This is a genomic window from Microbacterium keratanolyticum (genome assembly GCF_016907255.1).
Lineage (GTDB): Bacteria > Actinomycetota > Actinomycetes > Actinomycetales > Microbacteriaceae > Microbacterium > Microbacterium keratanolyticum.
On sequence record NZ_JAFBBQ010000001.1, the window covers coordinates 906,057 to 1,363,392 of the forward strand.

At 67.7% G+C, this 457,336-nt stretch carries 425 protein-coding genes, 6 tRNA genes and 1 pseudogene (2 of these 432 only partly in view); 186 read left to right on the forward strand and 246 right to left on the reverse strand.

What is annotated here, in order from left to right:
* Both JOD62_RS04335 and JOD62_RS04340 read left to right on the forward strand, forming a co-directional pair.
* On the forward strand, positions 1-759 hold the 3' portion of the coding sequence (locus JOD62_RS04335; protein WP_204938101.1) for a DNA-3-methyladenine glycosylase family protein. Its footprint begins 189 nt before the window's first position; 759 of the gene's 948 nt are visible here — the last part of the coding sequence; the start codon falls outside the window, past its left edge; it ends in the stop codon at positions 757-759.
* 39 nt (positions 760-798) lie between these two features.
* Entirely contained in the window at positions 799-1,005 is a 207-nt protein-coding gene (locus JOD62_RS04340; protein WP_204938102.1) for a hypothetical protein, read from the forward strand.
* Positions 1,006-1,011: 6 nt separating this feature from the next.
* Here JOD62_RS04340 and JOD62_RS04345 read toward each other — a convergent pair whose 3' ends face one another.
* From JOD62_RS04345 to JOD62_RS04360, 4 genes are all read right to left on the reverse strand, one after another.
* Positions 1,012-1,767 carry an iron ABC transporter ATP-binding protein gene (locus JOD62_RS04345; protein ID WP_204938103.1) on the reverse strand — a complete coding sequence of 252 codons (756 nt, stop codon included), beginning with the start codon at positions 1,765-1,767 and terminating at the stop codon, positions 1,012-1,014.
* Positions 1,764-2,810, reverse strand: coding sequence for an iron chelate uptake ABC transporter family permease subunit (locus tag JOD62_RS04350; RefSeq protein ID WP_307818833.1), 1,047 nt, complete (start codon positions 2,808-2,810; stop codon positions 1,764-1,766). The genes JOD62_RS04345 and JOD62_RS04350 overlap by 4 nt, the downstream gene beginning before the upstream one ends.
* 1 nt (position 2,811) lies before the next feature.
* A complete protein-coding gene (locus JOD62_RS04355) occupies positions 2,812-3,807 on the reverse strand; it encodes an ABC transporter permease (protein WP_204938105.1) in 996 nt (331 codons plus the stop codon).
* Positions 3,808-3,875: 68 nt separating this feature from the next.
* Positions 3,876-4,880 carry a siderophore ABC transporter substrate-binding protein gene (locus JOD62_RS04360; RefSeq protein WP_204938106.1) on the reverse strand — a complete coding sequence of 335 codons (1,005 nt, stop codon included), beginning with the start codon at positions 4,878-4,880 and terminating at the stop codon, positions 3,876-3,878.
* A 98-nt stretch (positions 4,881-4,978) separates the two neighbouring features.
* Here JOD62_RS04360 and JOD62_RS04365 point away from each other — a divergent pair, with 98 nt between their 5' ends.
* Genes JOD62_RS04365 through JOD62_RS04375 form a run of 3 tightly spaced genes read left to right on the forward strand, consistent with a single transcriptional unit; the run spans position 4,979 to position 7,499 of the window.
* Positions 4,979-5,746: a siderophore-interacting protein gene (locus JOD62_RS04365; RefSeq protein ID WP_204938107.1), complete on the forward strand. Its 768-nt coding sequence runs from the start codon at positions 4,979-4,981 to the stop codon at positions 5,744-5,746.
* 3 nt (positions 5,747-5,749) lie between these two features.
* The gene (locus tag JOD62_RS04370) at positions 5,750-6,583 is read left to right on the forward strand and encodes an alpha/beta fold hydrolase (protein ID WP_204938108.1); all 834 of its coding nucleotides are present in this window, start codon (positions 5,750-5,752) and stop codon (positions 6,581-6,583) included.
* A 13-nt stretch (positions 6,584-6,596) separates the two neighbouring features.
* On the forward strand, positions 6,597-7,499 hold the full coding sequence (locus tag JOD62_RS04375; protein ID WP_204938109.1) for a metallophosphoesterase family protein: 903 nt from the start codon (positions 6,597-6,599) through the stop codon (positions 7,497-7,499).
* On the opposite strand, the gene JOD62_RS04380 is transcribed toward JOD62_RS04375, so the two are convergent.
* Positions 7,466-8,281: a GntR family transcriptional regulator gene (locus JOD62_RS04380; RefSeq protein WP_204938110.1), complete on the reverse strand. Its 816-nt coding sequence runs from the start codon at positions 8,279-8,281 to the stop codon at positions 7,466-7,468. The two genes, JOD62_RS04375 and JOD62_RS04380, sit on opposite strands and share 34 nt — an antisense overlap.
* A gap of 101 nt (positions 8,282-8,382) precedes the next feature.
* Between JOD62_RS04380 and JOD62_RS04385 the strand changes: the two genes are divergently transcribed.
* The 6 genes from JOD62_RS04385 to JOD62_RS04410 are packed head-to-tail and all read left to right on the forward strand — an operon-like array spanning position 8,383 to position 14,096.
* The gene (locus tag JOD62_RS04385; RefSeq protein WP_204938111.1) at positions 8,383-9,879 is read left to right on the forward strand and encodes an ABC transporter substrate-binding protein; all 1,497 of its coding nucleotides are present in this window, start codon (positions 8,383-8,385) and stop codon (positions 9,877-9,879) included.
* 1 nt (position 9,880) lies between these two features.
* Complete coding sequence (locus JOD62_RS04390) at positions 9,881-10,897, forward strand: ABC transporter permease (protein WP_204938112.1); 1,017 nt, start codon at positions 9,881-9,883, stop codon at positions 10,895-10,897.
* The gene (locus JOD62_RS04395) at positions 10,894-11,775 is read left to right on the forward strand and encodes an ABC transporter permease (RefSeq protein WP_204938113.1); all 882 of its coding nucleotides are present in this window, start codon (positions 10,894-10,896) and stop codon (positions 11,773-11,775) included. Before JOD62_RS04390 ends, JOD62_RS04395 begins: the two co-directional genes overlap by 4 nt.
* Positions 11,772-12,578, forward strand: a complete 807-nt coding sequence (locus JOD62_RS04400; protein WP_204938114.1) for an ABC transporter ATP-binding protein — start codon at positions 11,772-11,774, stop codon at positions 12,576-12,578. Before JOD62_RS04395 ends, JOD62_RS04400 begins: the two co-directional genes overlap by 4 nt.
* Positions 12,575-13,372 carry an ABC transporter ATP-binding protein gene (locus JOD62_RS04405; RefSeq protein ID WP_271171443.1) on the forward strand — a complete coding sequence of 266 codons (798 nt, stop codon included), beginning with the start codon at positions 12,575-12,577 and terminating at the stop codon, positions 13,370-13,372. Before JOD62_RS04400 ends, JOD62_RS04405 begins: the two co-directional genes overlap by 4 nt.
* Positions 13,362-14,096, forward strand: coding sequence for a tyrosine-protein phosphatase (locus JOD62_RS04410; protein WP_204938115.1), 735 nt, complete (start codon positions 13,362-13,364; stop codon positions 14,094-14,096). The genes JOD62_RS04405 and JOD62_RS04410 overlap by 11 nt, the downstream gene beginning before the upstream one ends.
* A 3-nt stretch (positions 14,097-14,099) precedes the next feature.
* Here JOD62_RS04410 and JOD62_RS04415 read toward each other — a convergent pair whose 3' ends face one another.
* Entirely contained in the window at positions 14,100-15,560 is a 1,461-nt protein-coding gene (locus JOD62_RS04415; protein ID WP_204938116.1) for an MFS transporter, read from the reverse strand.
* Between the two features lie 52 nt (positions 15,561-15,612).
* Positions 15,613-16,947 carry a M20/M25/M40 family metallo-hydrolase gene (locus JOD62_RS04420; RefSeq protein WP_204938117.1) on the reverse strand — a complete coding sequence of 445 codons (1,335 nt, stop codon included), beginning with the start codon at positions 16,945-16,947 and terminating at the stop codon, positions 15,613-15,615.
* A gap of 146 nt (positions 16,948-17,093) precedes the next feature.
* On the opposite strand from JOD62_RS04420, the gene JOD62_RS04425 reads away from it, so the two are divergent.
* Positions 17,094-17,516, forward strand: coding sequence for a VOC family protein (locus JOD62_RS04425; RefSeq protein WP_204938118.1), 423 nt, complete (start codon positions 17,094-17,096; stop codon positions 17,514-17,516).
* A 69-nt stretch (positions 17,517-17,585) separates the two neighbouring features.
* Here the strand turns inward: JOD62_RS04425 and thrC are convergent, their stop codons facing one another.
* Complete coding sequence (thrC, locus tag JOD62_RS04430) at positions 17,586-18,989, reverse strand: threonine synthase (RefSeq protein ID WP_204938119.1); 1,404 nt, start codon at positions 18,987-18,989, stop codon at positions 17,586-17,588.
* Between the two features lie 165 nt (positions 18,990-19,154).
* On the opposite strand from thrC, the gene JOD62_RS04435 reads away from it, so the two are divergent.
* Both JOD62_RS04435 and JOD62_RS04440 read left to right on the forward strand, forming a co-directional pair.
* The gene (locus JOD62_RS04435; RefSeq protein WP_204938120.1) at positions 19,155-19,613 is read left to right on the forward strand and encodes a carboxymuconolactone decarboxylase family protein; all 459 of its coding nucleotides are present in this window, start codon (positions 19,155-19,157) and stop codon (positions 19,611-19,613) included.
* An 88-nt stretch (positions 19,614-19,701) separates the two neighbouring features.
* On the forward strand, positions 19,702-20,589 hold the full coding sequence (locus tag JOD62_RS04440; protein ID WP_204938121.1) for a sigma-70 family RNA polymerase sigma factor: 888 nt from the start codon (positions 19,702-19,704) through the stop codon (positions 20,587-20,589).
* A gap of 6 nt (positions 20,590-20,595) precedes the next feature.
* On the opposite strand, the gene JOD62_RS04445 is transcribed toward JOD62_RS04440, so the two are convergent.
* A complete protein-coding gene (locus JOD62_RS04445) occupies positions 20,596-21,822 on the reverse strand; it encodes an MFS transporter (protein ID WP_204938122.1) in 1,227 nt (408 codons plus the stop codon).
* A 156-nt stretch (positions 21,823-21,978) separates the two neighbouring features.
* Here JOD62_RS04445 and JOD62_RS04450 point away from each other — a divergent pair, with 156 nt between their 5' ends.
* On the forward strand, positions 21,979-22,500 hold the full coding sequence (locus JOD62_RS04450) for a helix-turn-helix domain-containing protein (RefSeq protein WP_204938123.1): 522 nt from the start codon (positions 21,979-21,981) through the stop codon (positions 22,498-22,500).
* A 33-nt stretch (positions 22,501-22,533) separates the two neighbouring features.
* Here the strand turns inward: JOD62_RS04450 and JOD62_RS04455 are convergent, their stop codons facing one another.
* The 6 genes from JOD62_RS04455 to JOD62_RS04480 all read right to left on the reverse strand — a co-directional run bounded on the left by JOD62_RS04455 (position 22,534) and on the right by JOD62_RS04480 (position 28,321).
* Entirely contained in the window at positions 22,534-24,642 is a 2,109-nt protein-coding gene (locus JOD62_RS04455) for an MMPL family transporter (protein WP_204938124.1), read from the reverse strand.
* 110 nt (positions 24,643-24,752) lie between these two features.
* The gene (locus JOD62_RS04460; protein ID WP_204938125.1) at positions 24,753-25,226 is read right to left on the reverse strand and encodes a DUF1990 family protein; all 474 of its coding nucleotides are present in this window, start codon (positions 25,224-25,226) and stop codon (positions 24,753-24,755) included.
* Positions 25,223-25,684 (reverse strand): SRPBCC family protein, encoded by a 462-nt coding sequence (locus tag JOD62_RS04465; protein ID WP_204938126.1) that lies wholly within the window; start codon positions 25,682-25,684, stop codon positions 25,223-25,225. Before JOD62_RS04465 ends, JOD62_RS04460 begins: the two co-directional genes overlap by 4 nt.
* A 19-nt stretch (positions 25,685-25,703) precedes the next feature.
* On the reverse strand, positions 25,704-26,249 hold the full coding sequence (locus JOD62_RS04470; protein WP_271171444.1) for a GNAT family N-acetyltransferase: 546 nt from the start codon (positions 26,247-26,249) through the stop codon (positions 25,704-25,706).
* Between the two features lie 225 nt (positions 26,250-26,474).
* Positions 26,475-27,077 carry a response regulator transcription factor gene (locus tag JOD62_RS04475; RefSeq protein WP_204938128.1) on the reverse strand — a complete coding sequence of 201 codons (603 nt, stop codon included), beginning with the start codon at positions 27,075-27,077 and terminating at the stop codon, positions 26,475-26,477.
* Positions 27,074-28,321 (reverse strand): sensor histidine kinase, encoded by a 1,248-nt coding sequence (locus tag JOD62_RS04480; RefSeq protein ID WP_204938129.1) that lies wholly within the window; start codon positions 28,319-28,321, stop codon positions 27,074-27,076. The genes JOD62_RS04475 and JOD62_RS04480 overlap by 4 nt, the downstream gene beginning before the upstream one ends.
* Before the next feature lie 168 nt (positions 28,322-28,489).
* Between JOD62_RS04480 and JOD62_RS04485 the strand changes: the two genes are divergently transcribed.
* Complete coding sequence (locus tag JOD62_RS04485) at positions 28,490-29,044, forward strand: small multidrug efflux protein (protein WP_204938130.1); 555 nt, start codon at positions 28,490-28,492, stop codon at positions 29,042-29,044.
* A 141-nt stretch (positions 29,045-29,185) separates the two neighbouring features.
* Here JOD62_RS04485 and JOD62_RS04490 read toward each other — a convergent pair whose 3' ends face one another.
* A complete protein-coding gene (locus tag JOD62_RS04490; RefSeq protein ID WP_204938131.1) occupies positions 29,186-29,938 on the reverse strand; it encodes a metallophosphoesterase family protein in 753 nt (250 codons plus the stop codon).
* Positions 29,939-30,040: 102 nt separating this feature from the next.
* Here JOD62_RS04490 and JOD62_RS04495 point away from each other — a divergent pair, with 102 nt between their 5' ends.
* The 3 genes from JOD62_RS04495 (at position 30,041) to JOD62_RS04505 (ending at position 32,593) form a co-directional block, all read left to right on the forward strand.
* Positions 30,041-30,652, forward strand: a complete 612-nt coding sequence (locus JOD62_RS04495) for a LysE family translocator (protein WP_204938132.1) — start codon at positions 30,041-30,043, stop codon at positions 30,650-30,652.
* Positions 30,653-30,767: 115 nt separating this feature from the next.
* Positions 30,768-31,274 (forward strand): RNA polymerase sigma factor, encoded by a 507-nt coding sequence (locus tag JOD62_RS04500; protein WP_204938133.1) that lies wholly within the window; start codon positions 30,768-30,770, stop codon positions 31,272-31,274.
* A 41-nt stretch (positions 31,275-31,315) separates the two neighbouring features.
* A complete protein-coding gene (locus JOD62_RS04505; protein WP_204938134.1) occupies positions 31,316-32,593 on the forward strand; it encodes a hypothetical protein in 1,278 nt (425 codons plus the stop codon).
* Here JOD62_RS04505 and JOD62_RS04510 read toward each other — a convergent pair.
* Positions 32,590-33,429 carry a cytochrome c biogenesis CcdA family protein gene (locus JOD62_RS04510; protein ID WP_204938135.1) on the reverse strand — a complete coding sequence of 280 codons (840 nt, stop codon included), beginning with the start codon at positions 33,427-33,429 and terminating at the stop codon, positions 32,590-32,592. The two genes, JOD62_RS04505 and JOD62_RS04510, sit on opposite strands and share 4 nt — an antisense overlap.
* A 4-nt stretch (positions 33,430-33,433) precedes the next feature.
* Complete coding sequence (locus tag JOD62_RS04515; RefSeq protein ID WP_204938136.1) at positions 33,434-34,186, reverse strand: DsbA family protein; 753 nt, start codon at positions 34,184-34,186, stop codon at positions 33,434-33,436.
* Between the two features lie 85 nt (positions 34,187-34,271).
* Here JOD62_RS04515 and JOD62_RS04520 point away from each other — a divergent pair, with 85 nt between their 5' ends.
* Together JOD62_RS04520 and JOD62_RS04525 are read left to right on the forward strand one after the other, a co-directional pair.
* The gene (locus tag JOD62_RS04520) at positions 34,272-34,952 is read left to right on the forward strand and encodes a GntR family transcriptional regulator (protein ID WP_271171445.1); all 681 of its coding nucleotides are present in this window, start codon (positions 34,272-34,274) and stop codon (positions 34,950-34,952) included.
* A gap of 14 nt (positions 34,953-34,966) precedes the next feature.
* Positions 34,967-35,461 carry a GNAT family N-acetyltransferase gene (locus JOD62_RS04525; protein WP_204938138.1) on the forward strand — a complete coding sequence of 165 codons (495 nt, stop codon included), beginning with the start codon at positions 34,967-34,969 and terminating at the stop codon, positions 35,459-35,461.
* Here the strand turns inward: JOD62_RS04525 and JOD62_RS04530 are convergent.
* The 5 genes from JOD62_RS04530 to JOD62_RS04550 form a co-directional block, all read right to left on the reverse strand.
* On the reverse strand, positions 35,454-36,362 hold the full coding sequence (locus JOD62_RS04530; protein ID WP_204938139.1) for a phosphotransferase family protein: 909 nt from the start codon (positions 36,360-36,362) through the stop codon (positions 35,454-35,456). The genes JOD62_RS04525 and JOD62_RS04530 overlap by 8 nt on opposite strands.
* 22 nt (positions 36,363-36,384) lie before the next feature.
* The gene (locus JOD62_RS04535) at positions 36,385-37,608 is read right to left on the reverse strand and encodes an alpha/beta fold hydrolase (protein WP_239526552.1); all 1,224 of its coding nucleotides are present in this window, start codon (positions 37,606-37,608) and stop codon (positions 36,385-36,387) included.
* Positions 37,609-37,692: 84 nt separating this feature from the next.
* Entirely contained in the window at positions 37,693-37,899 is a 207-nt protein-coding gene (locus JOD62_RS14810) for a CDGSH iron-sulfur domain-containing protein (RefSeq protein WP_271171446.1), read from the reverse strand.
* Positions 37,896-38,936 (reverse strand): iron-containing redox enzyme family protein, encoded by a 1,041-nt coding sequence (locus JOD62_RS04545; protein WP_204938141.1) that lies wholly within the window; start codon positions 38,934-38,936, stop codon positions 37,896-37,898. Before JOD62_RS04545 ends, JOD62_RS14810 begins: the two co-directional genes overlap by 4 nt.
* An 86-nt stretch (positions 38,937-39,022) precedes the next feature.
* Positions 39,023-39,484, reverse strand: a complete 462-nt coding sequence (locus JOD62_RS04550; protein ID WP_204938142.1) for an NUDIX domain-containing protein — start codon at positions 39,482-39,484, stop codon at positions 39,023-39,025.
* 119 nt (positions 39,485-39,603) lie between these two features.
* On the opposite strand from JOD62_RS04550, the gene JOD62_RS04555 reads away from it, so the two are divergent.
* Together JOD62_RS04555 and JOD62_RS04560 are read left to right on the forward strand one after the other, a co-directional pair.
* On the forward strand, positions 39,604-40,113 hold the full coding sequence (locus JOD62_RS04555; RefSeq protein WP_204938143.1) for a hypothetical protein: 510 nt from the start codon (positions 39,604-39,606) through the stop codon (positions 40,111-40,113).
* Between the two features lie 26 nt (positions 40,114-40,139).
* Positions 40,140-40,730: an acyl-CoA desaturase gene (locus JOD62_RS04560; protein WP_204938144.1), complete on the forward strand. Its 591-nt coding sequence runs from the start codon at positions 40,140-40,142 to the stop codon at positions 40,728-40,730.
* Positions 40,731-40,907: 177 nt separating this feature from the next.
* On the opposite strand, the gene JOD62_RS04565 is transcribed toward JOD62_RS04560, so the two are convergent.
* The 3 genes and pseudogenes from JOD62_RS04565 to JOD62_RS04575 all read right to left on the reverse strand — a co-directional run.
* Positions 40,908-41,906: a diacylglycerol/lipid kinase family protein gene (locus JOD62_RS04565; protein ID WP_204938145.1), complete on the reverse strand. Its 999-nt coding sequence runs from the start codon at positions 41,904-41,906 to the stop codon at positions 40,908-40,910.
* Positions 41,907-42,155: 249 nt separating this feature from the next.
* On the reverse strand, positions 42,156-43,640 hold the full coding sequence (locus JOD62_RS04570) for a hypothetical protein (protein ID WP_204938146.1): 1,485 nt from the start codon (positions 43,638-43,640) through the stop codon (positions 42,156-42,158).
* Positions 43,637-44,206, reverse strand: a pseudogene (locus tag JOD62_RS04575) (ABC transporter ATP-binding protein); the annotation flags it as partial. The pseudogene JOD62_RS04575 and the gene JOD62_RS04570, both read right to left, overlap by 4 nt.
* Before the next feature lie 124 nt (positions 44,207-44,330).
* On the opposite strand from JOD62_RS04575, the gene JOD62_RS04580 reads away from it, so the two are divergent.
* Positions 44,331-44,561 carry a hypothetical protein gene (locus JOD62_RS04580; RefSeq protein ID WP_204938148.1) on the forward strand — a complete coding sequence of 77 codons (231 nt, stop codon included), beginning with the start codon at positions 44,331-44,333 and terminating at the stop codon, positions 44,559-44,561.
* Here the strand turns inward: JOD62_RS04580 and JOD62_RS04585 are convergent.
* On the reverse strand, positions 44,558-45,187 hold the full coding sequence (locus JOD62_RS04585) for a histidine phosphatase family protein (protein ID WP_204938149.1): 630 nt from the start codon (positions 45,185-45,187) through the stop codon (positions 44,558-44,560). The genes JOD62_RS04580 and JOD62_RS04585 overlap by 4 nt on opposite strands.
* A 4-nt stretch (positions 45,188-45,191) precedes the next feature.
* The gene (locus JOD62_RS04590) at positions 45,192-46,073 is read right to left on the reverse strand and encodes an aminoglycoside phosphotransferase family protein (RefSeq protein WP_204938150.1); all 882 of its coding nucleotides are present in this window, start codon (positions 46,071-46,073) and stop codon (positions 45,192-45,194) included.
* Positions 46,074-46,328: 255 nt separating this feature from the next.
* On the opposite strand from JOD62_RS04590, the gene JOD62_RS15140 reads away from it, so the two are divergent.
* From JOD62_RS15140 to hrpB, 3 genes are all read left to right on the forward strand, one after another.
* On the forward strand, positions 46,329-46,682 hold the full coding sequence (locus JOD62_RS15140; protein ID WP_407666012.1) for a nuclear transport factor 2 family protein: 354 nt from the start codon (positions 46,329-46,331) through the stop codon (positions 46,680-46,682).
* 423 nt (positions 46,683-47,105) lie between these two features.
* The gene (locus tag JOD62_RS04600; protein WP_204938152.1) at positions 47,106-47,534 is read left to right on the forward strand and encodes a MarR family winged helix-turn-helix transcriptional regulator; all 429 of its coding nucleotides are present in this window, start codon (positions 47,106-47,108) and stop codon (positions 47,532-47,534) included.
* 71 nt (positions 47,535-47,605) lie between these two features.
* On the forward strand, positions 47,606-50,161 hold the full coding sequence (gene hrpB, locus JOD62_RS04605) for an ATP-dependent helicase HrpB (RefSeq protein WP_204938153.1): 2,556 nt from the start codon (positions 47,606-47,608) through the stop codon (positions 50,159-50,161).
* A gap of 3 nt (positions 50,162-50,164) precedes the next feature.
* Here the strand turns inward: hrpB and JOD62_RS04610 are convergent, their stop codons facing one another.
* The 5 genes from JOD62_RS04610 to JOD62_RS04630 form a co-directional block, all read right to left on the reverse strand.
* Positions 50,165-50,899, reverse strand: coding sequence for an ABC transporter permease (locus JOD62_RS04610; protein ID WP_204938154.1), 735 nt, complete (start codon positions 50,897-50,899; stop codon positions 50,165-50,167).
* The gene (locus JOD62_RS04615; RefSeq protein ID WP_204938155.1) at positions 50,896-51,678 is read right to left on the reverse strand and encodes an ABC transporter ATP-binding protein; all 783 of its coding nucleotides are present in this window, start codon (positions 51,676-51,678) and stop codon (positions 50,896-50,898) included. The genes JOD62_RS04610 and JOD62_RS04615 overlap by 4 nt, the downstream gene beginning before the upstream one ends.
* Before the next feature lie 117 nt (positions 51,679-51,795).
* The gene (locus JOD62_RS04620; RefSeq protein ID WP_204938156.1) at positions 51,796-53,289 is read right to left on the reverse strand and encodes an L-serine ammonia-lyase, iron-sulfur-dependent, subunit alpha; all 1,494 of its coding nucleotides are present in this window, start codon (positions 53,287-53,289) and stop codon (positions 51,796-51,798) included.
* 266 nt (positions 53,290-53,555) lie between these two features.
* Positions 53,556-53,631 (reverse strand) — tRNA-Arg (locus tag JOD62_RS04625).
* Between the two features lie 121 nt (positions 53,632-53,752).
* Entirely contained in the window at positions 53,753-54,370 is a 618-nt protein-coding gene (locus JOD62_RS04630; protein ID WP_204938157.1) for an asparagine synthase, read from the reverse strand.
* A 134-nt stretch (positions 54,371-54,504) separates the two neighbouring features.
* Here JOD62_RS04630 and JOD62_RS04635 point away from each other — a divergent pair, with 134 nt between their 5' ends.
* A complete protein-coding gene (locus JOD62_RS04635; RefSeq protein ID WP_204938158.1) occupies positions 54,505-55,353 on the forward strand; it encodes an SDR family NAD(P)-dependent oxidoreductase in 849 nt (282 codons plus the stop codon).
* A gap of 6 nt (positions 55,354-55,359) precedes the next feature.
* Here JOD62_RS04635 and JOD62_RS04640 read toward each other — a convergent pair whose 3' ends face one another.
* From JOD62_RS04640 to JOD62_RS04665, 6 genes are all read right to left on the reverse strand, one after another.
* Positions 55,360-56,229, reverse strand: coding sequence for a hypothetical protein (locus JOD62_RS04640; protein ID WP_271171447.1), 870 nt, complete (start codon positions 56,227-56,229; stop codon positions 55,360-55,362).
* On the reverse strand, positions 56,226-56,471 hold the full coding sequence (locus JOD62_RS04645; RefSeq protein ID WP_204938159.1) for a hypothetical protein: 246 nt from the start codon (positions 56,469-56,471) through the stop codon (positions 56,226-56,228). The genes JOD62_RS04640 and JOD62_RS04645 overlap by 4 nt, the downstream gene beginning before the upstream one ends.
* A 105-nt stretch (positions 56,472-56,576) precedes the next feature.
* A complete protein-coding gene (locus JOD62_RS04650; protein ID WP_204938160.1) occupies positions 56,577-57,233 on the reverse strand; it encodes a GntR family transcriptional regulator in 657 nt (218 codons plus the stop codon).
* A 116-nt stretch (positions 57,234-57,349) separates the two neighbouring features.
* The gene (gene pntB / locus JOD62_RS04655) at positions 57,350-58,759 is read right to left on the reverse strand and encodes a Re/Si-specific NAD(P)(+) transhydrogenase subunit beta (protein ID WP_204938161.1); all 1,410 of its coding nucleotides are present in this window, start codon (positions 58,757-58,759) and stop codon (positions 57,350-57,352) included.
* A 17-nt stretch (positions 58,760-58,776) separates the two neighbouring features.
* Positions 58,777-60,324 carry a Re/Si-specific NAD(P)(+) transhydrogenase subunit alpha gene (locus JOD62_RS04660; protein WP_204938162.1) on the reverse strand — a complete coding sequence of 516 codons (1,548 nt, stop codon included), beginning with the start codon at positions 60,322-60,324 and terminating at the stop codon, positions 58,777-58,779.
* Between the two features lie 233 nt (positions 60,325-60,557).
* Positions 60,558-60,725, reverse strand: coding sequence for a hypothetical protein (locus JOD62_RS04665; protein ID WP_204938163.1), 168 nt, complete (start codon positions 60,723-60,725; stop codon positions 60,558-60,560).
* 152 nt (positions 60,726-60,877) lie between these two features.
* On the opposite strand from JOD62_RS04665, the gene JOD62_RS04670 reads away from it, so the two are divergent.
* Together JOD62_RS04670 and JOD62_RS04675 are read left to right on the forward strand one after the other, a co-directional pair.
* On the forward strand, positions 60,878-61,960 hold the full coding sequence (locus JOD62_RS04670; RefSeq protein ID WP_204938164.1) for a carboxylate-amine ligase: 1,083 nt from the start codon (positions 60,878-60,880) through the stop codon (positions 61,958-61,960).
* Positions 61,961-62,018: 58 nt separating this feature from the next.
* Positions 62,019-63,692, forward strand: coding sequence for a serine hydrolase (locus JOD62_RS04675; RefSeq protein ID WP_271171448.1), 1,674 nt, complete (start codon positions 62,019-62,021; stop codon positions 63,690-63,692).
* 9 nt (positions 63,693-63,701) lie between these two features.
* Here the strand turns inward: JOD62_RS04675 and JOD62_RS04680 are convergent, their stop codons facing one another.
* Positions 63,702-64,586 (reverse strand): SDR family oxidoreductase, encoded by an 885-nt coding sequence (locus JOD62_RS04680; protein WP_204938166.1) that lies wholly within the window; start codon positions 64,584-64,586, stop codon positions 63,702-63,704.
* Between the two features lie 72 nt (positions 64,587-64,658).
* Positions 64,659-65,009 carry a DUF7882 family protein gene (locus JOD62_RS04685; protein ID WP_204938167.1) on the reverse strand — a complete coding sequence of 117 codons (351 nt, stop codon included), beginning with the start codon at positions 65,007-65,009 and terminating at the stop codon, positions 64,659-64,661.
* A gap of 64 nt (positions 65,010-65,073) precedes the next feature.
* On the opposite strand from JOD62_RS04685, the gene JOD62_RS04690 reads away from it, so the two are divergent.
* Complete coding sequence (locus JOD62_RS04690) at positions 65,074-65,388, forward strand: DUF7882 family protein (protein ID WP_204938168.1); 315 nt, start codon at positions 65,074-65,076, stop codon at positions 65,386-65,388.
* Between the two features lie 7 nt (positions 65,389-65,395).
* Here JOD62_RS04690 and JOD62_RS04695 read toward each other — a convergent pair whose 3' ends face one another.
* From JOD62_RS04695 to JOD62_RS04720, 6 genes are all read right to left on the reverse strand, one after another.
* Positions 65,396-66,346, reverse strand: a complete 951-nt coding sequence (locus JOD62_RS04695; protein ID WP_204938169.1) for a CorA family divalent cation transporter — start codon at positions 66,344-66,346, stop codon at positions 65,396-65,398.
* Positions 66,343-67,410: a DNA topoisomerase IB gene (locus JOD62_RS04700; RefSeq protein ID WP_204938170.1), complete on the reverse strand. Its 1,068-nt coding sequence runs from the start codon at positions 67,408-67,410 to the stop codon at positions 66,343-66,345. The genes JOD62_RS04695 and JOD62_RS04700 overlap by 4 nt, the downstream gene beginning before the upstream one ends.
* Positions 67,411-67,425: 15 nt before the next feature.
* Complete coding sequence (locus JOD62_RS04705) at positions 67,426-67,695, reverse strand: DUF7218 family protein (protein ID WP_204938171.1); 270 nt, start codon at positions 67,693-67,695, stop codon at positions 67,426-67,428.
* A 78-nt stretch (positions 67,696-67,773) separates the two neighbouring features.
* On the reverse strand, positions 67,774-68,526 hold the full coding sequence (gene surE / locus JOD62_RS04710; RefSeq protein ID WP_204938172.1) for a 5'/3'-nucleotidase SurE: 753 nt from the start codon (positions 68,524-68,526) through the stop codon (positions 67,774-67,776).
* Positions 68,523-69,563: a 1-phosphofructokinase family hexose kinase gene (locus JOD62_RS04715; protein ID WP_204938173.1), complete on the reverse strand. Its 1,041-nt coding sequence runs from the start codon at positions 69,561-69,563 to the stop codon at positions 68,523-68,525. The genes surE and JOD62_RS04715 overlap by 4 nt, the downstream gene beginning before the upstream one ends.
* An 11-nt stretch (positions 69,564-69,574) precedes the next feature.
* The gene (locus JOD62_RS04720; protein ID WP_204938174.1) at positions 69,575-69,772 is read right to left on the reverse strand and encodes a hypothetical protein; all 198 of its coding nucleotides are present in this window, start codon (positions 69,770-69,772) and stop codon (positions 69,575-69,577) included.
* Positions 69,773-69,987: 215 nt separating this feature from the next.
* Here JOD62_RS04720 and JOD62_RS04725 point away from each other — a divergent pair, with 215 nt between their 5' ends.
* Together JOD62_RS04725 and JOD62_RS04730 are read left to right on the forward strand one after the other, a co-directional pair.
* Positions 69,988-70,503, forward strand: a complete 516-nt coding sequence (locus JOD62_RS04725) for an FHA domain-containing protein (protein WP_204938175.1) — start codon at positions 69,988-69,990, stop codon at positions 70,501-70,503.
* 39 nt (positions 70,504-70,542) lie between these two features.
* Complete coding sequence (locus tag JOD62_RS04730) at positions 70,543-70,722, forward strand: hypothetical protein (protein WP_204938176.1); 180 nt, start codon at positions 70,543-70,545, stop codon at positions 70,720-70,722.
* Here JOD62_RS04730 and JOD62_RS04735 read toward each other — a convergent pair.
* Entirely contained in the window at positions 70,719-71,366 is a 648-nt protein-coding gene (locus tag JOD62_RS04735) for a GntR family transcriptional regulator (RefSeq protein ID WP_204938177.1), read from the reverse strand. The genes JOD62_RS04730 and JOD62_RS04735 overlap by 4 nt on opposite strands.
* A gap of 71 nt (positions 71,367-71,437) precedes the next feature.
* On the opposite strand from JOD62_RS04735, the gene JOD62_RS04740 reads away from it, so the two are divergent.
* Positions 71,438-74,278, forward strand: coding sequence for an FAD-binding and (Fe-S)-binding domain-containing protein (locus JOD62_RS04740; protein WP_204938178.1), 2,841 nt, complete (start codon positions 71,438-71,440; stop codon positions 74,276-74,278).
* 89 nt (positions 74,279-74,367) lie between these two features.
* Complete coding sequence (locus JOD62_RS04745) at positions 74,368-77,277, forward strand: exo-alpha-sialidase (protein WP_204938179.1); 2,910 nt, start codon at positions 74,368-74,370, stop codon at positions 77,275-77,277.
* A gap of 66 nt (positions 77,278-77,343) precedes the next feature.
* Here the strand turns inward: JOD62_RS04745 and trxA are convergent, their stop codons facing one another.
* From trxA to serS, 7 genes are all read right to left on the reverse strand, one after another.
* Positions 77,344-77,721 (reverse strand): thioredoxin, encoded by a 378-nt coding sequence (gene trxA / locus JOD62_RS04750; RefSeq protein WP_204938180.1) that lies wholly within the window; start codon positions 77,719-77,721, stop codon positions 77,344-77,346.
* Positions 77,722-78,012: 291 nt separating this feature from the next.
* Positions 78,013-78,101 (reverse strand) — tRNA-Ser (locus JOD62_RS04755).
* Between the two features lie 82 nt (positions 78,102-78,183).
* Complete coding sequence (locus tag JOD62_RS04760; RefSeq protein ID WP_204938181.1) at positions 78,184-79,416, reverse strand: LCP family protein; 1,233 nt, start codon at positions 79,414-79,416, stop codon at positions 78,184-78,186.
* A 94-nt stretch (positions 79,417-79,510) separates the two neighbouring features.
* Positions 79,511-80,752 (reverse strand): LCP family protein, encoded by a 1,242-nt coding sequence (locus tag JOD62_RS04765; RefSeq protein WP_204938182.1) that lies wholly within the window; start codon positions 80,750-80,752, stop codon positions 79,511-79,513.
* 18 nt (positions 80,753-80,770) lie between these two features.
* A tRNA-Ser gene (locus JOD62_RS04770) sits at positions 80,771-80,855 on the reverse strand.
* Between the two features lie 127 nt (positions 80,856-80,982).
* Positions 80,983-81,846: an HAD family hydrolase gene (locus tag JOD62_RS04775; protein ID WP_204938183.1), complete on the reverse strand. Its 864-nt coding sequence runs from the start codon at positions 81,844-81,846 to the stop codon at positions 80,983-80,985.
* Complete coding sequence (gene serS, locus JOD62_RS04780) at positions 81,843-83,165, reverse strand: serine--tRNA ligase (RefSeq protein ID WP_204938184.1); 1,323 nt, start codon at positions 83,163-83,165, stop codon at positions 81,843-81,845. Before serS ends, JOD62_RS04775 begins: the two co-directional genes overlap by 4 nt.
* 86 nt (positions 83,166-83,251) lie before the next feature.
* Between serS and JOD62_RS04785 the strand changes: the two genes are divergently transcribed.
* Entirely contained in the window at positions 83,252-84,250 is a 999-nt protein-coding gene (locus tag JOD62_RS04785) for a diacylglycerol/lipid kinase family protein (RefSeq protein WP_204938185.1), read from the forward strand.
* Between the two features lie 50 nt (positions 84,251-84,300).
* Here JOD62_RS04785 and JOD62_RS04790 read toward each other — a convergent pair whose 3' ends face one another.
* The 3 genes from JOD62_RS04790 to JOD62_RS04800 all read right to left on the reverse strand — a co-directional run bounded on the left by JOD62_RS04790 (position 84,301) and on the right by JOD62_RS04800 (position 86,792).
* A complete protein-coding gene (locus tag JOD62_RS04790) occupies positions 84,301-85,017 on the reverse strand; it encodes a hypothetical protein (protein WP_204938186.1) in 717 nt (238 codons plus the stop codon).
* Between the two features lie 53 nt (positions 85,018-85,070).
* Positions 85,071-86,534, reverse strand: a complete 1,464-nt coding sequence (gene cls, locus JOD62_RS04795) for a cardiolipin synthase (protein ID WP_204938187.1) — start codon at positions 86,532-86,534, stop codon at positions 85,071-85,073.
* Positions 86,535-86,618: 84 nt separating this feature from the next.
* Complete coding sequence (locus JOD62_RS04800; RefSeq protein WP_204938188.1) at positions 86,619-86,792, reverse strand: hypothetical protein; 174 nt, start codon at positions 86,790-86,792, stop codon at positions 86,619-86,621.
* Between the two features lie 146 nt (positions 86,793-86,938).
* Between JOD62_RS04800 and JOD62_RS04805 the strand changes: the two genes are divergently transcribed.
* Positions 86,939-88,105, forward strand: a complete 1,167-nt coding sequence (locus JOD62_RS04805; protein WP_204938189.1) for a DUF4192 family protein — start codon at positions 86,939-86,941, stop codon at positions 88,103-88,105.
* Positions 88,106-88,118: 13 nt separating this feature from the next.
* Here JOD62_RS04805 and lysS read toward each other — a convergent pair whose 3' ends face one another.
* Positions 88,119-89,642 carry a lysine--tRNA ligase gene (gene lysS / locus JOD62_RS04810; RefSeq protein ID WP_204938190.1) on the reverse strand — a complete coding sequence of 508 codons (1,524 nt, stop codon included), beginning with the start codon at positions 89,640-89,642 and terminating at the stop codon, positions 88,119-88,121.
* Positions 89,643-89,742: 100 nt separating this feature from the next.
* On the opposite strand from lysS, the gene JOD62_RS04815 reads away from it, so the two are divergent.
* Positions 89,743-91,563, forward strand: a complete 1,821-nt coding sequence (locus JOD62_RS04815) for a DUF2207 family protein (protein ID WP_204938191.1) — start codon at positions 89,743-89,745, stop codon at positions 91,561-91,563.
* A 98-nt stretch (positions 91,564-91,661) separates the two neighbouring features.
* On the opposite strand, the gene JOD62_RS04820 is transcribed toward JOD62_RS04815, so the two are convergent.
* The 10 genes from JOD62_RS04820 to hpt all read right to left on the reverse strand — a co-directional run bounded on the left by JOD62_RS04820 (position 91,662) and on the right by hpt (position 100,434).
* Positions 91,662-92,402, reverse strand: coding sequence for a DUF2520 domain-containing protein (locus JOD62_RS04820; protein WP_239526555.1), 741 nt, complete (start codon positions 92,400-92,402; stop codon positions 91,662-91,664).
* On the reverse strand, positions 92,363-94,183 hold the full coding sequence (locus tag JOD62_RS04825) for a PH domain-containing protein (RefSeq protein WP_271171449.1): 1,821 nt from the start codon (positions 94,181-94,183) through the stop codon (positions 92,363-92,365). Before JOD62_RS04825 ends, JOD62_RS04820 begins: the two co-directional genes overlap by 40 nt.
* The gene (locus JOD62_RS04830; RefSeq protein ID WP_239526972.1) at positions 94,180-94,743 is read right to left on the reverse strand and encodes a PH domain-containing protein; all 564 of its coding nucleotides are present in this window, start codon (positions 94,741-94,743) and stop codon (positions 94,180-94,182) included. The genes JOD62_RS04825 and JOD62_RS04830 overlap by 4 nt, the downstream gene beginning before the upstream one ends.
* A gap of 85 nt (positions 94,744-94,828) precedes the next feature.
* Positions 94,829-95,344 carry a DUF3180 domain-containing protein gene (locus tag JOD62_RS04835; protein WP_204938193.1) on the reverse strand — a complete coding sequence of 172 codons (516 nt, stop codon included), beginning with the start codon at positions 95,342-95,344 and terminating at the stop codon, positions 94,829-94,831.
* On the reverse strand, positions 95,341-95,874 hold the full coding sequence (gene folK, locus JOD62_RS04840; protein WP_204938194.1) for a 2-amino-4-hydroxy-6-hydroxymethyldihydropteridine diphosphokinase: 534 nt from the start codon (positions 95,872-95,874) through the stop codon (positions 95,341-95,343). Before folK ends, JOD62_RS04835 begins: the two co-directional genes overlap by 4 nt.
* Positions 95,871-96,239, reverse strand: a complete 369-nt coding sequence (gene folB / locus JOD62_RS04845) for a dihydroneopterin aldolase (protein ID WP_204938195.1) — start codon at positions 96,237-96,239, stop codon at positions 95,871-95,873. The genes folK and folB overlap by 4 nt, the downstream gene beginning before the upstream one ends.
* A 121-nt stretch (positions 96,240-96,360) precedes the next feature.
* Complete coding sequence (gene folP / locus JOD62_RS04850) at positions 96,361-97,152, reverse strand: dihydropteroate synthase (RefSeq protein ID WP_204938196.1); 792 nt, start codon at positions 97,150-97,152, stop codon at positions 96,361-96,363.
* Positions 97,149-97,757 carry a GTP cyclohydrolase I gene (gene folE / locus JOD62_RS04855; protein ID WP_204938197.1) on the reverse strand — a complete coding sequence of 203 codons (609 nt, stop codon included), beginning with the start codon at positions 97,755-97,757 and terminating at the stop codon, positions 97,149-97,151. Before folE ends, folP begins: the two co-directional genes overlap by 4 nt.
* Position 97,758: 1 nt before the next feature.
* Positions 97,759-99,771: an ATP-dependent zinc metalloprotease FtsH gene (gene ftsH / locus JOD62_RS04860; RefSeq protein WP_204938198.1), complete on the reverse strand. Its 2,013-nt coding sequence runs from the start codon at positions 99,769-99,771 to the stop codon at positions 97,759-97,761.
* A 111-nt stretch (positions 99,772-99,882) separates the two neighbouring features.
* Positions 99,883-100,434: a hypoxanthine phosphoribosyltransferase gene (hpt, locus tag JOD62_RS04865; protein ID WP_204938199.1), complete on the reverse strand. Its 552-nt coding sequence runs from the start codon at positions 100,432-100,434 to the stop codon at positions 99,883-99,885.
* 140 nt (positions 100,435-100,574) lie between these two features.
* Here hpt and JOD62_RS04870 point away from each other — a divergent pair, with 140 nt between their 5' ends.
* Complete coding sequence (locus JOD62_RS04870) at positions 100,575-101,174, forward strand: DUF937 domain-containing protein (RefSeq protein ID WP_204938200.1); 600 nt, start codon at positions 100,575-100,577, stop codon at positions 101,172-101,174.
* Positions 101,175-101,432: 258 nt separating this feature from the next.
* Here the strand turns inward: JOD62_RS04870 and tilS are convergent, their stop codons facing one another.
* Positions 101,433-102,425, reverse strand: a complete 993-nt coding sequence (gene tilS, locus JOD62_RS04875; protein ID WP_271171450.1) for a tRNA lysidine(34) synthetase TilS — start codon at positions 102,423-102,425, stop codon at positions 101,433-101,435.
* Between the two features lie 102 nt (positions 102,426-102,527).
* Between tilS and JOD62_RS04880 the strand changes: the two genes are divergently transcribed.
* Both JOD62_RS04880 and JOD62_RS04885 read left to right on the forward strand, forming a co-directional pair.
* Positions 102,528-103,175 (forward strand): TMEM175 family protein, encoded by a 648-nt coding sequence (locus tag JOD62_RS04880; RefSeq protein WP_204938201.1) that lies wholly within the window; start codon positions 102,528-102,530, stop codon positions 103,173-103,175.
* 44 nt (positions 103,176-103,219) lie between these two features.
* Complete coding sequence (locus tag JOD62_RS04885; RefSeq protein WP_204938202.1) at positions 103,220-103,711, forward strand: inorganic diphosphatase; 492 nt, start codon at positions 103,220-103,222, stop codon at positions 103,709-103,711.
* 87 nt (positions 103,712-103,798) lie between these two features.
* Here JOD62_RS04885 and JOD62_RS04890 read toward each other — a convergent pair whose 3' ends face one another.
* Positions 103,799-105,178, reverse strand: a complete 1,380-nt coding sequence (locus tag JOD62_RS04890) for a M23 family metallopeptidase (protein WP_204938203.1) — start codon at positions 105,176-105,178, stop codon at positions 103,799-103,801.
* A 231-nt stretch (positions 105,179-105,409) separates the two neighbouring features.
* Here JOD62_RS04890 and JOD62_RS04895 point away from each other — a divergent pair.
* The 10 genes from JOD62_RS04895 (at position 105,410) to JOD62_RS04940 (ending at position 115,340) form a co-directional block, all read left to right on the forward strand.
* Positions 105,410-105,482 (forward strand) — tRNA-Glu (locus JOD62_RS04895).
* Positions 105,483-105,507: 25 nt separating this feature from the next.
* Positions 105,508-105,581, forward strand: a tRNA-Asp gene (locus JOD62_RS04900).
* 70 nt (positions 105,582-105,651) lie between these two features.
* A tRNA-Phe gene (locus JOD62_RS04905) sits at positions 105,652-105,724 on the forward strand.
* A gap of 371 nt (positions 105,725-106,095) precedes the next feature.
* Positions 106,096-106,545: a hypothetical protein gene (locus JOD62_RS04910; RefSeq protein WP_204938204.1), complete on the forward strand. Its 450-nt coding sequence runs from the start codon at positions 106,096-106,098 to the stop codon at positions 106,543-106,545.
* Between the two features lie 251 nt (positions 106,546-106,796).
* Positions 106,797-107,888 carry an ABC-three component system protein gene (locus JOD62_RS04915; protein WP_204938205.1) on the forward strand — a complete coding sequence of 364 codons (1,092 nt, stop codon included), beginning with the start codon at positions 106,797-106,799 and terminating at the stop codon, positions 107,886-107,888.
* Positions 107,885-108,406, forward strand: a complete 522-nt coding sequence (locus JOD62_RS04920) for a three component ABC system middle component (RefSeq protein ID WP_204938206.1) — start codon at positions 107,885-107,887, stop codon at positions 108,404-108,406. The genes JOD62_RS04915 and JOD62_RS04920 overlap by 4 nt, the downstream gene beginning before the upstream one ends.
* A gap of 4 nt (positions 108,407-108,410) precedes the next feature.
* Complete coding sequence (locus tag JOD62_RS15065; RefSeq protein ID WP_204938207.1) at positions 108,411-110,375, forward strand: DUF3732 domain-containing protein; 1,965 nt, start codon at positions 108,411-108,413, stop codon at positions 110,373-110,375.
* A 703-nt stretch (positions 110,376-111,078) separates the two neighbouring features.
* On the forward strand, positions 111,079-112,269 hold the full coding sequence (locus tag JOD62_RS04930; RefSeq protein ID WP_204938208.1) for a hypothetical protein: 1,191 nt from the start codon (positions 111,079-111,081) through the stop codon (positions 112,267-112,269).
* Between the two features lie 558 nt (positions 112,270-112,827).
* Positions 112,828-114,312 (forward strand): deoxyguanosinetriphosphate triphosphohydrolase family protein, encoded by a 1,485-nt coding sequence (locus JOD62_RS04935; RefSeq protein WP_204938209.1) that lies wholly within the window; start codon positions 112,828-112,830, stop codon positions 114,310-114,312.
* 107 nt (positions 114,313-114,419) lie between these two features.
* The gene (locus tag JOD62_RS04940) at positions 114,420-115,340 is read left to right on the forward strand and encodes an NADP-dependent oxidoreductase (RefSeq protein ID WP_204938210.1); all 921 of its coding nucleotides are present in this window, start codon (positions 114,420-114,422) and stop codon (positions 115,338-115,340) included.
* Positions 115,341-115,369: 29 nt separating this feature from the next.
* Here the strand turns inward: JOD62_RS04940 and JOD62_RS04945 are convergent, their stop codons facing one another.
* The 7 genes from JOD62_RS04945 to JOD62_RS04975 all read right to left on the reverse strand — a co-directional run bounded on the left by JOD62_RS04945 (position 115,370) and on the right by JOD62_RS04975 (position 122,301).
* Positions 115,370-115,900 carry a histidine phosphatase family protein gene (locus JOD62_RS04945; protein ID WP_204938211.1) on the reverse strand — a complete coding sequence of 177 codons (531 nt, stop codon included), beginning with the start codon at positions 115,898-115,900 and terminating at the stop codon, positions 115,370-115,372.
* Positions 115,897-117,036 carry an ABC transporter ATP-binding protein gene (locus JOD62_RS04950; RefSeq protein ID WP_204938212.1) on the reverse strand — a complete coding sequence of 380 codons (1,140 nt, stop codon included), beginning with the start codon at positions 117,034-117,036 and terminating at the stop codon, positions 115,897-115,899. The genes JOD62_RS04945 and JOD62_RS04950 overlap by 4 nt, the downstream gene beginning before the upstream one ends.
* A gap of 51 nt (positions 117,037-117,087) precedes the next feature.
* Positions 117,088-118,761 (reverse strand): ABC transporter permease, encoded by a 1,674-nt coding sequence (locus tag JOD62_RS04955; RefSeq protein ID WP_271171452.1) that lies wholly within the window; start codon positions 118,759-118,761, stop codon positions 117,088-117,090.
* Positions 118,761-119,804, reverse strand: a complete 1,044-nt coding sequence (locus JOD62_RS04960; RefSeq protein ID WP_204938213.1) for an ABC transporter substrate-binding protein — start codon at positions 119,802-119,804, stop codon at positions 118,761-118,763. The genes JOD62_RS04955 and JOD62_RS04960 overlap by 1 nt, the downstream gene beginning before the upstream one ends.
* Positions 119,805-119,847: 43 nt before the next feature.
* The gene (locus tag JOD62_RS04965; protein ID WP_204938214.1) at positions 119,848-120,636 is read right to left on the reverse strand and encodes a metallophosphoesterase family protein; all 789 of its coding nucleotides are present in this window, start codon (positions 120,634-120,636) and stop codon (positions 119,848-119,850) included.
* On the reverse strand, positions 120,633-121,340 hold the full coding sequence (locus JOD62_RS04970; RefSeq protein ID WP_204938215.1) for a tyrosine-protein phosphatase: 708 nt from the start codon (positions 121,338-121,340) through the stop codon (positions 120,633-120,635). Before JOD62_RS04970 ends, JOD62_RS04965 begins: the two co-directional genes overlap by 4 nt.
* Before the next feature lie 130 nt (positions 121,341-121,470).
* Complete coding sequence (locus JOD62_RS04975; protein ID WP_204938216.1) at positions 121,471-122,301, reverse strand: MurR/RpiR family transcriptional regulator; 831 nt, start codon at positions 122,299-122,301, stop codon at positions 121,471-121,473.
* A 102-nt stretch (positions 122,302-122,403) separates the two neighbouring features.
* Here JOD62_RS04975 and JOD62_RS04980 point away from each other — a divergent pair, with 102 nt between their 5' ends.
* The gene (locus tag JOD62_RS04980) at positions 122,404-123,228 is read left to right on the forward strand and encodes a M15 family metallopeptidase (RefSeq protein ID WP_204938217.1); all 825 of its coding nucleotides are present in this window, start codon (positions 122,404-122,406) and stop codon (positions 123,226-123,228) included.
* Between the two features lie 10 nt (positions 123,229-123,238).
* Here JOD62_RS04980 and JOD62_RS04985 read toward each other — a convergent pair whose 3' ends face one another.
* The 12 genes from JOD62_RS04985 to JOD62_RS05040 form a co-directional block, all read right to left on the reverse strand.
* Positions 123,239-124,333 carry a GntR family transcriptional regulator gene (locus JOD62_RS04985; protein WP_204938218.1) on the reverse strand — a complete coding sequence of 365 codons (1,095 nt, stop codon included), beginning with the start codon at positions 124,331-124,333 and terminating at the stop codon, positions 123,239-123,241.
* On the reverse strand, positions 124,326-126,641 hold the full coding sequence (locus JOD62_RS04990) for an FAD-dependent oxidoreductase (protein ID WP_204938219.1): 2,316 nt from the start codon (positions 126,639-126,641) through the stop codon (positions 124,326-124,328). Before JOD62_RS04990 ends, JOD62_RS04985 begins: the two co-directional genes overlap by 8 nt.
* 11 nt (positions 126,642-126,652) lie before the next feature.
* Positions 126,653-127,639, reverse strand: a complete 987-nt coding sequence (locus JOD62_RS04995; protein ID WP_204938220.1) for a hydroxyacid dehydrogenase — start codon at positions 127,637-127,639, stop codon at positions 126,653-126,655.
* Positions 127,640-127,646: 7 nt separating this feature from the next.
* Positions 127,647-128,543 (reverse strand): carbohydrate ABC transporter permease, encoded by an 897-nt coding sequence (locus JOD62_RS14825; RefSeq protein WP_204938221.1) that lies wholly within the window; start codon positions 128,541-128,543, stop codon positions 127,647-127,649.
* Entirely contained in the window at positions 128,540-129,436 is an 897-nt protein-coding gene (locus tag JOD62_RS05005; RefSeq protein WP_204938222.1) for a carbohydrate ABC transporter permease, read from the reverse strand. Before JOD62_RS05005 ends, JOD62_RS14825 begins: the two co-directional genes overlap by 4 nt.
* A 50-nt stretch (positions 129,437-129,486) precedes the next feature.
* Entirely contained in the window at positions 129,487-130,794 is a 1,308-nt protein-coding gene (locus JOD62_RS05010; protein ID WP_204938223.1) for an ABC transporter substrate-binding protein, read from the reverse strand.
* A 111-nt stretch (positions 130,795-130,905) separates the two neighbouring features.
* On the reverse strand, positions 130,906-133,356 hold the full coding sequence (locus JOD62_RS05015) for a polysaccharide lyase 8 family protein (RefSeq protein ID WP_204938224.1): 2,451 nt from the start codon (positions 133,354-133,356) through the stop codon (positions 130,906-130,908).
* Between the two features lie 177 nt (positions 133,357-133,533).
* Positions 133,534-134,772 (reverse strand): M28 family peptidase, encoded by a 1,239-nt coding sequence (locus JOD62_RS05020; protein WP_204938225.1) that lies wholly within the window; start codon positions 134,770-134,772, stop codon positions 133,534-133,536.
* 11 nt (positions 134,773-134,783) lie between these two features.
* On the reverse strand, positions 134,784-135,542 hold the full coding sequence (locus JOD62_RS05025; RefSeq protein WP_204938226.1) for an amino acid ABC transporter ATP-binding protein: 759 nt from the start codon (positions 135,540-135,542) through the stop codon (positions 134,784-134,786).
* Positions 135,539-136,498, reverse strand: a complete 960-nt coding sequence (locus JOD62_RS05030) for an amino acid ABC transporter permease (protein WP_204938227.1) — start codon at positions 136,496-136,498, stop codon at positions 135,539-135,541. Before JOD62_RS05030 ends, JOD62_RS05025 begins: the two co-directional genes overlap by 4 nt.
* Positions 136,495-137,439 (reverse strand): ABC transporter substrate-binding protein, encoded by a 945-nt coding sequence (locus tag JOD62_RS05035; protein WP_204938228.1) that lies wholly within the window; start codon positions 137,437-137,439, stop codon positions 136,495-136,497. The genes JOD62_RS05030 and JOD62_RS05035 overlap by 4 nt, the downstream gene beginning before the upstream one ends.
* A 73-nt stretch (positions 137,440-137,512) precedes the next feature.
* Positions 137,513-138,199, reverse strand: coding sequence for a FadR/GntR family transcriptional regulator (locus JOD62_RS05040; RefSeq protein ID WP_204938229.1), 687 nt, complete (start codon positions 138,197-138,199; stop codon positions 137,513-137,515).
* Positions 138,200-138,280: 81 nt separating this feature from the next.
* On the opposite strand from JOD62_RS05040, the gene JOD62_RS05045 reads away from it, so the two are divergent.
* The 8 genes from JOD62_RS05045 (at position 138,281) to JOD62_RS05080 (ending at position 146,704) form a co-directional block, all read left to right on the forward strand.
* Positions 138,281-139,042: a sulfite exporter TauE/SafE family protein gene (locus tag JOD62_RS05045; protein WP_204938230.1), complete on the forward strand. Its 762-nt coding sequence runs from the start codon at positions 138,281-138,283 to the stop codon at positions 139,040-139,042.
* 138 nt (positions 139,043-139,180) lie between these two features.
* Positions 139,181-140,629: an aldehyde dehydrogenase family protein gene (locus JOD62_RS05050; RefSeq protein ID WP_204938231.1), complete on the forward strand. Its 1,449-nt coding sequence runs from the start codon at positions 139,181-139,183 to the stop codon at positions 140,627-140,629.
* 368 nt (positions 140,630-140,997) lie between these two features.
* Positions 140,998-141,999: an amidohydrolase family protein gene (locus JOD62_RS05055; RefSeq protein ID WP_204938232.1), complete on the forward strand. Its 1,002-nt coding sequence runs from the start codon at positions 140,998-141,000 to the stop codon at positions 141,997-141,999.
* A gap of 30 nt (positions 142,000-142,029) precedes the next feature.
* Positions 142,030-143,046, forward strand: a complete 1,017-nt coding sequence (locus JOD62_RS05060) for a DODA-type extradiol aromatic ring-opening family dioxygenase (protein WP_204938233.1) — start codon at positions 142,030-142,032, stop codon at positions 143,044-143,046.
* Position 143,047: 1 nt separating this feature from the next.
* Complete coding sequence (locus tag JOD62_RS05065; protein ID WP_204938234.1) at positions 143,048-143,716, forward strand: RraA family protein; 669 nt, start codon at positions 143,048-143,050, stop codon at positions 143,714-143,716.
* An 8-nt stretch (positions 143,717-143,724) separates the two neighbouring features.
* On the forward strand, positions 143,725-144,378 hold the full coding sequence (locus JOD62_RS05070) for an RraA family protein (RefSeq protein WP_204938235.1): 654 nt from the start codon (positions 143,725-143,727) through the stop codon (positions 144,376-144,378).
* Positions 144,375-145,043, forward strand: a complete 669-nt coding sequence (locus JOD62_RS05075) for an RraA family protein (RefSeq protein WP_204938236.1) — start codon at positions 144,375-144,377, stop codon at positions 145,041-145,043. The genes JOD62_RS05070 and JOD62_RS05075 overlap by 4 nt, the downstream gene beginning before the upstream one ends.
* Complete coding sequence (locus JOD62_RS05080; protein ID WP_204938237.1) at positions 145,040-146,704, forward strand: FAD-dependent oxidoreductase; 1,665 nt, start codon at positions 145,040-145,042, stop codon at positions 146,702-146,704. Before JOD62_RS05075 ends, JOD62_RS05080 begins: the two co-directional genes overlap by 4 nt.
* Positions 146,705-146,863: 159 nt before the next feature.
* On the opposite strand, the gene JOD62_RS05085 is transcribed toward JOD62_RS05080, so the two are convergent.
* Both JOD62_RS05085 and JOD62_RS05090 read right to left on the reverse strand, forming a co-directional pair.
* Positions 146,864-148,252, reverse strand: coding sequence for an aldehyde dehydrogenase family protein (locus JOD62_RS05085; protein ID WP_204938238.1), 1,389 nt, complete (start codon positions 148,250-148,252; stop codon positions 146,864-146,866).
* Positions 148,253-148,361: 109 nt separating this feature from the next.
* Complete coding sequence (locus JOD62_RS05090; protein WP_204938239.1) at positions 148,362-149,543, reverse strand: PucR family transcriptional regulator; 1,182 nt, start codon at positions 149,541-149,543, stop codon at positions 148,362-148,364.
* Between the two features lie 142 nt (positions 149,544-149,685).
* On the opposite strand from JOD62_RS05090, the gene JOD62_RS05095 reads away from it, so the two are divergent.
* The 19 genes from JOD62_RS05095 to JOD62_RS05185 all read left to right on the forward strand — a co-directional run bounded on the left by JOD62_RS05095 (position 149,686) and on the right by JOD62_RS05185 (position 175,348).
* Positions 149,686-151,296, forward strand: a complete 1,611-nt coding sequence (locus JOD62_RS05095; RefSeq protein WP_204938240.1) for a thiamine pyrophosphate-binding protein — start codon at positions 149,686-149,688, stop codon at positions 151,294-151,296.
* 130 nt (positions 151,297-151,426) lie between these two features.
* Positions 151,427-152,104 carry a FadR/GntR family transcriptional regulator gene (locus JOD62_RS05100; RefSeq protein ID WP_204938241.1) on the forward strand — a complete coding sequence of 226 codons (678 nt, stop codon included), beginning with the start codon at positions 151,427-151,429 and terminating at the stop codon, positions 152,102-152,104.
* Positions 152,105-152,227: 123 nt separating this feature from the next.
* Positions 152,228-153,277: a pyridoxal phosphate-dependent aminotransferase gene (locus JOD62_RS05105; protein ID WP_204938242.1), complete on the forward strand. Its 1,050-nt coding sequence runs from the start codon at positions 152,228-152,230 to the stop codon at positions 153,275-153,277.
* Between the two features lie 281 nt (positions 153,278-153,558).
* On the forward strand, positions 153,559-155,322 hold the full coding sequence (locus JOD62_RS05110; RefSeq protein WP_204938243.1) for an ABC transporter permease: 1,764 nt from the start codon (positions 153,559-153,561) through the stop codon (positions 155,320-155,322).
* Between the two features lie 22 nt (positions 155,323-155,344).
* Complete coding sequence (locus JOD62_RS05115; protein ID WP_204938244.1) at positions 155,345-156,475, forward strand: ABC transporter substrate-binding protein; 1,131 nt, start codon at positions 155,345-155,347, stop codon at positions 156,473-156,475.
* Between the two features lie 36 nt (positions 156,476-156,511).
* Positions 156,512-157,669, forward strand: coding sequence for an ABC transporter ATP-binding protein (locus tag JOD62_RS05120; protein WP_204938245.1), 1,158 nt, complete (start codon positions 156,512-156,514; stop codon positions 157,667-157,669).
* A gap of 29 nt (positions 157,670-157,698) precedes the next feature.
* Entirely contained in the window at positions 157,699-158,964 is a 1,266-nt protein-coding gene (locus tag JOD62_RS05125) for an amidohydrolase family protein (RefSeq protein WP_204938246.1), read from the forward strand.
* Between the two features lies 1 nt (position 158,965).
* A complete protein-coding gene (locus tag JOD62_RS05130) occupies positions 158,966-159,277 on the forward strand; it encodes a hypothetical protein (protein WP_204938247.1) in 312 nt (103 codons plus the stop codon).
* Complete coding sequence (locus tag JOD62_RS05135) at positions 159,274-159,657, forward strand: Rieske (2Fe-2S) protein (RefSeq protein ID WP_204938248.1); 384 nt, start codon at positions 159,274-159,276, stop codon at positions 159,655-159,657. The genes JOD62_RS05130 and JOD62_RS05135 overlap by 4 nt, the downstream gene beginning before the upstream one ends.
* Before the next feature lie 157 nt (positions 159,658-159,814).
* Positions 159,815-160,291, forward strand: coding sequence for a DUF2975 domain-containing protein (locus tag JOD62_RS05140; protein WP_204938249.1), 477 nt, complete (start codon positions 159,815-159,817; stop codon positions 160,289-160,291).
* Positions 160,292-160,531 (forward strand): helix-turn-helix domain-containing protein, encoded by a 240-nt coding sequence (locus JOD62_RS05145; protein ID WP_204938250.1) that lies wholly within the window; start codon positions 160,292-160,294, stop codon positions 160,529-160,531. It abuts the gene before it with no gap.
* The gene (locus JOD62_RS05150) at positions 160,528-164,349 is read left to right on the forward strand and encodes an SCO7613 C-terminal domain-containing membrane protein (RefSeq protein WP_204938251.1); all 3,822 of its coding nucleotides are present in this window, start codon (positions 160,528-160,530) and stop codon (positions 164,347-164,349) included. Before JOD62_RS05145 ends, JOD62_RS05150 begins: the two co-directional genes overlap by 4 nt.
* Before the next feature lie 36 nt (positions 164,350-164,385).
* Positions 164,386-165,555 carry a polysaccharide deacetylase family protein gene (locus JOD62_RS05155; protein ID WP_204938252.1) on the forward strand — a complete coding sequence of 390 codons (1,170 nt, stop codon included), beginning with the start codon at positions 164,386-164,388 and terminating at the stop codon, positions 165,553-165,555.
* Positions 165,556-165,862: 307 nt separating this feature from the next.
* Entirely contained in the window at positions 165,863-167,398 is a 1,536-nt protein-coding gene (locus JOD62_RS05160; protein ID WP_204938253.1) for a sugar transferase, read from the forward strand.
* Complete coding sequence (locus tag JOD62_RS05165; protein ID WP_204938254.1) at positions 167,398-168,078, forward strand: hypothetical protein; 681 nt, start codon at positions 167,398-167,400, stop codon at positions 168,076-168,078. The genes JOD62_RS05160 and JOD62_RS05165 overlap by 1 nt, the downstream gene beginning before the upstream one ends.
* A 28-nt stretch (positions 168,079-168,106) precedes the next feature.
* Complete coding sequence (locus JOD62_RS05170) at positions 168,107-171,793, forward strand: fibrinogen-like YCDxxxxGGGW domain-containing protein (RefSeq protein WP_204938255.1); 3,687 nt, start codon at positions 168,107-168,109, stop codon at positions 171,791-171,793.
* Positions 171,790-172,494, forward strand: a complete 705-nt coding sequence (locus tag JOD62_RS05175) for a CDP-alcohol phosphatidyltransferase family protein (protein WP_204938256.1) — start codon at positions 171,790-171,792, stop codon at positions 172,492-172,494. Before JOD62_RS05170 ends, JOD62_RS05175 begins: the two co-directional genes overlap by 4 nt.
* 9 nt (positions 172,495-172,503) lie before the next feature.
* Positions 172,504-173,847, forward strand: a complete 1,344-nt coding sequence (locus JOD62_RS05180; RefSeq protein ID WP_204938257.1) for a hypothetical protein — start codon at positions 172,504-172,506, stop codon at positions 173,845-173,847.
* Positions 173,837-175,348, forward strand: coding sequence for a lipopolysaccharide biosynthesis protein (locus JOD62_RS05185; RefSeq protein ID WP_204938258.1), 1,512 nt, complete (start codon positions 173,837-173,839; stop codon positions 175,346-175,348). The genes JOD62_RS05180 and JOD62_RS05185 overlap by 11 nt, the downstream gene beginning before the upstream one ends.
* Positions 175,349-175,350: 2 nt before the next feature.
* Here the strand turns inward: JOD62_RS05185 and JOD62_RS05190 are convergent, their stop codons facing one another.
* From JOD62_RS05190 to JOD62_RS05200, 3 genes are read right to left on the reverse strand one after another with little or no spacing between them, the layout of a single operon-like run.
* Positions 175,351-175,917: a glycosyltransferase gene (locus tag JOD62_RS05190; protein WP_204938259.1), complete on the reverse strand. Its 567-nt coding sequence runs from the start codon at positions 175,915-175,917 to the stop codon at positions 175,351-175,353.
* Positions 175,917-176,366, reverse strand: coding sequence for a glycosyltransferase family 28 protein (locus tag JOD62_RS05195; RefSeq protein WP_204938260.1), 450 nt, complete (start codon positions 176,364-176,366; stop codon positions 175,917-175,919). Before JOD62_RS05195 ends, JOD62_RS05190 begins: the two co-directional genes overlap by 1 nt.
* 1 nt (position 176,367) lies before the next feature.
* Positions 176,368-177,276: a glycosyltransferase family 2 protein gene (locus JOD62_RS05200; protein WP_204938261.1), complete on the reverse strand. Its 909-nt coding sequence runs from the start codon at positions 177,274-177,276 to the stop codon at positions 176,368-176,370.
* A gap of 184 nt (positions 177,277-177,460) precedes the next feature.
* Between JOD62_RS05200 and JOD62_RS05205 the strand changes: the two genes are divergently transcribed.
* The 3 genes from JOD62_RS05205 (at position 177,461) to JOD62_RS05215 (ending at position 181,273) form a co-directional block, all read left to right on the forward strand.
* The gene (locus tag JOD62_RS05205; protein ID WP_204938262.1) at positions 177,461-178,594 is read left to right on the forward strand and encodes a Gfo/Idh/MocA family protein; all 1,134 of its coding nucleotides are present in this window, start codon (positions 177,461-177,463) and stop codon (positions 178,592-178,594) included.
* Positions 178,591-179,508, forward strand: a complete 918-nt coding sequence (locus tag JOD62_RS05210; RefSeq protein ID WP_239526557.1) for a hypothetical protein — start codon at positions 178,591-178,593, stop codon at positions 179,506-179,508. The genes JOD62_RS05205 and JOD62_RS05210 overlap by 4 nt, the downstream gene beginning before the upstream one ends.
* 127 nt (positions 179,509-179,635) lie before the next feature.
* On the forward strand, positions 179,636-181,273 hold the full coding sequence (locus JOD62_RS05215; RefSeq protein WP_204938263.1) for a glycoside hydrolase family 16 protein: 1,638 nt from the start codon (positions 179,636-179,638) through the stop codon (positions 181,271-181,273).
* 22 nt (positions 181,274-181,295) lie between these two features.
* Here JOD62_RS05215 and JOD62_RS05220 read toward each other — a convergent pair whose 3' ends face one another.
* The 3 genes from JOD62_RS05220 to JOD62_RS05230 all read right to left on the reverse strand — a co-directional run bounded on the left by JOD62_RS05220 (position 181,296) and on the right by JOD62_RS05230 (position 184,905).
* Entirely contained in the window at positions 181,296-182,225 is a 930-nt protein-coding gene (locus tag JOD62_RS05220; RefSeq protein ID WP_204938264.1) for a YveK family protein, read from the reverse strand.
* Between the two features lie 106 nt (positions 182,226-182,331).
* Positions 182,332-183,657 (reverse strand): phenylacetate--CoA ligase family protein, encoded by a 1,326-nt coding sequence (locus tag JOD62_RS05225; RefSeq protein ID WP_204938265.1) that lies wholly within the window; start codon positions 183,655-183,657, stop codon positions 182,332-182,334.
* 75 nt (positions 183,658-183,732) lie between these two features.
* Positions 183,733-184,905: a glycosyltransferase gene (locus tag JOD62_RS05230; protein ID WP_271171454.1), complete on the reverse strand. Its 1,173-nt coding sequence runs from the start codon at positions 184,903-184,905 to the stop codon at positions 183,733-183,735.
* Positions 184,906-185,100: 195 nt separating this feature from the next.
* Here JOD62_RS05230 and JOD62_RS05235 point away from each other — a divergent pair, with 195 nt between their 5' ends.
* The 4 genes from JOD62_RS05235 to JOD62_RS05250 all read left to right on the forward strand — a co-directional run bounded on the left by JOD62_RS05235 (position 185,101) and on the right by JOD62_RS05250 (position 189,281).
* A complete protein-coding gene (locus JOD62_RS05235; RefSeq protein ID WP_204938266.1) occupies positions 185,101-185,556 on the forward strand; it encodes an adenylyltransferase/cytidyltransferase family protein in 456 nt (151 codons plus the stop codon).
* Positions 185,557-185,621: 65 nt separating this feature from the next.
* Positions 185,622-185,885, forward strand: a complete 264-nt coding sequence (locus tag JOD62_RS05240) for a glutaredoxin family protein (protein ID WP_204938267.1) — start codon at positions 185,622-185,624, stop codon at positions 185,883-185,885.
* A gap of 151 nt (positions 185,886-186,036) precedes the next feature.
* Positions 186,037-187,467, forward strand: coding sequence for an MFS transporter (locus JOD62_RS05245; protein WP_204938268.1), 1,431 nt, complete (start codon positions 186,037-186,039; stop codon positions 187,465-187,467).
* A 92-nt stretch (positions 187,468-187,559) separates the two neighbouring features.
* On the forward strand, positions 187,560-189,281 hold the full coding sequence (locus JOD62_RS05250) for an aldehyde dehydrogenase family protein (protein WP_204938269.1): 1,722 nt from the start codon (positions 187,560-187,562) through the stop codon (positions 189,279-189,281).
* Positions 189,282-189,342: 61 nt separating this feature from the next.
* On the opposite strand, the gene pip is transcribed toward JOD62_RS05250, so the two are convergent.
* Both pip and ypfJ read right to left on the reverse strand, forming a co-directional pair.
* Positions 189,343-190,308, reverse strand: coding sequence for a prolyl aminopeptidase (gene pip / locus JOD62_RS05255; protein WP_204938270.1), 966 nt, complete (start codon positions 190,306-190,308; stop codon positions 189,343-189,345).
* 151 nt (positions 190,309-190,459) lie between these two features.
* Entirely contained in the window at positions 190,460-191,326 is an 867-nt protein-coding gene (gene ypfJ, locus JOD62_RS05260; protein ID WP_204938271.1) for a KPN_02809 family neutral zinc metallopeptidase, read from the reverse strand.
* 56 nt (positions 191,327-191,382) lie between these two features.
* On the opposite strand from ypfJ, the gene JOD62_RS05265 reads away from it, so the two are divergent.
* Together JOD62_RS05265 and JOD62_RS05270 are read left to right on the forward strand one after the other, a co-directional pair.
* Positions 191,383-192,372: a malate dehydrogenase gene (locus tag JOD62_RS05265; RefSeq protein WP_204938272.1), complete on the forward strand. Its 990-nt coding sequence runs from the start codon at positions 191,383-191,385 to the stop codon at positions 192,370-192,372.
* A gap of 63 nt (positions 192,373-192,435) precedes the next feature.
* Entirely contained in the window at positions 192,436-192,906 is a 471-nt protein-coding gene (locus tag JOD62_RS05270) for a recombinase family protein (protein WP_239526559.1), read from the forward strand.
* Positions 192,907-193,064: 158 nt separating this feature from the next.
* Here the strand turns inward: JOD62_RS05270 and JOD62_RS05275 are convergent, their stop codons facing one another.
* The 24 genes from JOD62_RS05275 to JOD62_RS05390 all read right to left on the reverse strand — a co-directional run bounded on the left by JOD62_RS05275 (position 193,065) and on the right by JOD62_RS05390 (position 226,782).
* Complete coding sequence (locus JOD62_RS05275) at positions 193,065-193,352, reverse strand: WXG100 family type VII secretion target (RefSeq protein WP_204938273.1); 288 nt, start codon at positions 193,350-193,352, stop codon at positions 193,065-193,067.
* Between the two features lie 115 nt (positions 193,353-193,467).
* The gene (locus JOD62_RS05280; protein ID WP_204938274.1) at positions 193,468-194,136 is read right to left on the reverse strand and encodes a hypothetical protein; all 669 of its coding nucleotides are present in this window, start codon (positions 194,134-194,136) and stop codon (positions 193,468-193,470) included.
* Entirely contained in the window at positions 194,133-194,951 is an 819-nt protein-coding gene (locus JOD62_RS05285) for a hypothetical protein (RefSeq protein ID WP_204938275.1), read from the reverse strand. Before JOD62_RS05285 ends, JOD62_RS05280 begins: the two co-directional genes overlap by 4 nt.
* On the reverse strand, positions 194,948-195,586 hold the full coding sequence (locus JOD62_RS05290; RefSeq protein ID WP_204938276.1) for a hypothetical protein: 639 nt from the start codon (positions 195,584-195,586) through the stop codon (positions 194,948-194,950). Before JOD62_RS05290 ends, JOD62_RS05285 begins: the two co-directional genes overlap by 4 nt.
* Positions 195,583-196,833 carry a hypothetical protein gene (locus tag JOD62_RS05295; protein WP_204938277.1) on the reverse strand — a complete coding sequence of 417 codons (1,251 nt, stop codon included), beginning with the start codon at positions 196,831-196,833 and terminating at the stop codon, positions 195,583-195,585. Before JOD62_RS05295 ends, JOD62_RS05290 begins: the two co-directional genes overlap by 4 nt.
* A gap of 17 nt (positions 196,834-196,850) precedes the next feature.
* Complete coding sequence (locus JOD62_RS05300; RefSeq protein WP_204938278.1) at positions 196,851-197,201, reverse strand: hypothetical protein; 351 nt, start codon at positions 197,199-197,201, stop codon at positions 196,851-196,853.
* Between the two features lie 131 nt (positions 197,202-197,332).
* Complete coding sequence (locus JOD62_RS05305; RefSeq protein ID WP_204938279.1) at positions 197,333-197,620, reverse strand: WXG100 family type VII secretion target; 288 nt, start codon at positions 197,618-197,620, stop codon at positions 197,333-197,335.
* A 118-nt stretch (positions 197,621-197,738) separates the two neighbouring features.
* Complete coding sequence (locus tag JOD62_RS05310) at positions 197,739-202,250, reverse strand: FtsK/SpoIIIE domain-containing protein (RefSeq protein ID WP_204938280.1); 4,512 nt, start codon at positions 202,248-202,250, stop codon at positions 197,739-197,741.
* Between the two features lie 40 nt (positions 202,251-202,290).
* The gene (locus JOD62_RS05315) at positions 202,291-203,712 is read right to left on the reverse strand and encodes an RDD family protein (protein ID WP_204938281.1); all 1,422 of its coding nucleotides are present in this window, start codon (positions 203,710-203,712) and stop codon (positions 202,291-202,293) included.
* A gap of 67 nt (positions 203,713-203,779) precedes the next feature.
* Positions 203,780-204,505: a hypothetical protein gene (locus JOD62_RS05320; RefSeq protein WP_204940064.1), complete on the reverse strand. Its 726-nt coding sequence runs from the start codon at positions 204,503-204,505 to the stop codon at positions 203,780-203,782.
* A gap of 47 nt (positions 204,506-204,552) precedes the next feature.
* On the reverse strand, positions 204,553-206,211 hold the full coding sequence (locus tag JOD62_RS05325; protein WP_204938282.1) for a serine/threonine-protein kinase: 1,659 nt from the start codon (positions 206,209-206,211) through the stop codon (positions 204,553-204,555).
* Positions 206,208-207,677 carry an FHA domain-containing protein gene (locus JOD62_RS05330; RefSeq protein ID WP_204938283.1) on the reverse strand — a complete coding sequence of 490 codons (1,470 nt, stop codon included), beginning with the start codon at positions 207,675-207,677 and terminating at the stop codon, positions 206,208-206,210. Before JOD62_RS05330 ends, JOD62_RS05325 begins: the two co-directional genes overlap by 4 nt.
* Positions 207,677-208,492, reverse strand: a complete 816-nt coding sequence (locus tag JOD62_RS05335; RefSeq protein ID WP_204938284.1) for a PP2C family protein-serine/threonine phosphatase — start codon at positions 208,490-208,492, stop codon at positions 207,677-207,679. Before JOD62_RS05335 ends, JOD62_RS05330 begins: the two co-directional genes overlap by 1 nt.
* Positions 208,489-209,736: an RDD family protein gene (locus JOD62_RS14980; protein ID WP_204938285.1), complete on the reverse strand. Its 1,248-nt coding sequence runs from the start codon at positions 209,734-209,736 to the stop codon at positions 208,489-208,491. Before JOD62_RS14980 ends, JOD62_RS05335 begins: the two co-directional genes overlap by 4 nt.
* Complete coding sequence (locus JOD62_RS05345; protein WP_204938286.1) at positions 209,733-212,111, reverse strand: transglutaminaseTgpA domain-containing protein; 2,379 nt, start codon at positions 212,109-212,111, stop codon at positions 209,733-209,735. Before JOD62_RS05345 ends, JOD62_RS14980 begins: the two co-directional genes overlap by 4 nt.
* Positions 212,108-213,367 carry a DUF58 domain-containing protein gene (locus JOD62_RS05350; RefSeq protein ID WP_204938287.1) on the reverse strand — a complete coding sequence of 420 codons (1,260 nt, stop codon included), beginning with the start codon at positions 213,365-213,367 and terminating at the stop codon, positions 212,108-212,110. Before JOD62_RS05350 ends, JOD62_RS05345 begins: the two co-directional genes overlap by 4 nt.
* Positions 213,367-214,338, reverse strand: a complete 972-nt coding sequence (locus JOD62_RS05355) for an AAA family ATPase (RefSeq protein ID WP_204938288.1) — start codon at positions 214,336-214,338, stop codon at positions 213,367-213,369. The genes JOD62_RS05350 and JOD62_RS05355 overlap by 1 nt, the downstream gene beginning before the upstream one ends.
* Before the next feature lie 53 nt (positions 214,339-214,391).
* Positions 214,392-220,433: an Ig-like domain-containing protein gene (locus tag JOD62_RS05360; RefSeq protein ID WP_239526563.1), complete on the reverse strand. Its 6,042-nt coding sequence runs from the start codon at positions 220,431-220,433 to the stop codon at positions 214,392-214,394.
* Between the two features lie 192 nt (positions 220,434-220,625).
* A complete protein-coding gene (locus JOD62_RS05365) occupies positions 220,626-221,669 on the reverse strand; it encodes an NAD(P)-dependent alcohol dehydrogenase (RefSeq protein WP_204938290.1) in 1,044 nt (347 codons plus the stop codon).
* Positions 221,666-222,274: a DNA-3-methyladenine glycosylase I gene (locus JOD62_RS05370; RefSeq protein ID WP_204938291.1), complete on the reverse strand. Its 609-nt coding sequence runs from the start codon at positions 222,272-222,274 to the stop codon at positions 221,666-221,668. Before JOD62_RS05370 ends, JOD62_RS05365 begins: the two co-directional genes overlap by 4 nt.
* Positions 222,275-222,322: 48 nt before the next feature.
* Positions 222,323-224,365, reverse strand: coding sequence for an acyl-CoA dehydrogenase family protein (locus tag JOD62_RS05375; RefSeq protein ID WP_204938292.1), 2,043 nt, complete (start codon positions 224,363-224,365; stop codon positions 222,323-222,325).
* A 132-nt stretch (positions 224,366-224,497) separates the two neighbouring features.
* Positions 224,498-225,607 carry an HTTM domain-containing protein gene (locus JOD62_RS05380; RefSeq protein WP_204938293.1) on the reverse strand — a complete coding sequence of 370 codons (1,110 nt, stop codon included), beginning with the start codon at positions 225,605-225,607 and terminating at the stop codon, positions 224,498-224,500.
* The gene (locus tag JOD62_RS05385) at positions 225,604-226,377 is read right to left on the reverse strand and encodes a DUF5819 family protein (protein ID WP_204938294.1); all 774 of its coding nucleotides are present in this window, start codon (positions 226,375-226,377) and stop codon (positions 225,604-225,606) included. The genes JOD62_RS05380 and JOD62_RS05385 overlap by 4 nt, the downstream gene beginning before the upstream one ends.
* Positions 226,378-226,428: 51 nt before the next feature.
* Complete coding sequence (locus JOD62_RS05390; RefSeq protein ID WP_204938295.1) at positions 226,429-226,782, reverse strand: ArsR/SmtB family transcription factor; 354 nt, start codon at positions 226,780-226,782, stop codon at positions 226,429-226,431.
* 86 nt (positions 226,783-226,868) lie between these two features.
* Here JOD62_RS05390 and JOD62_RS05395 point away from each other — a divergent pair, with 86 nt between their 5' ends.
* Positions 226,869-228,191 carry an FAD-dependent oxidoreductase gene (locus JOD62_RS05395; RefSeq protein ID WP_204938296.1) on the forward strand — a complete coding sequence of 441 codons (1,323 nt, stop codon included), beginning with the start codon at positions 226,869-226,871 and terminating at the stop codon, positions 228,189-228,191.
* A gap of 47 nt (positions 228,192-228,238) precedes the next feature.
* Here JOD62_RS05395 and JOD62_RS05400 read toward each other — a convergent pair whose 3' ends face one another.
* From JOD62_RS05400 to recQ, 4 genes are all read right to left on the reverse strand, one after another.
* Entirely contained in the window at positions 228,239-228,643 is a 405-nt protein-coding gene (locus tag JOD62_RS05400; RefSeq protein ID WP_204938297.1) for an arsenate reductase ArsC, read from the reverse strand.
* Between the two features lie 16 nt (positions 228,644-228,659).
* Positions 228,660-229,643, reverse strand: coding sequence for a metalloregulator ArsR/SmtB family transcription factor (locus JOD62_RS05405; RefSeq protein WP_204938298.1), 984 nt, complete (start codon positions 229,641-229,643; stop codon positions 228,660-228,662).
* Complete coding sequence (arsB, locus tag JOD62_RS05410) at positions 229,640-230,779, reverse strand: ACR3 family arsenite efflux transporter (RefSeq protein ID WP_204938299.1); 1,140 nt, start codon at positions 230,777-230,779, stop codon at positions 229,640-229,642. The genes JOD62_RS05405 and arsB overlap by 4 nt, the downstream gene beginning before the upstream one ends.
* 76 nt (positions 230,780-230,855) lie before the next feature.
* Positions 230,856-232,865, reverse strand: a complete 2,010-nt coding sequence (recQ, locus tag JOD62_RS05415; protein WP_204938300.1) for a DNA helicase RecQ — start codon at positions 232,863-232,865, stop codon at positions 230,856-230,858.
* Between the two features lie 88 nt (positions 232,866-232,953).
* On the opposite strand from recQ, the gene JOD62_RS05420 reads away from it, so the two are divergent.
* Together JOD62_RS05420 and JOD62_RS05425 are read left to right on the forward strand one after the other, a co-directional pair.
* Positions 232,954-233,265 (forward strand): GNAT family N-acetyltransferase, encoded by a 312-nt coding sequence (locus tag JOD62_RS05420; RefSeq protein WP_204938301.1) that lies wholly within the window; start codon positions 232,954-232,956, stop codon positions 233,263-233,265.
* Between the two features lie 2 nt (positions 233,266-233,267).
* Positions 233,268-234,200, forward strand: a complete 933-nt coding sequence (locus tag JOD62_RS05425) for a pirin family protein (RefSeq protein WP_204938302.1) — start codon at positions 233,268-233,270, stop codon at positions 234,198-234,200.
* Between the two features lie 10 nt (positions 234,201-234,210).
* On the opposite strand, the gene JOD62_RS05430 is transcribed toward JOD62_RS05425, so the two are convergent.
* Genes JOD62_RS05430 through JOD62_RS05455 form a run of 6 tightly spaced genes read right to left on the reverse strand, consistent with a single transcriptional unit; the run spans position 234,211 to position 240,507 of the window.
* Positions 234,211-235,668 (reverse strand): sodium/solute symporter, encoded by a 1,458-nt coding sequence (locus tag JOD62_RS05430; protein ID WP_204938303.1) that lies wholly within the window; start codon positions 235,666-235,668, stop codon positions 234,211-234,213.
* Positions 235,665-236,039: a DUF4212 domain-containing protein gene (locus tag JOD62_RS05435; protein ID WP_204938304.1), complete on the reverse strand. Its 375-nt coding sequence runs from the start codon at positions 236,037-236,039 to the stop codon at positions 235,665-235,667. Before JOD62_RS05435 ends, JOD62_RS05430 begins: the two co-directional genes overlap by 4 nt.
* Entirely contained in the window at positions 236,039-236,755 is a 717-nt protein-coding gene (locus JOD62_RS05440) for a LytR/AlgR family response regulator transcription factor (RefSeq protein WP_204938305.1), read from the reverse strand. Before JOD62_RS05440 ends, JOD62_RS05435 begins: the two co-directional genes overlap by 1 nt.
* A gap of 9 nt (positions 236,756-236,764) precedes the next feature.
* Entirely contained in the window at positions 236,765-237,946 is a 1,182-nt protein-coding gene (locus JOD62_RS05445; protein ID WP_204938306.1) for a sensor histidine kinase, read from the reverse strand.
* Positions 237,947-237,977: 31 nt separating this feature from the next.
* Entirely contained in the window at positions 237,978-238,223 is a 246-nt protein-coding gene (locus tag JOD62_RS05450; protein WP_204938307.1) for a YbdD/YjiX family protein, read from the reverse strand.
* A gap of 1 nt (position 238,224) precedes the next feature.
* Positions 238,225-240,507, reverse strand: a complete 2,283-nt coding sequence (locus JOD62_RS05455) for a carbon starvation CstA family protein (RefSeq protein ID WP_204938308.1) — start codon at positions 240,505-240,507, stop codon at positions 238,225-238,227.
* A 205-nt stretch (positions 240,508-240,712) separates the two neighbouring features.
* Here JOD62_RS05455 and JOD62_RS05460 point away from each other — a divergent pair, with 205 nt between their 5' ends.
* The 4 genes from JOD62_RS05460 to JOD62_RS05475 all read left to right on the forward strand — a co-directional run bounded on the left by JOD62_RS05460 (position 240,713) and on the right by JOD62_RS05475 (position 244,851).
* Positions 240,713-241,255 carry an ECF transporter S component gene (locus tag JOD62_RS05460; protein WP_204938309.1) on the forward strand — a complete coding sequence of 181 codons (543 nt, stop codon included), beginning with the start codon at positions 240,713-240,715 and terminating at the stop codon, positions 241,253-241,255.
* Positions 241,256-241,297: 42 nt separating this feature from the next.
* Positions 241,298-242,998 (forward strand): ABC transporter ATP-binding protein, encoded by a 1,701-nt coding sequence (locus tag JOD62_RS05465; protein ID WP_271171455.1) that lies wholly within the window; start codon positions 241,298-241,300, stop codon positions 242,996-242,998.
* Positions 242,995-243,813 carry an energy-coupling factor transporter transmembrane component T gene (locus JOD62_RS05470; protein ID WP_204938310.1) on the forward strand — a complete coding sequence of 273 codons (819 nt, stop codon included), beginning with the start codon at positions 242,995-242,997 and terminating at the stop codon, positions 243,811-243,813. The genes JOD62_RS05465 and JOD62_RS05470 overlap by 4 nt, the downstream gene beginning before the upstream one ends.
* A gap of 108 nt (positions 243,814-243,921) precedes the next feature.
* Entirely contained in the window at positions 243,922-244,851 is a 930-nt protein-coding gene (locus JOD62_RS05475; protein ID WP_204938311.1) for a CPBP family intramembrane glutamic endopeptidase, read from the forward strand.
* 65 nt (positions 244,852-244,916) lie between these two features.
* Here JOD62_RS05475 and JOD62_RS05480 read toward each other — a convergent pair whose 3' ends face one another.
* Both JOD62_RS05480 and JOD62_RS05485 read right to left on the reverse strand, forming a co-directional pair.
* Positions 244,917-246,080 carry an acyl-CoA dehydrogenase family protein gene (locus tag JOD62_RS05480; protein WP_204938312.1) on the reverse strand — a complete coding sequence of 388 codons (1,164 nt, stop codon included), beginning with the start codon at positions 246,078-246,080 and terminating at the stop codon, positions 244,917-244,919.
* Positions 246,081-246,241: 161 nt separating this feature from the next.
* Positions 246,242-247,192 carry a M15 family metallopeptidase gene (locus tag JOD62_RS05485; RefSeq protein ID WP_271171456.1) on the reverse strand — a complete coding sequence of 317 codons (951 nt, stop codon included), beginning with the start codon at positions 247,190-247,192 and terminating at the stop codon, positions 246,242-246,244.
* Between the two features lie 110 nt (positions 247,193-247,302).
* Between JOD62_RS05485 and JOD62_RS05490 the strand changes: the two genes are divergently transcribed.
* A complete protein-coding gene (locus JOD62_RS05490; protein WP_204938314.1) occupies positions 247,303-248,421 on the forward strand; it encodes an Rv2578c family radical SAM protein in 1,119 nt (372 codons plus the stop codon).
* Between the two features lie 102 nt (positions 248,422-248,523).
* On the opposite strand, the gene JOD62_RS05495 is transcribed toward JOD62_RS05490, so the two are convergent.
* Positions 248,524-250,797 (reverse strand): DEAD/DEAH box helicase, encoded by a 2,274-nt coding sequence (locus JOD62_RS05495; protein WP_204938315.1) that lies wholly within the window; start codon positions 250,795-250,797, stop codon positions 248,524-248,526.
* 228 nt (positions 250,798-251,025) lie between these two features.
* Here JOD62_RS05495 and JOD62_RS05500 point away from each other — a divergent pair, with 228 nt between their 5' ends.
* On the forward strand, positions 251,026-251,937 hold the full coding sequence (locus JOD62_RS05500) for an aldose 1-epimerase family protein (protein WP_204938316.1): 912 nt from the start codon (positions 251,026-251,028) through the stop codon (positions 251,935-251,937).
* 83 nt (positions 251,938-252,020) lie between these two features.
* Here JOD62_RS05500 and JOD62_RS05505 read toward each other — a convergent pair whose 3' ends face one another.
* The 5 genes from JOD62_RS05505 to JOD62_RS05525 all read right to left on the reverse strand — a co-directional run bounded on the left by JOD62_RS05505 (position 252,021) and on the right by JOD62_RS05525 (position 257,440).
* The gene (locus JOD62_RS05505) at positions 252,021-255,212 is read right to left on the reverse strand and encodes an efflux RND transporter permease subunit (RefSeq protein WP_204938317.1); all 3,192 of its coding nucleotides are present in this window, start codon (positions 255,210-255,212) and stop codon (positions 252,021-252,023) included.
* Between the two features lie 14 nt (positions 255,213-255,226).
* Positions 255,227-255,817 (reverse strand): TetR/AcrR family transcriptional regulator, encoded by a 591-nt coding sequence (locus JOD62_RS05510; protein ID WP_204938318.1) that lies wholly within the window; start codon positions 255,815-255,817, stop codon positions 255,227-255,229.
* Positions 255,818-255,899: 82 nt separating this feature from the next.
* Entirely contained in the window at positions 255,900-256,259 is a 360-nt protein-coding gene (locus JOD62_RS05515; RefSeq protein WP_204938319.1) for a fluoride efflux transporter FluC, read from the reverse strand.
* The gene (locus JOD62_RS05520; protein ID WP_204938320.1) at positions 256,256-256,648 is read right to left on the reverse strand and encodes a fluoride efflux transporter FluC; all 393 of its coding nucleotides are present in this window, start codon (positions 256,646-256,648) and stop codon (positions 256,256-256,258) included. The genes JOD62_RS05515 and JOD62_RS05520 overlap by 4 nt, the downstream gene beginning before the upstream one ends.
* Positions 256,649-256,669: 21 nt before the next feature.
* Entirely contained in the window at positions 256,670-257,440 is a 771-nt protein-coding gene (locus tag JOD62_RS05525; RefSeq protein ID WP_204938321.1) for a MerR family transcriptional regulator, read from the reverse strand.
* Between the two features lie 139 nt (positions 257,441-257,579).
* Between JOD62_RS05525 and JOD62_RS05530 the strand changes: the two genes are divergently transcribed.
* Positions 257,580-258,419, forward strand: coding sequence for a DUF4097 family beta strand repeat-containing protein (locus JOD62_RS05530; RefSeq protein ID WP_204938322.1), 840 nt, complete (start codon positions 257,580-257,582; stop codon positions 258,417-258,419).
* The gene (locus JOD62_RS05535; RefSeq protein ID WP_204938323.1) at positions 258,416-259,036 is read left to right on the forward strand and encodes a PadR family transcriptional regulator; all 621 of its coding nucleotides are present in this window, start codon (positions 258,416-258,418) and stop codon (positions 259,034-259,036) included. The genes JOD62_RS05530 and JOD62_RS05535 overlap by 4 nt, the downstream gene beginning before the upstream one ends.
* A 66-nt stretch (positions 259,037-259,102) precedes the next feature.
* Here the strand turns inward: JOD62_RS05535 and JOD62_RS05540 are convergent, their stop codons facing one another.
* Positions 259,103-259,648 carry a universal stress protein gene (locus JOD62_RS05540; RefSeq protein ID WP_204938324.1) on the reverse strand — a complete coding sequence of 182 codons (546 nt, stop codon included), beginning with the start codon at positions 259,646-259,648 and terminating at the stop codon, positions 259,103-259,105.
* Between the two features lie 142 nt (positions 259,649-259,790).
* Here JOD62_RS05540 and JOD62_RS05545 point away from each other — a divergent pair, with 142 nt between their 5' ends.
* Positions 259,791-259,976, forward strand: a complete 186-nt coding sequence (locus tag JOD62_RS05545) for a DUF3073 domain-containing protein (protein WP_204938325.1) — start codon at positions 259,791-259,793, stop codon at positions 259,974-259,976.
* Between the two features lie 238 nt (positions 259,977-260,214).
* On the opposite strand, the gene JOD62_RS05550 is transcribed toward JOD62_RS05545, so the two are convergent.
* The 9 genes from JOD62_RS05550 to JOD62_RS05590 form a co-directional block, all read right to left on the reverse strand.
* Positions 260,215-260,589, reverse strand: a complete 375-nt coding sequence (locus JOD62_RS05550) for a TIGR02611 family protein (protein ID WP_239526564.1) — start codon at positions 260,587-260,589, stop codon at positions 260,215-260,217.
* Positions 260,590-260,666: 77 nt separating this feature from the next.
* On the reverse strand, positions 260,667-261,956 hold the full coding sequence (locus JOD62_RS05555) for an MFS transporter (RefSeq protein ID WP_204938326.1): 1,290 nt from the start codon (positions 261,954-261,956) through the stop codon (positions 260,667-260,669).
* Positions 261,953-263,428, reverse strand: a complete 1,476-nt coding sequence (gene purF / locus JOD62_RS05560) for an amidophosphoribosyltransferase (protein WP_204938327.1) — start codon at positions 263,426-263,428, stop codon at positions 261,953-261,955. The genes JOD62_RS05555 and purF overlap by 4 nt, the downstream gene beginning before the upstream one ends.
* Positions 263,429-263,434: 6 nt before the next feature.
* Positions 263,435-264,547: a phosphoribosylformylglycinamidine cyclo-ligase gene (gene purM, locus JOD62_RS05565; RefSeq protein ID WP_204938328.1), complete on the reverse strand. Its 1,113-nt coding sequence runs from the start codon at positions 264,545-264,547 to the stop codon at positions 263,435-263,437.
* A 105-nt stretch (positions 264,548-264,652) separates the two neighbouring features.
* Positions 264,653-267,166 (reverse strand): HtaA domain-containing protein, encoded by a 2,514-nt coding sequence (locus JOD62_RS05570; RefSeq protein WP_204938329.1) that lies wholly within the window; start codon positions 267,164-267,166, stop codon positions 264,653-264,655.
* Positions 267,167-267,341: 175 nt separating this feature from the next.
* Complete coding sequence (locus tag JOD62_RS05575) at positions 267,342-268,106, reverse strand: heme ABC transporter ATP-binding protein (protein ID WP_271171458.1); 765 nt, start codon at positions 268,104-268,106, stop codon at positions 267,342-267,344.
* A complete protein-coding gene (locus tag JOD62_RS05580) occupies positions 268,103-269,203 on the reverse strand; it encodes a FecCD family ABC transporter permease (protein WP_407666005.1) in 1,101 nt (366 codons plus the stop codon). The genes JOD62_RS05575 and JOD62_RS05580 overlap by 4 nt, the downstream gene beginning before the upstream one ends.
* Complete coding sequence (locus JOD62_RS05585; protein WP_204938330.1) at positions 269,200-270,309, reverse strand: heme/hemin ABC transporter substrate-binding protein; 1,110 nt, start codon at positions 270,307-270,309, stop codon at positions 269,200-269,202. The genes JOD62_RS05580 and JOD62_RS05585 overlap by 4 nt, the downstream gene beginning before the upstream one ends.
* Positions 270,306-271,181 carry an HtaA domain-containing protein gene (locus JOD62_RS05590; RefSeq protein WP_204938331.1) on the reverse strand — a complete coding sequence of 292 codons (876 nt, stop codon included), beginning with the start codon at positions 271,179-271,181 and terminating at the stop codon, positions 270,306-270,308. Before JOD62_RS05590 ends, JOD62_RS05585 begins: the two co-directional genes overlap by 4 nt.
* Before the next feature lie 177 nt (positions 271,182-271,358).
* On the opposite strand from JOD62_RS05590, the gene JOD62_RS05595 reads away from it, so the two are divergent.
* Positions 271,359-271,958 (forward strand): zinc-binding alcohol dehydrogenase, encoded by a 600-nt coding sequence (locus JOD62_RS05595; RefSeq protein WP_204938332.1) that lies wholly within the window; start codon positions 271,359-271,361, stop codon positions 271,956-271,958.
* A 41-nt stretch (positions 271,959-271,999) separates the two neighbouring features.
* On the opposite strand, the gene JOD62_RS05600 is transcribed toward JOD62_RS05595, so the two are convergent.
* The 5 genes from JOD62_RS05600 to JOD62_RS05620 all read right to left on the reverse strand — a co-directional run bounded on the left by JOD62_RS05600 (position 272,000) and on the right by JOD62_RS05620 (position 276,068).
* Positions 272,000-272,332: a potassium transporter Trk gene (locus JOD62_RS05600; RefSeq protein ID WP_204938333.1), complete on the reverse strand. Its 333-nt coding sequence runs from the start codon at positions 272,330-272,332 to the stop codon at positions 272,000-272,002.
* A gap of 47 nt (positions 272,333-272,379) precedes the next feature.
* On the reverse strand, positions 272,380-272,748 hold the full coding sequence (locus tag JOD62_RS05605) for a sterol carrier family protein (RefSeq protein ID WP_204938334.1): 369 nt from the start codon (positions 272,746-272,748) through the stop codon (positions 272,380-272,382).
* Positions 272,749-272,873: 125 nt separating this feature from the next.
* Entirely contained in the window at positions 272,874-273,779 is a 906-nt protein-coding gene (locus JOD62_RS05610) for a glycine betaine ABC transporter substrate-binding protein (protein ID WP_204938335.1), read from the reverse strand.
* 109 nt (positions 273,780-273,888) lie between these two features.
* A complete protein-coding gene (locus JOD62_RS05615; protein ID WP_204938336.1) occupies positions 273,889-274,797 on the reverse strand; it encodes an ABC transporter permease in 909 nt (302 codons plus the stop codon).
* The gene (locus JOD62_RS05620; RefSeq protein ID WP_204938337.1) at positions 274,794-276,068 is read right to left on the reverse strand and encodes a quaternary amine ABC transporter ATP-binding protein; all 1,275 of its coding nucleotides are present in this window, start codon (positions 276,066-276,068) and stop codon (positions 274,794-274,796) included. The genes JOD62_RS05615 and JOD62_RS05620 overlap by 4 nt, the downstream gene beginning before the upstream one ends.
* 287 nt (positions 276,069-276,355) lie before the next feature.
* Between JOD62_RS05620 and JOD62_RS05625 the strand changes: the two genes are divergently transcribed.
* Genes JOD62_RS05625 through purD form a run of 3 tightly spaced genes read left to right on the forward strand, consistent with a single transcriptional unit; the run spans position 276,356 to position 279,456 of the window.
* Positions 276,356-277,459 (forward strand): LOG family protein, encoded by a 1,104-nt coding sequence (locus JOD62_RS05625; protein ID WP_239526565.1) that lies wholly within the window; start codon positions 276,356-276,358, stop codon positions 277,457-277,459.
* Between the two features lie 10 nt (positions 277,460-277,469).
* The gene (locus tag JOD62_RS05630) at positions 277,470-278,138 is read left to right on the forward strand and encodes an NUDIX hydrolase (protein WP_204938338.1); all 669 of its coding nucleotides are present in this window, start codon (positions 277,470-277,472) and stop codon (positions 278,136-278,138) included.
* 40 nt (positions 278,139-278,178) lie between these two features.
* Complete coding sequence (gene purD, locus JOD62_RS05635; RefSeq protein ID WP_204938339.1) at positions 278,179-279,456, forward strand: phosphoribosylamine--glycine ligase; 1,278 nt, start codon at positions 278,179-278,181, stop codon at positions 279,454-279,456.
* 14 nt (positions 279,457-279,470) lie between these two features.
* Here purD and JOD62_RS05640 read toward each other — a convergent pair whose 3' ends face one another.
* The 3 genes from JOD62_RS05640 to JOD62_RS05650 all read right to left on the reverse strand — a co-directional run bounded on the left by JOD62_RS05640 (position 279,471) and on the right by JOD62_RS05650 (position 284,489).
* On the reverse strand, positions 279,471-281,363 hold the full coding sequence (locus JOD62_RS05640; protein ID WP_204938340.1) for a heavy metal translocating P-type ATPase: 1,893 nt from the start codon (positions 281,361-281,363) through the stop codon (positions 279,471-279,473).
* 22 nt (positions 281,364-281,385) lie between these two features.
* On the reverse strand, positions 281,386-282,924 hold the full coding sequence (locus tag JOD62_RS05645) for an APC family permease (RefSeq protein WP_204938341.1): 1,539 nt from the start codon (positions 282,922-282,924) through the stop codon (positions 281,386-281,388).
* 65 nt (positions 282,925-282,989) lie between these two features.
* Positions 282,990-284,489, reverse strand: coding sequence for a DHA2 family efflux MFS transporter permease subunit (locus JOD62_RS05650; RefSeq protein ID WP_271171459.1), 1,500 nt, complete (start codon positions 284,487-284,489; stop codon positions 282,990-282,992).
* Between the two features lie 135 nt (positions 284,490-284,624).
* On the opposite strand from JOD62_RS05650, the gene JOD62_RS05655 reads away from it, so the two are divergent.
* The gene (locus tag JOD62_RS05655) at positions 284,625-285,488 is read left to right on the forward strand and encodes a phosphoribosylaminoimidazolesuccinocarboxamide synthase (protein ID WP_204938342.1); all 864 of its coding nucleotides are present in this window, start codon (positions 284,625-284,627) and stop codon (positions 285,486-285,488) included.
* Here the strand turns inward: JOD62_RS05655 and JOD62_RS05660 are convergent.
* Positions 285,478-287,154 (reverse strand): FAD-dependent oxidoreductase, encoded by a 1,677-nt coding sequence (locus JOD62_RS05660; protein WP_204940072.1) that lies wholly within the window; start codon positions 287,152-287,154, stop codon positions 285,478-285,480. The genes JOD62_RS05655 and JOD62_RS05660 overlap by 11 nt on opposite strands.
* Before the next feature lie 235 nt (positions 287,155-287,389).
* Here JOD62_RS05660 and JOD62_RS05665 point away from each other — a divergent pair, with 235 nt between their 5' ends.
* On the forward strand, positions 287,390-288,736 hold the full coding sequence (locus JOD62_RS05665; RefSeq protein ID WP_204938343.1) for a uracil-xanthine permease family protein: 1,347 nt from the start codon (positions 287,390-287,392) through the stop codon (positions 288,734-288,736).
* Positions 288,737-288,914: 178 nt separating this feature from the next.
* Complete coding sequence (locus tag JOD62_RS05670; RefSeq protein ID WP_204938344.1) at positions 288,915-289,739, forward strand: VOC family protein; 825 nt, start codon at positions 288,915-288,917, stop codon at positions 289,737-289,739.
* An 8-nt stretch (positions 289,740-289,747) separates the two neighbouring features.
* Here the strand turns inward: JOD62_RS05670 and JOD62_RS05675 are convergent, their stop codons facing one another.
* Together JOD62_RS05675 and JOD62_RS05680 are read right to left on the reverse strand one after the other, a co-directional pair.
* Positions 289,748-291,316, reverse strand: coding sequence for a 5-oxoprolinase subunit B/C family protein (locus JOD62_RS05675; RefSeq protein WP_204938345.1), 1,569 nt, complete (start codon positions 291,314-291,316; stop codon positions 289,748-289,750).
* Between the two features lie 5 nt (positions 291,317-291,321).
* Positions 291,322-292,083 carry a LamB/YcsF family protein gene (locus tag JOD62_RS05680; protein ID WP_204938346.1) on the reverse strand — a complete coding sequence of 254 codons (762 nt, stop codon included), beginning with the start codon at positions 292,081-292,083 and terminating at the stop codon, positions 291,322-291,324.
* A gap of 89 nt (positions 292,084-292,172) precedes the next feature.
* Between JOD62_RS05680 and JOD62_RS05685 the strand changes: the two genes are divergently transcribed.
* The gene (locus JOD62_RS05685) at positions 292,173-292,706 is read left to right on the forward strand and encodes a hypothetical protein (protein WP_204938347.1); all 534 of its coding nucleotides are present in this window, start codon (positions 292,173-292,175) and stop codon (positions 292,704-292,706) included.
* Here JOD62_RS05685 and JOD62_RS05690 read toward each other — a convergent pair whose 3' ends face one another.
* The 6 genes from JOD62_RS05690 to JOD62_RS05715 are packed head-to-tail and all read right to left on the reverse strand — an operon-like array spanning position 292,707 to position 298,789.
* Positions 292,707-293,468 carry an ATP-binding cassette domain-containing protein gene (locus JOD62_RS05690; RefSeq protein WP_204938348.1) on the reverse strand — a complete coding sequence of 254 codons (762 nt, stop codon included), beginning with the start codon at positions 293,466-293,468 and terminating at the stop codon, positions 292,707-292,709.
* Positions 293,465-294,709 (reverse strand): alanine racemase, encoded by a 1,245-nt coding sequence (locus JOD62_RS05695; RefSeq protein WP_204938349.1) that lies wholly within the window; start codon positions 294,707-294,709, stop codon positions 293,465-293,467. The genes JOD62_RS05690 and JOD62_RS05695 overlap by 4 nt, the downstream gene beginning before the upstream one ends.
* A gap of 3 nt (positions 294,710-294,712) precedes the next feature.
* Complete coding sequence (locus tag JOD62_RS05700) at positions 294,713-295,684, reverse strand: ABC transporter permease (RefSeq protein WP_204938350.1); 972 nt, start codon at positions 295,682-295,684, stop codon at positions 294,713-294,715.
* Positions 295,681-296,589 (reverse strand): ROK family protein, encoded by a 909-nt coding sequence (locus tag JOD62_RS05705; RefSeq protein ID WP_204938351.1) that lies wholly within the window; start codon positions 296,587-296,589, stop codon positions 295,681-295,683. Before JOD62_RS05705 ends, JOD62_RS05700 begins: the two co-directional genes overlap by 4 nt.
* Positions 296,586-297,596 (reverse strand): phosphotriesterase family protein, encoded by a 1,011-nt coding sequence (locus JOD62_RS05710; protein WP_204938352.1) that lies wholly within the window; start codon positions 297,594-297,596, stop codon positions 296,586-296,588. Before JOD62_RS05710 ends, JOD62_RS05705 begins: the two co-directional genes overlap by 4 nt.
* Positions 297,597-297,655: 59 nt before the next feature.
* Positions 297,656-298,789 (reverse strand): substrate-binding domain-containing protein, encoded by a 1,134-nt coding sequence (locus tag JOD62_RS05715; RefSeq protein WP_204938353.1) that lies wholly within the window; start codon positions 298,787-298,789, stop codon positions 297,656-297,658.
* 235 nt (positions 298,790-299,024) lie between these two features.
* On the opposite strand from JOD62_RS05715, the gene JOD62_RS05720 reads away from it, so the two are divergent.
* Entirely contained in the window at positions 299,025-300,164 is a 1,140-nt protein-coding gene (locus JOD62_RS05720; protein WP_204938354.1) for an ROK family transcriptional regulator, read from the forward strand.
* 4 nt (positions 300,165-300,168) lie between these two features.
* Here the strand turns inward: JOD62_RS05720 and JOD62_RS05725 are convergent, their stop codons facing one another.
* The 5 genes from JOD62_RS05725 to JOD62_RS05745 all read right to left on the reverse strand — a co-directional run bounded on the left by JOD62_RS05725 (position 300,169) and on the right by JOD62_RS05745 (position 305,965).
* Positions 300,169-301,164 (reverse strand): LacI family DNA-binding transcriptional regulator, encoded by a 996-nt coding sequence (locus JOD62_RS05725; protein WP_204940073.1) that lies wholly within the window; start codon positions 301,162-301,164, stop codon positions 300,169-300,171.
* Between the two features lie 27 nt (positions 301,165-301,191).
* Positions 301,192-302,622, reverse strand: a complete 1,431-nt coding sequence (locus JOD62_RS05730; RefSeq protein ID WP_204938355.1) for a glycoside hydrolase family 1 protein — start codon at positions 302,620-302,622, stop codon at positions 301,192-301,194.
* 5 nt (positions 302,623-302,627) lie between these two features.
* Positions 302,628-303,515: a carbohydrate ABC transporter permease gene (locus JOD62_RS05735; protein WP_204938356.1), complete on the reverse strand. Its 888-nt coding sequence runs from the start codon at positions 303,513-303,515 to the stop codon at positions 302,628-302,630.
* Entirely contained in the window at positions 303,512-304,543 is a 1,032-nt protein-coding gene (locus tag JOD62_RS05740; RefSeq protein WP_204938357.1) for a carbohydrate ABC transporter permease, read from the reverse strand. The genes JOD62_RS05735 and JOD62_RS05740 overlap by 4 nt, the downstream gene beginning before the upstream one ends.
* Positions 304,544-304,654: 111 nt before the next feature.
* Complete coding sequence (locus JOD62_RS05745) at positions 304,655-305,965, reverse strand: ABC transporter substrate-binding protein (protein WP_204938358.1); 1,311 nt, start codon at positions 305,963-305,965, stop codon at positions 304,655-304,657.
* A 180-nt stretch (positions 305,966-306,145) separates the two neighbouring features.
* Here JOD62_RS05745 and JOD62_RS05750 point away from each other — a divergent pair, with 180 nt between their 5' ends.
* Positions 306,146-306,676 carry an adenine phosphoribosyltransferase gene (locus JOD62_RS05750; RefSeq protein ID WP_204938359.1) on the forward strand — a complete coding sequence of 177 codons (531 nt, stop codon included), beginning with the start codon at positions 306,146-306,148 and terminating at the stop codon, positions 306,674-306,676.
* 6 nt (positions 306,677-306,682) lie between these two features.
* Here JOD62_RS05750 and JOD62_RS05755 read toward each other — a convergent pair whose 3' ends face one another.
* Positions 306,683-308,677: a BCCT family transporter gene (locus JOD62_RS05755; RefSeq protein ID WP_204938360.1), complete on the reverse strand. Its 1,995-nt coding sequence runs from the start codon at positions 308,675-308,677 to the stop codon at positions 306,683-306,685.
* Positions 308,678-308,844: 167 nt separating this feature from the next.
* Between JOD62_RS05755 and purS the strand changes: the two genes are divergently transcribed.
* Together purS and purQ are read left to right on the forward strand one after the other, a co-directional pair.
* Positions 308,845-309,093 (forward strand): phosphoribosylformylglycinamidine synthase subunit PurS, encoded by a 249-nt coding sequence (gene purS, locus JOD62_RS05760; protein ID WP_204938361.1) that lies wholly within the window; start codon positions 308,845-308,847, stop codon positions 309,091-309,093.
* A complete protein-coding gene (gene purQ / locus JOD62_RS05765) occupies positions 309,090-309,797 on the forward strand; it encodes a phosphoribosylformylglycinamidine synthase subunit PurQ (RefSeq protein ID WP_204938362.1) in 708 nt (235 codons plus the stop codon). The genes purS and purQ overlap by 4 nt, the downstream gene beginning before the upstream one ends.
* 67 nt (positions 309,798-309,864) lie before the next feature.
* On the opposite strand, the gene JOD62_RS05770 is transcribed toward purQ, so the two are convergent.
* Entirely contained in the window at positions 309,865-310,293 is a 429-nt protein-coding gene (locus JOD62_RS05770) for a DUF1761 domain-containing protein (RefSeq protein WP_204938363.1), read from the reverse strand.
* Between the two features lie 146 nt (positions 310,294-310,439).
* On the opposite strand from JOD62_RS05770, the gene JOD62_RS05775 reads away from it, so the two are divergent.
* Together JOD62_RS05775 and JOD62_RS05780 are read left to right on the forward strand one after the other, a co-directional pair.
* Positions 310,440-312,101, forward strand: a complete 1,662-nt coding sequence (locus JOD62_RS05775; RefSeq protein WP_204938364.1) for a glycoside hydrolase family 13 protein — start codon at positions 310,440-310,442, stop codon at positions 312,099-312,101.
* A 107-nt stretch (positions 312,102-312,208) separates the two neighbouring features.
* A complete protein-coding gene (locus JOD62_RS05780) occupies positions 312,209-313,225 on the forward strand; it encodes a LacI family DNA-binding transcriptional regulator (RefSeq protein WP_204938365.1) in 1,017 nt (338 codons plus the stop codon).
* 12 nt (positions 313,226-313,237) lie between these two features.
* On the opposite strand, the gene JOD62_RS05785 is transcribed toward JOD62_RS05780, so the two are convergent.
* Positions 313,238-313,762, reverse strand: coding sequence for a flavin reductase family protein (locus tag JOD62_RS05785; protein WP_204938366.1), 525 nt, complete (start codon positions 313,760-313,762; stop codon positions 313,238-313,240).
* 117 nt (positions 313,763-313,879) lie between these two features.
* Between JOD62_RS05785 and JOD62_RS05790 the strand changes: the two genes are divergently transcribed.
* Positions 313,880-315,094, forward strand: a complete 1,215-nt coding sequence (locus JOD62_RS05790; RefSeq protein ID WP_204938367.1) for an amidohydrolase — start codon at positions 313,880-313,882, stop codon at positions 315,092-315,094.
* A gap of 8 nt (positions 315,095-315,102) precedes the next feature.
* Here JOD62_RS05790 and JOD62_RS05795 read toward each other — a convergent pair whose 3' ends face one another.
* Entirely contained in the window at positions 315,103-315,840 is a 738-nt protein-coding gene (locus tag JOD62_RS05795) for a GTP pyrophosphokinase (protein WP_204938368.1), read from the reverse strand.
* 320 nt (positions 315,841-316,160) lie between these two features.
* On the opposite strand from JOD62_RS05795, the gene erm reads away from it, so the two are divergent.
* The 8 genes from erm (at position 316,161) to JOD62_RS05835 (ending at position 325,016) form a co-directional block, all read left to right on the forward strand.
* On the forward strand, positions 316,161-316,922 hold the full coding sequence (gene erm, locus JOD62_RS05800; protein ID WP_204938369.1) for a 23S ribosomal RNA methyltransferase Erm: 762 nt from the start codon (positions 316,161-316,163) through the stop codon (positions 316,920-316,922).
* Positions 316,923-317,131: 209 nt separating this feature from the next.
* Positions 317,132-317,272 (forward strand): hypothetical protein, encoded by a 141-nt coding sequence (locus JOD62_RS05805; RefSeq protein WP_204938370.1) that lies wholly within the window; start codon positions 317,132-317,134, stop codon positions 317,270-317,272.
* Positions 317,269-317,358 (forward strand): potassium-transporting ATPase subunit F, encoded by a 90-nt coding sequence (locus JOD62_RS05810; RefSeq protein WP_204938371.1) that lies wholly within the window; start codon positions 317,269-317,271, stop codon positions 317,356-317,358. The genes JOD62_RS05805 and JOD62_RS05810 overlap by 4 nt, the downstream gene beginning before the upstream one ends.
* The gene (gene kdpA, locus JOD62_RS05815; protein WP_204938372.1) at positions 317,358-319,037 is read left to right on the forward strand and encodes a potassium-transporting ATPase subunit KdpA; all 1,680 of its coding nucleotides are present in this window, start codon (positions 317,358-317,360) and stop codon (positions 319,035-319,037) included. The genes JOD62_RS05810 and kdpA overlap by 1 nt, the downstream gene beginning before the upstream one ends.
* 1 nt (position 319,038) lies before the next feature.
* The gene (kdpB, locus tag JOD62_RS05820) at positions 319,039-321,174 is read left to right on the forward strand and encodes a potassium-transporting ATPase subunit KdpB (protein WP_204938373.1); all 2,136 of its coding nucleotides are present in this window, start codon (positions 319,039-319,041) and stop codon (positions 321,172-321,174) included.
* Between the two features lie 10 nt (positions 321,175-321,184).
* The gene (gene kdpC / locus JOD62_RS05825; protein WP_204938374.1) at positions 321,185-321,796 is read left to right on the forward strand and encodes a potassium-transporting ATPase subunit KdpC; all 612 of its coding nucleotides are present in this window, start codon (positions 321,185-321,187) and stop codon (positions 321,794-321,796) included.
* A 14-nt stretch (positions 321,797-321,810) separates the two neighbouring features.
* On the forward strand, positions 321,811-324,348 hold the full coding sequence (locus JOD62_RS05830; protein WP_204940075.1) for an ATP-binding protein: 2,538 nt from the start codon (positions 321,811-321,813) through the stop codon (positions 324,346-324,348).
* Positions 324,345-325,016, forward strand: a complete 672-nt coding sequence (locus JOD62_RS05835) for a response regulator (RefSeq protein ID WP_204938375.1) — start codon at positions 324,345-324,347, stop codon at positions 325,014-325,016. Before JOD62_RS05830 ends, JOD62_RS05835 begins: the two co-directional genes overlap by 4 nt.
* Before the next feature lie 27 nt (positions 325,017-325,043).
* Here JOD62_RS05835 and JOD62_RS05840 read toward each other — a convergent pair whose 3' ends face one another.
* The 7 genes from JOD62_RS05840 to JOD62_RS05870 all read right to left on the reverse strand — a co-directional run bounded on the left by JOD62_RS05840 (position 325,044) and on the right by JOD62_RS05870 (position 331,550).
* Positions 325,044-326,150 (reverse strand): fatty acid desaturase family protein, encoded by a 1,107-nt coding sequence (locus tag JOD62_RS05840; protein WP_204938376.1) that lies wholly within the window; start codon positions 326,148-326,150, stop codon positions 325,044-325,046.
* Positions 326,151-326,288: 138 nt separating this feature from the next.
* Entirely contained in the window at positions 326,289-327,230 is a 942-nt protein-coding gene (locus JOD62_RS05845; RefSeq protein WP_204938377.1) for a siderophore-interacting protein, read from the reverse strand.
* Positions 327,220-328,020 (reverse strand): ABC transporter ATP-binding protein, encoded by an 801-nt coding sequence (locus JOD62_RS05850; protein WP_204938378.1) that lies wholly within the window; start codon positions 328,018-328,020, stop codon positions 327,220-327,222. The genes JOD62_RS05845 and JOD62_RS05850 overlap by 11 nt, the downstream gene beginning before the upstream one ends.
* Entirely contained in the window at positions 328,017-329,087 is a 1,071-nt protein-coding gene (locus JOD62_RS05855; RefSeq protein WP_204938379.1) for a FecCD family ABC transporter permease, read from the reverse strand. The genes JOD62_RS05850 and JOD62_RS05855 overlap by 4 nt, the downstream gene beginning before the upstream one ends.
* Complete coding sequence (locus JOD62_RS05860) at positions 329,084-330,127, reverse strand: FecCD family ABC transporter permease (RefSeq protein WP_204938380.1); 1,044 nt, start codon at positions 330,125-330,127, stop codon at positions 329,084-329,086. Before JOD62_RS05860 ends, JOD62_RS05855 begins: the two co-directional genes overlap by 4 nt.
* Positions 330,124-331,155, reverse strand: a complete 1,032-nt coding sequence (locus tag JOD62_RS05865) for an iron-siderophore ABC transporter substrate-binding protein (RefSeq protein WP_204938381.1) — start codon at positions 331,153-331,155, stop codon at positions 330,124-330,126. Before JOD62_RS05865 ends, JOD62_RS05860 begins: the two co-directional genes overlap by 4 nt.
* Positions 331,156-331,346: 191 nt before the next feature.
* Positions 331,347-331,550 (reverse strand): cold-shock protein, encoded by a 204-nt coding sequence (locus JOD62_RS05870; protein WP_204938382.1) that lies wholly within the window; start codon positions 331,548-331,550, stop codon positions 331,347-331,349.
* Positions 331,551-331,739: 189 nt separating this feature from the next.
* On the opposite strand from JOD62_RS05870, the gene JOD62_RS05875 reads away from it, so the two are divergent.
* From JOD62_RS05875 to JOD62_RS05890, 4 genes are all read left to right on the forward strand, one after another.
* Positions 331,740-331,976 carry a hypothetical protein gene (locus tag JOD62_RS05875; RefSeq protein WP_204938383.1) on the forward strand — a complete coding sequence of 79 codons (237 nt, stop codon included), beginning with the start codon at positions 331,740-331,742 and terminating at the stop codon, positions 331,974-331,976.
* Between the two features lie 331 nt (positions 331,977-332,307).
* Positions 332,308-333,621, forward strand: a complete 1,314-nt coding sequence (locus tag JOD62_RS05880; RefSeq protein WP_204938384.1) for an ABC transporter substrate-binding protein — start codon at positions 332,308-332,310, stop codon at positions 333,619-333,621.
* Positions 333,622-333,705: 84 nt separating this feature from the next.
* Entirely contained in the window at positions 333,706-334,674 is a 969-nt protein-coding gene (locus tag JOD62_RS05885; protein ID WP_204938385.1) for a carbohydrate ABC transporter permease, read from the forward strand.
* Positions 334,671-335,603 carry a carbohydrate ABC transporter permease gene (locus JOD62_RS05890; RefSeq protein WP_204938386.1) on the forward strand — a complete coding sequence of 311 codons (933 nt, stop codon included), beginning with the start codon at positions 334,671-334,673 and terminating at the stop codon, positions 335,601-335,603. The genes JOD62_RS05885 and JOD62_RS05890 overlap by 4 nt, the downstream gene beginning before the upstream one ends.
* 63 nt (positions 335,604-335,666) lie before the next feature.
* Here the strand turns inward: JOD62_RS05890 and JOD62_RS05895 are convergent, their stop codons facing one another.
* Together JOD62_RS05895 and JOD62_RS05900 are read right to left on the reverse strand one after the other, a co-directional pair.
* On the reverse strand, positions 335,667-336,650 hold the full coding sequence (locus JOD62_RS05895) for a hypothetical protein (RefSeq protein WP_204938387.1): 984 nt from the start codon (positions 336,648-336,650) through the stop codon (positions 335,667-335,669).
* Between the two features lie 223 nt (positions 336,651-336,873).
* Positions 336,874-338,688, reverse strand: a complete 1,815-nt coding sequence (locus tag JOD62_RS05900) for a glycoside hydrolase family 35 protein (protein WP_204938388.1) — start codon at positions 338,686-338,688, stop codon at positions 336,874-336,876.
* Between the two features lie 94 nt (positions 338,689-338,782).
* Here JOD62_RS05900 and JOD62_RS05905 point away from each other — a divergent pair, with 94 nt between their 5' ends.
* Positions 338,783-339,817: a LacI family DNA-binding transcriptional regulator gene (locus tag JOD62_RS05905; RefSeq protein WP_204938389.1), complete on the forward strand. Its 1,035-nt coding sequence runs from the start codon at positions 338,783-338,785 to the stop codon at positions 339,815-339,817.
* Between the two features lie 11 nt (positions 339,818-339,828).
* On the opposite strand, the gene JOD62_RS05910 is transcribed toward JOD62_RS05905, so the two are convergent.
* From JOD62_RS05910 to JOD62_RS05920, 3 genes are read right to left on the reverse strand one after another with little or no spacing between them, the layout of a single operon-like run.
* Positions 339,829-340,206, reverse strand: a complete 378-nt coding sequence (locus JOD62_RS05910; protein WP_204938390.1) for a cupredoxin domain-containing protein — start codon at positions 340,204-340,206, stop codon at positions 339,829-339,831.
* Between the two features lie 47 nt (positions 340,207-340,253).
* Positions 340,254-340,994, reverse strand: a complete 741-nt coding sequence (locus tag JOD62_RS14985; protein WP_271171460.1) for a helix-turn-helix transcriptional regulator — start codon at positions 340,992-340,994, stop codon at positions 340,254-340,256.
* Between the two features lie 33 nt (positions 340,995-341,027).
* Positions 341,028-343,157: an ATP-binding protein gene (locus JOD62_RS05920; protein WP_204938391.1), complete on the reverse strand. Its 2,130-nt coding sequence runs from the start codon at positions 343,155-343,157 to the stop codon at positions 341,028-341,030.
* Positions 343,158-343,207: 50 nt separating this feature from the next.
* Here JOD62_RS05920 and JOD62_RS05925 point away from each other — a divergent pair, with 50 nt between their 5' ends.
* Positions 343,208-343,444, forward strand: a complete 237-nt coding sequence (locus tag JOD62_RS05925; protein WP_204938392.1) for a hypothetical protein — start codon at positions 343,208-343,210, stop codon at positions 343,442-343,444.
* A 98-nt stretch (positions 343,445-343,542) separates the two neighbouring features.
* Positions 343,543-343,950: an HNH endonuclease gene (locus JOD62_RS05930; protein ID WP_204938393.1), complete on the forward strand. Its 408-nt coding sequence runs from the start codon at positions 343,543-343,545 to the stop codon at positions 343,948-343,950.
* Here the strand turns inward: JOD62_RS05930 and JOD62_RS05935 are convergent, their stop codons facing one another.
* The gene (locus JOD62_RS05935) at positions 343,951-345,006 is read right to left on the reverse strand and encodes a DUF998 domain-containing protein (RefSeq protein ID WP_204938394.1); all 1,056 of its coding nucleotides are present in this window, start codon (positions 345,004-345,006) and stop codon (positions 343,951-343,953) included.
* A gap of 64 nt (positions 345,007-345,070) precedes the next feature.
* On the opposite strand from JOD62_RS05935, the gene JOD62_RS05940 reads away from it, so the two are divergent.
* Genes JOD62_RS05940 through JOD62_RS05950 form a run of 3 tightly spaced genes read left to right on the forward strand, consistent with a single transcriptional unit; the run spans position 345,071 to position 347,170 of the window.
* Positions 345,071-346,108: an FUSC family protein gene (locus JOD62_RS05940; RefSeq protein ID WP_204938395.1), complete on the forward strand. Its 1,038-nt coding sequence runs from the start codon at positions 345,071-345,073 to the stop codon at positions 346,106-346,108.
* Positions 346,109-346,148: 40 nt separating this feature from the next.
* Positions 346,149-346,499, forward strand: a complete 351-nt coding sequence (locus JOD62_RS05945; RefSeq protein WP_204938396.1) for a zinc ribbon domain-containing protein YjdM — start codon at positions 346,149-346,151, stop codon at positions 346,497-346,499.
* A 2-nt stretch (positions 346,500-346,501) separates the two neighbouring features.
* Positions 346,502-347,170, forward strand: coding sequence for a DNA alkylation repair protein (locus tag JOD62_RS05950; protein ID WP_204938397.1), 669 nt, complete (start codon positions 346,502-346,504; stop codon positions 347,168-347,170).
* 3 nt (positions 347,171-347,173) lie between these two features.
* On the opposite strand, the gene JOD62_RS15070 is transcribed toward JOD62_RS05950, so the two are convergent.
* On the reverse strand, positions 347,174-348,181 hold the full coding sequence (locus tag JOD62_RS15070) for a GGDEF domain-containing protein (protein ID WP_204938398.1): 1,008 nt from the start codon (positions 348,179-348,181) through the stop codon (positions 347,174-347,176).
* Positions 348,182-348,312: 131 nt separating this feature from the next.
* Between JOD62_RS15070 and JOD62_RS05960 the strand changes: the two genes are divergently transcribed.
* Complete coding sequence (locus JOD62_RS05960) at positions 348,313-349,029, forward strand: EAL domain-containing protein (RefSeq protein WP_204938399.1); 717 nt, start codon at positions 348,313-348,315, stop codon at positions 349,027-349,029.
* Here the strand turns inward: JOD62_RS05960 and JOD62_RS05965 are convergent.
* The 6 genes from JOD62_RS05965 to JOD62_RS05990 form a co-directional block, all read right to left on the reverse strand.
* Positions 348,991-349,212, reverse strand: coding sequence for a hypothetical protein (locus tag JOD62_RS05965; protein ID WP_239526567.1), 222 nt, complete (start codon positions 349,210-349,212; stop codon positions 348,991-348,993). The genes JOD62_RS05960 and JOD62_RS05965 overlap by 39 nt on opposite strands.
* Positions 349,209-350,651 carry a glycosyltransferase family 2 protein gene (locus JOD62_RS05970; RefSeq protein WP_271171461.1) on the reverse strand — a complete coding sequence of 481 codons (1,443 nt, stop codon included), beginning with the start codon at positions 350,649-350,651 and terminating at the stop codon, positions 349,209-349,211. Before JOD62_RS05970 ends, JOD62_RS05965 begins: the two co-directional genes overlap by 4 nt.
* 88 nt (positions 350,652-350,739) lie before the next feature.
* The gene (locus JOD62_RS05975; RefSeq protein ID WP_204938400.1) at positions 350,740-352,284 is read right to left on the reverse strand and encodes a hydantoinase/oxoprolinase N-terminal domain-containing protein; all 1,545 of its coding nucleotides are present in this window, start codon (positions 352,282-352,284) and stop codon (positions 350,740-350,742) included.
* A complete protein-coding gene (locus tag JOD62_RS05980; protein ID WP_204938401.1) occupies positions 352,284-353,396 on the reverse strand; it encodes a DUF917 domain-containing protein in 1,113 nt (370 codons plus the stop codon). Before JOD62_RS05980 ends, JOD62_RS05975 begins: the two co-directional genes overlap by 1 nt.
* The gene (locus JOD62_RS05985) at positions 353,393-354,718 is read right to left on the reverse strand and encodes a cytosine permease (RefSeq protein WP_204938402.1); all 1,326 of its coding nucleotides are present in this window, start codon (positions 354,716-354,718) and stop codon (positions 353,393-353,395) included. The genes JOD62_RS05980 and JOD62_RS05985 overlap by 4 nt, the downstream gene beginning before the upstream one ends.
* 86 nt (positions 354,719-354,804) lie before the next feature.
* Positions 354,805-355,383 (reverse strand): TetR/AcrR family transcriptional regulator, encoded by a 579-nt coding sequence (locus JOD62_RS05990; protein WP_204938403.1) that lies wholly within the window; start codon positions 355,381-355,383, stop codon positions 354,805-354,807.
* Positions 355,384-355,503: 120 nt separating this feature from the next.
* Here JOD62_RS05990 and JOD62_RS05995 point away from each other — a divergent pair, with 120 nt between their 5' ends.
* Positions 355,504-358,020: a DEAD/DEAH box helicase gene (locus JOD62_RS05995; RefSeq protein WP_204938404.1), complete on the forward strand. Its 2,517-nt coding sequence runs from the start codon at positions 355,504-355,506 to the stop codon at positions 358,018-358,020.
* A 9-nt stretch (positions 358,021-358,029) separates the two neighbouring features.
* On the opposite strand, the gene JOD62_RS15145 is transcribed toward JOD62_RS05995, so the two are convergent.
* Positions 358,030-358,134: a helix-turn-helix transcriptional regulator gene (locus tag JOD62_RS15145; RefSeq protein ID WP_204940080.1), complete on the reverse strand. Its 105-nt coding sequence runs from the start codon at positions 358,132-358,134 to the stop codon at positions 358,030-358,032.
* A 1-nt stretch (position 358,135) separates the two neighbouring features.
* Positions 358,136-359,653 (reverse strand): SDR family oxidoreductase, encoded by a 1,518-nt coding sequence (locus JOD62_RS06005; protein ID WP_204938405.1) that lies wholly within the window; start codon positions 359,651-359,653, stop codon positions 358,136-358,138.
* Between the two features lie 175 nt (positions 359,654-359,828).
* On the opposite strand from JOD62_RS06005, the gene JOD62_RS15075 reads away from it, so the two are divergent.
* The 15 genes from JOD62_RS15075 (at position 359,829) to JOD62_RS06080 (ending at position 377,218) form a co-directional block, all read left to right on the forward strand.
* A complete protein-coding gene (locus tag JOD62_RS15075) occupies positions 359,829-361,436 on the forward strand; it encodes a PucR family transcriptional regulator (protein ID WP_204938406.1) in 1,608 nt (535 codons plus the stop codon).
* 146 nt (positions 361,437-361,582) lie between these two features.
* Positions 361,583-363,172: an ABC transporter substrate-binding protein gene (locus JOD62_RS06015; RefSeq protein WP_204938407.1), complete on the forward strand. Its 1,590-nt coding sequence runs from the start codon at positions 361,583-361,585 to the stop codon at positions 363,170-363,172.
* A 24-nt stretch (positions 363,173-363,196) separates the two neighbouring features.
* On the forward strand, positions 363,197-364,195 hold the full coding sequence (locus JOD62_RS06020; protein ID WP_204938408.1) for an ABC transporter permease: 999 nt from the start codon (positions 363,197-363,199) through the stop codon (positions 364,193-364,195).
* Positions 364,196-364,198: 3 nt separating this feature from the next.
* Positions 364,199-366,004, forward strand: coding sequence for a dipeptide/oligopeptide/nickel ABC transporter permease/ATP-binding protein (locus JOD62_RS06025; RefSeq protein WP_204938409.1), 1,806 nt, complete (start codon positions 364,199-364,201; stop codon positions 366,002-366,004).
* Positions 366,001-366,795 carry an ABC transporter ATP-binding protein gene (locus tag JOD62_RS06030; protein ID WP_204938410.1) on the forward strand — a complete coding sequence of 265 codons (795 nt, stop codon included), beginning with the start codon at positions 366,001-366,003 and terminating at the stop codon, positions 366,793-366,795. Before JOD62_RS06025 ends, JOD62_RS06030 begins: the two co-directional genes overlap by 4 nt.
* 11 nt (positions 366,796-366,806) lie before the next feature.
* Positions 366,807-370,148 carry a serine hydrolase gene (locus JOD62_RS06035; protein ID WP_204938411.1) on the forward strand — a complete coding sequence of 1,114 codons (3,342 nt, stop codon included), beginning with the start codon at positions 366,807-366,809 and terminating at the stop codon, positions 370,146-370,148.
* Positions 370,141-371,292, forward strand: coding sequence for a M20 family metallopeptidase (locus JOD62_RS06040; RefSeq protein ID WP_204938412.1), 1,152 nt, complete (start codon positions 370,141-370,143; stop codon positions 371,290-371,292). Before JOD62_RS06035 ends, JOD62_RS06040 begins: the two co-directional genes overlap by 8 nt.
* Positions 371,285-372,061, forward strand: a complete 777-nt coding sequence (locus JOD62_RS06045) for a GNAT family N-acetyltransferase (protein ID WP_204938413.1) — start codon at positions 371,285-371,287, stop codon at positions 372,059-372,061. Before JOD62_RS06040 ends, JOD62_RS06045 begins: the two co-directional genes overlap by 8 nt.
* The gene (menC, locus tag JOD62_RS06050) at positions 372,061-373,212 is read left to right on the forward strand and encodes an o-succinylbenzoate synthase (RefSeq protein WP_204938414.1); all 1,152 of its coding nucleotides are present in this window, start codon (positions 372,061-372,063) and stop codon (positions 373,210-373,212) included. Before JOD62_RS06045 ends, menC begins: the two co-directional genes overlap by 1 nt.
* A gap of 151 nt (positions 373,213-373,363) precedes the next feature.
* The gene (locus tag JOD62_RS06055) at positions 373,364-374,425 is read left to right on the forward strand and encodes a M4 family metallopeptidase (RefSeq protein WP_239526572.1); all 1,062 of its coding nucleotides are present in this window, start codon (positions 373,364-373,366) and stop codon (positions 374,423-374,425) included.
* Positions 374,418-374,735: a protealysin inhibitor emfourin gene (locus tag JOD62_RS06060; protein ID WP_204938415.1), complete on the forward strand. Its 318-nt coding sequence runs from the start codon at positions 374,418-374,420 to the stop codon at positions 374,733-374,735. The genes JOD62_RS06055 and JOD62_RS06060 overlap by 8 nt, the downstream gene beginning before the upstream one ends.
* Before the next feature lie 66 nt (positions 374,736-374,801).
* Complete coding sequence (locus tag JOD62_RS15080; RefSeq protein WP_204938416.1) at positions 374,802-375,521, forward strand: ribonuclease H family protein; 720 nt, start codon at positions 374,802-374,804, stop codon at positions 375,519-375,521.
* A gap of 73 nt (positions 375,522-375,594) precedes the next feature.
* Positions 375,595-376,506: a VOC family protein gene (locus JOD62_RS06070; protein ID WP_204938417.1), complete on the forward strand. Its 912-nt coding sequence runs from the start codon at positions 375,595-375,597 to the stop codon at positions 376,504-376,506.
* Between the two features lie 42 nt (positions 376,507-376,548).
* Positions 376,549-376,758: a hypothetical protein gene (locus JOD62_RS06075; RefSeq protein WP_204938418.1), complete on the forward strand. Its 210-nt coding sequence runs from the start codon at positions 376,549-376,551 to the stop codon at positions 376,756-376,758.
* Positions 376,751-377,218 carry a hypothetical protein gene (locus tag JOD62_RS06080; RefSeq protein ID WP_204938419.1) on the forward strand — a complete coding sequence of 156 codons (468 nt, stop codon included), beginning with the start codon at positions 376,751-376,753 and terminating at the stop codon, positions 377,216-377,218. Before JOD62_RS06075 ends, JOD62_RS06080 begins: the two co-directional genes overlap by 8 nt.
* A gap of 6 nt (positions 377,219-377,224) precedes the next feature.
* Here JOD62_RS06080 and JOD62_RS06085 read toward each other — a convergent pair whose 3' ends face one another.
* From JOD62_RS06085 to JOD62_RS06110, 6 genes are all read right to left on the reverse strand, one after another.
* On the reverse strand, positions 377,225-377,923 hold the full coding sequence (locus JOD62_RS06085) for a GntR family transcriptional regulator (RefSeq protein ID WP_204938420.1): 699 nt from the start codon (positions 377,921-377,923) through the stop codon (positions 377,225-377,227).
* 175 nt (positions 377,924-378,098) lie between these two features.
* Positions 378,099-379,082: an SRPBCC family protein gene (locus tag JOD62_RS06090; RefSeq protein WP_204938421.1), complete on the reverse strand. Its 984-nt coding sequence runs from the start codon at positions 379,080-379,082 to the stop codon at positions 378,099-378,101.
* Between the two features lies 1 nt (position 379,083).
* Positions 379,084-379,464 carry an ArsR/SmtB family transcription factor gene (locus JOD62_RS06095; protein WP_204938422.1) on the reverse strand — a complete coding sequence of 127 codons (381 nt, stop codon included), beginning with the start codon at positions 379,462-379,464 and terminating at the stop codon, positions 379,084-379,086.
* Positions 379,465-379,778: 314 nt separating this feature from the next.
* Positions 379,779-380,411, reverse strand: coding sequence for a hypothetical protein (locus tag JOD62_RS06100; RefSeq protein WP_204938423.1), 633 nt, complete (start codon positions 380,409-380,411; stop codon positions 379,779-379,781).
* 28 nt (positions 380,412-380,439) lie between these two features.
* Entirely contained in the window at positions 380,440-386,115 is a 5,676-nt protein-coding gene (locus JOD62_RS06105) for a metallophosphoesterase (RefSeq protein WP_204938424.1), read from the reverse strand.
* 168 nt (positions 386,116-386,283) lie between these two features.
* Positions 386,284-387,225: a LysR family transcriptional regulator gene (locus JOD62_RS06110; protein WP_204938425.1), complete on the reverse strand. Its 942-nt coding sequence runs from the start codon at positions 387,223-387,225 to the stop codon at positions 386,284-386,286.
* 118 nt (positions 387,226-387,343) lie between these two features.
* Between JOD62_RS06110 and JOD62_RS06115 the strand changes: the two genes are divergently transcribed.
* From JOD62_RS06115 to JOD62_RS06125, 3 genes are read left to right on the forward strand one after another with little or no spacing between them, the layout of a single operon-like run.
* On the forward strand, positions 387,344-388,330 hold the full coding sequence (locus JOD62_RS06115) for a DUF1852 domain-containing protein (protein WP_204940082.1): 987 nt from the start codon (positions 387,344-387,346) through the stop codon (positions 388,328-388,330).
* Positions 388,331-388,350: 20 nt separating this feature from the next.
* Positions 388,351-389,385 carry a methionine synthase gene (locus JOD62_RS06120; protein WP_204940086.1) on the forward strand — a complete coding sequence of 345 codons (1,035 nt, stop codon included), beginning with the start codon at positions 388,351-388,353 and terminating at the stop codon, positions 389,383-389,385.
* A gap of 2 nt (positions 389,386-389,387) precedes the next feature.
* Positions 389,388-389,960 carry a flavin reductase family protein gene (locus JOD62_RS06125; RefSeq protein WP_204938426.1) on the forward strand — a complete coding sequence of 191 codons (573 nt, stop codon included), beginning with the start codon at positions 389,388-389,390 and terminating at the stop codon, positions 389,958-389,960.
* Between the two features lie 18 nt (positions 389,961-389,978).
* Here the strand turns inward: JOD62_RS06125 and JOD62_RS06130 are convergent, their stop codons facing one another.
* Positions 389,979-390,464 (reverse strand): pyridoxamine 5'-phosphate oxidase family protein, encoded by a 486-nt coding sequence (locus JOD62_RS06130; protein ID WP_204938427.1) that lies wholly within the window; start codon positions 390,462-390,464, stop codon positions 389,979-389,981.
* A 144-nt stretch (positions 390,465-390,608) separates the two neighbouring features.
* Between JOD62_RS06130 and JOD62_RS06135 the strand changes: the two genes are divergently transcribed.
* Positions 390,609-391,274 carry a hypothetical protein gene (locus tag JOD62_RS06135; RefSeq protein ID WP_204938428.1) on the forward strand — a complete coding sequence of 222 codons (666 nt, stop codon included), beginning with the start codon at positions 390,609-390,611 and terminating at the stop codon, positions 391,272-391,274.
* Between the two features lie 24 nt (positions 391,275-391,298).
* Here JOD62_RS06135 and JOD62_RS06140 read toward each other — a convergent pair whose 3' ends face one another.
* From JOD62_RS06140 to JOD62_RS06150, 3 genes are read right to left on the reverse strand one after another with little or no spacing between them, the layout of a single operon-like run.
* A complete protein-coding gene (locus JOD62_RS06140) occupies positions 391,299-391,919 on the reverse strand; it encodes an NADPH-dependent F420 reductase (protein ID WP_204938429.1) in 621 nt (206 codons plus the stop codon).
* Complete coding sequence (locus JOD62_RS06145; RefSeq protein WP_204938430.1) at positions 391,916-393,136, reverse strand: FAD-dependent monooxygenase; 1,221 nt, start codon at positions 393,134-393,136, stop codon at positions 391,916-391,918. The genes JOD62_RS06140 and JOD62_RS06145 overlap by 4 nt, the downstream gene beginning before the upstream one ends.
* A 57-nt stretch (positions 393,137-393,193) precedes the next feature.
* Positions 393,194-394,567, reverse strand: a complete 1,374-nt coding sequence (locus JOD62_RS06150) for an MFS transporter (RefSeq protein WP_204938431.1) — start codon at positions 394,565-394,567, stop codon at positions 393,194-393,196.
* 149 nt (positions 394,568-394,716) lie between these two features.
* Here JOD62_RS06150 and JOD62_RS06155 point away from each other — a divergent pair, with 149 nt between their 5' ends.
* Positions 394,717-395,649: a LysR family transcriptional regulator gene (locus JOD62_RS06155; protein ID WP_204938432.1), complete on the forward strand. Its 933-nt coding sequence runs from the start codon at positions 394,717-394,719 to the stop codon at positions 395,647-395,649.
* A gap of 6 nt (positions 395,650-395,655) precedes the next feature.
* Here the strand turns inward: JOD62_RS06155 and JOD62_RS06160 are convergent, their stop codons facing one another.
* On the reverse strand, positions 395,656-397,266 hold the full coding sequence (locus tag JOD62_RS06160) for an ABC1 kinase family protein (protein WP_239527057.1): 1,611 nt from the start codon (positions 397,264-397,266) through the stop codon (positions 395,656-395,658).
* Positions 397,267-397,383: 117 nt separating this feature from the next.
* Entirely contained in the window at positions 397,384-397,968 is a 585-nt protein-coding gene (locus JOD62_RS06165; protein ID WP_204938434.1) for a PadR family transcriptional regulator, read from the reverse strand.
* Positions 397,969-398,137: 169 nt separating this feature from the next.
* Between JOD62_RS06165 and JOD62_RS06170 the strand changes: the two genes are divergently transcribed.
* The 4 genes from JOD62_RS06170 to JOD62_RS06185 are packed head-to-tail and all read left to right on the forward strand — an operon-like array spanning position 398,138 to position 400,374.
* Positions 398,138-398,473: a PadR family transcriptional regulator gene (locus JOD62_RS06170; RefSeq protein ID WP_204938435.1), complete on the forward strand. Its 336-nt coding sequence runs from the start codon at positions 398,138-398,140 to the stop codon at positions 398,471-398,473.
* Between the two features lies 1 nt (position 398,474).
* A complete protein-coding gene (locus tag JOD62_RS06175; protein ID WP_204938436.1) occupies positions 398,475-398,840 on the forward strand; it encodes a DUF1048 domain-containing protein in 366 nt (121 codons plus the stop codon).
* Positions 398,837-399,610: an ABC transporter ATP-binding protein gene (locus JOD62_RS06180; RefSeq protein ID WP_204938437.1), complete on the forward strand. Its 774-nt coding sequence runs from the start codon at positions 398,837-398,839 to the stop codon at positions 399,608-399,610. The genes JOD62_RS06175 and JOD62_RS06180 overlap by 4 nt, the downstream gene beginning before the upstream one ends.
* Complete coding sequence (locus tag JOD62_RS06185) at positions 399,607-400,374, forward strand: ABC transporter permease (protein WP_204938438.1); 768 nt, start codon at positions 399,607-399,609, stop codon at positions 400,372-400,374. Before JOD62_RS06180 ends, JOD62_RS06185 begins: the two co-directional genes overlap by 4 nt.
* 34 nt (positions 400,375-400,408) lie before the next feature.
* Here JOD62_RS06185 and JOD62_RS06190 read toward each other — a convergent pair whose 3' ends face one another.
* Complete coding sequence (locus JOD62_RS06190) at positions 400,409-401,101, reverse strand: DUF899 domain-containing protein (protein ID WP_204938439.1); 693 nt, start codon at positions 401,099-401,101, stop codon at positions 400,409-400,411.
* 39 nt (positions 401,102-401,140) lie between these two features.
* Positions 401,141-402,403 carry a class I SAM-dependent methyltransferase gene (locus JOD62_RS06195; RefSeq protein WP_204938440.1) on the reverse strand — a complete coding sequence of 421 codons (1,263 nt, stop codon included), beginning with the start codon at positions 402,401-402,403 and terminating at the stop codon, positions 401,141-401,143.
* Between the two features lie 93 nt (positions 402,404-402,496).
* Between JOD62_RS06195 and JOD62_RS06200 the strand changes: the two genes are divergently transcribed.
* Both JOD62_RS06200 and JOD62_RS06205 read left to right on the forward strand, forming a co-directional pair.
* Complete coding sequence (locus tag JOD62_RS06200) at positions 402,497-403,441, forward strand: ABC transporter ATP-binding protein (protein WP_204938441.1); 945 nt, start codon at positions 402,497-402,499, stop codon at positions 403,439-403,441.
* Positions 403,434-404,231 (forward strand): ABC transporter permease subunit, encoded by a 798-nt coding sequence (locus tag JOD62_RS06205; protein WP_204938442.1) that lies wholly within the window; start codon positions 403,434-403,436, stop codon positions 404,229-404,231. The genes JOD62_RS06200 and JOD62_RS06205 overlap by 8 nt, the downstream gene beginning before the upstream one ends.
* A 57-nt stretch (positions 404,232-404,288) precedes the next feature.
* On the opposite strand, the gene JOD62_RS06210 is transcribed toward JOD62_RS06205, so the two are convergent.
* Both JOD62_RS06210 and JOD62_RS06215 read right to left on the reverse strand, forming a co-directional pair.
* Complete coding sequence (locus JOD62_RS06210; protein WP_204938443.1) at positions 404,289-405,548, reverse strand: TRAP transporter large permease; 1,260 nt, start codon at positions 405,546-405,548, stop codon at positions 404,289-404,291.
* Positions 405,549-405,550: 2 nt separating this feature from the next.
* On the reverse strand, positions 405,551-406,252 hold the full coding sequence (locus tag JOD62_RS06215; RefSeq protein ID WP_204938444.1) for a TRAP transporter small permease: 702 nt from the start codon (positions 406,250-406,252) through the stop codon (positions 405,551-405,553).
* A gap of 195 nt (positions 406,253-406,447) precedes the next feature.
* On the opposite strand from JOD62_RS06215, the gene JOD62_RS06220 reads away from it, so the two are divergent.
* The 9 genes from JOD62_RS06220 (at position 406,448) to JOD62_RS06260 (ending at position 414,156) form a co-directional block, all read left to right on the forward strand.
* Entirely contained in the window at positions 406,448-407,401 is a 954-nt protein-coding gene (locus JOD62_RS06220; protein ID WP_204938445.1) for a 3-hydroxyacyl-CoA dehydrogenase family protein, read from the forward strand.
* On the forward strand, positions 407,398-408,150 hold the full coding sequence (locus JOD62_RS06225; protein WP_204938446.1) for a FadR/GntR family transcriptional regulator: 753 nt from the start codon (positions 407,398-407,400) through the stop codon (positions 408,148-408,150). Before JOD62_RS06220 ends, JOD62_RS06225 begins: the two co-directional genes overlap by 4 nt.
* A 126-nt stretch (positions 408,151-408,276) precedes the next feature.
* The gene (locus JOD62_RS06230) at positions 408,277-409,302 is read left to right on the forward strand and encodes a TRAP transporter substrate-binding protein (protein ID WP_204938447.1); all 1,026 of its coding nucleotides are present in this window, start codon (positions 408,277-408,279) and stop codon (positions 409,300-409,302) included.
* A gap of 79 nt (positions 409,303-409,381) precedes the next feature.
* A complete protein-coding gene (otnK, locus tag JOD62_RS06235) occupies positions 409,382-410,647 on the forward strand; it encodes a 3-oxo-tetronate kinase (protein ID WP_204938448.1) in 1,266 nt (421 codons plus the stop codon).
* Positions 410,644-411,276 carry a class II aldolase/adducin family protein gene (locus tag JOD62_RS06240; RefSeq protein ID WP_204938449.1) on the forward strand — a complete coding sequence of 211 codons (633 nt, stop codon included), beginning with the start codon at positions 410,644-410,646 and terminating at the stop codon, positions 411,274-411,276. Before otnK ends, JOD62_RS06240 begins: the two co-directional genes overlap by 4 nt.
* Positions 411,273-412,079, forward strand: a complete 807-nt coding sequence (locus tag JOD62_RS06245) for a TIM barrel protein (protein WP_204938450.1) — start codon at positions 411,273-411,275, stop codon at positions 412,077-412,079. The genes JOD62_RS06240 and JOD62_RS06245 overlap by 4 nt, the downstream gene beginning before the upstream one ends.
* A 117-nt stretch (positions 412,080-412,196) precedes the next feature.
* On the forward strand, positions 412,197-412,577 hold the full coding sequence (locus JOD62_RS06250; protein WP_204938451.1) for a GntR family transcriptional regulator: 381 nt from the start codon (positions 412,197-412,199) through the stop codon (positions 412,575-412,577).
* On the forward strand, positions 412,574-413,470 hold the full coding sequence (locus tag JOD62_RS06255; protein ID WP_204938452.1) for an ABC transporter ATP-binding protein: 897 nt from the start codon (positions 412,574-412,576) through the stop codon (positions 413,468-413,470). The genes JOD62_RS06250 and JOD62_RS06255 overlap by 4 nt, the downstream gene beginning before the upstream one ends.
* Positions 413,470-414,156, forward strand: a complete 687-nt coding sequence (locus tag JOD62_RS06260) for a hypothetical protein (protein ID WP_204938453.1) — start codon at positions 413,470-413,472, stop codon at positions 414,154-414,156. The genes JOD62_RS06255 and JOD62_RS06260 overlap by 1 nt, the downstream gene beginning before the upstream one ends.
* Before the next feature lie 63 nt (positions 414,157-414,219).
* On the opposite strand, the gene JOD62_RS06265 is transcribed toward JOD62_RS06260, so the two are convergent.
* From JOD62_RS06265 to JOD62_RS06285, 5 genes are read right to left on the reverse strand one after another with little or no spacing between them, the layout of a single operon-like run.
* A complete protein-coding gene (locus JOD62_RS06265) occupies positions 414,220-414,996 on the reverse strand; it encodes a DeoR/GlpR family DNA-binding transcription regulator (RefSeq protein WP_204938454.1) in 777 nt (258 codons plus the stop codon).
* Positions 414,993-415,838, reverse strand: coding sequence for a class II fructose-bisphosphate aldolase (locus tag JOD62_RS06270; RefSeq protein WP_204938455.1), 846 nt, complete (start codon positions 415,836-415,838; stop codon positions 414,993-414,995). The genes JOD62_RS06265 and JOD62_RS06270 overlap by 4 nt, the downstream gene beginning before the upstream one ends.
* Positions 415,835-416,800: a 1-phosphofructokinase family hexose kinase gene (locus tag JOD62_RS06275; protein ID WP_204938456.1), complete on the reverse strand. Its 966-nt coding sequence runs from the start codon at positions 416,798-416,800 to the stop codon at positions 415,835-415,837. Before JOD62_RS06275 ends, JOD62_RS06270 begins: the two co-directional genes overlap by 4 nt.
* Positions 416,797-417,798 carry an ROK family protein gene (locus tag JOD62_RS06280; RefSeq protein WP_204938457.1) on the reverse strand — a complete coding sequence of 334 codons (1,002 nt, stop codon included), beginning with the start codon at positions 417,796-417,798 and terminating at the stop codon, positions 416,797-416,799. Before JOD62_RS06280 ends, JOD62_RS06275 begins: the two co-directional genes overlap by 4 nt.
* 28 nt (positions 417,799-417,826) lie before the next feature.
* Positions 417,827-418,723 (reverse strand): SIS domain-containing protein, encoded by an 897-nt coding sequence (locus JOD62_RS06285; RefSeq protein WP_204938458.1) that lies wholly within the window; start codon positions 418,721-418,723, stop codon positions 417,827-417,829.
* A gap of 284 nt (positions 418,724-419,007) precedes the next feature.
* Between JOD62_RS06285 and JOD62_RS06290 the strand changes: the two genes are divergently transcribed.
* The 3 genes from JOD62_RS06290 to JOD62_RS15085 are packed head-to-tail and all read left to right on the forward strand — an operon-like array spanning position 419,008 to position 422,197.
* Complete coding sequence (locus JOD62_RS06290; protein WP_204938459.1) at positions 419,008-420,258, forward strand: extracellular solute-binding protein; 1,251 nt, start codon at positions 419,008-419,010, stop codon at positions 420,256-420,258.
* A gap of 32 nt (positions 420,259-420,290) precedes the next feature.
* Positions 420,291-421,268: a carbohydrate ABC transporter permease gene (locus JOD62_RS06295; RefSeq protein WP_204938460.1), complete on the forward strand. Its 978-nt coding sequence runs from the start codon at positions 420,291-420,293 to the stop codon at positions 421,266-421,268.
* A gap of 2 nt (positions 421,269-421,270) precedes the next feature.
* Positions 421,271-422,197 (forward strand): carbohydrate ABC transporter permease, encoded by a 927-nt coding sequence (locus JOD62_RS15085; RefSeq protein ID WP_204938461.1) that lies wholly within the window; start codon positions 421,271-421,273, stop codon positions 422,195-422,197.
* A 90-nt stretch (positions 422,198-422,287) separates the two neighbouring features.
* Here the strand turns inward: JOD62_RS15085 and JOD62_RS06305 are convergent, their stop codons facing one another.
* Positions 422,288-423,412 carry an ROK family protein gene (locus JOD62_RS06305; protein WP_271171462.1) on the reverse strand — a complete coding sequence of 375 codons (1,125 nt, stop codon included), beginning with the start codon at positions 423,410-423,412 and terminating at the stop codon, positions 422,288-422,290.
* 177 nt (positions 423,413-423,589) lie between these two features.
* Here JOD62_RS06305 and JOD62_RS06310 point away from each other — a divergent pair, with 177 nt between their 5' ends.
* On the forward strand, positions 423,590-424,708 hold the full coding sequence (locus JOD62_RS06310; protein ID WP_204938463.1) for an ROK family transcriptional regulator: 1,119 nt from the start codon (positions 423,590-423,592) through the stop codon (positions 424,706-424,708).
* Between the two features lie 3 nt (positions 424,709-424,711).
* Here the strand turns inward: JOD62_RS06310 and JOD62_RS06315 are convergent, their stop codons facing one another.
* Positions 424,712-425,011 carry a chorismate mutase gene (locus JOD62_RS06315; protein WP_204938464.1) on the reverse strand — a complete coding sequence of 100 codons (300 nt, stop codon included), beginning with the start codon at positions 425,009-425,011 and terminating at the stop codon, positions 424,712-424,714.
* Between the two features lie 93 nt (positions 425,012-425,104).
* On the opposite strand from JOD62_RS06315, the gene JOD62_RS06320 reads away from it, so the two are divergent.
* Positions 425,105-426,313 carry an AI-2E family transporter gene (locus JOD62_RS06320; protein ID WP_204938465.1) on the forward strand — a complete coding sequence of 403 codons (1,209 nt, stop codon included), beginning with the start codon at positions 425,105-425,107 and terminating at the stop codon, positions 426,311-426,313.
* Positions 426,314-426,444: 131 nt separating this feature from the next.
* On the opposite strand, the gene JOD62_RS06325 is transcribed toward JOD62_RS06320, so the two are convergent.
* The 15 genes from JOD62_RS06325 to JOD62_RS06395 all read right to left on the reverse strand — a co-directional run bounded on the left by JOD62_RS06325 (position 426,445) and on the right by JOD62_RS06395 (position 440,820).
* Entirely contained in the window at positions 426,445-427,065 is a 621-nt protein-coding gene (locus JOD62_RS06325) for a hypothetical protein (protein ID WP_204938466.1), read from the reverse strand.
* Positions 427,066-427,117: 52 nt separating this feature from the next.
* Entirely contained in the window at positions 427,118-427,354 is a 237-nt protein-coding gene (locus JOD62_RS06330; RefSeq protein WP_271171463.1) for a hypothetical protein, read from the reverse strand.
* A 393-nt stretch (positions 427,355-427,747) separates the two neighbouring features.
* Positions 427,748-428,110: a cupin domain-containing protein gene (locus JOD62_RS06335; protein ID WP_271171464.1), complete on the reverse strand. Its 363-nt coding sequence runs from the start codon at positions 428,108-428,110 to the stop codon at positions 427,748-427,750.
* Positions 428,107-429,510 carry an NAD(P)/FAD-dependent oxidoreductase gene (locus JOD62_RS06340; protein WP_204938467.1) on the reverse strand — a complete coding sequence of 468 codons (1,404 nt, stop codon included), beginning with the start codon at positions 429,508-429,510 and terminating at the stop codon, positions 428,107-428,109. The genes JOD62_RS06335 and JOD62_RS06340 overlap by 4 nt, the downstream gene beginning before the upstream one ends.
* A gap of 43 nt (positions 429,511-429,553) precedes the next feature.
* Positions 429,554-429,925 (reverse strand): hypothetical protein, encoded by a 372-nt coding sequence (locus JOD62_RS06345; protein WP_204938468.1) that lies wholly within the window; start codon positions 429,923-429,925, stop codon positions 429,554-429,556.
* Between the two features lie 98 nt (positions 429,926-430,023).
* The gene (locus JOD62_RS06350; RefSeq protein WP_204938469.1) at positions 430,024-430,944 is read right to left on the reverse strand and encodes an ABC transporter substrate-binding protein; all 921 of its coding nucleotides are present in this window, start codon (positions 430,942-430,944) and stop codon (positions 430,024-430,026) included.
* 30 nt (positions 430,945-430,974) lie between these two features.
* A complete protein-coding gene (locus tag JOD62_RS06355) occupies positions 430,975-431,745 on the reverse strand; it encodes an ABC transporter permease (protein WP_204938470.1) in 771 nt (256 codons plus the stop codon).
* Positions 431,742-432,440, reverse strand: coding sequence for an ABC transporter permease (locus tag JOD62_RS06360; RefSeq protein WP_204938471.1), 699 nt, complete (start codon positions 432,438-432,440; stop codon positions 431,742-431,744). The genes JOD62_RS06355 and JOD62_RS06360 overlap by 4 nt, the downstream gene beginning before the upstream one ends.
* Before the next feature lies 1 nt (position 432,441).
* A complete protein-coding gene (locus JOD62_RS06365; RefSeq protein WP_204938472.1) occupies positions 432,442-433,260 on the reverse strand; it encodes an ABC transporter ATP-binding protein in 819 nt (272 codons plus the stop codon).
* A gap of 40 nt (positions 433,261-433,300) precedes the next feature.
* Positions 433,301-434,722, reverse strand: coding sequence for a dihydrolipoyl dehydrogenase family protein (locus JOD62_RS06370; protein ID WP_204938473.1), 1,422 nt, complete (start codon positions 434,720-434,722; stop codon positions 433,301-433,303).
* Positions 434,723-434,847: 125 nt separating this feature from the next.
* A complete protein-coding gene (locus JOD62_RS06375; RefSeq protein WP_204938474.1) occupies positions 434,848-435,948 on the reverse strand; it encodes a lactonase family protein in 1,101 nt (366 codons plus the stop codon).
* A 112-nt stretch (positions 435,949-436,060) separates the two neighbouring features.
* A complete protein-coding gene (locus JOD62_RS06380) occupies positions 436,061-437,347 on the reverse strand; it encodes an adenylosuccinate synthase (protein ID WP_204938475.1) in 1,287 nt (428 codons plus the stop codon).
* 231 nt (positions 437,348-437,578) lie between these two features.
* Positions 437,579-438,970 carry an NAD(P)-binding domain-containing protein gene (locus JOD62_RS06385; protein WP_239527065.1) on the reverse strand — a complete coding sequence of 464 codons (1,392 nt, stop codon included), beginning with the start codon at positions 438,968-438,970 and terminating at the stop codon, positions 437,579-437,581.
* 381 nt (positions 438,971-439,351) lie between these two features.
* Complete coding sequence (locus JOD62_RS06390) at positions 439,352-439,885, reverse strand: hypothetical protein (protein ID WP_204938477.1); 534 nt, start codon at positions 439,883-439,885, stop codon at positions 439,352-439,354.
* Between the two features lie 53 nt (positions 439,886-439,938).
* Positions 439,939-440,820: a sulfurtransferase gene (locus JOD62_RS06395; RefSeq protein WP_204938478.1), complete on the reverse strand. Its 882-nt coding sequence runs from the start codon at positions 440,818-440,820 to the stop codon at positions 439,939-439,941.
* Positions 440,821-440,990: 170 nt separating this feature from the next.
* On the opposite strand from JOD62_RS06395, the gene JOD62_RS06400 reads away from it, so the two are divergent.
* Genes JOD62_RS06400 through JOD62_RS06430 form a run of 7 tightly spaced genes read left to right on the forward strand, consistent with a single transcriptional unit; the run spans position 440,991 to position 447,380 of the window.
* Entirely contained in the window at positions 440,991-442,175 is a 1,185-nt protein-coding gene (locus tag JOD62_RS06400) for an AAA family ATPase (protein WP_239526576.1), read from the forward strand.
* A 6-nt stretch (positions 442,176-442,181) separates the two neighbouring features.
* The gene (locus JOD62_RS06405) at positions 442,182-443,069 is read left to right on the forward strand and encodes a DUF58 domain-containing protein (protein ID WP_204938479.1); all 888 of its coding nucleotides are present in this window, start codon (positions 442,182-442,184) and stop codon (positions 443,067-443,069) included.
* Complete coding sequence (locus JOD62_RS06410) at positions 443,053-443,538, forward strand: hypothetical protein (protein WP_204938480.1); 486 nt, start codon at positions 443,053-443,055, stop codon at positions 443,536-443,538. The genes JOD62_RS06405 and JOD62_RS06410 overlap by 17 nt, the downstream gene beginning before the upstream one ends.
* Positions 443,529-444,521: a VWA domain-containing protein gene (locus JOD62_RS06415; protein WP_239526578.1), complete on the forward strand. Its 993-nt coding sequence runs from the start codon at positions 443,529-443,531 to the stop codon at positions 444,519-444,521. The genes JOD62_RS06410 and JOD62_RS06415 overlap by 10 nt, the downstream gene beginning before the upstream one ends.
* Complete coding sequence (locus JOD62_RS06420; RefSeq protein ID WP_204938481.1) at positions 444,518-445,525, forward strand: vWA domain-containing protein; 1,008 nt, start codon at positions 444,518-444,520, stop codon at positions 445,523-445,525. Before JOD62_RS06415 ends, JOD62_RS06420 begins: the two co-directional genes overlap by 4 nt.
* Positions 445,522-446,292, forward strand: coding sequence for a hypothetical protein (locus JOD62_RS06425; protein ID WP_204938482.1), 771 nt, complete (start codon positions 445,522-445,524; stop codon positions 446,290-446,292). The genes JOD62_RS06420 and JOD62_RS06425 overlap by 4 nt, the downstream gene beginning before the upstream one ends.
* Entirely contained in the window at positions 446,286-447,380 is a 1,095-nt protein-coding gene (locus JOD62_RS06430) for a hypothetical protein (protein ID WP_204938483.1), read from the forward strand. The genes JOD62_RS06425 and JOD62_RS06430 overlap by 7 nt, the downstream gene beginning before the upstream one ends.
* A gap of 12 nt (positions 447,381-447,392) precedes the next feature.
* Here the strand turns inward: JOD62_RS06430 and JOD62_RS06435 are convergent, their stop codons facing one another.
* The 8 genes from JOD62_RS06435 to JOD62_RS14990 form a co-directional block, all read right to left on the reverse strand.
* Positions 447,393-447,581: a hypothetical protein gene (locus JOD62_RS06435; RefSeq protein WP_204938484.1), complete on the reverse strand. Its 189-nt coding sequence runs from the start codon at positions 447,579-447,581 to the stop codon at positions 447,393-447,395.
* Positions 447,582-447,619: 38 nt separating this feature from the next.
* On the reverse strand, positions 447,620-447,850 hold the full coding sequence (locus tag JOD62_RS06440; RefSeq protein WP_204938485.1) for a hypothetical protein: 231 nt from the start codon (positions 447,848-447,850) through the stop codon (positions 447,620-447,622).
* A complete protein-coding gene (locus JOD62_RS06445; protein ID WP_204938486.1) occupies positions 447,843-448,682 on the reverse strand; it encodes a hypothetical protein in 840 nt (279 codons plus the stop codon). The genes JOD62_RS06440 and JOD62_RS06445 overlap by 8 nt, the downstream gene beginning before the upstream one ends.
* Positions 448,679-449,578 (reverse strand): ABC transporter ATP-binding protein, encoded by a 900-nt coding sequence (locus tag JOD62_RS06450; protein ID WP_204938487.1) that lies wholly within the window; start codon positions 449,576-449,578, stop codon positions 448,679-448,681. The genes JOD62_RS06445 and JOD62_RS06450 overlap by 4 nt, the downstream gene beginning before the upstream one ends.
* Positions 449,575-451,077, reverse strand: coding sequence for a YdbT family protein (locus tag JOD62_RS06455; protein WP_204938488.1), 1,503 nt, complete (start codon positions 451,075-451,077; stop codon positions 449,575-449,577). Before JOD62_RS06455 ends, JOD62_RS06450 begins: the two co-directional genes overlap by 4 nt.
* On the reverse strand, positions 451,070-451,588 hold the full coding sequence (locus JOD62_RS06460) for a PH domain-containing protein (protein WP_204938489.1): 519 nt from the start codon (positions 451,586-451,588) through the stop codon (positions 451,070-451,072). The genes JOD62_RS06455 and JOD62_RS06460 overlap by 8 nt, the downstream gene beginning before the upstream one ends.
* Before the next feature lie 78 nt (positions 451,589-451,666).
* Positions 451,667-451,852 (reverse strand): aureocin A53 family class IId bacteriocin, encoded by a 186-nt coding sequence (locus tag JOD62_RS06465; RefSeq protein ID WP_204938490.1) that lies wholly within the window; start codon positions 451,850-451,852, stop codon positions 451,667-451,669.
* A 186-nt stretch (positions 451,853-452,038) separates the two neighbouring features.
* Positions 452,039-452,626: a response regulator transcription factor gene (locus JOD62_RS14990; protein WP_204938491.1), complete on the reverse strand. Its 588-nt coding sequence runs from the start codon at positions 452,624-452,626 to the stop codon at positions 452,039-452,041.
* A gap of 328 nt (positions 452,627-452,954) precedes the next feature.
* On the opposite strand from JOD62_RS14990, the gene JOD62_RS06475 reads away from it, so the two are divergent.
* The 4 genes from JOD62_RS06475 to JOD62_RS06490 form a co-directional block, all read left to right on the forward strand.
* A complete protein-coding gene (locus JOD62_RS06475; protein ID WP_271171466.1) occupies positions 452,955-453,695 on the forward strand; it encodes a Pr6Pr family membrane protein in 741 nt (246 codons plus the stop codon).
* Positions 453,696-453,800: 105 nt separating this feature from the next.
* Positions 453,801-455,246 carry an argininosuccinate synthase gene (gene argG / locus JOD62_RS06480; protein WP_204938492.1) on the forward strand — a complete coding sequence of 482 codons (1,446 nt, stop codon included), beginning with the start codon at positions 453,801-453,803 and terminating at the stop codon, positions 455,244-455,246.
* A 145-nt stretch (positions 455,247-455,391) separates the two neighbouring features.
* Positions 455,392-456,006, forward strand: coding sequence for a TetR/AcrR family transcriptional regulator (locus tag JOD62_RS06485; protein ID WP_204938493.1), 615 nt, complete (start codon positions 455,392-455,394; stop codon positions 456,004-456,006).
* Positions 456,003-457,336, forward strand: partial view of a YhgE/Pip domain-containing protein gene (locus JOD62_RS06490; protein WP_204938494.1) — the beginning only. The gene runs 1,453 nt beyond the window's last position; only the first 1,334 of its 2,787 coding nucleotides appear in the window; its start codon is at positions 456,003-456,005; its stop codon lies off the right edge, out of view. The genes JOD62_RS06485 and JOD62_RS06490 overlap by 4 nt, the downstream gene beginning before the upstream one ends.

Here is a 457,336-nt window from a genome sequence, read left to right on the forward strand (position 1 = left end):
GCTCTTCGACAGATCGGCGGTGAGGTCCGGGCGAGCGCGTGGGGCGCCGGAGCAGAGTTCGCGCTCGACTCCGTGCCACGGCTGTGCGGCGCCGATGACGATGCCGAAGGGTTCGACGCATCGTCGCATCCGCTGATCGCGGAAGCGCACCGACGCAATCCCGGGCTGCGCCTGACCCGCACAGACGCGGTGTTCGACGCCCTCGCCTGCGCGGTCCTCGAACAGAAGGTCACCGGCTTGCAGGCTTTTCGCGCATGGCGGGTGCTCGTGTCGTCGTTCGGCGCCCGCGCACCAGGACCGGCACCTCGTCCGATGTTCGCCGCCCCGGCACCCTCCGGCTGGCACGCGATCCCGTCCTGGTCCTGGCATCGTGCCGGGGTCGAGCCTCCGCAGTCCCGCACGATCGTTCGCGTCGCTGAACGTGGCGATCGCATCGCCGTCGCCGCGCTCCGCGCCTCCGATGGCGAAGAGCGCGAGCGTGTCTTCACCAGCCTGCCCGGCATCGGGGCCTGGACGTCCGCCGAGACGCGCATCCGCGCACTGGGCGACCCCGATGCCGTGAGCGTCGGCGACTACCACCTCGCCCACGAGGTCGGCTATGCGCTCACGGGCCATCGCACCGACGACGCGGGCATGCTCGAACTGCTCAGCCCCTGGGCAGGACACCGGCAGCGCGTCGTCCGACTCATCGGGCGCAGCAGAGTCAGCGAACCGCGCCGCGGACCGAGATTGGCACCAGAGGATCACCGCGGGCGGTGAGACACAGCGCCCCGTGGCGGTGGGACCTAGGCTGAGGACATGAAGCCTCGCTCACGCACCGGCACCCGCGTCGCCGGCACCGCCGGACTGCTCGTCGTCGCACTCGTCGTGGGATTCATCCTGCAGAATGTGTGGCTCGGTCTGCTGCTCGGCCTGCTCATCTGGCTCGGCTGGTTCTTCGGGTTCGAAGCACGCCGAGACCACGCCGCCGGCGTCAACGACGATGATCACGGGATCGAGCTGTAGCGCGACTCAGTAGTAGACGGCGAGCGGCCCCTGCGGCCCTTCGATCACGCGCACCTCTGTGTCGAAGACGCGAGTGAGCACCTCATCCGTCATGATCTGCTCGGCGATGCCGAACTCGACGACATGACCGTCCTTCATCGCACAGATGTGATCCGCATAGTGTGCGGCGAAGTTGATGTCGTGCAGCACGATCACGATCGTGCGCCCCAGCTCTTCTGCGGCACGGCGCAGGTGCTTCATCATCTGCACGGCGTGCTTCATGTCGAGGTTGTTGAGCGGCTCATCCAGCAGCACGACCTCCGTGTCCTGCGCGAGCACCATCGCGACATACGCGCGCTGACGCTGACCGCCGGAGAGCTGATCGAGATAGCGGCCCTCGAGCGGGCCGAGATCGAGGAAGTCAATCGCCCGACTGATGATCTCCTCATCTGCCCGCGTGATGCGCCCCTTCGTGTACGGGAAGCGGCCGAAGCCCACGAGCTGGCGCACGGTGAGCCGGGTGACGAAATGATTCTCCTGACGCAGGATCGAGACGATCTTCGCCAGGTCCTTGGACGACGTCGTCGCGACGTCGTATCCGGCGATCTCGATCGCGCCCTCGTCGAGCCCCATGAGGCGGCCGATCATCGTGAGCAGCGTCGACTTGCCGGCGCCGTTCGGGCCGATCAGCGCGGTGATCCCGTTCTCGGGGATCACGAGATCGACGGGGCCGATCGCCACCTCGCTGCTGTAGTTCTTGCGCACTCCGGCAAGGGTGATCACAGTCGCCCCTTTCTGAGGATGACGATGAGGAACACGAGACCTCCGACGAGTTCGATGATGATCGAGACCGCGCCCTGGGCGTAGAAGATGTTCTTCATCACGAAGTAGGCGCCCGCCAGCACGACGAACCCGGTGAGGATCGCGACGGGGAAGACCCGGCGATGGTCGTGGGTGTCGGCGAACTGGTACGCGAGTGTCGCGACCAGGAAGCCGAGGAACGTCATCGGGCCGACAAGCGACGTCGACGTCGCCATGAGCACGGCGACGAAGAACAGGGTGATGAGCAGTTCGCGTCGGTGATCCACGCCGAGCGAACGCGCAGCATCCGGACCCAATGCCATGACGTTCAACCGCCGCGAGCGCATCCACAGCGCCGCGCCCGCGAGCAGACACAGCGGGATCGCAACCGGGAAGTAGTCGGGGTTCGCGTTGGAGACGTTGCCGAACAGCTTCGCCGTGAGGACGTCGAACTCGCTCGGCGTCAGCAGACGCTGCATGAAAGTCGAGACCGCGCCCAGTCCGCCGCCGATCACGATGCCGACGAGAAGAGTGATCTGCAGGTTGCCGAAGCGTCCCGACAGGAGCCAGCCGTAGAGCGCCATCGCAAGGCCCACCATGATGACGATCTGCACGCTGAACTGGAAGATGCCCTGGATCGCGATGATCCCGGCAATGCCGAACAGGTACATGGTCGTCGTCTGCACCGAGATGTAGAGCGACTCGAAGCCCATGATCGACGGGGTCAGGATGCGGTTGTTCGTGACCGTCTGGAAAGCGACCGTCGCCATCGCCTGGCAGAACGCAACGATCAGCATCACCACGACATTGGTCGCGCGCATCTTCGCGATGAGCCAGAAGCCGTCGGAGCCGACCGGCATCGGGTTGTCCCATGCGAGCAGCCCGAAGGCGAAGCCGACGGCGAGCACGGACAGGATGCTGACGACGATCGTGTAGCGCAGGCGCGCACGTGAGGTCGGAAGAGCCGCCGACGAGCGCTCGCCCGTGGATGCTGTGCGTCCCGTCGTCGCTGCGGGGATCAGGATGTCAGCCACGCGCACGCTGCCGAAGGAGGAGGCCGACGAAGACGACGGCGCCGACGACGCCCAGGATGAGAGACACCGGAACCTCGAACGGGGCGATGATCGTGCGACCGATGAGATCGCACACGGTGACGATCGCGATGCCCGCGAGACAGACCCAGGGCAGGTTGCTGCGCAGATCGTCGCCGCGGATCAGGGAGACGATATTCGGCACGATGAGGCCGAGGAAGGGCAGAGCGCCGACGACCACGGTCACGACGCCGGTCACGATCGCGATGAGAGCGGTTCCGAGCAGGATGACCTTGTTGTAGTCGAGCCCGACGTTCGTCGCGATCTCCTCGCCGAGGCCTGCCACGGTGAAGCGGTCGGCGACGATAAACACGATCACGGCGACGATCGCGACGATCCACAGCATCTCGTACTGTCCGCGCAGGACCGACGTGAAGCTTCCCGCGAACCAGACGCCGAGGTTCTGCAGTGCGTTGGCCTGCAGCGCGAAGAACGTCGAGACCGAGCCGACGACGGCCCCGAGCATGATGCCGACGATCGGGACGATCAGAGAAGAGCGCAACGAGACGCGGCGCAGGAAGAGGAAGAAGACCATCGTGCCGATGAACGCGGCGATGATCGCGCCGATCATGCGCACCACGATGGGGGCCTGCGGCATGAGCACCATGACGGTGAGGAGTCCGAGACCCGCCCATTCGGTCGTGCCTGTCGTGGTGGGCTCGACGAAGCGGTTCTGCGTGAGCAGCTGCATGACGAGGCCTGCCATCGCCATCGCCGCGCCCGCGAGGACGAGAGCGATCGTGCGAGGCACGCGGGTGATCGCGAACATCTCGGAGCCGCCTTCGGCGGAGAGATCGTAGACGCCCGTGAACAGCGAGAGCACGAGCAGCCCCGCCACGACGAGGATGCCGATCAGCAGGGCGGGGTCGAACAGCCGCCCTGCGAAGCGCGGGCGCGCGTCAGGGCGGACGGATTCAGTGCGGGCTGTCATGGCGAGTGGATGTCGACACGCGGATGCTGCGCGGGAGACATCTCTATTGTCTCCCGCGCAGCGAGCGATTACTTCTTCTTCGCCGCCTTCTCGAGGGCGTCAGCGAAGTCGTTGAGGAACGTCGTGTACGTCTGGATGCCCTCGTTGAGGTAGGTCCCGGTCGGCATGTAGACGATGTTGCCACCCTTGACGGCGTCGACACCGGCGAGCGCCTCGGACTTCTCGAGGATCTCGGATGCCTGGACGTAGTTCGGCTCATCTGCGGCGAACACGGCGTCGCGGTCCATCACGAGGATCCACGACGGGTTCGCGGTGGCGATCGCCTCGACCGAGATGTCGTCACCCTGGTGATCCTCCGAGCCCTCGGGGATCTCGAGCGCGGGGGTCAGTCCGAGGATGTCGAAGATCGGCCCGAGGGTGCGACCGGCGCTCGGCGCGACGTAACCCACCTCACCCGCGGAGGTGATGAGCGCCATCACGGTCTCGTCCGAGTTGTAGGCCTTTTTCGCCCGGTCGATCGCCTCTTCGAAGTCGGCGACGAGGGCTGCAGCTTCCTTCTGCTTGCCGAAGACCTCACCCAGAACCGTCACCTGGCGCTTGAGCTCCTCATCGAACGGCTTCCCCTCGCGAGGGTCGAGGTTGAGGACGACGGCCTCGGGTGCGAGGGTTTCGAAGTCGTCCTGGTAGTCCGCGAAGCGCTGACCGTTGATGATCAGCTGCGGCGCAGCGGCGACAACAGCCTCAAGGTTCGGCTCGCGGTGGTTGCCGAGATCGATGATCGAGGAGTCGGTCTTGTAGGAGACATCGTCGCCCATGAGTGCGACCGCGCCCGCGGTCAGCTCGATGCCCCAGTCGGACAGCGTCTGGAACGTACGGTTGTCGGTCGCGACGACCGACGTCAGCGGCAGGTCGATCGTGTGCTTGCCGTTGTTGTCCTCCACCGTGACCGACGTGGCTTTGGGCGTCTCGATGGCTTCGGGCTTCTCTGCGGCGGCCGTCGTGGCACAGCCGGCGAGAGCGAGGACAGAGGCAAGACCGAGGCTGGTGGCCGCAAGCGCGCGGGGCACGGACATGGAGGGACTCCTGTTCTGTGGATGGGGGTGATGCGAGAGCATCGAAGGCTGAGGTTAGGCAACCCTTCCTCGACCTGCATGTAGGTTAGCCTTACTTCATGACTGAAACGAAATCGAGCTTCACAATCGAACGCCACGGGCTCGACCTCCGCTTCCGCCGCACGACGCTGACGTCGCGCGAGCTGCTCGCCCCGAACTTCGTCCGCGTGCGCCTGTCGGGCGATGAGCTCGAAGGCTTCACCTCCCTCGGCGCCGACGACCACATGCGTCTGTTCTTCGCCGAACACGAGGTCGAGACCGTCGAAGAGATGCGCGCGTTCCCGAGCCGCGAGTACACCCCCCTCGCCTGGGGCGAGAACTGGCTCGACGTCGAGTTCGTGGTGCATGGCGACCTCGGCGTGGCAGGCCCCTGGGCCGCATCCGCTCCCCTCGGCTCGATCGTGGGCGTCGGGGGTCCGCGCGGTTCCGCCGTGATCACCGGCCAGCCCGGATCCTGGCTCTTGGTCGGTGACGAGACCGCGATCCCGGCGATCCGCCGCTTCGCCACACAGATCCCCGCCGGCACCCCGGCACGCATCGTGATCGAGACCCGCACCGATGCCGACGAGGTCGCCATCGATGCGCCGGTCGACGTCGAATGGCTTCATCGCGGCGACGCCCTGGAGGGTTCGGCCCTGATCGCCTTCCTCGATGGGCTGGGCGCCGACGAGCGCGTCGGAGAAGATCCCTTCTGCTTCATCGCCGCCGAGCAGGCGATCGTGAAGCCGGGGCGCGCACTGCTGGAGCGCTGGGGCGTCGACATCAGCAAGGCTGTCGTCAAGGGCTACTGGAAGCGCGACGAAGCCGAGTACCACGCACCGCACTGATCGATGCGACCCCTCTCGGATGCGGATCGGCACGATGCGATCCCCGCGCAGGCCACCGGAACAGCCGTGCTGCTTCTGGCGGGTTCGAGCGGACGCGTCGAGCGCGAGCGCGCCGAGATGCTGGCGGATCGGGGCGCCCGCGTCGCCGCGATCCGCTGGTTCGGCGGAGACGGACGACGCCCGACCCCGCATGAGGTGCCGATCGAGCTCTTCATCGCTGAGCTCGACGGACTGCGCGCGGACGCGGATCATGTGGCCATCGTCGGCACCTCCTTCGGCGCGGAGGCCGCTCTCGTCACCGCGACGCTGACAGCAGTCGACGCCGTCGTCGCGATCGCGCCGAGCAGCGTCGTCTGGGGCGGCCTGCGCGATGAGGAGTGGTCCTCGCATTGGACCTTCCATGGCGCCCCGCTTCCGTGGGTGTCCTTCGATCCGTCCTGGTCTCCGAGCACCGACCCGCCCTCCTACCGAGGGCTCTACGAGCAGAGCCTGCGCCTCGCACCCTCCATGACCGCTGCGGCACGGATCCGCGCAGAGGAGATCACCGGAGAGGTCCTCCTCGTCGCCGGTGGCGACGATCAGGTCTGGCCCAGCGAGCGATTCGCGGCGGAGATCGAGCAGGCTCGCATCACCGCCGGGCGCCGCACCACGGTGATCACGCACCCGCATGCCGGTCACCGGCTGCTGCTTCCCGGCGAGGAGCCCGCCGAGGGTGGCATCCGCATGGCCCGCGGCGGACGGGCGGACGCGGATGCCGAGCTCGGGCAGCGGGCGTGGCCGGAGCTCCTCCGCGTTCTGCGATTGCGGGACGATCTCCCGCCGTTCACCTCGGAGTGATACTCCTGCTGACATGACCCGTCTGCGCATCCTGCACCTCACCGACACTCATCTGTATGGCGACACCCGCCGCCACTATGACGTGGTCGACACGCGCTCGCACCTCATCCGGGCTCTCGCGCATGTCGCCCATCTGCGTTTCGACCTCGTGGTGTGCTCCGGGGATGTGAGCGAGGACGGCACCACCGCCTCCTACCGCTGGCTGCGCGAGACGCTTGAGCCGTGGGCGCGCGAGCGCGGAGCGCGCACCGTCTATGCGATGGGCAACCACGACCGTCGCGAGGCCTTCCGCGAGGTGCTCGGCGGCGGCCAGCCTGACGTCGACGAGGCAGTGCTCGCCGGAACCGACCCACAGCGCCCCGTCGCCTCCGCGGCGACCGTCGACGGCTGGCGGACGATCGTGCTCGACAGCTCGATCCCGATGCGCGGCTACGGATCGATCGAGCCCGAGCAGCGCGAGTTCCTGCGCGCACACCTGGCGACGCCCGCCCCGCAGGGCACGGTGCTCGTGATCCATCACCCTCCGATCGACGCGCAGACCGAGCTGCTGCAGGCGCTCGCGCTCGATGAGGCCGATGGTCTCGCTCTCATCGAGGACCTGCGTGGGTCCGACGTCCGCGTGATTCTCAGTGGGCACTATCACCTCCCGTTGGTCGAGACGGTTGCGGGAATCCCTGTCGTCGTCGCCCCCGGCGTGGCCAACATCGCCCGCTCCTTCGACGATCCACGCGAGGAGTCGGCGATCGACGGATACGGCGGCGCGGTCATCGACATCCGCGGTGAGCGCGTGCGCGTCGCCCCGTTCCTCGAGCGGATGAGCGATGATGACGAGGTGTTCCGTTTTCCGGCCGAGATCGTCGCCCGGATCATCGATGCGGCAGGTCAGCCCTCGACGCGCATCGGCTCGGTGTCGTAGCGCAGGACGAACTTCGCCTCATCCCCGCGGAGGCGGCGACGCACGTAGAACACGGGCCGCCCGGTGTCGTCGGCGGACACTCCGTCGCGCACGAGCAGCGCGGTCCCGGTCGGCACACCGAGGGTCTCCGCGTCGTCGAAATCGGCCCCGATCGCGCTGAACGCCCGCCACAGATAGCCGAGCTGCAGCCCGAGCCCGTCGGCGAATGCCCGCACCACGAGAGCATGCTCGGCGACCAGCCCGTCCACGGCCGCCCAGCGCTCATCGAACCAGTAGCTGTTGGCGATCCAACGCCTCCCGTCGCGCACCATGACGGTATCGAGGCGGTGCAGGCGCTCAGCAGGCACGCCGAGATGCGCGGATGCCTCGTCGGCAAGCGGGCCCGTCGCCGCTCCGGATCCCAGGATGAGTTCGTCGACTGTGCGTACGGGCCGCGCGGAGCGATGCAGGGCCTGCTCGTCGAAGGCATCCGCCGTCGCATCCGATTCCTGACGCAGCGATGGAACGCTCGCGACGATCTCGACGAGATCAGGCGGCGACATCACGAAGGTGCCGACTCCGCGACGGATCTCCACGGCGCCGAGGCGCTGCAGTTCGATGACCGCCTGACGCAGTGTCAGCCGTGTCACACCGAAGCGCGCGGCGAGTTCTGCCTCATTGGGCAGCCGCGCCCCCGGCGCGAGCTCGCCGGACTGGATCTGCTCCCACAGTGCGGTCGCAATGCGCCGATACGCGGGCACACCCGCGCCCGTACGGACATGCGCACTTCGCCGATCGTTCACCTGACACTCCTCATTTCGACACTGTCGATCCGTAGACATATAGACGTCTCGATCACAGCCGCGGCGAATCTCACAAGATCCCCGCAACAGAAAGGTATGCCATGCGCAGAACGATTGCGTCCACAGCCCTCATCCTCGGCGGACTTCTGCTCGCCGGCTGCGCCACGGCGCCCGGCACCGGCACCCCCGAATCCGCGACTCCGCAGATCATCGACATTCGTGTGGGACTGGAGCCGACGAGCCTCGACGTGACGACCACGTCAGGAGCGGGACTCGTGCAGGTCATGCGCGGCAATGTCTACGAGGGACTCGTGGGACTCAGCGAGGACCTCGAGATCCTCCCCGCGCTCGCCTCCGACTGGAAGGTCTCGGAGGACGGTCTGACGTACACCTTCACGGTGCGCGAGGGTGTGACGTTCCACGACGGCACACCGATGACGATCGATGACGTCGTGGCGTCGCTGACGGCATCCAGCGCTGAGGGCTCCATGAACCCGGATGCCAAGCGCATGGGCTCGGTCGCCTCGATCGAGGCCACCGACGAGACCACGCTCGTCATCACCCTCTCGCAGCGCGACATCAACTTCCTCGAGTCCTTGACAACCTCTGCCGGCTATGTCGTGCCCGCTGCGTCGTCGGTCGACCTGGCATCCGCCACCAACGGCACGGGCCCGTACACCCTCGACCGGTGGAACCGCGGCTCCACTCTCGCGCTCGAGCCGTTCGACGGCTACTGGGGCGACGCTCCCCTCAACGACGGCGTCGTCTTCCACTACATCGCCGACGAGACCACCGCCGCCACCGCCCTGCAGAGCGGCGAGGTCGACATCCTCGCCGGTGTCACCGCGGAGACCGCCGAGCTGCTGCGCGGCGCCGACGAGTTCCAGGTGATCGAGGGCGACTCCACGAGCTGGATGACCCTCGGGTTCAACCACAGCTTCGCGCCCCTCGCCGACCAGCGCGTCCGTCAGGCGCTGCGCCAGGCCATCGACAAGGAGGAGCTCATCGAGGTCATCGGGGGCCAGGCACTCGAGGTCGGCACGATCACCGTCCCCACCGACGCCTGGCACGTCGACGCCACGGACTCCGCACCCTACGACCCGGCCGCCGCGCGGAAACTCCTCGCCGAGGCGGGGCAGGAGAACCTGAACCTGACGCTCACGGTCTCGAACACCTACGACACGATCATCACCGAGTTCATCGCCGCTGAACTCGCCGAGGTCGGTGTGACCGTCACGATCGACACCGTCGAGTTCGCCACCTGGCTCGAAGACGTCTACACCAACAAGGACTTCGAACTGACGATGGTGCTCCACGTCGATCCTGCGACGATCACCTACTACGGCAACCCCGGCTACTACTGGAGCTACGACAACGCCGAGGCGCAGGCGCTCGTCACCGACGCACGCCAGGCGGCGACTCCCGAGGTGCGCGACGAGAAGCTTCGCGCGGTCGCGGAACTGGTCGCGAAGGATGCCGCGAGCGACTGGCTCTACTCGCCGCAGACCGTCGTGGTCGCAGGCAAGGATCTCACCGGATTCCCGGTCGACCGCATCTCGAACAACTTCCGGGTGAGTGGCATCACCGTCGCCGAGTGACATGACCACGACAGCACCCCCGCCGGTGCGGACGCCCGCCGGACACGGATCCTCCCGTGTCCGGCGGGTCGCCGCCGAACTCCTGAACGAAGCCGTCGTCCTCCTCGCCTCCCTGCTCGCCGCAAGCATCGTGATCTTCGCCCTTCTGGCCGTTCTCCCCGGCGACCAGGCCGCCGTGATGGGCGGGATGGATGCCACACCCGAACAGCTCGAGGCGCTGCGGACGCAACTCGGCCTCGACCGCCCGCTCTGGCTGCGCTACCTCGACTGGATCGGCGGGGTCCTCAGCGGCGATCTCGGCACCTCGGCGCTCGATGGGCGCCCCGTCGCCGCCGAACTCGGCGAGAAGCTCCAGGTCACCATTCCCCTCGGTCTCCTCGCGTTGCTGCTGAGCGTTGTGATCGCCGTTCCCCTCGGCGTGATCGCCGCCGTGTACCGCGAGTCGGCATTCGGCCGATCCGTCGCCGCGCTCAGTCAGCTCTCCGCCGCCGTGCCGACCTTCGTGCTGGGCCTGCTTCTCGTCGTGCTCGTCGCGCTTCCCACGCGCCTCTTTCCGGTGCAGGGCTTCCCTGCCGACCGCTGGGCTGATCCCGGCGAGGCGATGCGCGCGCTCATCCTGCCGGCGACCGCGATCGCGATCGGCCAGGCCGCGGTGCTCGTGCGCTTCGTACGCAGCGCCACGATCGACGTGCTGATGAAGGAGTGGGTGCGCACCGGACTCGCCCAGGGATGGCCACTGCGCGATGTGCTGCTGCGCCAGGGCCTGCGCAATGCCGCCCTTCCTCTCCTCGGTGTTCTGGGGCTGGAGATCGCCGGGATCCTGATGGGATCCGTGATCGTCGAGCAGCTGTTCGCGCTCCCCGGAGTCGGCGGGATGATCCTGGCCGATGTCGGCAACCGCGACATCGTGTCGATCCAGAGCACACTGTTCGTGCTCACCGCACTGGTCATGATCTCGACCGTCACGCTCACCGCGCTCTCGCGCGTGCTCGATCCCCGCATCCGGAGGATTTCATGATCGCTCGCTTCCTCCGACACCCCCTCGGAGTCGCCGGGCTCGTGCTCGTCGGCATCCCGCTGCTGGCAGCTCTCGTCTCCCTCGTCTGGACGCCGTACGATCCGACCGCCTTCGCGCCGGCCGACCGCTGGCTCGCCCCCTCACCGGCACACCTCCTCGGCACAGACGCCGGCGGGCGAGACCTGTTCAGCGTCCTCCTCGTCGGCGCGCAGTCCACGATGCTCGCGACGCTCATCGCGACCCTCATCGCCGTCGTCATCGGACTCCCCCTTGCGATGGCCGCGGCACTCGCCTCCCGCCGACTCGGACTCCTGCTGGAGCGCGGCATCGACATCGCGATCGCCTTCCCGACCCTCGTGCTCGCGATCATCCTGGTGACCTCCTACGGCGCGAGCCTGTGGGTGTCGTCGCTCGCGATCGGCCTCGGCGGCGCGGTGGTGATCGCTCGCACGATGCTGCCCGAACTGCGCGGGGCGATGGCGAGCCCCTACGTCACGCTCGCCACAGCGGGTGGTGTCGGGGTCATCGGCATCCTGTGGCGGCACGTGCTCCCGAACGCGGCGCCCACGCTGTTCATCCGGGCGACGCAGCTGCTCTCCGTCGCCGCCCTTGCCGAGGCCGGCCTCTCCTACCTCGGTTTCGGCACTCCGCCACCCACCCCGTCCTGGGGACGCACGCTGGCCGACCTCCAGTCTCAGGTGCTCGTGCGCCCGGAGGTGCTGATCGCTCCGAGCCTTGCCATCACGACGCTCGTGATCGGATTCGCGCTCCTCGGCGACGCACTCCGCGACGCGCTCGAACCCGACCAGGCACGGCGCCCTTCCCGCTCACAGCCCGTTTCCGCCATTTCCGCGTCAACAGAGAAGGTGCCCGCATGACACTGCTCGACATCCGCAACCTCACGATCCGCATCGACGGACGCACCGTCGTCGACGATGTCTCGCTCACGGTCGCCTCCGGGGAACGCGTGGGCCTCATCGGCGAGTCCGGCTCGGGAAAGTCCCTCACGAGCATGGCGATCCTCGGACTGTGCCCGCCGCGCGGTGAGATCCTCGGCAGCGTGCGGGTCGATGGCACCGAAACCGTCGGTGCGGATGCCGCGACGATCCGCGGGCTGCGTGGCCGGACGGTCGGCTGCATCTTCCAGGAGCCGCAGAGCGCGCTCGACCCGCTTCTGCCGATCCACCGGCACCTCGTCGCCCCGTTGCGCGCACACGGGATGCTCCGCCGGGGGACGGGCCGCGAGACAGCCATCCGCCTCGCGGAGAGCGTCGGCCTGCCCGATGCCGCCCAGCTCGTGCGTCGATACCCGCACGAGCTCTCCGGTGGACAGCGGCAGCGCGTCATGATCGCCATGGCGATGTCGACATCGCCGCGGCTGCTGCTCGCCGACGAGCCCACGACGGCGCTCGATGTGACCGTGCAGGCGCGCGTGCTGCGCCTGATGTCGCATCTTGTCGAGAGCAGCGGCGCAGGCAGCCTGCTCGTGACGCACGACATGGCCGTCGCCGCGTCGCAATGCGATCGGATCGTGGTCATGCAGGCCGGGCGGATCATCGAGGAGGGCACCCCCGACGAGCTCATCCGCGCACCCCGCACGAGCTACACCGCCGAACTGATCGACGCCGCTTATGCCACCAGCTGGCAGCCGAGTCGCCTCCTCGAGGCGGTGCCGGCGTGACGGTCGAGCTGTTCCGTGCCGAGGGCATCGGCATGACGTACCCGGGGATGGCCCGACCGGCGCTGCACGGCGTGGACCTTCGGATCGACGCAGGGCGCCACCTCGGCATCATCGGGGAATCGGGGTCGGGCAAGTCCACGCTGGCTCGCATCCTGCTCGGCCTCCAGCGCCCCACCACCGGCACCGTGATGTACCGCGGAGCGCCCGTACCCGCAGGGCGCGGTCGGGCGGCCCGCGACTTCCGCCGGCGGGTGCAGGTCGTGCTGCAGGATCCCTTCGCATCGCTGAACCCGCGCATGCCGATCGGACGGATCATCGCCGAGCCGGTCCGCGCGCTCCGTCCGGAGTGGGACGCGCACGACCGTGCCACGGAGATGATCGCCGCGGTCGAGCTGCCGGCGAATGTCGCCGACCGCCTTCCTCGCGAGCTCTCCGGCGGACAGCGGCAGCGCGTCGCGATCGCACGCGCTCTCGCGGTGCGTCCTGAGGTCGTGATCGCCGATGAGCCCGTCAGCGCGCTCGATGTGTCGGTGCGCGCACATGTTCTGCGCCTCCTGCGCCGACTGGCGGCACACGAAGACCTCACGATCGTCGTCGTCTCCCATGACCTCGGCATCATCGATGGGCTGTGTGCGGACGCGATCGTCATGACCCAGGGGCGCATCGTCGAGCAGGGACCCGTCATCGACGTGCTCGAGCACCCCCGCCATCCCTACACCCGCGAACTGATTGCGAGCGTGCCGATGCTGCCGCCGCGAGCCCCGAACGATCGAGGAGCACACCATGGCGCCTGACCGACTGATCACTGCCGCCCCCCTGCACAACCTCCGCCCGGTGGGCGGTCTGCCGACCAGGACGGGAGACGTCGTGCGCGACGATCTCATCTGGCGTTCGGCGGCCCCACTCTCGCGCCGCACCCCCGCCAGCGAGGCGGTGGTCGCGCTGGGCGTTCGCGCCGTCGTCGACCTGCGCGACGCCCGCGAACGCGCCTCCACTCCGGGAGCATGGCAGCATCCCGTGCTCCAGGCCCGCCCCATGCCGGTCTTCGAGGATCGACTGCATGAGATCCGTTTCGCCGACCTCTCGGAGCTCTACGCCGTGATGATCGACGAGAGCGGCGCGGCCCTCGCCCGTGCCTTCGCCGCCGTCAGTGAGCACGCCGCCGGCGGCGTGCTCATCCACTGCACGGCCGGGAAAGATCGCACGGGTGTGCTGAGCGCGCTGGTGCTTGACGTGCTCGGCGTCGAGCGAACGCTCGTGCTCGATGACTTCGCGCAGTCACAGCAACGCCTCGGTCCCTCGTACCTGGCCGAGCTGTTCGCCGATGTCGATGCAAGATCGCTTCCGGGGATCGCCGCGCATCGGGCGACGGCCTCGCCTCCGGAGCTTCTGGAAGGCGCCTTCGCGCGCATCGACGGCGAATGGGGAGGAAGCAGCGCCTATCTGCGTGCGCACGGCCTCGATGAGGACGCCATCCCGCGCCTGCGCACTCTCATGGGTGTGCGGGACGAGGCCTGAGGATCAGGGAGTCGCGACGACCTCGTCCTCGGACGCCGCGGCCCGGTCCGTGAACGCCTGCTTCGGCACGAAGACGAGCAGCGCGGCCGCGGCGAGCGCCGTCACGCCGCAGACGATCCACACCGTGAAGTAGCCCGAGAGCGACCCTGCGGTGCCCTCCGCGACAGCGCCGCCCACGCCCTGCAGGAGGGCGATGCCGAAGATGCACGAGGCGATCGCACCGCCGACCGTCTTCACGGAGTTCGTGAGCCCCGTCGCGACCCCGGTCTGCGTGGCCGGGGCAGCGGATGCGGCAGCCGCAGGAAGCGCCGCGACGAGCGCACCGGATCCGAGGCCGACGATGACCATGTTGGTCACGAGCTGCAGATACGTGTCGTGGAACGGCAGGAACAGCAGGAAGCCCACGCCCACGAGCACCGAGGCGCCCATGAGCGTCAGGCGCGGCGCCGTGCGCCGTGCGATCCCGGGGAACAGCAGCGCACCCGTGATCATCGCGATCAGGTAGATGCCGATGATGAGCGACGTCGCGAAGCCTGTGGTGCCGAGGCCGTAGCCGTACACAGTCGGGTCGGTGCGCGCGAAGGTCGACAGCGGCGCCTGGGCGCCGAGCACGCTGACGCCGAAGAGGCCGGCCGTGAGGAAGACGGGGCCGAGCGCCGGGGAGCGGAACATTCGCACGTCGATGAGCGGATCGGCGTGACGCAGCTCCCAGAGCACGAAGGGCACGATGAGGGCGAGGCCGAGGACCACGACGCCCCACGACCAGGGGTTCTCGAGGCCGCCTTCGAGGCGCAGCATCCCGAGGCCGCCCGTGAAGCAGATGAGCGCCAGCGAGATCAGCACGAGGCCCACGGTGTCGAAGGTGCCACCCGTGGGCTCGGGCGATTCCTTCACCCCGAACAGGATGACGAAGAAGCAGACGACGACGAGCAGGGCCGGGATGAGCAGCACGACCGTCAGCGGCAGCACATCGATCAACGCGCCTCCGACGAGCGCACCGATGATCGCACCGCCTTCAAGTGCGGCGACGAGCAGACCCGCAGCACGTGCGGTGATGAGCGAACGGCCCTCCATGCGTCGTGAGCGCGACCAGATCAGCGCGATCTCCAGAGGCAGCCACACGACGTAGAAGCCCATGAGCGCCCACGCCACGAGAAACACCACGAAGGAGTCGGTGAACGGCAGCACGAGAGCCGCCGCCGCCGTGAGCGCGGTGGAGATCAGCAGCATCCGCTTGTGGCCGATCATGTCGCCGAGCTTCGCGAATGCGGGAACGACGAGCGCCGAGAGCATGAGCTGCGCGCCTTCGAGCCAGTTCACGTCCGCATCATGGATGCCCAGGTGCCGTGCGATGTCGGTGAGCATGGGCGTGTAGTAGCCCTGCAGCACGCCGCTGGTGAACTCCACGAAGGCCAGGAAGCCGACGACGGCGGCAAGAGTGCCCAGTGCTGCGGTGCGCGTCATTGCGCCTCCTCGTTCGGTGAGGTGGAGGGATGCCCGTCGGGTACGGGTGCGATCACTGTATCCGCTGCAGGAGTGCGCGGTGAAAACGCTCGCCGCTCTCGAGCGCCGCGATCTCGACGCTCTCGTCGACACCGTGGATCGACGCGCGCTGCGCGTTCGACATCTCCAGCGGCGCGAAACGGTACACCGCCGGCGCATAGCGGTGGAAATGACGCGAGTCGGTCGCAGCCATCATGACGTAGGGCACAGCGGGAACGCCGGGGTGTGACACGGCGAGCGCATCGGCGATGAGGGAGAACTGCGCGTTGTCGGTTGCGGACTCCGGCGATGGCTCGCTGCCCTCGACGATCTCGACCACGACAAGGGGGTCGCGGATGCGGCGGCGCACTCGCTCTGCGACGCCTTCGACCGTCTCACCCAGGGCGATGCGCAGGTTGACGGTCGCGGATGCCTGCGAGGGAAGCACATTCGCGGCGGTTCCTCCGGCGAGCATCGTCGCCGCGACCGTGGTGCGCACCATCGCTGCGGGTTCTCCGCCCATCGCCGCGAACACCCGCGCGGTGAAGGGTCGCACGGCGCCCAGCGTCTTCAGCAGGAACCGCGCCGGCCCCGGGGTCTCCGCGGCGAGGACCGTGAGCATCCGCGCGATGCCCTTCGGCGTGCGGGCGGGGAAGGTAGCGGGGGTCAGGCGGTTGACGGCCCGTGCCACGCGACCGACCGCTGTGAGCGATGGCGGCGCGGAGGCGTGTCCGCCGTCGCCCCGGGCCGACAGGCGCAGCGTGAGCACGCCCTTCTCGCCGACGCCGATCATCGCCGCGCGACCGGGGACGAACGACAGCGGCGCCGTGACGACCGCACCACCCTCGTCGATCACGAGCCAGGGCACGATGCCGCGTTCGCGCATCACCCTCGCGATCTCCTCCGCCGCCTTGCCGTAGGTCTCCTCGTTGCCGCCGAACGAGAGGTAGACATCCTGCGCCGGGGTGTAGCCGTCGGCGAGGAGGTTCTCCACGGCCTCGATCACGACGATCAGGGGCCCCTTGTCGTCGAGCGCCCCGCGCCCATAGACGGAGCCGTCCGCGACCCTGCCCTCGAAGGGCGGATACGTCCAGTCATCGCTCTCATCGACGGGGACGACGTCGTAGTGCGCCATGAGCACGACCGGACGCTCGGCGGACGCGCCCTTCCATCGGTACAGCAACCCGAGATCCGTGTGCCTTTCGAGAGTGAGCGTGTCGTGCACACGCGGGTAGAGCTCGGCCAGCAGCGTGACGAAACCATCGAAAGGCTCCTGCCCTCGCTCCTCGATCTCGGCGGAGACCGTGGGCAGCTGAATCATGCGCGAGAGCCGCTCGGCGATGCCGGGGCGCACGGTCGGGGTGGTCATGGCGCCATGCTATCGAGGGCCGGCGACGCACACGCATCCGGAACCGCGATTGACGCACGAAGATGCCTTGCGGATGTCGGGGGCCAGGCGCAGACTGAGCGTGCAGCGCGGACGGACGGCCCGTTTCCCACGCAAAAGGAGCAGCGATGGCGCACCTCAATCCGTACCTGTCCTTCAAAGACAACGCACGTGAAGCGATGGAGTTCTACCATTCCGTGCTGGGCGGCGAGCTGACCGTCAGCAGGTTCGGCGACATGCCGGAGTCCGGTGTCGCACCGGGCGAGGAAGACCTCGTGATGCATGCGCAGATCAACGCCGAGGGCGGGCTCGTCCTCATGGCATCCGACACTCCGACGGGCATGAACTACGCGACGCCGCAGGGCATGTCGGTCTCGCTCAGCGGCGATGATCCCGAGACCGATCGTCTGCGGGCGGCATGGAACGGCCTCAGCGAAGGCGGCACCGTTCTGATGCCGCTCGACCCCGCCCCCTGGGGCGGACTGTTCGGCATGATGGTCGACCGTTTCGGCATCACGTGGATGGTCGCCGTCAACCCGTCGTTCGCCTGACGCTCGTCATCACAGCCCCGGCCGGGGCGTCCACGCCGTGGGCGCCTCGGTCGGAACGGCGGTTGGTCGTCAGCGCAGCGCGTTGGCCTCGACGAATGCGCGAAGAGCCTGCTCGTCGTCGGCCATCTCGGTGACGAACTGCGGAGCATCGAGCATCGCCTGCAGCTCCGGCGAGTAGTCGAGTTCGACGCCGATCGCCTCCTGGATCGTCTCGGCGAACTTCTCCGGCTTGGCCGTCTCGAGCACGAGCATCGGAACACCCGACTCCACGTACTCGCGGGCGACCTTCACGCCATCCGCGGTGTGCGGGTCGATGATCTCGCCCGTGGTTTCGTAGACCGAGCGGATCGTCGCCAGACGGTCAGCATGCGTCGAGGTGCCACTGACGATGCCGAACTCGTCTTCGAAACGGCCGAGGTCGGCGGTGAAGTCGAAGAAGCCCTGCTCGTCGAGGTCGCGCCAGGCGGCCACGACCTTGGCCGCGTCGCGTCCGACGAGGTCGAAGATGAAGCGCTCGAGGTTCGAGGCCTTCGAGATGTCCATCGAGGGGCTGGAGGTCGCGAGCGTCTGAGCAGCACTGCGCGGACGGTAGATGCCCGTGCGGAAGAACTCGTCGAGCACGTTGTTCTCGTTCGCGGCGAGCACGAGGCGACGGATCGGCAACCCCATCTGCTTGGCGAAGAAGCCGGAGAGGATGTTGCCGAAGTTGCCCGAGGGCACGGTGAACGACAGCTCGGTCCAGCCGCCGGCGTCAGTCGCCCGCAGCCAGGCCCAGAAGTAGTAGACCACCTGCGCCGTGATGCGGGCCAGGTTGATCGAGTTGACCGCACCGAGGTGCTGGGCACGCTTGAAGTCGAGGTCGCCGGCGAGTGCCTTGACGAGATTCTGACAGTCGTCGAACACACCCTCGACGGCGATGTTGTGCACGTTCGCGTCATCAAGCGAGAACATCTGCGCGCGCTGGAAGGCGCTCATACGACCCTGCGGCGACAGCATGAAGACAGCGACGCGCTCCTTACCGCGCAGCGCATGCTCTGCCGCGGATCCGGTGTCGCCGGATGTCGCACCGACGATGTTCAGCACCGAGTCCTTGCGCTCCAGCGTGTACTCGAGCACCTGCCCGAGGAACTGCATCGCCATGTCCTTGAACGCCAGCGTCGGGCCTTCAGAGAGACCGACGAGGGTGATGCCATCGCCGATCGCGCGCAGCGGCACGACCTCGGCGGGGAAGGAGGCGTAGGCCGCTTCGGTCATCCGGGCCAGGTCTGCCCGCGGGATGTCGGTCGCGAAGAGGCCGAGCACCTCGGTCGCGAGCTGCGGGTAGGTCAGCGCCCGCCAGCGCTCGAGCGTCTCGCCGTCGACCTGGGGCATCACCTCGGGCACGGCAAGCCCTCCGTCTGGCGCGAGGCCCTCGAGAAGGGTCTCGCTGAAAGGCTGCGGCTGCATGCCGCCACGGGTCGAGATGAACTGCACGTCGGCTCCTCGGCTCAAGACATCGGCGCCTCCATTGTCGCAGGGTGCGGCGCGCCCGAAGACCGGATGACGGATATCGCACGGCCCATGATTGTCACACTTCGCCCACGGCATCCGACATCTTCATGAACGCACCCACCGCGGGTGCCGGAAGGAAGACCCGTCATGACGAGAATCTCGATCGGACAGACCAACAAGCTCGGCTATGCCGCCGTCATCGGCATGGAGGCCCACGCGCGCAAGAGTGTGCCCGTCGATCTGCTGGAGCTCCTCAAGCTCCGCGCCTCGATCCTCAACGGCTGCGGATTCTGCGTCGACATGCACGCGACGGCCGGGCTGAAGCACCGGATCCCCAGCCGCAAGCTGCACGCCGTCGGTGCGTGGCGTCACGCGAAGGCGCTGTTCACGGAGCGCGAGCTCGCTGTGCTCGCGCTGACCGACGCACTCACCCTCCTCGCGCCGGACGGAGTGAGCGACGACGTGTGGCAGGAAGCGGCGCGTCATTTCGACGACGGCGAGCTGGGCGCTCTCGTTCTCGCGATCTCGACGATCAATGTGTGGAACCGCATCGCGATCGCGACCGAGATGCAGCCGCCGATCGATGAGAAGAACCCGATCGCGTGATCCTCTGCCCTTTCAGGGAGCGATGTTCACCCCCTTTTCGCCAAAGACAGGGTGAACATTGCTCCTTGAACGCGAATACGGTGAAGGCATGACAACGGCGACGCCCGCGACCCTGGCCTGGCAGAGCGAGCGCGGGCGTCTCATCGGGATCGCCTATCGGATGCTCGGAGACTTCGGTCACGCCGAGGACGTCGTCTCCGACGTCGCGATTGAGGCGGTTCAGGCGGAGCGTGGCGCGCCGCCGATCCGTTCCTGGCCGGCCTGGCTGACAACGGTGTGCGTGCGCCGCTCGATCGACCGGGTGCGGCAGTTGGCGGCAGTGCGCGAGGAGTACCCCGGAACCTGGCTGCCGGAGCCCGTCGCGACCGCGCTGCTTCCGGAGGACGCCGTCGCGAATCGCGAGCTGCTGTCGCTGTCGTTGCTGCACCTCGCCGAGCAGCTGCCGCCCGAGGCGCGGGCGGCCTTGATCCTCTCGCGCGCCTTCGAGATGACGGCACCGGAGATCGGCGAGGTCCTCGACAAGTCACCCGCCGCCGTACGTCAGCTCATCTCGCGTGCCGAACGACGGTTGCGGATCGATCCGGATGCGGCGGCGCCGCGCCCGGCAGATCGGCCGGCACTCGAACGACTTGTGACGGCCATCGCGAACGGCGACCTGGAAACGGTGATGTCCCTGTTCGCCCCCGACGCCGTGCTCTACTCCGACGGCGGCGGCAAGGTCCGCGCGGCGCGCAATCCGATCTACGGTGGAGCGAACATCGCGCGCTTCTACCTCGGGATCTTCGCGAAGACGGCCGCCGAGCACCCGGACGCCCCGATGCAGGTGGCTGTGTTCGAGGTCAATGACGCTTTCGTCATCGCCTTCGACTCCCCCGGCCGACGGGATGTGCTCGAGATCGCCTATGACGACGCAGGCCACGTGATCGAAGTGCACCAGATCTCGAACCCGGACAAGCTGACGCGCATGCCGTCCTGAGCGAAGCTAGGAGTCTTCGGCGAGCGCCGAGCGATCCTCCGACGGAATCAGGGGGAATGCGGCGGCGGGCGCAAGCACGAGCAGAGTGAGCGCCCACGGCGCGCCGACGAGCGTGATCAGCGCGCCGAACGCCGGGCCGACAGCCGAGGCGAGAAGGAACTGCCCGGTGTTCTGCACGCCGAGTGCGCGCCCCGCCCAGCCGTGACCGGCGGCCTCGGCGACAGCCGTGAAGGCGATGCCGTTGTCGAGCACGCTGACGACGGTCGCGGCGATGAAGATCACGGCGGCGAGCGCATCGATCCGCAGGAAGCCGGCGAGTCCGAGGGCGAGCATCGCGAAGCATCCGGCGATCGCGACCCACCGCAGCACGCGCACACGACTGCCGACGCGATCACTGACCCCGCCGATGACGATGCGGCTGATCGCGCCGATGAACTGCGCGGCGGCGATGAGCAGGCCTGCGAGCGTCGCATCCCAGCCGAGGTCGGTGACCAGCCAGACCACGCCGAAGATCGAGAGCGCGAACTGCGGGATCACGAGCAGTCCGGAAACGGCATGGATGCGCCAGAGGAAGCTGCTGCCCCGGTAGGGGTTGACGGCGGCGACGGGAACCGAGCCTGCGGCCTTCGCGATGTGCGGCGGGTTGAGAATGATGATCGCGCACAGCACCGCGAAGACGCCATTGAGCACCGCGGAGAGCAGGAGCGCTGCAGGCATGCCGTATCCGTCGAGCAGCAGGGGCACGAGGATCGCGGCCGCTGAGACTCCCAGCGGCTGCGACATCTGCCGGATGCCCATCGCGAATCCGCGGCGGTCATGGGGGAACCATCCGATCACGACGCGACCGCTCGCCGCGTTCACACTCGCGGACGCCGCACCGCCGAGGAAGAGGAAGAATCCGAGCTGCACCAGGTCCGTCGTCATCGCCGCACCGAGCGCCGGGAGCGCGGTGAGGGCGAGCCCGAGGGCGATCACGAGTCGTTCGCCGAAGCGGTCGGCCAACGCGCCCCACAGCACCATCGTCAGGACGAGCCCGAGGGTGGGCGCCGCAGCGAGCATCCCGCCCTCGGCGAGGCTCACCCCCCGCTCGGCATGCAGGTACGGGATGAGGAATGCCGGTGTGCTCACGAACAGGGTTCCGGATGCCTGCGCGAGCAGGCCCGCGACGAGCATGACCCATGCGCGTGCGGGCGGTGCCGCCTGTGCGCGGCGTACGGCGGAGAGCTGGGACATGAGACTCACAACGCTACTCGCGCGTGACAACCGCCCGAGACCATAAGTCGACATCGGCGCGCAAGAATGGTGGCGGGTCGCTGGCGGCATGCTGGCGGCGGAATGGCGGCGCCCTGGCGTGGTGCTGGCGGCAGAGGGGCGACGAGCATGAGAGCCATGAACACCACACGAATCATCGAACTCCGCCAGGCGCAGGGCTGGACCCAGGAGCGGCTCGCCAACGAGAGCGGCGTCGGACTGCGCACGATCCAGCGCCTGGAGGCAGGGCAGGATGCGAGTCTGGAGACGCTGTCACTCGTCGCAGACGCCCTGCAGGTCGCGGTGCGCGAGCTCTTCACCGTCATCGAGGACGAGACCTTGAACGCCCGTGTCGAATCGCTGCAGGTGCGAGCCGATGAACAGCAAGCCGCCCGGGATCGCATCACGCAGGCCTGGCGCTGGCTCTACTTCGGCATCGGCATCATCGCGACGCTGGTGAGTTTCACGTTCCCCTACGGGATCGTGCTGTTCCTGTCGTACTGGTCGGGTGGCTTCCTCATCCTGCTGGCCCTGCGTCGTCTCGTGATCGAGCCCCGTCTGGATGAGAAGTACCCGCTGTCGCGCGAGCGTCCGCGCACCCGCAAGGCGAAGCGGGCGGCGAACGAGCAGAAGGCGGATGCTGCCGCGTTGGATGCGTAGACGGCGCACGATGAGCGCCGCCTACGCGATGCCCTAGGCGCGAACGCTCTCGCGTGACGCCTCGGCGGTGAGGGGGCGCTCCGGAAGGTCACCAGCCGCTCGACGACCGACGCCGGGCCACCACATGCGGTCCCCCAGCAACCCGAACAGCGCCGGCACGATCACCGTGCGTACAACCAGTGTGTCCACGATGACGCCGATGCCCACGATGAGGCCCAGCTGACCGAGGGTCACGAGTGGGAGCACTCCGAGCGCCGCGAAGACGGCAGCCAGCACGATCCCCGCGCTGGTGATCACGCCTCCGGTGTGCGCGACCGCCTGCACCATCCCTTCCCTGGTGCCCAGCGTGCGCGCCTCGGCTCGCGCACGGTGCACGAGGAAGATCGTGTAGTCGATCCCCAGTGCGACGAGGAAGAGGAAGGACAGCAACGGCACCTGCAGATCGAGCGCAGGCTGATCGAAGAGAACCCTGCTCAGCCACGCGCCCGCGCCGATCGCCGCCACGGCACTGATGATGTTCACCAGCAGCAAGAGCACGGGGGCGACGATCGCGCGCAGCAGGATCAGTAGCACGAGGAAACTCACTGCCAGCACGAGTGGCGCGATCAGGAGCAGATCGGCCTGATTGCCGGCACGGGCGTCGAGGTCGGTCGCGACGGCACCTCCGACGAGCGCGCCGGCCCCGTCGATCTCGTGCACGGCATCGCGCAGATCCTCCACGAGGGCAAGACTCTCGGGCGTCCCCGGTGAGTACTCGCCGGTCACCATGATCGTCGCGAGCCCGCCGGGGCTCGCCTCACCCGTCGTGTGTGCGCGCAGGACTCCGGGCACGCTGCGGACGACCTCGATGACGTCGTCCGCAGTCGACGCGGTGGCGACCACGAAGATCGGCTGTGCTTCGCCCGCGGGAAAGTGCTCCGAGAGTGTCTGCAACCCTGCCGCAGATTCGGATGGCACGCGAAACTTCTCGGCCTGGTCGAGCCCGACGGAGGTTCCGATCAGGCCGAGAGCCATGACGGAGAGCAGTGCAAGACCGGCGACCAGGCTCCGGCGCGGTCGCTTCACGACATTCGCCGCGATCGTCTGCCAGACGCCGCCGGTTCGCCTGGGTGCATCGGGGCGTGGGACGAACGGCCAGAAGATCTTTCGTCCGCACACGGCCAGCAGCGGAGGCAGGACGAGCAGCACGGCCGCAAGCGCAATGAGGAGGCCGATCGCCGAGGAGATACCGAGACCCTGGGTACCGGGGATGACGGCAAGGACGAGTGTCAGCAGCGCCAGCACGACCGTCACGTTCGAGGCGAGAATCGCCGGAGCGGTCTTGCGCCAGGCGGCGCTCAACGCGGCGCGATGATCCTGATGCACGAACAGCTCTTCGCGGTATCGCGAGATGAGCAGGAGCGCGTAGTTCGTGCCGGCGCCGAACACCAGCACGCTGATGATTCCGGCGTCGAACTGGAGGTTCCAGGCGGCTCCCGCCGCAGCTGTCGCTTTGCCCGCAAGCTGATCCGCGAACGCGACGACCACGAGCGGAAGGAGCCAGAGCACGGGTGAGCGGTACGTGACGATCAACAGCACGGCGACGATCAGGATCGTCACCGCAAGCAAGGTGAAATCCGCGCCCTCGAACGCGGCCGCGACGTCCGCGCCGAAGGCCGGCCCACCGGTGACCTCGATCGTCAGCCCGGACGGTGTGATCCCGGCGATCTCGTCCCGAAGGGCGGCGACGACCTCCGCGGTTTCGCCGTTGCTCGCACCGGTGGTGATCGGTACGACGAGGAGTGCGGCTTGCCCATCGTCACTCACGATGGGCCCGGAGATCTGCGACGCGGCAGAGGGATCCAGTGCCCCGGGGAGCGCAGCCAGGTCCGTCTGATCATCGGCGCTCAACGCTGCCCCGTCTTCGCGCACGGCGACGAGCAGAACGGACTGGCGATCGGCGTCAGGGAAGGTCTGCATGAGCGCGCTGACGCGCGCAGATTCAGAATCGGCCGGAGCAACGGCGTTGGCCGCGGGAGCATCCGCTCGGGCGAACAGTCCGAACAGCAGAACGAAACCGATCAGCCCTATGCCCAGCGAGATCCACGCTCCGCGTCGAGAAGTGAGCCGATCAGAAAGGGTGCGCGCGCGCAGATGTGTCATGCTCCCCAGCCCAGCAGCGCACGCGGTCGCGGGGATCACCAGGAGGATGGAGCTTCCTCTCCACCTTTCGATCGAGACGCAGGCATCGGTGGCCTCCGCGGCGCCGCGATCTACCGCAGGGCGCGCAAGTACCGCCGTCGTGCGAAAAGCTGCGCCACGCGCAGCGCCGGGTAGAGCATCCGCCACGGCTGGTGCCGTGCCGCCTGTGTGAGCGAGCGGATCGTGAGCACAACGGCGTCGCCGTCACGGTGCACGATGAAGGCTTCTTCTCCGGAGACCGGGTGGCCGGGCAAGGTGCGATACGCGAAGCCCACGCGTTGCGCTGTCTGCACGACCGAGACGACCTCGATGGGCTCCTGGATTGTCAGCCACAGCACCCGTGCCGTCACGATGAGCTGCTCCCCGGCCACCACCGGGCCCTCCGCGTGCACCCGGAATCCGCTGCGGGTCTTCACCTTCCAGCGCAGCACGTCGTGTGTGGCGCGATTCCATGCCTCGTCGCCGTGGCCGACGACGGCTGCGACCTCGGATCGCCGGAAGGCAGCATCCGCCGACGGCCAGACAGGAAGGTGCGGGAGCGTCACTCGTTGCTCCCCGAACCGCACAGCGATTGGACGAGGTAGTGGTTTCGCTGGCGGATCAGACGTCGCAGGTACGGCACGAGGACGAGACGTTCTGCGACAGCGCCGAAGATCGGCGACGCGAGCGTGATGGAGTCGGTCATGACCGTCTCGTCACCGTCCCGGCCGAACTCGTGCAGATGATGGAAGCTCCGGAACGGCCCCGAGACCTGTTCGTCGACGAAGCGGTGAGGGGCGTCGAGGCTCGTGATCTTCGAGGTCATTCGGAACCAGATGCCGAAGTGCCGCGCCCGCCAGGTGACTGTCTCGCCGAGCCCGATCCGCCCGCTCGTGACACCGGCGATCGCTCGCTCTCCTGACGTTTCCATCGACGCCTGGTGCGCATCGATGTTCAGCGACGCGTCGAACAGCCGCTCGACGGAGAGCCCCGTACGCGTGACGATCGTGAAGCTGGAGACCACGCCTCCATCTTGTCAGCGCTCAGCGCAGGGTCGCCGCGAGCTCGCCCGCCGTGAGCGCGCGTTCTGCGAAGACGAGCCGGACCGCGTCGGGATCGGGGTTGCCCGCATCGGGCCCCCGGTGCACTTCGCGCAGCCCCAGCCGTCGCGCGACAGCGGCGGAGGCCTCGTTGTTGGCCAGCAGGTACGCGATGACCGGGAGGTCGGGATGGACGCGCTGCGCCGCATCGATCGCCGCACGCGCGAGTTCCGTTGCATAGCCGTGGCCGTGATGCTCGGGAGTGAGTCGGTAGCCGAGGTTCCAGACTGCATCGTGAAGCACGGAGCAGCCGCCATACCCGCGCAGAGCGCCGTCCTCGCGCCCGCGCGCGACCCAGACTCCGAGCCCGTGCGCGTCCCACTGCTGCGTCCAGCGGTCCAGCATCGCTCTCGTCTGCTCGGTGTCGGTGTGGCGCAGCGACGGGTAGTGCCGCCAGACCCGTTCATCGGAGCAGAGCGCGAACAGCTCGGACTCGTCATCCGGCAGGGGTCGGGTGAGCACAAGGCGCTCGGTCAGAAGCTGTTCCACCACGCCAATGTAGCCAGGGCGTCGGACGTTCACAGGCCGTAGGCGACCACTCGGCACCGATCCTCGACCTCCTGCCGCCGACGACTCCCGCGCCCGCCGACGCCGCCCGTAGCGTCACCGTGTTCGCAGATCACGAAGGAGATCGCGTGAACATCGCCGAGTACCTGCTGTACCGGCGTACGCAGGCGCGGCTGCGGGCGCTTCAGTCAGAGCTCGGCGAGTAGTTCAGATCCAGCCGCGCTCTTCCGCGAGCAGCACGGCCTGCTGCCGGGTGGCGACAGACAGCTTGCCCAGGATCGCTGAGATGTGGTTCCGCACGGTTCCCGGGGCGAGCAGCAGCGACCGGGCGATCTGTCCGGTCGTCTCCCCGCGCCGGCCCGCGCGCAGCACGTCGAGTTCGCGGTCCGTCAGTGGACTTCGCTCGTCGCTCAGGGCATCCGCCGCGATCTCGGGGTCGACATAGCGACCGCCGGCAGCCACCCGCCGGATGATCGCCGCGACCTCATCCGCGCCCCGCGACTTCGGCAGGAAGCCCGCGACGCCGGCGCTGAGTGCGCGTCGCAGCACCCCCGGTCGCGCGTGCCGGGTGACGACGATGCAGCGGGTCGCGATGCTGCGGTTGAGCTTCTCTGCGACCTCGACGCCGTCGAGACCCGGCATCTCCAGATCGAGCAGACAGATGTCGGGCTGCAACCGCAGCGCGGTTTCGACCGCCTGCGTCCCGTCGGCGCATTCGGCGACCACATCGATGTCGCCCTCCAACCGCAGCAGGGCGGCCACGGCCGAGCGGATCATGCCTTCATCGTCAGCGAGCAGAACGCGGATCACGGTGCCTCCTTCAAGACGGAAGGGGGCAGAGCAGATGCCGCGGCACGTCCCGGAACCGTCACGATCACCGCGAACTCCTCGTCGCCGCGACGCACCTCGAGCGTGCCTCCGGCTTCGCGCACGCGACGGCCGATCCCTTCGAGACCCGAGCCGTCGGCGTCGGCCACGACACCGGGGACGACGTCGTTGGCGATCTCGTAGCGCCAGACGGCGTCTGCGCGCGCAAGGGAGAGTCGGGCTTTTTTGCCTCCGCCGTGACGCAGGATGTTGGTCGTCGTCTCACGGATCACCGGTCCAAGATCGGCGCCGGGCGCATCGGCAGCATCCGGAGCGATCGTGGTCGTGACATCGAGGCCCGCCGCGCGCAGCAGATCGCTGGCGTTCGCGATCTCGTCGGGCAGCGGCACGGAACGGAAGCGCAACGCGAGGTCGCGGGTCCCCTGCCGCGCTTCGTCGACGCTGACGCGTGCTGCGCGCAGCTGTTCCAGCGCCGCATCCGGTTCACGAGACATGAGGCGCTCAGCGAGCTCCAGCTGCAGCGCGATGACCTGCAGATGGTGCCCCTGGAGGTCGTGCACGTCGGTCGCGACGCGCAGCCGCTCCTGGGTGGCGGCAAGTCGCGACTCGGAGATGCGCGCCTGATTCAGGGCGCTCAGGACGTCCCACCACCACAGCGTCGTCACCGTCATCACCGGCAGGACCGTGCAGTAGAAGGCCGTCAGACCGGCTGCCGGTCCGGTGTGAAGAACCGCACTGCCCATGCGGGCGTCGATGATCCAGAGCGCGATCAGCGCGACAACGAGTCCGATCACGACTCGCGCACGAACCCCGCGCGGCCAGTGCAGCAGCGTCACACTCTGCGCCAGCGGGAAAGCACCGAGCAGCAGGCTCTCGCTCATGACGCCGAGAGTCGCACCGAACGCGACGGCGACCGCGAGAGGAACCAGCACGCTCATCCACTGCCCGTCGGCCGCCGTCTCGCCGTAGTGGCGGTAGCGGAACAGCAGCAGCAGCGTCGACGCGAACCACAGCAGGCCGCCGAGAAGAGCGGTGAGGACCACCGCAGTGCTCTCCCCGGCCGTGAACACCGCGCCGACGACGATCAGCACGAGCATCAGCTCGAGGAAGATCACACCGCCGACGGTGTACCACCAGGCGCCCGTGAGGCCACGCGCGAGGTGACGGGCGCCGGGAGCTGCATGCGCCGAAAGACCGTCGGGATCGGCGGCGTCGAGAGTGTTCATCGGCTCCACGATACGGCCATGACAGATGTCATGCCTCGCGCGTGCATTCCACCCGCAATGCGGTGACAGCCCGACACTTCTGCGGATCCCCGCAAGAGGCTGAACTGGATTCATCAGCCGGACGACCGGCTCCCAGACGCACAGACAGCCCCTCACATCGGAGTCACCATGAACCTCATCGAAACCTTCCAGAACCTCGTCGCCCAGGTTCCCGAGCTCGTGCAGCCGCTCATCGTCGCGCTTGCCGCCGCGGTGCCGTTCATCGAAGGAGAGGGCGCCGCTGCGATCGGCATCGCCGGCGGAATCAACCCGGTCGTTGCGGCGATCGCGGCGATCGCGGGCAACTTCCTGTGCGTCGCGATCCTTGTGCTCGCCAGCTCCGGTGCGCGCCAGGCCATCGTCACGAGCCGCGCCCGCAAGCGCGAGCTCGCCCTCGCCGGCGGCAGCGAGACCGTCGTCGAAGACGCGGCTGTGGTCGAGTCGACCGACAGCGACCGGAAGGCGGCCCGCAAGGCGAAGTTCCAGCGTGCACTCCTCAAGTACGGCGTCCCCGGAGTGAGCCTGCTCGGCCCGCTGCTGCTGCCGACGCAGTTCACCGCCACGATGCTCGCCGCCGCCGGAGTCACCAAGGTGCGCATCCTGTTCTGGCAGGCGCTCGCGATCATCGGCTGGACGACCATCATCACCGTGCTCATCAGCGGCCTGGTGCACGCCGTCAGCTGACCTGCGATACCCATGGCGCCCGTCATCGCGATCGATGGCGGGCGTTATGTCGTGTGCTTCTCCGCAGAGACTTGTCTGAAAGGAGCCTTTCGTCGATTATCACTGCGGATAACCGACGGATGTCTCCTCTGACGACAGCGATCAGGCCAGCTCGCTCGGGCTCAGCGTGTGAAAGACGGTGCGGATGCTGCGCCCGACGACCGTGTGCAGTGCGAAGCCGGGCATGGCATCCGGGTCGGCGATCGGGTTGATCCGACTGCCGAGACGGAGCCGGGAGACGATACCTGGTGCCCCGAGCACCGGCACTCCGGCGAAAGTCGCGGTGAAGGCCGTGTGGACATGACCCGAGAACACAGCGACGACCGCAGGGGAATCCTGAATCAGCCTCGCGAGGTCGTCGGGGTTTCGCAGCGGGTACGACTCGTCGACCGTGCGATGCCCGACGGGAACAGGAGGATGATGCAGCACCAGCACAACAGGTGCGGATGCCTCCGCGATCAGACGTCGCGCCTGCGCGAGGGTCGGGGCGTCGAGCATCCCGTCGTCTCGCCCATCGACATGGGAGTCGAGCGCGACGATCACGAGGCCATCGAGGTGAAGTGCATCGTCCGGCTGCGCGCTCATTCCCGCACGTGCCTTCGCTTCCTGCAGCGGCCCAGTGAGGTCATGGTTCCCCGCGCAGACGAGGGTCGGGATCTCGGTGGGTAGCGCGGCGAAGAACTCCGCGTACTCCTCGGCTCGACCGTGGTCGGCCAGATCGCCGCTCACGACGATCGCATCGACTTCGGGCAGTTCGACGACGTGGCGCAGCACAGCCTCGAACCGCTCACGGCGTCGGGCGGATCCGTCGAGATGCGGATCGCTGAGATGCGCGATCGTGAGGTTGCCGGTCATCTCGCGAGCGTAGCAATCACTCCACGATGTCGTCGCCGCGCATCGACGGCGAGCGACGATACCGATACGATTCCGAACCAACGATCATCCGAAAGGCACCGCATGAGCATCGCATTCCTGCTGACGACTCTCGTCGTGGTCGCGACTCCCGGAACCGGAGCGGTCTACTCGATCGCCGCGGGACTCTCCCGAGGGACGAAGGCCGGGATCGTCGCCGCTCTCGGATGCACGCTCGGTGTGGTGCCGCACATGGTGGCCGCGATCACCGGGCTGGCGGCGATCCTCAACGCCTCCGCGATCGCCTTCCAGACGATCAAGTGGCTGGGCGTCGCGTATCTGGTCTACCTTGCGTGGCAGACGCTGCGGGACCGTTCACTGATCGATGTCGAGAAGTCTCCCGCTCCGGTGTCGTTCTGGCGGACGATCCGCACAGCGGTGCTCATCAACCTGCTGAACCCGAAGCTCACAATCTTCTTCCTGGCGTTCCTGCCGCAGTTCGTTCCCGCGGGCAGCACCAACAGCACAGGGCACATGGTCTTGCTGAGCCTGGTGTTCATGGCGTTGACGTTGGTCGTCTTCGCGATCTACGGCGTCTTCGCCGCCACGATGCGCACACAGGTCATCAGCCGACCGCGCGTCATGGCGTGGCTGCGACGCACGTTCGCCGCCACCTACGTGCTGCTCGCCGGGCGGCTCGCCCTCGAATCGCGCTAGTCGGGTCCTTCGATCGCCACAGCCGAACTCGTCGGTTCCGACCGCGCGTGCAAGAATCGGCGACAGCCCGACATATCCCTTGTGAGCGGACATCGGAGCCGCCATAAGGAGTGCCATGGGCGATCGATCGGATGCCTCCGCGATGCGATTCACGTCGGAGATCGCGGTGCACCTCGATGCCGTGTTCCGCTACTTCCGGCGACGGGCGGCCACGACCGACGTGGATGACCTCACGGCTGAGGTTTTCGAGACCGCGTGGCGGAAGCTCGCCGACATCCCCTCGGAGCGGGCGCTGCCCTGGCTGTATCGCACCGCGGGTTTCGTCCTGGCGAATCATCGCCGCCGCGTGCAGAGCCTGCCGCTGCAACTCGTCGAAGAGCCGACCGACGAGGACCACGCGCGCCGCATCGCAGAACGGGATCGGCTGTCTCGCGCGTTGGCTTTGCTGCCCGAACGCGACCGCGAGATCCTGCTCCTTCATGCCTGGGAGGGGCTTTCGGGCGACGAGCTCGGCGAGGCGCTCGCGATCTCCCGTTCCGGGGCCCAAGCCGCGCTCTCCCGCGCGCGCACGCGGTTTCGCGAGGTGTGGGAACGCGACGCGCAAGATCTTCCCACCCACTGACACATACTCTCTGACGCCATCCTCCGACGAGACGAGAATCCATGAACGAGCAGACACCTTCCGACGGCCTCCGTCCGCTTCGTGACGCCGATCCGGCCGCAGAGGCAATCGCTTCGGACGCGCTGCGGACACGGGTTGTGGGGATCCCTGCGAGCGGACAGGCTCATGCACGCAGACGGTGGCTCGTACCCGTGGCTGCGGCCGCGGCGGTCGTCGCCGTCGTCGGCGGCGCGTTCGCCTGGGGCTCCGGCGCACTCGCCCCTTCACCAGGAGTCACACCGCTGGCTGTGTCCACGGGCTCGCCCGAGACTCCGGCACCACCGATCGCACTGGGTTCGGCGGGCGGCGGGGCTCTGGAGCTGCAGGCCGACACGATGGCGTCACCGTTCTTCACCGCACAAGGCGCGCATCGGTTTGTGGTCCCTCCGCTCGACGCCGCGACGTCCACGGCGTCCACGTGGGCCTTCGAGGGAGCGTCACGGTACTCCGCAGAGGAGGCATCCCGCATCGCTGCGGCGCTGGGCGTGAGCGGAGAACCCTCTACAGCAGATATGGGCGGGTGGATGATCGGCGACCCGGCTTCAGCACACCTCTTCCTGACCCCCTGGCGACTGTCCTACGAGGAAGGTACGCCACACCCGGTGAAGATCTGTGAACAGCAGGGCGATGAGCAGTACGGGCGCGACAAGCTGAACGATGATGGATCGTGGGCCTTCGGCCAGCACATGATCCAGTGCATGGCCGAGATGCCCTCGCCGAACGAGGACGATGCGCAGGCCGCCATGAAGCGTTTCCTCACCGCCGTCGGAATCGACCCCGCTCACACGCAGATCACGATTATGGATATGGGCGACGACACGACCATCATGTCGGTGATCGCCGCTCTCGTCGTTGACGGCGACGTCACAGACATCACGGCAAACATCCAGGTCACGGCGCAGGGGATCCTTAGTGCCTCTGCCCCCGTCGGCACCGTCGTCTCGCTCGGTGAGTACCCGATCGTGAGCCCCGCGGATGCCGCACTTCGGCTCAACGACACCGCCTATGCTGCTTCCACGGTTCGAAGCCCCGGCATCGCTGACGGCATCGCCGCGTTGCCACCGGATGTTCCAGCCCCCGCGCCCACCCCCGGGGCGGCGATTCCTTGGTCGATCGGGGTGCACGAGATCACCTCTGCGCGCCTCGGGCTCGCCAGCATCATCGGCCCCGACCGTGCGCACTATCTTGTTCCGGCCTACGAGTTCACGGCCTCGGATGGCACCGTCTGGAGCGTGATCGCGCTGGCCGACGAGGCCCTCGCAGAGAGCCCGCTCGGCTAGGAGCCTTCGCCTGCTCGCTGCGCCGCAGCATCCGCCCTCGCACGGAGCATCCGGCTGACACCCCACGCGCCTGCCGCGATCACCAGCACCACGATCAGGACGACGGAGTCGGGCACGCCGCGAGTCGCCTCGTACGCCCACCCTTCGACTTTGACCTGCGTCGAGGCCGAGAGCAGGCCGCCGAGCGAGGACGTGCCGCTCGTGACGAGCAGGAAGACACCCAAGGTCACCGTGAGCGCGCCGCCGACGATACCGGTCCACGTGTTGCGCCAGTGCCCGATCCGCACCTCGCGCGGGCGCACGAGCCGTCGCGCGATCGGCAAGCGTCCCCACACCAGCGCGAGGACGAGCAGCGGCAGCGCCATGCCCGCAGCGAAGAAGAGCAGCGTGACCCCGCCCATGATCGCGTTCCCGCTGACCGCGGCGACGGTGAGCACGGCTCCGAGGAGTGGACCCGCGCAGACACCGGCGAGGCCGTAGACGGTGCCGAGCGCGTACACCGAGACCGGTGTCGTGCTCTGCAGTCCCGCCCCGGAGCTCAGGAACGGCAGCGGGATGTTGAGCAGCATGAGCAGCCCGAGCACGATCACGATCACCGACGCGATCGTCACGAAGGTGAAGCGGTGCTCGTTCACGAACGCACCGAGCGTGCCCGCGAGCACGCCGAGAGGCACGAGGGTCGTGATGAGCCCGAGGTAGAAGAGCCCGGTACGGGCGATGAGTGTGCCGGGGCTCGTGAATGCATACGAGAAGAAGGCAGGCAGCAGCATCACCGAGCAGGGGCTGAGCAGGGTCAGGATGCCGCCGACAAACGCTCCCAGCAGTCCGATCTCCATCGGATCAGCCCTTGCTGTCGACCGCGTTGTCGAGGAAGTCGCGGAAGATCGCGATCGGCTGCGCACCCGAGAGCGCCGTGCCGTCGGCGACGAAGAACGGGACAGCACTCACACCGAGCCGCTGCGCCTCGGCCGTGCTGGTCTGCACCGCGGTCCGCAGCGCGGGGTCGTCGAGGTCGGCGGTGAACTTTGCAATGTCAGGGATGCCGACCTCCTCTGCGAAGGCGATCAGCTTCTCACGAGGGAGCTCCGCATGACCGGTGCCCGGCGCCGCACCGAAGACCGCGTCCAGGTACTCGAAGTACATGTCCTGCGCGGCTGCCGCACGGGCAGCGACGGCCGCCGTCTCTGACTCCTCGCCGAAGAAGGACACGTCGTTGAGCTCGAGGCGCACCTTGCCGCTGTCGACGTACTCCTGAATCACGGTGGGAAGCGTGTCGCGGTGGACGGCGGCGCAGAACGGGCAGCGCATGTCGGTCCACTGCACGAGCACGACAGGAGCATCCACGTCACCGATCGCCATGGGGTCGTCCGCGTCGCGGCGGATGTACGGCGCGTCCTGCGCGGCGCCTGCCGGGCTCTCGGCCGCCGCCGGCTTGTCCGCCAGCGGAGCCTTCTCCTGCCCCGATCCGGTGAGCTGCGCGATCACGACCATCGCAAGGAAAGCCACCAGCAGCGCCAGCCCGATCGTCAGGCGTCGGTAGAAAGTGACCTTCGACTGGAGTTCCTTGAGACCGGGCTCTGCGGGAGTGCTCATGAATCTAGGATACAAGTGGCATTCTAGGAGCGCCCTTCACGCGCGACTTGTATCCTTGTCCCCTCTCACCCGGCGGAGGCGAACCGTGCACGACGCAGACTCCAGCGCATCAGCGCGGGCATATCGCAGCATCCGAGATGCGATCCTCGACGGCTCGTACCCACCCGGCGACATGCTCGGCGAATCCTCTCTCGCCGCCTCACTGGAAATGAGCCGCACTCCCGTGCGCGCCGCACTCGCGCGATTGCAGGACGAGGGCTGGATCGTCATCTATCCCAAGCGCGGCGCGGTGGTGCAGGGACTCAGCGAACGCACGATCGTCGATCTCGACGACGCACGCCTCATCCTCGAATCCACCGCCGTCGGTCGCGCCCCCCAGCTTCTGCGCGAGCGCCTCGCCGATCGGCTGAAGGAATCGGTCGACGCGCAACGCGCTGCGTTCAGGCGTGGAGACGTGCGCGAGTTCGTCGAACTGACGATGCGATTCCACCGCGGCTTCGTCGAAGCCGGCGGCAACAGCGTGCTCCTGGAACTCTACGATCGCCTCGCCGACCGGCAGCGTTTCGTGCTCTTCGACGCCGGCGACCGGCTGCTCGATCGCTGCGCGGAAATCATCCAGGAGCACCTCGCGCTCACCGACCTCCTGCGCGCCGGCGACGCCATCGGCTTCTCTGCGGCGCTGCGCACCCACATCTCAGAGGTCACCAACCCCGCGCGGCCGGTGCACGAGTTCGACGGTGTGACCACGTTTCCGCCCCTGACCTGAACGAAGGAGAGACAATGCCGAACATCAATGACTCCGACGGATCCGCAGACAACCCGATTGTCGTCCGCCCCATCATGCAGGCGGATGCGGGCCAGGTGCTGACGATCCAACGCGCGGCCTTCGTGTCCGAGGCGCTCATCTATGGCGACCCGAACCAGCCGGCCCTCACTCAGACGCTCGAACAGCTGGAAGCGGAGCTCCGAGACGCGAAGGGTTTCGTCGCTGTGCAGGGCGAGCGGGTTGTCGGGGCCGTCCGTGCGCGCGAGAACGAGGGGACACTGCAGATCGGACGCGTCGCGGTCGCCCCCGACCTGCAGGGCGAGGGCATCGGTCGCAGGCTTCTGGACGCGATCGAGAACGACACGGATTGCAGCGAGGCCGAGCTGTTCACCGGCAGCCTCAGCGAGGCGAACATCGAGCTCTACAAGGACTGCGGGTACCGCGAGGCGGAGCGCATCGAGCAGGGCGACGGCACTGCGCAGGTCTTCATGCGCAAGCGGCTCAGGTAGCGAGCCGCGTGATCCACTCCACGGAGGTGATCGCTTCGCGACGCTGAAACTCGCGAAGCGTCGTCATCCCGGGAGGCGCCGGCCAGCGGCATTTCTCGAACCAGGCTCCGGAGATCGCCGACAGCAGCGAGATCTGATCCTCCGTACGAGCACCGGCGAACACCCGGTGGTCGAGAAACGGGGTGACATCGGCGGCAGCATCCGCCACCTGCACATCCAGCAGGTACAGAAAGGCATCCACCCAGCCCGCACCCCTGCATGCCCAGGGCCAGTCGAGCAGGTGGGCGTGCCCCGCCGCATCGATGAGCATGTTGTCGGCACGGAGGTCGCCGTGGATCAGGCGATCGCCGGCGACCGCGGATGCGACGCGCTCCCCTGCGGCCCGGAGAAAGGCGAAATTGTCCTGGCACCAGGGCGTCGTGGTCTCGAGCAGCCCGTCCTCCTCGAGGCGTCCCCACGAGAGCGCATCGCCCGCGAGCTCGTCTCCGAGTGACGGAAGATCGGCGTCGGTCGACGAGGCGGTCAGCGCGGCGAGGGAATCGAGAACATGCCGGGTGTCCTCGGCAGAGGAACTCTGCGGATGCCTCCCCTCGACGTCCTCGATAACGAGAACAGTCCACTCGTCCTGCGTGAACGCATCCACGAGATGGGCAGCGGGGAGGTCGCGCGGAATCGCCCGCAGCACCGCAGCCTCCCGCTGGTAGAGCTCGAACGTCCCTTCCGCGCTGGCCGATACGGCCTTGACGAAGAGCCGCTGGCCGTCGATGAACGACACCCGGGATGCCACGCCCGCCGAGAATCCTCCGCTCTGCGTCGTGGCTTCGTGAACCGGGGCTCCGGCGACCTGCTCGACGCGCTCGCGAATGTCGGAGGGAAGTTCTGCGAAGTCGAGGCGTGCCATCGAACGAGCCTATCCGCGCGCGTCAGACCCCCTGCGCGTCCAACCATTCCTCGAGTGCGATCAGCGCCAGGTAGGCGACAGTGCCGTGATCGGCGAGCGCGATCGGGTGGTAGGTCACATCCATCCCGTGCTCTCGCTGGGCCTGTGCGAACTGCTTCGTGCTGTCAGGGACCACTAGCTGATCTTTCAACCCCTGGGCGACGAAGAGCGGGGCGTCGAAGGTCAGCGCCCCCGCCGAGTTCTCTCGCAGCAGCGTCGCCCATGGTTCTGTCGTCGTCGGGTCGGAGAGGAAGAACTTTCCCACGACGGGCTCGGCGATCTTGTGGAGCTCGTCCAGGTCGCTGAGCAGACAGAGCGCGTTCATCTCGGGAAGGATCTCGCGCGCCCCCGGGGTGAGGATTGTGGCGAGATCGGCGCCACGATCACGGTAGACGTCGGCGTATGACCGGAACGCGTACGAGCCGATCGTCGCGCCCGACACGTCATCGAGATGCGCCTGCATGAGCGAGCCCAGCTCCGCCGCCGGTGCTGCCACCGCCACCGCGTCGATGCGCAGCTCTGGCGCGTAGGTCGGCGCATACTCGGCGGCGAAGAGGGCCGCCTGACCCCCCTGCGAATGCCCCCAGAGGACTACGGATGCCCCCGCATCCGCCTCCTCGATCGCCCGCGCCGCCCGCACCGCGTCGAGCATGCTGTGCGCGGCGGTATCCCCGACGAGGTACGAATCGGGCCCCGCCACTCCCATGCCGACGTAGTCGGTCGCGACCACCGTGTAGCCGCGATCCAGCAGCATCCGAAGCCCCTCGATGTCGAGGAACGGATCGAAACCTCGCGACGGTGCACAATCGCGGGCGGAGCCGGTCGTCGGATGTCCCCAGGCGAGCACCGTGCGTCCGCCATCGGGGGCGTCTCCGTTCGGAGTGATCACGACGCCGCTCGCGAGTTGCGGAGCACCGTTCACATCGGTCGTGCGATAGAGGATGCGCCACGCCATGGCGTCGAACGGATGTCCCTGCAGCGGCTCGATCCGGACGATCGACCCGGGCTCACCGGCGACCTCGGCCGGTGCGTCGTAGAACTCGGCGAGTGCCTTCTGATCGAGCTGATCGCCGAACAGGCGGGGGCCGAATGCGACCGCGAGGATGCCGACGAGGGCGACGAGCGCGCACGCGATGATGAGGAACGTGCGGCGAAGCCGTGGATGCGCGCGGGGCTTCTGAGCGGGACTCTCCGCCATCTCGTTCATCGCGCTGTCCCTGGCGAGTTCGGCCTCGCATTCGCGGTCATGGCGACTAACGTACGCAGATCCGCGGCGATGCAACAGATGCGATCAGTCGTCGGTACGGAACCCGGCTGCCTTGTGCGTGCCATCGCAGAACGGCTTGATCGCAGAGAGACCGCAACGACAGAGTGCGAGCGTCTTTCGGTGCCGTTCGATCGGCTCGCCATCCGCGGTCTCCAGCTGCACGTCGCCCCGGACGATCAGCGGCCCGTCGGGATACGCGGTGACCGTCGCGGGTTCGTGTCGCCCGCTCACTGCGCCGCTCCTTCTCGCAGCGAGGAGGTTCCGCGCCGCCACGCGGTGAGGATGTGCTCCCCGACCGCACCGTCGATCGTCAGACATGCTGCGGCACCGAACATGATGTCGGCGAGCAGGTCGGGGCGTTCCTCGGCCAGTGCGCCGGCGAGATCACGAGCCGCGATCTGCTCGTGCACTGCATCCGCTTCCACATGCTCGTCGAAGTAGTCGGTGACATCCTCGCCGAAGCCCAGACGCCGCAGGCCATCTCCGTACAGCTTGTTCGGAATCGAGGAGGTCATCTCGAACGCCGCAAGATGGCCGACGATCGCCCCGATCAGCCGCCGGTTCAGCCCGAACATCGACATCATGTTGTGCGAGGCGAGAGTGATGGCAGGCACATCGTCGATGTAGGCGCCATAGGTGTCATCGAGGCCGGCGCCGCGAACCGCCTTCGCGAAGATCTCCGCGTGCACCCGCTCCGGGCGTCCTCCGCCATACTCATCCGCCTGGATCTCGACCAGCGCCGCCTTCGGCCTGCCGGTCAGGCGCGGGATGGCCCAGGAGTGCGGATCCGCCTCGCGCAGCGTGTAGATCGACCGGTGGATGAAGAACTCCCGCGCCTGCTCGAGGGTTGCCTTCCTCGCCAGGTACCGGGAGAGGCTGGGCCCCGTGTCCCCGGCCACGAGAGCGAACAGCGCCCTGGCGACCGCATCCTCCGTCGGCTCGGGAAGCTCGGGCGGGGCAACCGCGGCCCGCAGAACGCGCTCGAACTCACGCTCCAACCTCTGCCGTGCGCGGATCAGATCCGGGTCCCACTCCCGCCCGGCGTCGAGCCCGGGCAGCGAGCCGTACGCCGACGCGTAGAGCAGAAACAGGGCGAGCTGGATGTCGTCATCGCGAAGGATGTCACCGCAGCGCACCAGCGCCTCCTCGACAACCTCACCCAGTGCAGTGCGAGCATCCGAGGTGAGTGCGTGGAGGACACTCTCGCTGAGCGCGCCACGCGGCGAGCACGGAACAGAGGTGGGATGGGCCAGGGCGATGTAAGTCATGAGGCACGCTCCGTAGATGGACGAGGCCTCAGTCTCTCCGTGCAGCGCGGGGCGCGCGAGGGTCTTGACCCGACGAGCCCGCGGCGCTACGGCGCGGGCTGCGCTCCCTCGAGCCGGAAGAGCTCCATCGCGCCCGCCGGATAGAGCGGAAGCGCCTCGCCGTCATCCGCGAATGACCGCCACACGACAGGCACGATCTCACCATTGCTCTCTGTGAGGGTTGCACCGGCCTCCGCGGGTTCGGGGTCGAGGCGTCCGGTGTAGACGAAGACGATCTCGTGTCCGGCCTCGCCCTCGTATCGGAAGATGTTCTCGACCACGCCGAGGTAGCGCAGGTCGCCGATCGTCGCCGAGAGTTCCTCCGCCACCTCGCGCTCAATGGCCGCGCGATGGGTCTCGCCGTGTTCGACGCTGCCGCCGATGAGGCGGTGGAATCCGTTCGGGTTCTCTGCTGTGGGGACGTTGAGACTCACCGCGTGCGCGGAGCCCGCGGCATTCGGCGCTATGAGCATCGCCTTGACACGGATGCGGCTTCGATCGATCGACACCCGGATACGCTACTCGACCGGTGCGCACACCCCGAGAGCTGCGCGATCCGCAACTCTGCGCTGCAGCAGCCGAGTTCGAATCTGTGAGCGCTCCCAGTGTTGGGGCGTACCGTCGGTTCATGAACACACAATTGAAGATCGCAGGGCAGAGCCCTGAACCGCTGGGGCTGGGTTCCGTCCTCATCGGCTCGCTTCCCGCGACGCTGATGACCGAAGACGCCCCCGACCGCTACACCGTGGAAGCGGTGTTCACGCGCAAAGCCGATCGCGACGAAGTCGCCGCGATCCAAGGAAACGCAGTGCGCGCGCACCTGTCCGCGAAGGGATACTCCACCGTCGAACTGCACGTCGCAGACCGACGACTTGAGATCGCGAACACCAACCTGGAAGAGCTGCGCGATGGACTGGCTGCAGTCATCGCCGACGAACTCTCCGAGATCAGCGCCGCCATCCAGTCGCGACGTGAGATCACCGCCCATCGATTCCTTGCCGACTCGGTACGGGAGCAGACCCGCGTGGCCGCGGTCGCCGAACTGGCTGATGCGGTCGCGTTCGATCGATCTCCGCAGTCCGACGACGAAGCTCGCATCGAAGACTGGGTCGAAGAAGGGGGCGCCGTCCGCACATAGGGCGACGCCTCAGAGACGAGGTCACCATGGACGGCATCCGTTCTACCGCCCACGCCCGCCCACGCGACGCGGTGTCGCGCGGGTCGAGCACGTTCACGGAGCTGGCTCAGCAGGTCCGCGAACGAGGACTGCTGCGCCGAAGGTACGGCTACTACTGGTCGAAACTCATCGGCGCACCGCTTGTTCTGGCATCCTGCCTTCTCGTTTTCGTCTGGATCGGAGACACATGGTGGCAGCTCTTGGGCGTGGCGTTCGCACCGAACCACAAGGGAATGCCGATCGTTCCGCGTGAGCTGACGCTGGACTTCCTTCGCCGCCAGGTGATGATGAGCCGCAACATCCGAGGCAACAGGGCGCTCGACATCGCGATGGGCGGGCTGAATTACCAGATCGAGCACCATCTCTTCCCGTCGATGCCGCGCCCGCACCTACGACGCGCGGCACCCATGATCGCTGCGTACTGCCGCGAGCAAGGGGTGCCGTACACACAGGTGGGGCTCTTCGCCTCCTATGCAATCGTGATCCGTTACATCAATCGCGTCGGGCTGGGCGAGCGAGATGTGTTCACCTGCCCGCTCGCCGATCAACGCAGCCACATCGGTGCTCTCACGACGTAGAGACGACGGAAGGGATGGCCTTACACCGCGCGTCGCGCGGGTGTACGCTCCAGATCAGAGGCATCACTTGGCTCTGGGAGGGTTGTTCCGGGGGATGCGCTCTGGTTGATAGGAACTCTCGCCCCGCTGCTGCGACAACGCCGGTTCGGGTGGGGGTTCCTGTCCCTCAGGTCGACCTCAGCCGGCTTGCGGTTCACTCGTCGCGAGCGTGGCCTGTCGCGCGGAAACCCCGCTGCTGATCAGCAGCGCGCCCGATTGCACGTGGATCCGCGCACGCAGAACCAACCCGAAGCTGTCTCCGTCGAGTTCGATCATGTGCGGGGTCTCGAAGCGAGCCTCGAAGCGCTCGGCCTGTGCGTAAGCGAGCGTGTGCAGCTGAGGAGCTCGATGCAGCATCCTCCGGCTGAATGCCGAGGTGCGGGCGATGCCCTGCAAAGTCAGACGCGTGCCGATCTGCGCCCAACCGAAACGGCGGCGAGGGCGCATCATCACGACGTCCAGTTTCCCGTCGTCGATCGTGGCCTTGGGAATCAGCAGCATGTTGCCGGTCAGGGTTCCGCAGTTTCCGACGATGATCGTGTGCGCGCCGGTCGAGCGCACGGATTCTTCGTCGATCCGATAGTCAAGTCTGAAGCTCCGGTGTCGAAGGATCGACCTCGCGATCGGGCCGACGTATGCGAGCCAGCCGAGGTGTTTCTTCGCGAACGCGCTCGTGTACTCCGCCATCTCGGCGTCAAGACCGATACCGGCCATGACCATGAAGGCATGCGTGCGACGGTCGCCGGACCCATCGTCTAAGTCGATGACGCCGACATCGATGGCGCGAAACGGACCAGAGAAAGCAGCCTCAACGCATCCGTCGATGTCGTTGAGGGGGATGCTGAGGTTACGTGCCAGGAGGTTGCCGGTACCCGACGGGACAAGAGCAAGGGGCGTGCGGGATCCGCGCAGAACTTCGGCGACCGCCCGGACGGTCCCGTCACCGCCTGCGACAGCCACGACCGCCGCCCCTCCGTCGAGCGCTTCCTGCGCGGCGCTGACGCCGGAGTCACGTTCGCGCGTCGGATACCAGCGCGTCGTCGCCCATCCGTGGCGTGCCTCGGCCGCGTCAAATACCGCGCGAAGACCGTCAGGTGAGGTTCGGTGAGGGTTGTAGACGACGGCCGCGTGCCTCACTGCGATCAGCTTTCCTGCGACGGCCCGTCAATGTGTCGGGCCGCGGTCCGTTCGCGAGTCGCCGCAGAGGGAGCGTACTCATGCCAATGGCTCGCGACGTCTTCAGCCCAGCTGGCCTCTTGCTTCTCCGAGACGCCTGCGCCCGGGTCGGCCTCATTCTCTTTCGAACTCATCTTCGAACACTACGCGCCCAAGATGTGAGGCTGTCCAGGAACCGGCAGTTCCGGCAAAGCTCGAGAGACAGTGCCTCTAGCGGCGCCGCTGCCAGCGCATCGCTGCAGTCCCGACGATAGCGACGGCGATGCCCGCGAAGAGGAGCGGCATGCTGAAGAGGCTCGCGGCCGCCGCGCCGAGAAGCGCTGCGAGCACGAGCGCATCCAGTGCCCAGATGACGCGCACGGCGGCCATCGGGTCACCCATCGGCGTGGGCATGGGCGCAAGCAGAGTCGTGGGCATGGGGCCCTTGACGGCATTGCTGACTCGGATGCCGAGGGCGAAGACCCCGAGAAGCAGCGCGCTGAGTACCGCCGACCCCGGGGGCACCGCCATCAGAAGTGCGGCGACGCCGACGACAGCGAGCAGCACCGCGACCGTGACCACAAGCGGAAACAGCAGGTGGTAGGCGACGAGTGTCCTGTCGCTGACACCGTACGGCGAGAAGTCCGCGGCCATGCTCGCGGCGTGCCGGAGCCCATCGGTGAGCGGCCCGAGACCTCCGAAGGCGATCACACCCGCGGCCGCGCCCAGCAGCCAGGCGGGTGCTCCCGGCGTGAGAGCGAGTGCCAGCAGCATCCCGGATGCCGCGAGTGCGGCCACCCCGATGGCGAGACGCCCGGGAGTGCGCATCGCGCCGATCGCGTCGCGGACGAAGAAGGTCGCCGAGAGAGCGCGACGCGGCTTCACCGCCCGCCATCGACGGCCGATACGTGGGCGTGTCTGGTACGTCGACACAGCCGATGCGAAGTCCATACCGGTGGCGTGGGTGACCAGCGCATCCCATCGCACGGACTGCGCCATGAGCGTCTCGTGACGAAGGTGATTGAGCAGCGGAGGCACCGCGGCCAACAGCGCGACGGTGAGAGCCGCCAGGGCAGCGATCATCGGCGCCTGCATCTGGGTCGGGTAGCCCACCCACGCCCACGGCAGGACGACCTGCAGCACGGGCGTCGCGAAGGCAAGGAACGCGAGGAACAGGATGCTGAGCGCTGCCACCGCGGCAGCTCGGGGGAAGGCCTGCCCGGCGAGCCAGAGCACGCCCGTGACTGCGCCCACGAGCGCCCCGCCCACCCCGAACAGCAGGACGTCGAGAACGCTCACGATGCCGTGCTGAGCGAGGCTGGCCCCGATCGTCACCGCGACCGTCGTTGTCGCTGTCGTGATGAGTGCTGTCGCTCGCAGCATCGGACGCAGGAAGATGTCTGTTCCCCGCAGATCACTCATCGCGAGCGTGTGCGTCAGGAACGGTGCGAGCAGCGCCGGCCCCCGCACGCGTCCGACGAGCAGCGCGCCCGCCCAGAGCACCGCGACGATCACGGAGGCGACGCCGGGCGCTGCCACATCTGCGAAGAGGGCCACTCCTGCGGGACTCGTCACACTCACCCACACGGCGCGTGCCACAGGAACGACGGCCACCAACGCGACCATGAATGCCATGTACACGGCGAACGCCCGATCGCGCCCGGCACTGTTGCGCGCGTGCCAGATCTCAAGGGCGGCGAGCGCTCGACCGTTCACGCCGCTCGCTTCAGCACGACGGTCTGGTCGGCCAGGGCGTCTGCGAGCACAGCGCTGTGCGTGGCGATGACGAGCGTTGCCCCCGCCTCGCGTCGTGCGCGCAGCACCTCGATCACGGCCTCGACATGCTCAGGGTCGAGGCGCTGCTCGGGCTCGTCGAGGATCAGCACGTCGAACGGCCGGGCGAGCACGAGAGCCAGGCCGAACAGCTGCGTCTGCCCCGAAGAGAGCTCATGCGGGTAACGCTCGCCGAGCCAGTCGATCCCGAGTTCCGCGAGCACACCATCCGCGAGCTCGGCGGCAGCGTCACCATCATCCACCCACGTCGTCGCGACAAGCAGCACATGGTCGCGCACCGTGAGGTCGACCGCCATCGGAGGGAGGCCGATCATCGTGGAGACGCGGCGTCGCAGCATCCGATCACCCTCAGTGACGACAGTGTCTGCGATACGCGCGGAACCGCTCGTCGGCGTGCGCGCGCCCGCGAGGACGCGCAACAGGGTCGATTTCCCCGCGCCGTTGCTGCCGCGAACGACCAACGCCTCACCTCGGGAGACATCCAGGGAGACAGGATCGAGCAACGCCACGCCACCGGAGACGACGCCCACCTGCTCGACCTGGATCATTCGTCCATCCTTTCAGGGAAGCCCGTCGAGAGACAGGCCGCGGTGCATCTGGAATCATGAGCGCATGGTTCTGCTCTTCCGTCTCATCGTCGACGGCGAGACTTTCGACGTCGACAAGGACGGCGGCGCCAACCATCTCACCTGGGTCAGCGGTCCCAACGCCGGCTACGGATTCACGCTCGGTCGCTCCGATGGCGCATCACTCACCGAAGACGAGGCTCGCGCCGCCATCCGAGGTTTCCTCGCCTCCATCGATCCGGCGACGGGGTACGTCGCGGAGGACGGGGTCCTCTAGAACTCGCTCTTGCCGAGCGAGACGAGCGTGCGGTTGTGGAAGACGTCGTCCTCTTCGAGGATCGTCACGCTGCCGGACGGAAGGCGGAACGCGGCGTGAGCGCAGGCTTCGACGGGGATGCCCATCCAGGCGGCAATGACCCAGTTTGCGGTTCCTCCGTGCGTGACGATGATCCGGGTGTCGGCAGCATGCGCTTCCCACCGGGCGACGGCGGCGTAGGCGCGTTCGATCGCCTGCCGCTTCGTCTCGCCACCCTCGATGCCCTCGTCGTGATCGAGTCGCTCGCCGCGCGCGGGCGGAAAGATGAAGCGCTCATCGAGCCACGCCTGTGGGCGGCCGCCGGCCACACCGTAGGACTTCTCGCGCAGATCGGCATCGAGAACGGGCTCGACTCCGAGGGCTTCGCCGATGGATGCTGCCGTCTGCGCCGTCCGCTGCAGGTCAGACGAGATCAGCAGCGGCGTGGTGTCGCCGGGGATCGCATCGCGCAGGAACGCGCCGATCTTCTCCGCCTGGGCGATGCCTCGCGCCGTCAGGGTCGAGTCGTACCATCCGCCGACCAGCCCCTCGACGTGATGGGTGGACTCTGGATGAGTGACGACGTAGACCCGCTGCATTCGATCCATGTTGTCAGGAGCACGCGCCGGCAATATCGCTCAGCACGGCATCCCGTGAGCGCCCGTACTTGGTGAGCATCTCTTCGGGGGAACTGATCAGGGCCTTCCAGAGTGCCCAGGCTGCTCCTCGTAGCCATGCATCCTCCGGCAGTTCCAGCCGGGCGCGCAACCGGTCACGTTCGTGAGAGCTGCAGCTCAACCATGCGAAGGCCAGGTCGCAGGCGGGATCCCCGATGCACGTCTGTCCGAAGTCGATGAGCGCCTCCAGATGACCACCGTGACCGAACAGCATGTTGCCTGGCGCGATATCGCCATGGACCCACACCGGCGGCGCAGTCCACACCGTGGTCACGGCCGCATCCCAGAGGGCCCGGCATCCGTCAGCCTGCCCTCTGGGCAGAACGGGGAGCCCGACCTGCACCTCTTCGCCCACCGCACTGACGTGACATCCGCGGTACGCAGACGCGCTTCCCGCCCATGGCCCTCCCGCGGTATCGCAGGCCTGCAGATCTCTCAGCGCGTCACCGACGTTGTTGATGGCGCGCTCGCGGTCGCGCGGTTCCACCGCAGTCAAGGTGTGCCCGTCAATCCACTCGCGGATCGACCAGGGCCGGGTGAATGCCGTCGAAGGCGCCCCGGTCGCGATCACGCGGGGGATCGCGATGCAAAGTCGGGAGTCGAGGACCGCGAGGGTCTGCTCCTCCCGGACGAGGCCTGCGACGTAGCCGTCGGCGCTCGGGAGGCGGACCGACATCCGGTCACCAAGCCGGAAGGTGCGGTTGTCCCATCCCTGCACATCCACTGGTCGGATCGGCAGTTCAGACCACTGGGGAAACTGTTCCGAAACCAGGGAGCGAACCAACGAAGAACTGATCTCTTCGGGAGCTGCGGCCATCGCGCCAGCCTAGACGACGACTCGGCGAGCACTCCGGGAGCGACGGAACTGTCCGATCTCACGAAACACGTCGGACAGTGAGACGCAACGCCCCTGGAAAGACGGGCGTCTGATCTGCCGCCGACACTGCCTGTTGTTTCACGAAACGTGTCGGAAATCACGCTCCGCCCTCAACCTGCCTCCCTGTACGAACCGGGGGTCCGCCGGGGCCAGTAACCTGACAGCGTGATTGCTGTTGAGCTGCTGGGTGGACTGATGTCCGCGATCGATGATCGCCGCTGGGATGACTTGGCTGGGTACCTTCATGACGATTTCTCGTGCCGATACGTTCATACCGGCGAGTCCTTCGATCGTGCGTCGTGGATCCGGCTGAACGCGGAGTATCCAGGATTCGAACACCTTCGTGTCGAAGAGATCGTCGGAGATTCGGACCGTGCGGCCTGTCGTTCGCATGTCACAGGGCGCGGTCGTGAAGGCGTGGATCACTTCGAGTGTGCGACGTTCGTCCGAGTGCGGGATGGGCTGATTCATGAGATGACCGAGGTCTGGACAGACGTTTCGCAGACCGCGCCCGTTGGCACCCGGCCAGACACGACGTCGTCCGTCTGACTTGTCTCCGCCGGTCAGGCTCTGGGCGAATGCGTCGCCGCAGACGCTTGGTAGGGGAAATGCGGTCGGTCGGAACGCATCCGACCATCACACGCGGGCGCCGCGTCCGACTTCTGACGGGCGTGGTGACACGCCGCCGCTTCCGACACGCCATCTGAGATTCCGCCACTTTCGTGAGAAGCTCCGACACCTTCGTGAGAGTCCGACAGTTTGCGTGAGATCGGACAGAAACACCTGAAACGGCAGACTCGCCGTGATCAAACCTTTACATTCGTTACCGCGCCGTTATATGGTGAGTGCACGGTGAATGTTTGCTGTGGCATTCACCGGATGTGATTGCAGGACACTCTTGGTGCAAGGGACAAGGGCCGATCGGTTGCCTCTCCGATCGGCCCTCACCTTTGCCCGCACTAGTCTGTGAGAATGACTGATCGCAAGCTCGCCCAAGCAGCATGGGAGAGCCTGTTCCGCGCCCAGCACGAACTGTTCGCAGAGTTCCACTCCGACTTCGACGGCGCCGACATCACGCAGGCCGAGTACGACGTCCTTCTGACAGTGACTCGGTCCCCCGACCAGACCACGCGCCTGCGCGACATCACGCTCAACATGCTGATCAGCCAGCCGAGCGTCTCGCGCCTCATCGATCGGATGGTCGCCCGCGACTTCATCATCAAGCGTGCCGATCCCGACGACGGACGCGGCGCGCTGATCACGGCGACAGATGCCGGCGTGCGGGCGTTCCGCGCGGTGGCCACGGTGCACGGACGCTCGATCGCCGAGCGCATGGCGACACTCGACGACGAAGAACTTCGTGAGCTCCTCGCGCTCACGGAGAAGCTGCGCCGCGGCTGACCCCGCCCGGCACCGAACCCACGATGCCCGCGTCAGCGACTCGGACTTCTGCGCGGCAAACTGATCAGGTGATGGATGCCGCATTCGATCTGGGCGCGATCGGCGCAGGGCTGTCGTTCGTGACCGCCCTCGACGAGCTCTCTGCAACGCTGAACGCGCATTCGGCGGTCGTCATCAGCGCCCCACCGGGTACCGGCAAGACCACACTCGTGCCTCCCCTGCTCGCAAACCGCACCTCGGGGCGCATCATCGTGACGCAACCGCGCCGCGTCGCTGCCCGCGCCGCGGCCCGCCGCCTCGCCCAGCTCGATGGCACCCCGCTCGGTTCCCGCGTCGGCTTCACTGTCCGCGGCGAGCGCGCCATCAGCCCCGACACGCGTGTGGAGTTCGTGACAGCAGGCGTACTGCTGCGCCGGATGCTGCACGACCCGGGCCTCGACGGCGTCGATGGCGTCATCATCGACGAGGTGCACGAGCGTGCGCTGGAGACGGATCTGCTGATCGGCCTCCTCGGCGAGGTGCGCGCACTGCGCGATGACCTCGTCCTTGTCGCCATGTCTGCCACGCTCGACGCGGAGCGCATCGCTGCCGTCATCGGCACAGAGACGGAGCCCGCTCCCCTCGTCGACCATCAGATTCCCGCATTTCCGCTCACGGAGCGCTGGGCTCCGCCGCCGTCGAACCGCCTCGATGCTCGCGGCGTCACGGGCGCGTTCCTCGACCATGTCGCGCACACGGCCGCATCCGCCGCTCGCGATCTGACCCGCCGCGACGGAGCATCCGATGTCCTCGTGTTCGCTCCGGGCGCGCGCGAGGTCGCAGAGATCGCCCGCTGGCTTCGCGATCACGCCCCGGAATTCGACGTTCGAGAGCTGCACGGGCAGCTTCCTGCGGCGACGCAGGATGCGGTGATCCGCGGACGGACATCCGCGCAGCCGCCCCGCATCATCGTCACGACGTCACTTGCGGAATCCTCGTTGACGGTGCCCGGCGTGCGTGTCGTCGTCGACAGCTGCCTCGCTCGCGTCCCCCAGCGCGACGCGGGCCGCGGCATGACCGGGCTCGTCACCTCCGCCGCATCCCGTTCCTCCTGCGTCCAACGCGCCGGTCGCGCCACACGCCAGGGACCGGGCACGGTGATCCGCTGCGTCGATGAACGCGGGTACGCGGCGGCCCCTGCCCGCCCCGCGCCCGAGATCGCCACCGCGGATCTGGCGGATGCTGCGCTGCTGTTGGCCTGTTGGGGCACCCCCGGAGGCACTGGCCTCCGGCTGATCGATCCACTCCCCGCCGAAAATCTGACCGACGCCCTTGCCGTGCTGCGCGGACTGGGAGCGATCGACGAACACGGCCGCGCCACCGCCGAGGGGCGCGCCCTCGCACGCATCCCGACCGATCCGCGTCTGGCCCGCGCCCTGCTCAGTGGTGGCGCACTGGTCGGCGCCCGACTCGCCGCAGAAGTGGTCGCTCTCCTCAGCGGCGACCAGCGCGTCGCCGACACCGATGTCGCCGCTGCCGTGCGCGGGCTGCGCAACGGTCATGGCCCGGACGCACGGCGGTGGGCGCGCGACGCCGAGCGCTTGGAACGTCTGGCCCCCAAAGGCACAGTGCGCGGCACGCTCGATGACGTCGGACTGGTGATCGCATTGGCGTTCCCCGAACGAATCGCCCGCCGCGTGGAATGTTCCTCAGACGGCGCCACGTTCCTGCTGGCATCCGGTACCCGTGCCGGGCTCCGTGGGGCGCTCGCGAATGCCGAATGGCTCGCTGTGGCCGACGTCGCCCGCGCCACGGGCCGCGCGGCTTCCGACTCCGGGGCGGTGATCCGCGCGGCCGCGGTGCTCTCCGAATCGCACCTCGAGCAGGCGGCCGGGCCGCTTCTCACCGACAGGGTCGAGGTGGCGTTCGTCGACGGTCGCGTGCGGGCGCGGCGTGAGCGGCGGGTCGGTGCGATCATGCGTTCCTCGGCTCCGGTCACGGCGAACGCCGAGGAAAGCCGCGAGGCGGTGCGTCGCGGCATCGAACGCGACGGGCTGGACATCTTCACCTGGTCGGATGCCGCCGACGGCCTCCGTCGCCGGCTGGCGCTGCTGCACCGCGAGAAAGGCACACCCTGGCCGGATGTGTCGGATGCGGCACTGCGGGGCTCGCTCGACGTGTGGCTCGCACCCGAAGTCGACGCACTCGCGGGCGGAACGCCGGCGGGACGACTCGACATGATGCCCGCCCTGCAGCGACTGCTCCCGTGGCCGGCCGCCGTGAACCTCGACGCCCTCGCTCCGGAGCGCCTGGAGGTCCCCAGTGGCAGTCGGATTCGCATCGCCTATCCTCCGCACGACGATCCGACCGCACGTCCTGTCGTCGCGGTGAAGCTGCAGGAGTGCTTCGGCTGGGCCGAGACCCCCCGACTGATCGATGGCCGCGTCCCCGTGCTGTTTCACCTACTGTCACCTGCCGGGCGCCCGCTCGCCGTCACCGACGATCTCGCTTCGTTCTGGTCGGGCCCCTATGCGCAGGTGCGCGCTGAGATGCGTGGGCGCTACCCCAAGCATCCATGGCCCGAAGACCCCTGGGCGGCCACCCCCACCCGCCACACGAAGGCGCGCACGGCCCGCGAACAGGGATAGACCCTACGGCGTACGCCGCCGCAGGGTGAGCGGCGCCAACACGAGGAATCCCACGGCGAACGCCGCGACGATCAGCAGCGGACCCCCGACGTCCCACCCCTGATCGCCCGCCGCGACGGCCTGGATCGCATCGATCGCGTGGCTCAGGGGCAGCCAGTCGGAGATCGCCGACAGCACATCCGGCATCTGGTCGCGCGGCATGAACAGCCCACCGAGGATGATCTGCGGAAAGACGAGCACGGGCATGAACTGCACCGCCTGGAACTCGGTCTGCGCGAACGCGCTCGCCAGCAGCCCGAGGGCTGTGCCGAGCACCGCATCCACCACAGCCACTGCGCCCAGCTGCCACAGCGGCCCGTCGACCGTCAGCCCGCAGACGTACACGGCGAAGGCGACCGTCACAATCGCCTGCACGACCGCCATCGCCGCGAACGCGAGCGCGTAACCCAGGATGAAATCCGCCTTGCCGAGCGGGGTCGTCATGAGCCGCTCGAGCGTGCCCGAGCGGCGTTCACGCAGCGTCGTGATCGAGGTCACCAGGAACATCACGATGAACGGGAACAGCGCGAGAATCGCCCCGCCGAACTGGTCGAACACACCCTCCTGATCTGTAAAGAGCCACGCGAACAGGCCGACCAGGAGGCTCGGCGCGATCACCATCAGAGCGATCGAGCGCGGATCGCGACGCAGCTGCAAGAGCACGCGTCCGGCGGTTGCGAGCGTGCACCGGATGTTCATCTCGTCCCCTCCCGCCGTGAGCGACGCGTCTCCGCGCGGTCGGGCGGAGGAGATGCGGATGCTGCGCCTTGGCGCTCGATCATCACCAGGAAGGCCTGTTCGGCGTCGGCTTTTCCGGTTGAGGCAAGCAGGTCCGCGGGTGTCGTGTCGGCGATGATCCGCCCCTCCCGCATGAGCAGCAGGCGGTCGCAGCGCAGCGCCTCGTCCATGACGTGACTGGAGACGAGCATCGTGGTCCCCGCCTCCGCGATACTGCGGAACAGCCCCCACAGCTCTGCGCGCAGCACCGGATCGAGGCCCACCGTGGGCTCATCCAGAACGATCAGCTCCGGCGTGCCGAGCAGGGCGATACCGAGCGAGACCCGGTTCACCTGTCCGCCGCTGAGGTCCCGAACGACGCGGTTCGCCTCGGCCCGGAGTCCCACCCGGTTCAGCACACGCTCGACGTCGCCGCGCGGCGCTCCGAGCACCCCCGCGAAGTAGTGCAGGTTCTCCCGCACGCTCAGGTCCGTGTAGACCGCAGCACCCTGCGTGCCGTACGCGACACGATGCCGCAGCGACGCCGCCCCGGCGGGCTCACCCAGCACGGTCACGGTGCCGCCCGCTGTCTTCTGCACGCCGACGATCGCGCGCATGAGCGTCGTCTTGCCGCATCCGGATGGACCCAGCAGGCCGATGACCTGCCCGCGGGGGATGTCCAGATCCACCCCGTCGAACACGCGCGTCCTGCCGCGTTGCACCTGCAACCCACGAACTGCGACCGCCGCATCCGTCGTCATGGGCTGATTGTGCTCCGCTGCGCGGACGCCGTCAACAGCCTCGCCCTGCGTTCAAGGAGCGATGTTCATCCTGTTTTCGACGAAAAGGGGGTGAACTTCGCTCCTCGAACGGGGAGGTCAGCACTCGATGACGTTGACCGCCAAGCCGCCCTCGCTGGTCTCCTTGTACTTCGTCGACATGTCGAGGCCCGTCTGGCGCATCGTCTCGACGACGGCGTCGAGCGACACGTAGTGGCTGCCATCGCCGCGCAACGCCAGACGAGCCGCGGTCACCGCCGTCGACGCCGCGATCGCGTTCCGCTCGATGCACGGGATCTGCACGAGTCCGCCGATCGGGTCGCACGTCAGCCCCAGGTGGTGCTCCATCGCGATCTCGGCGGCGTTCTCGATCTGCCGGTTCGTGCCGCCCATCACAGCCGTCAGACCGCCCGCGGCCATGGCGCACGCAGATCCGACCTCGGCCTGGCATCCGCCCTCGGCTCCGGAGATCGAGGCATTCGCTTTGAACAGCGACCCCAGTGCGGTCGCGGTGAGCAGAAAACGGCGGATGCCACGACGGCGGTTCGCCTCAGCGACGTCGGCGTCGCTGAGCGCGGCATCCGCTCCCTCCGCACGGTCGCCGGTGAAACCGAGCAGCGCGCTGCCGACCAGTTCGCCGTAGGGGGTGACGGCGTTGCCGACGCCGAGTCCGGAGTCCGCCAGGAAGCGCCACCAGTACATCGCGACCGCGGGAAGGATGCCCGCGGCCCCGTTCGTCGGCGCCGTGACGACCCGTCCGCCGGCAGCGTTCTCTTCGTTGACGGCGAGGGCGAAGGCGCCCAGCCACTCCCCCGGGAGCTCCCTGCCACCCTCGGCTTCGGACGCGTCGAGCTGTGCGCGGATCGCCGATGCGCGTCGCTTCACCTGCAGGATCCCGGGCAGCGTGCCATCGGTCGCCAGCCCCGCCTCGACGCACGACGCCATCGCGTCCCAGATCGCGTCGAGTCCCGCCGCAACCTCGTCTTCGCTGCGTCGCGAGACCTCGTTGAGTCGCGCGAGCTCGGCGATCGTCAGCCCGTGTTCGTCGCAGAGTTCGAGGAGTCCCGCCGCGTCGCGATACGCGTAGGGGTAGGTGTGCCCGCCGAGCTGCTGATCCTCGCCATCGCGGCGGATGAAGCCACCTCCGACGGAGTAGTAGGTCTCCTCCGCACGCACGGCGCCCTTGCCGTCGCGTGCGATGAGCGTCATCGCGTTCGGATGCCCCGGCAGACGCGTGCGGGCTTCGAAGGCGATATCCGCCTTCGCGAACGGCACGGGGTGCGACCCATCCAGAAGAAGTGGCGCACCCTCGGTCCAGTCCACCCAGGCTCGACGCACGTCATCCGGAGAGCAGGTCTCGGGTGCGAGCCCCTGCAGACCCGCGACGACCGCATCGGGCGTCCCGTGGCCGAGTCCCGTCGCCCCCAGTGAGCCGTAGAGCACACACGACACGTTCTCGATCTCGTCGAGCACCCCTGTGGCACGCAACCGCGCGGCGAACTGCTGCGCCGCCCGCATCGGCCCGACCGTATGGGAACTCGAAGGCCCCACTCCGATGGAGAAGAGGTCAAAGGCCGAGACGTACGCTGTCACACCCACCAGGCTACGCCGAACAGCAGCGATCGTGGTCTTCCCTGCGAAGGAGGGCCAGCGACCGAGACGAAACGTCCCGCAGCCCGCCTCGTCAAAGGAGCTTCCTGTCGGTTTTCCCGTCGCAGAACCGACCGAACTCTCCTCCGAATGCCGCCCTGTCCGCGCGCGTTCGTCTCGCTCCGCTGGCTCAACGAACGGAGGCGGTACGCTCAACGAGCGGAGGCGAACGAGAAAACCCCGCCGCTCACGCGACGGGGTTTTCTTGGTGGTGCGCCCCGAGGGACTCGAACCCCCAACCTTCTGATCCGTAGTCAGATGCTCTATCCATTGAGCTAGGGGCGCATCGTTTTCTTTCGAAAACTTCCCGCGTAGCGGGCCTCGTCAACAATACCCCAGGACCTACCGGAAAGTGAAACTGAGCGAAGACGCCCGCGCGCGTCGCGCAGAAAGTCCTGCTCAGCGACTATTTCTGCTTGCGAGCGCTACGGGCGTCTTTCGCGACAGCGGCTTCTTCCTTCTTGGCGGCGGCCGCTTCGCGCTTGCGCTTCGCTCTGGCATCCGAGGCGAGCTCCTGCAGATCGACCAGACGGAGCGCCTGCATCCGCGCTTCGCGCATGACTTCGTAGTCCGGGTCCTGGTCGGGACGCATGCCCTCAACCTGCAGTCGTCGTTCGAGGTTCGTCGCGACATCCGCCCATGCCGCTTCGCGCGCCTGCTCGACCAGCGCACGCAGCTCGTTGAGGTCATCGGCGAACGCACGCAGACGCTGAGCCACACCGGCGGACTGCTTGGCACGACGACGCAGATTGCGCACATCTCGGTCGCGGTAGTCGTGGGTGCCTCGCGGATCAGAGTACCGACCGTGCGCGCGCTTGCGCAGACGGGTCGTCATCTCGGCCGCCTCTTCGGCTTCCTTGGCCAGGGCGAGGATCGCCTCACGGGCATCGGTCACGTAGGCGTCGACGTTGAACGACTCATCGTGAGCGATCGTGCTGACGAGGATGCGGTTCTTGACAGCCAACCGCGCAGCCGACGTGGCGATCGCCACGCCTTCGGCGATCGCATCCGCTGTCCGTCCCACCGCTACCTCCCTCGCTCCGAGCGTACCCGTTCCACACCGCCGCAGTGTGAGTCAGAATAGGGAAGACGCGTGCCGACACCCGAACTCGACGGACGCGGAGGGCCGCGATGGTGCGTGCGTCTCAAGGAGGAGAAATGCCCCGACTGAAGGTTGCGGGTGCGACCAGTGTGATCACCGGCGCCGCGAGCGGTATGGGAGCCGAGATTGCACGCAATCTTGCGACTCGCGGTGCACATCTGGCGTTGATCGACCGGGACTCCGGGGGCCTCGAAGACCTCGCCGGCGAACTGGCCGCGACGCACGTCACAACGCACACCGTCGACCTTCGCGACGACACCGCCGTCCAGGCGGTCGCGGAGGAGGTCATGGGGCAGCATCCGCACATCCAGACGCTGATCACCTGCGCCGGATCGTCGATGCTGGGATCGCTTGAGCAGCTCACGATGGAAGAGATGCGCTGGCTCATGGATGTGAACCTGTGGGGCACGGTCTCGATCACCCAGGCGCTGCTGCCGGCATTGCGCCGCGCGCCGGAGGCGCACATCACGCACCTCGCGAGCGTCTACGCGCTCGCCTCCCCCGCCGGTCGCATCCCCTATGCGATGAGCAAGTACGCCGTGCGCGCATTCTCGGAGGCCCTGCGGCACGAACTCGAGAACACACGCATCACCGTCGGCGCCGTCTACCCCGCGGGCGTTCGCACGGGGATCATCCTGCACGGGCGGTACGCCGCGGCGATCGATCCGAACGTCGCCTCACGAGCCGCCGCTGCACAGGCGGCGATGTACACGACCGATCCCGATGACGCGGCAGAACAGATCGTGCGCGGAACGATCCAGCGAAAGGCGCGAGTGATGGTCGGTCGCGAAGCACGTCTGATCGATGCCCTCGTCCGCGTCGCGCCCACCGGCTACTGGCGTGCGATGCGCGGCCCGTTGCGGGAGGCCATCGACACGACGACGCCGATGCCCCCCGTGGCCTGACGACGGTCAGCCGACCACCCCGACCCAGATCCCCGCCGCCCATTCCTGTTGGCCGGGGTCGCAGCCGACGCTTCCGGGGTAGCCGCGCACCGCAGCCATGCAGTTCGCCAGGAACTCGGGATCCGCGCCGAAGTACTGCACGTATGCGTTGGACGCGTTCAGATCACCCCACACACGGAACTGGTGAATGTGCGCCAGCTCGTGCGCCATCGCCCAGAGCAGTCGATTCTCATCCCAGTCGGTCAGATCCGCTCGGTACTTGATGTAGCCCTCACTGCTCGCGCACGCCGGAGAGTTTCCGCCCGCGCAGTCGCCGGACTCGTACAGGGGCACTCCGCCACCCCCGACGCGATCGAGTGCCTGACGCACGCGGTCGAATCCGGATGCGCCCGCCGGCGATGACTCCCCTCCTCCAGATGCCACCTCGCGGACGGCCGCATCGTACGCCGCCGCCTCTCCTGTGACGGCTGACGCGATCGCCGAGACCGTCGCGGTTGCGGCGACCACCGTCGCCGGAGTCTCCCGCTCCGCCAGCACCGCCGCCTGCACGGCCCGGATCGCCGCGCGTGCCGCATCCGCATCGACTTTCCCGGCCGCGGCCGTCAGCGCTTCAGACGCGGATGCGACCGCCGCATCGAACGACGGACGAAGTGACGCGAGCTCGCTGACCACCGTCGCCGCCTTCTCGGCACTCTCCACCTGCGCGTGCAGCCACAGTCCCCGTCGCTCCGCCGCATCGGCAAGCTTGTCCACTCGAACGATCTGGGCAGCGAGCTGCTCCCGCTGCGCGGAGAGATCGGATGATCGCGCGACGACGGCTCCTGCGGTGATCGCCACCGCGACAGTGCCGATCGCCAGGACCCGCCACGGCTTCACGGAAGCAACCCCGTGGTGTCGCGGAGCACGGCCTCGTCGATCGAGAGCTGCTGGCGCAGCGGCAGCAGCTCACTGGACAGCCGCGCATTCGTCGTATGCGCGGTGCGCAGGCGATCGACCTGCGCGTCAGCGATCGCGCGCAGCCGGTCGATGTCATCCACCCGCGCCCGATCCGCGACGACGAGCACGACACCACCGGAGATCAGCAGAATCAGTCCAGCCAGAAATGCAACGATGCGCACGCAGCCCCCAGGCAAGCACGAACCAGCACGGATAGGTTGCTCAGAGAGTACGCCCAATGCCGGCGATCAGCCACGGGTCTTGATCGAGGAATCCGGTTCTGCGGCTCAGATCGACCACATCGTGCGTGCGTTCAGCCTCTCGATGGCCTCTTGACGCCCGGACTCCAGATGGTCGATGACGAGCCCCCGCACCCGTTCGGTATCGCGCTGCTCGACGGCGGCGAAGATCGCCTCGTGCGCCTCGACCATGCCAGCCAGGTCTTCGTGGTGACCGAAGATCCAGCGCAGGCGTGGAGCCATTCCGGCGACCATCTCGTTGACCATGGCGTTTCCGGCCAGCCGCGTGACCAGGATGTGGAAGTCGGATGAGGCACTCCACGCCGCCCGCAGATCGTCCGCTCCCACAGCCGCACGCTGCCGATCGATGACCTCGCGCAGCGCGGCAAGCCCCTCGGGCGTGTGCCGCTTGGCGGCGAGGACGAACGTCAGCGTCTCGATCGCCTCTCGCAGTTCCGCAAAGTCGTCGATGTCCTGCAGAGTGAACTGCCGCACGACCGCTCCCGAACGCGGCTTCGCGATCACCATCCCCTCCGCGGCGAGCTGCTTGATCGCCTCCCGCACCGGCAGACGGCTCACGTTCATCGCGGCGGCGATATCGCGTTCGACAAGGCGGGTCCCCGGTTCGCGGTCGCCGATGATGATCTCTTCCCGCAGCACGCGCGCGACGCGTACCGACTCCAGTTCTCCCTCGTACTCCCCCATGCGCACATTGTCGCATCCGCCGCTCACATACCGAAGGGGTGCCCCGCAACGCAAGGAAAGGCGGATGCTGTCACCGAAACTTCCCGAGACAGCATCCGCCCTTCATTCGACGTTCATCAAAGCGCGCGCAGGATGTCCTCCACCCGCTCCTTGGCATCTCCGAAGAGCATCTGCGCGTTGTCGCGGAAGAACAGAGGGTTCTGCACGCCGGCGTAGCCCGAGGCCATGGAGCGTTTGAACACGACGACGTTCTCCGCCTCCCACACCCGCAGCACTGGCATGCCTGCGATGGGGCTGCCCGGATCCTCCGCGGCGGCGGGATTGACGGTGTCGTTCGCGCCGATCACGAGAACGACACTGGTGGCGGCGAGATCGTCGTTCACCTCGTCCATCTCGAGCACGATGTCGTACGGCACCTTCGCCTCCGCCAGCAGCACGTTCATGTGCCCCGGCAGACGGCCGGCGACAGGGTGGATGCCGAAGCGCACATCGACGCCGTGGTCGCGCAGACGCGAGGTGAGCTCCGCAACCGGGTACTGCGCCTGCGCGACGGCCATGCCGTAGCCGGGGGTGATGACGACGCTCTTCGCCCCCTGCAGCATTCGCGCGACCTCCTCAGCGTTCACCTCACGGTGCTCGCCATGCTCTTCCTCGTCGCCGCGGGTGGCGACGATCCCGAAGCCGCCCAGGATGACCGAGAAGAACGAGCGGTTCATCGCCTTGCACATGATGTACGACAGGTAGGCACCCGAGGATCCCACGAGCGCGCCCGTGACGATCAGCAGGTCGTTGTTGAGCAGGAAGCCGGCTGCGGCCGCCGCCCATCCGGAATAGCTGTTGAGCATCGAGACGACCACCGGCATGTCGCCGCCGCCGATGGATGCCACGAGGTGCCATCCGAGCGCCAGCGCGACCACGGTCACGGCGATCAGCAGCCAGAGCTGCGAATCGATGACGTACCAGACCGTGAGCACGAGGAACGCGGCGAGCGCGAGCACGTTCAGCACGTTCTTGCCCGGCAGCATGAGCGGCTTCGACGAGATCTTCGCCGACAGCTTCAGGTAGGCGACGATGGATCCTGTGAAGGTCACGGCGCCGATGAAGACGCCGATGAAGACCTCCGCGTGGTGGATGTCGCTCAGGGCGCCCGTGAGCGCCGGCGGGTTGAGATGTCCGTTCCATCCGACGATGACCGCGGCGAGACCGACGAAGCTGTGCAGCAGCGCGATCAGTTCGGGCATCCCGGTCATCTCGACGACGCGGGCACGCCAGAGTCCGATCGCCGCACCGACGATGACGGCGGCGAAGAGCAGGACGATGCCGGTCGTGGCCGCAGGGTCACCCCAGGCGCCGCTGATCGAGACGCCGACGGTCGCGATCAGGGCGATGGCCATGCCGATGATGCCGTAGGTGACGCCCGCGCGCGAGGTCTCGTGCTTGCTGAGACCGGCGAGGCTGAGGATGAAGAGCAGTGCGGCGACGATGTAGGCCGCGCCGACGAGGGCTTCCGCAGAGAAGAGATTCATTGTGGTTCGGTCTTCCTCTACTTGCCCGCAGGGCTCGAGCCCTTGGAGAACATGGCCAGCATCCGCTTGGTCACCGCGAAGCCACCGAAGATGTTGATGCTCGCGACCAGCACGGCGATCGCCGCGAGGATCTGCACGAGAAGGTTCGGCTGTGTGATCTGCAGGAGCGCACCGACCACGATGATGCCGCTGATCGCGTTGGTGACGCTCATGAGCGGTGTGTGCAGCGCGTGCGCGACCTTGCCGATCACGTAGAACCCGATCACGACCGAGAGCATCAACACGGTGAGGTGCTGCGGCAGAGGGTCGGGTGCGAAGAGGTTCACCAGGAACAGCGCGACGATGCCGGCAGCGAACCAGGCGACCTTGGCGCCACGGCTGATGCCCTTCTTGGGCTCGGGCACCGGGATGGATGCTGCCGGCGCAGCCTTCGGCGCGGCCGATACCGTCACCGGGGGCGGCGGCCAGGTGCTCGACCCATCGCGCACCACCGTCGCGGAACGCTGCACGACGTCATCGAAGTCGAGGACGAGCTGGCCGTCCTTGCCCGGCGTGAGCAGGGACATCAGATTGACGAGATTCGTGCCGTAGAGCTGCGAGGCCTGCGCGGGAAGACGCGAAGCGAGGTCGCTGTACCCGAGGATCGTCACGCCGTTCGCGGTGACGACCTTCTCACCCGAGATCGAGCCGGCGACGTTTCCGCCCTGTGCGGCCGCCATGTCGACGATGACGCTGCCCGACTTCATGCTCGCAACATCCGCCTCGGTGATGAGACGCGGTGCCGCTCGGCCGGGGATCTGCGCCGTCGTGATGATGATGTCCACGTCGCGCGCCTGCTCGGAGTAGATCTCCGCGGCGCGGCGGTCGTAGGCCTCACTCGTCGCCTTGGCGTAGCCGTCGGTGGACTCATCGACCTGCACATCGACGGTCAGGTACTCACCGCCGATCGATCGCACCTGGTCGGCGACCTCGGGGCGCGGGTCGGTGGCACGCACGATCGCGCCGAGACTCGAGGCGGCGCCGACCGCCGCGAGCCCTGCCACGCCGGCTCCCGCGACGAGCACCTTGGCAGGCGGGACCTTTCCGGCCGCGGTGACCTGTCCGGTGAAGAAGCGACCGAACTCGTGCGCGGCCTCGATCACGGCGCGATAGCCGGCGATGTTCGCCATCGAGGAAAGGACGTCCATCGACTGCGCTCGCGAGATGCGCGGCACGGCATCGAGAGCGATCGCGGTGATGCCGCGCTGCGAGAGGGCTTCGATGAGGTCCGGACGCAGGTTCGGGCTGAGCATGCTCACGAGGGTGGCGCCATCACTCAGCATCGCGATCTCCGCCGCCGTCGGCGGGTTGACCTTCAGCACCACATCGGCCGCCCATGCGGTGTCGCGGTCGACGATGCGCGCTCCGGCCTCGGTGAACGAGGCGTCGCTGAACGATGCCGTCTCTCCTGCGCCGTATTCGACGACCACGTCATATCCGAGCCCGATGAGCTTTCCCACCGTCGTCGGAGTCGCGGCGACGCGTGTTTCGCGATCACCCTCGACCACGATTCCCATCACTGTCATGCAAGTGCTCCCTCATAGCGACCCCCGGCAGGATGCGCGGAGATCCGATCAAACAGCCTCATAGTGGCGGACGGAACGACCTGAAATCGAGATATTTCCGGCAGATCTTCGGAAAGAATCACTCTTTCTTACGCGTGCGCAAGGACTGTCACGCGATCCGTCGCCCATGCAGACGAGGATGGCCGCCCCGGAACATCCGGAGCGGCCATCCTCGTCTGCGATGGTGACGGGCGTCAACGCGTGGTGTTGCGCCCCGAGATTGAGCGGATCAGCCAGGCGATGACCGCGATGGCCAGCAGCACAAGGCCGACCCAGAGCAGGAAGTTGAGCGACTGCACCAAGCCACCAGTGATCGCCAGGATCACTGCGATCACGACGACGACGACCAAGAGAATGTTCATCTGCGTTCCTTTCGTCTCGGCACTGTTGCACCGTGAGGGAGATACCGACTATAGGGATCGCGATATCGCCCCAAAAGGGGGTTGACAGCAGCGGCCATCGTGCGCGAACGTCGCGGCACATGCAGCATCCGAGCGAGAGTGCGAGGCGGACGATGGTGAGATTCGGCGTCGAAGAGGAGTTCATGGTGCTCGATCGGCGCACACTGGCGCCCGCACCGAGGGGCATGGCCGCTCGCGCCGCACTGCACAGCGAAGCTGTGCGCACACATCAGGCGGATGCGCCCGTCGGCGGCGACTCCGAAGCGGAATTCCTGGACTGCCAGGTCGAGATCTCCACGACGCCCGCAACGACCCTGGCCGACGCAGCACTCGAGCTCCGCGGGTTCCGTCGGGCTCTGGGCGAGTTCGCCAGAGGAGCCGATGCGCTCATCTGCAGCGCGGGCACCCCCTATGGATCTCCGCGCTCTACCGCTGTCACGCCCAAAGAGCGTTACCGCGTGATCGCAGACCTCATGGGCGGCCTGACCCAGGAGCACTTCGTGAACGGACTCCATGTGCATACCGAGGTCACAGGCGCCGAGGATCGGATCAGGGCGCTCAATGCCCTGCGCCCCTGGCTGCCTGTGCTTCTGGCGCTGACCGCGAACTCGCCGTTCTGGCGGCATCAGCCCTCCGGGTTCGCCAGCTGGCGCAGCATTCTGCTGCGCAGACTCTCAACTATGTGGTGTCCGCCGCTCTTCGCCGACGCCGACGACTACGAGCGGCGCATCGATCGCCTGGTGGCGACGGGCGCTGCCATCGACCGCGGCTCGATCGCGTGGGCGGCGCGCGTCTCGGACAACTACCCCACGGTCGAGGTGCGTGTGTTCGACGCGCAGCTGACGACGGAGGACTCACTCTTCGCGGCGGCGCTCACCCGCGCACTCGTGACCGAGCCTCCGACGGCCATCGCGCTCGAGTCCGAGGCCATCGATGCGTCGTTCTGGATGGCGGCGCGCGCCGGCATGCAGGCGCGACTCGTCGATCCGCGCACAGGTGAGGTCGCCCCCGCGACGTCGATCGCGGAGGGGCTCGTGCGGGCACTGCGCAACAGTCTCGACGCGCATGGTGACCTCGAGGTCGTGCACGCTCGATTCGGCGCGATCCAGGCTCACGGAACCGGCGCGGACATCCAGTTGCGCGCGCTCGAAGAGGAGGGCATCGCCGGGCTCCGGCGTTTGTTCACCGCGCACTGAGCGGCCACCGCTCGCGGACCCATCGACAACCGGGCTCACGGGCGCGCACAATATGACGGTGGGCACACGCAGAGCGGGACTCGACACCAGCCATCGCGCACGTCCGGCTCTCGTCGGAGTGCTGGCCATCGCGCTGATCGGCGGGGCGACCGGATGCACATTCGGCGCAGCATCCGCCTCTCCGGCGACGATCGCCATCACCACCGGCGACGTACCCAGCCAGGACGTCGTCGCGCTGCCGGTCGACCGCGACGACGCCATCGCGGCAGCGCTGGAGCAGCTGCCCGCGCTCGTCGAAGACGGCATGAAACGCACGGGTGTTCCCGGGGCCAGTGTGGCCGTCGTCTCGAAGGGCGAGACGATCTACGAGGGTGCGTTCGGTGTGCGCGACAACACGACGGATGACCCCGTCGACACCGAAACGCTGTTCATGATCGCCTCGCTGTCGAAGCCACTCTCGGGAACGATCATCGCCAAGGCCATCACCGAGGACGAGAACCTGTCGTGGCAGACGCCGGTCTCAGAGCTCATGCCCGACTTCGCGATGAACGATCCGTACGTCACCGAGAACGCGCAGATCGGAGACTACTTCGCGCACCGTTCGGGGATCCCCACCGGTGGCGGGGACGACCTGGAGGACCTCGGGTTCGACCGCGAATACATCCTCGATCACCTGCGGTACATCCCGCTCGCGCCGTTCCGGATCACGTATCAGTATTCGAATTTCGGCCTCACCACCGGCGCCGAGGCGGTTGCCTTCTCGCGAGGTGAGACCTGGGAGGAGACGGCGCAGGAACTGCTGTTCGACCCGCTCGACATGACGTCGACCACCGCCTCGCACGAGGTCTTCCTCCAGACGGAGAACAGGGCCGTGCAGCACGCGCGCATCGGCGAGGATGACTTCCAGCCGCTCTTCGACCGCAATCCCGACGCGGAGGCACCCGCAGGGGGTGTGGCCTCGACCGCAGGCGACATCGCGAAATGGATGGCGCTCGTGCTCGCCGACGGGGAACTCGACGGCGCGCCATTCATCGATCCCGCGCCGTTCACCCAGACGTTCTCGGCGCAGATCGTCAGCTCGCACAACAGCACTCTCGAAGAGCGCCCCAGCCACTACGGGTTCGGCATCAACGTCGGCTCGGGTGCCGGCGGGCGCGTCACCCTCAGCCACTCGGGCGCTTTCGGCCTCGGCACCGCGACAGGTGCGACGATGGTCCCCGACCTCGATCTCGGCATCGTGGTGCTCACCAACGGCGCACCGATCGGCCTGCCCGAGGCCATCACGCAGTCCTTCGTCGAGACGGTCATGTACGGGGCTCCCGCACGCGACTGGGTCGACGTCATGAGCGGCTTCTTCGCGAACTACAACGCACCGGCGGGCGACCTCGCCGGCGAAGAGCCTCCCGCGGATGCGGCGCCGCAGGGGCCCGCATCCGATTACGTCGGCACCTATGCGAGCGACTACTTCGGCACCTTCACCGTGACCGACACCGGCGGGGCGCTCCAGGGAGCGCTGGGGCCGGACGGCGGCTACACGTTCACACTGGATCCCTGGGACGGCGACACCCTGTCGTTCGCGCCCGTCGGGGAGAACACGCTGCCCGGATCCCTCTCATCGGCGGTGTTCACGCGTGAGGGCGGAGCGATCACCGGGGTGACCCTCACGGTGTTCAACAAGTTCGAGCACGTCGAGGAGCCCTCCGGCCTGGGAGTCTTCACCCGCGTCGGCTGAGCGCGTCCCTCACAGGGCCTTCCCGCCCGTGACGGGGAGCACCGCACCGGAGGTGTACGTCGCCTCATCCGATGCGAGATAGACGTATGCCCCCGCGAGCTCTGCGGGCTGCCCCGCGCGCCCCAGCGGCGCATCCTGTCCGAAGGTGCGCACCCGCTCTTCACCCCACCCGGTGGCGGGGATGAGAGGCGTCCAGATGGGGCCGGGCGCGACCGCGTTGACGCGGATGCCGCGCGGCCCTGCCTCTTCGGCGAGCGCCTTGACGAACGCCACCTGGGCCGCTTTCGTCATCGCGTAGTCGATAAGTCCCGGTGAGGGGTTGTAGGCCTGAATCGAGGCCGTGACGATGATGCTGCTGCCCGGTTCGAGGGTCGGATACGCTGCACGAGCGGTGAAGAGCATCCCCGCGAGGTTCGTGTCGAACACACGACGCATCTTCTCCGTGTCAAGCGACTCGAAGCCGGCGACATCATGCTGGTAACCCGCATTGAGGACGAGGGTGTCGAGCCCGCCGAGCGCCTCGCGTGTCTTCTCGACGATCGAGGTCGCGAAGGCCTCGTCACGCAGATCTCCCGCGAGACTGACCCCGGTTCGGCCTGCGGCGCGCACCTGGTCGAGAGTGACGTCCGCATCGTCCTGCTCCTCGTCCTGATGAACGATCGCCACGTCCGCGCCCTCGCGTGCGAAGGCGATCGCCACGGCGCGTCCGATGCCCGAGTCGCCTCCGGTGATGAGGGCGCGACGGCCATCGAGACGACCGCTTCCGCGATACGTCTCCTCGCCATGATCCGGCGTCGGATTCATCGGCTCGGTCTTGCCCGGCTGGTGCTGGGTTTGAGCGGGGAACTCCGCGGAGCGGTGGACGGTGCGGGGATCGGTCAGCGAGTCAGTCATGATGAGGTCCTCCGTTTCGATGTGGAGATCCCCACCCTGCCCGCGCTCGTTCGACACCGACAGGGGGTTGACTCAGCTCAGAAACGGTACGACGTTCGATCCGGTCGCCGCCTCATCGACGTCGTTCTCCGTGGGTTCGGGAACGAGATAGAGGCCCGTCGGGGCGTTGGCCGTGAACGCGAGGGCTTCGATCCATGCCCGGTTGATCGACGGCTGCCTGCTGCCGTAGTACTTGAAGACGAGCGAGCTGTTCGCATGAACCCACACGGTCGTACGTCCGCCGCCGACACTGCTGTCTTCCTTCCAGCTGAAGGAGAACGGCTCACCGCGACGGAGCTTGGCCGTGATCACGTGCTGGAGGTGCGTGAGCGCACGGTCTTCGATCTCGGTCTTCACGCTGCCGTTGTAGATGAACTTGCCCACGGGCCGTCTCCTCACCGCGCCACACGCGCTATCGAACTTGATCGGGTGTGAGTAGCCTAGCCACATGGGAACGCTCTACTACGGAAGTGCGGCGGAGCCGATCCATATCGAAGATCGCGCACTGGCACACCTCAAGGTCGTCATCGCGACCAAGCTTCGGCGCAACGAGTGCTTCACCCTATCGTGGGTGCACCCGGAGGGCGACGCTCCCGGACGTTCGACGCTGTGGCTGCACCCGGCGATTCCGCTCCGTTTTGTCTTCGACTCCGCCGAGCCGGACGAGATCCAGGCAGAGTGGATCCTCGCGCTGGCGAACTCGGCCAACGCCAATGGTGGCATCACGCTCATTCCGGAGTTGATCACACCCACGGCCGAGTAGCCGCGGCTCAGGGGTCGTCGCCGTCTCGGCGAGCCTGCTGGGCACCACCGAGCCACCCGAGATGCACGAACCACATCGCCAGAGCGATATCGGCGACCACCATCGCGATCACGACGACGATCCATCCGAACTCCCATTGGAACGGCGGAAGATTGTCGAAGTTCATTCCGTAGATTCCGGCGATCACCGTCGGGACGGCGAGGAGCGCCGCGAACGCGGAGATCGTCCGCATGTCCTGGTTCTGCCGCGTCGCGACATTGCTCTCATGGCTGGAGACGACGGCGTCCAGCGCCGAGTGCGCAGAATGCGCCAGCGTCGCGAGACCGTCGATCGTGCGATCGAGATACCCGAAGCGCTCCCGCAAGCCCGCATCACCGGCCATCACGAGATCGAGGGATGTCTGCGCGGAGCGCATGGCGTTCGCGAGACCGGTGATCGCCCGGTCGATGCGTCCGATCCTTCGGCGCAGGTGGTAGATACGGCGATAGTCCTCCCGCACGGAGGAATCGAACACCTCCGCCTCGACCTCGTCGAGCTCGTGTTCGATCGCGGAGCCCGCATCGATGTAGTCGTCGACGATCTGGTGCAGCACCCGATAAACGCCCTCGCTGGGCGTGGTCACCTCGTGGTCGTGGAGCGCACGCGGCACATCCCGGAGCGCACCCTTCGGCCCGCTCTGCATGACGAGCAGTCGCGACGCGTCGAAGACGAAGGTGAGTTGGGGGTCAGCGCCGCTGCGTCCGGAACGCCGGTTGGTGGCATCCCACAGTGAGAGCGACAGGACGCCGCCGATGCTCTCGAACCGGGGTTCCTGCCTGCCCTGGCGGAGGTGCTCGACCATCAGCGGCTGCAGGTCCAGAGCGCGCGCCGCGTCCTCGATGCCCTCTCTCGAAGGGTTGTCGAGCAGCCAGACCCGTACGCCTTCGCGCGCGATCGTCAGTTCCCGCATCCCACTCATGTCGTCGCCACCCTTCTCTCCTTCGCGAGGGACCGCGCTCCCTGCCTTCTCTGTCGTCGCGGTGCACCGCCGCTGCGAGCGGCGCGCCGGGGCTCGGCAAGGAGGCGCCGAAGAGCGGACTCCGGTGAGACGGTGAGATCAAGCACCTCGCCCTGGGTGTGTCGGCGGAAGACCCGCGGATCGATGTAGCTGTTGCGTGCCACCGTCGGAGTGTTCCCGAGCACAGCGGCGGCCGCGCGCGCGGCCTCCGCATGGGCGCTTCGACGCTGTCGCGGCGTCGTGGCGCTCCCGAGCGTCGCGAGCGTCTGCGCGGCGACGATCGTGCCGCGCAGCGTGCGGAAGTCCTTCGCCGTGAAGGAACCGCCCGTGAGCTCGCGCACGTACGCATTGACCTCGGCGGGCGTCAACGGTCGTTGGCGGCGCCCATCTCGGTACCAGAGCAACGGTGAACCGGGACGGCCCGCGGCGAGCTCCGCGAGCACGCCGGCGAGCTCGGCATCGACCACCTCCAGCTGTGCGCGCTGTCCGCTCTTCCCGGGAAACGACAGCGCGATCGTCTCGTCGTCCACCCTGGCATCTCGTCGGACCAGTGTGGTGAGACCCCGGCTGCCATGTCGCTCCATGTAGCGACTCGAGCCGATTCGTGGAGCCAGCTCATCGAGCATGCGGAAGGCGACCGCGAGTGTCGTCTCGCGCCCAGGATCCTCGCCCGCTGACGCCGCTCTCAACGTCCGAGTGACGCGGCCGCGTGCTCGCGGCAGCGCCTCTGCGAGAGCCAGAGCGCGCGCGAACTTGCCACGGCTGCGACGATGCTGCCACTGCGGATGATAGATGTACTGTCGGCGTCCCGCGGCGTCCGTGCCCACTGCCTGGATATGACCGTACGGGTCGGCGCAGATCCACACGTCGGTCCACGCGGGAGGGATGGCGAGGGCTTCGATATCTTCGCGCACGGAGGTCTCCACAGCATCACCCTGGGGGTCGATGTAGCGGAAACCAGATCCCGCGCGCACGCGGCGCACCCCGGGGTCGACATCCGGGTGCACACGAATGACCCTCGGCATGTCCCCTCACCCCCCTCAATGGTTGCGAAGCATCTCGATCAGCGCGGACTTGCGCTTGTCGGAGTAGCCGCGCAGACCCAGCTCCTTGGCACGCGCGCGAAGCTCGGAAACCGTCCGATCCTCATAATCCTCGGATTCCCCTCCGCGTCGGCCCACCGCCGAGCGGCCGTCCCGCGCCGCCGCATTCGAGATGCGCGCCGACTTCTCCTTCGAGTCCCCCTGCTTCCTCAGCTCCTCGTAGAGCTCCGGATCTTTGAGGCTGTTGGATCCTTGCTGTCTGGGCATGGTGTCCTCCTTCACTCACTCGCAGGTTAGGAACCCCGGCGCAACACCAGAAGGGGGTTGACACTCGAAGCGGGGACGCTAGGCGAGCGAAGCTTCCCAGCCGAACGGTTCGCTGGAAACCGGGAGGATGGCGGTGAGGGTCGCCCATCCCTCGGCGAGCGCGGCTGCATCGCTCCCCGGCTCCGGTGCGTTCGGCAGATCCTCCACCGCGAGGCGGACGCGCTGCTCGCTGCTCTCGCTCAGGGTGGTCTGCACGATGCCGAACGGCGCGAGGGTCGCCTCACGCACCCCGCGAGGTGTCTCGGAGTTCGGCACGTTCACGTTCACGATGGTGCCACGTGGACGCTGCTGCAGAGCCGGGAGCACTTCGAGGGCGACCCTCGCTGCGGCGTCCCAGTGGAACTCGCGAGGGTCCATTCCGACGTCGAGCGAGATCGCCATCGACCGGGCACCATTGAGCCCACCGGTGAGGGCGGCGCCGACAGTTCCGGAGTGCAGGATCGCTCGGCCCACGTTCGCACCGTGATTGATACCGGACAGCACGATCTCCGGCGGGTCGCCGAACGCCCCGTGGGCCGCGATGAGCGCGATGAGTCCCGGCCCGCCGTGCACGGCGAACACCGGCGCACCCGGGAGTTCGGCGAGATCACGTCGTTCGACGCGAATGTGCCCATCTTCCTCCGCGGCCATGATCGACGCACTGGAACCACTGGACTGTCTCGCCGGTGCCGCGAGTGTCACATCGAACCCCGCCGCCTGAACCTCCCGCGCGAGGACGAGAAGTCCCGGAGCGTCGATCCCGTCGTCGTTGGTGACGAGAACCCGGGTCATGCCGTGCCCTCCGCACGATCGGCATCCGGCGCCTGGTCCGCGCTGGTGTCGACCATCGATGCGAGCGTGCCCGGGGTGACGTGCTCGGTCGACGGCTGCTCGGGCTGTGGGTCAGGGGAATCCGTGACCGCGCGCACGGTCACCATCTCGCGCAGCGCACGTACGGTCTGCGGGTCTCCGGTGCCGAGGCCGTGTCGGGTGACGTTCATCGCCCCCGCCGCAGCCCCCAGGGTGAGAGCATCCCGCGCGGACTCTCCTCGGACGATTCCGGCCGCCACACCTGCGGTGAGCGAGTCACCGGCGCCGCGCGTGTCCGCGACCTCCAGGCGTTTCATGGTGGCCTCCAGGAAGCCGTCGTCATCGAGGAGCAGGGCGGGCTCCGCCTCGCGGGTGACGATGACGGTTCCCACGCCTCGCGTCCGAAGCTCACGCATCGCGCGCATGACCTCGGAGGCAGAGCCCTCGGTGATCAGACCGTCGGCACGCAGCTCTTCATCGCTCACCTTGAGGACGTCAATGCCGCCATCGAGCGAGGCAGCGAGCCGCTCACCGGCAAGGTCGACCATCACCGTCGTTCCCGCGGCGCGCAGATCCGCCGCGAGTCGTCGGTAGGTGTCTGCCGGCAGGGTCTCCTCGTCTCCCGGACCGCTCAGCAGCACGAGGCGCGACCCGAGGCCCTCACGGAGGACAGCCCCATAGACCTCATCGAGGTCGTGCCGCCCGAGCGGCTCTCCGTGCTCCTCCGCAATGACGGCGCGCTGCCCATCGCGGCGATCGTGCACGTAGGCAGCACCGCGGGCATCTCTTCGCGTCTCGGTGACCGTGATTCCCTCTTCTTCCAAGAGGTGCCGCAGAACGGTCCCGGTCTCGCCGCTGAGCACGCAGCACATTGTGACGGAGACTCCGAGCCTCAGCAGCATCCGAGCCTGCCAGACACCCTGACCGCCAGCGTGGATGTGGATCTCGCTCCCTGCGGGATGATCCTCCACGGTGACGGTCAGGATGGGCGATGGCGCGAAGATCGTGACATCACTCATTGTTCTCGCGCTCAGTCGCCGCGCAGATCTTCCTTCAGGTCGTTGCGCTTGCGAACCGACTCAGCCTCTGCTTCCGCCTTCTTCACCTCAGCGTCGGCCTTCATCTCGTCGACCTTGTCGCCAATGCGATCGGTCGTGTCTTCCCAGGCGTCCTTGGCCTTGCGGCCGAGCGTCTCAGCGGTTTCCTTGGCGTCGTCCATGAGTCCCATGTCGATGGTCCTTTCCTGAGCGTGTTGATGCAGCGACGATAAGCAGATCTCGCGATCCACTCCAGGGGATTGCGTTGAGCGCCTCGACTTGCTAACGCTCTGCGATCCCGGTTGCGAAGCATGCGTCGGAGCCGTCGTCAACCCCCTCGATCCACTCCGCTGACCGACCTAGATTCGCTGCACACGAAGCAACCGATATCGCGAGAGGTGCTGAGATGACACACGAGACACCGCACTATGCTCCGGGCAATCACCCGACGACGACGCACGCAGGATGGGGCGCGGGAGAACCGCACCTTCTCATCTCGCGTGGCGATGAGCACTTCGTTCACCACTTGACCGCCGATCTGACGCGCATCGGGTCGGATGGCGGGTGCGATGTGCTCGTCGCGGACACCGCGCTCCTGCACGCCACGATCCTGCACGACGACAATGACGAGTACGTGCTGACTCTGCACGGCGACGGCGAGATGAACGCGCGCGCAACGACGGCTGGCGACGCCGTCGGCGAGCACTCGGAGATCCTGCGCACGGGCGCGCGCTTCACCGCGGGTCCGTGGACATTCGTCTTCGCGCGCGCAGAGTTCGCCGACCACGGCCGCCCCTACGGAGGTCGCGAAGGTGGCGAGCTTTCTGATCAGCCGCCGCAGCCGATGCGTCCCGACTACGACGCCGAGCGCGGTCGCGCAGAGGACGAGTCCGGCGCCCAGTACGAGGTGAAAGACGGCTGAGCGCCGATTCCCGCACCACACCAGAGAAAGGACACGATCATGAGCAATCCGATGGTTCCTCCGATGCCGCTTCCGGACGGTGACGATGGCATCGACGCCACCGTCACCGACGAGCAGGGCAACGAACGGATCGATCCCGACGTGAACGACGACCTGATCGACAGCGCCGAGGCCGACCGTGCCGCCGGCGGTGCGGACGAGGGCGAGCTGCGCGTCTAGCTCTCGACGAGAGCCGCAAGCCGCTCTGCGGCGCGTTCCAGATGCTGGGACAGCGCCGCAGCAGCGGCTTCTCCATTGCCCGCGGCAAGGTGGTCGAGAATCTCACCGTGCTCGCGGATGATGAGGTCATTGGGGAGAAGCGCCGCGCCCTGCACGTGCGACATGCACAGCATGACCTCGGATGCGAGAGCAGCGTAAGCACGGCTGATGCGTTCGCTGGCGAACGCATCGACGAGTGCTCGATGGAAGCGCATGTCGGGCTCGACGAGTTCGCGTGGTGCGGCGTCGGCAAGGGCGACGAGTTCGTCCTGTGCGGCACGCGCCGCGGCCGGGACATCGCCTGTCACCGCGAGCTGCCGCAGCACCGGAGACTCGATCAGCAGCCGGGAACGATAGATGTCGCGCACATCCTCCGCGCTGAGGGTCACGACGCGGGCGGTCTTATGTGCCTTGCGGACGAGCAGCCGCTCACTCACCAGGCTCTCGATCGCGGCCTTCGCCGTCGTGCGTGCGATGTCGTAGGTCTCGGCGACCTCGGCTTCGGTGAGCGCTGCGCCCGCGCCCAGCTCGCCGGTCAGCACACGACGGCGCAGGTCGACGATGACGGCATCGACGATCGAGACGACTCCGAGGGCTTTGGGCACTCTTGAATGGTAGCCATCGCCGCGACGCTTGTCTGTTTGACTTGCCAGCCCACTTGTCTAACAATTTGTCTATGTCCGCTGTCGCACACGCTCCCCTCCTCGCTTCCGGCACCGTGCCCGAGTCGCTGTCTCGCGCGGTGCGCGACGACGCCCGCGTGAGCACGCGTGCGATCGATCGGGTGGCGTACGCGTCGGACGCATCCCACTTCCTGCTCACCCCCACCGGTGTCATCACCGCAGCGGATGCCGCTGAGGTCGCCGCCCTGCTGCGCGGGGCCGCAGAGAGCCGCACACCCATCACCTTCCGCTCGGGCGGCACAAGCCTCTCCGGACAGGCATCGAGCGCGAGCATCCTCGTCGACACCCGCAAGAACTTCCGAGGCATCGAGGTTCTCGACGGCGGCACCCGCGTGCGCGTCGAGCCCGGTGCGACGGTGCGCCAGGTGAACACCCGCCTGGTCCGTCACGGCTACCGCCTGGGGCCCGACCCCGCCAGCGAAGCGGCCTGCACGATCGGCGGCGTCATCGCCAACAACTCCAGCGGCATGGCCTGCGGCATCGACGAGAACACCTACCAGACACTCGAGTCGATGGTCTTCATCCTGCCGTCCGGCACGATCGTCGACACGGCCGCATCCGATGCCAACGCGCACCTGAGGGCGGCCGAGCCCGAGCTCTTCGACGGCCTGCAGCGCCTTCGCCGACGCATCATCGACAACCCTGCCTCTGTCGAGATCATCCGCCGGCAGTTCGCCATGAAGAACACCATGGGCTACGGCATCAACGCGTTTGTCGACTTCGAGTCGCCCGTTGAGATGCTCATGCATCTCATCATCGGCAGCGAGGGCACGCTCGCCTTCGTGGCATCCGCGACCTATCGCACCGTGCCGATCCAGCGCGAGATCACGACGACGCTCGCGGTCTTCTCGACTCTGGAGGAGGCGACGCAGGCCCTGCCGGCGCTGGTGAGCACAGGAGCCGCGACGCTCGAGCTGATGGATGCGACGAGCATCCGCGTCGGTCAGGGATTCGCGGATGCGCCGCCGGAGATCCTCGGATTCACCCCGACCGGCGAGGCAGCGCTGCTCATCGAGTACCACGCGAACTCGGCGGAAGAGCTGGCGGCGCTCACGGCCCTCGGCACGACGACGCTCGGAGCGCACCCACTGCGCGCGGCCGCCGCATTCTCGACCGACGCGAAAGAGCGCGCCCGGGCCTGGAAACTGCGCAAGGGCCTCTACGCCACCGTGGCCGGTGCACGCGCCGCGGGCACGACGGCACTTCTCGAGGACATCGTCGTGCCGGTACCCCGCCTGGCGGCGACCTGCGAGAGCCTCCAGGACCTGTTCACGCAGTACTCCTACGCAGACAGCGTGATCTTCGGCCACGCGAAGGACGGCAACATCCACTTCATGCTCACCGACCGCTTCGGCGAGACGGAGGCGATGGACCGCTTCGAGCGCTTCACCGAGGACATGGTCGATCTCGTGCTCGACGCCGGAGGCAACCTCAAGGCAGAGCACGGCACGGGCCGCGTCATGGCACCGTTCGTCGAGCGCCAGTACGGCGCTGAGCTGTACGGCGTGATGCGCGAGTTGAAGACGCTGTGCGACCCTGCGAACATCCTCAACCCCGGTGTCATCATCACGGATGATCCTGCTGCGCATCTCGCCGACTTCAAGCCGACGACGCAGATCGAGGTCGAAGCCGACCGCTGCGTCGAGTGCGGATACTGCGAGCCCGTCTGCCCGTCGAAGGATCTCACCCTCACCCCGCGACAGCGCATCGTCGTGCGCCGGGCGATGAACCGCGCCGAGGAATCCGGCGACCATGCGCTCGCACGCGAGTTGGATCGCGACTACGGCTACGACGCCGTCGACACCTGCGCCGCGGACGGCATGTGCGTCACCGCCTGCCCGGTGCTGATCAACACCGGCTCTCTCGTCAAGCGCCTGCGCCGCGAGAAGCAGAACCCTGTGCTCGCTGCCGGATGGAGCGCCGCCGCGAAGACCTGGGGTCCGGTGACGCGCGTCGGCGCGACAGCGCTGACGGTCGCCGATAAGGTTCCCGTCGGACTCGTGCGCGCAGCGACCACGGTTGGTCGTGCGGTCCTGGGCAGCGACACCGTGCCCGAGTACTCCGCGGAGCTGCCCGGGGGCGGTGCGGATCGACGCCGGCTCCGCGGCATCCAGGGTTCTGCGGAAACCACACCGAAGGCGCTGTATCTGCCTGCCTGCGTCAACAGCATGTTCGGTCCTGCGGACAGCGGACAGGGAGTCACCGACGCGTTCCTGCAGCTCTGCGAACGGGCCGGAATCTCGGTCATCGTGCCCGACGCGATTGAGTCGCTGTGCTGTTCGACGCCCTGGACCTCGAAGGGCTACACCGCCGGGCGCAGCACGATCAGCGACCGCGTGGTCGAGGCGATCCGCTCCACCGACCCGGGCGGAACCCTGCACATCATCAGCGATGCGGCCAGCTGCACCGAGGGCTTCGCCCACCTCCTCGAAGACGCGGGTGTCACCGCGGTGGTCGAGGATGCTGTCGCGTTCACCGCCCGCGAGATCCTCCCCCGTCTCGGCGAGATCACCCCTTCGATGGACACGCTCGCCCTGCATGTCACCTGCTCCTCGACGCAGATGGGCCTGAACCCTGACATCCAGACCATCGCCGCAGCGATCGCGACGACGCCGGTGGTGCCGGATGCCTGGGGATGCTGCGCCTTCGCCGGCGACCGCGGGATGCTGCATCCTGAGCTCACCGCGTCCGCCACGGCCGCCGAGGCCGCCGAGGTGCAGACTCTCGAAGCCGACGCCCACGCATCGTGCAACCGCACCTGCGAGATCGGCATGACCCGCGCGACCGACAAGAACTACAAGCACATCCTGGAGCTGCTCGCGGAGGCCGTCTAGGTCCGCACCTCTTGCAACTCGCGCGCAGCTCGGATACCTTCCGAATGTACGACGTCTGATGTCGTACATTCAACGAGGAAAGGATCCACGTGCGCTCTCCCCTCTTCCGCCGACGACTGGCGCTCGCCGCTGCCACCGTCACCGCCTGCCTGACCCTGTCGACGTTCGGCGCATCCGCCGCTCTCGCCGCGACACCGTCAGAAGGCGAATTCACCACGACCAACATCGGGGCCGACCGAACCTCGGCCAACTTCTTCTATCGCATTCCCGCGCTCGCGCACCTGGGCGACGGCGTCGTGCTCGCATCGTGGGACGGGCGTCCGGGCAGTGCCGCCGACGCTCCCAACCCGAACTCCATCGTGCAGCGACGCTCGACCGACAACGGCCAGACGTGGGGGCCGATCGAGACGATCGCGGCCGGACACCTCGGCACAGCGAGTGTCCCGAAGTACGGATACTCCGACCCGAGCTACATCGTCGACCGCGAGACGGGACGTGTGTTCTCGTTCTTCGTCTACTCGAAGGATCAGGGTTTCCACGGCTCCATCCACGGCAACGACGACGCCGACCGGCGCGTCATCAGCAGTGCGGTGATGCACTCCGATGACGGCGGCGTCACCTGGAGCGAGCCTCGACTGATCACCTCCGTGTCGAAGCCCGCCAATGGCACCACCTCGGGCGGCACCTACACACCGGTCGCGGGAGACGTGCGCACCACGTTCGCGACCTCCGGCGAGGGCATTCAGCTCCAGTACGGCGAATACGCCGGGCGCCTCATCCAGCAGTTCGCCGGTTGGGTCGTGCAGGCCGACGGCTCCTCTCTTCTGCAGGCGTACTCGGTGTACTCGGACGACCACGGCGAGACCTGGCACAAGGGCGAGAACGTCGGCGCCGGCATGGACGAGAACAAGGTCGTCGAACTCTCCGACGGCACGGTCATGCTCAACTCCCGCGACAGCGACAACGGGCGCCTGCGCAAGGTCGCCCTCTCCACGGATGGCGGTCATTCCTACAGCGCCGTGACCCGCGACGACGAACTGCCGGACCCCACCAACAACGCCTCGCTGATCCGCCTGCACCCCGATGCAGCTGCCGGCACCCCCGAGGCACGGAAGCTCCTCTTCACGAACTCCAACAATGGCGCCAACGGGAACCGCGTGAACGGTGCGGCACGGGTGTCCTGCGATGACGGGCAGACCTGGCCAGGACTCGCGTCGATCGACCGCGGCTCCTTCGCGTACTCATCCGCCACCATGCTCGACGACGGTCGCATCGGCGTGCTGTGGGAGCGCAATTACACGAACGACATGCAGTTCTCGACGTTCGATGAGAAGTGGCTCAACTACGTCTGCGCGCCGCTGTCTGTCACTGATGCTCCGCTCGCCGCCGGCGAGACCCAGACGATCGACGTCACCGTGACCAACCAGGAGGCGGTCGCACTCTCGGGCGCCGTCACGATCGCTGTGCCGTCGGGCTGGAGCGCCACGACGGCGCAGGTCGCCGACCTCGCTCCGGGCGCCTCGACGACGGTGTCGGTCGACGTCACCGTGCCTGCATCGGCCACCGGAGTGCACCGCCCGCAGGCGACGTTCACCGCCGCCGATGGACGACTGAGCCAGACCACGACGACGCTGCGCCTGCCCGTGGCATCCGTCATGGATCTGACGCTGGCCGCAACCAACTCGAGCCCCACCCGCGACGTCGTCGCGAACCCCTACACCGCGGGAGAGGTGCTGAGCTTCAACCTGCGCGTGACCAGCCGCGCCGACGTGGCCACGGTGGTGACCCCACACGAGACCACCTTCACGTCAGGCTTCCTGCCCACCGCATGCCGCTGGCAGAACCTGGGCGCGCTCGGCGCCTACGACTGCAAGACTCCCAAGCGCACCCTCACCGCCGAGGACATCGAGCGCGGGTGGTACACGCCGGAGTTCAGCTTCACGATCGCGCCGATGAGCGACACGTCGAACACCACGGTCGTCCGACACGTCGGTACACCGGTCGTGCTGCGCGACGGCGTGCTCGATACGACCATCACCGGCGCCCGCACCGACACCGATCGTGACCTCGCCGCCAGTCCCTATGCGGTCGGCGAAAAGGTGCCGTACGCGTTCCGCGTGGACAGCGCGTCGCCGGTCACGACCGACGTGACGCCGACGGCCGGATCCTTCTCGCCCTTCCTGCCGGCAGGTGCCGGCAACTGCCGATACCGCGGCCTGCCGGCCTTCGGGGGCTTCGACTGCGCGACGCCGCGGCATGCGGTGACGGATGCCGACCTCGCCGACGGCTTCTTCCTCGCCGACACCACCTGGACGGTCAGCGCGGCCGGCCAGAGCAGCGCGACGATCGAGGTGGCGGGCGGCGAGGTCGACGTGGTCGCCCGCGCCCCGCAGCTCACCGCCGGCGAGACCGGTGTGTGGAACGACACGAACGGGAACGGTGTCGCGAACGTCGGCGATACCGTCGCGTGGACGACGACGGTGACCAACACCGGCAATGTCCGCCTCACGGGCGTGACCGCCCCCGGAATCGAGGGCGCCGAGCTGGCCGTCGGTGAGAGCGCGACCGGAGCGACCCGCGTGAGCGTGCTCGATGCGGCCGCCCTCGCCGCGGGTCACGTCTCCGCCGCGGCTGTCGAGGCAACCGCTCAGAACGGCTCTCGAGCGGCGGAGATCGTCGCCACCGCTGAGCCGCTGCCGCTGACGCTCGCCCCGGCGTGGACGGCGAGCGCCGCCTACGTCACAGGCGAACTCACCACGCACGACGGTCAGCTCTGGGTCGCCAGCTGGTGGACCCGCAACCAGACCCCGGGCAGCAGCCCGCAGGGCCCCTGGCAGCAGATCGCGACGGATGCGGACGGCACCGCACTCTGGGCAGCATCACGCATCTTCGTGACGGGCGACGAGGTCACGCACGCCGGCCAGTCGTATGTCGCCAAGTGGTGGACCCGCAACCAGGTGCCGGGCGACAAGAACGGCCCCTGGCGCCTGATTCCGTAACCGCCACGCGCAGCCAGAAAAGAGGGCGGCACCGGGATGACCGGTGCCGCCCTCTCTCGTCGAAGATCAGGCCTGCGCGGGGTCTTCCTCCTGCGCGGCGACGGCTGCGCGCACCTCGTCCATATCGAGAGCGCGGGCGCCGGCGATCACCTGGTCGAGCTGCGCAGCGTTGAGCGCACCTGGCTGGGAGAAGACGATGATGCCACCGCGGAAGACCATCAGCGTCGGGATCGACGTGATCCGGAAACCGGCGGCGAGTTCTCGCTCGACCTCTGTGTCGATCTTTCCGAAGACGATGTCGGAGTTGGCTTCGGCAGCCTTCTCGAAGACCGGCCCGAATGCGCGACACGGGCCGCACCACTCTGCCCAGAAGTCCAGGAGGACGATGTCGTTCTGATCGATCGTGTCGTTCAGCGTGTCAGCGGTGATGGCAATGGAGCTCATGAGGCGATCCTCTCAAATCTCTGGACGGCGCGAGGCGTCACGCCGCGGCGGAGTGCCCTGGGCAGCGGTCGGCCTCCGCGACGCCGACGAGCGCCTCTTCGATGTGCTGGCCACAGCCGTCCCAGGTCGGCTTGCCGCAGATGTCACAGGTCACGCGAGCGCACATACTCGTCCTTTCGATGTTTCCCCGAGCGTAACATACCCCTGGGGGTATATCCTGAGAGCCGGCATGGCTCCGTCACTCATTCCGGACAGAACGCAGAAAACCCCTGCCTGAGCAGGGGTTTGCGGCGGAGACGGAGGGATTTGAACCCTCGGTCCCCTTGCGAGGACTCCACCTTAGCAGGGTGGTGCACTAGGCCTGACTATGCGACGTCTCCAGGCATTCGGGTACTGCATCGAATGCGCTAAGTCATCCTAACCGCTCCTGCGCCCTGGCGCGAAACCGAGCCCCGCCGCGCGCTAGCCGTTGCCGTTGGAGCAGGTCTGCTGGGCGGCGCTGTTGCCCTTCACGTTCGACGGCAGAGCCACACCCGTGCCGCCCGCGGTGGCATCCGGAGCCGGGGCCGCGGGATCCGCCAGCACGACGCCGTCGTCTTCTGTGAGCGCACTCGTGAGCCCCAGGGGAACATTGGCGTTGATCGCCTCCCAGAGCGCGGTCGCCGCCTCGTAGTCAGGGACGACGTGGTTCGCGTTGTCGGGGTCTTCGATCGTGGGGTACTGCACGAAGACGACGTCCTCGACGGGCACGCTCTTGACCGCGAGGGCGATCTGCCCGAGGAGGAACGGGTTGGTCAGGCTCGTGCTGGGAGTCACGTTCGCGAACGCCGTGCTCACCAGACGCATGAGCGCTCCCGTGTCCTTCAGCACCTCGTCACCGGACACCTTGCGCACCAGGCTGGACATGTACTGCTGCTGGTTGCTGATGCGCCCCAGGTCGCTGCCGTTGCCGATGCTGTGACGAGCACGCAGGAACTGCAGCGCCTCGATGCCCGCGAGCGAGTAGGTGCCCGGGTCCAGATAGAGGTTGGCGTCGACGTCGCGGATCGGGCTCGCGACACACACGTCGACACCGCCGACAGCGTTGGTGATCTCGATCACTCCGCCGAACGTGACGGAGGCCGCGAACTCGATGTCTTGACCGGTGAGCTCATGGATCGTGTCAGCCACACATCCCAGCTCCCCGTAGGAGTACGCCGAGTTGATCGGCTGCTTGCTCATCGCCGAACGCGTGTCACCGTCGGCATCCACGCAGGAAGGGATCGGGATCTGAAGGTCGCGGGGGAAGCTGACCGCCGTGACACGACGGGGCTCCGGCGAGACGTGCACGAGGATGTTGACGTCATTCAGCGTCGCGTTCTCATCGGGCAGCAGATAGCCGGCCTCGTCAACCGGGCAGCGGTCGCCGAAGTAGTGCGCGTACTCCTGCTCGCACGTGTCGACACCGACGAGCAGGAGGTCGAATCCTCCCTCATAGGCGCCGATGTCGGGCGGCAGGTTCTCCTGCCCCTTGAGATCGACGGCGTTGCTCGCATAGGGGCGGGTGATGTCGTAGACGACATAGGCGCCGACCGCGACCGCGCTGACGAGCACGACCGCGGTGGCGATGCCGACAACCTTCAGCAGCTGCTGCCAGCCACGGGGTCGCCGCTGCTGTCCGTGCCGCGCCAAAGGCGTCTTCGAACCACGCGTCATCCGTCACCACTCCTCGCTGCCGTCGCCCCTCCCGGAGACGGCACTGCGCACCAGAATAGTGAGGACGCCTGAGGGAATACCGGAAGGCTGCCGCTCAGCCGACGCCGTTCGCGCAGGACTCGACGTTCGCGGACTGGCCCTTGATGTTGCTGGGCAACGACACGACACCGGGAGTCACCGGCGCCTCGCCGTCGATGACCTCGCCGTCGCCAGGGGTGGCGTCGGCAGGCGCCGGGATGGCCGATCCATCCGCGCCGACTGCGTCCGTGCCGCCGGTGACCTGCAGCTGCTGGTTGGTGGCGAGAGCTTCCCAGAGCATGTCAGCACTGGCGTAGTCGGGAATCACACGCGCAGGGTTGTCGGGATCGTCGAAGACCGGATAGCGCAGGAAGTTGATGTCTTCGAAGGGCACGTTCTTCACGGCCAGGGCGATCTGCGCGAGCAGCATCGGGTTGGTGAGGCTCGTGCTCGGGGTGACGTTGTTGAGCGTCACGTTTGCGAGTTTGAGCAGCGTGCCGACGTTCGTCAGCACCTCTTCGCTCACCAGCTTGCGCGCGAGCGCGGCCATGTAGACCTGCTGGTTGCTCACACGGCCGAGGTCGCTGCCGTCGCCGACGCCGTAGCGCGTGCGCAGGAACTGCAGTGCCGTCCATCCGGACAGCGAGTGCACACCCGGCGCGAGTTCGAGCCCGGTGTGGCTGTCGGTGAGGCCGTTCGCGATGCACACGGGGACCCCGCCGATCGCGTTCGTGATCTCCATGACGCCCGCCCAGGTGACCTTCGCGGCGAACTGGATGCTCTGCCCCGAGAGCTCGCCGACGGTCTGGACGACGCAGTTGAGCCCGCCCATCTCGTACGTCGTGTTGATCTGTCCGTAGCCGCCGCCGACCGTGTCGCCCTCGGCGTTGACGCACTCCGGAATCGGAATCATCAGATCGCGGGGATAGGTGACGACCGTCACGCGCCGCGGCTCGTCTGAGATGTGCAGCAGCATGTTGACGTCGTTGCGCGCACCGCCGTCGTCTTCTTCGCAGCGTTCTCCGAAGGAGGCTTCGTAACCCTCTTCGCACTCATCGGTGCCGACGAGCAGCATGTTGATGCCGCCCTTGAGTTCGCCGATGTCCGGCGGAATGGCTTCCTGGCCCTCGATCTCGACCGCGTCAGCGACGAAACTCTGCGACAGGTCGTAGACGACGTACGCAGCGACGCCCAGGCCACTGACGAGGACGACGGTCATCGCGATGCCGATGATCTTCAGCAGTTGCGACCAGGCACGGGGGCGACGGAGCTGTCCGTGGCGGGCGACGGGTCGCCGCGTGCGGGAGTTCGCGCTCACTCAGTGCCTTTCACTCTGCGGAGGGTGTGGGATTCGAACCCACGAGACATTTCTGCCCACTGGTTTTCAAGACCAGCTCCATCGGCCGCTCGGACAACCCTCCTCGGCGTCGAAGTGCACACGCCGATCAGGGGTCGAGTCTAGTCGATCAGTCGGGTCACCCTGTTCGGGCGTGTCTCCATTGTCTCGGTCGCGCCTGGAGACAGCCTGGAAGAGGGCTAGGGAACCGCTCAGTCCACAGAGGCAGCGGATGCTTCCGCCGAGACGTCCACGAGTGCGCGCAGGGCGAGCGCCAAGCCCCCGCGCTCGACCTCGACGGTCACACCGGTGGCCGCCGCCTTGACCTCGTCAGGAGCCTGCCCCATCGCGATCGCATGCCCGCCGATCCGGGATGACCACTCGAACATGCCGATGTCGTTGCGGCCGTCTCCCGCGACGAAGACCTGGTGCGGGTTCCATCCGAGATGGTCGCGCACCCGCTCAAGGGCCGTGCCCTTGTCGACACCGTACGGGGCGATGTCGAGCCAGGCCGTCCAGCCGATGGCGTAGGAGACGTCGTTGAGGCCGGCTTGCTCGACGATGCGGTGGAAATCCGCCTCGTCGTGGCCGGGCGCCACGACGACCACGCGCGACACCGGTTCGTGAGACAACTCGGCGAACGTCACCTGACGACCTCCGTCGAGCGTCCAGTCGTCCAGATGCTCCGTGAACAGACGCTTGCCCGAGCCCAGCTCCACCATGTACTGCGCCTGGGGAAGGTGCTCGCCCAGCAGCTCCAGCACCACCGTCGGATCGAACGTCTCGACGTGCCAGCGCTCATACGACGCCGCAGCCGGAGACGCGAGCGCCTCGTCGACCGAGACCGTACGGCGCATCGTGACAGCGCCGTTCGAGGACACGACGAACTCGGGCCGCAGGCCCAGCAGGTCAAGGAACGGGTGCGTGGCCATCCAACTGCGGCCGGTCGCCAGAGTCACCTCAGAACCGCTGTCGCGCAGGTGCGCGATCGCCTCGGGAACGCCGGGGCTCATCTCCTCGGTCTGCAGGATGATCGTGCCGTCGACGTCGAGCCCGATGAGCCACGGCGACGTCACGCGGTTGTGCTCTCGTCGGCGGCCTTGCGTCCCTTTGACGGCAGCGGCTCGATGACCTCCAGCCCGCCCAGGTAGGGACGGAGCACCTCGGGCACACGAACCGAGCCGTCTGCCTGCTGGTGCGTCTCGAGCAGAGCGACGATCCAGCGGGTCGTGGCGAGCGTGCCGTTGAGCGTCGCGACGAACTGCGTCTTCGCCGCCTTCGGGTCATCGCTCTCGGGGCGGTGGCGCACATCAAGGCGGCGAGCCTGGAACGTCGTGCAGTTCGAGGTCGACGTCAGCTCGCGGAACGCATCCTGCGTCGGAACCCATGCCTCGATGTCGTACTTGCGCGCGGCGCTCGAACCGAGGTCACCCGCAGCGACATCGATCACCCGGTAGCTGAGGCCGAGCGCGGTGAGCATTTCCTCCTGCAGCGCGACCAGGCGCAGATGCTCGGCCTCGGCCTCTTCCACCGTCGTGTACACGAACATCTCGAGCTTGTTGAACTGGTGCACGCGGATGATGCCGCGGGTGTCTTTTCCGTGCGAACCGGCCTCACGGCGGTAGCAGGTCGACCAGCCCGCGTAACGGAGCGCACCGTCGGCCAGATCGACGATCTCGTCCTTGTGGTAGCCCGCGAGAGCGACCTCGCTCGTGCCGACGAGATACAGGTCATCGCCCTTGTCGAGGTGGTAGACCTCATCGGCGTGCTCACCGAGGAAGCCGGTCCCCTGCATGATCTCGGGCCGCACCAGCGTGGGGGTGATGAGGGGCACGAAGCCCGCCTGCAGCGCCTTGTCGAGCGCCAGGTTCATGAGCGCGATCTCGAGACGCGCGCCGATGCCGCGGAGGAAGTAGAAGCGCGCACCGGAGACCTTCGCTCCCCGCTCCATGTCGATCGCGCCGAGCATCTCGCCGAGCTCCAGGTGGTCGCGCGGTTCGAAGTCGAACGTCGGCACGTCACCGACCCGACGCAGCTCGACGAAGTCGGCTTCGCCGCCCGCGGGCACGCCGTCGATGATGACGTTCTCAATGCGTGCGAGCGCGTCAGCGGCAGCATCCGCCGCTTCATTCGCCGCCTGCTGCGCCTGCTTCACACGATCCGCGAGGTCTTTCGCCTGCGCGACGAGCGCAGCCTTCTCGTCCTTCGGCGCCTTCGCGACGAGCTTGCCGAACGCGTTCTGCTCGGCGCGGAGCTCTTCGAATGCGGCGAGCGCGGCACGGCGCGATCGATCCGCTTCGATGGCCGCATCGACGGTCTCGGGCGCGTTGCCGCGCGCGGTCTGGGAGCGACGGACGAGCTCGGGCTCGTCGCGGAGAAGTGCGAGATCGATCACCCGTCAAGTCTAGTCAACCTGCCTGACCGCCCATCCGGCTGCCGGCGAATCACGAGGGCGACGAGAGCGCGCAATAGAGTACAGACATGACCACCCCTGCCGCCGATGCACGTCGCGCGGCCCTCGTGGTGAATCCGGTGAAGGCGGATGCTCCGAAGCTGCGTTCCCTGCTGACGAGCCTCTCTGCAGCAGCGGGCTGGGCGCCGCCGCTCATCCTGGAGACGACGGTCGAAGATCCCGGGCAGGGCATCACCCGTCGCGCGATCGACGACGGCATCGACGCGGTGCTCGTGGCGGGCGGAGATGGCACAGTGCGCGCCGTCTCCGAAGCGGTCGCCGGCAGCGGAGTGCCCCTCGCGATCGTCCCGAGCGGCACCGGAAACCTGCTGGCGCGCAATCTGAACCTGCCGCTCGATGACCCCGCCGCTGTCATCCGCGCGGTGTTCGCGGGTGACGTGCATCCCATTGACATCGGCTGGGCCGAGATCACCGCGCCCGACGGCACGCAGAGCACGCATGCGTTCGTCGTGCTCGCCGGCATCGGCCTCGACGCCGACATGATCGCGAATACGCGTCCTGATCTCAAGAAGTCCGTCGGCTGGGTTGCCTACATCGACGGCGCTGCGCGTTCGCTCCCCAAGGCCAAGCCTTTCCGTGTCGTCTACCAGATCGACTCGCGACGCCTGCATTCGACGAAGGCGTACAGCATGCTGTTCGCGAACTGCGGCACGCTCCCGGCGGGCATCGCGCTGATCCCGGATGCCTCCATCACCGATGGCGGCCTCGACATGGTGATCTTCCAACCTCGTGGCCCCTTCGGCTGGCTGGCCGTGTGGCGCACCGTGTGGTGGCAGAACTCAGTGCTGCGGCGCACGAAGACCGGGAGACGGATGCTGGAGCTCACCGGCACCAGCGGATCGGTGCGCTTCCTGCAGGGAACCGCCGTCGAGGCGGCGGCATCCTCGGCCGTGCCTGTCGAGCTCGACGGCGACGAGTTCGGGCTCGCGTCACGGATTCACTGCCGCATCGACGAGGGTGCACTGCGAATCGTGCTGCCGGCTGGCCACGACGTCTCCGGGCTGTGACATGACGAACGCCCCCTCACACGAAGGGGGCGTTCGCACAGCGTCTGCGGTCAGTCGCCGAGGATCGTGACGGTGCCGTCGAGGTTGTCGCCGACGAGCGTCAGCGTGGTGATGTCGTCGTTCGTGGCCTGCAGGACCGTCGCACGCGGAACCATGTCGAAGGTGCACGGCGCTTCACTGGCCGCGAACGTGACCGTGAGGGCATCCGCGGTCTCCGCGAAGTCCTGCACGACCGGACGGCACGTGCTCGATCCCCAGGTCAGCAGGACGAGGCCGTTGTCATCGAACCAGCCCGCGCTCGGCAGGTAGTCCGTGGGCTCACCCGGAACACCGGTGACGCCCTTCGCCCCGTCGAGGTCGGTGTCGAGCTTCTGGTCGCCGATCGCGACCGTGACGGTGATCTCCTTGGTGGGGTCTACTCCCGCCGGAAGCGCAACCGGCGTCGCGCGTGCGGTGAAGTCCGCCGTGCAGGCCAGCGTTTCGTCGAACTCTGCCATGGTCACCGTCACGTTCTGCCCGTCGGCGGTGACATCTGCCGCCTGCGGAGTGCAGTCGACTGAGGAAGAACCCCAGGTGATGACCGCGATCATGCGACCGTTGTCGAGCCATGCGGCATCGATGTCATCCGGCTGCGGTTCGGTCGTCTGCGGCGCATCCGTGGGCACCGGACTCGGTGCAGGAGTCGCGGGCGAGGTGGCGCAGCCTGCGAGGACGAGAACGGCGCTCGCGAGCACGGCGGCTGCGGCGATACCTGCACGAATCTTCATGGTCCCCACGGTACTCCGCGCGGTATAACGCTGGGTAACGAGTCGCTGTGCGTCTACTGCAGGGCCGAGGTGAGGCGCGCGAGGTTGTCCAGCACAGTGGAGCGCAGCGGCTGCTGCTTCCACTCCTCCAGCGTGAGCTCACGGCTGAGGTCACGGTAGTGATCTTCGACCGCCCGCATCTCCTGGACGAACTCCTCACCGCGCACGAGCATCGAGATCTCCATGTTCAGACCGAACGAGCGCATGTCCATGTTGCTCGATCCGATGACCGCGACCTCATCGTCGATCGTGAGGCTCTTGGTGTGCAGAATGTAGGGCTTCTTGTACATCCAGATGCGCACGCCCGCGCGCAGCAGCACCTCGTAGTAGCTGCGCTGCGCGTGATACACCATCGCCTGATCGCCCTCTTCGGAGACGAACAGCTCGACCTGGACACCACGATCGCACGCGGCGGTGACAGCCAGCAGCAGCGCCTCATCCGGCACGAAGTAAGGGCTCACGATCATGATCTCGCGCTTGGCGGCGTAGAGCAGGCCGAGGAAGAGGCGCAGGTTGTTCTCGACCTCGAAACCGGGGCCTGACGGAACGATCTGGCAGTCGAGGTCTCCGCTGCCGATCTTCGCAGCGGTGAAGTCGACCGAGGTGAGAACCTGATCAGTCTCGCTGTACCAGTCACTCAGGAAGACGGCGTTGACGCTCGCCACGACCGGCCCGTCGACGCGCACCATGAGGTCGACCCAGTGCAATCCGCGCTTGATGTTCTTCGGCAGGTTGTAGGTCGAGTCGGTGATGTTCTGCGACCCGAGGAAGGCGACGTCGCCGTCGATCACGAGCAGCTTGCGGTGGTTGCGCAGGTCGGGGCGCTGCGTCTTGCCGCGCAGCGGCTGCACCGGAAGCATCACATGCCAGTCCGCGCCCATCGCGTCCAGGCGGCGAACCGTCTCCTTGTACCGCGGCTTCCACCGGTTCGCCCAGTGATCGAGCAGCACCCGCACGGGGAGGCCGCGCGCGGCGACCTCCTCCATCGCACGGAAGAAGTTGTCGGTGGAGGCATCCGCCTGCAGGATGTAGAACTCGACGTGGACGTACTCCTTGGCCTGACGGATCGCGTCGGCCATCTCATCGAGCGACTCCTGATATCCCGAGATCAGGTGCGCGCCGTTGTCACCCGAGATCGGCATCGCACCCAGCGACTGGTTCATGTGCACGAGGGCGCCGAACCAGTCCGGAGCATGGGGACGGAGCGTGCCCAGCTGCAGACTCGCGCTCGTCTCCGAAATGTACTCGTTGATCGCCGCCTGCTTGCGACGGCGCGGACGCGGAAGTCGCGGGTTTCCGATCAGCAGGAACAGGAAGACCCCGATGATGGGGATGAAGTAGATGGCCAGGAGCCATGCCATCGCGGCGGTAGGGCGGCGGTTTCGCGGGACGACGATGATCGCGGTGATGCGAATCGTGAGGTCGACGATGACCGTGAGGGCGATGAACCACCACGACAGCGTGAAGTCAAAATTCATTCGGCCCCTCCGCCATACGCCTCACCGAGACCGGTAGGCCTCGTCCCCACAGTAGTGGGGCGATCGACAAAGGTCGCGCGCGACTCAGGCGCGCGGGGGCAGGCCGCGCGCGGCGCGCTCTTCGGCCTCGATGCGCGCGTGCGTGCGTCGCTCGGTGCGGTCGAAACGCAGGATGCCGCGAAGCACGATGAAGAACGCAACGCTGACGCCGACCGTCGGAATGAGCGACCAGGCGGCTGCGAGCCAGAAGTTCTCCATGTCCCCAGTGTACGTCGTGGGCTGAGGAGATGCCTGGGCGCAGGATATCCCGTCGTTTCCTCCACAGTCGCTGCCCCGAGGAGGCCTTCGCACCGTTCCCGCAGACCCGAAAAGCAGGCAGGACCCGGATGTTCAGGATGGTGGCCATGACGACGATCCTCACCGCCTCCGGCCCGGCCGATCTGCTCGGCCTGATCCCCACACTCGCCGGGTTCACTCCGCGCGAGAGCTTTGTGCTGCTGCCCTTCACCGGTTCTCGCGCAGGCGGCGCATTGCGCGCGGACCTGCCGAAGAACGATGACGTCGACCTGCACGAGTACGCCGCAACGCTCGTCGGGATGACCTGCCGCGTCCCGTCCGTCGACGGGCTCGCCGCCGTCATCTACACCGACGACGAGATCGACCCCGACGCCCTGCCCCTTGCGGAGGTCGCCGACATCACGATCGCCTGCGCGGAATCATGCGGGCTGCGCATCGTCGAAGTCCTCTGCGTGGGTGCCGACGGCTGGGCCAACTACCTCGTAACAGCACCGATCGTGCACGACCTTGCAGAGATCCCGGAACCACCCTCTGTGCCGGGCGTCGTCGATATCGCCGCTGATCAGGCCGCGGGTGGGGAGCTGCCGACCGTCGACCTCGCCGAGAAAGAGCGCGTCGCTCAGGCGCTGGCCGCCGTCGACCAGATGTTCACGGCGCTCATGCCGAACGACGAATCAGCGGAAGAGCCTCTCGACGGCGCGAGACCCGTGGATGCGGAGAGCCGCCTCGACCCGCGTGCGTATCTGTCGGCCCTCGCGCTCGACGACCTGCCGCAGTTCCTGGAAGACCTGCTCGACTCGCCGGAGAACATCGATCCGTTCGCAACCGCTGCGCTGATCTGGTGCCTCGAACGGCCCCCCCTGCGCGACGTCGCCCTCGCGCAGTGGGCCACCGATCTGCCGACGGGCGACGAGGTCCTCGCGGCGCAACTGGCATTCCGCGGCGACATCTCAACGTTCCCGCCCCACCTCGGAGACATCATGCTCGGCCAGGGACCGCGCCCTGATGCCGACCGGCTCCGCCTCGCACTCACGCTCGCGCGCAATGCCGCCGCTCGCGCTCCGCGGGCCTCACGCGTCGGCGCACTCGTGGCATCCGCGTGGCTCTCGTGGGCACTCGGTCGCGCCACGCATGCCGATCACTACCTCACGCTCGCCCACGAGATCACGCCGGAGCACACGTTCGCCGCCATGCTGCGCACGATCATCGACGCCGGGATGCTTCCGGCGTGGGCGTTCTCCGCCGCAGGAGCGGCAGAACAGCCCACCCCGTGAGCCCGTCGCGGGTCTACTTGACGAGCGGGAAGAGGATCGTCTCGCGGATGCCAAGGCCGGTGATGGCCATCAGCAGGCGATCGATGCCCATGCCCATGCCACCCGACGGCGGCATGCCGTGCTCAAGTGCACGCAGGAACTCCTCATCGACCGGCATCGCCTCGACGTCACCGCGCGCGGCGAGCTTCGCCTGCTCGACGAAACGCTCCCGCTGAATGACCGGGTCCACCAGCTCGGAGTAGCCCGTCGCCAGCTCGAAGCCGCGGATGTACAGGTCCCACTTCTCGACGACGCCCGCGATGGAGCGGTGCTCGCGCACCAGCGGTGAGGTGTCGACCGGGAAGTCCATGACGAACGTGGGACGCACCAGATCTCCCTTGACGAAGTGCTCCCAGAGCTCTTCGATCAGCTTCCCGTGCGTCGCCTGCGCGGGAATCTCGACCTCGTTCGCCTCTGCGAACGCGATCAGGTCTTCTACCGCGTCGTTCGGGGTGAAGGTGCGCCCGGCCGCGGCCGAAAGCGAGTCATACATCGAGATGCGGTCCCACTCGCCGCCCAGGTCGTACTCGGTGCCGTCGGCCCAGGTCACGGTCGTCGAACCGGCCACCGCGATCGCCGCGTTCTGCACGAGCTCCTGCGTGAGTGCGGCCATCTGGTTGTAGTCGCCGTACGCCTGGTACGACTCCAGCATCGCGAACTCGGGGCTGTGCGTGGAGTCGGCACCCTCGTTGCGGAAGTTGCGGTTGATCTCGAACACGCGCTCGAGGCCACCGACGACGGCGCGCTTCAGGTAGAGCTCGGGCGCGATGCGCAGGTAGAGCTCGGTGTCGAACGCGTTCGAGTGAGTGACGAAGGGACGAGCGGATGCGCCGCCGTGCTGCACCTGCAGCATCGGCGTCTCCACCTCGAGGTAGTCGTGTTCGGCGAACGTGGCGCGCAGGCTCGCGTTCACCGCGGCACGGGCGCGGACCGTCGTGCGGGCCTGCTCGCGGACGATCAGATCGAGGTAGCGGCTGCGGACGCGGCTCTCCTCGCTCAGCTCGCCGTAGACGTTCGGCAGCGGGAGGATCGCCTTCGCGGCGATCTGCCAGCTTGTCGCCATGATCGACAGTTCACCGCGGCGACTGGAGATGACCTCGCCCTCCACGAAGACGTGGTCCCCGAGGTCGACGAGCTCCTTCCACTCCTGCAGAGACTCCTCGCCGACGTTCGCCAGCGAGATCATCGCCTGGATGCGCGAGCCGTCGCCGGCCTGCAGCGTCGCGAAGCAGAGCTTTCCGGTGTTGCGGCTGAACACGACGCGACCCGCGACGCCAGCGATCACGCCGGTGGCCGTGTCGGGCTCGAGGTCGCCGTACTGCGCACGCAGCTCGGGGATGCGGTGCGTCACGGGAACGGCGACCGGGAAGGCGCCGCCCGCGGCATCCGCCCGCGCAGCGATCAGGCGCTCGCGCTTCGCGAGGCGCACGGCCTTCTGCTCGAAGACGTCGTCCTCAGCGGGGGTGTTGTCAGCGGGCGCGGCGGACGCGTCAGTCATTCGGAGCTCCTTGGAAAGTCAGCGCTCAGTTTACCGGCGTCGCCTGGAAGTCTCGGCCAGCCCGGATACCCGTCTCGGCCAGCCCGGATACCCTCGGAGCATGACAGTCCGCCTCCGCTCGCGTCCGCTGATCATCGCAACCCTGGGCGTCGCACTGCTCGCGGGAACCAGCACCACAGCCGCGGCGGCCACATCCGCCGATGTCAATGATTTCTCCTACGTCAGCTGGGACGCCGACCTCCGCGTCGGGATCGATGAGCACGGACGCTCGACGATGCACGCCGTTGAGACCCTGCAGGCGCAGTTCCCCGAGTTCGATCAGAATCGCGGCATCGTGCGCGGCCTGCTGCAGCACTACCAGGACGCCAGCCTCGACACCGAAGTTCTCTCGGTCCGCGACGACACCGGCGCCGCCGTGCCCTTCGAGCTCGAAGAGGATGACGACATGCTGTTCGTCCTCATCGGCGACGACGAGTTCCAGCACGGACTCACCACCTATGTCATCGAGTACACGATGCAGGACGTCGTGATCGCTGCGTCCGAGACGGGCGTCGACGAGTTCTACTGGGATCTCCTCCCCCTCGACAGCACCCAGCCCATCGACGCCTTCCACGCCGAGATCACGTTCGACGAGACCCTCAGCGCAGCGCTCATCACCGACGCCACCGCCTGCTATCAGGGCCCTGCGGGCGCAGCCGATCCCTGTGTGGGCTCCGGCCTGCGTGGTCCGACCGTCTCCGCGGGCGAAGCATCCTTCTCGGTCGAAGCGCAGAACCTGCCCGCGGGTGACGGGGTGACCGTCGCCATCGGCATGGACGCCGGAACGGTCGTTCAGCCCGGTCGGCGCATCCCGAACCTCTTCCTCGAACTCGCACCGGTCGTCTTCGGCGGCGCCGGGATGCTCGTCGCCGTCGTCAGCCGGTTGATGCTCGGAGCCTTCGTCCGCCGCTCGCGCCGCGGCACCGGCCTCGTGATCGCCCAGTTCGATGTGCCCGCGACGCTGCCGCCACTGGTCGCCGCCGCGATCCTGCCGAAACCCGACAACGTGATCCCGGCCGAGATCGTGCACCAGGCGGTGTCCGGCATGCTGATCATCCACGACGCCGACGGCCGCCCCGTGCTGCGGCGACTGCCCGGCGCCGTGGCACCCGATCCGCTCGACGCCGAGGCCCACGAGAAGATCTTCCGCGGCGCCGACGCCGAGGGAGATGTCACGATTCCCGAAGAGGACGAGGGCTTCGGCACGCGGATGCGCAGACTCATCGCCCGCGGCGAGGAGGAGGCCGAGACCCGTGGACTCATGACCAAGAGCCCCAGTCGCGCGGCCGCCGCGGTGCTGCTCCTCGGACTTCTCCTCGGTGGGACAGGCGTCGCGATCGGCATCGCCGGACTCATCTTCGGCCGTCCCATCGCTGCAGGAGCCTTCGTCGCCGCGCTCTTCGCGGTGATCCTCGCGCTCATCATCGGCGGACCGGCGCTCACCAAGCGACGCGTGCATACGCCCGAAGGGGCGCTGGCATACGAGTATCTGCTCGGAGTGAAGGAGTTCATCCGGGTCGCCGAAGCAGATCGTCTGCAGATGCTGCAGTCGTACTCGGGTGCGGAGCGACGTGACGACGGCACGATCGACGTGATCCACGTCTATGAACGGCTTCTGCCCTACGCGATGCTGTTCGGGCTGGAGAAGGAGTGGGGACGCGTCCTCGAGGTGTCCTACGCAGAAACGGGCGAGACCGCGCTCTGGACGACGAGTCCGACGACAGCTCTCGCACCGGCGCTGTACTCCTTTGCGCACACCACCACATCATCCGCCGCGTACCAGGTCACGGCCGCGAGCACCTCGTCCTCCGGCTTCGGCGGATCGAGCGGAGGCGGGTTCTCTGGCGGAGGCGGCGGAGGCGGGTTCTCCGGCGGGCGCTGAGCCTGCGACGCACCGCACCGCCCCAGTCCATCGAATGGTCAGTTTCGGCACCTTCTCACGCAGAAAGTTGCCGAAACTGACCACTCAATGTGGCGTGGTCAGCCCTCGTCGGGGAGGCGGAACTCGGGCGGGGTGACGTCACGCAGCGCACGGTCAAACGTCGACGAGACGAGCGCCGACAGGTATCCCCCAGGATTCTCGACGCCGATGCCGCGCAGCAGGCCCGTCGCCTGTCCGACGATGGAGCGCGCGAACTCGGATGCTGTCGAAATGGCCTCGGCGTACGCAGCGCGATCCGCCTCGGCGATCACGACCGGTTCGCAGCCGAGCTCCACCGCGAGAGCCTGGCCGATCGGCAGGACCGCGGCCGGAGCCGTGACCGCGGCATAGGCGGCACGCAGCTGGCGCAGGTCGATCGAGGTGCCCGTGAACGAGATCGCCGGATGCACCGCGAGCGGAATCGCCCCACGACTCATCGCAGGCGCCAGCACCGAGGTGCCGTATCCGGGGTCAGTGTGGAGAACGAGCTGCCCCGGCTGCCAGGACTCGGTCTCGGCAAGACCTGCGACGATCCCCGGAAGCTGATCCGAAGGCACAGCGAGCACGACCAGCTCGCTGATGCGCACGATCTCGTCGGCATCGCGCACGGGCACATCCGGGAGGATCGCCGCGACGCGGTCCGGGTCGGAGCCCGCCGTGATCCCCGTCAGCGCGTGGCCGGCGCCGGCGAGCGCCGCGCCGATGACCGGCCCCACCCGCCCGGCACCGATGATGCCGATGCCGAGGCGTCCGGCCTGCGTCACGCCGATGGTCCGTCCTGACGCGGTGATTCCGGCCATTCGACCGTCACGGTTCCGGCAGCCGTCGGGGCCGTCGGGGCCACAGGTGGAACCGCCGTCGCAGCCGTCGGGGCCACAGGCGGAACCGCGGCCGCTACGTCCGAAGCCGATGCCTGATCGAGCGCTTCCTCCAGTGCCTCCGCCCAGCGGTGGCCGCGATCCTGTGCGGCTGCGAGCGCCGTGAACCGAGCGACCTCGTCGAGAAGGCCGAGCGCGGAATCCCGCTCGATGCCGGCGAGAACACCCTGCACGGGCCCGGTCACCGAGTGCGCCTGCACACCGGTGACCCGCTGCAGCCGGTCGATCGGGCCCTGCGAGAGCGAGAAGCCCTGCAGGCGCGCCAGCGGGAAGATCACGAGTTTGCGCCACACCACACCACGGCGCTGGAACAGCGCGAAGGGGGTGACCGCGTAGCCGTGGCGTCGCCATGAGAGCGGCCGGCGCCATGCGGCACGGCGCGGCATGGTCTCGTATGGATCGTTCTCGCTCGGTCCGAGCGCGCCGTTCTCCCAGATCAGCGAGCGAACGCTCTCGGGAGCATCCGGAAGGATCAGCGCGAGCACCCGCTCCACATCCGCCCGCGTGCCCACGGGGAGCACGACGTTGAACTGCTGCGCACTGCTGGACTGCTGCTGCGCGAGGCTCTTGCCCGACATGCGGTTGATGCGAACGACCCACCAGCCGAACGGCCGCCACAGCAGGGACTGCGTGATGTCGACGGCGAAGATGCGGCCCGGGGGGATTGTCTCCGTCACGGTCGTGAGCAGACCGTACGTGATGCGCACACCATCCGGAGTGGACGCGATCGAGTACCGCAGCGACTTGGAGATCTGCGCCCAGGTGACACCGATCGTCGCGATGATGAACGGCACCGCGAGGCCCACGGACATCGTCAGGATGATGATGCCGCCCTCCGGGTCTCCGTCGCGGAAGACGCTCCAGGCCACGCCACCCAGCGCGGCGACGTAGATGAGGGCGAAGAACAGGAACCAGAGCACGCCCGAGAGCAGGTGCGACCCGACGAGTCGTCCGGTCGGAATCTTGACGACGCTCTCCGCCTGCACGTCGGCGAGGTCGACGCCCGTGATGAGATCGGTGACCCCGTGGTTCACGGAGTTCACGAGCTGTGCCCGCGCCGTCGCCAGTGCGCCGGGAGCGACCCCCGCGATCCGGTCCTGTCGCGCAGCGCGCGCGCCGGATGCGAGGCGCAGGATGTCGGCGCGCACGGATTCGGCGCGCGCGGTCGCCAGGTACTCCAGGGGCACGTTCGCGTCGGTTCCGGCACCGACCACCTCGAGCTTCGCCAGACCGATGATGCGGGCGGGGAAAGGACGAGTGAGGTTCACGCCCTGCACGCGGTCGAGCGGGGCCCGACGCTGCGAGCGGAACAGGATGCCCTTGCGCACCTCGACGTGCTCGCCCGTGATGCGGAACTCCTGGAAGCGCCACACGAGCCAGAAGATTCCGATGAAGAGGACGAGTACACCCAGTACCACGCCGAGACCGACGAGCACGAAGTTGTTCTCCAGCACCCAGTCGATCGGGTCGCCGCCCGTGAGACCGTCGATGTCGGCGTCGGGGGCGACGAGGCTGAAGAACCAGAACCCAAGCCGCTCGCGCATGTTCGAGATCACGATGCCCGCGATGATGATGAGCACCAGCCCGCCCTTGAAGAGCGGGGTCAGCGGATGCATCCGATGCCATGCACCGTCCGCGAGCGTGGTGCGCTCGTCGACCGGTGGAGTCGGCGCGGATGCCGGCGGCAGCAGCGGCTCGCTCACAGGCCGGTCCGACGGGTCTCAGCGACCTCGATGAGCGTGTCGCGCAGCGCCTCCGCCGCACCCTGCGTGAGGCCGGGGATCTCCACGCCCGTAGTCGCCGCAGCGGTGACCATCTTGAGCTTGGCGATGCCGAACGCGCGGTCGAGCGGACCGTGCGTGATGTCGACGAGCTGCATGCGGCCGTAAGGCACGGCGATCACACGCTGCCACAGGATGCCCTTGCGGAACACGATGTCGTCGGCACGCAGCTGGTAGCCGATCGCTCGCGCCTGCCGCGGGAGGATGATGAGCGTCGCGAGCGTGAAGAACGCCAGGATGCCGGCCGGAATCCAGACCCAGTTCAGGTGCAGCACGAGCCCGCCGACGAGTGCCGCCGCCGCGATCAGCACGAGGATGACCACGTTCTGCAGCACCTGCGAGACGACGTAGCGCGGTGAGATCTGGTGCCAGACGCCGTCCAGTGAGAGCGCCGCCGTCGACTTCGGCGTGCGCAGCGCTTCGTAGGTGCCCTCGTCGAGGGCTGCGGCCGCGGTGGGAGCGACAGCGAGAGGCGCCTCCATGTCGACGGGCGGTGCCACCGGCGCAGCATCCGTTACCGGAGCCGTGTCCGGGGCCACCGGTGCCGCGGGCGGTGCCGCCGCGAACTCAGTGGGCGGGGTGGCCTGCGGGTCGGGGATGTTCGTCATCGTCGCCTTTCAATGCTCCGGGGCTGTCTGGTCCGTCGGAGTCGGTCGGAAGCGTACAGAAGTGCTCGGCGACGAGCGCCGCGATCACGAGCACAAGCGCTGCACCCAGCGTGGCTGTCAAAGCCAGCACCGAGCCTATCGGTGGTCCGACCGGGCGCGTGGAGATGTACGCGAGCGCCCCCGCGGCGAACCCGAGCAGAAGTGCTCCGACGAGGCTCGATGCGCGGGCGAGCACGGCGATCCGCAGCGCGCGGAACGGGTTCATGCGCGGATGCTCCGGGCTGCGGATGCTGCGCCGCACCGTCCATCCGAGGGCCAGCACTGCCACCGCGAGAAGTGCGAGCAGCAGGGGAAGTCCCAGCGCAGGGGTGAACGTGGCGCGACCCGAGACCGTCAGCGCATGGTCGAGGAGGAAGCCGCCGGCGCCGCCCGCGAGGGCGACGAGCAGCAGCACGGTGACCGATGTGCGCTTCATACCTCACCCTTCAGCGCCGCGACGAGATCGGCGACGCGCCCGCGTCCGGGGAGGGTCGCGTCGGGGTCGACGTCGAGCCAGGGCTCGAGCACGAAGAGGCGCTCGGCGGCGCGTGGATGCGGCAGCAGCAGTCGCTCATCCTCACTGCGCTCATCACCGTAGGCGATGAGGTCGAGGTCGAGCGTGCGGTCGCCCCAGCGCTGTGCACGCACACGACCGTGCTGCTCCTCGATCGCGTGCAGCATTCCGAGCAGCACCGAGGGTGCGAGGCGGGTCGTCACGATCGCGACCGCGTTGACGAACACCGGAGCGTCCGGATCGGGACCGTCGAGGCGCACGGCGACCGTCTGGAACGGCTTCGAGACGCGCACTCCGTCGACGAGCGGAAGACGCGCGATCGCGGCGATCGCCTCGCCGATCGTCTCCTCACGGTCGCCGAGGTTCGAGCCCAGGGCGACGACGGCGTCGACGGCCTCGCGCCCCGGCCGCGGATCGTGCGCCGGGAGCTTCCTGCCTGGCTGATAGATCACGCGGCACCCCGCTCGCGCGTGACGGTCACCGAGACATCCGCGAACGTCAGCGGGATCGGCGCATGCGGCTTGTGCACGGTGACGCTCGCGCTCTGCACCCGGGCATCCGCAAGCGCAGCATCCGCGATGCGCTCGGCGAGCGTCTCGATGAGGTTGACTGGTTCGCCCGCGACGATCGCGGCGACCCGCTCGGCGAGCTCACCGTAGTGCACGGTGTCCCGCACGTCGTCAGACGCCGCGGCGGGCGCCAGCGGCAGGCGCAGGCGCACGTCGATCGTGAACTCCTGCCCCTCAGCGCGTTCGTGGTCGAAGACGCCGTGATAGCCGAAGACAGTCAGCCCGGTGAGGGCGATCTCGTCGCTCATGCATCCAGGGTACGGGGCGGGCGCGACAGCGCACCGCACGGATGCAGGGTGGGTGCACGAATGCAGGGCGACACGCCGTCATCCGACCCTCCGGACGCGCACACCCCCTGCAGACGAGGGCTCAGCCGTCCCAGGCGCCGAGCACGGAGAGAGCGTCGCGCGTCGCGGCGACGTTGTGCACGCGCACCGCCCACGCGCCGGCGCGTGCGGCGAGCACGCTCGTGACGGCGGTCGCCGCATCCTTGCGTTCTTCTGTCGCGTCATCGCCGAGAGCGGTTGCGAGCAGGCGCTTGCGCGAGGTGCCCACGAGCACGCGCGGCCCGAGAGCGACGATGTCGGACAGGTCGCGCAACAGCTCCCAGTTCTGCTCGGCTGTCTTCGCGAAGCCGACACCCGGATCGATGATGAGCCGCGACGGGGCGATGCCCGCGGCGGCAGCGATGCCCATGCGTTCGCGCAGTTCGCCGGCGACCTCCCGGCCGACCCGCACGTAGTCCGCGCGGGCGTACATGTCAGAGGACGGCCCGCGCCAGTGTCCGAGGGCGAAGTCTGCGCCGGATGCGGCCACGGCGGCGAGCATCTCCGGGTCGGCGAGACCACCGGAGACGTCGTTCACGATGCGTGCGCCGGCCTGCACCGCGGCGGCCGCGGTCGAGGCGTTCAGCGTGTCGATGCTGACCGGCACGCCGTCGGCGGCGAGCGCGGCGATGACCGGCAGTACACGGCGCTGCTCTTCGGCGATGCCCACCCGCTCGGAGCCCGGACGCGTCGACTCCCCGCCGACGTCGATCACCGCGGCACCCTGTGCGCGCAGCAGGCGCGCATGGGCGAGGGCGATCTCCGGGTCAAGGTAGCGACCGCCGTCGCTGAAGGAGTCGGGAGTGACGTTGAGGATGCCCCAGATCGCGGTCACTCGGCCGTCATCCCGTGGTCAGGTCGAGCACCGATCAATGCGATGAGCTCGGCGCGCGCCGCGGCATCCGCGTAGGCGTCGCGAGCGGCGATCGTGACCGTGGATGCCTCGGGCTGACGTCCTCCGCGCATGGTCACACAGCCGTGGCTCGCATCCAGCACGACGAGCACGCCGCGCGCGTCGAGGTTTCCCGCGATCGTGTCGGCGATCTGCTCGCCGAGGCGCTCCTGCACCTGAGGGCGCGAGGCCAGGGTCTCCACGACGCGGACGAGGGCGCCGAGACCCACGACCTGCTCCCCCGGAAGGTACGCGATGTGCGCGACGCCGGCGAAGGGCAGAAGGTGATGTTCGCACACGGAACGGAAGCGGATGTCTCGCAGCAGCACCGCGCCCGAGGGAAGAGTGTCTGGCGCGGGCCCGCGGGTCACGCTGATCGTGTGCGCGAGCGGCGCCGCGGGATCTTCGCCGACACCGGCGAAGAACTCCGCGTACAGCTCGGCCATGCGCGCCGGGGTCTGCTTGAGCCCCGGACGCTCCGGGTCTTCGCCGATCGCTTCCAGTAGTTCGCGCGTGAGGGCGGCGACCCGCTCCCGGTCGACCGCCATGTCAGGCCGTCGCGGGACGGGGGTGACCGGTGCTGCCTGCGGTGCCGGTGGCCGTGCCGGGCTTCGCGGGGGCATCCGCCTCGGTCGTCGCGGCAAGTCCTGCTTCGCTGGCCGTGACGGGAACGTCGATCGGAGGCAGCGTCGAGACCGGGCGGTCTTCGCTCGAGAGCCACAGCTCACGCGGCGGCAGCTTGCGCACGTCCTTGAAGATCTCAGCGATCTGGTGGTGGTCGAGCGTCTCCTTCTCGAGCAGCTCGCGGGCGAGCGTGTCGAGAATGTCGCGGTTCGCGCTGATGACCTCGTACGCCTCGTTGTGCGCCTGCTCGATGAGCTTGCGCACCTGCTCGTCGACGCGCTCGGCGATCGACTCGGAGTACTCGCGTCCGCGGTTCATGTCGCGTGCGACGAACATCTCGGCGGAGCCGGATCCGAGCTTCACGGGACCGACCTCGGTCGTCATGCCGTACTCAGTGACCATCTTGCGGGCGATGTCGGTCGCCTTCTCGATGTCGTTCGATGCGCCCGTCGTCGGATCGTGGAAGACGATCTCTTCCGCGACGCGACCGCCCATGGCGTACGTGAGCTGATCCTGCAGCTCGTTGCGGGTGACGGAGTACTTGTCATCGACCGGCAGCACCATCGTGTACCCCAGAGCGCGTCCACGCGGCAGGATCGTGATCTTGGTCACCGGGTCGCTGTAGTTCATCGCGGCGGCGGCGAGGGCGTGGCCGCCCTCGTGGTACGCCGTGATGAGCTTCTCCTTGTCCTTCATCACGCGGGTGCGGCGCTGCGGACCGGCGATCACACGGTCGATGGCCTCATCCAGCGCGCGGTCGTCGATGAGCTGGGCGTTGGAGCGCGCGGTGAGCAGAGCGGCCTCGTTGAGCACGTTGGCGAGATCGGCACCGGTGAAGCCGGGCGTCTTGCGTGCAACGGTCTCGAGGTCGACGCCGTTCGCGAGGGGCTTGCCCTTGGCGTGCACCTCGAGGATCTTGTGGCGCCCCTTCATGTCGGGCGCGTCGACACCGATCTGGCGGTCGAAACGGCCGGGGCGAAGAAGAGCGGGGTCGAGGATGTCGGCACGGTTCGTCGCGGCGATCACGATGACGTTCGCGTTGGGGTCGAAGCCATCCATCTCGACGAGCATCTGGTTGAGGGTCTGCTCGCGCTCGTCGTTTCCGCCGCCCATACCGGCGCCGCGGTGGCGGCCGACGGCGTCGATCTCATCGATGAAGATGATCGCGGGGGCGTTCTCCTTCGCCTGGGTGAAGAGGTCGCGCACACGCGAGGCTCCGACACCGACGAACATCTCGACGAAGTCCGAACCCGAGATCGAGTAGAACGGTGCTCCGGCCTCGCCGGCGACGGCGCGGGCGAGCAGGGTCTTTCCTGTTCCGGGAGGGCCGTACAGCAGCACGCCCTTCGGGATCCGCGCGCCGATCGCCTGGAACTTGGCGGGGTCCTGCAGGAACTCCTTGATCTCGGCGAGCTCCTCGAGTGCCTCTTCGGCACCGGCGACGTCAGCGAACGTGACGGTCGGGGTCTCCTTGGAGACGAGCTTCGCGCGGGACTTGCCGAACTGCATGACCTTGCTTCCGCCGCCCTGAGCGGAGGACAGCAGCCACCAGAAGAGCAGACCGAGCAGGATCAGCGGCAGCAGCAGCGAGAGGATCCCGTCAAACCAGGTGGGCTTGGGCACCGTGTCGTTGAAGCCGTCCTTGGGCTTCGCATCGTTGATCGCGCTGATCACACTGTCTGCACGCTCGGAGACGTAGTAGAACTGCACGGACTCAGAGCCCTCGAAGGGCTTCGAGAGCTGCATATCGACGCGCTGGTCACCGTCGGTCATGACGACCTTCGTGACCGTGTCGCCCTTGAGCAGTTCGAGACCCTCCTGGGTCGAGATCTGCTTGGCCGCGCCGAGGCTCGAGATCAGCATGAACCCGCCGATCAGCAGCAGGCCGATGAGCGCCACGTAGATCAGGGGGTTCTTGGTGATCTTCTTCACATCCATGATGTGAGCCAGCGTAGCGCGGAGTCCCTTGGGCCTCGCTGGGATTCGCCGAGGGCGTACCCTCCGCGCGGCGGGAGTCAGAGATGCGGATGCCGCAGCATCCGCATCTTGTCAGCTGTAGACGTGCGGCGCGAGAACCGCGACGTCGCGCAGGTTCCGGTAGCGCTCGGCGTAGTCGAGGCCATAGCCGACCACGAAGTCGGTGGGGATGTCGAAGCCGACGTACTTGCAGTCGATGACGACCTTCGCGGCTTCGGGCTTGCGCAGCAGGGCGAGAACCTCGATCGACTCGGCGCCGCGGGACTCGAAGTTCTCGAGCAGCCAGCTGAGCGTCAGGCCCGAGTCGATGATGTCTTCCACGATGAGGACGTGCTTGCCGTGGAGGTCGGTGTCGAGGTCTTTGCGGATCTGCACGACACCGCTCGACTTCGTGCTGGCGCCGTAGCTCGACACGGCCATCCAGTCCATCGGCGCGTGCATCGGCAGCGCGCGGGCGAAGTCGGCCATGACCATGACCGCACCCTTCAGCACGCCCACGAGCACGAGGTCTTTACCGGCGTAGTCGTCGGCCACGCGAGCGGCGAGCTCGTCCAGCTTGGCGATGATCTGCTCCTCGGTGACGAGGATCTTGGCGAGGTCTTGCTGGATGTCGGCTGCACGCATGCATCGATTTTACGGGGCGAAACCGGATGCTGCGCCGGGCGGCGCCGAGTGCCGCTCGTGCGCAGTCGTTCTGCACGCCGACCGTGCCCACTACTGTGAGCGGAGAGAGCGCAGGCAGCGCGCCCAGGGGAAGGAAAAGCATGGACGTCAACGACATCCTCAAACTCGCACCGATCGATGACATCGCCGAGAAGTTCGGCGTCAGCACCGACGTCGCCCGCCAGGCCGTGCAGGAGGGCAGCGCGACGCTGCTCGGCGGTCTCGCGAAGTCGGCCGAGACCGAGAGCGGATCCGCTGCGATCGAGAAGGCCCTCGGAAAGCACGGCGGCTTCAGCGGCGCCTCGAAGGTCGATGACATCGACCAGGCCGACGGAGAGAAGATCGTCACCCACATCCTCGGCGACAAGAAGGAGCAGGTCGCGGAGACCCTGACGAAAGAGCCCCAGACCGCCGGCATCGACTTCGGCAAGCTCCTTCCCATCCTCGCCCCCATCGTCATGGGGCTGATCGCCAACAGCCAGAAGGGATCGGCTCCGGCCGGTCAGCAGTCCGGCGGCGGCATCGGCGACATCCTCGGAGGCCTGCTCGGCGGCGGCAACCAGAGTGGCTCGGGCGGTGGCGGACTCGGTGACATCATCGGCGGCCTCGGTGGCCTGCTCGGCGGCGGCAACCAGGGCGGCTCGGGTGGCGGCATCGATCTCGGAGGACTGCTGGGCGGTCTGCTCGGCGGCAAGAAGTAGCATCCGCTGCATGACGGGCGCTCACCTTCGGGTGGGCGCCCGTTTTGCGCGTGATGTGGGAACGCTCTGCCGGATGGGTGTGCTGCGTCCGGCGCCCCGGGGACGGATGGCGGGTGAGTTCACGGATGGGGAGAGACGGCCCATTCCGGGTCGGAATGGCCGATGCTTCCGGCCATCCGTCCCGGAGCGCCCCGGTGCCGCGGTGCCGCGGTGCCGCGGTGCCGCGGTGCCGCGGTGCCGCGGTGCCGCGGCGCGAGGTCAGCCCCGGGCGGTGAACACGATCTGCCCGCCGACGCGCTGCGCGGAGCAGCCGGGCAGGTCGATCGGGCCTTGCCCGGACCAGTCGGTCGCGAGGCGCGCGACTTCGAGCGTCTGGATGCGGCTGAGACTCGCCCCGAACTCGGCATCGACGACAAGGCGGATGATGCGGTTGCGCAGCGCTGCCGGGTTCGCGGCGAGTGCGGCGACGCTGACCGAGATGCCCGCTTCGGCGTGCTCGACGATGTCTTCGATCGTCTCGTGGATCATCTCGTCGAACGCATCGGCGTCTTCGCGCAGCTGCTCGGCGGTGCGGGCGAGTGCCTCGGCGATGCCCGGGCCGAGCTCGGCCTCGAGCACGGGAAGAACCGATTCCCGCACCCGCACGCGTGCGTATCGCGGATCGAAGTTGTGCGGGTCGTCCCAGAATTCGAGGGCGGATGCTGCGCACGCGGCCCTCGTCGTCTCGCGGCGGACGCTCAGCAGCGGCCGCACCCAGCGCAGCCCCTCGTCGTCAACGCGCTCCGGCGCCATGCCCTGCAGGCTCGCGGCGCCCGAGCCGCGGGCCAGTCCCAGTAGCACGGTCTCGGCCTGATCGTCGAGCGTGTGCCCGAGCAGCACCGCTGCGGCGCCCTCTTGGCGCGCGACCGTGCGCAGTGCGGCGTAGCGGGCCTCGCGCGCGGCGGCCTCCGGCCCGTCGGGGTGCGCGAGATCCACGTCGACCCGAACGACGCGGGCGTCGGCACCGAGAGCACGCGCAGCATCGGCGGCACGCGCCGCGACAGCATCCGACCCCTCCTGCAAGCCGTGATCGACGACGACCGCCACGACCGTGGCATCCGCCTTCTGCGCTTCGAACACGACCGCGGCCGTCAGCGCGAGCGAATCCGCTCCGCCCGACAGCGCGACCACCATGCGGCGCTCTGCAAGATCGGCAACGACAGAACGCACGGCCCGGCGCAGCTCGGCGACGGCAGGAGAGAGGGAAGGCACGTCTCCACGCTAGACGAGGCATCGCGCGCCGCGTAGCGCACCCTCGAACTGCGGCGACGGAAACCTCTTTCGTCGTCGTGCCCGCTCCCCTAGCCTGGTGGCGTGTCGCGCGCGTCATCCTCCCGTCAGCTGAGTGTCGAGCGGTTCACCGCGTTCGTCGACGCGGTGGTCGCGATCGCGATGACGCTGCTGATCCTGCCGCTCATGGAAGCGGTGTCGGACGCCAGCGACGAGCACCTCTCGACGCTGGAGTTCCTGGCCGATCATCGCGGGCAGCTCATCAGCTTCGCGCTGAGCTTCGCGCTGATCGCGATGTTCTGGATGGAGCACCACCGCGTGTACGGGCAGGTGCGCAGCGTCACCGCACCGCTCGTCGTGATCAACGTGGCGTGGCTGTTCACGATCGTGTGGCTTCCGGTCGCGACGGCGATGGTCGGGCAGATGCCGTTCGACTCTGCACAGGCGGCCGTCTACATCGGCTCGCTGATCGCGACCCAGCTGCTCACTCTCACGGCCAAGGCCTATCTGCTGCGGCATCCGCAGATGCACGAGTGGGGCGAGGAGCGCATGCGCTCGGGCATCATCGGCGACACCGCGTCGACGCTGCTTTTCGGTGTCGCCCTCGCCCTGGCCGTCACCGTGCCGGGAATCGCCTACGCCAGCCTGCTGCTGACAGCGCTCACCTGGCCGGTCTCGCTGCTGATTCGTCGGATCCTCCGCCGAGACACGCCCGCTCGCACACGCGGGTAGGCTAGTCCGCGGCATCCCCCGATCATTCTTTGAGGAGCACACGCATGGGCGCACACGACGCCGTTATCGAGATCCCGCGCGGCAGCCGCGTGAAGTACGAGGTCGACCACGAGACCGGGCGAGTGCACCTCGACCGCGTGCTCTACACGGTCTTCGGCTACCCCGCTGACTACGGCTACTTCGACAACACGCTCGGCGAAGACGGCGACCCGCTCGACGTGCTCGTGCTCATGGACCACTCCGTGTACCCGGGCGTCGTCGCCTCGGTGCGTCCTGTCGCCGTGCTCAAGATGAGCGACGAGGCCGGCGGAGACGACAAGCTCGTGGCCGTCCTCGCGAAGGACCCGCGCTGGGAGCACATCCAGGACATCGGCGACCTCGCCGAGTACACGAAGAAGGAGATCGAGCACTTCTTCGAGCACTACAAGGACCTCGAGCCCAACAAGTGGGTCAAGGTCGACGCGTGGGGCGACGCCGCTGAGGCGCAGCGCATTCTCGACGAGGCCATCGAGCGTTTCGGCGCAGAGGGCCACTGATCTGACGCAGAAGGCCCCCGGTTCCGCAGATGCGGCCGGGGGTCTTCTGCATTTCCGGATGCTGCGAGGCGCAGCATCCGCGAGATTTCAGCCCATCCAGACGCCGAGCGACTCCATGAACCAGATCGGGTTGATAACGCTGCCGTACTCGTACACCTCGAAGTGCAGGTGGCAGCCGAAGGATGCTCCGGTGTTGCCGGCGTAGGCAATGACCTGACCGGCCGAGACCCACTGGCCATAGCTGACCGCGATGCCGCCTTCGGCGATGTGCGCGTAGCTCGTGGAGATGCCGTCGCCGTGCTGGATGCGCACCCAGTAGCCGTAGCCGCCGTTGTAGAAGGCCGCGTCGACCCATCCCGAGGAGGCCGCGTAGATCGGTGCCCAGCAGCCCGCGGCGAGGTCGACCCCGCGGTGGAAACTCGACGAGCAGCCTGAGGAGTCGCAGTCGGGGACGCGCGGGCCGTAGCCGGACGACTGGTAGCCGCCGTGGGGGCGCACCCAGCCGTTGCCGGAGCCGACGCCACCCGTGCCGCCGCCGCCGTTGCCGCCGCCGCCGTTTCCGGGGTTGTTCGCCGCTTCTTCCTTCTCGCGCTGGATGCGCTCTTCTTCCAGGCGCTTCGCCTCGGCGACACCGGCTTCGTAGTCGGCGATCGTCTTGGCGGTGTCATCCTGGAGCGCGGCAAGCTGCGCTTCGAGCTGAAGCAGGTAGGTCTGCTGCTCGGCGAGCGCGGCCTCTGCGGCGATCTGCGCTTCCTGTGCGGCCTTCAGCTTCTCTTCTGCAAGCTTCTGCAGGCGGTCGCGTTCGGTGCGCGCAGTGACGGCCTGGTCGCTGAGGTTCTGCGCGGAGTTGCGTGCGGAGACGGCGTCGTCGTAGACCGCCTGGTTGCGCGAGAGGAGCTTGTCCATCTGGCCGAGCTTCGAGAGAAGCTCGTCGGCGCTGGCTGCGGAGCTGGAGAAGAAGAGCTCCAGCGAGGTGTTGTCGCCGCCGTTGCGGTAGATCTGCGAGGCGACCTGGCCAGCCTTGCGGGCGGAGTCGAGTGCGAGGGCATCCTGGGCGTCGGCCTGCGCCTGCAGGTCGGTCGCGCGCTGTGCGGCCTCGAAGAATGCCTGCTGGGCGTTGTAGTACTCGGTACCGGCGGCACGTGCAGCGGCCTGCGCATCGGCGACCTTCTGCGTGAGACCGCTGATCAGCCCCTGAATGCGGGCGATCTCGTTCGCCTTGGCGGCTTCGTTGTTCTTCGCGTTCTGCACGTCGTCCCAGCTGGGGTAGCTGGCGGCGTACGCAGCGTTGAAGCCCGCGCCGACACCGAAGGTGCTCAGCGCGGCGACCGTCAGTGCGCCCAGGCCGATCGCGCTCCGTCGCGAGACAGAGCCCTTCTCCCAGAATCCGCGCTTTTCTGCCTCGGTCGGGCCGCAGCCGCAGTCAACATCCTGCTCGCTCACACGCTTCCCTTCCTCAGCAGTCACAGGTGCCACAGTAACAACATCTGTCACATACACAACACCCCTCGGATGCGCAAGACGGCACCTCAGGGCGATTCTGCGCGCACGACGCGACGTGGACAAGGGTATCCGTGACACTCATCCTGCATCGAACACGCCCGGGAATCCGGATGACGCGCCCTCGATTCGCGTTTTGCTCTCGGAATCACTTATGCTTGAGCGTCGGCAAGGAAGACCTGCGAAGGTCAACCAGACGGCCCCATCGTTTAGCGGCCTAGGACGCCGCCCTTTCACGGCGGTAGCACGGGTTCGAATCCCGTTGGGGTCACTCTCCGATATAACTTAACAAGCATGGCCCTGTAGCGCAGTTGGTTAGCGTGCCGCCCTGTCACGGCGGAGGTCGCGGGTTCAAGTCCCGTCAGGGTCGCTCCGAGCGACAGGCCCTTTTTTACGAGAGGGCCTTTCGTCTAGGATGTGACAGGTTCAGCCAGTCACATGGCTCTGTAGCTCAGTTGGTAGAGCGCACGACTGAAAATCGTGAGGTCACGGGATCGACGCCCGTCGGAGCCACAAGGGTGATCATTACAGTCACTCCAGAAACCCTCGCCTAGCTTCTACATGGCGGGGGTTTTGCTTTGCCCCGGTGTCAGCACGGTTTCTGTCCCCATTCGTCGAGCGAGCGAAGCGAGACGAAGCGCATCCCCTTCCCCGGTTGGTGCCCAAGTAGGCGAGGGCAGAACGCGCTGCCCACCGACGTTGTGCCGGTTTTGTGCCGGTTGGGCAACTGCCCCTGACGCGCAACGGTCGCGTGGCGTAGCGTCGCAACGAGGGAGGCGATCGTATGGAAACCAGCGAAAATCGAGACGACACGTCCGGCCTCGCAGCACTTGAGGACCGCGAGGTCTGCCCGCGTAGAAACAAGCAACGAAGGCCTCCAGCGGGTGGAGTGGCCATCCGAGCCCAGCGATGTGCAGCCCCTCCTGCGCAAGACGATCAGCGATGCGCACAAGATCAGCAAGGCCGCCGCAGAGCTGCGCTCATTGCTGACCGCGTATGCGCACCAGTTCCATGAGCCGCGCCCCGTGATGTCGGATCTCGCCAAGGCTCAAGACGCAACCAGGCAGAGCATCCCGCGCCGCTACAACCAGGCGATGGTCGACGCCATCAGAGAGTTACTCAGCGACGAGCCCAACACCGCGATCATCCGTCACGCCCTCACATCGCTAACGCGCACGGACCTCGAGCGAGTGCATGGCGCCGTAGGAGAGATCGCCCGCCGCGAGAACGCAGGCGAGGTCGAGAAGCCCACACTCAGTGCATCGACAAGGGAACCTGTGGATCGCCAGATCAGGGGCGTCGCACTGCGGAAGCGTCAAGTGCCCGAGCTGTGAAGACTTTCTTTACTCGTTCAAGGCCGACCTCCGGCCGGCTGCGTCACCTGCGGTGCGTCCGGTCCTCGGTGACTCAGCAGCCGAATTCTCGACTTGTGCAACGATGTCTGAAGCCACGACGATGATGTCAAGCCAATCGGGAAGGAGGCCAGGTGAATTCGCACGACGCATCAGCCAGTGCCATTGGCTACCTCTACCAAGTCCGATGGGCGCTACTAGAACTGCTTCGTGGCGCACGTAGCCGACCCGACATGAGCTTGACGCTCGAGCGGCTGGACGATGTTGCATGGGAGGACTCGGTAGGCGACCCTTTGTCAGCGCTGCAGCTGAAGCATCATTCAGTCGGCCAGGGATCGCTATCGGACAAGAGTGCAGACCTTTGGCGGACCCTGAAAGTCTGGATTGATGATGTCAGACTCCGCCAAATTGACGGCCCCGAGCTTTCGATCGTCACAACCGCAACGGCTCCACCCGACTCTGCGGCCTGGTTCTTGCGGACGGAATCTCGAGACACTGCGATTGCGCTCACCCGGATTGATTCCGCGGCGGGAAGTTCCACAGATCAAAAGACAAGAGACGCGCGGCTGGCATGGCAGGCGCTGCCAGAACTTGAGCGGATCGGTATCGTGCAGCGGACAACTGTGCTCGACGCAGACGTCCGCATCGAAGGGCTCGATGAGGCTATCGACAGAGAGTTGTGGATGATCGCACCTCGCGATCGTGAGACCGACTTTCGAGCGGAGCTAGATGCTTGGTGGCTCGCCGTCGCTATCGACCTCCTACGCAAGGCGCGCGGATCGATCAGCGTCCGCGAGATGAAGGCAAAACTCGATGATATTCGAGACCGGTTCCTGCCAGACAATCTCCTGACGATAGATGTCTCCGTCACGCCCGAGGAAGCGCTAGCCCAGTACGAGCACAGAAACTTCGTGCGCCAACTCAAGTTCATCAGCGCAACGCCAGTGATGCTTCGCACTGCTGTGACAGATTTCCACCGCGCGGTGACCCAAACCACTGAATGGCTTGATCGAAATCTGATCGAGATGACCGAGTTTGACCGGTTCAAGGAGAGCCTCACCGATGAGTGGGAGATCGCGTTCGACGACATGATCGATGACCTACCCGAGGATGCCCCAGCGGGTGATCGGGCCAAGGCTGGCAAGCTGCTATATCGCCGTCTCCGCGACTCTGTCGCCGTCCAAGTTCGTCCGCGCTACACAGAGGCGTTCTACGCTCGCGGTATCAGACACGAGATCGCAGATGGCGGTTCGTGCGGTTGGCATCCCGACTTCGAGTCGCTGATCGAGGCTCTCACGGTTGGAACAGTAGAGGCGATCGAATGAAGGATACGCAAGGCGTGTCAACCTCCATGAGGTTGCCCAACTGGGACAATCGCTCGTGGGTTACCGGCAGCATGCTGAATCCAGCTTTGATCGCTGCCACACTCGTCGCCACGGCGCACATGTACGAAGAGCAGTCTGGTGATCCGATGCCGTGGGAACTCGCGTTCCTGTCCGTCCCGATGGTGCTGCATCGCGACACGCGTGAAGCGCTACCCACACGCATCAACTCCCACACTACGAAGTGGGTTGCTGAGAATGCTGCTCTCCAGGCGTCCTTCGCGAGCCGCGCGCGGAGTATGGTTCCATACACGCGGGAAGGGATGCGATTCGGGCTACGCACGGGCTCGCTCAGGATCATCGACGGCGAGCGGCTGCTCGGTGCACCCAGCTGGAAACTAAACCGAGATCGCGACAAGGAACTCGCTCTCGTCATTGGCAAAGCGGCTTTCCTGGGACGATGGTTCGCGCATACGGGATCGCCTGCGACACTCTATGCGTTGTTCGGTGTGGCACCATGATGCTGTGCAGCTAATCAGTGTCGCGGTTTACAACCTCGATGGGCGACTACGCCCTGTGGACTTCCGTACGGGACGGTTGAATATCGTCACAGGGGCTTCACGGACAGGAAAGAGTGCTCTCCTCGACATCGTCGACTTCTGCCTAGGCCGCGACGAAGCACCCATCCCGCAGACCAAGGTGTTTCACGCGGTCACGTGGTACGGGTGTCTCTGGCAGTTCGACGACGGGTCACGGGCGTTCACTGGGCGACCGATGTTTAAGCCGGGCAAGTCATCCACGAGTCGCGCGATGCTTCAGCTCGGGGGACAGGATCTCGCGCTCCCCAAATACGAAGAGCTGGTGGAGAACACGGACTCCGTGACTCTTCGGGACCAACTCGGCGCGCGTATAGGGCTAGGCGACTCGCGTTTGAGCCCGCCCGAGGGATCGACGCGAAGCCCGTACAAAGTGGGTCTTGGGCAGGCTGCAATCTTCTTGTTCCAAGCTCAGAGCGAGATTGCCAATAAATCCCTTCTGTTCCATCGCCAAGGGGAGGACGGCATGGCGGCTTCCATTCGCGACTCGCTACCGTTCTTCCTCGGTGCGGTCAGCGGCGACCACGCGGAACGACACGATCAGCTTCGACGTGCGAAGCGTGACCTTCGGCGAGCGGAGGTCGCACTTGACGCTGCTGTCGCCGAGGCAGCAGGCCACGATACTCAGATTCAAGCCCTCGTGGCCGAGGCATACGCGTCGGGTCTCGCCGACGTTGACCGCGCTCCGACCACGGAGATTGCTTTGGAAATTCTGGAACGTGTCCTCGCTCGCTCTGTCGATCCAGCCACCGACGACCTATCGATCGATACTCGTTCACAGGATCGAGTCGCTGAGCTACGGCTCGAGAAGCACCAAGTGACAACCGAGCTCGGATATCTCCTCGATCAACGAGATGCCCTACTTGAGGTATCGAGTACCGAAAGCGGTTACGACGCTGCAATTGCCAAACAAGCGCAGAGACTGCGCAGCATCGATCTCGTTCCTGCTCCGGAAACAGCAGATTCTGGTATCTGCCCCGTATGTTCGCAAAGGCTTCACGACGAGGACCCGACAGCGGCGCAGATGACAGCACGTCTCAACCGGCTGTCCCAAGAGCTCGAGGCGCTAGCACTAGCTCAACCGGGCAGACAGAAGGCGCTTACGGCCGTAACCGAACAAATCCACAGCACGCGCGAGAGATTGGTCAGCGTGGAGACGGCGATCGATGCCTACGACTCCGCATCGAGTGAGGAAGGCGCGATCCTTGATCACAATCGCGCGCAGTTTGTTCGTGGACGTATCGACGCCACGATCGGTCGACTCGCTCGACGCAACGAGATCGACATTTCGCGCCTCACCACGGCAGCGGAGTCAGCGAGACGACGTGTCGAATCGTTGGAGAGGGAACTTGACGATGATGTCGCCCGCGAGCGCCTAACATCTGCGTTGATCACGCTTGGCAGGGAGATGACTGACATCGCGCAGGCGCTAGAGCTCGAGAACTCGGAGCTTGGCGTCCGGCTGGACATTGCAAAGCTGACCGTTGTGACGGACACCGCCACGGGGCCCGTACCGCTGTCGGGTCTGGGCTCGGGAGCAAACTGGCTTGGGTACCACCTGGCAACTCACCTTGCGTTGCACAAATTGTTCGCGCAATCCTCGTTGCCGGTGCCCAGGGTTCTCATGTTGGATCAGCCCACTCAGGCCTTTTATGAGTCACGATCGCTGGAGAGCCTTGAGCGCCTTAGCGACTCGGGAATGCCGGAGCAAGATGATCATGTTGCGGTGACCCGCATGTTTGAGCTTCTCGATCGATTCGCGAAGGCACTCGCACCTCATTTTCAGATCATCGTCAGTGATCACGCCCACCTTGCTGAGGATTGGTTCGAGGAAGCAGTCCAACACAACTGGCGGGGAGAAGCGCTGATTCCCAAGGATTGGATTAGCGACTAGCTGTGCCGGTAGCTCCGTTGAAACAAACCCTCGACCAGCAGCCACCAATCATGGAATCACGCGGCGGACGGCGACCAACGAGCACCCGCTGACCGAGCACCCGTTGACGCACGGAATCTAACTGAAAATCGTGAGACCCCGGCCTAGTGACCGGCAGCGCCACGTGCGTGGGCCGGTCCTCGCTCCGCCGCGGTTCGGGCGCTCCTATGGGGCGCGACACACCTCACGCGCGAGCTCCCGCAGAGATTCCCTGAGGCCCTGCCAAGATGATGGAGTGCGAAGCAGCGTTCCCTTTTTCGAATCGGCCTCAGCGACGTCCCTCCTTCAGGAGTTGGCCGCCTGCGACCAGCCCCTGGTGATTTATTGCGGGGCCGGCGTGAGTATCGATCGAACTGGCTTGAGCTGGTCAGCTCTCGTGAGGTCCTGTTTTCCTACGCGGCACAGTAAGCGTTACCCAACTGGACCGACTTCGTTGCAACTAGATGAGGCACCGGCCCTACCTCCGGATCAGCTCGCATCGAGTCTCGTACATACGCTGAGAGCGGTCGCGGCGGGCTCCAGCTCGTCCCTTCGAGATACCTTGAGAATACGAATTAGGCGTTCACTATACGGCGACAAAGCAGTCTGGCAGGCCGGAGAACTCGTCCCAAACCTGATCAATCTGGCCGTGATCCGAAGCTTCGCTGGTCGCGAGACAAATATCGTGACAACCAACTATGACGACCATATCGAAGCTGAGTACGAAGTGATCCGTCGCGACATCGAGGCTCTACCGATGGCGACCACCTTCCCCGGGCTACGAGTACAGGTCCTATCCCCAGAGAAAGTCCCGGACGGCGCGTCGCTGGTGAAGGTCGTGGTCGACCATCCACCGATCAATATGCTAAGCAGCCCAAGCTCCTCAGTCTCGTTAACCTACTTACACGGACGGGTTCCGCGCACTGGCGACGTCAGCTGGCCCATTGTTCTCGATGAGAACAGCTACGCCGCCACTGCGAAAAGCGTTGGCGCTGTCCTCCGACGACACTTGGCCGAATGTCCGATGACTGTGATCGTTGGAAGTAGTCTTCAAGACGCACCACTCGTCCGGGCATTGAGCGACACGCGCAAGGCAGGACGCCGTGTCGCAATCCTCACTAAACAAGGATTCCCCACTGCCTTCGATGACGAAGGCAATGCGCTTGCCGTCGACCTAGCGACGCATCGTGCATCGGAGTTGGGCGTGCGTACCGTGTTCGCAGATTTCCATGGTCAGGTCGCTCAGTTCTTCCATGAGGCATTCGTCCGCACTGCATTTAGCAGTCCCCGAACCGATCAGGAATGGACGAGCGACTACATGACACGCCTGTCCCGCTGGTGGGAGCGCTGGATAGCTTCGACCGGCGTCGATCCAGGTCTTCCCGCGGCCTTGAGGTCCGCCCTGGCGAGCGCGCTTCCCGTCATAGGAGCATCAGCGAATCCGGACCCACTCAGTCGGGCTTCAGAGCAGTTCCGTCTTGAACTCTGGGTTCGTTGCTATCCGCGACACCCCGATCGGCACCTTGTGAGATGGGCATCTTCAGAAGGATCAACTCTCGAGGGAGTGAACGGCAAAGAAGGTCGGATCGAGTCCCCTAGCTATCTAGCGGCCGTACGCTCGTTCACCGAAGGGCGCCCAAGCTCGTTCGATATCACGAACTTGGAGCAAGGCAGAGCTTCTGCAGCGCGATACACGTCAAAGTCATTTCTCGCGATCCCAATCCGCGTGGAAAACGCGATCGTCGGCACCCTTACCCTTGCATCGACCGCGCACCTCAAGGACAGCCTGATGACGAGTTCGACGGAGTCGACTGCCGAACTCGTCGCGCTACTTGCAGAGGCGGGACGGACTCTGCTTAACGTCAGTGCGCGTTGACGTACGCTACGTAACGCGTTTGGTTCTCTGCCCGCTCACGTTGACGCGCCATCTGCCGAGCTTCCTCAACGCGACGTCGAGCCTGCTCGCGTTCGCTCTGTGTTGGGCGGGGCTGACTGCTCTCTCTTACCATGAGACGTCCTTCCAATACACCAAACATACTCGCTATGCGATCCCGGCAACACCCTGTTGGCTTGACTTCTGAGCACCACCGTAGATCGATCGTATCGCACGCGTGTTGTGGCGGTCCTGTGCCGGTAGCTCCGCTGAAACCACCCTCACCAGCCGCGACCAACCATAATGACCTCCGCGGAATCACGCGGCAAACGGCTGTCAACGAGCACCCATTACCCCACCGCATTCAACTGAAAATCGTGAGGTCACGGGATCGACGCCCGTCGGAGCCACAAGGGTGATCATTACAGTCACTCCAGAAACCCTCGCCTAGCTTCTACATGGCGGGGGTTTTGCTTTGCCCTGGCGCGAGCACGTTCTTGTTGCAGGCCGAGCGCACGGACACGGGCCGGTCTCTGAAACACTGACTTCATGCCTCAGTCGATGACCGATCCCCGCCAGGCGCGTCGCCTGCCCGAGACTCTCAACGAGTTCCAGCAGGCGGAGGGCCATCCGCAGTTCAGGGTCGATGTGGAGCGCATCCGCTTCTCCCCCTTCTACTCGCGGCTCTCCGCAGTCACGCAGGTCATCTCGCAGGCCGGCGCGGGGCTCGCGGTGCACAACCGGCTGACGCACTCCGTGAAGGTCGCGGCCGTCGCACGGGCGATCGCCACGCACCTGTCGACGCGCACCGATGAGCGCGCCAGCATCGCCGCCGAGCTCGGCGGCGCGCATCCGGTCGTCGTGCAGGCAGCATCCGCCGCCCATGACCTCGGCCACCCGCCCTTCGGCCACCTCGGCGAACAGACGCTCGACCGCCTCGCACGCACCCGCTTCGGCCTCGATGAGGGATTCGAGGGCAACGCACAGACCTATCGCATCCTCACCCGTCTCGACGAGCACGACCGTCCCGGCGTCGGCCTCAACCTCACAGCCGCTGTACGCACGGCGGTGCTGAAGTATCCGTGGCGACGCGGCGAAGGTGGCATCCGCCGTGGTGGTGCGAGCAAGTTCAACTACTACGCGATCGACGAGCAGGACGCCCTGCAGGCGCTCTCGGCGTATCCGCTGATTGAACGCGGGCAGCAGACCGTCGAGTGCTCGATCATGGACATCTCCGACGACATCGCCTACTCGCTGCACGACCTCGACGACTTCTACCGTGCCGGCCTGCTCAACCCCGCGACGATCTCGGCCGAGTTCCGCACCTGGAATCGCGACCTCGCGAAACTGCGCGCGCTCGACGTCGAGGAACTCGCCGCCGACACCCGCACGCCCGGCCACTCCCTCGAACTCCTCTGGCGCCGACTGCTCAGCAAGGATGCCTGGATCGCCGACGCCGACGCCTTCCGCGCCGCCGTCACGAAGGTGCAGGCCGAGGTCATCGACGGCCTCGTCGCCGTGCCTTTCGACGGCTCACTTGAGAGCGAGCGCGTGCTCGCTCGCTTCACGTCGGCGTGGATCGCGCGCCTGCAGTCCTCGATCGAGGTGCACCGGCACCCCGACATCCGCTCAGGTCATGTCAGCCTCAACCAGCAGGCATGGCACGAGGTCGCCGTGCTGAAGTTCCTGCACGAACGGTTCATCCTGGAACGCCCCGACCTCGCCGTCTACCAGCGCGGGCAGGCCAGTGTGCTCGAACGTCTCGTCGATGGCTTCGCCGCTTGGCTCGACGACCCCCGCGATGCCCGCCGTGCACCGCGTCGTCTCATCGACCTCGTCGAGCTCGCCACCGACGACTACCGTCAGCTCGCGCAGGATGCTCCGCAGCTCGTCGACTCCCCCACGAACACCGATCTGGCCCGACTCGGCCGTGGCCGCGGCATCATCGACTACGTCGCCGCCCTCACCGACGCCCAGGCGATCTCGCTCGACGCACTGCTCGCCGGGCAGACCGAACGCCTGTGGGATGCCGGGCAGGGGCTCTAGACCGCTCGATCACGCGGCGATGACGTCACAGCGCGGAATCGACGGAATACCTGCCCCGACCCGCGCGCTTACCCCTTCCACGAGCATCACCGACCGAAGGACTTCTCATGCGCGCTGCTGTCTACGACCGCTACTCCACCGACGCCGCAACACTCGAGGTGCGCGACCTCGACGCCCCGACGCCCGCGCCGGGGCAGGCGCTCATCAAGGTGCGCGCGGCGGGTGTGAATCCCGTGGACTGGAAGGCGATGGCCGGATACATCGACGCGCTCTTTCCCGCAGTCTTCCCCGTGATTCCGGGATGGGATGTCGCCGGCACCGTGGTCGCCGTCGGCACCGACACCCCGGAGTTCCAGGTGGGCGATGAGGTCCTCGGATACGCCCGCAAGCACGTGCTCTCGGGCGGAACGTTCGCCGAGTACGTGGCGGTCGATGCCGTGAGCCTTGCGCGCAAGCCGGCGTCGCTCAGCTGGGAGGCGGCGGGCGCGCTCCCCCTCGCTGGCGGCACAGCCCTGCGCACGATCGAGGCGCTCGGCGACATCGACGGAAAGACCGTTCTCATCCATGCGGCCGCTGGTGGCGTGGGCAGCCTCGCCGTGCAGATCGCCGTCGCCCGCGGTGCACGGGTGATCGGTACCGCATCCGAGGCGAACCATGACTTCGTCCGTTCCCTCGGCGGCGAGCCCGTCAGCTACGGCGACGGCCTCGCAGAGCGCGTGCTCGCTCTCGCCGGCGGCCCCGTCGATGCCGTCGCCGACTTCGTCGGCGGACAGCGCGAGACCACTCTCGCCGTGCTGCGCGAGGGCGGTCGGCATGCGTCCATCGCGGATGGCTCGGTCGAGGAGTTCGGCGGGCGCGCGATCTGGGTGCGCCCCGACGGCGCCGCGACCGCACAGCTCGCGGCCCTTGTCGACGAGGGCACTCTGAAGGTCGAGATCGCGCAGACCTTCGCACTCGATGGCGTCGCGGATGCCTTCGCGCAGAGCCGCTCCGGCCACACTCGCGGAAAGCTCGTCATCGTCCCCTGAGGGCGGGCGGGGATGCGCGTGCGCGACGCCTAGCTCACGATCCGCGCCGTGTATCCCTCGTCAGCACGTCGCTCGATCAGCACGACCTGTCCGTTGATGATGCGCGGGCAGGTCGTGCCGGTGAGTTCCTCGATGCCGATGCGCAGGAAGGTTCCGTGCGCGACGACGATCGTTCCGGTCTCCTCCGCAAGGGCGCGCAACGCGGCCCCGGCGCGCTCCGCCAGGACGCCCAACGGTTCCGAAGAGGGGTAGTCCCCCTCTGGCCAGCGCTCGTGTGCCTCACTGACCGACAGGCCCTCGGCAACCCCGTAGTCGCGCTCGATCAGAGCATCATCCCGTGCGACCTCGAGACCGGCCAGCTGCCCGATGATCTGCGCGGTCTCGTGCGCACGCTCCATCGGAGAACTCACGATCCGCCTCCACTGCGCACGCGCGAGCAGGCGGCCAGCGCCGAGCGCCTGGACCCGTCCCTCGTCATCGAGCGGAAGGTCGGTGCGCCCCTGCATCCGACGCTCGTGATTCCAGGCGGTGCGACCGTGGCGCACCAGTGCCAGCGTCATGCGGATACCGCGCGGTCGGGTGCGGGAAGGAGCCACGGCGCCGCCAGCGATGCCACACGATCCGGGCGGGCCGTCACACCTGCCCCGCTCAGCGGGTAGACGATTCCCCGCCGCACCGACACCGAGACGCGCGCGCCGACCGCAGGACGCAGCCCCCGCGTCTTCACTCGCAGCGACACCCCCGCCCACTCGACCACGAGGTCGCCGCCGTCCGCACTGAACAGCGAAGAGCGCACGACCGCATCACCGAGCGGGTCGACGATCACGTCCACATCGGCGGGGAGCACCGCGAGCGTCGCCGGACCGGATGCCGCGGCATCCGTGAGCGACAAGTGAAGCGGATGCTGCGTGGCTGCGAACTGCGCGCCGGACACCTCGCCCTCGATGAGCGTCGCATCCGACAGGAACCGCGCGACGAGTCCGGTGGCGGGCCTCGTGACGAGCTCCTCGGGCGTGCCGATCTGCTGCACGGTGCCGGCGTCGAGCACGACGATCCGGTCGGCGAGCGCGAGCGCTTCCGAGCGGTCGTGCGTCACGTGGACGACCGTGAGCCCGAGCTCGCGAGTGAGACTGTGCAGTTCGAGCCGCAGTCGGTCTCGCAGCGGCTCATCCAACGCCGAGAGCGCTTCGTCGAGCAGCAGAACACGGGGGCGCGCGACGAGCGCCCGCGCCAGAGCCACCCGCTGCCGCTGCCCACCCGAAAGTGTCGCGGGATCACGCCGTGCGTACCCCGCGAGGCCCACAAGCTCCAGCGCCTCATCGACCCGCGCGGCGCGCTCGGCCCGGGCGACACCCGCGCGACGCAGCGGATACTCGACGTTGCGCCCGACGTTCCAATGCGGCCAGACGGCATGCTGCTGGAACACCATGCCCAGCTCACGATGCTCGGGTGGAACCGTCACAGCGCGGTCGCGCGGTCGTGCAGCATCCGCCACTGTCCGGTCGCCGATCCGCACCGTACCCGTCGTCGGCGTGAGGAAACCCGCAATCGTGCGGAGCAGCGTCGTCTTGCCCGAGCCCGAGGGTCCGACCAGCGCGATGAACTCGCCATCGGCGATCTGCAGATCGATCTCATGCAGGCCGACAGCGCCCGAGGGGTAGCGGAGCGAGACGGTGTCGAGGGTGACAGAGGCCACGGGACTCTCTTTCTGACGGTGGAGGGGCTTTTCTGACGATGAAGTGATGGTTTAGGTGTCTGCGGGGCGACGCGTCGCGAAGCCGATCACGGCGATGCCGACGATCGCGACGATGAGCGACCACGCCGCCGCCGTGCTGAAGGCCCCAGCCTGCTGGAAGCTGAAGATCGCGACGCCCAGCGTCTGCGAGCCCGGCGACAGCAGCAGCACCGACAGGGTGAGCTCCCGCACGGCCGTGACGGCAACGATGACGGCCCCCGAGAGCGCCGCAGGCAGTGCCATCCGACAGGAGATGTCGAACAGCGCGCGCACGCGACCGGCACCAGAGACACGGGCCGCCTCCTCGGCGCTCGACGGCGTGCTCGCGAGCGGCGCGTTGACGGCCTGCACGACAAGCGCCGTGAACGAGGTGACGTAGGCCGCGAGGATCAGCCAGGGAGTGTTGAAGAGTCCGATGCGCGGGGCGATGATGAGCCACGCGACCGCGATCACGATGCCCGGGATCGCCTGCGGCAGCATGGCCGCGCCTCCCAGTGCACGGGATCCGCGCAGCGAGGTGCGCGTGGAGAGCACGCCGATGCCGAGGCCCAGCACCCCGCAGATGACCGCGGCCAGCACGGCGAGCATGACAGAGTTCTTCGCGCCGTCGAGCGCCGTCTGCGTCGTGAGCGCGCGCACCAGGTGATCGAGAGTCAGGTTCTCCGAGACGAGCGGCACGCCGGGCGCCCGCAGCAGCGCCTGCACGAGCAGCGCCAGCAGAGGCAGCACCGTGATGATCAGCACGAGCGCCCAGACCACGATGCCCGTGACGGCGCGAGCGCGCCCGAGAACGAGTACCTGCGGCGGTGCTGACGAGGCATCCAGCTCCCCTCCGCGACGCCCGATCAGCATGTTCAGCAGCAGCGCACCGATCGCGAGCACGAGCAGCACGACGCCGATCGCCGCGACCACCGCGAGGGGGTCATCGACAGTGCCCGACTGCAGATAGCGGTACACGAGTGTTGCGAGCGTCACGAAGCGCTCGGGCAGACCGATGATCGACGGGATGCCAAAGTCGGCGAGGTTTCCCACCGCGATCAGCAGAAAAGACGACAGCAGAGCGGGCCGCAGCAGCGGCAGCGTGACGGCGAAGAGCGCCCGCGCCGGGCTGGCTCCGGCGATGCGGGCGGCCTGCTCCAGGTCGGAGGGCACGCGACGCAGAGCCGCCGCCACGATGATCATCGCGAGCGGATAGCTGTGCACCGTCAGCAGGAAGATCACGCCATCTGCACCGTAGATGGACCACAGCGGAGCACCGAAGGTCTCACGCCACCACAGGTTCACCGGGCTCGTGGGGCCGGCGACGCCGAGCCACGCGATCGCCCCGACGAAGGGCGGCATGAGAAGAGGGGTGAGCGCGAGCAGGCGCAGGGGGCGACGCCCGGGCAGGTCGGTACGGTCGAACAGGATCGCGAACCCCGCGCCTATCAGCACAGCGAGCAGAGCGGATGCCACGGCCGAGACGAGGCTGTTTGTTGCCGCCTCGACGACGTCGCCGTCGAGCAGCATCCCGAACTGCGATCCCCCGACCGCGAGGACGAGGATCGCCCCGAGGGGAAGAAACACGAAGAAGGCGCACGCGATCCACAGGGCAAGGCTCACCCCGGTCAGCCCGTCGCGGCGCGGGTGCACGGAGCCGCGGGCCCGGCGCATGGCCGGACCCGCGGTGCCTGTGAGAGTGGTCACTACTGGAACAGCCCGCGGAAGGTCTCGACCGCAGCATCCTGCGTCGCACGGATCTTCTGCACGTCGGGCGAGAGGATCGCGATCTCGTCCATCGCGGGGGCACCCTTGGGCGTGCCGACATCGGAGCGCACCGGCAGGTACGACTGCGCGACGGCGAGCTTCTGGCCCTCCGCGCTCAGCAGGAAGTCGACGAACGCCTGAGAGGCCTCGACCTCGTCGCTGTCCGCGAAGATGCCGACGGGCTGCGACACGTAGGGCACGCCCTCCTTCGGGTAGGCGACCGCGATCGGCGAGCCCTGTGCGGCGAGTTCGCGCACCAGGTAGTCGACGACGATGCCGACGGGCTGCGCACCGGTCGCGACCGCCTGCGAGACCGGGCCATTGCTGTCGGCGATCACCGGACGGTTGGCGGCGAGCGCCGTCATCCACTTCTCGCCCAGAGCCTTCTCGTCGAGCCAGACGGCGGCGTTGTAGGCCGCAGCACCCGAGACATCCGGGTTCGGCATGACGATCCGGTCGGCGTACTCGGGGTCCGTCAGGTCGGCCCAGGAGGTCGGCGCCTCGGTGATGATGCCCGTGTTGTAGGCGATGACCGTGGGGATGATGCGCGTGCCGACGTAGAAGCCCTCCGGGTCGACCACATCGGGGTTGATCGCGTCGATGTCGGCCGGCTCGAGTTCGCGCAGCAGGCCGTCGGCGGCGTAGTTCTCGAAGGTACCGGCGTCGGCGGCGAGGAAGACATCCGCCTGAATGCCTCCCGAGGCCTGCTCGGTCGCGACACGCGTCGTGAGGTCGCCGGTGCCCGCGCGGAACACCTCGACGGTGACGTTGGGCTGCACGGTGTTGAACGCGGCGACGACCTCGTCGATCTTCGCCTGGGGCTCGGAGGTGTAGACCGTGATCGTCGCGGGGGCGAGAGCCTCGGCCGTAGCCTCGGGCTCGGTCGTCGGCTCGGGCGCTGCAGCGGCCGGAGCGCAGCCGGCGAGAACGAGGGTGGCGAGGCCGAACGCGGCGATGCCGGCGGAGATGCGCAGGGGGGACATGGCTTCCTATCTGTGGGTGGGGTCGTGCAGGGGTGGGTGGGTATCAGCGGGTGACGGGAGACAAGAACAGAGGCGAGGGGGATTCGAGGCTGACGCTCGTGCTCGTCACGGCCTCGGGCAGCAGGTGCACGAGCGAGAACATCGCGCGGTCGTGGCCGCTGACGTGATCGGGGCCCGCGTCCATCACCTGGTGGTAGGCGAGCGAAGGGCCGACGAAGACCGGGATGCTGCGCACCGTCGCCGCGAGCGGGTGATGGAAGTGCCCGGACAGTACAGCGCGCACGTCGCTGCCTTCGAGGACGTCGAGGAGGGCATCCGCGTCGCGCAGTCCCGCCTTCGCGAGCGTCGGCAGGGGCGATCCCAGCGGCGGATGGTGCACGGCGATGACGGTTCCTTCTCCGTGCGGTTCGGCGAGCTCTGCGCGCAGCCATGCGAGCTGCTCCTCGCCGAGCGCGCCGCTCGACGAGTCGAGCAGCACGAAACGGAGCGCGTCGAGCAGGACGGTGCGTGCGTGGCCGTTCTCATGACCGGCGAGGATGCGCGCCGCATCCGGGTCATCGTGATTGCCGATGATCGTGAGCACCGGAACACCGACGGCGTCTTCGAGTGCGGCGAACGCATCGCGCACCATGGGGTAGGCACTCGCGTTCCCGCGCTGCACGAGATCGCCCGTCACGAGGATCGCCTCGGGAGTGGCGCCCGCCTGCCGCACGTAGTCCGCGACGGATCGCAGCCGCGCCGTGCCATCGACCGCGTCGTAGAGCAGCGCACCGTCGGTGGCGTGCACGTCGCTCAGATGCAGGACCGTGAGGCGCCCGTTCTCGCGGCTCATGACCGCGCCTCGCCCGCGAACGACGGCTGAGATTCCAGAGCGCGTTCACGCTTGGCCCGCAGCGCGGCGAGCTGCGCGTCGCGCAGACCGTGCGCCTTCAGGTACTCGGACGCACCTCCCCACTCGTCGATCACGGCGAGCGCGTGAGCAATGGCCTCACGAGGGCTGTCGAGGTGCAGACGGAGGATGTCGGCACGGTCGTCCAACGCTGACTGCGCTGCGATCGATTCGGCGTGCGCAGCGCGCACCGGGCGCACCTCCGCTCCCGAGAGTTCGTAGTCGTCGATGACCTCCGCGGGGGTCGCTCCGGCCGCGAGCCGGGCGAGGGCGACGACGAGACCGGTGCGATCCTTGCCCGCCGTGCAGTGCACGAGCGCCGCGCTCTGGGCGTCGGCGACAACGGCGACGGCGTCGGCAAGAGCAGCACCGCGGGTGCGCAGCAGGCCTTCGTAGATGTCTTCCAGCCGGCCGGTGTCGGGCGGGTTCGTGCCGTAGATCGAGACGGCGTGCACGGGAATGTCGTGGCCGATCGGGCCCTGCTCGAACGGCTCGCGCAGATCGACGATGACACCCACGCCGCACTGGCGCAGTGTCGCCACTCCTGCGGGGGTCAGGTTCTCGGTCGCGCCCGTGCGCACAAGCCACGGGATGCCTGCGTCGACGGCCCTCGCATTGAAGAGACCTTCGACTTCGATCGTGCGCATGCTGCGTGCCCCGCTCCTGTGTTACTTCCGTTACATCCCTTTCGGAATGTGATTACACAGGTACTGTCATCCGCTCAGGTGACCGGCAGGTGACGTGCGAGCGACGCCGTGGCGAACGGTGCGTGTGCGGTCAGTCCTCGCTGAGCGCGTCGGCGACGACATGTCGCATGCTCGCCACGCTGACCGCACCGCCGCCGCGCGCGAGAGCCGCATGCAGGGCATGTAGGACCACGGTGTGACCGAGACGAGCGAGATAGGGATCGATATCGTGCGCGGCGGCGGCAGCACCGGTGGCGATCACGATGTCGGCGCTGCGGCCGATCGGGGAGCGCGCGTAGCTCGTGACCACCGCGACGGTGGCTCCCCGTTCGGATGCCGCCGTGCAGGCCCGGAGCGTCTGAACATTCGCCCCCGAGTAGCTGAGCGCGAGACAGAGGTCACCGTGCGCGAGGGAGTTGACGGCGAACTGCTGGGCGAGCGGATCGACCGGAGCCTCGACCGGTCGGCCCAGCGTGCTGATCCGCATCGCGAGATCCTGCAGAGGCGGCCCCGAGAATCCGTTGCCGACGAGCACGATCCGACGGGCCGTCCGCAGAGCATCCGCTGCCCTCTCCAGCGCATCGGGGGCGACGCTCTCCTGCGCGAGACGCAGCGCATCGATCGCGTCGTCGAAGGTGCGCTCCTCATGCGCCTCGTCCGCACCGCGCGGCAGCAGCGGTGCGGCGCGCGCGAGCTCCAGGCGCAGGTGCTGGAACCCGCGGAATCCCGCACTCTGGCAGGCACGGATCACCGTCGCCGTCGAGGTTCCCGCCGCCTGGGCGAGCTCCGCCGTCGACCATTCGACGACATCCTCCGGATGCTCCAGCACGACGGCCGCGACGCGGGCTTCGCTCGGCCCCAGGCTCGTCATGGCGGATCGCACGCGCGTCAGCGCGCCGATCTCGGGACGCAACACGGGCATTCGGACTCCTCTCCTCGCCGCGTCGCAGGCGGCGGGTAGCGGAACGCTAACCGGCGAAGGTTAACGGAGCTCTCCCGTGGTTCGCACCCTTAGGCTGGAAACGTGGACGGTATCCAAGTTTTGACCCTCATCGGCAGCGTGATTCTCGCACTCGTCGCCCTCGCTGCCCTCTTCCTGCTGCCGCGCATCTCACGCCCGGCGGGGAAGGGACTTCTCGTGCTCGGCGTGCTCGTCGCGCTCGGCACCGCGTGGACCACCGGGTCGCAGGCGCTCACCCCTGCCGCGCAGACGGGCTGGGCGCTGTCCACACCGTCGGAGGCACCACGGCCAGCGGACTTCGTCGACGCCCGCAGCCTCGACAAGACGATCCAGGTGGAGCTGCGCTACGCCACGACGAACAACTTCACCGGCGAGAAGGTCGACGGCTACGAGAGTTCCGACGTCGTGATCCTGCAGGAGGATGCCGCCGCCGCCCTCGCCGCCGTGCAGGAGGAGCTCGCGGCCAGCAACCTCGGTCTTCTCGTGTATGACGCCTACCGCCCGACGACAGCCGTGGAGTTCTTCCAGGCCTGGTCGCAGAACCCGGACGACTCGACGAAGGCCGAGTACTACCCGACGTTCGAGAAGCCGCAGCTCTTCGAGCTCGGCTACATCGCCGACCACTCGAAGCACTCGCTGGGCGGCACGGTCGACCTCACGATCATCGACCTCACCACAGGATCACCACTCGACATGGGCGGCCCCTTCGACTTCTTCGGCGAGCGCTCGCACTACGACGCGGAGGGACTCAGCGCCGAGCAGACCGAGAACCGCGCACTCCTGCGCGAGGTCATGACGGCCCACGGCTTCGAGCCGTACGAGATGGAATGGTGGCACTTCACCTACCCGCTGACGGATGCGGTGGCGCAGAGCTTCCCGGTGCGCTGAGCGTTTCTGGTCAGTCGTCACTCTGCTTCGCCGCACCGCAGGACTCCCGAACCACGAGTCTCGGGATGATCGAGATCTGCTGCACGGGCGACTGATCCCCTTCGGCTATGCGCGCCAGAAGCAGATTCGCCGCCATCCTCCCCACCCGATGCTTGGCGGGAGCGACCGCCGTGAGGGGCACGGGGGCCACATCCGCGAGCTCGTCATCGTAGGACACGATCGCCAGGTCCTCTGGAACTCGGATGCCCCGGCGCTGGCAGGCAATCTCGAGAAGCGTCGCCTCTCGGTCGCCGAAGACGACCGTTGCAGTCACCCCGGCTGCAAGAAGCTCCGTGAGCACACCGTCCGCGTGCGAGCGAACCCACTCCTGGCTGCTCTTGCTGATGACCAGCGTCTCCAGCGCATCAAGGTAGCGCGGAGCCTCGTCGTACCCTCGCCGGATCGCCCCGGCGGGTGCCGATTCGATTCGCGTGCAGAGAGCGATTCGTCGGTGCCCCATGCTGTGCAGGTGCGTCACCGCTCGCAGAACGCCGCCCTCGTGATTCGAGCAGACGAACTCCGTGGGATCGAAATGATCGAGCGCGTGAAGCCGGCGCTCGACGAGAACGGTCGGAACCGGGATCGCCTCAAGCCGTTCCAAGAACGAGTCCGGCTTAGCCGTCTCCGAAACCAGTGGCGTGATCAGGAGCCCGTCGACACCGGAGTCGAGAAGCTTCTGCAGCGCCGTCTTCTCGACTTCGGCGTCGTATCCGTATGTCGCCAAAGTGAGCGAGGCAGGTGACTCACTCAGCCCCGCCTCGATCCCCTGCAGCACACGCGGAAAGTAGAGGCTGGTGTCTGGGATGAGCACGCCGATCGTCAAGGACCCCCGCTTGCGGCGCGGGAGCCCCTCGACGTACATTCCCGATCCCTGCCGACGCTCGACGACGCCCTCCTCGGTGAGGATGTCGATCGCACGTCGTACTGTGCTCAGTGAGTACCCCGTCGATTCGACGAACTGCTGCTCCGTGGGTAGACGGCTGCCCAGCGGCCAGGTGCCCGCGGTGATCGCCCGCCGCAGATCCGATGCGAGAGCCTCGAACTTCAGCGCCCGCGGTTCAGGCATCCGCGGCATGTTGCTCCTCATAGACACGAACCTCGCACATCTGTGCCCGGCGAGCGCCGTTGGTGCGCAGGGCGACAATTCGAACGGCATCCACCATCTTCGGTTCGATGGGCACGATGACGTGCCGGCGCCGGTTCTCCCGAATCTTAGCGACGCTGCTCCACTGGCCGTCCACCCGGACTTCGATGTCGATGTCCGCGAGAAGCTCGGGAATCACACGGAACGGCTTGCGCACGTAGTGCAGGTTGTTCATGTACTCGTTGACATCGTCGTTCAGGACCAGTCGGATCTCCGCGGCCTTGACGGGCGCATCCCAACTCAGCTGAACCCACTCGGGCGCATCCGCCAGTGTCGCTGAGGACCACATGTTCGGGCCTGCGAAAGGTCGCGACAGCCCCGAGCTCGCCTGGCTGGGCTCATAGCCGCTGATCGGGCCTCGGAAGCGCACGCCGAACCGACGACGGTTGAACGCCTTGATCCCCCAGCGCACCACCTCGTTCGCATCCTCATCGGAGATGTGGTGATCGATCGACTCCGCGCTGACATCCTCGCGAAGGTTCATCGCAATCATGCCGGATACGACATCGGCAGAATGCCACCATGAGAGCACAGGATTGGGCTCGAGCACGACGATCCACGGCCGCCCATCCGAAACAAGCTCGTCTGCGGAGACCTCCAGCGGGACCCACGCTCCCGCACTGCTCGCGACATCGATGCTCCCGGAGTGCAGAACCTCTGCAGGGAAGTAGGTTCGATCACTCTCTGACGTGCGGATCGAATAGTTCAGGGTCGTGGGTTCCGTCGCAGACAGGAAGAGCTCTGCTACCCCGGTCTGTCCCGCAGGAACCAGCATCGCCAACGTGGATGTCAGCGCGAGCGCCTCTTCCGGGTCCGGCAGATCTTCCCAGTGAAGGGAAGAACTCGCGGTGACGACCGCGTCCCGCGCACGGTTGTCGGTGCTCTGCTCACGGACTCCGATCATCGACGCGTCCGCGCGGATCAACCGTTGCTGCAGCTCGTCAATGCGGCCCACGTGAACCTCGCGCGGAGACAGATCGGCCTCGACACACATCGCGGCTGCCGTTCCCGCCGCTTCTCCCATAACTGCGCACGTCGCCATGACGCGCAAAGAGCCGAAGGCCACGTGCGTAGCGCTGACGTTGCGGCCGGCGAAGAGCAGGTTCGGAATGTCCGGCGAATAGAGCACGCCGAACGGGATGTCATATGTGCCAGGCGGGTAGGTCTGTCGCGCCGCAGGCGCAGGTTCGTACACCCCGCGCGGCGGATGCAGATCGATCGACCAGCCGCCGAACCCGATGGCGTCGATCTTCGAGACATCCTCAACGATGTCCGCCTGCGTCATGACGGTGTGCCCCTTGACGCGCCGATACTCGCGCTTTCCGGGGATCGAGCCGACCCATTCGAGCGTGAGGTTCGCGGCATCCGGGAACTCGCCAGAGTTCTTGATGTGATCCCAGATCCCGTAGATCACTCCCCAGAGCTCGTCGCGAATGCGCTCGTTGTCTGCGACGACATCGATCTCACCGCCCCATTCGATCCACCAGTAGTCGGCGCCGTTGTCACCCGTTCGGAGAATCCGGTTACGGAGAATGGGCGTCTGGTCGATATCGATCGCGAACGCGGGCGCGACGAAAGGAACAGGCTCACCCTCGTCCCGCGTGTAGAACAGCAGTGTGCTGCCGAGGGTCAGATCATCGGCGGAATCCGGGGCGCTCGTCTCGCCGAACTGCTGCGCCGACTCCCTCCCGAGCAGGATGTCTGCACCGACAGCTGCGGCGAGCGTGCCATCGCCCGACGCATCGATGAACATGCGCGCCTGCACCCTCACCTCGGTCTCCGCGCCCAGCACCTCGCCGTACACCGCGCGAATACGCGACCCCTCGCGCTCCACCTCGGACACGTGCGTGTTGAGCAGGAGCTGGATGTTCGGCTCTGCCTTGACGGTGTCGAGCAGAAGCAGGTCCCACAGATGCGGGTTTCCGAGCGGATTGCGGTACTCGTTCTCCAGGTAGAGCTCGCCGATGATCCCCGTCTCTCGGGCGAACCGCTGATGCCCGGTCGCGGTCGCACCGCACACCCAGACTCGAACCTCGCTGCTCGAATTTCCACCGAGAACCGGCCGGTTCTGGATCAGCGCCACCCTCGCGCCCTCGCGCGACGCGCTGATCGCTGCAGCGACGCCTGCAAGTCCACCGCCGATCACGGCGACATCGACGTCGACATCGCGCCTGTGGGTGTGCAGCTTTTCCCGTTCGGCGGGACTGTGGGGCTCGGTACGGATGGGCATGCGAAAAACTCCTAGGCGAGGCGGGGCAGGTCAGACGCCAGCACGGCGTAGTGAAGGGGGGCGCGATCGAGGACGCGCAGAGCTTCTGCAACGGCTCCAGCTCCCAGCAGGCGCAGATCGCTGCCCACGGCGCCGGCGATATGCGGCGTCAGAAGCACGGTGTCCAGGTCCCAGAGCGCGTCCTCCGCGTCGAGGACCATCGGGTCGGTGACGTCGAGCACGGCTGTCACGTTGCCCTCGGCCAGTACATCGAGCAACGCAGCCTGATCCACAAGGCTGCCCCGCGCAGTGTTGATGAAGGTGGCCGTCGGCTTCATCGACAGCAGGTGCTCCCGAGTGATCATGCCTGCCGTCTCCGCCGTTGCGGGTGCATGCAGTGACACAACATCACTCGCTCGCATCAATTCGCACAGGTCGACTTTTCTGACCCCGAGCTCCAGGGCGGTCGCGTCGTCGACATACGGATCGTAGAGGACGACCTCGACGTCATAGCGACGCAGGAGTGCGATGACGGCCTGACCGACGCGGGAGGCTCCGATGATGCCGATCGTCTTGCCGGTGACACCGAGCGTCTGCAGCAGCGGCCATCGGTTCAGCGCACCCTTCTCGTGCCGATAGCGCCGAGCGGTGGCGAAGATGCCCTTCAGGCTCGCGACCACCATCGCGAGCGTGTACTCCGCCACGATCTTGGCGTTCTCCTCCGCCTGCGTCGACACGACGATGCCCGCCGCGATCACGTCGGGGTGCACGAACGATCGGATCGTTCCGCCCGTGTGCACGATCGCTCGCAGGGCTGGCATCGACTGGAGGACCTCGACGTCGATCAGCTGCGTGCCCCAGCTCGTGATGAGCACTTCTGCGCGTGCTCGCAGGTGCTCGTCGATCTGCTCGAGACGATCCACGCTGTGCACCACGTGTGCCCGGGTCTGCAGAGTGTCGAGGACGCCGTGAACGAAGAGCTCATCGGCCAGCTCAACGGGCGCATCGATGATGACCACCGGAAGATTACTTGACTGCACCGGACGTCATTCCCTCCATGATGCGGCGCCCCACCCAGAGGTAGAGCAGGATCATCGGATACACGACGATCACCATTCCTGCGAACAGACCACCCCAGTTGGAGGTGTACTGCATCGTGGAATACAGACGAAGCAGAGCAGCCGGCAGCGTCTGCTGACTGGGAGAGGTGATGAGCACCATCACAAGCAACGCTTCGTTCCACATGTTGAGGAAGTTCAGGATGAACGCGCTCTTGACCGCTGGCCAGGCTAGGGGCGCCATGATGCTCCAGAACGTCCTGGCGGGCGTCGCTCCGTCGAGGGCTGCTGCCTCCGAGAGGGAGGTCGGCAGCCCCTTGAAGGCGGCGGTGAGCAGGAAGATCGTGAACGGAAGCGACGTGCCGATGTAGATCAGAATCAGCGTGATCCGGTCGTCCCACCAGCCAAAGGCGATCTCGACAGCGAAGCGATAGATCTCGGTCTTCGCTACGAACAGAGGCACGAGGATCGTCTGCACCGGCAGCGCGACGCACAGCGCGGTGTAGGTGTTCATCGCGCTCACCCAGCGCCGATTGCTCCGAGCGAGCACATAGGCGGCAGGTGCCGCGAGGAGGATCGTCACCGCCGCGGAGACGCTGACGACAACGATGGAATTGAGCGTCACGCCGCCGAAGCCCGAGGTGGTCCAGGCGCTCGCGAAGTTGTCCCAGTCCGGGCTGCTGGGCAGTCCGAACGGCGAGGAGAAGATCTCCTCATCCGACTTCAGCGATGTGAGCCCAACCCACAGAGCCATGAAGATGTTGAAGGCAACCCACACCCACAGCGCCAGACGTGTGGCCTTCGGAACGATCACGTTCCCCAGCGGGCGCCGAGGCGCCCTCGGCCGATCGATCACGCTGTTCACGAGAGTTCCACCTTGTCTCGACGGAGGATACGGCGCACGAGAATCACGAGCACCGAGGTCAGCAGGAAGAGCACGATGCCGATCGCCGAGGCGTACGCGAGCTGGGGGTTGCCATCGGTGCCACCAGTCGTCGCGAGGTACTGCTGCACCGCGGCAGTCCTGGCTTGCACAGGCGGGACGCTCTGAGACCCGACGAAAGCGATCACGATCTCGAAGGTCTTCATGCTGCTGATGATCCAGAGCACGATCGCCACCGACAGCGACTCCCAGCTCAACGGCAGCGTGATCATCCAGAACTGCTGCACTTTGCTGGCACCCGCCAGCTCCGCCTCTTCATACAGATACGGAGGAATCTGATCGACACCCGTCGCGACGATCGCGAGGTAGTACCCGCTCACACTCCAGATCAAGCCGACGATGATCACCTGGAAGACGACGTCGGGCGACAACCATGCCCGACGCAATCCGTCCAAGGACAGCGCGTGCAACAGCTGGTTCACTCCTCCATTCGGGTTCAGGAGAAAACCGAAGGCGACGCCGATTGCGATCGGCGAGATGATCACCGGCACGAAGACCGCCGAGCGAACGAACGCCGCCCCGCGCATCGCCCGCAAGCCGATCAACGAGGCGAACACGACCAGGAAGACTCCCAGTCCGCCGACCACCAGCATCACGAAGGTATTGAGAAAAGACGTCCGGAAAGCGTTGGACGACCAGAGGCCGACATAGTTGCGTAAGCCGACCCACGACAGCTCATCCCCAGGTCCCGACCATGAGGTGAACGAGACGACCAGAGTGAACACCGACGGTATGGCGAGCGTCACGGTCATGAAGATCACGGCGGGGGCGAGAAAGGGCAGGGCCAGGCGTCCGACGTCGTTGTGATCGCTCACGGTTCGCCGTCGAGTCACCGTTCTTGGAGATGTCATGGGTCGGCAGCACCTCAGCCGTTCGCCGAGATGTGAGCGGCGGTCTGCTCCTTGCCGAGGGCGACGAACTGCTCAGCGTCGATCGCGCCGGAGAACAGCTGGTCGTTCAGCGGCAGCAGCACATCGTTCCACCAGGCCGAGTGCAGTGCACCTGCAAGGTCATACGTCTGTGTCGTCGAGGTCGCGTCAGCGATCGCATCGACCAGAGTCTCCAGGGTCTCCGGAGGGGTGACATCCTGTCGTGCAGCGATGAACCCGGCCTCCGTCGAGTACAACTCCTGATACTCCTTCTTCGCGGCGAACGCCAGGAACTGCTTCACTGCATCCAGGTTCTTGCTGTCAGCGTTGGCAGCCAGTCCGCTTGCTGTCGCTTCCATCGTGCGTTCGTTGCCATCCACTGTCGGGAACAGGATCGTGCGCGCCGTGAATCCGGATGCCTGCTGCGCTCGTGTCTCACCCTCGAGGTACGAGCCGCCGAGAATGAAGGAGTACTCGTTCTGGGCCCAGCGGTTCTGCGCGTCGGGGTACTTCGTTCCCATATAGTCCGCCTGCAGGTAGCCGCCATCGACGATCTGCTGAACCATCTGAGCCGACTGCAGAACTTCCGAGGCGTCCCAGTTCGCCGCGTCCTCCGCGAGCGCGCGCAACGAGCCGGGACCACTCGTCTGCATCATGAACTGGTAGAACCAGAACACGTTGTAGCCGGGGACAGTTCCGTCGGCTCCGAGCGGGACGCGCCCTGCGGCCTTTTCCGCGTCCAGCACGGCAATGAACTCCTCCCACGTCTCGGGAGGGTTCTTGTCGATTTCCGGGTGTGCGGCTGCGTTGAACCAGATCGCGTTCGAGTTGACGTAGGTGGGAAGAATGCCGACACCCTTCTCACCGGATGCCGCTGAGAGAACTGCAGCGGAGAAGCTCTCCTCCACGGTGTTGTCCTCGCCGGGGATCGTGGTCTTCATCAGATCGGACATGTCGGCGAGGAATCCTCGCTGCTCGTAGTCGCGGAGGTTGCGGCTCCCCGCATCGAAGAGGTCGGGTCCCGTTCCTGTGCCGAGCGCGTTCACGAGCGTCGTCGTGACCTGACGCCCGAGATACTCGACCTCGATCTCGATCCCCGTCTCCGCCGTGAACGCTTCGCGTACGGTCTCAAAGATCTTCTGCTGGGCTTCGCCTTCGTTCCATGCGGACCAGTACGTGATAGTCGCTGCTTCTCCGCCGGCTTCCGGCTCTCTCAGCTGCGTACCGCAGCCGACCGTGGCGCCGGCGACGGCAATCGCCGCGAACAGCCCGAGTGATCGCTTGAGCGTCTGTCTCCTGCTCACCTCATACTCCTTTGTTGAATGTGATTGGACATCCCCGTCGGGGTTGCTTTGAACTCAATCGCACGCCCAACAAATGACTCAATAATGAGTTTCAATTCAATTCACGTCTCGTCAGAACGACAGCGCGCAGTCGATCTGGCTGGAGCCGACCGACATCGTGATCGTCGTGATCGACCCCGCCTGAGCGACCGTCCCGCCCTCGCACACCGAAGACGACGCTGTCGGCACTCCGGCGATTTCCACCACAAGGGGAACGGAGAGCGCGGTGTGCTGGTCCACCCGGATGCGCACTGTGCCGTCGACCTCGGTGCACATCGCCACGGTGCAGGGAGCGTTCACCGTCAGGCCGTCGATCGTCGCCGGCTTCCAGAATGCGAAGAGTCGGGCGGCCTGCGCAGCGAATAGAACTGCCTGACAGATGTCCGAGTTCTCGATCACCGTGAAGCCTGGCGCGGAACCGAACGCCTGAGTCTCCGCGAGCGAGTAGCCCGGAAGCACGGCGTACTGGTACGAACGCCCGCTGAAGTTCTGCCCGTGCCACAACCACAGAGTCAGATAACGGCGAGCGATCGGGGCAGCGTCGATCCCGGGAGTGAGGTTGATGTCAGACCACGCACCTGTGCGCTCTTCGCGCTTCATCTTGACGCTGCCGCCGACCGGGAAGTAGTACCCTCCGACGCCGTCGATGTGCACCGTGAGCGGCCCTGTCGCGTTCTCGGTCCTCGAACTGGGCAGCGTGCCGATCCTCACCACCCCGTCCACGCGAACCGAGTGCGTGCCGTTCGCATGCAGGTTTCGATTCTCGACCGTGGTCTCGACGATTCCACCTGTCGTGGAGGAGATATCCGCGCCGAGCGCCACGAGTACCCCCGCGTGCTCGAACCACGCCTTGCGAGCACGAAGGTCGCTGCCACGAAACGCCCCACCCGGCCCGTTGCGATCATGAGGCGCGGCGAAGTGCTGCGCGAAGACACTCGCCGCCCCTACCGCGTCGCCGAGGACGGCAGATCCACCTGTCCACTCTCCTGGAGGGCACCCCTTGCCCGAGGTCCCGCCGATACGATCGGGCAGCGCCAGTTGCTCCACGGTTGTCCCGGCGAGCCGAGTACGATCGACGGTCGGCCAGAACTCGTCGTCGTACTGCGAGACATCGTGGTCGTAGAGGTATGTCATGCCGCTGCCGGTGTGATACCCGCGAACGTTCTCGAGTGAGCTGCACTCGTACCAGGCGATGCGAGAGCTTGATGCGGAGACCGCGAAGGCATGCCCCGGCCGACGGATCACACTGCGGGCCATCGAATTGAAGATGCGGGTGCCGGTGTCCGGTTCCGCCGTCGCGGGCACGGACGAGCTCAGCAGCTCCACGACGAGACCCGTCCGCGCGATCGTTCCCGTCGTGAATATCCGCCCCGTGGGGTCCTCATCGAGCCAGGACCGCACCCGCCCTCGGATCTGTGCGGCCAGCGGAGAAGGCGCAGCCGTGGCAAGCAGGAGCATTCCTTCACTCATCGCAAAGCCCGCGTCCTGACTGCGCCCCGTGGGACGGGCGATGGCCCGCCCTCGGACGCTGTCCATCACCCGCCCGCGGTACACGAGGGGAAGGTAGCTCTGTTCGACCAGTGCGAAGAACGCCTCGTAGTCAGGACCGTTCCCCCCGAGGTCGAGAAGCGCGAACAGCCGAGACGCGGCGAGCAGCAGCTCCACACCGTAGGACCCCGTGTACGGCACGGTTGTGTGCTGAAGCATCGACCCGTCCGCGTAGAAGCCGTCCCCCGACAGCACCAGCGTCCAGACCGGCGCCAGCCCGGCGCGTGCACGATTCAATCGAGTCGCGTCGCTGTCGAGGAGCGAACGGACGACCACTGCCTGACACATGTCGACACGGTTCGCCCCGGTCGACTCTTTGACGGGCAGGCCCTTGAGCGGATCCAACATCCAGGGGTCTGGAATGAAGTGGTCGATGGCGGCGCACCCGTCCGCCACCTGGGCCGCGGGGACGTCATCGGCCACGATCGCAAGAATGCTGGCGAGCGCCCGTGGCGAACCCACCTGCCAGTCCCACCAATTGTCAGCGGCCGCCATTGCGGTACCCGCGGAATATCCGGCGGCGGAAAGGGTGTCAAGGCTCGCGCTGACCTGACTCAGCACGGTGGCACTGCCGAAGTGCGCGGACCCCGGAGTCGCCCAGGCGAGCGCGAAATCGAGTATTCGCACGTAGGACTGTCGAATCTTCTGCGCGGCACGGATTCCCTGCGCATCGGGGTTGGGTCCCGTCAGGACAAGGTCGGTGAACACCGACGTCCCAGTGGCGTCGAGGATCCCCTGCCAGGCGGAGACGCGGGTGTCGAGGGCAAGCAAGGCTGTCGAGAAGCGGCTGTCGGTCGGGATCACCTGAGCACGGCCAGTGACGATGTCGACCCATCGTTCTCGCAGCGTGGAGAAGTCTGCCGCGTTCTCTGCCGCCACCTGCAACGACAACCGGGCGAAGAGCGAGTCCGCGATGACCCCGGCGGCGAGCCCCGCCGAGACCTTGAAGAGTGTGCGTCGTGTCAGATCCACCATGGTCATCCTCCGCTTCCTTGCGTTTCAGAGGGACGGTAGCTGTCTGCCAGATGATGAGTACAGGGTGAATCAGTCTCATGCGAAGAGACGATTACGCGCCGCGCGCGGGTACGACAATGGCGCCCCGAGCCCGCCGGCTTCCTTGCCGACGAGCTCGGGACAGTGCGGTCTCGTGCTCTACGCCCCCATCGCGGCGAGGGTGACGAGAGCGGTCACGATGGCACCGTGCTTGAGGTCGAGCGGCTCGACCCGGTGCCGGGTGTCGGCTGCCGTGAGCAGCAGACGGCTGCCTGCGGAGTCGTCGTTGTAGCCGCCGATCAGGCGCACCGCCGGAATCCCTGCCGCCAGGAAGTTGGCGTGGTCGGAGTTCGTGGTGTGCGCGTAGATCGGATGCACGGGCGTGCCGCCGACGACGCTGGCCTGACGCAGCAGCTCCAGGATGCGCGGATGCCCCGCCGTCAGTCCGAACAGGCGCGGGTAACCGACCGGGGTGTCGACGTTCACGTTGCAGTGGATGAGCGACCGCTCGGCCTCGTTCAACGACGCCACGTACTCTGCGGATCCCGTGAGGGCCCACTCCTCGAAGGTGAACAACGCGAGAGTCAGACCCCGCTCGCTGTCCGCGGCGAGCGGCCCGAGACGACGGGCGACCTCAAGCACGGTGGCCAGGCCCGATCCGTTGTCCATCGCGCTCTCGGCGAGTCCGTGCCCGTCGATGTGGGCGCTCAGCACGACGTGCTCCTGCGTACGACCCGGGAAGTGCACGAAGATGTTGCGTCCGGTCCATTCGCCGGGAGTCGCCCGGTTGAACAGGCGCACCCGAGCAGGTCCGAACGCCAGCGCTGTCGACAGCTCGCTCGTCGCGTCGTAGCTCAGGCCGAACGCGGGCATCTCGCCCGGCTCCCCCGCGCCGCCGGATCCACTGACGGGGCCAGCGCCCGGCTGGTTGTTGCCGATCAGGAACGCCGCGGCCCCGTAGGTGCGTGCGAGTTCGAGCTTCACACCGCGGTGCACGTGGTTCGTCGAGAACGGGAACTCGTGACGGACGAGAACCGCCTTGCCGGGAATCCGATCTCGCGCGCCCTCGAAGTCGACGGGCGTGCCACGACCGAGGTCGATGACCTCGAACTCGTCGTCCACCTGCGCGCAGTTCAGCAGCGGATAGCTCTGCAGCTCGCGACCGGACGCGACCATGCTCACGCCGTGCTCGTCGCTGCGCAGGCCCGTGACCGTGAACGTCTGCTCACGGTACTCGCCGCCGAGTGCACGCGCGGCGCCCTCGAGATACGACTGCGCTGCCGTCTCACTGTCGGTTCCGGCCACACGCCCGCCGGTGTCGCACACGGCGGTGAAGTCGGCACCGAGCTGACCGCTCAGCCAGATGTCGCCGATGAGGTCTCGAACGTTGTCGTGCATTTTCTCTCTCATTACAGAACGCTTTCCAGGAACGCGCGGGTGCGCGGATGCTGGGGATTCGCCATGATCTCGCGGGGGTCGCCGTCTTCGACGATGTGCCCGCCGTCCATGAAGATCAACCGGTCGGCGACCTCACGGGCGAAGCCCATCTCGTGCGTCACGACGATCATCGTGGTGTGCTCGGCGGCGAGATCGCGCATGACTCCGAGCACCTCGCCCACCATCTCGGGGTCAAGGGCGCTCGTGGGCTCGTCGAAGAGCAGCAGCTTCGGACGCATCGCGAGCGCGCGAGCGATCGCCACGCGCTGCTGCTGACCGCCGGAGAGCTGCTTCGGGTAGGCGTCGCGCTTCTCCGCCAGGCCGACGCGAGCGAGCAGCTGCAGCGCGTGCGCGACAGCATCCGCCTTCTTCTCACCCCGCACCCCGATCGGCGCCTCGATGATGTTCTCGAGCACCGTCATGTGCGGGAACAGGTTGAACGACTGGAACACCATGCCGATCTGCTCCCGCTGCGCGCGGATCTTCTTGTCGGGAGCCGCGTGCAGCCGTCCGCCGCGCACCTCCGCCCCGATCGGGTCGCCCTCGATCGCGATGAGCCCGGCGTCGATCGTCTCCAAGCGGTTGATGCAGCGCAGGAACGTGCTCTTGCCCGAGCCGCTGGGCCCGATCACGCACACGACCTGGCCGCGTTCCATCTCGAGCGAGACGCCCTTGAGCACCTCGTTGCCGGCGAAGCTCTTGTGCACCTCGCGCATGCTCAGGAAGCTCATGCGGATGCCTCCTCTCGGGCGGGCTGCGCGGGTCGTCGGAATCGGATGCCGGTGAGGCGCTGCAGCGAACCAGGTCCGCTCGTGCGCTGGGAGCCGCGCGAGTAGAAGCGCTCGAGTGCGTTCTGCCCGACCATCAGGATCGAGGTGACGATGAGGTACCAGATCGTTGCGACCATGAGCAGCGGGATCGTCTCGAACGTGCGGCTGTAGATGACCTGCACCGAGTAGAGAAGCTCCGGCAGGGCGATCACCGACACAAGCGAGGTCGACTTCAGCAGCGAGAGCACCTCGTTGCCCGTCGGCGGGATGATGAAGCGCATCGCCTGCGGGATGACGATGCGGCGCATCGTGCGTCCGCCGCTCATGCCGAGAGCCTTGGATGCTTCGATCTGTCCGCCGTCGACCGAGAGCAGGCCGCCTCGGATGATCTCCGCCATGTACGCCGCCTCGTTGAGGGCGAGCGCGGCGACGGCCACCACGTAGGGCGTCACGAAGTCGTTGACGTTGCCCTCGAAGAAGGTCGGGCCGAAGGGGATGCCGATCGAGATCGACGGATACAGCGCGGAGATGTTGTACAGCAGGACGAGCTGCACGAGCAGCGGCGTTCCGCGGAAGAACCACACATACGCGCCGGCCACGGCGTTGAGCACCTTGTTGTCGGAGACCCGCATGAGCGCGATCACCAGACCGATGATGATGCCGATCACCATCGAGACGATCGTGAGCTCGATCGTCTTCCACAGACCCTGCAGTACTGACCCGGAGGTGAAGTACTGCCACACCACATCCCACTCGAAGCGCGGGTTGGTCACGATCGAGACCGCGACGGCGACCGCCAGTGCGATGACCACCACGGTGGCCAGCCACATGAAGGGACGTGGACGCCCGATGACCCGGTAGTCCTTCACCTCGTGAAGGAGCGAGTCAACGGACGCCCGCGGAGCGGCGCTGGTCACTCCATCGCCTCATTGTTCTTGCCGGCCATCGGAACAGCCAGCTGCTGGACGCCGTAGGTGGTGAGAATCTGCTCGTAGACGCCGTCGTCGATGAACTTCTGCAGCGTCGCCTGGATCACCGGGAGCAGTTCGCTCGTCTTCGGGAAGGCCATTCCCGACAGGCCGCCGCGGAACGGCTCGCCGCTGAGGGTGAGGCGGTCGTTGTCGGTCTGCGCGATGTAGCCGCCCTGCGCGGCAGCCGTGCCGTAGGCGTCGATGCGGCCACTGGTGAGCGCGAGGATCCCCTCGTTGTTGGTCTTGTACGAGAGGATCTCGATCGCCGGCTTGCCCGCAGCGGTGCAGACCTCGTTCTGCTCGGTGAGCGAGATCTCCTCGACCGATCCGGTCGTCACGCCGATCGCAAGGCCGCAGGCGGTCTCGGGCGAGAGATTCTTCGGCGCATCCGCATCGTCCTTCGCGACGATGAACTGCGACCCGCCGCGGAGGTAGTCGATGAAGTCGACCTGCTCCTGGCGCTCTGCCGTGTCGAGCATGGGCGCGAGCGAGAAGTCGTAGCGCTCCGCTGCGAGGCCGGGGATCAGGTTCGCGAAGACGACCTGGCGCAGTTCGACGTCGACGCCCAGCGCGTCGCCCATCGCGTAGGCGAGGTCGGGCACGATGCCGACGATGGTGACACCGTCGGTGTCGTACGACGCGAATGGCTCACCGATCGTCGCGTCGGTCGCGATGACGAGGGTGCCCTTGTCGGAGACCGCAGCCGGCAGCATGTCGGCGAGCGTCTTGTCGGCGTCGCCGGCCGCTGCGTGATAGTTGATGTCGGCGGTGTTCGACGAGGCACCGGAGGTGGAGCCAGGAGTCGCGGATCCGGTGCACGCCGTGAGGGCGAGAGCGGAGATCGCGAGAGCGCTGAGGGTGACGGCGGATCGGGTGGATCGCTTCATGCGGGTGATGGCTTTCTGGATGTGTGAGGGTGCCCGGTCTCGGGTGGAGGGGCGGAGCGCGGAGCGGGTCGGCTCAGATGCGCCCCACCTCCGCGACGTGCTCGCGCATGAGGCGCGCGGCGTCGTCCGGTCGTCCGGCCTCGATCGCCGCAAGGATGGCGCGGTGACCGTTGAGAGACGTGGTGCGACCCTCTGCTGTGGAGTGGGAGGTGCGTCGGAACTCGCTGACCCATTCCGAGGTGGCTCGGCTGAGGGCGAGGATCAGATGGTTGTGAGTGGTCGCCGCGATGGTCTCGTGGAACCGCTGGTCGTACTCGAGGGAGTGCTCCAGCGTGGCCGTCACCGGATCGAAATCGCACAGGCTCGCGAGGAGGAGCAGGTCGCTGTCGGTGCGACGACTTGCCGCGAGTCCGGCGATTTCGGGTTCGAAGGTGGATCGGAAGTCGGTGACCTCGACGGCCTCGCGCTCGGTCTGCGACATGTCGCGCAGGAGCGAGGATGCCGCGTCTGACGGATCCAGCACGACCGTGCCGGATCCCTGACGACGCCGCACGACACCCTTGAGCGTGAGCTCGTGGATGGCCTCGCGGATCGTCGTCCGTGACACGCCGAGCTGCGCTGCCAGGTCGCGCTCCGGGGGGAGCGCGGAGCCTGCAGGCACCGCTCCTGTGCTCACGAGATCCATCAGCCGAGCCGCGATCGCCGTGGCGGTCGCGGTGCGCGGCGTTGCGCTGAGCTGATCCCAATCGATCGATGACATGTGCTGTACGGTAGCAGAATTGGTCGGACCACCCAACCAATTGGCCGATATTCCGTTGCAGCGACTCCGCAGAAGGGCACCATGGATCTCCTCAGCCCTCTCGGTGTGAGCCTGCTCGCCCTGGCCGCGATCGGCGCGGGCATCATCAACACGGTCGTCGGGTCCGGAAGTCTCATCACCTTCCCCACGCTCTTGGCGCTCGGAGTTCCGCCCGTGAACGCGAACGTCGCCAACACGGTCGGTCTCGCGATCGGCAACGTGGGCGGCGTGGTCGGCTACCGACGCGAACTCGTCGGAACGCGACGCATCCTGCTGCCCCTCATCGCGGTCACGATCGTCGGCGCGGTGGCCGGTGCGCTCGCACTGCTCGCTCTGCCCGCATCGGTCTTCCGTCTCGTCGCGCCGGCACTCATCATCGTCGGCTGCATCCTCGTCGCGATCCAGCCGATCCTGAACCGACGCGCATCACAGGAGGCAGGCCGTCCGCCCCTCGCCCCGGCCTGGCTGCGCACGCCCCTCACGCTTCTCACCGGCGCATATGGCGGCTATTTCGGCGCGGCACAGGGTGTGCTGATCGTCGGCATCCTCGATCTGACGATGCGCGAGGACCTGCAGCGCATCAACGCCATCAAGAACGTGCTGCAGACCGTCGCAGGCTGGGTCGCGACGATCGTCTTCGTTCTGCACATGGCCCTGCCATGGGTCTCGATCGGCATCATCGCGGTGGGCTCCCTGCTCGGGTCCGCGATCGGCTCGGCGATCGGCCGACGCCTGCCTGCATGGCTGCTGCGCACGGCGATCATCGTGATCGGAGCGATCGCCGTCGTCTTCCTCCTCGCCTGACGCCGTCCACTCGACACCGTGTCGGATCACCCGGCGTCGGTTTGCGGCGACGCGGCGGATGTCGGCCCCGCACCCCGCGGATAGCATCGGTGTGACTTCGCGCACGAGCGCACCCAGCACGGATTGTCGAGGACTGCGATGGAGCGGTGGGACCTGAAACCAGCCGACGGCGGAATCTACTCCGACGGATGGCGCCCGGGTGGCGGCGGCACGCTCGACGTGACCTCCCCCGGTGACGGCACCGTGATCGGCACGATCGGCATCGCCGACGACGCCGACGTCGAACGCGCGGGCCTGCGCGCCGTCGACGCGCAGAAGGCCTGGGGCGCCGCGTCGTACCGCGTGCGCGCCGAGGTCCTGCGCAAGGCCGCGGACGCACTGGAGGAGATCCGCGCCGACGTGGAGCGCGTACTGGTGCGCGAGAGCGGGTCACTCCCCGGCAAGGCCCACCACGAGGTCGAGAAGGTCATCGACGAGCTGCGCGAGGCCGCAGGGCTCGTGACGATGTCGCAGGGCGACATCCTTCCGGTCGAGGACCCCACGACGATCGGCATCGCCCGCCGCATCCCGGTCGGCGTCGTCGGCGTCATCGCCCCCTGGAACGCCCCGTTCATGCTCGCGATGCGCTCGGTCGCTCCGGCGATCGCTCTCGGCAACGCCGTCATCGTGAAGCCCGATGTCAAGACGGCTCTGTCCGGCGGTGCCGTGATCGCCGAGATCTTCGAGCGCGCGGGCCTCCCTGCAGGTGTGCTGCACATCCTTCCCGGCGGACCGGACACCGGCGAGGCCGTCGTGCGCTCGCCCCACACGAACGTCATCTCCTTCACGGGATCCTCCGCCGCGGGCAAGCGCGTCGGCGAGGTCGCCGGAGGCCTGTTGAAGCGCGTCATCCTCGAACTCGGCGGCAACAACGCGTTCATCGTGATGGCGGACGCCGATCTCGACAAGGCCGTCGCTGCGGGCGTCGGCGGCTCCTTCCGACACCAAGGCCAGATCTGCATGGCCACCGGGCGCCACCTCGTGCACGAGAGCGTCGCCGACGAGTACGTCGAGCGGCTGCGGGCGGCCGCAGCGGCCATGCGCCTCGGTGATCCCCTGGCCGAAGGCACGACCCTCGGGCCGCTCATCAACGTGCCGCAGGCAGAGCGTGTGCAGGGCATCGTCGACGCCGCCGTCGCCGATGGCGCAACCGTCGTACAGGGCGGCACGCACGACGGCGTCTTCTTCGCCCCGACCGTCCTCGACGGCGTCGGGATCGACAACCCCGCCTTCCAGAGCGAGATCTTCGGCCCCGTCGCCCCCGTGACCCGCTTCTCCACGGATGAAGAGGCTCTCGCCCTCGCCAACGCCAGCGCCTACGGCCTCTCCGCCGCGATCCACACCCGCGACACCGCGCGCGCCCTCGGCTTCGCCTCCCGCCTGCACGCCGGCATGGTCGCCGTGAACGGGCAGACCATCTACGACGCCGCGCACATCCCGATGGGCGGCATCGGCGCCTCCGGAAACGGCGGCCGCCACGGCGGTCACTGGAACCTCGACGAGTTCACCTACTGGCAGTGGATCACACTGCCCACGATCTCGGGCTGAACCCAGCCTGCGGGCATAAGAGGGCGAGCTGCGCCGAGGGGGTCGGCTTCGCCCTCTTTGTCGTGCGCGCATCTCTGTCGTAGGCGCGTCGCGCTGCGCCCCGCACGCCCCAACCGGCGCCTACCCCGCGCGAGAAACCACTCCTCGCGTGAAACACCACAGCACGCAGGGTTTCTCGCGCAGAAGGTGGTTTCTCGCGAACACGGAAAGGCGGATGCTGCGCAGAAACCGCCATTCCGACACTGTGTCGGAATGCCCCCGAGGAGATTCCCGCAGCGGGCCGATCCCCCGAAACCAGGGGCACACATAGCGTCGAAGTATCAGCCGCAACCGTCACTGCCGACGGCCAATCGACGAAGGAGTCACTCGTGATCATCGATGCCCACGCGCACATGACCGCTCCCGACAGCTACTACGCCTGGAAGGCCTCGCTGCTCGCGGCCCGCGGATCGCACGGCGGCAAACCCCCGGTCATCAGTGACGACGCCCTCATCGAGTCGTACCACGCGCCGCACCCGAGCTTCGGGCACGCGTCACACATGCAACACATCGACGGTGCTGGCATCGACGTGCAGCTCATCTCGCCGCGTCCGTTCCACATGATGCACAGTGAGCGCCCCTCGAAGATCGTCGAGTGGTTCACCGAAGAGACCAACAACATCATCCACCGCACCACCGAGCTCTTCCCGGGACGCTTCAAGGGCGTGGCGGGCATGCCGCAGAGCCCGGACCTGACGCCCGAGCAGTGGACCAAGGAGCTGCGCCGTGCCGTGACCGAGCTCGGCTTCGTCGGCGCCATGCTCAACAGCGACCCGCACGAGGGCACCGAGACGCCGCCGGCACTCGGCGAGCGCTACTGGTACCCGGTGTACGAGGCCCTCTGCGAGCTGGATGTCCCCGTGCTTCTGCACTCGGCCAGCTGCAAGCCGCCGGCACGCGAGCCCTACAGCCTGCACTTCATCCAGGAGGAGACGGTCGGCGTCTGGAGCCTCATCAACTCGCAGGTGCTGCAGGACTTCCCCGACCTCAAGGTCATCGTCTCGCACGGTGGCGGCGCGATCCCCTACCAGGTGGGTCGCTTCCTCCCCTCCGTCGTGCGCACCGGCGTCTCGTACCTCGACAAGCTGCGCAAGCTCTACTTCGACTCCTGCCTCTACACGCAGGAGAGCCTGGAGCTGCTCATGAAGGTCGTCGGCACCGACCGCGTGCTCTTCGGCTCGGAGAAGCCGGGCACCGGCTCGCAGATCGACCCGGAGACGGGCCGCTGGTTCGACGACATCCACCTGCTCATCGACGACATCGAGTGGCTGGATGCCGACAGCCGCGCCGATGTCCTCGAGAACAACGCCCGCTCGCTTTTCCGCCTCTAAGCATCCGAAGCATCTGAGAAAGGACCGACCATGACCGAGATCGTCGCCGGATTCGGCACCTCGCACGGACCGCAGCTCAAGGCCGCACCGCCCGAGGCCTGGGAGACTCGCGGCACGGCAGACCGTCGCAGCAAGGGCCTCAAGTTCCGCGGAGGCACGTACACCTTCGATGAGCTGCGCGCTGAGCGCGAGGACTTCTCGCACGAGATCACCCACGACGTGATGCAGCGCCGCTGGGACAGCTGCCAGGGCTCGATGGACGCCGTCGCCGAGTACATCAAGGCGCAGGACGTCGACGTGCTCGTGATCGTCTCCAGCGACCACAAGGAGACCTACGGCGACGAGTGGCTCGCACCATTCTCGGTGTTCTGGGGCGACGAGGTCGCACACGTGCCGTTCACGCAGGAGCAGCTCGACGAGATGGCCCCGGGCCTCGCCGAAGCCGCCATGGGCGATGTGCCGGACCACACGATCATGCGTCCGACGCACCGCGCGCTCGGCAAGCACATCATCCAGTCGACGCAGGCCGAGGACTTCGACACCGGCGCCACCGAGATCATCCCGGCCGGCCGCTACGAGAACTACTCGATCCCGCACGGCTTCGGCTTCATCTACCAGCGCTTCATGGGCGAGGACTCGACCATCCCCATGGTGCCGATCTTCATCAACACGTTCTGGGAGCCGAACCCGCCGAGCGCCAAGCGCTGCTACGACTTCGGTCGCGCGGTCGGTCGCGCGATCCAGTCGTTCCCCGGTGACCTTCGCGTGGGCGTCGTCGCCTCCGGTGGCCTCAGCCACTTCGTGATCGACGAGAAGCTCGACACCGAGTTCATCGAAGCGATGAAGAACCACGATGCCGAGTACCTGTCGTCGGTTCCGGCATCCGAGATGCACTCCGGCGCCTCAGAGCTGCGCAACTGGATCGCCGTCGCCGGCATCGCCGACGAGGTGGGCCTGCAGGTCACGAACGTCGACTACGAGCCCTGCTACCGCACGGAAGCCGGCACCGGCAACGCGATGGGCTTCGTCACCTGGGGGCGTGCCTGAGATGACTGCAACACCGGCAGAGATCATTGCGGCGCTGCGCGCGCTCGACAGCTGTGCGATCTCGGATGCGCTCGACACTCTGGGCCTTCCGGGAGCCGTGACGGCTCTGTCACCCATGTGGCCTGTGGGGTCTGTCGTGGCGGGGCGCGTGCGCACCGTCACGGCGGCCCCCAAGGCCGCAGCGGGACCGGCGACGCACATCGCCACCCCGCTCGTCGCGATCTCCGAGACCGATGACGTCGTCGTGATCGACAACCACGGACGCACGGATGTCTCGTGCTGGGGTGGCCTGCTCGCCGAGGCCGCCACCCAGCGCGGCGTCGCCGGCGTCATCGTCGACGGCGCGTGCCGCGACGTGCAGGAGAGCGAGGCGCTCTCACTGCCGCTCTTCGCCCGCCAGGCCGTGCCTGTCAGTGCGCGCGGTCGCATCGTCCAGCAGGCAATGGACGAGCGCATCCAGATCGCCGGCGTCTCCGTCGCCTCCTTCGACTACGTGATCGCCGACGTCAACGGCGTCGTCTTCGTCGCCGCCGACCATGCCGCCCGCGTGATCGAGCTGGCCCAGCGCATCGCTCAGCGCGAGGCGCTCATGGCCGACGCCGTGCGCAGCGGCCGCGACGTCAGCGAAGTCATGCACGATTCCCAGTTCCCCACCGTCACCGCGGAGTAAGCATCACCATGAACGACACCCTGCTCGAGCGCTTCGGCGCCCTCGGCACCGCCACCGTCTCCGACGCCCTCGACAAGCACGGCCGCCCCGGCAGCCTGCTCGGCATCGCCCCGCTCGCCGACGACCAGCACATGGTCGGACGCGCCTTCACCGTCCGCTACGTGAGCGCGCAGGTTCCGGCGGGCACGGTCGGCGACTTCATCGACCAGGTCGAGCCGGGCCAGGTCGTCGTCCTCGACAACGACGGCCGCGTCGACTGCACCGTGTGGGGAGACATCCTCACCGCCGTCGCCCACCACCGCGGGATCGCCGGCACCGTTATCGAGGGCGTCTGCCGCGATACGCACCGCGCCCTCTCGGTCGGTTACCCGATCTTCAGCCGCGGACGCTTCATGCGCACCGGCAAAGACCGCGTCGAGGTCGCAGAAGAGCAGGGCCCCGTCACGATCGGCGGCGTCACTGTTCGCCCCGGTGACATTCTCCTCGGCGACTCCGACGGCGTCGTCGCGATCCCGCAGGACCTTGAGAACGAGATCCTTGAGACCGCGGAGATGATCCACGCCCGCGAGGAGTCGATCGTCGAGGCCGCGCTGAACGGCGCGACGATTGCCGAGGCACGCGCACAGTTCGGCTACCACGACCTGCAGCGGGCCGACGCATGAGCGAGGTCAGCATCCAGAACGAGGTCGACGAGCTTCTCCGCCTCGGCAGTGCAACGCTCTACGAGGCATCCGGCCTGGACTGCTTCCTCGACGCCGCCTTCCGCCCCTCCTGGGAGGGCGCGACCATCGTCGGACGGGCGTTCCCCGTCTCGGCGCAGATCGGCGACAACCTGGCCCTCCACCACGGCATCGCCGAGGCCGGCGAGGGCGATGTGCTCATCGTCGACGGCGGCGGGGCGCGCTTCGGCTACTGGGGCGAGGTCATGACCGTGGCAGCGCAGGCCCGGGGCATCCGCGGTCTCATCATCGACGGCGGCGTCCGTGACACCGCGCAGATGGCCGCCCTGGACTTTCCCGCTTTCAGCACGTCGATCTCGATCCGGGGCACCATCAAGCAGTGGCCGGGAACCGTCGGCCTGCCGGTGACGCTCCGCGGCCGTGTGATCCGCCGCGGTGACATCGTCGTCGCGGACCGCGACGGCGTCGCCATCTTCCCCGCTCGCGCCTACGGCCGCGTCCTCGACGCCGCCCGCCAGCGCGCCGAGAAGGAAGAGGTCTACATGGAGCGTCTGCGAGGCGGCGAGACCACTCTCGACGCCTACGGCTTCCGCCACCTCGGTGAGCCGCTGCGCGACACAGACGAAGTGGAGGCGATCGCACGATGACCGCCACAGCGTACGACGCCGACGTCCTCATCGTCGGCGCGGGCCCGGTCGGGCTCGTCGCCGCACTCGACCTCAGCGCCCGCGGCATCTCGACGATCGTGGTCGAGGAGCGTGAGTTCCTCGAGCCGCCGAACGTGAAGTGCAACCACGTCGCATCGCGCACCATGGAGGCCTTCCGCCGTCTCGGCCTCGCCGCGGAGGTACGGGCATCCGGTCTCCCGAGCGATTACCCGCAGGATGTCGCCTTCCGCACGTCGCTCACGGGCCCTGAGCTCTCGCGCATCCCGATCCCGGCGAGCGGCGAGCGCTACACCTCGACGGTGGGCCCGGACACGACGTGGCAGACGCCCGAACCGCCGCAGCGGATCAATCAGACCTTCCTCGAGCCGATTCTCGCCCGTCACGCGGCGGCGGCACCCGGGGTGACGCTGCTGAACCGCACGAGCTTCGTGTCGGTGTCGCAGGACGCGGACTCCGCGGCCATCGTCGTGACCGACCTCGACGGCACGAACGAGCGCACCCTGCGCGGGCGCTACGTGATCGGCGCGGACGGCGGACGCTCGCAGGTCCGCAAGCAGATCGGCTCGAAGCTCAGCGGCGATCCGGTGCTGCAGAACGTGCAATCCACCTGCATCCGCTCCGCCGAGCTGTACGGCCTGATGTCCGCCGCCGAGCCGCGCGCCTGGGGCTACTACACCTCGAACCCGCGCCGTTCCGGTCACGTCTATGCGATCGACGGCAAAGAGGTGTTCCTCGTGCACACCTACCTCTCGCCGGAGGAGGCCGAGAACGACTCGGTTGATCGGGATGCCGCGATCCGGGCGATCCTCGGCGTCGACGCCGACTTCTCCTACGAGGTGATCTCGAAGGAGGACTGGGTCGCACGTCGTCTGCTCGCCGACCGCTTCCGCAAGGACCGCGTCTTCATCGCCGGCGACGCCACCCACCTGTGGGTGCCGTTCGCGGGCTTCGGCATGAACGCGGGCATCGCGGATGTGCTGAACCTCACCTGGCTGCTCGGCGCGCACCTCAATGGCTGGGCGGATGCCTCGATCCTCGACGCGTACGAGGCCGAGCGTCGCCCGATCACCGAGCAGGTCTCGCACTTCGCGATGAACCACCAGCAGAAGCTCGCGAAGCCCTCACTGCCGGAGAACCTGGAAGAGGACTCCCCCGAGGGCGCGGCCGCGCGCCGCGCCTACGGCGAGGCCATGTACGCGCTCAACGTGCCGCAGTTCGCCGCGCAGGGCCTCAACTACGGCTACGCGTACAACGACTCGCCGATCATCGCGTACGACGGGGTGGAAGCGCCGGGCTACTCGATGGGCGAGTACACGCCGTCGACGGTTCCCGGATGCCGGGCACCGCACTTCGTGCTCGCGGACGGCACCTCGGTGTACGACCAGTTCACGGCAGGGTACACGGCCATCGCGACCCCGGGAGCCGACACGGAGGCGCTGGTGGCGACGGCTGCTGAGCGGGGCATCCCGTTCCGCGTCATCGAGGTCGAGCCCTCGCTGCTGCCCGAGGCCTACACGCAGCCGATCACGATCGTGCGCCAGGACCAGCAGGTCGCCTGGCGCGGAGTCGGCGCGGATGCCGCTGAAGCCGCCGAACTCTGGGAGCTGCTGCGCGGCGCGCGCGTCGCGGTCTCTGCCTGACGAGGCGTACACAACTCCTCCAGAAACAGCACCACAGCGAAGGGTGCCCGCGGAATTCCGCGGGCACCCTTCGTGCGTCTCTCCGTTGTGGAGGAGTTATGAACGCAGAAGGGGCGAGCCTCCCCCGAAGCTCGCCCCTTCTGTGTTCGTCCGCGCAGATCAGCGGCGGATGACCTTGGTGGCCGCCATGGCCTTGAGACCTTCGACACCGAACTCGAGGCCGTAGCCCGACGCCTTGGTGCCGCCGAAGGGAATGGAGGGGTCGACGCCGCCGTGCTGGTTGATCCAGACCGTGCCGGCCTCCAGACGCGCGGCCACCTCGACGGCGGCATCCGCATCCGGACCCCAGACCGAGGCGCCCAGCCCCTGCTCGAGACCGTTCGCTCGACGCACCGCATCGTCGACATCGCTGTACTTGATGACGGGCAGAACCGGACCGAACTGCTCCTCATCGACGATCGCAGCGCCGTCTTCGACGTCGGCGATGATCGTCGGACGGTAGAACAGCGGACCGAGGTCGGCGGCAGGCTCCCCGCCCGCGGCGATGCGCGCACCGCGCTCGCGAGCGTCGTCGACGAGACGGGAGACGATCGCGAACTGGTCGGGGTTCTGCACCGGTCCGAGGCGGTTGGTCTTGTCGTGACCTGAGCCCATGGGCGCGGCGTCGGCCCGCGCTGCGAGGGCGGCGACCATCGGCTCGTACACCGACTCGTGCACGTAGACCCGCTTCAGTGCGGCGCACACCTGCCCCGTGTTCATGAACGCGCCCCAGAAGAGCTTGTCGGCGATGGCGTCGACATCGGTGCCCGGCAGGACGATTCCGGCGTCGTTGCCGCCGAGTTCCAGGGTGAGGCGTGCGAGGTTGTTCGCCGAGCTCTCGACGATGCGGCGGCCGGTCGCGGTCGATCCCGTGAACACGATCTTCGCGATGTCGGGGTGTGCGGCGAGCGCAGCACCCACCTCACGGTCGCCGGAGATCGCCGTGATGACGCCCTCGGGCAGGTGCCGGCGGAAGATCTCGACGAGGGCGAGCACGCTCAGCGGTGTGTACTCGGACGGCTTGATGACGACGGTGTTGCCCATGCGCAGTGCGGGGGCGATGTGCCAGACGCCGATCATGACTGGGAAGTTCCATGGACCGATGGAAGCCACGACGCCGAGCGGCACATAGTGCAGCTCGGAACGGGAGTCACCGTCCTGCGCGAGCACCTGCGGTTCCAACGCGATATCGGCCGCGGCGCGCAGCCAGTGCGCGGCGCCGTGGGCCTCGCCTTCGCCGCCGACCTTGCCCTGTTCGTGGGTGATGATCTCGCCGAGCTCCACCGCACTCGCATCGATGTCGTCGGCGATCAGGCGCAGCAGGCGCGAGCGCTCCGCGTGGCCGAGCGCGGCCCATGCGGGCTGTGCAGCCTGCGCTGCGGCGACGGCGGCGTTGAGTTCCTCGACGGTCTGGATCGGCGCGTGGCCGATGACCTCTCGGGTCGCGGCGTCGAGGATCGGACGCCCGCGATCGGCATCGACCGAGACGGATGACAGGAGTGCGTTCATGGGATTCCCTCCGCAGGCGTGGGCTCGGCATCAGCGCCGGCCAGATCACATCAATTCAATATAGTCAATTATTCGGCAGTGCTCTACCGCGAGCGAGCGGATGCTGCGCTCAGCGCAGGCCGGCCAGCGTCGCGATGCGCAGCGCCGTGTGCAGCTCTCGCCGCACCGCCCCGTCAGAGAGGTCGACCTCGGCGATCGCGCGCACGCGATCCAGGCGGTAGTAGAGCGTGCTGCGGTGCACGTGCAGCTGCTGCGCCGTGCGCTGTGCATCACAGCCGTAGTCGAGATACGCCTCCAGCGTCTGGGCGAGATCCGGACCCGACTGCGCCGTCAGCAGACGCTGCAGAGAGACCGGAAGGTCCCCGACGGCAAGATCCGCGAGCGGCAGCTGCAGCAGCATCCGATCCAGGCCCAGCTCATCCCAGAGCGCCACGCCCGCGTGCGCGGGATCGACCACCGCACCGCGCGCCGCGATCCGTGCCTCCCGCAGCGAGCGATACGCGTCCGTGAGCGGCGCATGCGCCCCTCCGACACCCGCGCGCAGCCCCGAGAACGCCTGGACCTCGAGCAGCGCACCGAGCTTGCTCGCGTCGATCTCGTAGGGCACGACGAGCACGGCCTCACCCTCGATGACCGCACCGACAGCCTTGAGCGACGGAAAGACGGGGATCATGACGAGCGCGCGATCGAGCACGAGGCGCATGGTCGCGGCGCTCGACTCCGCGACGGACGGCGGCTGGATGGAGATGACCGTGTAGTGCGGCACGGGTGCGATGAGCGCCGCGGTGAGCAGCTCATCCGCGGCGCGGGCACGCTGCCCCTCATCCCCCGTGAGCAGTCCCGTCACGAGGCGCAGGCTGCGGTCCTCGTCCTCGCGGATTCCGAGCGCCATGGCGGCCAGGATCACACCGATCTGCACCCGCCCCTCACGGGTCGCGTCATTGTCGAGCACGGCGTCCTCATCGACATCCGGGTGCAGCAGATCCTCCGGAATCGTCGAGGAGATGTATCCGACGAGGTGGCCCTCATGGCGCACGGGTGCGACCTGACGGGCCTGACCGCCGTTGATCGGAGGGATGCGCACCGGACCCTCGGCATAGCCGACGCGGTACTTGCGGATGGACTCCTTCGCACGCGAGGAGCCCTTGTGCGACAGGATGATCGCGAGCCGGGCGTGGTCGACGTCGCGATCATGCACGCTGAAGGCGACGACGTTGAGATCGACGTCGAAAACGATGATCGGCCGCCCCAGTTGGTCGGCGTAGGCCTGAACATGCCCTTCGAGATTCATCGATCACACCTCTCTATGACGCGCCGGCGCATCGGACTCCAGTCTAACGGCGGCCTCATCGCCGCCCGTTCCGCTGCGGTTGCACCCACGTCGCGCATCGGTCTATATTCAATATAGTCAATTACGCGAGAGGTGGCCAACGATGGCACAGATGACAGGCGGCGACGCGCTCACCCAGGCGCTCATCAGCGAGGGCACCGACACGGTCTTCGGCATCCCCGGCGTCCAGCTGGACGGCCTGACCGACGGCATGTACCGCCGCCAGGACGAGGTGCACCTCATGGTGCCGCGCCACGAGCAGAGCACGACCTACATGGCCGACGGCTACCACCGCGTGACCGGCAAGCCCGGCGTCGCGATGGTCGTCCCCGGCCCGGGTGTCCTCAACGCCGGCGCCGGCATGTCCACCGCCTACGCCTGCAGCTCGCAGGTCATGCTGCTGGCCGGCACGATCCCCTCCACCTTCGTCGGCAAGGGCTACGGAGCCCTGCACGAGATCCCCAAGCAGACCGAGACCATCGAGGGCCTCACCAAGTGGACGGCACGTCCCACGCGCGTGGAGGAGATCCCCGAGCTCGTGCACGAGGGCTTCCGCCAGATGCGCACCGGCCGCCCCCGCCCCGTCGCGCTGGAGCTGGGACCGGACATCCTGCACGCCGTCGCTGACCTCGAGATCGGCGAGCCCTTCGCCGTCGCCGAGCCGGTCGCCCCGGAGGACAAGGTCACCGAGATCGTGCAGCTGCTCGCCGCGAGCAACCGCCCGGTCATCCACGTCGGCGGCGGTGTCAAGGGCCAGAAGGCCTTCGACCTGCTCCCCCGCCTCGCCGAGCTCCTCGACGCCCCCGTCGTCATGAGCGAGAACGGCCGCGGCGCGATCGACGCCCGCGAGCCCCGCGCCCTCCCCGCCTTCGCCCTCCGCGAGCTGCGCAACACCGCCGACGTCGTCCTGTCGTTCGGCACCCGCTTCCTGACGCCCTTCGGCCAGCCGCAGAACATCGGCGACGCGCGTCTCGTGCTCGTGAACATCGACGCGGACGACCTGCGCGCACCGCGCACCCCCGACATCGCCGTCAACGCCGATGCGACGGCCGTCATCGCCGCCCTCGTCGAGCGCCTGGAGCAGCGCGAAGGATGGGGCGCCGAGATCGCTCGCCTCCGCGCCGAGGGCGAAGCCCGCGTCCGTGAGCAGGTCGCGCCGCAGATGGCGTTCGTCGACGCGATCCGCGCCGCCCTGCCGGCCGACGGCATCTTCGTCAACGAGCTCACGCAGATCGGCTACGTCTCGACGTACGGCTACCCGGTGCAGGCGCCGCGCTCGTACGTGTGGCCCGGATACCAGGGCACCCTCGGCTACGCGATGCCCACCGCTCTCGGCGCGGCCGTCGGCGCGGGCGACCGCCCCGTCGTCGTCGTGACCGGCGACGGCGGCATCGGCTGGTCACTCCAGGAGTTCGCGACGGCCAAGAAGTACGGCATCCCGCTCATCACCGTGCTGTTCGAGGACAAGCGCTTCGGCAATGTGTGGCGCATCCAGCGCGACACCTACGGCGGCCGCTTCATCGGCTCGGACCTGGAGAACCCCGACTTCGAGCTGCTCGCGAAGGCCTTCGGCATCGACTTCGCGCTCGCGCAGGACGCGGACGCCGTGCAGCGCGAGATCGGCGCCGCCATCAGCGCCCGTCGCCCGGCGATCATCAAGGTTCCCGTCGACGTCTTCCCGTCGCCGTGGGGCTTCATCCACGAGAAGCACTGATCGCGGAATCCGGGGCGGTTGTGCACATGCAGATCGCCCCGGATGCGACGGAGCGCGGTTCTTCTCTAGGGTAAGAACGCCGCGCTCATGCCGGACGCCTGCAGGAGCGGGCACACACAAGGGGGACGACATGTCGCAGATCGCCACTGCCGCCGTCGCCGTGCAGGTCGCACGCGCGCTGGAGGAAGAGATCACATCGAACGGTTTCAAGCCGGGCCACTTCATCGGTCGCCGACAGGAACTCGCCGCGCGGTTCTCCGTCGCTCCCGCCACCCTCGGCGAGGCGATCCAGCTGCTGCGCTCGCGCGGGATCGTCGATGCAAAGCCGGGCCCGGGCGGCGGCATCTTCGTCTCTGAGCGCTCCCCGTTCGCGCAGCTGAGCGACCACTTGCTCGCGCTGCGCGAAGAGCAGACGACGGCCGAGCAGTGCCTGCGTGTGCTGGACGCCCTGGACGGTGCGGTCCTGCGCGACGCCGTGGACTTCGCGACGGAAGACGACATCACCGACATCGCGCGCTGCGCCGATGAGCTGCAGGCAGCCTGGGGCACGTCGGAGAGCGCCGCGACCATGTGGCGGCTCCACGAGCGGATCGCCCAGACGACGCCGAACGAGCTGCTGCGCGGTCTCTACACGAACCTCGTGAAGTACATCACTGAGGAGCTCGACGACGCCGTCGCTCCGCACACGGAAGAGCGTCTGCACACGCACCTCGACTTCGCGAAAGCCGTCGTGCAGCGCGATCACGAACTCGCGGCATCCGCGATCGCACGCCACACCCACCCCGCATCCGGCGCGGGCGCCCACTGAGCCTGAGCCGCGACCCGCGCTGATCGAGCCAGCCCTGCAGACATGCGGCGCTGGCTCGATGTCGTATCGACTGCTATTGTTCATATTCAATATGAATGATTCTTCCGACCAAGGAGAGAGCGCATGACCATCGAGTTCCGCAGCGTGATCGACGCGATGATGTCCACGCCCAACCGTCCGGCGGGCGCGACGCCGCCGCCGATCCGCCTCTCGCAGAACGAGATGCCGTGGCAGCCCGCCGAGGTGATCACCGCCGCGATGACGCAGGCGATCAGCCAGACGCACCGCTACCCCGACTACCACCGCCTCGCCGCCCGCGAGGCCGTCGCCGCCAGCATGGGCCTCACCGCCGACCGCATCGCGATCGACAACGGCTCGGGCTCGCTGCTGCACGGACTCGCACGCCTCGTCTGCGAACCCGGCGTCAACGGCGTCTACTGCTGGCCGTCCTTCGAGGCCTACCCGGCAGCGCTCGGACTCGCCGGTGCATCCAAGACCCCCGTCGACATCGCCGAGAACGGCGCGATGGACATGGACGCGATGCGCGCCGCCCTCACCGACGAGACGCGCATCGTCTACCTCTGCAACCCGAACAACCCCACCGGCGGCATCGTCGGGGCGGCGGAGATCCGTCGCTTCCTCCAGGACATCCCGTCGAACATCCTCGTGGTGCTCGACGAGGCCTACCGCGAGTTCGTCACCGACGAGCCCGTCGAGGCGACCCTGGCCCTGCTCGACGAGTTCGAGAACCTCGTCATCCTGCGCACGCTGTCCAAGTCCCACGGCCTCGCGGGCATTCGCGCCGGCTACTCGGCATCCTCCCCGCGGATCGCCGAAGCGCTGCGCCGCACCTCGGTCGGCTTCGCGCTCAACAGCATCGCCGAAGCCGCAGTCATCGCGGCCTTCAGCCCGGAGGGCATGGCGGTCGCCGAGGAGCGCATCGCCACGATCGTCGCCGAGCGCGCACGTATCGAGGCCGCCCTCGCCGACGCCGGAGTGTCGTTCCTGCCGAGCCAGTCGAACTTCATTTTCCTGCACGGCGACGCCGCCGACCTCCTGGCCGGATTCGCCGCCCAGGGTGTGCTCGCCCGTCCCTTCCCGAACGCCGGCGGTGCGCGCATCACGGTCGGCCTCCCGGCCGAGAACGACGCCGTGCTGTCCGCCCTCGTCTGATCCGTCTGCGACACTGGATACAAGAGAGCAGGATGCCTCCGCGCATCCTGCTCTCTGCTCTTTCCGCGTTCCTCCACGCACCGAACGAGCTCCTTCCACGTCTGCACGAACCCCCTCCCCACCGTCCATCCGACACCGTGTCGGATCGCGACTCATCGACTTCGGAGCACCCGCCGAAGATCAACGGGGCCTGTGATTCATACGCTGACAACACAACGGACAAAGCGGTTCGTCGCCACTCGACCTGACGGACGCGAACCGCTTGCACGAAGGGATGTGCAGTGACTGCGACCGATTTCGAGCGCGACCAGCGAGCGTCGCTGCGACGCTCCATCACGAGCAAGGTCCTGTGGGGTCTGTTCATCGCCGTGCTGGCCCTGATCTTCATCTACCCGGTGACGATGATCATCCTCGGAACCTTCCGGGACGGCCTCCCCACGAGCCCCGCGCCGTTCACGCTCCAGGGTTTCGTCGACGCCTTCACATCCGAGATGACCTGGACGACGCTCTCGCACTCCTCGATCCTCGTCGTCGTCTGCGGCGCGATCGCCGTGTCCGGCGGTGCCATGTTCGCCTGGGTCGGCGCCAACACGAACGTCCCCGGCCGCAAGTGGCTGACGCCGCTCATGGTCATCAACCTGTTCATTCCGCCGCTGTTCCACACCATGGGCTGGCTCATGCTCGGCAACAAGCAGAACGGTCTGCTGAACCAGCTCGGACAGCTCATCGGCCTTCCCGAGGGCTTCATCAACATCCAGTCCTGGCCGGGCCTGATCATGCTGCTGTCGCTCGGCTACATGCCGTTCGCGTACCTGCTCATGCTCGGCGCGTTCAAGAACCGCGACCAGGCACTGGACGAGGCCGCATCCATCAGCGGCGCGAGCACCATGCGCACGTTCTTCACGATCACGCTGCCGTCGGTCGGACCCGCGATCACCGGAGCCGCACTGCTCATCGCCGTGCTCGTGTTCCAGGCCTTCGACAGCCCCCAGATGATCGGCCGCCAGGCGGGCATCTACGTCTTCTCGACGCAGATCTACCGCTACGTGCGCGACTCCGTCCCGGCCGAGTACACCCGCGCCTTCGCGCTCGCGCTCATCCTGATCATCCTCGTGCTCGTCCTGTTCCTCGTGCAGCGCTCACTGCTCCGCGGCCGCTCGTTCACGACCCTCACCGGCAAGACCTCGCGCCGTGAGCCGCAGGAGCTCGGTCCCGTGCGCTGGGTCTTCACCGCTCTCATCGCGATCTTCATGCTGCTGAACCTCGTGCTTCCGCTCATCGCCATGATCATCGGCAGCATGCAGAAGATCTACGGCGTCATGAACCTCGGTCTCTCGTTCGACAACTACGTCACGATCCTCAGCGACCCGAAGCTCAGCGCGACGCTCACCACGACCGCACAGCTGGCGATCCTCGGCGGATTCGGCTCGATGGCCGTCGCCCTGCTCACGACCTACGTCGTCGCCCGCCGCGGTGGCTTCCTCAAGGCTTACACCTCGTTCGCGGTGTGGATCCCCTGGGCCCTGCCGGGTCTCGTCCTCGCACTCGCGTACATGTTCGCGATCCTCTACATCCCGGCGTTCCGCCCGCTGTACGGCACCGCAGCCCTCATGACGATCGTCCTGATCGTCGCGACGATCCCGGTCTCCAGCCGCATCGCAGAAGGCGCGTTGGCCCAGCTCTCCCCCGAGCTGGAGGAGGCCGGAGCGATCTCAGGCGCCGGCCGCATGCGAGTGCTCGTGAGCATCGTGCTCCGCCTCGTGCTGCCGAGCTTCCTCGCCGGATGGTTCCTCGCGGCGCTGTTCATCATCGGCAACCTCGCGGTTCCGCTGCTGCTCGCACCGCCGAAGGTCACCCCGGTGTCGATGGCCGCCTACGAACTGTTCCTCTCGGGCGAGATGAGCACGGGCGCCGCCCTGTTCATGATCATCCTCGCCGCTGCCACCGTCGTCGTCCTCGTCGGCGCGCTCGCCTTCAAGGTGTTCGCGCGCTGGCAGGCGAAGCGCGGGCATGCCACGACTTCCCTGTCCCACATCGCGTCCTGACAATCACCCAAGGAGAAGAATAATGAAGTTCAATCCAGTAGTACGCACGGCCACTGCGGTCGTCGCGATCGGTGCACTCGCCTCCCTCGCCGCCTGCGCCAGCACGCCGGCAGCTCCCGATGAGCCGGATGCCGGCTCGTCGACCGGCATCGAGATCCCCGGTGCCACCGAGGACCAGGCAGCCAAGTTCAACGAGCTCTATGAGGCCGCCGTCGAATCCGGGAACACCGACATCGTGTTCTACGGCCCCTCGGCGACAACCTCCACCGCACTGCTCAAGGTCTTCACCGACCGCTTCCCCGAGCTCTCGGTGACGCTGAAGGACATGGCCGACGCGCAGATCCTCACCACGATGCAGACCGAGGCCGCCACCGGCCAGCGCGTCGGCGACCTGTGGTGGGGTGGCGACTCGATCCAGGCCGCCATGGAAGCCGACATCTGCACCCCGGTCGACGTCTTCTCCGGCCCCGACGGGTTCACGCCGCCGACCGCGCAGGACGACCGTCTGATCTACTTCGCCTACCGCATGTTCGGATTCGTCTACAACTCCGACAACGTCAAGGCCGCTGACGCACCGAAGGGCTGGAACGACCTGCTCGATTCGGAGTGGAAGGGCCAGATCGCGATGGGCGACCCCAACGCCGGCGCCCTGCGTCACATCTTCACGGGCATGATGCGCCCCGACGGTCACGCCGAGCAGTTCGGTGAGGCCTACGTCGAGAAGCTCGCCGCGCAGGACATCCAGTACGTCGACCCCGAGCGCAACGTCTCGGCCGAGGTCGCCAGCGGCCGCTTCCCTGTCGGTGCCGGAGTGTTCTACGGTTACTACCTCGCACAGAAGGAGAAGGGCGCTCCGCTGGAGTTCGTCTTCCCGCTCGAGGGCGGCGGCAACTTCCTCAGCCGCTCGAGCCTCTGCGTCGCCAAGGACGGCCCCGCCGCCGACGCGACCGAACTGTTCGTGAACTGGATCTTCACGGAGGAGGGCCAGCAGGCTCTCGCCGAGAAGGACTTCTCGTACGGCAACACCCCGACGGCCCCCGGCCCCGAAGGCATGGACTCGCTCGACAAGATCGACAAGCTGCCGTTCGCGAACCCGGACCCGGACTTCAACAAGCCGTACTTCGAGTTCATCGAGAAGACGTTCACGAAGTAATCCTTCACGCACGAACAAGCAGTAAGAGAGCACAGCATGACTGAGGTCCTGGTTTCCGGGCTGACCAAGCAGTACGGCGGAAAGTCGGCACTGCACGGAATCGATCTGAAGATCGCCTCCGGCGAGTTCGTCACCCTGCTCGGCCCTTCGGGCTGCGGCAAGACGACGACTCTGCGTTGCCTCGCCGGTCTGGAACGCCCCACCACAGGCAGGATCACGATGGCCGACCGCGTGGTCGTCGACACGGACAAGAAGGTCTTTGTCCCTGCCGACAAGCGCAAGGTGGGCATGGTGTTCCAGAGCTACGCGCTGTGGCCGCACCTGAGCGTCGCCGAGAATGTGGCGTACCCGCTCAAGGTGGCCCGGCTCGGAAGCCAGGACCGTCAGTCTCGTGTGCAGGAGATGCTGCAGGCCGTCGGCCTCGCGGGCTACGAGAAGCGCCCGGTGACGGCGCTCTCGGGCGGCCAGCAGCAGCGTGTGGCTCTGGCCCGCGCGATGGCCGCCCGCCCGGGCATCATCTTCTACGACGAGCCGCTCTCGAACCTCGACTCGAAGCTGCGCTACCAGATGGGTCAGCAGGTCCGCGCGCTGCACAACCAGTTCGAGACGACCTCGGTGTACGTCACGCACGACCAGGAAGAGGCCATCACGCTCTCGGACCGGATCATCGTGATGAGCGAGGGCAACATCGTGCAGGACGGCGCACCCGCCGACCTGTACGACCGCCCGAAGTCCGCGTACGTCGCCGACTTCATGGGCTTCCAGAACATCCTCCCGGGCACGGTGGAAGCCGTGAACGGCAACGTCGCCGACATCCGCGTCGACGGCACCTCGCTCGTCCTCTCCGGCGTCGCCACCTCGGCCGTACAGGTCGGGGAGCGGGCGGATGTCGCGTTCCGCGCCGCACACGCCCGCATCGACGAGTCCGGCCTCACGGGCGCGGGTCGCCTGGAGGGCGTCGTCGAGCGCACCACGTACCTGGGCAGCGCGGTCAACCTCCTCGTGCGCGCAGACGGCCTCCCGCTGCGCGTGCGCGTCGAGACATCCGACCTCGCGCCCGAACAGATCCCCGCTGCCGGCGACACCCTGCGTCTCGCCGTCAACCCCGCCCGCGCAGTGGTGCTCTCCCACAAGGAGGCCGCCGTCGACGGCTACCTCACCACCATGACCGACGCCATCGTCTCGCCCCGCTGACGCCTGACCCCCTCAGAGAGGAACCCACAATGAGCGAACTCCCCACCCCCCGCTCCGACAGCCCGCAGATTCGCGAGCTGGCCGAGATCGGCGGACGCTCCGACTCCCGCGATGTGCTGGCCCACGCGACGAAGCAGGCCGAGAACGAGTACGACGACTACTTCATCGTCGACATCGACGCGCACGTCTCCGAAGACCACTTCTGGGGTGAGGTCCTCGACCTCATCGACAACGATGTCTGGCGCCAGATCGGTCTGCAGCAGCATGCGGGCTTCGGCGGCAACAACGCTCTCCTCAACATCCAGCCCGGCATGTCGCACCAGAGCGTCGGCGGCCGCATCGGCCACCAGGGCCGCAAGGAGCCCGTCGACGGCGCCGCAGGGCACCCCTTCGTCACGGCCGCACGCCGCGGCATGGACGCGATGGGTCTCGACTACCAGGTGGTGTTCCCGAGCGCGATGCTGCTGCTCGGCATGCACCCGCAGGACGAGGTCGAGGTCGTTCTCGGCCGCGCGTTCAACCGCTGGCTGACCGAGGTCATCCTCCCGCCGAACCCTCGCCTCAAGGGCATGCTCTACCTGCCCTACAACACCCCCGAGGTGTGCGAGGAGCTCGTCGAGAAGTACGCCGACGACCCGGGCATCATCGGCTACACGGTCTGCTCCACGCGCAACAACCCCGTGCACTCGGACGTCTACACGCGCCTGTACAAGCTCATCGAGGACAGCGGCAAGCCGCTCGCCTTCCACTCGGGCTACCACTGGGGCGACCCGTCGTTCGCGCAGCTCAACCGCTTCCTCTCGATGCACGCGCTGTCGTTCACGCACTACAACCAGATCCACGTCACGAACTGGATCATCAACGCGATGCCGGAGCGCTTCCCGAAGCTCAAGATGGTGTGGGTCGAGAGCGGCCTGGCGTGGATCCCGTTCCTCATGCAGCGCCTCGACCACGAGGTCCTCATGCGCCCGAGTGAGGCACCCGGCCTGAAGCGCCTGCCGAGCGAGTACATGAAGGAGATGTGGTACACGACGCAGCCGATGGAGCGCACCAACATGGAGCTGCTCGAGGCGACGTTCAAGTCCTTCAACGCCGAGACGCAGCTGCTGTACTCGTCGGACTGGCCGCACTGGGACTGGGATGCGCCGTCGACCATCACGCGTCTGCCGTTCCTTTCGGAGCAGGCCAAGCGCAACATCCTCGGGCTGAACGCGGCGAAGCTGTTCAACCTGCCCACTGACCGCATGAAGCCTTCGGCCGCCGATGTGCTTCGGGATCGTCCGGGAGTCTCCTGACATGTCTGAAATCACCACCACCTCCCCCGCCGTCGAAGAGCTCGCGGCCGTCGTCGCCCGCCTCGGCGAGCTGACCGCGCAGATCACCGAGGCCGAGCTGGGCGCGCAGGTCGAGGACGAGCAGATCGCCGATGTGCTCTACGCCGCGGCGCGCCTGTTCTCAGCCAAGACCGACCGCGTCGGCAAGATGGCATGGCCGGTTCGTGCCGACGCTCTGAACGCCACCGAGACCGTCGTTCTGGTCACGGCGCTGCTGGATGCGGCCGACGTGAACCTGTTCGACATGGCCATCTGGTACCGGAGAGCAGAATGAGCGCAACGATCGTCCGCCGCGACATCCGTGTCGCCAGCCTCGCCGATCTGAAGGAACGCGAGCGCATCGTCCTCGATGTCGAGGGCACCGAGCTCGGTCTGTACTTCTACCTGGACGAGGTCCGCGCCTGGTACAACGTCTGCCCCCACCAGGGCGGACCGGTCTGCCAGGGCAAGACGATGGCACGCACGATCCAGCTCGTGCGCGACGACCTCAAGAGCGGTGGCCCCGGCCACCACCCGACGGATCGCAACATCGTGTGCCCGTGGCACGGTTTCGAGTTCAACCTGCTGACGGGGCGCCACACGACGGATGAGACGGTGCGCCTGCGCCCGATCCCGGTCCGTGTGGACGGCGATGACGTGATCGTCACCGTCTGACAGCAGTACGCAGAAGGGGTGCGCCTCGGTTTCGGCCGGGGCGCACCCCTTCTGCGTGTCCGCGCTTGCTGTGAATTCGCCCGTCGGCTTGCGAGCTCGCCACGCGCGTGGCTATCGTTTTTCGATAGATACACGTCGCTTTTCGATAGGGGATCCGATGCAACCGCGCGTCACCGCCACGCTCAAGGCACTCATCGCCGTCATGATCGCACTGCTGCTCGCCAGCCAGATCTTCGCGATCCCGGAGATCGCCCAGATGACGGCGGACCGCAACCCCGACGTCGCGCAGTTGAAGATCCCGGGCATCATCGCCGCGATCCTGTTCCTCGTCCTCGTGCAGGTGACCCTCGTCTGCGTCTGGCGGCTGCTCTCGCTCGTCCGCGCGGATCAGATCTTCAGCCCGAAGGCCTTTCGCTATGTCGATGTCATCCTCGCGATGCTGATCTGCGCCGGTGTGCTCATCGCGGCCTCCTATGTCGTGATCATGCTCGCTCGCGCCGTCTCGCCCACGGTGCAGCTGCTGGCCGCACTCGGTGTGGTCGTGAGCTTCAGCCTCGGGCTGCTCGTGATCGTCCTGCGCGGACTCCTCACGAAGGCCCTGCAGCTCGAGCAGGACATGTCCGAGGTGGTCTGAATGCCGATCGTCATCGACCTCGACGTCGAGCTGGCCAAGAAGAAGATGAGCGTGCAGGAGTTCGCGGATGCCATCGGCATCACCCCCGCGAACGTCGCCGTGCTGAAGAACGGACGCGCCAAGGCCGTGCGCTTCACGACGCTGGAAGCCATCTGCCGTGTGCTCGACTGCCAGCCGGGCGACATCATGCGCTGGGTTCCGGATGCGGCGCAGTCGACCGAGACGGAGCCGCGCGCATGACGACCATGCCCGCCTGGAGCGAGACCGCGATCCGGATGCTGCGAGACAGCACGACCTGTCCCGTGTGCCGTTCGGCAGCGCTCGTCGACGGACAGTGCCCGGCGTGCGCCGCCGACCTGCGCGGCGCGGCCGGCGAGCAGCTGTGGGATGCCTCTCAGAGCGCAGCGACCGCGTTGGAGAGACGCCAGCGACTGCTCAATCGCGTGCCGATGGCCGCACGTGTGATCGCACCTGTGGCAGGTGCGCAGCCGCAGGCTCCCTCCCCGACCGCATCGACGCCTCCGTCTTCCGTGCCGCGCAGCAGCGCCACACTGCAGTCGGTGCTGGCGATCGCCGGCGCCGGTCTCTTCGCGATCGCGGCGATCGTCTTCACGTTCTTCAATCCAGACCTCACCGACCGCGCACTGCGCAGCCTCATCGTGGCCTTCATCACGCTCGTGTTCCTCGGCGGCGCGTGGCTGCTGGCGCGGCGCGGACTGCAGTTCTCGGCGGAGGCGGTCGGCGCCCTCGGACTCGTGTTCGTGGCGCTCGATGTCTGGGCGCTCGCGCAACTGGCACCACCATCGCTCAGCCCCTGGCTCCCCATCGCGGGCCTCACGCTCGTGTCTTCGATCGCGATGATCGTGGCAGCGTCGCTCGCCGGCATCCGCATCTGGCTCTGCGCGCCGCTCGTCACGTTCGCACTCGTGCCGACGATGTGGGGCGAGGCCGCAGGTCAGGAACCGGCGGCGGTCCTCGGTCGCATCGGCACCTCTTTCGTCGCGGCGGCGCTTGTGCTGCTGCTGCCGCGCATCGGCTCCCGTTTCGCGCCGTCCGGGGCTCCTGACACGGCACCGGATGTCTCGGGCGAAGAGACCACCCGCCCGCCGAAGCCGTTCGGCGCCGAACGCATCGCACTGCTGATCCTCCAGCTGCTCACCTCGGGGACCGCGATCCTGCTCCTGCCGCGGGTCTTCGTGCTGACCGCAGATCTGCCCTCCCGCGCGGCACCCAGCCTTCTGACCGTCGCGCTGCTCCTCGGCCTGCTGGCTGTGCATGCGCTCCTCGCGGCCCGGCACGCCCTTTCACGCTTCTGGAGCTTCGCCGCCGGCGGCATGGGCGTCTCCGCTCTCGCGCTCGCCCTCTACGCGCCCTCCGTCCTGTTCGACGCGATGAGCGGTTGGTTCCCGGCTCTCATGCCGGCCGCCTTCGCGGTCGCTCTCGTTCTCGCCGGGCCCGTTCGACCCCTCGCCGGTGGCCGCCGCGTGCCGCAGTATCTGGCGGGAGCCATCACGTCGACCCTCCTCGCCGCCGTGCCGACATCCGTCACCTCGGCGTTCTTCACCCTGGAGACCCCGCTCTCGATCGCTGCGAACCTGCTCGACGGTGAACTCGCCCGCCCGGCGACCGCGCTCGGAGTGCACGCCTGGGCCTTCCCCCTCGGTCTCCTCGCGACAGCCTCGGGGTTCGCCCTCTTCGCGCTCCGCGCCCGCGGTCATTCGGCCACGCGCCCCGCCGTCCCTCTCGCCGAGACGCTCGCATCGGCTTTCGCGACCCTCGCGCTGCTGACGACAGCGGCAGCGACACCGTTGCCCTTCCTCCTCCGTGTGCTTTTGGCGCTGGGTGCCGCCGCGGTGATCGCGCTGGTGGTCCTGCGCATTCCGGCGCTGTCGCTCGCGCGCCGGGTGACCGCCCTGATCGCGGCGCACCTTCTCCTCACCTTCGGCGTCATCCTCTCCTGGGCGGATGTCACCTGGGCGCCGCTGCTCGGCATCCCAGCGCTCATCGCACTGACGGCGGTGGCCCGCGCGATGCCGCCGGCGACCCGATTCGCCCACGTCGGGGTCGGGTACGCCTACGCACTCGTCCTGATCGCCACGACGTTCGATCTGCTCGGCGTGCGCGGCATCGCGGTGCCGGCGGTCACGACTTCGATCGGGCTGCTGGGCGCGATCGTGGCCACCTTCCTTCCGCGCGTGGGCGCCCGCTCCTGGTACGCGATTCTGACCGTGACCGCCGTGCCGTTCGCTCTCGGTGTCGTGCAGGTGGTCTTCGAGCGCAGCGGATGGACGGCACTGTCGACGGGCATGATGTTCGCCCTCTCCCTGGCCCTGCTGCTCACCCGTCGCCCCGGTGTCACCCCGGTTCTGCGCACCGCGGCCGCCGCTCTCCTGGTGCCGACGCTGGCCGTCGCGATCATCTGCCTGGGCGCCCAGGTGCTGGCGATGAGCGCCTCGCCCGTGACGCTTCCGATCATCGCCGTGCTCGTCGCCCTCGTGCTGCCGTCGACCACGGTGATCGCCGATCTGCTGCGTCGCAACGGCCTCGGTGGCACCGCTGCGCACGCGGCGCGCCTGGCCATCGAGGCATCCGCTCTCCTGACCGGCGCGATCGCCGTTCTGCTCGCCCTCGTCCGCGAGGCATCCGGACTCGGCACGAGCGTTCTCGTCCTGCTCATCCTGGGGGTGGGATCGACGGCGAGCGCGCTGCTGACCCGGCGCCGGTATGCGTGGTGGGCCGCCGGCGCTTCGTTCACTGGCGCGCTGTGGTGCGTGTGGGCGCTGGCCGGCATCGAACTGCTCGAACCGTACCTGCTGCCGCCCGCTGTCGCCGCGATGGCCGTCGCCGTCGCGTTGCGCCTGCGCGGCCTCAACACCTCCGCGCTGTACGCGACGGCCCTTGCGGTGGCGATCGTGCCGATTCTCGTCCTCACGATGGTCGGACCGGATGCCGCGACGTCGCCGGTCACGCTCTGGCGTGGTGTCGGGCTGGCGCTCACCGCCTGGGTGCTTCTCGCCGCTGCAGCGATCACACGCACCCCTTCGACTCGCAGCGAGGATGGCCTCAGCGCGCTGCTCGACGAGCGCGGGACACGCGTCCGGCATCTGCGACGGCTGCGGCTGCGCCCCCTGCAGGTCCCGACTCTGATCGCGGCCGCGGTCGCCGCGGTCGGCGCAACGACGCTCGCCGTGCGGATCGGCATCGGAACCGGCACGCCGTGGTTGGTCGCTCCGGCGACGGCGTTCGGGCTGAGCCTGCTCGCGAGTGCGGTCGGTGCCGGTGCGATGTTCGTCGCTGCCCGCGGCATCCGCGCAGCTCTTCCGGCTGACCATGCTCTGGCCTCCACCCGCTGGCTCGAAGCGCCCGCCGCTCTCGCACTGCCCCTCGGCGCCTGGTTCGCCATCGAGCGCGACTGGGTCGTGATCTGGGCGATGTGGGCGCTGCTTCTGGCGATGCTGACGATCATGCTGGTCGTCGCGCGGCGCACCGAGCACACGCACCCTCCGGTGTGGTACCTCTTCGGCATCGCTTTCGTCACGGCGATCGTCGCCTGGAGCCCCCGCGATCTGCGCGTCGAGTGGTTCTCGCTCCCGCTCGGACTGTTCCTGCTCGCTGCAGGAGCGTCGGCGCTGCGACGGGGCTCCCGTCCCGCGAGCCCCGGCACCCCGGCTCCGACACTCGCCAGCTGGCCGGGACGTTGGAGCGGATCCTGGGCGCTGCTCGCTCCGGGCTTGATCGTCACGGTGCTCGCCTCGATCGTGGCGACGTTCACCGATCCGCTGACGTGGCGGGCCATCCTGGTGATCGCCTTCGCACTGCTCGCGATCCTTGTCGGAGCCGCACGGCGACTCGCTGCGCCCTTCGTGATCGGAATGCTCGTGCTGCCGGTCGAGAACGTCTTCGCGTTCTCGGTGCAGATCGGCCGCGGCATAGAGTCGATGCCCTGGTGGATCACGCTCGCGGTGGTGGGAGCGGTGCTGCTCATCCTTGCGGTGACCTATGAGCGGCGCGCGGGTGAATCCGGGAGCGTGATGGCCAGAATTCGTGACCTTTCGTAACATATCGGACGGCCGGATCCCCATAGGATCGGTGCCATGACCGCAGAAACGCGCCCGCCTCGTCGATCCCAGGGCAGGCCGTCCGCCGCCGTCATCCGCCGCCGCAGGCTTCTTGTCGGAGTCATCATCGCGCTCGTCCTCGCGATCGTCGCGACCGTCGTCGTCGTCGCCCTGCGTGCGCTCGCCGATCCACCCGCAGAACCCGGCGCGGCGAAGCCGCCATCGACCTCGACGCCGACTCCGACGCCGACCCCGCTCTCGCCGTCCGAAGCTCTGCTCGCGACCACCGACGACCCGGCAGCGTGCGCTGTGTCCTTCGCGGGCGAGGGCATCGCGCTCGACCCGCAGCTTCAGACGCAGGGCGTGCTGTACACCGACCTCCCCCTCCCCCTGCGCGACGGTTTCGTCTTCGCCGGCTGGTATGCGACAGAGGCGGATGCCGCCGCACTGGCCGTCCCCGCCCGCATCAACGGGGCAGAGCTCACCGCGTGCACGGATCAGCAGATCACACTGCACGCCGGCTGGGTCACCCCCGAGCAGAACGTCGAGACGAACACACAGGTTCCGATCCTGATGTATCACCAGTTCACGACGAATCCCGAGGGCGAAGACCATTGGCTGCGGGGCAACTACGCGTACATCGGCGACTTCGAGGCGCACATGTCGTACATCGCCTCCGAGGGTTTCTACCTGCCGACCTGGCCCGAGCTCAACGCGTTCGTCGACGGCACGCTGTACCTTCCGCCGCGCTCGCTCATCATCACCGACGATGACGCCGACCAGACCTGGCTCGACCTCGCGGTGCCGGTGGTGACGAAGTACCAGCTACTCACGACGTCGTTCGTGATCACCAACGTGCGCCAGGATCCCTCCCCATCTCCCTACGTCATCCAGCGTTCGCACACGCAGAACATGCACGAGGCGGGCGACAACGGCAGGGGGCGGATGGTGAACTGGTCGGCAGAGGAGATCGCCGCCGACCTCGAGGAATCCGCCGCCGTCCTGGGTGGCGTGAAGGAGGTCGTCGCGTACCCCTACGGCCACCACAACGACACGACCAAGGCGGGCGTCGCCGCCGCCGGATTCATGTTCGGCCGCACGATCGACTGGGGTTACGTGTCGATCGGGAGCGACAAGTACGCATTGCCCGTCATCCGCGTGAACTACGGCACAACGCTCGAGGACCTCATCCCCGACATCGGCTGACGCGCGCAGTGCCTGCGCGGGCGATATATCCACTCGCGGGAGAAACTCGAAAAGTTTCTCTTCCGCTCTTCGACGATCCGCGCTAATCTGTGCCTGAGCCCGCATGCCTGATGCGGTGCAGTGACGATGTGGGAATCGTCACTGCGATCTCTTCGACCGGGAATCGAAGAGGCGTAACAGGCACGCCCGAGGGGTCGGGTGATGGGCTCATGCCGCGAGCGTGTCTGCTCGTGGTCTGGGGAAACTGGGGAATGACCATGACGCACTGGGGTTTTTTGCGCACGGTTCCGGCTCACGGAGCATCGCTATGACGTCCGTCGACGACGCTCTGAGCCTGGTCGGTGCTTCGGCGCCGACCGTTCGTCCCGTGGCGGCGCCGCATGCACCGAAGGCTTCGACACGGACGGTGGCGACACCGCGTGCGACGCCGACGTTGACGCGGCGCCGCCAATGGGAACGCCGCTATCGCGCGCGCCTGCAGATCTCGGATGCGGCCGTCGTGCTGCTCGCCGCAGGCGCAGCCGCGGGGATTCAGCTCGGCCTGGGTCTCGATCCGCTGGCTGTCGGTCGCATGGCGGTGATCCAGGCCGCGCTCTGGATCGCGATGCTCAGCGCCCTGCGATCACGTGATGCGGCCATCCTGGGCTCCGGCCCCACCGAGTACAAGCGGGTCGTCAACGCCAGCGGCGTCGCCTTCGGCCTGCTCGCCGCGGTCGCCGTGCTCCTCGGAACCGACACGCTGCGCATCCCGCTTCTGGTGGCGATGCCGTTCGGCATCCTCGGGCTCCTCACGGAACGCTGGCTGTGGCGCCGGTGGCTGCAGAACCAGCGCCGTCACGGATGCTTCGCCTCGCGCACGCTCGTGGTCGGAGACCGCGCCGACGTCGAGTACGTCATCAGCACCCTCCGCGAAGGGGCGATCTACGGCTACAACGTGATCGGCGCGACCCTCCTCGACGGCAACGCCCGCGAGGTGGGCGGTGAATCCGCGCCGATCCCGGTGCTCGGCAACATCACCTCGGTCGCCGAGGTCGCCAGCCGCATCAGCGCCGACACCATCCTCGTCGCGAGCCGCCCGACCGGCGCACCCAACTTCATCAAGCGCCTCAGCTGGCAGCTCGAAGGCACGGCCGCCGAGCTCGTGCTGTCGAGCCAGCTGACGGATGTCGCGGGTCCGCGCATCTCTTTCACGCCCGTCGACGGCCTGCCCCTGATCCAGGTGCAGATCCCGACGTACGAAGGTGGGCAGCACATCCTCAAGCGCGCACTCGATATCGCTGTGTCCTCCGTCGCGCTGTTCGGAATCGCCCTGATCACGCCGATCATCGCACTGTTCATCGTGATCGACTCCTGGGGACCGGTGTTCTTCTTCCAGGAACGCGTCGGGCGCGACGGCCGGACTTTCCGGATGGTCAAGTTCCGTTCGATGCGCACCGACGCCGAGCAGCAGCTCCTGGCCCTGCAGGAGCAGAACGAAGGTTCCGGGCTGCTCTTCAAGATGAAGGACGACCCGCGCGTGACCCGCGTCGGGCGCGTGCTGCGCAAGCTCTCCTTCGATGAGCTGCCGCAGTTCTGGAATGTGCTGATCGGCGACATGAGTGTTGTCGGCCCCCGGCCGCCGCTGCCGAGCGAGGTCATGTCCTACAACGGCAAGGTGCACCGCAGGCTCTACATCAAGCCCGGCATCACGGGTCTCTGGCAGATCAGCGGGCGCAGCGATCTCAGCTGGGAAGAGAGTGTTCGCCTCGATCTCCGCTACGTCGAGAACTGGTCGGTCGTGGGTGACCTGCAGATCATGTGGCGCACGGCCAAGGTCATGATCCGCCCGACAGGAGCGTACTGATGAACGATCTCTCCGCGGCAGAGGAGCCGCGCCCCCGTCGCCGGTGGCCGATCATCGTGGCCGTCGCCGCATCGCTCGCGATCGTCGGCGGATCCGTCGCCTTCGCTCTCAGCACGCGAGGCCCGGGGCAGGAAGCCAGCACCGCGCCCACTCCCGCGCCCACGCAGACCAGCGCCGAGCAGACGCAGGAGGCCTCGGACGAACCGCTCGCGATCGCGGCCACGCCGACTCCGGGACCGGTCAGCGACGACGAGACCGTCGAGGTCGCACGCGCCGAGTCCGTGGCGACCGCGCTCGTCAGCGTCGTCGATGAGATCGGGCAGCGCGCCGACGGCTCGGCCGTGGGCGCGGAGGCCATCGCCACTGGTTTCGTACTCGGCGAGATCCAGGCCAAGGCGCGCGAACAGCTCGACCTCGGCTACACGCAGGTCGGTGAGGCCGTCATCACGAGCATCACCGCCACCGACGTCAACCTGGCGGGTGAACCGCCGACCATGACCCTCACCGTCTGCGTCGATGTCTCGAAGATCGACGTTCTCGACGCAGCCGGGAACTCGCTCAAAGCGTCGCTCTACAACCCGGGCCACCCTGTCGCCCATGTGTACGGCGCCGAGTTCATCGACGACACCTGGAAGATCTCCAGCCACGACATACCCGACCAGCAAACCTGCGCCGCTTGACGGCCACCCGAACAGAATCGACACCACCATGGGCTCTTCACCGCAGACCCGCATTCGTCGTCTCGCTGCCACGACAGCGGTCGCCGTCACCACTCTCGTCGCTTCGCTCCTGAGTCCGATGGCGGCCAGCGCCGCCGATCCACTGCCCAACGGCCTCACCTCCGAGACCGCCGCAGGGTCGTGCTGGGAGGTCAAGCAGAACTACCCCGCTTCGACCGACGGCGTCTACTGGCTCGTCACTCCCGCGCTCGTGGCCCCCGAGCAGTTCTACTGCGATCAGACCACGTCCGGCGGCGGATGGGTGCTCGTCGGGCGCGGGCGCGAGGCGTGGAAAGAGGGCTACAACGGCCTGCGCACACCCGCAGACATCCGCAACACCCCGAGCGGCACCGGCGCATTCCAGCCCGCGCAGCTCCCGGCGGCGACGATCGACGGTCTGCTCAACAACGGGCGCGTGGACGCGCTCGGCGACGGCATCCGCCTCCGCCGTGCCACCAACACGGCGGGCACCTCCTGGCAGGAGGCACGGTTCAAGTTCCAGAGCCGCGACCGCTGGGTCTGGACCTTCGGCGCTGAGCACCGAGTGAGCACGTACTCCTTCGACGGCGTCAACGGCTCCGGCGGGCAGACGAACAACTTCGGCAGCAACAACCAGACGCGTCGTGTGGTGTTCTCCGAGCAGTCTTCGCACCAGTTCCTGAACGGCTGGGCGTTCGGCTCCAGCACCGGCGGAAGCACCGCCGCGACCTCGTTCCTGTGGGCACCGTCGGGTCAGGGCTACGCCCGTCCGTTCACGCAGGTGTTCCTGCGCCCGCAGCTGAAGATCGCCAGCATGGACTTCGGCACGATCCCCGCGGGCGGCATCGGAGCTTCCACGGTCGCCGCGATCCCCGAGAGTGACGCGATGCGCACCGTATGGGGCGTCTCCGGCTTCGCCAACGGCAGCTCCGGCGAGCTGAACACCGAGGTGGCGGAGTTCGCCGAGACGGCCGGCAAGGTCTACGTCGGCGGCAACTTCCGCTACGTGCAGCGGACCGAAGCCGGATCCGGCCAGGTGGAGCAGCCGAACCTCGCCGCGTTCGACGTCAACACCGGCGAATGGGTGTCGTCGTTCCGACCCGTGCTCAACGGCCAGGTTAAGGCGATCGCCGCACTTCCCGATGGGCGTCTTGCCGTCGGCGGACAGTTCTCGATGGTGAACGGCGTCGCGCAGAACGCCCTCGCCTTCCTCGACCCCACGACCGGCGCGCTCTCGGGCATGCAGGTCGTGGCCGAGCATCGCACCGCCGGTGGGGTGCCGTATCTGCGCGATCTCGACGTCCAGGACGGATATCTGTACGTCGCCGGCGCGCTGACGCACCTCACACGGGTCGGTGCGAGCAGCAGCGCGAGTGCCTGGAACGGCGGTCGTATCCTGCTCTCGAACAGCACGCCCGACACGGGGTGGAACGCCTTCCTCAACGGCACCTCAGTCGCCGTCGACGCGTCCGACCAGGGCGACCGCGCGTACTTCTCCGGGTACTTCAAGATGAAGCAGACCACCTCGACGCCGAGCGCGGCGGCCATCCAGACGGCGGCGGGCGCACCCCTGGTCGCACCGCTGTGGAGCCCGAGTTTCAGCAAGGCCTCGATCGATGGGTCGGGCAACTATGTCGGCAACATCTGGCAGCTGGGCGTCACAGAGGCGGGCGGCAAAGTGTGGCTCGGCGGATCAGAGCACTCGCTGTTCGCGTACGACCGCAGCACCTTCCAGCGATTGAGCGGCTCGATCACGAAGGCGGGCGGTGACTTCCAGACGGTCGAGCACAACAACGACCTCGTGATCGGCGGATGCCACTGCGGCCACTGGGTGTACCAGAACGCGTACGCCTGGAGCGACGTCGGAACCGGGTGGACCCAGGCCGACAAGATCAACCTGATGGGCGCATGGAACGCGGCGACGGGCTCCTACGTGGCCGCCTGGTCGCCCGTCGTGCAGGCCCGCGCCGGCTACGGCGCCTGGGGCACGTTCTTCGACTCGACCGGTGTCCTGTGGGCCGGCGGCGACTTCAGCCGCTCGGTGAGAGCCGGGGAAGTGCTGCAGTGGTCGGGTGGGTTCATCCGCTTCGCACCACGCGACACGACAGCCCCCACGACACCCGGCGCTATCTCCTCGACCTTCGGCAGCGGCGGGACGCAGGCCACACTCTCGTGGGGCGGATCGACCGATGCGGGTGGAGTCACCTACGAGGTGATCCGCGGCAACCGAGTGATCCTGTCGACGACGACCACGTCCTACACGGTGCCGGTCACGACGACGCCCACGAACTACTTCGTGCGCGCACGTGACGCGGCAGGAAACCGCTCGGCGACGACGGCCGCGATGGTCGTGCAGCCGCCCCCGGCGAGCGCACTCACGTTCATCGAGACGCTCTCCCCATGGTCCTGGCGGTTCAGCGCGGATGCTCTGGCAGCCGACTGGAACACGCTGGCCTTCGACGACGCGTCCTGGCCGACGGGCAGCGCCGTACTCGGCCGCGGCACGACCGGACTGGGCACGAACATCGACCCGACGGCGCTCTCACCGCGACCGCTGAGCGCGCAGTTCCGCAAGGAGTTCACGGTGACCGACGCGCTGACCGTGGTCAACGGCAAGATCACGGTGATCGCCAACGACGGTGTCGTCGTGTACCTGAACGGGACCGAGATCGGCCGCCATCGCATGCCGACCGGAACGCTCACGCAGAACTCCTACGCGAACGGCGTGGTGACGGCGGCAGCCGCCGCCGCGAGCCGGGTGACGTTCGATGTGCCGCAGGGGCTTCTCGTCGATGGCGTGAACGTGATCGCCGCATCGACGCACTCCAACTTCCGCAGCACGGCCGACGTGACCTTCGATCTGTCGTTCACGGCAGAGCGAGGTGCAGCACCTCAGCCTCCGGCTGCGGTGGAGGGCGCGAGCGCGACGGCGACCGCTCCGGATGCCGTCACGGTCTCCTGGACGGCACCGGCGACAGGAACGGCTCCGCAGTCGTACACCGTCCAGCGTGACGGCGTCGAGGTGGGCACGGTGACCGCACCGACCGTCACCTTCGATGACACCGGCCTCACTCCCGAGACCACGTACGAGTACACGATCACGGCGGTCGGAGTCGGCGGACTCACGTCGCCGCCGGCGACCGTGTCGGCGACGACACCCGCCGTCGAAGACCCGGGTCCCGGCGACGTCACGGTCGCCAATGGGGCGACATGGTCGTGGCGGTACACGGCGGATCCGCTGCCGGCGGACTGGAACGCCCCGACGTTCGACGCCTCCGCGTGGGCGTCTGCCCCGGCACTGTTCGGTATCAACGTCCCCGCGCAGGTCACCAACCTGAACGAGGCCGCACTCTCGCCGCGTCCGCTCAGTGCGCAGTTCCGCACGAGCTTCGAGGTGGTCGATGCCTCGACCGTCACAGACGGCGCCGTGACGGTGATCGCCGATGACGGCGTCGTGGTCTACCTGAACGGCACGGAGCTCGGGCGCGCGAACCTGCCCACCGGCACACTGACGCAGAACTCCTACGCCACGGCAGCACCGCGCTACACGGCGGCCACAGCGAATCGCGTGACGTTCGCTGTTCCGGCCAGCCTTCTCGTCGACGGGGTCAACGTACTGGCGGCCTCGGTGCACGCGAACTATCGCACAACACCGGACCTCAGTTTCGACCTCGCCCTGAGTATGCTTCGGCAATGAGCAGGCTCTCCTACGAAGAGGCGCGACGGACGCTCACATCCGCCCGCAAGGCGGGTGCGGGCGTCCCCGCGTATCTCCGCTGGGTGAACCGTCCGCTCGGAGGACAAGCCGCGATTCTCGCCGCGAGCTGGGGCTGGACGCCCAACGGCGTCACCGCGCTGAGCGCCGCCCTCGGCGCGTTCGGCCTCGGGATCCTCGTCATCATCACCGAGTCATGGGCACCACCGGTCGCGGCGCTCCTGCTGCTGGCGGGGTACATCCTCGATTCCGCCGACGGGCAGCTCGCCCGCATCCAGGGCCGGGGCGGGCCCGCCGGCGAATGGCTCGATCATGTCGTCGACGGCGTGCGTGCGCCGCTCGTGCACATCGCGATCGCCGTGGCGCTCGTACGTGCGGACGCGCCCGCCTGGCTCGTGGTCGTCGCGGCGCTGTTCTCGGTGCTCGTCTCGGGGTGGTTCCTCTCGCAGCTGCTCGCTGAGAAGCTGCTTCCCAAGGCCCCTCCCCGTTCCGACGACGCCCGGCGCAGCGCCATCGAGTCCTTCATGAAGCAGCCGCAAGATCCGTCCACGACGTATCTGGTCCTCGCGCTCTTCCCGCTCGCCCTGCCTTTCGCCGTCGCCTACACGGCATTGTTCGCCTGGCACGTGCTGATCTTCGCGGCGTCACTGCGCCGGAAGTTCGCGCAGCTGCGCACCCTGTGACGGTGTGAGATGACCTCGCTGATCACGTCGCCGAGTCGCTCCCTCCTCGCCGCCACCGGGCAGGACGCGGACCGCGAAGTCGAGACGCGTGTGCTTCCCGCCTGGCCGGTACTCACGGTGCTGTGGGGCTACCCGATCTTCTGGCTTCTGGGCCTTCTGCCTTTCGCGTCCGTGATCATGGCGATCCCGATGGTGGCGTTCCTCATCCTGCGTCGCCGCATCCTCATCGTCCCCGGCATCCTCCCCTGGATCGGGTTCGTGCTGTGGATGATCCCCTCGGCGCTCATGATCGACCAGGTCGGCCGCGCGGTCGGACTGGGCGTGCGCATCAGTCAGTTCCTCGCTCTCGCGATCATGATGGTCTACATCGTCAACGCACGCTCATCGCTGTCTCCGAGACGGATCTTCAACGGACTCACCTTCATCTGGGTCTTCGTGATCATCGGCGGTTATCTCGGGATGCTCTTTCCGGAGACCCGGCTGACGTTGACGATCGGGCTTCTGCTTCCCGACGCGATCGCCGGCAACGACTACGTCTCGGAACTCGTGTTCCCGACCCTGGCCGAGATCCAGACACCCTGGGGAGCAGAAGAGCCATTCGTGCGTCCCTCCGCCCCGTTCTCCTACACGAACGGATGGGGTGCGGCGATGGCGGTGCTGACCCCGATCGCGATCGGCACCGCGATCGGACACCGCACGGCCCGCGCGATGTGGTTCCTCGTCCTCGCTCTCGTCGCGGCGATTCCGCCGGCGATCGCAACGACGAACCGCGGGCTCTTCCTCGGCATCGCCGGGGCGATCGTCTACGTCATGTTCTGTCTGCTGGTGCGCGGGCGCATCCTTGCCTTCGTCTGGGTGTCGCTCCTGAGTCTGGCGGGCACTCTGGTGCTGTTCCTGTCCGGCTTCCTCGACGGCATCGCCGCACGCCAGGAGACCGTCGACACCACCGAGGGCCGAGGCAATCTCTACGCAGAGACGTTCGAGCGCACACTCGAATCGCCGGTCCTCGGCTTCGGTGCGCCGCGGCCCAGCTACTGGAGCGAGATCTACGTCGGCACGCAGGGCGCGATCTGGAATGCCATGTTCTGCTTCGGGTTCGTCGGGCTGGCCCTCTTCCTCGGCGCCATCGTGCTGGGAGCGGTGCGCACGGCAAGCGCACCCAATCTCTCTGCCCTCTGGATCCATACGAGCGTCGTCGTCGCCGCGTTCCTGTCGATCTTCTACGGTCTCGACCGCCAGCTCGTCTTCGTCGGGATCGCGGTCGCGGTGCTCCTGCGTGAGAAGTATCTCGGCAACTCCTCGTACTGGACGGCACAGCCCATCCCCTTTGCGAGAGCGCGCAATGAGGAGTGAGGGCCTGGCCCGCAGCGGCGTCGTCAGCCTCTTCGGCTCCGCCTTCGCAGCGCTCGCCGCCCTCGTCCTGACCGCGATCGTCGGAAATGCGCTGGGGGCCGACGGCACCGGGTTGTTCTTTCAGGCGATGGGAATCTTCACGATCCTCACGCAGGTGCTGCGACTGGGCACCAACAGCGCGATCGTGCGCTTCCTTGCCGAGCAGCGGGCGTTCGGACGCGCGGGTGCGGAGTGGCGCATCGTCGCCTACGCCCTGATTCCCGTCGCCGTCGTCTCAGCACTCGCCTCCCTTGCGATGTGGTTCTTCGCGGACGCACTGGGATCGTGGCTCGCGTCACCGGCGGACGCTGCGGCGCTCAGCGATCTGCTCCGCGCGATGGCACCGTTCGTGATCGCAGGCGCCGTCATCGGGGTGCTGCAGATCGCGGCGCGGATGCTGCGAGGGGTGACGACCTTCACCCTGCTGCAGAGCGTGCTCCTGCCCGCGAGCCGCCTCCTGACGGTGGCGGTCGCCGTCACCATGGTGGGAGCTGCGGCCTGGGGTGCCTTCGAGGCCTGGCTGTGGCCGCTGCCCGTGTGGCTGGTGCTAACGCTCGCGATTGTGGCGGGCCCGCTCCTGCGCGACTTCCGACGTCGACGGGAGAGCATCGCCGCCACCCGCCCGAGTGCTCTGACCTTCTGGAAGTTCACGGCGCCGCGTTCGGTGAGCTCGGGGCTGGAGACCGCGCTGGAGTGGTCCGATGTGCTGATCGTCGCCGCGCTCGCCTCCCCGGCTGCCGCGGGCGTCTATGCGGTGTTGACGCGTGCGGTGCGCGCCGGCGGTGTCGTTGACAAGGCCATGCGGGTCGCGGTGTCCCCGACGATCTCCGCCTTGCTCGCCACCCAGCAGCGCGACGAGGCGACGAGGCTGCACACGCGCGTCGTCCGCGCGATGCTGCTCTTGAACTGGCCGTTCTACCTGCTCCTGATCTCGATGGGCTCGGCTGTGCTCGCGATCTTCGGCGAGGAGTTCCGCTCCGGATGGGGGCCCATGGCGCTGATGGCCGCGGCGGTCATGTTCCAGACGGCGTGCGGGATGCTGCAGAGCATCCTCCTGCAGGGCGGGAAGAGCACCTGGCAGATGTACAACAAGTCGCTCGCCCTCGCCCTCAGCATCGGCGGCAACGTGCTGCTCGTGCCACTGTGGGGGCTCTGGGGCGCCGCCGTCACGTGGGTGGGCGTCGTGCTCGTCGACAACCTCATCGCCGCCTTCCAGGTGCACCGTGGCATGGGCGTGCAACTGGAGCCGTTGCGCCTGGTGCCATCGATGGCGCTGCCGGTCGCGGTCTTCGGAGGGGGAGGCTTCGCGTTCACCCTGTGGCTGGGTACCGGCATCCTCGCCCTGCTGCTGGCGGTGCCGGTGCTGTGCGCCGTGTACGGACTCGTTCTCTGGCTCCTGCGCGAGCGCCTGCAGATCGTTCCGCTGTGGCGGAAGGTCCCCGTCCTCGGGGCACGCGCCTGAGCTCAGCGCCGAAGGACGGCTCGGGCGAGGGCGCCTCCGGTGCGGACGAGGCGCCGTGGCCGCTCGTACCACGGGAGGCGGGCGACGGGCTGCTCCAGGAGGGCACGCACGACCTCGGCGCCCGGCGTTGCGATCTCCTGCGGCAGGTCGGCGCCGACGCCCGCGAACGTGTCCTGCAGCTGCTGCGCGAGCTGCTCGCGGGTGAGCGCACGACGCAGGATGCCGAACTTCTCCATCTCGGCGGTGAAGACCAGCTGATGGTCGTCGACGACCTCACCGCCACCCGGCACACGCGGCACGACGATCGGCACGATGCCGAGCTCCCTCATGTCCATGACACCGCCCGCACCGCCCTGCAGCACCACCGCGTCGGCGCTGCGACACAGAGCGAGGAGCTCGGCATAGGGCAGGATCTCTACGTTCTCTGCGCCTGCGACGGGACATGATGGCCCGTGCTGCATCACCACCCGGGTGTCGACGGCGTCGCGCAGCCACTCCTCCATCCAGATCGAGAGCCGGTCGAAGGGCAGATGATAGGTGCCTGCCGAGACGACGACGAGGCGCGACATCAGAGCACCACTCCCACCGAGCGGGACCCGGGATAGAACGCGCGCATGTGATCCCACTGCACGAGGAACTCGTCGGCGAAGGGGTAGACGAGACGTCCGCTCAGACCGGGCGTCGTGATGCGGTCGACAGGCTCCAGGTACACCGTGCGCGCGCCGAATCTGCGCGCCTGGCTGAAGAACGGCAGCGCGATGGCCGCGCCCGTCGAGAACACGATGTCAGGCTTCTCGTCCTTCAGCACGCGCCTCGCGAGACCGAAGTTGCGACGGAGATTGGGCACATTGCGGACGGTCGGGTAGTGGATCTCGTAGACCTTCTCATCTGCCAGTCGCGAGCGGGCGTCCTCGACGGGGAACGTCGCCCAGACCCGCTCATGCTCCCCCCACCAGTCGCGCAGCGCGAGCGCCTGGGTGAGGTGTCCTCCGGAGGAGCAGGCGATGAGGATCTTCATGTCAGATTCCTCGACCGAGCTTCTGCACGACGCGGGTGACCGTCTCCGTCCGGACCAGCCCCCGCGAGATCGCGATCGCGAGCATCGCCTTCACCTGGGTCGGCGCATTGCGCAGCGCCCGCCAGGCCCATTCGCGCGCCGCGGGCCCCTGATCGCTGGCGGCGAGGGCGAACGCCACCTGTGCCTGAATGCGGCCGTGGGCGCGAGGAATACGGGAGAAATCCGGATGCTTCGCCAGCAGATACTGCAGCGCTTCGGCATAGCTCGCCCACTGCCCGAAGTAGTACGACTGGCCGTTCCACAGGACTTTGACGAGCGGCTCGTTCACCACCGTGACGACCCCCAGCGCCGATGCGCGCAGCAGGATGTCGTAATCCTCCCCGTAGCTGCGCGGAAGCTCTTCGTCGATGAGGCCCAGATCTCCCTGGAGCACCTCACGCCGGAACATCAGGCTCGACGAGTGCACACCGGGAATCCTGTTGCGCAGGAAGTCCTCATGCGTCAGTTCCTCCGCGGGAGCGCGCCGCTCGATCCGGCTGCTGCCGTCGTCGACGAGCATCGCTGTGCCGACGACCATCGCCGCGGGCACCTCCGCGAAACGTCGCAGTTGCGCGGCGAGCTTGCCCGGAAGCCACTCGTCGTCATCGTCGAGGAAGGCGACGAGGCGTCCGGTCGCGGCGTCGATGCCGGAGTTCCGGGCGCCGGCAAGACCCCGCGAGCGCGAATTGGCGATGCCGCGCACCGTCCACCCCGCAGGGATGTCGAGCTCGGGCACCTCGATCGGGCAGGCATCGAAGACGATGATGACCTCGCCCGTGGCATCCGTCTCCTGCGTCAGCACGCTCTCGACCGCGCTCTTCATGAACGCCGGCCTGTTGTGCGTCGGAACGACGACGGAAACCTCTTGCATCTGACACACTCCCCTTGTGTGACGTCGCCAGACAGAGGAGCGAATGCGCTCACCATCTGGTCTTTCCCCACTGCGCCGGTGGGCCCCATCCCACCGGAAAGACATCGACAGAAAGTCGATGTGCCAGTTACTATAGCGAATGGAGCCTCCCTGGGAAGGGGCTCTCTGGGGAAGGGGATCTGGCGTGCCAGAAGAATCTGTATCGACGCGCGTCCGCGTCGGGGTCGTCGGGGCCGGAAAGATGGGCCTCTCGCACTTGGCGATCGTGCGCGCGCTGCGCGACGTCGAGCTCGTGGGTGTCGTCGACGCCACCGACTATCTGCTCGACGTGCTGAACAAATACACCGGCGCGCAGACGTACTCGACGCTCGAGGCGATGCTCGCTGAAGCACGTCCCGAGGCCGTTCTGATCGCCACACCGACCGGCTCGCACGCCGCACTCGTGCGCACAGCCCTCGAGAGCGGCGTGCACGTCTTCTGCGAGAAGCCGCTCACGCTTCGGGCGGAAGAGTCGCTGGCACTCGCGGCCCTCGCGCAAGACCGCGGCCTGGTGGCCCAGGTCGGCTATCACAACCGCTTCATCGCGACGTTCCAGGAGGTCAAGCGCCTCCTCGACGCCGGGGCGATCGGCGAGGTGACGCATGTGCTCGCCGAGGCGTACGGCCCGGTCGTCCTCCAGGCGAAGGGCGGCACCTGGCGGTCCAAGCGCGCGAGCGGCGGCGGATGCCTCTACGACTACGCCGCCCACCCGCTCGACCTCGTGCACTGGTACCTCGGTGCACCCGAGGCGGTGCGCGGCTCCGTCCTCAACAGCATCTTCTCCGCCGACACCGACGACGAGGTCTACTCGACCCTCGAGTATCCGAACGGGCTCAGCGTCCACCTCTCCGTGAACTGGTCCGATGAGTCGTATCGCAAGATGTCGACGAGCGTGACCCTGACCGGCACTCTCGGGCGGATCGTCGCCGACCGCCAGGAGATCCGGGTCTTCCTGCGTGACGACGCTCCCGCCCCGGAGGGCTACCGCCCCGGATGGAACATCCGCTACACGACCGATCTCACCGCGCCCGTCTCCTTCTATCTGCGTGGCGAGGAGTACAGCGCGCAGCTCGAGAGCTTCATCGCCGCGATCGCCGCAGGTGAGCGCACCGCACGGCAGAACGGCTTCCTCGGGGCAGCCCAGACCGACCGGATCATCGAATGGATCCAGGCGGATGCTGCGGGTGAGACATCGCCCGCGCTCGGGCCCGCCGCGCCCACATCCGTGATGCGCATCCGCACACGCCGCACCCTGTTCGGCCGGAGGAAGACAGCATGAGCGAAACATCCGAACTCGCCACGATGGCCGACGCCGAGACCGCCGCGCGCCCCCTCGATCTTCTGCTTCTGGGGGACAACCAGTTCTTCGGCATCAATCACATGTCCGAAGAGAAGGCACGCGCGCAGGCGATCCGCTTTCAGGACACGTCCGCGATCATCGACGTCATCGACATCGCTCTCGACCACGGCATCCGCACACTCATGTGCACCACACACGACCGCATCGGCGAGGTCTGCGACCACATGCGCGCGAACCCGGAGCGCTATGCCGACTACCGGTTCTATCCGTGCATGCCGTACGCCCACAAGTATGCGAACGCGGTGACCGACAACGGAATGCTCGGCGCCGTACGACAGTTCCTCCCGGAGGAGGGCCTGTTGAATGCTGCGCTGCGCGGCGGCAAGTCCTTCATGCGCAAAGACATCGAGGGCATCATCACCCTGCTCATCGACGCCGAGATGAAGATGTTCCAGGGGCTGAACACACCCGTCGTCTTCCTGCAGAACGTGGTCGTCGATCTCATGCTCGGTCTCGGCTTCGATGAGGCCTTCGCGATCTTCGATCGTCACGTGCGCGAACGCTACGGCGCCGAGCCGGGATTCATCACGATGAACCTCCCGATGCTGCTGGACACGCTCGACCGGGTCGGCATCCGCAACCCGATCGTCTGCGCCAACATCAACGAGATCGGGTTTCGGATGTCCGGCGGGATCGCCGCATACGAGCAGGCGCTGCGCGAGCGTGAGTTCCGCCCCGTCGCCATGTCGGTCTTCGCCTCGGGCGCCATTCCCCCGCAGCGCGCACTGCGGTGGATTCATGACCACGCGCAGGTCGAGGCGATCGTCTTCGGCGCCTCCTCACGCGCCTCGATTGCCAGCACGACGGAAATTGTCAGGGATCTTTGGGGATGAGCTGACCTACACTGGGTGCTGTTAACCCAGACCAGGGTGCCGCGAGGGGAATCGTCAGGCATCCGCGATCCCTGACGTCTGCTCCCCGCTGTGAAGAGTGACACTCTTCCCGGCAGACGTCCGCACAATGATCTCCACAACAACTCCATTCCCCCTTCGTTCCCGACTTCTCCTCGCACCGCTTGCGATCATCGCCGTGTTCCTCGGCATCTTCGTCGCCGCGCCCACCGCTGAGGCGGCATCCACCGTCACCAAGTCCACGAGCTCCGTCATCAAGCGCGAAGCATCCGGCTGGTCCTATTACCGCGCGACCACCGCCCCGGCCTCGACATGGAAGACCGACACGACCGGAACAGGCTGGCGCACCGGCACCGCTCCCTTCGGCGTCGGTACGACCGGACTCAACACCGGCACGGTGCTCCCGACGATCAGCGGCACGCAGCCGCTCGCGTCCTATTACCGCAAGACGTTCACACTGACCAAGGACCTCCCCGAGTACGCCTGGCTGAACACCTGGGCGGACGACGGCATCGTCGTATGGGTGAACGGCACCGAAGTGGGCCGCAAGAACGCACCGGCCGGCACCATCACCGACAAGAGCTACGCGACCGCGGCACCGTCGACCAAGAAGGCGCGCTCGGAACCGGTCACGTTCACCGTGCCTGCGAAGCTACTCAAGGAGGGCACCAACACGATCGCCGTTCAGGTGCTCGCGAACTACCGCAAGACCCCGAACGTGAGCTTCGACGCCCACTTCGTTCGCGAGGACCACACCTCGACAGAGACGACGCCCCCGGTCGCGCCCACGACGCCGCCGACGACCCCGACGACTCCGCCGACCACACCCACGACTCCTCCGACCACACCCACCACCCCTCCGACGACACCCACGACTCCGCCGACCACACCCGACGCGGGCGACAAGGTCGAAGGATGGGGCGCTCCCACCTGGCGCGACGAGTTCGACTACGTCGACCCGGCGACCGGCGCTCCTGCCGTCGACCCGAGCAAGTGGAACGTCCGCGGCCGTGACGACCTCGGCCTGCTGTTCGATGCCGCCGTCCCTGACCGTGGTCAGGTGACCGTCGATGGCGCGGACGTGCTGCACATCCGCGGCGACTGGCTCGACCAGCCCGTCATCCGCCCCTCGAACCAGACCGGCCCACGCGAACTGTGGCACAAGACCGGCTACCTCGACCAGCGCAAGCTGCAGTCCGACGATGTCTCGATGGCGCAGCAGTACGGTCGCTGGGAGATCCGCGCGAAGACCCCGAGCGGCCCGAACACCTTCGGTTCGCTGGCGGCGTTCTGGCTCCGTAACAGCCAGTCGGGTGAGATCGACATCATGGAAGCCTGGGGCTACGACGACGCCGCAGTGCGCGATCAGCGCATCGACACCGCGACGACGACGATCCACACCCACACCGCCGACCCGGCCGCGAACCAGCGGTACATCTGGCACCACCAGGACTTCGGCGGCCCGACCCCCGTGTGGGACGACTTCCACACCTACGCGTTCGAGTTCACCCCGAGCTACGCAGCCGTGATCGTCGACGGCAAGGAGATGCTGCGGGCGACGCCGGCATCGCACCCGAACCTGTGGAAGCAGGAGTTCTTCGGCTCGCCGCTGCACATGCGACTGAACCTGCACATCGGCCCGTCCGAGAAGTACTGGGGTCTCCCGGATCCGAACAACAAGGCGGCGACGCAGAACCTGGACTTCCAGGTCGACTACGTGCGCACCTGGGCCTACACGGGCTCCTGATCACGTCCGGCCCACGCGTCGCCTAACGGCGGCGCTTGGGCCGGCGGCGTGAGGCCGCGATCGGGCCCGACGCCACGAGTCTTCCCGAGTCCGGCTCGACGAGCGTGTCGTCATCGTCCAGCACGACGGGCGGCGGATCGGCCGGTCGCTGCGGCTCCACGTCCTCGTTCTCGTCCTCGTCGAACGTCTGCTCCACCTGGCGACGGTAGGAATGGCCCGGGGCGTTGCGCACCCGCGACGTGATGAGTGCGGCAATCGACCCGAGCAGCAGCCCGAGGAAGAGCCCCGCGGCCACGAACACATAGATCGACGGTCGGTTCGATTCCCTCGGCGGTTCCGCCTGCGTCACGAGCGTTCCCGGGTAGAAGGGCGTCGCCGCGATTCGCGCCTGCTGATCCAGCAACGCCTGCACCTGCAGCTGCGTGGCCGCCCGCTCGTTGCTGCCCTCCGCTTGCGTCGCAAGCAGCTCCTGGAGCTGCGTGATCGACTTCGTCAGTTCGGCCGTCGTCTGATCCACGACCGCGCGCGCGTTCTCGGTGCGCTGCTCGCCGTAGGCCGTCGCAAGCGCGTTCGCACGCTCCGCCGCAAGCTCGGCGGAGTTCGCGGTGACCTGGAAGATGAGAACCTGCGAGTTGCGCGGCACCTCGATCACGGTGTTCGCACGGAGCGCCTCGACGGAGGTGTCGTCCAGAGTCTCGACCGCGCGTGTGAGCACACTCGTCGAGGTGGCGACGACCTTCTCGGTCTCCATGTTGACCGTGTTGAAGCTCGACCCGGAGGAGAGCACGCTGATCGGCTCGACCGTGTGCTGTGCGGCCGCGGTGTACTTCTGCGGGTAGATGAGGAAGATCGCCGCCCCCGCAGCGGACAGCACCACGATCGTCCCTACGAGAACGAACCACGATTTCGTGATGCCTCGGTACAGGTCTTCCAACGTCCAGTGCGTTGCCACTCGATGTCCCCCCAGCTCGCCCCAGTGCTGGTGTCCCTACGCTGGGTGCGCTCATCTTATAAGTCGACCCTTCAGAGAAACCGAGAAAGATCGGGCGATTCCGGCTTTATGTCGCTGCCTCGGAGATGACCAGGCGCGCCTTGCCCCCAGTGCCGTCCACCGCCGTAACCGCTGCGGCGACCACCTCGACCTCGTTCGCGAGGAATCCCGCCACGGTACGGCAGACGCTCTGCGCTGCCTGCGCGGCGGCAGCAGCATCCGAGCCGACCACGTAGCGGATGCTGACGCGATAGTCCGCTGCCTGGTGCACCTGGAACTGACGAACGACCCCCGGCCAGGCGTTGAAGAGCCCGCCGAGACCGCCCGAGACGGTGCGTCCGGAGGGAGTGCGCAGCACATCGGCGATGCGCCCATCGATCGGCGCGATGCGCGCGAGTGTGCGTCCACAGGCGCACGCGCCCGGCAGCACGGCGGTGCGATCTCCGATCGCGTAGCGCACGAGGGGGAACACCCGGTTGTCGAAGTCACTCACCAGCACCGTCCCGACCTCGCCCGCGGGCGCCGGGAAACCGTCGTCGTCGACGATGTCGACCCGGCGCCGGTCAGAGAGCACGTGCAGGCCGTCGTGCGCGTCGCATTCTGCCGCGATCCACGGCACCTCCGCGCTGCGGTAGGTGTCGAAGACGGGAGCGCCGAGCGCGGATTCGATGCGCGCACGCTGGCCCGGATGCAGCATGGAGGCCGTGACCGAGATCGCGGCGAGGCCGCGCAGCGCTCCACCCTGTTCTGCCACATGCGCCGCGTATTCGGCCACACCTTCCACGTAGCCCACGAGGAGCCGGGGGCGCACCCGCGCCATCTCACGATCGAACGCGGCGATGGTGTCCGCCGTCGCGCCCCGTGCGTCGAGGAGGATGTGGCGCGTCGGCCACCATTCCGCGTCGTAGCGCAGCTTCTTCGCACCGGTACGACTCTGGCGATAGATGAAGGCGGCGTCATCGGCGGGATGCACACCCCACCAGGAGTACACGCGCCACCACAGAGCCGCCGTCGGGGCTGTGCGATCGTTGTAGACCAGCAGCGGTCGTCCCGTGCTGCCTCCGGTGCGGGAGGGCAGTCGATCTCGCGCTTCAGACGTCGATGAGATCAGGGCGTCGCCGGCGTCCTGCAGCATCGGCTTGGTGAGCGCGGGCAGGGCGACGAAGTTCTCAGGCTGCGCGACGTCCGCCTCGGAGAACCCGGCGGACGTGTAGTGCTCGCGGTAGAACGCCGTCGTGCGGAACGCATGCAGCGCAAGTTCCGCGCTGCGGGCGGCGGCGAGCGCAGCAGCATCCGCCGCCGTCTGCCGCTCGTCCTGCAGCATCTGCGCGAGCGCGCGACGATCCGCCCGCATGAACAGGCGAGCCTTCGCCTCGAAAACGGCTCTCTTCACAGCTCCCCACAAGCTCCGGCCCCCTGCCGATTGCCTCCATGCTAGAGCGCTGGCCGTCTTTCCGGCAGGGTGCGTTCAGAGTTCGCCGGGCTTCATGGCCTCCGCATCGATCGCGCGGATGATGCGCTGCGCGGCCGTATCGGTGGGCACCTCTGCGGGCTCGACCGCGACTCGGCGCCGCGGTGCGTAGACGACGAGCGAGTGGAAGAGGAAACGGGCGAAGAACGCGACGACGAGCGAGATCGCCGCGGCGAAGATCGCGGAGAAGTGCCAGGTCTCGACCATGAAGGCCAGCAGCGGGATGCGCAGCGCCGCCTCGATGTTGTTGAAGGTGAACGACGAGAGGAACCGGACGCCGAGGCCGGATGCCCCGCGGCGCATGTCGGCGAAGACGAAGCGCTCCTGCAGCACGAAGTTGCCGATGATCGTGGCTTCGGCACCGATGATCGCGGCCCACACGTAATCGACGCCCAGGCTGATGAGCGCCCACATGATGCCGAGGTTGGCGACCGCGCCGATCGCGCCGATGATCGCGAACAGCGACATCTTTCCGAAACGCAGCCGCGCGAGGTGCGCGAGGAATGTCGCTCCCTGGCGCAGCGAGGCCTTCGAGGTGCCGTGGCGGCGCTCGCTGAACTCCATGGGGACCTCGGCGATGCGCACATCCGAGCGGGCGAGGATCTCGAGAAGGATCTTGAACCCCTGCGGCTTGAGGGCCTCGAGGTCGATGCGTCGCCGGTCGACGAGGAAGAAGCCCGTCATCGGGTCGGTGCTGCGCGCCAGACGGACGGGGAACATCGCGCGGGTGAGCCAGGTCGATGCCCGCGAGACCCCGAGCCGGACCGCCGTGCCCAGCCCCCGGGAGTCACCCCCACCCACGTAGCGCGATGCGGCGACGACATCCGCCCCGCCTTCGCGGTATCGGGCGATGAGCTCGGGCAGCAGCTCGGGTGGATGCTGCAGATCGCCGTCCATCACGATGCAGACATCGCCGTCCGCTTCGCGCAATCCCAGGACGACCGCGCCACCCAATCCTCCCGCGTTGCGCTCGCGATGGATCACGCGCACGGGCAGCGGTGCGTCCGCGGCGACCCGAGCCACTTCGGCGGCGGTGTCATCGCTGCTGTCGTCGATGAACAGGATCTCGGCGTCGAGACCCTCGAGCGCGCGGGCAGCGCGACTGACGAGCTCGGCGATGTTGTCGCGTTCGTTGAACGTCGGCACGAGCACTGTGAAGTCGCGGGTCACGACGTTCTCCTTCTGCGGCACGGACGTTGCGGTCTCTATCGTTTCATGTGCGGCTGTGCTCGGCGTGCGCGCGTCGGGATCTGTGAGATTCGCCCTGTTCAGAAGGCGTGTCACCGCCTAGACTGGGCACACGGCTGTGGGAGCCGTACGGGTGGCTGGGGAGTCGCCCTTTCTGGGGATCGATCTGGGGAGATCATGACGACGCGTATCGGCTACGCCACGGGAGCATTCGACCTCTTTCACGTGGGACACCTGAACATCCTTCGTCACGCGAAAGAGCAGTGCGACTATCTGATCGCCGGCATCGTGAGCGATGAGATGCTGCGTCAGGTGAAGGGCATCGAACCTGTCGTGCCGACACTCGAGCGCGCCGAGATCGTGCGACACATCTCGTTCGTCGACGAGGTGTACATCGAGACGGCGCCCGACAAGATGGATGCCTGGCGCGATCTGCACTTCACGCACTTCTTCAAGGGAGACGACTGGCGCGGCACCGAGAAGGGCCTGCGGCTCGAACGGGAGTTCGGCACCGTCGGCGTCGAGGTCGTGTACTTCCCGTACACCGCGCACACGTCCAGCACGTCGCTGCGACAGGCGCTCGACATCATCACGCAGGGCGCTTCGAGTCCTGGCGCGCTCGCGCTGGGTTGAGCGGACGCTCCACCGTTCCGAGGCATTCGGCGCCCGTCCAGACGAGCGCCAGTACCCTAGGGGGTATGACTGCACCTGCCTCTGACACCATCACCATGTTCGGCGCGGACTGGTGCCGCGACTGCATTCGCACGAAGAAGCAGCTCGATGAGCTCGGCGTCGCGTACACCTACATCGACCTGGTCGAGACGCCGGCTGCCGCCGATGTCGCGAAGGACATCTCGGGCCGCACGAACATCCCGGTCGTCGTCTACCCGGATGCATCGCACCACGTCGAGCCCTCCAACGCCGACGTCGAGTCGAAGCTGCGCGAGCTCGCTCTGATCTGAGACCTCTCCACGACGCGCCGTATCGCCGAGGGCGCGCCCTGCCGACGCGGGTAGGGCGCGCCCTCGGCGCGTGGGCGCGTCCTGGGCGCGCGGCCGCGTCGGCCCGTCGTCGACTTCCCCACGCTCGCTCCGGCGCCGATATGCTGACGCGATGAGCAACGTCGCTCGCACTCGAGCCCCTTCGCGCCTGCCCGCCCGCACTGTCGCCCGCTATGCCGCGGGCTCGCTCGGAACGGGCGGATATGCCACGCTTCCCGGTCTCGTCCTCACCTACTTCCTCACCGACAACCTCGGCGTCGCGGCACTCCTCGCGGGTGTCATCGTCACGGCGGCGAAGGTATGGGACGTCATCATCGATCCGCTCATCGGCGCGGCATCGGATCGGCAGCTCGCCCGCACCGGCTCACGGCGCGGGCTCATGGTCGTCGGCGGATTCACGCTCCCGCTGTTCTTCGCCCTCACCTTCGCGGTGCCGCCGGTCTTCGGCCCCGTTGCCGGCGCGATCTGCGTCCTGCTCGCGTTCCTCGCGACAGCCACCGCGTTCAGCCTGTTCCAGGTTCCGTACGTCGCTCTTCCTGCCGAGCTCACCTCCAGCTATGACGAGCGCACGCGTCTGCTCAGTTGGCGCGTCATCGTGCTGACCGCGGCGATCCTCCTCTTCGGTGCGGGCGGTCCCGAGCTGCGCGCGTTGACCGGCGATCCGGTGACCGGCTATCTGCTCATGGGCGTCGTCGCCGGGATCACGATCGGAATCGGCATGCTCATCGCGTCGCGGACGGCGGATGCTGCGGCGCAGCGCATCGCTGCAGCGGGCGTGCCCTCCGATGCCGCCGCAGGCGTAGCATCCGCACCCGCAGGGATCCGCGCGCAGTACGCAGCGGGCATCGACGTCCTGAGACGCAGCGCCCCCTTCCGTGCGCTGCTGGCGACCTTCCTCCTGCAGGCGCTCGCGACGGGCACGATGCTCGCCGGCGCACAGTACGTCGCCACCTGGGTGCTGCGTTCGGAGGGCGCCGTGACGTTCCTGTTCCTCGCACTCGTGGGCCCGGCGCTCGTCGCGACGCCTCTCTGGCAGTGGCTGTCGCTGCGCATCGGAAAGGAGCGCGCGTTCGGGTTCGCGACAGTGCTGTTCCTCGTCGCCGCCTTCACGATCACCGGTGCGATCTGGGCGCCGGGTGCATGGGTCTACGCCTCCGTCGCCGTCGCGGGCATCGCCTACGCGGGCCTGCAGGCGCTGCCGATGGCGATGCTGCCAGATGTCATCTCGCACGACGAACGGGTCAGCGGGCGAGGCCACGCCGGCACCTTCACGGGTGTCTGGACCGCCGGCGAGACGATCGGCTTCGCGCTGGGCGCCTCGACCGTCGCGCTCGTCCTTGCTGCGACGGGCTACGTGTCCCGCGTCGCCACGGAGACGGTCACGCAGCCGGACGCCGCGATCACCGGCATCGTCGTGTGCTTCAGCATCCTGCCTGCGCTTCTGCTGCTCCTGAGCCTCACGACCCTGGCCGGATACCGTCTGCGGCGCAGCGACATCGACGGTGCCGCAGAAGCCGACACGGACGCCCGCGCGGCCGGCTGAGCACATCTCCGGCCTCCGCCCGGGCGCCGGGCGTAGGCTGGGGGTCCCGCGCGGTCGTCGCTGACCCGCACTCTTCGCCGAAGGAGACGCCGATGCCCACCGCCGTTGCCGATGCCACCCGACAGGCGATTGAAACCGCGATCGAAGATCTTCAGGGTGGCGCGCGCTCGTGGGCACTGCTGACCCTGGGCCAGCGCGTCACGCTGCTGCGCTCGGTTCGTCGTGCCGTGGCAGCGAGCGCCCGCGCCTGGGCACAGACAGCCGCGATGTCGAAGGGTCTTTCGGCGCAGCATCCGCTGCGGGGAGAGGAATGGCTGAGCGGGCCCTACGGCACGCTCGGAGCGATCGACGCGTACATCGACACGCTCTCGAAGCTCGCGGCGGGCCACACTCCCCTGGAGGGCGTGACGGTGTCCCGAGCACCGGGTGACCGCACACGCGTGCACGCGTTCCCGCTGACCGGGATCGACCGTTTCCTCCTGTCGGGGTTCTCTGGCGAGGTGTGGCTCGAGCCGGGCATCACGCCCGGCACGGCGCGGGCGAAAGCCGGTCTCGCGCAGCGCACACCGGGCGTCTCCGGAGGGATCGGCCTTGTTCTGGGAGCGGGCAATGTCACCTCGATCCCGGTGCTCGACGTGCTGTACGAACTTCTCGCGCACAACCGTGTCGCCCTGCTCAAGGTCAATCCGACGCAGGATGCGATGGTGCCGGTCTACGAGCGCGCGTTCGCTCCGCTGATCGGGGCCGGATTCCTGCGGATCGTCAAGGGCGCGGGCGACGTCGGCGCCTATCTGACCGCGCATGACGCCTTCGCGCACGTGCACATCACGGGATCGGCCCCCACGTTCGACGCGATCGTGTGGGGCACGGGCAAGGACGCCACGCGTCGCCGCAAAGAGGAGCGTCCGCAGCTGACGACCCCCATCACCGCGGAGCTCGGCGGTGTCTCGCCGATCATCGTCGTGCCCGGCGAGTGGAGCGATGCCGATCTGCGGTTCCAGGCCGAGCACATCGTCACGATGCGCCTGCAGAACTGCGGACACAACTGCATCGCCGGACAGGTCGTGATCCTGTCATCCGAGTGGGCGCAGGCAGATCAGTTCCGCCGTGCGCTGCGTCGCGCCTACGCCCTGGCTCCGGAGCGCCCCATCTGGTACCCGCGTTCCGAAGAGCGGATGCAGCAGGCCACCGAGTCCTATCCGGATGCGCTCGTGCTCGCCGACCGCCTGCTCATCGAGATCGGTCCGGATGACGATGCCACGGCGCTGGAGCAGACCGAGTATTTCGCCCCCGTTCTCGGGGTGGTCGAGCTGCCCGGCACGGGTCGTGCGTTCCTCGATGCCGCCGTCGCGCACGCGAACGAGAAGCTGCAGGGCACGCTGGGGGCGAATCTGCTGATCGATCCGGTCACCGAGAAGGCCCTCGGGGCGGACTTCGAGCGTGCGATTGCCGACCTCCGCTATGGCGCGATCGCCATCAACACCTGGACGGCCTTCGCCTTCCTCACCCCGACTCTCACCTGGGGGGCGTACCCCGGTGGCACGATCGAGGATGTCGGCAGCGGCATCGGAGTCGTGCACAATGCGCTGCTCCTCGATGGCGTGGAGCGCTCGGTCGCCCGAGGGCCCTTCCGTCCGCTCCCTCGCGCGCTGGGCTTCTGGCGTGACGGCGGACGTTTCACGATCCTGCCGAAGCCGCCGTGGTTCGTGACGGCCCGCACCGGCGCCGAGGTCAGCGAGGGCCTGACACGATTCCGCGCGCGCGGCGGGGTGCTGTCGCTGGCGCGCACACTGCTGCAGGCGCTGCGCGCGTAATTCAGGGAGCGATGTTCACCCGCGAATCGCGTGAAACAGGGGGAACATCGCTCCTTGAAAGTCAGTTGGCCGCGAAGCCGTCCGTCGCGGCGCGCAGGGCGCGCTGGATTCCCGGCTCGGATGCCGCGTGCCCGGCGTCGTCGACGACGACGAACTCAGCCTCCGGCCACGCGCGGTGCAGATCCCAGGCGGTCATCATGGGTGTGCAGAGGTCGTAGCGTCCCTGCACGATGACCGCCGGAATGTGGCGGATCGCGTCGACGCCGGCGATGAGCTGGCCCTCCTGCAGCCAGCCGCCGTTCACGAAGTAGTGGTTCTCGATGCGCGCGAAGGCGGTCGCGATCTGCGCCTCGCTCATCTCCTCGACCTTCGCGGGCTCCGGCAGGAGCGTCACCGCGGCTGCTTCCCAACGGCTCCACGCGATCGCTGCGGGCACATGCACCGCAGGGTCAGCATCGAACAGGCGTCGGTGATAGGCCTCGATCATCCGGGGACGCTCCAGCGGCGGGATCTGCTCGACGAACTCCTCCCAGCGATCGGGAAGGAGGGCTGCGGCCCCACCCTCGTAGAACCATTCGAGCTCGAAGCGGCGCAGGGTGAAGATGCCGCGGAGCACGAGCTCGGACACGGCCGTCGGATGCGCCTGCGCGTATGCCAGCGCGAGGGTGCTGCCCCACGATCCGCCGAACACCTGCCACTGGCTGATGCCGAGGTTCTTGCGCAGCAGCTCCATGTCGGCGACGAGGTGCCACGTCGTGTTGAAGCGCATGTCGGCGTCGGGTTCGCTCGCGTGGGGTGTGCTCTGGCCGCAGCCCCGCTGATCGAACAGCACGATGCGGTACTTCTCGGGATCGAAGAAGCGCCGATGCCACGCCGACGTGCCGCCGCCCGGGCCGCCGTGCACGAAGACCACCGGCTTGCCGTCGGGGTTTCCGCTGACCTCCCAGTAGATGCGGTTGCCGTCGCCGACCAGCAGATGGCCGGTCTCGTCGGGCTCGATCTCCGGATAGAGCGCGTCAAAGTTCATGAGGACCCCTCAGTCCGAGGCGTTTGGGGTTGATCCCGAGCGCCCGCTGCAAAAACCCGCAGATGCGGACGTCCTTCCACGCTAACTCACAGGTTCGCGTGGGCGGGACCGTTTGCTGCGCGGGTCGAGAATTACCTCTGGAGGCAGATCTTCAGAGGTCGTCGGTCGCGAAGGCGTCGCACTGACCGAGACCGTACTTGTATCCCGTCGCGAACCAGCGGGCGCGCTGCTCGCTCGTGCCGTGTGTGAAGCTCTCCGGGTTCACGAAGCCCGATTGCTGCTGGATGTGGTCATCGCCGACGACCATCGCCGCGTTGATCGCGTCGGTGAGCTCCTGCTCCGTCGGAGCCTTGAGGTATGGCTGACCGCTGGCATCCTCCTGCTCCGTCATCGCCCCGACCCAGGCTCCCGCATAGCAGTCAGCCTGCAGCTCCATGCGCACACCGTTGCTCATGGGCCCCGTGCCGTTGTTCGGGTACGCCTCCATGGTGCCCATCAGGTTCTGCACGTGGTGCCCGTACTCGTGCGCCAGGATGTACAGCTGCGAGAGATTGCCGGCGGATGCCCCGAACTGCTGACGCAGGATCTGGAAGAACGTCGGATCGAGGTAGACGCCCTGCTCCGGCGGGCAGTAGAAGGGGCCCACGGCGTTCGAGGCCGTGCCGCACTGCGTCGGCGTCGAGCCGTCGACGATCGTGAGCGACGGCTTCACGTAGCCGTTGAGGTTCTCGTCCCAGAACTGGTCGAGAGCGAGAGATGCGGCAGCGATGCGGCAGTCATCGTTCTCGTTGGCGTCCTGTCCGGTCTCGCAGTTCTCGATGACCGTGCCCTGCGATGAGCCGGTCGACCCGCCCGGGGAGCCCCCGCCGAGGAGTCCCGTCAGGTCGACACCGGTGAAGGCGCTGATGAGCATGACGGCGATCGCACCGATGCCGATGCCGCCGCCGGCGATCGCCGCGGTGCGCCCACGTCGACGGGCCGTGTTGTTGCTCACATCGGCGTTCGGGTTGAAGGTCATGCCCTGAGATTACTCCTGTCTGGCATGACTTTCGGGGCGGGCGTAGGCTCGGGCATATGACGACCACGGTCACGATCACCGGCGCCGGAGGCCAGATCGGCTACGCGCTTCTGTTCCGCACCGCCGCAGGCGACATGCTCGGCCCCGATGAACACGTGCGCCTGCGCCTCCTCGAGATCCCGCAGGGGATGGCGGCCGCAGAGGGCGCCGCCCTCGAGCTTCAGGATGCCGCCTTCGAGCTGCTGGACGACATCGAGATCACCGATGACGCCACGGTCGGATTCGACGGCGCCGACCACGCGCTGCTCGTCGGTGCGCGCCCGCGCGGACCCGGCATGGAACGTGGGGACCTCCTCGCCGCCAACGGTGGCATCTTCGGCCCGCAGGGCGCCGCGATCGCCGCATCCGCCGCCCCCGGCATCCGCGTCACGGTCGTCGGCAACCCTGCGAACACCAACGCCCTGATCGCGGCGGCCGCCGCGGAGGGCGTTCCCACTGAACGCTTCACAGCCCTCACCCGACTGGACGAGAACCGCGCCCGCGGACTCCTCGCCCAGACCCTCGGCGTTCCCGTGCGCAGCATCCACAGGCTTCCCATCTGGGGAAACCACTCGGCCACGCAGTTCCCCGACATCACCCACACGACCGTCGACGGTCGCCCTGTCCTCGACCTTCTCGCCGCGCAGGTCGGTGACGTGCGCGCGTGGTTGGAGGAGACCTTCATCCCGCGGGTGGCCACGCGCGGGGCCGAGATCATCCGCGTGCGCGGCTCGTCGTCTGTGGCATCCGCCGCGAGTGCGACGATCGATCACGTCCGCGACTGGGTGCACGGCACGGTCGACTGGACCAGCGCCGCCGTCGTCTCGCACGGCGAGTACGGCGTCCCGGAAGGGCTCATCTCCTCCTTCCCGGTGCGCGCGATCGACGGCGAGTGGCGGATCGTCGAGGGCCTGAAGCCGGATGCCTGGGCGCAGACGCGCATCGACGCATCCGTTGCGGAACTCGTCGCGGAGCGCGATGCGGTGCGCGCGCTCGGGCTTGTCTGAGCGCACGCCGCGGGCTAGGTTTCCCCGCAGGTGCAGGGCAGAATGGATGCCGGAGGCGCACCCATGAACAAGGCACCGGATGTGACATCGGAGATGCACGACGCACATGACGCCGTGACGAGCCCGCTGCATCTTCCGCACGCGGCTTTCGAGTGCCCGAAGTGCTTCACCGAGCTGCAGCGCAACCACGACTGGTGGATCGCACGCCCTGCCGGGTCACGCCTCGTCGGCCTCGTCGTCGCCCGTGACGGCATGCCGCCGGTCGTGCAGCAGCGCGAAGACCTCACCCGCTTCGGCGTGCCGATCGAGGGCTTCCGCCACCCGGCACCGGAGATCCTGGAGAGCTGGAGCGACCGACTCGCGCGCTTCATCGACACACTGGCCTCGGGCGATGTGCTCGTGGTCTCGACGGTGCATGCGCTCGGGCGCGACATCGACGAGGAGTCCCGTACGGTGGCCGAGCTGCGCCGACGCGGAATCATGGTGAAGGTTCTGGGCCACGGCGCCCGACACCTTGCCGACGCCGGACGGTAACGCCTCGCTCCCCAGCGGGCATCACCGTACGGCGGTTCGACGCGTCCGTCAGTCCCCCTCACCCGCCGCAGCGGGCGCAGAGAAGGGCCGGCCTACCCCGACCGGCCCTCCTTCTGACCACCGGGACTGAGGGGGGGCGTCCCGTGGTGCGGCGTGTGTCAGCCGCCGGCAAGCTGCGAATCCAGATCCTGGATCGCACGCATCATGCCCAGCAGCGACTCGGACATGTCATTGATGCCCTCCACCGCTTCTTTCAGCCCGCTCGTCAAGTCGGAGTACCCCTCTCCGAACTTTCCCGAGGCGTGCTGAGTCTTGAAGTCCTCACCGAGAAGAGTGTCGACCTGGCCCTTGAGCAGCTCCAGCTGGCCCTGGATGTCGTCGCGAGCCTGCGAAAGCGACGAAGCGACCTGCTCCATCTCGGCATACGATGCTCCGAAATCAGCCATCGTTGTTCACTCCTCCGTGTGTGGATCTCGGCCCTCAACGGGGCCGCGCACTCACGCTATCGACGCTCGCAAAAGCTGTCGATGGGGAGAAATACCCATGCCGCCCGACGGCGTTCTAGGTGACGGGCGCCGCCGCTTTCGGGTCGACCGGAAGCCAGGTCAGAGTGGACGCGCAGAGGTCGAAGAGCGTCTTCATCTGCACGAGCGGAAGGTCATCGGCAGGGGCGTCCGTCGGGCGCAGGATCACCAGCGTCAGCAGCAGAGCCCGTCGCCGCTGCGATCCCGGAACCGGGGTCATGTAGACCACGGTCGTGGCCAGCATCGACTCCCCGTCCATGCGCTCGGTGGTCTCGCGCTCGACACGGAGGAAGCGCTTGTCGCCGAAGAGCGCCGTCGCCCCGTTCGCAGTGATCGCACCGCGCACATAGGCGTCGAGGTTCTCGCCCGGCTCCGCATGCTGAATCGTGGCCGTCAGCGACGCAGGCATGTAGGCAGAATCCGGTGCGTCATCGCCCGCGGTGAACATCGCGACCGTCGACACGCTTCGCATCTGCGTGAACGCCTCGGTTACCAGCGCGCGCATGCGACCGTAGAGGTCGGGCCGGTGGGCATCGAGCAGACGGCCCCGCATCTTGTCGAGCATGTGATCGCGCTCGGCATCGGTGACGTCGCGGCGCACCCACCCCGGGGGCAGGACGAGCGCGAAGTCCGGATCCGGCGCACCGCCCAGCAGCTCTCGCAGTGACACCTGCGTGGGGGATCCGTTCGGCGTTGCTTCCGTCATGCGGAGATTCCTCTCGGGGCGTCCAGGGTGAAGAGGGTTCCGAGGTCAGCCCGCAGCGCGCGCGCCAGGGTCTCGTCGTCGATCAGCGTGCGCTCCGCGAGGATCCGCAGCGCGGCGTCGCGGTCCTCACGAACCGCCGCTCGCTCCTCGGCCGTCAGGGCGGCGACTGCCGCCATCGCCGTCGCCCGGTCGCTGACCGTCGGGCGCATCGGGCGCTCGGCAGGCTCCGCCTCCGGGTGTCGCGCACTGCGGCGCAGGAGCAGCGCTCCCGCCAGGACCACGCCCAGGACGAGCGTCAGCCACACCGGCAGCAGGGCGATGGGATCCAGCAGGTATCCGTCGCGCTCGGAGACACGGGGCATGCTGACGGCGGAGAACCCCGCGCTCAGTGCCGAGACGACACCGATGCCGCACACGATTCCCGACCAGTAGGCGCCCGAACGCCACCAGGCGATGAGCGCGAGCACCAGCACCGCCGCAGCGACCCAGAAGGCGCCCGACGCGATCGGGACGGATACGCTCGCCGTCACACGATCCACGAGGTAGCTCTCTGCCCCGAGCACCACCATGCCCGCAACCGGGGAGAGAATGCCGCAGATACCCAAGAGGAGAAGCAGTCCGCGCCCCGCGCGGCGCACGGAGGTGTCAGCCGGACGAGAAAGCAGCGCGGCGATCGTGGTGCCATCATCGCCGAACGTCGCGACGACCTCGGGATGCGCCTGGAACGCCACCGCCTCCAGCATCCCCAGGCGCGGGGTGTCCGATCGAGAACGGGCGTGGGCCCAGGACTGCGCGTCTTCGTGAGCAAGAGTCATGATGCGGTCAGGCTATCAACCCAGGTGTTGACGGGCTGGGCCTCGAGCAGAGCGGGCGCGGACGCGCGCCTCGTCGTGCCCTCGGGATCCACGAGCTCCATTCCATCCATGAAGGCGTGAATGGACGGAGAGATCACGCCCAGGAAGTCGGCGAACGTCGGCTCGACCGACACGACGACCACCACACCGTCGAAGCTGAAGACCGCGTCGTAGCCGACGAGAGCGGCGCCATCCGCATCGATCAGGCGCGGCGAGAGCACGCCCTGCCCGAGACCGGCAGAATCGAACAGCACGCCGTCGCCGGGGCCGGGCATGGGCTCGGCGGCGTCGACACTGCCCATTGCGACGTGCACGAACGCACACACCGCGATCGTCAAGGGCCAGAGCTGGAAGGCGAGCGCATCGTCCGGGCGGCGCCGATCGAGCGCGGCCTGCAGCGCGAGAGGCACGAGCGCCTCGTTCTCCACGGTCCACTGGTCGCCCCACGCCTCACGCAGCAACGCGGTGTTCTCTGCGATCCAGGCCTGCTGCTGCGCAGCATCGGCAAGGGACGGAATCGCGAGCCAGCCGCCGTCCAGCGCGGATCCGCTGATACGCCAGGTCCCCGGGGCCCAGTCCGCAGGGAACGCGCTCACAGGATCGCTCCGAGCCACGGCACCTGCTTGGTGATCTTCTTGTCACCGTTGCCGGTCCACTCAAGGATCTTGTCGACGGTCTTGATCGGCGAGCCGATCACCATGTGGGTGAACTCCCACGCCGCCGGAAGCACAGGAGAGTACTGCCATCCGCGCGCACCGTTGGACATGGCATCCGTCAGTTCCACCAGGCCCGTCGTGTTCTTTCCGAAGATGAACCGCGCCATCACGTCGCCGACACCCGCAGGATTGTTCAGCTGCCACAGCGTGCGTCCGCTCTGCAGCATCCCCGTGAACCCGCCGCCGGCGAACCGACCGGCCATCGCCATGTTGTTGAGCTGCCCGGCCGCGGCCGACCAGGTGGACGGCTTGAACGCGGTGACCGCATCGCCCGCGAAGTTCACGAGGCCCTGCTTGCCCTGAGCGAGCTTGCCCAGGCTGCCGAAAGGGATCACCCCGATGATCGCGAGGGCCAGATCCCATCCGCTGGCATCACCTCGGAAGAACTGGTACGCGACGAGAGCGAGCGTCGCGACTGCGATGATGCCGCCAATGATCGCGAAGATCGGCCCTCCGATGATGATCGCCGCGATCGCGACGATCGTACCCACGACCTGAAGCACCTTGACGACCCCGGCGACGAAGCCGTCGACGTTGTCCCAGAAGCCGTCTTCGATCTTGCCCTTGAAGGCGTCATCGATCTTGTCTGCGGCCTCGTCGAATGCGAGCTCCCACGAGTCGACGGCGTCATCGAAGTCCTTGAGAGACTTGCGATACGAGTCGTACAGCTTCTCCTTCTGGAGATCGTCCGCCTCGTTCTCCTCCCCCATCCGCTCTTTCTCCTCATCGCTGCGCCACGGCGCCGGCTGCGCCCAGAACGGGCGCTCACCCTCCCGGTAGCCGGGGGCACTGGAGTATGCCTGCTGCGCGTCACCGCATTCCTCCACCAGCGTGCGGATACGCGGCTGATGCACATCGAGCGCATCCGCATAGGAGACAAGGATCGGTCCGGTCGGCTTGTAGAGCTTCGCGGCGTCCGCGAGTGCGACGTGCGTGTCGCCGACCACTTCCTGCAGCTTCTCGACGGCCTCGCCCTTCATTCCTGCGGAATCTTCGATGAGTCCGCGAAGAAGGGTGCTGCTCGATTCCATCTTCCGACCGAGCGAGGTGATCTGGGTGCCGCGGGTGCGGATCGTCGACGCGTCACCGAACAGCTCGACGACCGGGCGGCCCTTGGGAGAGTACATAAGAAATCTTCCTCCGGTCAGTTCGGCTGGGCGGCGGTCGGAGTCGGGCGGGAGCCGTTGCTGCCGGTCACGTCGACGTCCATCTGCGAGGCCGTCTTCGCGTCCCAATCCGAGACGCCGTCGAGCACACCCTGGACGTGCTTCTGCACCTTGTCGATGTCGGCGGCGAGCTCTTTGCGCTTGTCGTCCCACCGACCTTCAAAGTCATGGACACGCTGACGCAGACGGTGCTTCGAGTACGGGGTGCCGATCGCAGCCTCGACCGCATCCGTGCGCTGGGCAGCCTGCTCCAGCTCTTCCACGATGACTTTGAGCTGATCGCTGACCCGCGACAGCTCGTCGTACTTGATCCAGATGGCGTCCGCCATGTCATCCCCCTCCGTCGTTCACAGCCTAGAATTCCCGCCACACAGCCGTCGATGGGGACAACTCCCCATGAGGTGGCGAACGGGGAGGGACCGAAAAGTCGGTCCCTCCCCGTTGACGTGTGTCGTGCGGCTCAGCCGCCGGCGAGCTGCGAGTCCAGGTCCTGGATCGCGCGCATCATGCCGAGGAGCGACTCGGACATGTCGTTGATGCCCTCGACCGCCTCCTTGAGACCGCTGGTCAGGTCGGCGTAGCCCTCGCCGAACTTGCCCGACGCGTGCTGCGTCTTGAAGTCCTCACCCAGAAGGGTGTCCACCTGACCCTTCAGCAGCTCCAGCTGGCCCTGAATGTCATCACGAGCCTGCGACAGCGACGAAGCCACCTGCTCCATCTCTGCATACGACGCTCCGAAATCAGCCATCGTCCCACTCCTCCGTTATCGATCGTCCCGACCCCGAACCGGGCCGACACGTACAGCCTAGAAGCCCTCCGCAACACCCGTCGATGGGGAGAACTCCCCATCGACGCGCCGGCACGCATCACACGAGCCGATCCCCCTCCACAAGCGGCAGCTGCACGGTGACCTGGCGGCCGGCCTGCACGAAGATGCCTCGCCCGTCAGGGAAGTCGTTGCGCTTGACCTTCGGGAACGGCACCTTGAAGACCGCGTCGCCATCGAACGAATCCGGCTTGATGATGATGCCCTTGCGGCCGGCCTTGAAGTCCCCGATGAACCCGAAGCCGCTCGTGACCTGCGTCACGTCGGCATCGCCGATGAGCAGGTGATCGCTGCGGTTGATCGCCTGGAAAAGAGCCTTCATCTCGCGCTCGGCGGGGCTGTCCGCGAACTGCGGGACATCCTCGACGACGACCATCAGACGCATCGGGATCGACTCGTCACCCATGAGCTCAGTGAGCTCCTTGGCGAGCTCCTTCGCGTCCTCCGGTGTGAGCGCACTGCGCGTCCAGTCGGCGTACTCCTTGAGCTGCGCGCGCCGCCCGCCAAAGTGGAACAGCTTCACCTCGGGGTCGAAGCGCCGCATCGACGTGATGAGCGCCTTGAGCGCGTTCGTCTTGCCTGACAGCGGCGGCCCCGCGACGACGAATGTGCCGACGGGATCGAACTCGCGCGGCGCGAGCGTATCTTCTGCGACGCCCAGCACGGGGAACTCGCCGATCCGGTCGGGCAGTTGCCGCACCGCAAGCTGGGTGGGCAGAGCGCCGATCTCGGCGACCTCGCGGGCACCGGCCGCGCGGAGATCGGATGCCAGCTGTTCCAGCAGCTTCGTCTGCTCGGCGACGTTCGGGGTGCCGCCGAGCGTGGCGATCTGCGTCTCCAGCCCGTCGACGATCGCGCGCCCGGGTGCGGAGCGCTCGTCGAGCACGTCCTTCGGCGCGTTGAGCATCGCGTAGGACGACTCGTCCGCGAGCCGCAGGACGACCCGACGCGAGACGTTCGCGCTGACCGCCGTGGGAACCGAGCCGGAGCGGTCGGCGCTCGCGATCACGTGCACGCCCAGCGGGCGGCCCTCGCCGAGGATGCGCATGAACGCCTGGTAGAAGGGCATTCGCGCGGTCGTGGACTCCCACTCGGAGCGGAACTGCGGGAACCCGTCGATCAGGAACAGGATGCGCGGCTCGGCCTGGCCGGTGAGCTCGCGGTACTCGCTGAGGCTCGCGGCGTTCGCGGCGCTGAACTTCTTGCCACGTTCGTCGAGGATGCGTCCGAGCGATCGCAGGATGCGCTGCACGCGCTCGGCGTCATCGCCGGCGATGATCGAGCCGACGTGCGGCAGGGTCTCCAGGCTCTTCAGCGCACCCGATCCGAAGTCGAGGCCATAGACTTCCACGTTCGCACCGGCCTGCATCCCGGCGGCGATCGACAGCGTGCGCAGCACGGTCGACTTGCCGGACCCGCTGGTGCCGTAGACGAGCAGGGAGCCATCGCGGTCGGGGTAGAAGTACGCGGGTTCCTGCAGCTGGCGCTCGGGAACGTCCATCTTCCCGAGCAGGATCTGTCCGTCGCCGAGAACGGGAAGGTCGCGCAGATCGACGGCGCGTTCGAGGTCGTCGAGCCAGGGACGGCGCGGAGCCGGGATGCCCGCCTGCGCGGCCGCCTTCACCAGTGTGGCGACGATCCGCTTCTGGTCGTTCGGACCGAGGTCTTCATCGTGGGAGTCGGACTCCGGGGCCTGCTCGGCCTCCCAGAGCTGGGTCGAGCCGAAGCGGAGCTCGGCGACCTTCACATCCGCGACCTGCTCTTCGTCCGTGGTCCAGCCACCGGCGTAGGCCGACTGGAATCGCACGAGGCGACCCGGGCCGGTCTTGGCGATGCCGCGCCCCGGAATCGAGGGCGGGAAGCTCGCCGCGATGGGATCGTCGACGACGTCCTTCGAGTCGGATTCATCGGCCATCCGCAGGGCGACGCGAAGGTTGGTGTTCGCGCGCAGGTTGTCCTTGATGACACCGGCCGGACGCTGCGTCGCCATGATCAGGTGGATGCCGAGGGAGCGACCGCGCTGCGCGATGTCGACGACGCCGTCGACGAACTCCGGAACCTCTCCGGCGAGGGCAGCGAATTCGTCGATCACGAGTACGAGCGCCGGAGGCGTCTCCGGGTCACGCCGCTTCTCGAGTTCGAGCAGGTCCTTGGCCTTCTTGCGGTTGAACAGGTGCTCGCGGTGGTGCAGCTCGGCCCGCAGGCTCGTCAGCGCACGGCGCACGAGGTGCGGACTCAGGTCGGTCACGAGTCCGACGGTGTGCGGCAGCTCGACGCAGTCGGCGAAGGCGGACCCGCCCTTGTAGTCGACGAAGAGGAAGGTCACGCGATCCGGACTGTGCGCCGCGGCCATGCCGAGCACCCATGCCTGCAGGAACTCGCTCTTGCCGGCGCCGGTCGTCCCGCCCACGAGCGCATGCGGACCCTGCAGACGCAGGTCGAGCGTCATCGCATCGGTCTGCGTCTGCCCGATGATGGCGCGCAGATTGCCGGCCTTCTTCAGGCGCGGCTGCGGCACCCCCGAGCGGTCGATGATCGTGTTGTTCTGCCGCCAGCGGTCGATGATCGCGGAGGCGTCTTCTGCGACCTCGTTGCCGACGAGCGAGAGGAAGCCGACGGAGTTCGGGATGTCGGAGGAGTCTTCCACGACCGTGCTGGAGTCCACGACCGGGGCGAGGCGCTTCGCGAGCATCATCATGTACGCGTGCGAGACGCCCTCGACCTTGACGTCGTCATAGGAGGCCCCGTTGCGCACCGTGCCGACACGGGCATGGTCGAGACCGTTCGTCACGTCGACGAAGCTGCGGCAGGCCGCGGGCAGCGCTTCCACGACGGGAGCGACGAAGAGTCCGTAGACTCCGACATCAGCTCCGCGCTCGAGGATCTGCGTGAGCCGTGCGCGGTCGACCGGCGCATCATTCGTGACGATCACCAGCACCGCGGTCTGCCCGGGGAAGGACGCCTCCTCCGAAGCGCGCTTCACATCCGTGCCGTACAGCATCGGGTCCCAGTCGTCGCCGTACGGCGGACGGCTGGACGTCGGCGCCTTGGCGCGACGCATGACGAGCTCTTCGAGTCCACTCAGCAGTGCCGTGCCGGTGGAGGCGGAGTCGGCGAGCGCCATGTCCTTGAAGGGGTTGCGCTCGCTGGATGTGTGCGGCAGCCACTTCAACCAGTCGAGTTCGTTGGCCCAACCCGGTTCGGTGAGGGCGACGGCGACGAGCTCGTTCGGCGAGTGCATCCCGAACAGCTGCGTCGCGATGCCGCGCAGCGCGTCACCGGCGAGCGAGGTGGGACCCGCGACGCCCAGGGATCCTGCACTCTGCAGCGACTCCAGCACCGGGACGTCATCGATCATCTTGTAGCGCTCGTTGAGCCGGTCCACGCGCTCGACGAACTCGACGAGCGCGTCGGCGTTCTCCATCCGCTTGATGCGCGTGCGCGAGAGGTCCGTGCAGGTCCCCAGTCGCACGGCGAGGAAGTTCCAGTGCTCCGGCCGGCGCGTCCAGAGGAGTGGCCCGAGACGCATCGCCTCGTCGAAGACGTGCGCGACGGCGGGCACCTCTTTCTGGCGCACCTCCCGCTCCTTCGGACGCTCGTGGTAGAGCCGCTCCTCGAGTCGCTCGAACTGCTCCTCGAACGACGCCGTCTCGTGCTTGAGGCGCTGGCCGATGTTGGTGCGCTGCGAGATGTAGTTGCCGAACATCATGAGCGGCGTCATGAGGATGATCAGCAGCGACCGCGGGTTGTTCATGATCATGAACATCGCGGCGCCCAGCAGGATCGGCGCGACGAGCATGGGCCAGGGGAAGAGGCGCTGCACCTGGTCGCGCGGGTAACGCGGCTCGTCGAGCTCCTCGCCGACGTAGCGCTCTTCCACGCGCGGGCTGCGGTTGAACAGCAGGGCACCGCCGCGCTCCAGCACCGGGTCGGCGTCGCGCGCGGAACCGTCGAAGTCACTCACCAGACGCACCACGATCTCGGAGTCACCGAGCGCAAAGGGCTGCCCGGGGATCACGCGCAGACGCTGCACGAGACCGCTGTCGACGAGGATGCCGTTGGCGGAGTTGAGGTCGACGATCTCGACGAAGGTCGCGGCGACCTCGATGCGCGCGTGGCGCTTGGAGACCAGCGGATCCGGCAACGCGATCTCGTTGGCGGCGTCACGGCCGATGAAGAAGTGACCGATGGGCAGCGAGAACTCCTGTCCGGCGGCGGGGCCGGACAGCACGGAGAGCAGCACCGCGGGCTGCGCGCCCGCCGTGCCGGTCGACACATGGTGCTGACCGAGATTCACGACCTCTGCGAGAAAGCCTGAGCCGAGCGGTGCGTCGCCGACGATCAGGTCCGGGCTCAGCAGCGTCAGCTGGTCGCTCGTCGGCGAGGCGACCGAGAGCGTCAGCACGTCACCCGCTCCGGCCGGAATCGTGCGCAGCGGGTCGGTCTGCGCGATCTGCTGCGCGACATCGGCCACGGTCGCGGTCGAGTCCGCCATGACGACGATGTCGGTGAGGGCTGTGCCCGGGCGGCGCAGGGTCAGTTTGACTCTCAACGGTCATCCTCTCGGCGCGGAATGCGCGGCATAGGGGTGCTCACAGCTGCTCGACGCGCAGGCTGCGGTCTCCGAAGTTCACGATGTCGCCGGTGCGAAGTTCGACGGGGTGGCCGGGCAGCAGCATCGTCTCGACACCGTCGCGCACGAGCGCGCTGCCGTTCGTGGAGGCGCGGTCGACGGCCATCGCGCCCCGACGCGCGATCTGGATCGCGAGATGGGTCTTCGACACCGAGCGCGTCTCGTCGTCGATGCGCGCGAGCTGCACGGCGCCCTCGCCCGCGGCGGGGCTCGGCGCCCGTCCGATCAGGGTCGTCGCACGCACCTCGATGCGCTCACCGCTGTCGAGCACGAGGACCGCGCGCACCGGTGAGATCGCCGCTGCGGCGGGAGCGGCTGCGGCCTCCGCGACCGGCGGCATCGGAGGGGCGGATGCGGACGCGGGTCCAGGTTCGACGGGCGCGGCGGGCTCTGCGGGAGCAGGAGGAACCGCAGGCGGGACGGGTGCAGCATCCGCTCGCGGAGTGAAGGGCGTCCCGGTGACCATGCCCGTCGCGGGGACAGGAGCGGCACCGGGCGCACCGGGAGACGCCGTGGGCGCAGGGGTCGGCACGACCGCCGACGCGGGCACCGGCGCCGGCGCAGGTGCTGCGGTCAGGGGGCCTCCGGGCGCGGCCGCCGCCGGGGCTGCCCCGGTCGGTCCTGAGCCGGTCGTGCGGTGCGCACCGAGCACCCCTCCGGAGAACCGCGCGGTCGGGACGTACTCGGCCGGCGCGTGCAGCTCGGTCGGCGTCGCCAGCGAAGGCAGCGGCGCGACCTCCTCGTGGAGGGCCGTCCGAAACTGCTTGCGTGCGATGCGCATGCGCTTGACGTCGTAGGGGTTGAGGCCCGCGCGCACATCGACGAACCATGTCGCCGCGGCGAGATCGAGCCACCCGCGCCCGCGCCGTTCGGAATCCATCAGCGGCGAGAACGCGATGACGAGGACGGGACCGATGATCGGCACGAGGAAGGTCGCGCCGATCAGCAGATAGCGCACGACCGCTCCGCGCCAGAAACCGGGGCGCTCCAGGGTGCGCACGTTGATCGAGCGGATGCCGACCAGACCCTTACCGAACGTGACGCCCTTACGACCGTGCAGGACGAGCTGCACGATCGTGTACGCCGTGATCAGCGCCTGCGAGACGGAGACGCCGACGATCAGCCAGACCAGGTCATCACGCGCGAACAGCGCATCGAGGTCGAGCGCTCCGGAGACCGCGTCGAGGGCGATCGGCACAAGCACGAGCATCCCGGGCAGAGCGAGGAGCAGCGCGAGCGCGAGCTCCAGGACCGTCGCGAGCACACGCCGCCCGAAGGGCGCGGTGCGCAGACCCAGCGCCGCGGCATACGCCGGGTCGGGACGACCGTTCTCGTCGAGTCCTTCGACGGCCTTGGGCGCGTCGTCGATCTCCCAGATCACTGCGTGCTCCTCCTGTGTACTCGCCCGTCGGGTTCGAGGGCGGATGCTGCGCCTGCGGCGCGGTCGTTCATTCGGCGTCGTCGTCGGCGTCGGGCTGCGAATCCAGCAGCACCAGGTCATCCTTGGTGACCAGACGCGAGGCGATCACGTGCTCGACAAGACGCGCGCGCCGGTTCGTCGCGAACGAGCGTGTGCCCCCGCGCATGCCCGGCACACCCACGCGCTCGAACTTCTCGCAGACGTTGTCGAGCTTGCGATTGAAGCGGGTGACCGTCCATCCGAGTCGAGCTGCGGCCGCGGCTGAACTCGGGATCGCGCTCATGCCCGTGCCGTCACGACGAAGCAGCGGCTCGGCGAGCGCGAGCAGGAGCTGCTTCTGTGTGAGCGTCAACGGCACGTCGCCGATCGTCGACTGCCCGTCGCCGTCGAACTCGCGACGGGTCGGGCGGAACGTCGGCTGCGTCGCGTGGATCGTCAGCTCGTAGGTCGTGGGACCGGCGGTGAAGACGATCGTGGTGACCGCGAACACGAGAGGAAGCCGCGCACCGGGCGCGAGCCACGCCTGCACTCCGCCGGTCACATCTGTGACTGTTGCGGTGAGTCGGGTGCCGATGTTGCCCAGCCACCACATCCCATCGGTGTTCGAGACCTCCAGGAAGTGCCGGTGCAAGAACAGGTTGTCGTCGATCGCCAGATCGCCCTCGCGCCCGACGATGAAACGTCCGCCCGGGCTGACGGGGAAGTACTCCCCCGCGAAGTCGACGGTGACCGTGCTGCCGACGGGGTCGGCCAACACGCTGGCGCCTGCTCCCGGCGCGGTGTCCTCTACTTCGATGTCGCTCACGGCGCGCACCCCCGAACTGCCTCAGAACTTCGACCATCCGCACGTCGCAGGATGACCTCGATGCAGGTCTGCCCCTCAGCGACCGGTACTGCAATTGTCGGTTCGCTGATCAGCGCGGGTTTTCCCTCGCCGTTCAAGTCGACCGTGTACCAAAGGTAGCCGTCTCCGTCCTTCGGGGAGGGGTTCTCCCACGTGAAGGTCATCTGCGTGCCGTCGCTCACGCCCACCGGGACGCTCACTTTGGGCACCGCTTCCGGGACGACGTCCTGGGGATCGGCGACCTCGGTCTCTGCCGGCTTCGGTGTGCTGCCGCCCGCGTTGAGCTGCGTGATGACGAGGGCCGACGCTCCGATCAGCACCCCCAGTCCGACGAGCGCGATCAGAATCCACAGCCACGCACGGTTGCCTCGCGGGCGTGGTGCGGCGGCAGGCGGCGCGGGTGCAGCCGGCGCCGGTGCTGACGCGGCGGGGGCCGACGCCGTCGGCGCCGGAGCACTGTCGACGGTGCGCGGCGCGCGCAGCACGGTCGCCTCATCGACGCTGTCGACGAGAGCGGATGCCGCGGGCACCCGGATGACCGTATTGTCGATGTCCCCGACGGGCGCCGCGGGCGGCGCCTCGAAGCGCGGACCGGGACGGTCGAACACGGGGGCTGCGACGGGGGTCGTCGTCGCCGAGGGGCGCGTGGCTGTCGCACTCGGAACCGCCCGCTGGTCCGGCTCGATGTTCGTGATCGCGCGGACGCGCGTCAGGCCGTCGTCATCGTCCTCCAGCTCTTCACCCGGCGCGTGATCGTCGACGATGTCGACCGGCGTCACCGAATGGGAGAGTTCGATCTGCACCTTCTGCAGCGCACGGGCGAAAGCCACGGCGCTCGGGAAACGGTCGTTGGGGTTCTTCGCCATGGCGCGTTCCAGAACGCGCTGCAGGCTCTCCGGAGCATCCGCACGCCCCGTCGGCGACACCGGAGACCGCTCGATGCGCTCGATCAGATCCGCGCCGGTGTTGCGCTCCCCGGGGCGCTCGAACGGCGAACGTCCGGTCAGCAGCGTGTACAGCGTCGCGCCTAGGGCATACACGTCGGAACGCTGATCGCTCTGCGGCTTCTCCGCGAACGACTCCGGCGGAGACCACGGAATCGACATGCCCGTCGCCGCATCCTGACTCGCGGTCGTCGACGCGATGCCGAAGTCGGTCAGCGCAGGACGGTTGTACTCCGTGACGAGAATGTTCGCCGGCTTGATGTCGCGGTGCAGCACGCCCGCGCGGTGCGCCGTCTCGACAGCGCCGGCGACCTGGACACCGACGCGCAGCGCCTCAGCGATGTGGAACGGCTCGCGCCGCGCACGCAGCTGCAGGTTCGGACGCGGGCAGTACTCCATGACCAGGTACGGACGACCGTCGTCGGCGACCCCCGCCTGATAGATCGTGACGATCGCCGGATGCGTCGACAGCATCGCCATGACGTTCGCCTCATGCGTGAACTCCTGTGCCGCCCCGCTGGCGAGACGGTCGGCGAGCAGCACCTTGACGGCGACACGACGTCGCGGCATGGCCTGCTCATACAGGAAGACGTCCGCGAAGCCACCCGTGCCCAGCGGCTCGAGATACGTGAACCCGGGCAGGGTGGGCGGCGGAGACGGCGGCCTGCTCACGGCAGATCCTCGAAGAGCACGGTGACGTCGTCGCCGAGGTCGATCGTGTCACCGCTGATGACGACCGTCTGCTCACCGGGGTGCAGGCGCATCGGCTCGCTCCCCGGTCGCAACAGCACAGAGCCGTTGGTCGTGTGCAGGTCGACCACGACGACGGCACCCTGCTCGGGACGGATCTCCAGGTGGCTTCGCGAGATGTCCTGCTGCGGGCTGTCGACCGCGATCAGGTGCGGGAGCGTCGCCCCCGACGAGCGGGTCGAACGCGGTCGTCGTCCCACGATCACGGTGCGGTCGAGAGGCACGATCTGGCCGGTCGACATCCGGATGCGCGCGCCGGACTCCGCCGCATCCGCCTCGGGCTGGGCGGGCAGCGGAGAAGCCGACGGTACCGGAAGCGGCGGAAGAGGAGGAAGGGGAGGAAGGGGAGGAAGCGGCGGGTCGACGACGGCGGATGCGGCCGCTGCTCGCTCCTCGCGGAGAGCCCGCGCCTGGGCGAGCGAGATCGTCGCCCCGTCGTGGTCGCCGCCGTTGAGCAGCGCGCCGAGCGCGTCGTCCGTCGTCACCCGCACCTGCCCCTCGGGGCCCTGAGGGCGATGGATCGTCTGCGCGAGCGCGGAATCATCCTCGAGCTGCGTATCGACGGGAACGTCCGCGTAGGTGACCTCCGTAGGCAGCAGCGTCTCCGTGCTGACGAACTCCGACGCGGGCGCATCCGGATTCAGAGTGTCGATCGACGCATCATCAGCCAACGGAGGCACCGCGACCAGCGAGGGGATCGAGTCGATCACCGCGCCGGCGACGTCATCCGCAGGGGCGTCGGCAACGGCGTTCGGCTCATCGGCCACGGTCGAAGCGGGTGCCGAGAGCACGGTTGCCTCGACATCGTCCTCCGTGACCGGCTCCGGCACCGCGGCGGGGGCGGGCGGAAGGTCCGGAAGGGCGACGAGCGCGGGACCCTCGTGCGAAAGGGAGCCCTCCGGCCCGGGCGCGGTCTCGATGATCGGGCCGGCGAGCTGCGCATCCGTCGCACGCAGACCACCGAGGATACGCGAGACGCGCACCGCCCCGGAGCCGATCGGCAAGCCCGGGCCGTCCGCGTCCTCTTCGTCCAGCACGATCTCGAAGCCCGTGAGATCGGCGACGAAGCGCTCGCTCCAGGTCGTGACCTCGGCACCCGTGAACGACTCGGTCCCGGCGAGCGACGAGACATGCGCCACGATCTGGCCGCGCACCGCGAGGCGAACGCCCGTGCCGTCACGCACGAGCGCGGCGAACGGCGGAATCTGCGAGAAGCGTCCCCCGTGTCCGCGTGTCAGTCCGTCGACGACGGAGCCGAGCGTGACCTCCTGCTGCAGACTCGCCCAGACACCCTCGATCGCATCGATCGTGGCATCCGGAGCGAGCACGACGATCGCCTGCTCGTTGACAAGCGCGTACCACTGGCCGGACTGGTAGGTGATGTTCATCAGCGTGCCCCTCCCATCGCTTCCTCCCGAGGACGGGTGTCGGAATCGATGTCTGACTCCTCGCCGGCGGCCCCCTCCGGGCGCACCGACACATGCACGGCATCCACGACGATCGCCGTGATGTTGTCTCGTCCGCCCTGCGCGAGCGCCCGTGCGATCAGCTGATCGGCGGCACGCTGCGGGTCGGTGTTCGTGCGCAGGATCTCACGGATCAGCAGATCCGGAACCTCCGATGACAGTCCGTCCGAGCAGACCAGGATGCGGTCGCCGACCTCCGCAGGAACCATCCAGTAGTCGGCCTCGCCGACGCTCCCTGCACCGATCGCACGCGTGATGATGTTGCGACGGCGATCATCGTGCGCGTCGCTCTCGTCGATCTCTCCTGCGTCGATGAGCTCCTGCACGACCGAGTGGTCGATCGTGAGGCGCTCGAGTCCTGTGCCGGTGAGCCGGTAGGTGCGTGAGTCGCCGATGTTGACCACGAGCCAGTAGCCGGTGCCGTCGACGGACGCGACGGCGACGCCGGTCAGCGTCGTTCCCGCGCGGGACTCGCCATCCGCGCCCAGACCGTCGATCGTCGTGCGGGCGCGGGCGAGCGCGAAGCGCAGGTCATCGAGAGTGATCGACGTGCGTCCGACCAGCGGACAGAACGACTCGACGACCGCGGTGCTCGCAACGTCCCCGGCCTCGTGACCGCCCATCCCGTCTGCGACGAAGAACAGCGGCGCGGTCGCGACGAAGGAATCCTCGTTGAGCGAGCGGCGAAGGCCCGTGTGGGTGGCGGCGCCGTGCGTCACGACGATGGGCGTCCTCATTCGTACCCTCCGATGGTGACGATGCGGTCACCGATCTCGAGGGCGTCGCCGATGCGCACGGGCACACGTGCTCCCGGAGGGCAGGCGATCCGTGCGCCGTCGCGGACGATCGTGACGCCGTTCGTCGAGTAGCGGTCGAGCACCCAGGCGCCGGATGACTCCGCCGCGGCCTCGAAGTGCGTCTTCGACAGGGAGAGAGTCTCGTCGCGCACGGCGACGATCGTCGCGCCCTCCTCGTATGCGGGGTTGCGCCCGAAGACCGTGCGACGGGAGACGCGAACTCGCACGCCGTCATCCCAGATGAAGACAAGGCGATGGCCCGGGATGCTGATGCGCGTCGACTCGAGATCATCGTCGAGAGCCGACGGCTCGAACACCTGCGGGGTGGGGGTTTCCGGAACGGCGGATGCCTCGGGAGCAGACGCCGGTGCCGCGACCGGGGTCGCAGGAGCGACGACCGGAGCGGCAGGTTCCGGCCGGGTCGCGGGCGCGGCGGGCACGGCAGGCGGCGAGGTCACGGTGATGCCCGGAACCATGTCGATCAGACCGTCCGATGCGGAAGCAGGCGCTGGCTGCGGAGAGGCCGGCGCGACGGGGGTCGACGCGGGTGCCACCGGTGCGGATGCGACGGGCGCGGGAGGCAGAGGCGGACGCGGTGGGACGACCTGTGCCGACGCCGGAGCACTCGGCACAACGGCCCCGACACCGGTCGCAGTCGCCAGCGTCCGTGGAGGCGATGACGGCAGCGACGGCGCGGCCTCGGCGACGGACGGAGCGGTCACCGCAGCATCCCGCAGGTCGCGCATGAGCGCTCCACCCGCCTTGTCATGCCAGCCCTGGAAGCGGCCTGAACCGTCGAAGAGCGGCGTGAAGTAGCCGACGATGATCGCCGCGGAGAGCCCGAACACCAGATTGCGCAGCAGCGCGCGTCCGAAACCGAGCGGCGCGGAACCATCTTCGCGCACGAGCTGCAGCTTCATGATGCGCATGCCGATCGAACCGCCGCCGCCCTGCATGAACGTGTACACGAGCGTCCAGACCAGCATCACGAGTCCGACGGCTGAGATGCCGAGGGCCATCCCGGCGAGGGCCGTCGCGAGATCCGAGACACCACCGCCGAGGGTGGCGCCCAGCACGATGCCGTAGCCGATTCCGCCGAGGAGACCCGCGATCACGGCGTCGATCAGATAGGCGATGGCCCGACGGGACACAGGTGCGATCGGCCCGATGCCGGGAATGGTCATAGGGTCTCCCTTGTCTGCATGTCACCCTGTACGGGTGACTCCTCGGCGGGCATCGTCTCTGATCGCTTTCGTGCTGTCGCAGCGTTACGCAGATTCTGCCACCCAGCGACCGCGGCGGTGCCCGCGGTCAGTGAGCGCAGACTCAGCCGCGCCCGCATCCTGGCCAGGAAGCCGACGTTCTTCGAGAAGTCGCCGACGATCGCGTCGACCTCCCGCCAGAAGTCGTCGACCTCTTCGGGGCTCGGCTCGGCGGGTCCGAAAACCTGACCGTCCGCCCGTGTCGCCAGCGTGAGCACCGCGGGCTGCGCCAGCGACTCGGAGACCTGCTGGGCCTCCTCGCCGCGCGTCGCACCGGCATCGAAACGTGCGCCGTAGTCGACTGCGCGGTCGGTGAGCTCATCCCAGCCACCGCTGATCTGGTCGGCGGAGCGTTTGGCGTGACGGCGGGTGCGCCGCTTCGCGGCCTTCCACGCGCCGATCAGGATGAACGGTGCCAGCAGCAGGAGCAGGATGCCGGCAGCACCGGCGACGTACAGCACGATGATGCCGAGCGCCGCCAGTGGATTCTCGTCGCCGTCTTCGCTCTCGCGCTCATCTGGCAGCACCGGGGGCAGGTCGACAGGCTCCTGCGGCGGGGGCGGCGGCTGCAGCACCTGCGGCTTCGGATCGACCTTGGGCTTGGTGCTCTGGTCGGCGGGGACCTTGTCGTCCGGCGGGGTCGGGTCGAACGGAACCCATCCGATCTCGGCGAAGTTCACCTCGACCCACGCGTGCAGGGTGTCGCCGGTCGCGGCGAAGGTCGCCTGCGGCTCCTCCTCTTCGGAGGGATAGAACCCCATCACGACGCGCGCCGGAATGCCGACCTCACGTGCGAGCAGTGCCATCGCGACGGCGTACTGCTCGTCGTCGCCGACCATCTGCTCGCCACCGAGAAGCGTCGAGATGCGCTCCGACGTGTGCCCGGCGCGCGAGATGACCTCTCCGGCGAGTCCGTGGCTGAAGAAACCCTCCTCCGAGAGGAAGACCTCGAGGGCGCGCACCTGCTCGATGGCGGTGCCCGCATCCGCGACGGTCTCCGCCGCGAGCGAGGCGATCTCCTCGGGCACCGCAGACTGCTTCGGCATCGAGACGTGGCCGAACTCGGCCTTCGCCAGTCGCGCGTCCGAGACCTTCTCCGGCAGGGTGGTCATCAGGGTGTAGGCGTCTCCTGTGGCCAGTCGGCGTGCGGAGACACCGGTGCTGCTGGAGTCGTTGTAGTAGCTGTTCCGGCGCAGCTCTTCTGCCCGATCGCCGTGGAACACGAACTCGGATGCCTGCCCCGAACCCGGAAGCCAGTAGCCCTTGTACTCGTCGATCGTGAACTCGAGGGTCGCCGGAATCCCCTCGGCTCCGTCGGACATGTTGCCGCGCATCTGGGTGAAGGCTCCTGAAGAGCCGACCCCTCGGTCGGAGACGTTGTAGACGATGCCGTTGTAGGCATCCATCGCACCCAGACGTACGCGTGCACCCTCCGGAAGCCCCTTGACGGTGAAGAGCGTCTCGTCGGCCTGATCTTGAACGATGCCGCGGAAAGACTGCAGCGGGCTCGCGTACTGGCGCACATCGAACGGCGGGATCACGGTGTCGCGGAAGACCTGACGCGGTGCGACCGGTGCGGCGACAGCGCTCGTCGCAACGCCCGCGCCGACGGCGATCGCGAGAACCGCGGCACCGGCGCCCAGCCGTCGCATCCGCATCTGTGCGGCACGGCCCGGGTCGACCTCGCTGACAGAGACCGCGGCATTCTGGGGCGCCCACAGCTGGCGCACGGCGAGCCACGCGATGACGACGACGCCGAAGACGATTCCCTGCGCGATGGGCATCGCAGGCGTCGGGGTGCCCAGCGCGATCACCAGGATCAGGTGGAGTGCGGCGGGAATCAGCGCCCATGCGGGCTGACGCAGGCGCAGCGCGAGAGACGCGGCGACAACGCTCAGGACGAGAGCGAGCAGGAACGGCGCGAGCAGGTGACCGTCGGATGCCGCGACCGGCGCGACCGTCGTGAGCAGCTGCTTCCAGGAGGTGACGATGCCGAACGCGAGCTGGGTGAGGCTCTCCAGCGAGGGGATCACCCCGAAGATCGAGAGATGCGGAAGCGCCAGCGCGCTGCCGAACACGAAGTACACCGCGACGGTCAGGCCGGCGGTGACGAGGATGCCCCAGCCTCGCCAGGTCGCGAAAGCGGCGACGCCGAGGCCCAGCACGAGCCCGCCGATCGTCGCGAGAAGGAACTGTGGGCCGCCGAACGTGGGCCACCAGCCGACGATGCCGACGAGGAGAAGGACGCCGACGACACTGAGGTCGAGGATCCAACGGCGGCGAGGAAGTGCGGTCATGCGAGCACCTTCTGCAGGGCGATGGGGAGCTGATCGAGAGCCCCGACGGTCACGACGTCGGCGTCGCCGATACGACGGAGCGACGGTGACTGCCCGGCTGCGGCGGTGATCGCGAGCACGCGGGATCCGTACGGGAGGCGGGCGCACGAGGCGCGCAGGTCTTCGGGGCGCACCTCGCTGCCGCTGACGAGGACGACGACACTCGCGAGTGGCATCGTCGCCGCGACGACCCCGGCCAGTGCGACGAGTCCGCCCTCCTTGGGCTTGCTGGCTTCGACGCCGGAGAGCGAGTCCAGGAGTCGCTTGCCGCTGTTCGACGGCAGCGAGCGGCCCTGCACACGCAGATCGACGTGCTGCGAGTCCTGCAGCGCGCGCAGGCCCACGGACCCGGCGATCGAGATCGCGAGCTCGAACTCGGCCGGATCGACGTAGTCGGATGCGGCGCAGGAGAGGGCGATCACGAAGTGCGAGCGCCGTGTCTCTTCGTACTGCCGGACCATCATGGTTCCGGTGCGGGCGGTGGAACGCCAGTGCACGCGGCGCAGGTCGTCACCCGGCTGATACTCCTGCAGCGTGTGGAACGACACGTCGTCGCGGGAGAGGTCCGCCGCGGGAAGACCCTCCAGATCGCGCAGGAAACCCAGCGACTGACCGCTGAAGGCGATGGTCTTCGGGTGCACGAACAGGTCGATCGGCTCGTCGCGGTTATGGGTGCGCTCGAAGAGTCCGAGCGGGTCACCCCGGACGACACTCACGGGACCGACCTTCACGATGCCGCGGTTCTGCGTCGGGATCGCGAAGAGCTCTTCGGCCTCTTCTCCCGCCGCAAGGCGCTTGATGCCGAACTCACCACGCCCGCTGCCCACCGGAAGGACGACCCGAGAGGGGAGGATCGCCCGGTTGCTCGGGTTCGCCAGCTTCAGCGCGCCCACGGCCCGCTCGCCGACGACGACGCGTGTGCGTGCGAGGTCGAGCGCCACGTCATAGGCCGTGCGCCCGAGCAGGAAGAGCGCGCACAGCACGATCGTGGCCGCGATCACGGATGCGGCGACCGTGAGCTCCCACCATCCGAGGATCTGCCCGCCGATCCACAGCGCCACCATGAGACCCAGAAGAACCCACGCGAGCGGACGCATCGCCCCGGCGATGAGTGCCGCGCGCCGGCGCAGGCGTGCGCCGATCAGCGCCGCGACGTCACGCCATCCGGCGGTGCGGCTGTCGGGGTTCTCGACCTCCGGCAGAGCTTCGGTCGTCATCAGGCCGCGGACCGTGCCTGCGGGGCTGCAATGCTGTCAAGCACACGGGCAATGACGGTCTCGGGAGTGGTGCCGGCGAACTCCGCCTCGGGGTCGAGCAGCAGACGGTGCATCCACACCGGACGCGCGAGAGCCTTGATGTCGTCGGGAAGCACGTAGTGACGCCCCTGCGACGCCGCCCACACCTTGGCGATGCGGACCATCGCGATCGCGCCGCGCACCGACACGCCCAGGCGGATCGCCGGGTCGTTGCGGGTCGCCTCGACGAGCTGGGCCGCGTAGCTGAGCACAGCGGGCTCGACGTGCGTGGTCGCGGCGAGGTCGGCCATGTCGGCGACGGCGCTCGTCGTGATGATGGGGCTCAGGTGCGCCGAGGGGTTGCGGTCGCTCGCGCCGGCCAGGATCTTCTCGGTGACGGCGAGATCGGGGTAGCCGAGCGAGGTCTTGATGAGGAAGCGGTCGAGCTGTGCTTCGGGCAGCTTGTAGGTTCCGGCCTGCTCGATCGGGTTCTGCGTGGCGATCACGAGGAACGGACGACCCGCCTCGTGGGCGACGCCGTCGATCGTGACGCGCGACTCCTCCATGACCTCGAGCAGCGCGGACTGCGTCTTCGGCGACGCACGGTTGATCTCGTCGGCGAGCACGATCGAGGCGAACACCGGGCCGCGGTGGAACTCGAAGGTGTGCGACTGCTGGTCGTAGATCGTCACACCCGTGACATCCGAGGGCAGCAGGTCCGGCGTGAACTGGATACGGCTGTTTGTCCCCTGGACGGTCGCGGCGAGCGCCTTCGCGAGGCTCGTCTTTCCGGTGCCCGGGGCGTCCTCGAGGAGCACATGCCCTTCGGCGAGCATCGACGACAGCACGAGGCTGACGATCTCACGCTTGCCCTGGAGCGCCTTGTCGACGTTGTCGACGAGACGCTGGAAGGTGCCCTGGAACCAGGCGGCCTGTTCGGCGGTCATTGTCATGAGTTGATGTGTTCCTTGTTGTCGTCGGATGTTCTCTGGGTAGCCGGGGCGGGCTACCAGTAGACGGGTTCGGTCACGGAGGGGTTTCCGCCGATGATGCGCACGGACTTGTTTCCGGCGTAGCCGTTGTAGCAGTTCAGTTCGACCCGCCCGTTGGACGGGATGTGCACCTTGTATCCGGCATTCGTGCCGAAGACGGCTCCGTTGTTCATGCACTCGATGTTGTAGTCGCCGCCCTGGAAGGCGTCGTTCGTGTTGATCACGAGCTTGTAGCAGCCGCTGCCGGAGCATCCGCTCACGAACGATCCCTTGGAGGTCCAGGCGCGGGGCACCGGCGGATCATTGGTACGGGCGGAAGCGGATGCCTCGTTCGACCACTGCCCCTCGGTGTCCATCGCCCGCACGCGGATGCTGTGCGTCTGCTGGTACCCGTTGCCGACGGTGGTCGTGCCGTCACGGCCCACGTTCTGCCAGCCTCCGCCGTCGACGCTGATCTGCATCACCTGGATGCTGCGACCGTTGTCTGCGGGAGCCGACCAGCCGAGCGTGACCGTGGTGCCGTTGTTCCTCGCCGAGGCGCCCGGTGTGTTGACCGGACCATAGGGGATGAGCGCCTTGGTTCCGCTGGAGGAGGGTCCTGGCTGCGATTCCTGCCCGCCGACGACCGAGTATGCGCGTACCCGGATCACGTTCGATGAGCCGTTGCCGGCGTTGATGCGCGTGCCGTCCCAGTTGCGGCTGAACGTACCGCCGTTGATGCTGTACTCGTAGCGGATCTCGCTGGCACTCGCACCGTTGGCGTTGCTCAGGCTGTAGGACACCGTCACGTAGCCGTTGTTCTCGGTCGTGCCCGTGATCGTCGGCGCGCCGGGGCTGCCGAACGCACGGAGCGGAGCGGATGCTGCGCTCCACTCGCCCCATCCGGCCTTGTTGCGGGCGCGCACCAGGAACGTGTAGTCGGTGGTCGACGTTGCGACGGTCACAGCCTGCGACCGTGCGGTGCCCGTGGAGATCGTCGTCACATGTTCTCCACCGCGCATCACCTGCAGCTGATACTCGGCGATCGCGTCGCCGTTCTGCGGGGCGGCCGCCCAGCTCACGTTCATCTGCGCCTGGCTGCCGACGGACGGAGCCGTCGATGCGGAGGGCGCGCTCGTTGCCCCGGGAGGCCCGGCAGGAATCTCGCCGGCCGACCACGCGCTCCACGCGGAGGGCTCGGGAGCCCGGTTGTGAGCGCGCACGCGTACCTGATAGTCCGCACCGTTCTCCAGCCCCTCCCAGGTGAGGGAGTTGCCGGTGACGCCGACCTTCTCGGCAGAACCCGACGGCGGTGCCGGCGAGATCTGCAGTGTGTAGCTCTCGACCGGCGATCCGGGTGTCGTCGGTGTCGTCCAGCTGACCGCAAGCGAGCGATCCCCGAACTTCAGCGTCGGAGGTACCGGGGTGTCCGGACGGGCATCGGGACGGGCGACGGCGGACGCCGGCGAGGCCGGCGAGTCACCGACCTTGTTCGTGGCGACGACGGTGAATGCGTACTCGACGTTGTTGGTCAGTCCGTCGAGCGTGCACGTCGTCGACGTGCACTTCTTCGTGTACGGAGAGGTCACCGAGGTGACCGTGTACTCCGTGATCGGCGCACCGTTGTTCGCGGGTGGGCTCCAGGACAGCACGACGGTGCGATCCTGCACGCTCGCGACGGTCGGCGTACCCGGAGCATCCGGAATACCCTGCACCGTCAGCTTGACCTGCCCATCGACCTCGCGGTCGGGGTCCTTCGTGGCGTCCTGGATGCGATAGCTCACCGTCATCGCACCGAAGAAGGTCGGGCCAGGGGTGACCAGCAGTCGATCCCCGTCGACGGTCACCTCTCCTTCACCCGTCTCGACCACAGCGCTCCGGATCTTCAGCGGCGTCTCCGGGAACGGATTCACATCGTTCTTGAGGACATCGACGGGAATCTGCTTGCCCTGGTCCGCTTCCGGAACCGTGTCGGTGTTCGCCGTGGCCAGCGGACGTGTCGAGGCGGTGACGGTCACCGCGATGCTGCCCGTGACCGGTGCAGTCTCGCCGTCCGTCACGGTCAGGTTGACGGTCGCCGCAGACCCCTTCGGCGTGCTCGAAGATGCCTCGACGTGGAGGACCGAGCCCTCCAAGCGCGCCTTGAATCCCGCGGGCATCGAACCCGTGAGCGCGAACTTGTGCTTGCCCTTGTCATCCGGGTCGGGGTCGCTCGTCATGGGAGCTAGGTCCAGCGTGACCGCGGCCTCGCCGGGGGCGACACTCATCGCCCCGTTCGTGAACACCGGCGGCTGGTTGTCGGGCGGCAGCACCGTGATCGGCAGCGTCAGCGTCGCCTTGCGGCCCTCCGGGTCATCCGGTCCGGTGCCGTCGGTCACCTCGAACGTCAGCGCATCCTCACCGAAGTAGCGATCGCGCGATGTGTACACGAGAGTGCGCTCGTCCTGGATCAGATCGGCGCCGTTGCTGTTGACGGCGCTCACCTTGGCGGCTTCGGTCAGGATGACCGCACCGCCGTCGAAGCCGTTGACGTAGTCCGCCAGCGGAATCTTCACGGTCTCGCCGCTCTTGACCTCCAGCGGCTTCGTCGACGCGAGTGTCGGCGCGAGCTCCGAGATCGCGGGCACGAAGATGAAGGCGGAGGTCGCCTGGTCGTCACGGTCGGTGATCGTGTAGCGGAGCAGCTGGCGCTCGGGGCCGACGGTGACCTCGATCGTGCGATCGTCGAGGATGGTCGCGGCGGAGTCGACCTCGAGCGCGAGGTCATCGACCGTGCCATCCGGGTCTTCGTCGTTGGTGAGCACGTCCACCGCGACGGTCATCTCTTCCGTGATGTCTTCCAGCGCGATGCGATCGTCGCGTGCGATCGGCGCGAGCAGAGGCACCTCTTCATCGACCGTGATCTGCAGCACCGCTGTGGCGCGCGCGCCCTTGGAATCCGAGATCGTGTACTGCAGGGAGGTCTCGATCTCTCGATCGGGAACCGTCACCAGGACACGGTCTCCGGAGACCTTCGCAGACAGCCCGTCGACGTCGGGAACCTCGAGCCCGTTCTTCACGAGCGCGGGAGTCTCGCCTTCCGGGTCGGAGTCGTTCGCGAGCACGGCGACCGCCACGGTGCGCCCCGGGCGTACCGTGATCGAATCCTTCACGGCGTACGGGGCCTGGTTCGCCTCGTCACCCGGCGCGATGCCGACCCGGATCGTTCCCGTGGCCTCCTGGCCGAGACGGTCGCGGACCCGGTAGGTGAAGCTGTCGACGCCAGACGATCCCTCGAAGGCCTGGTACACGAGGAAGTTCGTGCCACCCATCTCGACCTTGCCCTTGCGGGGGGCGGAGTCGTGACCGATGAGCTCGACCGAGTCTCCGTCCGCATCGATGCCGTCCAGCGGCACGGCGATCCGCACGCTCGAACCGCTCAGCGCACGCACGGTGATGTCGCGCGGGCGCGGCGCGGCGTTGTTCTCCAGGTCGACCGGAAGCACCTGGATCGTGATGTATCCCGCGTCCTTCTGGCCCATCGAATCGACGACCTCGTAGGTGGCGTAGACGGTTCCCGGGGTGTCGCTCGCACGGAACCGCACCTGGTCCTGAGAGACGAAGGCCTCGCCGGCCTCGGGGTCGACGAGAGGCTCGACGAGCTCGGGGCTCACGTGCATGGCGTCGCCGTTGGGGTGCGCGTCATTGCGGAGCACCGGAATGGTCACGACGTCGCCGACGCGCACGACCGCCTGGTCGTCATTCGCAATGGGCGGGAGCATCTTCTCCGGCGCCGCGATGGGGATGACGATCACATCGCCCTCCGCACTGGCGGAGCCGTTCGAGATGCGATAGCTGATACGCACCTGCTCATCGAGCGCGCCCTGGTCGGTGATGCGCAGGCTCTCATGGTTGAGCACCGAGACAGAGATGCCGCTGTTCGGCGGTACCGTCACGGACTGCACGACGAGGATGCCGCCGGAGGGCTCGGTGTCGTTTCCGAGCACGTTCACGAGCACGGATCCGCCCGCGGGCACGAGCGCCACGTCACGCACGGCGACCGGCGGCAGATCGGTCTCGCTTGCGTCCTGCACGTCGACGCGCACAAGGCCGGGGACCGCGTTGGGGCCGGCGCTGACGAGGTACTGCACGTAGTAGACGCCCGCGGTCGGAGACTCGAAGGTGAACGACTTGTTCGGGAAGTCCGGCACGATCGTCGCACCCGCGACCTCGTCGAGTCGGGCGAGACGCAGCGGCTCGCGGCCCGAGCTCGTGTCGTTGGCAAGCGGCGCGATCGTGATCGCCTCGCCGACACGTGTCACGAAGTGGTCTGCGTTGGTCTTGGGAACCGTCGATCCGACGGGACGCACGTCCAGGCGCAGCACACCCGTCTCGACACTGCCGAGCCCGTCTGCGACGACGATGTTGATGTCTTTCCGCCCCTGCAGGCTGGCCACCGCACGGTAGGTCAGCTGACCGTCGGTCGTGAACTCGACCTCGTCACCCGGAGCGGCCTCAACCGCCTTCAAGTAGATGTCGTCGCCGTCGGGGTCGATCCAGTCCGGCAGGACGTTGTACGAGACCGTTCCGCCCTCTTCCACCGCGAGCGTCGTGGTGCGACGCTGGTCCGGTGCGGAGTTCGTCTCCCAGTCGTGCACAGATACGGTCGCCGTCGCGGAGGCCGTTCCGCCCCGCCCGTCATCGATGTTGTAGGTGAACGACGCGCTGCCGGTGGCGTCTTCCTCTGTGGAGAGCTGAAGGGACCCGCCGTTCTGGATCGTCTGCACGGTGCCGAGCCCGAGTTGCGGCTCCGGGACGGTCGCGACCAGCACGTCACCATCAGCATCCGTGTCGTTGTCGAGCACGGGAAGCAGCGTCGAACGGCCCGGCCGCACACCGAACTCGTCATCGGTCGCGACGGGAGGAGTGTTGATCTCACTGCGCTCAGGAAGCGTCGTCTCGACGGTCTCTTCCGTGGTGCGCTCGTCGTCTTCGGCCTCACCGTCGGGCGGGGTGATGTCGTTCCAGTTGTCGACCTGCTGGAGGCTCTCGGTGGCCATCCATGCGGCGCCCGAGACCACGTCGTTGAGCACGACCACATCGCGGTTCACTCGGAATCGGAGCTCCGCGTCGTCTTCGAGACCGTCGATGTCGGTCTGCAGGTCGGATGCGTCGCCGAGGCAGTCGCGGATGAACTTGCCCGACTCGCTCCATGCGCCGTAGGTGCAGCCCTTGAGCGTGACAGGAGCCGCAGGCACGCCCTGCGCACCGGAGCTGCGTTCGACGATCTCTGCGCCACCGTCGAAGGGCACCGTGAGAAGTTGACTGTTCGTGGCCACCGCGACCGACTCACCGGCGCTGGACGGCTGCTGCAGCACCGCATCTGCGGCGTTCTCGAGCGGCGTGCTGAATCCGCCGGAGGCGAGCAGCACGCCGGCCTCCTTGTCGAGAACCACAGGGCGCGTGCCCACCGCGGTGATCGTCGGCGCGGCGTTCTCCGCGATCGCGACGCCCTCGGCAGCGAGATCCAGCGGCTCCCCCTGAGGGTCGACCGGAACCGTGATGAGCTCGCCGTTCGTCGGCGAGATGCCGTACACCGAGCCGTCCGTGCCGACCGTGACATCAGCGTTCTTTCCGAGGACGGCGATCGGTTCTGCGGCCTTCGCCTCGAATCCGGCGAGCCCCGACGCAGGCACGACCCAGAGGTTTCCCTTCTCGGGTTCAAGAATCGCGACGGTCTTCGCACCGAGCGCGACCTTCGCACCGCCGGGAATCGACGCGCTGTCGGTCAGCGCGACGCGAGCGGGATCGATGACTGTCGCCGCCGAGGCGCTGCGGTCGACCACGACGACCGTCGGACCCGCCTGAAGAATGTCGTACGAGTCGCTCGTCGTGCGCAGCCCGCCGTCGAGGAGACGGGACTCGTTGTTGAAGTGACCGACGAGAAGACTGTCGTTCTTGGTGATCCAGACGCCGCCGTCATGCAGATCGACCTCTGCGGTCGGGAGCCCTTCGTAGACCATCGCCATGGTGGTGATCGCGACTGCGACCGCCGTCACGCCCGCCGCAGACGCCAGCGTCTTCGGACGCGCACGCATCCACGCGAATGATTTCACAGCGGGTCCCCCCTGGGCCTATGTGTGTCTCTACCTCGGACGCTCACACACGCGGGGGCTCGCCCCTCGGGTGGGCGCACGAAAGCTCGATTCATCCTAACCACGACACGCGGAGACCCCGAATGGGGACAAATACCCATCTGCCCCGAGCCCGCGTCCCGCCGCTTCGGCGTGTTAGCGCATGCTGGCGATGTCGATCACAAAGCGGAACCGGACGTCGGAGGCGAGCACGCGCTCGTACGCCTCGTTGATCGCCGATGCGTCGATCGTCTCGATCTCGGCCGTTATGCCGTGCTCGGCGCAGAAGTCGAGCATGTCCTGGGTCTCGGGGATCCCGCCGATGTTCGACCCTGCGAGTGAGCGCCGGGCGGCGATCAGCGACGAGACGTTGAAGGACTGCGCCTCCGGCGGCGCGCCCACGCACACGAGCGTGCCGTTGGTGTCGAGCAGTCGGAGATACGTGTCAAGGTTCAGCGGCGCGCTGACCGTGTTGATGATGACGTCGAACGAGCGGCGGATCTCACGCAGCGACTCCGCGTCGCTCGTCGCGTAATAGTGATCGGCGCCGAGACGCAGCCCGACGTCTTTCTTGCTCAGCGTCTGCGACAGCACCGTGACTTCGGCGCCCATCGCGTGGGCGATCTGCACCGCCATGTGACCGAGGCCACCGAGACCGATTACGGCAACCCGGCTTCCGGGGCCGACCTTCCAATGGCGCAGCGGAGAGTACGTCGTGATCCCCGCGCACAGAAGAGGGGCGGCGCCGTCGAGCGGCAGCGCGTCGGGAATGCGCAGCACGAAGCCCTCGGTGACGACGACCTGCGTCGAATAGCCGCCCTGCGTGACGGTGCCGTCTCGGTCGATCGCCCCGTACGTTCCCGTCGCGCCCACACGACAGTACTGCTGCTGACCGGCCAGGCACTCCGCGCATTCGCCGCAGGAGTTGACGAGGCATCCGACACCGACGCGGTCTCCGACGGCGAACCGCGTGACCTCGGCGCCCACTTCTGCGACCGTGCCCGCGATCTCATGGCCCGGCGCGAGCGGGTAATGCTGCGGGCCCCAGTCGCCGCGCACGGTGTGGATGTCGGAGTGGCAGATGCCCGCATAGGCGATGTCGATGCGGACGTCGAGCGGACCGAGCGCTCGACGCTCGATCGTGGTCTTCTCGAGCGGCGCACCTTCGGCAGGCGCGGCGTATGCGGTGACGGTGGTCATGGTGTCTCCTCAGAATCGGATGCGGTCGGCTGCGGCGTCACGCGCCAGCATCCGTCGAAATGATCGTCGACCATGCCCGCGGACTGCATGAGCGCGTACATGGTCGTGGGGCCGACGAACCGGAATCCCCGCGCGCGCAGGGCCTTGCTCATCGCCGTGGACTCCGGGGTCACCGCTGCAACATCGTCCATAGAGCGGGGGCGGGGACGGGAAGCATCCGCGGGCGCGAACGACCACAGCAGGGCATCGAGCTCACCCTCGGGCATCTCGCGCACGATGCGAGCGTTGCCGATCGTCGCCTCGATCTTGGCCCGATTGCGCACGATGCCCGCATCAGCCATGAGCCGTTCGATGTCGTCGTCGCCGAAGGCGGCGACGACATCCGGGTCGAAGCCCGCGAACACCTCACGGAACCGAGGGCGCTTGCGCAGGATCGTGATCCACGAGAGACCTGCCTGGAAACCCTCGAGCGACAGCTTCTCGAACAGCGCGCGGTCGCCGCGCAGCGGCTGGCCCCACTCTTCATCGTGGTAGCGCTGGTACTCCGGATCGGCACCGACCCACGAACAGCGGGCACGCCCGTCGGCAACCAGAAGCGAAGTCATACCCTCAGCGTACGCACGGGCCCCGACATCCGGGACCCGTGCGTGCCGTCAGGACTTCTTCTTGAGCTTCTTCTCCTGCACCGGCGCGGTGCCGGATGCCTCGAGGTCGGCATAGTACGCACGGGCCTGATCCTGGCGCTCACGCTCGATCCCTGATGCGATGGGGGCGCGCACATGCTCGGGCTCATAGCCGAAGGCATCCACGAGATCGAGAGCGTGCGGACGCAGACGCTGCGCGAGGCGGTCGATGTAGCGAGACACCGCGCCGGCGCGCTGCGCGGAGAGGCGGCCGTTGATGAGGTACCAGGCCAGGTGCTTCTCGATCAGCTGCAGACCGAAGAGGTCGCGCAGCCAGGTCATGACCTGCTTGGTGTCGGCGTCGTCGATCGCGTGGACGGCATCCGTGAACGCCTCCCACTGCAGCAGCTCGCCGTGTGCGCGGGCGGCCTCGATGAGCTCGGCCTGGTTCTCGTTGAAGAGCTTCTCGCCGAGCACCTTGTCTTTGCCGGCGGGGCGCAGGCGCCCGGCGATGTCGGCGACCATCTGCTGCACGCGATCGGCAAGCAGCTCGTGCTGCTGCTCTTCGCGCAGCCCGAACTCGACTGAGCGTGCCGTCGAACCGAGGTCGGCGACAGCCTGACCGAACTGGCGAAGCCCCGCGCCGTGGAACACCTTGCCCGCGGTCTGGCCGACGGCGTACTTGGCGAGCGCCGCAGCATCCTTGCCCTTGAACTGGCTCGCGAAGTCCTGCAGCAGGCGCTTGCCGACCAGCTGCAGCAGCACGTTGTTGTCACCCTCGAAGGTGACATAGATGTCGAGGTCGGCACGGAGACCGACAAGGCGGTTCTCGAACATGAAGCCCGCACCACCGCACGCCTCGCGCGCCTCCTGCAGTGTGTCGAGAGCGTGCCACGTCGACAGCGGCTTGAGCGCTGCTGCCAGCGTCTCGAGGTCTTCGCGGTCCTGCGGGGTGTCGGTGCGGCCCGAGAAGACACCGTCGAACTTCTGCAGGAACTCATCGTGGGCGAAGATCTGCGCGTACGTCGTCGCCAGACGTGGCAGCAGACGGCGCTGGTGCTTGCCGTAGTCCAGCAGCACGGTCTCCTGGCCGTCGGCGCCGGTGAACTGACGGCGCTGGCTCGCGTAGGTGATCGCGATGTAGAGGCCGAGAGCGGATGCCCAGGAAGATGCGCCGTCGAGAGAGACACGTCCCTGCACGAGCGTGCCGAGCATCGTGAAGAAACGGCGTCCGGGGCTGTCGATGTCGCTCGTGTACGTGCCGTTCTCGTCGACGTTGCCGTAGCGGTTCAGCAGGTTGGTGCGCGGAATGCGCACGTGGTCGAACGACAGACGACCGTTGTCGATGCCGTTCAGGCCGCCCTTGAGGCCGTCGTCCTCCCGTCCGATGCCGGGCAGGTCGTTGCCGTCCTCACCGCGCAGCGGCACATAGAAGCAGTGCACACCGTGGTTCACGCCGTTCGTGATGAGCTGCGCGAACACGGTCGCCGCGATACCGTGCAGGGCCGCGTTGCCGAGGTACTCCTTCGTCGCACCGCGGAACGGCGTGTGGATGACGAACTCGTCCGTCTCCGGATCGTACGTCGCGGTCGTGCCGACGGACGCCACGTCCGAGCCGTGCCCGATCTCCGTCATCGCGAAGGCGCCGGGGATCGAGAGATCCATGATGCCCGGCAGCCACTTGTCATGGTGCTCGCGCGTGCCGAGCTGCGACACTGCCGAGCCGAACAGTCCCCACTGCACGCCCGACTTGATCTGCAGACTCGGATCGGCGAGCACCAGCTCTTCGAATCCCGCGATGTTCGCGCCGTTGTTCTCATCCCCGCCGAAGCGCTTGGGGAACGCCCGATGCACGGCCCGGTTCTCGACGAGCAGGTGCATCTGCGCGAGAACGCGCTCGCGGTGCGCATCCTTGTCGAGCGAGTCATCGCGCCAGAACGCTGAGTCCTTCACCAGGGCACGCGCCTCGCGGCGGGTGTCCGCCCAGGTGCCGAGCAGAAGCTCGTTGACGCGCGCGACATCGATCGTCGGGGTGTGCTCGACGGATGCGGGGCGGACGGCGGTGTCGACCATTGCGGTTCCTCTCAGGAGACTTCGGGATCACTCTGATCGTAGGTCTGCCACAACTCCGGGCGAACTCGGGTGTAGAGGTGCAACAACGCCCCGTGGGCACGGATGCCGCCCACGTTGTCATCTCACGACAGTTCACGCCTCCGCAGGGACGCGCTCGCGGGGAGGTGCGCCGGGAGCGCGTGTGGTCGCATCCGCGGCATCCGGCGGAGCATCCCCAACGTTGGGCGGAGCATCCCCGGCATCCGGCGCGGCTCGCCTCGTCAGCCGTCGCCAGCGCGCGCCCAGCCACTCCTGCACTTTCACCCAGCTGCTCTCGCGGATGAAGATCATGTCGCTCGCGATCATCACGAGCGAGAAGAAGGGCAGGGCGAGCAGTACGCCGATGCCCGCGTGCATCCCCGTGATGCCGATGAGCGCGATGATGCGCGTCCAGCGGTTGAGCAGCAGCAGCGGGAACAGCAGCTGCAGATAGACACTCGCCCACGACGCGAGATACACGACGGGCGTCATCTGCCAGACGAGCTCGTTGAGCCACGGAACGAGGGTGAGCTCATCCAGCCGCAGCGGGTAGTAGACGGCGACGCCGACGACCCAGGTGCTGCCCTGCAGCTTCCACAGCGCCGACGAGATGTAGATCGCGAACACCTGGAACGCGATCAGCATCACGGCGGTGTTGTTGAACAGGTGCGGCGCCCAGCGGGGCAGCGGCCAGAGCTGCAGTCCGCGGATCCGCAGCGCCGGTGACACCGGCGCATCCTCTCCCCTGCGCGCGCGACGCCGCGCGTCGAGCGACCACCGGCGGGAGAGATCCGCGAACAGCAGAAAGATCAGCATGATGCGGAAGGTCTGGTAGTGCCCCGAGTTCGTGACGACCGGGTTGAGCGTGCTGAACCCGAGCCACAGATAGACGAACAGCGGCGAGACGATGCGCATACGCCAGCCGAGCGTGTACGCCACCGCGACGGCGGCGAGCAACGCCGTCTTCGCATAGAGCACCGGGTCGGAGTCGGCGCGGTCGAACGGGAACGGCAGCGGCCAGGGGTAGTCATTGACCGAGGAGGTCGTGCTGAGGGGTCCTGACCAGGCCGCACCCTCACCGAAGGTGTAGCTGAGGTACGGCGCGTACAGCGCGAGGATCAGCACCGTCATGCCGCCGAACACGATGCGCATGATGGCCAGGCCATGGCTGGCGCGATAGTCGTCGAGCAGCCAGGCCAGACCTCGCGAGAGGAGAGCGGTCATCGCAGCGTCGCCTCCTCCGGAGCCGAGGCGTACCAGGCGCGGAAAGCGCGGGCGAACTGCTCGCTGTTCTGCCCCGGGAAGACGATCGGCTCGCGCCATCCGGTGTTCGTGTAGCTGGATGCCGGCCTCTCGGCTCCCTCGACCATGCGATCGTTCCACCGCACGACCGGGTCGTAGACGACGCGCGTCTGGACCGCGACGACGTCGGCGTTCTCGCCCCACAGCGCCTCGGCCGCCTGCGTCGCGTAGGCGAGGATGTAGTCGCCGGAGGTCATGTACTCCGAGATGTTCTGGCCGCCCTCCGACAGCGCCTGGGCGAACTCGCCCCGGCCGCCGGTGCCGTCTCCACGGAAGTCGCGTGCCGCGACCTCCTGCTGCTCCGGAGTGAGGGCGCGGTGTGCGGCCATGAAGCGCTCGGCCCCGATGATCGTGGACTGCTTGCGCAGCACTCGCCGATATGGCTCAGCCAACTCGACCGCCGTCGCGTTGACCCACGGCGACATGGTCTCGCCAGAGGCATCCCTCGTGATCGCACGGAACCACAGCTCGCGATCTTCGCTCGCCGGATTCGGGGCGAAGATGCGGTAGTTCTGCACGAAGAGCGGGCGCGTGTACGCATCGGCGGCGGCACCCGGGAGGCTGCCGTACTTGACCGCCGAATCGGGAACATTGACGACCGCCGTGAAGAACATGTGCACCGCGGCGAGCGCGAGCACCAGCACCGTCACGATGAGCGCGGGCACTGTGCGTCGCGTCGTCGTGGAAGGCATAGGGCGAGGGTAGTCGTTTCGGGCGGCATCCATAGGCGAGCTGTGGAGAACTCAGGATGCTGCGGCGATGAGGGCGCCGACAGCGTCGGAAAGTGCGCCCGTCGTCGGCCGGTAGTACGCCCAGCGCCCCCGCTGCTCACGCACGACCAGGCCGGCGTCTGCGAGCAGGCGAAGGTGATGCGAGACGGTCGGCTGGGACAGCCCGACGGGGTCGGTGAGATCGCAGACGCACATCTCACCCGAGCTGTTCGCGACAATCATCGACAGAAGCTTGACGCGGGTCGGGTCACCGAGCGCCTTGAAGACCCGAGCCACGTCCTGCGCGGCCACATCATCGATGACAGGCCCGGGCGGGCAGTCGCATCCCGCCAGTTCGGCCGAAATCGTCGCAGGAACCGTTGTCATCCATCCATCCTGCCTGACGCATTGACATCTGTCGATGCGTCATGAAGACTCAACACATCGAAGAACGTCTATGCGTGGAGGATGCAATGGAACCTGTCGTCGTCATCGGAGCCGGCCCCCAGGGCTTGGCCGCGGCCGCCCATCTGCGTGAGCGAGGGCTAGAGCCGCTCGTCCTCGAAGCAGGCGACGGCCCCGGTGCCGCGGTCGCCGAATGGGGGCACGTCCGGCTGTTTTCTGCATGGCCGGAACTCATCGATACCGCCGCTCGCCGCACCCTGGATCGGACAGGGTGGACGGCTCCCGAGAAGGGGTATCCGACCGGCCGCCAGTGGGTCGACACCTACCTCGCCCCACTCGCCGAAGCGCTGGGTGACCGCGTGCGCTATGGATCGCGCGTCGTCGGCGTGGGGCGCAGAGGGCGTGACCTGTCGGTCGACGCCGGCCGCGCAGACGAGCCTTTCGTCGTACATGTGCAGCGCGCCGATGGCGAAGCGCGGGTGCTGGCCAGCGCGGTGATCGACGCGTCCGGCACCTGGGCGCTTCCCAGCCCCGCAGGGGCCGACGGCGTCGTCGCCCTGGGCGAGCGGCAGGCCGCCGCGGCCGGGCTGCTGGAGTACCGGATGCCGTCGATGGAGGACCTCGCCGCTCTGGCCGGTCAGCACATCGTGGTCGTCGGCAACGGTCACTCGGCGGCGACGACGATCACCCTTCTCTCCCGTCTCGTGAGGCGCGCCCCCGACACGCGCGTGTCCTGGGTGCTCCGTCGCGGAAGCGCCGACAACGCCTTCGGCGGAGGTTCCGCCGACGAGCTCCCGGAACGCGGGGCGTTGGGCCAGCGGGCGAAGAAGGCCGTCGCTGACGGGCAGGTCGATCTGGTCACCGGTTTCCGCACGGAATCCGTGAACATCGTCGGCGATCAGGTGTCGCTCACCGCCGAAGACGGGCGCCGGATCGATCCCGCAGCCAAGGTGTTCGTCTCGACCGGATTCCGTCCGGACCTGTCCTTCCTCTCCGAGATCCGACTCGACCTGGACATGCGCCTGCAGGCGCCGGCGCGACTCGCCGCGGAGATCGATCCGAACCTGCACTCCTGCGGATCGGTCCGCGCGACGGGCGCCGCAGACCTCGCCCATCCGGAACCCGGCTTCTACATCGTCGGCGCGAAGTCCTACGGGCGAGCGCCGACCTTCCTTGCCATGACCGGATTCGAGCAGGTGCGCAGCGTCGTGGCGGCGATCGCCGGCGACCTCGAAGCAGCCGAGCGAATCGAGCTCGACCTCCCTGCGACCGGCGTATGCGGCGGATCCGGCCTGTTCGACGCTCCCGACGAAACCACCGATTCAGGAGCATGCTGCACTCCCGCGCCGCAGCTGATCCCACTCGGCAGCCCGTCGCTGTCTGCTCGATAGCCCCCAGCCACGAGTGCGGCGGCGATCGTCGGCGCCCTCGTCGTACGTCAGCCGAGCAGCTCCGCGATGAGGGTCTCGACGCGTCCTCTGATCTCGTCACGGATCGGGCGGACGGCATCGATGCCCTGCCCTGCGGGGTCGTCGAGCGTCCAGTCCTCGTAGCGGGTGCCGGGGAAGAACGGGCAGGCGTCCCCGCAGCCCATCGTGATGACGACATCCGACGCCTGAACGGCTTCGCTCGTGAGCACCTTGGGCTGCTCGGCCGTGATGTCGATGCCCTCTTCGCGCATCGCCTCGACCGCGATCGGGTTGATGTGCTCGGCGGGCATGGACCCCGCAGAGCGCACCTCGATGCGGTCACCCGCGAGATGGCGGAGATAGCCGGCGGCCATCTGCGAGCGGCCCGCATTGTGGACGCAGACGAAGAGCACGGAGGGCTGGGGAGCGTTCATGTTCGATTCACTTCTTTCAGGGGATGAGGGTGGCGAGCAGACCGCGGACACGGGCTTCGATGTCGTCTCGGATCGCATCGACGCCCTCGGGCGAGGCGAGCGCAGGGTCACCCACAGCCCACTCCTCGTAGCGGACCCCGGGGATGATCGGGCACACATCTCCGCAGCCCATCGTGACCACGACGTCCGCCGCGCGAACGGCGTCATCGGTGAGCGGCTTCGGGAACGCCGCATCCGCGTTCTGCTCCCCTTCGATGTCCACGAGGAGGGACCGCACCCGGGCGTGCACCTGGGTGGCCGGCGATGAACCCGCGGAGCGGGCAATGACGGCGCCACCGGAGAGCTGGTTGACGAGAGCGGCCGCGAGCTGCGAACGCCCGGCGTTCTGCACACAGACGAACAGCACCTGCGGGACGCCGTCGGATGACCTATCGCGCACGTGATCCGCCAGACGCTGTCGCGCGAAGCGCTCGGTGAGGGGAATCAGGTGGCCCGTGACCTTCGCGGAACGCACGAGCCCCGCGTAGGACTCACGGACGATCGCGATCACGAGATCCCGATGCAGGCCCGTCAGCTCGTCGGCGAGTTCTTCTCCCAATCGAGTCACGCGGGCGTCCCCGTCGCGCAGCGCCTCGACACGGGCGTTCGCGTCCTCCTGGGCGGCGGCGACCGCAGCCGGCGCGAACGCGTCGAGAAGCGCGGCGACAGCATGCTGCCTGCCTGGCGCGATTCGGTACCAGACCCAGGTTCCGCGCCGCTCCGAGAGCAGCATCCCCGTCTCCTTGAGCACCTTGAGGTGGTGCGACACGGTCGGTTGCGATACCTCGGCCAGCGCAGCGAGATCACAGACACAGGACTCGCCGCGCGGGTCGGTCGCGATCGCGGAGAGCATACGAAGGCGCAGCGGATCCGCGAGCGACTTCAGTGCCCCGGCGAGGACCGTCGCGACATCCGCGCCGATCGCGTGCGAGAGCGACGGGGTACACAAGTCGTCGGTCACGACGCACGCTCCTCGGTGGCGTAGGGGTCGGTCTGGAACCAGGCGCGCGCCATCCAGAGCGAGACGTAGACGAGGCCGACCAGCACGGGCACCTCGATGAGCGGGCCGACGACCCCGGCGAGAGCCTGGCCGGATGCGGCACCGAAGGTGCCGATCGCCACCGCGATCGCGAGTTCGAAGTTGTTGCCGGCGGCCGTGAAGGCCAGCGTCGTCGAGCGCGCGTAGGTGAGGCCGAGACCCTTGCCGAGCAACATGCCCGCGCACCACATCACGCCGAAGTACACGAGCAGCGGGAGGGCGATGCGAGCGACATCCAGCGGGTTCGAGGCGATCGCGTCGCCCTGCAGCGCGAACAGCAGCACGATCGTGAAGAGCAGTCCGTACAGTGCCCACGGGCCGATGGCGGGCAGGAACCTCTGCTCGTACCAGTCGCGGCCGCGGCGCTTCTCGCCGATCCAGCGGGACGCGAAGCCGGCGAGCAGCGGAACCCCCAGGAAGATCAACACGTTGAGCGCGATGTTCCCCACGGATACGTCGAGACCCTGCGTATCGAGCCCCAGCCATCCCGGCAGTACGGAGAGATAGAACCAGCCGAGCGCAGAGAACGCGACGACCTGGAAGACAGAGTTGATCGCGATGAGCACCGCGGCGGCCTCGCGATCACCGCAGGCCAGGTCGTTCCAGATGACCACCATGGCGATGCAGCGCGCGAGCCCGACGATGATGAGACCCGTGCGGTACTCCGGCAGGTCGGGCAGGAAGATCCAAGCGAGGGCGAACATCAGGGCGGGCCCGACCAGCCAGTTCAGCGCAAGCGAGGAGACGAGCATCTTCTTGTCGCCGGTGACCGCGGCGACCCTGTCGTAGCGGACCTTCGCGAGCACGGGGTACATCATCACGAGCAGGCCCAGCGCGATCGGCAGCGAGATGCCACCGACCTCCAGATGAACGAGCACATCGGAGAGCCCGGGGGCGAAGCGGCCGAGCAGGAGCCCGAGGACCATCGCGAGCCCGATCCACACCGCCAGCCACTTGTCGAGCGTCGACAGGCGCGCGGGCGTGATCGGCGTCGCCCCCGTCCTGGTGGCGGCAGTCCGCTCTGGCCGGAGCGCTCCCTGGCGCTGCTGATGAGACATGTATCTATATTGACAAGCGTCAATATAGATCGCAAACCTCGGCAGGGTCGTTCACCGAGCGTTCATCCGCTCGCGCCTACCCCTCGGCCGCGACCACCGCGAGAACAGCCTCACCGTAGGCGGCGCGCTTCTTCTCGCCGATCCCCGTGATGCCGCCGAGGGCGGCCAGCGAGACAGGGCGCGCTTCGGCGAGCGCGCGCAGCGTGGCATCGCCGAAGACGATGTACGCGGGCACACCGGCCTCCCGAGCGGTCTCCGCGCGCCACGCACGCAGCGCCTCGAAGAGCGGCCGGTCGGCGGCATCCAGAGCATCAGCCGCCGAACGCTTGCTGCCTGCCGTCTTCGCCCCCTTGCCGACGCGCGTGAGCACATCGCGCCGAAGCTGCACCGGAGTGGATCCGGACAGCACGCCCGCGCTCGCCTCGCTCAGGCCGAGCGTGCCGTACTCGCCCTGCGCCTGCATGAGTCCCTGCGCGAGCATCTGTCGCACGACACTGCGCCACTGCGCGTCCGAGAGATCGGCACCCAGGCCATAGGTCGAGAGCTCATCGTGGCGCATCGAGCGGATGCGTTCCGTGGATGCTCCTCGCAGGATGTCGATGAGATGACCGGCACCGAACGACTGGCGACGCTCACGCTGCAGACGCACGATCGTGGAGAGCAGTTTCTGGGCGGGGATCAGGCCATCCCAGCTCTCGGGAGGCGTGAGGCAGGTGTCACAGTTGCCGCATGGCTGCGCCTGCTGTCCGAAATAGCCGAGCAGGTTCTGACGACGGCAGGACACCGTCTCGCAGAGCGCGAGCATGGCGTCGAGGTGCTGGTTCTGGCGCTGCTTGATCGCACGGTCACCGTCACCCTGCTGGATGAAGCGGCGCTGCTGCACGACATCCGCAAGACCGTAGGCCATCCACGCCACGGATGGCTCACCGTCGCGCCCCGCGCGCCCGGTCTCCTGGTAGTAGCCCTCGACGGACTTCGGCAGGTCGATGTGGGCGACGAAACGCACGTCGGGCTTGTCGATGCCCATGCCGAACGCGATCGTCGCGACGACCACGACGCCGTCCTCACGCAGGAACCGCGCCTGGTTCTCGGAGCGCACCTCCGCGGGAAGACCGGCGTGGTACGGGATCGCGTCGATGCCCTGCTCGCGAAGGTACGTCGCGGTCTGCTCGACCGAGGAGCGGCTCAGCGCGTAGACGATGCCTGCGACGCCCTCGCCCTGCGAGCGGATGAAGGAGGTGAGCTGAGCGCGCACGTCGACCTTCGGGTCGATGCGGTACTGGATGTTGGGTCGGTCGAAGCTCGCGACGAAATGACGCGCCTCGGGCAGACGCAGCCGCTCTGTGATCTCGCGGTGCGTCTCGGCCGTTGCGGTCGCGGTGAGGGCGACCCGCGGAACCCCCGGGAACTTCTCGCCGAGGTCGCCGAGCGTCAGATAGTCGGGGCGGAAGTCGTGCCCCCACTGGGACACGCAGTGCGCTTCATCGATCGCGATGACGCTGAGGGTTCCCTGCTGAAGAAGCCGCACGGTGGCGGTGTTCGACAGCCGCTCGGGGGCGACATAGATGAGGTCGAGCTCACCCGCCAGGTACGCGCGTTCGACCTCCGCCCGCTCGGGAGCGGACTGCGTGGAGTTGAGGTAGGCCGCGCGCACACCGTTGGCGGTGAGAGCATCGACCTGGTCGTGCATGAGGGCGATGAGGGGGCTCACCACGAGGCCCGTACCCTCGCGCACCAGCGCCGGAACCTGATAGCAGACGCTCTTGCCGCCACCGGTCGGCATGAGCACGATCGCGTCGCCGCCGGAGACCAGCTGATCGATGATCGCGGCCTGGTCACCGCGGAACGAGTCGTAGCCGTAGACGGTGTGCAGGGCGTCGAGGGCGGTCGCGTAGCGCGCAGGCGCGGCAGCGCGGGGAGCGGATGCCGAAGGCACAGCCGTGAAGGACCTCGACCAGTCGAGCGGGGGCTCCCACCCGGCATCCGGTGGCGGCACCTCGTCATACTCTCCGGGTGCGTAGACATCGTCCAGAGGAGCATCCGGATAGGGCAGCCCCTCGTACGGATCGGAGGAGGGCTGCGTCATGCTTCCAGCGTAACCAGAGCAGGCGACATCGGTTCGGCCCCGATGTCTCCGATCCGTCGTAAGTTGGAACCAGAGGTGAAGGAGAGACATGAGCGACATCACGGTCACCCGCAACGACGAGGCTTCTCGCTACGAGATCCACCATGACGGCATTCTCGCGGGCTTCGCCGAATTCGATCTGCGCCCGGGCGCGATCCGCTTCATCCACACCGAGGTCGACCCGGCGTTCCAGGGCAAGGGCCTGGCCGGGCGCCTCGCCGCCGATGCGCTGGCCGATGCCGCCGCATCCGGCGAGACGATCGTGCCCCTGTGCCCCTACATCGCCAAGTACCTCACGACGCATGAGGTGCCGGGCGCGACCATCCGCTGGCCTGAGCACCGCGCGACTCCCGACGCCTGATCATGCACGGCCCCCGCTCGATCCTGCTCGAACCCCGTGAGGTGCCGCTCGGCGGCGTGCGCGCGATGAACGTTCAGCGCATCCTGCCCAACCGCGAACTGCCGACCATCGGCGCGTGGTGCTTCTTCGATCGCTTCGGTCCCGACGAGGTGCGCATGCGCGTCGAACCGCACCCGCATATCGGGCTGCAGACCGTGACCTGGCCCCTCGTCGGCGAGGTCCGGCACCGGGACACCCTCGACAGCGATGTGGTGCTTCGCCGCGGCCAGTTGAATCTGATGACGGCCGGCAACGGCATCGCCCACTCCGAGTACTCGGTGGGCGATGGTCCTGTGCCACTGGATGCCCTGCAGTTCTGGGTGGTGCTGCCGGAGGCGTCGCGCCACCGCGCCCCTGGCTTCGAGCAGCACACCGACCTGCCACGCATCGCACTGCCGTCGGCGGAAGGACCGGATGCGGCGGCGACGGTCGTCCTCGGTGACTTCGCCGGCGTGCGTTCGCCTGCGACTGTGTTCACGCCGATCGTGGGCGCCGAGATCGAGCTCGCCGCAGGCAGCCGCATCCGCGTGCCCCTCGACCCCGCATGGGAGCACGGAATCGTGCTCGTCGAGGGTGAGGTGCGCGTCATCGACGGCGACATCGAGACGGTCATCCCGCACGGCGAGCTGCTGTTCCTGGGTGATTCTCGCGACAGCATCGACGTCCTCACGAGCGAGGGCGCGCAGCTGTTCCTGCTGGGCGGAGAGCCGTTCGACGAGGGCATCGTGATGTGGTGGAACTTCGCAGGGCGCACGCATGAGGAGATCGTTCAAGCGCGTGAAGACTGGGAGGCGGATGCGGCACGCTTCGGCACCGTTCCCGGACACGGCGACGTGCGCATCCCTGCCCCGCCGATTCCGCCCGTGCGGTTGAAGGCACGCTACCGCTCGATCTGAGCGTCCAGGGTCAGCCCCGCTCCGGCGCGTGCACGCGGGCGAGGAAGCGCTCCGTGCGGGGTGACGGACCGCGCGGATCCATGATCGAGACGACGATCGTCACGGCAGTGGCCAGCGGGATGCTCCAGGCGGCCGGCTGCGCGAGGAACGGAGCCGCCGCGCCGATCCCGTCGATGACGCCGTAGACGAGGAGGGCGAGCCCGGCGGACAGCCCTCCCACGCACATTCCCGCGACGGCACCCCGCGCGGTCAGGCCCCGCCACCAGACCCCCAGCAGCACGATCGGCGACAGCGTGGATGCCGCGATCACGAAGACGACGCCGACACTGGATCCGAGACCGGCGGGGGCGGTGAGCAGCGCCACCGCGAGCGGCACGATCGCGCACAGCACCGCCGAGAGACGGAAGGAGCGCACCGACCCCGAGAAGACGTCCTGACTGATGACGCCGGCCAGCGAGACGACGAGCCCGGCCGAGGTGGCGAGGAACGCCGCGAAGGCACCGGAGACGATGAGCGCCGTGAGCAGTTCACCGACGAGGCCGGGGAAGATCCGGGAGGGCAGCAGAAGAACGACGGTGTCGGCGACGCCCGGCACGGCGAGATCGGGTGCCGCGATGCGCGCCAGCAGTCCCATCGTGCTCGAGACCATGTAGAAGACGCTCACCATGCCGATCACGATGACGGTCGTCCCGCGCGCAGACACCCCCGTGGGGCTCGTGTAGAACCGCACCAGGACGTGCGGCAGCCCCATCGTTCCCAGCAGCAGCGCGATCATGAGCGAGGCGGTCTGATACGCATCGAAGCCGGACGGGCCTGCCTCGGCGGGGAACACGAGCACCGGGTCGATGTCGTGGGGACCCGCGCCGAGCGCGAAGGCGATGCAGACGACGGGCACCAGCAGCGCGGTGAGCTTCAGCCAGTACTGGAACGCCTGCACGTACGTGATCGCGCGCATGCCACCCGCCGCGACCGCCACCCCCACGAGCACGGCGACGGTCACACCGCCGACCCAGGTCGGAAGACCCGCGACGACGAAGAGCGTGATGCCGGCACCGTGCAGCTGCGGCACGATGTACAGCCAGCCGATCACGAGCACCGCGAGACTCGTCACGCGCCGGGCCGACGTCGACTCCAGGCGCGCCTCGACGAAGTCAGGGATGGTGTGCGCCCCGCTGCGGCGCAGAGGAGCGGCGACGAACGCGAGCACGAGCAGGTATCCGGCCGCGTAGCCGATCGGGAACCAGAATCCCCGTGCGCCGTCGAGCAGCACGAGACCGGAGAGTCCGAGGAACGTCCCTGCAGACAGATACTCGCCGCTGATCGCCGACGCGTTCCACACCGGCCGCACGGTGCGGGAGGCGACGAAGAAGTCGCTGGTCGTGCGCGAGATGCGCAGTCCGTACACGCCGATCAGCAGTGTGGCAATGACGACCAGCGCGACACCGACGATGTCGAGAACAGGGCTCATTCGCGTTCCCTCAGCGCCCGGTAGCGCCGCTCATTTCGCACCGCACCTCGCACATAGATCACCGCGAACACGACGATGATCGGATAGAACGCGTAGGCCTGCAACAGCCACGGAAGCGGCACGCCCCCGATCACGACCTGGTTCAGATCGTCCACGAGTGCGATCACCAGCGCGAGGGCCACGACGACCACGACGAAACCGGCGACAACCCCCAAGGCCAGTCGCAGCTGGCTGCGCACGAGCGCGCGCACGAACACAGCATCCGCCTCATCCACCGGCGCCCCCGGCAACGCGATGCCGCGCGTCAGAGGTCCGCCCCGCTGCGGCGGCAGATCCGCCGTGACCCGCACCCGCTTCGGCGTCTCGGCCATCAGGCGCCCGCCCCGCGCACGAGCGCCTCGCGCACGGCCGCGACGAGTCGCCGGCTGACGGGCAGCGCGATGTCACCGATCGACACCGACGGCTCCGCACCCGACAGACGCGCCTCCGAGACCGCATCAGCGCGCACGAGGAAGGAGCGGTGGATGCGCAGGAAGCCCGCATCCGCCCACCTCGTCTCGAGTTCGGAGATCGGTGTGCGGATCAGATGGCCGCTCCCGTCGCCCGTATGCAGTCGCGAGTAGTCGCCCTGCGCCTGCACCCATCGCACCTCGCTGCGGCGCACGAAGCGCACATGGGATCCGACCGTGACCACGAGCATCTCGTCATCACCGGATCGCGGCGCCTCGCCGAGTTCCAGAACATGGTCGATCGCGCGGCGCAGTCGCTCCGCCCGCACCGGCTTGAGAAGGTAGTCGACGGCCCGCAGCTCGAAGGCCTCGACGGCTCGGGCGTCGTCGGCGGTCACGAAGACCACCGCTGGCGGGACGACGAGCCCCAGCGCTGCGCGGGCGATATCGGTGCCGGCGAGCCCCGGCATGTGGATGTCGAGGAAGGCGATGCGCACGGGGCGCTCCGACAGGATCCGCAGTGCCTCGGCGCCCGAGGTGGCCGTGAGGATCTCGCCGATGCGGTCATCGGCGCGCAGCAGGTGCACGAGCTCGTCCAGGGCGGGCGTCTCGTCATCGGCGACGAGCACATCGATCATGTGCACCCCTCAATCACTCTCGGGATCATGCAGAGGCTGCGACTTCGGCACCTGCATGCGCACCAGGGTACCCGCGCCGGTGTTCGTCTCGACCACGAGGCCGCCCTCGCTGCCGTAGAGCTGCCGAAGGCGCGTGTCGACGTTGCGCAGGCCCACGTGCAGGCCGTCGTCGGCGGCGGTCAGTGTCGCCTGCAGGGCGGTCGGATCCATGCCGACGCCGTCGTCTTCGACCGTGATCTCGGTCGCGACGCCGACATCGCGGGCGATGATGCGGATCTCACCGCCACCCTCCCCCGGCTCCAGCCCGTGGCGCACGGCGTTCTCGACCAGCGGCTGCACCGACAGGAACGGGATCACGGTCGCCAGTGTCTCCGGCGCGATCTGCAGCGTCACGCGCAGGCGATCGCCGAAGCGCGCTCGTTCGAGTTCGAGGTACGAGTGGATGCTGCCGAGCTCTTCTGCGAGCGTGGTGAACTCGCCCTTCCGGCGGAACGAGTACCGCGTGAAATCGGCGAACTCCAGCACGAGCTCCCGCGCACGTGCGGGGTCGGTGAGGATGAACGAGGCGATCGCGGTGAGTGCGTTGTAGATGAAATGCGGGGAGATCTGCGCGCGGAGAGAGCGCAGCTCGGCCTCGGCGAGCTGCGTGCGCGAGGCGTCGAGACCGCCGAGCGCGAGCTGGGCCGCGCACCAGTCGGCGACCTCCTCCGCGGCGCGCACGAGCGTCGCCGGGACGCGCTCGGCGAAGGCGACGAGCACGCCGACGACCTGATCATCGACGCGGATCGGAGCACCGACGGCCTCCAGCGCACCCTGCTGCCTCGGAGACGGGAAGACCTGCCGTCGACCGGATGCGCGCACCTGCGCGGCGATGCGCCGCGCAGCGGACTCCAGCCCATCCGACGCGCCATCGAACCACACGCTGTCGTCCTCCGAGACGATCGCGACCGCGGCGCTTCCCAGCAGCACCCGCAGATGGCGCGACGCCTTCACGACATCCGGTCCAGAGAGCCCTCCGCGCAGATGCGGTGCCGCGAGGCTCGCCTGGTGCAGCGCACGCAGTGTCGCCTGCTCTGCTTCACTGCCGAGATCGGCGCCCCCGCGCGCCAGCCGCCGCACGAGGAGCAGCAGCAGCGTGAGCGCGATGCCCCCGAGAGCGCCGAAAACGGCGGCGAGCACGACATCCGTCATGCCCTCAGCCTAAGCATCCGCGGTCCCGCTCTCAGCAGCAGCGGGCACCCGGATTGCGATCCTGGTCATCCATCTTCTGCCGCCAGAACTGCCGCTCGGTCATCGGTTCGGTGTCCGGGTGCTGACGACGCTGATGCGCGACATAGGTCGCGTAGGCGCTGTCGCCCATGAGGTTCGTGATGTACCAGCGGATGCCACCGCCCACCCGACCTGCGGCGCGGAGGATCGCGCGCAGACGGGTGGGCGTGGCGTTCGCCGGTGAGGCGATCTCGGTCATGTCAGTGCTTCGCTCCCGCGCGCTCGTCGGCGAGGATCGGCTCCCACTGCTTCTCGAGCTCGCGTTCCGCGGCGCTCGGCAGGAAGCCCGCCGGGGCGTAGCGACGCGAGGCGACCGGGGCATCCTCGGTGTTCTCTCCGCCACCGTTGCGGATCGCCTTGATCGTCGACAGGATCGCCGAGATCATCACGATGATCGCGAGCACGACGAACACGATCGAGAGCGTTCCTTGCACGGCGGTGTTGCGGATGACCGCGTCCACGACCTCGGGTGCACCCAGCGACCCGTCGCCACTGTCACGCGCCGCGACGTAGCGGAAGTGGTTCGACCAGTAGCCGATCGCGGGCACGGGCGAGGCGATCTTGTAGATCGACGCTGTGATCGTGACGACAGCCGTGAACGCGAGGGGCACGGCGATGATCCACAGCCACCGGAAGTAGCTGCGTCCCCGCTTGGCGACGATCGCCAGCACCACGGCGAGCGCGATGGCGGCGAGCAGCTGGTTCGCGATGCCGAACAGCGGGAAGAACGTGTTGATGCCGCCGAGCGGGTCCGTCACACCGAGGATGAGGATCGTGCCCCATCCGGCGACCATGATCGCCGTGCAGATCCACACGCCAGGACGCCAGGAGACGTCACGGAACTTCGGAGCCCAGGCCCCGAGGGAGTCCTGCAGCATGAAGCGTGCGACACGGGTTCCCGCGTCGACCGCCGTGAGGATGAACAGCGCCTCGAACATGATCGCGAAGTGGTACCAGAACGCCATGAGCGCCTGCCCACCGAGCGCCTGCTGCATGATGTGAGCGAGGCCGAGTGCCAGCGTCGGTGCGCCACCGGTACGCGAGACGATCGATTCCTCGCCGACCGCCTGCGCGGTGCCGGTGAGCATCTCCGGTGTGAGGTTCACCCCGGTCAGACCGAGCGAGTTCACGAACGCGACGGCGCCTTCGACGGTGCCGCCGGTCGCGGCCGCAGGGGCATTCATCGCGAAATAGATGCCCTGGTCGATCGAGATCGCGGCGACGAGCGCCATGATCGCGACGAACGACTCCATGAGCATGCCGCCGTAGCCGATGAAACGCGTCTGGCGCTCCTTCTCGACGAGCTTGGGGGTGGTTCCCGAGGCGATCAAGGCGTGGAAGCCGGACAGGGCACCACAGGCGATCGTGACGAAGAGGAAGGGGAAGAGAGGACCCGCGAACACCGGACCCATCCCGTTCTCACCGAAGATCGTGATCGCGGGGACCGTGATCTCGGGGCGCACGAGCACGATGGCTCCGGCGAGCATCACGACGACGCCGATCTTCATGAAGGTCGACAGATAGTCGCGCGGGGCGAGCAGCAGCCAGACCGGCAGAACGGCGGCGATGAAGCCGTAGATGATGATGCCCCAGGCGATCGTCGTGCGGTCGAGGTGGAAGATCGCCTGACCCCACTCGGTGCCGGCGACCCAGCCACCACCGATGATCGCGGCCATGAGCAGCGCAAAGCCGATGATCGAGATCTCGGTCACCTTGCCCGGACGCAGGTAGCGCAGGTAGACGCCCATGAAGAGGGCGATCGGGATCGTCATCGAGACGGAGAAGACACCCCAGGGGCTCTCGCCCAGCGCGTTGACGACGACGAGCGCGAGGATCGCCACGATGATCAGCATGATCAGCAGGGATGCGATGATCGCTGCGGTTCCGCCGATCTTGCCGAGCTCCTGACGGGCCATCTGCCCGATTGTGCGGCCACCTCGACGCATCGAGAAGAACAGCACGAGGTAGTCCTGCACCGCGCCGGCGAGCACGACGCCGACGATGATCCAGATGGTTCCAGGAAGGAAACCCATCTGCGCGGCGAGCACGGGTCCGACGAGCGGGCCGGCGCCGGCGATCGCGGCGAAGTGGTGCCCGTAGAGCACCCGGCGGTCGGTGGGGACGTAGTCCTTGCCGTCCTGCTTGACCTCTGCCGGGGTCGCCCGGCGGTCGTCGGGGCGCGTGATGTAGCGCTCGATGACCTTCGAGTAGAAGCGGTAGCCGATCAGATACGTGCAGACCGCGGCGAAGACGAACCAGATCGCGTTGACGGTCTCGCCGCGGACGATCGCCAGCATCGTCCATGCGACGGCTCCGAGCAGCGCGATGGCCACCCAGAGGATGATCTTCGGCAGCGTCCAGCTGCTGGCCTTGCGGTCGTCCTCGGCTGACAGGGAGACCGGGGGAAGGTTCGGATCGGTCACGATCTCGGGCTCATCAATGAGCCCTGAGCCGCCGCTGCGGCGCGACGATGGTGCAGTCATGGGGTTCTCCTCGGGGTGCGCGTCTTTGCGTCTCCCCACGCTAGGGAGGTCTGTGTCCGCAGGAGTGGCGGGGACCGGATGCTGCGACGAGCGGCATCGATGGCGCGACGAACGGCTTGCGGCGCAGCATCCGACCGCTCATTGCCGGCGATTAAACCCGGGACCTCGCGCCGCCGGACGTACCCTGCGACAGTAGGCTTGTGCCGTGGCTACCCGTTCCGTTCTGTCGACCCGCGTCCTTCTCGTGTGCGCGGCGATCGGCGTCGCGACCGGGCTGCTCGGCGGGGTCGCCGGATGGATCACGCTTCCCGTCCTCGCCGGCCCGGCATTCCTCTACGGCCTCGTACTCGGCTCGCACGTGCTGCCGGGCATCATCGCCCAGGAGGTGCTGCGCAAGCCCCTCGTCGCGCTCATCACGCACGTGCTCGCCGCACTCATCGCGAGCGCTTTCAACCCGGCCTGGTCGATGCGGTTCATCGGCACCGCACTGCTGTTCGGACTCATCCAAGAGGGCGTCGCTGCGCTGACGCGCTACCGGTCGTGGGGCGCATGGCGCTTCTTCATCTCGGCGGCGATCATCGGCGTCTTCGTGGCTGTCGTCGTGTTCTTCGCCGCGAATCTCGAAGTACAACCGCTGTGGGCGCAGATCGCCTACCTGGTGATCTCCGTGCTGGGCCCGATCGCCTGGACCGCGATCGGACTCGCGATCGGCGCTGCTCTGAGCCGCGCAGGCGTCGCTCGACGCTGACTCTCGGATAGCGGATCAGGTAAGGCTCATCTAAATTAGTCTGTGACCCCTCTCGCAGACTCGAGGCCCGACGTGCGTCCATCCGCGCCCCTGCTCCGCGTGCGTGACCTCTCGATCACCCACGCCGGTTCCGCGCATCCGTCCCCGCGAGACGTCTCGTTCGACATCCACCCCGGCGAAGTCGTGCTGCTGCTGGGGCCGTCCGGATCGGGCAAGTCGACGCTGACGCTCGCGCTGAACGGGCTCATCCCCCACGCCGTGCCCGCCGCGATGGTCGGGACGGTTGAGGCGGGTGGGCTCGCCACGGTCGACTCACCCACCGCGACGCTGAGCACCCACGTCGCCATGGTCTTCCAGGATCCGGATGCTCAGATCGTGACCGGGTCTGTCTTCGACGAGGTGGCCTTCGGCCCGGAGAACCTGCGGCTTCCGCTCGACGAGGTGTACGCCCGCACCGAGGACGCCCTGCGTCGGGTGGGTCTGTGGGAGCGCCGCGACGAGAATCCCGATGTTCTCTCGGGCGGTGGCCGCCAGCGTCTCGCCATCGCGTGCGCCCTCGCCATGGGTTCTCCGCTGGTCGTGCTCGATGAGCCGACGGCGAACCTCGACCCGCAGGGGATCGACGACGTCTACGCGGCGTTGACCGATGTCGTCGCCGAGGGCGACCGGGCGATTCTGCTGGTCGAGCACAACCTCGACGCCGCCATGGCCTTCGTCACGCGCACGATCGTGCTCGACGGCGAAGGGCGCGTCGCCTTCGACGGCCCGGCCCACGAGACGATCCGCACGCATGCCGCCGAGCTCGTCGAGATGGGCGTGTGGCTTCCGGCCGCGACGCTCGCCGCCCTCCGGATGCAGGAGCACGGCGCTGTCTTCGATGAGCTGCCGCTCTCGGCAGATGAGCTGGCAACGGCTCTACACGACACCGCCGTTCCGGCGGGGACTGTCGAAGGCTCCCGGATGCCTCGCAGCGAAGCATCCGCCCCCATCATCCGTGCACGCGGGCTGACCGTCCGCCGTGGGCGTTCCGCAATCGTGCGCGATCTCGACCTCGACATCGAGACCGGCAGCCTCACCGCGATTGTCGGCGCGAACGGCGCGGGCAAGACGACTCTGTTGCAGGCGCTCGCCGGCGTCATCCCGCCGCCGAAGCGGCAGGTCACGGTCGACGGCATCGATCCGGACTCCGCGTCGCCTCGCGAGCTGTCGACGCGCATCGGCTTCGTGTTCCAGAACCCCGAGCACCAGTTCATCGCGGCCACCGTCTTCGATGAGCTCGCGCATGGGCTGCGGCTGCGCCGTGTTCCGGATGCGGAGATCAGCGCCCGCGTCGATGAGATGCTCACCCGGTTCGGCCTGGCGCACAAGGCGCAGACGCACCCCTTCCTGCTGTCCGGCGGCGAGAAGAGACGTCTCTCTGTGGGTACAGCGCTCATCACGCACCCGCACGTGCTGGCGCTCGACGAGCCGACATTCGGGCAGGACCGCGCCCGCGCATCCGAACTCCTCACCCTGCTGCACGACCTGCGCGACGAAGGCACCACCGTCGTGATCATCACGCACGATCTGCAACTCGTCGCCGACCACGCCTCGCACACGGTCATCCTGGCCGACGGGCGGGTTCATGCCGCGGGCCGCACGGCCGATCTCTTCCGCGACGAGCAGATCTTCACGGGCGCGGGCCTCCACCTGCCCCCGGTGCAGCGCGTGCTCGCCGCCACCCGGCAGGTGATCGAGCCTTGAGCGCGACCGCCTTCAACCCGTATGCCTCGTTCACCGTCACCTCGCCGCGGCAGTTCCTGTACGGACTGAACCCGCTGGCGAAGATCATCGCGGTCGCACCGGTCATGGTCCTGCTCGTCGTCGTGCGCGACCTGGCGACGCCCACCGCGTTCATCGCCCTGTCGTACGCGCTGGTGCTGATCGGCACGCGCGTCACGGCGCGCACCCTGCTGATCTTGTTCGCGGCGATGCCGGTCGGCATCCTGGTCATCGGCGTCAGCTTCTCGGTGTGGGTCGACGCGGCCGGCGTCGATGGCACGGCGCCCGTGCTGCAGATCGGCACCTGGACGCTGTTCGCCGGAGCGCTCGAACTCGGCTTCGCGACCGCACTGCGGCTCGGCGCGATCGTCGCGCTCGCCCTGATCGGTGGGCTCACCACGACCGGCCCCGACCTTGTGCGCGCCAGCGTGCAGCAGCTGCGCCTGCCCTACCGAATCGGCTACACGGCGCTGGCGGCTTTCCGGTTCGTGCCGCGCTTCGGGTACGAACTGTCGGTCATCCGCGCCGCGCACCGTGTGCGCGGTCACCACGGCGGACGCGGTCCCCTTGCGCGCATCGCCCGAGGCTGGGGCTACATCGTGCCGCTGCTGGCGAGCGCGATCCGGCACGCGGAACGCGTGGCCCTCGCGATGGACTCCCGCGCCTTCGGCGCCCACCCCACCCGCACCGAGCGTCACCTCGTGCCGTTCCGCCGCCGCGACGCAGCGTTCCTGGTGCTGTTCCTTCTGGCATCCGCGGTGATCTTCGCCGTGTTCTTCCCCTGGCAGCTCGGGTAGCACCGACGACGCCTGCGTCTGGCGCGCGGAATCTTTGGATGCTGACCAAAGATAGACTGAATGCACCCGGAGCTACCCCGCCCACATCCAGGAAGGCAGCATCGTCGTATGAGCCGCGCCCGCATACTCCCCGCGCCACTGTCCGGCATGCAAGAGGCAAAGCGCCCCACCGGCGCCATCGTCGCGACGATCATCGTCGTCGCCGCAAGCTATGGATCCCTCATGATCGCGGGCATCACCTACTCCTCGATCACCGGATCCATGGAGATGCCCTGGTGGATGAGCATCGTCGCATTTGGCGGGATCGCCGTACTCATCGGCCTCTGGGTGCGTTTCAAAGAGGGGCGCCGCTTCCGCTCGCTCGGCTTTGAGGAGCCGCGCCGCGCCCCGCGTCAGATCCTGTGGGGTATCGCGGGAGGCCTGCTCCTCGCGACTCTCGCGATGCTGACGCTCGTCCTTCTCGGGCAGGGATCGATCCGCTGGAATGCCGACGCACTGACCCCTGCAGACTGGCTGATGGCGCTCGTCTGGATCGCCGTGTACGCGGTGCAGTCCTCCTCCGAGGAGATCGCCGTCCGCGGCTTCGCGGCTCAGGCGTATGCGCGCCGCTTCGGCATCGTCGCCGCAATCGCCCTGCAGGCGGTGCTGTTCGCCGCGCTCCACGCCGGCAACGACGGCTTCGGCGTTCTTCCGATCGTGAACATGCTGCTCCTCTCGGTCGCTCTGGGCCTCTGGGTGCTCAAGAACGGCAGCCTGTGGGCCGCATGCGCCTTCCACAGCACATGGAACTGGGCACTCTCACGCCTCTTCGGCACGACCATGTCGGGGCATGAAAGCAGTCACGGCATCTTCGTCGTCACACCGAGTGCCGACGGGCCGGCGCCCATCACGGGTGGGACGTTCGGCATCGAAGGCAGCCTGATCACCGCCGTTCTCCTCGCCGCCATGATCGCCGTACTCGCCGGGCCGGCGATTCGCCGCGTGTCCGCAGCGCGCGCAGCGACTGCCCCCGCCCGCACGCTCGACGCGGTGCGCTGAGCAGGGCCGCGGACGCGAGAGAGGGGCCCGGATGCAGCATCCGGGCCCCTCCTTGATTCACAGCGTCAGCGCTTGCCGGCGATCTGACGCCCGACGAGATCACGCATGATCTCGTTCGTGCCGCCGTAGATGCGGTGCACACGAGCGTCGGTGAAGGCCCGCGCGATCGGGTACTCCATGATGTAGCCGTAGCCGCCGTGCAGCTGCACGCCGATGTCGAGCAGTTCCCACTCGCGCTCGGTGGCCCAGAACTTGACCTTCGCGGCGTCCTCGGCCGAGAGGCGGCCGTCGCGGTAGGCGAGCAGCGCGCGGTCGATGTACGCCCACATCGCGTCGGTCGTTGCGGCCATGTCTGCGAGGCGGAAGCGGGTGTTCTGGAAGTCGGCGACGCGCTCACCGAACGCCTCGCGATCCTTCGTGTAAGCGACGGTCCAGTCGAGCGCGGCCTGGCCTGCGGCCGCCGCCGCGACACCGATCGACAGACGTTCGAGCGGAAGGTTCAGCATCAGCTGGATGAAGCCCTGCCCCTCCTTGCCGCTGATGAGGTTCTCCTCCGGGATGAAGACATCCGTGAAGCTCAGCTCGGCGGTGTCCCACCCGTGGAAGCCCATCTTGCTGAGCTTCTTGCCCTGGTCGAAGCCCTCCATGCCCTTCTCCACGATCAGCAGGCTGAACGCGTCAGGACGGTTGCCCTCGCCCGTCTTGACGAAGGTGACGACCATGTCGGCGGTCGTGCCGGAGGAGATGAACGTCTTCGCACCGTTGAGGATGTATCCGCCGTCGACCTTCTTGGCGTTGGTCTTGATGCCGCGCAGGTCGCTGCCCGCGCCGGGGTCGGTCATGGCCAGTGCGCCCAGCACCTCGCCGGTCGCCATGCGCGGAAGCCACTTGGCCTTCTGCTCGGGCGTGCCCATGTGCACGAGATACGGCACGGCGAGGTCGTCCTGGATGCCGAAGGCACCGGCGAGGGAGCCCGCACCGGCGGCGATGACCTCTTCCATCACGATCGTGCGGAAGCGGTAGTCCTGCAGCATTCCGGCGCCGCCGAACTCCTCGGGAACCGAGAGCCCGATCAGACCGGCTTCTCCAGCGGCGAGCATGGTCGCGCGGTCGATCTCACCATCGGCGTCCCACTTCGCGAGCGATTCCGTGGTGACGTGCCGCTTGACGAAATCCTTCACCAGCTCGCGGAATGCTTCGTGGTCCTCGTCGTAGATGTCGCGTTCCATCGCGCGTCCTCCCAGTCGATAGGGTGCTTCACTGCACCGCGAGTCTAGGGATTCCGTCGACCGGACGAAAGATCATTGTGAGAATGCATCTCACCGTTCGTGATACTCGGTGTCAGCATTGTGGGATGCCACCAGATCCCGTCGAACCGCGGAATTCTGGATCAGTCGGCGTAGCCTGGCGCATCGGGAAGCGCGAAGAACTGTTCCAGCGACTGGTAGCCACCCTCATGGTAGGCGCGGGCCAGCTCCGTGCCGATGTAGCGCAGATGCCACGGCTCAGGCGCGTATCCCGTTGATGCTGTCGCGGACGCTTCGTAGCGCACGATGAACCCGAACTGCCAGCCGTTCTCCGCGACCCACACCCCCGCCGGTGTTGCGCCGAAATCGTAGATGCCGCCGCATCCGTCCGCGCAGCTGACCACGTCGGCTGCGAGGCCGGTCTGGTGCTCGCTGTGTCCGGGACGAGCGGAGACCGCGTCTGCGCCCTCCTGCCCGAGCTCGTCCACGTGGCCGTAGTAGTTGCCGACCTGTGTCTCGAAGGAGCGGTAGCCGCTGCCGAGCGCCAATGGGCCGAGGCCTGCCGCCTCCGTGGCATCCGACATCGCATCCAACGCGGCGGCGACATCCGCACGCACCGGCCCCGCAGAGGAATCTCGAAGGAGCGCCGGCTCGCCCAGCGAGGCTGGAGCGTACTCAGCCGGCGAGAGCGAGCGCAGCTTGTTGACCACGAGCCACAGCCGCACCGGATCAGCGAGGTCGACGCACGGAGCGTTCCCCGTGGCGACCGCGGCACGGAAGGCCGCACCACCGCCGAAGGCCGCAACGGCTGCGTTGTCATCACCCGAGGCGATCGCCTGCTGCACCGCTGGTTCGGCACAGTGGTCGACGACCTCTGCCGCCTGAATCTCGACGACAGGGAGCTCTTGTGCAGTCACCGGCAGAGGAGGCACACGCAACGCCGCCGCCCCCGCGCCGGTCGCGGCTCCTGCGCCTTCGAACAGCGCCAGGATGATCCCGAGAACGGTCACCGCGATGCCGATCGGCACGAAGATGCGCAACGCGGAAGAACTCGCCCGGGCATGGCGAGCAACCGGACGCTGCGGGTCAGTCACCCCTTCATTGTCTCCCCCTTCACTGGACGGATGCTCCATCTCTCCACAGATTCGAAGATTTAGACGATGTCACCTTGACGATCATTCGATCATCTGTTCGAATAGAGCGCATGAGATGGCAAGGGCAGCGACTGGGAGAGGTGGATGGGTCCGCCCTGCCCGGACTGGAAGACCGCACCGGCATCCTTCGCACCGTGACGACGCCCGAGTTCGCAGGAATGACGTTCCACGAGGTGCTCGCGAAATCTGTTCTCAATGCCGTTCCTGGTGCCTCGCGCATGCCCTTCTCCTGGACCATCAACCCCTATCGGGGGTGCAGCCATGCCTGCACGTACTGTTTCGCGCGGGGCACCCACACCTATCTCGACCTCGACGGAGGAGCCGACTTCGACTCTCAGATCGTCGTGAAGGTCAACTCGGTCGAGATCCTCGAAAAAGAGCTGCGACGCGGCAGCTGGAAGCACGAGACAGTCGCCCTCGGCACCAACACTGATCCGTACCAGCGGGCCGAAGGCCGCTATCAGCTGATGCCGGGAATCATCCGGGCACTCGCCGCGTCCGGCACTCCGATGTCGATCCTCACGAAAGGCACGCTCATTCGGCGCGACATCCCCCTGCTCGTGGACGCGGCGACGCAGGTGCCCGTCGACGTGCAGATGTCGATCGCCATGTACGACGATGAGCTGCAGAAGGCGATCGAACCCGGCGCACCCAGCACACAGGCCCGCCTCGACACAGTGCGGGCCCTCAGCGACGCCGGCTTCCCCGTGACGGTCTTCCTGATGCCGATCATGCCGCACCTCACCGACTCGCTCGCCGCGATCGACACGGCGCTTGCCCGCATCAAGAACGCAGGCGCCAGTGGCGTGATCTACGGGGCACTGCACCTGCGTCCCGGCGTGAAGCCGTGGTTCCTGCAGTGGCTCAGCCAGACCCGCCCCGACCTGCTTTCGTCCTACCGAACGCTCTATCCGGGGGCCGCCGCAGAAGCACCGAAGGTGTATCGGCAGTGGCTCGCGAAACGCGTTCGGCCGCTGATCCGGATGCACGGGCTCGATCGAGGGTCGGGCGGTACAGGCATCTCGTCACGCGGGTTCCGCCAGGAAGAGGTCGCGCAGGGGCGACCCGGAGGAGCCGCTGCGACACCTCCGATGCCCACGTTCCGAGCCGATCGCACGCGTCGATCCGCACTCGTAGGGGCGCCCCAGCCGACTCCCATGCTGTTCTGAGCCAGAGCGGGCGCGGAAGCTGTTCGGGCCACCGACGAGCTCGCATCGACAAGGGCCCCGCCCCGCACGAGTGCGGAACGGGGCCCTTCACGGTTGTTCGTGTCAGCGGGTGAGTTCGTCCGCCGTCAGAGTGCGCCCGGTGATCTCATCGATCACGTCGTCGCCGACACGCGCGCTCTCGAAGGGCGCGTCGATCTCAGCGCGGTCGAGCAGCTCGGTCATGCGGCGCTGACGCTGACGGGTGATGAGCGTGACGACACGACCCGAACGGCCCGCACGTCCGGTACGACCAGCGCGGTGGAGGTACGTCTTGTACTCATCCGGCGCATCGGCCTGAACGACCAGGTCGATGTCATCCACGTGAATGCCACGGGCAGCCACATCGGTCGCCACGAGCACCTGCGCGCGACCGGAGGTCAGACGCTGCAGGTTGCGCGTGCGCTTGGCCTGGTTCAAGTCACCGTGCAGGGACACCGCGGAGATTCCGGCATCCTCGAACTGCTCTGCGAGCATCTCCGCATACGCACGCGTGCGAGCGAAGACAAGGGTCTGGCCCTCGCGGTCGACGAGCGACGTGAGGATGTCGGCCTTCTCACGGTGCTCGATCACGAGCACACGGTGCTCGATCGTCCCCGAGTTCTGGTCTTCCCCCGCGACCTCGAAGACCGCCGGGTCGACCAGGAACTCGTCGACGAGAGACGCGACCTCGCGATCGAGCGTCGCCGAGAACAGCAGCTTCTGGCTGCCGTCCGCCGTGTGACGCAGGATGCGCTGCACCGGCTCGACGAAACCGAGCTCGCACATGTGGTCGGCCTCGTCGAGCACGGCGATCTCACACTCAGAGAGGTTGAGCTTGCCCTGGTTGATGAGGTCTTCGATGCGACCGGGGGTGCCGATGATGATATCGACGCCCTTCTTCAGCGCACCCACCTGACGGGCCTGCGGGACACCGCCGTAGATCTGCGTCGTGAACAGGCCGACGCTGCGCGCGATCGGCTGGATCGTGCGGTCGATCTGCAGTGCGAGCTCACGCGTCGGCGCCAGGATGATCGCACGCGGCGCACGACCGAACTCACGCTTCTTGCCCTTCTGCGCGAGCAGGATGCGCTCGACAAGAGGCGCACCGAAGGCGATTGTCTTGCCCGAACCCGTGCGGCCACGAGCCAGCACGTCGCGGCCTTCAAGAACAGCAGGGATCGAGGCTGCCTGGATCGGGAACGGCGTCGCCGCCCCCATGTTGTTCAGCGTCTCGACGATGTTCGAGCCCAGGCCGAGGTCACCGAACGTGACACCTTCGACCTCGGTCGCGGCGACAGCCTTCGCCTCAAGACGCTCGTGCACGACATCATCCGCCTGATGCGCCGGCTTCGCGGTGCGGTTCCAGTCATCGCGGCTCGGACGCTCTTCGCGACGCGGACGATCGCTGTAATCGCGGCGGGGACGGTCGTCGTTGAAGCGGGGGCGGTCGCCACCGAACGAACGCTGCGGACGGTCACCGAAGTCACGACGGGGACGGTCATCGCGCTGCGGACGGTCACCGTTGAACGAACGCTGCGGACGCTCATCGTTGCCGTAGCGAGGACGCTCGCCACCACGGTCGTTGAAACGAGGACGCTCGCCACCACGGTCGTCACGGTTCGGACGGTCACCGCCGTACGAGCGCTGCGGACGGTCACCGAAATCGCGACGGGGACGCTCGTCGTTGAAACGCGGGCGGTCGCCACCGAACGAGCGCTGCGGACGGTCACCGAAGTCACGACGGGGACGGTCATCGCGCTGCGGACGGTCACCGTTGAACGAACGCTGCGGACGCTCATCGTTGCCGTAGCGAGGACGGTCACCACCACGGTCGTTGAAACGAGGACGCTCGCCACCACGATCGTCACGGTTCGGACGGTCACCGCCATACGAACGCTGCGGACGGTCACCGAAATCGCGACGCGGACGCTCGTCATTGAAACGCGGGCGGTCGCCCTGGAAGCGCGGGCGCTCGTTGAAGCGTCCGCGCTCAGCGCCACCCTCCGAGGAACGGTGGTGCGGGCTCTCGCGGCGGCCATCGACGGCACGGTTGCGGATGCTGCGCGCCTCGTCGCGACCGGCGCGCTCCTGCGCCGTCCACCGCTGCTTGGGGGCACCCTCGGCCTCGGTGCGGAATCCGCGGTGGCCGGGGCTGCGGCTGCCAGGACGGCGGTCGAATCCGGCGGACGGTCGGCGCTCCGAGGCATCCGAGCGCTCGGAACGACCCGCGCCGCGGGCGTCGTCGCGTCCGGCGCCGGGGCGCGCGTGACGATCGTGGAAGGAGGTCTTCTTCTCGCCGTATCGCGGCTCGAAGTTGCGGGCGGGGCGACCGCCCTTGGGCTTGTGACTCTTGGGCATGGGTATGTCTTTCTTGAGTTCTCGCACGAGAACAGCGCCTGCGCGCACGCAGACATAACCCGGACATCCGTCGGCCGGGGCCATTCATGTGATGGTTCATGCGCATCGAATGATGCTCACCATCGGCCCCTGGACTCACAGAAACGATCCGCACAAAAGACGCGGTATCCGAAGCCGACTGATCCAGGGTAGCCGACACTCCTGGGAAACCGCCCGTACGATGAGCAGGTGCACACCGTAACACCGTCTCCGACCGGCCGCCAGATCACTCTCCGCCGCGGCCCCGTCGTCGCGCAGATCGCCCAGGTCGGCGCATCCCTCCGCGATCTCGAGGTCGGCGGAGTGACCATCGTGCCGCCCTATCCCCTGGACGCGCCCACCCCCGCCTGCTCGGGTGTCGTGCTCGCTCCGTGGCCCAACCGCGTCCGCGATGGCATCTGGCAGGACGGCGACACGACCCGCGCGCTCGCGATCACTGAGCCTGCACTTCGCAACGCGAGCCACGGGCTGCTGCGGTTCACGGCGTACGAGATCGAGCAGGACACGGATGCCACCGTGACGCTGCGTGCGCAGATCGTGCCGCAGACCGGCTACCCCTACCTGCTCGACACGGCCGTCGAGTATGCGCTGACCGCCGACGGCATTCGCGTCACGCACACACTGACGAACCACTCCGCGCATCCTGCGCCGGTCGCTCTCGGCACGCATCCCTTCGTCACGATCGGCGATGTCGACCCGCGCGAACTCTCCCTGCGGATTCCGGCCGAGACATACTTCGAGACCGACGAGCGGCTCCTGCCGATCGGAGAATCACCCGTGCAGGGCGGAGTCGACCTCCGTGCCGGGCGGCGCCTTGGCGACGTCACGCTCGACACCGGATTCGCGACCCTGCACCGCGACACCGATAGCCGCGTGCGTACGACGCTCACCGCTCCGGATGGCCGTGCCGTCACCGTCTGGCAGGGCGAGGGCTTCGACTATATCCAGGCCTACACGACGACGAACTACCCCGGTCAGTCACTCGCCCTCGCGGTCGAGCCGATGACCGCCCCCGCGGAAGCGTTCAACTCCGGCCGCGGACTGCGTCACCTCGCGCCCGGCGAGACGTGGACGCTCGAGTGGGGAATCACGTTCGACTGAACGACGAGGCATCCGTCGAGCGGATGCACGGATGTCAGGCGATCTCGTCCGGCATCCGTGCAATCACCCTGCAGACGTACGCGTCAGTCGACCGCGCCCGCCGTGGGCAGGCCACCACGGCTGCGGAGCTCCCGCCGGCTCGCGTGGTGTACCTCCGCGCCAGCATCCGCCTTCGGCCCCGCATCCGGTGCATCCCGCGAACCCTTCGGCTCACCGCTGTCGCCTCCGCTCCGTCGTACCGCCCGCCGCTCGCGCGCACCCTCGACGAGGTTGTAGAGCGTCGGCAGCACGATGAGGGTCAGCACGGTCGATGAGACCAGACCGCCGATCACGACGATCGCGAGCGGCTGCGAGATGAATCCGCCGTGCCCGGTGATGCCGAGGGCCATCGGCGTGAGCGCGAAGATCGTCGCGAGGGCCGTCATGAGGATCGGGCGCAGACGCTTCTCTCCACCCGCCATGACGGCGTCGTGCGTCGACAGCCCCTTCTCGCGGTACTGATTCACGAGGTCGACGAGCACGATCGCGTTTGTGACGACGATGCCGATCAGCATCAGCACACCGATGAGAGAGGCGACGCCGAGCGGCACGCCGGTTACGATCTGCAGCAGGATCGCGCCCGTCGCCGCGAACGGCACCGACACGAGCAGCAGCAGCGGCTGACGCAGCGACTTGAAGGTCGCCACCATCACGACATAGACGATGAGGATCGCCGCGAGCATCGCCAGCCCCAGCTGCGAGAACGACTCCTGCTGCTGCTCTGCGACACCTCCGACCTCGGCACGAGCACCATCGGGCAGGTCGACGGCGGCGAGCGCAGCCGTCACGGATGCCGTCGCGAGAGCGAGGTTGTCGGATGCCGGCGGCACGGTGACCGTGGCCGTCCGACGCCCCTGCTCGGTCGTGATCGAGGTCGGCCCCTCACGTTCTTCGACGGTCGCGATGTCCTGCAGCTGCACGACGCCGCGGGCCGCGGGGATCGCCAGTGCGCGCAGCTCATCGGCGGTCGCCGGCGGTGTGGCCGTGGCGAGATACACCGTCAGCGAGGTGTCGTCGATCTCGACCGAGCCGATCTGCTGCGGGCGCATCGTGCTCGACACGATCGACCCGACGGCGGCTTCGGACAGTCCGTACTGGGCCGCGGCGGCACGGTCGACCACGACGGCCAGGTACGGCAGCGCGGCCGACAGGTTGTCGGTGACCGCACCGATGCCCTCGCGTCCTTCCAGTTCGGCGACGACGGCATCGGTCGCCGCCTGCAGGTCTTCCGCCCCCGCGGCGCTGATGTTCACGGCGATGTCGCTGGACCCGAAGCCTCCGCTGGAGCCGACGGTGACCTCTCCGGCATCGCTGAGACCGTCGATGGCCTTCTGGACCTCAGCGCGCAGCGCCTCCTGATCCGCCCCCGACACGGTCTGCACCGAGTACGTGATGCCGGCACCGCCGGAGAAGACGTCCTGCAGGGCGGACCCGCTGGAGCCGATCGACGCCTGCACATGCTCGATGCCGTCGATGTCGAGCAGCACGTCTTCGACCTTCCGCGCCGCCTCCGACTTCGCGTCGAGGCTCGCGGTCGGGCCGAGGTCCTGCGACACCGTCATCGTGTTCTGACCCGAGTCGCTGAGGAAGTTGATCTTCATCAGCGGAGCGGCGGCGAGAGTTCCGCCGAGCACGACCACGGCGAGTACGACCGTAACGACAGAGTGCTTGAGGGTCCAGCTGAGCACGGGACGATACCAGGTCTGCAGGCGGGTGGGCGGAGCATCCGGATGCTCCGGATCGATCACGTTCCCCTGCTCATCGCGCAGCGCCTTACCCGGCTTCAGGAACCAGTAGGCGAGAACCGGAACGATCGTGAGCGCGACGAGCAGCGATGCGGCCATCGCGATCGTGACCGTCATCGCGAACGGACGGAACAGCTCACCGACCATGTCGCCCACGAACACGATCGGCAGGAACACGGCGACGGTCGTGATGGTCGAGGCGGTGATGGCCGCGGCGACCTCGCGGACCGCGAGGATGATGGCGCCCATCTTGTCGGCGCCCTCGACGTAGTGCCGCTTGATGTTCTCGATCACGACGATCGAGTCGTCGACGACACGGCCGATCGCGATCGTCAGTGCGCCGAGGGTCAGCATGTTGAGCGAGTACCCGAAGGCCTGGAGTCCCACGAAGGTCACGAGCACCGAAGTCGGGATCGAGATCGCGGTGACGAGGGTCGAGCGGATCGACATCAGGAACACGAGGATGACGACGACCGCGAACACGAGGCCGAGCAGCCCCTCGACGGCGAGCGTCTCGATCGACTGCACGATGAACGGCGCCTGATCGAAGATCACGGTGAAGGTGGCATCCGGGAAGGATTCCCCGATCGTGTCGAGGGCGGCGATGACGCCGTTCGAGACGTCGACGGTGTTGGCCGCGGGGAGCTTGGTGACGGCGATCGAGATGGCATCCTCACCGTTGACGCGAGAGATCGAAGACACCGGGTCGGCTTCCTGCACGACCGTGGCGACGTCGCCGATCAGGGCGTCCGTGCCGACGAGCGGGAGCGCCGCGATCTCTTCGACCGAGGTGATCTTCGCGCCGGTCTGCACCGTGAACGTGTTCTCTCCCTCGGTGATCGAACCGCCGGGGAACAGCACACCGTTCTGCTGCAGCGCCGTGCTGATGTCCTGCGGCGATGCTCCGCGCGTCGCGAGGGCGACCAGGTCTGGCGTGATCGTGATCCGCTGGCCGATGGCTCCGACGATCTGCGCGGCGTTCACACCCTTGACGTCTTCGATCTCGGGGATCGCGAGCGCTTCGAGGTCTGCCTGCGCGTTCTCTGCGTCATCGAAGCCGGTCACCGCGATCTGGATCACCGGAAGGTCGGAGATCGACACGGAGAGGATCTGCGGCGTCACCCCGTCCGGGAGCTGCTGCGAGATGCGGTTGATCGCCTGCTGCATCTTCTGCTCAGCGGTGGCGAGGTTGGTGCCGTACTCGAACATCGCCTGCACGACCGAGGCGTTCGTCGTGCTCGTGGCGCTCGTCGACTCCAGCCCGGGCACACCCTGGATCACCGATTCGATCGGCGTGGAGACGTCGTTCTCGACCACCTCGGGCGAAGCCCCCGGGTACGTCGACATCACGATCAGAGCGGGAAGCTCGAGCTCGGGGATCAGCTCCTGCTTGAGACTCGTCAGCGCGAGGCCGCCGAAGATGGCGGTCACGACGGTGATCAGAGCGATGAGCGCCCGGTTGCGCAGGCTCAGCACGGCAAGTTTCGACACGGCGGTTCTTTCGATCAGTCCGGCAGGGTGGGGGACGCGGATGCTGCGCTCACGGGCGTTTCCAGGATCGCGGCGAGCGCGTGCTGAAGGGTCGTGAGCGGAAGCGGGTGCTCATGGATCTGGGCGTGCCACAGGGTCCCGTCGATGAAGACGGCGGCGGCGCGCGAGCGCTCTTCACCATAGGTGGGCACGAGGGAGGTGACGAGCTCGTCGGACCAGTGCCGGGCGAGCGCGCGCAGGCGCGGGTCATGCACAGCCGCGGTGACCACGGCACGGTCTGCCTGCAGCGCCCGGGAGTCGCCGAGGTTGGCGTGCAGAAGCCCGGCGAGCGTGGCGGGGCTGACGCCCTGCGTGGCGAGGGTGTCGCGCACGACCGCCATCTGCGCATCCACATGCTCGACGAGCAGTTGCAGCGCGGCGGCGCGGAGATCGTCGAGGGTCGCGAAGTACTGGGTCGTGGCACCGAGGGGCACCTCGGCGCGAGCGGCGACCAGGCGGTGCGTAAGGGCATCGACGCCGATCTCGGTGATGAGTTCGGCAGCGGCAGTGACGATCGCGAGACGGCGCGCTTCAGGATCACGTCGACGACGCGCGGTCTCCGCCATGACACCTCCTGAACACATGTACATGTACTTTTGTACATTCTCGCGTTGAGAGGTGGCTGTGAGATGAACGCGGAGCCTCTGCTCAGAACTGCGAGGCGACCGCCAATCCGAGCCCTGCCGCGAGGACACCGATGAGCAGCATCCCGATCGCATGTCCGGCAGCTGCTCGGCGCGCACCATCCCGCCACAGGGCGACCGTGTCGAGCATCGCGGTGCTAAAGGTCGTGTATCCCCCGAGGAAGCCTGCACCGACAAGGAAGAGCACCTCGGGGAGCAGGCCCACGACGACACCCAACGCGAACGATCCCGTGACGTTGATCACGAAGACGCCCCACGGAAACCGACGCCCCGCCAGGCGCGTGACTCCTCGATCGACGAGGTAGCGCACCACTGCTCCCGCACCCCCGGCGAGCGCCGCGCAGAGAAAGAGCAGGGGACTCACGCGGCACCACCCCCGGGAGCCTGCCGCGACCGCCCCAGCCAGAGGCCGAGCACCGCCGCACCGATGCCTATGGCGACGCTCACCACGGCGTACCCAGCCGCGAGCCAGGGCGCGGCACCGCCGAGCTCGATGATCCCGACGGTGAAGGCGCTGTACGTCGTGAAGCCTCCCAGCAGCCCGGTGCCGAGGAACAGCCGGACACCTGACGATGCGGGCAGACGCGCGGCGAGCACCCCGAGCAGGAAAGATCCCGCGACGTTCGCCACGAGGATCGAGAGCGGCAGGCCCGCGGCATCCGGAATCACGAACCCGAGGGCGAGGCGAGCGGCCGTCCCCAGCGTGCCACCTGCGGCCACGAGGAGCACGCGAGTGACTGACGCGGGGTTCACGCTCGCCACTCTACTCGCGGCCTAAAGCGACCGCTCGGCGTAGACGCGCAGCGCGTCGCGCACGAACTCCGCACCGGCCGTGCCGCCGGCGGATGTCTCATAGTTCTTCGCGAAGCGCGGATCGGCGACGTACATCTCACCGAGCCCGAGCACGTAGCCCCTGATGTCACCGCCGTTCGCCGCGGGCGTGCCGGGCACTGAACGGAGCCAGGCGACATGCCGCGCGGCGAGCTCCTGCGCAGCATCCGCGTCCGCAGGGACGCCCGACTCCGCGGCGGCGATCCAGTCGCGGCCGAGTTGAGCGACGCGCTCCTGGAACGCGGCGCGCTCTTCGGGCGTCTGACCTCGCCACCAGCGATCGCCGTCGGCGTAGGCCTTCGCGCCCCAGCGCTGCTCCACCTCCTCCTTGTACTGCGTGTGATCGAATCCGTCGAACATGCTGTCGGTCATGAGCTCTTCCTTTCCGGTGAGGGCGTCGATGGTGTGCTCGACGGCGGCGATCTGCCGCGCGAGCCGGCCCTGCTCCTCACGAAGCAGGGCGAGATGGGTCTGCAGAGCGGATGCCTCGGAGCGCTCCCGCTCCAGCACTTCCGCGATCTGCGGCAGGCCGAGCCCGAGCTCGCGCAGCAGCAGGATGCGCTGCAGGCGCACGAGGGCGCGCTCGTCGTAGTGGCGGTACCCGTTCGGCGCGATGCGACTCGGCGGGAGCAAGCCGATGTCGTCGTAGTGGCGCAGCGCGCGGCTGGTCGTCCCCGCGAGACGGGCGACTTCCTGGATGGACCAATCGTTCATGTGTCCCACCGTAGAAGTTGACGCTGCGGCAATGTCAAGACGCAGCACCCTGAGTCTTCACTGACCCCTCTTGACAAAGTCGAGATATATCGTGTTATTGTTGGCACAACACGATATATCTCGACTTTACGGAGAAATCATGACCGAGAAGTGGCTCATCGCTCCCGGCGAAGAACGCGTCATCGACATCGACTCGGCGACCCGGCTGAAAGTCGGCCTCGTCGGCGGTCAGGTCGATGTCGTCGCGCACGACGAACCGAGCATCCGCATCGAGGTGCACGGCGTCACGGTGAAAGACCTGCGCGTGGAATCCGACGGCACGCAGATCGAGATCGACCACCCGCAGCTGGGCTGGGACAACTTCCTCGAGGTGTTCCGCAACTTCGGCTCCGGTGGACCCAAGGCAGAGATCAGTGTGGCCGTCCCGCGCAGCATCGCGCTCAACCTCGGCGTGGTGAGCGCCGGCGCGCTCATCTCCGGACTCACGACCGACGCGCGCCTCAACACCGTCTCCGGCGACGTCATCGTCGACACGCACACCGGCGACCTCTCGCTCAACTCGGTGTCCGGCGATGTGCAGGTTCGCGATCTCACCGGCACCGTCTCGGCGAACAGCGTCTCCGGCGACATCGCCATCACCGGCGCCGTGAGTAAGGCGACCATCGACACGGTCTCCGGCGACATGGTCGTCGACGCACAGGGCGCCGTCAACTCGATCAACCTCAACACGATCTCGGGCAGCAGCACCGTGCGCCTCGACCACGCGCTGCCTGCCAACTACGTCGCGCGCACGCTGAGCGGCAAGCTCCTCATCGACGGCGTCGACCGCGGCGGCTCCGGCCCCACCACCTACACCGGCCAGTTCGGCGAACTCGCCGGATCCTTCGTCGATGTGCGCGCCAACTCGGTGTCGGGCAACGTCACCGTGCTGCGGCACGCCCCGGTGTTCGTCGCCGACGACGAGGAGTGGGAATCATGACCCCCGCCGTCTTCTCGCACGGCGACCTGCGCCTGTACCTGCTGTCGCTTCTCGCTGAAGCGCCGCAGCACGGCTACGGGATCATCCAGGCACTCACCGACCGCACGGGCGGCACCTACACTCCGAGCGCAGGAACGATCTACCCCCGCCTGGCGAAGCTGGAAGAGGAGGGCCTGGTCACCAAGACCGTCGAAGGCCGCACCTCGATCTACGCCATCACCGATGCCGGCCGGGCAGAACTCGCATCCCGCCAAGGCGACCTCGCCGGAATCGAGTCCGAGCTCACCGACTCGGTGCGCCTGATCGCGAACGAAGTGCGACAGAGCGTGAAAGAGGCCATGCGCAGCCTGCGCGCCGATCTCGCATCCGCCGCGAAGGACGACCGCTCCACAGCCAAGAAGCGCGCGTCGTCGTCGCCGATCGATGAGGAGCGCGCGCTGAGTCGCGAGCTGCTCGCCCGGGCGGATGCGTCAATCAACGCCTTCCGCGCGCAGGTGCGCGCCGACCTGCGCACGCACGTCGCCCGCGGCGGCGCCGTGCAGACGTCGACGATCACCGACCTGGAAGCGTCGCTCGACTCCGCCGCCCACGCGATCACAGCGGCACTGAGCAAGTAGCAGCAACACCGCACGCCAGAAGCCCGCTCCCGGATGCATCCGGGAGCGGGCTTCTGGCTGCGGAGGCTACTCCGCGAAGATGTCCTTGTCGTCAGCGACGGGCTCGTCGAGCGGAACGATCAGAATGGGGCGGTGCTGGCGGTGTGAAAGCCGCGCAGCCACGGATCCGGTGAAGAACTCGCGGATGGACTCGCCGATACCTCGCTGGCGTGTCCCGACCACGATGAGTTCGGCATCCACCTTGTTCGCGAGGTGCTTGATGGCGATCGCCGGATCACCAACGAGCTGACGGGCTGTCCAGGTCAGGCCACTGCCCTGGAGAGCGTCGGCACTCACCCGCTGCACCTCTTCGAACTCGGCGACGCCCGCTTCGAGGTTGAGGTCGATCGGCGCGGAATGCACGTAGCCGTCCGGATCTTCGTAGGTGACGAAGCGCGTCACATCGACATGGACGACGACGAGCGGAGCCGAGAACAGCTGTGCGTAGCGCACGCCTTCGGCAAGCACACGTGCGGGCTGATGCGGCTGCACGGCAACAATCACGGCGCCCCGCAGCTGCTCGTTCTGCAGCTCGCCCTCGGCGGGGGTGGAAGTCGGATCGGTCACGGTCATCTTCCCTTCGCTCAGAGGGAACCAGGGCTCCCTCACGTACGTGCGTGCTATCCTGAATGCTACTCTTACCGGCCTGGAGCCGGTGTCGTGAATGCCCGAGCCGCATAGGTCTGCGGGCCGTACTCGTGAGGGGGTCTCGCGCATGGGCCGTGGCCGTCAGAAGGCGAAACACACAAAGATCGCCCGCGAACTCAAGGCGTACTCTCCGTCGGTGAACTACTCGGCGCTGGAGCGCGAACTCGGTAGCACCACCGAGGAAGACGCCTACGTCGACAAGTGGGCCGACCAGTACGCGGACGAAGACGAAGACGAACTCGAGAAAGCCTGAACAGCGCTTTCTCGCCCCGGCCGTCGGTGACCCCGACGCCCGGGGCTTCGTCGTTGGCGCCGACAGGATGAGGTGCGGCGCGCGTACTCACCCCGGCCGCCCCTCTCGCGCGCGACCAAGAATGCAAAACAGCCCGCAGGCAGCATCCACGGGGCCGTTTCGCTGCTTTCGCCGATCGACCCGATCCGCCACCCGGCTGCTGCGCGCGGATGTGACTCGCTACGCGTGACGACCGAGATCAGCTCTGCTGCGCGGCCTTGCGCGCCTTCGCCTCAGCGCGGCGCGCATTCCACCACGCCCAGAAACGCCCCAGCAAGCGCTTGAGCCAATCGGCCATCCGTCGCGCCCAGTGGAACTCGGTGCCGAGGATCGCCAACCCCAGGAAGACGACGAGCCAGCCCGGACCGGGGAGCGGAACGAGCAACAGGCCGATCACCGCGACAAGACCGCCGAGGATTCCGACGGTGATGCGGTAGCCGAGCTCGAAGCGCGGATGCTGCGCGACCCACGCACGCGCCCGTCGCAGCATCCGCCGGATCGGCCGGTCCGGATTCTCGCCCCGAGCGATGTCCGCGCTGATCTCACGGGAGAGTTCGTTCGCCGCATCCGTCATGCAGCGAGCATCTCACGATATATCTCGAATTTCCTGTGAACCGGTATCGCCGTGCTCGGTCGCAGACCGAGCCTCGGTCACCAGGCCCCGTGGCGCGCTTCCCACTCGTCTTCGACGGTGCGACGGCGACCGGCGATCCATCCGGCCGGAAGGATCAGCACGAGCATGACCCCGAGCAGGATCAGAGGCACCTGCCACCCGTCGGTCAGCCCATGGATCACGCCGACGAGCGGGGGGAAGATCGCCGCGACGCTGTACGCCACGCTCTGCGCGAAGCCGCTCAGCGCGACCGCGGTCTCATGCGTGCGCGCCCGCACGCTCATGAGCACCAGGCCCAGGGGGAACATGATGCCCGTCATCCCGAGCAGCACCACCCACAGGGGCAGCGCGGCCGTCGGCGCGAACAGCAGGCCGAGCACGCCCAGCACCCCGCCGATCGCGCCGATGAAGAACAGCGGACGGGTGGCCTGCCATCGCACGACCAGAATCGGCACGAGCAGCGCGCAGGGCAGGCCGATCGCCCCGAACAGCGAGAGCAGCGCGCCCGCCTGCGCGGGCGTCACCCCCGCGATGTCGATGAGGATCGCGGGAAGCCACGCGAACGACGTGTACGCGATGAAGGACGAGGTCGCGAGCACGAGACCCGTCGCCCAGGCGAGGGGGATCCGCCAGAGACGTGCGAGCAGGTTGGGGCGTGCCGAGGTCACCGCGATGGGACCGGTGGCGAGCACACTCGGGTCTGTGCTGTCGAGACTCTCGGCGGAGGTCTTCACGACCGCGGCATCCGCGACCTGCGAAGGACGCAGCGCCAGCAGCAGCCAGGGCACCAAAGCGGCGACGACGAACACGAGCCAGAGACCGAGCGACACGCGCCATCCCGCCGCATCCGCCACCGGCACCGCGACCAGTGGCGGCAGGAACGTCGAGATCGCCATCATCGTCGAGTACAGCGTCATCATGAGGCCGAGACGATCAGCGAAGTACTTCTTCACCAGCGGCGGCAGCAGCACGTTTCCGACGCCCACCGCAATGAACATCAGAACCGTGCTCATCAACAGCATGGGCGCGCTGAACGAGAAAGCGCGCAGCCCCAGACCGATCGCCGACAGCACCAACACGGCGACCGCCAGGCGCTCCAAGCCGAACCGGCGCTCGAGTGACGGGGTGAGCAAGCCGAAGATCGCGAAACACACCGGCGGAGCCGAGCCGATCAGGCCGATGATGATCGGGGGCAGCACGAACTCATCGCCGATCGCCTCGTACAGCGGCGACAGCGAGGCGACGCCGGAACGCAACGAGAACGCGAAGAGGACGATGCCGAGCAGCGCGAGCACCCGCCCCTGCCAGAGCGGGCGGGACACGTTCACGATGTCTGGGTGTCCTCGACCCAGGCCAGGTACTCCTCCGTCACGGTGCCCGTGACGTACGTGCCGGTGAAGCAGCTCATGTCGAGCTCTTCCAGTGCGGAGCCCTCGATGATCGCGGCCTTCAGGTCTTCGACCTCCTGGAACACCAGGTAGTCGCAGCCGAGTTCCTCCGCCATCTGCGGGATCGTGCGGCCGTGGGCGATGAGCTCGTGACGCGAGGGCATGTTGATGCCGTACACGTGCTGGAAGCGCACGGGCGGAGCCGCCGAGGCGAAGGTCACCGAGAGTGCGCCCGCGTCGCGGGCCATCTGGATGATCTCCTTGCTCGTCGTGCCGCGCACGATCGAGTCGTCGATCAGCAGCACGTTCTTGCCCTGGAACTCCGTCGACATCGCGTTGAGCTTCTGACGGACCGTCTTCTTGCGCACCGCCTGCCCCGGCATGATGAAGGTGCGGCCCACGTAGCGGTTCTTGTAGAAGCCCTCGCGGTACTCGATGCCGAGCTTGCGTGCGACCTCCATCGCCGCCGGACGGGACGAGTCGGGAATAGGCATGACCACGTCGATCTTGTCGCGCGGCACGTGCTTCGCGATCGTGTCGGCCAGGCGGTCGCCCATGCGCAGGCGCGACTCATACACCGAGACACCGTTCATGACGGAGTCGGGACGCGCCAGGTACACGTACTCGAACGAGCACGGCGCCAGGGTGACGGCATCCGCGCACAGCTGGGAGTGCAGCACACCGTCGTTCGTGATGAAGACTGCCTCACCCGGCTCGACATCGCGGACGATCTCATAGTCGGCGTTCTCGAGCACGAGGGATTCACTCGCCACGACCCACTCGTCGCGCATCGCGCCCGACTCGGGGTCGGTGGCCGTGCGGCGACCGAGCATGAGCGGACGGATGCCGTGCGGATCGCGGAAGGCGAGGAGGCCGTAGCCGGCGATCACGGCGATGACGGCGTAGGCGCCCTCGATGCGGGTGATCGTGTGAGACACGGCCTCGAAGATGCGCTCCGGATCGAGATCGACCGTCGAGGTCGTCGACTGCAGCTCGCCCGCGAGCACGTTGAGCAGCAGCTCGGTGTCGCTGGAGGAGTTGAGGTGACGGCGGTCGCGCTGCTCCATGTCGGCAGTCAGCTCACGCGTGTTGGTGAGGTTGCCGTTGTGCACGAGGATGATGCCGTACGGCGCGTTCACGTAGAACGGCTGCATCTCCTCTTCGCTGGATGCGGTGCCCTTGGTGGCGTAGCGCACGTGGCCGAGGCCGACCGTGCCGAGCAGCGCGCGCATGTCACGGGTGCGGAACGCCTCGCGCACCATGCCGCTCGCCTTGGCCTGATGCATGACGCCGCTCGGCTCAGCCGTGGCGATGCCCGTGGCATCCTGCCCGCGGTGCTGCAGCAGAAGAAGAGCGTCGTAGATGTCCTGGTTGACCGGACCGGTGCCGACCATTCCGACGATGCCGCACATAGGGGGTTACTTCGCTCCGCCTTCTCGGTATGCACCGACGAGACGCACAGCCCCGCCGTCGACGCCCTTGGCGCCCTGTTCGAACTCGCCCGCGGGGCGCTCTGCGGTGGTGTGCACCGTCGCGACCTGCCAGGTGTCGATTCCGCCGGCCGTGAGGGCGGCGGCGATGTCGGATGCCACGTCGGCGGCGACCACGGCGAGGAAGCCGATGCCGAGGTTCCAAGTGCCTTCGCTGGACTCGAGCGAGTTGCCCGAGATCTCCGAGAGCACACGGAAGACGGGTGCCGGCGACCACGTGGAGCGGTCGACCTCAGCCCAGCTGCCGACCGGGAGCACACGCGCGAGGTTGGCAGCGATGCCCCCACCGGTGACGTGGCTGAGCGCGTGCAGGCCATCGCCGAAGTCATCCGCGATACCGAGCAGCGGCGTCGTGTACAGGCGCGTGGGCGTCAGCAGGGCTTCGCCCCAGGTGGTGCCGAGGTCGGCGGCCTGGTCGGCGTAGTTGATGCCGGCATTCGCGATGATGTGGCGAACGAGCGAGTAGCCGTTGGAGTGCAGACCGCTGGAAGCCAGCGCGAGAACCACATCGCCGTCCTGCACGCGGTCGGCGCCCAGCATCCGCTCGGCCTCGACGACACCGGTCGCGGCGCCCGCGACGTCGTAGTCGTTGATGCCCAGAAGCCCCGGGTGCTCGGCCGTCTCGCCGCCGACGAGCGCCGTGCCCGTGAGCGTGCACGCCTCAGCGATGCCGCGGACGATGTCGGCGATGCGCTCGGGGAAGACCTTGCCGCAGGCGATGTAGTCGGTCATGAAGAGCGGCTTCGCGCCCACCACGACGATGTCGTCGACGACCATGCCGACGAGGTCGTGGCCGATCGTGTCGTGCTTGTCGATCGCCTGGGCGATCGCGACCTTCGTGCCGACGCCGTCGGTGCTCGATGCGAGCAGGGGCTTCGTATAGCCCAGCAGCGCGCTGGCGTCGAAGAGTCCGGCGAATCCGCCGACCCCTCCGAAGACCTCGGGGCCGTGCGTCGCGCGCACGGCAGACTTCATGAGTTCGACGGCCAGGTCGCCGGCAGCCGTATCGACTCCGGCTTCGGCATAGGTGTGAGACGACACTCCTTGATCCTACCGCGACCGGGCGCGTCGACAGACGTCTAAGGCGGTGCGGCCGACCCCGAAGAATCGACCGCCCCGCCCGTGATCAGCGAGTGCGTCGCTGCGTCAGCTCTCGATCAGGCGACGACGACGGATGACCGTCAGCGCCAGTCCCGCGACGAGCAGCAGCGCGCCGATGCCCAGGCCTGCGAAGTCCGGCTCTGCACCGGTCGTGGCCAGGCCGTCCGTGCTGGAGTCGCAGGGGACCTCGGCTCCGAGCGGGAAGCGGATCGACACCGGGTCGAGCGCGTCACCGGCGGCGTAGAAGCCTGCGAAGGCCTCCGCGCCGGCACTCGTGAGCGTCGCCGGAGCGTTCGTCCACGAGATTGAGGATCCCGAGGTCGAGGCATCCGAGAGCGAGAGCGTGGCGAAGTTCACGCCCGATGCGTTCACGTCCGGAGAGCCGTTGAAGCCCTTCGACGACACGTCGAGGATGAGCTGCGCCGACGAGCCCGTGACACGCACGCGCGGGTTCGACAGCGTCAGGTCCAGCGCACCGGAGTGGCCGGTGAAGTGCATGCTGCCACCGAAGGAGACGCGTCCGTTTCCGGTCTCCGTGCTGTAGGCACCGGATCCGCTGCCCCAGCCGCCCGACACCGCGCCCTTGGCGATGCCGCCCTGGACGTAGCTCACGAAGCTGGCCTTCACGCCCCATTCGAAGCTCGCGCCGTCGACGGCACGCGCGAGGCACACGGGTGCCGCGGGCTTCTCGGGAGCCGGTGCGGCCGTGATCGTCACGGGGAAGCTCGCCGTGACCGCCCCGGAGGTCGCGACGATCGTGTGCTCGCCGGCCGGAACCGTCGCCGGGATCGTGCCGGTGAAGCGGAAGGCTCCCCCGGCCGAGGCGACAGTCGCACCGAGCTCGACGGGGTCGGAGTGCAGCACGAGCGCCACGTTGCCGAGAGCCGGGAACCCGGCACCGGTGATCGTGAACTCACCACCCTGAACGACCGTCGGCGCGCTGAGAGCGAGCGTCGGCTTCTCAGGGGTGACGGCGGCGGCGACCGTGACGGGCGCGAACGCGTCGAGCGTGCGGTTCGTGATCGACAGCGCGTGCGCTGCCGAGGTGGCAACGTTGTACTCACCCTCGGAGCTCAGCGTTCCTGCGGGGATCGTGACGGTCGTGGTGAACGCGCCGTCGACGATCTGCGAGGCAGGAACCCAGCCCTGGGCGATCCAGCCGGCCGAGACGAGCGGGCCGCTGCCGTCCCACACGGACTTCTCACCGAACAGCACGTAGGCGCCGTTGACCGCGCCGTCGCCGATGTATCCGGATCCGGTGACGGTGAGCACGTTCTCGACGCTCGGGTCGAGGTCGGCGTTCGGCGTGACCGTGAGGGTCGGCGCCGGGATGGGCGACGGGGTCTTGAACACCACGGGGGTGAACGTCTCGAACGGCGCGTACTTCGCGCCGCCACCGCCGTAGGTGTAGATGCCCCAGCGACCGTTCTCGAGCGCCTCGGCCTCGCTCACCGTGAGCGTCGTCGAGAAGGTGCCATCCTCGGCGATCACGATGCCGCCGCGCGCGGCGCCGCCGATCGTGGCGAGGTCGGCCTCGTGCACGCCCCACTTCTGCTCGATGACCTTGCGCGCACTGCTGGGCGCACCTGCGGAGGGCTTCCAGTTCTCTGCGAAGGAACCGAAGACGACGTAGGCGCCGGTGAACTTTCCGGCCAGCGGCGGGCGGGTGCCCGAGGTGTCGGGCGCGTTCGGCAGGAAGCCGGAACCCGTCACGGTGACGGTCTCACCGGCGGGATCGATGTTGATCGACTTGCTGACCGTCACGGTCGGCGTCGGGCGCACGGGCCCGGTCGCCTCGGTGACGGTGTGCGCGACGGTGTTCGACACAGATCCGGTGAACGCCGCGGCGTCGGTCGGGGTGAACTCGGCACGGAAGGAGTGGCTGCCGATCGTGGCGTTCTCGAAGCTGAGAGTGGCTGCGCCGTCGACCGCGTCGACGCCGAATGCGAGCGGGATCTCGCCATCGAGGAAGCGGAAGGTTCCCGCGGCGGCGGGGCTCACGGCAGCGACGATCGAGATCGCCTGCCCTTCAGACGATGTGCCTGCCGGAGAGACGGTGACGGTCGTCGAGGTCTGCGTCGCAGGCTCAGGCTCTGCAGCGGCGTAGACGAGCGGGATGCTGGTCTTCTGCGTCTCGTCACGGCCTCCGTGCGCCTGGCGGGTGTGCACGACGTACTCGACGCCGTCGGCGAAGGCCGGGGCCGGGAGCTCCACGGAGAACGAGCCATCCGGGTTCATCGGCGCCGTGGCTCCGAGGCCCGGCATGGTGCCGACCGCGTTGCCCACGGCAACCCAGGCGAGGATCGTGTCGGCCGAGGCTCCGGCCTGACGGATGCCGACGTAGACGCCGTTCGCGGAGGGGTCGGGGTTGAACCCTGCACCCTGGATGGTGACGGGACCACCGTCGCGGGGCGCTTCGGTGACGGTCAGCACTGCGCCGCCGGCGGCGTACGCGGGCGCGGCGCCGAAGGCGGCCCCCGAGATCGTCAGCACTGCGGCGAGCAGCGCCGCCAGCAGGCGCGAGCGCGGTCTGCGCGGCGCCGTTCGGGTGTGAGACACAGTCTTCTCCTCTGATGTGTGAGCCGTCCTGGCTCGGCGGGGGCGAAATGACGGGTGATTCGCAAGGCTCACGCAGAGTAAGGCAAGCCTATCCTTAGTCGGTATCGACTCTAGTGAGGTTACCCTTCCCTGGCAAGTCGCTGAGTGCCGGACGCACCACCTGCGACGCTGCGCATCAGCGTCGGGGAATCACCAGAGGGTGGCCATTGATCGGATCCGTGATCACGGCGACAGGCGCCCCGTAGACGGCCTCGATGCGCTCCTGGGTCAGGACCGCCGCCGGAGACCCATGGGCGACACTGCGCCCGCTCTCGAGCATCGCGATCTCATCCGCGAATGCCGCGGCAAGAGAGAGATCGTGCAGCACGACGATGACGGCCCGCCCCTGATCAGCCAGATCACGGGCACTGCGCAGAAGCTCCTCCTGATGCCGCAGGTCGAGCGCCGCGGTCGGCTCGTCGAGCATGACGACGGGGGTGTCCTGCACCAGCACCCGCGCGAACGACACCCGCGCCTGCTCTCCGCCCGACAGCGAGCCGTAGGCGCGATCCGCCAGGTGACCGACGTCGGCCCGACGCATCGCCTCCGCGATGATCTCGTCGTCGTCCCGATCGGCACCCTGCCACGGCGCCGCCCCCATCTCGACGACCTGAGCGACCGAGTAGGCGAAGGACACCCGGTTGGACTGCAGCAGCACGGAACGCCGCCGCGCCAGATCGCGCGCGCGCAGCTGCGCGACGTCCTCGCCGTCCAGCAGCACGCGACCCGCGGTCGGCGCGATGTCTCCGGAAAGCGCTCCGAGCAGTGTCGACTTGCCCGCCCCATTGGGGCCGACCAGGGCGAGCACCCGCCCGTAGGCGATGCGCAGCGACACGTCTGCGAGAAGGTGTGATCCGCCGAGACGGTAGGACACCTCTTCCACGGAGTACGCGACGGTCACGACCAGCCCCCTGCGTTTCGTCGGATGAGCCAGTAGAAGAAGGGGCCGCCGAGCAAAGAGGTGAGGATCCCGATGGGCAGGTCGGCCGCGGGCACTGCCGTGCGGGCGAACAGGTCGGCGAACACCAGCAGCACGCCGCCGCCCAGGAACGAGGCGATCATGAGGGGACGTGTCGCCGGACCCAGGATGCCGCGGAACAGGTGCGGGATGACGAGACCGACGAAGGCGATGATGCCGACGAAGGCCACGGCGACTCCCGTGAGCAGCGCGACCAGCACGATCGACAGGATGCGCAGCCGCTCGACACGCACGCCCAGGTGCGCGGCCGTGCGGTCGCCGAGCGCGAGGAGGTCGTAGCGCGGGGCGGCGAGGAAGGCGATCACCAGCGAGATCGCTGTCACGGACGCCACGACCGCGACCTCCCCCCAGCGGGAGCCGTTCATGGATCCGAGCTGCCAGAACACGATCTGCTCACGCGACGCCGCGCTGCCGGCGAACATGAGCACGGCCAGCAACGCTCCCGCGAAGGCGTTGACTGCGATTCCGGTGAGGATCAGACGCACCGACTCTGTGCGGCCGCGCACGCGGGCAGCACCGTAGACGAGCAGCGTGGCACCGAATCCGCCGGCGAAGGCGAGCGCCGCCGTGACCCACGAACCCGCCGAGGTCAGCCCGAGCGTGATCGCGACGGCGGCACCGACCGCGGCGCCGGAGGAGACTCCGACGACGCCGGGCTCCGCGAGAGGGTTGCCGAAGATCGCCTGCATCACGACGCCGGCCACAGCGAGAGCCCCACCGACCAGCAGCGACATGAGCACCCGCGGGAAGCGGATCTGCCACAGCGTCGACTCGACCATCGGCGAGATCGGCTCACCGACCCCCGTGATGCCGATCGCCCGCAGGAGTGCGGTGCCCATCTCGGCGGGGGAGATCGGAAGCTGGCCCGACCCGGCCGAGACGAGCACGCCGACCAGGAGCACGACGGACAGCACGGGCGCGACGATCCAGATGCGGCCGCGGCGCGGCCGACCGACTGTGGTCGTTTCCGCGCGCGTGACCCGATCGGGAGCCGTGCTGATCGTCACGTCGGCGCTCACGACCGCTCACGCAGGTCGGGAGCGTAGATCGCACGGGCAAGCGCACGCAGCACATCCGCCGAACGGGGACCGAACGACAGGATCTGCGCGTCGTCCATATCGACGAACCGCTGCTTCTGTCCCGCTGCGGTCACGGCGATCGCAGGCTTCTCCTCGATCAGCCCCTGCGCGCCGCCGGCGGATTCGAGCCCGTGCGTCATCACGAGAATGAGGTCGGGATCAGCGGCTGCCATCGCCTCGTCGGTCATGGGCCGCATGCCCGCCCATCCGAGCTCGCCCGCCACATCCACGCCGCCGACCGCCTCGATGAGCGCGTCCGCTCCGGATTCCTCTCCGAAGAGGTAATAGACACCCGCCGAACCGCGCACGTAGAGGAACAGCATGCGCACCCGATCGCCCGGCTCCGTCGGGGCGATCTCGGCGATCTCCGCGACGGCGGACTGAATGTCCGCACCGATGCGGGTCGCGAGTTCGTCCCCGACCTGCGGCACGCCGAGCACGGCGGCGACATCGCGTGCGAGCACGGCCGCCCCCTCGAAGGATGGCTCGTTCTGCACGGCGACGACCGTGATCCCCACATCGCGCAGCTGCTCGACGACATCGCGTGGGCCGATGGAGCCATCGGTGAGGACGAGAGTCGGCGCCAGCGCGATGATCGCTTCGCTGTTGATCGTGTGTCCCGGGCCCGTGACGACGGGAAGCTCGTGCGGGCCGGGGAACGTCGTCGCCGCGTCGCGACCCACAAGCTGATCGCCGAGGCCGAGAGCCCAGACGGTCGCCGCGAGCGAGCCCGCACGGTCGATGGCGATGACGCGGGATGTGTCCTCGATCGTGACCTCGGTCTCGCCCGCCATGTCGTATGACGTCACGGTCGTGGGCAGGGACGCACGAGGGGCATCCGCGATGGGCTCGATGCGCAGGTCATCGAGAATGGCCGTCGACGGCCCCTCCCAGGAGCGCGGGTCATCGAGGGGGATCAGCTCAGACAGCGCGGGCAGCGTCTCCGCGGCCGGAAGCGAGGTCGATGGCGCGGCGGCTCCCGTCGCGCACCCCGCGAGCGCGAGCAGGCTCAGCGCGGCGAGCGCCGCGGTGAGCCGCCGTCTCATGGTGCGTCCTCGGTGTGCGCGTCGCGAACTGCCGAGACGACGGCGCGGCGACGGCGCACCGCCCAGACGGCCGTGGCTCCGGCGAGGATGAGGGCTCCCCCGGCGACCGCCCACCAGACACCGGCGGGCGCGGTGTCCGCCGGCGCCTCCGCGTTGGCGATCGCGACAGACGAAGCCTCGGGCTCGGGCGCGGGCGTATCGGCGACCGGTTCGGTGCATTCCAGGACGAACGAGAAGGACAGCGGATCCATCACGGTGCCCGCCTCGTAGCTGCCGAAGGCGGCGAAGCCTTCGGGTGTGATCGTGGCGGCGACGGCGGCTGCGGCGACCTCGCCGCTCTCGGCCAGAGGCAGCGTTCCGGCGTCGAGATCGAGGGCGATCATCGGAATCTGCGGATGCGTCTGCACGGCATCCGTGGCTCCGGCGAGCGCATCTTCCATCGAGACCCCGCTGATGTCGACCTTCAGCTGCGGCTGCTGCCCCTCGCTCAGCACCAGGGTGGGATTGGCGAAGGTCGTGCGCAGCAGGCCGTTATGACCGGTGAAGGTGACGACGCCCTCGAAGGCGACCTCGCCGGATCCGGTCGCGTCGAGCGAGCCGTGCGCACCGCTCCAGGTGAACTCGGGCGTCGTGTAGCTCGCGCCTTCCGCTGCCTCCCACGCGCCCTTGGCGATCGTGCCCGAGATGTACGAGCGGAACGACTCCTTGACGCCCCAACTCAGAGTCCCGTCCGTGACGGCGCAGACGCTCTCAGCGGTCGCAGCAGACGCCGGGGCGGCAGCGCCACCCGCCGCGAGCACACCGACGCCGAGGGCGATCGCCGCGAGGACGTGAGGGCGGGCACGATGGCGCGGAGCCGAGGAAAGCGACATGGAGGACCTCTCTGCGACGTCGTTTCGGGGCGACCTGTGGGGGAACCCTTATACGGTAAGCCTTACCTAACCCCGTCGCCAAACCGTGCACGCCGTCTCCGGCGAACATGACGCCAGAACAGCACCCGAAGCATCCACCCCTCGCCCCAGCCGCGCCCGCCTCCTACGATGGTGCACATGGGCGAGAAGCCGCAGTGGCTCGTACGCGAAGACGCCGGCGTTCCGGTGCTTCTGGCGCTCGCCCTGCGCCAGAAACTGGGCATCCGCGAGCCGCTTGACCTGCCAGCCCTGCGCGACCTGCCCGTCCGGTCCCCGGACGCGCCGGAGACCACTGTCGCGCTGGAGCACCAATGGCGGGCGTTCTGGGAGATGACGGTCGAACCGCGCGCGCACCGCGCCCCCGGACCGTTGGAGCTCGTCGACGGCTTCGACACGCTCGTCGCGCTGCCCGCGACGGGCGCGGAAGAGCTGCGCGCCGCGATCATCCCGCACGCCGACTCCGCGCTGCGCTACGCCCGCGAGACGCAGGCCCGCTATACCCGCACCGTCGGGCATGAGAGCAACGCCTACCGCGCCTACGCCTCAGCGATCGCGGAGTTCGAGCGTGAAGTCGGTCGCCGCGCGCATTCGTTCGAGCTCAACGTGCACGTCCTGCCGTTCACGCAGCGCGGCCTCTGGTGGATCGGCTCGCTCAGCGTCGCCGTCACCGACGGCATGCGCCGCGACGTCGTTGCCTTCGATCAGGCGATCCGGCCGGTCATCAGCCAGTTGGCGTAAGTCACGCGACGGCGGATGCCCCGTGGCATCCGCTCTTTCGCTCAGTCTTCGTCGCGGGCGGTGACAATCGTCTCGTGGTCGACGCGCACGATGCGGTCGTGGCGACGCGCGAGCCGCTCGAGAACCACGCCGACGAGGCCACCGAGAGCGATGCCGATCGGGGCCGTCCACAGGAGCACGAATCCGAACACCTGGGTCGGCGGGTAGACGACGTTGAGCACCTCCGACGGCTGCTGGCTGCCGGACAGCGCGATGATTGCCGCGACCAGCACACCCAGCACACCACCGACGGCCATCAGCACGCCGTAGCGCGGCACGCGACGGACACGCGCTTCGACGATCTCGTCGCGGGAGGTGGGGTGCTCAGCAGACATGGCTCTATTGTCCCACCCCTGCCTATGCCCGCGCACAGGGTCGTCGCCTACGGACGCAGCGGCAGCAGGTCCGCGAGATGCGCGCGGATGCCGGAGGCGTGCACCCGACCGGACGCCGCGGCGGCGTCCCAGGTCTCCGTTCCCGTGGCCACGGCGATCCACGTCGCCGCATCCATCTCGATCACATTCGGCGGAGTACCGCGCGTGTGCTTCGGACCCTGCACGACCTGCACGGCACCGAACGGCGGAACCCGCACCTCGACACTGTTGCCCGGCGCCTTCTCATCCAGCAGCTGCAGCAGGTAGCGGACCGCGGTGCCGTACTCGCTGCGCGGGGGCTTCCCCCCGGCGGCGAGCGCATCCTGCGTCGCCGTCAGCGCTGCGCGCCCGAGCGCGGTATCGATCTTCTTCGCCACGGCTTCAGCCTAGGCGCGTGCGGTCGCGTCGCAACATCCGCCTGCAGCCCCAGAGCCGGACGGGGGCCGCGGCACGCAGCCACGACCCCCTCGCGCACACGACACCTGCCGTGTCGCCGCTCTCCCTACGACGCCGTGAGGCTGTCGACGTAGTCCTTGTTCTCGTCCATCCAGGTCCGGACGATCTCGGTGTAGTCCGTCACGGTCTCGTCGGTGTTGTACATGACGTTCTCAAGCGAGAACAGCAAGTCCGAGCTGAGCGTGAAGTCCTTCAACCAGCCGTTGACCTCGGCAAAGTCATCGGCGAACCCGGTGCGCGTCACGGTGTGGATCGACTCGGCAGCCCCCAGGGTGCCCTCCGGGTCGGCCAGGTCCTTGATGTCGAAGGCGTCATAGGCCCAGTGCGGACGCCACAGTGTCACGGCGATGTTCTTGCCGCTGTCGAGCGCCTTGCTGAGCTCCGCGAGCATCGCGGGCGTGGACGACGTGATGTAGTCCATGCCATCGAGCTTGTAGGTGGGGATCACCTCGTTCTGCGTCGCCTCAGTAAGGCCGGCGCCGGGCTCGATGCCGATGAGGCGGTTGTCGAACGCCTCGGCGTTGGCGGCGAGATCCGCGAGCGAGTCGACGGGGGCGTCCGCGTTGACCGCGATCGTGAGCTTGGCGTCTTCGTTCCATGCTCCGAGGTCGACGATGTCGTCTCCGTACTGCTCGAAGTAGGAGGCGTGCGTCGTCGGTAGCCAGCCGTCCAGCGCGAGGTCGTAGTCGCCCTTGGCGAGACCGGCGAAGACGGGGCCCGCATCGGCGTACTCGAGGGTGACGTTGTAGCCCTTGTCCTCGAGCGCGATCTTCCACAGGTACGAGGCTGCTTCGCCTTCGGGCCAGCCGTTGAAGACACCGATCGTGATGTCCTTGGATGCCTCGCCTGAGGCATCGGAACCGGATGCATCCGTGCCTCCGGCGCATCCGGCGAGGGCAAGAGTCGCTGCTGCTCCCAGCGCAAGGGCGCTGATGAGGTGTCGCTTCTTCATGGTGTTTCCTTTCCTCCTGCGTGCTGTGTCGCAGGTGTTGGGGATGCCCGCGGTCTACCGCGAGCCGTCGGTGCGCACGCGCACCTCGGTCTTGATGAATCGGGTCGGCTCAGGCCGGGACGGGTGCGGATGCCTCGGCAGGTGCGGCCTTCGGCGCCGGAGCCTGCGCGGCCGGGCGTGCGGGGCGCTTGCGCGCTCGGCCGAAACCGCCGGTGACACGGTCGAGGATCATCGCGATGATCACGACGGAGAGTCCCGCTTCGAAGCCGAGTCCGATGTCGATGCGGCTGAGCGCCTGGATGATGTCCTTGCCGAGCCCCGGCGCGCCGACCATGCTCGCGATGACGACCATCGAGAGCGAGAGCATGATCACCTGGTTGACGCCGGCCATGATCGACGGCATCGCCAACGGCAGCTGGATCTGCCGCAGAATACGACCGGGGGTGGCGCCGAAGGCGTGCCCTGCCTCGACGACCTCCGCGTCGACGCCGCGGATGCCGAGCTCGGTCAGACGCACTCCGGGTGCGACGGCGAAGAGGATCGTCGCCACGATTCCGGGCACGACGCCGACGCTGAACAGGAAGATCGCGGGAATCAGGTAGACGAAGGCGGGCATCGTCTGCAGGAAGTCGAGCACGGGTCGGACGACGGCTGACACGCGCGCCGACCGCGACGCCCAGATGCCCACGGGAATCGCGATGAGGATCGCGATGAATGCCGCCACCAGGGTGAGCGCGAGCGTCTGCATCGCCTTCTCCCACTGGTCGACGCCGACGATCACGACGAGGCCGATCGCTGCGCCGAGGGCGAGCTTCCATCCCTTGGCCCAGAACGAGAGGGCGACGATCACGAGGATGATCACCCAGAACGGCGGCGTCGTGAGCACCCAGGCGACTCCGTCGTAGAAGCCGGTGAAGATCGTCGCGATGACGTCGAAGAAGAGGCCGAGCGTGTCGGTCACCCAGCCGATGAAGGCCTTCGCCCAATCACCGAGCGGAATGCGGAATCCGTCGATCATGCGAGGCTCCCTTCGCTCGCCGCATCCACGAGCGGGGTGAACTGCGCCACCATCTCGATCGGCGTCTGGATGATCGGCATCTCGCGCGTCGTCGGAGAGACGTTGCCGAGCGCAGCGAGCAGCGTCACGCGGGGTATCACGCCGATGAGCCGACGGTTCTCATCGACCACGGCCAGTGGGACGGGCGTCTCGACGGCGCGCTCGACGATGTCGGTGAGCAGATCGTCGGGACCGACGGTCAGCACCGACGCATCCACGATCGAACGCAGATCGGTCGTCCCTGCCTTGACCGCGCGGATCACGGCGCGGTCGGTGACGACGCCGACGAGGCGCCGGTTCTCGACGGCGAACACGGCGCTGGCCTGCTGCTCGCGCAGCGTCCGCAGGGCGCCGCGGACTCCGGCGCTCACGGGGGTCGTGAGGTGCGGTGGCTCCATGACGGCGCTCGCGGTGAGCACTCGCGTGCGGTCGACGTCCTGCACGAACTGCGCGACGTAGTCATTCGCGGGGTCGGTGAGGATCTCCTCGGGCGTGCCCTGCTGCACGATGCGTCCGTCGCGCATGACGGCGATGCGATCGCCCAGGAACATGGCCTCGTTGAGGTCGTGCGTGATGAAGATGATGGTGCGGCCGAGCTCCTGCTGCAGCTCGATCAGCTGCTCCTGCATCTCACGACGGATCAGCGGATCGAGGGCGGAGAAGGCCTCATCCATGAGAAGGATGTCGGTGCCGGCGGTCAGCGCGCGGGCGAGGCCGACACGCTGGCGCATGCCGCCGGAGAGTTCGTCGGGGTAGGCATCCGCCCGGTCGCCCAGGCCCACGCGCTCGAGAATCTCGCGTGCCTGCGCAAGCCGTGTGGCTTTCGCGACGCCCTGGATCTCCAGCGCGTACGCGGCGTTGTCCAGCACGGTGCGGTGCGGCAGCAGGGCGAAGTGCTGGAAGACCATCGACACAGATTGACGACGGATGCCGCGCAACTCCCCCGCCGACGCGGCTGTGACACTGTGGCCCTGCACGACGACATCGCCGTCGGTGGGGGTCAGCAGGCCGTTGAGCATGCGGATGATGGTGGACTTGCCGGAACCGGACAGGCCCATGATCACGAAGATCTCACCGCGGTTGACGGTGAAACTCGCGTCGATCACAGCCGCTGTTCCGGCGTCTGCGACTTCGGAACGGCTCTGGCCGGCCTTGAGCCGGCGGACAGCCTGGTTCGGGTTCTTTCCGAAGACTTTGTAGAGATGGCGCGCTTGTAGTGCGATTTCGGACACGTTTCCCCCGCGGCCCACCGTGATTTCGGGTAGCGGGAGCCGCTTCGGTTACGCCCGGGTGATGATTCCAAGGCCGCTTCGACAAGACTGTGCTGACGGCTCGGGCAGCGGATTTCGGATCCGCTACGGAGAACATCGACCGTACGCTCGCGCCTCTTCGTGCACAGCTGAATCGAAAGAAGGACGCGACCGCGGACTGGTCTGCAGGGCCGGAGCCCTGCCTTTCACGTTATCGGCACGACTGCAACGGAGCCAAACTCGCCCGTGTTCGCCCCTAGGGTCGAGGCATGAGAAGAACCCGCGGCGGCGTGATCGATGTGGACTCCCTCGACGACCTGGAACGGCGAGTCCGATGTGGCGCGGAGTCGATGGCGGGCTGGCATCTGCGGGCCCTGGATCTGACGGTGCAGCGCGAGCCCCTGCGGACGCTCGACGTCGCCGGTGCGCTGTTCCTCGGCTGCACGATGCTGCCCGCCGACGAGGAGTCGGTGCGGGCGCGCGGGGCCGTCGTCTTCCCTGCGGTTCCGGATGCGCCCGTCGATGCCTACCGCACGATCCTCTACACACCCGAGGAGCTCTTCGGCGATGCCGGCTACGCACACAGCCTGGACGCGCGCACCTACGCCTGGTCGCAGGACCGCCACGCCCGTGAGGGCACGCTCGCCCAGGCACTGCATGACTACAGCATCGGCGAGGCACTGAACACCTGGGTGCAGGGACGTCGACTCGTGGGTGTCATGGGCGGGCACGGAGCACAGCGCAGCGACGCCGGATATGCGGATGGCGTCGCGCTGGGCGGACTGCTCGGCCAGACCTTGACGGTCGCGACCGGCGGCGGTCCCGGCACGATGGAGGCGGTCAATCTGGGGGCCTGGCTGAGCCGTGAGGGGACGGATGCTGCCGCGGAGGCGATCGCAATGCTCGCGCCCGTGCCGAGCTTCACCCCCGACATCGGCGCGTGGGCGGATGCCGCTTTCGCTGTGCGGGAGCGCTTCGGGCGCGGATCGGATTCGCTCGGCATCCCGACCTGGCACTACGGCCATGAGCCTCCCAACGCCTTCGCGAACGCGATCGCCAAGTACTTCCACAACGCGCAGCGCGAGGCGATCCTGCTCGAGCTGTGCCAGGCGGGCATCGTCTTCCTGCCCGGGGCGGGCGGCACGGTGCAGGAGATCTTCCAGGATGCCTGCGAGAACTACTACGCCGATGAGTCGTCGATCGCGCCGATGGTGCTTGTCGGGCAGAGGTACTGGACCGAGCACCTCCCGGCGTGGCCGTTGCTGCAGGCGCTGGCGAAGGGCCGCCCCATGGAGAAGCACGTGCATCTCGTCGATTCCGTGCACGAGGCGGCGGCACTCGTGACCGAGACCTCCCCCACCACGGCGGCGTAGGCTCAGAGCGATGAGCGTCACACCGCGAGGAGCACGGGCAGAGCTGCTCGCTGCCGCTCGTGCGCTCTCGTGGAGCACATCGTTCCCCCCGCTCTTCGATGCAGAGGGCGCGAAGCCCGCGTCCGTCCTCGTCCTGTTCGGCGTGCTCGATGACATCCCCGCGACGACCCGCGAGGCATCCGTCGCCCGCGACCTCGACGTGCTGCTCCAGCGCCGCGCACCCACCCTCTCCTCACATGCGGGCCAGGTGTCGTTCCCGGGTGGTCGCGCCGAGGACGCCGATGCGGATGCCGCCGCCACCGCCCTGCGCGAAGCGGAGGAGGAGACCGGGCTCGACCCGCACGGCGTCGAAGTGCTCGCGATGCTCCCGGAGGTGCCCCTCGCGGTGAGCAATCACCGCGTGACGCCCGTGCTCGCCTGGTGGACGTCTCCTTCCCGTGTCGCCGCGGTCGATCACGCCGAGACGGTCGAAGTGTTCCGCGTCCCGGTGGCGAAGCTGCTCGACCCCGCGAACCGGTACATGTCGGTGCGGCACTATGGCGCGCAGACGTTCCGCGCCCCGGCGTTCGAGGTCGACGGCACGATCGTGTGGGGCTTCACGGCGATGGTGCTGCATGCGATCTTCGACGCATCCGGTTGGACGATCCCCTGGAACGAACAGGACGAGCGGCCGGTCTGACGCCACGACACACGCGAGCCGCGCTCGGTAGTCTGGCTACGTGAAGATTCTCGTTCTCGGTTCCGGTGCCCGCGAGCACGCCATCATCCTTGCGCTGCGTGCGGAAGAGGCGTCGCATGAGATCTTCGCAGCGCCCGGCAACGCCGGCATCGCGCAGGACGCGACCCTCGTCGACGTCAACATGCTCGATGGCAAGGCTGTCACCGCGTTCGCGAACGAGAACGCCATCGACCTGGTCGTCGTCGGCCCCGAGGCTCCGCTCGTCGCGGGGGTCGCCGACCCGCTGCGCGAGCGTGGCATCCCGGTCTTCGGTCCCGGCAAGACTGCGGCTCAGCTCGAGGGCTCGAAGGCGTACGCCAAGCGGATCATGGATGCCGCGGGTGTCCCGACCGGCCGCGCCGTGCGGGCCACTTCGACGGCTGAGGTCGAGGCCGCGTTCGAGGACTTCGGAGCGCCCTACGTCGTGAAGGCCGACGGGCTCGCCGCAGGCAAGGGCGTCATCGTCACGTCCGAGCGCGCGGACGCTCTCGCGCACGCCGAGCAGTACCTGCCGAACGGACCCGTGCTGGTCGAGGAGTTCCTCACCGGCCCGGAGGTCTCCCTCTTCTTCCTGAGCGACGGCGACACGGTGCGCGCGCTCAGCCCCGCACAGGACTTCAAGCGCGCGTTCGACGGCGACGCCGGCCCGAACACGGGCGGCATGGGCGCCTACTCGCCCCTGCCCTGGCTCTCGGAGCAGTTCGGCAGCGTCGAGGACTTCGTCGCCGAGGTGACGCGCGATGTCGCGCTCCCGGTCATCCGCCAGATGGACTCCGAAGGCACCCCCTTCATCGGCCTGCTCTACGCCGGCCTGATCCTGACGCCCGCCGGCGTGCGCGTGATCGAGTTCAACGCACGCTTCGGCGACCCGGAAACTCAGGTCGTGCTGCCGCGCCTGCAGACGCCACTGTCGCAGCTGCTGCTCGCCGCAGCATCCGGAAATCTGGAAGACCAGCCCGAGCCGGTCTTCAGCGACGATGTCGCGATCACGGTCGTCCTCGCGAGCGAGGGCTACCCCGAGGCTCCGCAGACCGGCCGTCAGATCGAGGGGCTGGCCGAAGCGGCTGCGGTTCCCGGCGTGCGCATCGTGCATGCGGCGACCGCAGGTCCGGATGCGCCGGGCGGCGCGCTCATCGCGACCGGTGGCCGCGTGCTCAGCGTCGTGGCGACCGGGCCCGACTTCCGCGAGGCCCGCGCCCGCGCCTATGAGGCCATCCGGCACATCTCGCTCGACGGCGCGCACTTCCGCCACGACATCGCGGCGCGCGTCGCCGAGTAGAACCCACTTGCCGCTCAGGGAGCGATGTTCACCCTGTTCTCGACCGAAGCAGGGTGAACGTCGCTCCTTGAAACCGTGGAGGGCCCGGTGAGGGCGCGCAGCGCGTAGAGGATCGTCGCGAGGTCGACGAGCTCCTGCGTGAACGCACCGACGACGGCCGGGATCACGCCCGTGGTGGCGATGAGCATGAGGCCGACACTGAGCACGATGCCGATCCAGATCGCCGTGTAGGCGACTCGCAGCGTGTGCCGCCCGATCGCCGCGGCGCCCACGACCGGAGCGAGCGAGTCCTTCAGCACGACGGCATCCGCGGCTTCGCCCGCCGCCGTCGATCCGCGTGCTCCCATAGCGATGCCGACGTCCGCCGCAGCGAGCACCGGGGCGTCGTTGACGCCGTCGCCCACCATCATCATCGGCCGGGGCGCCATCTCCGCGGCGAGCGCGACCTTCTCCGCGGGCAGAAGCTCCGCGTGCACCTCGGTCACGCCGAGCTCAGCGGCGACGGCGGATGCTGTGGCGTCGGCGTCTCCTGTGAGGATCGCGATGCGCTCGACGCCGTGGGCGCGGAGTGCGGTGATGACGTCCGCGGATTCGGGGCGCACGGCGTCCGCGAGCACGAGGGCTCCTGCGTAGCGCCCGTCGATCGCGACGTACGCCGCCAGCTGACCTGCCTGCAGGTCGGTGCGCGTGGCATCGGGGGCGAGCGCGGCGATGTAGGCGGGCTTGCCGACGACGACCGTGCGGCCGTCGATGTGCGCAGTGACGCCATTCGTCGCGATCTCCTCGGCGTGCGTCGCCGGGGCGAGAGTCAGCCCGCGTTCGACGGCCGCGCGTCGGATGCCCTGGGCGAGCACGTGACTGGAGTACTGCTCCGCGGATGCGGCGAGGAGCAGCAGCTCGTCCGCGTCGACGCCGACCGCGGGGCGCACCTCGACGAGCGCCGGACGGCCCTGTGTGAGTGTTCCCGTCTTGTCGAACGCCACGGAGCGGATGCGCGCGAGCTGCTCGAGCACCGCACCGCCCTTGACCACCAGCCCTTCCTTCGCGGTGCGGGAGAGCCCGCCGAGGAAGGCGACGGGGGCCGCGATCAGCAGCGGACACGGCGTCGCGAGCACCAGCACCTGGGCGAAGCGGACCGGGTCACCGGACACGGCCCACGCGATGCCGGCGATCGTGATCGACACGATCGTGAACGGCACGGCGAAGCGATCGGCCAGCCGCACGACCGGCGCCTTCGTCTGCTGCGCCTCATGCACGAGTGCGACGATCTGCTGGTACTGACTGTCGGCACTGCGACGAACCGTGCGGATCCGCACCGCTGCCGAGCCGTTCACCGCACCCGACATCACCTCATCGCCCGTCGTACGCGCCACGGGCACGCTCTCGCCCGTCAGCGACGATTCGTCGAAGCTCGCCTCGGCGCTGAGCAGCGTGCCGTCGACGGGCACGATCTCGGCCGGCCGCACCAGCAGCACGGTGCCGGGTTCCACTTCGTCGACCGGCACATCGCGTGTCTGCGTCTCTTCACCGTCGACCATCACATGCGCGGTCTGCGGCGACCTGTCCAGCAGTGCGGTGAGATCACGTGCGGCTCGACGCTGCGCGTAGTCTTCCAGGGCCTCCCCACCGGAGAGCATCAGCACGATCACGAGCGCGGCGATGTACTCGCCGACCGCCAGAGTCGCCACCATCGCGACGACCGCGAGGATGTCGAGACCGTAGTGGCCGCGCAGGATGTCGCGCAGCATCCCCCATGCGGTCCACGCGATGACCGCGCCGACCGCGATCGTCGCGGTCCAGCGCGCGGCATCCGACATCTTGGCGATCTCGAGGACGATCACCGCGGCGGTCGCCAGCAGCCCTCCGCTGAGCAGGGGATACCGACGCGCCAGAGCAAGGAGCTTCATATGCTCATGATGCCTCGGATGCTCAGATGCCGCCGTCGATCGACCGGATGAAATCGGCCGGGTCTTCCGGCACCATGACCTCGGTGTCGCGGTTGAGGCTCTCACCGGCGAAGAATCGCTTGGAGCGCGGGAAGAAGTACCAGATCACCATGAGCACGACACCGACGGCGAGCGACCCGATGCCGACGACGAAGGTGCCGCCGATGCCGAAGAGCACCGTGTACCCGTACTCGGGATCCCACATGTCGATCGCCGACTGCACGAAGGCGTAGGTGAGCATGAGCGCACCCAGCAGCGGCAGCAGGCCCTTCGTGACGAACGCCTTGCCCGAGGTGAACAGCTCGCGACGGAAGTACCAGACGCACGCGTAGCCGGTGATCGCATAGTAGAACGCGATCGCGAGGCCCAGCGAGAGGATCGAGTCCTGCAGGATGTTGTCGCTGATCAGCGTCATCCCGATGTAGTACAGCGAGGCGACGACCCCCATGACGAGCGTTGAGAACGACGGGGTCTTGTAGCGCGGGTGCACCTCCTTGAATCTCGCCGGCAGCGCGCGGTAGACGCCCATCGCCAGGGTGCCGCGCGCGGTCGGCAGGATCGTCGTCTGCGTCGACGACACCGCAGAGATGAGAACCGCGACCACGAGAACCCATCCGAACGGGCCGAGGAGGCCATCGCGGATCGCGAGGAAGAAGTCATCGGCATTCGCCTCGTTGCCGAGGCCCACGCCGTCTTCGCCGAGGCCGGCGTACATCATCGCCGCGACCGTGACGCCGACGTACGTCACGAGCAGCAGCACGCAGGTGAGCAGCGCCGCGGTGCCGGGGATGCGCTTGGGATCCTTCGTCTCCTCGTTCAGAGCGAGGCAGGTGTCCCAGCCCCAATAGATGAAGAGAGCCAGCAGGACGGCCTGCGTGAATCCGGACCACGACTCGAACGCGAACGGGTTGAGCCACTCCCACTCGAACGGCGTGGGGTTCGGCGCGCTGCCCGCGAAGAACTGCCAGAGCGCCGCGATGACGAAGACGGCGAGCGCGACGTATTGGATGCCGAGCAGCAGGTTCTGGATCTTCTCGCCGATCTCGACGCCGCGCCAGCTCACCCAGGTCATCGCCGCGATGAACACGACGGCCATCAGGATGATGCGCCAGTCGTTGTTCTCCAGGGACAGGCCGAAAAGGGCCCAGAAGTAGATGCTGGCGATCTGGGCGAGGTTGGCGAGCACGACCATGCCCGCGACCGCGACGCCCCATCCGCCCATCCAGCCGACCCAGGGTCCGAACGCCTTCGTGCCCCAGGTGAACGTCGTCCCGCAGTCGGGGATCTCCCGGTTGAGCTCCCGATAGGCGAACGCGATGAACAGCATCGGAACGAACGCGACGATGAACGCGATCGGCGCCTGGGCGCCGACGGCGAGCACGACCCAGCCGAGCGTTGCGACCAGCGAGTACACGGGCGCCGTCGAGGCGAGACCGATGACGGTCGAGCCCCACAGCCCCAACGTTCCTGCTGCCAGTCCCTTGCCGTCGGGTCGGCCGAGGTGGATCGGAGTGGTGGTCATTGCTGCTCCTGACACCGAGTGCCGCAGCCGATGCGACTCTGCATCGGAGGACACCTGGTGACGCGTCAGCCTATCGACGCGTCAGAGCGCTGTCTAGAGTCGTAGCGGCCGACGAAGAGCGCGGCGATGATCGCGATCACGAGCACCGAGGCGGGCAGCAGAATCGTCTGCGCCATACCCGCCGAGAAGCCGCCGACGATCTCCGGCGGCAGGGCGCCGCCCGAGCCCACGGAGCCGGATGCCTCGGAGAGACCGGGAAGGTTCGCCTCCAGCCGCGCCTGCATGAACGCCGCGATGGCTGCGGAGCCGATGACCGACCCCATTGTGCGCATGGTGTTGTAGATGCCCGAGCCTGCGCCTGCCATGGCCGGCGGGAGGTTGCGGGTCGCGGTCGTGGCGAGCGGACCCCACATGCCGGCGTTGCCGATGCCCATCAGCGCCGACGGCAGGAGGAACATCCAGATCGGGGTCTCCGGCGTCATGAGCGCGGCGTACCAGAGCAATGCGATGCCGTTCGCGAGCAGCCCCGGAATCAGGATGAAGCGCGGGTCGACGCGGTCGAGGAGCTGACCGGCGAACGGTGCCAGAACACCGGAGAGCACAGCCATCGGGATCAGCAGCATCGCCGACTGGGTCGGAGTGAGCCCTCGACCGAGCTGCAGGAAGAACATCATCGGCAGCGACATGCTCGTCACCGCGAACCCGACAGCGGCGACGCCGACCGTCGCCCCCGCGAAGTTGCGGTCACGGAAGAGCACGAGCGGCACGAGCGGCTCACTGCGTGTCCGGGCCTGCTGCGAGATGAACAGGGCCAGCAGCAGGATGCCGACGCCGATCATGCCCCACACCGTGATCGGGCCCCAGATGACACCCCAGTTGTGAGCTTCACCCTCCTGCAGGCCGAACACGATGAGGAAGAGCGCGACGGCGCTGAGGATCACGCCGAGCACGTCGAAGCGGTGCGGGTGCGTTTCGAGCTTCGGCACGAGGACCCAGGCCATGACGAACGCGATGACGCCGACGGGCAGGTTGACGAAGAAGATCCACTCCCAGCCGAGACCGTCGACGAGGATGCCTCCGAGCAGCGGTCCCACGAGGGTAGCGACGCCCGCCGTCGCACCCCACAGCCCCATCGCCGCGCCACGACGGGTCGGCGGGAAGGTGCGGGTGATCACGGCCATGGTCTGCGGGGTCATGCATGCCGCACCGAGGCCCTGCGCGGCACGAGCGGCGATCAGACCCTCGAGGGAGGTCGACAGCCCGCACCAGAGGGAGGCGAGCGTGAAGATCGCGAGCCCGACCAGGTAGATGTTCTTGGGCCCGAAGCGGTCGCCGAGACGCCCCGTGATCAGCAGCGGCACCGCGTAGGCGAGCAGGTAGGCGCTCGTGACCCACACGACGTTGTCGAGATTGTTCGTGTCGGGGTCGAGCGCGGCCTTGATCGCCGGGTTCGCGACCGACACGATCGTCGTGTCGACGAGGATCATGAAGAAGCCGATCACCAGCGCCCAGAGCGCGGGCCACGGGCTGTGCGCGGTCGAGTCCGCGCGTGCGTCAGAAGTCACGAGGCAACGCTACTCCCGCGACGGACGGGCCCCTCCCGTTCGAGGAACGATGTTCACCCTGTTTTCGGCGATTCGGGGGTGAACATCGCTCCTCCAAGGGTCAGAGGAGTCCGGCGCGGGTGGGAAGATGTTCGTGTGAGCGAAGCACTGAACATCCCCGGCTGGCGGCACACCTATTCGGGCAAGGTCCGTGATCTGTATGTGCCGGAAGACTCCGCCGACGCTCGACTGCTGGTGGTCGCATCCGACCGGGTGAGCGCGTTCGACTTCGTGCTGGAGCCTGGTATCCCCGAGAAGGGCGCGCTGCTCACGCACCTCAGCCGCTGGTGGTTCGCGCAGCTGGAGGACGTTCCGAACCACCTTGCCGAGGGCGAGATCCCGGATGTCGTCGCCGACCGCGCCATGCTCGCCATGTCGCTCGACATGCTCCCGGTGGAGTGCGTCGTTCGCGGGTACCTCACCGGATCCGGATGGCTGGAGTATCAGGCATCCGGAACCGTCTGCGGCATCCCTCTCCCCGCGGGTCTGACCGACGGCGACCGCCTGCCCGAGCCGCTGTTCACCCCCGCCTACAAGGCGCCGATGGGTGAGCACGACGAGAACATCTCCTTCGAGAAGACGGTCGAGTTGGTCGGCGCCGAGCGTGCGGCCCAGCTGCGCGACGCGTCGCTGGCGATCTACACGCGCGCCGCCGCGATCGCCGAGGCGAAGGGGCTCATCCTCGCCGACACGAAGTTCGAGTTCGGTCTCGACAGCGATGGCGTGCTGCGCCTGGCCGATGAGGTGCTCACGAGCGACTCATCGCGCTACTGGGATGCTGCGGCGTGGGCGACGGGCACGACGCCCGCCGAGCGCATGGCCTCCTTCGACAAGCAGATCGTGCGCAACTGGCTCGCCGCGCACTGGGACAAGCAGGGCACGCCTCCGGTGCTGCCCGACGAGATCGTCGCACAGACGGCGGCACGCTACCGCGAACTGATCGAACGCCTCACGGCGTAAGAACGGGCTCGCGCATGGCGGTGCCGGCACGCCAGGTGAGGTAGCCACCGTCGAGGTTGCGGGCATCGCGCCCCAGCTGACGCAGGATGCGCACGGCGGTGTGACCGCGCTGTCCGACCTGGCAGTGCACGATGAGCTCGCCCTCGGGCAGCTCAGCGATGCGCGAGCGCAGGTCGTCGACCGAGATGTTCAGGCTGCCCGGGATGCCCCCGCGCTCGTACTCGCTGGCGGAGCGCACGTCGATCACCGACGCGCCGGCGTCACGCGCAGCATCCAGCTCATGCCATTGGATGCTGTCGGTCGTGCCGCTCGCATGGTTGTCGGCGATGTACCCGAGCATGTTGATCGGGTCTTTCGCGGATCCGTACTGGGGCGCGTAGGCGAGTTCGAGCCGTGCGAGCTGCGAGGCCGTGAGACCGGCCTGCATGGCCGTCGCGATGACGTCGATGCGCTTGTCTGCTCCCGCTCGGCCGATCACCTGCGCTCCGAGGATGAGGTCAGTGTCGGGGTCGACGAGCAGCTTCATCGTGAGGCGCTCAGCACCCGGGTAGTAGGCGGCGTGGTCGACCGGGTGTGCATGGATGACGCGGTGCGGCCATCCTGCGTCGCGCAGGCGCTTCTCGCTCCAGCCGGTCATCGCGACGGCGAGCCCGAAGACGCCGACGATCGCGGTGCCCGTTGCGGGCGTCGCATCCTGTGGCCGCTCATCGAGCAGCCCCGACTCCCAGGCGATCACGTCAGCGATCGTGCGGCCGTGCCGGTTGGCGAGGCCCGCCATCGTGACGAGCGTGGGCTCCTCAGAGACCTGGTCGATCTTCTCCACAGCGTCGCCGACGGCGAAGATGCGCGGGTCGCTGGTGCGCTGATGCCCATCGACGGCGATACCGCCGGTGGGGCCGAGCCGCAGACCACTGGCCGCAGCGACGGATGCTGCGGGCTGTACACCGCGCGCATCGATGACGAGGTCGGCGGCGAGCGTCGTGCCGTCGTCGAGGTGCACGCCGTCGGCATCGATTGCCGTGACGGTGGTGCGAGTGCGCAGATCGACGTCCTCGCTGCGAAGCGTGTCGACGACGACGCTGGCCATCTCGGGATCGAGCGGGCTGAGCGGATGTGCGCCGTGCTGCACGAGCGTGACCGCGAGTCCGCGGTGGGCGAGGTTCTCGACCGCCTCAAGGCCGATGAATCCGCCGCCGACGACGACCGCGCGACCGGTGCCGGTGAGTCCGTCGAGCGCAGCCGTGATGCGGTCGACGTCGTCGATCGTGCGCAGCGTCGCGACAGGGGCCGCACCGTCGACCTGCGGGTAGATCTCCCGCGAACTTGCACCCGTCGCGAGGATTAGTGCGTCGTAGTGCTCGACGGTGTCGATGCCTGTGCGCAGGTCACGGACCGTGACGGTCTGGGCTTCGCGATCGATCGCCGTGACCTCGTGGCCGACGCGCACGTCGAGGGCGAAGCGCGCCCTCAGCGACTGCGGCGTCTGCAACAGCAGCGACTCGCGCTCGGGGATCACGCCGCCGACGTAGTAGGGCAGGCCGCAGTTCGCGAAGCTGACATAGTCGCCACGTTCGATCACGATGATCTCGGCGTTCTCGTCGAGACGACGAAGGCGGGTGGCGGCCGACATCCCTCCGGCGACACCACCGACGATGATCACGCGCATGCTCTTGCTCACTGTTGCGACTCCTCTTCCGGGTGGAACTCGAGCCTAACAGATACCCCTGGGGGTATCTTCAGCGTCGTGGATGCACCAGCCCTTGCCACACCACCTCGCAGAACGCGGATGCACCACAGAAGCCACGCCGAACAGCATCCGAGACGGCGCATGCGCACAGGAAACGCTCAGGAATCGCTAGTGTTTTCCCAGCATCCTTCATCCCCGACTCTGAGGAGCCCCCATGCCCCTGTGGACCCTGCACGGAAACGGGCGCACGGTCGAACCCGGCGCCGTCGTGCGCCCCGAAGAACGCCTGAACTGGCCCGCGACGATCGCGATCGGCGTGCAGCACGTCATCGCGATGTTCGGCGCGACGTTCCTCGTTCCGATCCTGACCGGTTTCCCCGTGCCGACGACCCTGCTCTTCAGCGGTGTCGGCACGATCCTGTTCCTGCTCGTCACGCGCAACAAGCTCCCCAGCTACCTGGGTTCTTCGTTCGCTTTCATCGCCCCGGTGACGGCGGCAACCGCGGCGAACGCCTCGGGCGCGAATGACGGCATGGGTGCCGCCCTCGCCGGCATCGTCGCGGTCGGCGTGCTGCTCGCACTGATCGGCGTCGTCGTGCACACGGTCGGCGTGAAGTGGGTCGACCGCTTCCTGCCTCCGGTGCTCGCGGGCACGATCGTCGCCCTCATCGGCTTCAACCTGGCCGGGGCCGCGCACGGCAACTTCAGCGCATCCCCGGTGACGGCGACCTTCACGCTCGCCGTGACGATCCTGTTCGCGGTGCTGTTCCGTGGATTCCTGGGTCGCATCTCAATCTTCCTCGGCGTCATTGCGGGCTACATCTTCGCCGGTGTGCGCGGAGAGCTCGACTTCGCCAAGGTCGAGGAGGCCGCATGGGTGGGCCTGCCGACCTTCCACTTCCCCGACTTCGCCTCCCCCGGCACCTGGACGGCGATGGCCATGTTCCTGCCGGTCGTGCTCGTGCTGATCGCCGAGAACGTGGGTCACGTGCGCGGTGTCGCGACGATGGTCGAAGACCCTGAGATCAACAAGCAGACCGGCAAGGCGCTCATCGCCGACGGTGTCTCGACCTCGCTCGCCGGCTTCTTCGGCGGATCCGGTACGACGACCTACGGCGAGAACATCGGCGTCATGGCGTCGACCCGCGTCTACTCGACGGCCGCCTACTGGGTCGCCGGTATCGCCGCGATCCTGCTCAGCATGTCGCCCAAGTTCGGCGCGATCATCAACTCGGTCCCGGCCGGTGTGCTCGGCGGCATCACGACCGCCCTGTACGGCCTGATCGGCGTCATCGGCATCAAGATCTGGGTCGATGCGAAGGTCGACTTCTCGCGCCCGGTCAACCAGTACACGGCGGCTGTCGCGCTGATCATCGCCGTCGGCGGCTTCATGATCAAGGACGAGGGATCCGGCTTCGAGCTCGGCGGCATCGTGATCGCGACGCTCGCGGCCATCGTGATCTATCACGGCGGCAACCTGATCGCCCGTGCACGCAAGACCGGCGCGGACGACCCCAAGCCCCTGGAGGCCGTCGGTCCGCTGGGCGGCGACCCTGCGTAACCCCTGCGTAGTGGCGCTACCCCGAGCGGTCCCAGCAACTCTCTCTCACGGCGTTCCCGTGGCGGGACTTCTGGGACCGTTCGGCAGTGCGCGGTCGCGGTGGGTCTGGCCCAGGAATAGACGCACCCTCTAAGGCGTTGTGACAGTCATGCACGAAAAACTTGCCGAGGCAACTTCTATGGGCGCGGTGACCCTGCTCGTCGCCGACCTCGACGCCATGACTGCGTTCTATCGCGATGTCGTCACGCTGCAGGTCGTGCGCGCTGACGGCGACGCCGTCGCTCTGGGTCGCGCCGGGCGCGAGCTCGTGGTCCTGCAGCACAGCCCCGCGCTCCGCCACGCGCAGCCGGGTGCGGCAGGACTCTTCCACACCGCGATTCTGTTCGAGTCGCAGGCGGCGCTCGCATCCGCCCTCTTCTCCGTCGCACAGCACGCCCCTCGCACGTTCACGGGCAGCGCCGACCACCTCGTCAGCCAGGCGTTCTACCTGACCGATCCGGAGGGCAACGGCATCGAGCTGTACTGGGATCGTGCGCGCACCGACTGGTCCTGGACGCACGGCCAGGTCGAGATGGCGACCCTCTACCTCGACCCGAACGCGTTCTTGAACGAGCACCTGCGCGAGGATGCGCGCCCGACGGCGGCCGACCCCGCCCAGATCGGTCATGTGCATCTTTCCGTCGGCGACGTGGCGACCGCCCGGGCGTTCTACGTCGACCGGCTCGGCTTCGACGCCACAGCCTCGCTCGGCGATCAGGCCCTGTTCGTCAGCGCAGGGGGGTACCACCACCACATGGCGATGAACGTGTGGAACTCGCGCGGTGCCGGACCCCGCATGCCTGCGCTCGGCCTCGGCCGGGTCGATCTGCTGCTCCCCGACGCCGACGCGCTCGGCGAGGTCGGAGAACGTCTCGCCCACTACGGCGCCGCCGTGCGCGACGACGGCCAGACGCTCCACTTCGATGATCCGTGGAACAACGCGATCCGCGCGACCGTCGCCTGACGCGCGGCTCAGCGAACGGCGAAGCGCACGCGCACGCCAGGCGGGAGCTGCGCAGCCAGGTCCAGGCACTCATCTGTCACGGCGCCGATGATCGGATATCCGCCCGTGAGCGGATGGTCCGGCAGGAACAGCACTGGCTGCCCGTCGGGCGGCACCTGCAGCGCACCCGTCACCGCGCCCTCGCTCGGCAGCTCGCCCTGTACCGACCGCTGCAGTGGCTCCGCGCCCGCCAGGCGAATGCCGACGCGGTCGCCACGGGCCGTCACCTCCCACTCCTGACCTGTGAGCGCCTCAAGGGCATCGGCGGTGAACCAGTCATCGCGCGGCCCCAGGGTGATCTCCAGCGTGACGGTCTCGCCGGGTGCGGGAAGATCACGCGGCAGCGCGACGGGATCGACCAGATGCGGCGCGCTGCGCGGGTCCCCCAGAGCCACCGCGTCACCGGCCCGCAGGGGTGCAGGCCCGAGGCCCGCGAGGGTGTCGGTCGCGAGGCTGCCGAGGACCGGCCGTGAGCGGATGCCTCCGCGCACCGCGAGCACGGAGCGAAGGCCACGTTCGGGTGCACCGACCTGCAGCACGTCGCCGTCGAACACGGCGAAAGGGGCTCCGTGCGGAGCAGGACGCTCCTCGCCGTGACGATCTGTGAGGACGAGCTCGCCGACCGCGCCCGCAACGGCGACGACCAGAGCGCCGGTCAGTTTCAGAGCGGCTCCGCCGGCTGTGATCTCGAGCACCGCCGCATCCGGAGCATTGCCCACTGCGCGGTTCGCCGCCCGCATCGCCGTGCGATCCGCGATGCCCGACGCCGAGACGCCGAGGGCCGCGTTGCCCGGGCGACCGAGGTCTTGAATCAGGATCGGGAAGAGTGCGGAGAGGATGTCGATACGGCGCTGCGAATCGTCACGGTGGGGCTGGGGCGGACGAGCGATGAGCGACGCGTCTTGGGGTGAGGCCGGGGCGGCGAGGCGGGCCGCACGCACGAATCGGACCTGCGTTCCGGGGGCGAGCAGGGCCGGCGGTTCGCGCTCTGTGTCCCACATCACGGCATCCGTGCGACCGATGAGCTGCCAGCCGCCGGGGCTCTCCCGCGGATACACCCCGCTGAAGCGTCCTGCGAGCCCGACGGCTCCGGCGGGAACCCGCATACGCGGAGTCGCGCGGCGCGGCACATCGAACAGCGGGTCATCGCCGATCAGGTATCCGAAGCCGGGCGCGAAGCCCGCGAACGCCACCGTCCACGACGCGGCCAGGTGCCGGGCGATCACGTCCTCCACGGAGATGCCGAGCACGTCGGCGACGTAGGCCAGGTCGTCGCCGTCGTAGTGCACGGGAATCTCCACGAGCGCAGCATCGGCCGAGACATCTGCGGACGCATCGATCGTCCCGACGATCTCGGACAGCGCCTCCGCGGACACTCGTCGCGGCTCGAATCGCACCAGCACCGTCCGTGCGCCGGGCACGAGCTCCAGAAGGCCTGGCACGGCCGCAGCGGTGAGCGCTCGATTCAGCCGCATGGCCTCGTCGAGGTCGGCGGTCTCGACGAGGAGCGCCCGATCCGAGGCTCGCAGGATCCGCATCGAACTCATACCGCGAAGGGGGCGACGCGAACTCCGGATGCGTCGAGCCGTCGCCGTACCTCAAGGGCCATGGCGACGGCTCCCGGGCTGTCGCCGTGCACGCAGATCGAGTCGGCGCGCACCGGCAGAGTCGTCCCGTCGACAGCGTCGATCGTTCCGGTGTCGACGAGGCGCAGCATCCGCTCGGCCACCGTCGCCGGGTCATGCAGCACGGCGCCGCGCTCCGTGCGGGGCACGAGACGACCATCCGGCAGATACCCGCGGTCGGCGAAGGACTCGGCGGCGACCGCGAGTCCCGCTCGCTGCGCCCGCTCCAGGACGAGGCTTCCGGCGAGTCCCAGCAGGACGAGTCCCGGATCAACGGCGCACACCGCGGCGACGACCGCCGCCGCCTGCGCCTCGTCGTGGGCGATCGTGTTGTAGAGCGCACCGTGCGGCTTGACGTAGGCGACGCGGCCGCCTGCCGCGGCGGCCCATGTGGAGAGGGTCGCGATCTGCTCTTCGACTTCGGCCTGGAGGACCGCTCCGGTGACATCCATCGCGGTGCGCCCGAAGCCTTCGAAGTCCCGATAGCTCGGATGCGCGCCGATCACGACGCCGCGGGCGATCGCGTTCCTCAGGGTCTCCTGGATGCCCGCCGGGGTGCCGGCGTGGAACCCGCACGAGACATTCGCACTGGTCACGACCTTGAGCATGCCCTCGTCGTCGCTCACGATCCGCCCGGGGGAATTCTCGCCCAGGTCGGAGTTCAGATCGATGGATGCCATGCCCCCACCGTAGGCGAGGTCTGATCCCCCGTGCTCGCCTGAACAGGATCGGGGGCGATAGAGAAGATCTGCGGTGCTACGCTCCCGCCATGCAGCACTCCAACGAGGCGCACACGTCAGCACCGCAGGACACAGAGTCGAGAAGTGATCCTGCGGCCATCAAGGAACGCATCTACGCAACCTTCACAGGACTCGCGATCGTGCTCGTCCAGAGCGCGAACGTCGACCACACCAGCGCCGTCCGTGCGAGCATAACCCTCCTCATCGGCATCCTGGCCATCGCTGCCGCCGGATTCGTCGCGGATCTGCTTGCGCATCTCGCGGTGTCCGGAACGTTCCCGCACGGCCCTGAGCTTCGTCGACTCCTCGCCCTCACCGGCACAGCGATCGGATCAGCGATGGTGCCCCTGCTGGCACTCCTCCTCGCAGTGCTCGGCTGGATCGAGTTGCAGACGGCCCTCGCCATCGCCGCCGTCGCGTACGTCGGCGTGCTCGGGCTCGTCGGCTACGTCGCCGTCCGACGCACTCGGGTGTCGTGGTGGCGACAGCTGATCGCGCTGGGCATCCTCATCGCGCTCGGCTGCATCGTCATCGTCATCCAGCAGCTTGCACACGGACACTGATTACCCGGCGAGGCCGGTGATCATCGAGACCAGCTCATTGTGCGAGGTGTCGGCGACGCGCATTGTGCCGACCTGGGTGCCGCGACGCAGAACGGTGACACGGTCTGCGATCCGGAAGACCTGCTCCATGTTGTGGCTGACGATCACGACGGCGGTGCCGCGCTCGCGCAGACGCAGGATGAGCGACTCGACCTTCGCTGTCTCGGCCACACCGAGCGCAGCGGTCGGCTCATCCATGAGCACGAGGTTGCTCGCCCAGTGCGTGGCGCGCGAGATCGCGATCGCCTGCCGCTGACCGCCCGAGAGGTCCGACAGGGTCGCCTTCGCACTCGGGATGCGCACGTCGAGGTCGTCGACGAGCTTCTGCGTCTGCCGTGCCATCTCGGCGCGGTCGAGCACGGTGAACGGCCACACCCCCCGAGTCAGCTCGCGTCCCAGGAACAGGTTCATGTACACGGGCTGCTGGTCGACGAGCGCGAGGTCCTGGTAGACGACCTCGATGCCCTGCGCCTGCGCAGCCGAGGCATCCGCGAGCGAGACCTTCTGCCCGCGCAGCAGGATCTCGCCGCCGCTGGGCTGGTAGACACCCGCGATGATCTTCATGAGTGTCGACTTGCCGGCGCCGTTGTCGCCGACGAGTGCGACGATCTCACCGGGCTCGACCCGCAGATCGAAGTTGTGGATCGCGGTCACCGCGCCGAAGCTCTTGGTGATTCCGCGCAGTTCGAGCGGGGCATCGATGGCGGTGTCGTTGACGCTCATGCTCCGACCTCCTGCTGCGTGACCGCGAGCGCGGCCGTCTCGGCGGTGGCGCGCAGCGGTGGCGCGCCGTTCGAGGACCAGATCTCCGCCAGCTGCGGGGATCCCGTCGAGAGCCCGCGGATGCCGGCGGTGAGCCCGCGGCTCACGAACACCTGCGGTCGGAACCCGAAGATCACGGTGTCGCCCTCGGCGGCGTCGGCGGGAGCGTCGAGCGGAATGCGCGCGTAGTAGTCGATCGCCTCCGGCGCGGGCATCTCGACCGGACGAGCGGTGACGGTCGCGGGGTCTTCGCCGTCGCGCACGATGAGCGCCGACGTCGCGGGGATCCCGTGCACGGGGTCGACGTAGAGGCCGCCGCCGAAGACGTAGGCGCGGTCGTCCCAGAGGTGGGAGACCTCGGTCACGTAGGCGATGGCTGGCTCTTCGAGCAGGTCGACGCGTGCGTGCAGCGGAGTCGTGCCGGTGAGTCCATGCCCCGGCTCGACCTGCGTTGCGCCTGCCTCGGCGAGTCGCGCAAGGGTCGCGGTCGATGTCGTACCCGGAGCATTCATCTGCACATCTTCGAACCCGGCATCCTGCAGTCGCCGCTTCGCCTGAGCCAGCGTCTGCAGGTTCGGGGTCGTCTGCGCCTCCCCGCTCTCGCCGTCGACGAGCGTCGCAGGGAAGGTCGTCGCCCCGGCCACCCGCACACCGGGCAGTGCGTCGATCACCCGTGCATGCTCGACGATGCGCTCGGCGTCGAAGCCGCCCTCATGCCCGGTGTAAAAGCGGTCGCCGGGGGCGACGACGCGCAGCAGCACGTCCTGTACCCGACCGTGCGCGAGGGCGGCAGCGCCCGCCTCGCGTGCCTTCTGCTCCGAGAAGACCGTCCAGTAGCGGGGCTGCAGGGCGGATGCCTCGGCGGCCCGATGCCGCGGAATCTGCACGAGGTGCCCCACGTGCCCCGTGGCGAGTCCGCCCGTCGCGGCGGCGACGGCGCATTCGAGGTCGACACCGACAGCTTCGGTGATTCCGCCGCGACGGATCGCGCGCGACGCATCCGGATTGCGACCGATCTGCTTGGTCATCGCAAAGGGACGCATTCCGAGACGTGCCGCCTCGGCGCTGATGGTGCGCGCGTTGCGCTCCACCGCGTCGAGGTCGATCACGAAGGTGTTGGGAGGCAGCTCACCGCTGCGGTGGAACGCAGCCGCGGCCTGCAGCAGTGCGGCGTTGCGACGCTGAAGAAGTGAGAGGAACATCGGTCACTGACCTTTCTTGCCGCGCAGCGACAGGGTGACGGCGAGAAGGATGATGACACCGCGCACGATCATCTGCTGCGCCACGGTGAGGCCTCCCAGCAGAAGTCCGTAGTTGATCATGCTCATGAACAGGCTGCCGACGACCGCACCGATGATCGAACCGCGACCTCCGGCGAGCGCCGTGCCACCGACGATCACGGCGGCGAGGACGCTCATCAGGTCCGCGGTGCCGAGTGTGTAGGTGGCACCCGCAAGGCGTCCGGCGTAGAGGATGCCGGCGAGTGCCGCAGCGATTCCCGAGAAGGTGAAGACCATGAGGCGCACCCGTGCCACCTTCACGCCGCTGACGCGGGCGGCCTGCGCGTTGTTGCCGACCGCGAGCACGTGCGCACCGGCCCGACGCTGGCGCAGCACGTGCCAGCCGAGGACCGCGATCACGAGCGACCACCAGATGAGAATCGGCACACCGGCGAGGGTTCCGCCGCCGAAGATCCAGACGAACGTGGCATCCGTCACCGGCACCGACTGCAGGTTGGTGATCTGCTGCGCGAGACCCGCGACCAAGCCCATGGTGGCGAGGGTCACGAGAAACGACGGCAGGCGGAACGCGGTGATGAAGACACCGTTGACGAAGCCGACCAGCGCACCGACGAGCAGGCCGGCGAGCGCACCCGCCCACCACCAGCCGGTGACCTGCAGAGCGACCGCCGCAGACAACGCCGAGAGGGCGACGGTCGACCCGATCGACAGGTCGATCTCACCCAGGCTCAGCACGAACACCGTGCCGACGGCCATGATCGTGATCGGCGCCGCTTGCGTGGCGATGTTCACGAGCGTCGTGAGGTTGAGGAAGTTCGCGCCCTGCGTGATCGCGAAGAAGACGAACACGAGTACGAAGCCGATGTAGACGACGTACTTCTGCCAGTCGTGTCGCACCCTCTGCAGCAGAGGGGTCGGGGTGGCAACGGTGGTCATGCGGATGCTCCTGTCAACGATGACATCGAACGACGAGCCAGCTCGATCGCTCCGAGGACGGCTCCGGCGGAGCCCAGGGTAGAGATGCGCAACGGCACATCGGGGTGGCCGAGACGGGCGAGCCACTGCTGGATCGGGGCGCGCAGCTCTTCACGAGAGCCGATCCCGCCGCCGAGGACGAAAGCGCCGGGGTCGACGACAGCGATCACGGATGCAAGCGCGTACGCGATCCACCGAGCCTGTGCGTCCACGGCGGCCACCGCATCGGGCTGACCTGCTGCAGCGCGGTCGAACACTTCGCGCACGTTGCGGGCACCCGAATCGCGCGCGGCGAGAACATCACCGGCGACGGCCTCTTCCAGCGCCCCGCGTCGGTGATGGGCGGGATCCAGCGGGTCGGCGCCCAGGGGGAGATACCCGATCTCGCCGGCCGCGCCCCGCGCACCACGGACGAGCTCCCCGCCGAGGACGAGTCCCATGCCGATGCCGGTGCCGACAGCGACGTACGCGAAGGAATCCGTCGTCGCCGCAGCGACGAGCTCTCCGATGGCAGCGACGTTGGCATCGTTGTCGAGCGTGACGGGGCACGTGAAGTGGGCCCCGAGAGCGGCAACGAGATCGAACTCGACGTCCCCCAGATTGGGAGCATCCGAGAAGCCTCCGTCTGCCTGCGGCACCCCGGCGCCGCCCAGGCCGATCGCCACGACGGGCCCGACGCCCACCTCGTCCCGCAGCGCCGACACCGTCGTCACGAGCGCGTCGAGCAGATCCACGCCGCCGCCGCTCGGCGTCGGAACCACACGCTCCGCCTCCAGGGAGAGCCGCTGCGCGGTCGCATCCGCCCTCACCGCTCCGACGTGCATCTTCGTGCCGCCGAGATCGATGCCGATCAGCAGGCCGGTCACGCGGTCACCTCCAGCATGCGGACGGGGGTCGTGCGCGTCATCGCATCGATCGCCGACTCGTCGACGCCCCGCTCGCGCAGCATCGGCAGGAAGACGTCCGCGAGATACATGTAGCCGCGTTGTCCGTGCGTGCCCGGGTTCATCCAGACTTCCGCGCCGGTGAGGTCCTGCGCCAGCAGAATCCGCTCGCCGTAGCCCTCGGTGACAAGCTGGGCGACCATGTCGGCCCGGCCCTCGTCGCTGCGCGCGAACGCGTGCTTCACGAAGTCGCCATCAGGGCGCTGCGCCGGCGCGGGCTCCAGGAAGAAGTCCCAGGTCTCTTTGCCGATCGTGTCGACAGCGATGAGCGCGCCGCGATCCAGCACGGCACGGGCGACATCGAGGCTCAACTGCGTATCGATGTGCCCGATCACGACGCGATCGAGGTCGGCGCCGTCGGACTGCAGGATGTCGAGCTGCTCCTGCGTCATGGTCCCGTGCGTCGTGTGCGTGAAGATCGCCAGACCGTTCTCGGCGTGTGCGCGAGCGACAGCGCGCAGCATCCGCTCCTCGAACGGGGTGATCTCGCCCAGGCTCGTGGCCTGCTCGCCGTAGACACCGGCGCGCACGTCGGTGGTGCCGATGCCGGTGGCCGCGTCCGCCACCAGTCGAGCCACGAGCTGACCGAGCGGAGCCTCACGCGCCCATCCCGGCGCGTAGGCCTCCAGGTAGATCGAGGTTCCTGCGACGATGTCGACCCCACTCTGCCGCGAGATCTCACGCAGCTGGGTCACATTCGCACCGTCGGCGCTGCGGCCCACGACTCCGTACGGCGACAGGTCGACGACCGCGCCGAAACCGGCGGAGTGCAAGCCATCGAGCGCCCCGATCGCCAGGTCGACCTGGTTGTCGGCGCGACCCGCCGTCAGCCACGGACCCGGCACCAGCGACAACAGGTGCTCATGGGGCATGACGCGACCGAGATCAGCCGACGGCACGGGTCCGAAGACCGTCATCACAGAGGACATGGGCTCTCTTTCGAGGAAGGAGGGAGCGGTGAGTGCACACCGCCCCCTGGCTGCTGAGGCTACTTTCCGGTGACGCTCGCCGGCGGCTCGACGCCGTAGTCGGCGAGCCATCCTGCGTCGAGGTTGTCGGCGCTGACCTTGGTCGGGTCGCTCGCGACCAGCGCGGGGGCCGTCTTGCCCAGCACACCGTACGCGCCCGCGCGGGCGAGGCCGACACCGATGTCGATCGATCCGTTTCCGACCATGCCGGCGACGTTCGTCCCGTTGAGCATCGCGGCGGCGACCGTGGTGTCGAGATCGTTGGTGACGACCTGAATATCGGTGCGACCGGATGCCTTGATCGCCGCGAGCACGCCCTGTGCAGCCGTCGCCCACGAGACGTAGATGCCCTTGAGGTTCGGGTTCTTCGCGATCATCGCGGCGGCGATGGTCTGCGTGTCGGTCTCCTGCGCGAAGCCCTGCTCCTCGACGATCGTGATGTCGGGGTACGAATAGGCCGTCCACGCCTTGAACGACTCATCGCGCTGATTCGTGAACCAGAAGTTCGCGTTGTAGCTCAGATAGCCGATCTCGCCCGTGCCGTCGAGCGCGTCGCCGAGGATCTCCGCGTTGGCGCGACCCGCCTTGGCGAGGTCTTCCGTCACGATCGAGACAAAGTCGGTCCCGGCTTTCCAGCCCGCGGGCGGCGTTGTCATGATGACGAGCTTCGCACCGGCATCCTTGATCGGCTGGAACGAGGTGGCCGCCGAGGTGGGGTCGACGGCGATCGCCACGACGATGTCGGGGTTGAGCGCCATGACGGTCTGCACGTTGTTCGCCTGGGTCGCGGCGTCGAAGCCGGCCTGGGTGCTCGCGACGACCTCGACGCCGAGACGCTCGAACTCCTGGCGCGCGCCCTGTTCGACGGCGGCGACGAAGTCTCCGGAGGTGTGCCAGATGAAGGCTGCGGTGAGGTCGCCGTCGGCGATCTGCTTCTCTTCATCCGCGGTGAGAACGACGTCGGCCAGGGGACCGGGAGTCTCGCCGTTGGGGCCGGTGAACTCGAGGCTGGGCTCGGCGGCGGGAGTCTTCGACTCGGCGGCGGAATCACCGGAGGATGCTGCGGGGGCGGCGCAGCCGGTGAGCAGAAGTGCGCCGGCAACGATGCCGGTGAGAGCCACGTGCGCGCCGCGGCGAGCGATTCGGGTAGTCATGAGAAAGCCTTTCAACCTGCACAGCGGGAGGGCTGACCCCTGGGTGGGGTGTCGCCGTTGACATGCCTATTTGATTGCATTGCGAAATCAAAGTCAAGCCAGAATCGATAAGAAGTGGGAAATTGCCCCTGATGGCGACCCGCAGTCGACGTCCGATCACCCTCATTGCAATCTTCGTGACGCGAATGTGGAAGTATGGTCGAACCAGCCGATTTCGCCGCGCAGAGGGGGTTTCGTGGTCCACGACACACGTGAGATCAACCGCAACACGGTGCTCGCACACCTGCTGCGTCACAGACCCGTCACGCGCAAGCACCTCGCCGATCTCACCGGCATCTCGGCCGCCACCGTCACCCGCGCGATCGATCAGCTCATCGCCGACGGCCTCGTATACGAGGTGTCCGAGCTCGTCTCCGAGCAGCGGGGGCGCCGAGCTGTCCTCCTCGACATCCACACCCCGCACAGTGAAGTCGTCGGAGTCGACCTCGGAGCATCCAACACCCGGCTCGTGACCGCCGACCTCGGAGGAGCGATCCGCGCGCAGACCAGCCTGCCGACACCGCAGGGCGCCGACGCACACGAACTCGCGCGGTGGGTCGCGAATGAGATCCGCAGCCTCGCCGGCGCCGAGCATCCGCACCTCCGGTGCGCTTTCGTCGGCCTGCCAGGAGCCGTGAGCAGCGACGGTCACACGATCACCAACGCCCCCAACATGCCGCAGCTTGAGCGCTCCGAGTTCATCGACCTGCTCACGCAGGAACTCGGCTTCCCCGCGCGCGGCGACAATGACGCGAACCTTGCTCTCCTCGGCGAGCAGCACTTCGGCGCCGCTCGTGGCATCCCCACCGCCGTCATGCTGACGATCGGCGCCGGCCTCGGCGCGGGCGTCGCCGTCGACGGGCGCATCCTGCGCGGCAAACAGGGCGTGGTCGGCGAGTTCGGCCAGCTTCCCGCCGGCCCCCTCGGCACGCGCCTCGAGCTCATGGTGACCGGCCCCGGCCTCACGCGCCTCGCCGCCGAATCGGGGATCGCGATCACCTCCCCCGCCGAGATCTTCGCCGCCGATGCCCCCCAGCCGCTGCGCTCCCTGCGGGCGCACTTCGATCAGGCACTGCTCATCGTCCTGACCGCCGCGACCGTCTCCTGTGAGCCCGAGGTCATCGTGCTCGGCGGCGGCGTCTCTGCATCGCTCGTCGACGACCTGCCACGCTACGAGACGATGCTCACGCACCACCTCGGACTCGCCCCCCGGCTGGTGTTCTCCGCCCTCGGTGAGTACGCCGGCGCACACGGAGCGGCGGTGGCCGCCCTGCACGAGCGCTATCTCACACTGGGCGTGCACGAGTCAGAGCTCGCCACCCTCCCGGCTTCCTGAACGACTACGCCGACTCGCGCACGACGAGTTCGGTCGACAGGATCGTCGTCTGCGGCGGCGTGCCTCCGGCGAGGCGCGCGAGCAGCACGTTCGCCATCTCCTCGCCCTGGGCGTACATCGGCTGCCGCACTGTCGTGAGCAGTGGCGTCGTCGTCAGGGCGATGGGCGAATCATCGAAGCCGATGAGCGCCACATCTTCGGGCACGCGGATCCCCGCTGCGTTCAGCACGGTGAGAGCACCACGCGCCATCAGGTCACTCGCCACGAAGACCGCATCCGGGCGTCCGACGGCGAGGATCTGTCGCATCGCAGCGGCACCGCTGGCTTCCGTGTAGTCACCCTCCGCTTCGGCGAAGGCCACGAGTCCGGCATCCGCCAGAGTTGCGTGGAAGCCCTGCGCACGATCCGCCGCGGCAAGCATCGTGCGTGGCCCGTTGATCGCCGCGATGCGCGAATGCCCCGCCTGCACGAGGTGTGCGGTGGCCGTGCGCCCGCCCGCGACGTTGTCGATGTCGACCACGTAGTCGTTGTCGCCCACCGCCGCAGGACGACCGCCGAAGACCACGGGGACGGCATCGGCGATCTGATCGATGAAGGCGTCGCTCGTGTGGTGCGACACGATGAGGGCACCGTCGACGCCGCCGTTGCGGATGAAGCTCGTCATCTTGTTGCCGGGGTCATTGCTCGCGATGAGCAGGTTGAGCAGATAGTCGGATCCGCCCAGCGCGCCAGTGATCCCCGCCACGATCGCCGCGAAGAACGGGTCGCCGAAGAACGTGGTGGTGTCTTCGGGAACGATCAGCGCGATCGCGTGGGTCTGCCGCGAGGCCAGCGACCGCGCCGCACGGTTGGGCACGTAGTTGAGGCGCTGGATCGCCGCGTTCACCGCGTCCAGTGCCTCCGGGCTCACAGCCGTCGAGCCGTTGACCACCCGCGACACCGTCGAGCGCGAGACTCCCGCAGCGGAGGCCACTTCTTCGATCGTCGCCCGTGACGGCACAGCTCCCCCTTCGTGCACCGCCGGACGCTACAAAGAGCGGGCGGTGATGATGCGAGCGTACTCCCGACCGCTGTCTTTCACCGAACGCTCCTGGGTCTCATAGTCGACGCGCACGATGCCGAAGCGCTTGGCGTAGCCCCACGACCATTCGTAGTTGTCGAACAGCGACCAGTAGAAGAACGCACGGACATCCACGCCGGCGTCGAGCGCGTCGAGCGTGGCGCCGAGGTGTCCACGGAGGAAGTCGGTGCGCTCGACGTCGTGCACGCGAGTCTCGCCGTCTTCGATCACCACCGTGTCGTCGTAGGCGGCACCGTTCTCGGTGACGGCGAGCGCGACCCCTGCCGGTTGGGCGTACTCGACCCAGAGGCGCTGCAGCAGGCGGGTCAACCCCTCGGGCTGCACCTCCCAGCCCTGTGCCGTGCGAGCCAGCCCGCGCTCGACATTGTGCACGCCGTCAGCCGCCGGGAAGGGGCTGCGCCCGGGCCAGTCGGTCGCCGGAGCGACGTGCACCGGCGGGACCGCCTGCGCCTCGCCCGAGACGAGGTCACCGTGGTAGTAGTTGACGCCCTGCGTGTCGATGGGCTGCGAGATAAGCGCGAGGTCACCGTCGTGCACGGCCGCCTCGAAGGCGTCGACAGCCGCGACATCCACCGCGCGGATGTCGTCCACGACGTCAGCCGGGTACTCGCCCCGATAGATCGGGTCGAGGAACCAGCGGTTGAACTGTCCGTCGAGGCGGCGTGCCGCATCCACATCCCCGGGGTTCTGCGGGTCGGCCGGATCGGCGACCGTGTGGTTGAGGGTGATGCCGAGGTTGAGGGATGCGTCGCGTCCGCGGAGCTCCTGGATGGCGGCGCCGTGCGCGAGCAGCAGGTGGTGTGAGGCGAGCAGGCCTTCCGCGACGCTGTTGTGTCCTGGCGCGTGCTCTCCGCCGATGTACGAGAGGAACGACGAGCACCAGGGCTCATTGAGGGTCGTCCACACGTTCACGCGGTCGCCGAGCGCGTCGTGCATCGTGCCGGTGTATTCGACGAAGCGCTCGACGACATCGCGGTTCGTCCATCCACCCTGCTCCTGCAGCGCCTGCGGCAGGTCCCAGTGGTAGAGGGTGAGCCACGGAAGGATGTCGGCCGCGAGCAGTTCGTCGACGAGGCGCTTGTAGAAGTCGACGCCCTTCTGGTTCACCGCGCCGCCGTCGGGGCGCACGCGCGCCCACGACGTCGAGAAGCGGTACGTCTGCAGGCCGAGCTGCTTCATGAGCGCCACATCCTGCGGGTACCGGTGGTAGTGGTCGCAGGCGACGTCGCCGTTGTCGGCGTTCTCGACCGCCCCGGGCATCCGCGCGAACGCATCCCAGATCGATGCCGTGCGTCCGTCCTCGAAGGCCGCGCCCTCGATCTGGTACGCCGCGGTCGCGGCTCCGAAGAGAAAACCATCCGGGAAGGAACGTGTCATGCGAGTCATCCTTTCACTGCGCCTTGCATGATGCCACTGACCAGTTGCCTGCCAGCCACCGCGAAGAGGATGAGCAGCGGAAGGGTGGCGAGCACCGCTCCCGTGAGCACGATCGAGTAGTCGATGTAGTAGCCCGACTGCAGCTGGCTGAGCGCTGTCTGCAGAGTGGGGTTCTGGGGAGAGAGCACGATCAGCGGCCACAGGTAGTCGGTCCAGGCCGTCATGAACGTGAAGAGCCCGAGGATCGCCATGGCCGGGCGCGCGGCGGGAACGCCGACGGTCAGGAAGGTGCGGAACTGGTTCGCACCGTCCATCCGGGCGGCTTCGATGAGCTCGTCGGGGATGACGTCGACGAGGTACTGCCGCATGAAGAACACACCGAACGCCGTCACGAGGGTCGGCACGATCACCGCCCCGATCGAACCGGTCCATCCCAGTTCGCGCATCACCATGAACAGGGGGATGATTCCCAGCTGCGTGGGAATGGCCATCGTCGCGATCACGAAGATCATCAGCCCGTCGCGTCCGCGGAAACGGAGTTTGGCGAAGGCGTAGCCCGCGAGGGTCGAGAAGGTCACGACCGAGATCGTGATGATCGCGGAGATCAGGAACGAGTTGCCCAGCGCCAGCCAGAAGGGGATCGCGTCGAGCACGGTGGCGGCGTTGGCGAGGAAGTTGCCACCCGGAATCAGCGGCAGGGTCTCGCCGCGCGTCGCGTTGGTGCCGCTCGCGACGACGACCGACCACCACAGCGGGTAGACGCTGCCGATGAGGAACGCGGCGAGGAGCCCGTAGGTGAGAAAGCCGGGGCGACTGCCGATGCCGGCGGTTCCTCCCGCACGGCCACGACGACGGACCTTCTCGGGAACGCTGAGAAGCTCGGTGGCGGTCATCGGCCTTCCTCCTTTGCGGCGGATCGGATGCGACGGCGAGCCGCGCGGTTCTTCGGGGCGTCTCCGGTGGAGATCCGCCGGGAGAGCAGGAAGTTGATCACGCCGATGCCGACGATGAGCACGAAGAGCAGGATGGCGACGGCGGATGCTTCGCCGAGATCGCGCCGGAAGAAGGCGAGCTCCCAGAGGAACAGCACCGTGGTCTGGAACTGGCGATCGCTGCCGCCGATGCCGCCCGCAGTCGAGGCGTCGAACAGCTTCGGTTCAGCGAAGATCTGCAGTCCGCCGATCGTCGCGGTGATGATGACGAAGATGAGGGTGGGACGGATCGTCGGGATCGTGATCGAGAAGAAGCGGCGCACGGGGCCCGCCCCATCGAGTGCGGCCGACTCGTAGAGGTCGCGCGGAACCGCCTGCATGGCGGCGAGCAGGATGAGGGCGTTGTATCCGGTCCAACGGAAGTTGACCATGACGGCGATCGCCACGTGCGAGAGGAAGGTGTTGTGCTTCCACTCCTGGTCGGCGATGCCGATCAGGTTCAGCAGATTGTTGGCGAGACCATCGGCCTCGTTGAAGATGCTGGAGAAGATGAGAGCCACCGCGACCGGTGTGACGACGAACGGGATCAGCACGCTCATCCGCCAGAAGGTCGGCGCGCGCAGGCCGCGGTCGAGCAGGTATGCGACGACGAGAGCGACGGTCAGCTGCGGGATGGCAGAGAGCACGAAGATGCTGAGCGTGTTGCCGATCGAGTTCCAGAACATGTGATCGCCGAGGATCTCGACGAAGTTGCCGAGGCCCACGAACCCGCCTTCGCCCTTGAGCAGATCCCACTCGTGCATCGCGACGTAGACCGTGTACACGAGGGGGAACAGGCCGACCAGGCCGAACAGGAGGAAGAAGGGGGCGATGTAGAAGTACGGCGATGCGCTGTGATCGAACCGCGAGAGGCGGTGACGACGGCGCGGGGCCGGTGCCGTGGGCGGCGGAGCCGCAGGGGCGGATGCGCGGGGCGCGGTGAGCGTCATGGTGTGTCCTTGCAAGCGAGAGGGCGTTTCGCCTCGCCCGCGCTCACGCGCCGACCGGAGGCCGGCGCGTGAGCCCAGAGCGGGACGAGCGAGACGAAACGCTCCAGCGGATCAGCCGACGAGGTCCTTCAGCAGGGTGAGGGCCTGGTCCCAGGCGCCCTGGGTGTTCGTCTCGCCGCGGTCGAGTGCGTTGAGCGCGGGGCCGAAGACGTTCTCCTGGATCACCGAGTCATCCGCACCCTTGAACTGCGCGACGACACCCTTGGCCCGCTCGGCGAGGATGGCACCCGTGGGCGCGTCGTTGAAGAAGGCGTTCGGCGTCGCGTCCGCAGCGAGGGTCTCCTGCGCCTTGATGGTCGAGGGGAAGTTGCCCGCCGCTGCGGACTGCTTCACCTGCTGCTCGGGCTGCGTCAGCCAGTCGGCGAGCTTCGCAGCCGCTTCCTTGTTCTTCGAGGTCTCCGGGATGGAGAGGAACGCGCCGCCCCAGTTGGCTGCGCCACCGGGGAACACGTCAGCGAAGTCCCAGCCCGTCGACGCATCGCCGCCGCCGGCTTCCACCTGACCCTGAACGACGCCGAGCATCCACCCGGGGCAAACGAACGTCGCGAAGGTGCCGTCGACGAACGACTTGCCGCCGTTCCAGTCCCAGGCCGCCTGCGCAGCGGACTGACCGCCCTCGGCGGCTGCGCCCAGCAGCTCGAAGCGCTTCTTGAGCTCGGCGTTGCCTTCGACGTTGAGCTCACCGTCGGCGGTGTAGTACCCCTCGTCGAGCTGGTTGACCATGGCGTTCCAGACGAAGCCGGAGTGGTCGTACCAGGCCTTGCCTGTCTTCGCGGTGTAGTCGGCGCCGACGGCGAAGAAGTTCTCCCAGTCGCCGTTGAGAAGCTCCGCGACCGAGTCACGATCCTTCGCGAGACCGGCGGCTTCGAACGCGGCACCGTTGTAGCAGATGCCCGCAGGCCCGATGTCGGTGCCGTAGCCGATGACGCGGCCGTCGGCATCCGTCGCCTGACCGTACTTCCAGTCGACCCAGTCGCCCTTGCGGTCCTCGATGCCGTAGTCGCGCAGGTCGACGAAGGTGTCGGACACGTCCATGATGGCGCCGAGCCATCCCTCTTCGATCGCGACGACGTCGCTGAGGCCGGAGCCGGCGGCGATCTTCGTGAAGGCGTCGGTGCGTGCGTTGCCGCCGGTGTCGATGTTGGTCGCCTCGATCGTGACGTTCGGGTTGAGCTTCTCGTACTCCTTGTAGAGGTCGTCGTAGCCGAAGGTGCCGAAGGTGGTCACGGTGAGTGTGACCTTCTCATCGCCGGCGGCGGCGTCACCGCCGGGCGCTGCGGCAGAGCAGCCGGCGATGGCGAGGGTGGAGACGGATGCGACGGCGGCGACAGCCAGGATCCGTCGGCGTGCAGGTGCGTTCACGGGATCACTCCTTTGTGTGGTGAATGGTGCAGGGGGGTGGTGCTCGGGTCGTGCACAGCATCGTGGGAGCGCTCCCACGACGTGAGACCCCACTGTATGGGAGCGCTCCCACCATGTCAAGGCGTCATTGACACCTGACCGCAGCAAGCCGTCACCTCACCCGGCGCGTACCCTTAGGAGGTGCCCGAAGCCCCGCTTAGCCCTGCCCTCACCCGCGCCGCGTCTCTGATCCGCGAGATCCCCGACTACCCCGAACCCGGGATCCTGTTCCGCGACATCACTCCGCTCCTCGCCGACGCCGAGGCTCTTCGCGTCACGACCGAGGCTCTGATGGAGCCCTTCCTCGGAACCTTCGACGTCGTTGCCGGCATCGAGGCACGCGGCTTCATCCTCGCCGGTGCCGCCGCGATCTCCGCGGGCGTCGGGCTCGTGCCGATCCGCAAGGCCGGCAAGCTTCCGCGACCCGCCGCATCCGTCGACTACGCCCTCGAATACGGCACCGCGACCATCGAGATGCACGACGATCTGCCCCGCGGCACGCGGATGCTGCTGATCGACGACGTGCTGGCGACCGGCGGCACGCTCGCCGCTGGACGCCACCTCGTCGAGACCCTCGGACACACCGTGGCCGGCGTCAGCGTGCTGTTCGAGATCGAGGGCCTCGGCGGGCGCGAGATCGTGGGCGACCTGCACACGGTCTTCCACTCCTGACGGACGCTACTCGGCGGAGGGCTTCTTCTTCCGCTCCTCGCCGACGGTGAGGGCCGCATCCCCCGACGCCGTGTGATCCGGGCGCTCCGGCCCCTTCGGCTGGATGCGCCCGGGCTCGAGCGTGCGGTCGACATCATCCGCGGTGATCACATCGATCTGCCCCGTGACAGCTTCGACGTACCACTCGGTCAGCGCGGGATCCTCGGTGTCGAGGAACGCTCCCGCACCCTCGCCCTCCTTGGTCGCCTGCGCTTCGAACACGAAGTCGTCGCCGTGCTCCTCGATACCGCGCCGCACGCCCTGCGCGATCGCCGCACGGGCGAACTTCTGCCGCAGCACGTACGGATCCGTACGCAGATCCTGCACCCAGGCGAACATCATCCCGATGAGGACGAATGCGAACGGCAGCGCGGAGACGACCATGAGCGACTGCAGCCCGGACAGCGCATCCTGGCCACCCGCGAGCAGAAGCGAGACGGCGATCAGCCCGAGCATCACACCCCACACGATCGTCACCCAGGTGGCGGGCTCGGGGCGTCCGCGCTGACTCATCGAGGCCATGACGATCGACGCGGAGTCCGCGGATGTCACGAAGAAGATGACGATCGCGATCAGGGCGACGACCGAGGTGATGACCCCGAACGGCAGGTTGCCGAGCATGGTGAACAGCATCGCCTCGGGCGAGCCGGAATCGCTGATCCCCATCCCCTCCGACTCCATCCACATCGACGTGCCGCCGAAGATCGCGAACCACGTGAAGCACACGGCCGACGGAACGATGATGACGACCGTGACGAACTCGCGCAGCGTGCGGCCGCGGGAGATCTTCGCGATGAACATGCCCACGAACGGCGACCACGACACCCACCACGCCCAGTAGTACGTCGTCCAGGCCTGCATGAACTCCGCGGTCTCCTCGCCGTGGATCGGGTTGCGCACGAGCATCGTGCCGAGCTCGTTGAAGAAGTCCATGGCAGCGGCAGGGAGGAAGTTCAGCAGCAGCATCGTGGGGCCTGCGATGAACACGAAGAGCGCGAGAACACCGGCGAGCACCATGTTGATGTTGGAGAGCGCACGGATGCCGCGCTTGAGGCCCGACACCGCGGAGAGCACGAACAGGGCGGTCAGGATCGCCATCGCGGCGATGAGGAAGGTGTTACCGACCTCGCCGATGCCCGTGACCACCTCGACACCGCGGCCGATCTGCAGTGCGCCGATGCCCAGCGAGATCGCGGTGCCGAACAGGGTGACGACGATCGCGAAGACGTCGATGACCCAGCCGATCGGTCCGTTCGTGCGCTCACCGAAGATGGGCGTGAAGATCGCCGAGATCAGCGGCGCACGCCCGCGACGGTAGGCGGAGTAGGCGATCGCCCCTCCGACGAGCGCGTAGAACGCCCAGGCGATGGGCCCCCAGTGCAGGGTGGTCTGCGCGAGCGCCGAGTGCATGGCGTCGGCGCTGCCCGGCGCATCGTCGAAGCCGTGCGGCGGGTTGAGGAAGTAGGTGAGCGGCTCGAATGGTCCATAGAAGAGCAGCCCGATGCCGATGCCTGCGGAGAACAGCATCGCGACCCAGGAGACGGTGGAGAACTCGGGCTCCTCGTCGTCGGCTCCCAGGCGGATGCCCCCCGTGCGGCCGTAGCCGATGATGAGCATGAACACGATGACGACGACCGCGAGTGCGCCGAAGAGCCATCCGAAGTACTCGGTGGTCCACGAGAGAGATGCCGCCCCGACGGTGGACACGCCGTCGGGGTCGATGAACGCCCAGACGATCACGCCGAGAGCCAGGGCGGCGGCGATCGCGAAGACGCCCCAGTTCATCGGGAAGATCTTGCCGGTGCGCTCCACGCCAATGCCGGGGATGAGCGCAGGATGCACCAATCCGGGCTTGGTGACCTCTTCGAGAAGTCGTTTCGCGGCGTTGCTGCGGCGCGACTTGGTCGTCGCCGTGGGCGTGGTCTCGCCTGTCTTCGGGTCGATCGGGCTGGTCATCGTCATCTCGCGTTTCGTAACGCCGTCGGATGCTTCAGCGACCCGGCGGTCCTTTCCACGGTAGTCAGGTGCGCATCGCTGCGCGATTCCGTGGTGTGACGCATGCCCCGGGCGTGCCTCCCGCAGGCGGTAGACTGAACATACTCTTCCGCCCGCGACTTCCGGAGCCGTTCATGCCCAAAATCGTCGTTGACGTCATGCCCAAGCCCGAGCTCCTTGACCCGCAGGGCAAGGCCGTGACCGGAGCCTTCGGCCGCCTCGGCGTCACCTCCTTCAGTGAGGTGCGCATCGGCAAGCGCTTCGAGCTGACCGTCGATGGCGAGGTCACCGACGAGCTTCTGGCCGAGGTCAAGAAGCTCGCCGACGACGTGCTGTCGAACTCGGTCATCGAAGACGTCGTGGGCATCGAGGTCGCAGAGTGACCACCCGCATCGGGGTCATCACCTTCCCCGGCTCGCTGGACGACCGCGACGCGCAGCGCGCGATCCAGCTCGCGGGCGCCGAGCCCGTTGCGCTGTGGCACGGCTCGCATGACCTCGAGGGCGTCGACGCTCTGGTCCTCCCGGGCGGCTTCAGCTACGGCGACTACCTGCGTTCGGGTGCGATCGCCGCACTCTCACCGATCATGACCGAGGTCAAGGAGGCTGCCGCCAAGGGCATGCCCATCCTCGGCATCTGCAACGGCTTCCAGATGCTCGTCGAGGCGCACCTGCTGCCCGGCGGCCTGATCCGCAACCATCACCAGCACTTCGTGCGCCGCGACCAGCGCCTGATCGTCGAGAACACGACGTCGGCCTGGACGAGCGAGTTCACGCAGGGTCAAGAGATTGTCATCCCGCTGAAGAACGCAGAGGGCGGCTACATCGCCGACACCGAGACGCTCGACCGCATCGAGGGCGAGGGCCTCGTCGCCTTCCGCTACGCGGGCGTGAACCCCAACGGTTCGCTGCGCGACATCGCCGGCCTCACGAACCCGGCGGGCAACGTCGTCGGCCTCATGCCGCACCCTGAGCACGCCACCGAGCCGGGCTTCGGCCCCGACACCACGGCTGCCATGCGGTCGGGGGTCGACGGGCTGGCGTTCTTCACGAGCGCGATCGCCGCGGTCGCGCGCGTCGCCGCGTAAGACAGACAGAGAGGGGCGGATGCTACGCAGCATCCGCCCCTCTCTTCGTCTCTCCGAGCTACTCGGCCTATCCGAGCGCCGGAGGCCAGACGCCGATGAGGACGGCCATCACGACGACCGTGACGAGCTCGTGCGCGATGTTCATGACCGTCAGCGACGTGGGGCGCCCTTCGAAGGCGTCGTGCGTGATGAAGCGGGCGGCGGTGAAGCCGGCCCACAGCACGATCGAGGTGACGAGCGCCGAGATCAGGAACGATCCTCCGTAGAAGTGCCAGGAGATCGCGGTCGCTCCGGCGAGCACCCACGCTGTCACGAAGCTGACGATGACGGTGGTGATGATCGCCATCGTGGCGCTGGCCGCGGGCTTGTCCATGTCGACGTTCGCGAGCTTCGACCAGCGCGTGCCGAAGACGCCGCGGGCGTACCAGATCGATCCGACGACCATGCTCGACGCCGTCGCCAGCAGTACCGCCCAGTAGTTGATCTCGGGAATCATGATTCCTCCTCACGGCGCGGCCGGCCTGGTCGTCGCTCTGAGGCTGAGCGTAGCGCTCGACTGGTTCGGCGGCGAAAGGCAGGCTGTCGGAGCCGATCGAATCCCGCCTCTGGTCAGAATGCAAGCGCTTGCAGTAGCCTGTTGGCATGACAGAGCTTGAGCAGTTCGCAGCGCCCGGTTCCGAGTGGTGGCGCAGCGCCGTCATCTACCAGATCTACCCCCGCTCCTTCGCGGATGCCTCCGGTGACGGCATCGGCGATCTGCCCGGCATCACGAGCCGCCTCGACGACCTGAAGACCCTCGGCATCGATGCGATCTGGCTCAGCCCGTTCATGACGAGCCCGCAGAAGGATGCCGGCTACGACGTCGCCGACTACCGCGACGTCGATCCGATCTTCGGCACACTTGCCGACTTCGACGAGATGCTGGCGCAGGCGCACGCCCGAGGCATCCGCGTCATCGTCGACCTCGTCCCCAACCACTCCTCCGACCAGCACGAGTGGTTCCAGCAGGCCCTCGCCGCCGCCCCCGGCAGCCCCGAGCGCGCCCGCTACATCTTCCGCGACGGCAAGGGTGAGAACGGCGAGCTGCCGCCCAACAACTGGCAGTCCGTCTTCGGCGGCGGCATGTGGGAGCGCGTGACCGAGGCCGACGGCACTCCAGGCCAGTGGTACCTGCACATCTTCGACGCGACACAGCCCGACTTCGACTGGACCAACCCCGAGGTGCAGGAAGAGTTCCGCTCGATCCTGCGCTTCTGGCTCGACCGGGGTGTCGACGGCTTCCGCGTCGACGTCGCCCACGGCATGGTCAAGGCCGACGGCCTGCACGACTATCACGCCCCCACCGACGCCGACTCGATGGGCGGCGGCGAGCAGAACGTGCCGTACTGGGGCCAGGACGGCGTGCATGACATCTACCGCGACTGGCACACCGTGCTCGCAGAGTACGACGGCGACCGTGCGCTCTGTGGCGAGGCCTGGATGCCGACCCTCAAGCAGACCGCACTCTGGGTGCGCCCCGACGAGATGCACCAGACGTTCAACTTCCCGTACCTGATGACCCCGTGGGATGCCACACAGCTGCGCGAGGTCATCCGCGAGTCGCTCGACGAGTTCGGTGCGGTCGGCGCCCCCAGCACGTGGGTGCTGTCGAACCACGACGTCGTGCGCCACTTCTCGCGCCTCGCGCTCACCGCCGACAACCCGCAGGGCGAGGGCATCGGACCGCTCTCGAAGGGCAAGCCCGACACGGCGGTCGGCCAGGCGCGCGGACGCGCGGCATCCACGGTGATGCTCGCACTGCCCGGATCGACCTACCTCTACCAGGGCGAGGAGCTCGGCCTCCCCGAAGCGATGGAGCTGCCCGACGACGTGCGTCAGGACCCGACCTGGTTCCGCACGAACGGCGAGCGCTACGGACGTGACGGATGCCGCGTGCCGCTGCCCTGGGAAGCGGATGCTCCTGCCTTCGGCTTCAACGAGTCCGGAGCATCCTGGCTCCCGCAGCCCGCGGAATGGGCGACCTACGCACGCGATGTCGAGCAGGCAGACCCCGACTCGACGCTGGCGCTGTACACACAGCTGCTGCGCCTGCGTCGCGAGCACAACCTCGGCACCGGATCGCTCGTCTGGGAGGATCTGGGCGCGGATGCGGTGGCGTTCCGCCGAGGTGGGCTGCACGTCGCCGCCAACCTCGGCGCGGAGCCGGTGGAGCTCGGCGAGGGCGTGACGTTCCTCGTGCAGAGCCAGCCGTTTGAGGGCACCGCGCTGCCCGTCGACACGGCTGCCTGGTACGTGAAGGCCTGACCTGCCGCGAGAAACCACTTCTGTCGTGAGAAACCACGTCAGAAGTGGTTTCTCACGCAGGATATGGTTTCTCGCGGGCATTCGCCATAGGGATCAGGGAGAAGCACGTGGTCAGCATCGATGAGGTGGCACGCCTTGCCGGCGTCTCGACCGCCACGGTCTCGAGGGCGCTCAGCGGCCGCGGCACGGTCTCCGAGAAGACCCGCCGGCGGGTGCAGGAGGCCACCGAAGCCCTCGGCTACGTCGTGTCCTCACGCGCGTCGAGCCTGGCATCCGGTCGCACCCGCAATGTTGGCGTCGTCGTGCCGTTCCTCGACCGCTGGTTCTTCAGCACCGTGCTGTCGGGGGTGTCGAGCGCGCTCATGCGTCGTGGCTACGACATCACGCTCTACAACATCACGGCGGATGCGGCCGTGCGCCGCGAGGTGTTCGCGGACTTCCTGCGGAGACAGCGCGTCGACGGCGTCATCGCCGTGTCGATCGAGCTCGACGAGGCCGAGACCGGTCAGCTGCTGCAGCTGGGGCTGCCGGTCATCGCGATCGGCGGGCCGAATCCGCGGCTCGACACCCTCACGGTCGATGACCACGCGGTCGCACAGCTCGCGACGGAGCATCTGCTCGCGCTCGGCCACCGGGACATCGCGCACATCGGAGCAAGCCCGGAGTTCGACATGGACTTCCACATCCCCACGCAGCGCCGGGCAGGTTTCGAGAAGGTACTCGCCGATGCCGGGATCGCGCCGAATCCTCTGTACCTCGAACCCGCCGACTTCACGGTCGACGGCGGATATCGCGCCGCGAAGCAGCTTCTGGGCAGGCCCGGCCCTCGCCCGACGGCGATCTTCGCCGCCTCCGACGAGATGGCGATCGGCGCGATCCTCGCCGCACGTGACCTCGGATACCGGGTGCCCGACGATCTGTCGGTGATCGGCATCGACGGACACGAGCTCGGCGACTTCTTCCAGCTCACGACCGTCGATCAGTTCCCCCTCGGACAGGGCGAACGCGCGGCCGAGGCACTGCTCACCCGGCTCGATGACGCGGCGGCGACGCAGCTCGACCACGCCCACCTCCCGTTCGAGCTCGTCGTGCGCGGCACGACCGCCCGTCCCGCATCCAACTAGTCGAGCGGGACGCTAGGCCGTCGCGACCGAATGGAAGGCGCGGTCGAGGTAGACGACCGGCTCCCCGCGGGTACCCTCGATCACCTCGAGAACCTGAGCGATCACGACCACCGATGAGCCCACCGTGACGGTGTGCAGGGTCTGACAGCGCAGCGCAACGCGCGCCGCCGGAAGGTAGGGCTCGCCGGTCTCGCGCATCGTCCAGCCCTGCGCCTCGGTGAAGCGCTCTGCGCCGCTGACGGCGAAGTTCTGCGCGAGCTCCGCGTGCTCGCCGTCGATCAGGTGCACGATGAAGCTGTCTGCGTCGAGGATCGCGCCCGCGCTTCCTGTTGCCCTGGTCACCGAGAACATGATCGCGGCAGGGTCGATCGCGACCGAGGACACACTCGACGCCGTCAGACCGGAGGGGCCGCGATCGGTCGTTGCCGTGATGATCGCCACACCCGCGGGGTGGAAGCGGAACGCCGCCTTGAGACCCTCTCCGACCGCATCACTCGGCACGGGAGGCGCAGGAGGAGTGGCGTTGTTCGCGGTCATCGAAGGGCTCCGAATCTCTGGCGGGCGGGTGCTTCTAGCCTCTCACCTCCCGAAGGCGCCGGCTCCGGATGCCGCGAAGCGGCGGCGCAGTACACGGTCCCCGGCTAGGCTCAGGCCATGACGATCGACCTTGAGGCCCTGTACATCGATCTGCACCGCAACCCGGAGCTGTCGTTCCAAGAGACGCGCACCGCGTCGATCGCGGCGGGGCACCTCCGCGACCTCGGCCTCGATGTCATCGAAGGGCTCGGCACGACCGGCGTGGCCGCGGTCCTGCGCAACGGGGATGGCCCCGTGGTCTGGCTTCGCGCCGACATGGACGCGCTGCCGGTCGAAGAGCAGACCGGCCTCGCATACGCCAGCACCGCGAAGGGCGTCGATCCCGCGGGCAACACCGTTCCGGTCATGCACGCCTGCGGCCACGACATGCACGTGACCGCGATGGTCGGCGCCGTCGAGAAGCTCGTCGCCGAGCGCGCAGAGTGGGCGGGCACGATCGTCGTTCTGATCCAGCCTGCGGAGGAGTACGGCGCAGGCGCCCGCGCGATGCTGGATGACGGACTGCTCGAGCGGGTTCCGCGCCCCGATGTCGTGCTGGGCCAGCACGTCACGCCGCTGCCGGCGGGCATCATCGGAGTGCGCCCCGGCACGCAGATGGCCGCGTCGGACGGACTCACCGTCACGTTGCACGGCCGCGGCGGACACGGCTCCCGTCCGCACGCCACGATCGACCCCGTGGTCATGGCGGCCGCGACCGTCATGCGCCTGCAGACCGTCGTCTCGCGAGAGACCGACCCGCGCGACGTCGCCGTCGTCACCGTGGGGTCGATCCATGCCGGCCTCAAGAACAACATCATCCCGGCGGAAGCGACACTCGAACTGAGCCTGCGCTACCCCACGGATGAACTGCGCGAGATCACACTCGAAAAGGTCGAGCGCATCGTGCGCGCCGAGGCGATGGCATCCGGCGCGGAGCAGGAGCCCACGATCCGCACCGACCACACACTCCCCGCGACGATCAACGACGACGAGGCCACCGCCCGCGCCGTCGCCGCATTCCGCCGCACGTTCGGCGATGCCTCGGTCATCGACCCCGGCCTCTTCACCGGCAGCGAAGACGTGTCGTGGTTCGCACGCGACGCGGGCGTGCCGCTCGTGTTCTGGTTCTGGGGCGGCGCCGACCCGGAGCGCTTCGCCGCCGCTGAGGCCGCAGGGACGATCAACAGCGACATCCCCACGAACCACTCGCCGTTCTTCGCACCCGAGATCCACCCGACCATCGAGGTCGGCGTGAGCGCGATGCGCGCCGCAGCGCGCGAGTTCCTCAGCTGAGGCGGATGCTACGCGTCCATCACCCGCACGGTTGACGTCGGCGGCGGGGGCGGGGCGATCGCCCCGACGGTCGACGAACGCGCCTCGCGGTGCAGCTGCTCCATCCGCGAGTCGAGTTCCGTGGCTGCATCTGCCGCGGCTGTCAGACTGTCGACCAGGTGCGCCGGAACCCGCTGCGAGAACTTGTAGTAGATCTTGTGCTCAAGGCTGGCCCAGAAGTCCATGGCGATCGTGCGGAACTGCACCTCGACCGGAACCATGAGCGCCCCGGTCGAGAGGTAGACGGGCACCTCGACGATGGCGTGCAGGCTGCGGTAGCCGTTGTCCTTGGGCTGGGCGATGTAGTCCTTGACGATGCGCACCGTGACGTCGTCCTGCGCCGTGAGCAGGTCGAAGAGCCGGTAGACATCGGCGACGAAACTGCAGGTCACCCGCACGCCGGCGATGTCGGTGATGTGCTCGCGGATCGACGCGAAGTCGGGCTCGATGCCGCGACGGGCGACCTTCTCGACGATGCTGTCGGGAGTCTTCAGGCGGCTCTTGACGTGCTCGATCGGGTTGTAGTCGTGGTCGTGCGTGAACTCGTCTCGCAGGATAGAGATCTTCGTCTCGATCTCGCGCATCCCGAACTCGTATTCGCGCAGGAAACGCTGGAACTCGTCCCGCAGCTCGCGCGCTTCGCTGATCGCAGCTTCGGTGATGACGGAATCCGTGTTGGTGATGTCCGCGGGGGAGACGGTGGTCATGGACTCGACGTTACGCATTCGTGATCGGAATCGGCTGTGACTTTCGTGCGGCTCGGGCCGCCGAGGACGTTGTCCCCGGAGAGACCCACCGGTGTCGTCGTCGCGATGGCCCCCTGCTACCTTTGACGCGTGGGAACACTTTGCAACGCGCCCGTGACGGGGCGCTTCTTCACCTTCCGCGACCGCCGCGCCTGACGGCGCGCTCGCACTCGCTCGCATAAGCGCGCCGTCCTTCCGAGACGTCTTCGCACCTCGGACGGGCGCTTTCGCGTACCCACGCCGCCTCTCGAGGTGCTCCACATCCTTCTTGGAGCGCACTCATGCCTCGTTCTCTGCACGGTGGCCGACACGAACTCGGCCAGAACTTCCTCACTCACGCCCCCTCCATCCAGACCATCACCGCGCTCATCGCCGCAACTGACGGTCCCATCCTCGAGCTCGGTGCCGGCGACGGTGCTCTCACACGGCCGCTGGCCGCGCTCGGGCGACCCCTGACGGCGATCGATATCGATGAGCATCGCGTGCATCGACTCGCGCGCGCCCTGCCGCACGTCAGGGTGCTGCAAGCGGATGCGCTGCAGCATCCGCTCAGCACATCCACGGTCGTGGGCAACATCCCGTTTCACCTGACCACCCCGATCCTCCGTCGCCTGCTCAGCCATCCGCACTGGACGCGTGCGGTGCTCGTGACGCAGTGGGAAGTCGCGAGGAAACGAGCGGGCGTCGGCGGGCACACGATGATGACGGCGCAGAGCGCCCCCTGGTTCACGTTCGAGCTGCACGGGAGGGTCTCGCGCACGAGCTTTCGTCCTCAGCCCAGCGTCGACGGCGGAATCCTCGCGATCTCGCGCCGCGATGCGCCACTCATTCCTCGCACCGAGCGTCGCGCGTACGAGATCTTCGTGCGCGCGGTCTTCTCCGGCCGAGGGGGCCGGTTGGATCGCGTCATCCAGGGAGCGGCTCGCGTCAGCCTCGCCACCGCCCGCACCGCGCTGGCGCGGGCTTCCGTGCCCGCAGACGCTCTCCCCCGCGACCTCGACGCCCGGCAATGGACAGCCCTCTGGCATGCACTGCAGCGATGAGGCGGTTGGTGCCGGAAGCCCCGCCCACTTTCAAGGAGCGATGTTCACCCACTTTTCGCCGAGAACAGGGGGAACATCGCTCCTTCAACGGGGTTTTCGCCGCGCACGACGCGCGAGGTGTGAGCGCGGCGTATGCATCCGCGCGTGAGGCGTAGGGATTCCGTAAGGATCGCCGCGGCGCCCGGTGCGCAGGAGTTGTATCGACTCTCGTGTTCGATCTCCTCTACATCGCGCTGACCCTCGCGCTCTTCGCTCTCGCCGGCCTTCTCGCAAAGGGGGTCGAGCAGATGCGCCCGCGCGCTCTCAGCGTCGACCCGCGCGACCGGACCACCGAGGAGGAGCGCGCATGATCGTCTTCGAGATCATCGCGGCCACCCTCGGGCTGGCTGCCGTCGCCTATCTGGTCGTCGCCCTCGTCGCCCCGGAGCGGTTCTGATGGGTGCCACGGTCTGGTTCGGCGTCCTGCAGGCGGCCACCCTCGTCCTTGCGCTCGTCCTCCTGTATCGCCCCCTCGGGGACTACATCGCCCGCGTGTACTCCTCGGGTCGCGACCTCGCTGTCGAACGCGGCATCTACCGTCTGATCGGTGTCGATGCGAGCGCTGAGCAGACGTGGCGCGCGTACGCCCGCGGTGTGCTCGCGTTCTCACTGGTCAGCGTGCTCGTCCTCTACGGTCTGCAGCGGTTGCAGGCGTTCCTGCCCCAGTCGCTCGGGCTGCCCGCGGTTCCGGAAGGCCTCGCGTTCAACACGGCGGCCTCCTTCGTCGCCAACACGAACTGGCAGTCGTACTCCCCGGAGCTCACGATGGGCTATCTCGTGCAGTTCGTGGGCCTCACGGTGCAGAACTTCGTCTCGGCCGCCGTGGGCATCGCGGTCGCCGTCACGCTGATCCGTGGCTTCGCCCGTCGGGGTTCCGCGACGATCGGCAACTTCTGGGTCGACCTGACGCGCGGCCTCATCCGCCTGCTGCTTCCGATCGCCACGATCGGTGCCCTCGCGCTGCTCGCCGGTGGCGTGATCCAGAACTTCGCCGGCTTCAGCGAGGTGCAGACGCTCACAGGAGCGACGCAGTCGATCCCCGGTGGACCGGTGGCCTCGCAGGAGGCGATCAAGCTGCTCGGCACGAACGGCGGAGGCTTCTTCAACGCCAACTCGGCGCATCCGTTCGAAAATCCGACGGCCTGGACCAACATGGTGCAGATCCTGCTCGTGCTCATGATCCCGTTCGCTCTGCCGCGCACCTTCGGCCGGATGGTCGGCGACAACCGTCAGGGCTACGCGATCGCCGCCGTCATGGGAACGATCTTCCTCGTCTCACTCTTCGCGCTCTCGGCGTTGGAGCTCGCGGGTCGGGGCACGGCACCCGAACTCGCCGGGGCCGCCATGGAGGGCAAGGAGCAGCGCTTCGGCATTCTCGGGTCGACGCTGTTCGGCACCGCGACGACACTCACCTCCACCGGCGCGGTGAACTCGATGCACGACTCGTACACGGCGCTCGGCGGCATGATGCCGATGCTCAACATGATGCTCGGAGAGGTCGCACCGGGCGGGGTCGGATCAGGCCTGTACGGGATGCTGATCCTGGCGATCATCGCGGTGTTCGTCGGCGGGCTGCTCGTCGGTCGCACCCCTGAGTACCTCGGCAAGCGGATCGGCCCGCGGGAGATCAAGCTCGCGAGCCTGTACATCCTCGTCGTGCCGACGCTGGTGCTGGCAGGCACCGCGCTGAGCTTCGCGATCCCGGCTGTCCGCGCGGACGTCGAGGCGACGAGCATCTGGAACCCCGGCGTGCACGGCATGAGCGAAGTGCTCTACGCCTTCACCTCCGCGGCGAACAACAACGGCTCCGCCTTTGCCGGTCTCACCGCGAACACCCCGTGGTTCAACACCGCGCTCGGAGTCGCGATGCTGCTCGGACGCTTCCTGCCGATCGTGCTCGTCCTCGCCCTGGCGGGTTCCTTCGCCGCGCAACAGCGCGTCCCCGAGACATCCGGAACCCTCCCCACCCACCGGCCGCAGTTCGTCGGCCTGCTCACGGCTGTGACCGTCATCGTCACCGCCCTCACCTACTTCCCGGTGCTCTCTCTGGGCCCGCTCGCCGAAGGACTCGTCTGACATGACTCTGCTGACCGACAAGATCCCGGATGCTGAGGCATCCACCCCGACCGCTTCGGCGCCGCGCTCGTTCAGCGGCGCGCAGCTCGCCGCGGCCATCCCCGGGGCGCTGCGCAAGCTCAACCCCGCAGCGCTCGCACGCAACCCCGTCATGCTGCTGGTGTGGGCGGGCGCGGCGCTGACGACCGTGCTCGCGATCGCCGAGCCCTTCCTCGGCGGCCCTGCCGCGTCGGGCGGCGCCCCGGTTCCCGCAGGATTCACGTGGGGGATCGCCGCCTGGCTGTGGCTGACCGTGCTCTTTGCGAACCTCGCGGAGTCCGTCGCCGAGGGCCGCGGCAAGGCGCAGGCGGCGAGTCTGCGCAAGACCCGCACGAGCACGACGGCACGTCGGGTGGTGGGCTATGACGTTGCGGATGCTGCCGCCGAGCGCACCGCAACCGAAGAGGTGTCCTCGGCGGACCTGCGCCTCGGTGATGTCGTGGTCGTCGCGGCCGGAGACCTCATTCCCGGAGACGGCGACATCGTCGCCGGCATCGCGACGGTCGACGAGTCGGCGATCACGGGCGAGAGCGCCCCGGTGATCCGCGAGTCGGGTGGCGACCGCAGTGCCGTCACCGGCGGCACCCGCGTGCTGTCGGACCGGATCGTCGTGCGCATCACCTCGAAGCCCGGTGAGACGTTCGTCGACCGCATGATCGCGCTTGTCGAGGGGGCGAGTCGGCAGCGCACCCCCAACGAGATCGCTCTCAACATCCTGCTCGCGAGCCTGTCGATCATCTTCGTGGTCGTCGTGCTGGCTCTCAACCCGATCGCCTCGTATGCCGCCTCACCGGTGAGCATCCCCGTGCTGATCGCCCTGCTCGTCTGCCTGATCCCGACCACGATCGGCGCCCTGCTCTCGGCCATCGGCATCGCCGGCATGGACCGTCTCGTGCAGCGCAACGTGCTCGCGATGTCAGGACGCGCAGTCGAGGCTGCGGGCGACGTGACGACCCTGCTGCTCGACAAGACCGGCACGATCACCTACGGAAACCGTCGTGCGCACGAGGTCCTCCCTCTCACCGGCGTCGACGAGGCGGAGCTGCTGCGTACCGCCGCGCTCTCGTCGCTGGCCGACCCGACGCCCGAGGGCGCCTCGATCGTCGACCTCGCGACTGCCCGCGGCATCCTGGTCACCGAACCCGCCCGTGCGATCGTCGTGCCGTTCACGGCACAGACCCGCATGAGCGGTCTCGATCTGGCCGACGGCACCGAGATCCGCAAGGGAGCAGGGTCGGCGGTGACCGCCTGGCTGGGGCGGGAGAAGGCGGATGCTGCGCTGACCCAGATCACGGACGCCGTGGCGCAGAGCGGCGGCACGCCGCTGGTCGTCGCCGTGCGCACGCCCGAAGGCGAAGGCCGCGTGCTCGGCGTCGTGCATTTGAAGGACATCGTGAAGGAGGGCCTGCGCGAACGCTTCGAAGAGCTGCGCAGCATGGGCATCCGCACGGTCATGATCACGGGTGACAACCCGCTGACGGCCGCGGCCATCGCCCAGGAGGCAGGAGTCGATGACTTCCTCGCCGAAGCGACCCCGGAAGACAAGCTCGCGCTCATCCGACGCGAGCAGGAGGGTGGCCGTCTCGTCGCGATGACCGGCGACGGAACGAACGATGCTCCCGCTCTGGCGCAGGCCGACGTCGGCGTCGCGATGAACACGGGCACGTCTGCTGCGAAGGAGGCCGGCAACATGGTCGACCTCGATTCCGACCCGACCAAGCTCATCGACATCGTGCGCATCGGGAAGCAGCTGCTCATCACCCGCGGCGCGCTCACGACGTTCTCGCTCGCGAACGACATCGCGAAGTACTTCGCGATCATCCCGGCGATGTTCATGGGCGTCTTCCCCGGACTCGCGGCGCTCAACATCATGCAGCTGCACTCCTCCGCATCCGCCGTGACGAGCGCGATCATCTTCAACGCGATCGTGATCGTCTTCCTCATCCCGCTCGCCCTGCGCGGAGTGAAGTATCGCCCGGCGAGCGCCTCGCAGATCCTGCAGCGCAACCTGCTCGTCTACGGGCTGGGCGGCGTCATCGCCCCGTTCGTGGGCATCAAGCTCATCGACCTCGTCGTCAGCCTCATCCCGGGCTTCTGAAAGGCACCTCATGTCCACGCTTCGCACCTCCACCCGCACCGCCGGCGTCGCCCTGCGCGCACTTCTCGTCTTCACCGCTGTGCTCGGCGTCGGGTACACCCTCGCGATCACCGGCATCGGACAGGTCGTGATGCCCCTGCAGGCGAATGGCTCGGTTCTCGCGACCTCCGATGGCACTGCCGTCGGCAGCGCGCTGGTCGGTCAGTCGTTCACGGATGCCGCGGGTGACGCCCTTCCCGAGTACTTCCAGCCGCGCCCCTCCGCCGCCGGCGACGGCTACGACGGCGGCGCGTCGAGCGGCAGCAACTACGGGCCCGAGAACGCCGACCTCATCGCGGCGATCACCGAGCGCAAGGCAGAGATCGCCGCGCGGGAGGGAGTCTCCGAAGACGCCATCCCGGCGGACGCTGTGACCGCGTCGGCATCCGGTCTCGACCCGCACATCAGCGTCGCCTACGCCCTGCTGCAGGTGCCCCGTGTCGCCGCCGAACGTGGGATCGATCCGGTCGAACTGCGCGGTTTCGTGGAGTCTAAGATTCAAGGGCGAGACCTGGGTTTCCTGGGTGAGGAGCGCATCAACGTGCTCGAACTCAACCTCGCGCTCGACCAGCAGGAGGACTGATGCCCGCGGAGCGGATGCCACGACGCGGCCGTCTGCGCGTGCTGCTGGGTGCCGCTCCCGGCGTCGGCAAGACCTTCGAGATGCTCAGCGAGGGTCGACGGCTGCGTGACGAGGGTCGCGACGTGGTGATCGCCATCGTGGAGACGCATGAGCGCGCTGCGACCCTCGCGCAGACCGCCGGCCTCGAGCAGGTGCCGCGCCGACGCGATCGGCACCGCGACGTCGAGCTGACCGAGCTCGACCTGGACGCGGTGCTCGACCGTGCGCCCGAGATCGCCCTTGTCGACGAGCTCGCTCACACGAACGCGCCGGGATCTCGTCACGCAAAACGCTGGCAGGACGTCGAGGAGCTGCTGGCGGCGGGCATCGACGTCATCACCACCGTCAACGTGCAGCACATCGACTCGCTGAACGCCGTGGTCGAGAAGATCACGGGGATCGAGCAGCAGGAGACGATTCCGGATGCGGTCGTGCGCGCCGCCGACGAGATCGAAGTCGTCGACCTCGCCCCGCAGTCGCTGCGCGACCGGCTCACGGCGGGACTCGTCTACCCGGCGGAGCGGATCGACGCCGCGCTGTCGAACTACTTCCGCCTCGGCAACCTCACCGCGCTGCGGGAGCTCGCACTCCTGTGGCTGGCCGACGAGGTCGACAGCGCCCTGCGCAGCTACCGGGCCGAGCAGGGGATCGAAGGCACCTGGCAGGCGCGCGAACGCGTGGTCGTGACGCTCACCGGTGGCCCGGAGGGCGAGACGCTGATCCGCCGCGGCGCGCGAATCGCGGCGCGTTCCGCCGGCGGCGAGCTGCTCGCGGTGCACGTGACAGCACAGGACGGTCTGCGCACAGCCGCCCCGGGAGCGCTCAGCACCCAGCGCGCTCTCGTCGAGTCGCTGGGCGGCAGCTACCACCAGATCGTGGGCGACGAGATCCCGCAGACGCTCGTCGAGTTCGCCCAATCCGTCGATGCCACCCAGCTCGTGATCGGTGTGAGTCGGCGCGGACGACTTGCCTCGGCGCTGACCGGACCGGGGATCGGCGCCGAGATCATCCGCCTCTCCGGCGACATCGACGTGCACATCGTCACGCATGCCGCGGCAGGGCGCCGCGGGGCGCTGCCGCGCATCACCGGCGGCGCGCTCGGCTGGCGGCGGCAGGTGCTCGGGTTCGTCGTCGCCCTGACCGGCGGCCCGCTGCTGTCCTGGCTGCTGTACTCGATGCGCTCTCCGGAATCGATCACCTCCGACGTGCTCGCGTACCAACTGCTCGTCGTCGTGGTGGCGCTGATCGGCGGCATCCGCCCGGCGCTCTTCGCCGCCGTGCTCTCGGGGCTGACTCTCGACTTCCTCTTCGTCGCCCCCTTGTTCACCGTCACGATCGCGCACCCTCTGCATGCGATCGCGCTGTCGCTGTACGTCATCATCGCGGTGCTCGTCAGCCTGATCGTCGACCAGGCTGCGCGGCGCGCGCGGGCGGCGAAGCGGGCATCCGCCGAAGCAGAGCTTCTCGCCGCTGTCGCGGGCAATGTGCTGCGCGGTGACAACGCGCTGCTCGCCCTCGTGACCCGCACCCGCGAGGCATTCGGACTGGCGGGTGTCCGTCTGCTGTCCCCTGCCGGAGAGGTCATCGCGATCGACGGCGAGCCGGTGCAGGGGCGTCCGGCGGTCACGATTCCGGTGGGTCCGGATGCGGCGCCGGCCGCGCTGCTCGAACTGCACGGCAGCGAACTGGACGCCCCCGAGAGACGGCTGCTCGACGCGATCGTCGCCCAGATCGCCGCAGCGATCGAGCACACCGATCTGCGTACGGCCGCGCGCGAGGCCGAGTCCCTGGCTGAAACGGATCAGGTGCGCACGGCGCTGCTCTCGGCACTCAGCCACGACCTGCGCCGACCGCTCGCCTCGGCGGTCGCCGCGATCGGTGGACTGCGTACCGCGGGCACTCTGTCGAGCGCTGATCGTGACGAGCTTCTCGCCACGGCCGATGAGAGCCTGGCCTCCCTCTCGGCGCTGCTCACCGACCTGCTTGATGTGAGCCGCGTCCAGGCCGGCGTGCTCGCCGTCTCCCTGTCACCGACCGACGCGGATGACGTGGTTCTCGCGGCCCTCGACGAGCTCGAGCTCGGCCCCGCGGATGTCGAGCTCGCCCTCGATCCCGCGCTTCCGGCAGTGCAGGCTGACCCTGTGCTGCTGCGACGCGTCGTCGTGAACGTCCTCGCCAACGCCGTGCGTCACGCTCCTGCCGACGTGCCCGTGATCGTGTCGACCAGCCGCCTCGGCGAGCGCGCCGAGATCCGCATCGTCGACCGGGGTGCGGGGGTGGCCGTCGACCGACAGGACGCGATCTTCCACCCCTTCCAGCGGCTCGGCGACACGGACAACTCCACAGGCCTCGGGCTCGGTCTCGCTCTCTCGCGCGGATTCACCGAGGGCATGGGCGGTACGCTGACGCCCGAAGACACCCCCGGCGGCGGACTCACGATGGTGATCGCACTGCCGATTGTCGCCGCCGGCACCGATGCTGGCGACAGCACCGATGAGAGGAGGCACGCATGAGACTCCTCATCGCCGACGACGACCCGCAGATGGTGCGCGCACTGCGCATCACCCTCGCCGCGCACGGCTACGAGGTGATCGCCGCCCCGGATGGCGCTGCCGCGATCACGATGGCCGCGCAGAAGCATCCGGACCTCATCCTGCTCGATCTCGGCATGCCGAAACTCGACGGCATCGCGGTCATCCAGGCGCTGCGTGGCTGGACGAGCGTGCCGATCATCGTCGTGTCCGGCCGCACCGGCTCCGCTGACAAGGTGCAGGCGCTCGACGCGGGAGCGGACGACTTCGTCACCAAGCCCTTCCAGATCGACGAGCTGCTCGCGCGGCTGCGGGCGCTCTCGCGCAGGGTCGTGCCGGAGGCATCCGAGTCCAGCGTCGCCTTCGGTGACGTCGTCGTCGACCTCGCCGCACGTGCTGTCACCCGGGCAGGTGCCCGCGTGCACCTCACACCGACCGAGTGGCAGATGCTCGAGCACCTGTGCCGACACCCGGGGGCGCTCGTGACCCGTCAGGAGCTGCTGAAGGAGATCTGGGGCAGCGAGCAGGTCTCAGACTCGGGCTACCTGCGGCTGTACATGTCTCAGCTGCGCAAGAAGCTTGAGGCTGTGCCTTCCGAGCCGGTGCATCTGCTCACCGAGCAGGGCATGGGCTACCGGCTCGTTCTCTGACGCGCCGCCTTCACAGGGACAGAGCGATTAGGCGCGGCGCAGCTGCTGCGCGGCGGGGCAGTCGAAGGGATCACGGGCGGCGAGTCCGACACGGTTGAGATAGTCGATCACGATCGCGTACGAGCGGAAGATCGTGGTCTCCGTGTAAGGGACGTTGTTCGCCTCGCAGTAGTCCTTGACGATCCTGCGCGCACGCGAGAGGTGGAAGCGCGACATGTTCGGGAACAGGTGGTGCTCGACCTGGTAGTTCAGTCCCCCCATGAACCAGGTGGCCCACCAGCCGCCGGACACGTTGCGGGAGGTGCGCACCTGCTTGCTGAAGAAGTCGAGGCGGGCATCAGGAGCGATGATCGGCATGCCCTTGTGGTTCGGCGCGAACGAGGCTCCCATGTAGACGCCGAAGACGGCGAGCTGCACACCGATGAACGCGAACGCCATGCCCAGCGGCAGGAAGAGGAAGATCGGAGTGAGCACGATCGTGAAGCGTGCGGCGATCAGAGCAAGTTCGGTCCACCGGCCCTTGATCGGCTTCCGCGAGAACAGATGCTTGAGCCCGAGGTAGTGCAGGTTCACGCCTTCAAGGGTGAGCAGCGGGAAGAACAGCCAGCCCTGTCGACGGGTGATCATCCGGATGAAGCCGCGAGACTTCGCCGCATCTTCGTCGAGGAACGAAATCGTGTCGACCTCGATGTCGGGGTCGCTGCCGACCTTGTTCGGGTTGCCGTGATGGCGCGTATGCTTCGAGTCCCACCAGGCGTAGCTGATGCCCACGACACCCGCGGCCAGGATGCGGGCGAGACGGAAGTTCGCCGGTCCCGTCGACAGAATCTGACGGTGCGCAGCCTCATGTGCGAGGAAGGCGACCTGGGTGAACAGGATGCCGAGGGCTGCGGCCATCAGCAGCTGCAACCAGCTGTCGCCCAGGAGGATCATGCCGGTGATGACGCCGCCGAAGCCGAGCGCGATGCCTGCAGCGACGAGACTGTAGAAGACCGGAGTTCGACGCAGAAGCCCCAATTCGCGAACGACGTTTGACACGTCTCTGTATGCGCGCGCCATAGGCGGGAACTCTGCGTTTCCGGCGTACGTCTGGCGGACTGCTCCGAGGCTCGGAGCGAGAGTAGAAGTCGACATTTCGACACCTGTTTCGATCAGGAGACCTAAAGGCCTGGACGAAGCCAAGGGCGGGTGCCGATCGCTGTCGCCAGCCTACGGTGACCCGTATGCGGGGCACGGTATGTATCCGCAGGTGGGCCTCGGTCGCGGCGCCCGCTATCCGCGCATCGCGACACCGCGGCGCCAGTAGCCCATGAAGGCCACCTGTCCACGGTCGATGCCGAGGTCCTTCACGAGGTGGCGGCGCAGAGTCGTCACGACGCCACTCTCTCCGGCGATCCAGAAGTAGCGGTCGGCGGCAGCATCCGCTTCGGGGATCTCCTCGCCGAGCCCCGAGTAGATCGGCGTCTCCCACACGAGGTCTTCGCCGTCCAGATCGCGTACCTCGACTGCGGCCTCGCTGTCGCCCAGGAAATCGAGGACGGCAGGGATGAGGGAGGCGCCGTGCAGGGCCCCGTCCGCGCGCGGCAGCCAGGTCACCGCGACGCCGGCGGGCGCCGCGATGGAGAGGATGTCGTCGACGGACGGCACCTCGACGAAGGCATGACCGCGCAGGTCGGCGGGTGCGTCTTCGAGGATCCGGGCGATCGCGGGCGCTGCGGTCTCGTCTCCCGCGAGCAGGACAGCGGATGCACTGCCCGGCGCCCACTCGATGCCGGTGCGGTCTTCCCGTCCTCGGCGCGGTCCCAGGATCAGGAGCTCATCCCCGACAGAGGCAGCACTCGCCCAGCTGGAGGCGGGGCCGGTGAGTCCCGGCTGCAGATGGAGCACGAAGTCGACGACGACCTCGGTTTTGCCGTCGGCGACCTGCAGCGCGCGAACCGAGTAGGTGCGCATGGATCCGCGCTCCGCCTCCGGAACGGCGAGGAAGGCGCCCCACCAGTCTTCGACCGTGCGGTCCAACGGCGGCAGTACGCCGGTTGCCGGCGGGAAGATCACCTTGATGCGCACATCGAACATGTCCCCCGGGGTGCCGAACTCGGCAAGCTCTGGCCCTCCGAACGTGATGCGCACGAAGTTCGGAGACACTCTTTCAACGGCACGCACCTCGGCGAGCGCGAGGACATACGGTGAGCGGGTCTGAGTGTCAGCGGACATGGTGTCTCCCGATAGGTGTGACCATCGGCGTTCCCGAGACGGGGTCGATGGTGATCTGGTTTGCGAGTCCGAACACGTCGTGCACGAGATCGGCGGTGACGACGTCGCGGGGAGCGCCCGCGGCGTGCACGCGGCCGTCCTTCATGGCGATGAGCTCGTCGGCGTAGCGGGCCGCAAGGTTGAGGTCGTGCAGCACCATGACGATCGTGGTGCCGCGGGCGATGCTGAGGTCGGTGAGCAGATCGAGCACCTCGACCTGGTGAGCGACGTCGAGGAACGTGGTGGGCTCGTCAAGGAGCAGGATGTCGGTCTCCTGCGCGAGGGCCATCGCAATCCAGACACGCTGCCGCTGGCCACCGGACAGCTCGTCGACGCTGCGGTCCGCGAGATCCGTGGTGCCGGTCGCGGCGAGCGCATCCGCCACGACCTCGTAGTCGTGACGACTCCACCTGGCGAGGGCCCGCTGATGCGGGTGCCGACCCCGACCGACGAGGTCGGCGACGGCGATACCTTCCGGCGCGGAGGGCGACTGCGGAAGCAGACCGAGAACCCGGGCGACCTCGCGTGTGGGCAGCGAATGCACTGAGCGCCCGTCGAGGATGACCTGCCCCGCGCTCGGAGACATCAGCCGAGCCAGCGAGCGCAGCAGTGTGGACTTGCCGCATCCGTTCGCTCCGACGATCGTCGTGATCTTGCCGGCCGCGATCTCGATGTCGAGGGCATCGATGACGGTGCGGTCGCCGTACGTGAGGGTGAGCCCCTCGGCGGCGAGAGTGTGCGCGGCGGTCACAGGGATCCTCCTGAGCGGTTGGTGCGGATGAGAAGGGCGATCAGATACGGAGCGCCCAGCACGCCCGTGATGACTCCGACCGGGTAGCGCTCACCGAAAGCGAACTGCCCGAGCAGGTCACCGGCGAGCACGAGCACAGCGCCCACGAAGGCGCTCGGCAGGAGCGGACTCGCCCCCGGTCCGGTCAGTCGCGCGGCGATCGGACCCGCCATGAAGGCGACGAAGGCGATGGGCCCTGTGGCCGACGTCGCCACCGCGAGCAGCGTGACGGCACCCAGGATGAACACGAGCCGGATGCGAGTGACGCGCACGCCCAACCCCGCCGCGGAGTCATCCCCGAGATGCATCACGCCCAGCGCCCTCCCCTGCGACAGCAGCAGCGGAAGGAGGACGGCGGTCACGAGCGCGAGCGGGAGGACGCGCTCCCAGGAGGCGTTGTTGAGGCTGCCGGTGAGCCACTGCATCGCGGTCTGGATGTCCCACTGCGCGGCCCGCGAGAGCACGTAGGAGATGATGCTCTGCAGCATCGCGGCGACGCCGATTCCGATGAGGATGAGACGCGTACCCGCGAATCCGCCTTTGTTGGAGAGCAGGTAGATGGCTCCCGCCGTCAGAAGCGCGCCGGCGACCGCGAGCAGCGAGACCGCGGGACCGCTCAGCGACAGCGTGACGATGCCGAGCACCGCGGCGGCGCCTGCGCCCTGCGTGATGCCGATGATGTCGGGCGAAGCGAGTGGGTTGCGCAGCAGGGTCTGGAATGAGACGCCTGCAATGCCGAAGGCGGCACCGGCGAGAACGGCCAGCACCGCGCGCGGCAGCCGGAGCTCTCCGACCGTGAAGGATGCACCAGGCACGGTCTCGCCGAAGAGCACCCGCAGCACCTCAATCGGACCGTAGAACGTGTTGCCGATCATGAGCGCTGTCGCGAAGAGAGCGAGCACGACGAGCGCGAGCACGAGAGTGACGGATGCGTGGCGTCGATGCCGCGCGCGTCGTCCGGCGACGATCGCAGAGATGTCCGGGCGCGGCGGCGCGGGCGGGGGCGGAGCAGTCAGGGTCGTGGTCACAGTTCGCGCACCTTCTGTCGACGAACAATCCAGATGAAGAACGGCGCTCCGATGATCGCGGTCACGATGCCGACCTGGATCTCCTGCGCTGTCGGAGATGCCACGCGTCCGATGATGTCTGCCGCGACGAGCAGCCCTGCACCCGCAAGCGCCGAGAAGGGCAGCAACCAGCGGTGGTCGGTGCCCACGAGCATCCGACAGACATGCGGGATCACGAGCCCGACGAATCCGATCGGACCGGCGATGGCGGTCGCTGCTCCCGTGAGAACGACCGCGCCGACAGCGGCGATGATGCGGGTGCGGGCGACGTTCTCGCCCAGCCCGGCCGCCATGTCGTCGCCGAGCGCGAGGGAGTTCATCCCGCGCGCGGTGGCGAAGCAGATGAGCGCGCCGACCGCGAGGGCCGGCGCCGTCAGAGCGATACGTGACCAGTCCGCCCCGCCGACACCGCCGACCTGCCAGGACTGAAAGGACTGCAGCAGGTCGATACGCGGCAGCATCACGGCGCTCACGAGCGACGCGAACGCTGCGGATGTCGCGGCCCCTGCGAGCGCGAGCTTGAGTGGCGTCGCACCCCCGCGTCCGAGCGAACCGACCGTGTAGACGAAGACAGCGGCGAGCGCGGCGCCGACGACGGCGAAGGCCATCTGGCCGAGCGGCGCGGTGACCCCGAAGAACGCCAAGCCCACGACGACAGACAGGGCTGCCCCATTGGTGACACCGAGGATGCCGGGGTCCGCGACGGGGTTGCGGGTGATCGCCTGCATTGTCGCCCCTGCGACGGCGAGTGCCGCGCCGACCAGCAGCGCGAGGACGGTGCGCGGAAGCCGGGTGATGATGGCGGCCTGCGACACCGTGTCGTTGTGCCCGGCCATGACCGCGACGAAGTCATCGAACGTCACCGCGCGCGAGCCGAAGGCGAGGGACAGCCCACAGAGGACGATGACGACGAGGGCGACGACCAGCAGTCCGGTCAGACGCCCCGCCACCGGAGTGCGCGCACGCGCGACCTCCGGGGCGGGGGCGATGATCGCGGTCATTTCTTCAGCAGCGGCGCCTCGAGCACGGCGAAGTACTCGTCGATTCCCCACGGGATCGAGAGCGGCGAGGGGTTCGCGGATGCTGCCAGCGGCGTGGCATCCCCGAGCACGGCGATGCGCCCTGCGGCGATCGCGGGAATCTTCGACAGCAGCGGGTCGGCCTGGAGTGCGGCCACGCTGGATTCGTCGCCGTACGTCACGAAGACGTCGACATCGTCGAACAGCTGTGCCTGCTCTGCACTCGCCATCAGGTAGAACTCGGGATTGCCGATGGTGTCCTCGACGACCTTCGGGAACGGCAGACCGATGCCGTGCAGGAATCCCGGACGCGTGTCGGCCGCTGTGTAGTAGCCGACCTGGCTCAGGTCAGCGGGGTCGAGGTAGGAGAACAGCAGCTTCTTGCCCTCCAGCGCGCTGTGCGCCGTCAGCGCCTTCTCCGTCTCGGCGTGCAGTTCATCGATGAGCGCCGCACCTTCGTCGGCGAGGCCGATCGCGGTGGAGTTGAGCGTGATCATGTCTTCGACGCTCGTGCCCCAGGCGATGTCGGGGTAAGCGACGACGGGGGCGATCTTCGAGAGCGTCTCGTACTCCTCCTTCGTGAGGCCGGAGTACGACGCGAGGATCACGTCTGGTGCCGTGTCTGCCACGGCCTCGAAGTCGATGCCGTCCGTCTCATCGAACAGCACCGGGGTCTCAGCGCCGAGCTCTTCGAGCTTCTCTTCGACCCACGGCAGAACGCCGTCGTTGTCGTCATCGCCCCAGGCGGCCTTGCTCATGCCCACCGGAACCACGCCGAGCGCCAGCGGCACTTCGTGGTTCGACCAGGCGACGGTCGCGATGCGCTCGGGCTTCGAGGCGATCGTGGTCTCGCCGTAGACGTGCTCGATCGTGACGGGGAATGCGTCGGCGGAAGCTGGGTTCGCGCCGACGGCAGGGGCATCGCTTTCGGCGGTGGGCGTCGAGCAGCCGGCGATGCCGACGGCGAGCGCGGCGGTCGCGACGGCGGCGACGAGACGGGAAGTGCGCACAGCGGTTCCTTCAATCGGGTGTGGGAGGAGGCATCTGAGGATGCTGAGCTTCGGTAAGCCTGGCCTAACCTAGCAAAAGTAAGGCGAGCCTCACCACCACAGGAGCCCGATACGGCGCGATATCCCGTCATAAAAGAAAACCGGCCGAATCCTCGAGAGGATCCGACCGGCTCTGTGTGCGTCAGCGCGCCTTACAGCGGGCGAATGTTCGCAGCCTGCATGCCCTTCGGGCCACGCTCAGCGTCGAACTCGACCTTCTGGTTCTCGCGAAGCTCCTTGTAGCCCGACCCGGTGATCGCCGAGAAGTGCGCGAAGAGGTCGTCGGTGCCGTCATCGGGAGCGATGAAGCCGAAGCCCTTTTCGGAGTTGAACCATTTCACAGTGCCGGTAGCCATGTGTTTCTTCTTCCTGTTGTTCGGGCCGCTTGCGCAGCCAGGTGCGCCACGCCGGAACCTCCGGCGGGCACGATGAGGGGTGCTGTTCTGCGCGGGCGCGACAGCACGAGCGTCCGTGAGGACGCGAGCGGCAGCAGGAGCCGGAGGCTCGGATGCCTCCACGGCCGCCTCTGCTGCGGGAATCGAGGGGTGGATGCCGAGGTTCTCGCCGCGCGCGCCAAAGGCGGCGACGCCATCGAGACCATCGGCGACATAGCCGGCGTACTCGCCGGAGCGAGTGGCGACACGGACGTCGACGTCCGCGTCACGCCAGCGGACTTCTTGGCCGGGTGCACACGCACCGCAGCCGACTGCATAAGACAAACAAAAGCTTTCGGTGATCCCGAGAACCTGATCGTTCGAAGCGACACGATTCTCGAGGGATGAAAGGCCGCACACGACGCATCAGCGCGGTCGCGGGCCGAAGTTGAGGGACCCATTTCAGTAGAAGAGGGGATGCTCCAGGGTAGCACGCGCAGTCTCACTCGCGCCGTGCGCACTCTCATCTGGCATCACGCCTGTTCCGCACACCAGGCGCCCACCAATGGCAGCGCTACGCATCATCCGCACACGATCCTGCATGTTTCCGACCGATTACGCAGTTGTGAGCGCAAACATTTTCATGTTTAATGTGAGCACCGGACGCGTTCGCGCCTCGCGAAGACGCACCGGGACACCCGCACCAGGGTATGAACATGACCTCAAAGAGGAGCTCTCCATGGCATCCACGTCCCGAATCACCCGCACCACCGCGATCGTCGCGGTCGGCACCCTCTCCGCTTTTGGACTCGCCGCCTGCGCCACCGCAGACAAAGGCGACGCCGGCGCAGCCGACGGCCCGATCACGATCGAGTACATGCACCGACTTCCCGACGGCGAGGGTATGACCCCGGTCGCCGAGATCGTCGAGCGTTGGAACGCAGAGAACCCGAACATCCAGGTCAAGGCGACGAAGTTCGACGGCAAGGCCAGCGACATGGCCCTCAAGCTCGAGACCGACGTGAAGGCGGGCAACGCCCCGTGCCTCGCCCAGCTCGGCTACGCAGAGGTTCCGCAGGTGTTCGTCAAGGGTCTGCTCGAAGACGTCTCGGCAGAGGCGAGCAAGTACGAGAGCGACTTCTCGGCGGGCGCCTTCAGCGGCATGCGTGTCGGCGACGCCGTCGTTGGCCTTCCGCAGGACGTCGGCCCGCTTGTGTACTTCTACAACGAAACGGCCTTCGCTGAGCTCGGACTCGACGTTCCCACCACGCTCGCGGACCTCACTGCCGACTCGGCAACCGCCGCAGCCGCCGGCAAGTACGTCGCGGCATTCACCCCGGACGAGGCGCACAACTGGCTCTCCGGCCAGGCCGCAGCCGCCGGCGACACCTGGTTCACCGCCGAGGGCGACAAGTGGGCCGTGGACACCCAGGGAGCTGGCGCCGAGACCGTCGCCACCTTCTGGCAGGGCCTGCTCGACACCAAGACCACGATCGCGACGGAACGCTGGGGTGAAGGCTTCACTGCCGCCCTCAACGACGGCAGCCTGATCGGCCACATCGGCGCCGCGTGGGAGGCCGGCTTCCTGCTGGACTCGCTCGACGGTACGCCCGCCGAAGGACAGTGGCGCGTCGCCCAGCTTCCGGATTTCGGCGCGGGCGCCCTCACCGGCCCTGACGGCGGCTCCGGCGTCGCGGTCATGAAGGGCTGCAAGAACCCGGTTGAGGCGATGGCCTTCAACGCCTGGTTCAACACGCAGGTGGAAGATCTCGCCACGCAGGGCCTCGTCGTCGCCGCCAAGGGCGACGTCAAGACCCCGGAGAAGATGCTGCGTCAGTTCGGCGGACAGGATGTTCTCGCCGAGCTCGGCACCGCGACACAGAATCTGAACCCGGACTTCGTCTACGCCCCCGGATTCTCGACCCTCACGAAGATGAACGAGACCGCTGCGGCCGCAGCCGCAGGAACCGCCACGGTCGCGGACATCTTCGCCACGGCGCAGACCACCGCCGTCGCCGCGCTGAAGGACCTCGGGCTGCCGGTCGCTGAATAAGCGAGCGCACACGAGAATGATGAACGGCGGCGGGGAGCGAGCAGTGCACGCTCTCCGCCGCCTTCTGCATCCAGGAGGAACTTCATGGTCACCGTGACCGCACCAGCAGCACCCGAGAAGAAGGCACGCCCGCCGGTCGCCCGTCCCCGTCGCGGCGTAGGCTCGCGACGTGAGGCGTGGACCGGATGGTTCTTCATGGCCCCCTTCGCGATTCTGTTCGCGATCGTCTTCCTCGTGCCGATCGGCGTCTCGGTGAAGTCCGCATTCTTCGCCCAGGTCGCCACCGGCGGCGGCCTCTACGGCGGCGGGGAACTGGCCGACACCTTCGTGGGCTTCGACAACTTCGCCGCAGCCATCGCCAATCCTGCCTTCTGGGTCGGAATGGGTCGGGTGGTGCTCTACGCGGGCATCCAGATCCCGGTGATGATCCTCGCGGCCCTGGCCCTCGCCCTGCTGCTGGACTCGTTCATCGTGCGCCGCCCTGGCCTCTTCCGACTCTCGTTCTTCCTCCCGTACGCCGTGCCCGGCGTGATCGCCGCGATGATGTGGCTGTACATCTACACGCCGGAGGTCTCGCCGATCCTGCCGTTCCTCCCCGAGGGCACCGACTTCATGTCGCCACAGACGATTCTGATGTCGATGGCCAACATGACCACGTGGACGTACACGGGCTACAACATGCTGATCTTCCTGGCCGCGCTCCAGGCCATTCCTCGCGACCTCTACGAAGCGGCGCGGCTCGACGGAGCATCCGGATTCCAGATCTCCATGCGGATCAAGGTGCCGATGGTGCGCGGGGCAGCACTCCTGGCCGTGCTGCTGTCGATCATCGGAACGATCCAGCTGTTCAACGAGCCCGTCATCATGGAGGCCCAGAACACCTGGATGGGCAAGGACTTCACGCCGATGATGCTCACGTACAACTCGATGATGGGTGAGCTGACGCCCTCCGGCAGCGGCCCGGCCTCGGCCTACTCGCTGCTCATGGCGCTGATCGCCGGCGTCCTCGCCATCGTCTATGCACTGCTGCAGCGCCGTAAGGGAGACGCATGAGCACCACAGTCCTGATCACCGTTCCCGAGAAGGTACGCGCATCGCAGCGCAGACGCCGCGTGCAGGGGTCGGCTCCCGATGCACCACCACCCTCGATCGCACCGAGCCCCCTGGCGAAGGCGTTCGGCTATGTCGCGCTGATCGTCGCGACGTTGTACTTCCTCGTACCCGTGTACTGGCTGCTCGTCGCATCATCCAAGAACAATCGCGACCTCACCTCGACGTTCGGCTTCTGGTTCGCCGAATGGAACATGGGCACCAACTACGACAGCCTGATAGGCTGGACCCAGGGCCTGTTCTGGCGCTGGGTGGGAAACTCGGTCTTCTACTCTGTTTCTGCGGGCGTCATCGGCACGCTGTTCGCGGTGATGGCCGGATACGCGATCGCCAAGTTCGCATTCCCCGGCAAGAAGCTCGCCGTCGGCGTCATCATGGCCGGCCTGCTCATGCCGGTGGCGCTGCTCACGGTGCCGCTGTACATCGAGTTCCACGCACTGGGGCTCGTGAACACCGTGTGGGCGATCATCATCCCCTCCGCCGTGTCCCCGTTCGGAGTGTTTCTCGGAATGGTGTTTGCGCAATCATCAGTGCCGACCGAGCTGCTCGAGGCGGCCCGGATCGACGGCGCCGGCGAGGTGCGCATCTTCTTCACCATCGTGTTGCGCCTCCTCAGCCCCGCGATGGTCACGATCTTCCTGTTCATCTTCGTCGCGACGTGGAACAACTTCCTCCTGCCGCTCATGATGATCTCCAGTCAGGACCTCAAGCCCGTCACGCTGGGCCTGTACGGCATGATGAGCTACTTCTCACCGGACAAGGGCGCGGTGATGCTCGGCTCGCTGCTCGGCGTCATCCCGCTGATCGTGCTCTTCTTCACGCTGCAGCGCTACTGGCGCTCTGGCCTCGCCGCGGGAGCAGTGAAGGGCTAGCCCGACCAGCCCCCTGCACGAGAAACCACATTCCGTACGAGAAACCACGCCACCCGTGGTGTCTCACGCGAAATGTGGTTTCTCGCGTGGGCGACGGGCGAGCGACGCCAGAAACGCAGCCTGACGCGGACGCACCGGACGCAGACCCGCCCCGCGCAGCGCCCGCACGAGAGGCTCGACGCGCCACGCATCTGCGAGCTCCCACCGCGCAAACGGATGCCCGTTCCTTCGCAGACGATCTTCGCGGTGCTTCTCTTTCGCCAGCCGCCGCGCTGCTTCTGCGGGGTCGGCAAGCACGTACTTCTGCCAGCCGTCAGCCTCGCCGATCGCACGACACGACGGAAACGAGAAGTCCACCCGATCGTGGAACCCCTCGTAGAAGTACTCCCGCTGCAGGACGGGCGTCTCGAATCCCGTCCACTCGATCACCGCACGGCTGACGCTCTCAGAGGGAGATTCGGATGCCCCATCCGCCCGCTCCCAGAGCCAGCGCAGTCGCGCATTCCCGCGGCGGTTCTGCTGTGCAGCGGCGCGTTCGCGCAGCATCCGCAAATCCAGCGCGTTCGGATCGGCGTGCGAGATCGACGCATCGACGACGGCCAGCGCCTGTGCGGGCGGAAGCACCCGGGCGAGCCCGATGACGGTCTCCTCGAGAGACGTGAGCAGCGCCCCAGATACCTCGGCGACATCGAGCGCATCACGACTCGTGTGCACGGCGACGTCGCCGTAACGACGCGAAGACGGCCGTTCGGGGTCGTAGACCTGGATGTCACGCGGCTCTCCGAACAGCGGGAGGCCGTGAAGGACGGCCGCGGATTCCAGGGCGAGGATGGCGGACGGATGCTGCCGCCGAAACGCGTGCACCCGCAGGGCGTAGCGCTCCCATGAGCGCAAGGCCTCGATGCCGGCCCGCCTCGCGTAAACCCCCGGGCGGATACGCGCGTGCGAGGACGCGGGTAGGCGCAGACCCAGCATCCGGCCCTCCTGCGACGTGACCAGGTCGAGCGGCGAGTCGAGAATGGCGCGATCGGCGAGCAGAACAGACATGGCGCGAGCCTGCCCGCCCCGCCGCGCGCGCGGGTGGCGTTGCTGCGTCCCGTGCACAACTCCCCACCCCACCCGGGCGGTGCAGAGAGCGCCACCCGTCGACCCAGAGAGCGCGCCACCCGCCGAGAAACCACACTCTGCACGAAACGCACGTGGTCGCGTGGTTTCTCGCGCAGGAAATGGTTTCTCGCGGAAAAGGGCCGGGGGCCGGCCAGCGCGCGGCTCAGGTGCCGATGAACTCCTCGGTCTCGCCGAACGCCGGCTCCTCACGGATCTCCACGACAGCACCGAGCGCGTCCGTATCGAGGACGACGATCTCGTTGCGCCCCGCACGCCACAGCGGCGCCGGAGCGTAGAGGGTCTCCTGGGGACCGATCTTCCAGTAGCGGCCCAGCAGGAATCCGTTGAGCCAGACCATGCCCTTAGCGCCACCGGGGAAGGCGAGCCAGGCATCGGCGACATCGGTCACCTCGAGGTGCGCGACAGCGGAACCGTCGACGGCGGGCGTGCCCGTCAGCGCGGGGGCGTCGAGCGAGATGTGGCGGTGCGTCCAGCCGTTGACGAAGCGACGACCGATCATCACGCCGTGCATGATGCCCTTGCCCTCACCCGTGTAGGGGCCGTAGTTGATGCGCCCGAGGCTCTCGACGACGATCGTCAGGTGCGCCCGCGAGGACGCTCCGGGCAGCGCCAGGGACACCTCTCCATCGCGTTCCAGGGTGCCCAGCCGCTCATCTCCGAGGAAGACGGTCGCGCGGTCATGGAGACGGTCGATCGTGAGGATCGCGCCTTCGCTGTACGAGATGTCCGCTTCGTAGCTCACCAGACCGTCTTCAGCGCCGAGTTGCTCATACGTGCGCGGGCGCGGCGAGACCGCCCCGATGACCGGAGTGGCCCGCACGATGTCGAGGAGCGAAGCCGTCGCGGTCAGGACTGCGGATGCTGCGCGCTGGCGCCTCGGGGCCGCGGGAACGGGCGGAAGCTCGTCGTCACGGAGTGCCGCGAAGCGCTCCCGCAGGGCAAAGAACTTCGGAGAGAGGGTGCCGTCTTCGCCGATCGGCGCGTCGGAATCGTAGCTCGTGACAGTGGGCTGGAGCACCTTGTCGTGATTGGAGCCGTTCCACAACCCGAAGTTCGTCCCACCGTGGGCCATGTACAGGCTCACGGAGCCACCGGCGCGGAGCAGCTCGTCGACCGTGCCGAGCGCACTGTCGACCGAGCGCACGTGGTGGCGCTCACCCCAATGGTCGAACCATCCGCCCCACAGCTCACTGCACATCAGGGCGTCGCCTTCGCGCCGCAGTTCCTGCGCGCGGGCCACCCCGGTGCCGAACGTGAAGGTGCCCATGGCGCCGGGAACACTGCCGTGCTCGATCATGTCGCCGGTGATGCCGTCGGCGGTGGTGAGCATCTCGACGATGCCCCGTGCACGCAGTCCGTCGCGCTGGTGCGCGAGATAGGCGGCATCGCTGCCGAACGACCCGTACTCATTCTCGACCTGCACCGCGACGATGGGACCGCCGTACGCAGCCTGCAGCGGCACGAGGCGCGGGATGAGCGCATCGAACCAGTTGTCGACCGCAGCGAGGAACTCGGGGTCGCTGGTGCGGATCGCATCCACGCGCCCGGACAGCCAGAACGGGATGCCGCCATTGGACCACTCGGCGCAGATGTACGGACTGGGACGGATGAACACGTCCAGTCCGACGGTGCCGGCCAGGCGGATGAAGCGTTCGAGATCCCGCCATTCGTCGAAGCGGATGTCGCCCTCGACGCGCTCGTGGAAGTTCCAGGCCACGTAGGTGTCGACTGTGTTCGCCCCCATCGCGGCCAGTCGGCGCAGGCGGTCTTCCCACTGATCGGGGTGCACCCGGAAGTAGTGGATCGCACCGGCGAGGATGCGATGCGAGCGACCATCACGCAGAATCTCGGCGTCACGCCACGTGAGTGCGGGGGTGAGGTCCTGTGCGGACGATGCCGGGGTCGGGGTCGTTACATCGTCGTCGGCGACGATGCCGGCGGCGAGAGAGTCAGTCATGGCGCTCCAGTCAAGAATTGTTTGCGCTCACATTATCGCATTCTCATCTGTTCAGTCTCGTGTGTTCACAAGGGTTGATCGCTACCATTGGGACATGTCACCTCGCCGCCCTCGCGAAGACCGCGCCCCGAGTCAGGTCGACGTCGCACGCCTCGCCCGCGTGTCAACGCAGACGGTCTCTCGCGTGATGTCAGGACAGGACAACGTGCGTCCCGAGACAGCTCGACGCGTCCTCGCTGCCGTCGACGAACTCGGCTACCGCGTGCACGCTGCGGCGGCATCGCTCGCATCCGGGCGTTCGCGCGTCCTCGGCGTCGTGGTGATGTCCACCGACCGCTACTCCTCGGCCGCTCTGGGCGTCGGTATCGAGCAGGCGGCCGCCGCCAACGGCTACACCGTCACGACGGCGTCCGTCTCCGACCACGCGAGCGGCGACGCCTTCCTCGAGGCCTTCGACCGACTGGAGCAGCAGGGCGCGGAAGGAATCATCCTCGGCGTTCCTGTCGAACTCGACACCCCCGCGATGCGCGTGCGCACGGCACGTACACCTGCCATCCGCAGCGAGCGCGCGTCCCTGGAGGATGACGCACCTCTCGCCGTCGACCAACGCGCGATCGCCCGCCTGGCCGTGGAGCACCTGCTCGACCTCGGCCACACCACCGTCTGGCATGTCGCGGGCGACGACTACTGGATCGAGACCGAGCACCGCCGCGAAGCCTGGGAGCAGGCGCTCCTCGCACGAGGGCTCACTCCTCCCCCCGTGATTCCCGCCGACTGGACCCCGGAATCCGGCTACCGCGCGGGCCGAACGATCGCCGCGATCCCGAGCGCGACCGCCGTGTTCGTCTCCAGCGATGAGATGGCGTTCGGATTGATCCGTGCGCTGCATGAGGCGGGCCGCAGCGTGCCCGACGACATCTCCGTCGTGAGCGTCGATGACATCGCCCTCGCCGCCTACGCGTCGCCCGCGCTCACGACCGTGCGACAGCCGTTCGAGTCATTGGGTCGCGCTGCGGCGCTGCGCGTGATCGCGAAGATCGAGGGGCACGACGCCGTCGGCGAGATCCCCGAGACTCAGCCGACGCTCGTGATCAGGTCGTCCACGGCACCACCCCGGCCTGCCGGCTGATCGCCCGCCCATCAGCCTCCGACGGCGATGACCGTCAGCTCCATTCCCATGGCACGGTGATTGCCGATCGTGCACCAGCCCTCGACCTCGGCGCCGATCACCCCGGCCTTGATCACCTCGGCCTGACCCGGGAACACCTGCATGGAGCCTGCGCCATTGTCGAGAACAAGATCGTGCACGACATCGCCCGTGTTCTCGAACGTGATGACGAGTTCGTTGCCGACGGGCACCTCAATCGTGTCCGGGACGTACTGCATGCCCGCCACCGTGACGGTGACCTCGGTCACCGCACCCGTCGGTGCGATGCTCGGTTCCGCCGCACAGGCAGAGAGCAGCAACAGGGATGCGGCGAGCGCACCCGCCTTCGACAGTTGGGCGCGGAAAGACAAGCGAAACTCCTGGGAGCGAAAAGCAGACGGGTAATCCCATCATCGCCTCACGGGGCAGAAAACCCCATTCCGCCCGAAGACCGCGGTCGGGGCGCCTCAGTCCACCCCGCGCCGTGCCGTGCCGCGGCGACGGCCGCTTCTGTGCGTGTCGTCACCCCGAGTTTGCGCAAGATGGCAGAGACATGCACGCTGACCGTCTTCGCACTGATGAAGAGACGCTCGCCGATCTGACGATTGCTGAGACCCTCGATCAGCAGATCGAGCACCTGCGCCTCACGACCGGTGAGGTCTGGGTCGTGCGGCAGATCGCCACCGCCGAGCCCCGCCCGGGCGGCGAGCTCTTGCACGTCGGCGGTCAGGCGCACATGCGCCAGGCCTTCGGCGAGCACCTCTGCCTCGACGAGGGTTGCCGTCGCAGCGGCGCGATCGCCGTCGGCCACGAGCATCCGCGCGCGTTCGAGGCGGGTGATCACCCGGAAAACTGCCGGCACCTCGTCGCTGGCAGACAGCACGATCGCCTCGTCGAGAGCGGATGCCCCAGGCACGAGGAGCGCTTCCAGGATGCGCGACCAGCGATCACCACGCAGCGCCTCGGGGATGGCCTGCCACGCGGCGTCGAGCGCAGCGACGTTCGCCGCGACATCCACCCCGGACGCGCGGAGCGCCGTGATCACCCATGCCGCATCGAGCATCACGCGTCGCCTGTTACCCAGGACCGGGCCGTCATCGTCGAGCATCGACTGCACGATCGCCCACGCTGCCAGCCAGTCTCCTCGAGCGATCTCCAACGCGATCGCCGACTCGAGGTCGTAGTACCAGACCTACCGATCGATGCGCGCGGCCGCAGCGAATCGCGGCCGCCATTCGCGCAGCAGCGCTTCACCCTCGTCGACGTGGCCACGCCAGGCCAGTGCACGAATGCGCGTCTTGGTCGTGTAGATGCGGAAGACGGGGAGCGTCGGGATGACGAGGTCGTGCGCCACCAGTGCTTCGACACGGTCGATCTCCCCGAGCTCGAGCAGAGGCTCGGCCATGTTCTGGGTCATGATCGCACCCGTCGTGCGTTCGACGCCGAGCTCCCGCGAACGCACGATGCCGGCCTGCGCCACATCGATCGCTTCGCGGTACCGGCCGAGCACGATCATGAGGTCGGAGAAGTTCACGCGATAGCGGAGCATCCCGTTGTCATCACCTCGCGCGTACTCGTACGCGTCGGCGTAGTCCACGAACGCCCGATCCAACTCGCCGAGGTGCGCGAGGCACCCGCCACGCAGATTGCGGGCGACCGACATCTCGCGAAGGGAGCCGCACCGTTCAGCGAAGGCGAACGCCTTGTCTGCCGCCATGAGGCCTTCATGTGACCGGCCCGCGACCATGTAGCGGCTGGCGAGACTGTTGAGCACCGAGGCGTGCAGCCGATCATCGTGGACGCGCTCGGTCAGCACGGCAAGGGCGTCGACCAGAAGGTCGATCGCTCCGGGGCGGCCCAGATTGCCCAGGTAGTAGGCCTTGTCACGCAGAAGCCGCACATAGGTCGTGCCGTCGCCGGTCACCGGATCGATCTCGTCCAGCGCCAGATCGACCACGGTGAGCGCGCGTTCGCCGTCGCCCGCGTTGCGAAGAATCGAGCCGAGGCGCAGCAGCAGGGTCACCCGATCGCGACCGGCCGCCTCCGGAGCATCCGGAACCTGATCCCACAGCTCGAGCGCGAGTTCGCCGAAGCGCGCCGCCGTGGCGAACGCGTAGCTCTGCTTGGACTGCTCCATCGCACCGACCGCTGCGATCAATGCGCGGCGGTGGTCGTTCGCCAGGTGCCAGTGGAAGGCGAGCGCGGCGTGCATGCGCTCGCGCTCGTCCGGCGTGGCCGATGCGTCGAGCGCCTCGGCGATCGCGCGGTGCAGGCGTGCCCGCTCACCGGGAAGAAGGTCATCGTGCACGGCCTCGCGCAGCAGGGCGTGCCGGAATCCGTAGCCTTCACGGTCACGGACGACGAGGAATCCGGCCGCCACGGCCTCGCGCACGGCGTCGTCGAGAGCCTCGTCAGACAGGTGGGCGAGAGGGGCGAGCAGCGCATGCGAGATGCCGCTCTCCCCGCCCGACACGAAGCGCGTGACGCGCTTGGCCTCGTCGCTCATGCCGTCGAACCGCGCCAGCAGCAGATCTCTCAGCGTGTCGGGCATCGGCGCACTGGCGCAGCCGGCGAGCTCTTCGATGAAGAAGGGAACGCCCTCGGCACGCTCTTGCATCCGCAGCAGGGCGGCGTCGTCGTGCGTGCGTCCGAGCCCTTGCAGCAGTTGCCTGGTCGCCTCCGGATCCAGGCGGGAGATCGTGAGCCGCTCAAGTACCCGCGCGCGCTCGGCACCCGCGAGGAAGGAACTCACCGGACCGCCGCGGTGCACCTCGTCGGTGCGGCAGCTCAGCACGAACAGCACCCTGCTGTGTGTGACGACACGTAGCAGGAACGTCAGCGTCGACAGGGTCGCCTCATCCGCCCAGTGCAGATCTTCGATCAGCAGCACGAGCGGCGACAGTTCGGCGGCCGTCTCGATGACCGTGGCGATCGCCTCGCGCAGGCGCTCGGGGCTCGTGGTCTCGCGCAGCCCCGGCGGCGTCTCGCCGAGCTCGGGCAGCAGCAGAGGGAGGATGTCGAGACCCGGCACAACGCGCTCGCTCTCGCCGATCGCCGAGATCAGCACGCGCAGGATGCCCGGCAAGGGCCCGTACGCCGCGGGCGTCGCGCCGTAGTCGACACACCACCCGGTCACGACCCGCGCCTTCGCGCCAACGCGCCCCTCGAATTCGCGGAGCAGTCGGGTCTTGCCGATGCCCGCCTCACCTGCCACGAGCATCGCCCCGGACTCACCCTGCGCCGCATGCGCGAAAGCGTCGAGGAGCCGCTGCAGCTCGGGGTCGCGCCCCACCATCGGGGCAGAGGGCACGGGGAAGAACACGTCCCCATCGTGCCACCTGCCTCCGACATCGAGGCTCGACGGCGTCATCCGTGCGCCGACGCGATGCGCGGCTCGGCGCACTCCACCGCCGGTCGCTGTGGCCGGCGCAGCGCCCGCAGCATCCGCCGCAGGCCGCCCGCGGGCCGAGCGACGATCTGACCGCGGTGCTCGCGGACGAATCGGACCCGCTCGACATCGCGATCGCGCTGCGCCATGTCGAGCACGACGACCCGGTGAACGAGGTCTGGATGCATGTACATGATGACTCCCTGGTGGATTCGTGGTGATTCCACACTCCGCGCTAAGGCCCCCACCGCACATCCGCAAGGTGCCCTATTTCTCCTCCGCTCCTCCTTAGATCCGCGCCCTCGCCTAGAGTGACCCCATGCCCGCAAGCAACACCCGCCGCGCCCGCCTGAATCGCAAGCGGGCTCGTCGGGTCGCCGCGGCCGACAACGACCTCACCTCCCTCGAGTGGGAGCAGCTGCGCGATGCCTGGGGCGGGTGCGCGTACTGCGGAGCATCCGGCGTCCCGCTGCAGCGCGACTGCGTGCAGCCCATCTCCCGCGGCGGGCGGTACACGATCGCCAACGTCGTGCCGGCCTGTGCATCGTGCAATGCCAGCAAGTCGAACGGCGAGGTCACGACGTGGATGCGTCGGAAGAAGCTCGACGAACGGACGTTCCTGTTGCGCATGCGCGCGGTGCACGACGAACTTCTGGCCGTCGCGAACGACCGCCAGAAGGCGGATGCGGCCTCCGGTACGCTTGCCAGCACCGAGCCGTCCGCCTGATCAGCCCCGCAGCAGCGACCTGCGCGACGACGGACGCGATTCGTCGGGCGCCAGGATCGACAGCGAGCGAACGAGGGTGGTGAGCCAGAGCATCCCGAGTCCGACCACGATCACCTCGAGAACCGTCGTCGTGAGCACATGCCAGACGGAGGAGAGCGCGACCGTGACGACGATGAGCACCACGACGGCGGCTGTCGTGATCTGCAGTGCCCGCGGTGGTCCGGGCATCGCGAGCGTGGTCACGACGGCGGATGCGGTGAAGAGGACCAGCGTCGCGATCGCCGCCGCGTCATGCAGCGCGACGATCTCGTTCAGGGGGAAGAATCCCACGGCGCCGAGCGCGACGCCGGTGGCGACCCAGAGTGCGACGACCCAGGCGATGCGGGGCAGCGATTCGTCTCCGCGCAGACGGTGCAGGTCACGGCCGATGTAGGTGCCCACGGTCGCGACGAGGAGTCCACCCACGATGACCGTGCCGTTGAACGCCCACGCGTCGCCGCCGATGCCCAGCTGTGAGAAGTTGAGTCGCCACCAGAACGGATCGGCCGCCGTGATCATCGCGAACAGCGTGCCGATCACGAGGTACGTCGACAGCATTCGGGCGAGGTCGCGCGTCTGCAGGCCGACGCCGGCGGTGAACGCGAAGCGCCCGCCGAGCGCGCTTGCGACGGCGGCGAGGATCGCGCCGCCGATCATCGGCAGTTCGAGGCCGTGCAGCCCGACCGCCAGGATCTCCACCCCCAGCAGCACACCGAGGCCTGTCACTCCTGCATAGGCGATCGTGAGCGCGATCGCAGAGAGATCGGAGATCGCGGTCTGCCACCACGGCATCTCTCGCGTCTCGCCGCTGCGGTGCAGGAACGTGCTCACGACGAAGCTCGCTGCCGCAATGGCACCCGCGACGAGCGCGACGGGGAAACCCACTCCACCTGGCCCGGTCAGCGGGCGCGGAGCCCCCTGCATGACCAGCAGTCCTGCGCCGAGGCCGAGCAGAAAGCAGACCACGCTCGCCCAGGTGGCACGGCTCTCTGCACGGAGCGGATCGACGTTCTGCATGCGTCCATGCAAGCACGAGCAACCGACGTCGGTGTGCCACAAGCGAGCGAGTAGCGTTGTCGGCATGCGAATGACGGCTGCGGTGCGGGCGGCGAAACGGGCGCCACTGCTGCAGATGGTGAAGTCGGTGGTCGCGACCATCACGGCGTGGATCCTCGCGGGCCTCGTCGTGCCAGGGCAGCTGCCGGTGTTCGCCGCGATCGCCGCCCTTCTGGTCGTGCAGCCGAGCGTGAACCAGTCGCTGTCGAAGGCGATCGAGCGCAGCATCGGAGTCATCGTCGGCGTCGTGATCGCCACGCTCCTGACACTGCTGCTCGGCATGCACAGCTGGATCGTGCTGCTCGCGATCCTCGTCGCCCTCACGATCGCCTGGGCGTTCAAAGCCACCGCTGGCACCTCCAATCAGGTCGCGATCTCAGCGATGCTCGTGCTCGCGCTCGGCGCCTCAAGCCCGGACTACGCGTTCGCCCGCATCATCGAGACGCTCATCGGCGCCGCAATCGGACTCATCATCAACGTGCTGATCGTGCCCCCGGTTCTCGTCGCGCCGGCCCGCCGCGACATCGGGCTGCTCGGCGTCGAGCTCGCGGCGACACTTGACCGCCTCGCCGACGCTCTTCCGAAGACGAACTCGCCGGCGCGAGTGCTGGAGATCCTCTTGCAGGCACGGCTGCTGCGTCCGATGAGAGATGCCGCCGAGGCATCCCTCATCGCGGGCGAGGAATCGCTGGCACTGAATCCGCGCGGCGGGGCGCACCGCGTCGAGCTCGCCCAGCTGCGCACCCTTCTCGACACCCTGACACCGGTGGTCACTCAGGCCATCGGGATGACACGCGCCTACGTCGATCACTACGACGACACGATCAGCGACGAACCTGCGGCGCGCGCCATCGCCGAGCAGCTGCATCGCGCCGGGCATGACGTCCGCCTCGCGGTGCAGGTCGCGGAGGCATCCCCCGAGCCCGAGGCGTTCACCTCTGCGGTCCCTGCACTGACCGCCCCGCTCGCCGTGGTCGCGCCCTCCTCCGACCACTGGATTCTCATCGGTTCACTTCTGGAGGACCTGCGCCGCATGCGCGCGACCCTCGTCGGCGAGGTCTGAGGGGCATCCCGCGCCGCACCAGACGGCCTACCCTGGAGGCATGGCCGAATCTCTTCCCCTGTGCCCGGAGTGCGACAGCGAGCACGCCTACGAGATGGGCGCGCTGTTGGTCTGCCCGATGTGCGGGCACGAGTGGTCGCTCGAGTCCGACAGCGACGATGCCTCCGCGTCCGAGACGGTGGTGCGGGATGCCGTCGGCAACCCCCTCGCCGACGGCGACACCGTCACGCTCGTGACGAGCCTCAAGGTCAAGGGCTCACTGAGCATCAAAGCGGGCACGAAGGTGCGCGGCATCCGCCTGATCGATCCGGTGAACGGTCACGACATCGACTGCAAGATCGACGGCTTCGGCGCCATGCTGCTGAAGTCCAGCGTCGTCAAGAAGGCCTGACCATGCCCGGCTTCACCATTCCGGAGGCGCTGGCAGAACTCGCCGCTCTCGAAGACCCGAAGATGCGGGCCGCGAACGAGAAGCGCGGCGACGACCACGGCATGAACCTCAGCCGACTGCGGGCGCTCGCGAAGCGCATCAAGACCGATCATGACCTCGCACGCGAACTGTGGGCGACGGGCGAGACTCCTGCGCGCCTGCTCGCGCTGCTGATCTGCACGCCCCGTGCCTTCACCGCAGACGAGCTCGATGCGATGCTGCGCGAGACCGACGTCCCGAAGGTCAACGACTGGTTCGTCAACTACATCGCGAAGAAGACGCCGCTCGCGGAAGAGATGCGCGTCCGCTGGTTCGACGACGCCGATCCGACCGTCGCCGCTGCCGCCTGGTCCCTCACCTCCATGCGTGTGGCGAAATCACCCGAGGGCCTCGACCTCGCGCACCTGCTCGACCTCATCGAGCGCGACATGAAGACGGCTCCCCCGCGCCTGCAGTGGGCGATGAACGAGACGCTCGCACAGATCGGCATCTTCCACCCGTCGCTCCGCGAACGCGCGCTGTCGATCGGCAACAGCCTGCAGGTGCTCGCCGACTATCCGACCTCACCCGGTTGCACATCGCCGTTCGCGCCGATCTGGATCAACGAGATCGTCCGCCGCAACGAGGGCTGACGCTCAGCGGTTGCGCTTCTGCTCGTACATCGCCTCGTCGGCCCGACGGACCGCGTCGTCGATCGTCTCGCCGGAGGCGAACTCGGCCACACCCCAGGACCAGGGGTGGATCGCGAGGTCGCGCATCCGCTGCAGCAGGCGCGTGGCGTCGGTCGCCGTCGTCTCTGGCAGCAGCATGACGAACTCGTCGCCGCCCATGCGTCCCAGCATGTCGTGCGGCCGCGACAGGGAGATCCACTGCGCGACCAGGCTCTTGAGCACGTCGTCGCCGGCCGCGTGTCCCTCGCCATCGTTGAGGGACTTGAAATGGTCGAGGTCGAGAACGGCGATCGCCAGCGGATGCGTGCTCCGCTGGGCACGACGGATCTCGCGCGCGGCCTGCTCGAAGAAGCCGCGACGGTTGAGTGCGCCGGTGAGAGAATCCGTATTGATCTGCAGCATCATCCGGTGCCGGACGAAGAGCCCCATCTCGAGGCACAGCCAGGCGAAGAGGGCCAGACCGAGCACGTTGATGGGTCCGAGCATTCCGCCGGGCTGACCGAACGGGCCGAGCAGGATCGCCAGACACACGGCGCCCACGATGATCGCGACGGTCACCCGCGCGAAGCGCGCACCGTAGAACCAGGCGCAGTACATCGCCATGATCGGCAGCTGCTGCAGGCTTGCGATCGTGTTCTGTCGTTCATCGGAGAAGCCGATGTAGTAGACCGACACCAAGGCGTGCGCGAGGATGACCAGGATTCCCACCCAGGCGGGAAAGCGCAGCCCCATCCAGAACACCTGCACGGCCACCAGAAGCGACGCGGCGAGCAGAGCCGCAGACAGCCAGTACTCGAAAACCGTGATGTCGTCCTCGAAGTGCTCGAAGACGAAGAGCACACCCATGAACAGCACGATCGTGGCGGTGACGATCGAGTATGTGGTGGTTCGCGCACGCAGACGCGTGAGCCAGGCGGAGCCCAGCCAGGAGAGTCCGGCGCTGTCTTCGACCTCGATCCGCTGGACGACCACTTCGCCACCTCCCCTTTGCGTCAATGAACGACGGGCACCCCCATGCCCGACGCTCCCAGCGTACTGGCCATCGTGGCGCCGAACCAATGAGCTATACACTTAGCCGTGATCGCTCGACGAGATGGATGCCGATGACGCACATCGCTGAAGACGCCCGCGCTTTTTTCCAGCCGCTCGTCGACCTCCCCGCGAGCACTGTCGTGGGTTTCGAAGCACTGGCTCGCTTCGCTGACGGCACCCCGCCGCCCGAGCGGCTCGCGCAGGCGGAAGCGGCCGGTGTCCGTGACGAGCTGGAGATGGCGCTCATCGAGCTTGCTGTCCGCACATCCGTCACCCTCCCCGAAGACGCTTTCGTCACACTCAATGCCTCGTCGTCGACGATGCTCGCCGAGGGTCTCGACGCGATCCTCGCCGGCACGACCCGCGCCTGGGGTCTTGAGCTGTACGAAGGTTCCGCTGTCGAAGAGAGCCGGGCGGTGCGCGAGCGGATCTCCTCGCTCGGCGCCTTCCTGCTGATCGACGACGCAGGAGCGGGGCTCGCCGACGAGAAGCGCATCGTCGACCTGCGCCCCGACATCGTCAAGATCGACCGTCTGCTCTTCTGGGCGGCGCTCGAAGACGCGACAGAGCGCGAGCGGGTGGCATCCCTCAGCCGCGCAGCGAGCTCCGTCGGAGCCCGCGTGCTCGTCGAAGGCATCGAGACGGCCAAACAGGTGGATGCTGCGCGCGAACTGGGTGCCGTCCTCGGCCAGGGCTACTTCCTGGGCCGCCCCACGCCTCCGGAAGACATCCCCGCTGTGCTCGCCGAGCTACAGCGAACCATCGGGATAGATACTCCGGGTCTCTGACCGACGGCTGCGTCCCTTGTGCCCCGGGCGCTGCGGCAATGGCACGATCTTGATGACGCCGAGGATCACGTAGATCACGGTGTTGATCGCGACGAACGTCGCCAGCGTCGAGAACCAGTCGCTCAGCAGGAACGACTCGGGCAGCAGCAGCCCCGCGGGAACCGCACTCAACAGACTCATCATCGGGCCACCTCCGCCTTCGTCCCGGCTTTCGCCCCGTGGTCCACATGCTTCCAGGTCGCACTGCGACCGAAGGCGATCTCGAACACTCCCTTGAGGAATGCCAGGTTCAGGAAGCAGTCGTAGACGAGCTCGGGGAAGACCAGCACCGCCACGAGGCGTGCGCGCCATCCGCCCCGCCAGACCGTGATCACCCGCTCGACCGCGAACACGGCACCGATTCCCAGCCAGAACGGGAACCAGATCCAGGTGTCCATCGCGACGAGCATCAACCCGAACAGCAGAAAGTACGCGAACAGCGCGATCACGCCGTAGCCGATGCTGATCTGCTGAGCCCAGTACCGCAGGGTCTGGGGCGTGATCCCGTAGGCGCCCAGATTCTCCAGCGCTCCGCGCTGCCAGCGCAGGCGCTGCGCCCACAGCATCCGCCAACTCGGCATGAGCTCGGTGACGACCGTGCACTCCATGGGCGAGACCGTGAGTCCGCCGAGCGACTTGATCGCGATCGTCAACTCGTTGTCTTCTGTCAGCGCCGCCGTGTCGTAGACCTCACCCGTCGTGCCAGGGATGAGCGTGCCCCGTGCGTCCGCGATCGCGCGGAGCGCCGCAGAACGGAAGATCGACGCCGTGCCCGTGAGCACGAACACGCGACCGCGGCGCCGCTTGATCTCACGCATGTAGCGGAAGTACTCGTTGCGCTGGAACTGACCGAGCAGGCCGTGCCCGTCCTCGCCCTCGAAGAGCCCACCGACGGCCATGAGCGCGCGATCCCCGGTGAACCGCTGCGCAGCGACCTCGAGGAACTCGTCCCCGATCTGGCTGTCCGCATCCATGATCATGACGGTGTCGTTGTCGCCGAGCGTGGGAAGCAGGTCGCGCAGCGCCTGGTTGAGCGCGCCGCCCTTCTTGTGCGTGTTGCCGACGGTCTCGAAGACGTCCGCGCCATGCGCGCGGGCGACATCGACGGTGCCGTCTGTGCAGTTGTCGGCGACGACGAGCACGCGCGACGGCGGGCGCGACTGCCGCTGCAGGGACGTCAGGGTGTGCCCGATGGATGCCTCTTCGTTGTGCGCAGGGATCAGGACCGTCACGGTGACTTCGCCCGCGAACTTACCCCGGGTGCGTTCCATGACCACGCGGGGCGCCAGCGGCAGGTTGACTCTCTCAGAGCCGGCACGGCGGTAGCGGTTGGCCACGACCCGTTCGCTGACCACCACGAAGACGACCATGATGAGGGCAAGGGTCAGGGCGATCCCGAGCACCCAGAGGTTGGGAAGCTCGGAGTTGTAGTAGACGGTCCAGATTCCGCCCAGGGTGAGTTGTCCGTAGTCCCAGAGCGTCGGCGGGTGCGTGATCGCGACGCCCCACCACAGCAGTCCCGCCGCGGCGAGCACCACGACGATCACGATCAGTCCGACACCGCGTTGAAAGAACTTGTTCACGCCCAGCTCCGCCCCTCGTCGAAGAACTGTCCTTTGAGGGAGGTTACCGAAATCCCGGCATACGTGGGACTGCAAAAATGCAGAGGCGTCAGCCGATCAGGCGACCCACCGCGCGCGCACGGATCAGCACCTGCTGACCGTCCGAGTAGGCGGCCGGCAGCTCTTCGATCGCGACCACCTCGATCGTCTCCCGGGCCGCTCCCGCTTCGGCCGCGCGCTCCCTGGCGGCCTGTGCGGCATCCGCGCGCGCCGCGCGACGACCGGGCTCGGTGCCATCCACCCGATAGATCTTCTCGACCTGTCCAGCGACGTCGCCGAGTGCGGCGCCCACGGCATTTGCTGCTCCGAAGTGGTCAGGGCGCAACAGGTCACTGACACCGTCGAGAACCTCGGGAGCGATGATGCCGCCACCGCCCACGAGAATCACGGGCACGGGTGCGGCGCTCGGCTTCATGCGGTCGATGCTGTCTTCGAGCAGGGTGCGGATGCCCCGCCATGCTGCATCCGCGACGGTCGACGTCACCTCGGGGGCGGCGGTGCCGTTGATCTCAGCGGCACCGACGGCGAGCGCGATGTCGGTGGCGGTGAGGGTGTCACCACCGAAGGCGAGCCCTTCAGTGAGCAGGCGGTAGCCGACGCTGTCGGGCCCGACGCGGGTGCCCTCGTCGCGGATGATCGTGCCGCCGCCGAGTCCCACCGACAGCACATCGGGCATGCGGAAGTTCGTGCGGATGCCACCAATCTCGACGGCGTGCGCCGACTGGCGGGGGAAGCCGTCGATGAGCACGCCGATGTCGGTCGTGGTTCCGCCGATGTCGACGACCAGGGCGTCGCTGATGCCGGACAGATGGGCTGCGCCGCGGATGGAGTTCGTGGGTCCGCAGCCGATGGTGAGCACGGGGAACTCGAGGGCGTAGTCGAGGCGCATGAGCGTGCCGTCGTTCTGCCCGAAGTAGGGTTCAGCGGCGATACCGCGTTCGCGGAGCGCGGCGACGAACCCGGTCGCCATCTGCGTGAGCGTCTGCATGAGTGCAGCGTTGAGCACCGTGGCGTTCTCGCGTTCGAGCAGGCCCAGCGAGCCGATGCGGGCGGATGCCGATACCGGCACGCCGAGCTCGTCGGCGACGATCCGGGCGACCTGCTGCTCCTGCGATTCATCGATCGGCGAGAACACACCGACGACGGCGACCGCGTCGACCTGCCCGCGCATCCGAGCGCAGGCGGCGCGCACGGCGTCGTCGTCAATGGGCGACAGCACCCGTCCGTCGACCTCGAACCCCCCGGGCAGAAGCACGACGTGCTCGCCGATCGCCGCCTTCAGGTCTTCGGGCCAGCCTTCCAGCGGGGGCACGGCCGTCGTTGCGGGGGCGCCGAGGCGCAGGATGCCGACCCGGCCGAGTCCGCGTCGTTCGACGATCGCGTTGGTGCAGTGCGTGGTGCCGAGCATGGCGTGACTGATCTGCGAGGGGGCGATCCCGGACAGCTCCAGCACGGCGTCGATCGCTGCGGCGACCCCGTCGCCGGTGTCTGCCGTTGTCGGCCGCTTGACCGAGGCGATGACGGTGAGGTTTTCGTCGAGCACCACGGCATCCGTGTTCGTGCCGCCGACGTCGATTCCGATGCGGTGGCCCATCAGCGACCCTCCTTCTGGGTTGCGAACTGTTCGACGGGCACCCAGTCCACGTCGTATCCGAAATGGTCGGGGCCGGCGGTCGCAAGGCCCATCGGGGTGCGCCAACGGTCATCACAGGGGATACCGATCACGGTGACCCGTGCGCCGTAGCGCACGTCGTCGGTGGTGATGGGCATTCCGGTGGCGAGATCGAGCACCGCGATGAGGTCGGGCGTGACCGCAGCGATCTGGCCATCACGACGGGCCAGGAGCATCTCGTTCTGGAAGTCCAGGCGGAAGGTCGCGCCGCGGTCGCCTCCGACACCGTCGAGTTCGGCGGCACCGCGCGTGAAGCCGCCGTCGACCTCGCGCTGCAGATCACTCACCTTGCCGTCGAAGAGGCGATAGGCGCCGAGATCGTCACAGAGCGCGTCGATGCGTTCGTCGTCGCGCAGCTCGTCACCAGTGGCGCTGCGACCGCGCAGGATGCTGCCGATGCGCTTCGCAAGGGTGAGGGTGCCCGGGATCGCGCATTCGCGCACCACGTCGCCCCCGTAGGCGTAGTCGATCATGGTGGCGCCGCCGCCCATCTCGACGACGGCGGCGCGGGCGAGCCGTTCCGACCATTCGCCGTTCACGGGTCGGCTGACGACCTCGTTGCCGAAGTGGTCGACGAGCACCGTGGCGCCGGGCCCGTACCCTGCCAGATGGAAAGTGACCATCTGCGCCTCGGGGAACGCACGCCCCATGGCATCTCCATCGACCACGGGAAGCCCGGCAAGGGCTGCCGCGGCGATCGGGATCATCGAGTTGCCGCCACCCACCTCGATCGGCATGACCGCGGTGGGCTTTCGCCCGACGGCCCGCTCAATGGCCTCAAGTGCGGCCGTGAGCTCGGATTCGGCCATGATGCGCTCGACACTGACCGACGGCGCCCCGATGCCGCCGACGGGAACCACGAAGTCATCATCGGTGAGCTCCTCGACCGCCAGCAGGCGCACCGGACCGTGCAGACGAATCAGCCGCTTGGCCATGAGCGAGCCGACGTGCGGATCGCCGCCGCCGCCGGTGCCGAGCACGGCGGCGCCGACGGCGATCTCGTCGATATCGGCGTCGGTGATGAAGGCGCTCATGCGGCGACCTCCGTCGCCGGGGCGTCAGGAGTGACGGTGCGGTTCTGCGACAGCATCCGACGTACCCCGAACAGAACTAGATACGCGACGAAGCTCACCAGCAGCCCGTCGAGGGCCGAGATCGTGGTGAGGGTGAACCAGCCGAACCCAGGCCCGTCGAGCGGATTGGTGGTCGCGAACGCGGCGAGGATGCCGAGCGCCCAGGCGGCGATCGCCCAGCTCTCGACCCGTGCGACGGCGGCACCGGGCGCCCAGCGCGCCGCGCGGCGCTCTGCCAGGAACGACGCCAGGTACACGCCGCCGAACGGGGCGATGATCGTGCCGATCAACAGAATGAACGGCACGAAGTAGTCCACGGCACCGAGCACTCCGAGCAGCACGCCGATGGCGCCGAGCACGGCGGTGACGGTGCGGCGACGGAACTTCGGCGAGATCGAGGAGAACGCAAGACCCGCCGAGTACACGTTGGTGGTGTTGGTGGTCCACTGCGCGAGGATCAGCACGATGACCGCCGCACCGCCCAGGCTGATGGCGAAGAACATCGCCATCAGGTCGGTCTGGTCGAGCACGCGGGCGAGCAGGAGGGCGACGACGAGGATGATCGAGTTGCCGAAGAAGAAGCCGACGAAGCCAGCGGCCATCGCCTGACGGGGCGTCTTTGCCCAGCGGGCCATGTCGGGGGCCAGCACCACGCCCAGGATGAAGATGCCCATCACGAGCGACACGGCACCGCCGAAGGTGAACAGGGGCGTGACCTCAGCGGTGAGCCCGTCAGTGCCCCGGGTGACGAACGCGACGATCACTCCCACGACGAGCAGAATCAGCAGCAGCGGTACAGCGAGCGCACTGAGACGGTTGATCGAGCGGTAGCCCCAGAACGCGGTGAGCACCATCAGCACACCGCCGACGGCGACGAAGACCTGCACCGGGATGTCGAATCCGGTGAGCGCGGAGAAAGCGCTCTGCGCGTTGACGCCGAAGAAGCCGGCCTGCACCGAGAACCACCCGACGAGGCTGATCGAGATGGCGAGCGCGAGGATCGCTCCTCCGGCCTTACCGAACACGGCACGGGAGATCATCGCGGCCGACAGCCCCGACGACGCCCCGACATAGGCGGTACACATGGCGAGCAGGCCCAGCAGCAGTGAGCCGAGCATCGTCGCGGCGAGGGCGGAACCGAAGTCCATGCCGGCGGCGAGCTCGATGCCGAGGAAGGCGCCAGAGAGATCGATGCCGATTGCCACCCACACCGCCGCGATACTGAACCAGTTCTTGCGCTGGTCGAGGGGAACGACGCCGTGTTCGTAGTCCGTGAGCTGCATGGGTGTCCTTGGAAATGGGAGAGGCAGGCTCCTGGCGGGAGCCTGCGTCGGTGCGAAGAGTGTGGGAGGTGACGCCGGACGACCGGTCAGGCGGAGAGGGCAGCCGAGAGGTAGCGCCAGGCGTCGTCGAATCGTCGTCGATACACCTCGGGCGAGTAGTGCGTGAGCTGCAGGAAGAGACCTTCCATCAGCACGAACACCAAGGCGATGAAGCCGTCGGCGTCACCCGCACGGAATACGCCTGCGGCCACGCCATCGTCGTACGCGCGGCGCACCGCGTCGGCGAGGCTGGTCTCGGAGGTGAGGAAGATCTCGCGGAGCTCGGTGCCGGCCGGGCCGAACTCGGCGGTCGGCGCACGCAGGCTGAACTCTGCGAGTTCCGGGCGATCCTGGTAGTAGACCTCGATTCCGGCGAGCAGGTGACGCAGCCGGGTGAGCGGGTCGAGGTCGGTGCTGGAGTCGACGAGGGCATCGAAGAACGCGGTGTGGTCCACGATGACCTCGGCGTACACGGCCTGGTAGAGGCTCTCTTTGTTGGAGAAGTGCGCGTACAGCGAGGGCGTTTTGATGCCGACGGCTTCGGCGATCTCGCGAAGGCTGGTCTCGGCGTACCCCTTGCGTGCGAAGAGCGTGCGCGCCTCCGCGAGGATCCGTGCCTTGGTCATGAGTGCCGATCGACTGCCGTTGCCTAACGATGATTAGTTAGGCAGAGACTAACCCCTGATCAGTGGTCGTGCAAGACGAGAGTTCGCGGACGCGCTTCGCACATAGGGGATGATCGAAGGATGCGCCTCGACCCCACCGCCCTCCGCGACTCCGGGGCCGCCACAGACCCGGATGCGATCTATCTGGCCTTCGTCGAGTGGGCGGAGTCCACCGGCATCTCGCTGTATCCCGCGCAGGACGAGGCGATCATCGAGATCGTCTCCGGTCAGAACCTGATCCTCTCGACCCCGACGGGCACCGGAAAGTCGCTCGTCGCGATCGGCGCGCACTTCGCGGCCCTCGCCACGGGACGCCGCACCTACTACACGGCACCGATCAAGGCCCTGGTCAGCGAGAAGTTCTTCAGCCTCGTCGACATCTTCGGCCCGGAGAACGTCGGCATGGTGACAGGCGACTCCGCGGTGAACGCGGATGCGCCGATCATCTGCTGCACCGCAGAGATCCTCGCGAACCTCGCACTGCGCGAGGGACCGGACGCCGATGTCGGCCAAGTCGTCATGGACGAGTTCCACTTCTACGCGGACCCCGATCGCGGATGGGCCTGGCAGGTGCCCCTGCTGACGCTCCCGCAGGCACAGTTCGTGCTGATGTCGGCGACGCTCGGCGATGTCACCGAGCTCGCGGAGGACCTCACCCGCCGCACCGGCCGCGAGACCGCAACCGTCACCGGCGTCGAGCGCCCCGTGCCCCTGCACTTCTACTACGAGACGACACCGATCCACGAGACGATCGAAGAGCTGTTGTCCACCGGGCAGGCGCCGATCTACATTGTGCATTTCTCGCAGGCGGCCGCGATGGAGCGCGCGCAGGCACTGTCGAGCACGAAGATCGCCAGCCGCGAGCAGCGCGATGAGATCGCAGAGCTCATCGGAGCATTCCGCTTCACCACGGCCTTCGGAAAGACGCTCTCACGCTTCCTCCGCGCAGGCATCGGCGTGCATCACGCCGGGATGCTTCCGAAGTATCGCCGCCTCGTCGAGCAGCTCGCACAGCGCGGCCTGCTGCGCGTGATCTGCGGTACCGACACCCTCGGGGTCGGCATCAACGTGCCCATCCGCACAGTGCTACTCACGGCGCTGACGAAATTCGACGGCACCAGGATGCGCCAGCTCAACGCCCGCGAGTTCCACCAGATCGCAGGTCGAGCCGGCCGCGCCGGCTTCGACACCGCGGGCACGGTCGTGGCGCAGGCCCCCGAGCACGAATCCGAGAACATCGCCGCGATCAAGAAGGCCGGCGACGACCCGAAGAAGAAGCGCAAGATCGTGCGCAAGAAGGCCCCCGACGGCTTCGTCTCGTGGGGAGAGCCCTCGTTCCAGAAGCTCATCGCCGCGGAGCCTGAGACGCTCACCTCGCACCTGCAGGTCACGAGCGCCATGATCCTGAACGTGATCGGCCGCGGCGGCGACGCCTTCGCGACGATGCGCGAGCTCATTTTCGACAACCACGAGCCGCGAGCACGCCAGCGCGAGCTCGCACGGCGCGCTCTCGGGATCTACCGCACGCTGCGCGACTCCGGCATCGTCGAGCAGACGCCAGACGGAAGCATCCGCCTCACCGTCGACATGCCGCCGCACTTCGCGCTCAACCAGCCGCTCTCTCCCTTCGCTCTCGCCGCCTTCGAGCTTCTCGATCCCGAAAGCGCGACGTTCGCGCTCGACATGATCTCGATCGTCGAATCCACGCTCGATGATCCGCGTGCGGTGCTGGGGCAGCAGGAGTTCCTGGCGCGGGGCGAAGCCGTCGCGGAGATGAAGCGCGAGGGCATCGAGTACGAGGAGCGCATGGAGCTGCTCGAGCAGATCACGTACCCGAAGCCGCTCGACGAACTGCTGGGCGCGGCGTTCGAGACCTACAGCGCGGCGCAGCCGTGGATCCGCGACTTCGAGGTGCGCCCGAAATCCGTCGTCCGCGACATGTACGAGCGGGCGATGTCGTTCGGCGAGTACGTGGCCTTCTACAAGATCGCCCGGTCCGAGGGCGTGGTGCTGCGCTACCTCTCGGACGCCTACCGCGCGGCATCGCAGACGATCCCCGAGCATCTCAAGAACGAGGATCTGCGCGATCTGATCGAGTGGCTCGGCGAGCTCGTGCGACAGGTCGACTCGTCGCTGCTCGACGAGTGGGAGGAGCTGGTCACCGGCACCGACAACGGCATCGTCGATCTGCACCGCCCCGACGACGAGCCGATCATTCCCCCGGCGCCGAAGCGTCTCACCACGAACGTGCGCGCCTTCCGCATCCTCGTGCGCAACGAGCTGTTCCGCCGTGTGCAGCTCGCCGCCCGAGAGGACGTCGAGGCGCTGGCTGCGCTCGACCCGGAGTTCGGAGCGGCGGGGTGGGATGCCGCGTTGGACGCCTACTTCGCCGAGCACGACGAGATCCTCACGGGTCCGGATGCGCGCAGCTCAAAGCTGCTCATCCTCGAGGAGGGCCCGACATCCTGGACGGCACGGCAGATCATCGACGACCCCGCGGGCGATCATGACTGGGGCATCTCGGCGACGATCGACCTCGCGGCCTCCGATGAGGCCGGCGAGGCCGTCGTCACCGTGACCGCCGTGAACCGACTGTAGAGGTGCGCGTCAGGTCTGTCCGGCCAGGCGTCGGTACTCGCTCGGCGTGAGCCCGAAGACCTCACGGAAGGAGCGGGCGAAGTAGTTCGCATCCGCGCCCGCTGGAGGGGGCAGATCACCAGGGGTGCGGCTCGTAGTCCTTCAGGAAGACACCGTGGATGTCGTCGCCGGCCTCGCCGCGCACGATCGGGTCGTAGACGCGGGCAGCACCGTCGACGAGGTCGAGCGGGGCGTGGAAGCCCTCCTCGGCCAGGCGCACCTTCGTGAAGTGCGGGCGCTCATCGGTGATCCATCCGGTGTCCACGGCCGTCATGAGGATGCCGTCGGTCTCGAACATCTCGCCCGCGCTCGTGCGCGTGAGCATGTTGAGGGCGGCTTTCGCCATGTTGGTGTGCGGATGCCCCGGCCCCTTGTAGCGACGGGCGAACTGCCCTTCCATCGCAGAGACGTTCACGATGTACTTGCGACGTGCCTGCGAGGCGACCATCGCGGGGCGCAGACGGCTGATGAGCAGGAAGGGCGCCGTGGTGTTGCACAGCTGCACCTCCAGCATCTCGAGCGGTTCGACCTGGTCGACCGACTGCACCCAGCTGTTCGTGCGGTTCACGTCGGGGACGAGTCCGCCCGCGTCGATCGCGGTGCCGTCGGCGTGCTTCGCGAGTGACGAAGATCCGGGAGCCATCGCAAGGCGTGCCAGGTCTTCTGCCGTGAGCGCCTGACCTCCCTGCTCGGCGACCGTGCCGCCGAGCGCGGCGACCGACAGCAGCGGATGCGCATCGACCGACGCCTGCAAGGCCTGCGGGTGCGGGTCGGCGGTGTGGCCGAAGGTCTCCATCTCGGGCAGCGGTCCATCGGGCAGCGGCTGCAGCTCGGCATCCGCAAGCAGCGAGTACGCACCCGGCGAGCGCCGCACGGTCTGGGCCGCGTTGTTGATGAGGATGTCGAGCGGCCCTTGCGCTGCGACCGAGTCGGCGAGGCCGATCACCTGCGCGGGGTCACGCAGGTCGATGCCGACGACGCGAAGGCGGTGCAGCCAGTCGCCGGAATCGGGCAGCGCCGAGAAGCGGCGCACGGCGTCGCGCGGGAAGCGTGTCGTGATCGTGAGGTGTGCTCCGTCACGCAGCAGGCGCAGCGCGATGTGCATGCCGATCTTCGCGCGACCGCCGGTGAGCAGCGCACGCTTTCCGGTGAGGTCGGTGCGGGCGTTGCGCTTGCCGTGGCTGGAACGGGCGCACTGCGGGCAGAGCTGGTGGTAGAACGCGTCGACGATCGTGTACGGCTGCTTGCAGATGTAGCAGTTGCGCGGCTTGAGCAGCTCACCGGCGATCGGAGCGTCCGTGACACTCGTCTCGAGATCGAGTCCGCGGGTCTCGTCGTCGATGCGGTCGGGGGCGCCGGTGGCTGTGCGCGCGACGACGGCCTTGTCGGCCTCGGCGATGGCATCGCGGATCTGCTTGCGGCGCACCCGCTTGACGGCCTTGAACATCGCCGCGGTCGCGTGGCGCACCGCGATGTAGTCGGGGTGCTCTTCGTTGATCGTGTCGAGCTGCTTCAGGACGCGCAACGTCGTCGCGAGATCTTCGGGGTCGAGGCCGTCGCCAAGGTCGTCGGGCACGGCAGGCGAGTCGGTCATTGGGCTGATTTTACGCGAGTGGGCTGGGAGGAGCGCCGCGGGTGGGGGCGGGCATTCCCCCGAGAAACCACTTCCTGCACGAAACACCACGCCTGCACGTGCGTCTCGCGCGGGAAGTGGTTTCTCACGAGAGGCGAGAACGTACGCTGGTGGAAATCCAGAGGGAGGTCTCGCCGTGTCCGCAGCACGCATCCGCCAGCAGACGGTCGGCGACGGCGCTGCGCGCCTCAGCCTGGTGCCGGTGCTGATGAGCGCCCCGAGCGCGAGCCGCGTCTTCACGCGCACGATGCTCCATGAGGACGGCGAACTCGCGAACGCGCAGGACGCGCTCATCCTCGGTGTCGGAGTGCGCACCGCAGAGGACGTGGCGGATGCGGCACGCGAAGCCGTTCGCGCCGGGGCCGCGGCCCTCGTCGTGCGTGAGCCCGTCCCCCTCGACGACGAGACCAGGGCTCTGGCGGAGCAGGGCGCGCTGGCGATCCTCGGCGCACCGATCGGCGTCGACTGGCTGCGCCTGGCCTCCTATCTCGCGGAAGAGCCGACGACCGCCCGGTACGGCATCGATGACGACGGGGATGCGGCGGCGGCATCCGACCTCTTCGACCTCGCCAACTCGCTCTCCTCGGTCCTCGGCGGGCCGGTGACGATCGAGAACAATGCGCACCGCATCCTCGCGTTCTCTGCCGACCAGGCCAAGGGCGATGAGGCCCGCAAGCACAGCGTGCTCGGCCACCAGGTGCCGCAGTACTACACCGAGATCCTCGCCCGATCCGGGGCGTTGCGCCGCATCGACTCCTCCGCCACGCCTGTGTTCCTCGGTTCCATCGGCGAGGGGATCCTGCCCCGTGTCGCAATGCGCGTGCGGGCAGGAGGCGAATCCCTCGGCTCGATCTGGGCCATCGTCGACGACGAGCTGACGCCGCTCCAGACCGGCGCGCTGACGGAGGCGGCCGCGGTGGCGTCGATCACGCTGTTCCGCCAGCGGGCGAGTTCGGATGCGGCCCGCCGTCTCCGCGCGAACGAGGTTCTCGACCTGCTCGCCGGCGGGGTGCAGGCACGTGAGGCGGCAGAGCGCCTCGGCTACGGAAGCGCGCCGACGTCGATCCTCGCGGCGGCGCCTGCGGGGCGCTCCGGCAGCCCGAGCGATGAGGCTGCGAACCTGCAGCGTCTCGCTGACGCGCTCGGCCTCTACCTGCACCAGCTGCACCCCCTGTCGGTGGCCGCCCCCGTCGGTGGCACCGTCTACGCCGTGCTGCCGCACCTGCAGGAGCATCCGTCCGCCGACTTCGCGCGGCAGGTGGCGTTGACGTTCTCCGAGCGCTTCCGGCACGGACGCGCCGTCGTGGTCGGCGTCGGCGGTCCTGCCGCGCAGGTGACCGAGCTGCAGCATGCCCGCGCCGCAGCCGATCGTGCCCTGCGCGTGCTGGCGCACTCGTACCGCGATGCGCAGTCGCGCCGGGTCGCGACCGACGACGAGGTGCAGATCGAGTCGCTGCTGCTGCGTCTGTCGGATCAGCTCACCGCCGACGGGGTCAGCGCGACCGGACCACTGGTCGACCTGCGCGCGCACGACGCCGCGCACCGAACGGAATACGTGGCGACGCTCGCGGCCTGGCTGGACGCGTTCGGCGACGTCGGCGTGGCCGCGGAGACGCTGCACGTGCATCCGAACACCTTCCGCTATCGCCTGCGCAAGCTGAATGCGATCGTGGGCACCGAGCTCTACGACCCCCAGCGGCGCTTCGGACTGATGCTGCAACTGCGACTTTTCGGCATGATCTGAGGTTCTCTTCGCCGACCCCCGCGGAGCGGGTTGTCCATTTCGACAACAGACCCCGGAAAGTCTGTCTTCCTCGACAATGCCATCCGCGCGCGATCAGGTTGGGTAGAGGGAACGCACTCACAGCATCCACCCGATCCGGAGGCACCATGCGATCCCGAATCCTCGCGCCCCTCGCTCTCGCAGCCACGGCCGCGCTCACCCTCACCGCGTGCGCGGGCGGCGCTGCCCCCGCAGGCTCGGGCGAGCCCGCCGTCGACGGCACCTTCACGATGGCGCTCAACGCCGACCCCGGCAACCTCAACCCGCTGCTCACCGCGGGCAGCCCGACGCACCAGCTCGCACAGCTCAGCTACGACTTCCTCGTCTACGTCGACCCGACGACCAGCGAGGTCAGCCCGTGGCTCGCCGAGTCGTGGGAAGAGACGCCGTCCTCGGCGACCTTCACGCTGCGTGACGACATCGTGTGCGCGGACGGCACCCCGCTGACCGCCCAGACCGTCGCCGACAACATCACGTTCGTCACCACGGAGGACAACAAGTCCGCCCTGCGCGGCGTCTACGTCCCCGCGACGGCCAGCGCTGTCGCTGACGGCAACACCGTCACGGTCTCGACGCCCGCCGCATCCCCCTTCCTCCTGCTCAACCTGTCGCGTCTGCCGATCCTCTGCGACGCCGCCCTCACCGACCCGGAGTCGGCCACCACGGGCACCGTGGGATCGGGCATGTACGAGCTGACCGCCTCGGTCGCGAACGACAGCTACACCTACACCCGCCGCGACGACTACACGTGGGGACCCAACGACGCCACCGCCAAGACCGAGGGCACTCCGAAGACGGTCGAGGTGAAGATCATCACGAACGAGTCGACGGCGGCCAACCAGCTGCTGTCCGGCGAGATCAACGCCGCCATCATCACCGGCGCCGACCAGGAGCGTCTCGACTCCTCCGGCTTCGCGGCCGCCGAGAGCGGCGCGATCGCGGGCGAGATGTACTTCAACCACGGTGCGGACCGTCCGACCTCCGACGTCGCCGTGCGCACCGCGCTCGTCCAGGCCGTCAACCTGCAGGACCTCGCCGCCGTGATCACGGGCGGCCGTGGCATCCCGTCGAAGAGCCTCGTCTCGACCGACCCGCGCGCCTGCGTCGACGACACCGTGACCGGCAACCTCCCCGCGTTCGACCCCAAGGCCGCAGCCAAGACGCTTGAGGGGGCCGGCTGGGCGAAGGGCGCCGACGGCATCTACGCCAAGGACGGCCAGCCGCTGAGCCTGCGCTTCTTCTACGACTCGATGGGCGACACCTACGACGCCGCCGCCGATGTCGCCCTTCAGGCATGGACCGAGCTGGGCGCCGACGTCGAGGTCACCTCGGGCGACTCGAACAAGACCGTCGAGGTGCTACTGAGCGGCACGGACAACTCCGGCTGGGACATCTCCTGGGAGCCCATCTACGTGAACCTGCCGAGCATGCTGGTGCCGTTCTTCAGCGGCCCCGCCCCGGCCGAGGGCCTGAACTTCCTGCAGGTGAGCAACCCGGAGTACGACGCCGCCGTGGCCGCAGCCACCGAGCTCGTCGGGCCCGAGGCCTGCGCCGCGTGGGCCGACGCCGAGAAGGCACTGTTCGCGCAGACCTCGGTCGTGCCGTTCGCCGACTCGATCAAGAAGACGTACTTCAACGGTGCGGAGCTCGCCTTCGGCACCAGGATCTCGGGTCCGGCACTCCGGGTCACCAAGTAAGAGAATCCTCACGATAGCGACACGATGACTTCAATCGACGCGACCCTTCGCCCGCGGCGGACCTCCTGGTTCGCCGCGGGCGGCTGGCCATCCTTCCTCCTGCGCCGCCTGGGGCAGTTCGTCCTGTCCCTCTGGGGACTGGTGACGGCGGCGTTCCTGATGCTGCAGCTCATCCCCGGCGACCCGGTGCGCATGGTGGTCGGAATGAACGCCTCGGTCGAGGTCGTCGAAGACATGCGTCGCCAACTGGGCCTCGACCTTCCGCTGCATGAGCAGTACTTCCGCTTCCTGGGCGGGCTGCTCACCGGAAACCCGGGCAACTCGCTGAACCTGCAGCAGCCCGTGTTCGAGGTCATCGCGGCTCGCCTGCCGGCGACGCTCGAACTCGCACTTCTCACGATCGTCGTCGTGCTCGTCGTCGCGGTTCCCCTCGGGATCCTCTTCGCCGCCCTCACCCGCGGCGGACGCCGCCGCGGACTCGAGGTCGGCTACACGTCGGTCACCGGCATCTTCGCCGTGGTCCCGGAGTTCCTCTTCGGCGTCGGACTCGTCTACATCTTCGCCGTCGCGACGCACCTGCTGCCGGTCGCTGGACGCACGGGGCCGGCGAGCTACGTGCTTCCGGTCGCCGCGCTCGCGCTCGGCGCCACCGCATCGCTCTCGCGGATCGTGCGCATCGAAGCGCTGAACGTTCTCGACACGGACTACATCCGCACGGCGCGCGCGAAGCGCATGCCGGCCGCTCTCCTCTACCTGCGTCACGCGCTGCCGAACCTGCTCACACCGACGCTGACTCTGGCGGGCATCATGCTCGGCTCGCTGATCGCGGGCACGATCCTGGTGGAGAGCATCTTCGCCTGGCCCGGTCTCGGGCAGACTCTCGTCGCCTCGATCACGGGCAAGGACTACCCGCTCGCCCAGACTCTCGTGGTCGTGTACGGCGGGATGGTGCTGCTGATCAACCTGATCGTCGACATCGTGCTCGCCCTCATCGATCCCCGCTCCACGATCACGGAGGCGTGAGACATGACCATCGAACTCACCCCTCCTGCCGTGCGGCGTCCGCACTGGATCCGCACCACACTGCGCACGCCACTCGGCATCCTCGCCGCGCTCGGGCTGCTCGTACTGACGACGTTCGCGATCATCGGCCCCATCGTCTGGGGTGAGCAGGCGGTCACGCCGAACCCGATGGCGCTGTCGCAGGGACCGAGCGCGGAGCACATCTTCGGAACGGATGCCGCGGGTCGCGACGTCTTCGCGCGCACGATGGCGGCCACCCGACTGAGCGTTCTCATGGCTCTCGGCGCGGTCGGCCTCGGCGTCGGCATGGGCGTCGTCCTCGGCACGCTGCCCGCCCTGCTTCCGCGGTGGGCCGGGCGCATCCTCGTCGCGATCCTGAACTTCGCGATCGCCTTCCCTGCACTGCTGCTGGCGATCTTCCTGTTGATCATCTTCGGCAAGGGCAGCGGTTCTGCCGTCCTCGCCGTCGGCATCGCGCTCGCTCCGGCGTATGCGCGCCTCACGCACACCCTGACGTCATCGATCGCGGGTCGGGAGTTCATCGACGCCGCCCGAGTGCTCGGCGTGAGCCGTGCCGGGCTGCTCTTCCGCCACATCCTGCCGAACGTGCGCGAGCCGCTGATCGTGAACGCCTCGATCTCGCTCGGCAATGGCCTCATTGCATTCGCTGGCCTGTCGTTCCTCGGGCTCGGCATCCAGCCTCCCGAGTTCGACTGGGGACGGATGCTCAACGAGGGCCTGTCCAAGATCTTCGTGAACCCCGCCACGGCGCTCGCTCCGGGCATCGCCGTCGTGCTGGCCGGGCTCATCTTCACCCTCACGGGCGAGGCGATCGCCCGTGGCACGGGCGTGCAGCGCAGCCTGCCGCGCCGCCGCCCGGCGCTCCGCCTGCCCGCAGCATCCGCACCGCAACAGCCCATCGCCACGGACGCCGTGCTCGACGTGCAGAACCTCACGGTCACTGTTCCCGCGGGGGATGGCTGGAGCCGCGCCGTCGATGGCGTCAGCTTCCGCGTCGCTGCGGGCGAAGCCGTGGGCATCGTGGGCGAGTCGGGGTCGGGCAAGAGCCTGACGTGCCTGTCCGTCGCTCAGCTGACGCAGGAGCCGGTGCAGGTCACGGCAGACAGCATCCGCTTCGCCGGCACCCAGATCGCGGGTGCAGGACGCGCAGGAGCCCGTCAGATCTCGAAGCTGCTCGGCACCCGCATGGCCATGGTGTTCCAGGACCCGATGTCGTCGCTCAACCCCGCACTGCGCGTGGGAGCGCAGGTCGCCGAGATCGGCTGGCTGCACGAGGGCCTGACCCGCAGCGAGGCCGGCCGCAAGGCCGTGCAGCGGCTGAAGGACGTGAAGATTCCGGATGCGGCGCGCCGGGCGAAGCAGCTTCCGCACGAGTTCTCCGGGGGAATGCGCCAGCGCGCCATGATCGCGATGGGGCTCATGGGCAGCCCGTCGCTCATCATCGCCGACGAGCCGACCACCGCGCTCGACGTCACGGTGCAGCACGAGGTGCTGCGCCTGTTGCACGACGTGCGCGCGGAGACGGGTGCCGCGCTGCTGCTCATCTCGCACGACATGGCCGTTGTCACGGGCGTCTGCACGCGCGTGCTCGTCATGTACCAGGGCCACCTGGTCGAGGACATCGCGACGGACGATCTGCTTGCCGGCCGCGCAACCCACCCGTACACGCGGGCACTGCTCGCCGCGGTGCCGACCATGACGACCGACCGCGACGCCCCGCTCGCGACGATCGATGACGAGGCGCGTGCGCGTTTCGCCGCCGAAGCTGAGACGGAGGCCGTGCGATGACCGCGCTGCGCTTCGAGAACGTGCACGTTCACTTCGGTCGCGGCAGCCGCGCCTTCCACGCGGTGCGCGGTGTCGACCTGGAGGTCGCCTCCGGTCGCATCATGGGCCTGGTCGGCGAGTCCGGCTCCGGCAAGTCCACTCTCGCGCGCGCCGCAGTGGGGCTCGTCGAACCGTCGTCGGGACGCATCGCAGCCGACGGCGTCGACCTCGTGCACGCCAAGGGTGCTGCACGGGCGCTGCGCCGTCGCATCCAGATGATCTTCCAGGATCCCTCGGCATGCCTCGACCCCCGCATGACGATCAGCGACTCGATCGCCGAGGCGCTCACGGCGGCCGCGCGCCGCGATGGGAAGCCCCGTCCGCGTCGCACCGAGATCACCGCCCAGGTCGAGCGGCTGCTGCAGACCGTGCACCTCGACCCCCGCAAGGCGCACGATCTGCCGACGGCGTTCTCGGGCGGACAGCGCCAGCGCATCGCGATCGCACGTGCGCTGGCCGCCGCCCCGACCGTTCTACTGGCCGACGAGATCACCTCAGCGCTCGACGTCTCGGTGCAGGGCGCCGTGCTCAACCTGCTCCTCGAGCTGCAGCGCGAACTGCAGCTCACGATGCTCTTCGTCAGCCACAACCTCGCCGTCGTGCGCTACGTGTGCGATGACGTCGCGGTCATGCGGCACGGCGAACTGGTCGAGACCGGGCCTGTGCTCGACGTGATCGACAACCCCCAGCATGAGTACACGCGCGGACTGATGGCCGCGATTCCCCAGCTCGGCGAAACCCTGTTCCGATGAAGGATGATGCGATGAACGACACCCAGAGCCCTTCGACGCGCCCCGCGGAGATCGATGACTACCTCGATGTCGTGGTCCCCACGGCACCGGTGACGAACTCTGCCGGACGCACGGTGTTCGTGCGCTCGGCTGTCGACCGGGCGGCTGACCGCAACGACTTCTCCCTCTGGCTGATCGAGGACGGCACTGCTCGCCGTCTCACCGAGGGACCATCGGATGCGGCGCCGACCTGGAACGAGAGCACGGGCGACATCGTCTTCGTACGCCCGGATGCGGCGGGCCTGCCGCAGCTGTGGGCGCTGAACCCCGACGGCGGTGCCCCGCGCGCGCTCACACAGACGGATCCGCGCCTCCCGCAGGGCGTCGGCGCACCGGTCGTCTCCCCGGACGGCACGCGCATCGCCTTCTCCGCGCCGGTGTCACGCCGCGCCGATGACAGTGGCGTCCTCGTCGCACCGGATCGCCGCTACAAGATCGACGGCGTCGGTGTGCGTGCGGACGTGCGCAACCATCTGTTCCAGCTCACGCTCGCCAGCGGGCGCATCACCCGCCTCACCGATGGCGACTTCGACGCGACGGCCCCGGCATATTCCCCGGACGGCATGTCTCTTGCGTTCTCCGCGGACAGCGCCCCGGATGCTGTGGAGCAGCGCTCTTCACAGGTGCACGTGCTCGACCTCTCACTGCTCAGCTACCCGACGCGCGCGATCGGCACCGCGACGGGTGTGCACGGCCCGCTGCTCTGGACGCCCAGCGGCGACGCGGTCATCGCGGTCGGCGCGGATGCGCCCGCCGTCGGACACGCACACCTCCTGGTGCTGAGCCTCGACCCGGCCATCGCCGACCGATCACTCACCGCCGCCCTCGACCGCAATGTCATGCCGGGCGGACCCGGCTACCCCGGCGGACGCCCCGCGCTCAGCGCCCACGGCGAGGTCGTCTTCTGCCTGCGCGAAGGCGGATCCACCGAGATCTGGGCTGTACCGCTCGCCGGCGGCGAGGCGCGCCCGATCCTCGCCGGTCCGCAGCGGGTCGTCTCCGGCATCGCCGTGGGCACGACCACCGTGCGTGGGATTCTTGCGACGCCCACGAGCTTCGGTGAGATCGTCGAGGTGCCTCTCGCCGCAGCATCCGAGAGCGAACCGGTGGTCCTGACGGAGTTCGGAGCCGCCCTCGACGGCGTGGAGTTCCCGGCCGCGCAGCGCAGGACCTTCGCGATCTCGGATGGCACGACGGTCGAGGCGTTCCTCCTCCGCGACCCGGCGCTCACCGGCGCCGGTCCTCTCGTGCTGGACGTGCACGGCGGCCCCCACAACGCGTGGACCGGCACGCAGTCGGTCATGCAACCGCACCACGCCGATCTCGTCGCCCGGGGCTACACCGTGCTCATGGTGAACCCGCGCGGCAGCGACGGCTACGGCGAGAGCTTCTTCACCGCCGTCTACGACGCCTGGGGCGAGGCCGACCTGCAGGACTTCCTGCAGCCGATCGACCAGCTCGTCGCCGAAGGGATCGCCGACCCGACGCAGCTCGTCGTCACCGGCTACAGCTACGGCGGCTTCATGACCTGCGCACTGACGGCCTGGACCGATCGCTTCGTCGCCGCTGTCACGGGCGGACTCGTCGCCGACCTGGGACAGTTCTCCGGGGCATCCACCGACGGCATCCTGCTCGACCGCCTGGAGTTCGATCCTCACAGCGGCCGTGCCCGCGCGCTCTCACCCCTCGCCCGTGTCGCCGAGGTCACGGCGCCGACGCTCATCCTGCACGGTGGCGCCGACCTGCTGTGCCCGGTGCTGCAGGCCGAGCAGTGGCACGCAGGTCTCGCTCTTGCCGGTGTCGAGAGCGAGCTCGTCGTCTACCCCGGGGGCGCGCATGCGTTCGTGCTGAACGGCACGCCCTCGCACCGCGTCGACTACAGCCGCCGCCTCGTCGCCTGGTTCGAGCGTCACCTGTCTCCACTGCCCGCGAAGTCGACCGTCGACCCGGCGCTCTGGCAGCGTCGCCTGGAGACCGTGCTCGACAAGTACGGCATCCCCGGCGCCAGCTTCGGCGTCCTCACGACGACCCGCGCGGGCGTGGAGGTCGAGGTGGTCTCGGCGGGTGTCCTCAATGCGGCGACCGGTGCCTCCGCGGCACCCGACGCGCTGTTCCAGATCGGCTCGATCACGAAGACCTGGACGGGCGTGCTCATCATGCAGCTCGTCGAAGAGGGACTTCTCGATCTGGATGCTCCGGTGCGCGCCGTGCTGCCGCAGTTTGCAGTCGCCGATACCGCCGTCTCCGCGAGTGTGACCGCGCGCCAGCTGCTCACGCACACAAGCGGCATCGACGGCGATGTCTTCCTCGACACCGGCCGCGGCGACGACACCGTCGAACGGTATCTCGACGCGCTCGGCGACGTCGTGCAGAACTTCGCTCCCGGTGCGGACTGGTCATACTGCAACACCGCTTTCGGCATCCTCGGGCGCATGATCGAGGTGCTTCGCGGGGCGACCTGGGACGAGGTGCTGCGCGAGCGCATCCTCGAACCGCTCGGCCTGACGCACACGACGACCCTGCCCGAGGACACGCTGCGCTTCGCCTCCGCCGTCGGACACACCGGTGACATCCGCGACGGCTCTGCAGCTCCTGTGCCGCACGTCATGATCACGCGCTCGGCGGGGCCGGCCGGCCTCATCAGTGCCCGCGCAGAGGACGTCCTGCGCTTCGCGGCAGACTCCATCGCCGAGAGCCCGGTGCTGCTGTCGCGCGCGTCCTACGCGGCGATGATCGAAGACCAGAAGGTCATCGGCATGGCCGGCTTCGCAGATGTGCAGGGGCTCGCATGGATCCAGCACGAGTGGAGTGGTCACCGCATCCACGGCCACGACGGTGGCACGCTCGGGCAGCAGGCCTTCCTGCGGATCTCCGCGGATGCGGGTGTCGCGGTCGTTCTGCTGACGAACGGCGGCCTCATGGGCGCCGCGGCGAATGAGCTGATGCGCGATGCCTTCCGCAGCATCGCCGGCATCGAGGCATCCGAGCCCTTCGGCCCCGATCCGGCGGGTGCCCCGATCACCGCGGAAGAGGCTGCGGAACTCGTCGGGACCTACGGTGACGCGGCCGCGAGCATCACGGTCAGCTGGGACGACGAGACGCTGAGCGCCGAGCGCACCGACAGCGCCAATCCGTCGGGCCGCGAGCTGATGGAGTGGACGACGTCGTTCCAGATCGTCAGAGCGGCGGATGGCGCGTACGCCGCGACCGTTCCCGGCATGCCGTTGTACCCGCGCGTGTGGCGCCACGACCACCCGAGTGGCACCCTGCTGCACTTCGGCACCCGGGCTTTCCGAAAGGCACAGGATGCCTGAGGGCGGACTTCTCACCACAGCGCAGACCCGGCTTGACGCGGTCATCGCCGATGCGATCGACCTCATGCAGGTCGAGTCGCCGTCTGCGGATCATGCCGCCGTCGCCCAGAGCGCCGACGCTGTCAGCGCTCTCGTGCGCAGACGACTCGGGAGCGAGCCGGAGCGCATCGTCATCGACGGCGTCACACACCTGCGCTGGCACTGGGGCGAATCGACACGTGTCGTGATCGTCGCCCACCACGACACGGTGTGGCCGCTCGGCACACTGCCGCGCATCCCCGCAGAGGTGCGCGACGGGATCCTGCGCGGCCCCGGGTCGGTCGATATGAAGACCGGCATCGCGATGGCCGTGCACGCGCTCGCGATCCTCAAAGAGCAGGATTCGAGTGCGCTCGACGGCGTCACGCTGCTCGTGACCGGCGATGAAGAGGTGGGCTCGCCGAGCTCGCGTGCCCTCATCGAAGAGACGGCAGCCGGAGCATCCGCCGCCTTCGTCCTGGAGGCAGGCGGCGACGCCGGCGAGCTCAAGACGCAGCGCAAGGGCACGTCGATGTACCGCTTCACGGTGCATGGGCTGGCCGCGCACGCCGGGCTCGAACCGGATCGTGGTGTGAACGCCGTCGTCGGTCTCGCCGAGGTGATCCTCGCGGTCAACGCGCTGCACGCGAGCGAGCCCGGTCTCAGTGTCGTGCCGAGCGTGATCTCGGGCGGGACAACGACGAACACCGTGCCGGCCGAGGCTGTGCTCGATGTGGACGTGCGGGTGACCTCCGTCGCCTCGCAGCAGCGCGTCGACGAGGCGATGCGCGCGATCGCGCCCCGCGTGACCGGTGCCAGCGTGACCGTCTCCGGCGGCCCGAACCGCGCCCCTCTCGAGTCCGCGATGTCGGCGACGCTCTTCGCCCTCGCGGGTCGTGTCGCGTCCGCCGAGGGACTGGAGGCACCCGTGCCGCTGCATGTCGGCGGCGCCTCCGACGGCAACTTCACCGCAGGCATCGGAGTGCCCACCCTCGATGGGCTGGGCGCGTGGGGCGGAGGCGCGCACGCGGAGAGCGAGCACGCTGTCGTCGCGGGCATACCGTCCCGCGTCGCGCTGCTCGCCGGCCTCGTGCGCGCGCTGACCGAGGGCGGCACGGATGTCTGAGCAGTTCACCGTCCGCGAGATCGACGGCCATGAGAACCTCGCCGCGCTCGTCACCGTCCTCGACCGCATCTGGGGCACGAGCCCCGGCAAGACGATGCTCGACCTGGCCATGCTCATCGCGCTGCGCTCCGGTGGCCACTACACGGCGGCCGCCTTCGTCGACGACGAGATCGTCGGCGGATGCATCGGCTTCCATGTGGAGCCGCTCGGCGACGCTCTGCACTCGCACATCGCAGGAGTCATCCCGCAATATGCCTCGATGGGCATAGGTCGCGCGCTGAAGGGGCACCAGCGCGAATGGTGCCTCGCCAGAGGCATCCGCGAAGTGCGCTGGACCTTCGATCCCCTTGTCTCGCGCAACGCGCATTTCAATCTGCGATCCCTCGGCGCCACCCCCGTGAAGTACCACGCGAACTACTACGGCGAGATGACCGACGGCGTCAACCAGGGCGATGAGAGCGACCGACTGCTCGTGGCCTGGCCGCTCCAGGGTGCCGGGCGCCTCCCCGAGCCACCCGAGGCTGCGGACGCGGCACCGCTGCTGGCCAAGGCGGCAGATGGGCGTCCCGTCATCGACACGGGCGCGCTCGACGCCGATGTCGTCGCCGTGCAGACGCCCGCCGACATCGAGCGGATGCGGCTGGAGAATCCGGCCGCCGCGCGCACCTGGCGTCTCGCTTTGCGTGAGGCTCTGCCGGAGGTCGTCGAGAACTGGGAGTCACTCGGATTCGACTCCGCCCACCGCTACATCTTCCGCAGGAGGAACTAATGCTCATCGAATCGATCCAGCTCCGCGAGCTCTCGCTGCCGATCGTCTCGCCCTTCACGACCTCGTTCGGGACCCAGACGGTGCGCAACACCTACCTGCTGCGAATCGCGGGCACCGTGCGCACGGCGCAGGGCACCGAGTCCGTCGCCGGCTGGGGTGAGTGCGTCAGCCTGTCTGACCCGGTCTACTCGTCGGAGTATCTGCGCGGCGCCCGCGAAGTCACGGAACGCTACCTCGTCCCCGCGCTGTTCGCGGCGCAGGAGTCGGGACAGGAGATCACGGCCGAGACCGTCGCATCCGTCCTCGAGCACATCGTCGGACATCGCATGGCGAAGTCGGCTTTGGAGATGGCCGTGCTCGACGCGCAGCTGCGCGGACACGGCATGTCGTTCGCGTCATACTTCGGCGCGACGCGCACCGCCGTGCCATCGGGCGTCTCGGTCGGCATCCAGGACTCGATCGACGACCTGCTCGGCGCCGTCGGCGTCTACCTCGAAGAGGGCTACGTCCGCATCAAGCTGAAGATCCAGCCCGGATGGGACATCGAGCCGGTCGCTGCCGTGCGACGCGCCTTCGGCGATGACGTGCCGCTGCAGGTCGATGCGAACGCCGCGTACACGCTCGTGGATGCCCGCCAGCTGCGCCGCCTCGACGACTACGGCCTGCTGCTCATCGAGCAGCCGCTCGCGGAGGACGACCTGGTCCAGCACGCGAAGCTCGCGCAGATGATGCACACACCGATCTGCCTGGACGAGTCGATCGAGTCGGCGAAGGACACTGCGGACGCGATCAGCCTCGGTGCCGCATCCGTCATCAACGTCAAGCCCGGTCGCGTCGGCGGGTACCTCGAAGCGCGTCGCATCCACGACCTCGCGCGTGCGCACGGCGTCGCCGTCTGGTGCGGAGGAATGCTGGAGACGGGCCTCGGCCGCGCGGCGAACACCGCACTCGCCGCTCTCGACGGGTTCACCCTGCCCGGCGACATCTCCGCCTCCGATCGCTTCTACCGCCAGGACATCACCGAGCCCTTCGTGCTGCGCGACGGCATGATCGACGTTCCGCAGGGCCCCGGCCTCGGCGTCACCCCGATCCCCGAGGTGCTCGATGCTCTCGCCGCGGCCCCTGTGGAGCTCTGGCCCGCCGCGCACTGACCCTCTCCTCCGCTCCGCGAGAAACCACTTTTCGCACCAGAAACCACGCCACCGCCTGCGTCTCGCGCAGGAAGTGGTTTCTCGCGGGAGGGGCGCCGCCGCAGGACGTCAACCCCGTGACATTGTCGGATGCCGCGCGTAGGGTCGCTGCATGAGCGGCGACGGGAGTGCAATGACAGACGGATGCAGCAGAGGCGTCGTTCCGGGATACCTGCTCGCCAAGCTGGCGCAGTCCGAACGGTTCCCGAAGGCTGCGGCGGCGGCACGACAGACCCTCGTCGCCGGACGCCCGCCGTTCCGCGCGCGCATCGACCTGTCGATCGATGAGTCCGGTGCACTGGTCGCAGAGCTGACGGATGCACCGAACCGCACAGTCTCGGATGCCGCGAACACCGACCGACTTCCCGGACTCATCGTCCGAGAAGAAGACGATCCGCCCGTCGACGACGAGACCGGCAACGAGGCGTTCGACGGACTCGGCGCGACGTTCGACCTGCTGCTCGCAGCGTTCCGGCGCAACTCGCTCAACGACGCCGGTGCTCCGCTGGATGCGACCGTGCACTACGGCGTCGACTACGACAACGCGTTCTGGGACGGCACGCGGATGGTCTTCGGCGATGGTGATGGCGAGGTCTTCGCCGGCTTCACCCGTTCGGTGTCGGTGATCGGCCATGAACTCGGCCACGGTGTCATCCAGCACACCGCGAATCTCGAGTACCGCAACCAGCCGGGCGCGCTGAACGAGTCGATCGCGGATGTCCTCGGCACCCTCACCGAGCAGTTCCTGAACGGCCAGACGGCAGAGGAGGCGACCTGGCTGATCGGCGAGGGAATCTTCACCGATGCCGTGCAGGGCCAGGCGCTGCGGTCCATGATCGCTCCCGGAACGGCGTACGACGATGACGAGCTGGGCAAAGACCCGCAGCCGGCGCACATGCGCGATTTCGTCTCGACGACGGAAGACAGCGGGGGCGTGCACATCAACTCCGGCATCCCCAATCGCGCCTTCGCACTGGCGGCGCGGGCACTCGGAGGCCATGCCTGGGAGCGCGCGGGACTCGCCTGGTACCGCGCCCTCACCGGCGAGCTGGGCACGACGGCGAAGTTCGCCGATTTCGCGGCGGCGACGATCACCGCAGCGGCAACCGTCGACGCCGACACCGAGCGCGCAGTGCGCGCCGCCTGGGCGGAGGTGGGCGTGATCGATGCGTGAGATCGATCCTCCCGACGACGACGCTCCCGTCGTCGTCGCGGTGGTGCGCACAGGAGGGATCGCCGGACGCCGTCGTCAGTGGCGGGTTGCCCCCGACCCCGCAGAGGCCACCGACTGGATCGCCCTCATCGACCGCTGCCCCTGGGATGAGCCCCCGGCTGACCCCCGCGGCGCTGATCGCTTCGTGTGGTTGATTCGCGCACGCACCCCGGAGGTCGAACACGAGCGCGAGGTCGCCGACACCGAGATCGAGGGCGCCTGGAAGGCCCTCATCGCAGCCGTGCAGGAAGCGCACGCGCACGACCGCTGAGACGCATCCGCCCTTCCCGTCTTCGGCGCGCCCGGCAGTGTCGCCCTCGCCCCCTACGGTTAAGGCATGACGATCACCGCCGCCGCAGACGGCTCCGCCCTCGGCAACCCCGGCCCGAACGGCTGGGCCTGGTACATCGACGAGTCGAACTGGGCGGCCGGTGGCTCGCCGCACGGCACGAACAACCAGGGTGAGCTGCAGGCCGTCATGGAACTGCTGCGCGCGACGGCGGGCGTCGACGAGCCGCTCATCATCGAGTGCGACAGCAAGTATGTGATCGATTCGGTGACCAAGTGGATGCCCGGCTGGAAGCGCAGGGGCTGGAAGAAGGCCGACGGCAAGCCCGTCCTCAACCGGGAACTGCTCGAGGGAATCGACGAGGCGATGCGCGGTCGCCACGTGACATTCGAGTGGGTGAAGGGGCACGCGGGTCATCCGCTGAACGAAGCCGCCGACGAGCGTGCGAACGGCGCGGCGAAGGCGTTCCAGCAGAAGCGCGAACCCGCACGCGGTCCGGGATTCACGGCCGGCGGCCACGTCGCTTCCGCCACCGCTACTGAGGCCGCACCGCCCGAGCTCATCGAGCCGGTGACGACGCCCGCTCCCGCCACCCAGGCGCTGTGGGCCGAACCATCCGACCTGCTCGCCGACCTCGATGCCGCGCCCGCCGCGGTCGGGCCGATCACTCTCCAGCTCTCGCTCACCGCGGATGAGCACGCGCGTCTTCTGGATCTGGCCGAGGTGCAGGGCGTCAGCGTAGAAGATGCGCTGCGACGCCTCATCTGACGTGCGAACCCCCTTGTGATCAGTCGCGGATAGGCGCACGCTGAGACGACGTCTGACCGATCGGAGTAGGCAAATGTCGCATGCAACGCAGAAGATCGTGCCCAACATCTGGTTCAATCACGATGCCGAGGAGGCGGGCGCGTTCTACGCGGATGCTCTGCCCTGGACGACATCCGAGATCACGTACCGCTATCCGGCGGAGGCACCCGACCGGCAGCAGGATCTGGTCGGCACGCCGCTCACGATCGATGTGACGATCGACGGCTACATCCTCACGCTCATCAACGGCGGTCCCGCGTTCCGTCCGACACCCGCGCTGTCGTTCATGCTCGGCTTCGACGCGCGGAAGTTCGACGACGACAGCGACGCGATGCACGCGCAGTTCGACAAGACGTGGGCGAAGCTCGCCGAGGGCGGACGGATTCTGATGGACGTCGGCGAGTACCCGTTCAGTCCGCGATACGGCTGGGTCGAAGATCGCTATGGGGTGAGCTGGCAGCTGCTGGTCGTGGGTGCGGAATCCCAGTCGGGACCGTTCGTCGTTCCCGAGCTGATGTTCTCGGGTGCCGTGCAGAACCGTGCCCGCGAGGCGGCGGAGTTCTACGCATCCGTTTTTTCCGACAGCAAGGTGGGTTTCCTCGCCGAGTACCCAGAGCAGACAGGGCCGGCGACGCCCGGTTCAGTGATGTTCGGCGAGGTGAAGCTCTCGGGTGGCTGGCTGGCGATCATGGACTCCGCGGTCGAGCAGGATGAGCCGTTCACCCCGGCGGTGTCACTGGAAGTGAGCTGCGCCGACCAGGCCGAGATCGACCGCCTCTGGGACGCACTCTCGGCCGTGCCTGAGGCCGAGCAGTGCGGCTGGCTGGTCGACAAGTTCGGCGTGAGCTGGCAGATCGTTCCGGAGAACATGGGCGATCTCTTGCAGCGTGAGGGCGCATACGCCGCGATGATGCCGATGAAGAAGATCATCATCGCCGATCTCTGATTCTCCGGCTCGGATGCGCCCCGCCGGGCGCACAATGGAGGCATGGCACAGTTCCAGCAAAAGCCCGAAGACCAGCAGAAGCCCTGGGCCGGGCTGCCGGCCGAGCCCTACGACGAGTCGGGGCGGGTCGATGTGCTCCCCGCAGATCTCCTCGTCGACCCGTTCAGCCTGCCCGGAAGCACGGTCGCGTCCACCTCGGTGCCGCTGGTGGTCGAGTTGCCGGATGTCGGGTCCGGACCCGAGGATGCCTGAGTCCGACCCGCACCTGCTCGGGCCGGGCTTCTGGCCGACGCCGTTCACGGCGGCCGAGATCCGGGAGGCGAGTCGCGGAGGCAAGACCATCCGCCTGCTCGTCGAGCACCCCGACGGCACCCGCACGGAGCGGGTCAACAGCTTCTCCGACGGTGATGATGACGGCGCGATGCTCACACAATGGGTGGTCGGCGAGGACGCGCCCGCCACCGCGCGCCGGGTGACCTGGGCCGAACTGCAGGGCCACGCATCCTTTCCCCGCGACCGCTCAGAGCGCTCGACGGAGACGATCGACCATCCGCTCGGACGTCTGGAGTGCATCCGGTTCGATGTGCGCTCGCATCCAGATGCTGCACCCGCGATCTTCTGGTTCGCGCTGGCGTTCCCCGGAATGCCGGTTCTCTACGAGACTCCCGTCGAGGGCGGCATCGAGCGCACGATCGTCACGACGATGGAGTAGCGCACGTCATTCGTGCGAGGACGCCTCCGCCTCGATGACGGCGGTGAGAGTGCGGATCGCATTGTCTCGGTGATCGTCGTGGAGCTGCACGATGCGCTCGGCATCTTTCGCGCGCGCGGCCTGCAGGATCTGCTCGTGCTCCTGACGAATGTGCACGCGGTTCGTCTCGCCCGCGTAGTAGAGAGAGCGGTATGCGTCGGTGGCATCCCACAGATTGCGGATCAGCCGACTGAGACGCGGCATCTCGGCGAGATCGAAGATGAGGAAGTGAAAGCGACGGTTCGCCGCGGTCATCGCGAGCACGTCGCCGACCTCGCCCGCGACGTCGATGTCGATGCGCAGTTCGTCGAGTTCGTCCAGGTCTGCCTTGCCGAGCGAAGGCACCCCCAGACGGATGGCCTCGGTCTCGAGGATGCGACGCAGGTGGTAGACCTCGATGAGGTCATCGATGGAGAGTTCGACGACCTGGTAGCCGCGGTGCGGCTGGTAGAGCACCTGGCCTTCGCCCTCAAGGATCTTCAGCGCTTCGCGGATCGGCACCCGACTGACACCGAGACGCTCGGCGAGCGCGTCTTGGCGGATGGCTTCGCCCGGGGCGATCTCGCGCCGCTCGATCGCACGGCGCAACTCGTCGAGGACGAACTGCTGGGTCGTCTTCGGGCGGCGAGTCGTGGGCTGTTCTGCACCGGGAATGTCGCTGGGCATCAGGACACGCTACGTCGCGATTCCAGGGCAGTCAATATTGGATCCAATGTGTGACGGGAGGACACAACTCAGAGGACGAGTGGGCCGCCTCCCGTTCACAACTCCTCCAAGATGAGCTCCCTCACACCAAAATCGGCCAGCCCCCGAGGAAGCCGGCCGATTCTGAAGGAGTTAGTTACCGCTCGGGTGTCAGCACTGCGCTCTCGAGGCGGGCGTACGACGCCTCCATGCCGTCGGCCATGCCGGTGGCGAGGATCATGTCGCGCGTCTCCTTGTCGGGGTACTCGATGAGCACCGTGACGAGCGTGGCTCCGTCCTCTTCGTACAGGTTGAGGTCGTTGAGCGTCTCGACCGGCATACCCTGCATCCGCTCGGTCGTCACCGCGCGGCGCGGGGCGTCGAACAGCAGCACCTCGCCCTCGAAGCCGAACGGCTCCCCCGGGGTGTCGCCGACGGGCGCCCATGAGTTGCGGTAGCTCTGGCCCACTTCTGTCGCGGCGATGCACTCCGTCATCTCCCAGCCGTCGGGGCCGAGCATCCACTGCCGCACGAGATCGGGATCGTGGTGCGCACGCCAGACCAGGTCGCGCGGCCCGTCGATGAGACGGGTGATGCGCACGTGGGTGTCGTCGAGCAGTTCGACACGCGTGCCCTTGCCCTGGGCGTAGTCGCGCAGGTCCTGCAGCACGGCGTCGATCTGCGCCATCGCCATCTTCGTTCCCTCGATCGCGCCCATCGCGACCGTCTGCTCCAGCGCTTCGAGCGAGTCGAAGTAGGTCGTGGATGACATGCGCGTCGAGTCACCGGCGGGCGTGAACTCGAACGTCATCCGCATGGAGGGGAAGCCCTCCATCGGGGTGCCGTCCTCGTTCGCGAAGGCGTCGAGCACTTCGAAGCGGTGCGGGGCATCGATGGCGAGGAACTCCCACGTTCCCGTCGACTTCTCGCCGCGCGGGCCGCTCATCGTGTACTGCGCCTTGCCGCCGGGCGTGTGCTCCCAGGTGGTGAACGTGGCCGGCCATCCGGGAGGGCCCCAGAAGCGCTCCAGCTGACGGGGATCGCTGTACGCCGCCCAGACGCGTTCCACCGGGGCGGCGAACTCGGCGGTCACCGTCATGGTGAGGTTCTCTTCGTCGGTGACGAAATCGATCACGGGCATGTCACTCTCCTTGCTTGTCGTCGTTGTCGTGCTGTGCCGCTGAGCCGTGGGGCTCGGCGAGCAGGTCGTCGAGCCGGGCAATGCGGGATCGCCACAGCTCTTCGTATCGGGCGAGAAGCGCCCTGGCGCTGGCGATCATCTCGGGGTTCGCGCGGACGAGCCGCTCGCGTCCCTCGGCGCGCTTGATGATGAGGCTCGCGGCTTCCAGCACGGCGACGTGCTTCTGGACCGCCGCGAACGACATGTCGTAGTCAGCTGCGAGGGACGAGACGGATTGCTCCTGCTCGATCGTCCGGCGCAGGATGTCGCGCCGGGTCGACGCCGCCAGTGCGTGGAACACACGGTCGACCTCCGCTTCGCTGAGTTCTGTTTGTGCAACCATTTGGTTGTACGTTATGCGAAAGCGGATGCTGCGTCAAGAGGTTTCTCACGCAAAAGGCGCAAGAGGCAGCACCTCTCGCTCCGATGAAGAAGGCAGGCGCGCAGCTCGTTGCGACCGGCCGCGGGGCAGTCACCCCTCCTGCTGTCGGTCGGGGACCGGCCGTATCGCCTAGATCCACAGCCACAGAGGGATGAACTCAACGGAGACGCCTGCGTCTAGTTCTGCCCTCTTCCGCGTCGTTTGCGCGGAGATTCACGACGACGAGCTCGCCGCAGAGAGCCACCACCTCTCGGGGCCGCGGCAACCCAACCGACTCAGTCGGCCGAGCGCGGGCGGTAGAGCACCGCACCCGTGGCGATCAGCCCTCCGGCCAGCACGATCCCCAGCGGCAGCAACCAGGCGGCCTGGCCCGTCGTGGCCAGGTCACCGTCGCGCCCGGAATCCGGACCCCCCGCCTCGCCGCCAGGGCCACCCCCGGAACTGCCAGAGCCATCCCCGTCCCCACCGGTACCGTCGCCTCCATCGCCACCGCCGTCGCTGCCACCGCCGTCCCCGTCCCCACCGGTACCATCGCCTCCGCCGACGCTGCCGTCAAGCATGGCGACATAGCGTTCCCCGTCTGCCGGCGTGCTGGCCAGCCAGTAGTCGAGCCCCGCGGGCAGCGCCGCGCGGAACGCAGCGGTTCCTTCGGCGTCGGCGACCACCTCTGCGACGTAGGCGATGTCGTCCTGCGCCGGTGCGTGCGGATCAGCATCCGCGTCGAGCACGAGAACCGTCGCGGTCGCCCCGGCGAACTCCGCACCGAAAGCGATTCGCACCTCGGCGACACCCTCGCTGGTCGTCGCATCGTGCTCGGCGGCACCGGCGGCGTGCGCACCACCAACCGCAAGCACCGCACCGAGAGCGAGTGCACCAGCTGCCCGCATCGTCAAGTTCTGAACGTTCATGAGTGTGTTCTCCTCGCGTGTACGACGACTATCGGACGTTGACCAGCACGGGACGCTGGGCGTCGGTATCCCACGTCCACACAGCCGCGAAGTCCCAGCCGAGTCCTTCGTAGGTGGCCTGCAACTGAGTTGCCTCGGCCGTCACCGTCTCACCGTTGCGGGTCTCACGCCCATCATCGGTCACGGTCTGCCCGGTGAGAGCGATCGTGTCGACTGCCAGATTGTCGATGAAAGTGGCCCTCTCTGTGCCAAGCTCGCGCGCGGCGATGCGTCCGGCGTGCGACGAGGCCGTGATCGACGCGTTGAGGGCCACCGACTGAGCCACCGTGGTGGTGGCGTACGAGTACCCCACGAGACCGCCGGCGTTCTGGTTCGCGACGACCTCAACGGCGCCGGTCGCGTACACCCGCTGCGTCGTGCTGCCGCGACCCGCAATTCCTGCGATGCCCCCCGCCTGTCGTCCGGCATTCGCCGTCACGTCAGCCTCTGAGTAGGTGTCGCGGACCGTGCCGAAGAGGTAGCCGACGATACCCCCGACCGTGGATGCGCCCGTGATCGATCCACTCGTGCGCACCTCGGCGACGACGCCGCTCTCGGTGAGGCGGTCGATCAGGAGGCCCACCTCGCTGGAGGATGCCGTGACGGCGGCGTCTTCCAGCGCCACCTCCTGCACCGTGCCGGTGACCTCGGCGAAGAGCCCACCCGCCGGCGATGTGTAGCCGCTGAGCGTGTGCCCGCCGCCATCGAACGTGCCCGCAAAAGTCGCCGCGATGCGCACGTCACTGCCGCTCAGGTCGATGTCGGCGACCACCCGGTAGTTCTGTGTCGGATATGCGGCCATCTCACTGAAGTCGGCAACCTCATCGATCAGGAACTCGCCCTGCTCACCGGTGGGTAGGTTCGGACCGGCCGGCTCCGGCTCCTGATGGTCGCTCTCGTCGCGTCCGCGGGCGTCGCCGACCCCGGTCAGCAGCGGTCGTTCACGCTCATTGCTCCACTGCCACACGTCGGCACGGAAGCCCAGAGTGTCGCGGAAGAACGCGACGCTCTTCACCTGGGCGGTGGTGGCTGTACCACCGTGCAGGTTTGTCGTCGATGGCGCAGCCGTATCGGTCTGAGTGGTCGCTGTAGTGGCATCCGACGCCCAGTTGTTCTCGAGTGTCGCCATGTTGCCCGAGAGCACACGGCCGAGCATGCGGTGCGCCCACGACGGGGCTGTCACCGTCTGACCGAGCGAGATACTGTCGCGGATCACCGTACCGGTGTAGGCATATCCGAACACACCGCCGGTGTTACGACTGTCAGCGGCGACTGATCCGGTGGCGTAGACACGCTCGCTGAGCGAGCCGGCGAGCGCGACGCCGATGGCACCGCCGACCTCAGTGGCCGTACCATGCACCGTTGCGGTCGTGTAGGCGTCGCGCAGCTCACCGCTGGAGTCACCCAGGATGCCACCCACGCGGCTCGGCGCGGTGATCTCTCCCGTGGTGTACACCCGTTCGACGACGCCGGTGCTGACGTTGGCGAGGATGCCCGCCCGCGCCACCGAACCACTCACCTGGGCGTCCTCGATGCCGAGGTCGTGGATGTAGCCGCCGTTCTTGTCGAACAGGCCGCCCGCCTGGGACCGCAGACCGGTGATGATGTGGCCTGCACCGTCGAGCTCGCCGGTGAACGGCACTCGTGCGGCAAGCGGCGCAAAGGACTCGTCAGCGAGCACGATGTCGCTGGTGAGCACGTAGCGCTCTTCCGGGAACTTCTCCATCATGCGCAGCTGCTCGCCGTCGGCGATCTCGAAGAAGCCGTCTTCGTTCGTCGGCAGGTTCGGGGTCGGCTTGACGTACTCCTCAGGGTTCGAGCGCAGCACCGGGCGCTCAGCGTCGGCGCTCCAGATCCAGACCTCATCCAGGTTCCAGCCCAGGGTTGTGCCAAAGTGCTCGGGCGTGCCCGCAACGGCTGCGGTCACCCGGGCGCCCTTGAGGTTGTCGGCGGCCGGGGCGTCAGAGAGCGATTCGGCCGAGACGAACGTCTCGTCGGTCGCGTGGTTGTTCTCCAGCGTTGCCTGGTGCCCTGAGAGCACCCTTCCGAGCACGGCGTGTGCGTAGCTGGGGGCGGTCACCGCGACGTTCAGTGACATCGCGTTGCGAATGTTGGTCTCGTTGTAGCCGTAGCCGACGACACCACCGGTGTTGCGGGTAGCAGCAGAGACGGCACCCGACGAGTAGACGTTCTCAGTGGTCGAACCGGCCAAAGCCACACCGATCACTCCGCCAGACTCGGTGTGCGTCGCGTGTACGTCAGCAGTCGAGTAGCTGTCACGGATCTGTCCCGACGAGTCGCCCACGAGGCCGCCGACACGCGAGGGCGCCGTGATCGAACCGCTCGTCCACGACCGTTCGATCGTGCCGTTGTTGACATCGGCGAGGATGCCGACTGGGCCGATCGCCGACGACGTGTCCACTCCGACCACGGCGAGGTCGTGAATCGTGCCGTCATTGGTCTGGAACAGTCCGGCACCGTTGGCCCCGGCCGCGACGTAGCCGCTGACGGTGTGGCCACGCCCGTCGAAGACACCGGCGAACGGAGTAGCTCCCGAGCCGATCTGTGCGCGCTCTTCACCGTCGAGCTGCAGATCGTTCATCAGGGCGTAGTGGGCGTCGGGGGCGTGCACGATCTTCTCGACGTCGGCCCAGGTGCGTAGCTCGTACGGGCTCTCTGCGGTTCCTTCACCAGGCATTCCCTCGCGCACGAGGATTCCCGCAGTCAGCTGCCGTCCGGTGTCGAGCCCGTCCCAGACGAACAGACGAACCGTGCTGTCGGAGCGCACCGGCAACGGAGAGTCGAACGCGACGAGTTGCTCGGTGCCGCGGTGGTCGAGTTCGACGGTCGCGGTGCGCACATCGAGCAGCGCCTCTCCGCTGAGGTCGTAGGCGGCGGCGACGAGAGTGGCGTCGTCGCGGGCTCCTTCGGTGCTGAGCACACCGACTTCGGCGAGCGCCCCGTCGACGACGTCGTGTGAGGTGACGCGGAACTCGGCTTCGGGCTTGCTCACCGCGAACTCGTCGACAAGTTCACCGTCGATCGTGTAGACACGGGCCTGCAGTTCACCGTCGACGGCTTCGAGCACGAGTCCGGTCTGCGTGTCGACGTCGTACACAGTGTCGTCCCACGACTGCACCTGATTGTCGTAGAACTTAGGGCCACTCGACCCCATCGTGACGAACGTGGTGCCCCGGTTCTTCTGCGCCTCGTCGGTGACGAGCTCGCCGCCCAGGATGGTGCTGCGCTTGTAGACGTGGTCGTGGCCGCCGATGTGCAGTCCGACACCGAGCCGGTGCAGTGTCTGAGTGATCTTGGCGCGCGCGACGGACATGCCAGCGTCGCCGCTGTGCCGACCGCCGTAGTAGGGGAAGTGCCCCATCACGACGTTCCATTCGGCGTCGCTGGCGCGCACGTCGTTCTCGAGCCAGGCGAGCTGGGTGTCAAGGTCGTAGTTCGAGTTCAGCACGGAAAAGTGGATGCTGCCCCGGTCGAACGAGTAGTTGCTCTCGCCGATCTCGCTGCCGTTCTTGGGCAGGTCGAACATCGAGCTGAAAATGCGGCTGCGTTCGACCGAGAGCGCGGTGCTGACCTCGCGGTCGCCGTATGTCTCGTGGTTGCCGACCATGGGGGCGAACTGCAGGTCGAGGTCTTTCAGGGAGTGGTCGAAGGTGCCCTGCCACTGTGCGGCGTTGCCGCCGTTGTCGACGAGGTCGCCGACCTGGATCACGGTGTCGCCTCCGGTGCGTTGGGTACGCAACTGGTCGAGCATCTGGGCGGGCAGCTCGTAGTCGGACTGCTTTCCGCTGTTGACCTGCACGTCGCCGAGTACGTACACGGGTGCGTCACCGGCACCACCGGCGACGAACTCGCCGCGCACGTCGGTCCACGGGCCGTTTTCGCTCACACCGAAGCGGTACTCGTAGCGCGTACCGTCATCGAGGTCGGCGAGGTCGAACTCGTGGCTGCGCAGTGCGTGCGCGGTGATGCTGTCGAGGTAGGTGTCGGCTTCGGTGGCGATGGAATCGACCTCGAAGACGCGGTCGTTGCTGGATGCCACAGTGGTGGCGCCCAGGCCGAACAGCGCGCCGACGGGTGCGATCTTGGCCCAGACCTTCTCGACGGCGATGTCGGTGGCCACGCTCAGGCCGGCTTCGCCAGCATCAGCGCCCACGGTGGCGACGGTACCCAGGTGGCGGAAGACCGATTCCGGGTCGAGGTCGGTGGCCGCAATCTGGATACGGTGCACCGTGGCCGCGGTGTTGCCCTTGTTATCGGTGGCTTTGATCACGACGAAGTGATCGTCGTAGCCTTCCACGGTGAACGACCCGTCAGTCACCGGGAGGCGGTGCTGCGTGTTGTAGACCTCGACCGTCGTGGCGGGATGGGTACCGCTGTCGTCGGTGGCGGTGAACGAGGGAAGGGCGATGCGTTCGCCTGCGTCGGCATGCTCGGGGGCAGCCGCACCGATGGTGATCTGTGGAGCGTAGTCGGCGCCACGCACCTTCTCACCGACCCAGATCGGGGCCGAGACGATCTGAGCACCGTCGGCCTGCGTGGCTTTGACGAAGTAGTAGTCACCGTCTGCGACATCGAGGGTCACGTCGAGGTTGTGCACGGCTCCGCTGAGGGCGCCGAAGTCATGTGCCACCCGGCCGGCGTTGCTGACGATCTGCACCCGGGTGAACGAGTCATCGGCATCCGGATCGGCGACCTGCACGACCGCATCGATCTGGGCGGTGTCGGCGGGAAGGATCGACCCCATCATGACGTCGTTCGCGCTGAAGGCAAGGATCGCGTTCGGGTCGAGCGTCGAGTACATGCTGCGCTCGTTCATGGCACGGTGCACGCCGTCGAGCGATTTCTCGTCTGCCCAGACGCCCGTCAGTGCCGGGTTGGCGCTGACCCAGTTGGCGCTGTGCTCATCGCCGTTGAAGACGGGGGCGATGTGCCATCCATTGTCGAGCGCGAGCTGCCACTGGGCATCGTAGGCAGGGCCCTTGTGCTCGAACAGTGACATGCGCGCGTCAGCCTCGGGGGTGAGGTGTGCGAAGTGGTCGAAGTTGCCCTTGCCAGTGGGTGAGGGATGGTTGAACTGACCAATGACTTCACCGTCAGCCGCGAGACGCGCATAGAACGTGGGCAGGTCGTACATGAAGTCGCCGACCGGGAACACGCCCCCCAGGTTGTCACCTGAGCCACGCACGTAGCCTGGTGCGGTGACGAACCACTCGGCGTTGAACAGGTTGATGTGTCCGGTCGAGTCGTACCAGGTCACTTCTTCGCCCGGCACAGCCACCAGGTCGCTGTCACCCGAAGCATTGTGCCGTTCCGCACCGCTCTTGAGGTACTTCCATTCGTTCGAGTGCGCGTGCTCATGGTCGTCGGCCCAGTCATCCGCCGAGCGTACGTCCATCGTCACGTCGTGCTCACTGGCCGAGAAAAAGTCGACGTCGGTGTTCTCGGCGACGTACGTGTAGGCGTCTTCGGGCAGTTTCACCCCGTCGCTGATCGACGTGTGCGAGTGAAACTCTCCTGTGTAGTGCGTTTTGCCGAGGAAGGTCGGATGTGCACTGGTGCCGTCGATCGCGGGGTCGGCTGCGTGCGCCGCCGGCGCGGTCAGCAACGTGGCTACCAGTCCGAGGGCGACCGAACTGGCGATCATCGCCCCCGCGCGTCGCCCCGAGCGGACTCTGGGTAGTTCGCCGCCCGGGAGGGCACGACCGCGACAGGCAGAAGCAGAGGCAGGGGTCAGTATGCGCACTCGCTCGACGGTATGGGGTGCTGACGAACCGTTCCCCTCTGGCGGGCGAACAGCAGGTGAACCTCTGCTTCACCCGAGAACTTCAACCCCGAACTCCGCGACGACCGCGCGCACTTCCTCCAGGTAGCGCTGGGCCTGTTCGGTGAGCGGGATCGCGGCGTGGTCGATCCAGCCGATCTCGATGCGCTCGTCGACGGCGAGCGGGATGGCGACGATCTCGGGGTCGAGTTCGTCGCTGATGATGCCCGTCGAGATCGTGTAGCCGTTGAGGCCGATCATGAGGTTGAAGATCGTCGCGCGGTCCGAGACCCGGATCTCCTGTGCGCTCGACAGCGTGGAGAGGATCTCCTCGGAGAGATAGAACGAGTTGTTCGCGCCCTGGTCGAAGGTGAGTCGCGGCAGGTCTGCGAGGTCATCGAGCGTGACGTGCGCGCGGGATGCGAGGGGGTTGCCCCGCGAGATGAAGATGTGCGGCTCGGCGAGAAAGAGCGGATGGAAGACGAGCCCGGCGTCGCGCAAGAGCTTGTCGATCACCCTCCCGTTGAACTCGTTCCGGTAGAGGATGCCGATCTCGCTGCGGAGCGTCCGCACGTCCTCGATAATGTCCCAGGTGCGCGTCTCCCGCAGTGAGAACTCATACTCGGCCGCGCCGATGGCTTTGACGACGCGCACGAACGCGTCCACCGCGAACGAGTAGTGCTGCGCCGATACTCCCAGCAGGCGCCGTGACGGCGGGCGCCCGAGGTAGCGCTGCTCCAGAAGCGCCACCTGTTCCACGACCTGCCGCGCGTACCCGAGGAACTCCGTGCCGTCGACGGTGAGAGTGACACCGCGGGCCGAGCGGACGAGGAGCGCACGCCCCACGCGGGCCTCGAGGTCCTTCATCGCGGCCGACATGGTCGGCTGCGCCACATACAGAAGGTCGGCGGCGGCGGAGATCGATCCCTCCGCGGCGACCTCGATGAAGTAGCGGAGCTGCTGGAGCGTGAGTCCGCTCGATCCCTGAGCCATAGGACGAGGCTATATGAACGCACATGAAGTTCTAGTTACTCGATATCGAACCATTCCCCTCACCATGGAGATATCTGTTTCCCCGGCCGTTCCGGCCGCACCCACGGATTGGCCACTCATGGCGGACGACTTCACGTTCAGCATCACCACCACTCGCTTCGACGAGAACTACACGCCGTCGGAGAACTCCCGCGCCACGACGAATTTCGCCAACCTGGCGCGCGGCGAGCACCGTCAGGAGAACCTCCGCAACACCCTGACGATGATCAACCAGCGCTTCAACGACCTGGCGGACTGGGACAACCCGAACGGCGACCGCTACGCGGTGGAGCTCGAGATCATCTCAGTGCAGCTGGAGTTCGCCGCAGAAGGCGCCGACCAGCAGTTCCCCCTGCTCGAAGTCCTCGACATCTGGGTCGTCGACCGGCACACGGGCGAGCGCCACCACGGCATCGTGGGCAACAACTTCTCCTCCTACGTCCGCGACTACGACTTCAGCGTGGTGCTGCCGGCAGCCAAGGCCAGTGGAAGCGCGATCCCTCAGGACTTCGGCGACCTGCACGGCAAGCTGTTCGAGCACTTCCTCGACTCCGACGCCTACCGGGAGCGGTTCACCGCGGCACCCGTCATCTGCATCAGCGTCTCGACGAGCAGAACCTACCGTCGTACCGGCAACCACCACCCGATCCTGGGCATCGAATACCAGCAGGACGCACCGGCCCTGACGGATGAGTACTTCGGCAAGATGGGCCTGCGCGCCCGGTACTTCATGCCGCGCGGCAGTGCAGCACCCTTCGCCTTCTACTTCCGCGGAGATCTGCTGGGCGACTACACCCCGCTGCAGCTCATCGGCACGATCAGCGCGATGGAGACGTTCCAGAAGATCTACCGTCCGGAGATCTACAACGCGAACTCGGCGGCGCCCGCTGTCTACCAGCCGACGCTGGAGCAGAACGACTACTCCCGCACGCAGATCGCCTACGACCGGGTCGAGCGCAGCCAGCTTGCGGTCATCCAGGGCAAGTTCACCGAGGAGCACTTCATCACGCCGCACAAGGACACCCTTGAGCGGTGGGCATCCAACTACGCCGTTTCCATCGCATGACCAGCGGAAAGTCCTCTCTCGTGAACACACTCCTGCCCACTTCCACCGTCGGAAGCCTGCCGAAGCCGTCCTGGCTCGCCGAGCCGGAGACCCTCTGGTCGCCGTGGAAGCTGCAGGGTGACGAATTGGTGGAGGGCAAGCAGGATGCGCTGCGCGCCGCCGTCCAGGAGCAGACGTCGCGCGGCATCGACATCGTCAGCGACGGCGAGCAGACGCGACAACACTTCGTCACGACGTTCATCGAGCACCTCAGCGGTGTGGATTTCGAGAAGCGCGAGACCGTCCGCATCCGCGATCGCTACGACGCGAGCGTGCCGACCGTCGTCGGCGCGGTCACGCGTGAACGGCCCGTGTTCGTCGAGGATGCAAAGTTCCTCCGGGGTGCGACCGATCGTCCGATCAAGTGGGCTCTTCCCGGACCGATGACGATGGTCGACACCCTCTACGACGCGCACTACAAGAGTCGCGAGAAGCTGGCGTGGGAGTTCGCGACGATCCTCAACCAGGAGGCGCGCGAGCTCGAGGCGGCCGGCGTCGACATCATCCAGTTCGACGAACCCGCGTTCAACGTGTTCTTCGATGACGTCAAGGACTGGGGTGTCGCAGCCCTCGAGCGGGCCGCAGAGGGACTGCGCGCGGAGACCGTCGTGCACATCTGTTACGGCTACGGCATCAAGGCGAACAACGATTGGAAGGCGACGCTCGGGTCGCAGTGGCGGCAGTACGAGGAGTCCTTCCCGCTCCTCCAGCAGTCCAGCATCGACACCATCTCGCTGGAGTCGCACCACTCGCACGTGCCCACCGACCTAGTGGAGCTCCTCCGCGGCAAGAAGGTCATGCTCGGAGCCATCGACGTGGCGAGCACCGAGATCGAGACGCCCGAAGAGGTCGCCGACACCCTGCGGAAGGCACTCGCGTTCGTCGACGCCGACAAGCTGATCCCCAGCACGAACTGCGGCATGGCACCGCTGAGCCGTGACGTCGCGCTGGCGAAGCTGAGTGCGCTCAGCGCGGGTGCCCGCATCCTTCGCGAAGAGCTGGGCGGCGGGGCGTAAGCATGTTTCACGCCTACCCCGCCGCCTCTTGGACCGAGACGCCGAAGCATGCCTTCTCGTCCTCGCTCTCGCCGGACGAGTTCAAGGCGCTGTTTCGCGGGCACCCCGGCGGTGTCGCTGTCATCACGGCGGATGCTGGCGAGGGGCCGGTCGCGTTGACCGCGACGTCGGTTGTGTCGGTGAGCGCTGAGCCTCCGCTGCTGATTTTCTCGATCTCGACGCTGTCGTCGGCATCCGCCGTGCTCTCACGTGCGGAGACCGTCGTCGTGCACCTCCTCGATGCGCACGATGTGGGCCTCGCCCAACTCGGCGCGACCCCGGGCATCGACCGCTTCGCGCAGGCGCACTCGTGGTCGAGGCTCAGCACCGGTGAGCCGGTGTTCGATGAGGCCCGGGCGTGGGTGCGCTGCGCGGTCATCGATCGCATGGATGCGGGCACCTCGACCGTGATCGCCGCCCACGCTCTGGAGTCCCACTTCACGCGCGACGTCGCCCCGGGCGAGCCGGGCGACGCCCTGGTCTATCACAACCGGTCGTGGCACCGCCTCGGTGAGCACTCGCGTCTCGAGGTCTGACCCCGCGCGCGAGTCACCTCAGGACGACGTCGGAGGGAAAGACGGAATACGAGTCGGCGGCGCATCGCGGCCGGTCGTCTCTGTGGCCTGCTCGCGAACAAAGCGGCGTCCCGTGACGGTCTGGGCGCTCAGCTTCAGGACATGCGGCTTGAAGCGCGGGCTCCAGGTGGAGAGGCGTCGAACGCCCGAACGCTCGATCTCGACATCATCGCGAAGGTGGGTCAGAGGACCTCGAACGACGACACTCCACCGTTCCTCGCCGTCCCCGCCGTCCCCGCCGTCCACTTCGAAAGCGCCGACGCTGTCGCTTCTGCTCTTGACGCTGACGAGCTTCAGGTCGGCGGCCGTGCGGATGTAGATCGCCCCCTCATAGACCGTGTAGTTGACGGGGAAGATCTGCGGCCCGTCGTCTGCGTCCACGACGACCAGACGCCCCATGTCATGCCCTTCCAGCAGCTGCCAGGACTCCGCGGTGTTCAGGTGGCCGTCGCGCGCGATGGTCATGTCTTCTCCCTGTCGTCAATCCCCAGTACACCAGTCGAAGCGGGGAAGGGAAAGACCAAAAGGTTTCCGAGGGATGGCGCACGCCCAACCCGTCCGAGGGACGCAGGAGCGGCGTAGCAAAGCGACGTCCGGCAGACTGAAGCGATGGATGCCACCCTCGCCGCGCTCCCCGCGGATGCCGACCATCGCACCGCCGAACGCGCCTTCATCGACGCCGGGTGGACGCGAGCCGGCGCCGGCGACTGGGCGATCGCGCTGCGCGCGCCAGACGGATCGGCCGCGGTGCGCATCAGCCCGTTCGATCCGACGGGCCCCTACACGGCGGAGCTCTACCGCGCCGCGGCGCACACTCGGCTGATGCCGGAGCTCTTCGCACATCGCAGGCTGTCGGGCGGTGGTGACCTGCAGCTCATGGAGTGGCTGACTCCGGTCGACCCCGCCGACGCCCATGCCTTCCACGGGCTGATCGCGGCACGCGACGAAACCCTGGCCGAGCTGGTCGATCTCATCGACAGCATCCACGCGAGGGCGCTGCGCGAGCTGCCCTGGTGCGGACCACTCGACACGAATCCGTCGAACGTGATGCGCGGCGCCGACGGACGACTCGTCGTCATGGACCTCTTCTACGCCGACGGCCCTGCCCTGTACGCGACGGCGGGCAGTGACCCCGACGCCCTCGTCGCGCGCATCCCAGAATCGGAACGACGTCACATCACCGAGATCCCGCTCGCCGGATCCGGCCCGTGGGACGAGGCGTCCCGCGAGGAGATGCGGCGCGGGATCGCCGCGGCGGACGCCCGGCGCGGGTAGGCCGGGCATCCGCCGCATCCACCCCTACGGCAACAGGGTGAAGCCGGACTCGTATCGCGTCTTGCCGAGCGACGCCATCAGGATCTGCAGAAACCCCATCGCCTCCAGCTCGCGCGCACGGGTCAGCGGACCCACATCCACGGCCCGCATCCCCGCCGCTTCCACGAGTGCCGCGACCTGCACCTTCGCATCCGCATAGTCACCGGCGTAGAGCACCGTCGTGGGGGTCGTTCCGTTCGTGCCGCTCGTGAGCGTGTCGCCGAGATTGACGTTGAACGCCTTCACGACGGCCGCTCCCACCGGGAGCAGGGCAGCGAGCTCTGCGGCCGTCGATGAGTCGGGGGGCGACATCAGCGCGTCGTTGGTCGAGAAGTCGATCGGGTTGCTGATGTCGATCGTCACCTTGTCTCGGAGCTGATCGCGATAGTGCTCCAGCACGCTCGGATACGCCCCGTAGGGCACGGCGAGCACGACGAGATCACCCGTGATGTCGTCTCCCATGACGCTGTACTCGAACCGCGACCGCGCCGCCGAGGGGCTCTGCGCACTGCGCTTGATCATCTGAACACTCGCGCCCGCACGAAGCGCGACCTCGGCGATCGCCGCGCCCATCTTTCCGCTGCCGATGATGCTGATCGAAGTCATGCGAACTGAACCTTCCGGAATCGGGTGAGTGCCTGCTCGGCCACCTTCTGCGCGTCGTAGTCGAACACCGTGCTGCGACGGAAGTCACGACCGACGCGGATGTCGGCGTCGCGCTTGTCCAGGTCGGCGAACTCGTACTGCGCATCGAACATGGCGCCGGCGCGACGCGAGCCGTGCTGCAGGATCGCCGTGCGCTGCATCCGCACTGCGGTGTAGCGCCGGAACGCCTCCGGGATGTCCGCGATCTCGTCCGCGGCGGCGAGGAAGGTGGCCAGCGCCATGCTGTCTTCGATCGCCTGATTCACTCCCTGTCCCTGATGCGGCAGCATCGTGTGCGCCGCATCGCCGAGCAGTGTGATGGCTCCACGCGACCAGTTCGTGAGCGGGTCGTGATCGAACAGCCCCCACCAGAAGGTCTTGTCGATCTGTCGGATGAAGTGCTGCAGCTTCGGATCCCACTGGTCGCCCGCGAACTCGGCGGCCAGCTCGCTCACCTCTGCGGGTCCCGACCACGGCCCGTTGAGGGGGCGGTCGCTGGGGATTCCGGCGACGAAGTTGAAGAGCTTGCGTTGCTGCAGGGGGTAGGCCATGAAGTGCCGTCGATCGCCCATCCACACCTGGCTGATCATCGGCCAGTCCTCGGGCAGCAGCGACGCATCGACCACACCGCGGTAGACGATGTACCCGGAGTACACCGGCTCCGGGTGCTGCCCCACGGCCTGACGCACCACGGAGTGGATGCCATCCGCACCGATCACCGCGTCGAAGACGTCTTCGACACCGTTCTCGAACTCGACACGCACTCCCGCATCGACCGTCTCCACCGACGCCAGCCGATGGCCGAGTCGCACAACCTCAGCAGGCACGTTGCTGGCCAGAGCGTTGATGAGGTCGGGTCGATACATGCCGATGTTCTGGTAGTTCTTCGCCGAGTCCTCCCAGGCTGCGTCAGTGACGATCTCGCCCATCGCGTTCTGATAGACGCCGTGCCCGTCCGGCACCGCCCCCGCACTGCGGATCCCCTCGAGCACCCCGAGCCGGTCGAGCACACGTGCCGCGTTCGGCGCCACGGTGACTCCGGCTCCGACCTCACCCAGTTGGCTGGCCTGTTCGAAGACCGTGACCTGCACTCCGGCGATCTTCGTGAGGGCGATCGCCGCGGTGAGTCCGCCCATCCCTCCGCCGATGATCGCCACTCTGGCGTTCTGACTTACCATTTCCTACTCCTTGACTGAGCCGCAGGTCGCGACGGGTCGTGCGATGCGCGATGGGCGCTACTTCGTCTCCGCGAGTTGCGCGACGGGGGTGCGGGACGCGAAGATCGTGGCTCCCGTCGCCTGTTCCGCCTCGTGATCCGGGCCGAGCGGGATGCCGGAGCGATCACGCAGGCACAGGGTCGCGCCCGCTCCGAGCAGGGTGGCGAGAAGCAGGTAGCCGGAGACGGCGGCGGTCGTGCCGGTCGCTCCCAGCAGCATCTGCGCGATCATGGGCGCGAAGGCTCCGCCGAGGACGGCGCCGATCGCGTAGGTGATCGAGACACCGGAGAAGCGGACGGATGCCGGGAAGATCTCCGAGTACCACGCAGCCAGTGGCCCGTAGGTGAGGCCGAGGCCGGTCGAGATCAGCAGCAGCGCGAGGTAGAGCCCGGGCAGTCCGCCCTCGTCGACGAGCCAGAAGACGGGGAAGACGACGAGCGCCTGGATGCCGAAGCCGATGAGGAAGGTGTGACGCCGTCCGATCACATCGGCCAGGTAGCCGGCGATCAGTGTCGAGAAGAACCACACGGTGGCGGCGAAGACTGCCGCGACGAGCACAGCGGTCGTGTCGATGCTCTGCACGTTGATCGCGTAGTTGTTGAGGAAGCCACCCGTGGTCATGTAGCCGAGCGTGCCGTTGCCGACGAACACGAGCGCCGCGAGGATCACGAGATGCCAGTAGCGCTTGAAGAGCGTCACGATCGGCAGGCGCGCCTGCTTGCCGCGCTTGGCGATCTCTTCGAAGACCGGGCTCTCCGAGACCGAACGGCGGATGACGAAGCCGATCACGATCAGCACGGCGCTGAGGAGGAAGGGCACGCGCCACCCCCACTCGAGGTAGGCCGCACCGGGAGAGATGACGCCGGTCATGAGCGCGGTCACCCCCGACGCGAGCAGGAATCCGAGCGGCACACCCAGCTGCGGCCACGACCCGGCGCGCCCGCGGCGATCAGCAGGTGCGTGTTCGACGGCCATCAGGACCGCCCCGCCCCACTCTCCACCGGCGGAAAGCCCCTGCAGGATGCGCAGCAGCAACAGCAGCACGGGTGCCAGGATGCCGATCTGCGCGTACGTGGGCAGCACGCCGATCAGCGTGGTCGCCGCGCCCATGAGCACAAGCGTTGCGACCAGCATCGCCTTGCGCCCGATGATGTCACCGAAGTGACCGGCGAGGAAGGCTCCGAGCGGGCGGAACAGGAAGGAGATTCCGACCGTGGCGAAGGAGAGCAGGAGCGCGATCTCCTTGCCGGCGGGCTGGAAGAACAACTGAGCGAACACGAGCCCTGCGGTCGTGGCGTAGATGAAGAAGTCGTACCACTCGATCGTGGTGCCGATGATCGTCGCGAAGGCGATCCGGCGCAAGGATGCTGGCGCAGCAGCGGAAGAGGTCATCTGTGTCCCTAACGTCATTGTTTCCCCCTGCGGCAGAGGGGTGTGGGAATCGGGTGTTCTTATCGTCCTCGACAGCACTCTGCGTGTAAATCACGGTTATCCGCAGATATAGTTCGATCAGACAGAAGAACTCTGCCGGGAGGAGGGCAATGGCGGACGTCAGCCTGCGACAGTTGGAGCTGTTCGCTGCGCTCCCCGACTTCACCACCCTCAGCGCGGCCGCCGCGCACCTGCACATCTCGGAGTCCGCGCTTTCGCAGGCGGTCACGAGCCTTGAGAAGGCTGTGGGTGAGCAGTTGTGCGTCCGTCGCAAGGCGCGCGGCCTGACTCTGACTCCCGCCGGGCAGCGCTTCGCCGAGCAGGCGCGGAAGATCATCGCCGATACGCAGGAGCTCGTCCTGGGCGCCGGCGACGGGACGGAACTCCGCGGCCCGGTGAAGCTCGGCTGCTACTCCAGTTTCGCCACGAACGTCGTGCCCGAGCTTCTGGAAGGATTCCCGAAGAAGCATCCGGGAGTGCGCATCGAGATCACCGTCGGCACGAACGAAGAGCTGCTCTCGGCCCTCGACTCGGGGCACCTCGATGTGGCGCTCGTCTTCGACGTGTCGCTGCCGGTCGGGTACCGCCGCCGCAAGATCTACGCGACCGAGCTCGAAGTGCATCTGCATCCCGACCACCCGCTGGCCGCGTCCCGCACGGTCGACCTCGCAGAACTCGCCGACGAGCCGTGCATTCTGTACGACGCGACCCCGGGCACCCGAAACGTCACGGATGCCTTCGCCGCGCGCGGTCTGGAGCCACGCATCGTGACGAAGGTGCCGCAGATCAGTCTCGTGCAAGCCCTGGTCGGACGCGGCGTGGGCTACGGATTGCTGATGTCCCGGCCCAACATCCTCCCGATGAGCACGGAGGGTCGACCGGTCGTCATCCTGCCACTCGATCCCCCGGTCACGCTCTCGCATGTCGTGGGGCTCTGGCCTGCAGACATGTCACTCACCCCGCGCGCATCCGCCCTGCTCGACTTCGCGGTCGAGAAGCTCGGCGGGTACGGGCGGCCTGACGCCATCCCGCCCTCGCAGTAGGCGCGGCTACCTCCGCCCGATCCCCGCGAACAGCACGTATCCGAGCGGCACGACGGATCCGACCATGAGCAGCGTCCCCACGACAGGGTTGACGCCCACCAGGAGCGCACCTCCGACGAGCAGACCTGCGAACACGACGGCACCGACGGCCCGCCGCACGAGGCGGATCAGCCAGTCCATCCGCCTCTCCAATCGGGAGAGGTCGAACGTGAGCGTGCCCTCTTCGAGCCGATCGACGACGCCATCGATGCGCTGCGGCAGTCGCCAGGCGACCCCGGCGGTGGCCATCGCCTCCTGAGCGAAGTCACGCACCATGTTGCCGCTCTCGTCGCGCAGCAGCTGTGCCGCGTAAGGCTCGACGGCATCCCAGACATTGAAGTCCGGGTCCAGCGAGCTGCACAGACCGGACGTCAGCGAGACGGCTCGCATGAGCAGCAGGAATCCCTCCGGGAACTGAAACGGCAGACCGCGGACGACATCGCCGAACTCGTTGCCGAAGTCGCGGAACTCGCGCGGGTCGACCGCGCTCATCTCCGCGAAACCCATGCCGCCGAAGCGCGCGAAGAGGTGCGTCACCGCCTTCTCGAACTCGCGGGTGTCGGCGCTCGGCAGCAGTGCACCCACTCCCTTGACGCCCTCGATCAGACGGCGGCTGTCGCGTGCCGCGAGCGCGATCACGATCGTGCGCAGCCCCTCGCGGATGCCGGATGGAACCTCGCCCATCATGCCGAAGTCGATGAAGGTGAGGCGCCAGCCCGCAGCATCCGGAGTCACGAAGACGTTGCCCGGGTGCGGATCGGCGTGGAAGAAGCCGTGCCGGAAGATCTGCTCGAACATGGCCTCAGCGAACGCCGTCGCGACCTCGGCGGGGTCGATTCCGGCAGCCCGCAGTGCCACGGCGTCATTGACCTTGATCGCCGTCACATCCGACAGGGTGAGCACGCGTCGAGTGCTGCGCTCCCACGCGATCTGCGGAGCGGCCACGCGCGGATCGGCGGCGAAGTTCTCGGCAAAGCGCTCGGCGCTGGCGGCCTCGTGCAGGTAGTCGATCTCTTCGCGGGTGGTCTGCGCGAACTCCTCCATGAGGGCCGGAGCATCGACCTTGTCGGACACGAGGCGGATGCGACTCAGCCACCGCCCGACGCGCCGCAGTGCGTCCAGGTCGACCTCGACGATCTCCTCGATACCCGGACGCTGCACCTTGACCACGACGTCTTCGAAGCCGGCGTCCGCGGCGACGTCGGCGGAGAGCCGGGCGCGATGCGCCTGACCGAGGGATGCTGCGGCGAGCGGCACCTCTTCGAAGAAGTCGTACGCCTGCGACAGCAGGATGCCGAGTTCTTCTTCCGCGCGGCGCTGGATGGCCGCGAACGGCTCTGCAGGCACCTCGTCCTGCAGATCTTCCAGCGTGCGCGTGACCTCGGGTGGCAGCACGTCGAGCCGTGATGACAGAAACTGCCCGACCTTGATCATGAGTCCGCCGAGGTCGACCGCCAGCACGCGAAAGCGCTCGGCCATCCGCCGGAGCCGTTCGGGTCGCGAGCGCTCCGAGACGCCCGCCATCCCCAGGCGCGGCAGAGCCATCTCGAACCACCAGAGCTGCACGAGCTGCCGCATCGCGAAACGCAGGATCCTTCGGTAGCGGGCGCGGTGAGGGCGGATGCTGCGCGCAGCGTCGTTCACGCGGACAGCCCTCCCCTCACCGGCCGACATCCGCGGATCGTCGAGAGCGGTTCACGCGTCAGCCAGGATGGCGTACAGCTTACGACGCGCGTCGTCGAGGACGGCAGCGGCCTTTTCGATCTGCTCGGGGGTGCCGGTGCGGGCGACCTGTGCGGCGGCTCCCGCGAGGTCGGCACCCGACTTCGCGAGCGCCGTGTGCTTGAACGCAGTGCGAGAGCCGGATGCCTCCCAGGGGGCGGGCTCTTCCGCGGCAGCATCCGCAGTCTCCTGCCCTGCCTCGGTGAGCGAGTAGGTCTTGCGACCGCCGCGTTCTTCTGCCGTGATCAGCCCTTCATCGGCGAGGAGCTGCAGGGTGGGGTAGACCGAGCCCGCACTCGGCTTCCACGTGCCACCGCTGCGCTCTTCGATCTCGTGAATGATCTGGTAGCCGTGCATCGGCCCTTCGGCGAGCAGGCTGAGCACCGCCGTGCGCACGTCGCCACGCGCCATCCGCGTGGGTCCGGTGCGCTGCTCGAACGCGGAGCGCAGCTGATCCATGACCTCGAAGATCGCCGCCGCGGGGCGACGGAAGTCGGGGCCGCCAGTGGGCCCGCCGCTCGATCCGCCGAACGGGTTGCCGGGCATTGATGTGTTCATGATGACCTCCCAGTGGTCGTCGAAACGATAGTTAACGATATGTCGTTGACTATCGCTGGGCAAGACATTTCAGGATTCTCGAAGATTCAGTATTCTCTCTTGCTAAGTACCGGTACTCGGTGTTACTTTGTACCGGTACTCGGCAGCACCGAGTAGTGAGGAGGCCCTGATGGGCAAGCAGATGACCGAGATGCTCAAGGGCACCCTGGAGGGGATCGTCCTGGCGCTACTCGCCGAACAGCCCGCCTACGGATACGAGATCACCGCGCGACTGCGCGACCGCGGCTTCAGTGACATCGCCGAGGGCACGATCTACGCCCTGCTCGTGCGCATCGAGCAGAAGAGTCTCGTCGACGTCGAGAAGGTCCCCAGCGAAAAGGGGCCCCCGCGCAAGGTCTACTCCCTCAACGCGCACGGCACCGCTGAGCTCGAGGAGTTCTGGAAGACCTGGAACTTCCTCGCCACACACATCGAAGAACTGCACACGAACACCAAGGAGAACTGACATGGCCGCAAAGTGGATCGAAGCGCTCACCGGATCGCTCGAGCAGAAGAAGCAGTACAAGCAGGCCAAGGCACGCATCGAGTCGCTGCCCGAGCCCTACCGCCAGGTCGCCGAGGCGCAGCACCGCTACTACATGTACTACGGCGGCGTGACCGACGGAGACACCCTGGTGCAGATGTTTACCGACCTCGCCGACCTGTGGGAGCGCGCCGCGATCGACGGCACCCCCGTAAGCGCGATCGTCGGTGACGACGCCGTGGAGTTCGCCGAGAACTTCGCCCAGGCCTACGCCGGCACGCGCTGGATCGACAAAGAGCGCGCGCGCCTGATCGAGGCCGTCGACAAGGCCAGGGAGACGGAGAAATGACAACAGCACCCGCCATCGAAGTGCGCGGGATCGAGAAGTCGTACAGAGACCTGCATGTGCTGCGCGGTGTCGACTTCGAGGTCGCGCCAGGGTCCATCTTTGCCCTGCTCGGCTCGAACGGCGCCGGCAAGACCACGATGGTGCGCATCCTCTCGACACTGCTCACCCCCGATGCCGGCGCAGCCGTCGTCCAGGGTCTCGACGTGGCATCCGCGCCACGGAAGGTGCGCGAGAAGATCTCCCTGACCGGCCAGTTCGCCGCCGTCGATGAGATCCTCACCGGGCGTGAGAACCTCGTGCTCGTCGCGAAGCTTCGTCACCTTGAGCACCCGGGCCGAATCGCCGACGACCTGCTCGCGACGTTCCGACTGACAGACGCCGGAGGCCGCCGCGTCGGCACCTACTCCGGCGGCATGCGGCGCCGGCTCGATATTGCGATGAGCCTGATCGGCAACCCCGAGGTCATCTACCTCGACGAGCCCACCACGGGGCTCGACCCCGAGGCGCGCATCGAGGTGTGGGAGGTCGTCAAGAACCTCGCGAACACGGGCACGACGGTGCTGCTCACAACCCAGTACCTCGATGAGGCAGAGCACCTGGCCGACCGCATCGCGATCCTTCACGAGGGCCGGATCATCGCGAACGGCACCCTCGCTGAGCTGAAGGCCCTGCTGCCACCGGCGAAGGTCGAGTACGTCGAGAAGCAGCCGACGCTGGAGGAGATCTTCCTCTCCCTCGTCGGCACGAAGACCGAAAGGGATGTCGCATGACCACGCACTTCGTCGCCGACACCGCGACGCTCACCGGGCGCTCGATGCGCCACATCTTTCGCAGCGCTGACACGATCATCACGACGGCGGTCACCCCGATCGCCCTCATGCTGCTCTTCGTCTTCGTGTTCGGCGGCGCGCTGCGTCAGAGCACGGGAGTCGAGAACTACGTCAACTATCTGCTCCCCGGCATCCTGCTGATCGCGATCGCCTCCGGTATCGCCTACACGGCGTTCCGCCTGTTCACCGACCTGCAGAGCGGCATCTTCGAACGCTTCCACTCGATGCCGATCGCTCGCTCCAGCGTGCTCTGGGCGCACGTGCTCACGTCGCTCGTCGCCAACGGCATCACCCTCGCGATCATCTTCGGGGTGGGGCTTCTCATGGGCTTCCGCACGAGCGCGAGCCCCCTGGCCTGGCTCGCGGTCATCGGCATCCTGGGGCTGTTCACCCTCGCCCTCACCTGGCTGGCCGTGATCGCCGGACTCAGTGCGAAGACCGTCGACGGCGCGAGCGCCTTCTCGTACCCGCTCATCTTCCTGCCGTTCATCAGCTCGGCCTTCGTGCCCACCGAGACGATGCCGGGCCCGGTGCGCTGGTTCGCCGAGAACCAGCCGGTCACCTCGATCGTCAACTCGATCCAGGCCCTGTTCGCCGGGCAGCCCGTCGGCACCGACCTCTGGGTCGCACTGGCGTGGTGCGTAGGCATCCTGGTCGTCGCCTACGCGGGAGCGATGCTCGTCTACCGCCGACGGATCGCCTGACCGGGGCCGCCGGCTCGGGCCCCGATGGTGGCCGTCAGGCGCTGTCGTCCTCGTACCGATCGTGCAGACGCATCCACGAGTACGGCGACTCCTGCGGCCATCCTTCGGGCGAGTTCTCCCATGACTCCTGGCGGCCATACGGAGTGAGGTCCAGCAGGTCGAACACGAGCATGAACGGCTCTTCTCCCCGCGCGAACGTCGACCAGGAGTGGAAGATCCGCTCGCCCCGACGAACGAAGACACTGATCGCCTGCCGCTCCTCACCCTCGCGCGTCGCACCGAAGTCCTCATTGAACGAGGTGGCGCCGGACGACACCCACGGCAGATCCCACCCCATCCGCTCACGGAAGGGGATCAGCTTCGCAAGCGGCGCCCGCGACACCATCGCAAACGCCGTGCGCCGGGCCTGCAGGTGGCTCAGCGGACCGATGTGGTCGGCCATCATCGAGCATCCGTCGCAGCCCTCTGCCCAGTCCTCACCGAACATGAAGTGCTGGATGATCAGCTGCGGCTGATCCCCGAACAGGTCGAGCAGTCGCACGGCCCCATCCGGACCCTCGAACACGTAGTCGGTCGTGACCTCGACGACCGGCATTCGACGACGCAGCGCAGCGACGGAGTCCTTCATGCGTGTCAGCGCCTTCTCCTGCTGCAGCAGCACACGGCGGGCGTCGGCCCACTCCTCGGCGTCGACAATGCGGGGCAGGGGCAGTTCTGAGGCGACCATCTGAGCATTATGCCCACGCCCGCCGACGCGGCGGAAGGCTCAGGAGCGGCGGATGCTGCGCGTCACCGTGAACTTCGGGGTGCGGAGGATCTGCTCCGTCTCGCCGATCAGACGGGTGAGCTCACCGCGATAGGCAAGCGACGAATTGAAGACCGTCCACAGCTCGCCACCGGGGCGGAGGATGCGCGCGGACGCCTCGAAGAGACGCGTCGCCGCACCGGTGTGCACGCTCGCCCCCAGGTGGAACGGCGGATTCAACAGCACGATGTCGACCGAGGCAGCCGCGATCTCGGATCCCGCGTCGTCGTGCGTGACGGTGACGCGGTCTTCGACCCCATTCGCCCGCACGGTCTCGCGGGCAGAGGCCACCGCCGCGGCCGAGCGGTCGGTCGCCAACACCTGGACCTCCGGGTGCGCGAGCGCGTACGAGACGGCGAGCGCACCGGTGCCGCAGCCGAGGTCGACGACCGTGCGGGCACTAACTCCTCCAGAATCTTCGGCGAAGCCCCCGTTTCGGGCAGTTTCGGCCTTTTCGACACCGTTTTGGAGGAGTTGTGAACGCCCCAGCGCGAGCGCGTCCAGCAGCACCCGCGTTCCGATGTCGAGGCGCGCTCCGGCGAATGCGCCGCCGTGCGCCACGAGGGTCAGCCCCTCGTGCGTCTCCACGACGGGAAACGGCGGCGTCCCTGCGACGGGCCGAGGGCCGGCTGCGATGACCAGACGCGACTTCCGCTGCGCGCGCTGCGCCTGCACGTTCTCGAAGAAGCGCCCGAGCACCTCGTTCTGACCGAGAGTCATGTGCTTGACGCGCCCACCGGCGATCACGACGACGTCCGGTGCCGCCCAACGTGCGATGGCATCCGCGATCTCCTCCAGCTCTGCGAGCGCCTTCGGTAGCTGCAGCAGCACCAGACGAGCGCCGGAGAGAAGCTCCGGCCCGAGCTCGTGCGACGTGAACGCCGTGTCTTCCCGCGGGAGGTCTGCGACGCCGTCGGCGTGTCCGCCCTCGACACGCCCCGTGCCAGACACAGCATCCGCGGAAAGCAACGCCCGCGCGTTGTTCGCAAGCGCTCGACGCCCCGTCGCCAGATCTTGGTGCACCCGGATGCCGCGCAGACCGGCCGCGGCGAGCGCAAGGGTGATCGCCCCGTACTCGTCGCCGATCACGGCGATTCTCGCGCCCGGAGCATCCGCCCTCAGCGCCTCGGCGACCAGCAGCTCGTCGGTGGCGTCCCAGGCCTGCAGGTTCTCCGCCTCGACATCGGGGAAGCGTCGCAGGCGGGAGTAGGGGAAGTCGGACACCGTTTTACTGTACGCGGCAGCCTCTCTTGACGACCGCGGACGACGGGCATATGGTGCCCAACGTGGGGCCCGTCGACCCCGTGAGGGGGAATCGTGAGCGCCGCCATCGAGATCTCGCACCTGCACAAGAAGTTCGGCCAGCACACCGCTCTACATGACCTGGATCTGCGTGTGTCTCCGGGCACGATCTTCGGCCTGATCGGCCCGAACGGGGCCGGAAAATCGACCACACTGCGCGTACTGCTCGACATCATCCGGCCGACATCCGGCGTCACTCGCGTGCTCGGTGAAGATCCGCGGCAGGGCGGCGCCGCACTGCGCCGGCGCATCGGCTACATGCCGGGCGAGCTGCGACTGGAGGGGCGTGTCACCGGTCGCCGACTGCTCTCCTTCTATGAAGAGGTGTCCGGACCGGTCGCTCCGGGCGCGGCCGAACGACTGGCCGAGCGTCTTGGCCTCGACCTGAACCGCCCCGTGCGCACGCTATCCAAGGGCAACAAGCAGAAGCTCGGCCTCGTTCAGGCGTTCATGCATGCGCCCGAACTGCTCATCCTCGACGAGCCGACCAGCGGGTTGGATCCGCTCGTGCAGCGCGAGTTCCTGCAGATGGTGCGAGAGGCGCGCGATGCGGGTCAGACGGTGCTGCTGAGTTCCCACGTGCTGAGCGAGATCCAGCAGACCGCCGACGAGGTCGCGGTGCTCGCCGATGGCAGGGTTGTCGCCGACGGTGCCGTATCGGCCCTGCGGCTCGCGTCGATTCGTCGGGTGCAGGCGGTGATCCAGACGACGGATGCTGCCGCCACACGCACTCTGTTCGAGGGCGTTCCCGGGCTCACCTCGGTGGAGGTCACCGACGATGGTGGTCTCCTGCGTGTGCGCGGCACCGTCGAGGGGTCGATCGATCCGTTCGTGAAGGCACTCGCCCGCTGTGAGGTGCACGACCTCACGATCGAGGAGCCGGATCTGGCCGAATCGGTGCTGCGGCTCTACGGTGCGGATACTGCCCCCGCCCCGACCCGACGGAGTCTTCGTGACTAGTGTGCCGGTGCTGCGTCGCAGCATCCGGGAGTCCTGGCGAGGACTGATCGGCTGGAGTCTCGGCATAACGGCCCTGCTGTTTCTCTACTTGCCGCTTTTCAAGAGCTTCGGCACGGGCGGTCAGCTTCAGGCGGTGATCGACGCGCTCCCGAAAGAGCTGACGAAGACGATCGGCTACGACCAGATCGCGACGGGCGCGGGCTACGCGCAGAGCACGTTCTACGGGCTGACCGGCTTCGTGCTGTTCACGATCGCCGCGGTCATCTGGAGTTCGGCGGCGATCGGCGGCGCCGAGGAATCCGGTCGGCTGGAGCTCGACCTCGCTCACCCGATCGCGCGGGTGCAATACGCGCTGGAGCAGGCCGCGGCCATCGTCGTGAAGGTGCTCTGGCTTGGGCTTCTCGCGGGCCTCATCGTGTGGGGGATGAACGAGCCGGTCGGCCTCGGCATCGATCCGCCGCACATCATCGGCGCGTCGGCGGCGCTGGCGGGGCTCGGCTTCCTCACGGCGTCCATCGGCCTGTTGGTCGGCGCGCTCACAGGGCGGCGGTCGTGGGCGAGCGGAGCCGCCGCGGGGATCGCGGTGCTCGGCTATGTCTTCCAGGCGGTCGCGAAGCAGAGCAGCGATCTCGAGTGGCTCAACATCTTCTCCCCGTACGCGTGGGTCTACCACCAGTCGCCCCTGAGCGACGGCGTGGACCTCGGCGGACTCGCACTCGTCTGGGGATTCGCGATCGTGTTCGCCGCGGCATCCGCCTTCGCCCTGCAACAGCGAGACGTGACCGGCTGAAACGAACGGATGCCGCATCGTCTGAGGGAGACGATGCGGCATCCGCGGTCACTTCACCTAGAACCAGCCGAAGATCACCGGCAGGTACGTCACGCCGAACAGGAACGCGAGGCAGAGACCGAACCACGGCAGCATCGCGGGGACCGCCTGCGAAACCGAGATCTTGCCGATCTTGCACGAGACCAGCAGACACAGACCGACCGGCGGTGTGAGCAGTCCGATGCCGAGGTTGACCACCATGATCAGACCCAGGTGCACCGGATCGATACCGACGGCGGTCGCCACGGGCAGCAGCAGCGGCACGAACACGATCAATGCCGCGTTGCCCTCCATCACGGTTCCGATCACGAGGATCAGGATGTTGATGAGCAGCAGGATCAGCAGCGGGTTGTCGGTGAGATTGAGCATCCACGTCGAGATGGCCTGCGGGATCTGACCGCTCACCAGCGCCCAGGAGTAGATCTGCGCGGCGGCGATCACGAGCATGATCACACCGACGAGCACGGAGGACTCCGTCATCGAACGGAACAGCTTCTTGAGCGTCAGCTCCTTGTGCACGAAGAAGCCGATGATCACTGCGAGCAGCACGGCGACCGCACCACCCTCGGTGGGCGTGAAGGCGCCGATGCGGATGCCACCGATGATCACGACAGGCAGGATGAGGGCCCACACAGCGCGCCCGAGAGCGGTCGTGATCTCCTTCGCCGTCGCGCGACGCTCGGCCGGCTGCTTCTTCACGACGGCGACGATGTAGCCCACGATGAGCAGCGACGCGACGAATGCGAGTCCGATGATCAAACCGTAGAAGAACAGGTCGGCGATCGAGGCCTGGGCGAGCACGCCGTAGACGATCAGATTGATCGACGGCGGGATCGTGACGAACATCGCGCCTGCCGTCGCCATGAGCGAGACGGCGTACCGCGGCGAGTATCCCCGCTGCACCATCTGCGGGATCATGATGCGGCCGACGCTGGAGGTGTCAGCGACCTGCGACCCGGAGATGCCACCGAAGATCGCTGTGGTGACCACTGTCACGTGGCCCAGGCCTCCGCGGATGCTGCCGACGAGCACGTACGCGAAGTCGATGAGACGCTGAGTGATGCCCGAGGCGTTCATGAGCGCACCTGCGATGACATACAGCGGAATCGCGAGCAGCGGGAAGTTGCGGATGCCGGCGACCATGCGCTGGGCAGCGATCTCCAGCGGCACATTGCTGAAGAACTCCAGTCCGATCATCGAGCTGAGCGCGAGGGCGATGCCGATCGGGAGCCCGACGACGAGCAGCGCGCCGAAGCCGAAAGCCAATGCGTAACCCATCGTCACGCCTCCTTCGAAGAGTCGTCAGCGGCGCGGCGCTGGGCGGGAGATGACCCGGTTTCCTGGCCTCCGGTCGCACCGTCGAGAAGACCGTGCCCTTCGCGGGTCGCCTGCTCGACGTCACCCACCTCGGAGTCGAGAACGTCGATGACGGCCTGGTCTGCATCGGCGTTGAGGACGGTGAGGCGACCGCGGAAGAAGGCGACCGCGCGCTCGATCGTGAAGATCGCGCTGAGTGCGGCACCGACGGGAACGGCCATGTAGACCCAGGACACCTTCGCCTGGATGCCGAGGCCGCCTGCGATGCCAGCGAGGAGCTGACGGTCACCGGCGGGGATCAGGCCGAACGTGAGCCAGCCGAGGATGAGCAGGGTCACGGTGGTCGTCACGGCGACGGCGAGCCCCAGCCAGCGCTCCACCTTTGCCGGGATGAACTTGGAGACGAGGTCGAGTGTGAGGTGTTCGCCGCGACGCAGTCCGAGCGGAATCGCCAGCATCGTGGACCAGACGAAGAGGCTGATCGCCAGCTCCTCCGACCAGACAGTCGGGCTGTTCGCGACGTATCGAGCGGCGACCTGGATCACGATCGTGATGGTCATGACGCTGAAGCCGACCACCACGAGAGCGGCGACCACGCGGTCCAGGACGGCCAGCGGACCCCGGTTCAGAGCGGGGGGCTGAGGAACCCAGTCCTCTTCGGACATGCTGTCTCCTTTGAGAGCGGGTAGTGAGAGAACGAGCGAAGTGGTTAACCACTTTTCGACTCAATGTGCAATCCTGACGGTGTTCGCCTTGAAATGTCAAGGCGAAATGAATGAAGTGGTTGACCACTTGCCGAAGAGTATGCAAACATCGTGCTCAGACAGCGGGGCCGACCAGCACCCCATCGAAGGAGAGAAGTGTCTGAAATCACGCGCGTTGCGATCGTCGGAGCCGGCTACATGGGCGGCGGCATCGCACAGGTGCTTGCCCAGTCCGGAGTGGCCTGCGTGCTGCTCGATGCTGTGGCAGGGCGCGCACAGACCCGCCGCGATGAGGTTCTCGCCGAAGCAGACTCGCACCTCGCCCGGGGCTTCATCACCGCCGTCGAGCGCGAGACCCTCACGGCCAACCTCTCCGCCAGCGAAGACCTCCCGGGGACGGTCGGGAGCGCCGACCTCATCATGGAGGTGGTCTTCGAGGAGATCTCCCTCAAGCATGAGGTGCTCCGCACGATCGAGAAGCATGCCCGCCCCGACGCCATCATCGGCTCCAACACCTCCGCCATTCCGATCGGCGAGCTGGCGGAGGCCCTGGAGAAGCCGGAGCGCTTTGCCGGCATCCACTGGTTCAACCCCGCCCCGCTCCTCCCGGGAGTGGAGGTCATCGCCCACGCGACGACCGATCGCTCCCTGCTCTCAGGCATCGTGACCATGCTCGAGAACGCCGGCAAGGAGCCCGCCATCGTCGCGGACACCCCGGGATTCGTGTGCAACCGCCTGCAGTTCGCCCTCTACAAGGAGGCGGTCCAGATGGTGCAGGACGGCGCCGCGACGCCGGAGGAGATCGACACCGTGGTGCGGGCATCCTTCGGATTCCGCCTTGCCCTCTACGGTCCTTTCGCTGTGGGCGACATGGCTGGACTCGACGTCTACGCGAACTCCTACGTCTCGCTGGAGCGCGCTTTCGGCGAGCGCTTCACAGTTCCTGCCATGCTCAAGGAGCGCGTCGATTCCGGAGACCTCGGCATCAAGACCGGCGGAGGATTCCTCGGACTGGAGGCAGACGAGGCTCGTCGGATGATCGAAGCGCGTGACAACGCCTACGCGCAGCTCCTGAAGCTCCGTCGCCAGCTCCGAGAGGAATCCCGATGACACCGGCCGCCAACGCACCCGTCTCGCTCCCGCCGATCGACCCGACGGCTGAGCTCTCCTCTGAGATCATTCGCGCACTCACCGAGTACTTCTTCTCCGGAGACCTGCTGGGCGGCAGCCGCATCCCGAGTGAGCGCCAGCTGGCCGAATCCCTCGGCGTGAGCCGCGGCGCGGTGCGCGAAGCCATCCAGTCACTCGGACTGCTAGGGGTGCTGGAGATCCGCCAGGGTGCGGGCACCTACCTTCGCTCGACCGGATCGACCCTGCTGCCCCGCGTCATCGAATGGGGACTCTTCCTCGGCGAGCGCCGCGTGATGGATCTCGTCGAGGCGCGTCAGGAGATCGAGTTCGCCCTTGCGGGTCTCGCGGCGCGTCGCCGCACCGAGGAACAGGCCGCGGAGCTCGTCGCCCTCGTCGAGCAGATGGACGACCTCGGTCCCGGCGAGGCGTTCGTGGCCGCCGACATCGCCTTCCACTCGGCGATCGCTCGCGCCGCCCGCAACCTCGCCCTCGCCGACGTGCTGTCGAACATCACGTCACTTCTCGAAGTGTGGATGACCCGTTCCATCCAGTCCGCCGGAGAGACCCACAGCTCCAACCAGGAGCACCGTCGTGTCGTCGAGGCGATCGTCGCCCGCGACCCACGCAAGGCGCAGGCAGCGATGCGCGCGCACCTCCGCAGCGCCGAGAAGCGCCTGCGTCGCACCCTGGGCGACCTGCCCGAGGGCATCGAGAACGTCACCACCTGATCCCCCGCCGGCCACTCCGATCGGCGCAGACCCCACACAGTAACCGCCAGCAAGAACGGCACACATGAGGACCTCCTCTCCTCATGCGATCACGCGCGCCGTCGCGCGTAGAAAGGCACGTCACCCATGCGCACCACAACCACCTTCCGCCGGCTCTTCGCCGCCGGGTCCGCCCTCGTGCTCGCAGCGGGCATCGCGGGATGCTCCTCGTCTCCGGCGACCGGCAGCACCGAAGACGGTGCCATCGAGTCAATGAGTCTCACTCTCGGTCACGCCTACGCTCCGGACAGCCTGCAGCACCGAGCTGCCGAGCAGCTCTCCGAGCTCGTCGCCGAGAAGAGCGATGGCGCGATCACGATCGACCTGTTCCCCTCCGCGCAGCTCGGCAGCTGGGAGGAGATGCAGGAGGGCCTCGAAATCGGCAGCGTTGACATCGTCATCGAGAGCCTCGGCTCGCTCGAGCGCTACACCGACCTGGCTGCGATCGAGGGGCTGCCCTTCCTGTACGAGGACGCCGAGCACTTCTTCGAGGTCTGGGACGGCGACATGTCCGCAGAGATCCTCGATGCCGTGCGCGAGGACTCCGGATTCAAGCTCATCGGTGCGCTCTACCGCGGAGGACGTCAGCTCAACTCGATCCGCGAGGTCGACAGCCTCGACGACCTCGCCGGCCTGAAGCTGCGTGTTCCGAACCAGCAGACCTACATCTCGACCTGGCAGGCGCTGGGTGCGAGCCCGACGCCGATGGCGCTCAACGAGGTCTTCTCTGCGATGGAACAGGGCGCGATCGAGGGTCAGGAGAACCCGATCGACGTCGTGCGTTTCAGCTCGTTCTACGAGGTCGCGCCGTTCGTCGCGGAGACGAACCACCTGTTCGGCAACTTCCACTTCCAGATGTGGGGCGACGCCTTCGACCAGTTCCCGGCAGAGGTGCAGGAGATCCTGCTCGCCGCCGCAGACGAGGTGTCGGCCGACTACCGCGCCACCTCGATCTCCGAGGCCGCAGAGAACAAGAAGTTTCTCGAGGACGCCGGCGTGAAGTTCACGACGATCGACCTGGCCGAGTGGCGCAAGCCTGTCGCGTCGCTGATCGACGCCGCCAACCCGCAGGTCAAGACCTGGGCCGAGGCCATCCTCGCCCTGCGCGACTGACCCGCGCCACCTCTGATCGCCGGGCGCGAGCGCACATCGCTCCGCCCGGCGATCGCCGCATCACCCAAGGAGACACCCCATGAGCACCCCGCCCATCACGCCGTGGCTCGGCGTCATCGCCGATGATTACACCGGCGCGACCGACCTCGCAGGAATGATCGCCCGTACGGGCATGCGCGTCGTGCAGCTGCTGGGTGTTCCCGAAGAAGGCACTGCGGCCATCGATGCCGATTGTGTCGTCGTCGCACTCAAGAGCCGGAGCATCCCCGCAGAGGACGCCGTCGCACAGAGCGTCGAGTCGGCGCGCTGGCTGCTCTCGCTCGGAGTGGAACAGCTCTACTTCAAGTACTGCTCGACCTTCGACTCGACAGACCACGGGAACATCGGACCGGTGGCGGATGCTCTCGCCGCGCTCGTCTCCGCACGTTCCGTCGTCTTCGCTCCCGCCGTTCCCGAGCACGGCCGGACCACTTATCTCGGTCATCTCTTCGTCGGCGACCGCCTGCTGTCGGATTCGCCCCTGCGCGACCACCCCATCAATCCGATGACGGACAGCGACCTTCGCCGCGTCCTCGGTCGCCAGACCACAACTCCGGTCCGCCTGCTCGACCTGTCGACGGTGCGTTCCGGCGCCGCGGCACTGGAGGCGATGCGCGCGCAGACCGACGGGCGCGTCTTCCATATCGCCGACATCGTCTCGGACGACGACGTCGTCGCGATCGCCGAGGCTGCTCGCCTCGATCCACTCGTCACCGGCGGGGCCGCGCTCGGTGCTGCCCTGGCCGCGCTCCGTTCCTCGACGCAGAGCGGCGCGGCCCTCGCGGTGCCCCCGGGACCGGCACTCGTTCTCGCGGGGAGCTGCTCGGCGGCCACGCGCGGGCAGATCGCCGAGCACCGTGTCGAGCACCCGGTCTTCACCGTCGACGTCTACGCGCTGGATCGGGGAGAGGATGTCGTCACGCAGGCCCTCGCCTTCCTCACGGAGAATGCGGATGCCGTTCCCGCGGTGGTCGCCTCCACCGACCCCGAATCCGTCCGCCAAATCCAGGAGGATCTCGGCGTCGAACGCTCCTCCCAGCTCGTGGAGGCCGCTCTCGGCGAGATCGCGCGGGGTGCGGTCGCGCAGGGTTTCGGCCGAATCCTCGTCGCCGGAGGAGAGACCTCCGGCTCGGTCGTGAACAGCCTCGGCGTCCGCGCGCTGCGCATCGGTCAGGAGGTTGCTCCTGGTGTGCCATGGACGGTCGCCGAGGGCGAGCAGCCCGTGGCCCTGCTGTTGAAGTCCGGCAACTTCGGCGGACCCCGCATCTTCGCGGACGCACTCGCGATCGCGGAGGGTTCGCGATGAAGGAGGCGGATGCGTTCGCGGCACTCATCTCCACAGGTCACGCACTCGCCGGCGCGGGGCTCTCGCCCGGTACAACGGGCAATATCTCGACACGGGTCGGCGACCGCATCCTGGTCTCCGGAACCGGCGCACGCCTGGGCGCATTGAGCAACGACGACATCGCCATTCTCACGCTCAACGGCGAACGGATCGTCGGTGCGGCTCCCACGAAGGAAGCCATGCTGCACGTGCGGGCCTATGCAGTACGCCCCGAGGTGACAGCTGTCGTGCATCTGCACTCTCCGGCCGCTCTCGCCGTGTCGTGTCTTGCCGACCTGCCCGAGGCCTCACCTCTGCCCTGTTACACGCCGTACTACGCGATGAAGGCGGGACGCGTCGCCCTCGTCGACTACTTCCCACCCGGCGATGAACGCCTCGCCGAGGCATCCGGGACCGCGCTGCGCGCGGCGGACAGCCTGCTTCTGCGCCGTCACGGTCTCGTCACGATCGGGCCGGAACTCGCCTCGGCCGTAGCCGCGGCGGAGGAGCTCGAAGCGAACGCAGATATCCACCTGCGCCTCGCGGGACGCGCCGCCGATCCACTCTCCCCCGACGACGTCGCCGCGCTCCCGCACTGGAGGAACAGATGAGCACGCACACCTACTCGATCATCAACCCATCGATCCTGATCGGCGAGCTGCCGCTCGAGGAGCAGCTGCGGCTCGTGCGCAATCGCGGATTCCGCGGAGTCGAGCTGTGGTGGCCCTTCGAGACAGCGACTCCCTCCGATTCGGACGTCGACGCCGTGCTGACGACCATCGCGGACTCTCGTCTGCGCCTGGTCGGCATGAACCTGTATGAAGGCGGGATGGCCCTGGGCAACCGCGGCATCACCTGCTGGCCAGGGGTGGACGCCGAGTTCGACGCATCGATCGAGGTCGGCCTGCGCTTTCATGAAGCCACCGGCGTGCAGAACTTCAACGTTCTGCACGGAACCCTCAACGACCGCGAAACCCGGGACGCGCAGAACGAGCGCGCGGCGGTGCGCACCGCCCGCGCGGCGGACGCCTTCTCGGCCGTGGGTGGCGTCGTCACGATCGAGCAGCTCTCACACATCCCCGGCTATGGTCTGCGCACGATGGCGGAAGTCACGGAGGCGGTCGCGCGGGCTCGCGAACGCGCCACGACAGGGACCGTCCTGGTGCAGATCGACCTGTTCCACATGTTCAACATGGGCGACGATGTCGCCGGATACTTCCGCGACCACTGGCGCGAGATCGGCCATGTGCAGGTGGCCGATTTCCCCGGGCGCGGGGCACCGGGAACCGGCGAGCAGCCCATCGATGAGCTGCTCGCCCTGTTGCGAGGCCAGGGGTATCGGCGCGAGATCGCGCTGGAGTACTCGCACTACGAGAACAACGACCCTTTCGCGCACGTCACCGTCGCCTGCTGAGCACAACAGGAAGTGGCCCCTCCTTCGGGAGGGGCCACTTCTCTTTGGGGTTGACATCCTTCCGCGTTCATGGGTTACTTAGTCAAGTAACTAACCAACCTACCGAGCGGGGGACCTGTGATCGAAGAAGGCAAAGCGCTCTTCCTCCAGATCGCCGAGCAGATCGAAGACTCGATCCTCGACGGGTCACTGGCCGAAGAGGCTCAGGCGCCGTCGACGAATGAGCTCGCGGCGTTCTACCACATCAACCCCGCCACCGCAGCCAAGGGAGTCGCCATGCTCACCGAAAAGGGAGTGCTGTACAAGCGCCGCGGCATCGGAATGTTCGTCGCCGATGGCGCCCGCGATCTTCTCCTCGGCGAACGCCGCACCGCTTTCGCCGACCGCTACATCGACCCACTGCTCGCCGAGGCCCGCACGATCGGCCTCAGCCCCGCAGACCTCGCCGCGCTCATCCAGGCGCGAGCGACCGCAGCCCCCGAAGGGACCAACACATGACCGCCGTCATCGAGGTGAAGAACCTCACGAAGCGCTACAAGGACAAGCGCGCACTCGACAACGTCTCGCTCACCCTCGAGGGAGGCACCATCTACGGCCTGCTCGGACGCAACGGCGCCGGCAAGACCACGCTCATGTCGATCCTGACCGCGCAGAACTTCGCCTCCGCCGGCGATGTGAAGGTGTTCGGCGAGCACCCCTATGAGAACGCGCACGTCCTCAACCGCATGTGCTTCGTTCGCGAGAGCCAGAAGTACCCGGATGACGCGTATCCGCGGCACGCCTTCAAGGCGGCGAGCCTGTTCTTCAAGAACTGGGATCAGGAGTACGCAGAACGCCTCATCGCCGACTTCCAGCTGCCGATGAAGCAGACCATCAAGAAGCTCTCCCGCGGGCAGCTCTCGGCAGTCGGCGTCATCATCGGCCTCGCGGCACGAGCCGAGATCACCTTCTTCGATGAGCCCTACCTCGGGCTCGACGCCGTCGCCCGGCAGATCTTCTATGACCGCCTGATCGAGGACTACGCCGAGCACCCGCGCACGGTCATCCTCTCCTCGCACCTGATCGACGAGGTGTCCAACCTCATCGAGCGGGTCATCGTGATCGACCAGGGAGAGATCCTCCTGCACGAGGAGACGGATGCGCTGCGTGACCGCGCAGTGACCGTCGTGGGCGATGCGACGAAGGTGGATGCCTGGGCCGAAGGCCGCGACATCCTGCACCGCGAGGAGCTCGGACGCGTGGCATCCATCACCGCGCTCGGAAGCCTGAGCGCAGCCGAACGTGCGGAGATCCACGACAACGGGCTCGACCTCGCGCCCGTCTCCCTGCAGCAGCTGATCGTGCGTCTGACCCAGAAGAACGGCGCACCCGTGAACGAGGAGGTGCGCTGATGCGACGCGTACTCAATGTCATCCGCCTGCAGATGATCAACCGGCAGACCTTCATCTGGGTGCCGCTGATCGTGCTCGCCGGCGCCACCGTGATCTCGGTGCTGATCTACGCCATGATCCCCGTCGACACCCCCAAGTACGGCGGCGGCGGGCAGGCACCGCTCTGGTACTTCTTCGCGATCGGCATCTCCGCCATGTCGCTGACCTTCCCGTTCTCCCAGGCCATGAGCATCACGCGGCGCGACTTCTTCCTCGGCACCATGCTGACGGCCGTGCTCGCCAGCGCCTTCATGGGGCTGCTGTTCCTGATCGGCGGCGGCATCGAGATGGTCACGAACGGGTGGGGCGTCAACGGCTACGTCTTCTACCTGCCCGATCTGTGGCGGGTCGGCTGGTTCGGTGCATGGACGGTCTACTTCACGCTGGCGCTGTTCCTGTTCGTCCTCGGCTTCACCGGCGCGACGATCTACAAGAGCTGGGGACTGACCGTTCTGACGATCGTCTGGGTCACTCTGGCGCTGATCCTCGTCGGCCTCGTCTTCCTGACGACGCGGCTGAACCTCTGGGAGCAGGTCTGGCACACGATCGGCGATCTCGGGTCATTCGGTCTCGCGCTGTGGGGCCTCGTCGTCACAGCCGTGTGCATGACGGTGTCGTTCATCGCCTTCCGGCGCACGGTGCCGTAGAGACAGAAAAGGTGGGGCCCGGCCTGTGATCAGGCCAGGCCCCACTGCGTCCTGTGGCCGCTACTAGCGTGCGACGACGACCTCGAACCCGGCCTCGACGAGCGCGGCCTGGCCATCGGGCGAGATCTCATCGTCGGTGAGCAGCTGCGGAAACAGCTCCGGACCACCGACGGCAGCGAATGCGGAGACGCCGACCTTCGTGGAGTCCGCGACGATCGCCGCGTGGCGGGCGCGAGACGCCATCATCCGATTCACGGCCGCCTCGCGCTCATCATGCGTTGTCGCACCGGAGTCGGCTGCGATGCCATTGACGCCGATGAAGGCGAAGTCCAGGCGGATGCCACTGAGCAGCTGTTCCACGAAAGGGCCGACCAGCTCGTAGCTGCGGGCGTGGATCACCCCGCCGGTCACGACGACCTTGATGTCGGGACGGGTGGCGAGCTGCGCGGCGATGTTGACCGCGTTCGTCACGACCGTGATGCCTCGCTCCGAGAGGTCTTCACGCGCGGCGAGGGCTGCGGCGATCGCCGTCGTGGTGGTGCCGCCCGACAGTCCGATGACCGCACCCGGGGGCACCAGTGCTGCGGCGGCACGAGCGATGTGTTCTTTCGCATCGGCGCGCTGGTGACTCTTGTACCGAATCGGCAGCTCGTAGGCGACGGACTGCGCCACCGCACCGCCGTGCGTGCGCGTCAGAAGCCGTCGCTCGGCGAGGCTGTCGAGGTCGCGGCGGGTGGTGGCGGCGGATGCCCCGAACTGGTCGACGAGCTCCTCGACCGTGACCTCGCCCTGGGTGGCGAGAAGATCGAGGATCGCGGCAAGGCGGGCAGCGCGTTTCATGCGGCCTGCGCCAGGGCGAACAGGCGCAGCATCCGCGCCGCCTCGGCGGCGACAGCGTCGCGGCCGAGCTTCACGTACTTGCGCGAGTCGACGAGGCTCTCGTCGCTCGCGAGCTTCTCGCGGACGGCGCGTGTGAAGAAGCCGTTCAGGTGCGTGGAGACGTTGATCTTCGTCATGCCTGCGCGCACCGCGTCAGCGATCACCGCATCCGCGACACCGGACGACCCGTGCAGGACGAGCGGCACATCGAGGGCATCGTGCAGGCGACCGATGAGTTCGATGTCGAGCGAGGCGGAGCGATCGAGCATCGCGTGCGACGATCCGACCGCGACGGCGAGTGCATCGACGCCCGTCGCGGCCACGAAGGCGACGGCCTCCGCAGGGTCTGTGCGCACGCCCGGCGCGTGGGCGCCGTCCTTGCCGCCGACCTCTCCCAGCTCACCTTCGACGAAAACGCCGGCGGCTTTTGCGCGCGCCACCACTTCGGCGGTCAGCGCGACGTTCTCGTCGTAGGGAAGCGCACCCCCGTCGAACATGACCGAGCCGAATCCGAGGGTGATGGCCTCGTCGACGAGCTCTACCCGCTCGGCGTGATCGAGGTGCACCGCGACGGGCATCTCTGCGCGGCGGGCGACGGCGAGCGTCGCCAGCGCGATCGGCTCAAGGCCGCCGTGGTAGTCCGCGCAGTTCTGCGAGATCTGCAGGATGACCGGGAGTTCTGCGAGGGAGGCCGCGGCGACGAGCGCCTCCGCGGTCTCAAGGTGCAGCACGTTGAATGCGCCGACACCGGTGCCGCGGGCCGCAGCATCGCGGACGAGATCAGCCGCAGAGACGAGAGTCATCGAGGGTCCTTCTGTTCGGGAGCGAAGTCGTGCGTCTCGACAAGGAGCGCGTCAGCCAGGGATGGCCAGGAATCGTGAATCTCACCCGCGAGCGGCATGAGCACCGCCGCGGCCGACCACGCGGTCGCGCGACGCAGGATGGCCTCAGGCTCACGGACGCCCTCAGCCCAGAGCGAGGCGCAGGCGGCCACGGCCGCATCGCCCGCACCGGTGGGGTTGCCCGCAAGAGGCGTCTGCAGTCGGGCCTGAACGACAGCATCAGAGGTGACGGCGAGCATCCCGTCGGCGCCCATCGACAGCAGCACGAGCTCGGCTCCACGACGCAGCAGTTCGGCCGCACCGGCGAGGGGGTCGCTGATACCCGTCGCTTCGGCGAGCTCGGCGGCATTCGGTTTGAGAACGGATGCGCCCGCATCCGCGGCCTGCAGCAGCGCGGGGCCCGAGGTGTCGACGATCACGGCTGCACCGGCGGCGCGGCCCGCGATGATGAGCGAGGGCAGCAGCTCCGCAGGAGCGCCGGGAGGCAGGCTGCCCGAGATCACGAGGACAGGGGCGTTCTCACCCGCTTCGGCAGCGTCGACGAGGCTCTCGCCGACAGCATCGAGAAGCGCACGCCACTCGTCGTTCGACGGATTGATGCCCCGCTCGTTCACGATCGTCGTGTCCCCGAGATGCTCGTCGACGAGGGCGATGCTGCGGCGCGTCTCTGCGACGACGGGGACGAGCAGGTGCGGCACGCCGCTCGAGCGCAGTTCGAGGGCGAACTCACCACCGGCGGCACCGCCGACCGTCGTGAGAGCTCGCACCGTCGCACCCTGCGCGTGCGCGACGCGCGCGACGTTGAGGCCCTTGCCGCCCGCCCGCGCGCGCCCGGTGTCGGCGCGGTGCACCCCACCGGGGACAATCCGGTCGACGTGCCAGGTGAGATCAAGCGCCGGATTCGGCGTCACGGTGATGATCATGCGACTTCCCTCGCACGCAGCGCGGCGCCCAGGATTCCGGCGTTGCCGAGGAGCTCGGCGGGCACGAGCGCGGGGATGCGGTGGAAGCTCAACCGCGCGGCGAGACGACGGTGCAGCTCGTCGAACAGCGCATCTCCTGCCCGCGAGAGACCTCCGCCGATCACGACGGCCTCCGGTGCGACGACCGCGGTCAGCTGTGCGATCGCGAGGGTCAGCGCGTCGAGCGCTTCGTTCCAGATGCGCGCTGCGACGTCATCTCCCGCGTTCGCACGGGCGATGACCTCCTTCGCGCCATCCACAACAGCGCCTGTCGCCTCGGTGTAGCGGCGAGCGATGGCTCCGGCGGATGCCATGGTCTCCAGGCATCCGCGCGCCCCGCAGGGGCATTGCGGCCCTTCCGCGATCGGAGAGTGTCCGATCTCCCCGGCGTAACCGCCTGCCGTGTACGGTCGCCCACCCACGAGAATCGCCCCGGCGATTCCGGTGCCGATGATGAGCACCACGGCGTTCGAATAGGCGCGTGCGCCGCCGAGGACGTGTTCGGCCCAACTCGCGGAGCGGACATCGTGGTCGAAGGCGACCGGCAACCCGAACGCTTCGCCGGCAAGGTCGCGCAGCGGCGCATCCTGCCACCCGAGATTGCTCGCGAACACACCGATCCCGGCATCCGCGTCGACGATTCCGGGGACCACGAGACCGACGGCGCGCGGCACGATCTGCGGATGCTGCTCCTGCAGCTCTGCGGCGAGGTCGCGCAACCGCGCAACGAGGCGCCCCGGCATGTCTGGTCCCGCAGGAGGCGTCGGCGTGCGCCGCAGCCCGAGGGCCGTGCCGTTCTCGTCGAAGAGCGCCGATTTGATGTCGGTGCCGCCGACATCAAAGGCGAGCACCGCCGCGCCGCGTCCGATCGATGCGGCGCGGGCGAGCCGGTCGCCCGACGCATCCTGCACCACATCCGGCACAGCACGGGCCGCGTCGGCGCCCTCAGGGCTGCTCATGTCGGATCCTCTCGTCACGTGCGCTCGACTACGCGTCGAGGATAACGGCGCGCGTGAGGTTGCGCGGCTGGTCGGGGTCGAGTCCCGCAGCCAGCGAACGGTCGAGAGCAACCTGGTGCAGGCGTGCGAGGTCAGCCATCGGGTCGATCGCGTGCTCGACGAAGCGGGCACCTGTCGCCTCGACCTGTCCGCGCAGCCCCTCGGGGGCGGCGCCGAACTGCCAGGTGATGCGACCAGGAGCCGCGATCGCGATCGGGCCGTGGCGGTACTCCATCGAGGGGTACGACTCGGTCCACGACTGCGACGACTCGCGCATCTTGAGCGCGGCCTCGTGCGCGAGCCCGACCGTCCACCCGCGACCGAGGAAGCTGTACTGCTCCGCCGCGGCGAGGGTCGGATCCACATCGGCGAGCGCCGTGCGAGCGTCGGCGATCGCACCGGTGAGGTCCTCACCGAGCGACGCGCGGAACAGTGCGAGCGCCGTCGTGGCGAAGCGAGTCTGCACGACCGACTTCTCGTCGGCGAAGGGAAGCAGGACGGCATCGTCGACCATGTTCACGAGCGGAGACTCCGGATCGCCGATCACGCCGATCGTGTGCACCGAGGAGTCGAGACCCGAGATGAGCTCAAGCACCTCCGAGGTCGTGCCCGAACGAGTCAGCGCGACGACGGCGTCATAGCCGCGGTTCACGAAGTTCTCGGATGCGGCGAAGGCATCGGTGACACCGAACCCGCCGGACTCGCGCAGGAAGGCATACGACTGCGCCATGAACCACGATGTGCCGCAGCCGACGACGGCAACGCGCGCGCCCGCCGCCGGGAGGAGCTGCTGCTCAGCACGCATGCCGAATGCGCGCTCCCAGGTGTCGGGCTGCGAGGCGAGTTCGGCCTGCATGTGAGCGCCGGCGGCGTGTGCGTTCGTCATCGTCGAAACCTCTCAAGAGTAAAAGTCACCAAATGTGCACTTTCATGATTGCTTTGCGCACGATTCGATCATAGTATCGCGTCAGTATCAATTCAATGACAAGAACTCTTGATTTGTTCGTATGCCGGACAAATAATCAGATGGCTGTCTCTCTCGGTCGCAACGCGGCTACCGAGACGGCGTCGGGCACCCCCGAAGCCAGCCTCGAGATTTGAGTCTGAATCACGCACTGTCGCGTGCAGTAGTTGCGACTGTGCACCACCAACACAGTGAGGATGCAACACATGAAGAAGTCCCTGCGGTTTGGCGCTGTCGCCCTCGCGGCGACCGCCACTCTCACGCTCGCCTCGTGCGGCTTCGGCGGCAACGCCGGCGGCGACTCCGGCGGCGATGCCGGCGGTGCGACGACCATCGACCTGCTCGTTCCCAGCTACTCCGACCAGACCAAGTCGCTCTGGGAAGGCGTCATCAAGGGCTTCGAGGCCGAGAACTCGGACATCAAGGTCAACCTCGAGGTGCAGTCGTGGGACAACCTGGAGAAGGTCGTCACCACGAAGGTGCAGGCGGGCGAGGCACCCGACATCTACAACGGCGGCCCCTTCGCCGGCTTCGCCGCCGATGACCTGCTCTACAACGTCGAAGAGGTCACGAGCCCCGAGATCTTCGCCGACTTCCAGGAGTCGTTCATCAAGAACGAGCAGCTCGACGGCACGACGTATGCGCTGCCTCTCATCGCCTCTGCCCGTGCGCTGTTCGTGAACAACGCACTGCTCACCCAGGCGGGCGTCGAAGCACCCACCAACTGGGACGAGCTGCTCGACGCGGCGACCAAGGTCTCCGGTCTCGGCGGCGGCATCGCCGGCTACGGCATGCCCCTGGGCTCGGAAGAGGCGCAGGCCGAGGCTGCGGTCTGGATCTGGGGCGGCGGCGGCACGTTCGGCGACGAGTCCGAGATCACGATCGACATCCCCGAGAACCTTCCGGGTGCCGAGCAGATCAAGAAGATGATCGACGCGGGCGCCACGCAGGCCGACCCGGGATCCACGCAGCGTTCGCCGCTCATGGACATCTTCATCCAGGGCAAGATCGGCATGCAGGTGGGTCTGCCCCCGACAGTCGGCCAGATCGCAGAGAACAACCCGGATCTCGACTACTCGATCGTTCCGATTCCCACGAAGGACGGCTCGCCCTTCACGCTCGGCGTCGCCGACCGACTGATGGCGTTCCAGAACGACGGCGACAAGGCCGAGGCCATCACGAAATTCTTCGACTACTTCTACACGGCAGACGTCTACGTGCCGTGGGTGCAGGCCGAGGGCTTCCTCCCCGTCACGAAGTCGGGTGCAGAGCAGCTCTCCGGCGAGGAGGCTCTCAAGCCGTTCCTCGACGTGCTGCCGGATGCACAGTTCTACCCGAGCACCAACGCCAAGTGGTCGGCCGCTGACGGCGCCTTCAAGTCGCTGTTCGGTCAGCTTCAGACGCAGCCTGCTGCGGACGTCCTGAAGCAGATCCAGGCACAGGTCGACGCGGGCTAAAGCTCGCAACGGAAAGGGGTTCGGGTACTTCCATGAGCCAGAGCACACAGTCCTCGAACCTCGCGGGGGCGGCCAGTGGCCGCCCCCGCTCCCCGGGCTCGGCAGAGTCAGGAGCCTCCCGCGGCAAGCCCGGCGGACGCGATCTCGTCCGGGCGCTCCCGTGGATCGCCCCGGCGCTCGTCCTCATCATCGGCGTGGTGCTGTTCCCCGCCGGGGTGATGTTCTACAACTCCACCCGCAAGATCTCGCTCTCGGGTCTCGACAAGGGCTCCGTCGGGTTCGACAACTTCGTGACGGTGTTCACCTTCTCGGAGTTCTGGCCGATCTTCGGCCGCACCATCATCTGGGTCGTCTCCGTCGTCGCCTTCACGGTGATCATCTCGCTGGGCCTCGCGCAGATTCTCAACAAAGCCTTCCCCGGCCGCCAGGTCGTGCGGATGGCCGTGATCATCCCCTGGGCGGCCTCCGTCGTGATGACGACGATGGTCTTCTACTACGGCCTGGAGCCCTACTTCGGCATCATCAACAAGTTCCTCGTCGACGTCGGGCTCGTCTCGACGCCTGAGGGCTTCGGCTGGACGCGCAATCCCGAGACGGCCTTCATCTGGTCGATCGTGATCGCGATCTTCGTCTCGCTGCCGTTCACGACGTACACGATCCTCGCCGGGCTCGCGACGGTCCCCGCCGACGCGCTCGAGGCGGCGAAGATGGATGGCGCCGGTCCTGTGCGCACCTACTGGACGATCGTGCTTCCGCAACTGCGCGGGGCGCTCAGCGTCGCCGTGCTCATCAACATCATCAACGTCTTCAACTCGCTGCCGATCTTGAAGGTCATGACCGGATCGATACCGGGCTACGGCGCGGACACGATCATGACGATGATCTTCAAGTACATCGAGCTGCAGAAGAAGGTCGATGTGGCCAGCGCCCTGTCGGTCGTGGCCTTCCTCATCGTCATCGTGATCGTCGCGGCGTACGTGAAGATCGTCAAGCCCATGAAGGAGGTCTGAGCGTGAGCGTCGTCACCGAGACTCGTGTCGTCACGACCGCCGGCCGCGGCGGAGCCCGCCCGCCGGTGCCCGGCCGGAAGCGCCGCTACACCGCCGACCAGGTGTCGCTGCCGCGCGTCATCCTGCGCATGGCCGCCGGCCTCATCGTGCTGGGCGTGTTCATCCTGCCGTACCTGATCATGTTCTTCGGCTCGGTGAAGTCCAAGCCCGAGATCCGCTCGGTCAACCCCACCTACTTCCCCACAGAGTGGCACTGGGACAACTTCATCAAGATGTGGGATACGCCCGAGACGCCGCTCGTGCAGAACATGATCTCGACGATCGTGATCGCCGTGTTCGCGACGCTGCTCGTTCTGCTCGTCGCAATGCCGGCGGCCTATTACACGGCGCGCTTCAAGTTCCCGGGTCGCATGGTCTTCCTGTTCCTCGTGATCGTCACGCAGATGCTGCAGCCTGCGGTGCTCACGTCGGGTCTGTTCCGCCAGTTCGCGGCGATGGGTCTGATCGACACCTGGGCGGCGATGATCTTCATCAATGCGGCGTTCAACCTGTCGTTCGCGGTGTGGATCATGCACTCGTTCTTCGCCGGCATCCCCAAGGAGGTCGACGAGGCCGCGCAGATCGACGGTGCAGGCCGCCTCACCGTGCTGTTCAAGATCAACCTGCCGCTGGTGTGGCCGGGCATCGTCACGGCGATCGTGTTCACGTTCGTCGCCTGCTGGAACGAGTTCGCGGCGTCGCTCGTGATCCTCTCGACCGCGGGCAACCAGCCGATGTCGGTGGCGCTGACGAAGTTCGTCGGCCAGTACGAGACCAGCTGGCAGTACGTCTTCGGCGTCTCGCTCGTTGCGATCGTGCCGGTGATCATCCTCTTCATGCTGATCGAGAAGCGACTCGTCGGCGGCTTGACCGCTGGCAGCGTGAAGTAGGCACCCCAGAGAATCGGGATGCCACGGGTCTCGGGAGCTGCACCCCGAGGCCCCGTCCGGGCGTCGCGTGGGCCGCTGTGAGGGGCGGACCTACGCGCGCTCGGGTGTGAGCGTCAGTTGCGCGGGGCTCCACCGCACGCCGAGCGCGGTGGACAGCGCGAACTGCGCGGCGCCGGCGAAGGGCGGAACGTTCGTGCTGGCGTAGCGGACCTCGAGCGGATTCGTCCCCCGCGCGTCGTAGGCGAGAGATTCACGGACGGCCTCGAGGAACTCCTCACCGAGGATCACGGCAGGCCCGCCGATGATGACCTCACTGGGGTCGAGCATCGCGCCGACGAGCTTGATGACGCGAGCGAGCGCTTCGGCACCGAGGCGGAGGGTTTCGGGATCGACGGCGGCGAGCAGCGGTGCGACCTCCGCATCGTCGAGGCTCTCGTCGTACTCGGGTCCGAGGATGGCGGTGAGCGAGGCGGATGCTTCGACGCAGCCGTAGAGGCCGCAGCGACAGAGCTGCGCCTTGGGCCCGAACACCACCTGCACATGGCCGATCTCCCCGGCTCGCGTGCTGGGGCCGGGAGCGATGTCACCGTCGAGGGTGACGGCGCCGCCGACGCCGGTGCCGAGGTGCACGAAGAGGCGCAGCCCCTCGTGCTGCTCCTCTGTGACGACCTCGGCGATCGCTTCGGCGTCGACGTCGTTGATGAGCGCAACGCGCACACCGAGGATCGCCTCGTACTGTTCGGCGAGCGGGACGTTCGACATGTCGAGCTGCACGCTCTCGAGCACCGTGCGACCGTCGGTGGCACCGGTGAGCTGGACGCTGGCGAGCAGCATCCGCCCACCGAAGCGATCCGCGATGCGCGTGAGCATTTCGCGCACGGCACGGTCACGAGTCGTGGCCGAGTAGGCGATGCGCTCTTCGTAGACGGTGGTGCCGTCGAGGCTGACGAGCGCGGCGAGGGCGTCCACGGGGCGCAGCACCATGGCGAAGAGCAGGTGGTGTCCGGCGTCGATCGAGAGCGTGGTGGCGCGTTTCCCGCCGGTGCTGCGCGCCTGGCCACCCTCGACGACGAGGCGTGACTCGATCAGTTCTGCGACAAGGGACGAGGCGGTCGCGGCGGTGAGTCCGGTGGCGCGGGCGATGCCGGCGCGAGTTTCTTCACCCGGGTGACGGAAAACCAGCTGCAGTGCACGTCGGAGGTTGGTTCGTCGCACCGCAGCTTGGGAATCCAGACCTTCTTCACTGTGGGCCACGCCGCGTTTTCCGTTCTGTGTGGGGATCTTCGTTGAGCCTCATTGACTTGTCGTCAGCGCCAGCCTACGCTCGGAGCAATTAGTTTAGTGACTATACTAAGACGGTCGGCATCGACGCCTATACGAAGGGGGTTCGCGATGACCATCGCACCCACGCTCAGCAGCCGCGACGCGCAGTTCGTTCCCACCTCTCCTCAGCGGATGTCTCAGAGCATCCGCCGCCACAACCGCGCCGTCGTCCTGCGCACGCTGCTGCGAGAGAAGGTCGCGAGCCGCGCCGACCTCGCGCGTCTCACCGGCCTCACCCGCCCGACGATCTCCGAGGTCGTGCGCGGGCTCATCGGCGACGACCTCGTCTTCGAGTCCGGCCAGCGCCACAACTCCCGCCCCGGGAAGCCCGCGACGCTGCTCGAGTTCAACCACGAGGCCATCCGCATCCTCGCCATCGACCTCTCCGACCGCGCGCAGGCCACCGCTGCGCTCGTCGGCGTCGATGGACAGGTCATCGAGCGCAGCACCCGCGCCGGCGTGAAGACCGAGGGTGAGATGAGCGAGGCGACCGTCGCGTTCATCCAGGAGCTCACCGCCGCCCTCGACCACCCCCTGCTCGGAGTGGGGATCGCCGTTCCCGTCGACAGCGTCGCCGCCTACGATCCTTCGCGCCTCACCGCTTCTGTGAGTGATGTGCTCGACGCCCCCGTCCACATCGCGATCGACGCCGACCTCGCCGCCAATGCAGAGTCGCGCTACGGGGCGACCGATGGCGAGTTCCTGCTCGTCCGCCTCGGCGAGAGCACGAGCACCGCCATCTACACGGGTGCGCCGAGTGCGGATGACGTGCCGCCGACGGCCCGCGAACTCGCGCACATGCTCGTCGACGGTGACGCCGGCGCCGTGTGCCGTTGCGAACGCCCGGGCTGCGTGCACGCCTGGATCTCGACGCCGCTGCTCACGGCACGCCTGGACGCGGCTCGGGATGCCGATGCCCGGCGCCACATCCGCTCCGAAGCGGGGCGCCGCCTGGGCACGTCACTCGCCGTGATCAGTTCGGCACTGGACCTTCCGCGCGTCGTCATCAGCGGACCGGAAGGCGTGATCGACGACGACTTCGCGGCGGCCGCCGGCGACGCGATGGCTGCCGTCGCGCAGACGCTGTTCCAGCCGATCCCGGGAGTGGTCACCGCCTCGACGGTCAGCGACGCGGTGCTGCGCGGCGCGGCCGCTCACGTCGCCGCATCCGAACTGCAGCGCGTCTGAGGCTCAGCGCCCCTCGGCCGCGGCCGTGTGGTGACGGATGACCTCGGCGACGACGAAGTTGAACCACTTCTCGGCGAACTCGGGATCGAGATGCGCCTCTTCGGCGAGCGCGCGCAGACGACCGATCTGCTGCTCTTCACGATTCGGGTCGGTGGCGGGCATGTCGTGGGTGGCCTTGAGGTGCCCGACCTGCTGCGTGCACCGGAAGCGCTCGGCGAGCATGAACACGAGCGCAGCGTCGATGTTGTCGATGCTGGCGCGCAGGCGCAGCAGTTCGGCCCTGGGGTCATCTCCAGCGGTCATCAGCACTCCCTCATCGATGTGACGCCTTTGACGATAGCGCGTCGTGGCACGCCGATGCTCGCGAGGCGCCCCTGAGAGCCCTAGTGTGAAGTCATGACTGACGACGTGCGCGACACCGACATCGACGAGACGTCCGCGGTCGAGGGCAGCGAAGGCGAAGCATCCGCTGAACAGACCTCGGAAGCCCCGGCTCCGCAGCGGACGGTCGAGCCGATGCCGCCACGCGCATCGTTCTGGACGCGCATCGACCGCCCGTTCGTCTTCGGTTTCCTCGTGACGCTGGGCGGCCTCGCCGCATTCCTGCTGGGGCTCGCGCTCTCGAACCTGTCAACGGTCCTCATCTACATCGCTTTCGCGCTGTTCGCGGCCCTCGGACTCGATCCGGCCGTGCGCTGGTTCGAGCGTCGCGGCCTCGCGCGCTCGTGGTCGGTGCTTCTCGTGATCGTCGGATTCGCGGTCCTGCTGGCTGTCATCATCACCGCGATCATGCCGATCATCGTCGATCAGATCGCCTCGTTCTTCGAGTCGATTCCGGTCATGATCCAGAGCTTCCTCGCGAGCGACTTCTACCACGGCCTCGAAGACCAGTTCGGCGTAGGCCTCAACGACCTCATGGTCGAGGTGCAGAAGTTCTTCAGCGACCCGGCGCGTCTGCTGCAGCTCGGCGGCGGCGCCCTGCAGGTCGGCGGCGTGGCACTGCAGGTCGGGGGCGCCATCGCCAGCGGCATCTCGGGGGCGATCATCGTGCTCGTCCTGACGCTGTACTTCCTGGCGACCCTGCCCACGATGCAGCAGAACCTGACGCGCCTGGCGCCGGCGCGCGACCGTCGTCGCATCTCGGAGATCACGACGCAGATCACCGACTCGGTCGGCGGGTACGTCATGGGCATGGTGGTGCTGGCGTTCATCAATGCGATGCTCGTACTGGTGCTCTACCTGACACTTGGGCTGCCATTCCCGCCGCTCATGGCGACGGTCGCGTTCTGCATCACGCTGATCCCGCTGGTCGGCCCGGTGCTGTTCTGGATCATCGGCACCGCGATCGCCCTGTTCTCCAACCCGGTTTCCGCGCTGATCTTCGCCCTCGTCTACCTGGTCTACATGCAGGTGGAGGCGTACGTCATCACGCCGCGCGTGATGAACAGGGCCATCTCGATCCCCGGTTCCCTCGTCGTGATCGGCGCGCTCGTCGGTGGCACCCTGCTCGGCCTGCTCGGCGCCCTCGTCGCCGTTCCAGTGACGGCGTCGATCCTGATCATCATCCAGCAGGTGTGGATTCCGCGTCAGGATTCCCGGGTCTGATCCAGCTCGATCGGTTGGTGCGGTGGGGCGCGGTTCTTTAGCAGCGCCTCGCACTCATCGGCGAACTGCTCGGGTTGAGCTGGAGGACGGCGAGACGCGCCACGCTGCACGTGGCCCGACCTTATCGCGCCTCAGACTTCAAACTCTGCACCTACGACGAAATCACGCGGCCCGACGCTGAGCAAATAGTCTGCAGCATCACGTCGCCACAAGATGTTTCGCATACTTTGTCGTCCGTCACCGAAATGCTCAGGGCTCGAGACCACCAGTGGTCGTTCTACGAAAACCTGAGGGTTTGGTGTTGGCAGATTCGCCAGCTTCATCGGCATCCATCGCCTACACCCGCACACTTCGCATCTCACCGAACCGACCCCGTGACGTGGAGCGATGATCTGCTCAAGCTCTTCTTCGTCAAACCAGGGAACGCTGCTGGGCGTGATGATGATCTGCGAGGCGCCGAGATCTTCGCCCTTGGGGTTGTGTATGGGGCGGAACTCCAAACCCAGTCCACGCCCAGTCTCCACCACCGGGTTCTCCACGCAATAGAAGTCGTAGAGCCAGTTCGGTACCCATCCGCCCGCGACCGTGAGCCCGCGTTTTTGCAGCCGCAACGCTCCTACTTGTCCGGTCTGAGGCGTGCCGCACTCGTGGCACCACCCAGATTCGCCATAGACCGAGTCGAGCCCCAACGAGTCTTCCGGCCATGGCCAGCCCCGGGGGCGACGGACGAGGATTTCAACATACGTGCTCATCCCAGCCCCAATGTGTGAAGAGAGTCTGGACCACCACGATGAATTGGCTGCATCACGTCTCCCTGAGAACATCAGCTCGGGCGCGAGCGAGCTGCTCGTCGTAGTCGGCATCGAACGGTACGACCAGCTTCGATTCGAGCTGCGCCTCGAGATCCCAGAGAACGCGCATCTCCGCAGGATCGCCTCCGAGAGAATCCGTTTCGTTGTTTGACGCCAGCCATTCGAAGAGCACCAGCGCCTCACTCATCCGCAGCTGAAGAGAGACAACTTCATCCATGGTCGAGGTCACTCATTTCCTTTCGCGCGCCGCGCACTAGGAGTCAGTGAGAATGGCGACGATGATCCGAAAAACTCCGAATGCAATGATGCCGACGCCACCGATGACGACGCCCTTAACTCCAACGTGAGCGTACATGTCCGCCAGCGGCTGACCGTAAAGACGCTTGATGCCTCGAATGATCAACCTATAGAAGGGCCGCCGGACCAAAATGCCAACGATTCCTACGCAAACGATCGCAATTCCGATCAGTATCCCGACGAGCATGGCCACTCCATCTGATGTCCTCTACGCCCGTTGCGGCAGATCACCCCGCCTAGCGAAAAGATAGCGGAAGGTTGAGTCGCACCACCGGTCGCTTCGCAGCCCCGTGGATATCGAGACGACCGTTCCCACGCAGACGCCTCACGCCACGTACACCTTCCGCAGCGTCTCCGTGACGGTCCACTCCGTCCGCATCCCCGCCGTCAGCCGCACGACCGAGCCTGGTCCCACGTCAATCGCCTCGCGTGCCGGATCCAAGAACACGATCCGCGCCCGTCCGGAGAGCACGACGAAGATCTCGTCCGCCTCCGTATCGGTCGCGATGCCCGGCGTCATCTCCCACACGCCGATCTCCGTCCCGCCGAACGTGCCGAGCTCGTATACTCCCGCAACGGGCGCACCGGCGACGACAGCGTCGGCAGGCAGCGCCTCGTGATCCACCCCGACGGCGAGCGCATCAACCCCCGTGAACAGGTCGACGCCCGGGGCATCCGTCCCGCTCACGAGTCGAAGCCCATGCCGACGGCGTCGAGCGCCTTGAGCAGCAGATTGCGCTTGCCGTTGTTGTGGTCGGCGCGGTCCATGGACGCGCGCACCAGGTTGACGCCGATCGAGGCCGCGGGCTCGGGCGGGAACGGGATCGGCCGCGAGCGCACCATCTCGTTCTCCGTGCGCTCGGTCTTCAGCCCTTCGAGCTTGTCGAGCATTACGTCGGCGGCGAAGCGCGTCGCCCCGACGCCGAGGCCGGTGAAGCCCGTCGCGTAGGCGACGCGTCCGCCGCGTGCGGTGCCGAAGAAGGCGCAGAAGCGGCTGCAGCTGTCGATCGCGCCGGCCCACTTGTGCGTGAACCGCAGCCCCTCCAGCTGCGGGAACGTCGTGAAGAAGTGCGATCCGAGGCGCTGGAACGTCTCCGGACGATCCTCATACTTCGCGCGCACCTTGCCGCCGTAGTGGTAGATCGCGTCGTATCCGCCGAAGAGGATCCGGTTGTCGGCACTCAGCCGGTAGTAGTGGAACTGATTCGCCGAGTCGCTGATGCCCTGCCTGTTCTGCCAGCCGATCGCCGTCAACTGCGCATCGCTCAACGGCTCGGTCATCAGCACGTAGTCGTAGACGGGCACGGTCATGAGGCGGTTGCGCTTCAGCAACGACGGGAAGACGTTCGTGGCCAGAGCGACGTGCGCGGCCTCCACCGAGCCATCCGCCGTGACCACCGTCTGCCGACCACCGCGGTCGCTTTCGATACCGTGCACCCGTGAACGCTCGAAGATCTCCACACCGAGTTCGGTCGCGACGCGCGCCAGCTCCACGGCGAGCTTCGCCGGATGCAGGATCGCCGCGCCGTGCTTGTCCCACGCGCCGGCGAGATACGTGTCAGAACGAACTTCGGCGCGGATCTGCTCCGCGTTGAGGAAGTTCGCAGCCTCCGCCAACCACTCGATCTGGTGCGGCTCCGTCGCCACCGACAGCGTGCCCGTGCGTTCCCAATCGACATCCAAGTCGTACTTCGCGACCGTCTCCTGCATCTCGTCGAGGTTCTGCAGACCGAGCCGTTCGTACAGGTCCATCTCGTCCGGCCAGCGGCTCGCACCGTTGTCGTAGCCGTGCGTGAGGCTGGACTCGCAGAAGCCGCCGTTGCGACCGGACGCCGCCCAGCCGATCCGCGATGCCTCGATCAGGATGACGCGACGCTGCGGATCCCGCTCCTTCGCCCGAACCGCCGTCCAGAGCCCCGCATACCCACCGCCGACCACCACGAGGTCAGTGCTGTACGCGCCGCGCAGCATCGGATAGTCGGGCCGTGCGATGTCATCCAGCCAGAACACGCTCTGCTGCGTGTTCTCCAGCGCACGCGCGACAACGGATGCCGCCGGCTGACGTCGTTCGAAAACAGTCGTTCCCATGGTTCACTCCGATGTGAGGGAGGGAGTCTACGCACGACTGAGGCTAGAGACCGTCCACCTCGTCGTCAACGATTCCCACGAAACGACTTCCGACACCGTCGAACTCCGCACGGTGCCTGCCCTGCGCCGGCGCAGGAAGATCGGCGGGCGAGTGCTCGCGGCAACTCAGATAGGTGAACGTCGGCCACCACTTCTTCGGCCGCACCGTCTCGGTGTACCCGCAGATGTCACACGTGAGCGTCGCCCATACCGGACGCGCCCCCTTCTTGCGATTCGCGCGCGACTGCACAAGCCACGCGGGCGGGTCGTTCTCGAGCTCCGTGAGCTCGGCTTCGGTCATCTCGATCAACCCATGCCTCACGGCCATCTCCACAGGGATGTCAAGCCGCTGGGCGACGTCACGCTTCGAGATCATGCTTCCATTGTCCCAGGCGTCGCACGCAGCAGACGCCCCTCGCAGCCCCGCGAACGTGCTCGTTCGCGGAGACCACAAGGGGCGTCCTGTCGTATCGACTACAGCAGACCGTTCTCCGTCAGCCAGGCCTTGGCGATATCCGCGCTCGACTTCTGGTCGACCGTGCTCTGCACGTTGAGTGCCACGAGCTGCTCGACGGTCAGCTTCGCACTGATCGCGTTGATCACGTCGGCGATCGAGTCGGCGATGTCGCTCGACGCGATGGGCACGACGTTCGAGGCGAGGATCATGTTCTCGGGGTCTTCCAGAGCCACGATGTCTTTCGTCTCGAACGCGGGGTCGGCGGAGTAGATGTCGGCCACCTGCACGGCACCCTCAAGGAGGGCGTCGAGGGTCGTCGGACCGGTTGCGGAGAACGCCAGGTCGACGCCGTAGACCTCCTTGGCCGCGGCCGGGCCGTACGGGCGCTGCTCGAACTCGGGCGCCGCGCCGATCGTGAGCGGAACGCCCGCCTTCGCAAGGTCGGCGATCGTCGTCAGCGAGTGCTGTGCGGCGAACTCCTTCGTGACCGTGTAGGTGTCCTGGTCGCTCGCCTCTGCATAGTCGAGAGCCGTGAGATTCTCGGGCAGTGCTTCGACGAGTGCCGCGTAGACATCTTCCGAGCTGGTCGCGGTCGCCGAGTCATCCAAGAACTCCAGCAGGTTGCCGGTGTACTCGGGGAACAGGTCGATCGCGCCCGATTCGATCTCGGGCATGTAGGCGTCACGCTGGCCGATGTTGAACTGCCGATCAACCGTGTGGCCCGCGGCTTCGAGCGCCTGCGCGTAGATCTCGGCGATGATCTCGTTCGAGTAGTAGGCCTGCGAGCCGATCACGATCGTGTCGGATGCTTCGCCCCCACCGCTGCTCTCGGTGGGGGTGTCGAGTGGGTTGCCCCCACCGCAGGCGGTGAGTGCGAGGGTTGCGGCGGCGAGGGCGCCGATGAAGAGACCGGATCGTCTGGCTCGTGCTGTGAACATCATCTTTCCTCTCTGGGGGACTGCTTGCTGTCAGCTCGACAGCGCCGCCGCGGGGGCGGGGTCTGTGGGGGCGTCAGTGGACGAGGACGCACGGGATGAGGTGCCGCGCGCCGGGCCATCGCGCTCGGAACGCGCAGCGCGCAGACCGCGTGGCACCGCGGCGCGCTGGGCAGCGGCGAAGAGCAGATCGAGGATCAGTGCCAGAAGCGCGACCAGGATCGCGCCGCCGAGCACCTGATCGAAACGACGCAGCGGAATGCCCTGGATGATCGGCCAACCGAGGCCGCCGAGGTTAACGTACGCCGCGATCGTGACGGTGGCGACGACCTGCAGCACGGCGGCGCGGAGTCCGCCGATGAGCAGGGGCATCCCGAGAGGCACCTCGACGCGCCACAGGATCTGCCATTCGGTCATCCCGGTCGCGCGGGCCGCGTCGATCACACGCCGGTCGATGGCCTCGAAGCCCGTATACGCCCCGGCAAGGATCGACGGGATCGCCAGCAGCACGAAGGTGATGACGGCCGCCTCTGGGGTGCGCAGCACGCCCATCACGAGCACCAGCAGGATCAGCAGGCCGAAGGAGGGCAGCGCACGCGCCGCGCCCGAGAGCGCGACGGCGAACTCGCGCCCGCGACCGGTGTGTCCGATCAGCCAGCCCAGCGGCACCGCGACGAGGGCCGCGATGATGACCGAGATCGCCGTGAACCACAGATGCTGGCCGAGCAGCGTGGGCAGCGCGTAGGCGCCCTGCAGCCGCTCGGGAGAGAACAGCCAGGCGAGTGCATCGGCGAAGAGGTTCATGCGGCACCTCCGACGGCGATGGGGGCGCGCACCGCGCGGCGTTCACGACGAGAGCGCGTGGGGAGCGCGCGGCTCCACGGCATGAGCATCCGACCCAGAAGCACGAGCAGCACGTCGAGCACGAGCGCGATCACGACGACCGCGACCACGCCGGCAAGGACTTCCGGGATGATCCGGCGCTGGTGACCGTTCGTGAACAGGTAGCCGAGATTCGTGACGCCGATCAGCACGCCGACGGTTGCCAACGAGATCGTACTCACGACCGCGACGCGCAGACCGGCGAGGATCACAGGGCCGGCGAGCGGCAGCTCGACCGTCCAGAAGCGTCGCGGTGCGCCGAAGCCCATCGCCGTCGCGGACTGGCGAACACCGGGATCGACGGAGTCGAGGCCGTCGGCCACGGCACGCACAAGGATCGCGATCGCATAGATCGTGAGCGCGACGACGAGGTTGAACTCGCTGATCGCCGAGTAGCCGAGCACGGCAGGCATGATGATGAGCAGCGCCAGCGAGGGGATCGTGTACAGCAATCCCGTCGCGACGATGACCCAGCCACGCAGCAGCCGGTAGCGCCACGCCACCCAGCCCAGCGGCAGCGAGATCGCGAAGCCGATCACGATGGCGATGAGGCTCTGGCGCAGGTGCACGACACTGAGCTCGCCGATGAGGGCGAGATTGTCGATGACCCAGTCCACGTCAGTGCCCCTCGACCAGGCTGCCCTGCGTGCGGCCCTGCGCGTCGACGACGACGGTGCCGCGGGGGGTCTGCTTCAGGCTCAGCGCTCGGCGTCCGCGTTCGGCACCGATGAAGGCCTCGACGAACTCGTCGGCCGGGTTCTCGATGATCTCGCTCGGCGAGCCGACCTGCACGATGCGCGCGCCGACATCGAGGATCACGACCTGGTCGCCGAGCAGGAAGGCCTCGTCGATGTCGTGCGTGACGAACACCACGGTCTTGTCGAGCTCCTGCTGCAGGCGGATGAGTTCCTGCTGCAGGTCGGCGCGGACGATCGGATCGACCGCGCCGAACGGCTCGTCCATCAGCAGGATGTTGGGGTCGGCGGCAAGACCGCGGGCGACGCCGACGCGCTGCTGCTGCCCGCCCGAGAGCTGCGCGGGGTAACGGTCCGCGAGTGACTGGTCGAGGCCGACGGTGTCGAGCAGCTCACGGCTGCGGGCCGTAGCATCCGCCTTCGACACCCCGTTCAGCCGCAGAACCGTCGCGACATTCGCCAGCACCGTGAAGTGCGGCATGAGCCCCGAGTTCTGCATGACGTAGCCGATGCTGCGGCGCAGCTTCACGGGGTCGCGCCCCAGTACGCTCTCGCCGTCGATCGCGACATCGCCCGACGTCGGCTCGACCATCCGGTTGATCATGCGCAGGAGCGTCGTCTTGCCGCAGCCAGAAGACCCGACGAACACGGTCGTCTTACGTGACGGCAGCACCAGACTGAAGTCATCGACGGCGAGAGCACCGTTGTCGAACCGCTTTGTCACCGAGCGGAATTCGATCATGTGGTTGTCTCCCTCGCTCTTTGTGGCCCCGCGGCAGGACTCATGCGGACTCCCGTCCGTACTCTTCACACAGCCGCAGCCAGACTTCACTGACCGTCGGATACGACGGTACGGCGTGCCACAGACGTTTGACTGGCACTTCGCCGACAATCGCGATGGTCGCCGCGTGCAGCAGCTCTGCGACATCGGGCCCGACGAACGTCGCCCCCACGAGCACATCTCGACTCTTGTCGATGATCGCGCGCGCGTGTCCGGCATAGCGGTCGGCGTGCAGCTTCGCGCCCGCCACCGCGCCCAGGTCGTAGTCCACGACGGCGACGTCGATCCCCGCATCACGTGCGGCGGCCTCGGTGAGTCCGACCGCCGCGACCTCCGGATCGCCGAACACGACCTGCGGCACCGCGCTATGGTCAGCGGTCGCGACATGGCGTCCCCACGGCGCATCATCCACAGGCGCACCCGTCGCCCGTGCCGCAATCACATCGCCCGCAGCACGCGCCTCGTACTTGCCCTGGTGCGTCATCAGCACGCGCCCGGTCACGTCCCCCGCCGCGTAGAGCCAGTCGACTCCGGGCACGCGCATCGTGTCATCCGTGGAGATCGGTCGCCCCGGTTCGAGCCCGGCCGCCTCGATCCCGATGTCGTCGCTGCGCGGCACGCGCCCGGTCGCGACAAGCACCTCGTCGGCGTGGATCTCGACGCCATCGCCCGTCGTGATCGTCACGCCCGCGATGTCGCGCCGCACCCGTACCGTCTCCGTGTCGAGACGCACATCGACGCCCTGCGCGCGCAGCGCATCCACGACGCGCTCACCCGCGAAAGGTTCGAAGCCACCGAGCACGCCGGTGCGCGCGAGCACCGTCACCGTCGCCCCGAGTCCGGCGAAGACCGTCGCCATCTCCACCGCGACGACGCCACCACCGATGATCGCAAGGCTGCCCGGGATCTCATTCGCACTCGTCGCATCGCGGCTCGTCCACGGCTCCGCCTCCGCAAGCCCGTCGATCGGCGGAATCGCCGCGCGCGACCCGGTCGCGATCGCCACGGCGTGCCGAGCCCGCAGCGTTCGTTCGGCGCCGTCGCCCTCGGTGACCGTCACCTCGCGGATACCGCTGAGTCGACCATGCCCGCGAACAAGGGCGATATCGGCGCTCTCCAGCCACGTCACCTGCCCCTCATCCGACCAGTCCCCTACGAACCAGTCACGCCGTGCGAGAACTTCGGCCACATCGACGTCACCCGTCACCGCCTCGCGCGCACCACGCACGGCTTTCGCGGCGCGTCTCGCCGCCAACGGCCGCAGCAGCGCCTTCGACGGGGTGCACGCCCAGTAGGAGCATTCGCCACCCACGAGCTCATGCTCCACGATCGCGACGGATAACCCGCCCTGCACGGCCCGATCGGCGATGTTCTCGCCCACCGTGCCCGCGCCCAAGACGATGAGGTCGTACTCGTCAGACATGTCTGCGCCTTCCTCCGGGGTGGCCAGTCTTGCTCATGTGCAACGCCATGTCACGGGTGGGATGTTCCGCGGAATGCAGATCGGCCCCGCTCCAGTTGAGGAACGGGGCCGATCAGAGGCTGATTTCAGCGCACGGGGAGGAAATGCGTCGGCGCGGGCGCCGGGGCGTGATGGCGGATGCTGCCTGCCGCGCCTGTGCGCTCATCGAGGTCGACCACAGTGATGTCGTCCGAGCGCTGGCCCGCGACGAGCAGCAGGCCCTCGTGCACGAGGATGTGCCGTGGCCAGTCGACACCCGAATCGGTGACGGACAGCGGCTCGACGGTCTCGCCGGAGCCCTTCACCCGCAGCGCCGCGATCGTGTTGCTGCCGCGAAGGGCGGTGTAGAGCGTCTCGCCGTCACGCGAACGGGCGAGCTCGGACGGGAAGTCCGCGCCCACGTTCGCGATCAACGAGCTCGTCGTCGACGACACGATCGCCCACGTGCCGTCGCGCCCTGCAGCGAGGGTGAACACCTCGGCCGAGAGCTCGGTCACGACGTGCAGGTGCCCGCTCGGGTGCACCACCATGTGCCGTGGGCCCGTGCCGCGCGGGAGCACGACCTCGTGGTCGATCCGCAGCCCTTCTGCGCCGACGCGCCAGATGCGCACCAGGTCGAAGCCGAGGTCCGTCGTGGCGATGCGCCCGTCCGGCAGGAACGCGGCGGCGTGCGCATGCGAGGCGCGTGGCTCGCCGTCGAGAGCATAGGGGTCGGATGCGGCTGCGCCGACGCCCGCGGGAACCTGAGCTTCGGCGGTCGCACCCAGCAGCGCCGCGCGCAGAGCCGCCGCCTTGTGCGCAGCATCCGCCATCGGCACACCCGCGGGGTCCAGCAGAATCCGCACCACGCGGCCGTCGCCGAAGCAGCTCGCGATGAGCGAGCGCGCGTCCGGCGCGACGGCGATGTGGCAGACATCAGACCCTGCCTCAACAGGATCGCCGAGCGGAGCGAGCGTCGATTCACCGGAGCGGGCGTAGGCCTGCACCGTGCCGGCCCCTTCGAGTGCCGCGTAGACGACGTCGAGCGTCGGATGCTGCGCCAACCACGACGGCGAGAGTGCCGCCGCTGCCACGCCCCGATAGGCGAGCGTCGTGGGCGCACGGCCGTCATCACCGGCGAGCAGGCCGATGCCGTCGGCCGTCCCACCCATGTCACCGCCGTAACCGCCGAGCCAGAATCGCGTCATCCACAGACCTTTCGCCTACCGAGCACCCGCCGCACGAATGCATGCCGCAGACGGCACGCACAGTCGTCTCCGCGTCGACGGGGGAATCCCGCGGAGAGAACCGAAAGTGCGGTCAGTCGATCAGGTCGTGACGCACGATGATCTCGTCGCGGGCGGGGCCCACGCCGATCACCGAGATGCGGGTGTCGCTCATCTTCTCGAGCGCCAGCACGTAGTCCTGCGCGTTCTGCGGCAGCTCGTCGAACGTGCGTGCCTTCGAGATGTCTTCAGTCCAGCCGGGGAAGTACTCCAGGATCGGCTTCGCGTGGTGGAAGTCGGTCTGGTTGACCGGCACGTCGTCGAAACGCACACCGTCGACGTCGTAGGCCACGCAGACGGGGATCTGCTCGAGGCCGGTGAGGATGTCGAGCTTGGTCAGCACCAGGTCGGTGATGCCATTGATTCGCGTCGCGTAGCGCGTGATCGGGGCGTCGTACCAGCCGACGCGACGCGGACGGCCCGTCGTGGTGCCGAACTCGAAGCCGCGCGAACGCAGCCAGTCGCCCTGCGCATCGAACAGCTCGGTCGGGAACGGACCCGATCCGACGCGGGTCGTGTACGCCTTGACGATGCCGACGACGCGGTCAAGGCGACCCGGGCCCACTCCGGACCCGGCGGCAGCGCCCGCGGCGGTCGCGGTGGACGAGGTCACGAACGGGTAGGTGCCGTGGTCGATGTCGAGCATCGTGGCCTGGCCGCCCTCGAAGACGACGACCTCGTCGTTGCGCAGCGCCTGCTCCAGCAGCAGACCGGTGTCGGCGACCATCGGGCGCAGGCGGTCGGCGTACGACAGCAGCTCTTCCACGATCTCGTCGACCGTGACCGCGCGGCGGTTGAAGACCTTCACCAGCAGGTGGTTCTTCTGGTCGAGAGCACCCTCGACCTTCTGGCGCAGGATGTTCTCGTCGAACAGATCCTGCACGCGGATGCCGACGCGGTTGATCTTGTCGGCGTACGCCGGGCCGATGCCACGGCCGGTCGTGCCGATGTTGCGCTTGCCGAGGAAGCGCTCGGTGACCTTGTCGAGCGTGCGGTGGTACTGCGTGATGATGTGCGCGTTCGCGCTGACGCGCAGACGCGAGACGTCGATGCCGCGCGAGCCCAGAGCCTCGAGCTCGTGGAACAGCACCTCGAGGTCGATGACCACGCCGTTGCCGATCACCGGCGTGACACCGGGGGAGAGAATGCCAGACGGGAGAAGGTGAAGGGCGTACTTCTCGTTGCCGACGACGACGGTGTGCCCGGCGTTGTTACCGCCGTTGAACTTCACCACCCAGTCGGTGCGCTCACCGAGAAGATCGGTGGCCTTGCCTTTTCCTTCGTCGCCCCACTGAACGCCGACGATCACAATTCCTGGCATGGGTGTACCCCCTGGTACTGCACGCTGTTCGCCGGGGTTGCACCGGCAGATGAGCTGGCCCGAACGGGCGAGTCCATCCTACCGGAGCACCCCCGACGCCCTCCTGACGTGACGCCGGGAGACGGATGCTGCGCCCGATGCCTCCGGTTCGGAGGAGAACACCCGCGTCGGAGGAGGATCCAGCCAGAATCCTCCTCCGATCAGCGAGAACTCCTCCGAAGATGTGCGGTCTCAGCGGGCGAGGAGCTCCCCGCGGGAAGCATCCGCCCGCGCAGCATCCGCCGCCACAGCCTCCGCGCCCTCGACGACCGCAGTCGCTGCGGGCTCCTCGGCGAGGTAGCGCTCCAGCGAGTCGTCGAGCTCGTCGATCCACGGGGTGTGGTGCACGATCGCGATCGTGCCGGTGATGACCGACTCGTACACGCGGTCGCGGTAACCCATGATGTCTTCCTTCTTGTCGCGCTTCCACGCGAGGAAGATCTCGACGACCCGGTCGATGTCGAACTCCGGGTAGTCCGTGAGCTGCAGCAGGTCGCGCACGTAGTCGCCCTGGAAGCGGATCTCATCGGCTGCGGATGCGATCGCCTCGAAGCGCGCCCGCCAGTCGGCGATGGATGCTGCGCGCTCCGCCTCATCCGGCATCGCGAGACGCCCCAGGATGAGATCGCGCACGTACCAGGCCTGCACGTCGAACATGTTGAACGTGAACCACTGGTCCTGTGCGCCGAGGTACGCCAGCCGCGGGTTGCTCTGCCAGACCACGCCACGGTACAGACCGTCGGGGTACACGTTGTTCGGCGACGACAGGGCGAGGTCGTCGGGCAGGAACGGGTACTTGTGCAGATATCCGGTGCACATCAGGACCACGTCGACATGCTTCGAGGTGCCGTCGGCGAAGTGCGCGATGCTGCCGTCGAAGCGCTCGACGACCGGGCGCTCCTCGATGCCGTCCGGCCAGTCGTAGCCCATGGGCTGCGAGCGGAAGCTCGCCGTCACCGAACGGGCACCCATCTTGAAGGCCTGGCTGCCGATGTCCTCAGCCGAGTAGCTCGCACCGATCACGAGCACGTCGCGACCCTCGAAACCCTCCGCGCCTCGGAAGTCGTGCGCGTGGCTGATCTGCCCGGGGAAGGTCTCGATGCCCTCGAACTCGGGGGTGTTCGGGAACGAGAAGTGGCCTGCGGCCACAACCACGCGGTCGAACTCCTCCGTCACCGATTCTCCGGTGGGAAGGTTCTCGCTCGTGAGGGTGAAGACCTCGCGTTCTGCATCGAACTCGATCCAGCGCACGACCGTCTGGAAGCGGATCCAGTCGCGCACATTCGTCTTCTCCAGGCGTCCGGCGATGTAGTCCCACAGCACAGGGCGCGGCGGGTACGACGAGATCGGCTTCCCGAAGTGCTCATCGAAGCTGTAGTCCGCGAACTCCAGCGCCTCCTTCGGACCGTTCGACCACAGGTTGCGGTACATGCTGGAGTGCACGGGCTCACCGTGCTCGTCCAGGCCGGTGCGCCAGGTGTAGTTCCACTGGCCGCCCCAGTCGGCCTGCTTCTCGAAGCAGACCACTTCGGGGATCTCCGCCCCCGCGCGTGCTGCGGATTCGAAGGCCCGCAGCTGTGCCATGCCCGAGGGGCCAGCGCCGATGATTGCTACTCGTTCTCGATTCGTCACGTATTCGTCCTCATACTCTTCAGTCATGTAATAAGCGCAGTCGGTGCTGTAGCGGAACAGGGCTGTTTCGCGGTCCGGGAGCGGGTGGCTCAACCGGTCGGGATGCAGCGACTGCCCTTCGACGCTATCAAATGCGCCTCAGAGGACCCCGAGCATGAGGGGGCGGATGCGGCGCGGAGGCGCCCTCGTTCGGAGGAGAACTCCCGCAACGGAGGACGATCTCACGCCGAATCGCCTCCGATCAGGGAGAACTCCTCCCAGGCGGGCGCCGGGGGATGGGCGCGGCAGGGCGCGGCAGGGCGCGGCGGGCGCGGCGCGGCGGAGGTCGTGTAGTCAGCCGTGCGCGGTGCAGGCCGCGGCCGTGGCGCCACCGACCTGATTGCCATGCATCTCTGCGGCCGCGGCGCAGTTCAGGTCGCCGCCGATCCTGTTCTCGACGAGCGTCGCGTGGCGGCCGTCGGCCAGGCTGAGGCTTCCGCCGATCGTCGACAGCTTCACCACCGTGCCCGGTGCGTTGACGTCGAGGTCGGCGTCGAACAGGGCTTCGGTGATGACGATCTGCTCATCGGCCGCAATCGACACCGAGCCGGAGTACGCGCCGCCGATGATCTTCACGACCTGATAACCACTGAACACGAGGTCGCCACTCGCGTTCACGTTCTCCAGCACACACACCTGCGCGTTGCCCTCGGGCTTGTCGGCGCAGAGCGCGTTCGCGGCATCCTGCGCCGCCTGCGACGGCGACTCGACCGGGGTGGCTTCTGCGGGGGCATCCGTTCCGGGCTCGACCGGAGCCACCGCCGGCGCGCATGCCGTCAGGGCGAACCCGAGGATCGTCACGAGCAGAAGCGGAGCGGTGCGGCGCATCTCTCCAGCCTCATCGGCGCGGGCGCAGGAGTCAAATGGACGTCGGATGCCACTCAGTCGGCGCCGAGGGCGATCGGAACGCGCACGAGGTTGCCCCACTCGGCCCAGGAGCCGTCGTAGTTGCGCACGTTCTGGAAGCCGAGAAGGTGCGTGAGCACGAACCACGTGTGCGCAGATCGTTCACCGATGCGGCAGTACACGATGACATCGTCGTCCTGAGCGATCTCGCGCTGGTCACGGTAGAGGGCGTCGAGCTCGGCACGGGGACGGAATCGACCGTCGGGGCGCGCCGCCGTCGCCCACGGCACGTTGACCGCACCCGGAATATGGCCGCCGCGCAGGGTTCCCTCCAGCGGGTGGTCGGGGATGAAGGTCGTCTCTCCGGAGAACTCAGCGGGAGTGCGGACGTCGATCAACGGACGGTCGCCGTGCCGCAGCACATCGCTCGCGAAGGCGCGGATGGTGTGATCGTCGCGATCCGGCGCCACATAGTCACTGGGCGTCGGCGTCGGCGGGACCTCGCGCGTCAGCTCACGACCCTCGGCGGCCCAGTGGTCGCGTCCGCCGTCGAGCAGGCGCACGTCACGCAGCCCGTAGAGAGTGAACACCCACAGTGCATAAGCAGCCCACCAGTTGTTGCGGTCACCGTAGAGGACGATCGTGCTGTCCGGAGTGATCCCGAGGCGCCGCGCGAGCGCGGTGAAGGCATCAGGACCGATGAAGTCGCGGGTCACGGGGTCATTCAAGTCGGTGTGCCAGTCGATCTTGTGCGCACCGCGGATGTGTCCGGTCGCGTAGAGCAGCACGTCCTCGTTCGACTCGAGCAGCACGAGCGCCGGGTCGTCGCGGTGAGCGTCGATCCACTCCTGCGTCACGAGACGCTCGGGGTGCGCGTAGGCCTGCAGGTCGGTGGCGGGGTCGTAGGGCAGCGTCATGGCGATCCTTTCCGAGAACTTGATTAGCCTACCAATAGTTCGTGCACTAATAGCGTGGGATGTGGGGATGCGCTCCCCGGAGCTGTGAGCGGCGGCGGGGTCGTGCGGGCGCGGGCGTTACGCTGTTGCCGGGGGCGCGGCAGCATCCCCGACGCACGCGAGGAGATGTCATGACAGAGTCCGAACCTGCCTTCCCCCACGCCGCCCCGGCGCCGCCTCCGCCGCCTGCCCCCGCACCGCCGTCCGCTCCCCCCGCACCGACGTCCGCGTCGCTCATCGAGAGCGTGCCCTCCGCGGCGAGCGCCCCTCCTGCCGCTCCGGCCAGTCCGACACCTCCCGCTCCTGTCCTCGCCGCGGCGTCACAGCCCGAGACGCCCAACGCTGCAGAACTCTCCCGTGCAACGGCGATCCTGAAGACCATCTCTGACTCGTACTCGGCCAAGATGGTCGGCCAGGAGCGTCTGCGGGCGAGCCTGCTGATCAGCCTGATGGCGAACGGCCACATCCTGCTGGAGAGCGTCCCAGGTCTCGCGAAGACGACGGCCGCGAGCACGCTCGCCGACACGGTGACGGCCGACTTCAAGCGCATCCAGTGCACGCCTGACCTGCTGCCGAGCGACATCACCGGCACGCAGATCTACGAGGCGTCGACCGGCACGTTCCGTACGATTCTGGGCCCGGTGCACGCCAACTTCGTGCTGCTCGATGAGATCAACCGCTCCAGCGCGAAGACGCAGAGTGCGATGCTCGAGGCGATGCAGGAGCGCCAGACGACGATCGGCGGCGAGATCCACAAGGTGCCGCGTCCGTTCCTCGTGATCGCGACGCAGAACCCGATCGAGCAGGAGGGCACGTACGAGCTGCCCGAAGCGCAGATGGACCGCTTCCTGCTGAAGGAGATCGTCGACTATCCGAGCCCCGCAGAGGAGCTGGAGATCCTGGATCGCCTGGATTCCGGTGCCCTCGACCCCGAGAACCATGTGCACACCGCGGTGACGCTCGCCGACGTTGAGCTGCTGCAGGATGTCACGCGACGCGTCTACGTCGATCCGGCGCTGCGCAACTACATCGTGTCGCTCATCTATGTCACGCGGAACCCGGTGCCCTACATCGGCGAGAAGCTCGGCGGGTACATCAAGTACGGAGCGAGCCCGCGCGGCACGATCGCGTTCCTGCAGGCAGCTCGCGCGCTGGCGCTGCTGCAGGGCCGCACGCACGTCCTCCCCGAGGATGTGCGTGAGCTGCGTCACCTCGTTCTGCGTCACCGCGTGCTCGTCACCTTCGAGGCGGAGGCCGATGGCGTGCGCAGCGAAGACATCATCGATGCCGTCTTCGCCGCGGTGCCGACCCCCTGAGCAACCATGTCGAGTCTGCTGACCCCGGTGAAGAGCAAGCTCTTCATCGCCTCGTCGCGTAAGTCGACGCATGCGCTGGATGGCGCCTACGCGTCGCTGCTGCGCGGGCGCAGCCTCGACTTCGAAGACCTGCGCGCCTACGAGTACGGCGATCAGGTCCGCGACATCGACTGGCGGGCGACGGCTCGTCTCGGTTCGCCGATGATCAAGCGCTCCCGGGCAACGCGGATGCACACGGTGCTGTTCGCGGTCGACACGGGCCTCGGGATGCGTGGGTTGGCGCGGGATGAACGGCCGAAGAAGGATCTCGCGATCTTGACGATCGGCGCACTCGGGATGCTGTCACTGCGGCACGGCGACGACTTCACGCTCGTGCACGGCGATGCCGCGCGCGTGCAGCGCACGGAGATCGGTCGCAGTGAGGCCGCGCTGGAGCACACGCTTCGCCGCATCGATGGCGCACTCACGAATCCCGCGCCGAGCGATCGCGACGCACTGCTGGGCTTCATCGCGCGCACGATCTCCCGCCGCATGATCGTGGTGATCGTGACCGACGGCACCCCGCTGACAGCCGAGGCCGAGCGGTTGACCCGCCGTCTACGCGTGCAGCACGACGTGCTCTGGATCACCCTCGACGACGCCGATCCGGTTCTCGACCGTACAAGTCGTCATGGTCGCCTCGATGCGCAGAGCGCCTGGGCGGTGCCATCCTTCCTGCACGGTGATCACAGCGTCGTCGGTGAGCTCACGGCACGCGATGCCGAGGTGGCGGCGCGCCGCGACGCCCTTCTCGACCGGCTCGAGATCTCGCACACCGTGCTCCGCTCGCAGGACACGGCGGTCAGCGATCTGCTGCACCTGCTGAACAGGAGGCGTCATGTCGGGCGCCGATGAACTGTACCCGCCGGGGCAGTACGGGTGGGGATGGATGCTGCTCGCCTTCGGCGTGCTGGCGCTTCTGATCCTGGTCGCGTGGCTCGTGCTGCTGCTCACCCGCGAGAAGCGCGAACGTTCGACAGAGACCGTCGATCCTCCGATGTCGCTCGCCGAGGTGCGTCTCGCCCTGCGGGAAGAGAACATGCGCAGCATCCAGCAGATCGAAGACGACTATCGGTCGGGCGCGATCGACGCGCGCCGTGCGCATCTGGAGTACAGCCGGGTGGTGCGGCGCTTCGTGAACGAGTACAGCGGCTTGGAGGCCCCGGTGCTCGCACTGGATGATCTCGTCCGCCTCGGGGTGCACCCGAGCCTGGTCGAGGCGATGCAGCGCAGTTACTATCCGAGCATCTTCCGCAGGGCCGAGCCCTTGGATCCGTTCGTCGGCGCGGCCGCTGCACGTCAGGTGGTGCAGTCATGGCACTGACGTTGGCGATGCCGTGGATGCTGGTCGCCGTCGGCATCCTGATCCTGGCCGCGATCGTCGTTGGCCTGCTGCTGGGGCTGCGTCGCGGTCCTGAGGCGCGTGGCGACAGCGGCGCACTCGTGGCCCGTGCCGAGCGGGTGCGCGCCCTTCCCTCCTTCGCCCGCGCCGTACGCCGGCGCCGTGCCGCCCTCGTCGGCGTCATCGTGCTCGGGCTCGCGGCGTCCGCTCTGGCCGCTGTCATCGCCGCGCGTCCCGTGACGGCGCAGACGATCCAGCCCGAGAACAACAGTCGTGACGTGATGCTGTGCCTGGATGTGTCGGGATCGATGAGCGACGTCGACGTCGAGGTGCTGTCGGTGTTCGAAGAGCTCGTCGAGGGTTTCGAGGGCGAGCGGATCGGACTGACGATCTTCAACAGCTCACCCGTGCAGGTGTTCCCCCTGACCGACGACTACGCATTCGTGCAGGCGCAGCTGCAGCGCATCCGCGAGAGCTTCGACTATCTCGAGGAGATCCCGGAGCACTGGGTCGGAACGCTCAACGGACCGGGGGCCTCCCTCATCGGCGATGGCCTCGCCTCGTGCGCGATGCGCTTCGATCATGTCGACGAAGAGCGGGCGCGCTCGATCATCCTGGCGACGGACAACGAGCTCAACGGCGAATCGGTCATCACACTCGATGAGGCGGCGGCGTTCACGGCCAGCCGGGGCATCCGCCTCTACACGATCAACCCGGTCGACGGCATCGCCGAAGCCGAGAGCACCGCCCTCAGCGACGCCGCAGCGATGACCGGCGGCATCGGCTTCGGGCTGCGTGACGCGACGACGGTCGACGAGATCATCGACGAGGTGCAGAAGCAGGAGGCGTCGACGCTGCGCGGGGAGGCGACCGTCATCCAGATCGACACCCCTCAGCTCTGGATCGTGGCGCTCATGATCGTCGTGCTCGGTTTCCTCCTGGTGCTGTGGAGGGTGCGACTGTGATCCTGCAACCCGTTCTCCACCCGATCCTGCTCGCGCTGCTGCTCGTGCCCGCGCTGGGAGTGGTGGTGTGGATGCTCGTGCGCAGCCGCTCCGCGGCCGCCCGCACTCTCTGGGTCGTGCGCGTCCTGCTCGTGCTCGCCTGCGCCGCCCTGCTGCTGCGCCCCGGCATCCCCGGCGGATCGACGCTGACACTAGCGACCGACACCGATGTCGTGATCGTCGTGGACACGACCTCCAGCATCGTCGCGGAGGACTGGGGGGACGGCGAGCGCCGCCTCGACGGCGTGCGCGCCGATGTCGACGCGCTCGTCGACGCATACCCGGGCGCGCGCTTCGCGCTCATCACCTTCGACGCCTCGGCGCAGCTGCGTCTGCCTTTGACGACGGATGCGACGGCGCTCACGACCTCAATGAGCGTGCTGCAGCCCGAGGTGACGGCGCAGTCGCGCGGAAGCTCCATCGGCATCGCGCACGATCTGCTCGCAGAGACGCTCGCGGGGGCGGCGGAACTCTCTCCGGAGCGGGCTCGTCTGGTCTTCTACTTCGGCGACGGCGAGCAGACCGCGAGCGGGGAGCCCGAGTCGTTCGCGGCGAGCGCGCCATACATCGTGGGCGGGGCCGTCTTCGGCTACGGCACGAGCTCCGGTGGGCCGATGCGGCTCACGACGGGCGGCCTGGACGCGTCCCGTGAGTACATCCAGCACGACGGCGAGCGGGCTCTGTCGGTGATCGACGAGGCCGCGCTGGAGACGATCGCCGGGCAACTGGGCGTCCCGTACCAGCACCGCACAGCCGACACCCCGCCCGACTTCCCGCCCGCGCCCACCACGACGACCGCCTACGACGACGCCCGTACCGTGGGGTCGATCATCGACCTCTCGTGGGTCGTCGCTCTCGTCATCGCGGTGCTTCTCGCGTTCGAGATCGCGCGCGCCACGATGCTCGTGACGCGCATGCGGACACTCTCGCTGCGTGCGCCCCGCAACGAGGACGGTGCCGCATGACGCTCACGCCTCGTCGCCGCATCCGCCGCTGGATCTTCTGGTGCACTCTGCCGCTCACGCTGGCCGCGCTGGTTCTGGTGGGAAAGATCGCGAGCATGTACGCCTTCGCGCACCACTCCGTCAGCACCTACGTCACGGGCGACTATGCCGGTTCGACACAGGCCGCGCAGGGGCAGCAGTTCTGGAACTGGTTCGAGCCGCACCTGGCCCCGTTCAACGAGGGCACGGGGCTCGCCGCATCCGGAAACCTGCCGCTCGCGGAGGCGAAGTTCGAGGAGGCGCTGTCCCTGGCGAGCGGGATGGAGGTCTGCGACATCCGAGTGAACCTCGCGCTCGTGCTGGAGTGGCAGGGGGACGCAGCGACGTCCGCCCGCGAGCCGGCGCGCGCGGCGGAGTTCTACGACCGCGCGATGACCGTGACCGTCGAGACGCCGGAAGAGTGCGGCGACCCCGAGGCGCAGGAGCAGACGAGCGACCCGCAGCGTGATCTCGCCGACACCCTCGAGCAGCTCAAGGATCGTCTGCAGGCGAAGCAGAAGCCCGAGGAGCAGCAACCTCCACCCGGACAGCCTCAGCAGCCCGACGATCAGCAGACTCCCCCGTCTCCCCTGCCCGACCAGCAGAAACTCGACGACCTGCAGGAGAAGCTCGAGGACGGCGCGCGCGAGCGCGAGGAGATGCAGCAGGGCGGACCCGGCGACCAGCCCGGCGGATCGGGCGACCAGCCCGGTGACGGCGGATCGAACGGGACGGACAAGCCATGGTGACCGACCGACCACTCACCGAGGGCGGAGCGCGATACGTGTCGAACTCCGAGGGCGCACCTCCCCTGCCCCCTCCCGGCGGGTACCGCGCAGCACAGCGACGCGGCACGGATGATCCGCAGGTCGCGGATCATCGCGCCGCCGCGGGTCCGCGCCGCACGAACGCAATCGGCTGGGTCTCCCTCTGTGCCGCCATCCTGTTCGCGTTCATCTTGCTCGTGCTGCTCGGCATCGGCCTCACCGACGTCATCTACGGCCCCACGATTCTCGCCCTGCAGCTCGCCCTCATCGGAGCGGTGGTCACCGCGCTCATCACCGCGCGCGGGCGATTGCTCGGCATCATCGCCCTTGCCGTGGTGCTGCTCTTCAACGTGGCCACGGTCGGCGGTCTCGCGGCGCTGCGCACCTCGGCGACCGGCGCCTATGACGGCGGCAAGACCGACGAGCAGCGTCTCTGGGAGGCGTATCCGGGCATCAAGGATCGCGACCCACGCAGCATCCTGAACTCCCCCTCTCTGGAGGACGTGCGCGCGCTCTCGGAGGACGTGCTCGCCGAGGTGCGCGCACGCCTGACCGCCGAGTACGGATTCGAATGGGTGCAGGTCACCGATGAGGTCCTGCGCCCCGAGCGCAACGGCTACGGCGGGGAGTCGATGCTCGTGCAGTACACATCACCGCAGTGGATGACCACGACTCCGGTCACCGGCTACGAGCACAAGCGTGCGGTCATGACGACGGTCAGCGAGGTGCTGCTGGAGCAGGGCTTCTGGGAGATGTTCGCCTTCAACGAGCCGACCTCGGGCATCTCGCCGGACGTCATCGAGAAGATGTACGGGGCAGCCGACCCGCGCGAGCAGGTCGTGTGGGAGTGGTACTCGGACAACTATCCCGATCCGACCCGCTTCTATGCCGACATCACGGACCTCGCCAACGACCGCACGGGTGACTACCGCGCCGCGCGCGAAGCGCAGTCCGCGCGCACCGGTGAACCGCTCGAGGGCCTGAGCCTCACCGTGCTGGCCGACGAACTGCTCAGCGTCGAGAAGCGCGACGCGTTCGAAAGCGCCCTGGGGGCATACGACGGCGGCTGAGACGCCGCAGGTTCAGCGGCGCCGCGCCATCAGTCGGTAGGTGACGAATGCGGCGATCGCCGCGAGCACGAGCGACACGAGCACGCGGACGACGCCGTGCACCCCGGTGGCGGCCAGCACGACGCTGACCGTGACGAGCACGACGAAGAGAGCGACGAATGCGGCACCTCGTGCGCGCTTCCCTCGGCTCTTGTCGACCACGCACCCATCGTATTTCGTCGCGGATGCCTCCCCCGCGCCTACCTGCGGTTGCTCACGACCACGTGGGTCACCGCAGCCGCGATCACGCCCGCGATGATCGAGAGCACCGCCCGCAGGATGATGTGCAGATCGGTGGCGAGTGCCAGCGCGATGCTCACCACCAGGATCGTCCCGAACAGGGCGATCATCGCCGCCGTATCCGCAGCCTTCTTCTCGGTCTTCATCACCGGGGCGTCCTCTTCTCGTGGGATGGTCTTGTTCTCAGGCATCACGACGCCTCGCAACGATCCAGGCGGCCGTGCCGACGACGACCGTCCAGACCAGCAGCCACAGCTGCCCGGTGAGGATCTGCCCCGCGCCGAGCTCGCTGAGTGTCGAGACGGAGATCGCCTTGACCAGCAGGGCTCCGGGCATCGCCTGCGAGATCGCCGTGACGACGCCGCTCGCACCCGCGGGCAACATGCCACCGACGAGACCGGCGACCAGGGGGAACACGAGCATGAGTCCGATCACCGTGAGCACAGCGAGCACGGCAGAGCGAAACAGCACGCCGAGTGCGCTGGCGAGAATGGTCAGCCAGATGCCCGCCAGGGTCGCGGTGAGAAGAATGAGCAGCACAAGGTCGCCGTAGATGGCCGCCTGCGCGAAGATCATCGTCAGTGCTGCGATGATTCCGGTGGTGAACAGCACGGTGCCACCGCCGTAGGCGACATCGGCGAGCGTGCGCGCACCCAGGAATCGAGAGCGCCTCGGGACAACGGCGAGCGCGGTCGCAAATTGACCGCGGGTGTCGCGGGCGGCCGCAGACGTCACGGCCAGCATCAACGGAATGATCGCACCTGTCGCCGCGGCCTCCAGCGAGCCGGTCACCGCAAGGCGGAGGGTACCATCCGTGAGTTGCGCGTCCACGGCGGGAGCGACGGTGAGCAGGATCGCCAGCATCCCTCCGCCGAACGCCAGGCCGAGAGCCACAGCGATCCAGAGCCCGACGGCGATCCCGCCAGGTCGACGTCGCCGCACGATCTCGGCGCGGAGCACATCGCTCAGCCGCTGTCTCGGCAAGGACGGCGAGGCGATCTCTCCCTGTTGCACAGCGCTCATCTCGTTCCCTCCTGCCCGACAGGCTGAAGCCGGTCGAAGTACGTCTGCTCGATCGAGCGCTCGATGACGGCGAGGTGCGTCACGCCCGGCCCGTCCGTGTAGGCGATGCGACCGACCTCGTGCGCGCTGGCGCCATGGACGACGATCCCGTCGTCGTGGAGTCCGGCGGTGAGCCCGTGGGCCGTCAGCATGTCGAGAAGGCGTGCGGGATCCGACGTGCGTACGCGTACCGGTGGGGTGCCGTCGGTGGCGACGAAGTCGGCGACCGTCCCTTCGGCGACGATCTGGCCGCGATCGATCATCACGACGCGATCAGCGACGAGCGCGAGCTCGGTCATGTGGTGCGACGACAGCAGCACGGTCACACCGTGCCGCGCCAGGTGCACGATGTGGTCACGGAACCACTGCACGCCGGCGGGGTCCAGTCCGTTGGCGGGTTCATCGAGCACGAGCACGCGCGGCGATCCGAGCCCCGCGGCCGCGATCCCCAGACGCTGCCGCATGCCCAGCGACATCGCCCCGACGCGGGTGCGCTCGGATCCGCCGAGTCCCACCTGCACGAGTGCCTCCTGCGCGTCGCCCAGTGTGCGCCCCTGCAGCAGCGCGAGATAGTGCAGATGATCGAGCGCCCGTGCCTTCACAGGGATCGTCTCGGCTGAGAGGAAGACACCCAGGCTCTCCGCGGGGTTCGCCGCGTCCGCGAAGGGCCGGCCTTCGACGAGCACGTGCCCCTCGTCAGCGATGGCGATGCCGGCGATGATGCGCAGCACCGTCGACTTCCCGGCGCCGTTGGGCCCGACGAATGCGGTGATCTGCCCCGCCGGCGCGGTGAACGACACATCGCGCGCCGCCCGGTGCGTTCCGAACGTCTTCGAGACGCCCTTCACCTCGATCATCGTGTTGCCACCTCTCTGTGCGTGCGCACTCTCGCGCGGACACGCGATGCGGCCAGCGGCGCAGCCGCCTCGCCGAGCGTCGTGCGCACGTCGGTCAGGAGTTCGTGATTCCGCGTGACGGCGCGGATACTGCGGGGCATCCCGGCGAAGTAGGCGACGCGGACACCACGCGCGCGCACCCGCGCGACGCTCACGACGCTCAGCAGGTGCACCTCCGCCGTCCGGACGAGGTCGGTGCGTTCGAAGAGGTGCTGCTCGCGAGCCCAGAGATGCGGATGCTGCGCGCTGAGCCGTCGCGTCACCAGACGCAGCACCCCGATGACGAGGAGCGCTGACGCCCCTGCCGCGATCAGAGCCAGGAACAGGGGTGGTGCCCAGAGCCAACTGGCCAGGAGGCCCGCGCCAACACTGACGCCGACGGTGAAGAGCAGAGCGGCCGCCGCAGGAAGCAGAGCCCGCCGTCCCGAGCGGTACACCAGCGCCGGCACCGGAAGAGCGCCGTTCGTCGCCTCCAGTACCGAAGCGGCGATCGTGCGCGGCAGCGCCGGAAGGATCGCGTTGGCCGCGCCGCTGCCGATCGCGCCCTGGCTCAGCAGGCGGATGCGCACGTGGTCGATCAGCATCTCCAGCGCGTTGCGGTGCGCGCGCACGCCGACGATCGAGGCGGCGTCCACCACACGATGCTGGGTCTCGATGAGTCCGTACGACAGCACCAGACGGTTGCCGTCGCGCGCAACCTCGAACCCGTGGAACCGCACGACCGCGAGAAGCATGCCCAGCACGATGATGCCGGCGGCAGCGAGCGTCGCGACCAGCGGGAGGTTCTGCAACAGCGTGGCGTCGCTCCATCCCCCGAACTGCTGCACCACGTCGAGCGCCGCGAGCACGGCGCCGGTGCCGATCACGACGACCTGCCCCTGCACAAGACCGGAGACCAGGAGCTGACCGGTCGTCGCGCGGTAGATCGTGTCGCTTCCGACGTTCTCGCCGAGGGCGTCGTGCACCACGGGAGCGGGGACTTCAGCCACCGACTCCGGGGACGCTTCATGGCGCGGATGCGACTGCGCCGCGAGCTCGACGATCTCCGCGGCGATGGCAGGTTCGATCCCTTCGAGTTCGATCACCCCATCCGCCGTGACCTCGCCGCCGACGCGCAGCGTGAGAACGTCGAGGTGGAGCATCCGGTACGCCCACGGCTGCGCCCGCTCCCGCACCGCGACCTGAGCCCAGGACGCCGATGTGCTGCGTCGGTTGAGCAGCCCGCGCACCACGCGGATCCCGCTGTCGCTGAGGTCATAGCGGAGCGTCGCGACGGTGAAGACCGGCTGGAGGAGACGGGCCAGAAGGAGGGCGCCGATGAGGAACACTCCCCAACGGCCCAGCCAGAACTGCGCGTTCGTGAGGGCGACCACCCCGACGCCCACCAGGCCGACGATCGCAGGCGCACCCTGCAGATAGGACGCGAGGACAGCGCGGGCGGGAAGGCGATGCTCAGGCATCCGCGTCCGCTTCCGCGGCCACAGCGGCCCGCGCGGGGAAGACCGCCAGGATCTGCGCGCGCAGCGCCTCCGCCTCGGCAAGCGGCAGCGGTGTGAGCGTCTCACTCTCGGTCAGCGTGGCCAGCGCGAGCTTCGCGAACCCGAAGCGGCGCAGAAGCGGACCCTGCACAACCGTGACGGTGAGGATCTGCGCTGTCGACAGCGCCAGATCCCGATGGAACAGCACCCCCCGTGAAATGAGGACACGATCGTCGTCGACTTCGTAGGTCGTGTTGCGGACGACAAGCCGATCAATCAGCGGCACATCGATCAGCAGGCCGAGAAGCGCCAGAGCGAGCACCGCACCGAGAAGTGCCGGCCGCCACGACAAGGGGGCGAGAAACAGGATGGCGGCGCTGAGAAGCACCCCGACGATCGCGATGTCGATGAGTGAGCGAATACGCACATAGGTGACGGCCCTCGGGGGCAGGGTGCGCGAGTAGCGAGGGCGTGCGGGGGGCTCAGCGGCCATCAGCGTCTCCTCCGCCGGTCAAACTGCTGCGGGTGCGACCGACACCGATCTCGATCCCACCCGCAGCGGCAGGATGGATTAGCCCAGTCCCAGGATCTGCAGGATCCACTGCAGGATGGTCGCGAACGACACACCGCGCTCGATCCAGCCGAGCACCTTCTTCCAGTTGTTGCGTGCCCACGCGATGACCTTGTTCGCCGCCGAGACGCCGATGCGCCACAGCTGCTTGGCGACCCAGGCGATGAACTTCAGGACTGCACCCATATTGACTAACTCCATTCACCACTGTGTGATGCCGCATTTCTCTTTGTGAAATGCGATCGGGAGTTAAGTTATGAATTGGCGCATATTCGGCACATCGAACTTTTGCCGCTTCCTGCGCGCAATATGTATTGTCGATGCGTCGATTGTCTACGAGCACATCGACAATGGTCGATAGACGAAAGTCGATCATGATCGCGTCACCTCGGCTCGTCCGCCCAAAGCGCAGAGAGCGACCTGCAGACGATCGCGAACATTCCACTTCGTCATCACACGCCCCAGATTCGACTTCACGGTCGCCTCCGAGACGTGCAGGGTCGCCGCGATCTCGCTGTTGGACATCCCCTCGGTGAGAAGTCCGACGATCTCGCGCTCGCGAGGGGCCAGGCTCTCTTCCCACCCGGACACGGGAGCCGGGCTGGCCACCGTCGGCACGCAGAGGTGGGTGAAGAGGCGGCGAAGGATCCTGCGGCACACGAACGGGTGACCGTTCGCGATCTCCTCCACCGCGCGGCGCAGTTCTGCGGGTTCCGCGTCGCGCCCGAGCACCCCCGCCGCCCCGGCTTTCAGAAGTGGGGCCACCTCGTCGACAGCAGAGGTGCGCGCCACGACGAGTACCGGCACTCCGGTTTCGGAGAGGGCGCCAACCTCGGCAGGGGCAGACTGCTCCGCGGATGCCACATAGAGGAACGCACTCGGCGACGAAGTGAGGTCCGCGCGTACCGACGCGCCCTCGAGCATCCGCTCCTCAGAGAGCAGGTGGTGTTGCACCTGCACGCGAAGATCATCCGAAAGGAAAAGAGACAATGCCGCAGCGAACAGCGATTCTCGCGAAAGAATCACAACGGAATGCTGAACGATTTCTGACATTTGTCTGGGCGCACCTAAATGGCGATGATTGACCTGCACAGTCGTCATTTCCGGCACGAAGAAGTCGAGGCCTGGACACGACGCGTTGAAGCTAGCATCCCGCCGTTCTTCGCCGACAGGTTTGTTACAGACTTTTCCGAAACTCTTTCCGTTTGTCCCCCGTTCGGCGGACAGATCCGCGCAGATTTGCGACGAGATCCCGCCGGAAGCGGACCTGAGTCCCTAGAGTGATTTCGTGACCTCACCCGACCACACCGCGAGCACGCAGCGCCCCCGCACATCAGCCCTCACGCCGTCGGCCTGGGCCGTGGTGCGTCTGCTCGGCGCCGCCGCGATCATCGCCGCAGTCCTCGGCCAGCTCTCCGTCACCCTCGGCAACGCACTGTCCGATCCCACGCCGCACGGTTCGCACCTGCCGACCGTGGCCGCGAACTTCCTGAGCTTCTTCACGATCGAGTCGAACATCCTGGGCGCCCTGGCGCTCGTGATCGCCGCGATCTGGGCGTTGTCCGCCGGCCGTCGCGCCGACGTCGAACCACGCTGGCTGGGTGTGCTGATCGCGAGCACCGCGACCTACATGATCGTCACGGGCGTCGTCTACAACGTGCTGCTGCGCGGCATCGAGCTGCCGCAGGGGCAGACCGTGGCCTGGGCGAACGAGATCCTGCACGTCGTCGGGCCGCTGATCCTGCTCGCGGAAGTGCTGTTCGCGCCACAACGACGCCGACTTGGCTGGGGGACGCTCGGAGTCATCGTCGCGTTCCCGATCGTGTGGTGCGCATACACGCTGATCCGCGCGAACTTCATCATCGCTCCCGCTACGGGACTGCCGTACTGGTACCCCTATCCCTTCCTCAACCCGCACAACTTCGACGCCGGATACGGCGTGGTGGCGCTGTACATCATCGGCATCGCCGCCGCGATCATCGCGATCGGCGCCGGTGTCGTCTGGGTGAGCCGCAAGCGCGGACACTGACGCGTCCAAGGAGCGATGTTCACCCTGTTCTTCGCGATTCATAGGTGAACATCGCTCCTCGAACAGAGAAATTGCGACACGCCGACCGCGGATAGACTGGGAACCATGTCTAAGGTCCTCCAGTCCCTCCCCGTCGGCGAGCGCGTCGGCATCGCTTTCTCCGGAGGACTCGACACCTCCGTCGCGGTCGCGTGGATGCGCGACAAGGGCGCTGTGCCCTTCACCTACACGGGCGACCTCGGCCAGTACGACGAAGACGACATCGCCTCCATCCCCGGCCGTGCGCTCGAGTACGGCGCGGAGGCCGCACGCCTGATCGATGCGAAGACCGCCCTGGTCGAAGAGGGCTTCGTCGCCCTCTCCTGCGGCGCATTCCACATCCGCTCCGGCGGTAAGACCTACTTCAACACGACGCCCCTCGGCCGCGCGGTGACCGGCACGATGCTCGTGCGCGCCATGAAGGAAGACGGCGTCGACATCTGGGGCGACGGATCCACCTACAAGGGCAACGACATCGAGCGCTTCTACCGCTACGGTCTGCTCGCGAACCCGCGCCTGCGCATCTACAAGCCGTGGCTGGATGCCGACTTCGTGACCGAGCTCGGCGGACGCCAGGAGATGAGCGAGTGGCTCGTCGCGCACGGGTTCCCTTACCGTGACTCGGCAGAGAAGGCGTACTCGACCGACGCGAACATCTGGGGCGCGACGCACGAGGCGAAGACTCTCGAGCACCTCGACGTCTCACTTGAGACCGTCGACCCGATCATGGGCGTGAAGTTCTGGGATCCCTCGGTCGCGATCGAAACCGAAGACGTCACGGTCACCTTCGAGGCCGGTCGCCCCGTCGCGATCAACGGCACCGAGTTCACCGACCCGGTCGCCCTCGTCATGGAGGCGAACACGATCGGCGGCCGCCACGGTCTCGGCATGAGCGACCAGATCGAGAACCGCATCATCGAGGCGAAGTCGCGCGGCATCTACGAGGCTCCCGGCATGGCGCTGCTCTTCATCGCCTACGAGCGTCTCGTCAACGGCATCCTCAACGAAGACACCCTCGCGACGTACCACGAGCAGGGCCGCCGCCTCGGCCGCCTCATGTACGAGGGACGCTGGCTGGAGCCGCAGTCGCTCATGCTGCGCGAGTCGATCCAGCGCTGGGTGGGTCTCACGATCTCGGGCACCGTCACGATCCGCCTCCGCCGCGGTGATGACTGGACGATCCTCGACACCGTCTCGCCGAACCTGTCGTACGGCCCCGAGAAGCTCTCGATGGAGCGCGTCGGCGACGCCGCCTTCGGGCCGGTCGACCGCATCGGCCAGCTCACCATGCGCAACCTCGACATCGCCGACTCGCGTGCGCGTCTCGAGCAGTACGCAGGCCTGGGTCTTGTCGGCGGCGCGACGGGCGAACTCGTCGGCCGTGTGACCGCGGGTGAGTCCGCCGAGATCACCGGTGCGGTCGAAGGCTCGGTCTCCGAGGCCGACGAAGCCCTGACGGATGCCGTCGACACCGCGTCGGAGGGCGCCGCTTTCGATTTCGGCACCGACTGAGCTGATTTCTGAAGAACGGGCCGGATGCTTCGCAGCATCCGGCCCGTTCTGTGTGCCCCCGCTCGGGCGCGTCGTCCTGCGGTCCGATCCGTCGTGCCACAAACTATGTTGCACATGAGTGTGCAACATAGTTTATCCTTGACGGATGACCTCCCGCCCTGCCCGCTCGGATGCCCGCGCCAACCGCGCCGGAATCCTCGACGCTGCACGCAGCACGCTGGCCTCCGACCCGTACGCGAGCGTCGACGTGATCGCGCGCAGCGCGGGTCTCAGCCGACGCACGCTCTACGGCCACTTCGATGACCGCGACGCTCTGATCCGCGAGCTCATCGTCACGGGTGCACAGCGCTTCAACGCGATCGCCGAGTCGATCAGCGACGCCGACTCCCGCATTGCCCTCGCCCGACTCGCGGCACGCCTGTGGCAGGAGGCCGCGCATGTGCAGTTCGCTGCAGCGCTCGCTCTGGACGAGGCGCACGTCGAGCACACGGCCGATGCACTCGCGCCGCTGCGCCGCGCCGTGGCACGGCTCGTGCAGCGCGGTCAGCAGGACAGCTCCTTCCGCACCGACATCCCCGCCCCCACACTCGCGCGACTCATCGAAGAGGTCGCGCGCACGGTCGTCGCCCGCACCGACGCATCGAGCAGCGGGGCGGCCGACATCGCTGTACGTACCGTCCTGAGTATCGCCGGACTGTCGTGGCGCGAAGCCGATGACCTTCTCACCGCTCATCCGGACATCACGGAGCCCACCCGATGAGCGCCGCCCGCCCCAACGCATGGAGCGTCTACCTCCGCGATCTCAAACGGCTGGCCCGCGTCAGCAAGGCGTGGATCATCATCATCGGCGTCATCGTCACCCCATCGCTCTACGCCTGGTTCAACATCGTCGCGTTCTGGGACCCGTACTCGAACACCGAGCAGGTCAGCGTCGCCATCGTCAATCAGGACACGGGGGCGTCATCGGAGCTCACCGGTCGCATCGACGTCGGCGGCGAACTCGTCGAACAGCTGAAGCAGAACGACAAACTGGGCTGGACCTTCGTCGACGAGGACGAGGCCATGGACGCCGTGCGCAGCGGGCGCAGCTACGCCGCGATCATCATCCCGCCCGATTTCAGCCGCGCCTTCGTGAGCATCACAACTGGCGAGATCACCCGCCCGGAACTGACGTACTACGTCAACGAGAAGGCCAACGCGATCGCGCCGAAGATCACCGACGTCGGCGCCTCGACGATCGACGGCCAGATCAACAGCACCTTCGTGTCCACGGTCGCCGAGGCCGTCAGCACACAGCTGAAGAAGGCAGGGGTGGATGTCGAAGGTCGCCTCGGCGACGCCCGCGACTCGACGGTCAGCGCTCTCGACAAGGCGACCGGAGAGGTCGCCGCAGCGCGGAAGGGCGTGACTGAGCTCCGGTCGGGACTGGAAGATGCCGGAACCGGCATAGACCGCGCATTCGACACCCTGAACACGGTCGATCGCACGCTCGCCGAGGTGCAGACTGCAGTGAGACAGGCACGGGGAATCGCGGACGAGGCGCAGCAGGGGTTGCTCACTCTCACCGACAGCATCACCTCGGCCTACGTCTCGGGTTCGACTCTCATCGCCGATGCCGCCGCCACGATGAACGGCTCGATCGCGACCCTGGCGTCCGGCCTGCAGCAGGCGAATGTCGCCGTCGGCACCTCGATCGCCGATCTGACCGCCGTGACTGAGACGAACGCCAGAGCCCTCGAGGAGCTGCAGGCGGTTCTCGACGACGCCCCGCCAGGGTCCGAGTCCGCAGAACGGCTGAGCGCGGCGATCGACGCTCTGAAAGCACGCAATGCCGCCGACCAGCAGGTTCTCGACCAGCTCACACAGCTGAACAGCGACGTTTCGAGCACCATCACCGCAGTCACCGGCGCCGCCGAGAGCGTGAACGGCGCCGTCGGCCGTGCCGCGGCATCGGCCACCGCCATCCGCGATGCACTCACCACGAGTGTGCCGCAACTGAACCGCGCCATGTCGCAGCTCTCGGCGAGCGCCGACGCCTTCTCAGCCGCCGTCGGCGCCCAGCGCACCCAGGTCGCGCAGGCTCAGAACCT

Bases quoted from the DNA above. Each gene is read 5' to 3' on its own strand.
- JOD62_RS04340 (WP_204938102.1), top strand. From the start codon at position 799: ATGAAGCCTCGCTCACGCACCGGCACCCGCGTCGCCGGCACCGCCGGA.
- JOD62_RS04355 (WP_204938105.1), bottom strand. From the start codon at position 3,807: ATGACAGCCCGCACTGAATCCGTCCGCCCTGACGCGCGCCCGCGCTTC.
- JOD62_RS04360 (WP_204938106.1), bottom strand. From the start codon at position 4,880: ATGTCCGTGCCCCGCGCGCTTGCGGCCACCAGCCTCGGTCTTGCCTCT.
- JOD62_RS04365 (WP_204938107.1), top strand. From the start codon at position 4,979: ATGACTGAAACGAAATCGAGCTTCACAATCGAACGCCACGGGCTCGAC.
- JOD62_RS04370 (WP_204938108.1), top strand. From the start codon at position 5,750: ATGCGACCCCTCTCGGATGCGGATCGGCACGATGCGATCCCCGCGCAG.
- JOD62_RS04375 (WP_204938109.1), top strand. From the start codon at position 6,597: ATGACCCGTCTGCGCATCCTGCACCTCACCGACACTCATCTGTATGGC.
- JOD62_RS04385 (WP_204938111.1), top strand. From the start codon at position 8,383: ATGCGCAGAACGATTGCGTCCACAGCCCTCATCCTCGGCGGACTTCTG.
- JOD62_RS04390 (WP_204938112.1), top strand. From the start codon at position 9,881: ATGACCACGACAGCACCCCCGCCGGTGCGGACGCCCGCCGGACACGGA.
- JOD62_RS04395 (WP_204938113.1), top strand. From the start codon at position 10,894: ATGATCGCTCGCTTCCTCCGACACCCCCTCGGAGTCGCCGGGCTCGTG.
- JOD62_RS04400 (WP_204938114.1), top strand. From the start codon at position 11,772: ATGACACTGCTCGACATCCGCAACCTCACGATCCGCATCGACGGACGC.
- JOD62_RS04410 (WP_204938115.1), top strand. From the start codon at position 13,362: ATGGCGCCTGACCGACTGATCACTGCCGCCCCCCTGCACAACCTCCGC.
- JOD62_RS04415 (WP_204938116.1), bottom strand. From the start codon at position 15,560: ATGACGCGCACCGCAGCACTGGGCACTCTTGCCGCCGTCGTCGGCTTC.
- JOD62_RS04420 (WP_204938117.1), bottom strand. From the start codon at position 16,947: ATGACCACCCCGACCGTGCGCCCCGGCATCGCCGAGCGGCTCTCGCGC.
- JOD62_RS04425 (WP_204938118.1), top strand. From the start codon at position 17,094: ATGGCGCACCTCAATCCGTACCTGTCCTTCAAAGACAACGCACGTGAA.
- JOD62_RS04435 (WP_204938120.1), top strand. From the start codon at position 19,155: ATGACGAGAATCTCGATCGGACAGACCAACAAGCTCGGCTATGCCGCC.
- JOD62_RS04440 (WP_204938121.1), top strand. From the start codon at position 19,702: ATGACAACGGCGACGCCCGCGACCCTGGCCTGGCAGAGCGAGCGCGGG.
- JOD62_RS04445 (WP_204938122.1), bottom strand. From the start codon at position 21,822: ATGTCCCAGCTCTCCGCCGTACGCCGCGCACAGGCGGCACCGCCCGCA.
- JOD62_RS04450 (WP_204938123.1), top strand. From the start codon at position 21,979: ATGAACACCACACGAATCATCGAACTCCGCCAGGCGCAGGGCTGGACC.
- JOD62_RS04455 (WP_204938124.1), bottom strand. From the start codon at position 24,642: ATGACACATCTGCGCGCGCGCACCCTTTCTGATCGGCTCACTTCTCGA.
- JOD62_RS04480 (WP_204938129.1), bottom strand. From the start codon at position 28,321: ATGAACACTCTCGACGCCGCCGATCCCGACGGTCTTTCGGCGCATGCA.
- JOD62_RS04485 (WP_204938130.1), top strand. From the start codon at position 28,490: ATGAACCTCATCGAAACCTTCCAGAACCTCGTCGCCCAGGTTCCCGAG.
- JOD62_RS04490 (WP_204938131.1), bottom strand. From the start codon at position 29,938: ATGACCGGCAACCTCACGATCGCGCATCTCAGCGATCCGCATCTCGAC.
- JOD62_RS04495 (WP_204938132.1), top strand. From the start codon at position 30,041: ATGAGCATCGCATTCCTGCTGACGACTCTCGTCGTGGTCGCGACTCCC.
- JOD62_RS04500 (WP_204938133.1), top strand. From the start codon at position 30,768: ATGGGCGATCGATCGGATGCCTCCGCGATGCGATTCACGTCGGAGATC.
- JOD62_RS04505 (WP_204938134.1), top strand. From the start codon at position 31,316: ATGAACGAGCAGACACCTTCCGACGGCCTCCGTCCGCTTCGTGACGCC.
- JOD62_RS04510 (WP_204938135.1), bottom strand. From the start codon at position 33,429: ATGGAGATCGGACTGCTGGGAGCGTTTGTCGGCGGCATCCTGACCCTG.
- JOD62_RS04515 (WP_204938136.1), bottom strand. From the start codon at position 34,186: ATGAGCACTCCCGCAGAGCCCGGTCTCAAGGAACTCCAGTCGAAGGTC.
- JOD62_RS04525 (WP_204938138.1), top strand. From the start codon at position 34,967: ATGCCGAACATCAATGACTCCGACGGATCCGCAGACAACCCGATTGTC.
- JOD62_RS04530 (WP_204938139.1), bottom strand. From the start codon at position 36,362: ATGGCACGCCTCGACTTCGCAGAACTTCCCTCCGACATTCGCGAGCGC.
- JOD62_RS04535 (WP_239526552.1), bottom strand. From the start codon at position 37,608: ATGAACGAGATGGCGGAGAGTCCCGCTCAGAAGCCCCGCGCGCATCCA.
- JOD62_RS04545 (WP_204938141.1), bottom strand. From the start codon at position 38,936: ATGACTTACATCGCCCTGGCCCATCCCACCTCTGTTCCGTGCTCGCCG.
- JOD62_RS04555 (WP_204938143.1), top strand. From the start codon at position 39,604: ATGAACACACAATTGAAGATCGCAGGGCAGAGCCCTGAACCGCTGGGG.
- JOD62_RS04560 (WP_204938144.1), top strand. From the start codon at position 40,140: ATGGACGGCATCCGTTCTACCGCCCACGCCCGCCCACGCGACGCGGTG.
- JOD62_RS04580 (WP_204938148.1), top strand. From the start codon at position 44,331: ATGGTTCTGCTCTTCCGTCTCATCGTCGACGGCGAGACTTTCGACGTC.
- JOD62_RS04585 (WP_204938149.1), bottom strand. From the start codon at position 45,187: ATGGATCGAATGCAGCGGGTCTACGTCGTCACTCATCCAGAGTCCACC.
- JOD62_RS04590 (WP_204938150.1), bottom strand. From the start codon at position 46,073: ATGGCCGCAGCTCCCGAAGAGATCAGTTCTTCGTTGGTTCGCTCCCTG.
- JOD62_RS15140 (WP_407666012.1), top strand. From the start codon at position 46,329: ATGTCCGCGATCGATGATCGCCGCTGGGATGACTTGGCTGGGTACCTT.
- JOD62_RS04600 (WP_204938152.1), top strand. From the start codon at position 47,106: ATGACTGATCGCAAGCTCGCCCAAGCAGCATGGGAGAGCCTGTTCCGC.
- hrpB (WP_204938153.1), top strand. From the start codon at position 47,606: ATGGATGCCGCATTCGATCTGGGCGCGATCGGCGCAGGGCTGTCGTTC.
- JOD62_RS04610 (WP_204938154.1), bottom strand. From the start codon at position 50,899: ATGAACATCCGGTGCACGCTCGCAACCGCCGGACGCGTGCTCTTGCAG.
- JOD62_RS04615 (WP_204938155.1), bottom strand. From the start codon at position 51,678: ATGACGACGGATGCGGCGGTCGCAGTTCGTGGGTTGCAGGTGCAACGC.
- JOD62_RS04635 (WP_204938158.1), top strand. From the start codon at position 54,505: ATGCCCCGACTGAAGGTTGCGGGTGCGACCAGTGTGATCACCGGCGCC.
- JOD62_RS04650 (WP_204938160.1), bottom strand. From the start codon at position 57,233: ATGGGGGAGTACGAGGGAGAACTGGAGTCGGTACGCGTCGCGCGCGTG.
- pntB (WP_204938161.1), bottom strand. From the start codon at position 58,759: ATGAATCTCTTCTCTGCGGAAGCCCTCGTCGGCGCGGCCTACATCGTC.
- JOD62_RS04660 (WP_204938162.1), bottom strand. From the start codon at position 60,324: ATGACAGTGATGGGAATCGTGGTCGAGGGTGATCGCGAAACACGCGTC.
- JOD62_RS04665 (WP_204938163.1), bottom strand. From the start codon at position 60,725: ATGAACATTCTCTTGGTCGTCGTCGTCGTGATCGCAGTGATCCTGGCG.
- JOD62_RS04670 (WP_204938164.1), top strand. From the start codon at position 60,878: ATGGTGAGATTCGGCGTCGAAGAGGAGTTCATGGTGCTCGATCGGCGC.
- JOD62_RS04680 (WP_204938166.1), bottom strand. From the start codon at position 64,586: ATGACTGACTCGCTGACCGATCCCCGCACCGTCCACCGCTCCGCGGAG.
- JOD62_RS04690 (WP_204938168.1), top strand. From the start codon at position 65,074: ATGGGAACGCTCTACTACGGAAGTGCGGCGGAGCCGATCCATATCGAA.
- JOD62_RS04695 (WP_204938169.1), bottom strand. From the start codon at position 66,346: ATGAGTGGGATGCGGGAACTGACGATCGCGCGCGAAGGCGTACGGGTC.
- JOD62_RS04700 (WP_204938170.1), bottom strand. From the start codon at position 67,410: ATGCCGAGGGTCATTCGTGTGCACCCGGATGTCGACCCCGGGGTGCGC.
- JOD62_RS04705 (WP_204938171.1), bottom strand. From the start codon at position 67,695: ATGCCCAGACAGCAAGGATCCAACAGCCTCAAAGATCCGGAGCTCTAC.
- surE (WP_204938172.1), bottom strand. From the start codon at position 68,526: ATGACCCGGGTTCTCGTCACCAACGACGACGGGATCGACGCTCCGGGA.
- JOD62_RS04715 (WP_204938173.1), bottom strand. From the start codon at position 69,563: ATGAGTGATGTCACGATCTTCGCGCCATCGCCCATCCTGACCGTCACC.
- JOD62_RS04720 (WP_204938174.1), bottom strand. From the start codon at position 69,772: ATGGGACTCATGGACGACGCCAAGGAAACCGCTGAGACGCTCGGCCGC.
- JOD62_RS04725 (WP_204938175.1), top strand. From the start codon at position 69,988: ATGACACACGAGACACCGCACTATGCTCCGGGCAATCACCCGACGACG.
- JOD62_RS04730 (WP_204938176.1), top strand. From the start codon at position 70,543: ATGAGCAATCCGATGGTTCCTCCGATGCCGCTTCCGGACGGTGACGAT.
- JOD62_RS04740 (WP_204938178.1), top strand. From the start codon at position 71,438: ATGTCCGCTGTCGCACACGCTCCCCTCCTCGCTTCCGGCACCGTGCCC.
- trxA (WP_204938180.1), bottom strand. From the start codon at position 77,721: ATGAGCTCCATTGCCATCACCGCTGACACGCTGAACGACACGATCGAT.
- JOD62_RS04760 (WP_204938181.1), bottom strand. From the start codon at position 79,416: ATGACGCGTGGTTCGAAGACGCCTTTGGCGCGGCACGGACAGCAGCGG.
- JOD62_RS04785 (WP_204938185.1), top strand. From the start codon at position 83,252: ATGACCACCCCTGCCGCCGATGCACGTCGCGCGGCCCTCGTGGTGAAT.
- JOD62_RS04790 (WP_204938186.1), bottom strand. From the start codon at position 85,017: ATGAAGATTCGTGCAGGTATCGCCGCAGCCGCCGTGCTCGCGAGCGCC.
- cls (WP_204938187.1), bottom strand. From the start codon at position 86,534: ATGAATTTTGACTTCACGCTGTCGTGGTGGTTCATCGCCCTCACGGTC.
- JOD62_RS04800 (WP_204938188.1), bottom strand. From the start codon at position 86,792: ATGGAGAACTTCTGGCTCGCAGCCGCCTGGTCGCTCATTCCGACGGTC.
- JOD62_RS04805 (WP_204938189.1), top strand. From the start codon at position 86,939: ATGACGACGATCCTCACCGCCTCCGGCCCGGCCGATCTGCTCGGCCTG.
- lysS (WP_204938190.1), bottom strand. From the start codon at position 89,642: ATGACTGACGCGTCCGCCGCGCCCGCTGACAACACCCCCGCTGAGGAC.
- JOD62_RS04815 (WP_204938191.1), top strand. From the start codon at position 89,743: ATGACAGTCCGCCTCCGCTCGCGTCCGCTGATCATCGCAACCCTGGGC.
- JOD62_RS04820 (WP_239526555.1), bottom strand. From the start codon at position 92,402: ATGGCCGGAATCACCGCGTCAGGACGGACCATCGGCGTGACGCAGGCC.
- JOD62_RS04830 (WP_239526972.1), bottom strand. From the start codon at position 94,743: ATGGAGGCGCCTCTCGCTGTCGCTCCCACCGCGGCCGCAGCCCTCGAC.
- JOD62_RS04835 (WP_204938193.1), bottom strand. From the start codon at position 95,344: ATGAAGCGCACATCGGTCACCGTGCTGCTGCTCGTCGCCCTCGCGGGC.
- folB (WP_204938195.1), bottom strand. From the start codon at position 96,239: ATGAGCGACGAGATCGCCCTCACCGGGCTGACTGTCTTCGGCTATCAC.
- folE (WP_204938197.1), bottom strand. From the start codon at position 97,757: ATGGCGGTCGACCGGGAGCGGGTCGCCGCCCTCACGCGCGAACTACTG.
- ftsH (WP_204938198.1), bottom strand. From the start codon at position 99,771: ATGGATGTGAAGAAGATCACCAAGAACCCCCTGATCTACGTGGCGCTC.
- hpt (WP_204938199.1), bottom strand. From the start codon at position 100,434: ATGCGTGCAGCCGACATCCAGCAAGACCTCGCCAAGATCCTCGTCACC.
- JOD62_RS04870 (WP_204938200.1), top strand. From the start codon at position 100,575: ATGGACGTCAACGACATCCTCAAACTCGCACCGATCGATGACATCGCC.
- JOD62_RS04885 (WP_204938202.1), top strand. From the start codon at position 103,220: ATGGGCGCACACGACGCCGTTATCGAGATCCCGCGCGGCAGCCGCGTG.
- JOD62_RS04915 (WP_204938205.1), top strand. From the start codon at position 106,797: ATGAGCTTGACGCTCGAGCGGCTGGACGATGTTGCATGGGAGGACTCG.
- JOD62_RS04920 (WP_204938206.1), top strand. From the start codon at position 107,885: ATGAAGGATACGCAAGGCGTGTCAACCTCCATGAGGTTGCCCAACTGG.
- JOD62_RS04935 (WP_204938209.1), top strand. From the start codon at position 112,828: ATGACCGATCCCCGCCAGGCGCGTCGCCTGCCCGAGACTCTCAACGAG.
- JOD62_RS04940 (WP_204938210.1), top strand. From the start codon at position 114,420: ATGCGCGCTGCTGTCTACGACCGCTACTCCACCGACGCCGCAACACTC.
- JOD62_RS04945 (WP_204938211.1), bottom strand. From the start codon at position 115,900: ATGACGCTGGCACTGGTGCGCCACGGTCGCACCGCCTGGAATCACGAG.
- JOD62_RS04960 (WP_204938213.1), bottom strand. From the start codon at position 119,804: ATGTCCCCCCTGCGCATCTCCGCCGGCATCGCCGCGTTCGGCCTCGCC.
- JOD62_RS04965 (WP_204938214.1), bottom strand. From the start codon at position 120,636: ATGAGCCGCGAGAACGGGCGCCTCACGGTCCTGCATCTGAGCGACGTG.
- JOD62_RS04970 (WP_204938215.1), bottom strand. From the start codon at position 121,340: ATGCGCACGATCGAAGTCGAAGGTCTCTTCAATGCGAGGGCCGTCGAC.
- JOD62_RS04975 (WP_204938216.1), bottom strand. From the start codon at position 122,301: ATGCCCGTGTTGCGTCCCGAGATCGGCGCGCTGACGCGCGTGCGATCC.
- JOD62_RS04985 (WP_204938218.1), bottom strand. From the start codon at position 124,333: ATGCCTGAACCGCGGGCGCTGAAGTTCGAGGCTCTCGCATCGGATCTG.
- JOD62_RS04990 (WP_204938219.1), bottom strand. From the start codon at position 126,641: ATGCCCATCCGTACCGAGCCCCACAGTCCCGCCGAACGGGAAAAGCTG.
- JOD62_RS05015 (WP_204938224.1), bottom strand. From the start codon at position 133,356: ATGGTGGATCTGACACGACGCACACTCTTCAAGGTCTCGGCGGGGCTC.
- JOD62_RS05020 (WP_204938225.1), bottom strand. From the start codon at position 134,772: ATGCACGACAACGTTCGAGACCTCATCGGCGACATCTGGCTGAGCGGT.
- JOD62_RS05025 (WP_204938226.1), bottom strand. From the start codon at position 135,542: ATGAGCTTCCTGAGCATGCGCGAGGTGCACAAGAGCTTCGCCGGCAAC.
- JOD62_RS05035 (WP_204938228.1), bottom strand. From the start codon at position 137,439: ATGAAGCGATCCACCCGATCCGCCGTCACCCTCAGCGCTCTCGCGATC.
- JOD62_RS05040 (WP_204938229.1), bottom strand. From the start codon at position 138,199: ATGTCATCGATCGATTGGGATCAGCTCAGCGCAACGCCGCGCACCGCG.
- JOD62_RS05045 (WP_204938230.1), top strand. From the start codon at position 138,281: ATGGATCTCCTCAGCCCTCTCGGTGTGAGCCTGCTCGCCCTGGCCGCG.
- JOD62_RS05050 (WP_204938231.1), top strand. From the start codon at position 139,181: ATGGAGCGGTGGGACCTGAAACCAGCCGACGGCGGAATCTACTCCGAC.
- JOD62_RS05060 (WP_204938233.1), top strand. From the start codon at position 142,030: ATGACCGAGATCGTCGCCGGATTCGGCACCTCGCACGGACCGCAGCTC.
- JOD62_RS05065 (WP_204938234.1), top strand. From the start codon at position 143,048: ATGACTGCAACACCGGCAGAGATCATTGCGGCGCTGCGCGCGCTCGAC.
- JOD62_RS05070 (WP_204938235.1), top strand. From the start codon at position 143,725: ATGAACGACACCCTGCTCGAGCGCTTCGGCGCCCTCGGCACCGCCACC.
- JOD62_RS05075 (WP_204938236.1), top strand. From the start codon at position 144,375: ATGAGCGAGGTCAGCATCCAGAACGAGGTCGACGAGCTTCTCCGCCTC.
- JOD62_RS05080 (WP_204938237.1), top strand. From the start codon at position 145,040: ATGACCGCCACAGCGTACGACGCCGACGTCCTCATCGTCGGCGCGGGC.
- JOD62_RS05085 (WP_204938238.1), bottom strand. From the start codon at position 148,252: ATGAACGCACTCCTGTCATCCGTCTCGGTCGATGCCGATCGCGGGCGT.
- JOD62_RS05090 (WP_204938239.1), bottom strand. From the start codon at position 149,543: ATGAATCTCGAAGGGCATGTTCAGGCCTACGCCGACCAACTGGGGCGG.
- JOD62_RS05095 (WP_204938240.1), top strand. From the start codon at position 149,686: ATGGCACAGATGACAGGCGGCGACGCGCTCACCCAGGCGCTCATCAGC.
- JOD62_RS05100 (WP_204938241.1), top strand. From the start codon at position 151,427: ATGTCGCAGATCGCCACTGCCGCCGTCGCCGTGCAGGTCGCACGCGCG.
- JOD62_RS05105 (WP_204938242.1), top strand. From the start codon at position 152,228: ATGACCATCGAGTTCCGCAGCGTGATCGACGCGATGATGTCCACGCCC.
- JOD62_RS05115 (WP_204938244.1), top strand. From the start codon at position 155,345: ATGAAGTTCAATCCAGTAGTACGCACGGCCACTGCGGTCGTCGCGATC.
- JOD62_RS05120 (WP_204938245.1), top strand. From the start codon at position 156,512: ATGACTGAGGTCCTGGTTTCCGGGCTGACCAAGCAGTACGGCGGAAAG.
- JOD62_RS05125 (WP_204938246.1), top strand. From the start codon at position 157,699: ATGAGCGAACTCCCCACCCCCCGCTCCGACAGCCCGCAGATTCGCGAG.
- JOD62_RS05130 (WP_204938247.1), top strand. From the start codon at position 158,966: ATGTCTGAAATCACCACCACCTCCCCCGCCGTCGAAGAGCTCGCGGCC.
- JOD62_RS05135 (WP_204938248.1), top strand. From the start codon at position 159,274: ATGAGCGCAACGATCGTCCGCCGCGACATCCGTGTCGCCAGCCTCGCC.
- JOD62_RS05140 (WP_204938249.1), top strand. From the start codon at position 159,815: ATGCAACCGCGCGTCACCGCCACGCTCAAGGCACTCATCGCCGTCATG.
- JOD62_RS05145 (WP_204938250.1), top strand. From the start codon at position 160,292: ATGCCGATCGTCATCGACCTCGACGTCGAGCTGGCCAAGAAGAAGATG.
- JOD62_RS05150 (WP_204938251.1), top strand. From the start codon at position 160,528: ATGACGACCATGCCCGCCTGGAGCGAGACCGCGATCCGGATGCTGCGA.
- JOD62_RS05155 (WP_204938252.1), top strand. From the start codon at position 164,386: ATGACCGCAGAAACGCGCCCGCCTCGTCGATCCCAGGGCAGGCCGTCC.
- JOD62_RS05160 (WP_204938253.1), top strand. From the start codon at position 165,863: ATGACGTCCGTCGACGACGCTCTGAGCCTGGTCGGTGCTTCGGCGCCG.
- JOD62_RS05165 (WP_204938254.1), top strand. From the start codon at position 167,398: ATGAACGATCTCTCCGCGGCAGAGGAGCCGCGCCCCCGTCGCCGGTGG.
- JOD62_RS05170 (WP_204938255.1), top strand. From the start codon at position 168,107: ATGGGCTCTTCACCGCAGACCCGCATTCGTCGTCTCGCTGCCACGACA.
- JOD62_RS05175 (WP_204938256.1), top strand. From the start codon at position 171,790: ATGAGCAGGCTCTCCTACGAAGAGGCGCGACGGACGCTCACATCCGCC.
- JOD62_RS05180 (WP_204938257.1), top strand. From the start codon at position 172,504: ATGACCTCGCTGATCACGTCGCCGAGTCGCTCCCTCCTCGCCGCCACC.
- JOD62_RS05185 (WP_204938258.1), top strand. From the start codon at position 173,837: ATGAGGAGTGAGGGCCTGGCCCGCAGCGGCGTCGTCAGCCTCTTCGGC.
- JOD62_RS05190 (WP_204938259.1), bottom strand. From the start codon at position 175,917: ATGTCGCGCCTCGTCGTCGTCTCGGCAGGCACCTATCATCTGCCCTTC.
- JOD62_RS05195 (WP_204938260.1), bottom strand. From the start codon at position 176,366: ATGAAGATCCTCATCGCCTGCTCCTCCGGAGGACACCTCACCCAGGCG.
- JOD62_RS05200 (WP_204938261.1), bottom strand. From the start codon at position 177,276: ATGCAAGAGGTTTCCGTCGTCGTTCCGACGCACAACAGGCCGGCGTTC.
- JOD62_RS05210 (WP_239526557.1), top strand. From the start codon at position 178,591: ATGAGCGAAACATCCGAACTCGCCACGATGGCCGACGCCGAGACCGCC.
- JOD62_RS05215 (WP_204938263.1), top strand. From the start codon at position 179,636: ATGATCTCCACAACAACTCCATTCCCCCTTCGTTCCCGACTTCTCCTC.
- JOD62_RS05235 (WP_204938266.1), top strand. From the start codon at position 185,101: ATGACGACGCGTATCGGCTACGCCACGGGAGCATTCGACCTCTTTCAC.
- JOD62_RS05240 (WP_204938267.1), top strand. From the start codon at position 185,622: ATGACTGCACCTGCCTCTGACACCATCACCATGTTCGGCGCGGACTGG.
- JOD62_RS05245 (WP_204938268.1), top strand. From the start codon at position 186,037: ATGAGCAACGTCGCTCGCACTCGAGCCCCTTCGCGCCTGCCCGCCCGC.
- JOD62_RS05250 (WP_204938269.1), top strand. From the start codon at position 187,560: ATGCCCACCGCCGTTGCCGATGCCACCCGACAGGCGATTGAAACCGCG.
- pip (WP_204938270.1), bottom strand. From the start codon at position 190,308: ATGAACTTTGACGCGCTCTATCCGGAGATCGAGCCCGACGAGACCGGC.
- ypfJ (WP_204938271.1), bottom strand. From the start codon at position 191,326: ATGACCTTCAACCCGAACGCCGATGTGAGCAACAACACGGCCCGTCGA.
- JOD62_RS05265 (WP_204938272.1), top strand. From the start codon at position 191,383: ATGACGACCACGGTCACGATCACCGGCGCCGGAGGCCAGATCGGCTAC.
- JOD62_RS05270 (WP_239526559.1), top strand. From the start codon at position 192,436: ATGAACAAGGCACCGGATGTGACATCGGAGATGCACGACGCACATGAC.
- JOD62_RS05275 (WP_204938273.1), bottom strand. From the start codon at position 193,352: ATGGCTGATTTCGGAGCATCGTATGCCGAGATGGAGCAGGTCGCTTCG.
- JOD62_RS05280 (WP_204938274.1), bottom strand. From the start codon at position 194,136: ATGACGGAAGCAACGCCGAACGGATCCCCCACGCAGGTGTCACTGCGA.
- JOD62_RS05285 (WP_204938275.1), bottom strand. From the start codon at position 194,951: ATGACTCTTGCTCACGAAGACGCGCAGTCCTGGGCCCACGCCCGTTCT.
- JOD62_RS05295 (WP_204938277.1), bottom strand. From the start codon at position 196,833: ATGTACTCTCCCAAGGGCCGCCCGGTCGTCGAGCTGTTCGGTGACGCG.
- JOD62_RS05300 (WP_204938278.1), bottom strand. From the start codon at position 197,201: ATGGCGGACGCCATCTGGATCAAGTACGACGAGCTGTCGCGGGTCAGC.
- JOD62_RS05305 (WP_204938279.1), bottom strand. From the start codon at position 197,620: ATGGCTGATTTCGGAGCGTCGTATGCAGAGATGGAGCAGGTGGCTTCG.
- JOD62_RS05330 (WP_204938283.1), bottom strand. From the start codon at position 207,677: ATGAACATCACCTACCAGTCCGGCCAGTGGTACGCGCTTGTCAACGAG.
- JOD62_RS05335 (WP_204938284.1), bottom strand. From the start codon at position 208,492: ATGAGGACGCCCATCGTCGTGACGCACGGCGCCGCCACCCACACGGGC.
- JOD62_RS14980 (WP_204938285.1), bottom strand. From the start codon at position 209,736: ATGACCATTCCCGGCATCGGGCCGATCGCACCTGTGTCCCGTCGGGCC.
- JOD62_RS05345 (WP_204938286.1), bottom strand. From the start codon at position 212,111: ATGACCGCACTTCCTCGCCGCCGTTGGATCCTCGACCTCAGTGTCGTC.
- JOD62_RS05350 (WP_204938287.1), bottom strand. From the start codon at position 213,367: ATGACGACCGAAGCTCTGCCGGAGGTCGAGAACCCCGACAGCCGCACC.
- JOD62_RS05355 (WP_204938288.1), bottom strand. From the start codon at position 214,338: ATGACAATGACCGCCGAACAGGCCGCCTGGTTCCAGGGCACCTTCCAG.
- JOD62_RS05360 (WP_239526563.1), bottom strand. From the start codon at position 220,433: ATGCGTGCGCGTCCGAAGACGCTGGCGTCTGCGGCGGGCGTGACGGCG.
- JOD62_RS05365 (WP_204938290.1), bottom strand. From the start codon at position 221,669: ATGACCACCGTCACCGCATACGCCGCGCCTGCCGAAGGTGCGCCGCTC.
- JOD62_RS05370 (WP_204938291.1), bottom strand. From the start codon at position 222,274: ATGACTTCGCTTCTGGTTGCCGACGGGCGTGCCCGCTGTTCGTGGGTC.
- JOD62_RS05375 (WP_204938292.1), bottom strand. From the start codon at position 224,365: ATGGTCGACACCGCCGTCCGCCCCGCATCCGTCGAGCACACCCCGACG.
- JOD62_RS05380 (WP_204938293.1), bottom strand. From the start codon at position 225,607: ATGACCGCTCTCCTCTCGCGAGGTCTGGCCTGGCTGCTCGACGACTAT.
- JOD62_RS05385 (WP_204938294.1), bottom strand. From the start codon at position 226,377: ATGCCTTCCACGACGACGCGACGCACAGTGCCCGCGCTCATCGTGACG.
- JOD62_RS05390 (WP_204938295.1), bottom strand. From the start codon at position 226,782: ATGACAACGGTTCCTGCGACGATTTCGGCCGAACTGGCGGGATGCGAC.
- JOD62_RS05395 (WP_204938296.1), top strand. From the start codon at position 226,869: ATGGAACCTGTCGTCGTCATCGGAGCCGGCCCCCAGGGCTTGGCCGCG.
- JOD62_RS05400 (WP_204938297.1), bottom strand. From the start codon at position 228,643: ATGAACGCTCCCCAGCCCTCCGTGCTCTTCGTCTGCGTCCACAATGCG.
- arsB (WP_204938299.1), bottom strand. From the start codon at position 230,779: ATGTCTCATCAGCAGCGCCAGGGAGCGCTCCGGCCAGAGCGGACTGCC.
- recQ (WP_204938300.1), bottom strand. From the start codon at position 232,865: ATGACGCAGCCCTCCTCCGATCCGTACGAGGGGCTGCCCTATCCGGAT.
- JOD62_RS05420 (WP_204938301.1), top strand. From the start codon at position 232,954: ATGAGCGACATCACGGTCACCCGCAACGACGAGGCTTCTCGCTACGAG.
- JOD62_RS05425 (WP_204938302.1), top strand. From the start codon at position 233,268: ATGCACGGCCCCCGCTCGATCCTGCTCGAACCCCGTGAGGTGCCGCTC.
- JOD62_RS05430 (WP_204938303.1), bottom strand. From the start codon at position 235,668: ATGAGCCCTGTTCTCGACATCGTCGGTGTCGCGCTGGTCGTCATTGCC.
- JOD62_RS05435 (WP_204938304.1), bottom strand. From the start codon at position 236,039: ATGGCCGAGACGCCGAAGCGGGTGCGGGTCACGGCGGATCTGCCGCCG.
- JOD62_RS05440 (WP_204938305.1), bottom strand. From the start codon at position 236,755: ATGATCGATGTGCTCGTCGCCGATGACGAGACGCCCGCCCTGGACGAG.
- JOD62_RS05445 (WP_204938306.1), bottom strand. From the start codon at position 237,946: ATGACGGATGTCGTGCTCGCCGCCGTTTTCGGCGCTCTCGGGGGCATC.
- JOD62_RS05450 (WP_204938307.1), bottom strand. From the start codon at position 238,223: ATGACCGAGATCGCCTCACCGGCGAACGCCACGCCCACCCGTCTGCGC.
- JOD62_RS05455 (WP_204938308.1), bottom strand. From the start codon at position 240,507: ATGACTGCACCATCGTCGCGCCGCAGCGGCGGCTCAGGGCTCATTGAT.
- JOD62_RS05475 (WP_204938311.1), top strand. From the start codon at position 243,922: ATGAGCCGCGCCCGCATACTCCCCGCGCCACTGTCCGGCATGCAAGAG.
- JOD62_RS05480 (WP_204938312.1), bottom strand. From the start codon at position 246,080: ATGGAACGCGACATCTACGACGAGGACCACGAAGCATTCCGCGAGCTG.
- JOD62_RS05490 (WP_204938314.1), top strand. From the start codon at position 247,303: ATGAGATGGCAAGGGCAGCGACTGGGAGAGGTGGATGGGTCCGCCCTG.
- JOD62_RS05495 (WP_204938315.1), bottom strand. From the start codon at position 250,797: ATGCCCAAGAGTCACAAGCCCAAGGGCGGTCGCCCCGCCCGCAACTTC.
- JOD62_RS05510 (WP_204938318.1), bottom strand. From the start codon at position 255,817: ATGGCGGAGACCGCGCGTCGTCGACGTGATCCTGAAGCGCGCCGTCTC.
- JOD62_RS05525 (WP_204938321.1), bottom strand. From the start codon at position 257,440: ATGAACGATTGGTCCATCCAGGAAGTCGCCCGTCTCGCGGGGACGACC.
- JOD62_RS05530 (WP_204938322.1), top strand. From the start codon at position 257,580: ATGACCGAGAAGTGGCTCATCGCTCCCGGCGAAGAACGCGTCATCGAC.
- JOD62_RS05535 (WP_204938323.1), top strand. From the start codon at position 258,416: ATGACCCCCGCCGTCTTCTCGCACGGCGACCTGCGCCTGTACCTGCTG.
- JOD62_RS05540 (WP_204938324.1), bottom strand. From the start codon at position 259,648: ATGACCGTGACCGATCCGACTTCCACCCCCGCCGAGGGCGAGCTGCAG.
- JOD62_RS05545 (WP_204938325.1), top strand. From the start codon at position 259,791: ATGGGCCGTGGCCGTCAGAAGGCGAAACACACAAAGATCGCCCGCGAA.
- JOD62_RS05550 (WP_239526564.1), bottom strand. From the start codon at position 260,589: ATGACGGATGCGGCGAACGAACTCTCCCGTGAGATCAGCGCGGACATC.
- purF (WP_204938327.1), bottom strand. From the start codon at position 263,428: ATGTGCGGCATCGTCGGAATGGTCGGCACCGGTCCGGTCAACCAGGAC.
- JOD62_RS05585 (WP_204938330.1), bottom strand. From the start codon at position 270,309: ATGAGACGGCGGCTCACCGCGGCGCTCGCCGCGCTGAGCCTGCTCGCG.
- JOD62_RS05590 (WP_204938331.1), bottom strand. From the start codon at position 271,181: ATGTCGCTTTCCTCGGCTCCGCGCCATCGTGCCCGCCCTCACGTCCTC.
- JOD62_RS05595 (WP_204938332.1), top strand. From the start codon at position 271,359: ATGGGCGAGAAGCCGCAGTGGCTCGTACGCGAAGACGCCGGCGTTCCG.
- JOD62_RS05600 (WP_204938333.1), bottom strand. From the start codon at position 272,332: ATGTCTGCTGAGCACCCCACCTCCCGCGACGAGATCGTCGAAGCGCGT.
- JOD62_RS05610 (WP_204938335.1), bottom strand. From the start codon at position 273,779: ATGAAGAAGCGACACCTCATCAGCGCCCTTGCGCTGGGAGCAGCAGCG.
- JOD62_RS05615 (WP_204938336.1), bottom strand. From the start codon at position 274,797: ATGATCGACGGATTCCGCATTCCGCTCGGTGATTGGGCGAAGGCCTTC.
- JOD62_RS05625 (WP_239526565.1), top strand. From the start codon at position 276,356: ATGAGAAGAACCCGCGGCGGCGTGATCGATGTGGACTCCCTCGACGAC.
- JOD62_RS05630 (WP_204938338.1), top strand. From the start codon at position 277,470: ATGAGCGTCACACCGCGAGGAGCACGGGCAGAGCTGCTCGCTGCCGCT.
- JOD62_RS05640 (WP_204938340.1), bottom strand. From the start codon at position 281,363: ATGAAGCTCCTTGCTCTGGCGCGTCGGTATCCCCTGCTCAGCGGAGGG.
- JOD62_RS05645 (WP_204938341.1), bottom strand. From the start codon at position 282,924: ATGACCACCACTCCGATCCACCTCGGCCGACCCGACGGCAAGGGACTG.
- JOD62_RS05660 (WP_204940072.1), bottom strand. From the start codon at position 287,154: ATGCGCGTGATCATCGTCGGTGGTGTCGCCGGAGGGATGTCGGCCGCC.
- JOD62_RS05665 (WP_204938343.1), top strand. From the start codon at position 287,390: ATGCCCCTGTGGACCCTGCACGGAAACGGGCGCACGGTCGAACCCGGC.
- JOD62_RS05670 (WP_204938344.1), top strand. From the start codon at position 288,915: ATGGGCGCGGTGACCCTGCTCGTCGCCGACCTCGACGCCATGACTGCG.
- JOD62_RS05675 (WP_204938345.1), bottom strand. From the start codon at position 291,316: ATGCGGATCCTGCGAGCCTCGGATCGGGCGCTCCTCGTCGAGACCGCC.
- JOD62_RS05680 (WP_204938346.1), bottom strand. From the start codon at position 292,083: ATGGCATCCATCGATCTGAACTCCGACCTGGGCGAGAATTCCCCCGGG.
- JOD62_RS05685 (WP_204938347.1), top strand. From the start codon at position 292,173: ATGCAGCACTCCAACGAGGCGCACACGTCAGCACCGCAGGACACAGAG.
- JOD62_RS05690 (WP_204938348.1), bottom strand. From the start codon at position 293,468: ATGAGCGTCAACGACACCGCCATCGATGCCCCGCTCGAACTGCGCGGA.
- JOD62_RS05695 (WP_204938349.1), bottom strand. From the start codon at position 294,709: ATGTTCCTCTCACTTCTTCAGCGTCGCAACGCCGCACTGCTGCAGGCC.
- JOD62_RS05700 (WP_204938350.1), bottom strand. From the start codon at position 295,684: ATGACCACCGTTGCCACCCCGACCCCTCTGCTGCAGAGGGTGCGACAC.
- JOD62_RS05710 (WP_204938352.1), bottom strand. From the start codon at position 297,596: ATGTCCTCTGTGATGACGGTCTTCGGACCCGTGCCGTCGGCTGATCTC.
- JOD62_RS05715 (WP_204938353.1), bottom strand. From the start codon at position 298,789: ATGACTACCCGAATCGCTCGCCGCGGCGCGCACGTGGCTCTCACCGGC.
- JOD62_RS05730 (WP_204938355.1), bottom strand. From the start codon at position 302,622: ATGACACGTTCCTTCCCGGATGGTTTTCTCTTCGGAGCCGCGACCGCG.
- JOD62_RS05735 (WP_204938356.1), bottom strand. From the start codon at position 303,515: ATGACCGCCACCGAGCTTCTCAGCGTTCCCGAGAAGGTCCGTCGTCGT.
- JOD62_RS05740 (WP_204938357.1), bottom strand. From the start codon at position 304,543: ATGACGCTCACCGCGCCCCGCGCATCCGCCCCTGCGGCTCCGCCGCCC.
- JOD62_RS05755 (WP_204938360.1), bottom strand. From the start codon at position 308,677: ATGACGATGACCAGCCCGATCGACCCGAAGACAGGCGAGACCACGCCC.
- purS (WP_204938361.1), top strand. From the start codon at position 308,845: ATGCCCAAAATCGTCGTTGACGTCATGCCCAAGCCCGAGCTCCTTGAC.
- JOD62_RS05770 (WP_204938363.1), bottom strand. From the start codon at position 310,293: ATGATTCCCGAGATCAACTACTGGGCGGTACTGCTGGCGACGGCGTCG.
- JOD62_RS05775 (WP_204938364.1), top strand. From the start codon at position 310,440: ATGACAGAGCTTGAGCAGTTCGCAGCGCCCGGTTCCGAGTGGTGGCGC.
- JOD62_RS05785 (WP_204938366.1), bottom strand. From the start codon at position 313,762: ATGACCGCGAACAACGCCACTCCTCCTGCGCCTCCCGTGCCGAGTGAT.
- JOD62_RS05790 (WP_204938367.1), top strand. From the start codon at position 313,880: ATGACGATCGACCTTGAGGCCCTGTACATCGATCTGCACCGCAACCCG.
- JOD62_RS05795 (WP_204938368.1), bottom strand. From the start codon at position 315,840: ATGACCACCGTCTCCCCCGCGGACATCACCAACACGGATTCCGTCATC.
- erm (WP_204938369.1), top strand. From the start codon at position 316,161: ATGCCTCGTTCTCTGCACGGTGGCCGACACGAACTCGGCCAGAACTTC.
- JOD62_RS05810 (WP_204938371.1), top strand. From the start codon at position 317,269: ATGATCGTCTTCGAGATCATCGCGGCCACCCTCGGGCTGGCTGCCGTC.
- kdpA (WP_204938372.1), top strand. From the start codon at position 317,358: ATGGGTGCCACGGTCTGGTTCGGCGTCCTGCAGGCGGCCACCCTCGTC.
- kdpB (WP_204938373.1), top strand. From the start codon at position 319,039: ATGACTCTGCTGACCGACAAGATCCCGGATGCTGAGGCATCCACCCCG.
- kdpC (WP_204938374.1), top strand. From the start codon at position 321,185: ATGTCCACGCTTCGCACCTCCACCCGCACCGCCGGCGTCGCCCTGCGC.
- JOD62_RS05830 (WP_204940075.1), top strand. From the start codon at position 321,811: ATGCCACGACGCGGCCGTCTGCGCGTGCTGCTGGGTGCCGCTCCCGGC.
- JOD62_RS05835 (WP_204938375.1), top strand. From the start codon at position 324,345: ATGAGACTCCTCATCGCCGACGACGACCCGCAGATGGTGCGCGCACTG.
- JOD62_RS05840 (WP_204938376.1), bottom strand. From the start codon at position 326,150: ATGTCGACTTCTACTCTCGCTCCGAGCCTCGGAGCAGTCCGCCAGACG.
- JOD62_RS05845 (WP_204938377.1), bottom strand. From the start codon at position 327,230: ATGTCCGCTGACACTCAGACCCGCTCACCGTATGTCCTCGCGCTCGCC.
- JOD62_RS05860 (WP_204938380.1), bottom strand. From the start codon at position 330,127: ATGACCGCGATCATCGCCCCCGCCCCGGAGGTCGCGCGTGCGCGCACT.
- JOD62_RS05870 (WP_204938382.1), bottom strand. From the start codon at position 331,550: ATGGCTACCGGCACTGTGAAATGGTTCAACTCCGAAAAGGGCTTCGGC.
- JOD62_RS05880 (WP_204938384.1), top strand. From the start codon at position 332,308: ATGGCATCCACGTCCCGAATCACCCGCACCACCGCGATCGTCGCGGTC.
- JOD62_RS05885 (WP_204938385.1), top strand. From the start codon at position 333,706: ATGGTCACCGTGACCGCACCAGCAGCACCCGAGAAGAAGGCACGCCCG.
- JOD62_RS05890 (WP_204938386.1), top strand. From the start codon at position 334,671: ATGAGCACCACAGTCCTGATCACCGTTCCCGAGAAGGTACGCGCATCG.
- JOD62_RS05895 (WP_204938387.1), bottom strand. From the start codon at position 336,650: ATGTCTGTTCTGCTCGCCGATCGCGCCATTCTCGACTCGCCGCTCGAC.
- JOD62_RS05900 (WP_204938388.1), bottom strand. From the start codon at position 338,688: ATGACTGACTCTCTCGCCGCCGGCATCGTCGCCGACGACGATGTAACG.
- JOD62_RS05905 (WP_204938389.1), top strand. From the start codon at position 338,783: ATGTCACCTCGCCGCCCTCGCGAAGACCGCGCCCCGAGTCAGGTCGAC.
- JOD62_RS05930 (WP_204938393.1), top strand. From the start codon at position 343,543: ATGCCCGCAAGCAACACCCGCCGCGCCCGCCTGAATCGCAAGCGGGCT.
- JOD62_RS05935 (WP_204938394.1), bottom strand. From the start codon at position 345,006: ATGCAGAACGTCGATCCGCTCCGTGCAGAGAGCCGTGCCACCTGGGCG.
- JOD62_RS05940 (WP_204938395.1), top strand. From the start codon at position 345,071: ATGCGAATGACGGCTGCGGTGCGGGCGGCGAAACGGGCGCCACTGCTG.
- JOD62_RS05945 (WP_204938396.1), top strand. From the start codon at position 346,149: ATGGCCGAATCTCTTCCCCTGTGCCCGGAGTGCGACAGCGAGCACGCC.
- JOD62_RS05950 (WP_204938397.1), top strand. From the start codon at position 346,502: ATGCCCGGCTTCACCATTCCGGAGGCGCTGGCAGAACTCGCCGCTCTC.
- JOD62_RS05960 (WP_204938399.1), top strand. From the start codon at position 348,313: ATGACGCACATCGCTGAAGACGCCCGCGCTTTTTTCCAGCCGCTCGTC.
- JOD62_RS05965 (WP_239526567.1), bottom strand. From the start codon at position 349,212: ATGATGAGTCTGTTGAGTGCGGTTCCCGCGGGGCTGCTGCTGCCCGAG.
- JOD62_RS05975 (WP_204938400.1), bottom strand. From the start codon at position 352,284: ATGGGCCACCGCATCGGAATCGACGTCGGCGGCACGAACACGGATGCC.
- JOD62_RS05980 (WP_204938401.1), bottom strand. From the start codon at position 353,396: ATGAGCGCCTTCATCACCGACGCCGATATCGACGAGATCGCCGTCGGC.
- JOD62_RS05985 (WP_204938402.1), bottom strand. From the start codon at position 354,718: ATGCAGCTCACGGACTACGAACACGGCGTCGTTCCCCTCGACCAGCGC.
- JOD62_RS05990 (WP_204938403.1), bottom strand. From the start codon at position 355,383: ATGACCAAGGCACGGATCCTCGCGGAGGCGCGCACGCTCTTCGCACGC.
- JOD62_RS05995 (WP_204938404.1), top strand. From the start codon at position 355,504: ATGCGCCTCGACCCCACCGCCCTCCGCGACTCCGGGGCCGCCACAGAC.
- JOD62_RS06005 (WP_204938405.1), bottom strand. From the start codon at position 359,653: ATGACCGACTCGCCTGCCGTGCCCGACGACCTTGGCGACGGCCTCGAC.
- JOD62_RS06015 (WP_204938407.1), top strand. From the start codon at position 361,583: ATGCGATCCCGAATCCTCGCGCCCCTCGCTCTCGCAGCCACGGCCGCG.
- JOD62_RS06020 (WP_204938408.1), top strand. From the start codon at position 363,197: ATGACTTCAATCGACGCGACCCTTCGCCCGCGGCGGACCTCCTGGTTC.
- JOD62_RS06025 (WP_204938409.1), top strand. From the start codon at position 364,199: ATGACCATCGAACTCACCCCTCCTGCCGTGCGGCGTCCGCACTGGATC.
- JOD62_RS06030 (WP_204938410.1), top strand. From the start codon at position 366,001: ATGACCGCGCTGCGCTTCGAGAACGTGCACGTTCACTTCGGTCGCGGC.
- JOD62_RS06035 (WP_204938411.1), top strand. From the start codon at position 366,807: ATGAACGACACCCAGAGCCCTTCGACGCGCCCCGCGGAGATCGATGAC.
- JOD62_RS06040 (WP_204938412.1), top strand. From the start codon at position 370,141: ATGCCTGAGGGCGGACTTCTCACCACAGCGCAGACCCGGCTTGACGCG.
- JOD62_RS06045 (WP_204938413.1), top strand. From the start codon at position 371,285: ATGTCTGAGCAGTTCACCGTCCGCGAGATCGACGGCCATGAGAACCTC.
- menC (WP_204938414.1), top strand. From the start codon at position 372,061: ATGCTCATCGAATCGATCCAGCTCCGCGAGCTCTCGCTGCCGATCGTC.
- JOD62_RS06055 (WP_239526572.1), top strand. From the start codon at position 373,364: ATGAGCGGCGACGGGAGTGCAATGACAGACGGATGCAGCAGAGGCGTC.
- JOD62_RS06060 (WP_204938415.1), top strand. From the start codon at position 374,418: ATGCGTGAGATCGATCCTCCCGACGACGACGCTCCCGTCGTCGTCGCG.
- JOD62_RS15080 (WP_204938416.1), top strand. From the start codon at position 374,802: ATGACGATCACCGCCGCCGCAGACGGCTCCGCCCTCGGCAACCCCGGC.
- JOD62_RS06070 (WP_204938417.1), top strand. From the start codon at position 375,595: ATGTCGCATGCAACGCAGAAGATCGTGCCCAACATCTGGTTCAATCAC.
- JOD62_RS06075 (WP_204938418.1), top strand. From the start codon at position 376,549: ATGGCACAGTTCCAGCAAAAGCCCGAAGACCAGCAGAAGCCCTGGGCC.
- JOD62_RS06080 (WP_204938419.1), top strand. From the start codon at position 376,751: ATGCCTGAGTCCGACCCGCACCTGCTCGGGCCGGGCTTCTGGCCGACG.
- JOD62_RS06085 (WP_204938420.1), bottom strand. From the start codon at position 377,923: ATGCCCAGCGACATTCCCGGTGCAGAACAGCCCACGACTCGCCGCCCG.
- JOD62_RS06090 (WP_204938421.1), bottom strand. From the start codon at position 379,082: ATGCCCGTGATCGATTTCGTCACCGACGAAGAGAACCTCACCATGACG.
- JOD62_RS06095 (WP_204938422.1), bottom strand. From the start codon at position 379,464: ATGGTTGCACAAACAGAACTCAGCGAAGCGGAGGTCGACCGTGTGTTC.
- JOD62_RS06100 (WP_204938423.1), bottom strand. From the start codon at position 380,411: ATGAACGTTCAGAACTTGACGATGCGGGCAGCTGGTGCACTCGCTCTC.
- JOD62_RS06105 (WP_204938424.1), bottom strand. From the start codon at position 386,115: ATGATCGCCAGTTCGGTCGCCCTCGGACTGGTAGCCACGTTGCTGACC.
- JOD62_RS06110 (WP_204938425.1), bottom strand. From the start codon at position 387,225: ATGGCTCAGGGATCGAGCGGACTCACGCTCCAGCAGCTCCGCTACTTC.
- JOD62_RS06115 (WP_204940082.1), top strand. From the start codon at position 387,344: ATGGCGGACGACTTCACGTTCAGCATCACCACCACTCGCTTCGACGAG.
- JOD62_RS06125 (WP_204938426.1), top strand. From the start codon at position 389,388: ATGTTTCACGCCTACCCCGCCGCCTCTTGGACCGAGACGCCGAAGCAT.
- JOD62_RS06130 (WP_204938427.1), bottom strand. From the start codon at position 390,464: ATGACCATCGCGCGCGACGGCCACCTGAACACCGCGGAGTCCTGGCAG.
- JOD62_RS06135 (WP_204938428.1), top strand. From the start codon at position 390,609: ATGGATGCCACCCTCGCCGCGCTCCCCGCGGATGCCGACCATCGCACC.
- JOD62_RS06140 (WP_204938429.1), bottom strand. From the start codon at position 391,919: ATGACTTCGATCAGCATCATCGGCAGCGGAAAGATGGGCGCGGCGATC.
- JOD62_RS06145 (WP_204938430.1), bottom strand. From the start codon at position 393,136: ATGGTAAGTCAGAACGCCAGAGTGGCGATCATCGGCGGAGGGATGGGC.
- JOD62_RS06150 (WP_204938431.1), bottom strand. From the start codon at position 394,567: ATGACCTCTTCCGCTGCTGCGCCAGCATCCTTGCGCCGGATCGCCTTC.
- JOD62_RS06155 (WP_204938432.1), top strand. From the start codon at position 394,717: ATGGCGGACGTCAGCCTGCGACAGTTGGAGCTGTTCGCTGCGCTCCCC.
- JOD62_RS06160 (WP_239527057.1), bottom strand. From the start codon at position 397,266: ATGCGGCAGCTCGTGCAGCTCTGGTGGTTCGAGATGGCTCTGCCGCGC.
- JOD62_RS06165 (WP_204938434.1), bottom strand. From the start codon at position 397,968: ATGAACACATCAATGCCCGGCAACCCGTTCGGCGGATCGAGCGGCGGG.
- JOD62_RS06170 (WP_204938435.1), top strand. From the start codon at position 398,138: ATGGGCAAGCAGATGACCGAGATGCTCAAGGGCACCCTGGAGGGGATC.
- JOD62_RS06175 (WP_204938436.1), top strand. From the start codon at position 398,475: ATGGCCGCAAAGTGGATCGAAGCGCTCACCGGATCGCTCGAGCAGAAG.
- JOD62_RS06180 (WP_204938437.1), top strand. From the start codon at position 398,837: ATGACAACAGCACCCGCCATCGAAGTGCGCGGGATCGAGAAGTCGTAC.
- JOD62_RS06185 (WP_204938438.1), top strand. From the start codon at position 399,607: ATGACCACGCACTTCGTCGCCGACACCGCGACGCTCACCGGGCGCTCG.
- JOD62_RS06190 (WP_204938439.1), bottom strand. From the start codon at position 401,101: ATGGTCGCCTCAGAACTGCCCCTGCCCCGCATTGTCGACGCCGAGGAG.
- JOD62_RS06210 (WP_204938443.1), bottom strand. From the start codon at position 405,548: ATGGGTTACGCATTGGCTTTCGGCTTCGGCGCGCTGCTCGTCGTCGGG.
- JOD62_RS06215 (WP_204938444.1), bottom strand. From the start codon at position 406,252: ATGTCCGAAGAGGACTGGGTTCCTCAGCCCCCCGCTCTGAACCGGGGT.
- JOD62_RS06225 (WP_204938446.1), top strand. From the start codon at position 407,398: ATGACACCGGCCGCCAACGCACCCGTCTCGCTCCCGCCGATCGACCCG.
- JOD62_RS06230 (WP_204938447.1), top strand. From the start codon at position 408,277: ATGCGCACCACAACCACCTTCCGCCGGCTCTTCGCCGCCGGGTCCGCC.
- otnK (WP_204938448.1), top strand. From the start codon at position 409,382: ATGAGCACCCCGCCCATCACGCCGTGGCTCGGCGTCATCGCCGATGAT.
- JOD62_RS06240 (WP_204938449.1), top strand. From the start codon at position 410,644: ATGAAGGAGGCGGATGCGTTCGCGGCACTCATCTCCACAGGTCACGCA.
- JOD62_RS06245 (WP_204938450.1), top strand. From the start codon at position 411,273: ATGAGCACGCACACCTACTCGATCATCAACCCATCGATCCTGATCGGC.
- JOD62_RS06255 (WP_204938452.1), top strand. From the start codon at position 412,574: ATGACCGCCGTCATCGAGGTGAAGAACCTCACGAAGCGCTACAAGGAC.
- JOD62_RS06260 (WP_204938453.1), top strand. From the start codon at position 413,470: ATGCGACGCGTACTCAATGTCATCCGCCTGCAGATGATCAACCGGCAG.
- JOD62_RS06265 (WP_204938454.1), bottom strand. From the start codon at position 414,996: ATGAAACGCGCTGCCCGCCTTGCCGCGATCCTCGATCTTCTCGCCACC.
- JOD62_RS06270 (WP_204938455.1), bottom strand. From the start codon at position 415,838: ATGACTCTCGTCTCTGCGGCTGATCTCGTCCGCGATGCTGCGGCCCGC.
- JOD62_RS06275 (WP_204938456.1), bottom strand. From the start codon at position 416,800: ATGATCATCACCGTGACGCCGAATCCGGCGCTTGATCTCACCTGGCAC.
- JOD62_RS06280 (WP_204938457.1), bottom strand. From the start codon at position 417,798: ATGAGCAGCCCTGAGGGCGCCGACGCGGCCCGTGCTGTGCCGGATGTG.
- JOD62_RS06285 (WP_204938458.1), bottom strand. From the start codon at position 418,723: ATGACGAACGCACACGCCGCCGGCGCTCACATGCAGGCCGAACTCGCC.
- JOD62_RS06290 (WP_204938459.1), top strand. From the start codon at position 419,008: ATGAAGAAGTCCCTGCGGTTTGGCGCTGTCGCCCTCGCGGCGACCGCC.
- JOD62_RS06295 (WP_204938460.1), top strand. From the start codon at position 420,291: ATGAGCCAGAGCACACAGTCCTCGAACCTCGCGGGGGCGGCCAGTGGC.
- JOD62_RS06310 (WP_204938463.1), top strand. From the start codon at position 423,590: ATGACCATCGCACCCACGCTCAGCAGCCGCGACGCGCAGTTCGTTCCC.
- JOD62_RS06315 (WP_204938464.1), bottom strand. From the start codon at position 425,011: ATGACCGCTGGAGATGACCCCAGGGCCGAACTGCTGCGCCTGCGCGCC.
- JOD62_RS06320 (WP_204938465.1), top strand. From the start codon at position 425,105: ATGACTGACGACGTGCGCGACACCGACATCGACGAGACGTCCGCGGTC.
- JOD62_RS06325 (WP_204938466.1), bottom strand. From the start codon at position 427,065: ATGAGCACGTATGTTGAAATCCTCGTCCGTCGCCCCCGGGGCTGGCCA.
- JOD62_RS06340 (WP_204938467.1), bottom strand. From the start codon at position 429,510: ATGGGAACGACTGTTTTCGAACGACGTCAGCCGGCGGCATCCGTTGTC.
- JOD62_RS06345 (WP_204938468.1), bottom strand. From the start codon at position 429,925: ATGATCTCGAAGCGTGACGTCGCCCAGCGGCTTGACATCCCTGTGGAG.
- JOD62_RS06350 (WP_204938469.1), bottom strand. From the start codon at position 430,944: ATGTTCACAGCACGAGCCAGACGATCCGGTCTCTTCATCGGCGCCCTC.
- JOD62_RS06355 (WP_204938470.1), bottom strand. From the start codon at position 431,745: ATGAACCTCTTCGCCGATGCACTCGCCTGGCTGTTCTCTCCCGAGCGG.
- JOD62_RS06365 (WP_204938472.1), bottom strand. From the start codon at position 433,260: ATGATCGAATTCCGCTCGGTGACAAAGCGGTTCGACAACGGTGCTCTC.
- JOD62_RS06370 (WP_204938473.1), bottom strand. From the start codon at position 434,722: ATGTCTGACGAGTACGACCTCATCGTCTTGGGCGCGGGCACGGTGGGC.
- JOD62_RS06375 (WP_204938474.1), bottom strand. From the start codon at position 435,948: ATGACGCGATTCTGGCTCGGCGGTTACGGCGGTGACATGGGTGGGACG.
- JOD62_RS06380 (WP_204938475.1), bottom strand. From the start codon at position 437,347: ATGCCAGGAATTGTGATCGTCGGCGTTCAGTGGGGCGACGAAGGAAAA.
- JOD62_RS06385 (WP_239527065.1), bottom strand. From the start codon at position 438,970: ATGGCACAGCTGCGGGCCTTCGAATCCGCAGCACGCGCGGGGGCGGAG.
- JOD62_RS06390 (WP_204938477.1), bottom strand. From the start codon at position 439,885: ATGCGCCGCACCGCTCCGCTTCTGCTCGTGACGATCCTCGGGTTCGCC.
- JOD62_RS06395 (WP_204938478.1), bottom strand. From the start codon at position 440,820: ATGACGCTGCCCTACGACCCCGCCACCGACCTGCAGGCCTACGCGCAC.
- JOD62_RS06400 (WP_239526576.1), top strand. From the start codon at position 440,991: ATGACAGAGTCCGAACCTGCCTTCCCCCACGCCGCCCCGGCGCCGCCT.
- JOD62_RS06405 (WP_204938479.1), top strand. From the start codon at position 442,182: ATGTCGAGTCTGCTGACCCCGGTGAAGAGCAAGCTCTTCATCGCCTCG.
- JOD62_RS06410 (WP_204938480.1), top strand. From the start codon at position 443,053: ATGTCGGGCGCCGATGAACTGTACCCGCCGGGGCAGTACGGGTGGGGA.
- JOD62_RS06415 (WP_239526578.1), top strand. From the start codon at position 443,529: ATGGCACTGACGTTGGCGATGCCGTGGATGCTGGTCGCCGTCGGCATC.
- JOD62_RS06425 (WP_204938482.1), top strand. From the start codon at position 445,522: ATGACGCTCACGCCTCGTCGCCGCATCCGCCGCTGGATCTTCTGGTGC.
- JOD62_RS06430 (WP_204938483.1), top strand. From the start codon at position 446,286: ATGGTGACCGACCGACCACTCACCGAGGGCGGAGCGCGATACGTGTCG.
- JOD62_RS06440 (WP_204938485.1), bottom strand. From the start codon at position 447,850: ATGCCTGAGAACAAGACCATCCCACGAGAAGAGGACGCCCCGGTGATG.
- JOD62_RS06445 (WP_204938486.1), bottom strand. From the start codon at position 448,682: ATGAGCGCTGTGCAACAGGGAGAGATCGCCTCGCCGTCCTTGCCGAGA.
- JOD62_RS06450 (WP_204938487.1), bottom strand. From the start codon at position 449,578: ATGATCGAGGTGAAGGGCGTCTCGAAGACGTTCGGAACGCACCGGGCG.
- JOD62_RS06455 (WP_204938488.1), bottom strand. From the start codon at position 451,077: ATGCCTGAGCATCGCCTTCCCGCCCGCGCTGTCCTCGCGTCCTATCTG.
- JOD62_RS06460 (WP_204938489.1), bottom strand. From the start codon at position 451,588: ATGGCCGCTGAGCCCCCCGCACGCCCTCGCTACTCGCGCACCCTGCCC.
- JOD62_RS06465 (WP_204938490.1), bottom strand. From the start codon at position 451,852: ATGGGTGCAGTCCTGAAGTTCATCGCCTGGGTCGCCAAGCAGCTGTGG.
- argG (WP_204938492.1), top strand. From the start codon at position 453,801: ATGTCTAAGGTCCTCCAGTCCCTCCCCGTCGGCGAGCGCGTCGGCATC.
- JOD62_RS06485 (WP_204938493.1), top strand. From the start codon at position 455,392: ATGACCTCCCGCCCTGCCCGCTCGGATGCCCGCGCCAACCGCGCCGGA.